Origin of the sequence: Pseudomonas protegens CHA0, assembly GCF_000397205.1 — a bacterium.
In the GTDB taxonomy this organism is placed as follows: Bacteria; Pseudomonadota; Gammaproteobacteria; order Pseudomonadales; family Pseudomonadaceae; genus Aquipseudomonas; species Aquipseudomonas protegens.
In genome coordinates this window covers 3,334,960-3,791,605 of the sequence record NC_021237.1, presented here as the reverse complement: position 1 = coordinate 3,791,605, position 456,646 = coordinate 3,334,960, and the positions used below count along the sequence as shown (strand labels likewise).

General features: G+C 64.6%; 375 protein-coding genes, 3 pseudogenes and 1 riboswitch (2 of these 379 running past the window's edge). Of the genes and pseudogenes, 170 read left to right on the top strand and 208 right to left on the bottom strand.

The window, feature by feature from the left end; all coding sequences use genetic code 11:
• The 5 genes from PFLCHA0_RS16870 to PFLCHA0_RS16850 form a co-directional block, all read right to left on the bottom strand.
• Positions 1-1,570: the 5' portion of a Na/Pi cotransporter family protein gene (locus tag PFLCHA0_RS16870; protein WP_011061633.1), read on the bottom strand. Its footprint begins 134 nt before the window's first position; 1,570 of the gene's 1,704 nt are visible here — the first part of the coding sequence; its start codon is at positions 1,568-1,570; its stop codon lies off the left edge, out of view.
• A gap of 28 nt (positions 1,571-1,598) precedes the next feature.
• Positions 1,599-1,799 carry a hypothetical protein gene (locus tag PFLCHA0_RS16865; RefSeq protein ID WP_015635857.1) on the bottom strand — a complete coding sequence of 67 codons (201 nt, stop codon included), beginning with the start codon at positions 1,797-1,799 and terminating at the stop codon, positions 1,599-1,601.
• A gap of 124 nt (positions 1,800-1,923) precedes the next feature.
• Complete coding sequence (gene mgtA, locus PFLCHA0_RS16860) at positions 1,924-4,635, bottom strand: magnesium-translocating P-type ATPase (protein WP_015635856.1); 2,712 nt, start codon at positions 4,633-4,635, stop codon at positions 1,924-1,926.
• Between the two features lie 283 nt (positions 4,636-4,918).
• A complete protein-coding gene (locus tag PFLCHA0_RS16855) occupies positions 4,919-5,209 on the bottom strand; it encodes a hypothetical protein (RefSeq protein ID WP_011061630.1) in 291 nt (96 codons plus the stop codon).
• A 410-nt stretch (positions 5,210-5,619) separates the two neighbouring features.
• Positions 5,620-5,970 carry a hypothetical protein gene (locus PFLCHA0_RS16850; RefSeq protein ID WP_011061629.1) on the bottom strand — a complete coding sequence of 117 codons (351 nt, stop codon included), beginning with the start codon at positions 5,968-5,970 and terminating at the stop codon, positions 5,620-5,622.
• A 546-nt stretch (positions 5,971-6,516) separates the two neighbouring features.
• On the opposite strand from PFLCHA0_RS16850, the gene ltnD reads away from it, so the two are divergent.
• The 6 genes from ltnD to PFLCHA0_RS16820 all read left to right on the top strand — a co-directional run bounded on the left by ltnD (position 6,517) and on the right by PFLCHA0_RS16820 (position 13,139).
• Entirely contained in the window at positions 6,517-7,422 is a 906-nt protein-coding gene (gene ltnD, locus PFLCHA0_RS16845; protein ID WP_011061628.1) for an L-threonate dehydrogenase, read from the top strand.
• A gap of 10 nt (positions 7,423-7,432) precedes the next feature.
• Positions 7,433-8,725 (top strand): 3-oxo-tetronate kinase, encoded by a 1,293-nt coding sequence (gene otnK, locus PFLCHA0_RS16840; protein WP_011061627.1) that lies wholly within the window; start codon positions 7,433-7,435, stop codon positions 8,723-8,725.
• Complete coding sequence (otnC, locus tag PFLCHA0_RS16835) at positions 8,722-9,360, top strand: 3-oxo-tetronate 4-phosphate decarboxylase (protein ID WP_011061626.1); 639 nt, start codon at positions 8,722-8,724, stop codon at positions 9,358-9,360. Before otnK ends, otnC begins: the two co-directional genes overlap by 4 nt.
• 186 nt (positions 9,361-9,546) lie before the next feature.
• Positions 9,547-11,010, top strand: a complete 1,464-nt coding sequence (locus tag PFLCHA0_RS16830; protein ID WP_011061625.1) for a GntP family transporter — start codon at positions 9,547-9,549, stop codon at positions 11,008-11,010.
• A gap of 21 nt (positions 11,011-11,031) precedes the next feature.
• Entirely contained in the window at positions 11,032-11,814 is a 783-nt protein-coding gene (otnI, locus tag PFLCHA0_RS16825) for a 2-oxo-tetronate isomerase (RefSeq protein WP_011061624.1), read from the top strand.
• 257 nt (positions 11,815-12,071) lie between these two features.
• On the top strand, positions 12,072-13,139 hold the full coding sequence (locus PFLCHA0_RS16820) for an alpha/beta fold hydrolase (protein ID WP_015635854.1): 1,068 nt from the start codon (positions 12,072-12,074) through the stop codon (positions 13,137-13,139).
• Positions 13,140-13,215: 76 nt separating this feature from the next.
• On the opposite strand, the gene PFLCHA0_RS16815 is transcribed toward PFLCHA0_RS16820, so the two are convergent.
• Positions 13,216-14,028 carry a DeoR/GlpR family DNA-binding transcription regulator gene (locus PFLCHA0_RS16815; protein ID WP_015635853.1) on the bottom strand — a complete coding sequence of 271 codons (813 nt, stop codon included), beginning with the start codon at positions 14,026-14,028 and terminating at the stop codon, positions 13,216-13,218.
• Between the two features lie 124 nt (positions 14,029-14,152).
• Positions 14,153-14,938, bottom strand: a complete 786-nt coding sequence (locus PFLCHA0_RS16810) for a hypothetical protein (protein ID WP_015635852.1) — start codon at positions 14,936-14,938, stop codon at positions 14,153-14,155.
• A gap of 206 nt (positions 14,939-15,144) precedes the next feature.
• Between PFLCHA0_RS16810 and PFLCHA0_RS16805 the strand changes: the two genes are divergently transcribed.
• Positions 15,145-15,798 carry a DUF2272 domain-containing protein gene (locus PFLCHA0_RS16805; RefSeq protein ID WP_015635851.1) on the top strand — a complete coding sequence of 218 codons (654 nt, stop codon included), beginning with the start codon at positions 15,145-15,147 and terminating at the stop codon, positions 15,796-15,798.
• 42 nt (positions 15,799-15,840) lie between these two features.
• Here the strand turns inward: PFLCHA0_RS16805 and PFLCHA0_RS16800 are convergent, their stop codons facing one another.
• The gene (locus tag PFLCHA0_RS16800) at positions 15,841-16,392 is read right to left on the bottom strand and encodes a hypothetical protein (RefSeq protein WP_041752758.1); all 552 of its coding nucleotides are present in this window, start codon (positions 16,390-16,392) and stop codon (positions 15,841-15,843) included.
• Positions 16,393-16,574: 182 nt separating this feature from the next.
• Here PFLCHA0_RS16800 and PFLCHA0_RS16795 point away from each other — a divergent pair, with 182 nt between their 5' ends.
• On the top strand, positions 16,575-16,772 hold the full coding sequence (locus PFLCHA0_RS16795) for a hypothetical protein (protein WP_041752294.1): 198 nt from the start codon (positions 16,575-16,577) through the stop codon (positions 16,770-16,772).
• Between the two features lie 117 nt (positions 16,773-16,889).
• Here PFLCHA0_RS16795 and PFLCHA0_RS16790 read toward each other — a convergent pair whose 3' ends face one another.
• Positions 16,890-17,633, bottom strand: coding sequence for a substrate-binding periplasmic protein (locus PFLCHA0_RS16790; protein WP_015635849.1), 744 nt, complete (start codon positions 17,631-17,633; stop codon positions 16,890-16,892).
• 185 nt (positions 17,634-17,818) lie between these two features.
• On the opposite strand from PFLCHA0_RS16790, the gene PFLCHA0_RS16785 reads away from it, so the two are divergent.
• From PFLCHA0_RS16785 to PFLCHA0_RS16755, 7 genes are all read left to right on the top strand, one after another.
• A complete protein-coding gene (locus PFLCHA0_RS16785; RefSeq protein ID WP_041752293.1) occupies positions 17,819-18,850 on the top strand; it encodes a lysozyme inhibitor LprI family protein in 1,032 nt (343 codons plus the stop codon).
• Between the two features lie 276 nt (positions 18,851-19,126).
• On the top strand, positions 19,127-20,323 hold the full coding sequence (gene fabV, locus PFLCHA0_RS16780) for an enoyl-ACP reductase FabV (RefSeq protein WP_011061617.1): 1,197 nt from the start codon (positions 19,127-19,129) through the stop codon (positions 20,321-20,323).
• Between the two features lie 238 nt (positions 20,324-20,561).
• Positions 20,562-21,260, top strand: a complete 699-nt coding sequence (locus PFLCHA0_RS16775; RefSeq protein WP_041752292.1) for an AzlC family ABC transporter permease — start codon at positions 20,562-20,564, stop codon at positions 21,258-21,260.
• Complete coding sequence (locus PFLCHA0_RS16770; RefSeq protein WP_011061615.1) at positions 21,260-21,571, top strand: AzlD domain-containing protein; 312 nt, start codon at positions 21,260-21,262, stop codon at positions 21,569-21,571. Before PFLCHA0_RS16775 ends, PFLCHA0_RS16770 begins: the two co-directional genes overlap by 1 nt.
• A 67-nt stretch (positions 21,572-21,638) precedes the next feature.
• Positions 21,639-22,628: an SMI1/KNR4 family protein gene (locus tag PFLCHA0_RS16765; RefSeq protein ID WP_041752291.1), complete on the top strand. Its 990-nt coding sequence runs from the start codon at positions 21,639-21,641 to the stop codon at positions 22,626-22,628.
• Complete coding sequence (gene nudK / locus PFLCHA0_RS16760) at positions 22,625-23,578, top strand: GDP-mannose pyrophosphatase NudK (protein WP_015635844.1); 954 nt, start codon at positions 22,625-22,627, stop codon at positions 23,576-23,578. Before PFLCHA0_RS16765 ends, nudK begins: the two co-directional genes overlap by 4 nt.
• Positions 23,579-23,770: 192 nt before the next feature.
• Complete coding sequence (locus PFLCHA0_RS16755; protein WP_015635843.1) at positions 23,771-26,338, top strand: bifunctional diguanylate cyclase/phosphodiesterase; 2,568 nt, start codon at positions 23,771-23,773, stop codon at positions 26,336-26,338.
• Positions 26,339-26,347: 9 nt separating this feature from the next.
• Here PFLCHA0_RS16755 and PFLCHA0_RS16750 read toward each other — a convergent pair whose 3' ends face one another.
• From PFLCHA0_RS16750 to PFLCHA0_RS16730, 5 genes are read right to left on the bottom strand one after another with little or no spacing between them, the layout of a single operon-like run.
• Entirely contained in the window at positions 26,348-27,760 is a 1,413-nt protein-coding gene (locus PFLCHA0_RS16750; RefSeq protein ID WP_011061611.1) for a DUF2252 domain-containing protein, read from the bottom strand.
• Positions 27,761-27,804: 44 nt separating this feature from the next.
• A complete protein-coding gene (locus tag PFLCHA0_RS16745; RefSeq protein WP_015635842.1) occupies positions 27,805-29,223 on the bottom strand; it encodes an ATP-binding protein in 1,419 nt (472 codons plus the stop codon).
• Positions 29,223-31,028 carry a DAHL domain-containing protein gene (locus PFLCHA0_RS16740; protein WP_015635841.1) on the bottom strand — a complete coding sequence of 602 codons (1,806 nt, stop codon included), beginning with the start codon at positions 31,026-31,028 and terminating at the stop codon, positions 29,223-29,225. The genes PFLCHA0_RS16745 and PFLCHA0_RS16740 overlap by 1 nt, the downstream gene beginning before the upstream one ends.
• Entirely contained in the window at positions 31,025-32,020 is a 996-nt protein-coding gene (locus tag PFLCHA0_RS16735) for a cytochrome-c peroxidase (RefSeq protein WP_015635840.1), read from the bottom strand. The genes PFLCHA0_RS16740 and PFLCHA0_RS16735 overlap by 4 nt, the downstream gene beginning before the upstream one ends.
• Complete coding sequence (locus tag PFLCHA0_RS16730; RefSeq protein ID WP_015635839.1) at positions 32,010-33,935, bottom strand: GGDEF/EAL domain-containing response regulator; 1,926 nt, start codon at positions 33,933-33,935, stop codon at positions 32,010-32,012. The genes PFLCHA0_RS16735 and PFLCHA0_RS16730 overlap by 11 nt, the downstream gene beginning before the upstream one ends.
• A 201-nt stretch (positions 33,936-34,136) precedes the next feature.
• Between PFLCHA0_RS16730 and PFLCHA0_RS16725 the strand changes: the two genes are divergently transcribed.
• From PFLCHA0_RS16725 to PFLCHA0_RS16715, 3 genes are all read left to right on the top strand, one after another.
• Positions 34,137-35,468 carry a response regulator c-di-GMP phosphodiesterase, NosR family gene (locus tag PFLCHA0_RS16725; RefSeq protein WP_015635838.1) on the top strand — a complete coding sequence of 444 codons (1,332 nt, stop codon included), beginning with the start codon at positions 34,137-34,139 and terminating at the stop codon, positions 35,466-35,468.
• Between the two features lie 129 nt (positions 35,469-35,597).
• Positions 35,598-36,233 carry a LysE family translocator gene (locus PFLCHA0_RS16720; RefSeq protein WP_011061605.1) on the top strand — a complete coding sequence of 212 codons (636 nt, stop codon included), beginning with the start codon at positions 35,598-35,600 and terminating at the stop codon, positions 36,231-36,233.
• Between the two features lie 171 nt (positions 36,234-36,404).
• Positions 36,405-37,061, top strand: a complete 657-nt coding sequence (locus PFLCHA0_RS16715; protein ID WP_011061604.1) for a ribonuclease T2 family protein — start codon at positions 36,405-36,407, stop codon at positions 37,059-37,061.
• A 114-nt stretch (positions 37,062-37,175) separates the two neighbouring features.
• On the opposite strand, the gene dapA is transcribed toward PFLCHA0_RS16715, so the two are convergent.
• A complete protein-coding gene (gene dapA / locus PFLCHA0_RS16710) occupies positions 37,176-38,024 on the bottom strand; it encodes a 4-hydroxy-tetrahydrodipicolinate synthase (RefSeq protein WP_011061603.1) in 849 nt (282 codons plus the stop codon).
• A gap of 343 nt (positions 38,025-38,367) precedes the next feature.
• Complete coding sequence (locus PFLCHA0_RS16705; protein ID WP_015635836.1) at positions 38,368-38,907, bottom strand: GNAT family N-acetyltransferase; 540 nt, start codon at positions 38,905-38,907, stop codon at positions 38,368-38,370.
• 309 nt (positions 38,908-39,216) lie between these two features.
• Between PFLCHA0_RS16705 and PFLCHA0_RS32345 the strand changes: the two are divergent.
• The 3 genes and pseudogenes from PFLCHA0_RS32345 to PFLCHA0_RS16695 form a co-directional block, all read left to right on the top strand.
• Positions 39,217-39,579: pseudogene (locus PFLCHA0_RS32345) on the top strand (PAS domain-containing protein); the annotation flags it as partial.
• A gap of 168 nt (positions 39,580-39,747) precedes the next feature.
• Positions 39,748-40,821 (top strand): methyl-accepting chemotaxis protein, encoded by a 1,074-nt coding sequence (locus PFLCHA0_RS16700; protein WP_410919058.1) that lies wholly within the window; start codon positions 39,748-39,750, stop codon positions 40,819-40,821.
• A 143-nt stretch (positions 40,822-40,964) separates the two neighbouring features.
• Complete coding sequence (locus tag PFLCHA0_RS16695) at positions 40,965-41,549, top strand: LysE family translocator (RefSeq protein WP_015635834.1); 585 nt, start codon at positions 40,965-40,967, stop codon at positions 41,547-41,549.
• A gap of 13 nt (positions 41,550-41,562) precedes the next feature.
• Here the strand turns inward: PFLCHA0_RS16695 and PFLCHA0_RS16690 are convergent, their stop codons facing one another.
• From PFLCHA0_RS16690 to PFLCHA0_RS16670, 5 genes are all read right to left on the bottom strand, one after another.
• A complete protein-coding gene (locus PFLCHA0_RS16690) occupies positions 41,563-42,441 on the bottom strand; it encodes an AraC family transcriptional regulator (RefSeq protein ID WP_015635833.1) in 879 nt (292 codons plus the stop codon).
• Between the two features lie 25 nt (positions 42,442-42,466).
• On the bottom strand, positions 42,467-42,970 hold the full coding sequence (locus PFLCHA0_RS16685) for a VOC family protein (RefSeq protein ID WP_015635832.1): 504 nt from the start codon (positions 42,968-42,970) through the stop codon (positions 42,467-42,469).
• 85 nt (positions 42,971-43,055) lie between these two features.
• Positions 43,056-45,530: a TonB-dependent siderophore receptor gene (locus PFLCHA0_RS16680; protein WP_015635831.1), complete on the bottom strand. Its 2,475-nt coding sequence runs from the start codon at positions 45,528-45,530 to the stop codon at positions 43,056-43,058.
• A gap of 98 nt (positions 45,531-45,628) precedes the next feature.
• Complete coding sequence (locus PFLCHA0_RS16675; protein ID WP_015635830.1) at positions 45,629-46,606, bottom strand: FecR domain-containing protein; 978 nt, start codon at positions 46,604-46,606, stop codon at positions 45,629-45,631.
• Between the two features lie 3 nt (positions 46,607-46,609).
• Positions 46,610-47,143, bottom strand: coding sequence for a sigma-70 family RNA polymerase sigma factor (locus PFLCHA0_RS16670; RefSeq protein WP_015635829.1), 534 nt, complete (start codon positions 47,141-47,143; stop codon positions 46,610-46,612).
• Between the two features lie 324 nt (positions 47,144-47,467).
• Here PFLCHA0_RS16670 and PFLCHA0_RS16665 point away from each other — a divergent pair, with 324 nt between their 5' ends.
• On the top strand, positions 47,468-49,555 hold the full coding sequence (locus tag PFLCHA0_RS16665) for an EAL domain-containing protein (protein WP_015635828.1): 2,088 nt from the start codon (positions 47,468-47,470) through the stop codon (positions 49,553-49,555).
• Between the two features lie 9 nt (positions 49,556-49,564).
• Here PFLCHA0_RS16665 and PFLCHA0_RS16660 read toward each other — a convergent pair whose 3' ends face one another.
• Positions 49,565-52,009, bottom strand: coding sequence for a hypothetical protein (locus PFLCHA0_RS16660; RefSeq protein WP_015635827.1), 2,445 nt, complete (start codon positions 52,007-52,009; stop codon positions 49,565-49,567).
• A 335-nt stretch (positions 52,010-52,344) separates the two neighbouring features.
• Between PFLCHA0_RS16660 and PFLCHA0_RS16655 the strand changes: the two genes are divergently transcribed.
• From PFLCHA0_RS16655 to PFLCHA0_RS16645, 3 genes are all read left to right on the top strand, one after another.
• Positions 52,345-52,602, top strand: a complete 258-nt coding sequence (locus PFLCHA0_RS16655; RefSeq protein WP_011061592.1) for a hypothetical protein — start codon at positions 52,345-52,347, stop codon at positions 52,600-52,602.
• Positions 52,589-53,761 carry an NnrS family protein gene (locus tag PFLCHA0_RS16650; protein ID WP_041752290.1) on the top strand — a complete coding sequence of 391 codons (1,173 nt, stop codon included), beginning with the start codon at positions 52,589-52,591 and terminating at the stop codon, positions 53,759-53,761. The genes PFLCHA0_RS16655 and PFLCHA0_RS16650 overlap by 14 nt, the downstream gene beginning before the upstream one ends.
• A gap of 98 nt (positions 53,762-53,859) precedes the next feature.
• Positions 53,860-54,828 (top strand): GGDEF domain-containing protein, encoded by a 969-nt coding sequence (locus PFLCHA0_RS16645; RefSeq protein ID WP_015635825.1) that lies wholly within the window; start codon positions 53,860-53,862, stop codon positions 54,826-54,828.
• A gap of 63 nt (positions 54,829-54,891) precedes the next feature.
• Here the strand turns inward: PFLCHA0_RS16645 and PFLCHA0_RS16640 are convergent, their stop codons facing one another.
• From PFLCHA0_RS16640 to gloB, 9 genes are all read right to left on the bottom strand, one after another.
• Positions 54,892-55,767 (bottom strand): lipoprotein, encoded by an 876-nt coding sequence (locus PFLCHA0_RS16640; protein ID WP_015635824.1) that lies wholly within the window; start codon positions 55,765-55,767, stop codon positions 54,892-54,894.
• 70 nt (positions 55,768-55,837) lie between these two features.
• Positions 55,838-56,632 (bottom strand): enoyl-ACP reductase FabI, encoded by a 795-nt coding sequence (gene fabI / locus PFLCHA0_RS16635; protein ID WP_015635823.1) that lies wholly within the window; start codon positions 56,630-56,632, stop codon positions 55,838-55,840.
• 22 nt (positions 56,633-56,654) lie between these two features.
• On the bottom strand, positions 56,655-58,265 hold the full coding sequence (locus PFLCHA0_RS16630) for an ABC transporter ATP-binding protein (protein WP_015635822.1): 1,611 nt from the start codon (positions 58,263-58,265) through the stop codon (positions 56,655-56,657).
• A 1-nt stretch (position 58,266) separates the two neighbouring features.
• Entirely contained in the window at positions 58,267-59,286 is a 1,020-nt protein-coding gene (locus tag PFLCHA0_RS16625; protein WP_011061586.1) for an ABC transporter permease, read from the bottom strand.
• A 1-nt stretch (position 59,287) separates the two neighbouring features.
• Complete coding sequence (locus PFLCHA0_RS16620) at positions 59,288-60,361, bottom strand: microcin C ABC transporter permease YejB (protein WP_011061585.1); 1,074 nt, start codon at positions 60,359-60,361, stop codon at positions 59,288-59,290.
• A 2-nt stretch (positions 60,362-60,363) separates the two neighbouring features.
• Positions 60,364-62,217, bottom strand: a complete 1,854-nt coding sequence (locus PFLCHA0_RS16615) for an extracellular solute-binding protein (protein WP_011061584.1) — start codon at positions 62,215-62,217, stop codon at positions 60,364-60,366.
• On the bottom strand, positions 62,214-64,043 hold the full coding sequence (locus PFLCHA0_RS16610; RefSeq protein WP_015635821.1) for an extracellular solute-binding protein: 1,830 nt from the start codon (positions 64,041-64,043) through the stop codon (positions 62,214-62,216). Before PFLCHA0_RS16610 ends, PFLCHA0_RS16615 begins: the two co-directional genes overlap by 4 nt.
• 171 nt (positions 64,044-64,214) lie before the next feature.
• The gene (locus tag PFLCHA0_RS16605) at positions 64,215-65,642 is read right to left on the bottom strand and encodes a LysM peptidoglycan-binding domain-containing protein (protein WP_015635820.1); all 1,428 of its coding nucleotides are present in this window, start codon (positions 65,640-65,642) and stop codon (positions 64,215-64,217) included.
• 99 nt (positions 65,643-65,741) lie between these two features.
• Positions 65,742-66,509: a hydroxyacylglutathione hydrolase gene (gene gloB, locus PFLCHA0_RS16600; protein WP_015635819.1), complete on the bottom strand. Its 768-nt coding sequence runs from the start codon at positions 66,507-66,509 to the stop codon at positions 65,742-65,744.
• 65 nt (positions 66,510-66,574) lie between these two features.
• Here gloB and PFLCHA0_RS16595 point away from each other — a divergent pair, with 65 nt between their 5' ends.
• Together PFLCHA0_RS16595 and rnhA are read left to right on the top strand one after the other, a co-directional pair.
• A complete protein-coding gene (locus PFLCHA0_RS16595; RefSeq protein ID WP_015635818.1) occupies positions 66,575-67,333 on the top strand; it encodes a methyltransferase domain-containing protein in 759 nt (252 codons plus the stop codon).
• 109 nt (positions 67,334-67,442) lie between these two features.
• On the top strand, positions 67,443-67,895 hold the full coding sequence (gene rnhA, locus PFLCHA0_RS16590; protein WP_011061579.1) for a ribonuclease HI: 453 nt from the start codon (positions 67,443-67,445) through the stop codon (positions 67,893-67,895).
• A 16-nt stretch (positions 67,896-67,911) separates the two neighbouring features.
• Here the strand turns inward: rnhA and PFLCHA0_RS16585 are convergent, their stop codons facing one another.
• Together PFLCHA0_RS16585 and PFLCHA0_RS16580 are read right to left on the bottom strand one after the other, a co-directional pair.
• A complete protein-coding gene (locus PFLCHA0_RS16585; RefSeq protein WP_015635817.1) occupies positions 67,912-68,862 on the bottom strand; it encodes a glycerophosphodiester phosphodiesterase family protein in 951 nt (316 codons plus the stop codon).
• 146 nt (positions 68,863-69,008) lie between these two features.
• Positions 69,009-69,332, bottom strand: a complete 324-nt coding sequence (locus tag PFLCHA0_RS16580) for a DUF2388 domain-containing protein (RefSeq protein WP_015635816.1) — start codon at positions 69,330-69,332, stop codon at positions 69,009-69,011.
• 196 nt (positions 69,333-69,528) lie between these two features.
• On the opposite strand from PFLCHA0_RS16580, the gene dnaQ reads away from it, so the two are divergent.
• The 3 genes from dnaQ (at position 69,529) to PFLCHA0_RS16565 (ending at position 73,423) form a co-directional block, all read left to right on the top strand.
• Positions 69,529-70,278, top strand: a complete 750-nt coding sequence (dnaQ, locus tag PFLCHA0_RS16575) for a DNA polymerase III subunit epsilon (protein WP_015635815.1) — start codon at positions 69,529-69,531, stop codon at positions 70,276-70,278.
• A gap of 287 nt (positions 70,279-70,565) precedes the next feature.
• Positions 70,566-72,821 (top strand): Orn/Lys/Arg family decarboxylase, encoded by a 2,256-nt coding sequence (locus PFLCHA0_RS16570; protein WP_015635813.1) that lies wholly within the window; start codon positions 70,566-70,568, stop codon positions 72,819-72,821.
• A gap of 14 nt (positions 72,822-72,835) precedes the next feature.
• Complete coding sequence (locus tag PFLCHA0_RS16565) at positions 72,836-73,423, top strand: GNAT family N-acetyltransferase (protein ID WP_015635812.1); 588 nt, start codon at positions 72,836-72,838, stop codon at positions 73,421-73,423.
• Here PFLCHA0_RS16565 and PFLCHA0_RS16560 read toward each other — a convergent pair.
• A complete protein-coding gene (locus PFLCHA0_RS16560; protein ID WP_011061573.1) occupies positions 73,420-74,313 on the bottom strand; it encodes a LysR family transcriptional regulator in 894 nt (297 codons plus the stop codon). The genes PFLCHA0_RS16565 and PFLCHA0_RS16560 overlap by 4 nt on opposite strands.
• A 93-nt stretch (positions 74,314-74,406) precedes the next feature.
• Positions 74,407-74,643 carry a hypothetical protein gene (locus tag PFLCHA0_RS16555; protein ID WP_011061572.1) on the bottom strand — a complete coding sequence of 79 codons (237 nt, stop codon included), beginning with the start codon at positions 74,641-74,643 and terminating at the stop codon, positions 74,407-74,409.
• A 228-nt stretch (positions 74,644-74,871) separates the two neighbouring features.
• On the opposite strand from PFLCHA0_RS16555, the gene PFLCHA0_RS16550 reads away from it, so the two are divergent.
• Both PFLCHA0_RS16550 and PFLCHA0_RS16545 read left to right on the top strand, forming a co-directional pair.
• On the top strand, positions 74,872-75,429 hold the full coding sequence (locus PFLCHA0_RS16550) for an NADPH-dependent FMN reductase (RefSeq protein ID WP_011061571.1): 558 nt from the start codon (positions 74,872-74,874) through the stop codon (positions 75,427-75,429).
• A gap of 116 nt (positions 75,430-75,545) precedes the next feature.
• Positions 75,546-76,832 (top strand): arsenic transporter, encoded by a 1,287-nt coding sequence (locus PFLCHA0_RS16545; RefSeq protein WP_015635811.1) that lies wholly within the window; start codon positions 75,546-75,548, stop codon positions 76,830-76,832.
• 87 nt (positions 76,833-76,919) lie between these two features.
• On the opposite strand, the gene PFLCHA0_RS16540 is transcribed toward PFLCHA0_RS16545, so the two are convergent.
• Positions 76,920-77,873 carry a DUF1853 family protein gene (locus PFLCHA0_RS16540; protein ID WP_015635810.1) on the bottom strand — a complete coding sequence of 318 codons (954 nt, stop codon included), beginning with the start codon at positions 77,871-77,873 and terminating at the stop codon, positions 76,920-76,922.
• A gap of 162 nt (positions 77,874-78,035) precedes the next feature.
• Here PFLCHA0_RS16540 and PFLCHA0_RS16535 point away from each other — a divergent pair, with 162 nt between their 5' ends.
• Genes PFLCHA0_RS16535 through pepN form a run of 6 tightly spaced genes read left to right on the top strand, consistent with a single transcriptional unit; the run spans position 78,036 to position 84,533 of the window.
• Positions 78,036-78,926: an NAD(+) kinase gene (locus PFLCHA0_RS16535; protein ID WP_007920913.1), complete on the top strand. Its 891-nt coding sequence runs from the start codon at positions 78,036-78,038 to the stop codon at positions 78,924-78,926.
• Entirely contained in the window at positions 78,923-79,897 is a 975-nt protein-coding gene (locus tag PFLCHA0_RS16530; protein WP_169891843.1) for a metallophosphoesterase, read from the top strand. The genes PFLCHA0_RS16535 and PFLCHA0_RS16530 overlap by 4 nt, the downstream gene beginning before the upstream one ends.
• The gene (locus PFLCHA0_RS16525) at positions 79,894-80,760 is read left to right on the top strand and encodes a rhomboid family intramembrane serine protease (protein ID WP_015635809.1); all 867 of its coding nucleotides are present in this window, start codon (positions 79,894-79,896) and stop codon (positions 80,758-80,760) included. The genes PFLCHA0_RS16530 and PFLCHA0_RS16525 overlap by 4 nt, the downstream gene beginning before the upstream one ends.
• A gap of 15 nt (positions 80,761-80,775) precedes the next feature.
• Positions 80,776-81,036 (top strand): YeaC family protein, encoded by a 261-nt coding sequence (locus tag PFLCHA0_RS16520; protein WP_011061566.1) that lies wholly within the window; start codon positions 80,776-80,778, stop codon positions 81,034-81,036.
• Positions 81,033-81,863, top strand: coding sequence for a DUF2797 domain-containing protein (locus tag PFLCHA0_RS16515; protein WP_019092921.1), 831 nt, complete (start codon positions 81,033-81,035; stop codon positions 81,861-81,863). Before PFLCHA0_RS16520 ends, PFLCHA0_RS16515 begins: the two co-directional genes overlap by 4 nt.
• A 12-nt stretch (positions 81,864-81,875) precedes the next feature.
• Complete coding sequence (pepN, locus tag PFLCHA0_RS16510) at positions 81,876-84,533, top strand: aminopeptidase N (RefSeq protein WP_015635807.1); 2,658 nt, start codon at positions 81,876-81,878, stop codon at positions 84,531-84,533.
• Between the two features lie 152 nt (positions 84,534-84,685).
• Here the strand turns inward: pepN and PFLCHA0_RS16505 are convergent, their stop codons facing one another.
• Positions 84,686-86,350, bottom strand: a complete 1,665-nt coding sequence (locus PFLCHA0_RS16505; RefSeq protein ID WP_015635806.1) for a SulP family inorganic anion transporter — start codon at positions 86,348-86,350, stop codon at positions 84,686-84,688.
• A 346-nt stretch (positions 86,351-86,696) separates the two neighbouring features.
• Here PFLCHA0_RS16505 and PFLCHA0_RS16500 point away from each other — a divergent pair, with 346 nt between their 5' ends.
• The 8 genes from PFLCHA0_RS16500 (at position 86,697) to PFLCHA0_RS16470 (ending at position 93,033) form a co-directional block, all read left to right on the top strand.
• Positions 86,697-87,746 carry a WD40/YVTN/BNR-like repeat-containing protein gene (locus tag PFLCHA0_RS16500; RefSeq protein ID WP_011061562.1) on the top strand — a complete coding sequence of 350 codons (1,050 nt, stop codon included), beginning with the start codon at positions 86,697-86,699 and terminating at the stop codon, positions 87,744-87,746.
• A 32-nt stretch (positions 87,747-87,778) separates the two neighbouring features.
• The gene (locus tag PFLCHA0_RS16495) at positions 87,779-90,154 is read left to right on the top strand and encodes an efflux RND transporter permease subunit (protein ID WP_011061561.1); all 2,376 of its coding nucleotides are present in this window, start codon (positions 87,779-87,781) and stop codon (positions 90,152-90,154) included.
• Positions 90,155-90,368: 214 nt separating this feature from the next.
• Complete coding sequence (locus PFLCHA0_RS16490; protein ID WP_015635805.1) at positions 90,369-90,662, top strand: DUF5629 family protein; 294 nt, start codon at positions 90,369-90,371, stop codon at positions 90,660-90,662.
• Positions 90,649-91,827 (top strand): lactonase family protein, encoded by a 1,179-nt coding sequence (locus tag PFLCHA0_RS16485; protein ID WP_041752287.1) that lies wholly within the window; start codon positions 90,649-90,651, stop codon positions 91,825-91,827. The genes PFLCHA0_RS16490 and PFLCHA0_RS16485 overlap by 14 nt, the downstream gene beginning before the upstream one ends.
• Before the next feature lie 155 nt (positions 91,828-91,982).
• Complete coding sequence (locus PFLCHA0_RS16480) at positions 91,983-92,162, top strand: hypothetical protein (RefSeq protein ID WP_015635803.1); 180 nt, start codon at positions 91,983-91,985, stop codon at positions 92,160-92,162.
• 196 nt (positions 92,163-92,358) lie between these two features.
• Positions 92,359-92,484, top strand: coding sequence for a hypothetical protein (locus tag PFLCHA0_RS32090; RefSeq protein ID WP_015635802.1), 126 nt, complete (start codon positions 92,359-92,361; stop codon positions 92,482-92,484).
• Positions 92,485-92,596: 112 nt separating this feature from the next.
• Entirely contained in the window at positions 92,597-92,776 is a 180-nt protein-coding gene (locus tag PFLCHA0_RS16475) for a hypothetical protein (RefSeq protein ID WP_015635801.1), read from the top strand.
• A complete protein-coding gene (locus PFLCHA0_RS16470) occupies positions 92,773-93,033 on the top strand; it encodes a hypothetical protein (protein WP_041118453.1) in 261 nt (86 codons plus the stop codon). The genes PFLCHA0_RS16475 and PFLCHA0_RS16470 overlap by 4 nt, the downstream gene beginning before the upstream one ends.
• Before the next feature lie 60 nt (positions 93,034-93,093).
• On the opposite strand, the gene PFLCHA0_RS16465 is transcribed toward PFLCHA0_RS16470, so the two are convergent.
• The gene (locus PFLCHA0_RS16465) at positions 93,094-96,192 is read right to left on the bottom strand and encodes an efflux RND transporter permease subunit (protein ID WP_015635799.1); all 3,099 of its coding nucleotides are present in this window, start codon (positions 96,190-96,192) and stop codon (positions 93,094-93,096) included.
• Between the two features lie 9 nt (positions 96,193-96,201).
• On the bottom strand, positions 96,202-97,356 hold the full coding sequence (locus tag PFLCHA0_RS16460) for an efflux RND transporter periplasmic adaptor subunit (protein WP_011061553.1): 1,155 nt from the start codon (positions 97,354-97,356) through the stop codon (positions 96,202-96,204).
• A gap of 202 nt (positions 97,357-97,558) precedes the next feature.
• Between PFLCHA0_RS16460 and PFLCHA0_RS16455 the strand changes: the two genes are divergently transcribed.
• The 5 genes from PFLCHA0_RS16455 to nudC all read left to right on the top strand — a co-directional run bounded on the left by PFLCHA0_RS16455 (position 97,559) and on the right by nudC (position 102,384).
• Positions 97,559-98,260 carry a response regulator gene (locus PFLCHA0_RS16455; RefSeq protein ID WP_011061552.1) on the top strand — a complete coding sequence of 234 codons (702 nt, stop codon included), beginning with the start codon at positions 97,559-97,561 and terminating at the stop codon, positions 98,258-98,260.
• 4 nt (positions 98,261-98,264) lie between these two features.
• On the top strand, positions 98,265-99,569 hold the full coding sequence (locus PFLCHA0_RS16450) for an ATP-binding protein (RefSeq protein ID WP_011061551.1): 1,305 nt from the start codon (positions 98,265-98,267) through the stop codon (positions 99,567-99,569).
• 190 nt (positions 99,570-99,759) lie between these two features.
• The gene (locus tag PFLCHA0_RS16445) at positions 99,760-100,536 is read left to right on the top strand and encodes a class I SAM-dependent methyltransferase (RefSeq protein WP_015635798.1); all 777 of its coding nucleotides are present in this window, start codon (positions 99,760-99,762) and stop codon (positions 100,534-100,536) included.
• A gap of 198 nt (positions 100,537-100,734) precedes the next feature.
• Positions 100,735-101,547: a crotonase/enoyl-CoA hydratase family protein gene (locus tag PFLCHA0_RS16440; protein ID WP_015635797.1), complete on the top strand. Its 813-nt coding sequence runs from the start codon at positions 100,735-100,737 to the stop codon at positions 101,545-101,547.
• A 6-nt stretch (positions 101,548-101,553) separates the two neighbouring features.
• Positions 101,554-102,384, top strand: a complete 831-nt coding sequence (gene nudC, locus PFLCHA0_RS16435) for an NAD(+) diphosphatase (protein WP_015635796.1) — start codon at positions 101,554-101,556, stop codon at positions 102,382-102,384.
• On the opposite strand, the gene PFLCHA0_RS16430 is transcribed toward nudC, so the two are convergent.
• Both PFLCHA0_RS16430 and PFLCHA0_RS16425 read right to left on the bottom strand, forming a co-directional pair.
• Entirely contained in the window at positions 102,352-103,131 is a 780-nt protein-coding gene (locus PFLCHA0_RS16430) for a TSUP family transporter (protein WP_011061548.1), read from the bottom strand. The two genes, nudC and PFLCHA0_RS16430, sit on opposite strands and share 33 nt — an antisense overlap.
• Positions 103,132-103,419: 288 nt before the next feature.
• Entirely contained in the window at positions 103,420-104,655 is a 1,236-nt protein-coding gene (locus tag PFLCHA0_RS16425; protein ID WP_011061547.1) for an acyl-CoA dehydrogenase family protein, read from the bottom strand.
• 334 nt (positions 104,656-104,989) lie between these two features.
• Between PFLCHA0_RS16425 and sfnG the strand changes: the two genes are divergently transcribed.
• Entirely contained in the window at positions 104,990-106,084 is a 1,095-nt protein-coding gene (gene sfnG / locus PFLCHA0_RS16420) for a dimethylsulfone monooxygenase SfnG (RefSeq protein ID WP_011061546.1), read from the top strand.
• Positions 106,085-106,290: 206 nt separating this feature from the next.
• Here sfnG and PFLCHA0_RS16415 read toward each other — a convergent pair whose 3' ends face one another.
• Both PFLCHA0_RS16415 and PFLCHA0_RS16410 read right to left on the bottom strand, forming a co-directional pair.
• Positions 106,291-106,770 carry a nuclear transport factor 2 family protein gene (locus PFLCHA0_RS16415; RefSeq protein ID WP_011061545.1) on the bottom strand — a complete coding sequence of 160 codons (480 nt, stop codon included), beginning with the start codon at positions 106,768-106,770 and terminating at the stop codon, positions 106,291-106,293.
• 58 nt (positions 106,771-106,828) lie between these two features.
• Positions 106,829-107,392: a TetR/AcrR family transcriptional regulator gene (locus tag PFLCHA0_RS16410; protein WP_015635794.1), complete on the bottom strand. Its 564-nt coding sequence runs from the start codon at positions 107,390-107,392 to the stop codon at positions 106,829-106,831.
• A gap of 274 nt (positions 107,393-107,666) precedes the next feature.
• Here PFLCHA0_RS16410 and pssA point away from each other — a divergent pair, with 274 nt between their 5' ends.
• Entirely contained in the window at positions 107,667-109,010 is a 1,344-nt protein-coding gene (gene pssA / locus PFLCHA0_RS16405) for a CDP-diacylglycerol--serine O-phosphatidyltransferase (RefSeq protein ID WP_015635793.1), read from the top strand.
• Positions 109,011-109,222: 212 nt separating this feature from the next.
• Here the strand turns inward: pssA and PFLCHA0_RS16400 are convergent, their stop codons facing one another.
• The 8 genes from PFLCHA0_RS16400 to PFLCHA0_RS16365 all read right to left on the bottom strand — a co-directional run bounded on the left by PFLCHA0_RS16400 (position 109,223) and on the right by PFLCHA0_RS16365 (position 118,248).
• On the bottom strand, positions 109,223-110,428 hold the full coding sequence (locus PFLCHA0_RS16400; RefSeq protein ID WP_015635792.1) for an MFS transporter: 1,206 nt from the start codon (positions 110,426-110,428) through the stop codon (positions 109,223-109,225).
• 403 nt (positions 110,429-110,831) lie between these two features.
• Positions 110,832-111,656, bottom strand: a complete 825-nt coding sequence (gene efeO / locus PFLCHA0_RS16395; RefSeq protein WP_011061541.1) for an iron uptake system protein EfeO — start codon at positions 111,654-111,656, stop codon at positions 110,832-110,834.
• Positions 111,657-111,691: 35 nt separating this feature from the next.
• The gene (gene efeB / locus PFLCHA0_RS16390; protein WP_015635791.1) at positions 111,692-113,002 is read right to left on the bottom strand and encodes an iron uptake transporter deferrochelatase/peroxidase subunit; all 1,311 of its coding nucleotides are present in this window, start codon (positions 113,000-113,002) and stop codon (positions 111,692-111,694) included.
• Between the two features lie 15 nt (positions 113,003-113,017).
• Complete coding sequence (gene efeO, locus PFLCHA0_RS16385; protein ID WP_015635790.1) at positions 113,018-114,217, bottom strand: iron uptake system protein EfeO; 1,200 nt, start codon at positions 114,215-114,217, stop codon at positions 113,018-113,020.
• Between the two features lie 8 nt (positions 114,218-114,225).
• On the bottom strand, positions 114,226-115,074 hold the full coding sequence (efeU, locus tag PFLCHA0_RS16380) for an iron uptake transporter permease EfeU (RefSeq protein ID WP_015635789.1): 849 nt from the start codon (positions 115,072-115,074) through the stop codon (positions 114,226-114,228).
• 283 nt (positions 115,075-115,357) lie between these two features.
• Positions 115,358-116,263, bottom strand: a complete 906-nt coding sequence (locus PFLCHA0_RS16375) for an AraC family transcriptional regulator (protein ID WP_011061537.1) — start codon at positions 116,261-116,263, stop codon at positions 115,358-115,360.
• Between the two features lie 243 nt (positions 116,264-116,506).
• The gene (locus PFLCHA0_RS16370) at positions 116,507-117,805 is read right to left on the bottom strand and encodes a glycosyltransferase (protein WP_015635788.1); all 1,299 of its coding nucleotides are present in this window, start codon (positions 117,803-117,805) and stop codon (positions 116,507-116,509) included.
• 83 nt (positions 117,806-117,888) lie between these two features.
• Entirely contained in the window at positions 117,889-118,248 is a 360-nt protein-coding gene (locus PFLCHA0_RS16365; protein WP_011061535.1) for a response regulator, read from the bottom strand.
• A gap of 256 nt (positions 118,249-118,504) precedes the next feature.
• Between PFLCHA0_RS16365 and PFLCHA0_RS16360 the strand changes: the two genes are divergently transcribed.
• The 5 genes from PFLCHA0_RS16360 to PFLCHA0_RS16340 all read left to right on the top strand — a co-directional run bounded on the left by PFLCHA0_RS16360 (position 118,505) and on the right by PFLCHA0_RS16340 (position 125,068).
• A complete protein-coding gene (locus tag PFLCHA0_RS16360) occupies positions 118,505-121,999 on the top strand; it encodes a response regulator (RefSeq protein ID WP_015635786.1) in 3,495 nt (1,164 codons plus the stop codon).
• Positions 121,999-122,814 (top strand): CheR family methyltransferase, encoded by an 816-nt coding sequence (locus PFLCHA0_RS16355; RefSeq protein WP_011061533.1) that lies wholly within the window; start codon positions 121,999-122,001, stop codon positions 122,812-122,814. Before PFLCHA0_RS16360 ends, PFLCHA0_RS16355 begins: the two co-directional genes overlap by 1 nt.
• Positions 122,811-123,419, top strand: coding sequence for a chemotaxis protein CheB (locus tag PFLCHA0_RS16350; RefSeq protein WP_011061532.1), 609 nt, complete (start codon positions 122,811-122,813; stop codon positions 123,417-123,419). The genes PFLCHA0_RS16355 and PFLCHA0_RS16350 overlap by 4 nt, the downstream gene beginning before the upstream one ends.
• Positions 123,409-124,590 (top strand): hybrid sensor histidine kinase/response regulator, encoded by a 1,182-nt coding sequence (locus PFLCHA0_RS16345; protein WP_011061531.1) that lies wholly within the window; start codon positions 123,409-123,411, stop codon positions 124,588-124,590. The genes PFLCHA0_RS16350 and PFLCHA0_RS16345 overlap by 11 nt, the downstream gene beginning before the upstream one ends.
• A gap of 100 nt (positions 124,591-124,690) precedes the next feature.
• Positions 124,691-125,068 carry a response regulator gene (locus PFLCHA0_RS16340; RefSeq protein WP_011061530.1) on the top strand — a complete coding sequence of 126 codons (378 nt, stop codon included), beginning with the start codon at positions 124,691-124,693 and terminating at the stop codon, positions 125,066-125,068.
• Positions 125,069-125,078: 10 nt separating this feature from the next.
• Here the strand turns inward: PFLCHA0_RS16340 and PFLCHA0_RS16335 are convergent, their stop codons facing one another.
• From PFLCHA0_RS16335 to PFLCHA0_RS16280, 12 genes are all read right to left on the bottom strand, one after another.
• A complete protein-coding gene (locus PFLCHA0_RS16335) occupies positions 125,079-126,749 on the bottom strand; it encodes an ATP-binding protein (protein WP_015635783.1) in 1,671 nt (556 codons plus the stop codon).
• Positions 126,746-128,248 carry an ATPase domain-containing protein gene (locus PFLCHA0_RS16330; RefSeq protein ID WP_015635782.1) on the bottom strand — a complete coding sequence of 501 codons (1,503 nt, stop codon included), beginning with the start codon at positions 128,246-128,248 and terminating at the stop codon, positions 126,746-126,748. The genes PFLCHA0_RS16335 and PFLCHA0_RS16330 overlap by 4 nt, the downstream gene beginning before the upstream one ends.
• 369 nt (positions 128,249-128,617) lie before the next feature.
• Complete coding sequence (locus PFLCHA0_RS16325) at positions 128,618-129,673, bottom strand: tetratricopeptide repeat protein (protein ID WP_015635781.1); 1,056 nt, start codon at positions 129,671-129,673, stop codon at positions 128,618-128,620.
• Between the two features lie 74 nt (positions 129,674-129,747).
• Positions 129,748-130,647, bottom strand: coding sequence for a bestrophin family protein (locus tag PFLCHA0_RS16320; RefSeq protein ID WP_011061526.1), 900 nt, complete (start codon positions 130,645-130,647; stop codon positions 129,748-129,750).
• A 323-nt stretch (positions 130,648-130,970) separates the two neighbouring features.
• Positions 130,971-132,392, bottom strand: coding sequence for an efflux transporter outer membrane subunit (locus PFLCHA0_RS16315; protein WP_011061525.1), 1,422 nt, complete (start codon positions 132,390-132,392; stop codon positions 130,971-130,973).
• Positions 132,389-135,568, bottom strand: coding sequence for an efflux RND transporter permease subunit (locus PFLCHA0_RS16310; protein ID WP_011061524.1), 3,180 nt, complete (start codon positions 135,566-135,568; stop codon positions 132,389-132,391). Before PFLCHA0_RS16310 ends, PFLCHA0_RS16315 begins: the two co-directional genes overlap by 4 nt.
• A 15-nt stretch (positions 135,569-135,583) precedes the next feature.
• Entirely contained in the window at positions 135,584-136,831 is a 1,248-nt protein-coding gene (gene mexE, locus PFLCHA0_RS16305) for a multidrug efflux RND transporter periplasmic adaptor subunit MexE (RefSeq protein ID WP_011061523.1), read from the bottom strand.
• 391 nt (positions 136,832-137,222) lie between these two features.
• A complete protein-coding gene (fdhE, locus tag PFLCHA0_RS16300; RefSeq protein WP_015635779.1) occupies positions 137,223-138,137 on the bottom strand; it encodes a formate dehydrogenase accessory protein FdhE in 915 nt (304 codons plus the stop codon).
• A complete protein-coding gene (locus tag PFLCHA0_RS16295) occupies positions 138,134-138,766 on the bottom strand; it encodes a formate dehydrogenase subunit gamma (protein ID WP_015635778.1) in 633 nt (210 codons plus the stop codon). The genes fdhE and PFLCHA0_RS16295 overlap by 4 nt, the downstream gene beginning before the upstream one ends.
• Entirely contained in the window at positions 138,766-139,647 is an 882-nt protein-coding gene (fdxH, locus tag PFLCHA0_RS16290; protein WP_015635777.1) for a formate dehydrogenase subunit beta, read from the bottom strand. The genes PFLCHA0_RS16295 and fdxH overlap by 1 nt, the downstream gene beginning before the upstream one ends.
• A gap of 13 nt (positions 139,648-139,660) precedes the next feature.
• Positions 139,661-142,711, bottom strand: a complete 3,051-nt coding sequence (gene fdnG / locus PFLCHA0_RS16285; protein ID WP_015635776.1) for a formate dehydrogenase-N subunit alpha — start codon at positions 142,709-142,711, stop codon at positions 139,661-139,663.
• A 533-nt stretch (positions 142,712-143,244) separates the two neighbouring features.
• Positions 143,245-144,159 (bottom strand): LysR family transcriptional regulator, encoded by a 915-nt coding sequence (locus tag PFLCHA0_RS16280; RefSeq protein ID WP_011061517.1) that lies wholly within the window; start codon positions 144,157-144,159, stop codon positions 143,245-143,247.
• Positions 144,160-144,428: 269 nt separating this feature from the next.
• Between PFLCHA0_RS16280 and PFLCHA0_RS16275 the strand changes: the two genes are divergently transcribed.
• Both PFLCHA0_RS16275 and pgm read left to right on the top strand, forming a co-directional pair.
• On the top strand, positions 144,429-145,451 hold the full coding sequence (locus PFLCHA0_RS16275) for a zinc-dependent alcohol dehydrogenase family protein (RefSeq protein WP_011061516.1): 1,023 nt from the start codon (positions 144,429-144,431) through the stop codon (positions 145,449-145,451).
• 211 nt (positions 145,452-145,662) lie between these two features.
• Positions 145,663-147,309, top strand: a complete 1,647-nt coding sequence (gene pgm / locus PFLCHA0_RS16270; RefSeq protein ID WP_015635774.1) for a phosphoglucomutase (alpha-D-glucose-1,6-bisphosphate-dependent) — start codon at positions 145,663-145,665, stop codon at positions 147,307-147,309.
• Positions 147,310-147,382: 73 nt separating this feature from the next.
• Here the strand turns inward: pgm and PFLCHA0_RS16265 are convergent, their stop codons facing one another.
• The gene (locus PFLCHA0_RS16265) at positions 147,383-148,078 is read right to left on the bottom strand and encodes a pirin family protein (RefSeq protein ID WP_011061514.1); all 696 of its coding nucleotides are present in this window, start codon (positions 148,076-148,078) and stop codon (positions 147,383-147,385) included.
• A gap of 275 nt (positions 148,079-148,353) precedes the next feature.
• On the opposite strand from PFLCHA0_RS16265, the gene PFLCHA0_RS16260 reads away from it, so the two are divergent.
• A complete protein-coding gene (locus PFLCHA0_RS16260; protein WP_015635773.1) occupies positions 148,354-150,819 on the top strand; it encodes a UvrD-helicase domain-containing protein in 2,466 nt (821 codons plus the stop codon).
• Between the two features lie 45 nt (positions 150,820-150,864).
• Here the strand turns inward: PFLCHA0_RS16260 and PFLCHA0_RS16255 are convergent, their stop codons facing one another.
• Positions 150,865-151,134 (bottom strand): DUF1652 domain-containing protein, encoded by a 270-nt coding sequence (locus tag PFLCHA0_RS16255; RefSeq protein ID WP_011061512.1) that lies wholly within the window; start codon positions 151,132-151,134, stop codon positions 150,865-150,867.
• Positions 151,135-151,411: 277 nt separating this feature from the next.
• On the opposite strand from PFLCHA0_RS16255, the gene PFLCHA0_RS16250 reads away from it, so the two are divergent.
• From PFLCHA0_RS16250 to PFLCHA0_RS16235, 4 genes are read left to right on the top strand one after another with little or no spacing between them, the layout of a single operon-like run.
• Positions 151,412-152,227, top strand: a complete 816-nt coding sequence (locus tag PFLCHA0_RS16250; RefSeq protein WP_015635772.1) for a helix-turn-helix domain-containing protein — start codon at positions 151,412-151,414, stop codon at positions 152,225-152,227.
• Positions 152,228-152,278: 51 nt separating this feature from the next.
• Positions 152,279-153,685 carry an NAD(P)/FAD-dependent oxidoreductase gene (locus PFLCHA0_RS16245; protein WP_015635771.1) on the top strand — a complete coding sequence of 469 codons (1,407 nt, stop codon included), beginning with the start codon at positions 152,279-152,281 and terminating at the stop codon, positions 153,683-153,685.
• Positions 153,686-153,742: 57 nt separating this feature from the next.
• Positions 153,743-154,084 carry a cupin domain-containing protein gene (locus tag PFLCHA0_RS16240; RefSeq protein WP_015635770.1) on the top strand — a complete coding sequence of 114 codons (342 nt, stop codon included), beginning with the start codon at positions 153,743-153,745 and terminating at the stop codon, positions 154,082-154,084.
• A gap of 47 nt (positions 154,085-154,131) precedes the next feature.
• Positions 154,132-155,223, top strand: a complete 1,092-nt coding sequence (locus PFLCHA0_RS16235) for a polyamine ABC transporter substrate-binding protein (protein ID WP_015635769.1) — start codon at positions 154,132-154,134, stop codon at positions 155,221-155,223.
• 162 nt (positions 155,224-155,385) lie between these two features.
• Here the strand turns inward: PFLCHA0_RS16235 and PFLCHA0_RS16230 are convergent, their stop codons facing one another.
• The 5 genes from PFLCHA0_RS16230 to PFLCHA0_RS16210 form a co-directional block, all read right to left on the bottom strand.
• The gene (locus PFLCHA0_RS16230; protein ID WP_011061507.1) at positions 155,386-156,147 is read right to left on the bottom strand and encodes an SDR family oxidoreductase; all 762 of its coding nucleotides are present in this window, start codon (positions 156,145-156,147) and stop codon (positions 155,386-155,388) included.
• A complete protein-coding gene (locus PFLCHA0_RS16225; RefSeq protein ID WP_015635768.1) occupies positions 156,144-157,526 on the bottom strand; it encodes an aspartate aminotransferase family protein in 1,383 nt (460 codons plus the stop codon). The genes PFLCHA0_RS16230 and PFLCHA0_RS16225 overlap by 4 nt, the downstream gene beginning before the upstream one ends.
• 78 nt (positions 157,527-157,604) lie before the next feature.
• Positions 157,605-158,420: a molybdenum cofactor biosynthesis F family protein gene (locus tag PFLCHA0_RS16220; protein ID WP_041118403.1), complete on the bottom strand. Its 816-nt coding sequence runs from the start codon at positions 158,418-158,420 to the stop codon at positions 157,605-157,607.
• An 87-nt stretch (positions 158,421-158,507) separates the two neighbouring features.
• Positions 158,508-159,182 (bottom strand): helix-turn-helix transcriptional regulator, encoded by a 675-nt coding sequence (locus PFLCHA0_RS16215; protein WP_011061504.1) that lies wholly within the window; start codon positions 159,180-159,182, stop codon positions 158,508-158,510.
• A 175-nt stretch (positions 159,183-159,357) separates the two neighbouring features.
• Positions 159,358-160,692: an aspartate aminotransferase family protein gene (locus PFLCHA0_RS16210; RefSeq protein WP_015635765.1), complete on the bottom strand. Its 1,335-nt coding sequence runs from the start codon at positions 160,690-160,692 to the stop codon at positions 159,358-159,360.
• Between the two features lie 284 nt (positions 160,693-160,976).
• Here PFLCHA0_RS16210 and PFLCHA0_RS16205 point away from each other — a divergent pair, with 284 nt between their 5' ends.
• The 4 genes from PFLCHA0_RS16205 to feaR all read left to right on the top strand — a co-directional run bounded on the left by PFLCHA0_RS16205 (position 160,977) and on the right by feaR (position 165,883).
• Positions 160,977-162,464: an aldehyde dehydrogenase family protein gene (locus PFLCHA0_RS16205; RefSeq protein ID WP_015635764.1), complete on the top strand. Its 1,488-nt coding sequence runs from the start codon at positions 160,977-160,979 to the stop codon at positions 162,462-162,464.
• 251 nt (positions 162,465-162,715) lie between these two features.
• A complete protein-coding gene (locus tag PFLCHA0_RS16200) occupies positions 162,716-164,236 on the top strand; it encodes an APC family permease (RefSeq protein WP_015635763.1) in 1,521 nt (506 codons plus the stop codon).
• A complete protein-coding gene (locus tag PFLCHA0_RS16195) occupies positions 164,202-164,795 on the top strand; it encodes a DUF3156 family protein (protein WP_041752283.1) in 594 nt (197 codons plus the stop codon). The genes PFLCHA0_RS16200 and PFLCHA0_RS16195 overlap by 35 nt, the downstream gene beginning before the upstream one ends.
• 149 nt (positions 164,796-164,944) lie before the next feature.
• Complete coding sequence (feaR, locus tag PFLCHA0_RS16190) at positions 164,945-165,883, top strand: transcriptional regulator FeaR (RefSeq protein WP_015635761.1); 939 nt, start codon at positions 164,945-164,947, stop codon at positions 165,881-165,883.
• Positions 165,884-166,176: 293 nt separating this feature from the next.
• On the opposite strand, the gene PFLCHA0_RS16185 is transcribed toward feaR, so the two are convergent.
• Positions 166,177-166,980 (bottom strand): helix-turn-helix transcriptional regulator, encoded by an 804-nt coding sequence (locus PFLCHA0_RS16185; RefSeq protein ID WP_015635760.1) that lies wholly within the window; start codon positions 166,978-166,980, stop codon positions 166,177-166,179.
• A 204-nt stretch (positions 166,981-167,184) separates the two neighbouring features.
• Here PFLCHA0_RS16185 and PFLCHA0_RS16180 point away from each other — a divergent pair, with 204 nt between their 5' ends.
• The 12 genes from PFLCHA0_RS16180 to PFLCHA0_RS16125 all read left to right on the top strand — a co-directional run bounded on the left by PFLCHA0_RS16180 (position 167,185) and on the right by PFLCHA0_RS16125 (position 187,174).
• Positions 167,185-168,549: an APC family permease gene (locus PFLCHA0_RS16180; protein WP_011061496.1), complete on the top strand. Its 1,365-nt coding sequence runs from the start codon at positions 167,185-167,187 to the stop codon at positions 168,547-168,549.
• A gap of 9 nt (positions 168,550-168,558) precedes the next feature.
• On the top strand, positions 168,559-169,659 hold the full coding sequence (locus PFLCHA0_RS16175; protein WP_015635759.1) for a DmpA family aminopeptidase: 1,101 nt from the start codon (positions 168,559-168,561) through the stop codon (positions 169,657-169,659).
• A gap of 299 nt (positions 169,660-169,958) precedes the next feature.
• On the top strand, positions 169,959-171,407 hold the full coding sequence (locus PFLCHA0_RS16170) for a serralysin family metalloprotease (RefSeq protein ID WP_011061494.1): 1,449 nt from the start codon (positions 169,959-169,961) through the stop codon (positions 171,405-171,407).
• A gap of 93 nt (positions 171,408-171,500) precedes the next feature.
• The gene (locus tag PFLCHA0_RS16165; RefSeq protein WP_011061493.1) at positions 171,501-171,887 is read left to right on the top strand and encodes an AprI/Inh family metalloprotease inhibitor; all 387 of its coding nucleotides are present in this window, start codon (positions 171,501-171,503) and stop codon (positions 171,885-171,887) included.
• Between the two features lie 209 nt (positions 171,888-172,096).
• Entirely contained in the window at positions 172,097-173,878 is a 1,782-nt protein-coding gene (locus PFLCHA0_RS16160; protein WP_011061492.1) for a type I secretion system permease/ATPase, read from the top strand.
• 14 nt (positions 173,879-173,892) lie between these two features.
• The gene (locus PFLCHA0_RS16155; protein WP_370059505.1) at positions 173,893-175,209 is read left to right on the top strand and encodes an HlyD family type I secretion periplasmic adaptor subunit; all 1,317 of its coding nucleotides are present in this window, start codon (positions 173,893-173,895) and stop codon (positions 175,207-175,209) included.
• A gap of 14 nt (positions 175,210-175,223) precedes the next feature.
• Positions 175,224-176,573 (top strand): TolC family outer membrane protein, encoded by a 1,350-nt coding sequence (locus PFLCHA0_RS16150; protein ID WP_015635757.1) that lies wholly within the window; start codon positions 175,224-175,226, stop codon positions 176,571-176,573.
• Positions 176,574-176,622: 49 nt separating this feature from the next.
• Positions 176,623-178,308 (top strand): polyurethane esterase B, encoded by a 1,686-nt coding sequence (pueB, locus tag PFLCHA0_RS16145; RefSeq protein ID WP_015635756.1) that lies wholly within the window; start codon positions 176,623-176,625, stop codon positions 178,306-178,308.
• 193 nt (positions 178,309-178,501) lie between these two features.
• Positions 178,502-181,480 carry an autotransporter serine peptidase EprS gene (gene eprS, locus PFLCHA0_RS16140; protein WP_015635755.1) on the top strand — a complete coding sequence of 993 codons (2,979 nt, stop codon included), beginning with the start codon at positions 178,502-178,504 and terminating at the stop codon, positions 181,478-181,480.
• A 65-nt stretch (positions 181,481-181,545) separates the two neighbouring features.
• Positions 181,546-184,662 (top strand): autotransporter serine protease, encoded by a 3,117-nt coding sequence (locus PFLCHA0_RS16135; protein ID WP_015635754.1) that lies wholly within the window; start codon positions 181,546-181,548, stop codon positions 184,660-184,662.
• 113 nt (positions 184,663-184,775) lie between these two features.
• Positions 184,776-186,629, top strand: a complete 1,854-nt coding sequence (pueA, locus tag PFLCHA0_RS16130; protein WP_015635753.1) for a polyurethane esterase A — start codon at positions 184,776-184,778, stop codon at positions 186,627-186,629.
• 164 nt (positions 186,630-186,793) lie between these two features.
• Complete coding sequence (locus PFLCHA0_RS16125; RefSeq protein WP_019095821.1) at positions 186,794-187,174, top strand: hypothetical protein; 381 nt, start codon at positions 186,794-186,796, stop codon at positions 187,172-187,174.
• A gap of 16 nt (positions 187,175-187,190) precedes the next feature.
• Here the strand turns inward: PFLCHA0_RS16125 and PFLCHA0_RS16120 are convergent, their stop codons facing one another.
• Complete coding sequence (locus PFLCHA0_RS16120) at positions 187,191-187,415, bottom strand: YgdI/YgdR family lipoprotein (RefSeq protein WP_011061484.1); 225 nt, start codon at positions 187,413-187,415, stop codon at positions 187,191-187,193.
• Between the two features lie 206 nt (positions 187,416-187,621).
• Here PFLCHA0_RS16120 and PFLCHA0_RS16115 point away from each other — a divergent pair, with 206 nt between their 5' ends.
• Both PFLCHA0_RS16115 and PFLCHA0_RS16110 read left to right on the top strand, forming a co-directional pair.
• Complete coding sequence (locus tag PFLCHA0_RS16115; protein ID WP_015635751.1) at positions 187,622-189,268, top strand: VRR-NUC domain-containing protein; 1,647 nt, start codon at positions 187,622-187,624, stop codon at positions 189,266-189,268.
• Positions 189,265-191,541: an ATP-dependent DNA helicase gene (locus tag PFLCHA0_RS16110; protein ID WP_041752281.1), complete on the top strand. Its 2,277-nt coding sequence runs from the start codon at positions 189,265-189,267 to the stop codon at positions 191,539-191,541. Before PFLCHA0_RS16115 ends, PFLCHA0_RS16110 begins: the two co-directional genes overlap by 4 nt.
• 24 nt (positions 191,542-191,565) lie before the next feature.
• Here the strand turns inward: PFLCHA0_RS16110 and PFLCHA0_RS16105 are convergent, their stop codons facing one another.
• The 6 genes from PFLCHA0_RS16105 to PFLCHA0_RS16080 all read right to left on the bottom strand — a co-directional run bounded on the left by PFLCHA0_RS16105 (position 191,566) and on the right by PFLCHA0_RS16080 (position 201,046).
• Complete coding sequence (locus PFLCHA0_RS16105) at positions 191,566-191,973, bottom strand: TIGR03067 domain-containing protein (RefSeq protein WP_015635749.1); 408 nt, start codon at positions 191,971-191,973, stop codon at positions 191,566-191,568.
• Between the two features lie 26 nt (positions 191,974-191,999).
• Positions 192,000-192,647 carry a response regulator gene (locus PFLCHA0_RS16100; protein ID WP_015635748.1) on the bottom strand — a complete coding sequence of 216 codons (648 nt, stop codon included), beginning with the start codon at positions 192,645-192,647 and terminating at the stop codon, positions 192,000-192,002.
• 74 nt (positions 192,648-192,721) lie between these two features.
• The gene (locus PFLCHA0_RS16095; protein ID WP_015635747.1) at positions 192,722-195,901 is read right to left on the bottom strand and encodes a hybrid sensor histidine kinase/response regulator; all 3,180 of its coding nucleotides are present in this window, start codon (positions 195,899-195,901) and stop codon (positions 192,722-192,724) included.
• 106 nt (positions 195,902-196,007) lie between these two features.
• Positions 196,008-197,198, bottom strand: coding sequence for a response regulator cyclic di-GMP phosphodiesterase PvrR (pvrR, locus tag PFLCHA0_RS16090; RefSeq protein ID WP_011061479.1), 1,191 nt, complete (start codon positions 197,196-197,198; stop codon positions 196,008-196,010).
• Positions 197,185-200,022 (bottom strand): ATP-binding protein, encoded by a 2,838-nt coding sequence (locus tag PFLCHA0_RS16085; protein WP_015635745.1) that lies wholly within the window; start codon positions 200,020-200,022, stop codon positions 197,185-197,187. The genes pvrR and PFLCHA0_RS16085 overlap by 14 nt, the downstream gene beginning before the upstream one ends.
• 202 nt (positions 200,023-200,224) lie before the next feature.
• Positions 200,225-201,046, bottom strand: coding sequence for an aldo/keto reductase (locus PFLCHA0_RS16080; RefSeq protein ID WP_041752279.1), 822 nt, complete (start codon positions 201,044-201,046; stop codon positions 200,225-200,227).
• Between the two features lie 222 nt (positions 201,047-201,268).
• On the opposite strand from PFLCHA0_RS16080, the gene PFLCHA0_RS16075 reads away from it, so the two are divergent.
• The 5 genes from PFLCHA0_RS16075 (at position 201,269) to PFLCHA0_RS16055 (ending at position 205,043) form a co-directional block, all read left to right on the top strand.
• A complete protein-coding gene (locus PFLCHA0_RS16075; protein WP_011061476.1) occupies positions 201,269-201,484 on the top strand; it encodes a TOBE domain-containing protein in 216 nt (71 codons plus the stop codon).
• A gap of 41 nt (positions 201,485-201,525) precedes the next feature.
• Positions 201,526-202,563 carry an isopenicillin N synthase family dioxygenase gene (locus PFLCHA0_RS16070; RefSeq protein WP_015635743.1) on the top strand — a complete coding sequence of 346 codons (1,038 nt, stop codon included), beginning with the start codon at positions 201,526-201,528 and terminating at the stop codon, positions 202,561-202,563.
• Positions 202,564-202,591: 28 nt separating this feature from the next.
• Positions 202,592-203,401: a MetQ/NlpA family ABC transporter substrate-binding protein gene (locus PFLCHA0_RS16065; RefSeq protein ID WP_015635742.1), complete on the top strand. Its 810-nt coding sequence runs from the start codon at positions 202,592-202,594 to the stop codon at positions 203,399-203,401.
• Complete coding sequence (locus PFLCHA0_RS16060; RefSeq protein ID WP_015635741.1) at positions 203,398-204,375, top strand: methionine ABC transporter ATP-binding protein; 978 nt, start codon at positions 203,398-203,400, stop codon at positions 204,373-204,375. The genes PFLCHA0_RS16065 and PFLCHA0_RS16060 overlap by 4 nt, the downstream gene beginning before the upstream one ends.
• A gap of 65 nt (positions 204,376-204,440) precedes the next feature.
• Entirely contained in the window at positions 204,441-205,043 is a 603-nt protein-coding gene (locus PFLCHA0_RS16055) for a methionine ABC transporter permease (RefSeq protein WP_169891845.1), read from the top strand.
• An 18-nt stretch (positions 205,044-205,061) separates the two neighbouring features.
• Here PFLCHA0_RS16055 and PFLCHA0_RS16050 read toward each other — a convergent pair whose 3' ends face one another.
• Positions 205,062-205,973, bottom strand: a complete 912-nt coding sequence (locus tag PFLCHA0_RS16050) for an AraC family transcriptional regulator (RefSeq protein ID WP_015635739.1) — start codon at positions 205,971-205,973, stop codon at positions 205,062-205,064.
• Positions 205,974-206,077: 104 nt separating this feature from the next.
• On the opposite strand from PFLCHA0_RS16050, the gene PFLCHA0_RS16045 reads away from it, so the two are divergent.
• From PFLCHA0_RS16045 to PFLCHA0_RS16025, 5 genes are read left to right on the top strand one after another with little or no spacing between them, the layout of a single operon-like run.
• On the top strand, positions 206,078-206,638 hold the full coding sequence (locus tag PFLCHA0_RS16045) for a carboxymuconolactone decarboxylase family protein (RefSeq protein WP_015635738.1): 561 nt from the start codon (positions 206,078-206,080) through the stop codon (positions 206,636-206,638).
• A 49-nt stretch (positions 206,639-206,687) separates the two neighbouring features.
• A complete protein-coding gene (locus PFLCHA0_RS16040; protein WP_011061470.1) occupies positions 206,688-207,758 on the top strand; it encodes an acyl-CoA dehydrogenase family protein in 1,071 nt (356 codons plus the stop codon).
• A complete protein-coding gene (locus tag PFLCHA0_RS16035; RefSeq protein ID WP_011061469.1) occupies positions 207,755-208,594 on the top strand; it encodes an ABC transporter ATP-binding protein in 840 nt (279 codons plus the stop codon). Before PFLCHA0_RS16040 ends, PFLCHA0_RS16035 begins: the two co-directional genes overlap by 4 nt.
• Positions 208,560-209,759, top strand: a complete 1,200-nt coding sequence (locus PFLCHA0_RS16030) for an ABC transporter substrate-binding protein (RefSeq protein ID WP_011061468.1) — start codon at positions 208,560-208,562, stop codon at positions 209,757-209,759. The genes PFLCHA0_RS16035 and PFLCHA0_RS16030 overlap by 35 nt, the downstream gene beginning before the upstream one ends.
• The gene (locus tag PFLCHA0_RS16025; RefSeq protein WP_011061467.1) at positions 209,759-210,523 is read left to right on the top strand and encodes an ABC transporter permease; all 765 of its coding nucleotides are present in this window, start codon (positions 209,759-209,761) and stop codon (positions 210,521-210,523) included. The genes PFLCHA0_RS16030 and PFLCHA0_RS16025 overlap by 1 nt, the downstream gene beginning before the upstream one ends.
• Positions 210,524-210,688: 165 nt before the next feature.
• On the opposite strand, the gene PFLCHA0_RS16020 is transcribed toward PFLCHA0_RS16025, so the two are convergent.
• The 11 genes from PFLCHA0_RS16020 to PFLCHA0_RS15970 form a co-directional block, all read right to left on the bottom strand.
• Positions 210,689-211,486 (bottom strand): ABC transporter ATP-binding protein, encoded by a 798-nt coding sequence (locus PFLCHA0_RS16020; RefSeq protein WP_011061466.1) that lies wholly within the window; start codon positions 211,484-211,486, stop codon positions 210,689-210,691.
• Between the two features lie 9 nt (positions 211,487-211,495).
• Positions 211,496-212,257 (bottom strand): ABC transporter permease, encoded by a 762-nt coding sequence (locus PFLCHA0_RS16015; RefSeq protein ID WP_015635737.1) that lies wholly within the window; start codon positions 212,255-212,257, stop codon positions 211,496-211,498.
• A gap of 10 nt (positions 212,258-212,267) precedes the next feature.
• Positions 212,268-213,035, bottom strand: coding sequence for an ABC transporter permease (locus PFLCHA0_RS16010; RefSeq protein WP_015635736.1), 768 nt, complete (start codon positions 213,033-213,035; stop codon positions 212,268-212,270).
• A 483-nt stretch (positions 213,036-213,518) separates the two neighbouring features.
• The gene (locus tag PFLCHA0_RS16005) at positions 213,519-215,990 is read right to left on the bottom strand and encodes a TonB-dependent receptor plug domain-containing protein (protein ID WP_015635735.1); all 2,472 of its coding nucleotides are present in this window, start codon (positions 215,988-215,990) and stop codon (positions 213,519-213,521) included.
• Between the two features lie 190 nt (positions 215,991-216,180).
• Positions 216,181-218,451: a TonB-dependent receptor gene (locus tag PFLCHA0_RS16000; protein ID WP_015635734.1), complete on the bottom strand. Its 2,271-nt coding sequence runs from the start codon at positions 218,449-218,451 to the stop codon at positions 216,181-216,183.
• Between the two features lie 396 nt (positions 218,452-218,847).
• Positions 218,848-219,906: an ABC transporter substrate-binding protein gene (locus tag PFLCHA0_RS15995; RefSeq protein ID WP_011061460.1), complete on the bottom strand. Its 1,059-nt coding sequence runs from the start codon at positions 219,904-219,906 to the stop codon at positions 218,848-218,850.
• A 37-nt stretch (positions 219,907-219,943) separates the two neighbouring features.
• Entirely contained in the window at positions 219,944-220,996 is a 1,053-nt protein-coding gene (locus PFLCHA0_RS15990; protein WP_015635732.1) for an ABC transporter substrate-binding protein, read from the bottom strand.
• A gap of 19 nt (positions 220,997-221,015) precedes the next feature.
• Entirely contained in the window at positions 221,016-222,173 is a 1,158-nt protein-coding gene (locus PFLCHA0_RS15985; RefSeq protein WP_015635731.1) for an LLM class flavin-dependent oxidoreductase, read from the bottom strand.
• A gap of 271 nt (positions 222,174-222,444) precedes the next feature.
• Positions 222,445-224,352 carry an ABC transporter ATP-binding protein gene (locus tag PFLCHA0_RS15980; RefSeq protein WP_015635730.1) on the bottom strand — a complete coding sequence of 636 codons (1,908 nt, stop codon included), beginning with the start codon at positions 224,350-224,352 and terminating at the stop codon, positions 222,445-222,447.
• Positions 224,345-226,126, bottom strand: a complete 1,782-nt coding sequence (locus PFLCHA0_RS15975) for an ABC transporter ATP-binding protein (RefSeq protein WP_015635729.1) — start codon at positions 226,124-226,126, stop codon at positions 224,345-224,347. The genes PFLCHA0_RS15980 and PFLCHA0_RS15975 overlap by 8 nt, the downstream gene beginning before the upstream one ends.
• A gap of 242 nt (positions 226,127-226,368) precedes the next feature.
• Positions 226,369-227,616 carry an acyl-CoA dehydrogenase family protein gene (locus tag PFLCHA0_RS15970; RefSeq protein WP_015635728.1) on the bottom strand — a complete coding sequence of 416 codons (1,248 nt, stop codon included), beginning with the start codon at positions 227,614-227,616 and terminating at the stop codon, positions 226,369-226,371.
• A 572-nt stretch (positions 227,617-228,188) separates the two neighbouring features.
• On the opposite strand from PFLCHA0_RS15970, the gene PFLCHA0_RS15965 reads away from it, so the two are divergent.
• The 8 genes from PFLCHA0_RS15965 (at position 228,189) to glsB (ending at position 237,738) form a co-directional block, all read left to right on the top strand.
• Positions 228,189-229,244 (top strand): ABC transporter substrate-binding protein, encoded by a 1,056-nt coding sequence (locus PFLCHA0_RS15965; protein ID WP_015635726.1) that lies wholly within the window; start codon positions 228,189-228,191, stop codon positions 229,242-229,244.
• A 15-nt stretch (positions 229,245-229,259) separates the two neighbouring features.
• On the top strand, positions 229,260-229,988 hold the full coding sequence (locus PFLCHA0_RS15960) for a class II aldolase/adducin family protein (protein ID WP_015635725.1): 729 nt from the start codon (positions 229,260-229,262) through the stop codon (positions 229,986-229,988).
• A gap of 209 nt (positions 229,989-230,197) precedes the next feature.
• Positions 230,198-231,397, top strand: a complete 1,200-nt coding sequence (locus PFLCHA0_RS15955) for an LLM class flavin-dependent oxidoreductase (RefSeq protein ID WP_011061451.1) — start codon at positions 230,198-230,200, stop codon at positions 231,395-231,397.
• A 10-nt stretch (positions 231,398-231,407) separates the two neighbouring features.
• Positions 231,408-232,979 carry an ABC transporter substrate-binding protein gene (locus tag PFLCHA0_RS15950; protein ID WP_015635724.1) on the top strand — a complete coding sequence of 524 codons (1,572 nt, stop codon included), beginning with the start codon at positions 231,408-231,410 and terminating at the stop codon, positions 232,977-232,979.
• Entirely contained in the window at positions 232,972-234,033 is a 1,062-nt protein-coding gene (locus PFLCHA0_RS15945; RefSeq protein ID WP_015635723.1) for an ABC transporter permease, read from the top strand. Before PFLCHA0_RS15950 ends, PFLCHA0_RS15945 begins: the two co-directional genes overlap by 8 nt.
• Positions 234,034-234,056: 23 nt before the next feature.
• Entirely contained in the window at positions 234,057-234,902 is an 846-nt protein-coding gene (locus PFLCHA0_RS15940; RefSeq protein WP_015635722.1) for an ABC transporter permease, read from the top strand.
• A complete protein-coding gene (locus PFLCHA0_RS15935; protein WP_015635721.1) occupies positions 234,899-236,686 on the top strand; it encodes a dipeptide ABC transporter ATP-binding protein in 1,788 nt (595 codons plus the stop codon). The genes PFLCHA0_RS15940 and PFLCHA0_RS15935 overlap by 4 nt, the downstream gene beginning before the upstream one ends.
• A 143-nt stretch (positions 236,687-236,829) precedes the next feature.
• Entirely contained in the window at positions 236,830-237,738 is a 909-nt protein-coding gene (gene glsB / locus PFLCHA0_RS15930) for a glutaminase B (protein WP_011061446.1), read from the top strand.
• Here glsB and PFLCHA0_RS15925 read toward each other — a convergent pair whose 3' ends face one another.
• A complete protein-coding gene (locus PFLCHA0_RS15925) occupies positions 237,739-238,200 on the bottom strand; it encodes an LEA/WHy family protein (RefSeq protein ID WP_011061445.1) in 462 nt (153 codons plus the stop codon). It lies immediately after the preceding gene.
• Between the two features lie 168 nt (positions 238,201-238,368).
• A complete protein-coding gene (locus tag PFLCHA0_RS15920; RefSeq protein ID WP_011061444.1) occupies positions 238,369-239,808 on the bottom strand; it encodes a nucleobase:cation symporter-2 family protein in 1,440 nt (479 codons plus the stop codon).
• 258 nt (positions 239,809-240,066) lie between these two features.
• Here PFLCHA0_RS15920 and PFLCHA0_RS15915 point away from each other — a divergent pair.
• The 8 genes and pseudogenes from PFLCHA0_RS15915 to chrA form a co-directional block, all read left to right on the top strand.
• Positions 240,067-240,564, top strand: a pseudogene (locus PFLCHA0_RS15915) (RNA polymerase sigma factor); the annotation flags it as partial.
• 7 nt (positions 240,565-240,571) lie between these two features.
• A complete protein-coding gene (locus tag PFLCHA0_RS15910; RefSeq protein ID WP_041118335.1) occupies positions 240,572-241,531 on the top strand; it encodes a FecR family protein in 960 nt (319 codons plus the stop codon).
• Positions 241,532-241,653: 122 nt separating this feature from the next.
• Complete coding sequence (locus PFLCHA0_RS15905) at positions 241,654-244,131, top strand: TonB-dependent receptor (protein ID WP_015635717.1); 2,478 nt, start codon at positions 241,654-241,656, stop codon at positions 244,129-244,131.
• Positions 244,132-244,380: 249 nt separating this feature from the next.
• Positions 244,381-245,097 carry a helix-turn-helix transcriptional regulator gene (locus PFLCHA0_RS15900; protein ID WP_015635716.1) on the top strand — a complete coding sequence of 239 codons (717 nt, stop codon included), beginning with the start codon at positions 244,381-244,383 and terminating at the stop codon, positions 245,095-245,097.
• A 52-nt stretch (positions 245,098-245,149) separates the two neighbouring features.
• Positions 245,150-245,479: a nuclear transport factor 2 family protein gene (locus PFLCHA0_RS15895; protein WP_015635715.1), complete on the top strand. Its 330-nt coding sequence runs from the start codon at positions 245,150-245,152 to the stop codon at positions 245,477-245,479.
• A gap of 176 nt (positions 245,480-245,655) precedes the next feature.
• Positions 245,656-246,783 (top strand): cell division protein ZapE, encoded by a 1,128-nt coding sequence (gene zapE, locus PFLCHA0_RS15890; protein WP_015635714.1) that lies wholly within the window; start codon positions 245,656-245,658, stop codon positions 246,781-246,783.
• Between the two features lie 158 nt (positions 246,784-246,941).
• Positions 246,942-247,433 (top strand): GNAT family N-acetyltransferase, encoded by a 492-nt coding sequence (locus PFLCHA0_RS15885; RefSeq protein WP_015635713.1) that lies wholly within the window; start codon positions 246,942-246,944, stop codon positions 247,431-247,433.
• Positions 247,433-248,620, top strand: a complete 1,188-nt coding sequence (chrA, locus tag PFLCHA0_RS15880; RefSeq protein ID WP_015635712.1) for a chromate efflux transporter — start codon at positions 247,433-247,435, stop codon at positions 248,618-248,620. Before PFLCHA0_RS15885 ends, chrA begins: the two co-directional genes overlap by 1 nt.
• Here the strand turns inward: chrA and PFLCHA0_RS15875 are convergent.
• From PFLCHA0_RS15875 to PFLCHA0_RS31840, 5 genes are all read right to left on the bottom strand, one after another.
• Positions 248,617-250,041 carry a heavy metal sensor histidine kinase gene (locus tag PFLCHA0_RS15875; RefSeq protein ID WP_015635711.1) on the bottom strand — a complete coding sequence of 475 codons (1,425 nt, stop codon included), beginning with the start codon at positions 250,039-250,041 and terminating at the stop codon, positions 248,617-248,619. The genes chrA and PFLCHA0_RS15875 overlap by 4 nt on opposite strands.
• Positions 250,038-250,712: a heavy metal response regulator transcription factor gene (locus PFLCHA0_RS15870; protein WP_011061434.1), complete on the bottom strand. Its 675-nt coding sequence runs from the start codon at positions 250,710-250,712 to the stop codon at positions 250,038-250,040. The genes PFLCHA0_RS15875 and PFLCHA0_RS15870 overlap by 4 nt, the downstream gene beginning before the upstream one ends.
• Before the next feature lie 318 nt (positions 250,713-251,030).
• Positions 251,031-251,255: a hypothetical protein gene (locus PFLCHA0_RS15865; RefSeq protein ID WP_015635710.1), complete on the bottom strand. Its 225-nt coding sequence runs from the start codon at positions 251,253-251,255 to the stop codon at positions 251,031-251,033.
• Positions 251,256-251,547: 292 nt separating this feature from the next.
• The gene (locus tag PFLCHA0_RS15860; RefSeq protein WP_011061432.1) at positions 251,548-253,290 is read right to left on the bottom strand and encodes a phosphoethanolamine transferase CptA; all 1,743 of its coding nucleotides are present in this window, start codon (positions 253,288-253,290) and stop codon (positions 251,548-251,550) included.
• Positions 253,291-253,534: 244 nt separating this feature from the next.
• A complete protein-coding gene (locus PFLCHA0_RS31840) occupies positions 253,535-253,711 on the bottom strand; it encodes a DUF6026 family protein (protein ID WP_015635709.1) in 177 nt (58 codons plus the stop codon).
• A gap of 408 nt (positions 253,712-254,119) precedes the next feature.
• Between PFLCHA0_RS31840 and gnd the strand changes: the two genes are divergently transcribed.
• The 3 genes from gnd to PFLCHA0_RS15845 are packed head-to-tail and all read left to right on the top strand — an operon-like array spanning position 254,120 to position 257,432.
• A complete protein-coding gene (gene gnd / locus PFLCHA0_RS15855; protein ID WP_015635708.1) occupies positions 254,120-255,100 on the top strand; it encodes a phosphogluconate dehydrogenase (NAD(+)-dependent, decarboxylating) in 981 nt (326 codons plus the stop codon).
• Positions 255,097-256,614 (top strand): glucose-6-phosphate dehydrogenase, encoded by a 1,518-nt coding sequence (gene zwf / locus PFLCHA0_RS15850; RefSeq protein WP_015635707.1) that lies wholly within the window; start codon positions 255,097-255,099, stop codon positions 256,612-256,614. The genes gnd and zwf overlap by 4 nt, the downstream gene beginning before the upstream one ends.
• Complete coding sequence (locus PFLCHA0_RS15845; protein WP_015635706.1) at positions 256,596-257,432, top strand: HAD family hydrolase; 837 nt, start codon at positions 256,596-256,598, stop codon at positions 257,430-257,432. The genes zwf and PFLCHA0_RS15845 overlap by 19 nt, the downstream gene beginning before the upstream one ends.
• A gap of 90 nt (positions 257,433-257,522) precedes the next feature.
• Here the strand turns inward: PFLCHA0_RS15845 and nhaB are convergent, their stop codons facing one another.
• From nhaB to paaG, 12 genes are all read right to left on the bottom strand, one after another.
• Positions 257,523-259,025: a sodium/proton antiporter NhaB gene (gene nhaB / locus PFLCHA0_RS15840; protein ID WP_015635705.1), complete on the bottom strand. Its 1,503-nt coding sequence runs from the start codon at positions 259,023-259,025 to the stop codon at positions 257,523-257,525.
• A gap of 405 nt (positions 259,026-259,430) precedes the next feature.
• Positions 259,431-261,485, bottom strand: coding sequence for a phenylacetic acid degradation bifunctional protein PaaZ (gene paaZ / locus PFLCHA0_RS15835; RefSeq protein WP_015635704.1), 2,055 nt, complete (start codon positions 261,483-261,485; stop codon positions 259,431-259,433).
• A 60-nt stretch (positions 261,486-261,545) separates the two neighbouring features.
• A complete protein-coding gene (locus tag PFLCHA0_RS15830) occupies positions 261,546-263,192 on the bottom strand; it encodes a cation acetate symporter (RefSeq protein WP_015635703.1) in 1,647 nt (548 codons plus the stop codon).
• Positions 263,189-263,497: a DUF485 domain-containing protein gene (locus PFLCHA0_RS15825; protein ID WP_011061425.1), complete on the bottom strand. Its 309-nt coding sequence runs from the start codon at positions 263,495-263,497 to the stop codon at positions 263,189-263,191. The genes PFLCHA0_RS15830 and PFLCHA0_RS15825 overlap by 4 nt, the downstream gene beginning before the upstream one ends.
• Before the next feature lie 110 nt (positions 263,498-263,607).
• Positions 263,608-264,684 (bottom strand): 1,2-phenylacetyl-CoA epoxidase subunit PaaE, encoded by a 1,077-nt coding sequence (gene paaE / locus PFLCHA0_RS15820; RefSeq protein WP_015635702.1) that lies wholly within the window; start codon positions 264,682-264,684, stop codon positions 263,608-263,610.
• 29 nt (positions 264,685-264,713) lie between these two features.
• Positions 264,714-265,244, bottom strand: a complete 531-nt coding sequence (paaD, locus tag PFLCHA0_RS15815) for a 1,2-phenylacetyl-CoA epoxidase subunit PaaD (protein WP_015635701.1) — start codon at positions 265,242-265,244, stop codon at positions 264,714-264,716.
• Entirely contained in the window at positions 265,231-265,992 is a 762-nt protein-coding gene (gene paaC / locus PFLCHA0_RS15810; protein WP_015635700.1) for a 1,2-phenylacetyl-CoA epoxidase subunit PaaC, read from the bottom strand. Before paaC ends, paaD begins: the two co-directional genes overlap by 14 nt.
• A gap of 8 nt (positions 265,993-266,000) precedes the next feature.
• Entirely contained in the window at positions 266,001-266,282 is a 282-nt protein-coding gene (paaB, locus tag PFLCHA0_RS15805) for a 1,2-phenylacetyl-CoA epoxidase subunit PaaB (protein ID WP_011061421.1), read from the bottom strand.
• A gap of 69 nt (positions 266,283-266,351) precedes the next feature.
• Positions 266,352-267,341, bottom strand: a complete 990-nt coding sequence (paaA, locus tag PFLCHA0_RS15800; protein ID WP_015635699.1) for a 1,2-phenylacetyl-CoA epoxidase subunit PaaA — start codon at positions 267,339-267,341, stop codon at positions 266,352-266,354.
• 177 nt (positions 267,342-267,518) lie between these two features.
• Positions 267,519-268,841 (bottom strand): phenylacetate--CoA ligase PaaK, encoded by a 1,323-nt coding sequence (paaK, locus tag PFLCHA0_RS15795; RefSeq protein ID WP_011061419.1) that lies wholly within the window; start codon positions 268,839-268,841, stop codon positions 267,519-267,521.
• A 219-nt stretch (positions 268,842-269,060) separates the two neighbouring features.
• Entirely contained in the window at positions 269,061-269,510 is a 450-nt protein-coding gene (gene paaI / locus PFLCHA0_RS15790; protein WP_011061418.1) for a hydroxyphenylacetyl-CoA thioesterase PaaI, read from the bottom strand.
• Positions 269,511-269,537: 27 nt separating this feature from the next.
• Positions 269,538-270,329 (bottom strand): 2-(1,2-epoxy-1,2-dihydrophenyl)acetyl-CoA isomerase PaaG, encoded by a 792-nt coding sequence (gene paaG, locus PFLCHA0_RS15785; protein ID WP_041752271.1) that lies wholly within the window; start codon positions 270,327-270,329, stop codon positions 269,538-269,540.
• A gap of 426 nt (positions 270,330-270,755) precedes the next feature.
• On the opposite strand from paaG, the gene paaY reads away from it, so the two are divergent.
• The 4 genes from paaY to PFLCHA0_RS15765 all read left to right on the top strand — a co-directional run bounded on the left by paaY (position 270,756) and on the right by PFLCHA0_RS15765 (position 276,115).
• Positions 270,756-271,349, top strand: coding sequence for a phenylacetic acid degradation protein PaaY (gene paaY, locus PFLCHA0_RS15780; RefSeq protein ID WP_015635697.1), 594 nt, complete (start codon positions 270,756-270,758; stop codon positions 271,347-271,349).
• A gap of 64 nt (positions 271,350-271,413) precedes the next feature.
• Positions 271,414-272,337: a phenylacetic acid degradation operon negative regulatory protein PaaX gene (gene paaX / locus PFLCHA0_RS15775; RefSeq protein ID WP_011061415.1), complete on the top strand. Its 924-nt coding sequence runs from the start codon at positions 271,414-271,416 to the stop codon at positions 272,335-272,337.
• Positions 272,338-272,625: 288 nt separating this feature from the next.
• A complete protein-coding gene (locus tag PFLCHA0_RS15770) occupies positions 272,626-273,636 on the top strand; it encodes a poly(ethylene terephthalate) hydrolase family protein (protein ID WP_011061414.1) in 1,011 nt (336 codons plus the stop codon).
• Positions 273,637-273,967: 331 nt separating this feature from the next.
• Complete coding sequence (locus tag PFLCHA0_RS15765) at positions 273,968-276,115, top strand: phosphocholine-specific phospholipase C (protein ID WP_015635696.1); 2,148 nt, start codon at positions 273,968-273,970, stop codon at positions 276,113-276,115.
• A 178-nt stretch (positions 276,116-276,293) separates the two neighbouring features.
• Here PFLCHA0_RS15765 and PFLCHA0_RS15760 read toward each other — a convergent pair whose 3' ends face one another.
• Positions 276,294-276,560 carry a hypothetical protein gene (locus PFLCHA0_RS15760; protein WP_015635695.1) on the bottom strand — a complete coding sequence of 89 codons (267 nt, stop codon included), beginning with the start codon at positions 276,558-276,560 and terminating at the stop codon, positions 276,294-276,296.
• A 353-nt stretch (positions 276,561-276,913) separates the two neighbouring features.
• On the opposite strand from PFLCHA0_RS15760, the gene PFLCHA0_RS15755 reads away from it, so the two are divergent.
• Positions 276,914-278,239 carry a sigma-54 dependent transcriptional regulator gene (locus PFLCHA0_RS15755; protein ID WP_011061411.1) on the top strand — a complete coding sequence of 442 codons (1,326 nt, stop codon included), beginning with the start codon at positions 276,914-276,916 and terminating at the stop codon, positions 278,237-278,239.
• Positions 278,240-278,309: 70 nt separating this feature from the next.
• Here the strand turns inward: PFLCHA0_RS15755 and PFLCHA0_RS15750 are convergent, their stop codons facing one another.
• From PFLCHA0_RS15750 to PFLCHA0_RS32335, 10 genes and pseudogenes are all read right to left on the bottom strand, one after another.
• Positions 278,310-279,605 (bottom strand): coiled-coil domain-containing protein, encoded by a 1,296-nt coding sequence (locus tag PFLCHA0_RS15750; protein ID WP_015635694.1) that lies wholly within the window; start codon positions 279,603-279,605, stop codon positions 278,310-278,312.
• A 54-nt stretch (positions 279,606-279,659) separates the two neighbouring features.
• A complete protein-coding gene (locus PFLCHA0_RS15745) occupies positions 279,660-280,394 on the bottom strand; it encodes a hypothetical protein (protein ID WP_011061409.1) in 735 nt (244 codons plus the stop codon).
• Positions 280,395-280,442: 48 nt separating this feature from the next.
• A complete protein-coding gene (locus PFLCHA0_RS15740) occupies positions 280,443-281,123 on the bottom strand; it encodes a C39 family peptidase (protein ID WP_011061408.1) in 681 nt (226 codons plus the stop codon).
• A 64-nt stretch (positions 281,124-281,187) separates the two neighbouring features.
• On the bottom strand, positions 281,188-282,177 hold the full coding sequence (locus tag PFLCHA0_RS15735) for a hypothetical protein (protein ID WP_011061407.1): 990 nt from the start codon (positions 282,175-282,177) through the stop codon (positions 281,188-281,190).
• A 63-nt stretch (positions 282,178-282,240) separates the two neighbouring features.
• Positions 282,241-282,819: a hypothetical protein gene (locus PFLCHA0_RS15730; RefSeq protein ID WP_015635693.1), complete on the bottom strand. Its 579-nt coding sequence runs from the start codon at positions 282,817-282,819 to the stop codon at positions 282,241-282,243.
• A gap of 1 nt (position 282,820) precedes the next feature.
• Positions 282,821-283,267: a hypothetical protein gene (locus tag PFLCHA0_RS15725; protein ID WP_011061405.1), complete on the bottom strand. Its 447-nt coding sequence runs from the start codon at positions 283,265-283,267 to the stop codon at positions 282,821-282,823.
• Positions 283,268-283,595: 328 nt separating this feature from the next.
• A complete protein-coding gene (locus tag PFLCHA0_RS15720) occupies positions 283,596-284,120 on the bottom strand; it encodes an AAA family ATPase (RefSeq protein ID WP_041752268.1) in 525 nt (174 codons plus the stop codon).
• Complete coding sequence (gene pnuC / locus PFLCHA0_RS15715) at positions 284,117-284,680, bottom strand: nicotinamide riboside transporter PnuC (RefSeq protein WP_011061403.1); 564 nt, start codon at positions 284,678-284,680, stop codon at positions 284,117-284,119. Before pnuC ends, PFLCHA0_RS15720 begins: the two co-directional genes overlap by 4 nt.
• Before the next feature lie 89 nt (positions 284,681-284,769).
• Positions 284,770-285,504 (bottom strand): methyl-accepting chemotaxis protein, encoded by a 735-nt coding sequence (locus PFLCHA0_RS32340; RefSeq protein WP_408634966.1) that lies wholly within the window; start codon positions 285,502-285,504, stop codon positions 284,770-284,772.
• 123 nt (positions 285,505-285,627) lie between these two features.
• Positions 285,628-286,314: pseudogene (locus tag PFLCHA0_RS32335) on the bottom strand (cache domain-containing protein); the annotation flags it as partial.
• Positions 286,315-286,698: 384 nt separating this feature from the next.
• Between PFLCHA0_RS32335 and PFLCHA0_RS15705 the strand changes: the two are divergent.
• Both PFLCHA0_RS15705 and PFLCHA0_RS15700 read left to right on the top strand, forming a co-directional pair.
• Positions 286,699-287,529 carry an undecaprenyl-diphosphate phosphatase gene (locus PFLCHA0_RS15705; protein ID WP_011061401.1) on the top strand — a complete coding sequence of 277 codons (831 nt, stop codon included), beginning with the start codon at positions 286,699-286,701 and terminating at the stop codon, positions 287,527-287,529.
• On the top strand, positions 287,526-287,948 hold the full coding sequence (locus PFLCHA0_RS15700; RefSeq protein WP_015635690.1) for a DUF1294 domain-containing protein: 423 nt from the start codon (positions 287,526-287,528) through the stop codon (positions 287,946-287,948). The genes PFLCHA0_RS15705 and PFLCHA0_RS15700 overlap by 4 nt, the downstream gene beginning before the upstream one ends.
• On the opposite strand, the gene PFLCHA0_RS15695 is transcribed toward PFLCHA0_RS15700, so the two are convergent.
• Together PFLCHA0_RS15695 and PFLCHA0_RS15690 are read right to left on the bottom strand one after the other, a co-directional pair.
• Positions 287,945-288,289 (bottom strand): MmcQ/YjbR family DNA-binding protein, encoded by a 345-nt coding sequence (locus PFLCHA0_RS15695; RefSeq protein WP_172621765.1) that lies wholly within the window; start codon positions 288,287-288,289, stop codon positions 287,945-287,947. The genes PFLCHA0_RS15700 and PFLCHA0_RS15695 overlap by 4 nt on opposite strands.
• Before the next feature lie 11 nt (positions 288,290-288,300).
• The gene (locus PFLCHA0_RS15690) at positions 288,301-289,209 is read right to left on the bottom strand and encodes a LysR substrate-binding domain-containing protein (protein ID WP_011061398.1); all 909 of its coding nucleotides are present in this window, start codon (positions 289,207-289,209) and stop codon (positions 288,301-288,303) included.
• A gap of 133 nt (positions 289,210-289,342) precedes the next feature.
• On the opposite strand from PFLCHA0_RS15690, the gene PFLCHA0_RS15685 reads away from it, so the two are divergent.
• Both PFLCHA0_RS15685 and PFLCHA0_RS15680 read left to right on the top strand, forming a co-directional pair.
• Entirely contained in the window at positions 289,343-289,954 is a 612-nt protein-coding gene (locus tag PFLCHA0_RS15685) for an FMN-dependent NADH-azoreductase (protein WP_011061397.1), read from the top strand.
• 254 nt (positions 289,955-290,208) lie between these two features.
• On the top strand, positions 290,209-291,246 hold the full coding sequence (locus PFLCHA0_RS15680) for an alpha/beta hydrolase family protein (protein WP_011061396.1): 1,038 nt from the start codon (positions 290,209-290,211) through the stop codon (positions 291,244-291,246).
• A gap of 1 nt (position 291,247) precedes the next feature.
• Here the strand turns inward: PFLCHA0_RS15680 and PFLCHA0_RS15675 are convergent, their stop codons facing one another.
• The 3 genes from PFLCHA0_RS15675 to PFLCHA0_RS15665 form a co-directional block, all read right to left on the bottom strand.
• Positions 291,248-292,435 (bottom strand): MFS transporter, encoded by a 1,188-nt coding sequence (locus PFLCHA0_RS15675; RefSeq protein ID WP_015635687.1) that lies wholly within the window; start codon positions 292,433-292,435, stop codon positions 291,248-291,250.
• 331 nt (positions 292,436-292,766) lie between these two features.
• Positions 292,767-294,353, bottom strand: coding sequence for an ABC-F family ATPase (locus PFLCHA0_RS15670; RefSeq protein WP_011061394.1), 1,587 nt, complete (start codon positions 294,351-294,353; stop codon positions 292,767-292,769).
• Positions 294,354-294,602: 249 nt separating this feature from the next.
• Positions 294,603-295,337 (bottom strand): alpha/beta fold hydrolase, encoded by a 735-nt coding sequence (locus tag PFLCHA0_RS15665; RefSeq protein WP_015635686.1) that lies wholly within the window; start codon positions 295,335-295,337, stop codon positions 294,603-294,605.
• A 359-nt stretch (positions 295,338-295,696) separates the two neighbouring features.
• Between PFLCHA0_RS15665 and lpxO the strand changes: the two genes are divergently transcribed.
• The 3 genes from lpxO to PFLCHA0_RS15650 all read left to right on the top strand — a co-directional run bounded on the left by lpxO (position 295,697) and on the right by PFLCHA0_RS15650 (position 298,416).
• Positions 295,697-296,596 (top strand): lipid A hydroxylase LpxO, encoded by a 900-nt coding sequence (gene lpxO / locus PFLCHA0_RS15660; protein ID WP_011061392.1) that lies wholly within the window; start codon positions 295,697-295,699, stop codon positions 296,594-296,596.
• A 222-nt stretch (positions 296,597-296,818) separates the two neighbouring features.
• A complete protein-coding gene (locus PFLCHA0_RS15655; RefSeq protein ID WP_015635685.1) occupies positions 296,819-297,187 on the top strand; it encodes a hypothetical protein in 369 nt (122 codons plus the stop codon).
• 77 nt (positions 297,188-297,264) lie between these two features.
• Positions 297,265-298,416, top strand: coding sequence for a PQQ-dependent sugar dehydrogenase (locus PFLCHA0_RS15650; RefSeq protein ID WP_015635684.1), 1,152 nt, complete (start codon positions 297,265-297,267; stop codon positions 298,414-298,416).
• A gap of 183 nt (positions 298,417-298,599) precedes the next feature.
• On the opposite strand, the gene PFLCHA0_RS15645 is transcribed toward PFLCHA0_RS15650, so the two are convergent.
• Complete coding sequence (locus PFLCHA0_RS15645; protein WP_015635683.1) at positions 298,600-299,706, bottom strand: GNAT family N-acetyltransferase/peptidase C39 family protein; 1,107 nt, start codon at positions 299,704-299,706, stop codon at positions 298,600-298,602.
• A 93-nt stretch (positions 299,707-299,799) separates the two neighbouring features.
• Between PFLCHA0_RS15645 and PFLCHA0_RS15640 the strand changes: the two genes are divergently transcribed.
• Entirely contained in the window at positions 299,800-301,386 is a 1,587-nt protein-coding gene (locus PFLCHA0_RS15640) for a RimK family alpha-L-glutamate ligase (protein ID WP_015635682.1), read from the top strand.
• Positions 301,387-301,392: 6 nt separating this feature from the next.
• On the opposite strand, the gene map is transcribed toward PFLCHA0_RS15640, so the two are convergent.
• Entirely contained in the window at positions 301,393-302,157 is a 765-nt protein-coding gene (gene map / locus PFLCHA0_RS15635) for a type I methionyl aminopeptidase (RefSeq protein WP_011061387.1), read from the bottom strand.
• Positions 302,154-302,354, bottom strand: coding sequence for a ParD-like family protein (locus tag PFLCHA0_RS15630; protein WP_011061386.1), 201 nt, complete (start codon positions 302,352-302,354; stop codon positions 302,154-302,156). The genes map and PFLCHA0_RS15630 overlap by 4 nt, the downstream gene beginning before the upstream one ends.
• Before the next feature lie 295 nt (positions 302,355-302,649).
• Here PFLCHA0_RS15630 and ilvA point away from each other — a divergent pair, with 295 nt between their 5' ends.
• The gene (gene ilvA, locus PFLCHA0_RS15625) at positions 302,650-303,687 is read left to right on the top strand and encodes a threonine ammonia-lyase, biosynthetic (RefSeq protein ID WP_015635681.1); all 1,038 of its coding nucleotides are present in this window, start codon (positions 302,650-302,652) and stop codon (positions 303,685-303,687) included.
• A gap of 74 nt (positions 303,688-303,761) precedes the next feature.
• Here ilvA and PFLCHA0_RS15620 read toward each other — a convergent pair whose 3' ends face one another.
• Together PFLCHA0_RS15620 and eco are read right to left on the bottom strand one after the other, a co-directional pair.
• Entirely contained in the window at positions 303,762-304,067 is a 306-nt protein-coding gene (locus tag PFLCHA0_RS15620; RefSeq protein WP_011061384.1) for an NIPSNAP family protein, read from the bottom strand.
• Between the two features lie 27 nt (positions 304,068-304,094).
• A complete protein-coding gene (eco, locus tag PFLCHA0_RS15615) occupies positions 304,095-304,571 on the bottom strand; it encodes a serine protease inhibitor ecotin (protein ID WP_015635680.1) in 477 nt (158 codons plus the stop codon).
• Between the two features lie 517 nt (positions 304,572-305,088).
• Here eco and PFLCHA0_RS15610 point away from each other — a divergent pair.
• On the top strand, positions 305,089-305,352 hold the full coding sequence (locus PFLCHA0_RS15610; protein WP_011061382.1) for a DUF1652 domain-containing protein: 264 nt from the start codon (positions 305,089-305,091) through the stop codon (positions 305,350-305,352).
• 124 nt (positions 305,353-305,476) lie between these two features.
• Here PFLCHA0_RS15610 and PFLCHA0_RS15605 read toward each other — a convergent pair whose 3' ends face one another.
• The 17 genes from PFLCHA0_RS15605 to PFLCHA0_RS15525 form a co-directional block, all read right to left on the bottom strand.
• Entirely contained in the window at positions 305,477-305,734 is a 258-nt protein-coding gene (locus tag PFLCHA0_RS15605) for a DUF2790 domain-containing protein (protein ID WP_011061381.1), read from the bottom strand.
• A gap of 155 nt (positions 305,735-305,889) precedes the next feature.
• Positions 305,890-306,669, bottom strand: a complete 780-nt coding sequence (locus PFLCHA0_RS15600; protein ID WP_015635679.1) for a carbohydrate deacetylase — start codon at positions 306,667-306,669, stop codon at positions 305,890-305,892.
• Positions 306,666-307,790 carry a GNAT family N-acetyltransferase gene (locus PFLCHA0_RS32085; RefSeq protein WP_015635678.1) on the bottom strand — a complete coding sequence of 375 codons (1,125 nt, stop codon included), beginning with the start codon at positions 307,788-307,790 and terminating at the stop codon, positions 306,666-306,668. The genes PFLCHA0_RS15600 and PFLCHA0_RS32085 overlap by 4 nt, the downstream gene beginning before the upstream one ends.
• On the bottom strand, positions 307,787-308,491 hold the full coding sequence (locus tag PFLCHA0_RS15590; RefSeq protein ID WP_011061378.1) for a GNAT family N-acetyltransferase: 705 nt from the start codon (positions 308,489-308,491) through the stop codon (positions 307,787-307,789). Before PFLCHA0_RS15590 ends, PFLCHA0_RS32085 begins: the two co-directional genes overlap by 4 nt.
• Positions 308,488-310,416 (bottom strand): hypothetical protein, encoded by a 1,929-nt coding sequence (locus PFLCHA0_RS15585; RefSeq protein ID WP_015635677.1) that lies wholly within the window; start codon positions 310,414-310,416, stop codon positions 308,488-308,490. The genes PFLCHA0_RS15590 and PFLCHA0_RS15585 overlap by 4 nt, the downstream gene beginning before the upstream one ends.
• The gene (locus PFLCHA0_RS15580; RefSeq protein ID WP_015635676.1) at positions 310,413-311,723 is read right to left on the bottom strand and encodes a lipopolysaccharide biosynthesis protein; all 1,311 of its coding nucleotides are present in this window, start codon (positions 311,721-311,723) and stop codon (positions 310,413-310,415) included. The genes PFLCHA0_RS15585 and PFLCHA0_RS15580 overlap by 4 nt, the downstream gene beginning before the upstream one ends.
• Positions 311,720-312,718, bottom strand: a complete 999-nt coding sequence (locus PFLCHA0_RS15575) for a polysaccharide deacetylase family protein (protein ID WP_011061375.1) — start codon at positions 312,716-312,718, stop codon at positions 311,720-311,722. The genes PFLCHA0_RS15580 and PFLCHA0_RS15575 overlap by 4 nt, the downstream gene beginning before the upstream one ends.
• 1 nt (position 312,719) lies before the next feature.
• Positions 312,720-313,856 (bottom strand): glycosyltransferase, encoded by a 1,137-nt coding sequence (locus PFLCHA0_RS15570; RefSeq protein WP_015635674.1) that lies wholly within the window; start codon positions 313,854-313,856, stop codon positions 312,720-312,722.
• A complete protein-coding gene (locus tag PFLCHA0_RS15565) occupies positions 313,849-314,814 on the bottom strand; it encodes a glycosyltransferase family 2 protein (protein WP_015635673.1) in 966 nt (321 codons plus the stop codon). Before PFLCHA0_RS15565 ends, PFLCHA0_RS15570 begins: the two co-directional genes overlap by 8 nt.
• Positions 314,815-314,958: 144 nt before the next feature.
• Positions 314,959-316,329 carry an O-antigen ligase family protein gene (locus PFLCHA0_RS15560; RefSeq protein WP_015635672.1) on the bottom strand — a complete coding sequence of 457 codons (1,371 nt, stop codon included), beginning with the start codon at positions 316,327-316,329 and terminating at the stop codon, positions 314,959-314,961.
• On the bottom strand, positions 316,326-317,426 hold the full coding sequence (locus tag PFLCHA0_RS15555; RefSeq protein WP_015635671.1) for a glycosyltransferase family 4 protein: 1,101 nt from the start codon (positions 317,424-317,426) through the stop codon (positions 316,326-316,328). Before PFLCHA0_RS15555 ends, PFLCHA0_RS15560 begins: the two co-directional genes overlap by 4 nt.
• A gap of 11 nt (positions 317,427-317,437) precedes the next feature.
• On the bottom strand, positions 317,438-319,030 hold the full coding sequence (locus PFLCHA0_RS15550; protein ID WP_015635670.1) for a GumC family protein: 1,593 nt from the start codon (positions 319,028-319,030) through the stop codon (positions 317,438-317,440).
• An 11-nt stretch (positions 319,031-319,041) separates the two neighbouring features.
• Positions 319,042-320,061, bottom strand: a complete 1,020-nt coding sequence (locus PFLCHA0_RS15545) for a polysaccharide biosynthesis/export family protein (protein ID WP_011061369.1) — start codon at positions 320,059-320,061, stop codon at positions 319,042-319,044.
• A 22-nt stretch (positions 320,062-320,083) separates the two neighbouring features.
• On the bottom strand, positions 320,084-320,728 hold the full coding sequence (locus PFLCHA0_RS15540) for a CpsD/CapB family tyrosine-protein kinase (protein ID WP_011061368.1): 645 nt from the start codon (positions 320,726-320,728) through the stop codon (positions 320,084-320,086).
• A 1-nt stretch (position 320,729) separates the two neighbouring features.
• Positions 320,730-321,482: a sugar transferase gene (locus tag PFLCHA0_RS15535; RefSeq protein WP_019093969.1), complete on the bottom strand. Its 753-nt coding sequence runs from the start codon at positions 321,480-321,482 to the stop codon at positions 320,730-320,732.
• 57 nt (positions 321,483-321,539) lie between these two features.
• Positions 321,540-322,559, bottom strand: a complete 1,020-nt coding sequence (locus PFLCHA0_RS15530) for an NAD-dependent epimerase (protein WP_011061366.1) — start codon at positions 322,557-322,559, stop codon at positions 321,540-321,542.
• Complete coding sequence (locus PFLCHA0_RS15525; protein ID WP_011061365.1) at positions 322,556-323,908, bottom strand: UDP-glucose dehydrogenase family protein; 1,353 nt, start codon at positions 323,906-323,908, stop codon at positions 322,556-322,558. Before PFLCHA0_RS15525 ends, PFLCHA0_RS15530 begins: the two co-directional genes overlap by 4 nt.
• Positions 323,909-324,551: 643 nt before the next feature.
• Between PFLCHA0_RS15525 and PFLCHA0_RS15520 the strand changes: the two genes are divergently transcribed.
• Positions 324,552-325,853, top strand: coding sequence for an OprD family porin (locus tag PFLCHA0_RS15520; protein ID WP_015635666.1), 1,302 nt, complete (start codon positions 324,552-324,554; stop codon positions 325,851-325,853).
• 90 nt (positions 325,854-325,943) lie between these two features.
• Here PFLCHA0_RS15520 and PFLCHA0_RS15515 read toward each other — a convergent pair whose 3' ends face one another.
• The 7 genes from PFLCHA0_RS15515 to PFLCHA0_RS15485 form a co-directional block, all read right to left on the bottom strand.
• Positions 325,944-326,882 (bottom strand): carbohydrate kinase family protein, encoded by a 939-nt coding sequence (locus tag PFLCHA0_RS15515; protein WP_041752264.1) that lies wholly within the window; start codon positions 326,880-326,882, stop codon positions 325,944-325,946.
• 13 nt (positions 326,883-326,895) lie between these two features.
• Positions 326,896-328,392, bottom strand: coding sequence for a xylulokinase (gene xylB, locus PFLCHA0_RS15510; protein WP_015635664.1), 1,497 nt, complete (start codon positions 328,390-328,392; stop codon positions 326,896-326,898).
• Between the two features lie 62 nt (positions 328,393-328,454).
• On the bottom strand, positions 328,455-329,936 hold the full coding sequence (locus PFLCHA0_RS15505; protein WP_011061361.1) for a mannitol dehydrogenase family protein: 1,482 nt from the start codon (positions 329,934-329,936) through the stop codon (positions 328,455-328,457).
• A 16-nt stretch (positions 329,937-329,952) separates the two neighbouring features.
• On the bottom strand, positions 329,953-331,056 hold the full coding sequence (locus PFLCHA0_RS15500; RefSeq protein WP_015635663.1) for an ABC transporter ATP-binding protein: 1,104 nt from the start codon (positions 331,054-331,056) through the stop codon (positions 329,953-329,955).
• 23 nt (positions 331,057-331,079) lie between these two features.
• Positions 331,080-331,910: a carbohydrate ABC transporter permease gene (locus tag PFLCHA0_RS15495; RefSeq protein WP_011061359.1), complete on the bottom strand. Its 831-nt coding sequence runs from the start codon at positions 331,908-331,910 to the stop codon at positions 331,080-331,082.
• Between the two features lie 10 nt (positions 331,911-331,920).
• Positions 331,921-332,847, bottom strand: coding sequence for a carbohydrate ABC transporter permease (locus PFLCHA0_RS15490; RefSeq protein WP_011061358.1), 927 nt, complete (start codon positions 332,845-332,847; stop codon positions 331,921-331,923).
• Positions 332,848-333,004: 157 nt separating this feature from the next.
• Positions 333,005-334,276, bottom strand: a complete 1,272-nt coding sequence (locus PFLCHA0_RS15485; RefSeq protein ID WP_230493608.1) for an ABC transporter substrate-binding protein — start codon at positions 334,274-334,276, stop codon at positions 333,005-333,007.
• A 93-nt stretch (positions 334,277-334,369) separates the two neighbouring features.
• Here PFLCHA0_RS15485 and PFLCHA0_RS31705 point away from each other — a divergent pair, with 93 nt between their 5' ends.
• Positions 334,370-334,657 (top strand): hypothetical protein, encoded by a 288-nt coding sequence (locus tag PFLCHA0_RS31705; RefSeq protein ID WP_015635661.1) that lies wholly within the window; start codon positions 334,370-334,372, stop codon positions 334,655-334,657.
• Here PFLCHA0_RS31705 and PFLCHA0_RS15480 read toward each other — a convergent pair.
• Positions 334,645-336,855 carry a TonB-dependent receptor gene (locus tag PFLCHA0_RS15480; RefSeq protein ID WP_015635660.1) on the bottom strand — a complete coding sequence of 737 codons (2,211 nt, stop codon included), beginning with the start codon at positions 336,853-336,855 and terminating at the stop codon, positions 334,645-334,647. The two genes, PFLCHA0_RS31705 and PFLCHA0_RS15480, sit on opposite strands and share 13 nt — an antisense overlap.
• 339 nt (positions 336,856-337,194) lie before the next feature.
• Here PFLCHA0_RS15480 and PFLCHA0_RS15475 point away from each other — a divergent pair, with 339 nt between their 5' ends.
• From PFLCHA0_RS15475 to PFLCHA0_RS15450, 6 genes are all read left to right on the top strand, one after another.
• Positions 337,195-338,217 carry an AraC family transcriptional regulator gene (locus PFLCHA0_RS15475; RefSeq protein WP_041120647.1) on the top strand — a complete coding sequence of 341 codons (1,023 nt, stop codon included), beginning with the start codon at positions 337,195-337,197 and terminating at the stop codon, positions 338,215-338,217.
• Positions 338,218-338,590: 373 nt separating this feature from the next.
• Positions 338,591-340,255 carry an AMP-binding protein gene (locus PFLCHA0_RS15470; RefSeq protein WP_015635658.1) on the top strand — a complete coding sequence of 555 codons (1,665 nt, stop codon included), beginning with the start codon at positions 338,591-338,593 and terminating at the stop codon, positions 340,253-340,255.
• 14 nt (positions 340,256-340,269) lie between these two features.
• The gene (locus PFLCHA0_RS15465; RefSeq protein ID WP_041752261.1) at positions 340,270-341,031 is read left to right on the top strand and encodes an SDR family NAD(P)-dependent oxidoreductase; all 762 of its coding nucleotides are present in this window, start codon (positions 340,270-340,272) and stop codon (positions 341,029-341,031) included.
• Between the two features lie 12 nt (positions 341,032-341,043).
• On the top strand, positions 341,044-342,234 hold the full coding sequence (locus tag PFLCHA0_RS15460; protein WP_011061353.1) for an acetyl-CoA C-acyltransferase: 1,191 nt from the start codon (positions 341,044-341,046) through the stop codon (positions 342,232-342,234).
• Positions 342,235-342,246: 12 nt separating this feature from the next.
• Positions 342,247-343,374, top strand: a complete 1,128-nt coding sequence (locus PFLCHA0_RS15455; protein WP_015635656.1) for an acyl-CoA dehydrogenase — start codon at positions 342,247-342,249, stop codon at positions 343,372-343,374.
• A 20-nt stretch (positions 343,375-343,394) separates the two neighbouring features.
• Complete coding sequence (locus tag PFLCHA0_RS15450) at positions 343,395-344,168, top strand: enoyl-CoA hydratase (protein ID WP_015635655.1); 774 nt, start codon at positions 343,395-343,397, stop codon at positions 344,166-344,168.
• Between the two features lie 161 nt (positions 344,169-344,329).
• On the opposite strand, the gene PFLCHA0_RS15445 is transcribed toward PFLCHA0_RS15450, so the two are convergent.
• Both PFLCHA0_RS15445 and PFLCHA0_RS15440 read right to left on the bottom strand, forming a co-directional pair.
• A complete protein-coding gene (locus PFLCHA0_RS15445; protein WP_011061350.1) occupies positions 344,330-345,481 on the bottom strand; it encodes an acyl-CoA dehydrogenase family protein in 1,152 nt (383 codons plus the stop codon).
• A gap of 4 nt (positions 345,482-345,485) precedes the next feature.
• Positions 345,486-346,592, bottom strand: coding sequence for an enoyl-CoA hydratase/isomerase family protein (locus PFLCHA0_RS15440; RefSeq protein WP_015635654.1), 1,107 nt, complete (start codon positions 346,590-346,592; stop codon positions 345,486-345,488).
• 460 nt (positions 346,593-347,052) lie between these two features.
• On the opposite strand from PFLCHA0_RS15440, the gene PFLCHA0_RS15435 reads away from it, so the two are divergent.
• From PFLCHA0_RS15435 to PFLCHA0_RS15400, 8 genes are all read left to right on the top strand, one after another.
• On the top strand, positions 347,053-347,832 hold the full coding sequence (locus PFLCHA0_RS15435; RefSeq protein ID WP_015635653.1) for a transporter substrate-binding domain-containing protein: 780 nt from the start codon (positions 347,053-347,055) through the stop codon (positions 347,830-347,832).
• Positions 347,833-347,904: 72 nt separating this feature from the next.
• Positions 347,905-348,630 (top strand): ABC transporter permease, encoded by a 726-nt coding sequence (locus tag PFLCHA0_RS15430; RefSeq protein ID WP_011061347.1) that lies wholly within the window; start codon positions 347,905-347,907, stop codon positions 348,628-348,630.
• Positions 348,627-349,337 (top strand): ABC transporter permease, encoded by a 711-nt coding sequence (locus tag PFLCHA0_RS15425; protein WP_015635652.1) that lies wholly within the window; start codon positions 348,627-348,629, stop codon positions 349,335-349,337. The genes PFLCHA0_RS15430 and PFLCHA0_RS15425 overlap by 4 nt, the downstream gene beginning before the upstream one ends.
• 64 nt (positions 349,338-349,401) lie before the next feature.
• Positions 349,402-350,163 carry an ABC transporter ATP-binding protein gene (locus tag PFLCHA0_RS15420; protein WP_015635651.1) on the top strand — a complete coding sequence of 254 codons (762 nt, stop codon included), beginning with the start codon at positions 349,402-349,404 and terminating at the stop codon, positions 350,161-350,163.
• 12 nt (positions 350,164-350,175) lie between these two features.
• Entirely contained in the window at positions 350,176-350,655 is a 480-nt protein-coding gene (locus PFLCHA0_RS15415) for an Lrp/AsnC family transcriptional regulator (protein ID WP_011061344.1), read from the top strand.
• Between the two features lie 256 nt (positions 350,656-350,911).
• On the top strand, positions 350,912-351,850 hold the full coding sequence (ctlX, locus tag PFLCHA0_RS15410) for a citrulline utilization hydrolase CtlX (protein ID WP_011061343.1): 939 nt from the start codon (positions 350,912-350,914) through the stop codon (positions 351,848-351,850).
• Positions 351,847-352,881 carry an arginine N-succinyltransferase gene (astA, locus tag PFLCHA0_RS15405; protein ID WP_015635649.1) on the top strand — a complete coding sequence of 345 codons (1,035 nt, stop codon included), beginning with the start codon at positions 351,847-351,849 and terminating at the stop codon, positions 352,879-352,881. The genes ctlX and astA overlap by 4 nt, the downstream gene beginning before the upstream one ends.
• Before the next feature lie 59 nt (positions 352,882-352,940).
• Complete coding sequence (locus PFLCHA0_RS15400) at positions 352,941-353,804, top strand: LysR family transcriptional regulator (RefSeq protein ID WP_015635648.1); 864 nt, start codon at positions 352,941-352,943, stop codon at positions 353,802-353,804.
• 91 nt (positions 353,805-353,895) lie between these two features.
• On the opposite strand, the gene PFLCHA0_RS15395 is transcribed toward PFLCHA0_RS15400, so the two are convergent.
• The 11 genes from PFLCHA0_RS15395 to arnB form a co-directional block, all read right to left on the bottom strand.
• Positions 353,896-354,600 (bottom strand): HPP family protein, encoded by a 705-nt coding sequence (locus tag PFLCHA0_RS15395; RefSeq protein ID WP_015635647.1) that lies wholly within the window; start codon positions 354,598-354,600, stop codon positions 353,896-353,898.
• Between the two features lie 289 nt (positions 354,601-354,889).
• Entirely contained in the window at positions 354,890-355,405 is a 516-nt protein-coding gene (locus tag PFLCHA0_RS15390) for a GNAT family N-acetyltransferase (RefSeq protein WP_015635646.1), read from the bottom strand.
• A gap of 41 nt (positions 355,406-355,446) precedes the next feature.
• Positions 355,447-357,072, bottom strand: coding sequence for an ArnT family glycosyltransferase (locus PFLCHA0_RS15385; RefSeq protein ID WP_015635645.1), 1,626 nt, complete (start codon positions 357,070-357,072; stop codon positions 355,447-355,449).
• Entirely contained in the window at positions 357,073-358,437 is a 1,365-nt protein-coding gene (locus tag PFLCHA0_RS15380; protein WP_011061338.1) for a UDP-glucose dehydrogenase family protein, read from the bottom strand. It abuts the gene before it with no gap.
• Complete coding sequence (arnF, locus tag PFLCHA0_RS15375) at positions 358,434-358,847, bottom strand: 4-amino-4-deoxy-L-arabinose-phosphoundecaprenol flippase subunit ArnF (protein ID WP_015635644.1); 414 nt, start codon at positions 358,845-358,847, stop codon at positions 358,434-358,436. The genes PFLCHA0_RS15380 and arnF overlap by 4 nt, the downstream gene beginning before the upstream one ends.
• Positions 358,844-359,188, bottom strand: coding sequence for a 4-amino-4-deoxy-L-arabinose-phosphoundecaprenol flippase subunit ArnE (gene arnE / locus PFLCHA0_RS15370; protein ID WP_015635643.1), 345 nt, complete (start codon positions 359,186-359,188; stop codon positions 358,844-358,846). Before arnE ends, arnF begins: the two co-directional genes overlap by 4 nt.
• Positions 359,185-360,834 (bottom strand): lipid IV(A) 4-amino-4-deoxy-L-arabinosyltransferase, encoded by a 1,650-nt coding sequence (gene arnT, locus PFLCHA0_RS15365; protein ID WP_011061335.1) that lies wholly within the window; start codon positions 360,832-360,834, stop codon positions 359,185-359,187. The genes arnE and arnT overlap by 4 nt, the downstream gene beginning before the upstream one ends.
• On the bottom strand, positions 360,831-361,715 hold the full coding sequence (gene arnD, locus PFLCHA0_RS15360) for a 4-deoxy-4-formamido-L-arabinose-phosphoundecaprenol deformylase (protein ID WP_015635642.1): 885 nt from the start codon (positions 361,713-361,715) through the stop codon (positions 360,831-360,833). The genes arnT and arnD overlap by 4 nt, the downstream gene beginning before the upstream one ends.
• Complete coding sequence (gene arnA, locus PFLCHA0_RS15355) at positions 361,715-363,721, bottom strand: bifunctional UDP-4-amino-4-deoxy-L-arabinose formyltransferase/UDP-glucuronic acid oxidase ArnA (protein ID WP_015635641.1); 2,007 nt, start codon at positions 363,719-363,721, stop codon at positions 361,715-361,717. The genes arnD and arnA overlap by 1 nt, the downstream gene beginning before the upstream one ends.
• Positions 363,718-364,737 (bottom strand): undecaprenyl-phosphate 4-deoxy-4-formamido-L-arabinose transferase, encoded by a 1,020-nt coding sequence (gene arnC / locus PFLCHA0_RS15350; RefSeq protein WP_011061332.1) that lies wholly within the window; start codon positions 364,735-364,737, stop codon positions 363,718-363,720. Before arnC ends, arnA begins: the two co-directional genes overlap by 4 nt.
• Before the next feature lie 5 nt (positions 364,738-364,742).
• The gene (arnB, locus tag PFLCHA0_RS15345) at positions 364,743-365,882 is read right to left on the bottom strand and encodes a UDP-4-amino-4-deoxy-L-arabinose aminotransferase (protein ID WP_015635639.1); all 1,140 of its coding nucleotides are present in this window, start codon (positions 365,880-365,882) and stop codon (positions 364,743-364,745) included.
• 462 nt (positions 365,883-366,344) lie between these two features.
• On the opposite strand from arnB, the gene PFLCHA0_RS15340 reads away from it, so the two are divergent.
• Entirely contained in the window at positions 366,345-367,286 is a 942-nt protein-coding gene (locus PFLCHA0_RS15340) for a site-specific integrase (protein WP_011061330.1), read from the top strand.
• Positions 367,287-367,298: 12 nt separating this feature from the next.
• Here the strand turns inward: PFLCHA0_RS15340 and PFLCHA0_RS15335 are convergent, their stop codons facing one another.
• The 4 genes from PFLCHA0_RS15335 to PFLCHA0_RS15320 form a co-directional block, all read right to left on the bottom strand.
• Positions 367,299-367,511, bottom strand: coding sequence for a FecR/PupR family sigma factor regulator (locus PFLCHA0_RS15335; protein ID WP_011061329.1), 213 nt, complete (start codon positions 367,509-367,511; stop codon positions 367,299-367,301).
• 109 nt (positions 367,512-367,620) lie between these two features.
• A complete protein-coding gene (locus PFLCHA0_RS15330) occupies positions 367,621-368,685 on the bottom strand; it encodes an ABC transporter ATP-binding protein (RefSeq protein ID WP_015635637.1) in 1,065 nt (354 codons plus the stop codon).
• On the bottom strand, positions 368,682-370,292 hold the full coding sequence (locus PFLCHA0_RS15325; RefSeq protein WP_015635636.1) for an ABC transporter permease: 1,611 nt from the start codon (positions 370,290-370,292) through the stop codon (positions 368,682-368,684). The genes PFLCHA0_RS15330 and PFLCHA0_RS15325 overlap by 4 nt, the downstream gene beginning before the upstream one ends.
• A gap of 4 nt (positions 370,293-370,296) precedes the next feature.
• Positions 370,297-371,310 (bottom strand): iron ABC transporter substrate-binding protein, encoded by a 1,014-nt coding sequence (locus PFLCHA0_RS15320; protein ID WP_015635635.1) that lies wholly within the window; start codon positions 371,308-371,310, stop codon positions 370,297-370,299.
• Positions 371,311-371,611: 301 nt separating this feature from the next.
• Between PFLCHA0_RS15320 and PFLCHA0_RS15315 the strand changes: the two genes are divergently transcribed.
• Both PFLCHA0_RS15315 and PFLCHA0_RS15310 read left to right on the top strand, forming a co-directional pair.
• Positions 371,612-372,067 carry a glucosaminidase domain-containing protein gene (locus PFLCHA0_RS15315; protein WP_015635634.1) on the top strand — a complete coding sequence of 152 codons (456 nt, stop codon included), beginning with the start codon at positions 371,612-371,614 and terminating at the stop codon, positions 372,065-372,067.
• Positions 372,061-372,531, top strand: coding sequence for a hypothetical protein (locus PFLCHA0_RS15310; protein WP_011061324.1), 471 nt, complete (start codon positions 372,061-372,063; stop codon positions 372,529-372,531). The genes PFLCHA0_RS15315 and PFLCHA0_RS15310 overlap by 7 nt, the downstream gene beginning before the upstream one ends.
• 44 nt (positions 372,532-372,575) lie before the next feature.
• On the opposite strand, the gene PFLCHA0_RS15305 is transcribed toward PFLCHA0_RS15310, so the two are convergent.
• From PFLCHA0_RS15305 to PFLCHA0_RS15290, 4 genes are all read right to left on the bottom strand, one after another.
• Positions 372,576-374,066: an aldehyde dehydrogenase family protein gene (locus PFLCHA0_RS15305; protein ID WP_015635633.1), complete on the bottom strand. Its 1,491-nt coding sequence runs from the start codon at positions 374,064-374,066 to the stop codon at positions 372,576-372,578.
• 137 nt (positions 374,067-374,203) lie between these two features.
• A complete protein-coding gene (locus PFLCHA0_RS15300) occupies positions 374,204-374,638 on the bottom strand; it encodes a hypothetical protein (protein ID WP_041752756.1) in 435 nt (144 codons plus the stop codon).
• Positions 374,639-374,815: 177 nt separating this feature from the next.
• Positions 374,816-376,288: an alpha/beta hydrolase gene (locus PFLCHA0_RS15295; protein WP_015635631.1), complete on the bottom strand. Its 1,473-nt coding sequence runs from the start codon at positions 376,286-376,288 to the stop codon at positions 374,816-374,818.
• Entirely contained in the window at positions 376,288-377,064 is a 777-nt protein-coding gene (locus PFLCHA0_RS15290) for a helix-turn-helix transcriptional regulator (protein ID WP_041118219.1), read from the bottom strand. The genes PFLCHA0_RS15295 and PFLCHA0_RS15290 overlap by 1 nt, the downstream gene beginning before the upstream one ends.
• 108 nt (positions 377,065-377,172) lie before the next feature.
• Between PFLCHA0_RS15290 and PFLCHA0_RS15285 the strand changes: the two genes are divergently transcribed.
• Together PFLCHA0_RS15285 and PFLCHA0_RS15280 are read left to right on the top strand one after the other, a co-directional pair.
• On the top strand, positions 377,173-378,588 hold the full coding sequence (locus PFLCHA0_RS15285) for an MFS transporter (RefSeq protein WP_011061319.1): 1,416 nt from the start codon (positions 377,173-377,175) through the stop codon (positions 378,586-378,588).
• 48 nt (positions 378,589-378,636) lie between these two features.
• Positions 378,637-379,953 (top strand): DUF6687 family protein, encoded by a 1,317-nt coding sequence (locus tag PFLCHA0_RS15280; protein ID WP_015635629.1) that lies wholly within the window; start codon positions 378,637-378,639, stop codon positions 379,951-379,953.
• A gap of 33 nt (positions 379,954-379,986) precedes the next feature.
• Here PFLCHA0_RS15280 and PFLCHA0_RS15275 read toward each other — a convergent pair whose 3' ends face one another.
• Together PFLCHA0_RS15275 and PFLCHA0_RS15270 are read right to left on the bottom strand one after the other, a co-directional pair.
• Positions 379,987-383,259 (bottom strand): acetyl-CoA carboxylase family protein, encoded by a 3,273-nt coding sequence (locus PFLCHA0_RS15275; protein WP_015635628.1) that lies wholly within the window; start codon positions 383,257-383,259, stop codon positions 379,987-379,989.
• Between the two features lie 31 nt (positions 383,260-383,290).
• Positions 383,291-384,982, bottom strand: coding sequence for an AMP-binding protein (locus PFLCHA0_RS15270; RefSeq protein ID WP_015635627.1), 1,692 nt, complete (start codon positions 384,980-384,982; stop codon positions 383,291-383,293).
• A gap of 162 nt (positions 384,983-385,144) precedes the next feature.
• Here PFLCHA0_RS15270 and PFLCHA0_RS15265 point away from each other — a divergent pair, with 162 nt between their 5' ends.
• Together PFLCHA0_RS15265 and PFLCHA0_RS15260 are read left to right on the top strand one after the other, a co-directional pair.
• The gene (locus tag PFLCHA0_RS15265; protein ID WP_015635626.1) at positions 385,145-386,062 is read left to right on the top strand and encodes a LysR family transcriptional regulator; all 918 of its coding nucleotides are present in this window, start codon (positions 385,145-385,147) and stop codon (positions 386,060-386,062) included.
• A gap of 71 nt (positions 386,063-386,133) precedes the next feature.
• A complete protein-coding gene (locus PFLCHA0_RS15260) occupies positions 386,134-386,751 on the top strand; it encodes a class I SAM-dependent methyltransferase (protein ID WP_015635625.1) in 618 nt (205 codons plus the stop codon).
• Positions 386,752-386,754: 3 nt separating this feature from the next.
• Here PFLCHA0_RS15260 and PFLCHA0_RS15255 read toward each other — a convergent pair whose 3' ends face one another.
• The 7 genes from PFLCHA0_RS15255 to PFLCHA0_RS15225 all read right to left on the bottom strand — a co-directional run bounded on the left by PFLCHA0_RS15255 (position 386,755) and on the right by PFLCHA0_RS15225 (position 392,901).
• Complete coding sequence (locus PFLCHA0_RS15255; RefSeq protein WP_041752258.1) at positions 386,755-387,696, bottom strand: hypothetical protein; 942 nt, start codon at positions 387,694-387,696, stop codon at positions 386,755-386,757.
• Positions 387,683-389,308, bottom strand: a complete 1,626-nt coding sequence (locus PFLCHA0_RS15250) for an AAA family ATPase (RefSeq protein ID WP_015635623.1) — start codon at positions 389,306-389,308, stop codon at positions 387,683-387,685. The genes PFLCHA0_RS15255 and PFLCHA0_RS15250 overlap by 14 nt, the downstream gene beginning before the upstream one ends.
• Positions 389,309-389,579: 271 nt before the next feature.
• On the bottom strand, positions 389,580-390,059 hold the full coding sequence (locus PFLCHA0_RS15245) for a copper chaperone PCu(A)C (RefSeq protein ID WP_015635622.1): 480 nt from the start codon (positions 390,057-390,059) through the stop codon (positions 389,580-389,582).
• Positions 390,059-390,664: an SCO family protein gene (locus tag PFLCHA0_RS15240; protein WP_011061312.1), complete on the bottom strand. Its 606-nt coding sequence runs from the start codon at positions 390,662-390,664 to the stop codon at positions 390,059-390,061. Before PFLCHA0_RS15240 ends, PFLCHA0_RS15245 begins: the two co-directional genes overlap by 1 nt.
• A 135-nt stretch (positions 390,665-390,799) precedes the next feature.
• Positions 390,800-391,216 carry an NUDIX hydrolase gene (locus PFLCHA0_RS15235; RefSeq protein ID WP_015635620.1) on the bottom strand — a complete coding sequence of 139 codons (417 nt, stop codon included), beginning with the start codon at positions 391,214-391,216 and terminating at the stop codon, positions 390,800-390,802.
• Between the two features lie 158 nt (positions 391,217-391,374).
• Complete coding sequence (locus PFLCHA0_RS15230) at positions 391,375-392,010, bottom strand: LysE family translocator (RefSeq protein ID WP_172621764.1); 636 nt, start codon at positions 392,008-392,010, stop codon at positions 391,375-391,377.
• A gap of 84 nt (positions 392,011-392,094) precedes the next feature.
• Positions 392,095-392,901 carry an AraC family transcriptional regulator gene (locus PFLCHA0_RS15225; protein WP_015635618.1) on the bottom strand — a complete coding sequence of 269 codons (807 nt, stop codon included), beginning with the start codon at positions 392,899-392,901 and terminating at the stop codon, positions 392,095-392,097.
• A 329-nt stretch (positions 392,902-393,230) separates the two neighbouring features.
• Between PFLCHA0_RS15225 and praB the strand changes: the two genes are divergently transcribed.
• Entirely contained in the window at positions 393,231-393,728 is a 498-nt protein-coding gene (praB, locus tag PFLCHA0_RS15220; RefSeq protein ID WP_015635617.1) for an alkane oxidation protein activator PraB, read from the top strand.
• Positions 393,729-393,808: 80 nt separating this feature from the next.
• On the opposite strand, the gene PFLCHA0_RS15215 is transcribed toward praB, so the two are convergent.
• Positions 393,809-394,891, bottom strand: a complete 1,083-nt coding sequence (locus PFLCHA0_RS15215) for a linear amide C-N hydrolase (RefSeq protein ID WP_015635616.1) — start codon at positions 394,889-394,891, stop codon at positions 393,809-393,811.
• A gap of 178 nt (positions 394,892-395,069) precedes the next feature.
• Between PFLCHA0_RS15215 and PFLCHA0_RS15210 the strand changes: the two genes are divergently transcribed.
• Positions 395,070-395,903, top strand: a complete 834-nt coding sequence (locus PFLCHA0_RS15210; protein WP_015635615.1) for an enoyl-CoA hydratase/isomerase family protein — start codon at positions 395,070-395,072, stop codon at positions 395,901-395,903.
• Between the two features lie 48 nt (positions 395,904-395,951).
• On the opposite strand, the gene PFLCHA0_RS15205 is transcribed toward PFLCHA0_RS15210, so the two are convergent.
• Positions 395,952-396,551 carry an MliC family protein gene (locus tag PFLCHA0_RS15205; RefSeq protein ID WP_015635614.1) on the bottom strand — a complete coding sequence of 200 codons (600 nt, stop codon included), beginning with the start codon at positions 396,549-396,551 and terminating at the stop codon, positions 395,952-395,954.
• A gap of 242 nt (positions 396,552-396,793) precedes the next feature.
• Between PFLCHA0_RS15205 and PFLCHA0_RS15200 the strand changes: the two genes are divergently transcribed.
• Complete coding sequence (locus PFLCHA0_RS15200) at positions 396,794-397,369, top strand: hypothetical protein (protein ID WP_041752256.1); 576 nt, start codon at positions 396,794-396,796, stop codon at positions 397,367-397,369.
• A 697-nt stretch (positions 397,370-398,066) separates the two neighbouring features.
• Here the strand turns inward: PFLCHA0_RS15200 and PFLCHA0_RS15195 are convergent.
• The 4 genes from PFLCHA0_RS15195 to PFLCHA0_RS15185 form a co-directional block, all read right to left on the bottom strand.
• Positions 398,067-398,579, bottom strand: coding sequence for an Imm15 family immunity protein (locus PFLCHA0_RS15195; protein ID WP_230493599.1), 513 nt, complete (start codon positions 398,577-398,579; stop codon positions 398,067-398,069).
• 103 nt (positions 398,580-398,682) lie between these two features.
• On the bottom strand, positions 398,683-399,081 hold the full coding sequence (locus tag PFLCHA0_RS31700; protein WP_155246650.1) for a hypothetical protein: 399 nt from the start codon (positions 399,079-399,081) through the stop codon (positions 398,683-398,685).
• A gap of 108 nt (positions 399,082-399,189) precedes the next feature.
• Positions 399,190-400,335, bottom strand: a complete 1,146-nt coding sequence (locus tag PFLCHA0_RS15190; RefSeq protein ID WP_015635612.1) for an AAA family ATPase — start codon at positions 400,333-400,335, stop codon at positions 399,190-399,192.
• A gap of 14 nt (positions 400,336-400,349) precedes the next feature.
• Positions 400,350-401,210: an RNA ligase family protein gene (locus PFLCHA0_RS15185; RefSeq protein WP_015635611.1), complete on the bottom strand. Its 861-nt coding sequence runs from the start codon at positions 401,208-401,210 to the stop codon at positions 400,350-400,352.
• Between the two features lie 338 nt (positions 401,211-401,548).
• Here PFLCHA0_RS15185 and PFLCHA0_RS15180 point away from each other — a divergent pair, with 338 nt between their 5' ends.
• A complete protein-coding gene (locus tag PFLCHA0_RS15180) occupies positions 401,549-402,208 on the top strand; it encodes a hypothetical protein (protein WP_015635610.1) in 660 nt (219 codons plus the stop codon).
• A 72-nt stretch (positions 402,209-402,280) separates the two neighbouring features.
• On the opposite strand, the gene PFLCHA0_RS15175 is transcribed toward PFLCHA0_RS15180, so the two are convergent.
• A complete protein-coding gene (locus tag PFLCHA0_RS15175) occupies positions 402,281-403,972 on the bottom strand; it encodes a SulP family inorganic anion transporter (RefSeq protein ID WP_041752252.1) in 1,692 nt (563 codons plus the stop codon).
• Positions 403,973-404,581: 609 nt separating this feature from the next.
• Here PFLCHA0_RS15175 and PFLCHA0_RS15170 point away from each other — a divergent pair.
• The 9 genes from PFLCHA0_RS15170 (at position 404,582) to PFLCHA0_RS15135 (ending at position 414,767) form a co-directional block, all read left to right on the top strand.
• Positions 404,582-406,831 (top strand): type VI secretion system Vgr family protein, encoded by a 2,250-nt coding sequence (locus tag PFLCHA0_RS15170; protein ID WP_015635608.1) that lies wholly within the window; start codon positions 404,582-404,584, stop codon positions 406,829-406,831.
• A gap of 11 nt (positions 406,832-406,842) precedes the next feature.
• On the top strand, positions 406,843-407,289 hold the full coding sequence (locus PFLCHA0_RS15165) for a DUF6484 domain-containing protein (RefSeq protein ID WP_015635607.1): 447 nt from the start codon (positions 406,843-406,845) through the stop codon (positions 407,287-407,289).
• Positions 407,290-407,303: 14 nt separating this feature from the next.
• Positions 407,304-408,416, top strand: coding sequence for a DUF2169 family type VI secretion system accessory protein (locus tag PFLCHA0_RS15160; RefSeq protein ID WP_015635606.1), 1,113 nt, complete (start codon positions 407,304-407,306; stop codon positions 408,414-408,416).
• Positions 408,413-409,453 (top strand): hypothetical protein, encoded by a 1,041-nt coding sequence (locus tag PFLCHA0_RS15155; RefSeq protein ID WP_121528495.1) that lies wholly within the window; start codon positions 408,413-408,415, stop codon positions 409,451-409,453. The genes PFLCHA0_RS15160 and PFLCHA0_RS15155 overlap by 4 nt, the downstream gene beginning before the upstream one ends.
• A complete protein-coding gene (locus PFLCHA0_RS31250; RefSeq protein WP_015635604.1) occupies positions 409,453-410,565 on the top strand; it encodes a PAAR-like domain-containing protein in 1,113 nt (370 codons plus the stop codon). The genes PFLCHA0_RS15155 and PFLCHA0_RS31250 overlap by 1 nt, the downstream gene beginning before the upstream one ends.
• A gap of 27 nt (positions 410,566-410,592) precedes the next feature.
• Positions 410,593-411,474 (top strand): hypothetical protein, encoded by an 882-nt coding sequence (locus tag PFLCHA0_RS15150; RefSeq protein WP_041752250.1) that lies wholly within the window; start codon positions 410,593-410,595, stop codon positions 411,472-411,474.
• 24 nt (positions 411,475-411,498) lie between these two features.
• A complete protein-coding gene (locus tag PFLCHA0_RS15145; RefSeq protein WP_015635603.1) occupies positions 411,499-412,749 on the top strand; it encodes a TIGR02270 family protein in 1,251 nt (416 codons plus the stop codon).
• 99 nt (positions 412,750-412,848) lie between these two features.
• Positions 412,849-413,829 (top strand): response regulator, encoded by a 981-nt coding sequence (locus tag PFLCHA0_RS15140; RefSeq protein WP_015635602.1) that lies wholly within the window; start codon positions 412,849-412,851, stop codon positions 413,827-413,829.
• A gap of 20 nt (positions 413,830-413,849) precedes the next feature.
• Positions 413,850-414,767: a LysR family transcriptional regulator gene (locus PFLCHA0_RS15135; protein ID WP_015635601.1), complete on the top strand. Its 918-nt coding sequence runs from the start codon at positions 413,850-413,852 to the stop codon at positions 414,765-414,767.
• Here the strand turns inward: PFLCHA0_RS15135 and PFLCHA0_RS15130 are convergent.
• The 6 genes from PFLCHA0_RS15130 to PFLCHA0_RS15105 all read right to left on the bottom strand — a co-directional run bounded on the left by PFLCHA0_RS15130 (position 414,764) and on the right by PFLCHA0_RS15105 (position 434,435).
• Positions 414,764-417,934 carry an ATP-binding protein gene (locus PFLCHA0_RS15130; RefSeq protein WP_172621763.1) on the bottom strand — a complete coding sequence of 1,057 codons (3,171 nt, stop codon included), beginning with the start codon at positions 417,932-417,934 and terminating at the stop codon, positions 414,764-414,766. The genes PFLCHA0_RS15135 and PFLCHA0_RS15130 overlap by 4 nt on opposite strands.
• 128 nt (positions 417,935-418,062) lie before the next feature.
• Positions 418,063-419,520, bottom strand: a complete 1,458-nt coding sequence (locus tag PFLCHA0_RS15125) for a TolC family outer membrane protein (protein ID WP_375154138.1) — start codon at positions 419,518-419,520, stop codon at positions 418,063-418,065.
• Positions 419,521-419,610: 90 nt separating this feature from the next.
• Entirely contained in the window at positions 419,611-428,625 is a 9,015-nt protein-coding gene (locus tag PFLCHA0_RS15120; protein ID WP_041752247.1) for a TcdA/TcdB pore-forming domain-containing protein, read from the bottom strand.
• Positions 428,626-428,746: 121 nt separating this feature from the next.
• Positions 428,747-430,906, bottom strand: a complete 2,160-nt coding sequence (locus PFLCHA0_RS15115; RefSeq protein ID WP_015635597.1) for a type I secretion system permease/ATPase — start codon at positions 430,904-430,906, stop codon at positions 428,747-428,749.
• 2 nt (positions 430,907-430,908) lie between these two features.
• Positions 430,909-432,297: an HlyD family type I secretion periplasmic adaptor subunit gene (locus tag PFLCHA0_RS15110; protein ID WP_015635596.1), complete on the bottom strand. Its 1,389-nt coding sequence runs from the start codon at positions 432,295-432,297 to the stop codon at positions 430,909-430,911.
• Positions 432,294-434,435: a type I secretion system permease/ATPase gene (locus PFLCHA0_RS15105; protein WP_015635595.1), complete on the bottom strand. Its 2,142-nt coding sequence runs from the start codon at positions 434,433-434,435 to the stop codon at positions 432,294-432,296. The genes PFLCHA0_RS15110 and PFLCHA0_RS15105 overlap by 4 nt, the downstream gene beginning before the upstream one ends.
• A 495-nt stretch (positions 434,436-434,930) precedes the next feature.
• Here PFLCHA0_RS15105 and PFLCHA0_RS15100 point away from each other — a divergent pair, with 495 nt between their 5' ends.
• The gene (locus tag PFLCHA0_RS15100) at positions 434,931-435,698 is read left to right on the top strand and encodes a substrate-binding periplasmic protein (protein ID WP_015635594.1); all 768 of its coding nucleotides are present in this window, start codon (positions 434,931-434,933) and stop codon (positions 435,696-435,698) included.
• 113 nt (positions 435,699-435,811) lie between these two features.
• On the opposite strand, the gene pelG is transcribed toward PFLCHA0_RS15100, so the two are convergent.
• The 8 genes from pelG to PFLCHA0_RS15060 form a co-directional block, all read right to left on the bottom strand.
• Positions 435,812-437,182, bottom strand: a complete 1,371-nt coding sequence (gene pelG, locus PFLCHA0_RS15095; RefSeq protein WP_011061266.1) for an exopolysaccharide Pel transporter PelG — start codon at positions 437,180-437,182, stop codon at positions 435,812-435,814.
• Entirely contained in the window at positions 437,183-438,715 is a 1,533-nt protein-coding gene (gene pelF, locus PFLCHA0_RS15090; RefSeq protein ID WP_015635593.1) for a GT4 family glycosyltransferase PelF, read from the bottom strand.
• Positions 438,712-439,701: a HEAT repeat domain-containing protein gene (locus tag PFLCHA0_RS15085; RefSeq protein WP_041752244.1), complete on the bottom strand. Its 990-nt coding sequence runs from the start codon at positions 439,699-439,701 to the stop codon at positions 438,712-438,714. Before PFLCHA0_RS15085 ends, pelF begins: the two co-directional genes overlap by 4 nt.
• Positions 439,679-441,049, bottom strand: a complete 1,371-nt coding sequence (locus tag PFLCHA0_RS15080; protein WP_015635591.1) for a PelD GGDEF domain-containing protein — start codon at positions 441,047-441,049, stop codon at positions 439,679-439,681. The genes PFLCHA0_RS15085 and PFLCHA0_RS15080 overlap by 23 nt, the downstream gene beginning before the upstream one ends.
• 5 nt (positions 441,050-441,054) lie before the next feature.
• Positions 441,055-441,576, bottom strand: coding sequence for a transporter (locus PFLCHA0_RS15075; RefSeq protein WP_011061262.1), 522 nt, complete (start codon positions 441,574-441,576; stop codon positions 441,055-441,057).
• A 28-nt stretch (positions 441,577-441,604) separates the two neighbouring features.
• The gene (locus PFLCHA0_RS15070) at positions 441,605-445,201 is read right to left on the bottom strand and encodes a tetratricopeptide repeat protein (RefSeq protein WP_015635590.1); all 3,597 of its coding nucleotides are present in this window, start codon (positions 445,199-445,201) and stop codon (positions 441,605-441,607) included.
• Positions 445,179-447,989, bottom strand: a complete 2,811-nt coding sequence (locus tag PFLCHA0_RS15065) for a bifunctional glycoside hydrolase 114/ polysaccharide deacetylase family protein (RefSeq protein ID WP_015635589.1) — start codon at positions 447,987-447,989, stop codon at positions 445,179-445,181. Before PFLCHA0_RS15065 ends, PFLCHA0_RS15070 begins: the two co-directional genes overlap by 23 nt.
• Positions 447,990-448,069: 80 nt before the next feature.
• Entirely contained in the window at positions 448,070-449,002 is a 933-nt protein-coding gene (locus tag PFLCHA0_RS15060) for an NAD-dependent epimerase/dehydratase family protein (RefSeq protein ID WP_011061259.1), read from the bottom strand.
• A 361-nt stretch (positions 449,003-449,363) separates the two neighbouring features.
• Positions 449,364-449,568, top strand: a riboswitch (cobalamin riboswitch).
• A gap of 110 nt (positions 449,569-449,678) precedes the next feature.
• Here PFLCHA0_RS15060 and PFLCHA0_RS15055 point away from each other — a divergent pair.
• Entirely contained in the window at positions 449,679-451,829 is a 2,151-nt protein-coding gene (locus tag PFLCHA0_RS15055; protein WP_080644455.1) for a TonB-dependent receptor, read from the top strand.
• A 170-nt stretch (positions 451,830-451,999) separates the two neighbouring features.
• On the top strand, positions 452,000-452,299 hold the full coding sequence (locus PFLCHA0_RS15050; protein ID WP_015635587.1) for a DUF7693 family protein: 300 nt from the start codon (positions 452,000-452,002) through the stop codon (positions 452,297-452,299).
• Between the two features lie 9 nt (positions 452,300-452,308).
• Here the strand turns inward: PFLCHA0_RS15050 and PFLCHA0_RS15045 are convergent, their stop codons facing one another.
• Positions 452,309-452,650 carry a lipoprotein gene (locus PFLCHA0_RS15045; RefSeq protein WP_015635586.1) on the bottom strand — a complete coding sequence of 114 codons (342 nt, stop codon included), beginning with the start codon at positions 452,648-452,650 and terminating at the stop codon, positions 452,309-452,311.
• Positions 452,651-452,868: 218 nt separating this feature from the next.
• Here PFLCHA0_RS15045 and PFLCHA0_RS15040 point away from each other — a divergent pair, with 218 nt between their 5' ends.
• From PFLCHA0_RS15040 to PFLCHA0_RS15025, 4 genes are all read left to right on the top strand, one after another.
• On the top strand, positions 452,869-453,114 hold the full coding sequence (locus PFLCHA0_RS15040; protein WP_015635585.1) for a hypothetical protein: 246 nt from the start codon (positions 452,869-452,871) through the stop codon (positions 453,112-453,114).
• A 105-nt stretch (positions 453,115-453,219) separates the two neighbouring features.
• Positions 453,220-453,858 (top strand): GIY-YIG nuclease family protein, encoded by a 639-nt coding sequence (locus PFLCHA0_RS30910; RefSeq protein ID WP_051167109.1) that lies wholly within the window; start codon positions 453,220-453,222, stop codon positions 453,856-453,858.
• 82 nt (positions 453,859-453,940) lie between these two features.
• Positions 453,941-454,321, top strand: a complete 381-nt coding sequence (locus tag PFLCHA0_RS15030) for a RidA family protein (protein WP_015635583.1) — start codon at positions 453,941-453,943, stop codon at positions 454,319-454,321.
• A 123-nt stretch (positions 454,322-454,444) separates the two neighbouring features.
• Positions 454,445-456,445 (top strand): peptidase U32 family protein, encoded by a 2,001-nt coding sequence (locus PFLCHA0_RS15025; RefSeq protein ID WP_015635582.1) that lies wholly within the window; start codon positions 454,445-454,447, stop codon positions 456,443-456,445.
• A 115-nt stretch (positions 456,446-456,560) separates the two neighbouring features.
• Here PFLCHA0_RS15025 and PFLCHA0_RS15020 read toward each other — a convergent pair whose 3' ends face one another.
• On the bottom strand, positions 456,561-456,646 hold the final stretch of the coding sequence (locus tag PFLCHA0_RS15020) for a hypothetical protein (protein ID WP_011061248.1). It continues 451 nt past the right edge of the window; only the last 86 of its 537 coding nucleotides appear in the window; its start codon lies off the right edge, out of view; the stop codon is at positions 456,561-456,563.

Below are 456,646 nucleotides of genomic sequence, written 5' to 3'. Positions count from 1 at the left end.
GGTGGTGAACCCGGCGGTAGTCGCGCAGCAAGCGCTGGAAAATGTCCCCAGATTCGGCCCAGGCGCCACGGTCTTCGCGCAACTTGCGAAAGTGCTCGCGGCTGGCGGCGGCTTCCAGGCGCCGCACGTTTTCCTTGCGCGCCACCAGTTGGTGGGCGGTGGGCAGGTCTTCGCGCAGGAACACGGTGATGGCCAGGCTCAGGCTGTCCAGCAGTTCCTGGTGCAGCGGGTACAGGGTGCTCAGCTCGAACTCGGAAAACGGCTCGCCACGGCGCAAGCGCCGCGCGGCCAGGTGCGCCAGGCTGGTGGCGAGAATGTCCCCGGCGTGTTCCAGGTTGATCACCAGCAGCAGGATTTCCTGGGAGCGGTCGGCATCCTGGTCGCTGATGCCTTCCTTGCCGATATCCGCCAGGTAGGCGCGGATCGCCGCGCTGAGCAGGTCCAGGGACTGATCGATATGGCGCACCTGATCGGCATTGGCCTGGTTGGCGGTGCGAAACAGCTGCAGCACCCGGTCGAGCATGCCCGAGAGCATGTCGGCCATGCGCAAGGCTTCGCGGGCGGCGTTGGACAGGCCGATATTGGCCACTTCCAGGCCGGCTTCGTCCAGGTACAGCGGCATGCCCGGGTCGGTCACCGCGGCCGGGGCCGGCAGCAGCCGGGTCAGCAGCTTGGCCATTGGCCCGGTGAAACCGATGAACAGCAGCGCCAGCACCAGGCTGAAGGCAGTGTGCAGGGCCACCACCAGCAGTGCCGGAGGCAGTTGCTCGATGACGTGCCACTGGCCCAGGGTGGCGATCCAGGGCATCAGCAGCGCCGCTCCCGACAGGCGCACCAGCAGGTTGCCCAGGGGCAGGCGCCGGGCCACGTTGCCGCTGGCGCTGAGCAGCGAGGGCAGGGTGCTGCCGAGGTTGACCCCCAGCACCAGGGCCATGCTGGTGGCCGGCGACAGCAGCCCAGTACCGGCCAGCGAGGCAATCAGCAGCACCACGGCAACGCTGGAGTGGCACATCCAGGTCAGCAGCAGCGCCACCAGCAGGGCCAGCAGCAGGTCGCCGTCGAGGCTGGTCATCACCAGCTGGAACACTGGGGTACCTTCCACCGCCCCCAGGGTCGCGCCGAGCATGCCCAGGGCCAGCAGCATCAGGCCCAGGCCGATCAGTGCGCAGCCGATGCTTTCAAAGCGCGAATCGTCCCGCAGGCGAAAGCACAGGAAGCCCGCCAGCAATGCCACAGGTGCCGCCAGCGAGAGGTCGAGGCTGAGCAGCTGGACCACCAGGGTCGAGCCGATATTGGCCCCCAGCATCACCGCCAGCGCCGGGGCCAGGCCCAGGGTGCCGGCGGCGGTGAAGGAGCTGGCCATCAGGCTCACCGCAGTGCTGCTTTGCACCACGCCGGTGATGCCGACGCCGCACAGCAGCGCCAGCCAGCGGTTGTTCAGGTGTTGCCCGAGCCAGTGCCGCAGCGGGCTGCCGAAGCCCCGCAGGAGTGAGCCGCAGATCATCTGCGAGCCCCACAGCAACAGCGCGATGGCGCCGGCCAGGTTGATCAGAAGAGTAGTGCCCGACATGAGTATTCTCCCGGGACTGTGACAGGTTTCAGGCAATCGCCAGGCGCAGCGAGGCGCGGGTGATGGCGGCGCTGAACCCCAGCAGGAAACGCATTTCAACGGCGCTCAGCAGGCCCCGCACATAGAGGCGGATGCTCAGGCGGGCGAGCAGCCTGGCGCAGGCGCACAGGCCGCAGACCAGCAAGGCCTTCAGGCCGCGTTGCAACAGCGAAAAAGCTTTGAAAAACATGGCGATGCTCCTTTCGGGCGAACAGCGTCGCCGTCGACAGGGCGCTGGCCGCGCCGACGGTGGCATCGTTGGTTTGCTGTATCTGGTGCGACCGCCGTGGGGCGGTCGCACCGGGCTCAGGCCCTTAGAACCACTGCTTGAAGCGGCGGATGTACAGGGTCTTCATGGTCTGGGCGACCACGCAGTAGCTGAGCAGGGTACCCACCAGCCAAGGGAAGTATTCCCATGGCAGCGGCACCAGGCCGACCATGCTGCCCAGAGGCGAGAAGGGCACATAGATACCCAGTGCCATCACCAGGCCCGTGGCGAGCATGACCGGCAGTGCCGCGGTGCTCTGGATGAACGGGATCTTGCGGGTGCGCAGCATGTGCACCACCAGGGTCTGGGAGAGCAGGCCTTCGATGAACCAGCCGGACTGGAACAGGGCGGCCATTTCCACGCTGTTGGTGGCAAACACGTACCACATTAGGGCAAAGGTGGTGATGTCGAAGATCGACGAGGTCGGCCCGATCCACAGCATGAAGCGCCCGATGTTCTTGGCGTCCCACTTGCGTGGCTTGCTCAGGTATTCCTTGTCCATCTTGTCCCACGGCAGGGCCAGCTGGGAGAAGTCGTACATCAGGTTCTGCAGCAGCAGGTGGATCGCCAGCATCGGCAGGAACGGAATGAAGGCACTGGCCACCAGCACCGAGAACACGTTGCCGAAGTTGGAGCTGGCGGTCATGTTCAGGTACTTCATGATGTTGCCGAAGGTCTCGCGACCCTTGATCACCCCTTCCTCCAGCACCATCAGGCTCTTTTCCAGGAGGATGATGTCCGCCGATTCCTTGGCAATGTCGGTGCCGCTGTCCACCGAGATGCCGACATCGGCATCGCGCAGCGCCGGAGCGTCGTTGATGCCGTCGCCGAGAAAGCCCACGGTGTGGCCGTTGGCCTGCAATGCCTTGAGCACCCGGGACTTCTGCAGCGGGGTGAGCTTGGCAAATACCGTGCGCTCTTCCACCAGGCGCCCCAGCACTTCGTCGTCCATGCGCTCGATGTCACGACCCAGCAGCGGCTCGCCGACCTCCAGGCCGACCTCGCGGCAGATCTTCGCGGTGACGATGGCGTTGTCACCGGTCAGTACCTTCACGGTGACCCCGTTGTCGCGCAGGGCGGCAATCGCCGGGCCGGCGGTTTCCTTCGGCGGATCGAGGAAGGTCAGGAAGCCTTCGATCACCAGCTCGCGTTCGTCGCTGGCGCTGTACTGGTTCTTGATCTGGTCCCGGGCGATGTCACGGGTGCCCACCAGCAGCACGCGGAAACCGTCGCGGTTGTAGTCTTCGGCCAGTTGCAGCAACTCGGCACGCAGGGCAGCGTCGATGGTATGGGTGACACCGTTCTTGCGGACCCGAGTGGCGGTTTCCAGCATTTCTTCCACCGCGCCCTTGCACACCAGCAGGTGGTGGCCGCGGGCATCGGCGAGGATGACCGACAGGCGCCGCCGGACGAAGTCGAACGGTAGCTCATCCACCTTGCGCCAGGCGGCAGGCGGGGTGAAGTGCGGGTTCTCCTCGGCGAAGCTGACCACTGCGCGGTCCATCAGGTTCTTCATGCCGCTCTGGTGGTAGCTGTTGAGCCAGGCCAGTTGCAGCACTTCATCGCAGCGGCTGCCGCTGATGTCGACGTGATGTTCGAGGATGATCCGGTCCTGGGTCAGGGTGCCGGTCTTGTCGGTGCAGAGCACGTCCATGGCGCCGAAGTTCTGGATCGCGTTGAGGCGCTTGACCACCACCTTGCGCTTGGCCATGGCCGAGGCGCCCTTGGCCAGGTTGGCGCTGACGATCATCGGCAGCATTTCCGGGGTCAGGCCGACGGCCACTGCCAGGGCGAACATGAAGGCTTCGGCCCAGTCGCCCTTGGCGAATCCGTTGATCAGCAGAACGATGGGCACCATCACCAGCATGAAGCGGATCAGCAGCCAGCTGACGCTGTTGACCCCGCGGTCGAAGGCGGTCTGGGTGCGGGAGCCGACGATGGAGCGGGCCAGGGAACCGAAGTAGGTGCGCGAGCCGGTGGCCACGACCACGGCGGTGGCCGTGCCGCTGACCACGTTGGTGCCCATGAAGCAGATGTTCGGCAGGTCCAGCAGGTCTTGCTGATCGGCGGCCTGGGCGGTGGCGGACTTTTCCTGGACGGCGCCCAGGGTGTCGTACTTTTCAACCGGCAAGGCTTCGCCGGTGAGCACCGCCTGGCTGATGAACAGGTCGCGGGATTCGATCAGGCGGATATCGGCAGGGATCATGTCACCGGCGGACAGCTGGATGATGTCGCCCACCACCAGGTCGCGCATCGGCACTTCACGCACCCGGGCCTGCATGCCCATCTGCTCGCGGCGCAGTACGGCGGCGGTGGTCCGTACCATGGCCTTGAGCGCTTCGGCGGCCTTGGCCGAGCGGTGTTCCTGCCAGAAACGCATCAGGCCGCTGGCCAGCACCATCACCAGGACGATGATGACCCCGGTGAGATCGGTTTCTTCGCCGGCCTGCAGCGGCAGCCAGAAGTCGGTGAAGAAACTGATACCGGTCAGGGTCATCAGCACATAGATGAAAGGGTTGTTGAAAGCCTGGAGCAGCTGCACCAGAGCGTGTGGCGGACGGTCGTGGGCGACCTCGTTGTGGCCGTCCCGTTGCAGGCGGCCCTCGGCATCCAGTTCAGTGAGGCCGGCGGTGGTGGAGTTGACGTTGGCCAGGGTGACGGCCAGGCCGTTCTGGGCTTCGCGGGCGGCACGCATCGACAGCTTGTTGCTGTCACTGGTGGCGCTGGTGTTGCGGGAAGTTGGGGTTTTTACAGTCATGGTCTGTGCTCCTGCCGCCTGCTTGCGGCACGACACAGCAACACTCAACTAATTAAAGGCGAGCGAAAACATGTCGAGCCGCAGGTTAGCGATCGATTTTGATCTTGGCGTTTTTCAGGTTTTAACGTTCGCTGCCCAAACAATGAAGTTGTATGGGCAGCGAACCTACTACTGGCCTCTTCCATAACTTTCTCCAGTAACTTTATTAACTGACAGGCACTAGCACGCCGCCGAACTTAAACTTTTAAAGTTCGTTTGCAAACAACGGAAAGTTACCGCTGGTTCAGGCTGAGCTGCGTGCCCCGAGGTACAGGCCGAAGATCAGTCCGGCCTGCTGCAGGAGCAGGGCAGCGCCCCGACTCTGCGGGTCCTGGCTATCGTCGAAGCTCCAGCGTTGCTGCAACTGCCCGGTCATCGGGCAGACGCGCCAATTGGCTCGCAGGGCGGTCGAGGGGGTGGGGGCGGCACGAGAAAACGGCGAGCGCGCCAGAACCTTGGGCTCACGGCACAGCTTGACCCGCATGGTGGCGGCGAAGGCGCGAACGCCTGGCATTACAGAGGAAGTGAAGTGCATAACATTTGCCTCGCGACCGGACTGGCTCCGGGGGAGGCAAGTTACGTTGGAGCGTCAAGCCCTAGCGCAGCTTACCCGACCGCGGAGTCGAGTCCCGTCATTTTCAGGGTTAAGTGCCTGGCTCTGCGCAGCGGCAGTGACCAGACAGCGTCTAGATACTGTGTCCATTGGCTTCTTTAGTGAGTTAAACAAAGGGCCGTAATTACCGGCCCGCGCAATTTACTCAGGAGGGGGGCTGGAGTCAAGGTTAAATTGCCCTGAATCATTGGTCAGTTACGAAGTTTCAGGTGAGGTTCAGCTAAGGGTGGGAATTAGCTGATGCGAGAGGCGGATATATATAAGTTTCATATAAAGAAAGTGCCCATGACAGATGGGGATGTCATGAGCACTGAATATAGCGACGAGGATTATCAGTGCAGCAAGTGCTGGGAGATATCCTTGTAGGTCGCGCTATCGGTGGCCGCCATCAACTGCCGGCCATCCTTGAGGGTGCCGATGAAGGTCACTTCGTTTTCCGTACCCGCCATCAGGTACCCGGCCAGGGCGCCCACCGGGCCCAACAGCATGGCGCCGGCAATGCCGTAGCCCAGGGCGTCCTTGTTGGTGATGGGGCTTTCGCTGGCGATCTCCAGTGTCTTGAAGGCCGATGCCTTGACCTCGACGCCGTTGCTGTTGAATACCGTCTTGAGCCTGAAGGTGCCGTGCCGGTACTCGCCGGCGCCTTGCAGGAAATCACCTGATAAAACCTCAATCTTTGCCATGTTGAATCATCCTTATCCAAGCATAACCAGACAGGCCATTGAGCTCTCCGCCAGGGGGAGCGTCAACGGGGTTGCGATGAAGGGTGCTACCGCCAGTCAGCAGCCCTCGTTCATTCAGCCTCGGCCAGGTCACCCCGGGCCATGCTGATCCAGATCAGGGCTGTGAAGGGTTGTAGCAGCCCACGGGGCACCGGCCGTCGGCTTCCGACCAGTGGCTGGCCGGGGCCGGGCGCTCAAGGTAATGTTAAAAAATGTTAGATTGAAAAACTTCTTCACATAATCCGTTCATTGGTGGATGATCGTTCACAGCCAAAGCTCAACCTGATAACAACAGCAACAGGATGGCCATGATGATCGATTCGCTCCTGCCTCTCTCGGCACCTGCCCACGGTGCCATGCACCTTCCGGGCTTGCCGTCTGGCGCTGCGCCTGTTGCTGCCTGTGTTGCATTTGCCGGACCTGCAATCCGGATTTCCCTGTCCTGCCCGGTTCTTGCCCGGCGCCTGTCTGGCGCGGCACAGTCCTGGTCTATTTCTGGAGTCCCCCATGAATAACAACAATGTCGGTGTCATCGGTCTTGGCGCCATGGGCCTGGGCATCGCCCGGTCGTTGCTGCGCAGCGGTTTCAAGGTGCATGCCTGTGACGTCCGTGCTGCGGTCACCGAGCAGTTCGCCAGCGAAGGCGGCGTGGCTTGCGCCTCGGCGGCGCAACTGGCCGGCGAATGCGATGTGATTGTCACCGTGGTGGTCAATGCCGAGCAGACCGAAAGTGTGCTGTTCGGTGAGGGCGGGGCGGCAGCGGCACTGCGTCCCGGCAGCCTGGTGATCGGCTGCGCCACCGTGGCCCCGACCTACGCCGTGGACCTGGGCCAGCGCCTGGAGGCCCTGGGCCTGCTCTATCTGGATGCACCGATCTCCGGGGGCGCGGCCAAGGCCGCCGCCGGCGAGATGACCATGATGACCTCCGGCCCGGCCACCGCTTACGCCAGGGCCGAGGCGATTCTGGGGGGCATGGCCGGCAAGGTCTATCGCCTGGGGGATGCTCATGGCCTGGGCTCCAAGGTCAAGATCATCAACCAGTTGCTGGCCGGGGTGCATATCGCGGCATCCGCCGAAGCCATGGCCCTGGGGCTGCGCGAAGGGGTGGACGCCGATGCCCTGTACGAGGTGATCACCCACAGCGCGGGCAACTCCTGGATGTTCGAGAACCGCGTTCCGCATATCCTCAAGGCCGACTACACACCGCTGTCCGCGGTGGACATCTTCGTCAAGGACCTGGGGCTGGTGCTGGATACCGCCCGGGCCAGCAAATTCCCGCTGCCGCTGTCGGCCACCGCGCACCAGATGTTCATGCAGGCCTCCAGCGCCGGTTTTGGCCGCGAGGACGACTCGGCGGTGATCAAGATCTTCCCGGGCATCGACCTGCCCGTGGCCAAGCCCGATGCCGAGTGAGGAACCCGTGATGACGATTTCCAATCCACGCCCGTTGCTGGGCTGCATCGCCGACGATTTCACCGGGGCCACGGACCTGGCCAACATGCTGGTTCGCGGTGGCATGCGCACTGTGCAGAGCATCGGCATTCCCAGCGCTGAAGTGGCTGCCGGGCTGGACGCCGACGCCGTGGTGATCGCGCTGAAGTCGCGCACCACTGCGGCCAGCGAAGCGGTGGCCGAATCCCTGGCCGCCCTGCAATGGCTGCGGGACCAGGGCTGCGAGCAGATCTTCTTCAAATACTGCTCGACCTTCGATTCCACCGCGGCGGGCAACATCGGTCAGGTCAGCGAGGCCTTGCTCGAGGCCCTGGGCAGCGATTTCACCCTGGCCTGCCCGGCGTTCCCGGAGAACGGCCGGACCATTTTCCGTGGCCACCTGTTCGTCCAGGACCAGTTGCTCAGCGAATCGGGCATGCAGCATCACCCGCTGACGCCGATGACCGATGCCAACCTGGTGCGGGTCCTGCAATCCCAGACCCGGCTGCCGGTGGGCCTGCTGCGCTACGACAGCATCGCCCAGGGCGTGGAGGCGGTGCGCAGCAGGATCGCCGAACTGCGCGGGCAGGGTGTTGCCCTGGCGATTGCCGACGCGCTGTCCGATGCCGACCTCTATACCCTCGGCGCCGCCTGCGCCGACCTGCCGCTGCTCACTGGCGGTTCCGGGCTGGCCCTGGGCCTGCCGGAAAACTTCCGTCGCGCCGGCAAGCTGCGCGACCTCGACGCTGCAAGCCTGCCCAAGGTAGCCGGTGGCGAAGTGGTGCTGGCCGGCAGTGCCTCCCTGGCCACCAATGCTCAGGTCGATGCCTGGCTGGAAGCCGAGCGCCCGGCCTGGCGCATCGACCCGCTGGCCCTGGCGGCCGGCGAGGCGGTGGTGGAACAGGCCCTGGCCTTTGCCCGGGAGCAGCAGGGCACGGTGCTGATCTACGCCACCAGCACGCCGGAAGAGGTCAAGGCGGTGCAGCGTCAGCTCGGTGCCGAACGTGCCGGAGCGCTGGTGGAGAATGCCCTGGGCGAGATCGCCCGGGGCCTGCGCGACAGCGGCGTGCGGCGCTTTGTGGTGGCTGGCGGGGAAACCTCCGGCGCCGTGGTCAAGGCCCTGGACGTGCGCCTGCTGCAGATCGGCGCGCAGATCGATCCCGGGGTCCCGGCCACCGTCAGCAGTGGCGGCGAGCCCCTGGCCCTGGCGCTGAAGTCCGGCAACTTCGGTGGTCGCGACTTTTTCAGCAAGGCCCTGGGTCAACTGGCGGGAGGTCAGGCATGAGCCGGGAAAACGCTCTGCGCGAAGAAATCTGTGATGTCGGCCGCAGCCTCTATCAGCGCGGCTACACCGTGGGCAGCGCCGGCAACATCAGTGCGCGGCTCGATGATGGCTGGCTGATCACCCCCACCGACATCTGCCTGGGCCGGCTCGACCCTGCAGCCATCGCCAAGGTCAACCTGGCGGGGGAGTGGGTCAGCGGCGACAAACCGTCCAAGACCCTGGCCCTGCATCGCCAGGTGTATGACCGCAATCCCGGGGTGGGCGGGGTGGTGCATACCCATTCCACCCACCTGGTGGCCTTGACCCTGGCCGGGGTCTGGCGCGAGGACGACATCCTGCCGCCGCTGACCCCGTACCAGGTGATGAAGGTCGGGCACATCCCGCTGATCGGCTACCAGCGCCCGGGTTCGCCCAAGGTCGCCGAGCAGGTGGCGCAACTGGCCAACCAGGTGCGTGGGGTGATGCTCGAACGCCTGGGCCCGGTGGTCTGGGAAAGCAGTGTGTCCAAGGCCAGCTACGCCCTGGAAGAGCTGGAGGAAACCGCGCGCCTGTGGCTGATGAGCCAGCCGCGCCCGGCACCTCTGGATCAGGCCGCCCTGGATGAGCTGCGGGACGCTTTCGGCGCCACCTGGTAAGCCCGCGACACTGCCAGCGTTTCATGCACGCCAGTCCACGGAAGCCTTCATGAGGCTTTCGCGGGGAGCGGCTTGCCGTTGAAAAACAATAACAACAGGATTTCCCGAGATGAATGACTGCATTTGCTTTACGGGTTCCCGCACCACCAGCACCCCCTGCCAGCCACTGGGTGGAGGGCTTGTGCAATGAGCCCGCTGATTCTGATGATCACCGCCGGGGCCGGTATCGCCCTGTTGCTGTTCCTGGTGCTCAAGTACAAGTTCCAGCCCTTTGTCGCGCTGATGCTGGTAAGCATCCTGGTGGCGCTGGTGGCCGGGGTGAAACCGGCGGAGCTGGTGGCCACCATCGAGGGCGGCATGGGCAAGACCCTCGGCCACATCGCCATCATCATCGCCCTGGGCGCGATGATCGGCCGCATCATCGAGCTTTCCGGCGGCGCCGAGGCGCTGGCCAAGACCCTGATCGAGCGCTTTGGCAACCGGCGCACGCCCCTGGCGCTGACCATGGCCGGATTCATCATCGGCGTGCCGGTGTTCTTCGAGGTCGGGGTGATCATCCTCATGCCCCTGGCCTATGGCGTGGCCCGCAGTGCGCGCAAGCCGCTGCTGGTGTTCGCCTTGCCGATGTGCGCCGCGCTGCTCACCGTGCACGCCTTCCTGCCGCCGCACCCTGGAGCGGTGGCCGCGGCCAGCCAGCTGGGCGCGGACCTGGGCCGGGTGCTGATGTTCGGCCTGCCGCTGACCGCGCTGCTGTGCTACGTGGGCTACCGCGTGGCGGGGCGCATGACCCGGCGCAACTACCCGATGACCGATGACATCCGCGCCGAAGTCTACGGCCCGCACGTCACCAATGAAGACCTCGCCGCCTGGAACAACGGTTCCGAGCAGCCTGCCAGCCCCCAGGCGGTGGCCGCTGTGGCGCACATGGGCCTGGAAGAATCCACCGGCAGCCTGGCGGCGAAACTGCCACCGGCACCACCACCGGGGTTCGGCCTGATCGTCAGCCTGATCCTGCTGCCCATCGTGCTGATCCTGCTGGGCACCCTGGCTACCTCCTTGCTGCCCCTGGAATCCACCCTGCGCGGGGTGCTGACGGTACTTGGCGCGCCGCTGGTGGCGCTGCTGCTGGACACCTTGCTGTGTGCCTGGCTGCTGGGCTCGCGCCGCGGCTGGAGCCGCAGCCAGGTGTCCGACGTGATCGGCTCGGCGCTGCCCGGGGTGGCCATGGTGATCCTGATCGCCGGGGCCGGGGGGGTGTTTGGCAAGGTGCTGGTGGATACCGGGATCGGCGCGGTGGTCTCCGACCTGCTGCGCACCACCGGCCTGCCGGTGCTGGCCCTGGGTTTTCTGCTGACCATGCTGCTGCGTGCGGTGCAGGGCTCCACCACCGTGGCCCTGGTGACTACGGCGGGCATCATCGCGCCGCTGATCGCCACCCTCAACCTGAGCCCCAACCACATGGCCCTGCTGTGCCTGGCCATGGGCGGTGGCGGGCTGGCCATGTCCCATATCAATGACGCCGGGTACTGGATCTTCACCAAGCTGGCCGGCCTCAACGTCGCGGACGGCCTGCGTACCTGGACCGTGATCACCACCTTGCTCGGCACCTTGGGGTTCTGTATTACCCTGCTGATCTGGCCATTTGTCTGACCCTTTGTCCCAGGAGTTTCCATGCCTCGTTTTGCTGCCAACCTCAGCATGCTCTACCCGGAACATGACTTTCTCGAACGTTTCGCTGCCGCGGCGGCCGACGGCTTCACGGCCGTGGAGTATCTGTTTCCCTACGACTACAGCCCCCAGGAGCTGAAACAGCGCCTGGACGACCACGGCCTGCAACAGGCCTTGTTCAACGCTCCGCCCGGCGACTGGGCGGCGGGGGAGCGGGGCATCGTTTCCCTGCCCGGGCGCGAGCAGGAATTCCGCCAGGGTTTCGACAAGGCCCTGGAATACGCCGCGGTGCTGGGCAACTCGCGGGTCCACGTGATGGCCGGCCTGCTGCCGTCCGAGAACGATCGCCCGCGGCACCACGGCGTCTACCTGGAGAACCTGGCCCACGCCACGGCCCAGGCGGCCAAGGTCGGGGTCACGGTGCTGCTGGAGCCGATCAACACCCGGGACATGCCGGGGTTCTTCCTCAACCGCCAGGACCAGGCCCAGGCCATCTGCAAGGAAGTCGGCGCGGCCAACCTCAAGGTGCAGTTCGACTGCTATCACTGCCAGATCGTCGAAGGCGACCTGGCGGTGAAACTGCGCCGCGACCTGGCCGGGATCGGCCACATCCAGATCGCCGGGGTACCGGATCGTCACGAGCCGGACCTGGGGGAACTGAACTATCCCTACCTGTTCCAGCTGATGGACGACCTTGGCTACGACGGCTGGGTCGGTTGTGAATACCGCCCGCGCGGCAACACCTCCGCCGGCCTGCAGTGGCTGCGGGACTGGCAGGCGCGCTAAGGCTCGGCGGTGTAGCCGCCACTGCAGGTTGCGAAGCAAAAGGTATCTGGGGAGCGTCGCGCAAGGCCCTGGGGGCCTTCGCGCATCGCTTTATGTAGCCGCTGCCGCAGGCTGCGAACGAGCCGCAGGCTCCCAGCGATTCCCCGGCCGTCGAGGCCCCTGCGGTGCCTTGCGCAGCCTGCGGCAGCGGCTACAGATGATGCGAAGGCCGCGAACGGCTCGCGATGATACGTAGCGATAAACACAGGAGTTTTCCCATGCAGCGTTTTGCCTGCCGGGCCGCGTTCGGCCTGATTTTGTCCCTGGGCGGTATGTCCCTGGCCGCGGCCGCGAGCTTGCCGCCGGCCACCGAGGGCGATTGGGTGGCCCCGCAATTCACCTTCCACAACGGTGAGCAGCTGGCCAACCTGAAGCTGCACTACATCACCCTGGGGGACCCCAAGCACCCGGCGATCCTCTATCTGCATGGCACCTATCGGCCGGCCAGCGACCTGTTGAGCAAGGATTTTGGCGGTGAACTGTTCGGCCCCGGGCAACCCCTGGATGCCAGCAAGTACTACATCATCGCCACCGACGGCATCGGCGTCGGCCAGTCGAGCAAGCCTTCGGACGGCCTGCGGGCGCGGTTCCCCCAGTACAACTACGAGGACATGGTCCAGGCCCAGTACCGGCTGCTGACCGAAGGGCTGGGGGTCAAGCACCTGCGGCTGATCATCGGCAATTCCATGGGCGGCATGCAGGCCTGGATCTGGGGCCAGAAGTGGCCGCAGATGATGGACGCCCTGGTGCCCATGGCCTCCCAGCCGGGGGAAATGTCTTCGCGCAACTGGATGATGCGCCGCCTGCTGGTGGAGTCGATCAAGCAGGACCCGGCCTGGGAGCAGGGCAACTACCGGCAACAGCCGCCGTCGCTGCGCCTGGCCAACGCGCTGTTCGCCACCGGCACCAGCGGCGGCACCCTGGCCTATCAGGCCCTGGCGCCGACCCGGGCCCAGGCTGACCAGCTGGTGCAGGAGCGCCTCAAGGCCAGCCAGGGCGCCGATGCCAATGACTTCATCTACCAGTGGCAGTCCTCGGCGGACTACAACGCCATGCCGGGGCTGGGCAGGATCCAGGCGCCGGTGCTGGTGATCAACGCCGCGGACGACGAGCGCAACCCGCCGGAAACCGGCACCCTGCAAGCGGCGCTCAAACAGGTGAAAAATGCCCGCCTGCTGCTGATTCCCGCCAGCGCCGAAACCCGTGGCCACGGCACCACCGGCATGGCCCGGTTCTACGCCCGCGAGCTGGGGCAGTTCATGGCCGAGACTGAAAAAAACCGCTAGTGGCTACTGCGGTCTCTTCGTCGCCCGGGAGCAAGTCCTGCGCCACGGGCTGCTGTGGGCCGGGGCTATCGCTGGCTCAGGATTGTGCCGGCAGCAGCAGTTCCACACCGTGCTTGCGGATCCCGTCCGCCGCCGCAGGGGCCAGTGCGGCGTCGCTGATGATGATGTCGAACTGTTCCAGCCCGGCGATCTTGTACATGCTGAAGGTGCCGTACTTGGAGCTGCTGGCCACCAGCACCACCTGGGTCGCCGACTGCATCGCCACCTGCTTGACCTCGACCTTCAGCGCCGATGGCGTGGTGATGCCCCGGCGCAGGTCCCAGGAACTGGTGGAGATAAAGGCCACGTCGGTCACCACCTGGCGCAGGGTGGCCACCGCCAGCCCGCCGACACAGGAGTGGTTGGAGTGGTCCAATTGCCCGCCGGTATGGATCACCGTCACCTGGGGCGCGTCCATCAGGGCCTGGGCCACGCCGAAATCGTTGGTCACCACGGTCATCCCCGACAGCGCCTTGATGTAGGGCACGATTTCCAGGGTGCTGGTGCCGGCGTCCAGGTACACGGTCATGTCCGCGTGCAGCAGGCTCGCCGCCAGCTTGGCCATGGCCTGCTTCTGCGGCAGCTCCACCACGGCCTTGGACTGATGGCTGGGCTCGCTGTGCAACTGGCTGGCGATGCGCACCCCGCCGGTTACCGAGTGGGCGCGGCCTTCCTGCTCCAGCAGGGCGATATCCCGGCGCACGGTCATGTGCGAGCAGTCGAACATCTCCATCAACTGATGCACGCTGAGCACCTGGTGCTTGCGCAACTGGCGCAGGATCTGCTCGCGGCGCTGTTCGGGAATCATCGGTGCGCCGCTGTCACTGGCAAGGTCCTTGGGGGTGGGCATCGTGGCTCCGAAGGGGATGGTTAAAGGCCGGCGGCGCACATGATAATCAAAACTCAAGCTCATCGCTTCAGTGATAGCCTCTGTTCGAGTCATCTGCTGGTGACCGTCGAGCCTGTCAGGCGCCTTAGGCGCCAGAGTGGATCAGTTGGTTGTAGCACCCTTCAAGATCAACCTTGAAACTAGTCAGCACCTGTACCGCCTGCACTTGCTCTGTTGAGGAAATGTCTTCGGTTGCCTGGCTGCTCATAAAGGCTTTGCCATTGGGGGTCGGGGCGAATGAGAGTTTCTGTTGATCGTCCATTGCGGTCGCTTTGCGGCTGGCCCACCCGAGTATCTGTTCCTGGGTCAAAGGCACTGAGGCAATGCTGCCCAACGTTGCAATGAGGTGCTGCCGGCTGAGTTCTATGTAGTGAATGGCGTCGGTGGCTGCAGTTGCTGCACTGGCCTTCTGCTTGGCTGGCGCTTCGACGATGGCCCAGTTCTGCTGTTTATCCGACAAGCTGTTGAGGACGTTTTTGATGCAGGCAAAAGACTTCACGGCCTCGGCATAGGCGGCTTCCTGTCGGGAGAATTGATAGCGGGTCGATGAGCCCAGCCCGAGTACGGCTAGGCCCGCGCCATAATTGGTCATGGCCGTTTTGCCCGCCAGGCCGCCTGCTCCAGCCAGCAGGGCTCCGGCACTGGTCATGTCGCCGCTACTCCAGTCACGCTTGTCAGCATTTGTTCCTTCTTTTACCGCACTATCGATGAGCTTGGTCAGTTCCGAGTTCACGCTGGATATTTCGGCAAGCTTGGTCGGTACTGGTGTAAAGGGAAGGGCTAGCTTATTGGGCGGGGTTGGCCATTGAGCCTGCATAGGACCGTAGGCGCAGCCGCTAAGCAAAATGATCGGCAGACATAGATATTTCATACGCTCTCTCTAAGTCGCGTTTTGCCATTAGGGTTGAGGCGTGAGCGTAGTTCAGGTCTGCGTTAGTACAAGATGGCAAACGGCTGCTGATCAACTGTAAAAATGGCTTTGCCCGCCAATCAACCAATGAAAGATGTCTAGACTTGAGCGGGAAGCAGAATTGAACCTACGCAGTCTTTCCAATCTCGATCAGCAAGGAAGTTGCCATGTCTGTCACTCGCCAGGACATCGTCAATGCCGCCTATGAAGAATGGGCAACTTGGGGATATTCACGTTTCAATCGTATTACCGGTGAACGACAAATTGCCCATGTCGATGATGAAGACCTGTGGGCAGATTATGTGATTGAGCAGTACTGCGCCGAAATGGGAAAGGAGGCTCCCTCTCGCAGGAACATTGCCGAGGATAAGTGGGCCTGGTCCGCAGTGGGCATCACCGCGCTCATGCGCAAGGCCGGATTCAACCACCAGCAATGGCCTTTTATCGTGGCTCACCACACTTACCTGAGGCGTTTCATTCGGGCCGGGAAACAACAACAGCCGGACCTGTTCTGGGGCGTGCCGGTGGATGCCCCGGGGGGACAGCCGAAAGCGGGGGATTTGATCGCCTACGCGCGTTTTGATGAAGGGGATCTGTCTTCCGTCGAGCAAAAATGGAAAACGGCCAGAAGCCGTTTCGATCTGAATGATAGATATAACAGTCATGCCGACATAGTGGTGGCGGTCAGACCTGGCGAGGTTGATGTAATCGGAGCAAATGTGGAAGACAGCGTAACGCTCAAGACACTGGAGTTATCGCCGGATGGCTACCTGAGCGATCGGCATTACTACTGGTTCGTGACGTTGAAGTTCAGAGACTGAAGTCTGCCTGGCAAGCCTCAGTCTCTGTGAGCGAGCTGGGCGTTAGAGCAAGGTCAGAAACTCTGCAACAGCCTCTCGGCTTAAAAACCGATTGATCTTGTTATCGCGGACGGGGCCATGGTGTTCAGTGGTGAATCTCAATAGCCGTGCGCAATATTCAATGGCAAAGCTGTGGTTTGTCTTGCTGGTGGTGATGAAGGTTCGGCAACTATCGTCACCTGCGACTGACAGCAGAAGGTCTCTTAGACTCGGATCGAAGTGCATCGAGTTTCCTGAACACTGAAGTATTCCTGCTTCTTCTGTACAAGGCGTAGCGGACTCTTCATTGGTCGTGTCGATCCCTTCATTCCAGTTCCAGGAACTCTCAAACCCAGCCAGTACCCTCAAGACTTCCAGCATTACCGCCTTGCGATGCAAGGGGCTTGTCCAGGGGCCTAGCGCCGCGTAACTCTTCGAGTAGATATCGTTTCGCTCGTTGGGCGCAAAAATGGCTGGGTCGGCATTTTTGCCCCATACAACCAATTGGTCCAAAAAGCTGTCCGGTGGCGCACCGCGGTCTTTGACTTCCTGTTTGGTCGCAACGTATTGGCTCATGTTGTTTCCCCGGATGAGGTGAGGCTTGGATTTGCCCGCTTGCCCTATCGAGGGATCAGGCAAAAGCCTGCTTCATGATAGCCGTCAATGAGATGGGCAAGATGGAGCGGGTAGGGGTAAGGCTCGGCAGGGGGCCTTGAGGTCGGCGAGGTAAAGCCTGAGGCGGCTCAGGCCGGCGGTTCATGCAGCTGGGCGTAGGCTTCGGCCTTCAGTTCGCCGCTGCCGGTGAGGGCCTGGCCGGCTTCGTTGTACAGGACGAAATCATGCTGCAGGCCGCCAACTCTGGCCGCGCCGTCCAGGCCCAGCAGCAAGGTGTAGAACTGGTCACTGAGGTCGCAGTCGAGCAGCGCAAGAACTTCGGCCTGTTGCTCGGCGGGTAGCGCCAGGTTGCGCAGGCGCCTGGTGGCGTTGGAACCCGGGGTGGTCTGCAGGCTGTCCAGGTCGTGCTGTTTTTCGGTGATCCAGCTGGCCTCCAGGGTCTTGGCATCCTTGGCGATTCAATCCTTTGTCGAGCGGTATCGGGCCTGGTCGATATGCCAGCGTTGCTTGAGCTGCTGCAGGCTGCCATCGCGCTTCATGCCGTCCAGGGCCTGCTGCCAGCGGGCCACCTGGGCCGCATCGACCTTGGGCGAAAAGGCGATGTAGGCGTCCTGGTGCATCAGTGGCATCTGGTAGCGCAACTGGTCGAGGGCCAAGCCCTCTTCGGCGGCGAAGGTGCCCACGCTCATGGTGTCGGCCACCACGTATTGCACGCGGCCGACCTGCAGCAGGCGCATCATGATTTCCGGGCTGTCGACACCCCACAGGTTGTCCAGCCCCTGCTGCTTGAGGTAGCTGTAGACCAGCCATTTGCGCGGCACGGCAATCTGGCCCCGGGTCTGGTGCAGGTCGGTGACCGGCGTGCTGTCGCCATTGCGGGTATAGAGGGCGGTTTCGGTGCGCATCAACGGGCCTACCCACTGGTAGCGCGACTCGCGCTCGGCGGTGCGCAGTATGGTGAACACCGCCGTGTCGTCATCGCTTCCGGCATCGCGCAGGGCCCGCAGCATCGGCCGCAGTTGCACGTTCACCGTGTCGCCGCTGCGCTGCGCCAGGGCCTGTACCACATCGACACCAAACCCCACCATCCGCTCGCCCTGCTGGAAGTGCAGCGGCGGGTGGTTGTCGGTCAGCATGCGCAACTCGCCAGCGTGGGCCGCAAGGCTCAATAGCGGCAACAGTGCCTGCAGCATCCATTTCATGCAGTGCCCTTGGAGTTTGAAAACGCAGAGCTTAGTACGACTGGTTGCCGCCTGTCGCGATAAAAGCTGCCGGCTCCGTGCCAGGCTTCAGAGGGGGTTGCCCGGGGGCTTTTTTCGTCGGGATGTCGCTGAAAACACTCCACTGCAGTTATTCTTGCGCCGCCTTTTCAGAATGGAATCGACCCATGTTCGCTCCCCTTGTTCGTCCCTTGCGAGCCACTGGCTTGCTGTTCGCGGTCCTGGCCTGTTCCCAGGGCGTGCAGGCCAGCAGTTTCGACTGCGCCAAGGCCGCCAGCAGCAGTGAAAAGGCCCTGTGTGCCGACCCCTATACCGCCTCGCTGGACAGCCAGCTGGGCAAGGCCTGGAAGGCGACCCTGGCCAAGGCCAAGGACCCCAAGGCGCTGCGCCTGGACCAGCGTGAATGGCTCAAGGAGCGGGATCAGTGCGCAGCCGACCTGGGTTGCCTGCGCAGCAAATACCTGAGCCGCCTGGTCGCGTTGCGTTATGTGAATGTGCCGTTCGAGTGGCAGGGAACCTGGCAGCGGGTCTCGGTCAGCCCGTTCTACACCGGTGATCTGGTGATCCGGCGCACTGGCGAGAATCGCCTGAGCTTCGATCTGTCGGCCATGGGCGGCGCCAACTCCGGTTCGCTCGCGGGCAAGGCGCAGATCAAGGGCGGTGAGGCCAGCTACAGCGTCGAGGGCTGCAACCTGCGCTTCACGCAGCGCAACGGCCTGTTGCAGGTGAGCCAGGAGGGCGACTCCTTTGCCTGCGGCGCCGGTTCAGGGGTGTATTACGACGGGCTCTATGTGGCTTCCAAGCAAGCCCTGGAGAGCCATTACGACCTGCTGTCCACGGCGCTGGTGCGCACCGAGGAAGAAGACCGGCGCGCCCGGAAACTGCTGAAGAAGGACTATCAGACCCTGCTCGACAGTGGCTCGTCGTTCTCCGCGGATACCTCGGCCGAACTCAAGGGCGCCGAGGTCACCGATATGTGGCTGCCGGGCCTGGCCACCACCAATGCGGCGATTTTCGTGCGCGGTACCCAGGGCCAGTTGTGGGTCGCGCTGTTGGTGGTGGCAGGGCCCAAGGATGAAGTGCGGGTGCGTTACTACACCACCGAGCCTGAGTGGAAGCACAGCCTGCCGGATGTGGTGCAGAGCTGGTATGAAGCGCGCAGCAAGGACAAGCAGCTGCCGCTGGACATGATGCCCTGAGCCGGCGCGGCGAGCGGCCAGGGGCAGGGCGCGCAAGAGATTTCGCCGGACGGACAGGCAACAGCGTCGGCGCACCTGCTAGAGTCTCGCCCCGGGCTGTGCGCAATCGCGCTTGGCGGGCGCGCAACACCACCGCCGTGCCCCCTGGAACCGGGGCCTGACGGGCAAATTCCTCAGGTTGGTGACGCGAAGCGAATATGAGCGTCTACGACTAGTGCAAGTGACACTGCCGCCGCCGTCATCGGCGCCTGGCACTTTGAAATTGGGAGAGTATGTATGGTCATCAAACCCCGCGTTCGCGGCTTTATCTGTGTGACGACCCACCCGGTCGGCTGTGAAGCCAACGTCAAGCAACAGATCGATTACGTCACCCAGCAGGGCGCCATCGACGCAGGGCCGAAGAACGTACTGGTACTCGGCGCTTCCACCGGCTACGGCCTGGCAGCGCGGATCACCGCAGCGTTCGGCTGTGGCGCCAACACCCTCGGGGTGTTCTTCGAGCGCGGCAGCGTTGACGGCAAGCTGGGCACCGCCGGCTGGTACAACACCGCGGCGTTCCACAAGTTCGCCGAAGAAAAGGGCCTGTACGCCAAGAGCATCAACGGCGATGCCTTCTCCGATGCGGTCAAGGCCGAGACCATCGAGACCATCAAGCGCGACCTGGGCAAGATCGACCTGGTGGTCTACAGCCTGGCCGCACCGCGCCGCACCCACCCCAAGACCGGTGAAGTGCTGAGCTCGACCCTCAAGCCACTGGGCAAGTCCGTGACCCTGCGCGGTGTCGACACCGACAAGGAAATCGTCAAGGAAACCACCCTGCAGCCGGCGACCCAGGAAGAGATCGACGGCACCGTGGCGGTGATGGGCGGCGAAGACTGGCAGATGTGGATCGACGCGCTGCACGAAGCCGGTGTCCTGGCCGAAGGCGCCAAGACCACCGCCTTCACCTACCTGGGCGAGAAGCTGACCCACGACATCTACTGGAACGGTTCCATTGGCGAAGCCAAGAAGGACCTGGACCAGAAAGTCATCGGCATGCGCCAGCAACTGGCCGGCCTGGGCGGCGACGCCCGGGTGTCGGTGCTCAAGGCCGTAGTGACCCAGGCCAGCTCGGCGATCCCGATCATGCCGCTGTACCTGTCGCTGCTGTTCAAGGTGATGAAGGAGCAGGGCAGCCACGAAGGTTGCATCGAACAGGTCTACGGCCTGTACAAGGACAGCCTGTACAACAGCGAGCCGGTGATCGACCAGGAAGGCCGCCTGCGTGCCGACTACAAGGAACTGCAACCGGCGGTCCAGGACCGGGTCAAGCAGCTGTGGGACCAGGTGACCAGCGAGAACCTCTACGAGATGACCGATTTCGTCGGTTACAAGCAAGAGTTCCTGCGCCTGTTCGGTTTCGAGATCGAAGGTGTCGACTACGAAGCCGACGTCGATCCGGACGTGAAGATCAGCAACCTGATCCAGCTGTAATCCGCTCGTAGCATCAGCCAGCGCCCCTCCCTCGTGAGGGGCGCTGTCGTTTGCATCCCCCTATTTCCCGTAGGAGCCAGCTTGCTGGCGAAGAGGCCCGCAGGTCTTGTGCTGGTCTTGGAGACGCCTTCGCTGGCAAGCCAGCTCCTACGAGGGCGGGGCAATTGCGCAAGATCGTTCAAGCCAGGGGCGCCGGCAGATGGCACAGTCAGCGTCCGTTACTTGTGTGCAGGGTTTTATGTCCAGCGTTCTCCTACCCCGTGCCGCGTTCATCCGTGGCGCCATCGCCATCATGCCGCTGTCCCTGGCCACCGCGCCCTGGGGGCTGCTGGCCGGTTCCATGGCCATCGAGGCCAATCTCACGCCGCTGCAGGGCCAGGGCCTGTCGAGCATCGTTTTCGCCGGTGCCGCGCAATTGGTGGCCATCGGCATGCTCAAGGGCGGGGCGGGGATCTTCTCGATCCTGCTCACCACCTTGCTCCTGACCTCCCAGCATTTGCTCTACGGCATGAGCATGCGCTCGGTGATTTCACCCTTGCCCGGCCGCTGGCGGGTGGGCCTGGGCTTTCTGCTCACCGACGAGCTGTTCGCCTTGACCAGCGCCCACGACAAGCAGCAGTTCGACCGCTGGTACGCCCTGGGCGTCGGGCTGACTTTCTATGTGGCCTGGAACCTCTTCACCCTGCTGGGCATCGTGCTGGGCAAAAGCATTCCCGGCCTTGAGCACCTGGGCCTGGACTTCTCCATCGCCGCCACCTTCATCGCCCTGATCACGCCACTGGTGCGCAATGTGCCGACGGTGGTCTGCGTTGCCGTATCGCTGTTCTGCTCAGTGCTGTTCAGCTACTGGCACTGGGGATCGGCGCTGGTGCTGTCGGGGCTGGCGGGCATGACCGCAGGTTTTGTCTGCAACAAACTCTATTGGGGGCAAGCATGATGGTCTGGGCAGTCATCTTCGGCATGGGCCTGTTGGTCTTTCTCAATCGCTACGTGTTTCTTGAACCGCGCCTGCCGTTGCGCCTGAGCAGCAATGCCCGGCAGTTCCTCGGCTTTGCGGTGCCGGGCATGCTCACGGCGATCTGCGGCCCCATCGTGTTCATGCCCGACCACGAGCTGAACCTGCACTGGAGCAACCCCTACCTGCTCAGCTCCCTGGTGGCCATTGCGCTGGTGATCTACACCCGCAACACCCTGCTCAGCATGCTGTTGAGCATGGGGTTCTTTTTCCTCCTGCGCTGGTGGTTCTGAGGGCCGTTTGCGGTAGCCTGTGCAGCTTTCGGCACCGGCCGACCTTCAACCGCAACGGATGCATCGGATGAGCGAATTTCCCCACGATATCGACCTGGACGCGTTCTGGGACCGGGCCACCAGCAGCAAGATCAACCAGCCCCCCGCCAGCCCTGGCGTCATAGCCCAGTTGCAGGCGCAACTGGGCTATCGCCTGCCGCTGTCCTACGTGGCCTTCATGAACCGCTACAACGGCGGGCGCCCGCACCTCAGCTGTTTCCCCACCGAGCAGGGCACCTCCTGGGCCGAGGACCACTGCGCGATCGACAGCTTTCTGAGCATCGGCTGCGATGGCGACTATTCCCTGGGCGGTGGCCTGGGCAGCCGTTTCATGATCGAGGAGTGGGGCTACCCGGACCTGGGGGTGTACATCTGCGATTGCCCCTCCGCCGGCCATGACATGGTTGCCCTGGACTACAGCGAGTGCGGGCCCGAGGGCGAGCCGCGGGTGGTGCATGTGGACCAGGAGGCCGACTACGCGGTGACAGTGCTGGCAGCGGATTTCGAGGCCTTTGTCCGCGGGCTGGTGTCGCCCGAGGTCTACGACACCTCGGAACAGGATTACCTGGATGATCTGGACAAGGTCGCCCACGCGCCGTTCTCGCCCCTGCTGGAGGAACTGCTCGGCCATTTCAGCGCAGTCCCCGACCTGGGGCCGCTGATCCGCCAGATCGCCTTGCGCATCGTCCATGAGAAGCGCTACTTCGCCCTGCATGCCGATCCACTGTCGCAACTGCTCTATGACCTGCAGTTCTGGCTGTACCAGAATCGCTACCCGGTCCCCGACAAAGAGGCGTACCTGCAGGTCTATCAGGACATGATCGCCTTCGCCAGGGGCTTCGGCACCGGCGGCTACGCCCCGGACTTCATCCGCGACTGGTTCCGTAACCGCCTGGCAGGCGGCCAGCTGCGGCAGGCGGCGGGCGGGTTCGCCCTGGCCCCGGCCTACCAGGCGCAATTGCTGGAACAACTGGCCGGGTTTCGCCCCGCACCCCTTCAAGCCCAGGAGCAGCCATGAGCGAGGAAACCATCCGCATCACCGCCGAACAGACCCTCTCCGACAACTGGTACGTGCTGAAGAAGTACAGCTTCGAGCTGCGCCGCCGCGACGGCAGCTGGCAGGCCCAGGACCGCGAGGTCTACGACCGGGGCAATGGCGCAACCATCCTGCTGTACAACCTGCAACGGCGCACGGTGCTGCTGACCCGGCAGTTCCGCATGCCGGCCTTCGTCAACGGCCACAGCGGCTACCTGATCGAGACCGCTGCCGGGCTCCTGGACAACGCCAGCCCCGAGGTGCGCATCCGCCAGGAAGCCCAGGAGGAAACCGGCTACCGGGTCGGCGAGGTGCAGAAGGTCTTCGATGCCTTCATGAGCCCGGGTTCGGTGACCGAGCGGGTGCATTTCTTCATTGGCCATTACCAGGCCGAAGACCGGATCGACGCAGGCGGCGGGCTGGAGCACGAGGGCGAGGACATCGAGGTCCTGGAACTGGATATCGACCAAGCCCTGGGCATGATCAAGAGCGGGGAGATCGCCGATGGCAAGACCATCATGCTCCTGCAATACCTGCAACTGCATGTGCTCAAGCCCCGCAGCCTGATGGTGCTGGTGGCCGGCCCTTATCGCTCTGGTACCGACGATGACCCGGCGCTGCTGGCGCGCAATGTCGAGGCCATGGAGCACTGCGCGGCGCAGGTCCTGGCGGCGGGGCACTTTCCGGTACTGGGGGAATGGGTGGCGTTGCCCATGACCCGGCTGGGGGGTTCCCGGGCGGTGGGCGACGAGATCTACAACCAGCGCTTTCATGCCTATGCCGAGCGCCTGCTGGAACGCTGCGATGCGGTGCTGCGCATCGGCGGGCCGTCGGCGGGCTGCGATGCCATGGTCGAGATCGGCCAGCGCCTGGGCCTGGCCCTCTATCACCGGGTGGAGCAACTGCCGGTGGTGCCCGGCGGTAATGGCTGACGCGCCGCTCCAGGATGCCCCGGCGCCGGCAATCGGCGCCGGGGGAATACCCGCACAGGCCCCGCCAGGGGCTTTTCTTCAGGCCCTGCGGGGAAAAACTGTCTATCGTCAATAGGCAAGCGGGAGCTTCGTCGAAGGCCGCGTGAGGCAGGGTCGCACCGGTCGGTTTGTCGTTATGGCGCCTGGAGCACTATGGAAAACTTCGGTCTTGATCCGTCTCAAGGGCGCAGCACCTCCAATCAGGCGCTGACCCGCGCCACCTTGCTGGGTTGCTCGGGGCTGCTGCTGGCGCTGTTTCTCTTCACCGGTGTGTTGCTGGTATACATCGCCCTCGACCAGAACCTCGAGGCCGAGCAGCACAACCGCCTGGACATCGACAAGGCCCTGCAATCCTTTGCCGGCAATGCCCGCACCACCCTCAAGGACTACGCCCTCTGGGGCGATGCCTACCAGCACCTGCACCTTAAGGTCGACCTGGACTGGGCCTTCAACCGGCAGAATTTCGGCCCCACGCTGTACCGCGACCTGGGCTTTGACGGGGTGTTCGTGATCAACCCGGCCGGCCACACCGTGTACTCCCTGGTGGCCGGCGACCTCAGCGAGATGGATGCCCGCGACTGGCTGGGCGAGGCGTTGCCGCCCCTGGTCAGCGCAGCGCGCGAGGCCGGCGGCAAGGTGGTGGACCGTTACCAGTCGATTGCCGGCACCCCGGCGCTGGTGCTCGCCGCTGTCATAGGCCCGGGCAACGACCCGCAAGTGCGCCCTGATGCCGGGCCGCAGTCGGTGCTGATCTTCGTCGCCCGTTTCGACCCGGCGCGGTTACTGGCCCTGGGCCAAGGCCTGGACATCGAGCATCTGCAGGTGGCCCGTGCCGCCACGGACCAGAGCTTGCCGACCCTGGACTTGCCCGACGGCGCCGGAACCCTGCAATGGCGGCCGGCGCGCCCCGGGCACCAGTTGCTGGTGCTGGTGATGCCGCTGTTGCTGCTGGCCGGCCTGCTGGTGGGCCTGATGGCGGCGTTCCTGTTGCGCCGCGCCGATGCTGCAGCGCAGGTCATGGACCGGCAGGTCCAGGCGCTGCGCGCCAACCGCTGGGCCCTGGCCGCGAGCGAGGAGCGCTTTCGCGATGTGGCTGAAGCTGCGTCCGACTGGATCTGGGAAGTCGACGGGCAGCTGTGCTTTACCTACCTGTCCGAACGTTTCGAGGCGGTCACCGGGTTGACCCGGGAGTCGACCCTGGGGCGGCCGATGACCGAGCTGCTGAGCTGCGAACAGGGTTCGCTGGGCCAGTGGCTGGCGGCCCCGGAGCGGCGTTCCCAGGCGATCCAGCAGTGCCTGTACCGGGATGGCCAGGGGCAGTCGCGAGTCTGTCGCCTGTCGGTGCGGGCCATGGCCGCCGGGGGCTTTCGCGGCACCGCCAGTGATATCACCGAGGAGGTCGCGGCTCGAAGGCGGGTCGAGTACCTGTCCCAGCACGATGCCTTGACCGGCCTTGCCAACCGCACCCGCATGCAGGAGTTTCTCGAAGGCCGGCTGCAGGCCCCGCCGACCCTGCAGGAACCGCTGCTGATGCTCAGCGTCGACCTGGACCGTTTCAAACCGGTGAACGACCTGCTGGGGCACGCCGCTGGCGACCAGGTGCTGCACGAGGTGTCCCAGCGCCTGGCCCAATGCCTGCGCAGCGAGGACCTGGTGGCCCGGGTCGGCGGCGACGAGTTTGTCCTGGTGGTCACCGGCCAGGTGGCTGGCCACGAGATCGAAGGCTTGTGCCGGCGGCTGATCGAGCGGATCGAGGAACCGTTCTATATCGCCGGGCACGAGGTCTTCATCAGCGCCAGCATCGGCATTGCCCGGGCCCCGGGCGACGCCTCCCAGGCCGAAGAACTGCTGCGCTTTGCCGACATCGCCCTGTACGAGGCGAAAGCGGCGGGGCGCAGCACCTGGCGTTTCTATGCGCCCTACATGAATGTGCGGATCATCGAACGGCGGCGCCTGGAGCGTGACCTGCGCCATGCCATCGAGCAGGACCAGCTGCTCCTGCATTTCCAGCCGCGCTACCGCGTGCTCGATGGCCAGTTGATGGGCGCCGAGGCCCTGGTGCGCTGGCAGCATCCCCAGCATGGCTTGCTGGGGCCGGACGTGTTCGTGCCGATTGCCGAGGACACCGGGTTGATCCTGCCGCTGAGCAACTGGGTACTGCACGCAGCCTGTCGTGCGGCGCGAGCCTGGCCGGAAGGCCGACTGCTGGCGGTCAAGCTGTCGCCGGCGGAATTCCTGCGCGGCCAGCTGGTGGCGCGGATCGCGGCGGTGCTCAAGCAGAGCGGCCTGGAGCCGTCACGCCTGGAGCTGGAAATGACCGACAAGGTGCTGCTGGACGACAGCCGCCACGTGCTCACCATCATGCAGGGGCTCAAGGCGCTGGGGGTGCAGTTGCTGATCGACGATTTCGGCACCGGCTACTCGGCGCTGCAGTACCTGCAGACCTTCCCCCTGGATGGCCTGAAGATCGACAGCAGCTTCATCGCCCGGCTCAACCACAACGATGCCGGGCGCTCCATTGTCGAGGCGATTGTCGACCTGGGGCATGCATTGTCCTTGCGGGTGGTCGCCGAGGGGGTGCAGGCCGCAGAGCAGTTCGGGGTCTTGCGCGACATTCAGTGCGATGAGGTGCAGGGCCCGCACCTGAGCCCGCCGCTGGACCAGGAGGCCCTGCTGAAGCTCTATGGCGAAGCCGCCCGGGCCTCGCGCCCGATCACCTGAGCCTGTGTTTCAGGGCAGGTGGTCGGCGGCGAAGTCGGCCTCCGAGCGCGCTTGCAGGCGGCCTTTGCGGCAGGCCTGCTGGAAACGCTCGAAATCCCGTTCGTTCTGCGTGGCATAGGCCTGGGCGTAGTGCCACAGGGCTTCGGCCAGGGTTTCGCTCTTGCCGATGTAGCCGCTGATCCGCGCGGCCTGGCCCGAAGCCTTGGCGTGGGCCCGGGCCAAGGCCCGGCCGCAGATCCTGGCATAGGCGGCGAAGGTGTCCTCGTCGAAGGTCTCAAGTTCCGCCGAGACCTTCATGTCGCGCAGTTGGCGCACATAGAAATGACGGCCGTTGGGGCCGGTGGTCCAGCCCAGGAACAGATCGCTGGCGGACTGCATCAGGCGCTGGCCTTCCACCACCCGCTGGCCGTTGTGCCTTGGCTTTGAACGTTCGCGCACATAGTCGGCGAGCACCGAGCGCCGGGCTTCCTTGAATTGCAGGAACAGTGGCCGCTGCTGGGCGTCGGTGAGCAGCGCCACCAGGCAGCGGGTGCCGACGCTGCCAACCCCCACCACCTTGAAGGCCAGGTCGCTGGGCTGGAACCGTGCCAGCAGGTCGCGGCGGTCGGCCTGCAGGGTGCCGCGGTAGTCGCGCATGAAGGTGTCGTACAGCGGCCGCCAGTCTTCCAGGCGCATCCAGTCATCGTCGGGGTCCAGCAGGCTGGTGGTGTTGTGCAGGTGGAAGATTTCCGGCAGGTCGTCGCGAATCAGCAGGCGGCCCCGGGCGTCGCGTTCGCTGATCTTGGGCAGGAGCTCGGCATGGGTGCGCCGGGCGGCCTTGTCGATGGCCCGTTGCACATGCTCCAGGGTGTCGCTGTTGGAGCGCGCCTGGTGCAGCAGGTCTTCGTAGGTCAGGGCGTCGTACCAGATCTCCAGTGCGCTTTGCCCGGCGCAGGTGGCCATGCTGCGCTGATAGGCGCCCACCAGTTCGCGGCACAGGGCCTCTTCGACCCCCGGGCCGTGGCGCAGGTGCCGGGCGGCAATCAGGAAGCTCGCCACCAGGCGCTTGAGGTCCCACTCCCAGGGGCCGGGATGGACCTCGTCGAAGTCGTTGACGCTGAACAGCAGGTTGCGCTCGGGGGTGGCAAAGCCGCCGAAGTTCATCAGGTGGCAGTCGCCACAGATGGTCGAGCGCAGGCCCATGTCCGGGGTGCTGGCCAGGTCGTGGGCCTGGAGCAGGGCGTTGCCACGGTAGAAGGTGAAGGGCGACACCAGCATGCGCCCGTAGCGCAGTGCCACCAGGGACTGGACCCGGCCCTGGCTGGAGGCCTCGATCAACGGCAAGGGGTCGCGCTTGATCTGCCCGGGATCGGAATGGGAGCTGCGGGGGCAGTCCTTGCGGGCTTGCTTGCCGAGCTTGATCGAATCGTCGGGGCGGTTCATGGACAGCTCCTGTGCCAGGCCTTAGCGGTAGGGGGGCGGTTTGGCTAGGGTTGTGCGGGCAACTCCTGACGCGCCTGCCGGATCGGCAGTTCCACGCGAAAGGTGCTGCCGACGCCGGGCTGGCTCTGCACGCTGATCTGCCCGCCGTGCTTCTTGACGATGCCGTAGGACAGCGACAGGCCCAGGCCGGTCCCCTGGCCCACCGGCTTGGTGGTGAAGAAGGGGTCGAAGATCTTGGCCAGGTGCTCCTGGTCGATGCCGCAGCCGCTGTCGCTGACCTCCAGCCAGACCCGCTCGCCGTCCACGCCGTTGCGCAGGGTAATGGTGCCGCGCTCGGGGCCTATGGCCTGCGCCGCGTTGACCACCAGGTTCATCACCACTTGATTGAGTTGGGAGGGCAGGCATTCGATTTCCGGCAACGGCTGGTAGTCGGTGACCAGGTCGGCCTTGTACTTGAGTTCGTTGGCAACAATGTTCAGGGTCGAGTCGATGCCCTGTTGCAGGCTCGCCAGCTGCCATTGCTGGTCGCTGTCGACCCGGGAGAAGTTCTTCAGGTCCTTGACGATCTGCGCCACCCGGCCGATGCCTTCCTTGGACTCCCTGATCAGTACCGGAATGTCCTGCTGGAGGAAGTCCAGGTCGATGCTCTCGCGCAGGCTCTGCAGGTGCTTGCGCAGTTCCGGCGCGGCGATGGCTTCTTCGGCCTGGCGATAGGCGCTGAGCATCTGGTCGAGCTGCTGCAGGTAGCCTGCCAGGCTGCCGAGGTTGGAGGACACGAAACCGATGGGGTTGTTGATTTCGTGGGCGACCCCGGCGGCCAGTTGCCCGAGGGAGGCCAGTTTTTCCGATTGCACCAGCTGGTTTTCCAACTGCTTGCGTTCGTCGATCTCCAGTTGCAGCGCCGCCCCGGCCTGCCTCAGGTCTTCGGTGCGCTGCTGCACCAGGTGCTCCAGGTGATGCATTTGCAAAAGCGCGCGGGCGGTCATTTCCCACTTGCTGGTCAGGGTGTTGGCCATCTGCTGGACTTCGATGTTGTCAAAGGGCTTCTTCAGGATCAGCAGGCGGTGATGACCCTGCAGGCGCTCCAGCAGCTCTTCCCAGGAATAGTCGGAGTAGGCGGTGCACACCACCACCTGTAGCCGCGGGTCCTGTTGCCAGAGGCGTTCGATGGTCTGCGCGCCGTCCCAGCCCTGGGGCATGCGCATGTCGACAAACGCCAGGGCATAGGGACGCTGCCGCTCCTGGGCCTGGCAGACCATGGCCAGGCCTTCCTCGCCGCCGTAGGCCGAATCCAGTTCAAAAGGCTGTTGCCGGGGCTTGGTCGTGGCGCCGAACAGCTGTGCCTCCAGGTCATCCAGGCCGTTGTCGTCTGCCTCGGGCGGGGTGAGGATCTTGCGAAAGTCCTCGTGGATCGACGGGGTATCGTCGATCAGCAGGATCCGGCGATTGTTCAACTGGTCCATCATGGGTCCTCTGCGCTGATCAGCGGGATGTCCAGAGTGAAGGTGGCGCCCAGGCCGGGGCCATCACTGTGCACATTCAATTGTCCACCCATCTCCATGGCCGCCAGGGCGCAGCTATGCAAGCCGAAGCCGTGGCCGTCCTTGCGGGTGGTGAAGCCGTGGGAAAAAATCCGCGTCAGGTTCTCCGCGGGGATGCCTTCGCCTTCATCCTTGACGCTGATGCTCAGGGTCTGGCCGTCCAGCACTCTGGCGCTCAGGGTCAGGGTCCGTGAATGATCATCGAGGTTGGACATGGCGTACTTGGCGTTGCTGATCAGGTTGATCAGGATCAGCAGCATGCGGTGCTTGTCGCCCATCACCGGAGGCAACGGGCCATAGTCCTTGACCACCGTGACCTGATGCCGGGCCAGGGCGCCGGAGTTCATGCGCAGGGCGTCTTCGATCAGCTCGGCGACCCGCAGGGGTTCTATCAGCCGAGAGGCTCCGGCATAGGATTGCTGGGTGGCGACGATTTCCTTGATGTGGTCGACGCTACGGGCCAACTGAGCCAGTTCTTCGCCCATGCCCTGCTGCTCGGTGGCTATGGCTTCGACCAATTGATTGAGGTAGCCGGGGAGCAGCTTGCCTTTGTCGTCTTCGGTGAAAAAACGCCCCAGGTCATCCTGGTGCTGGTTGATCAACTGCATGGCCTTGCCCAGCCCTTGTGCCTTGCTGGAGCGCAGGGTGCGGCTGAGCATTTCGCTGCAGATATTCACGCTGTTGAGCACGTTGCCGACGTTGTGCAGGACGTTGGTCGCAATTTCCGCCATGCCCGCCTGGCGGGCGCTGTCCATGAGTTCGCTCTGGGCTTCCTTGAGCTCCCGGGTGCGTTCCTCGACCCGGTGTTCCAGGTGCTCGTTGGCGCTCTGCAGGGCCGTGTTCACCCGGCGGATGACCGCGTAGCTGCGTACCAGCCTGACGGCCAGGTAGAGAATCAGTATCACCAGCAAGGCGGCAAAGAGCAGCAGGTACTGGTGGGCCTTCTGGTCCTGCAGGTCGGCCTGCGACTGATCGGCGTTGAGCAGATGGGTGATGTCGTCCAGGCGCTGGGCGATGGGGATCGAGGTGATGCGCTCCAGCAGGTCGTTGACCACCGGCTGCTCCCGCAGAATCACCGAGACGTGGTTGCTGAGGATCTCCACCGGCTCATGCATGGGTTCGGGCAGGCGCTCCTTGTTGACCGCCAGTTTGTTCAGCCCCACCAGGATGTCTGCGGCCCGGTCGTCGCTGGAAACCTGGGCGAACTCCAGGCTGCTGAGCAGCAGGTCATAGGTATCGATGGCAATGGTCTGCTCTGACAGCCGCGCCTGGTCGTCAAGGCCGGCCAGGCGGCGCTGGATATCGTCTTCGGCAGTGGGCAGGAACGCCAGGGAGTTGCGCAGCACCGCGTTGTGGGTCTTGAAACGCTCCACCAGGCCGGCCTTTTCCTGGAAGGCCTCGATGAACGCCTGGTGGCCGGCCGTCCAGGCGGCCGGGTCATTGTGGTTCTGTTGTGAAAGCTGATCGAAGCGGTTCCACAGCTGGTTGATCTCTTGCACCGGCATGACCAGTGGATCGTAGTCGTGGGTAATGGCGATCCGAGCCTTGAGCACCTCGGTTTCCCATTGGGCATTCAACTGCTTGATATGGCTGATCAGGTCCCGCGCCAGTACGTAGTTCGAGGGCTGGCCGATCACCGTCTTGAAGTAGAGAAAGGCCAGCCCCAGCACCAGGCTCAGGGTCAGTAGCGACAGCAGCATGATCGGCACGCGTCGGGACAGCTTCATAAGGGCTTGCCCTGCCATTCGCCGGTCAGGGTCTTGAGAAACTTGACGATCAGGCTGATGTCCTGGGTATTGGGCGGGCGCCCCAGCTGATACTTGAACATGACTTCCACTGCCTGCTCCAGGGTCGGCGCCGAACCGTCGTGGAAGTAGGGCGCAGTCACTGCGACATTGCGCAGGCTGGGCACCTTGAACACGTTGCGGTCCTGTTCGTCGCCGGTGACCAGGAAGCGCCCCAGGTCGGCGTCGGTGGGGTTGCCGCGGGCAGCGAAGTAGTCGCCCATCACGCCGAACTTCTGAAACATGTTGCCGCCGATATTGACCCCCTGGTGGCAGGCGATGCAGCCGTAATCCTTGAAGCGCTGGTAACCGTATTTTTCTTCCAGGCTGAGGATGTCGGTATTGCCTTGCAGGTACTGGTCGAACCGCGAGTTGGCGCTGAGCAAGGTCTTTTCATAGGTGGCCAGGGCATTTTGCACGTTGGCTGCGGTGATGCCGTCCGGGTACAGGGCACCGAAGGACTTCTGGTAGGCGCTGTCATCGCTCAAGGTGCGGATCAGCGCCGGCCAGGTGTTGCCCATCTCGCTGGGGCTTTGCACGACGCTGTCGATCTGCGCTTCCAGGGATTCGACGCGCCCGTCCCAGAACTGCCGGAAATTCAGCGCGGCATTGAACACGCTGGGGGTGTTGACCCGGGTGGGTTGCCCCTTGAAACCCGGCGATTTTGCCTGGGAGTCGGCCCCGCCCTGGTCCAGCCGGTGGCAGCTGGCACAGGACAGGCTGTGGTCCTGGGACAGGCGCGGTTCGTTGAACAGCTGGCGCCCGAGCTCGACCCGCTGGGGGTCGAGTGCCGGCGGTGCGGGCAACGGCTTGAGCGGTTCGTCCAGGGGCGCGGCAAAAGCGCTCGGGCTGCTGGCGCCCAGCCCTGCCCAGAGCAGCAGGAGCAGTACCCGTGCGCGGCGGCGCGGCGGCTGGCGCGGTTGTTCAGTGGTCATGGTCCGTCACCTGGAACTGCGGCCTGTGCTTGCCCAGCAGGCGAGCGAAGTCTTCGGCGGGCAGCGCCTTGCTGAAGTAGTAGCCCTGGGCTTCCTCGCAGCCTTGCTGCTGGAGAAAGGTCAGTTGCTGGTGCGTCTCCACCCCTTCGGCGATGACCTTCAGGTTCAGGCTGCGCCCCAGGTTGATGATGGCGCTGACCAGTACGGCGTCCTTGTGTTCGTGGCTCAGGCCGTGGATGAAGGATTGGTCGATCTTGAGCACATCCACGGGAAACTTGCGCAGGTAGCTCAGGCTCGAATAGCCGGTACCGAAATCATCGACGGCCAGGCGCACGCCCAGGGCCTTGATCGCCAGCAGGGTAGCCAGCGTGACCTCGACGTTCTGCAGCAGTACGCCTTCGGTGATTTCCAGTTCCAGCCAGGCCGGGTCCAGGGCGTTGTCGCTGAGCGCGTCGCGCAGTTGCTGGAGCAGTTGCGGCTGCCTGAAGTCAGCCGCCGACAGGTTGATGGACAACGGCACAGGGGGCAGGCCGGCGTTCTGCCAGGCCCGGCACTGGCGAGTGGCTTCCCCCAGGACCCATTGGCTGATGCGGGTGATCAAGCCGCTGTCTTCGGCCACTGGAATGAACAGCTCGGGGCTGATCCAGCCCTGTTGCGGGCGTTGCCAGCGAATCAGCGCTTCAGCGCCTACCACATTGCCCGAGGCCAGGTGGATTTTCGGCTGGTAATGCAGGTGGAACTCCCGGCGTTCCAGGGCCTGGAGAATCCCCGACTCCAGGTATTGCTGCTCCCGGGCCCGGTGCGTCATGTCATCGGTGAAGAAACAGTAGCTGCCCGGTGCCTGCTCCTTGCTGGTGCGCATGGCCATCTCGGCTTTCTTGATCAGCGCCAGGGCATCCTGGCCATCCTCGGGGTACAGGCTGATGCCCAGGCTGGCCGTCACCTGCAGGTCGTGCCCGGCGATGTCATCGAACTGGCTCACGGTGGCCAGCAGCTTTTGCGCAAGCGCGCGTATCTGCGCCGGATGCTGCTGGTCATGGAGCACCACCACGAACTCGTCGGAGCCGTAGCGAAACAGCGAGTCCGACTCGCGCATGCCTTGTTCCAGGCGCCGGGCGATTCTCTTGAGCAACTCGTCCCCGGCCGGGTATCCCAGGGCATGGTTGATCCGCTTGAACCGGTCCAGGCCGAGGAACATCACCGCCAGCCGCTGCTCATAACGGCGGGCCCGTGCCATGGCCTGGCCCAGGCGGTCCCCCAGCAAGGTGCTGGAGGGCAGGCCGGTGAGCACGTCGTAGTGCAGCAGGTGGGAGACCTTGAGCAGTTCGGCCACCCGTCTTTCGATGGTCTGTTGCAGGTCGTCGAGTTTCTGCCGGGCGTCCTGTGCCATCTGCCACTTCCAGGTCAGCGCGCTGGCCATCTGGCGGATTTCCAGGCTGTCGAAGGGCTTTTTCAGGATCAGCAACTGGTCGCCGAATGCCAGGCGTTGCGCCATGGCTTCCCAGGAATAGTCGGAATAGGCGGTGCACAGGGCGATCTGCAGGTCCGGGTCGGCGTTCCACAAGCGCTCGATGGTTTCCAGGCCATCCCAGCCGGGGGGCATGCGCATGTCGATGAACGCCATGGCATAGGGCAGGCCCAGGGCCAGGGACGCTTCGACCCGGGCCAGGGCCTCTTGGCCCTGGAACGCCGAATCGAGGCAGAAGGGCGCTTGCTGCGCTGGCATCGTGGCGTGGCCGAACAACTGTTGCTCGGCCAGGCTCAGGTCCGGGGCCTGGCGCGGCGCCAGGATCTTGTGGAAATCCTCATGGATTGCCGGGCTGTCATCGACAATCAGGATCCGTCGGTTGGCCCGCCCTGGGGGCTGGTCCGAGGCGTCTTGTGCCTTTGTCTGTGCGTCACTGCCAGCGTCCATAGACCTTCCCTAGTACCCTGAGCCCGCCTTGCAACGTTGTCAGCATAGTCATTGCGCAGTGCCGCGGTTGACGAATTTATTTCGCGGGGGGCAATGGCGTGAAAATAAAAAACTCATCTAGGATTGTCTGGGAAAAACCGCCGCTGCCGAGCCGTCCGTGAGCACGGAGCGGGGCAGCCTATGCCGCACAGGGAGAGCCCCATGGAAGATCCGCAGCCGGTTGAGCCAGGTAGGCGTCCACGTGTGTTGCTGGTGGACGACGAGGAGTCGATTCTCAACAGTCTCAAGCGCCTGCTGCGTCCCGAGCCCTATGACGTGCTGCTGGCCAACAGCGGCGCCAGAGCGCTGGAGATCCTCGCCGAAGGCCCCGTCGACCTGGTGATGAGCGACGCGCGCATGCCCGGCATGGACGGCGCGGCCCTGTTGGCCCGGGTGCGGGAGAAGTACCCGGCGGTGCGGCGAATCCTGCTCACCGGTTATGCCGATCTGAACACCATCATCAAGGCCGTCAACGACGGGCAGATCCACCAGTACCTGAGCAAGCCCTGGAATGACGAAGAGCTGCTGCTGATTCTGCGCCAGACCCTGGAGCACCAGCTCGCCGAGCGTGAGCTCAAGCGTTTGCAGCAGTTGGTCCTGGAGCAGAACCAGCAACTCAAGGCCAGCAACGCCAGCCTGGAACGGCATGTGGCCTCGCGGACCGCGGAGCTGCAGCAGACTGCCGACATGCTCGACCTGGCCTACGAAGAACTCAAGCACAGCTATGTGACCGCCACCGAGGTGTTTTCGCTGCTGGCCAACCTGCGGCTGCCCGCGGACAAGCAAACCAACCGCAAGATCATCGAACTGGTGCGTGCCTGCTGCAAAAGGCACGGCCTGGACGAGGCCAGCAGCCGCGACCTGACCATGGCGGCGGCCCTGTACAACATCGGCAAGTTGAGCTGGAGCGATGCCATGCTGCTGGCGCCGGCGGACTTGTTGCGCCATACCGATCAGGCGCGCTACCGCGCCTATCCCGAGCAGAGCGAATCGGTGCTGATGGCACTGGAACCGATGCAGGATGCCGCGCGGCTGATCCTTCATCACCAGGAGCGCTGGGACGGCAGCGGCTTTCCCCTGCGCCTCAAGGGCGAGGCGATTCCCTGGGGCTCCCGGCTGTTGAAGCTGGCGGTGGATTTCATCGAATTGCAGTGCGGGCTGATTCTGGAGCGGCACATGAACAGCGATGAAGCCCTGCTGTTCATTCGCAAGTACGCGGGCCGCCTGTACGACCCGAATCTGGTGGAAGACTTTGTCCAGGTCTGTGCCGCCTACCAGAGCGATGTCACCGTCGATGATCCGACGGTCAGGGTCCTGGGAACCCGGGAGCTGCAGGCCGGGATGGTCCTGCGGCGCAACCTGAATGCCGACAACGGCATGTTGCTGCTCAATGCCGGCAAGGTGCTCAGCGAACCGCTGGTGCAGAAACTGATCGCCTTCGAAGCCATGGAAGGGGCCCGCTACAGCATCTTCGTCAGCGTTCCCGACGCCTGAGTGGTGTGTGCGGTCCGTCGTGCTTGCCCGGTGCCGCAGTGATCCGTCATATTTTGCCCCCCGCGTAGTGGGCGCCCTGAGGTGCTCCGGGCGATTTCGGATCGCGGCGGATGACCTTGGAGCGAACCCATGGATATACCAACCCTGCTGCTGTACATCGTCACCGTCAGCGCGGTGATGATTACCCCCGGCCCCTCGATGTTGCTGGCCTTGAACAATGGCGCGGTGCATGGCATGCGGGTGGCTGGCTGGGGCATCGCCGGCGCGGCGTTGTCCGACCTGCTGCTGATCGGCGCGGTGGGCTGCGGCCTGGGGGCGTTGCTGCAGGCCTCGCAAGAGCTGTTCGTGGTGGTCAAGAGCTGCGGCGCGGCCTATCTGCTGTATCTGGCCTGGGGCTTGTGGCGAGCGCCTACCCGTGCGCTGGCCTGTACGGTGGGCGGGGCCTCGGCCAGCGGCTGGTCGGCGTTTCGCCGGGCGTTGCTGGTGGGGCTGTCAAACCCCAAGGGCCTGCTGTTTTTCTCCGCCTTCGTGCCGCAGTTCGTGCGCCCGGAGCAGCCGGTGGCCGAGCAGTACCTGATCCTGGCCGTGGTCAGCGCCCTGGTGGACTGCCTGATGATGAGCCTCTATGCCGTGGGTGGCCGGCGGGCCATGGCGCGCTTTTCCGCCCGGGTCATGGGCTGGATCAACCGCAGTTGTGCCGGCCTGCTGGCGGTGCTGGCGCTGGGTGTCGGCCTGTATCGGCGCAGTGAGGGCGCTGCCGCCTAGGGCATTGGCGGGTATTCTCCGGGCCGCTGCCTGACCGGCTTCTGCGGGACACCGGGCAATTGCTGTCATGTTCCGGCAACGCCGGCCTGCCAGAAAGATCAGGTTGTTTTCAATCCGTTCCACCCCGATGGCGGGGCCAGGACGATGCGCTTTCCCAAGGAGAAGGTCACGATGAGAAAGTTTTTTACCCTGATGGCAGCCCTGGTGCTGACCCTGGGGATGGTGGGCATCAGCGACGCACGTCAGCCCAAGCAGCAGCGCGATTCGGTGGCGGGTACCTTCGACTACTACCTGCTGACCCTGTCCTGGTCGCCGACCTTCTGCCTGATGCACCCGGAAAACGAGCAGTGCACCGGCAAGGGCTACGGTTTTGTCCTGCACGGCCTGTGGCCGCAATACGCCAAGGGTGGCTGGCCCGAGTCCTGCCCACCCCTGACCCAGCTCAATGCCCAGGAGCGGGCCAAGGGCCTGACCCTGTTTCCCACCGCCAAGCTGATGAACCATGAATGGAGCAAGCACGGCACCTGCAGCGGCCTGGGGGCCATGGGGTACCTGGATGCCGCGGACAAGGCCCTGGCCAGGGTACAGATTCCCGAGGCGCTGCAGCCTTCGACCACGGTGCGCTATTTCGAGGCCAGCCAGATTGCCCAGCAGTTTCGCCAGAGCAACCCGGGGATCGCCGAGAACGGCATCGCCATTCTGTGCAGCGGCCCCGAGCTGTCCGAGGTTCGTGTTTGCCTGACCAAGGACCTGGAGTTCGGCGCCTGCGGCAAAGGCGTGAAGAACCAGTGCCGTGCCGGGCAGATCCGCATTCCGCCCATCCGCTGAAGGCACCTGCAAGAACCCCACCGATGTCGCATCGCTGTAGGAGCTGGCTTGCCCGCGAAAGCCTACCTGGGGCGGGTGCAAGCCGTGGCGGCCTCTTCGCCGGCAAGCCCGCTCCTACAGGGTGCGGAGCAGGGTTTGCAGGGCGGCGCTGCAATCGTGCATCGGTGCTCGCAACTGCGTTCCGATCAACCCCTGGTGGGCCAGCAGTGCCTTGACCGGCGCCGGGTTGGGTTCGGCGAACAGCGCCTTGATCAGCGGCACCAGTTGCATGAAGGTGCTCCGGGCCGCGTCCAGTTGCTGTGCCCGGACCTGTTGCAGCAAGGCGACGAACCGTTGCGGGTGGATATGCGCCGAGGCCGCAATGGCACCATGGGCGCCCAGGCACAAGGCGTTGAACAGTTGCAGGTCCTCGCCGCACAGCACTTCGATCTGCCCGCAGGCCAGTAGCGCCAGGGTCTTTTCCAGGTTGCCGCCACAGTCCTTGACCGCCGCGATCCGTGGATGGGCCACGATGTTCAGCAAAGTAGCGGTGTCCAGGCTCACCCCGGTGCGGTAGGGAATGTCGTAGACAATCAGCGGCACGCTGGAGGCGTCGGCCACGGTGGCGAAGAAGCTCTCCAGGGCTGCTTGCGACGGCCGGATGTAGTAGGGCGCGGGCACCAGCAAGGCGGCCACCGCACGCTCGAGGATCTGTTCCTGCAGGCTCAGCAGCGACTTCAGGTTATTGCCCGCCAGCCCCATGATCACCTTCCCGGCGGGGGCTCGCTCCAGCACCGCATCGAGCACCGCCAACTGCTCGTCCTTGTCCAGGGCCGCGGCCTCGCCGGTAGTGCCGCAAACCACCAGCCCGGCTACGCCGCTTTCCAGCAGGTGAGTGGTCAAGCGCCCCAGGGCGGCGAAATCGACGGCGCCGTCGATGAAAGGGGTGACGATAGGGACCCAGATACCTTGAAACGATGACATGCGTGTTCTCCTGATGGTTGACCGTCGGGTCGTCGTCAGAAGAGTAGAAGGGCGGTAAGCAGGGGGAGGGTGTCCGTAGCGCTTGAGGTCCTGTCAGCTCATCTGACGGGACACAGCGCCCCGGTCACATGAGCGACTGTTTCTTCGATTTAGAGCTGCAGGCCACGCGCGCCTCGACCTTGGCCGACAGGCCAATGGTGCGAAGGATGAAGGGCGTGGCTGGGGACATGGTCGCTGCAGGCTCAAGAATCAGGCGCCCAGTTTTAAAAGCCGGCGACCGCTTTGTCAATCCTCGAATCCGTTGAGTCCGCCGCGCAGGCTGCCAGGGTGCCTGCCCTGAGGGTCAGCCCGGGCCTGGGTTGTCCGGCGCGCTGATGCGGTACAGCAGGCTCGGCGCCTGGCCGGGAAAATCATCCAGTTCGCCGTCCAGGCTCAGCCCCAGGCGCTCCAGGGCGCGCCGCGAGGGCAGGTTGTCGGGGCGCACCAGGCCGGTGACCCGCGGTGCATGCAGTTCGCTGAAGGCCAGGTGCAGGGCGGCCCGGGCCATTTCCGCGGCATAGCCCTGGCCCCAGGCCTCGGGGCGCAAGCGAAAGTACAGGTTCAGCCCCGGCTCGTGGCCGAAGAAGCCCTGCATGATCCCGCCGAAGCCGATCAGCCGTTGCGGGTCGCTGCGCAGGGCGATGGCCCAGTAGCCGAAACCGTGCTGCTGCCAGTGTTCGATCCAGCCGTGCAGCTTGTCGGCGCAGGCGGCAGCGTTGATCGGGCCGTTGGGGTTGAAGCGGTTGGTCTGCGGGTCGCCATGGATGGCACAGGCCTGGGGCAGGTCGTCCAGGGTCGGGGCGCGCAGTAGCAGGCGGGTAGTTTCTTGGCAGGAGGCAGGCATTGGCGCGGCTCTATGGCTTAGGGGCCTGGAGAAGGTAGGTGATGGGCCATCGGTTCTCAACCAGGGGCGGCCGGGGCATTGCTTGCCAGGCTAAGTATTGATCCAGGTCAAGAGTGTTGAATCTAGTTCCGTTGCCAGGGAAGTTATTTCCCTGGAGGCAATAGCGCGATTAAAAGTGCTATCTAAACTCGATTCGGTCGGGCGCTGGGCAGTTGTTGTAGTGGATTGCTCATCAGGCTCGGGAAAGTTCTGCAGGTACGCAGAAGAAGTCTTCGGGTAATCGCAGGATGCGCCAGTTGCTGTTTGATCATGACGAGCAATTACCAGACTTCCTGCGAGGTTTTTCAAATGAAAAACAATCTCCCGGTGACTCAGCGTGAGCGGGTGTTTCCTGCCGAACAACGGCTTATTTCCGCCACCGATACCCATGGCAAGATCACTTACTGCAATGACGAGTTCGTTGCGGTCAGCGGTTTCAGCCGCGAACAGCTGATTGGCAGCCCGCACAACATCGTGCGCCATCCGGACATGCCCGAAGCGGTGTTCGGCCATATGTGGTCCTACCTCAAGGACGGCAAGAGCTGGATGGGTATCGTCAAGAACCGTTGCCAGAACGGTGATCATTACTGGGTCAACGCCTATGTCACACCGATATTCAGCCAGGGCGTGATTGCCGGCTACGAATCGGTGCGGGTCAAGCCCGAGCGCCAGCAGGTGGAGCGCGCCGCCGCCCTGTACTCGCACCTGCGCAGCACCCGCCTGGCCACGCCCTGGCGCCATCGGCTGCTGGGCGCCGGGGTGTTTGTGCTGCCGCCGCTGCTGGCGGTACTGGCCAGCGCCATGGCCGGCTGGCTGGCCGGGCCCTGGGCCGGGCTGGGAGTGGCGCTGCTCGGGCTCTTTGCCGTGCAGGCCCACGGCGCCTACCGCACCGGGCAGTTGCTGGGGCGCATCAGCGCGGTGTCCCTGGGCAGTTTCGACAGCGAGCTGATTGCCCGCACCTATACCGATGAGCGAGGCCCGGTGGCACGCCTGCAGATGATCCTGATCAGCGAGGCGGCGAAGATCCGTACCGCCCTCAGCCGCCTGGGGGACTACGCCAACCAGGCGGCGTCACTGGCTTCCACCAGCCAGAACCTGTCGCGCCAGGCCGAGTCGGCCCTGGGCAAGCAGCGCGACGAAGCCGACATGGCGGCCACGGCGATGAACCAGATGGCTTCGTCGATCGCCGAGGTTTCAGTGCACATCCATGACACCGCCGCCGCGGCCGACCAGGTCAACGAGCTGACCCAGGTGGGCTCCCAGGAGGCGCGCCGTTCCCGGGTGGTGATCGAGAAACTGGCGGATACGGTGGATGCGATTAGCCAGTCGGTGGAAGGCCTGGCGCAGGAAACCCAGTCGATCCAGGTGGCGGCGAACATGATCCATTCGATCGCTGAGCAGACCAACCTGCTGGCCTTGAACGCAGCCATCGAGGCGGCGAGGGCCGGCGAGCAGGGCCGGGGGTTCGCCGTGGTCGCCGATGAGGTGCGGGCCCTGGCGTCGAAGACCCGGGAATCGACCCAGAGCATCCAGCGCATCATCCAGAGCCTGCAGCAGGTGGCGGGCCAGGCCGTGGAAGTGGCGCGCCAGGGCAGCGTGGAGGCGCGCTCCGGGGTGACCCAGGTAGTCAGCACCCAGCAGGCGCTGGACGGCATCAACTCGGCGGTGGAGCGCATTCACCAGATGAGCCAGCAGATGGCCGCGGCGTCGGAGCAGCAGGCCCATGTGGCCGAGGAAATCTCCGAGCAGATCAGCAATATCGCCCGGGTCTCGGACCAGAATGCCGATATTGCCGTGCACTCCTGCAGCATTGGTGGCGACCTTGAGTCCACCGCCCATGAACTCAATGCACTGGTGACCCGATTCAATAGTTGATTGCCGGGCGCGATCCACAAGTTCGTCGCGGCCTGCGCGGTGTCACGACAGCCCGTCACCGGCAGGGTAGTTTTGTTCAATACCGCCTCACCCCGGCCTCGTAGTCTGTGCGGCTCCAACCCACAGAGACAAAGAGGCAAGTGATGAGCGTAGTGTTTTCCATGGCGGCCTTTGCCCTGGCGGCCTCCATTACCCCGGGGCCGGTGAACATCGTCGCCCTGGGCAGCGGTGCGCGGTTCGGCTTCCGGGCCAGCCTGCGCCATGTGGCCGGGGCCACCCTGGGGTTTGTCCTGTTGCTGGTGCTGGTCGGCCTGGGGCTGCACGAACTGCTGCGCCAGTGGCCGGCCCTGACCCAGGGCATCCGCCTGTCCGGCGTGGCCTTCCTGCTGTACATGGCCTGGAAGCTGGCCCGGGACGATGGCCGGCTGGATACCGAGGGCCAGCCTCGGGCGCCGTCGGCCTGGTATGGCGCCCTGATGCAGTGGCTCAACCCCAAGGCCTGGCTGGCTTGCGTGGCCGGCATGGGGGCCTTCGCCGCCGATGGCGAGGCGCGGCTGGTGTGGCTGTTCGCGGCGGTGTACCTAGTCATCTGCTACCTGTCGGTGGCCTGTTGGGCCTATGCCGGCAGTTTTTTGCGCCATTACCTGGGCAACCCGGCGGGCATGCGCCTGTTCAACCGGGCCATGGCCGCCTTGCTGGCAATCAGCGCGGCCTGCCTGCTGCTTTGAATGCAACTGGGCGTCAGTGGGCCTGGGGTTCGCCGCGCCTGGCCCGTCGCGGCCCCTGGTACTGGCCCGGGGTGGCCCCCAGATGCTGCTTGAACGCGCGCTGCAAGTGCGCCTGATCGGCGAAGCCCGCGGCCTGCGCCACCTCGGCGATCGGCACGCCCTGGCGTAGGCGGGCCTGGGCGAACTGCACCCGCCGGTTGACCAGGTAGGCATGGGGCGCCATGCCGTACTGCTGCTTGAAGGCGCGGATCAGGTAGGAGGCCGAAAGCTGCGCAGCCTGGCAGATCTGTTCCAGGTCCAGGGGCTCGGTACAGTGCTGGCGGATGAACTGCGCGGCCCGCTCAAGCTTGTGGTTGTTCTCCCGGGGCGGGGTCTTGGCTGGGTTCAGGCGCTGTTGCAGCTCGCTGAAGAACGCCACCACGCAGCTGTGCTTGTGCAGCGTCTCGGCCTGTGGGTCCACGAGGGCGTGGTACAGCTGCTCGAGGTCGGCGAAGAGTTGCGGGTCGTCGCTGCTGGTTTCTTCGAAGGGCTGGAACTGCAACTCGGGGCTCACGCCCAGTTCACGTTGCAGGCGGGTCAGCCAGGGCGTGTCGACGTACAGCATGCGGTACGACCAGGGCTGGTCGTCGATGGGGTTGCAGGCGTGGACCACCCCGGGGTTCATCAGCACCACGGTGCCGGCGCCCACCTGCCTTTGCGTCTGCTCGCTGACGTAGGTACTGACACCTGCGGTGATGCAGCCGATGGAGAACTGCTCATGGGCATGAGCGCAATAGCAGACCTTGCGCCCGTCGGCGATGGAGCGGGCCTCGATGAAGGGCAGGGCCGCATCGCGCCAGAAGAGGGGGGCGTCTGCAGAGGGCGGGGCGGTTTTCGTCAAGGCCATATCCATCGCTCAAGGACCGGCCACGAGTGTATTAGCTTCGCGCGTCGAAGGCGCGTTGCAGCGTCGCGATATCGAGTTTTTTCATCCCCAGCAGGGCCTGCATCACTCGCTCGGAACGGGCCGGGTCGGGGTCGCACATCATCTGCGCGAGCGTCTGCGGCACGATCTGCCAGGACAGCCCGAAGCGGTCCTTGAGCCAGCCGCATTGCTGGGCCTGTTTCGGGCCGCCAAACCCCAGGGCATTCCAGTAGTGGTCGAGTTCGGCCTGGGTGCGGCAGTGCACTTGCAGCGACACCGCTTCGTTGAAGGTGAACGCCGGGCCGCCGTTGAGGGCACTGAAGCCCTGGCCGTCAAGCTCGAACGCCACGTTCATCACCGAGCCTTCGGCGCGGCCATGGAACTCGAAGCCGGCCTTGCCGTAGTGGCTGACGTGGGTGATGCGCGAGTGCTCGAAGATCGAGCAGTAGAACTGTGCGGCCTCGTGGGCCTGATGGTCGAACCACAGGCACGGGGTGATGGTCTGGATGCGTTGCATGGGGGCGCTCCTCTGCGGGTTGAGCACGCTCGCACAAGCGTAGTCAACCCGCAGCCGGAGCGGGCTACCGTGGATCGGCGCGGGGCTAGAAGTCCCAGCGGGTGGCCAGTTGCAGGCTGCGCGGCTCGCCGTAGAAGCCGGTGCTGAAGTTGCCGATACCGGTGTAGTACTTCTTGTCGAAGAGGTTCTTCACGTTCAGGGTCGAGCTCAGGTGCTGGCTGAACTGGTAGCGGGCCATGGCATCCACCAGGAAGTAGCCGTCCTGGGTGATGCGCGAGTCATGCCCGCCATTGACCGTATCGCTCGGGTCGGGCTGGTACACCTTGCCGAAGAACTGGCTCTGCCAGTTGACCCCGCCGCCCACCGTCAGGCGGTCCCAGGCGCCGGGCAGGCGGTAGGTGCTGAACAGCCGCGCCACCTGCTGCGGTTCGGTGCTCTGCAGCACCGAGCCGTAGACGTAGTCGTGATTGGCGTCGCGGGTGTGGTTGTAGCTGTAGCCGGCCGACAGGTTCCAGCCTTCGCTAAGCTCGCCAGCCACCTCCACCTCGAAACCCTTGGTGGTCGCGCCTTTGGTCGGGCGGTAGATGGCGTCGATGCCCCAGCCGTCCACCAGTTGCGCGACGTTGTCCTGCTCGGTGTGGAACACCGCGAAGCTGGCGTTGACCCGGCCATCCAGGTACTCGGCCTTGATCCCGGCTTCGTAGCTGTCGCCCTGCACCGGGTCGAGGATCTTGCCGTCGACGTCCTTGCTCATCTGCGGCTGGTAGATGCTGGTGTAGCTGGTGTACAGCGAGTAGCTGTCGTTGAGGTCGTAGACCAGCCCGGCATAGGGGGTGACCACGCCGGTCTGCTGGTAGCGCTGGCGTGCGTCGGGGCTGTTGGGGTCGAGGTAGCGGGTGTTGTCGATGCCCTTGAAGTCGCTGACCCGGGTGCCGAGGATCACCGCCAGGTCGTCGGTGGGCTTGAGGCGGGTGGCCAGGTAGGCGCCGGTCTGGCGCTGGAGGATGTCGTTGTCGCCGATCTTCGGGATGTCCGGCTTGGCGAACTCGCCGCGCCAGTCGTAGATGCTGCCGCCCACTGGCGGGTACACCGAACCGTGGACCGGGATGTCCTGTCTGGCGTTCATCAGCATGAAGCCGGCGATCAGCTCGTGCTCGCGGCCGAACAGGCTGAAGGGGCCGTGCAGGTTGATGTCGAGGTTGTCCTGGCGCTGGTCGCCCTTGAACTTGCCCATGTACATGAACATGCCGTCGCCGCTGGCCTGGTCCGGGTTGCCGCCGCTGGCCGAGCCCAGCAGGGTGTCGTGCTGGCGGCGCAGGTGGTCGTAGCTGACCTTCAGGGTCCAGTCATTGGCCAGTTGCTGTTCCAGGGAGGTGAACAGGGTCTGGTTCTTGAAGTCGCGGCGGCTCCAGTCGGTGGCCGGGTTGAACGAGCGGGAGAAGCGGGTGCGCGAGCCGTCGCTGAAGTACATCGGGAAGCCGGTCCAGGTGGCGCCTCGGGAACGGGTGTTCTGCTGGTCCAGGCCGAAGGTCAGCAGGGTGTCCGGGGTCAGGTCGGCTTCGAGAATGCCGTAGGCGATGTCCTTGGTGTTCTGGTAGTGATCCAGGTACGAGCTGCGATCCTGATAGACCCCGACAAAGCGTCCGCGCAGGTTGCCGCTTTCGGTCAGGGGCCCAGAGATATCGCCTTCGCTGCGGTAGTTGTCCCAGGAACCGACGGTGCCGGTGACCGAGGCCTTGAACTCTTTGGTCGGCCGCTTGCGGATCAGGTTGACGGTGGCCGACGGGTCACCGGAGCCGGTCATCAGGCCGGTGGCGCCCTTGATGATTTCCACCCGGTCGAAGGTCGCCATGTCGGTGCTGGTGGTGCCGTAGTCGTAGACCCCGTCGTAGGTGGCGTTGACCCCGTCGTACTGGAAATTGGTGATGGGCAAGCCGCGGCTGGAGAACTCCCAGCGCTCGCTGTCGTAGTTCTGCACGCTGACCCCGGGGGCCCGGCGCAGGGTGTCGGCGATGCTGGTGGCGCCCTGGTCGTCCATCTGTTGGCGGGTGATCACCGTCACCGTTTGCGGGGTTTCGCGCAGCGACAGGTTGAGGCCGGTGGCCGAGGCGCTGGCCCCGGTGGTGTAGCTCTGGCTGCCTTCGGTGACGCTGCCCAGGCCCTGGGCGGAAATCTGCGTGGTGCCCAGTTGCAGCGGGCCGCTGGTGGCGGGAAGTGCCTTGAGCACATAGCCGCCGCTGACCGCCTGGGCTTGCAGCCCGGAGTTCGTCAGCAGCAGTTGCAGAGCCTCTGCGACGCTGTAGCGGCCGTTCAGGCCGGGGCTCTGCTTGCCGACGGCCAGGTCGTTGTGCCCGGCAATGAACACCGCGCTCTGCTCGGCGAAGCGGTTGAGCACCGTGACCAGCGGCCCGGGGCCGATGCTGTAGCTGCGCCGTTCAGCCTGGGGCTGGTTCTGGCCCGCATCGGCAGCAGCGTGGGCCCAGGGCGCGGCGCCGCACAGCAGTGCGGTGCACAGGGGCAGGGTATGAAAGGGCAGGCGCGAACGACGGGGTGATGGCATGGGGTTCCCTTGTGGGTCGGCAATGTGAGGACTGTTACCGGGTTAACCGAAGGGCGTCGGAAAAAGGGAACCTGCCAGGTGAAAAAAGTTTTCCGGCTTCAGGTACGTGGCTCCAGGATCACCCACCAGGACGCCAGGCGCTTGACCCGCACCGGCAACGCCGCTTCCAGCAGGGCCAGGGCCTGGTCGGAGTCGTGCAAGGGGAAAGAGCCCATCACCGGCAGTTGGGCGATGGCCGGGTCGCAACCCAGGTGGCCGTTGCGATAGCGCCCCAGTTCCTCCAGAAGTTGCTCCAGGGGCAGGTTGTCGGCCAGCAGCAGGCCGTGGCTCCAGGCTTCGCGGGCGGCACTGGCGGCCTGCAGCGGCCCCAGGGTGCGGCCATCGAAGCGTAGCTGCTGGCCGGCATTCACCACCTGCACCTGCAAGCCACTGGCGCTGCGTACCTCCACCGCGCCGGCGTAGACGTTGAGCAGGCTGTCGCTGGCGCCGCAGCGCACGCTGAAGCGCGTGCCCAGGGCATGCAGGCGGCCGTGTTCGGTCTGCACCAGGAATGGCCGGCGCGGGTCCTTGGCGGTGTCGATGAGGATTTCCCCCAGGTGCAACGCCAGCAGCCGCTGCTCGGTGCTGTAGCGCACATCCACCGCGCTCAGGGCATTGAGCCACAGGCGCGTACCGTCGCTGAGCAGCGTGTCGCGGACTTCCCCGGTGCCGGTGGCGTAGTCGGCACGCCAGCGGCTCAGGGCCTGGGGCAGCGGGCTGTTGCGCCAGGTGCCCCAGCCCAGGCCAGCCAGCAGCAGTGCACCGAGCACCTGGCGCCGTGCCAGGGCCGGACGTCGGGCGGCGCTCAGGGCGCGGCTGGCGGATGGGCGGGTGTTGGCCTCCTGCAATGGCAGCAGGCGCTGGCTGACCCGCTCGACATAGCTCCAGGCCTGGCGGTGTTCCGCGCTCTGCTCGAACCAGTCCCGCCACTGGCGACGCTGTTCGTCGCTGCTGCCCTGGTCCTGCAGTTGCACGTACCAGTGCGCGGCCTGTTGCAGGCAGGCGTGGCTGAGCCGGCCGCCGGGTCGAGGGTCCATGGTTCAGTCCACCAGCAGGCCGTCGAGTTCGGCCTCCAGCAGCGCGCAATGCAGCAGGGCCTGGGCCAGGTACTTCTTCACCATGCGCTCCGATACCCTCAGCTCATCGGCGATGGCCTGGTAGGGCCGGCCGTGCAGTTGAGCGAGGATGAAGGCCGAGCGCACCTTGGCCGGCAGGCGGCTGAGCATGGCGTCCACTTCGTACAGGGTCTCGACAATGATTGCCTGCTGCTCCGCCGAGGGTTGCACCGCCTGCGGGCGTGCAGCCAGCGCCTGCAGCCAGGCCTGCTCCAGTTGCCGGCGCCGCCAGTGGTCGATGCACAAGCCCCGGGCCACGGTGGCCAGGTAGGAACGCTGGTGGACCTCGTCAAGCAGCACCGGCGGGCGCTTGAGCACCCGGACAAAGATGTCGTGGGCCAGGTCGGCGGCGTCCCAGGCGTGATTCAGGCGCCGGCGCAACAACTCGTAGAGCCAGCGGTGATGGGCGTCGTAAAGGCTGTGGACCGAGTCCGGGCTGGCGAGAGGCGTGGAGGGCAAGGAGGCGTGTCCGCTGGCGTTCTGGTTGTAAATGGGAATTGATCGCGATTAAAGCAAAAGCCATCGACCCCTGCAAACGATATCGCCGCGCCCTGGCGCAATCGACCGTGCTTGAGCGGGTGGCCGCGCAGGCAGTCAAGCCTGGCGTGAACAGGACGATAAAAGACTGGGATCGGGGCCATTCAGTGCTTGCTGAATGGGGTTTCTTCAGTGGTATCTTCGCCGGTATTCGCTTGTCATGGCCTGGCGCTGCATTGCGTATCCATGGGGCGGGCGGCAACGTCCGGGGGGTATCGGACGCGCAGCGGCAAAGGGGCGGGGCTTATGCGAAACGTGGGGTTCAAGCTGTTTTTCACCCATCGTCTGGCACTCCTGGCGGGTGCCGAGTCATTACGCTCGATCCGCGAAGGCCTGTTGTGGCTGCTGCCATGCCTGCTGGTCTCGGCGCTGCTGCTGATCCTCGGCCAGTGCGCCCAGGCGTTGGGTGCGCCGCCAGCATTGGTGGAGCTGCTGACCGGCCTGCACAACCGCATCAGTTCGATCATTCCCCTGCTGGTGGCGGCGTCCATCGGCTACATGCTGGCAATCAAATACCGCCTGCCCCAACTGCCGGTGGCCTTCCTCTGCCTGTCCCATGTGGTGATCGCCATCTACCTGCTGCGCGACTACCCGCGGGCGGCGGCGACCTTCGTGCTGTTCATCGCCATCGCCTCGCCCCTGATCAATGTGCCGCTGATGGCCCGGCTGCACCGCCAGCGCTGGACCCGGCTGGTGGACGAGGGGCTGGTGGGGCACAACCTCAAGGGCACCATCAACATGGTGCTGCCGGGGATGGTGACCTCTTTGGTGCTGGTCTGCGTGTTGCAACTGCTGCTGCAGTTCCATGATTTTGCCTACGTCGAGCGGCCGATCGATATCGACAACCTGGACAACCCCTACCTCAACGCGATCTTCCTGACCTCGACCAATTCGCTGCTGTGGTTCTTTGGCATTCATGGTGCCCATGCCATGCAGCCGCTGATGGATGTGATGGACCAGGCCGTGACGCTCAACGCCGCGGATCAGGCCGCTGGCCGGCCATTGCGCTATGCCTTGAACAGCGGCCTGCTGGGCTGCTTTGCCTTCATTGGCGGCTCTGGCGGTTCCCTGGCACTGGTGCTGGCGATCCTTGGTTTCTCGCGCAACCGCTCCATGCGTCTGCTGGCCTTGGCGAGCCTGGCGCTGTCGCTGTTCAACGTCAACGAACTGCTGTTGTTCGGTGTGCCGATCATCCTCAACCCGCGCCTGCTGGTACCGTTCATGCTGGTGCCGATGGTCAATGCCTGCCTGGCGCTGCTGGTGGTGCAACTGGGGTGGGTGAGCCCGGCGCTGGTGAGCCTGCCCTTTACCTCGCCGGTGCTGCTCAATGCCTACCTCAGCACCCAGGGCGACTGGGGCGCGGTGCTGCTGCAAGGGCTGCTGCTAGGGGTCGGCATCCTGATCTACATGCCCTATGTGCGCAGTATCCAGCGCCAGGGCGAGCAAAGTGCCCAGGTCTACCTGAAAACCTTCGACACCACCTTCCATGGCCTGGAGGAGCGGGGCCGGCTGTTCGAGCTGGACCCGATGGTGGCGTCCTACCAGCAGGCCGCCCAGCAGTCCTTGCAACTGGCCCGTATCCAGCAGTTGAGCGACTACGACTTCCACCTGGAGTATCAGCCCCAGGTGATCAAGGACAGCGGCTTGTGCAGCGGTTGCGAAGCGCTGATCCGCGCCCGTGACCGCGAGGGCAAGGTGCAGTCGCCCTGGGAACTGCTGCAGTGGCTGGGCCAGGCCAAGCTGATGCCCGAGGTGGATTTCTGGGTGGCGTCCCAGGCGGTGCGCCAGCACCTGGCGTGGCGCAAGGTCGGCTTCGAGCTGCCCATCACCATCAACATCTCCAGCGCCACCCTGGCCTCCCGGGAACATGGCCAGCGCCTGCTGGAGATTCTGGCCCGGGCCCAGGGCCAGGTGTCGGTGGAGATTACCGAGGATGCCCTGGTGGGCGATGCGCTGCTGACCCAGCAATGGATCGGCAAGCTCCATGCGCTGGGCGCCCGGGTCTATATCGATGACTTCGGCACCGGCTTTTCCGCCCTGAGCTACCTGCACCAGTTCCCGGTGGACGGGATCAAGATCGACCGCAGCTTTGTCCTCGCCCAGCGTGAACCCAAGGGCGCCCAGGTGTTGAACGGCCTGCTGCGTTTTTGCGAAACCCTCAAGCTCAAAGTGGTGGTGGAAGGGGTGGAAACCCGCGAGCAGCTGGATTTCCTGCAATCGAGTGCCGAGCTGACCATCCAGGGCTGGTACTACAGCAAATCCCTGCCCGGGGAGCAGATCCCCGGTTTCGTCAGCCAGCGCGCGCGGGACGCCCAGGCACTGAAGGCCGATTGACCCCGGGGCTCAAGCCCCGGCGCGCAAGGCCGGGTGCGCCGGGCGGCGCAGCGCCTGCCACGCCCGGGCCTGGGGCCAGTCGGTGGCGCTCAGCCACAGCCCCTGGTGTTCACGCAAGGGTTCGGCAGGCAGGCGCAACAGGTCTTCCAGTGCCCACTCCAGGCTGCGGCCCGGATCGGGATCGTCCGCCGCCTGCCAATCCCGCTCGAACAGCTGCAGCGCCAGGCCCCGGGCATCGAAGTGCTGGAACAGCGGGCGGTGGCGCAGCCAGTCGGGGGCGATGCGCAGGCTGCGTTCCTGCACATCGAGCAGCAGCAACTGCCAGGCGCGGTAGCCCTGCTGCGGGTCGCCGGCGCCGAGCCGGAGCCGGGTCAAGGCCAGGTAGCGGGCGTCGGTGGACCAGATCAGCGACGGGGCCAGATCGCCTACTGCACAGCCGGAGGCGGTGAGCAGGTGGCCGCCGAGCCGCGGGCTGGTTTCCCGCAGCCAGCTGTCGGCGTACTCGGTTTCGCTGCCAAACAGCCACGCGGCGTCGCGGCCATCGGGGGCAGGCTGGATAAAGTCACCCTCGGCGACCGCGGCCTGAGGCCGATCCACCAGGCGCCAGGGCGCCACGGGCTGCAATTGGTCATCGATCACCAGCCAGTCCTGGCGCTCATAGCAGGGCTGCGAGGCCGGGCCTTCGGTGCAGAACGCCGCGGCGTGTTCAGGTGCGGGCGCCGGCCGGTTGAAGCGTTGCAGCGGGCTGCTGACGTGGTCCGGGTCGAGCCGCCCGACCAGCACGGCCAGGCTCAGGCGGCCCTGGCGAAAGTCCAGCAGGCGCGCCGCCAGCAGTGCCGGGCTGTAGATCAGGCGCTGCTGTTGCAGGTCCGCCACCACCACCTGGGGGGCCAGCTCCAGGGTCTCGCTCCAGGGCAGCAGGGCCAGGTAGCGCTGGCAATCGGAAACCCGATGGTCCAGCAACCAGCACCCGGGCAGTTGCCAGGTGCCGATCTGGCATCGGTAGGCACCCAGGCCCCGGGGGTTGTCCGTCAGCCAGCTGAACAGCGCGCGCTGCTCGCCCAGCAGGGGCTGGGACTGGATCCGGCTTTCGCCCCGGGCCCCGCTGCCGTCCAGGGGCTGCAGCAACTGGGTGCGGGTCAGCGGCAGTGGCGCCACTTGCAGGCAGCCTTGCCGGTCATGGCCGACGCCGGTTTCGCTGTCGCTGTGGGTACTGTGCAAGCGATAGCCGTAGCGCCCGTGGTCCGCCTCGGCCAGGTCCAGGTATGCGCTGTAGCCCAGCCAGTGGCGATCCAGGCTGAGCAGCGGGCCAGGGTAGAAGGATGGTTCTGCATGGCTGGCGACCCAGGGCGCGGGCAATGCCCGCCAGCCCTTGTCGGCCTGCCACAGCCAGCAGCACGCGGCCTCAGGCTGCGCCTGCTCGTGGGCGATGCAGGCCAGGGCCCGGCCGTCGTCGCGCCAGATGCGGGGTGCGTCCGCCCGCAGCAGCAAGCCGCTGGGCTGGCCGTCGATGCTTATGCGATAGGGCGGCGTGCGCAGGGGTTCCAGGGGTTGCTCCAGGGCCCTGAGGCTGGCCGGCAGCGCCAGGCTGGCGTGCAGCCGGTGGCTGCCGTGGGGTGCGCTTTCTTCGAAATCCTGGCGAGCCAGGGCCTCCAGCCACTGGCCCGGCTCCAGCCAGAGATCGGCTACCGCTACCAGTTCGACGCATTCGGCCTCCTGCAGCAGGCTGTTCAGGCTGGCCTGGTGCTGGCCGTTGTCCACCAGCGGGCTGTGGCGGCCGCTGAGGGTGTCAGCGCTGAAGGCATCCAGCTCCCAGAAGTGTTCCCGGTTGCAGCGGTACAGGCGGCGCTGTTCACGGTCGAGGATGGCCAGCCCCCAGTGTTGCCTGGAAGGCAGCGGCGCGGCGAAGTAGCGCCCGTCACTGGAAAACCGCGCCGAGGACCCCAGCCCTTGCAGCAGCACCCCATCGGGGAACAGGTAGTCGCAACAGGTGGGCCCGCCCATGGCGATCTCGCCGTGGTTGAACACCCGGATCGGCTTGCCCTCCGGGGTCTGTTGCGGTTCGTTGCCGCCCCAGGCGCTGATCGGTGTGGGGCTCGGCTGCACCAGCCCCAGGCGGCGTTCCAGGTGGCTGACCGCTGCCAGCCCGGCAAAGATGCTGGTGAAGGCGGCGGCGATATCCCAGTAGGCCGGCAGGGCCCGGCCCAGGCTGAAGCCCAGGCCGAACGCGGCGCTGATCATCAGCCGCGCCAGGCCGCGGGCGGTTTTAGGCCAGCCCAGGCGCGCCGCCAGGGTCATCGCCGCTGCGCAGCCGAGCAACACCCCCAGGGCCGCCGGGGGCGGCAGCAGGGTGACGAAGAAGATCGGGATGAGCAGGGCGGCCAACTGCCAGAGCAACTCCAGCAACAGGCGTGACAGGCTCTTTTCGGATGCGGGTGAGGAAGCTTCGGGCATCGGCGACATCCTTGTATGGGAGCGAGCGAGCTCGCGATGGGCGTCAACGATAACGCGGGTCTACAGGAAGTGCGCGGCGTTTTCCGATGCATCGCGAGCAAGCTCGCTCCTGCAGAGGGGGGATTGGCTCAAGAGGGGCAGTCTGCCCTTGCCGGCGAAAAAGGGCCGCGGGGAAAAATGCAGTCATATTGACTGCGTTGGCGGTCTTTATGACTTCTTCTTTATCTGGTCATAAAGACTCTTGAGGTGGCAGGGGCCCGGTTTTATGGGCTCTGCGCGCTGGCATGAAACGTGAAGGGCCAGTCATGCCATTGTGTGTTCGAGGAGTTGTCGACATGAGCCGTTACTTCGATTCGCCGCTGCATGTACTGCACCTGTCCAATGCGCTGCTGTGGTCGGGCAGCCTGTTGCTGGGCCTGGGGGTGTACGCCGCCTATGTCCATTCCGGCCATTTGCCTATCGCCACCCTGGTGCTGATGCACAGCCTGGTGATGATCGGGCCGACCCTATTGAAGATCGGTTATGTTATGCGCCTGCTGGCCCAGCGGCGCATGGCCCAGTGCCAGGGGAGGGCTGCCTGTGTCTTTGCCTGAAGCCTGGCACCGCTGGACCGGCCAGCCCCTCTGGAGCCTGGGGTTCCGCCCGTTCTTCCTCGCCGGCGCCGGCTTTGCCTGCCTTGCCCTGGTGGGGTGGGGCCTGTGGCTGCATGGTGCGCTGGCGGGCCTGCAACCGGTGGCCGGGATGCTGGCCTGGCACCGTCACGAAATGCTCTTCGGCTTTGCCGTGGCGATCGTTGCCGGCTTCCTGCTGACGGCGGTGGCCAACTGGACCGGCCGCCCGGGCCTGAGCCGTACGCCGTTGCTGTTGCTGTGGCTGCTGTGGCTGGCGGGGCGCCTGGCCTGGTGGCTGCCGCTGCCGGGCCCGCTGTTCGTTGTGGTGCAACTGGCGTTCATGCCGTTGCTGGCGGCGGTGATCGGGCGCGAGCTGTGGTGCGCCGGCAAGCGCGAGAACTACCCCATGGTCCTGGTCCTGGGGCTGCTGGCGCTGTTTCAGGGGCTGACCCTGTGGGGCCTGTTGGAACACCAGGACAGCTGGCAGCGGCGCGGCGAACTGGGCGCCTTGTGGCTGGTGGCGACCCTGATGACGGTGATCGGCGGCCGGGTGATTCCCTTCTTCATCCAGCGCGGGCTGCAACTGCCCCCCCAGGCGCCGACATCGCCCTGGCCGACCCGGGTGTTGCTGGTGGGCAGCCTGCTGGCCGCGTTGTCCATGGCCCTGGGCGGCGGTGACGCTCCCCGCGGGTGGCTGGCGCCGCTGTTCGCCCTGCTGGCGGGGCTGCAAGGCTGGCGCTTGTGGCGCTGGCACCGGCCGGGGGTGTGGCGGGTGCCGCTGCTCTGGTCGCTGTACCTGGCCTACGGGTGGCTGGCCCTGGCAACCCTGGGCATGGCCCTCTGGCACCTGGGCTGGTCGATACCCCAGAGCCTGGTGACCCATGCCCTGGCGGTGGGTGGCCTGGGCGGGCTGGTGCTGGGCATGGTGGCGCGGGTCAGCCTCGGCCACAGTGGCCGGCCCCTGCAGGCTTCGCGGGCCATGGCCGGTGGCTTTGCGCTGCTGTTTCTGGCGGCCCTGTGCCGGGTCCTGCTGGTGCCGTTCAGCAGCCTGGGGCTGGGTCTTTCAGCGCTGCTGGCGGGCCTGGCGTTTGCCGTGTTCGTGGCTGGCTACGGGAGGATTCTGTTGGCCCCCCGGTTGTGAGGGCCACCTGCCCACTGGCTCCTGCCGCGCCGCTTTAGATGATAAGCCGTCGTTATTCTGGACTACGCTTGGAATCTTAGCCGCGAATGGAGTCAGCGATGTTGTATCCCAGCAAACCCAACAATGAGGCCTTGAGAATCCAGACCCTGCGGGAGCTGAATGTGCTCGACACCTCCCCGGAGGAGCGTTTCGACCGCCTGACCCGGCTGGCCAAGCGTCTGTTCAACGTGCCCATTGCCCTGGTCAGCCTGGTGGATGCCGACCGGCAATGGTTCAAGTCCTGCGTGGGGCTCGACGTCAGCGAAACCTCGCGGGACATTTCCTTCTGTGGCCACGCGATCCTCGGTGACCAGATCCTCACCGTGCCCGACGCCGGCCTGGACGAACGCTTCCACGACAACCCGCTGGTGGTGGGTGCGCCGGGCATCCGCTTCTATGCCGGTTGCCCGCTGACGGTGACCAATGGCAGCAAGCTCGGCACTCTGTGCCTGATCGACATCAAGCCCCGCGACCTGGACGACGAGGATCGGGCACTGCTACGGGACCTGGCGCGCATGGCCGAGCAGGAACTGGCGGCGGTGCAGATGGCCAGCATGGACGAGCTGACCCTGCTGTCCAATCGCCGCGGATTCGAGGCCCTGGCCCGGCATGCCCTGGGGGTGTGCAAGCGCCTGGAAAAACCGGCGACCCTGCTGTTCTTCGACCTCAACGACTTCAAGCAGATCAATGACACCTACGGCCATGCCGAAGGCGACGGCGCCCTGAAGACCTTCGCCGACGTGCTGCGCATCGCCTTTCGCGAGAGCGACGTGATCGGCCGCCTGGGGGGCGATGAGTTCGTGGCCCTGCTGACCGCTGCCGACCATGTCGAGACTTCGGCGATCATGGCGCGCCTGCGGGAGATTCTCGACGAGCGCAATGCCACCTTGAAGCGGGGTTATGACATCCGCTTCAGCGTCGGCCAGATCGAATACGACGCCGGACGCCATCCCGACATCGAGGCGTTGCTGGCGGACGCCGACAAGGCCATGTACCTGCACAAGCAGGCGAGCAAGCGGGTTCGCTGAGGGTTACTGCCGCCAAGCCCTGCCCGGTGACGCGGGGCAGGGAAGGGCGTCAGTGGCAGGGCGCTATTGGCCGCGCTCCATCAGCGGTGGGCTATAGCTTTCCTCGATGTCGACCCCGGCCGCCCTGGCCCGGCTTTCAACTTCTGAGCGACGTTGCAGCCGTTCTTTCAAATGCGCAGGGAACAGGGTCCTCCATTGGGCTCTTTGTGCCTCTGCAAAGTCGCGGGTCCAGAACGTGTCCAGGGACATCAGGTTCAGGCTTATCAAGTAGACAGCGCTTTGCAGGGGGGCGCTTTTCGAGTCGTAGCGCAGGGCTCGGACATGCGCAATGTAGTTGCCGTGATAGAGATACCAGTCATAGAACATGTTGTTGCCCAGCCACTGCTCAAGGCTCATCTCATGGTTGGCATCGAACAGCGGGTGGCTGAGTGGCTGGGTACCCAGGAGGCTTTCCTTCCAGTCCAGCTTGTGCAACTCGCCAGCGGCTATTCGGGGGTCGGAAGGGAAGTAGTATTTTTGCCATCCAGCGTTCTTCAACGTCCTGAGAAGGTTATAGACAAGCGCCTTGTTGGCCTTGTGAGTGCTGTTGTCCGGCAGCTCGCGAAGGTCGATGTTCAATGCCTGGATGGTGTTTGAGGTATTGCCATCAACGGCAATCAGCAGCCCGGCCACCTGATCCAGTTCAAGCGTGCCCTCGGGCTGGGCCAGGCTCAGGTCAAGGAGTGCTCCCTGACGATCCGCCTCATACCAACATAGGTGGACCGCATCCAGGCAGTCGGCGGTAAAGCTCACCGGGCTCTTTTCCAGGAACTCGGCAACCGGTGTGCCCAAGGAGATGTGCAGGCGTGCGACGCTGCTCCGGGTTTTATTCGAGGCGGTATCTTGGGTGTTGTCGCAGCCGGCTAGAAACAGCGCGAGCAACAGATAGCACAGCTTCATGTTTGGCCTTTCCAATGAGCAGGAAGGGGCAGGGTGGCGAGGGCGCAAGCCCCCTCGCCACCGCCGCAGATCACTCGTCGAGGTTGCCCATGGCGGTGGTGTTGAACCCCCCGTCCACGTACATGATCTCGCCGCTGATGCCCGAGGCCAGGTCCGAGCAGAGGAAGGCGCCGGCGTTGCCGACTTCTTCGATGGTGACGTTGCGCCGCAGCGGGGTTTGCGCTTCGTTGGCCGCCAGCATCTTGCGGAAGTTCTTGATCCCCGAGGCGGCCAGGGTGCGGATCGGGCCGGCGGAAACGGCGTTGACCCGGGTGCCCTCCGGGCCCAGGGAGCCGGCCAGGTAGCGCACGCCGGCTTCCAGGGAGGCCTTGGCCATGCCCATCACGTTGTAGTTGGGCATGGTGCGTTCGGCGCCCAGGTAGGACAGGGTCAGCAGGCTGCCGTTGCGGCCCTTCATCATTTCCCGACCGGCCTTGGCCAGGGCCACGAAGCTGTAGGCGCTGATGTCGTGGGCAATGCGAAAGCCCTCGCGGGTGGTGGCATCGGTGAAGTCGCCTTCGAGCTGGTCGCCAGGTGCGAAGCCCACGGAGTGGACGATGCAGTCCAGGCCGTCCCATTTTTTACCCAGCGCGGTGAAGACCTGGGCGATCTGCTCGTCACTGGCCACATCGCAAGGGAAACACAGCTCGGCGCTGGAGCCCCAGCCTGCGGCGAACTCCTCGACCCGGCCCTTGAGTTTTTCGTTCTGATAAGTGAAGGCCAGCTCGGCGCCTTCACGATGCATGGCGGCAGCGATGCCGGAGGCGATCGACAGCTTGCTGGCGACACCGACGATCAGGACACGCTTCCCAGCGAGAAAACCCATATGTTGCTACTCCTGTTTCAGGTTATTCGGCGCTTGCCGGAGCCAGGAAGGCGGCTTCCAGCAGTTGCCGTGTGTAAGGGTGTTGCGGGGCGTCGAAGATGCCCCCTGCGTCCCCCTGTTCCACCACCTGGCCGTGCTTGATCACCATCAACTGGTGGCTCAGGGCCTTGACCACCGCCAGGTCGTGGCTGATGAACAAGTAGGTCAGGTTGTACTTGCTTTGCAGTGTGCGCAGCAGTTCCACCACCTGGCGCTGCACCGTGCGGTCCAGGGCCGAGGTCGGTTCGTCCAGCAGGATCAGCCGCGGCTTGAGCACCAGGGCCCGGGCGATGGCGATGCGCTGGCGCTGCCCGCCGGAGAACTCATGGGGGTAGCGGTGCCGCGTGTCCGGGTCCAGGCCGACCTCCTTGAGGGCTTCGATGATGGCCTGTTCCTGCTGCTGCTCACTGCCTATCTTGTGGATGCGCAGGCCCTCGCCGACGATCTGGCTCACGCTCATGCGCGGGCTGAGGCTGCCGAAAGGATCCTGGAACACCACCTGCATTTCCCGCCGCAGCGGCCGAACCTGTTGCTGGGTCAGGCTGTCCAGTTGCTGGCCCTCGAAGCGAATGCCGCCCTGGCTGGCAATCAGGCGCAGGATCGCCAGGCCCAGGGTCGACTTGCCCGAGCCGCTTTCACCAACGATGCCCAGGGTCTGGCCCTGGGGGAGGCTGAAGTGGATGCCGTCCACTGCCTTGACGTGATCCACGGTGCTGCGCAGCAGGCCTTTCTTGATCGGGAACCAGACCTTGAGGTTGTCAACCTCCAGCAGCGGCGGGCCAATCTCGTTGGCCGCCGGCAGGCCGCTGGGTTCTGCGGCCAGCAGTTCCCGGGTGTAGGGATGCTGCGGCGCGCGGAACAGATCTTCGCAGGATGCCTGTTCGACGATGCAGCCCTTCTGCATGACACAGACCCGGTGGGCAATGCGCCGCACCAGGTTCAGGTCGTGGCTGATCAGCAGCAGCGCCATGCCCAGGCGCGCCTGCAGTTCCTTGAGCAGCTCGAGGATCTTCAGCTGCACGGTGACATCCAGGGCCGTGGTGGGCTCGTCGGCGATCAGCAGTTCCGGCTCGTTGGCCAGGGCCATGGCGATCATCACCCGTTGCCGCTGGCCGCCGGAAAGCTCGTGGGGCAGGGCCTTGAGACGCTTGTGCGGTTCGGGGATGCCCACCAGCTCCAGCAGTTCCAGGGTGCGCCGGGTGGCGACCTTGCCGGTCAGGCCCTTGTGGATGCCCAGCACTTCGTTGATCTGCTTCTCGATGCTGTGCAGCGGGTTCAGCGAGGTCATGGGCTCCTGGAAGATCATCGCGATGCGGTTGCCGCGGATATGGCGGATGGTCTTTTCTTTCAGGGTCAGCAGGTCGTGCCCGGCATACTGGATGGTGCCGCTGGGGTGGTGCGCCAGAGGGTAGGGCAGCAGCCGCAGGATGGAGTGGGCGGTGACCGATTTGCCCGAGCCGCTTTCGCCCACCAGGGCCAGGGTCTCGCCGCGCTTGATGTCGAAGCTGACGCCTTGCACCACCCGCTGGCGGTGCTCGCCGGTGACGAACTCCACTGCCAGGTCGCGGACTTCGATCAGGTTGTCCTGGGTCATGTCATTTCCTCGGGTCGAAGGCATCGCGGGCGGATTCGCCGATGAACACCAGCAGGCTGAGCATGATCGCCAGCACGGCGAAGGCGCTCATGCCCAGCCAGGGCGCCTGCAGGTTGGACTTGCCCTGGGCCACCAGCTCGCCGAGGGAGGGCGCCCCCGGCGGCAGGCCGAAACCGAGGAAGTCCAGGGCGGTGAGGGTGCCGATGGCGCCGGTGAGGATAAAGGGCATGAAGGTCATGGTGGAGACCATGGCGTTGGGCAGGATGTGGCGGAACATGATGGCGCCGTTCTGCATGCCCAGGGCCCGGGCCGCGCGCACGTACTCCAGGTTGCGCCCGCGCAGGAACTCGGCCCGCACCACGTCCACCAGGCTCATCCAGGAGAACAGCAGCATGATCCCCAGCAGCCACCAGAAATTGGGCTGCACGAAGCTGGCGAGGATGATCAGCAGGTAGAGCACCGGCAGGCCGGACCAGATCTCCAGGAAGCGCTGGCCCACCAGGTCCACCCAGCCGCCGTAGAAGCCCTGCAGGGCGCCGGCGATGACGCCGATGATGGAGCTGAGAATGGTCAGGGTCAGGGCGAACAGCACCGACACCCGGAACCCGTAGATGACCCGGGCCAGCACGTCGCGGCCCTGGTCGTCGGTGCCCAGCAGGTTGTCCGCCGAGGGCGGCGCCGGGGCCGGTACCCGCAGGTCGTAGTTGATGCTCTGGTAGCTGAAGGGGATCGGTGCCCAGAGTACCCAGGCATCCTTCTGCGCCAGCAGTTCGCGGATGTAGGGGCTCTTGTAGTTGGCTTCCAGGGGGAATTCGCCGCCGAAGGTGGTTTCCGGGTAGCGCTTGAGGGCCGGGAAGTACCAGCCGCCTTCGTAGTGCACCACCAGCGGCTTGTCGTTGGCGATCAGCTCGGCGCCCAGGCTGAGGACGAACAGCACCAGGAACAGCCACAGCGACCACCAGCCGCGCTTGTTGGCCTTGAAGCGCTCGAAGCGCCGGCGATTGAGGGGGGACAGGTTCATCTCAATGCTCCCGGCTGTCGAAGTCGATGCGAGGGTCGACCAGGGTGTAGGTCAGGTCGCCGATCAGTTTCACCACCAGCCCCAGCAGGGTGAAGATGAACAGGGTGCCGAACACCACCGGGTAGTCGCGGTTGATCGCTGCCTCGAAGCTCATCAGGCCCAGGCCGTCGAGGGAGAAGATCACTTCCACCAGCAGGGAGCCGGTGAAGAAGATGCCGATGAAGGCCGAGGGGAAGCCGGCGATCACCAGCAGCATGGCGTTGCGGAACACATGGCCGTAGAGCACCCGGCGCTGGGTCAGGCCCTTGGCCTTGGCGGTGACCACGTACTGCTTGTTGATCTCGTCGAGGAAGCTGTTCTTGGTCAGCAGGGTCATGGTGGCGAAGTGGCCGATCACCAGGGCGGTGACCGGCAGCGCCAGGTGCCAGAAGTAGTCGAGGATCTTGCCGCCCCAGCTCAGCTGGTCGAAGTCGTTGGAGGTCAGGCCGCGCAGGGGGAACCAGTTGAAATAGCTGCCGCCGGCGAACACCACGATCAGCAGGATGGCGAACAGGAAAGCCGGGATCGCGTAGCCGACGATGATCGCCGAGCTGGTCCAGACATCGAAGTGGCTGCCGTGGCGGGTGGCCTTGGCGATCCCCAGGGGGATCGACACCAGGTACATGATCAGGGTGCTCCACAACCCGAGGGAGATGGACACCGGCATCTTCTCCTTGATCAGGTCCACCACCTTGGCGTCACGGAAGAAGCTGTTGCCGAAATCCAGGGTGGCGTAGTTCTTGATCATGATCCACAGGCGTTCCGGCGCCGACTTGTCGAAGCCGTACATGTGCTCGATTTCCTTGATCAGCGCCGGGTCCAGGCCCTGGGCGCCGCGGTAGCTGGAACCGGCCACCGAGACTTCGGCGCCGCCGCCGGCGATGCGGCTGGTGGCGCCGTCGAAGCCTTCGAGCTTGGCGATCATCTGCTCCACCGGGCCGCCGGGTGCGGCCTGGATGATCACGAAGTTGATCAGCAGGATGCCCAGCAGCGTGGGGATGATCAGCAGCAGGCGGCGAAAGATATAGGCCAGCATGGTCAGTACACCGCTTCGGCCGGGGCCGCCTGGTTGTCCGGGGTCGGTTCAACGGCCGGCTTGGCGCCGGGCTTGATCCACCAGGTGTTGACGCCGATGTCGTACTTGGGCGCGACCTTGGGGTGGCCGATATGGTCCCAGTAGGCCACGCGCCAGGTCTTGATGTGCCAGTTGGGAATCACGTAGTAGCCCCATTGCAGGACCCGGTCCAGGGCCTTGGCGTGGGCCACCAGGCTGGCGCGGGAATCGGCGTTGATCAGGTTTTCCACCAGGCTGTCGATGGCCGGGTCCTTGAGGCCGATGTAGTTGCGGCTGCCGGGCTTGTCGGCACTGGAGGACATCCAGAACTCGCGTTGCTCGTTACCCGGGGAGTTGGACTGGGGGAAGCTGCCGACGATCATGTCGAAGTCCCGCGAGCGCACCCGGGTGATGTACTGGGACACGTCGACCCGGCGGATCACCAGGTCGATGCCCAGGTCGGCCAGGTTGCGCTTGAACGGCAGCAGTACGCGCTCGAACTCGGTCTGGGCCAGCAGGAACTCGATCACCACCGGCTTGCCCTGGGCGTCGACCATCTTGTCGTCGACGATGCGCCAGCCGGCTTCCTGCAACAGCTGGTAGGCCTGGCGCTGCTGGGCGCGGATCATCCCGCTGCCGTCGCACACCGAAGGGGAGAAGGCCTGGTCGAATACCTGCGGGGGGATCTTGCCCCGCAGCGGTTCGAGGATGGCCAGTTCCTCGGGCCCCGGCAGGCCGGTGGCGGCCATTTCCGAGTTCTCGAAGTAGCTGCGGGTGCGGGTGTAGGCACCGTTGAACAGCTGCTTGTTGCTCCACTCGAAGTCCAGCAGCAGGCTCAGCGCGTGACGCACCCGCACGTCCTGGAACATCGGCCTGCGGGTGTTGAAGACAAAACCCTGCATGCCGGTGGGGTTGCCGTTGGCGATCTGCTCCTTGATCAGGCGGCCCTGGGCCACGGCCGGAATGTTGTAGGCGTTGGCCCAGTTCTTCGCGCTCATTTCCAGCCAGTAGTCGAACTGGCCGGCCTTGAGCGCTTCCAGGGCCACGGTGTTGTCGCGGTAGTAGTCGCTGGTGATCACGTCGAAATTGTAGAAGCCGCGGTTGACCGGCAGGTCCTTGGCCCAATAGTCCTTGACCCGCTCGTAGCGGATCGAGCGCCCGGCCTTGACCTCGGTGACCTTGTAAGGGCCGCTGCCCAGGGGAATCTCCAGGTTGCTCTTGGCAAAGTCGCGGCTTTGCCACCAGTGCTTGGGCAGGATCGTCAGCTGGCCGAGGATCAGCGGCAGCTCGCGGTTGTTGGTGTGCTTGAACTTGAACAGCACCCGCTGCGGGTCTTCGGCGATCACCTGGTCGACGTCAGCGTAGTAGCCGCGGTACAGCGGCGAGCCGGCGCTCATCAGGGTCTGGAAGCTGAACACCACGTCTTCGGCGTGGATCGGCTGGCCGTCGTTGAAGCGCGCCTCGGGGCGCAGATAGAAGCGCACCCAGCTGTTGTCCGGGGCCTTCTCGATCTTGCTGGCCACCAGGCCGTACTCGGTGAACGGCTCATCCAGGCTCTGGGCCATCAGGGTGTCGTAGACCAGGCCGATGTTCAGCTCCGGCACGCCCTTGCTGATGAACGGGTTGAGGCTGTCGAAGCTGCCGAAGCCGGCCATGCGGAAGGTGCCGCCCTTGGGCGCGTCGGGATTGACGAAGTCGAAGTGCTGGAAGTTCGCCGGGTATTTCGGCGCTTCGTTGTACAGGGTCACGGCGTGTTGCGGCGCAGCCTGGGCATAGCAGGCGATGGCGCTGAACAACAGGCCGCTGGTGCGCAGAAGCAGGGCACGCAGGGGCATCATTGGGCGTTCTCCATGGACTTCAGCCACCAGGCGCCAAGGCCCAGGGTATAGGGCGGCGTGGTGACGAAGGCGAACCGGTTACGGTAGGCCAGGCGGTGATAGTTGAGGTACCAGTTGGGAATCATGTAGTGCTGCCACAGCAGCACCCGGTCCAGGGCCCTGCCCGCGGCCAGTTGGTCGTCGCGGGTCTGGGCGGCCAGCAGCTGTTCCAGCAGGTGGTCGACCACCGGATTGTTGATGCCTGCGTAGTTCTTGCTGCCCTTGACCGAGACCTGGCTGGAGTGGAAGTACTGCCATTGCTCCAGGCCTGGGCTCAGGGTCTGGTTGAGGGTCATGAGGATCATGTCGTAGTCGAACTGGTCAAGACGCTGCTTGTATTGCGCCCGGTCCACGGTGCGCAGGCGGGCGTCGATGCCGATGCTCGCGAGGTTCTCCACGTAGGGCTGGAGAATCCGTTCCAGGTTGGGATTGACCAGCATCAGCTCGAAGCGCAGCGGCTGCCCGGCACTGTTCTGCAGGCGCTGGCCATTGAGCTTCCAGCCCGCCTCGCCGAGCAGCCCCAGGGCCTTGCGCAGGGTGTCACGAGGGATGCCGCGGCCGTCGGTGCGCGGCAGGCTGAAGGCCTGGCTGAACAGGCTGGCGGGTAGTTGCTCGCGGTAGGGCGAGAGCAGCAGCCATTCATGGCCCTGCGGTACCCCGGTGGCGGAGAACTCGCTGTTGGGGTAGTAGCTCAGGGCGCGCTGGTAGGCGCCGCTGAACAGGGTGCGGTTGGTCCACTCGAAGTCGAACATCATGCCCAGCGCCTCGCGCACCCGCACGTCGGCGAAAGTGGTGCGGCGGGTGTTCATGAACAGGCCCTGGGTCTGGGTCGGGATCTGGTGCGCCACCTGGGCCTTGATCACCTCACCGCGGTTGACCGCCGGGAAGTTGTAGCCGTTGGCCCAGTTCTTGGCCTGGTGCTCGATATAGATGTCGAACTCGCCGGCCTTGAAGGCTTCGAAGGCCACGTCGCTGTCCCGGTAGAACTCCACTTCGACCCGGTCGAAGTTGTTGAAGCCGCGGTTGACTGGCAGGTCCTTGCCCCAGTAGTCCTTGACCCGTTCGAACACCAGCTGGCGCCCGGGCTGTACCTGGGTGATGCGGTACGGGCCGCTGCCCAGGGGCGGGGTGAAGGTGGTGGCCTTGAAGTCGCGATCCTTCCAGTAATGCTGAGGCAGCACCGGCAGTTCGCCCAGGCGCAGGATCAGCAAGGGGTTGCCGGCACGCTTGAACACGAAGCGGATGCGCTGCGGGCCGAGGATATCCACCCGCTGCACTTCCTGCAGGCTGGTGCGGTATTGCGGGTGGCCTTCCTTGAGCAACAGGCGATAGGAGAACGCCACATCGTAGGCGGTGATCGGCTTGCCATCGTGAAAGCGTGCTTCGGGGCGCAGGTTGAACACCACCCAGCTGCGGTCCTCGGCGTATTCCACCGAGCGGGCGATCAGGCCGTAGCTGGAAGTCGGCTCATCACCGGAAGGCGCATACAGGCCGGTGCCCACCATCAAGGGTTCGTTGAGCTCGTTGACCCCGTATTGCAGGAAATTCGGCGTGGCGACCGGGCTGGTGCCCTTGAAGGTGTAGGGGTTGAGGGTGTCGAAGGTGCCAAAGGCCATGACCCGCAAGGTGCCGCCTTTGGGCGCAGCGGGGTTGACCCAATCGAAATGGGTGAACTTTGCCGGGTATTTGAGCGTGCCAAACTGCGCGTAACCGTGACTTTCGGTGATCGTCGCGCTTGCGGGAAAGCTCAAGGCCAGGCTGATGAAGAGCAGGAGCAGGGGACGCATCGAGACAGAGATCCGATCCAGGCGGCTTGGGCTTTGTGCTCCGTACAGTAACAGCTTGTATCAGCAGGAAAAAGCTCGCTGGCGCGCGCTTCGTGCAATTGAAATTTCCCGTAGGAGCCGGCTTGCCGGCGAAGGCTGTTCGCCGGCAAGCCGGCTCCTACAGGGCAGATTTCAGTGCGGCAGGTACACCGTCAGCATCTGGCCGGGCTTGAGGGCCTGGGCCGCGCGGGGGTTCCAGCGCTTGAGGTGCTGCATCTCGACATTGAAGCGCTTGGCCACCATGTACAGCGAGTCGCCCTGCTTGACCTTGTACTGAGTCGACTTCTTCTTGTTGCTGGCCAGGCTGGTTTTCTTGCTGGCCACCTTGCGGGTGTCCTGCATCACCAGCGTCTGGCCGACCTTGAGGTTCTTGCCGCTGAGCTTGTTCCAGCGCTGCAGGTCCTGGACGTTGACCTTGTTGGCCTTGGCAATGAGGGTCAGGTTGTCGCCATTCTTGACCCGGTAGATGCGCTTGGCCCGCAGCGAATCACGCCCTTCGTCGCGGTCGAAGACCGGTTTGAGGGAGCGCTTGCTGATCAGTTCTTCGGGTTTCATGGTGGACAGGCTGGTGGTCAGCAACTGTGCCTTGGAAGTCGGCACCAGCAGGTGCTGGGGGCCGTCGATGGTGGTGCGCTGCTTGAACGCCGGGTTGAGCTGGAACAGCTCGTCCTCGTCGATGTTGGCCACCGCCGCGACCTTGGACAGGTCCATGCGCTGGTTGATCTCCACCACCTGGAAGTAGGGTTCGTTGGCGATCGGGTTGAGGTTCACGCCGTAGGCCTGCGGGGCCAGCACCACCTGGGACAGGGCCAGCAGCTTGGGCACATAGGCCTGGGTCTCGGCCGGCAGCGGCAGGTTCCAGTAGTCGGTGGGCAGGCCGAGCTTTTCATTGCGCTCGATGGCCCGGCTCACCGTGCCTTCACCGGCGTTGTAGGCGGCCAGTGCCAGCAGCCAGTCGCCGTTGAACATGTCGTGCAGGCGGCTCAGGTAGTCCATGGCCGCGGTGGTGGACGCGGTGATGTCGCGGCGGCCATCGTAGAAGCGGGTCTGGCGCAGGTTGAAGTAGCGCCCGGTGGCCGGGACGAACTGCCACAGCCCCACTGCATCGGCCCGGGAATAGGCCAGGGGGTTGTAGGCGCTTTCGATGACCGGCAGCAGGGCCAGTTCCAGCGGCATGTTGCGCTCTTCGAGACGCTCGACGATGTAGTGGATATAAAGGCTGCCGCGCTCGCCGGCATTTTCCAGGAAGGAAGGGTTGCTGGCGAACCACAGGCGCTGCTGTTCAATACGCGGGTTGACGCCCAGGCCTTCTTGCAATTGGAACCCCTGGCGCATGCGTTCCCAGACGTCCTGGGGTACTTGCGGGCTGGGCTGGTTGCTCAGCCAGATGGGTTTCTGCTTGATGCGGGCGTTGAAATTCTGTGTGTGTGTCGCGTCGCTCTGTGGGGCATGGCCGGTGCTTTGGCAGCCCGCAAGAGTCGCTGACACAGCTACCGCGATGGCCTGGGCCAAGCGCGTCAATGCGTCTGAACTGATGGAATAACGAATAGATGACGACATTGGCTGGAAGTAAGTTCCGGGCAAAAATGTCGGGCGATTCTAGAAAGCACCCGGGGTGCGGTCAACCATTCAGAATTTTTGTACCAATCGATAGCCTGCTTAGAACTTATCTTTCCAAGCCCTCAGAGCCGCAAAGACCGCACTCTGCGACTGGTTATCCTGGCCATTCCGTTCGTCCGCTTTTTGTTTAACGGATGTTTCACCGGTACGCAGGAACGGGTTGGTCAATTTCTCCAGGGCCAGGGTCGAGGGCAGGGTCATGCGCCCTTGCTCACGCATCTGCGTGACCTTCGCCAGGCGTTCGGCGATGTCCGGGTTGGCCGGTTCCACCGCCTGGGCAAAGCGCAGGTTGCTCAGGGTGTATTCGTGGGTGCAGTAGATCAGGGTGTCGTCCGGCAGCGCGGCGAGGCGGCCGAGGGAGTGGTGCATCTGCTCCGGGGTACCCTCGAACAGCCGGCCACAACCGGCCGCGAACAGGGTATCGCCACAGAACAGCAGGCCATGGTGGTAGTAGGCGATATGCCCCAGGGTGTGGCCGGGCACGGCGAACACCTCGAACTCCCAGCCGAGGATGCTGACCCGCTGGTTGTCTTCGAGGCCGATGTCGCGGGCCGGGATCTTTTCCCGGGCCGGGCCATAGACCGTAGCCGCGCTGTGCTGCTTGAGGCGTTCGACGCCGCCGACGTGATCGTGGTGATGGTGGGTGATCAGGATGTCGCTGAGCACCCAGCCCGGGTGCTGTTCCAGCCAGGCCATTACCGGCGCTGCATCCCCCGGATCGACGACTGCGCAGCGCTGGCTGCGATGATCTTGTAACAACCAGATGTAGTTGTCGGTGAAGGCGGGCAGGGCACTGATCTGTATCATCTTCGGATTCGCCAAGCGGAAAACAATGGCGCATCTTAGAGCTTCTTGGCGTGTTGGAGAATGCAATGACCGATAAAGCCTTCGCTCAGGCAGATCCCGACTGGCTGGCCCTGATCAGTGCGGCCCGGGAGTGGCTGTCCGGCCCCCTGGGGCAATTTCTGCTGGATGAAGAGCGGCGCATGCTCGAAGAGGAACTGGGGCGTTTCTTCGGTGGCTACCTGGTGCACTACGGGCCCTCGGCGCAAACCCCGCCGGCGGCGCCCCAGGTGCAACGCAACGTGCGTCTCGGCGCGCCCTTGCCCGGGGTGGAGATCGTTTGCGAGGAGCAGGCCTGGCCCCTGAGCGAGCACGCCGCCGATGTGGTGGTGCTGCAGCACGGCCTGGATTTCTGCCTGTCGCCCCATGGCCTGCTGCGCGAGGCGGCCAGCAGCGTGCGCCCTGGGGGGCATCTGCTGATTGTCGGCATCAACCCCTGGAGCACCTGGGGCCTGCGCCATGTGTTCGCCCATGATGCGTTGCGCCTGGCCCGCTGCATCTCCCCGTCGCGGGTCGGCGACTGGCTCAACCTGCTGGGCTTCGCGCTGGAGAAACGCCGCTTCGGGTGCTATCGTCCGCCGCTTGCTTCAACGGCATGGCAGGCGCGGCTGGCCGGCTGGGAACGCAGGGCCGGGCACTGGCAACTGTCCGGCGGCGGCTTCTACCTGTTGGTGGCGCGCAAGATCGCCGTGGGCCTGCGCCCGGTGCGCCAGGTGCGGCGCGAGCCGATGGGCAAGCTGGTACCGCTGCCCATGGCCAAGGTCAACCGCCGCAACAGCGAGCCTTGATGAACTGTTGAAACCCTCTTTTTATACACTCTCGGCCGGCGTAGCCCGGCCCTGGGCCCGGTCGATCGCGGTCGGCGGGCCAATGGCAATTTTCTGATGGAAGGCGTGGATGAGCGATAGCGTAGAAATCTTTACCGACGGTGCCTGCAAGGGCAATCCCGGCCCCGGTGGCTGGGGCGCGCTGCTGGTGTGCAAGGGCGTCGAAAAGGAGCTCTGGGGCGGCGAAGCCAACACCACCAACAACCGTATGGAGCTGATGGCGGCGATCCGCGGCCTGGAAGAGCTCAAGCGCCAGTGCGATGTGCAACTGGTCACCGACTCGCAGTATGTGATGAAGGGCATCAACGAGTGGATGGCCAACTGGAAGAAGCGCGGCTGGAAGACCGCCGCCAAGGAGCCGGTGAAGAATGCCGACCTGTGGCAGCAGCTCGACGAACAGGTCAACCGCCACAACGTCACCTGGAAATGGGTGCGCGGCCACACCGGCCATCACGGCAACGAGCGGGCCGACCAGTTGGCCAACCGTGGCGTCGACGAGGTCCGCGGCTACAAGCAGCCCTGATGCCCTGAGCGGCCAATCAGCGACAAGGCAGCGGCCGTTCGAGCCGCTGCTTCATTTCCCCCATCGCACGGGGCGAATCCACCAGCACCGCATCCATCTTCAGGCAAGTGGCCGCCTGGTAGTCCTCGGCCGTATTGATGCCGATCGCCAGCATCCGCACCTTGCCCCGTGACTGAAAGCAATCCACCGCAGCGGGCGTCCACAGCCGGGCATCGACCTGGGAGCGCGCCTCGCCCAAGGTAAAGGTCTCGACCAGTTGCACCGGGCGCCGGTACTCGAAAGCCACCCAACTGCCGGGTGCAGGTGGTGCGTTGCAGTGGTGGGCGAGGGCGACGCTGGCCAGCCGGTCCCGGGTACTGTCCCTGGATTCGAACAGCCGGGCCTGGGGATAGGGCGCGAAAGCCTGCTGGTAGCCGGCATCGGTGGAGTAGATCAGCACCCGGTTCCAGGCGTGCAGCTGTTCCAGCAAGCGGGCGACGGCCTGGGCCTGGGGGGCAGCCGGCAGGGCCTTCATGTCGAGAATCACCGGCACCGACTCGGGGATCGCCATCAGCGCCTGACGCAACGACGGCAGGCTCACCGGCTGGGCGCGATAGGGAAAGCTCACCTGGCCATCGGCTGCTGTCTGCTTGAAATTCCACCCGGCATTGAGTGCCTGCAACTGCGCCAGGGTGTGCTGGTTGACTGCGCCTGTGGCCTGGGTATTGGCGCTCAGGTCGGCCGGTCGGTACAGCACCGGTACGCCATCGCGGCTGAGCTGCACCGTCAGCCAGAGCATGTCGACGTTATTGCGCAGGGCGTTGTCGATGGCCAGCAGGGTGTTCTCGGGAAAGTCCGCGGCGCCGCCGCGATGGGCAACGATCAGCGGCCGTTGTTGGCTGTCGCTGTCGGTGTGCGCAAGGGAAGAGCAGCCACTGATGCAGGCCAAGGCCAGCAGCAGTGGGAGCATCTGTCGAGTCTTGAGCATGGGAGGGCGGTTCCTGTGGGGTGAGTGCAACGCCGGGTATCAGCACCCGCGCGCCAGGGTGAGGCCGCACGGTAACGCAATAGCCTTGTTCGCATAAAGAAACGGCTGGGGCGCGCGATGAATTAGCTGCGGATGCGCCTGGGGGCTCAGAGCGCAAGCATGGCGCTGGCCAGTTGCAGGTCGCTACAGGGCGGGGCGCCGAGCTCCTGGCGAATGTGCATCAGAGCGGCTTCCAACCGGGCGCCACGGATCTCGCCGGCGCTGGCCACGAAGGCCGCGGCATCGCTCTGGGCGGCGAGCACAAGTTTGTCGTCCTTGAATGAGCTGCTGGCTTTGGAGCTGCCCTCGGTTGAGCTCAGGGTCAGGCTCATGCTGATGTCGGTGCTGATCACCAGGGCGCTGGCCTGGACGAGGTCGGCGCACAGGCAGGCGCAGAGCGCGCAGGCCAGTCGGGTTTTGCTGGGGGTCATGGCAGGGCTGGGTCCGGCGGAAAATATCGTCGGGCACCCTAGCGCTTTGCGTTGCAGCGAACTGCAGCAGCTTTGCTAAGGATTGTTAAAAACTGCACAGGCTGGGGGCTGATGAATCCGCCATGGGTGTCCTGCCGTCAGAGCGTGCTAAAATCCCGCGCTTTGAAACACTTCCACCGTTGAGAACTGACCCCTGATGGCCAACAGATCTGTTGTACTCGATACCGAAACCACCGGCATGCCGGTGACCGACGGCCACCGGATCATTGAAATCGGTTGCGTCGAGTTGATCGGTCGGCGCCTGACCGGCCGGCACTTCCACGTTTACCTGCAACCGGATCGCGAGAGCGATGAGGGCGCCATCGGCGTCCACGGCATCACCAACGAATTCCTGGTGGGCAAGCCGCGTTTCGCCGAAGTCGCCGACGAGTTCTTCGACTTCATCCAGGGCGCGCAGCTGATCATTCACAACGCGGCGTTCGACGTTGGCTTCATCAACAACGAATTCGCCTTGATGGGCCAGCACGAACGGGCCGACATCACCCAGCACTGCACCATCCTCGACACCCTGATGATGGCCCGCGAGCGGCACCCGGGGCAGCGCAACAGCCTCGACGCCCTGTGCAAACGCTACGGCGTCGACAACTCCGGCCGTGAACTGCACGGCGCCTTGCTCGACTCGGAGATCCTGGCCGACGTCTACCTGACCATGACCGGTGGCCAGACCAGCCTGTCCCTGGCTGGCAATGCCTCGGACGGCAACGGCTCTGGCGAGGGGGCCGGCCAGGCTTCGGAAATCCGCCGCTTGCCGGCCGATCGCCCGCGCGGGCGGATCATCCAGGCCAGCGAGGCCGAACTGGCCGAGCACCAGGTGCGCCTGGAAATCATCGCCAAGTCCGCCGGTGCCCCGGCGCTCTGGACCCAGTTGCTCGAAACCCAGCAGTAAGCCTTTGCTGTGGCCGCTGCCGCAGGCGGCGAACGGCGCCGTAGGAGGTGCCGCGATATTCAGGGCCGCAGGGGCCTGGCGGGAGATCGCCGGCAAGGCCCTTCGTTCCTTTTCGCAGCTTCGCAGGCCCAGCAGCGGCTACAGGCGTGGCTGGGAATGGACCGGCAATTGTTCCAGAGCGACGTTTTGTTACACCCAGCCCATGCCTGGGGTGACACGAAGCGTGCGCAGCTTCTACCCTGAGTTGATTGGCGGGGCCTGCCCGCCGTTTCAGGACACTGAGCCCCATGTATAAAGACCTGCAGTTTCCGATCCTGATCGTGCATCGCGACATCAAGGCCGATACGGTCGCGGGGGACCGGGTCAGGGGGATCGCCCGGGAACTGGAAAAGGACGGGTTCAGCATCTTTTCCGCGGTGGACTATGCCGAAGGGCGGCTGGTGGCTTCGACCCATCACGGCCTGGCCTGCATGTTGATCGCCGCCGAAGGGGCCGGGGAAAACAAGCACCTGTTGCAGAACATGGTGGAACTGATCCGCCTGGCGCGGGTACGTGCGCCGCTGCTGCCGATCTTTGCCCTGGGCGAGCAGGTGACCCTGGAAAACGCCCCCGCCGACGCCATGAGCGAACTCAACCAGCTGCGGGGCATTCTCTACCTGTTCGAGGACACGGTGCCGTTCCTGGCCCGGCAAGTGGCCCGGGCCGCGCGGGGCTACCTGGATGGCTTGCTGCCACCGTTCTTCAAGGCCCTGGTACAGCACACCGCCGACTCCAACTATTCCTGGCACACCCCGGGGCACGGCGGTGGCGTGGCCTATCGCAAGAGCCCGGTGGGGCAGGCGTTTCACCAGTTCTTTGGCGAGAACACCTTGCGTTCGGACCTGTCGGTGTCGGTCCCGGAGCTGGGGTCGCTGCTGGATCACACCGGCCCGCTGGCGGAAGCCGAGGCCCGTGCCGCGCGCAACTTTGGCGCCGATCACACCTTTTTCGTGATCAATGGCACCTCCACCGCCAACAAGATCGTCTGGCATTCCATGGTCGGTCGCGATGACCTGGTGCTGGTGGACCGCAACTGCCACAAGTCGGTGCTGCACTCGATCATCATGACCGGGGCCATTCCCCTGTACCTGTGCCCGGAGCGCAACGAACTGGGGATCATCGGGCCGATTCCCCTGAGCGAGTTCAGCGCCGAGTCGATCCAGGCCAAGATCGATGCCAGCCCGCTGACCCGCGGCCGGCCGCCCAGGGTCAAGCTGGCGGTGGTCACCAACTCCACTTATGACGGCCTGTGCTACAACGCCGAGCTGATCAAGCAGAGCCTGGGCAACAGTGTCGAGGTGCTGCACTTCGACGAAGCCTGGTACGCCTATGCGGCCTTTCATGAGTTCTTCGCCGGGCGCTACGGCATGGGCACGTCCCGCAGCGCCGACAGCCCGCTGGTGTTCACCACCCATTCCACCCACAAGCTGCTGGCGGCCTTCAGCCAGGCCTCGATGATTCACGTGCAGGATGGCGGCGCCCGGCAACTGGACCGCGACCGCTTCAACGAAGCCTTCATGATGCATATCTCCACCTCGCCGCAGTACAGCATCATCGCCTCGCTGGACGTGGCTTCGGCGATGATGGAAGGGCCGGCAGGGCGCTCGCTGCTGCAGGAAATGTTCGACGAGGCCCTGAGCTTTCGCCGGGCCCTGGCCAACCTGCGGCAGAACATCGCCGCCGATGACTGGTGGTTCTCGGTGTGGCAACCGGAGCGGGTCGAGGGCATCGACCAGGTGCGCACCGAGGACTGGCTGCTGGAACCTGAGGGCGAGTGGCACGGTTTTGCCGGGGTCACCGATGACTATGTGCTGCTGGACCCGATCAAGGTGACCCTGGTCATGCCCGGCCTGACCGCGGGCGGCGCCCTGAGCGAGCACGGGATCCCGGCGGCGGTGGTCAGCAAGTTTCTCTGGGAGCGCGGGCTGGTGGTGGAAAAGACCGGGCTCTATTCGTTCCTGGTGCTGTTCTCCATGGGCATCACCAAGGGCAAGTGGAGCACGCTGCTCACCGAACTGCTGGAGTTCAAGCGCAACTACGACGCCAATGTCAGCCTGGCCAGCTGCCTGCCCAGCGTGGCCGGGCAGGACCCGCAGCGCTACCAGGGCATGGGCCTGCAGGACCTGTGCGACCAGTTGCACGCCTGCTACCGCAGCAACGCCACGGCCAAGCACCTCAAGCGCATGTACACGGTGCTGCCGGAGGTGGCCATGAAGCCTGCCGATGCCTATGACCATCTGGTGCGGGGCGAGGTCGAGGCGGTTTCCATCGATCAGTTGCAGGGGCGTATCGCTGCGGTGATGCTGGTGCCCTATCCGCCGGGCATTCCGCTGATCATGCCGGGCGAGCGTTTCACCGATTCCACCCGTTCGATCATCGATTACCTGGCCTTCGCCCGGGCCTTTGACAGCAGCTTCCCGGGGTTTGTCGCCGATGTGCACGGGCTGCAGCATGACGATCTGGGCGACGGGCGCCAGTACACCGTCGATTGCATCAAGGCATGAGGAGTTTCCCGGCCATGCAACCTGTTGTGAATCCCCGTTATCCGGGCCTGGCGGTGCGAGTCGCCGATGAGGGCTTTGCCGCTTATATCTGGGGCAGCGACTTCAGCTTCGAGGTCAGCGCCTATGCCGTGGCCGAACGCGAAGTGCCGGTGGCGGACTGGGCCCTGCGACGGATCGTGCCCTATCGCAAATGCTATGGCATCGACCCGGAGGAGTTCAGCAGCTACCGCAATGCCGCGGACAGCGAGATCTTCATGGCCTATCTGGACGACCAGCCGGTGGGCCATGTGGTGGTCAGCACCAACTGGAACGGTTACGCCCATATCGATGAGCTGGCGGTGCATGCGCCGGCGCGGCGCCACGGGGTAGCCAGGGCGCTGCTGGATGTGGCGCAGTTCTGGAGCCGCAGGAAAAAACTGCCGGGGATGATGCTGGAAACCCAGAACAACAACCTGGGGGCCTGCCGTCTCTACGAGCAATGCGGCTATGTGGTAGGGGGCGTGGACCACCTGCGTTACCGCGGTATCGACCCGCAGACCGCCGAGGTGGCGATCTTCTGGTACCGGCTGTTCGCCAATGAGCTGGAGGGGCCGGCGCTTTAACCTGCCAGCAGGGCCTCGGCCTGTTCCGTGAGCAGCTCCAGCAGGGCAGTGGTCAGCGGCGAGCTGTCGCTGCCGTGGCGCCGCAAGGCGTACAGCGTGACGCTGATGGGGGGCGACAGCGGGCACACATCGAGCCCGGCGCTGCGGGCGCCGACGGCGGTGAAGGGGTCGACGATGGCCAGACCTTCGCCAGCTTCCACCAGGCTGCGCATCATCTGATAGGTCTGCACCCGGGTCTGGATCACCGGGCTGGGGCGCAGGTTCTGCAATTTGCTGGCAAGCATCACGCTCAGCGGGTCCTGGCCCTCCAGGCCGACCATGGCCTGGCCGGCCAGATCCTGCAGGGCGACGTATTTCTGCTTGGGTTGCAGCCAGCCGTGGGGCGCCAGGAGAAACAGCTTGCCCTGGGCCAGGGCCTGGCTGTGGATGTCCGGGTGCTGCGGGTCGTGCAGGCTCAGGCCCAGATCGCAGTCACGCAGCAGCAGGCTGTGGACCATGTCCCGGGTGCTCTGGCCGAGCAGGCTGCAAGGGGTGTCGGCGAAGCGCCGGCGCAGGGCGGCGATGCACTGGGGTAGCAGTTGCTGAACCAGCGGCGGGGTGCCGACGAGGCGCAGCGGTGGCGCCTGGTGGAACCTCAGGCTGTCGGCCAGGCGCTGCACCGGCTCGAAAGCGTCATACACCCGGGTGATGGCTCCCTGCAGCTCCCGGGCTTCACGGGTGGCCTGCAAACGGCCGCGTACACTGGCGAACAGCATGAAGCCCAATTGGCTCTCGGCGTCGCGCAGCAGGGCCTCGACCTCGGCCACCGAAAGTTGCAGCAGTTCGGCAGCAGTGCCCAGATGAGCGGTTTGCAGGAGCGCCTGAATCACTTCGATATGACGTAAACGCATGCTTGAAGTCCATCTCCAGCCGTCGAGGGGTCAAGCAACGAATCCTAACCCAAGTGTGGCGACACAACAGCTGGCGATGATGCTCGCGCAGAATCACTGAGCTACATAGGTCTCGGGTTCGCGCACGATGGTTACATCCGACTGCACCAGCAGGAACTGGTTGTCATCGAGTTTCTTGACCCGGTCGCCGATGGCCAGGCGGTAGGTGGTCACGGGCTCCGATCCGGCCGCGCCGTCCTCCGGGGGCATGGATTCCTGGAATTCGTGCACTGAGTACACCCGTCCCTCGGCATCTCTTGCATGGAATTGTCCGACAAGTACTGCTGCCATTCTTTAGAGCCTCTGGAGATAAAACACGCAAATTCGGTGGTGTAGACCCGGTGTCCCCAGGGGAAGTTTTACCCCGGGAAAAAAATAATCCGCTACCGGTGCCAGCCTCGTTATCGCGGGCTCGCTGGCAACAGGCCATGGCTTGGGAATTATCGGGGTGGGGTAGCAGACATCACCTCGGGTCATCTATAACTAACACCTTCTTTACGCCAACGGTTGGAAACTCCCATGAGCAATGTCTACAAGGTCGCAGTACTGGTCGGCAGCCTGAGAAAACAGTCCCTGAACCGCAAGGTCGCCCTGGCCCTGGCCGAGCTGGCGCCTGCCAGCCTCCAGCTGGACATCGTCGAGATCGGTGACCTGCCGCTCTACAACGAAGACATCGATGCCACGCCACCGGCGGCCTACACCCGTTTTCGCGAACAGATCAGCGGCGCCGACGCGGTGCTGTTCGTTACCCCGGAATACAACCGTTCGGTACCGGCGGCGCTGAAAAATGCCATCGACGTCGGCTCGCGGCCCTACGGTAAAAGTGCCTGGAGCGGCAAGCCGGGGGCGGTGATCAGCGTTTCTCCGGGGGCCATTGGCGGTTTTGGCGCCAACCACCACCTGCGCCAGTCCCTGGTGTTCCTCAATGTGCCCTGCATGCAGCAGCCCGAGGCCTACCTGGGTGGCGCCGGCTCGGCATTCGACGAGGCCGGCAAACTGTCCGAAGCAACCCGGCCGTTCCTGCAGGGCTTCATCAACGCCTACGGGCAGTGGGTCGAGCAGCAACGCAAGGCCTGATTCCCCACCATCATTCCCTGCTGTCGCAGGAGCCGGCTTGCCGGCGAAGAGGCCCTTGAGTCCCGTGGGGCACCTTCGCCGGCAAGCCGGCTCCTGCATACTCAAGACCCACTCTCATGTTGATTGCCGTATCGATTTTCCTGCTGACCATTACCTTGGTGATCTGGCAGCCCAAGGGCCTGGGCGTTGGCTGGAGCGCCGTGTTCGGCGCAACCCTGGCGCTGTTGTTCGGGGTGGTGCAATGGGCGGATATCCCGGTGGTCTGGCAGATCATCTGGAATGCCACCGGTACCTTTGTCGCGCTGATCATCATCAGCCTGCTGCTGGACGAGGCCGGGTTCTTTGCCTGGGCCGCGCTGCATGTGGCGCGCTGGGGGCGAGGGCGGGGCAGGCGGCTGTTTGCCTTCATGGTATTGCTGGGGGCGCTGGTCTCGGCGCTGTTCGCCAATGACGGCGCCGCGCTGATCCTGACCCCCATCGTCATTTCCATGCTCCTGGCCTTGCGCTTTTCACCGGCCACGACCCTGGCCTTTGTCATGGGCGCGGGGTTCATTGCCGACACCGCGAGCCTGCCGCTGGTGGTTTCGAACCTGGTGAACATCGTCTCCGCGGACTTCTTCAAGATTGGCTTCAACCGTTATGCGCTGGTGATGCTGCCGGTCAACCTGGTGAGCGTGGCCGCCACCCTGGTGGTGCTGCTGTGGTTCTTCCGCCGCGATATCCCGCTGGATTACGACCCCCGACAACTGGCCGAGCCCGCCAGCGCCATCCATGACCGGGCGACCTTCATGGCCGGCTGGTGGGTGTTGCTGATCCTGCTGCTGGGCTGTTTTGCCCTGGAGCCGCTGGGCATTCCCATCAGCGCTATTTCCGCGGTGTGCGCGGCGCTGCTGCTGGCGATTGCCGCCCGCGGGCACCGGATCTCCACGCGCAAGGTGCTCAGGGAAGCGCCCTGGCAGATCGTGATTTTTTCCCTGGGCATGTACCTGGTGGTGTACGGCCTGCGCAATGCCGGGCTCACGGCGTACCTGGCCAGCTGGCTGGACGCCTTTGCCGGCGGCGGGATCTGGGGCGCGGCCCTGGGCACCGGGTTGCTCACGGCGGGCTTGTCATCGCTGATGAACAATCTGCCGACAGTGCTGATCGGCGCCTTGTCCATCGATGCCAGCCAGGCCACGGGGGTGGTCAAGGACGCGATGATCTACGCCAACGTCATCGGCAGCGACCTGGGGCCGAAGATCACCCCCATCGGCAGCCTGGCGACCCTGCTCTGGCTGCATGTACTGGAGCGCAAGGGCATTCACATTGGCTGGGGGTACTACTTCCGGGTCGGCATCGTGCTGACGCTGCCGGTGTTGCTGGCGACCCTGGCGGCCCTGGCGCTGCGCCTGTCTCTGATGTAGGCGCCGGCTTGCCGGCGAACAGGCCCTTGAGTCCTGTGGTGCCCATAGGGTCGCCTTCGCCGGCAAGTCCGCTCCTGCGGCTGATTGTCAGGAGGGCTGCGGGGGGACGTGGGGCCAGAGATCGGCCACCAGGAACAGGCGTTCGGCTTCTTCCCAGCCGCCTTCAGGGGTTTGCTCCAGGCGTACCAGCAACTGCGCCGGGGCCTGGGGGGCAAGTTCCGCCAGCCATTGCTGCAGTTGCGTGGCGGTCCAGGCCTGCTCGGCCGGGTAGTGGGCCGGCGCCAGCCAGGCGTGGCGGGGCAGGGGCTGCCAGCGCCCCGGGGCGCTCTGGGCGAAAAATGCCGGCCAGTCGCGCTGATGCAGCCAGCGCCCGCACAGGTGTTGCGGGTGGGCGCCCTGGGGCGGTTCGGCGCGACCCGGCCAGGGGTACAGCAGGTAGCCCCCCAGCCACAGGTGCGCGCTGAACTGGTGGATATCCAGTGCCGCCAGGGCTTCGCGGCTTTCGTCCCGGGCGGAAATCGGCAGTTGGTGCCCATCCAGGTGCGCCAGCTTGCGGTCCAGGCGGTCATGGCAGCCGGGGCCCAGCCATTGGGCGCTGTCCTGGCCATTGCCGGCCTGGGGGCCCAGGTACAGCTTGATCGCCAGTTCCAGGTGGTGCACGCCGTCACGGTCGCGCAGCAGCATGTCCAGTTCGCCCAGGGTGTGGCCGCCGCGGCGGATTGGCAGGTTGGCCGCCAGCAGCTCGACCCCGGGGGCGTGGCGGACGGCAAATTGCCAGAGGCGTTCGTAATACAGGCCCAGGCGCCGGGTCGGGCCCTCGGCCAGCCACTGGCGCAGGGCGCGGCTGTCCAGATCCTGGCAGCGCAGCCAGTGGGCCAGCAGTTGCGGCGCCTGGACCCAGTCGCTGCCGGCGAGTGGGTGGCGCTGTGGCCAGGGCGTGTGGCTGAGCATCGGCGGCGCGAGGATGACCCAGGCGAGGTCGCGGACTTCAGGTTGACGCAACTGGCGGGGAAGGCCGAGCAGATCAGGGAACAGGAGCATCTTGCGAGCATAGACGCAAACCCGGGCCGATCGCGATAAATGCGTGCCACTCGCAGTTGCGGCAGGGCTGGCTAAGCCCGTGTGGCTGAAAGGATTTTGTCTAACGCCGGGTTTCGCCCATAATCCTCCGTTTCGCCCGTACCCGAACCCCGCAGGAGCCCCATGGAGCAATTTCGCAATATCGGCATTATCGGTCGCCTGGGCAGTTCCCAGGTGCTGGACACAGTTCGCCGACTGAAAAAGTTTCTGCTGGCGCGGCACCTGCACGTGATCCTTGAGGACACCATCGCCGAAGTGCTGCCCGGCCACGGCCTGCAGACTTCCTCGCGCAAGTTGCTGGGCGAGGTCTGCGACATGGTCATCGTGGTCGGTGGCGACGGCAGCCTGCTGGGCGCCGCCCGGGCCCTGGCGCGGCACAACATCCCGGTGCTGGGGATCAACCGCGGCAGCCTGGGCTTTCTCACCGACATCCGCCCCGACGAGCTGGAGGTCAAGGTCGCCGAGGTGCTGGACGGCCACTACCTGGTAGAGAACCGCTTCCTGCTGCAGGCCGAGGTGCGCCGCCATGCCGAGGCCATCGGCCAGGGCGATGCGCTGAACGATGTGGTGCTGCACCCGGGCAAGTCGACGCGGATGATCGAGTTCGAGATCTACATCGACGGCCAGTTCGTCTGCAGCCAGAAGGCCGACGGCCTGATCGTCGCCACGCCCACCGGTTCCACGGCCTATGCGCTGTCTGCCGGCGGACCGATCATGCATCCCAAGCTGGATGCCATTGTGATTGTGCCGATGTACCCCCATACCTTGTCGGGAAGACCGATCGTGGTCGATGGCAACAGCGAGCTGAAAATCGTCGTGTCCAAAGATATGCAGATCTATCCGCAAGTTTCCTGTGACGGGCAGAACCATTTCACCTGTGCCCCGGGCGACACCATCACGGTCAGCAAGAAGGCGCAGAAACTGCGCCTGATCCACCCGCTGGACCACAACTACTACGAGGTCTGCCGGACCAAACTCGGCTGGGGCAGCCGGCTGGGCGGTGGAGGCGACTGATGCTCGATCCCGCGCGTAGCTACGACCTGATCGGTGACGTGCACGGTTGCGCCCTGACCCTGGAGCACTTGCTGGATCGGCTCGGTTATCACAAGCAGGCCGGCGTCTGGCGGCACCCGTCGCGCATGGCGGTGTTCCTCGGCGATATCATCGACCGCGGCCCGCGTATCCGTGAGTCCCTGCACATCGTCCACGACATGGTCGAGGCCGGTCAGGCCCTGTGCATCATGGGCAACCACGAGTTCAATGCCCTGGGCTGGAGCACTCCGGCGGCCGAAGGCAGCGGCAAGCAGTTCGTGCGCGAGCACACCCCGCGCCATGCCCGGCTGATCCACGAGACCCTGACCCAGTTCGAACAGCACCCGGGTGACTGGCACGATTTCCTGCAGTGGTTCTATGAGTTGCCGCTGTTCGTCGACGCCGGGCGCTTTCGCGTGGTGCACGCCTGCTGGGATGCGGGCCTGATCGCGCCGCTGCGCCAGCAGTACCCCAACGGCTGCATCGACCGCGAGTTCCTGCAGTCCGCGGCCGTTCCCGACAGCTTTGCCTGTACCGCCTTCGACCGCCTGCTGCGGGGCACCGACATGCGCCTGCCCCATGGCCTGACCATGACCAGCGGCGACGGCCTGACCCGCGCCTTCTTCCGTACCAAGTTCTGGGAAGACGACCCGCAGACCTACGGCGACATCGTGTTCCAGCCCGATGCCTTGCCCGAGCCTGTGGCCCGCACGCCGTTGTCCCCGGCCGAGAAGAACAGCCTGCTGCGATATGGCGCCGAGGAGCCGATGCTGTTCGTCGGGCACTACTGGCGCAGCGGCAAGCCGGCGCCGATCCGTCCCAACCTGGCGTGCCTGGACTACAGCGCGGTGCTCTACGGCAAGCTCGCCGCGTATCGGCTGGACCAGGAAACCCGCCTGGATCCGAATAAATTTGTCTGGGTCGACGTTGAACGGCCCGAGGTAGTGCGATGAGTGCGGTAGCGGTATTGCGCCTGCCCCTGGCGACGGACCTGAGCGGCTTCGTCAAGCTGCTGCAACGCATGCAGGTGCCTCACCGGGTCAGCGAGGAGGCGGGGGAGCAGGTGCTCTGGGTGCCGGAATCCATCAGCGAGGACGTGCGTGGCCTGTACCAGCGCTTTCCCCAGGGCGACCCCGATCAGCAACTGGACATTCCCCAGGCCAGTGCCCCGGCGCGCGCCGGCTTCGTCCAGCAACTGCGCAGCAGCCCGGTCACCGCGCTGGTCCTGCTCTTGAGCCTGGCGGTATGCGGTATCACCTTGCTCGGCGACAACCTGCAGACCCTGAGCTGGTTCACCTTCCTCGAGTTCCGCGTGGTTGGCGACTACATCCAGTTCAGCTCCCTGGCCGACAGCCTGGCAGCGGGGCAGTGGTGGCGCCTGGTGACGCCGATGCTGATCCACTTCGGCTTCCTGCATATCGCCATGAACGGCATGTGGTACTGGGAGCTGGGGCGGCGCATCGAAATGCGCCAGGGCGGCATCAACCTGCTGGGCCTGACCCTGCTGTTCAGCCTGGTGTCGAATTACGCGCAGTACTACTTCAGCGGGCCGACCCTGTTCGGCGGCCTGTCCGGGGTGCTCTACGGCCTGCTCGGACATTGCTGGATCTATCAATTGCTGGCCCCCAACCCCATCTACCGCCTGCCCCGGGGCGTGCTGGTGATGATGCTGGTGTGGCTGCTGCTGTGCCTGTCCGGGCTGGTCTCGATGATCGGTTTCGGTGAAATCGCCAACGCCGCCCACGTTGGCGGGTTGCTTATCGGATGCCTCACCGGCCTGTTGGGCGGCTTGTACAGCCGCCGACGGGCCCTTTAAACGCTGGAGTCTTGTATGTCGTCCTTTGTTGAAATGATCGAAAACATCACCCCCGAGATCTACCAGAGCCTGAAACTGGCGGTAGAGATCGGCAAATGGTCCGATGGCCGCAAGCTCACCGCCGAACAGCGTGAACTGTCCCTGCAGGCGATGATCGCCTGGGAAATGCAGAATCTGCCCGAGGATCAACGTACCGGCTACATGGGCCCGCAGGAATGCGCCTCGAAGTCGGCGCCGGTGCCGAACATCCTGTTCAAGTCGGATGCCATCCATTGATCGAGATTGGCCGCGGCTCCATCAGTAAAATGTCGGCGCGCCTTGACGGGTCGAACGTTGAATACGCTTTTCGCCTGGGCGACAGCGAGGTACCGGTCAACCCCTTGATCGGCACCACAGTGCGCCTGGAATACCTGGGTGCGATCCATTGCAGCCATTGCGGGCGCAAGACCAAGACCAGCTTCAGCCAGGGCTACTGCTACCCGTGCATGACCAAGCTGGCCCAGTGCGATATCTGCATCATGAGCCCGGAACGCTGCCACTACGACGCCGGTACTTGCCGCGATCCGTCATGGGGCGAGCAGTTCTGCATGACCGACCACGTGGTCTACCTGGCCAACTCGTCGGGGATCAAGGTCGGCATCACCCGCGCCACCCAACTGCCGACCCGCTGGCTCGACCAGGGGGCCAGCCAGGCGCTGCCGATCATGCGCGTGGCGACCCGCCAGCAATCGGGCTTCGTCGAAGACCTGTTCCGTTCCCAGGTGGCCGACAAGACCAACTGGCGCGCCTTGCTCAAGGGTGATGCCCAGGCAGTGGACCTGGTGGCAGTGCGCGAGCAGCTGTTCGCCGCCTGCGCCGAGGGCCTGTTGGCCCTGCAGGAGCGTTTCGGCCTGCAGGCGATCCAGCCGGTGACCGATATCGAGCCTCTGGAAATCCGCTATCCGGTCGTGGAGTACCCGACCAAGATCGTCAGCTTCAACCTGGACAAGAATCCGATCGCCGAAGGCACGTTGCTGGGGATCAAGGGCCAGTACCTGATCTTCGACACCGGCGTGATCAACATTCGCAAATACACGGCGTACCAGCTCGCCGTGCATCAGTAGAAGGAATTCGCCATGCGCACCGACCAACCGAAGATGATCTACCTGAAGGACTATCAGGCCCCCGAGTACCTGATCGACGAGACCCACCTGACCTTCGAGTTGTTCGAGGACCACAGCCTGGTCCATGCGCAGCTGGTGATGCGTCGCAACCCGGCCCGAGGCGCCGGCCTGCCGCCCCTGGTGCTGGACGGCCAACAGCTGGAGCTGCTGTCGGTGAGCCTGTCCGATCAGGCCCTGAGTGCCAGCGACTACCAGCTGGACGACAGCCACCTGACCCTGCACCCGACCAGCGCCAGTTTCACCCTGGACACCAGCGTGCGCATCCACCCGGAAAGCAACACCGCCCTGGAAGGCCTGTACAAGTCCAGTGGCATGTTCTGCACCCAGTGCGAGGCCGAGGGCTTTCGCAAGATCACCTATTACCTCGACCGCCCGGACGTGATGAGCAAGTTCACCACCACCGTGGTCGCCGAGCAGCACAGCTACCCGGTGCTGCTGTCCAACGGTAACCCGATCGCCAGCGGCCCGGGAGAAGACGGCCGGCACTGGGCGACCTGGGAAGACCCGTTCATGAAACCGGCCTACCTGTTCGCCCTGGTGGCCGGTGACCTGTGGTGCGTGGAAGATAGCTTCCGCACCCAGAGCGGTCGCGACGTGGCGCTGCGCATCTATGTCGAGCCGGAAAACATCGACAAGTGCCAGCACGCGATGAACAGCCTCAAGAAGTCCATGCGCTGGGACGAAGAGACCTATGGCCGTGAGTACGACCTGGACATCTTCATGATCGTCGCGGTCAACGACTTCAACATGGGTGCCATGGAAAACAAGGGCCTGAACATCTTCAACTCCAGCGCCGTGCTGGCCCGTGCCGAAACCGCCACCGACGCCGCGCACCAGCGGGTCGAGGCCATCGTTGCCCACGAATACTTCCATAACTGGTCGGGCAACCGGGTGACCTGCCGCGACTGGTTCCAGCTGTCGCTCAAGGAAGGTTTCACAGTGTTCCGCGACGCCGGTTTCTCCGCGGACATGAACTCGGCCACGGTCAAGCGCATCCAGGACGTGGCGTACCTGCGGACCCACCAGTTCGCCGAAGACGCCGGCCCCATGGCCCACGCCGTGCGTCCGGAAAGCTTTATCGAGATCTCCAACTTCTACACCCTGACCGTGTACGAAAAGGGTTCGGAAGTTGTCGGCATGATCCACACCTTGCTCGGCGCCGAAGGCTTCCGTAAGGGCAGCGACCTGTACTTTGAGCGCCATGACGGCCAGGCCGTGACCTGCGACGACTTCGTCAAGGCCATGGAAGACGCCAACGGCGTCGATCTGACCCAGTTCAAGCGCTGGTACAGCCAGGCCGGTACGCCGCGGCTGGCGGTCAGCGAGTCCTACGACGCAGCGGCGAAAACCTACAGCCTGACCTTCCGCCAGAGCTGCCCGCAAACCCCGGACAAGGTCGAGAAACTGCCGTTCGTGATTCCGGTGGCCCTGGGCCTGCTCGATAGCACCGGTGCCGACATGGCCTTGCGCCTGGCTGGTGAAGCCGCCGCCCAGGGCTCGTCCCGCGTGTTGTCGGTGACCGAGGCCGAGCAGACCTTTACCTTCGTCGACATCGCCGAACATCCGCTGCCCTCGCTGCTGCGGGGGTTCTCGGCTCCGGTGAAGCTGAGCTTCCCCTACAACCGTGACCAGCTGATGTTCCTCATGCAGCACGACAGCGACGGTTTCAACCGCTGGGACGCCGGCCAGCAATTGTCGGTGCAGGTGTTGCAGGAACTGATCGCCCAGCACCAACAGGGCCGGGCGCTGGTGATGGACGAACGTCTGGTGGCTGCCCTGGGCACTGTGCTCGCCGATGACAGCCTGGATCAGGCCATGGTCGCCGAAATGCTGTCCCTGCCGGGCGAGGCCTACCTCACCGAGATCAGCGAAGTGGCGGATGTCGAGGCGATCCACGCGGCTCGCGAGTTTGCCCGTCAGCAACTGGCTGACAGTCTGTTCGATGCCCTGTGGAAGCGCTATCAGGCCAATCGGCAGGTGTCCAAGGCCACCGCCTACGTGGCCGAGTCCGAGCATTTTGCCCGTCGCGCGCTGCAGAACATCGCCCTGTCGTACCTGATGCTGACCCACAAGCCCGAGGTGCTGGCTGCGGCCATCGAACAGTTCGACAGCGCCGACAACATGACCGAGCGCCTGACCGCCCTGGCAGTGCTGGTCAACTCGCCGTTCGAGGCCGAGAAGGCCAAGGCCCTAGAAGTATTCGCCGAGAACTTCAAGGACAACGCCCTGGTCATGGACCAATGGTTCAGCGTGCAGGCCGGCAGCCCGTTGCCTGGTGGCCTGGAGCGGGTCAAGGCACTGATGCAGCACCCGGCGTTCAACATCAAGAACCCAAACAAGGTGCGGGCGCTGGTGGGGGCGTTTGCCGGGCAGAACCTGATCAACTTCCACGCCGCCGATGGTTCGGGCTATCGCTTCCTGGCGGACCTGGTGATCCAGCTCAACGGCTTCAACCCGCAGATTGCCTCGCGGCAACTGGCGCCGCTGACCCGCTGGCGCAAATACGACAGTGCCCGCCAGGCACTGATGAAAGGCGAACTGGAGCGCATCCGCGCCTCCGGCGAGCTGTCCAGCGATGTGTTCGAGGTGGTGAGCAAAAGCCTCGCCTGAGGCTTGTATCGCCCCCGGCATCGCGTTCGCTGGCAAGCCAGCTCCTACGGACCCAAACCACCGCATACCCCCTCTGTAGGAGCCGGCTTGCCGGCGAAGAGGCCCTCAAGCCTTGTACCGCCCTCGGCATCCCTTCGCTGGCAAGCCAGCTCCTACGCGAGCGGTGGTGGTGGGGAGGCAGGGGGGATTTGGCTCTGTAGCGCTTCGCTCAAGTCGCGGTGATAGTTCTGCGCGCCTATGGCGTGCAGGATGCCGACCCGCTCCAGCTTGCCGTGCACCTTGAGGTTGGCTTCGCACAGCTTCACCACAATCGCGCGCTTGTGCAGCTGGCCTATCACTTCTTCCAGGGTCTGCAGCCCGGTGATGTCCATGAACGGCACATGCTTGAGGCGGATGATCAGCACCTGCGGGTCGCTGTGGGTCTGGGCCAGGGCCCGTTCGAAGGTCTCCGCGGCGCCAAAGAACAACGGCCCTTCGATGGTGTAGATCAGCACGCCCGGTGGCAGGTGCTGCTGGCCACTGTGGTGCAGTTCCTGCTGCAGATCCTGTTCCACCACTTGTTGCACCTCCACCGAGGAGGCCATGCGCCGCAGAAAATGCAGCATGGCCAGGACCACGCCGATGTTCACCGCGATCACCAGGTCGCTGAACACGGTCAGCACAAAGGTGCACAGCAGGATCGCCACATCGGCCCGGGGGGCCCGTTGCAGCATGCGCTTGAAGTGGTGCAGCTCGCTCATGTTGTAGGCCACCACGAACAGGATCGCCGCCAGGGCGCACAGCGGAATGTTCGCTGCCAGCGGCGCCAGGAACAGGATGATCAGCAGCAGCACCAGGGCATGGACGATACCCGCCAGCGGGCTGCTGCCGCCGTTGCGGATATTGGTGGCGGTACGGGCAATGGCGCCGGTGGCGGCGAAACCGCCGAACAGCGGGGTGACCAGGTTGGCGATGCCCTGGCCCATCAGTTCCTGGTTGGAGTCATGGCGGGTGCCAGCCATGCCATCGGCCACCACCGCCGACAGCAGCGATTCGATGGCCCCGAGCATGGCGATGGCGAAGGCCGGGCCGATCAGGTCCAGGACCTGCGGCAGGCTGACCTCTGGAAACTGCAACGCCGGCAAGCCCTGGGGAATGCCACAGAAGGCACTGCCAATGGTGGCCACGCCCTGGAACTGGAACAGCGACTGCAAGGCCGTGGCCAGGGTCATGGCCAGCAGGGGGGCCGGCAAACGCTTGAGCTGGGGGATGCGCGGCACCCATAGCAGCAGCGCCAGGCTCAGCAGGGCCAGCAGGGTGGTGGTCAGGTGCAGTTGGGGCAGGGCTTGCAGCAGGTGCCAGAGTTTCTGATGAAAGTGCTCGCCGCTGACCGCGGGCAGGCCGAAGAAATCCTTCCACTGGCTGACCCAGATGATTACCCCGATACCGGCGGTGAAGCCCAGGATCACCGGGTCCGGGATGAACTTGATCAGGGCGCCCAGGCGGCTGATGCCCAGCAGGAACAGGATCAACCCGGCCATCAGGGTCGCCAGTTGCAGGCCGCCGACCCCGTATTGGGCGGTGACCCCGGCAAGGATCACGATAAAGGCCCCGGTGGGCCCGGCGATCTGCACCCGGCTGCCGCCGAACAGCGACACCAGCAGGCCGCCGACGATGGCGGTGTAGATACCCTGTTCGGGCTTGACCCCGGAGGCGATGGCGAAGGCCATGGCCAGGGGCAGCGCCACCACTGCGACAATCACCCCGGACACCAGGTTGCGGCCCCAGTGTGCACGTCCCAGCAATCCGGCTTTCCACGCCTCGCGTATGGCAATCATGGCTCTGTCCTGAAGTCTGTCCGGCTCATCATAGCCCCGGCCGGGGAGTGTCGGCCCCTGTCCTGGATCAGGCTTTGTCCCACTGTCGCGCAGACGCGGCCTAGACACATCCATCAGTCTTGCGAATGGCCGATCATGCAGGGTTTCGGCAGGGGCTGATGGTTAACAAAAGATAACGTGGCGTCGATTGTCAGACCTTTCCAAAGCCCGATAGGATAGCCCGCAGCCGAAGGGGCTCTAGATTGCAGTTTCCAGGACGATCGTCATGATCGCCCAGGCCTGCGCAGCCCCCTCAAGGCGCCCTGAGAGGTTGAATGACCTGACAATAATAATGGGGGAATGGTCTATGAGTGAGCCTGTCATGGGTGTGGTTGTTGGCCGCCCGCCGGCGCTGCGCACGTTCGCACTGTTGGCTACAGCGCTCTCGCTGTTGGGCGTCGTGACGCTGTCGACGCCAGTCCTGGCCGCTGCCACTGCAGCGGATTCTGTCTATTCCATCGAATCGCCCAAGGCGGCGAAAAGCCTGATGCTCGATGTGGTCCACGCCGGCAAGCGCCTGGTGGCGGTGGGCGATCGCGGGCACATTCTCTATTCCGACGACCAGGGCCAGACCTGGGTCCAGGCCAAGGTGCCGACCCGGCAACTGCTGACGGCGGTGTACTTCGTCGATGATAAGCGCGGCTGGGCGGTGGGCCACGATGCCCAGGTCCTGGCCAGCAGTGACGGCGGTGCCACCTGGACCCGGCAGTTCCAGGACCTCAAGCGCGAGGCACCCTTGCTCGATGTATGGTTCAAGGACACCCAGACCGGCTACGCCGTGGGCGCCTACGGGGCCCTGCTGGAAACCAGCGATGGTGGCCAGCATTGGGAGGACGTCAGCGACCGTCTGGACAACGAGGACCAGTTCCACCTCAACGCCATTGCCCAGGTCAAGGATTCCGGGCTGTTCATTGTCGGCGAGCAGGGCAGCATGTTCCGCTCCGCCGATGACGGGCAGACCTGGGAGCGCCTCGAAGGCCCTTATGAAGGCTCGTTGTTCGGCGTGATCGGCACCGGCCAGCCGGCCACTCTGCTGGTTTATGGCCTGCGCGGCAATCTCTACCGCTCCACGGATTTCGGCAGCACCTGGGAACAGGTGGAGTTGAACGCCGCCCGTGGCGCCCTGGAGTTCGGCCTGTCGGGGGCGACCTTGCTGGACGATGGCTCGCTGGTGATCGTCGGCAACGGCGGCAGCGTGATCCGCAGCACCGACCACGGCCAGACCTTCAGCGTATTCAACCGTGCGGACCGCATCTCGCTGTCGGCGGTCACCGCTGCCGGCAACGGCGACCTGATCCTGGCCGGGCAGGGCGGTGTACGGGTTTCTGCAGCAACGGGCGCTGAACTCGGCCAATAAGCCGGGCACATAATAAGAAGGTGGGGAATTCCATGAGCAGTCATCACCAGGACAAGGCGAACTTTCTTGAGCGCCTGATTTTCAATAACCGCCCGGCAGTGATCTTCATCTGCTTGCTGGTCAGCGCTTTCCTGTTCTGGCAGGCGACCCTGATCCGGCCGTCCACCAGCTTCGAGAAGATGATCCCGCTCAAGCACCCGTTCATCGAGCGGATGATGGAGCACCGCAACGACCTGGCGAACCTGGGCAACACCGTGCGCATCTCGGTGGAGGCCCGTGACGGCGACATCTTCACAAAGGACTACATGGAAACCCTGCGGCAGATCAACGACGAGGTGTTCTACATCTCCGGCGTCGATCGCTCCGGGCTCAAGTCGCTGTGGAGCCCTAGCGTGCGCTGGACCGAAGTGACCGAAGAGGGCTTCGCCGGCGGCGAGGTGATTCCCCAGAGCTACAACGGTTCGGCCGACAGCCTCGAACAGCTGCGCAACAACGTGCTCAAGTCCGGCCAGGTCGGGCGCCTGGTGGCCAACGACTTCAAGTCCAGCATCGTCGATATCCCACTGCTGGAGTCCTACCCGGACCCGCAGGACCAGGGCAAGCTGCTGGCCCTGGACTACCAGAAATTCTCCCACCAGCTGGAAGAGAAGATCCGCGACAAGTTCGAGGCGCAGAACCCCAATGTGAAGATCCACATCGTCGGCTTCGCCAAGAAGGTCGGCGACCTGATCGACGGCCTGATCATGGTGGTGATGTTCTTCGGCGTGGCCTTCATCATCACCCTGGTGCTGCTGTACTGGTTCACCTGGTGCATCCGCAGCACCATCGCGGTGTTGATCACCACCCTGGTGGCGGTGGTCTGGCAACTGGGCCTGATGCACGCCTTCGGTTTTGGCCTGGACCCGTATTCAATGCTGGTGCCGTTCCTGATCTTCGCCATCGGCATTTCCCACGGGGTGCAGAAGATCAACGGCATCGCCTTGCAGTCCAGTGATGCCGACAATGCCCTGACTGCGGCGCGGCGCACCTTCCGCCAGCTGTTCCTGCCGGGGATGATCGCGATCCTCGCCGACGCCGTGGGCTTCATCACCTTGCTGATCATCGATATCGGGGTGATCCGCGAGCTGGCCATCGGTGCCTCCATCGGCGTGGCGGTGATCGTGTTCACCAACCTGATCCTGCTGCCGGTGGCGATTTCCTACGTCGGCATCAGCAAGCGCGCCATCGAGCGCAGCAAGAAGGACGCTTCCCGCGAGCATCCGTTCTGGCGCCTGCTGTCTAACTTTGCCAGCCCCAAAGTCGCGCCGATTTCCATCGCCTTGGCCCTGGTGGCCTTTGCCGGCGGCCTCTGGTACAGCCAGAACCTGAAGATCGGCGACCTCGACCAGGGCGCCCCGGAGTTGCGTCCCGATTCGCGCTACAACAAGGACAACAACTTCATCATCAGCAATTACTCCACCAGCTCCGACGTGCTGGTGGTGATGGTCAAGACCGCGGCCGAAGGCTGCTCGCGCTATGAGGCCATGGCGCCCATCGACGAATTGATGTGGAAGATGCAGAACACCGAGGGCGTGCAGTCGGCGATTTCCCTGGTGACCGTCTCCAAGCAGATGATCAAGGGCATGAACGAGGGCAACCTGAAGTGGGAAACCCTGTCGCGCAACCCTGACGTACTGAACAACTCCATTGCCCGGGCCGACGGCCTGTACAACAACAACTGCTCCCTGGCGCCGGTGCTGGTGTTCCTCAACGACCACAAGGCCGCGACCCTGGACCGTGCGGTACATGCGGTGCAGGAGTTCGCCACGCAGCACAACAAGGACGGCCTGGAGTTCATTCTCGCTGCCGGCAACGCCGGGATCGAGGCCGCGACCAACGAGGTGATCAAGGAGTCCGAGCTGACCATCCTGATCCTGGTCTACATCTGCGTGGCCGGCATGTGCATGATCACCTTCCGCTCCTGGGCGGCGACCCTGTGCATCGTTCTGCCACTGGTGCTGACGTCGGTGCTGGGCAACGCGCTGATGGCCTTCATGGGCATCGGGGTCAAGGTGGCGACCCTGCCGGTGGTGGCGCTGGGGGTGGGCATCGGCGTGGACTACGGCATCTATATCTACAGCCGCCTGGAGAGCTTCCTGCGGGCCGGCCTGCCGCTGCAGGAGGCCTACTACCAGACCCTGCGCTCCACCGGCAAGGCCGTGCTGTTCACCGGCCTGTGCCTGGCCATCGGCGTGTGCACCTGGATCTTCTCGGCCATCAAGTTCCAGGCCGACATGGGCCTGATGCTGACCTTCATGCTGCTGTGGAACATGTTCGGTGCCCTGTGGCTGCTGCCGGCCCTGGCGCGATTCCTGATCAAGCCGGAGAAGCTGGCGGGGCAGAAGGGCAACTCGCTGTTCGCCCACTGATCCCGTTGCATGAGTACTCAGCCGCACCCTCGGGTGCGGCTTTTTCATGGCCGGTGTTCCGAGGGGAAAGCAGGTGGTGCTGAAGAAGCGGGCGGCCCCGGCAGTGCCTGTCGGAGGATGTATCCGGGGCAGTCGCTTGCGCGGCGCAATGCTGGCCCAACCCGGCAGCGCCAATCAGCTATCATTGCGCCTTTCCATCTGATGACTGATCGCTATGACCGCTGCTACCGACACCTTGCTCTGCGCCCTTGAAGCCTGCGACATGCTGGAAATCGACGGCCTGCACGCCTTCGATTTCACCCTCGACGAGCAGCGCCTGCTGATCGAGTGCATGGACGGCCGCGCGGCCAAGCGCTGGAGCTTTACCCTGGCCCAGGTCCAGGCCGCGACCTTCGACCAGGACTTGCAGAGCTGGACCCTGGCAGGCGACTCCGGTGAGCACCGCCTGGTGTGCATGAGCGCGTTCAGTGCCCGCGACGAAGAGGAAGGTGAACATGAAGATGCGTAATTTCTGGCCCCTGCTGATGGCCGGCAGTGTCGGTGCCATGGCGGTCCAGGCCGCGCCGGCCACCGAAACCCATGAGCTGCTGGTGGGGTCCTATACCCAGGGCCAGAGCCAGGGTCTGTACCGCCTGCAATTCAATGAGCGCACCGGGCAGATCGACCCCAAGCCGCTGCAGGTGGTGAAGAGCTCCAACCCGTCCTGGCTGACCTTGTCCAAGGACCTCAAGTTCGTCTTCGCGGTGAATGAGAACAGCCCGGGGCAGGCCGACCCCATCGGTCGTGTCAGCAGCTATAGCCTGGCGCCGAAAACCCATCAACTGAGCCTGATCAACCAGGTGCAGAGCCAGGGTAACGAGCCCACCCATTCCAGCCTGAGTGCCGACGGCAACTACCTGTTCGTCAGCAACTATTCGGTGGATGTGGATCCGGGCGGCAGCCTGGCGGTGGTGCCGGTCAGCGATGACGGTCATCTGTCGCCGGTGGTGCAGCTCACCAGTCATCCGGCCAGCCGGGTCGACCCCGAGCGCCAGCAATCGGCCCACGTGCATTCGTCGGTGCCGTCCCCGGACGGCAGGTTCCTGTTCGCCAACGACCTGGGTGCGGACAAGATCTTCGTCTATCGCTATGACCCCAAGGCCAATGCGGAACACCCGCTGAGCCCGGCCGACCCGGCCTTCGTCCAGCTGCCGCCGGGCAGCGGCCCGCGGCACCTGCTGTTCAGCGCCGATGGCAAGCATGCCTACCTGACCATGGAAATGAGCGCTCAACTGGCGGTGTTCGACTACCAGGACGGCAAGCTGACTCAGCGTCAGATGCTCGACCTGGCGGCCAACGGCTCCAAGGAGAAAAAGGCCGCCGCGGCCTTGCACGCTTCCAAGGACGGCCAGTACCTGTATGTCAGCAACCGGGGCACCGCCAACCAGTTGCTGGTGTTTGCCATCGACCCGGCCAATGGCCAGCTCAAGGAAATCCAGCGGCGTTCGGTGGAAGGTGATCACCCACGGGAGTTCAGCCTCGACCCGAGCAACCGCTATGTGCTGATCGGCAACCAGAAAAGCAACGAGATCGTGGTGATCGAGCGCGACGCCAAGACCGGTTTCCTGGGCAAGACCGTGCAGAAACTGCCGTTCGATTCCCCCAGCGATATCAAATTCCTGGTGCGTCAATAGACCGCAGGCCCCGGCGTCCGGGGCCTGACTCCTTCTATTAACGACGCTGATAATGGCTACTGCCGCAAAGAATTTTTTCCCGCCAACCCTCGGGAGTAAGTTTGCTTCACGGCCCACACGGGCAAGCAAGCCAACTGAATACGAGGGTTACCGCCATGAACTTCAATCTCTTCTCCGTGATCGCAGCCTCCGCCATTTCCGCCACCGTGGCACTGCCTGCCAGCGCCAGCGTGGAAATCAGCCAGAAGAAATCCAGCACCAACACCTACACCCAGAAGTACCTGCAACAAAGCGCCAACTTCTACGCCGCCCTGGATCACAAAGCCCAGCAATGAGCGCTCCGGATCACCCCGCAAGCAGCAAACCCAAGGTATGCAGGAGCGACGTCACTGAAGCAGTGATGTCGCTCCTGCATCACCTGTTTGCGACTTATTCTTCCCGCCAGGCAAATTTTGCTTGGTAGTGTCATATAGCCATGTGTTTAAATTTGACGCTGAATTATTGACTCTTTCCCGAGCAAGGATCGATAGCATGGTGATGCGTCTGACCGTGGTTCTGCTGTTGCTCTACTCCACCCCCATCCTGTCCTCTGCCCAGCCTGTCGAAGGCGAGCCGGAGACTTCCCGCGAGCGTCTGACCAGCCTGTTGCAGGACTGAGACGCCGGTTTAAAGCATCAAGAAAATTGATGATGGCTATGGATATAAACGTCTTTTTACTGGCGTTTGATTGATAGATCCTCTGGGCACGAAAACGCCTCAGGAGATCACCATGGCCCGTTCGATCCTCAGTTCCGCCAAGTACGGCGCCTACCTGGCGCTGGGGCTTTATCTGCTTCTGATGCTCTGGGCCAGCCTGGCTGCGGGCCTGCCGAGCGCTGCGTTGATTGATTCCGGCGCGGCAAGCGGCCAGGGCCCGGTACTCCATGCCGAAGCGGGGAGACGGCCATGAAAGGGCGCCGTCTGATGATCACCGCCTTCCTCGCGTTCTTCACCAATGGCACCAGCCTGCTGGGGCTGGGCCAGGGTTCGGCCGGAGCATTGGCGCGGGCCATCGAATGCAATCACCAGATCGCCCATCACAGCCAGGCGGCCAAGGCTCCGGCGCTGCTGGCGGGCAATCCACCGGGCAAATCCGCTGCGGCCTTTCCCGGGCCTTTCGCCCTGGATTGCCCACAGGCACGGGTATGCCCGGCCATGGCGGCCTGAGACGAGAAGAGGCGGGCAAGAGAAGAAGGGGCCCCGGAACCGGGACCCCATGCAGCGATGTCAGTCCTTGGACGAACCGCGTTTCACCAGTTTCATCACCACCACGAAGAACACCGGCACGAAGATCACTGCCAGGGTTGCGGTGATCATGCCGCCGATCACCCCGGTACCGATCGCCTGCTGGCTGGCGGAGCTGGCGCCGGTGGCGATGGCCAGGGGCACCACGCCGAGGATGAACGCCAGCGAGGTCATGACGATGGGGCGCAGGCGCAGGCGTGCAGCCTGCACCGTGGCATCGATCAGATCATGGCCTTCGTCGTACAGGCTCTTGGCGAACTCGATGATCAGGATCGCGTTCTTCGCTGACAGGCCGATGATGGTGATCAGGCCGACCTTGAAGAACACGTCGTTGGGCATGCCGCGCAGGCTCACCGCCAGCACTGCGCCCAGTACCCCCAGGGGCACCACCAGCAGCACCGAGGTGGGAATCGACCAGCTCTCGTAGAGCGCCGCCAGGCACAGGAACACGATCAGCAGCGACAGGCCCAGCAGCATCGGCGCCTGGCTGCCGGACAGCCGTTCCTGGAGTGACAGGCCGGTCCATTCCAGGCCCAGCCCGGTGGGCAACTGCGCCACCAGCCGTTCGATTTCCTGCATGGCTTCACCGGTACTGTGGCCAGGGGCCGGCTCGCCGGAGACGGCAATGGCCGGGTAGCCGTTGTAGCGGGTCAGTTGCGCAGGGCCCAGGCTCCAGCTGGCGCGGACGAAGGCCGACAGCGGCACCATCTTGCCGGCGCTGTTGCGCACGTTCAGGCGCAGCAAGTCTTCGACCTGGCTGCGCTGGTCGCCTTCGGCCTGGATCACCACCCGCTGCATCCGCCCCTGGTTGGGGAAGTCGTTGACGTAGGACGACCCCAGGGCGGTGGACAGCAGGCTGCCGATATCGGCAAAGGACACGCCCAGGGCGTTGGCCTGCTTGCGGTCGACCTCCAGTTGCACCTGCGGCGCTTCGGCCAGGGCACTTTCCCGGACGTTGGCCAGGATCGGGCTCTTTTCCGTGGCCTTGAGCAGCTCGTCCCGGGCCTGCATCAGGGCCGCGTGGCCGACGCCGCCACGGTCCTGCAGGCGGAACTCAAAGCCGCTGGAGGTGCCCAGGCCATCGATCGGCGGCGGCAGCACGGCGTACACCACGGCATCCTTGATCGCGCCGAGGGCGGCGTTGGCGCGGTCGGCGATGGACATCGCCGAATCCTCGCTGCCCCGTTGCGACCAGTCCTTGAGCGTGGTGAAGGCCAGCGCGGCGTTCTGCCCGTTACCCGAGAAGCTGAAGCCGAGAATGATGGTGCTGTCGCCGACTCCCGGTTCGCTGGCGTTGTGCGCTTCGATCTGCTCCACCACCTTGATCGTGCGGTTCTGGCTGGCACCAGGTGGCAGCTGGATGTCGGTGATGGTGTAGCCCTGGTCCTCCACTGGCAGGAAGGAGGAGGGCAGGCGGCTGAACAGCAGCGCCATGATCGCCAGCAGCGCCAGGTAGATCAGCAGGTAGCGGCCGGTACGCTTGAGGGCATAGGTCACGCCGCCCTGATAGCTGTCGCTCAGGCGTTCGAAGCGCCGGTTGAACCAGCCGAAGAACCCCGTGCGTTCATGGTGTTCGCCCGCCGCAATGGGCTTGAGCAGGGTGGCGCACAGGGCCGGGGTCAGGGTCAGGGCGAGGAACGCCGAGAACAGGATCGAGGTGGCCATGGACAGCGAGAACTGCTGGTAGATCACCCCCACCGAGCCGGGCATGAAGGCCATGGGGATGAACACCGCCACCAGCACCAGGGTGATGCCGATGATGGCCCCGGTGATCTGCTGCATCGCCTTGCGCGTGGCTTCCTTGGGCGACAGGCCTTCGGAGGCCATGATCCGCTCGACGTTCTCCACCACCACGATGGCATCGTCCACCAGGATGCCGATGGCCAGCACCATGCCGAACATGGTCAGCACGTTGATCGAGAACCCCAGGGCCAGCATGGTGGCGAAGGTGCCCATCAGGGCCACGGGCACCACCAGGGTGGGGATCAGGGTGTAGCGGATGTTCTGCAGGAACAGGAACATCACCAGGAACACCAGCACCATGGCTTCGGCCAGGGTGTAGAGCACCTTGGTGATCGAGACCTTGACGAAGGGCGAGGTGTCGTAGGGGATCTTGTATTCCACGCCGGCCGGGAAATAGCGCGACAGCTCGTCCATCTTGGCGCGGATCAAGGTCGCGGTATTCAACGCGTTGGCCCCGGGGGACAACTGCACGCCCACCGCGGTGGACGGCTTGCCGTTCAGGCGGGTGCCGTACTGGTATTCCTGGCTGCCGACTTCCACCCGGGCCACATCGCCGATGCGTACCGTGGAGCCGTCGGGGTTGGCCCGCAGGACGATATCGGCAAACTCTTCAGGGCTGGAAAGCTGGCCCTTGACCAGGATGGTCGCGGTGATTTCCTGGCTGGCAGGGTTGGGCAGGTCGCCGATGCTGCCGGCCGGAACCTGGGCGTTCTGCGCCGCCACCGCGGCGTTGACGTCGGCCGGGGTCAGGTTGAAACCGATCAGTTTCTGCGGGTCGAGCCAGATCCGCATGGCCCGCTCGGCACCGTACAACTGGGCCTTGCCGACGCCATCGAGGCGGCGGATCTCGTTCATCACGTTGCGCGCCAGGTAGTCGCTGAGGGCGACATCGTTCAGGCGGCCGTCACTGGAGGTCAGGGTGATCAGCAAGAGGAAGCCGGCGGAGACTTTCTCCACCTGCAGGCCCTGCTGGGTCACCGCCTGGGGCAGGCGCGGTTCCACCGCCTTGAGACGGTTCTGCACGTCCACCTGGGCCAGTTCCGGGTTGGTACCCGGCTGGAAGGTGGCGGTGATGGTGGCGCTGCCGAGGCTGCTCTGGGACGAGAAGTACAGCAGGTGGTCGGCACCATTGAGCTCCTGCTCGATCAGGCTGACCACCGATTCGTCCAGGGTCTGCGCCGAGGCGCCCGGGTAGGCGGCGTAGATCTCGATCTGCGGCGGGGCCACGGTGGGGTATTGCGCCACCGGCAGTTGGGGGATCGCCAGGGCGCCGGCCAACAGGATGAAGAAGGCGACCACCCAGGCGAATACCGGGCGGTCAATAAAGAATTGCGGCATGTGTACTACCTACTGGCCAGGGTTCTGGACGTGCGCAAGGGGGCTGGCGTCGATTTCCACCGGCTCGCCGGGGCGGGCGTGTTGCAGGCCTTCGACAATCACCCGGTCACCGGGCTTGAGGCCCTCGGTGACGATCCAGCGATCGTTCTGCACTCCACCCAGTTGCACCGGGTGCTGCACCACGTTGTTTTGCGCATCCACCAGCAGCACCTGGGCGATGCCGGCGCTGTCGCGCTGGATGGCCCGCTGCGGCACGCTGATGCCTTGCTGGTTGACCGCCTGTTCCAGGCGCACGCGCACGAAACTGCCGGGCAGCAGGTCGAGGTCCGGGTTGGGGAACTCGCTGCGCAGGATGATCTGCCCGGTACTCGGGTCAACGCTGATATCGGCGAACAACAGCTTGCCCGGCAGCGGGTAGAGGCTGCCGTCGTCCTGGATCAGGGTCGCCTTGGCCTGGTCCTTGCCCACCTGCTGCAACTGGCCGGCGCGGAAGGCCCGGCGCAGGTCGTTGAGTTCACGGGTGGACTGGGTCAGGTCGGCGTGGATCGGGTCCAGTTGCTGGATCAGCGCCAGCGGCGTGGTCTCGTTCTGGCCCACCAGGGCGCCTTCGGTGACCAGGGCGCGGCCGACCCGGCCGGAAATCGGCGCGGTGACGGTGGCATAGCCGAGGTTGAGCTTGGCCCGCTGCACGGCGGCCTGGTTGGCGGCGACGTCGGCGCTGGCCTGGCGTGCCGCAGCCCGGGCATTGTCGTATTCCTGGCCGCTGATGGCCTGGTCGGCGACCAGCTTGGAATAGCGTTGCTCCTGCAACTGCGCCTGGAAGGCGGTGGCCTCGGCCTTGCGCAGGCTGGCCTGGGCGCTGTCCAGGTCAGCCTTGAACGGGGCCGGGTCGATGCGGAACAAGACCTCGCCCTGCTTGACGTCGGAGCCTTCGCGGAAGGTCCGTTGCAGCACCACCCCGGCTACCCGGGCGCGGACTTCGGCGATCCGTGGCGCGGCGATGCGCCCGCTCAGTTCGCTGGTGATGGACAGGGCCTGGCTCTGTACGGTTTCGATCCGTACCTTGGCCGGTGGCGGCGTCTGCTCGCCTTCGGTCTTGCCACACGCGCTCAGCGCCGCTGCCAGAACGACCAGGCAGAATGGCGCAAAGAGTTTATTCGACATGCTGATACCCCAATAATGACCTCGGCATGCTAAGGGCATGGGTCAAGGCCCGCTGTGAAGCTGTGTAGGTGCTGTGTGAAAAAGTGTGAAGCCTGCGCACCGGTGCGGCCAGGGTTGTATATCCTTGGCGCCTTGCTGGTTTTGCCCGGTGCCTTATAAAGAACGCCGGTATTCTGTATTTCTTCAATAAAGATCGCTCTCCATGCCCAATATTCTTCTTGTCGAAGACGACACCGCGCTGTCCGAACTGATCGCCAGCTACCTGGAACGCAATGGCTATCAGGTCAGCGTGATCAGCCGTGGTGACCAGGTGCGGGAGCGGGCCAAGGCCAGCCCGCCGGACCTGGTGATCCTCGACCTGATGCTGCCGGGCCTGGATGGCCTGCAAGTCTGCCGCCTGTTGCGCGCCGACTCGGCGACCCTGCCGATCCTGATGCTGACCGCGCGGGATGATAGCCATGATCAGGTGCTGGGTCTGGAAATGGGCGCCGACGACTATGTGACAAAACCTTGCGAACCGCGAGTGCTACTGGCCCGGGTCCGTACCCTGTTGCGCCGCAGCAGCCTCAGCGAGCCGCAGAGCGCCAGCGACCAGATCCTCATGGGCAACCTGTGCATCGACCTGTCGGAGCGCACCGTGACCTGGCGCGAGCAGTTGGTGGAGCTGTCCAGCGGCGAGTACAACCTGCTGGTGGTGCTGGCCCGGCACGCCGGTGAAGTGCTGAGCCGCGACCAGATCCTGCAGCGCCTGCGGGGCATCGAGTTCAACGGCACCGATCGTTCGGTGGACGTGGCGATCTCCAAGCTGCGGCGCAAATTCGATGATCACGCCGGCGAGGCGCGCAAGATCAAGACCGTGTGGGGCAAGGGTTACCTGTTCAGCCGTTCCGAGTGGGAATGCTGATTCCATGCTGCGCATCCTGGTCCGTCTGTACCTGATCACCATCATTGCCTTCAGCGCCGCGATCTACCTGATCCCGGACCTGGTGATCAAGGTTTTCCACGAGCGTTTCCTGGACTACAACCTGGACCAGTCCCGGGGCCTGCAGAGCCTGATCGTCAAGCAGTTCCGCGCCTTGCCGGCGCAGCAGTGGCCGACCCTGGTCAAGGAGATGGACGAGGAGTTCCACCCGTTGCAGGTGGCCCTTGTGCGCATCGATGACCCGGATTTCAGCGATTACGAGCGCGAGCGCCTGCAACGCGGCGAGAAAGTGGTGCGCCTGGGCGATTGGGGCTGGCGCACCCTGGCGGTGTCGCCGCTGGATGAGCAACTGGCGGTGAAGCTGGTGGTGCCGCCGGACCCGCTGGACGTCAACCTGCTGTACTGGAGCATCAATGTCCTGATCGTCGCCGTGCTGCTGGCCTGCCTGCTGCTCTGGGTGCGCCCGCACTGGCGTGACCTGGAGCGCCTCAAGCGCACCGCCGAACGCTTCGGCAAGGGCCATCTGGGCGAGCGCACCCAACTGCCCGCCAGTTCCAACATCGGCAGCCTGGCCAATGTCTTCGACACCATGGCCGGGGATATCGAAAAACTCCTGAACCAGCAGCGTGACCTGCTCAACGCGGTGTCCCACGAACTGCGCACGCCCCTGACCCGGCTGGATTTCGGCCTGGCCCTGGCGCTCTCCGACGATTTGCCGGCGGCCAGCCGCGAGCGCCTGCAAGGGCTGGTGGCGCACATTCGCGAACTGGATGAACTGGTCCTGGAGCTGCTGTCCTACAGCCGCCTGCAGAACCCGGCGTGCCTACCGGAGCAGATCGAGGTGTCCCTGGACGAGTTCATCGACAGCATCCTGGGCAGTGTCGACGATGAGCTGGAGTCGGATATCGTCATCGACGTCCTGCTGCACGGTGCCCTGGAACGTTTCACCCTGGACCCGCGGCTGACCGCCCGGGCCTTGCAGAACCTGCTGCGCAATGCCACCCGTTATTGCGAGAAGCGCATCCAGGTGGGGGTGCTGGTCAGCGACGACGGCTGCGAGATCTGGGTCGACGATGACGGCATCGGCATTCCCGACGACGAGCGCGAGCGGGTGTTCGAGCCGTTCTACCGCCTGGACCGCAGCCGCGACCGCGCCACCGGCGGCTTCGGCCTGGGCCTGGCGATCAGCCGCCGGGCCCTGGAAGCCCAGGACGGCACCCTGACCGTGGAAGCCTCGCCCCTGGGCGGCGCGCGTTTTCGCCTGAGCCTGCCGCCCCCGCCCAGGGCCTGAATCCGTAGGAGCCGGCTTGCCGGCGAAGAGGCCCCTGAGCCGAGTGCCCCTGCGGATAACGCCTTCGCTGGCAAGCCAGCTCCTACAGCCTGCTCCTGCAACGGGGGTGCAACTGACAGGAGTTTCATGCTGCCTGTTGTCGGGCACGGTTTATCCTGTTCGTACTCACCCGCAATGAGGAGGTTCATCCATGAACGATCAGGCGATTCATCATGCTGCGGCCGACGGCTACCAACAGGCCGCCGATACCTATGTGCGGGGCCGGCCGGACTATCCGCCAGCCCTTGAGCCCTGGCTGCGGGAGACGCTGGGCCTCGGGCCGGGCAGGGTGGTGGTGGACCTGGGCGCCGGCACCGGCAAGTTCACCGGCCGCTTGCTGGCCACAGGGGCCCAAGTGATCGCGGTGGAGCCAGTCGAGCAAATGCGCGCCAGGCTGGCGGCGGCCCAGCCCGAGGCCCAGGTGCTGGAGGGCAGCGCCGAGGCGCTGCCGCTCAAGGATGCCTCGGTGGATGTGCTGGTCTGTGCCCAGGCCTTTCACTGGTTTGCCCACCGCGCGGCACTGGAGGAAATCCATCGCGTGCTCAAGCCCGGCGGCAAGCTGGCCCTGGTGTGGAACCTGCGGGATGCCCGGGTGCCCTGGGTGGCGCGCCTGGACGCCATCGTCAATGCCTTGCAGGCCGATACCCCGCGCTATTACACCGGTGCCTGGCGCCAGGCCTTTCCCCATCCGGGTTTCGGGCCTCTGCAGGAACAGCATTTCACCCAGGGCCACAGCGGCACGCCGGAGGACGTGATCTTCAACCGTGTGCGCTCCACCAGCTTCATCGCCGCCTTGCCCCAGGCCGAGCGCGAGGCCGTGGACCGGCAGATCGCCGCCCTGATCGACAGCGAGCCGCAGCTGCGGGGCAAGGCCCAGGTCACCGTGCCTTACACGACCGCCGCCTTCTATTGCACCCGGCAAGGCTGAGCTCATCACCCCCACATCGCCCCCATGTAGGCGCTGGCTTGCCAGCGAAGGCGTTATTCAGGGGCCTCTTCGCCGGCAAGCCGGCGCCTGCAGGGGCGGTGGCCAGTCCCGCTTTTGGCCGATGCGCTGCCTTACGGCCCGCCGCCGCCACTTGCTATAGTTCGGCCCTCATTTTCTGCCCAGTAAAGGATCACTGCCATGTCCGAATACCAAGCCTTTCGCGTCGAACTTGCTGACAACATCGCCCATGTGCAGATCAACCGCCCGGAAAAGATCAACGCCATGAACGCCGCGTTCTGGAGCGAGATCGTCGAGATCTTCCGCTGGATCGACGACACCGACGCAGTGCGCGTGGTGGTGCTCAGCGGTGCCGGCAAGCATTTTTCTTCGGGCATCGACCTGATGATGCTGGCCGGGGTGGCCAACGAACTGGGCAAGGATGTGGGCCGCAACGCGCGCCTGCTGCGGCGCAAGATCTTCCAGCTGCAAGCCTCGTTCAACGCCGTGGACAACTGCCGCAAGCCGGTGCTGGCGGCGATCCAGGGCTATTGCCTGGGGGGCGCCATCGACCTGATCAGCGCCTGCGACATGCGTTACGCCGCGGACGATGCGCAATTCTCGATCAAGGAAATCGATATCGGCATGGCTGCGGATGTCGGCACACTGCAACGTTTGCCACGTATCATCGGCGACGGCATCCTGCGCGAGCTGGCCTACACTGGGCGCACCTTCGGTGCCGAGGAAGCACGCAGCATTGGCCTGGTCAACCGGACCTACAGCGATGCCGCAAGCCTGCTGGACGGGGTCATGGGAATTGCCCGGGAGATCGCCGCCAAGTCGCCGATCGCGGTCAGCGGCACCAAGGAAATGCTCAGCTACATGCGTGACCACCGTATTGATGACGGCCTGGAATATGTCGCCACCTGGAACGCTGCCATGTTGCAGTCCAACGACTTGCGCGTGGCCATCGCCGCCCACATGAGCAAACAGAAACCCGAATTTCTGGATTGATTGACGATGATTGAACGCTGGACCACCGCAGTACTCGACACCGACCTTCCCGGCGGCTGGGCCGTGGCCCGCGGCCCGGACGGCTTTCTCTATGACGACAACGGCGCGCTGTTCCCCCGGCACTGGCTCAAGGGCCAGGACCTGCCGCTGCTGGCGGAACATGGCATCGGCCATCTCGATGGCGAGCCGGTGTACCTGCTGGAACTGAGCGCCCGCGCCGAAGTGCCGGGCTGCGGCTGGAAAGGCCTGCGGGCCTTCATGCTGGAGGGCGATCACACCCTGTACAAGGTCCTGGGCTATGCCGCGCAGATCGGCACCTGGGCCCGGGAGCACCGGTACTGCGGCAGTTGCGGGCAGCCCATGGCCCAGGTGCCGGGGGAGCGGGCGATGTATTGCCAGCCTTGCGACCTGCGCAGCTACCCGCGCATTTCACCGAGCATGATCGTGCTGATCACCCGCGGTGACGAAATCCTCCTGGCTCGTTCGCCGCGCTTCGTCACCGGGGTCTACAGCACCCTGGCAGGCTTTGCCGAGCCGGGCGAGTCGGCGGAGGACTGCCTGATTCGCGAGGTGCGCGAAGAGGTGAGCATCGAAGTCAGGAACATCCAGTACGTGGGCAGCCAATGCTGGCCGTTCCCCCATTCGATGATGCTGGGCTTTCACGCCGAATACGCCGGCGGCGAGATCATTCCCCAGGAAGACGAGATCGAGGACGCCCAGTGGTTCAGCGTCCATGCGCTACCGCCGTTGCCGGCCTCGCGCTCGATTGCCCGCTACCTGATCGATCTCTATGTGGCGCGCCGCCTAGGCCACGCTGAACCAGTGCTGCCAGGCTAGGCGCACGGTCAGCCCGAGGACCACGGTGATGAACACCGGGCGAATGAACTTGGCACCACCGCTGATGGCGGTGCGTGCGCCGAAGAAGGCTCCGACCATCACCGATAGGCCCATGCACAGGCCGATGATCCAGTCCACCTGCCCGGAAAACACGAACACCGACAGCGCCGCGATGTTGCTGACGAAGTTCATGCTGCGGGCCACGCCGCTGGCCTTGACCAGGTCGATGGGGTAGAGCAGCAGGCTGCTCACGGTCCAGAACGCCCCGGTGCCGGGGCCGGCCACGCCGTCATAGAAGCCCAGGCTGAAGCCCTGGCTCGATTGCCACTTCTTCTTGATCGGTGCGTCGCTGTCCAGTGGCGCTTTGGGCGTGCCGCCGAACAGCAGGTACAGGCCGCAGGCGAAGACGATCACCGGCAGCATCTTGTTCAGCCATTCCGCCGGCAGGTAGTGAGCGACGATGGCCCCGGTCAGGGCGCCCACCAGGGTTCCGACAATGGCGTGGGTCCATTGCCTGGGGTGGAACAGCTTGCGCCGATAGAAGGTGAAGCTGGCGGTGGCCGAGCCGAAGGTCGAGCTGAGTTTGTTGGTGCCCAGCACCAGGTGCGGCGGCAGGCCGGCGGTGAGCAGGGCCGGGGTGGTGAGCAGGCCGCCGCCGCCGGCAATGGCGTCGATGAAACCGGCAATGAAGGCCACGAGGGCGAGAATGGCGAGGGTGGTCAGGTCTACGCTGAGTTCGAAGGGCATGGGGTCGGCTTATTTCGGCGAGAAGCGCAAAGGGGGCTGCGCGAAAGTCCGCCATATTACCTGCAACCCAGCCCGCCGCGCGACCGCCTCGACCTTGGTCGGATGCCTCTCCCTGAACCGAGCGCCCGCCTGGATAACGCCTTCGCTGGCAAGCCAGCTCCTACGGGGCGGTGCGCCGAGATTTCGCTGCAGGAGCCGGCTTGCCGGCGAAGAGGCCGCTGGGCCGAGCGCTCGCCTGGATGACGCCTCCGCTGGCAGGCCAGCTCCTACGGGGGGCGGTGCCTGAGGTCAGCGCTGGGGCCCGTTGCCAATCTGCCAGACAAAGGGTGGCTCGCTGCCGTTGATCTTCCAGTCGCCGACGATCCGCGCCTTGTAGATCACTGGGTTGTGCGAAGACACGGTGCGCGCATTGCGCCAGTGCCGGTCCAGGGCCTTGCCCTGGCGAATGTCCGAAGCCCCCAGGGCATTGAACAGCTCGCTGGTGGCGCGCTGGACCAGTTCGGTGACCACCACCTGGGCCGTGGCCGATTCGATTTCCGCCGCCACATTGGCCGCACGCTCCTGGGCCGGGTCCCCGGCAAAGCGCGCCAGGTAGGCCTGTTGCGCAGGGGCTGCAGCACGCAGGGCGGCGGCTTCGGCGGCATACACCAGGGCCGCGATCTCGCCCACCACCTGCTGCACCTGGGCATCGGCGCTGGCCTGGGGCGCGTTGCCGTGGCTATAGATGCGCTTGCGCACCCGCACTTCGTGGGCCACATCACGTAGCGCCGCGCGGCCGATGCCGGCCAGGGTCGCCAGCAGCACCAACTGGTAGAAAGCAGTCTGGTATTTGAAGCGGGTTGCGAAGTCGATGATGTTCTCGGCGTCCACTTCAGCGTCCTGGAAGCGCGAGGTGCCGCTGCCGGTGGTGCGCTGGCCGAAGCCGTCCCAATCGTCGCTCTGCTCGATGCCCGGCTGGCGGGTGCGCACCGCGGCAATCACGTCGCCGCCGGTGTCCGTGCGCTGGGCATAGACATCGATCCAGTCGGAGAAAATGCTCCCGGTGCTGTAGAACTTTTCGCCGTTGAGGCGCCATTTTTCGCCATCCGGAGAGACTTTGGTGATGACCTGGCCGATGTCCACGGCGCCGATTTCGGTCCAGGCGCAGCCGACGATATCGCCTTCGACAAAGCGCTTGAACCACAGGTCCCGGCCCGGTCCGGGCGTGGCATTGAGCCGATCCTCGACAAAGGCAAAGTGCCCGCGCAGGGCCTGGGGCACGTTGGCGTCGGCCTCGGCCAGCTCGATCAGCAGCTGGAACAGCTGGGGCAGGGAAGCGCCGCCACCGCCATATTCCAGCGGCACCCGTACCGCGCCGAATCCGGATTCCTTGAGCCACTGGATGGGCTCGTAGGGCAGTTTGCGTTGCTGTTCCCGTTCCACCGCGCCACTGGCGATGCGCTGGAAGATCGGGCGAAAGCCTGCGGCCAGGGTCTCGTAGTCGACCCCCACGGACAGCGGATTGATTACCTGGTGTTCAGTCATGGTGTAGCTCCTGGGTTCGGCAGAAAAAAGCGCTGCAGGGTCCAGGCCGATTGCACACACCATGCCGAAGCCGCAAACGCCGGTTTGCCGGGGCAAGGGCTCCCGCAGAGCGCCTGCAACTGTTGCTCCGCCAACAGTTCATCAACAAAACAGCCCGTTTCCAGGGTTGGCCGGCCCCGCGCCGCCGCAGGCAGCGAGCCTCAGCCATTGCCCGGGAGAGGGCGTGCTTGAGGCTCCACACGGCGTCTGGCGGCCTACGCGCCGAGGGCTTCCAGGCCCTGGCACGCTTGCTGCTCTGCTCCGGGGTACTTTCCCAAGTCCCGAGGACCGAACCATGAGTCAGCAAGCCGTGAAATTTGCCTACTGGGTGCCCAACGTCAGCGGTGGGCTGGTGGTCAGCAAGATCGAGCAACGCACCCATTGGGGCATCGACTACAACCGCAAGCTGGCGCAGATCGCCGAGCAGGCCGGCTTCGAATACGCCCTGACCCAGATTCGCTTCACCGCTGGCTATGGCGCCGAGTACCAGCACGAGTCGGTGGCTTTCAGCCACGCACTGCTGGCGGCCACCGACAAGCTCAAGGTGATTGCGGCGATCCTGCCCGGGCCCTGGCAGCCGGCCCTGGCGGCCAAGCAACTGGCGACCATCGACCAACTGACCAATGGCCGTATTGCGGTGAACATCGTCAGCGGTTGGTTCAAGGGTGAGTTCCAGGCCATTGGCGAGCATTGGCTGGAGCACGACGAGCGCTATCGCCGGTCCGAGGAATTCATTCGCTGCCTGCGCGGGGTCTGGAGCCAGGATGCCTTCACCTTCAGGGGCGATTTCTATCGCTTCGACCATTACAGCCTCAAGCCCAAGCCCCTGGGCCAGCCGGAGATCTTCCAGGGCGGCAGCTCGCGGGCTGCCCGGGACATGGCGGCCCGGGTTTCGGACTGGTACTTCACCAACGGCAACAGTGTCGAGGGGATCAAGGCCCAGGTCGATGACATCCGCGCCAAGGCCGCGGCCAACCAGCACTCGGTGAAGATCGGAGTGAACGCCTTCGTGATCGCCCGGGACACCGAAGAGGAGGCGCGGGCGGTGTTGCAGCAAATCATCGATCAGGCCGACCCGGAGGCGGTGAATGCCTTCGGTGACGCCGCCCGGCAGGCCGGCAAGGCGTCCCCCGAAGGCGAGGGCAACTGGGCCAAGTCGAGTTTCGAGGACCTGGTGCAGTACAACGACGGGTTCAAGACCAACCTGATCGGCACGCCACAGCAGATTGCCCAGCGCATCGTGGAGTTGAAGGCGGTGGGTGTGGACCTGGTACTGGCCGGGTTCCTGCATTTCCAGGAAGAGGTGGAGTATTTCGGCCAGCGCGTGCTGCCCCTGGTACGCGAGCTGGAGGCCCGGGCGCGGTCCAAGGAACAGGAAGCCGCCGCCTGAAGCCGCCCCTTGCCGACGAATGGGCCTAGGAGCCTTGTGCCGGGCTTGAGGGCGCTTTCGCTGGCAAGCCAGCTCCTACGGGGGCAGAGGAGGTGTGTTTTTTCGTAGGAGCCGGTTTGCCGGCGAACGGGCCTCGGAGCCTTGTGCCGGGCTTGAGGGCGCTTTCGCTGGCAAGCCAGCTCCTACAAGGGCGGAGGCGGTGGTGATTACAGGCCCAGTTCGCTCAGGCCCGGGTGATCGTCGGGCCGGCGGCCCAGGGGCCAGTGGAACTTGCGCTCCTGGGCCTTGATCGGCATGTCGTTGATGCAGGCAAAGCGCCGGGCCATCAAACCCTGTTCGTCAAACTCCCAGTTTTCGTTGCCGTAGGAACGGAACCAGTTGCCCGAGTCGTCGTGCCATTCGTAGGCGTAGCGCACGGCAATACGGTTGTCGGTAAAGGCCCACAGTTCCTTGATCAGGCGGTAATCCAGTTCCTTGGCCCATTTGCGGGTCAGGAACGCCTTGGCCTCTTCGCGGTTGTGGGCGAACTCGGCGCGGTTGCGCCATTGGGTATCCAGGGTATAGGCCAGGGATACCCGCTCCGGGTCCCGGGAGTTCCAGCCATCTTCGGCCAGGCGGATCTTTTCAATCGCCGACTCGCGAGTGAAAGGCGGAAGGGGCGGGCGCACTTGAGCGTTAGACGACATGATCTGTCTCCAATGAAAGTTGCTGTTCAAACGAAGAGGCTGCTCTTGTTTAAAACAATCAGAGGTCCAATAACTTTCGCGCCATGCATTGCGCATTATCAGCAGCACTGTGATTGCCCATCACAAGGGCAACGGTAATGGCGCCATCGATCAGGATCAGCAGTTGCGCTGCCAGTTCCTCAGGATGTTGCACGCCATGTTCCTGGCAAAGCTCGGTCACGTAGTCGAGCAGGTTCTGCTTGTGCCGTTTTGCTACTTGGCGCACCGGGTCTTGCGGGTCGCCGGTTTCGCCACTGGTGTTGATAAAGGCGCAGCCGCGAAAACCGGGGGTTGCGAACCAGTCCTTGAGCACGTCGAACAGCGCCAGCAGGCGCAGGGCCGGGGTCGCGGCCTGGTTCACCGTGCTGCAGAACCAGTGCATCCAGCGCTGATCGCGACGCTCCAGGGCGGCCACCACCAGCTCGTCCTTGTTGGTGAAATAGCGGTAGACGCTCTTGCGCGAGACGCCGGCGGTCTTCACCAGAAGATCCATGCCGGTGGCGGCAATGCCGTTCTGGTAGATCAGTTTCTCGGTGACATCGAGGATGATGTCTCGGGTTTCAGAGTGCATGATTTCGTTCATGTGGCGAACAGTAGAACGATCGTTCTCCTTGGTCAATTATATTTTTTGTTTTTCTTCGAAACTGGCCATTACCCTTTGTAGGAGCTGGCTTGCCAGCGAAGGTTTCATTGCGCCTTGCGCAGGGCTGGGGGCCCATTCGCCGGCAAGCCGGCTCCTGCGCACAGCGGGCGGGTGCTTTGCTGAGGGAGGGCGTTATACATGCCAGGCAGGGGACTCCGGCCGGTCCATGGTGTAAGCTCTTGCGCTCTTTGGATTTGAGCCACTGCGAGCCCTAATGCCGTCGCTTTTCAAACGTTCCCTGCTGCCCAAGCTGCGCAGCTTCCCACTGGCCGCCGAGGCTTTCACCACGCTGACCGGCGCCGCGCAGTTTCGCCGCACGCTGCTGGAGCAGATTGCCCAGGCACGCCGGCGCATCTATATCGTCGCGCTGTACCTGCAACAGGATGAAGCCGGCCAGGAAATCCTCGATGCCCTGCACGCCGCCAAGGCCGCCCGCCCCGAGCTGGAAGTGGTGGTCGTGGTTGACTGGCTGCGGGCCCAGCGCGGCCTGATCGGTGCCGGCAAGCAGCCGGGCAACTCGGCCTGGTACCAGCAAATGACCCGCACTCACGCCAGCGAAGTGCCGATCTACGGCGTGCCGGTTCAGACCCGCGAGCTGTTCGGGGTGCTGCACCTCAAGGGTTTCGTCATCGACGACTGCGTGCTCTACAGCGGCGCCAGCCTGAACAACGTGTACCTGCACAAGTTCGACAAGTACCGCTTCGACCGTTACCACCTGCTGCACAACCAGGCGCTGGCCGACTCCATGCACCACCTGGTGCAGCACGGCCTGGTGGAGTCGCGGGCAGTGCACCGCCTGGACCTGCCGAACCTGCCCACCACCCGCAGCCTGCGCAACGACATCGGCGATCTGCGCAGCCGCCTCAAGCACGCCACCTACGACACCACTGCCGGTGGCCTGGACAAGAGCGGGCTGTCGGTCAGCCCGTTGCTCGGGGTGGGCAAGGGCAACCCGTTGAACCGGGTGATCTGCGAGCTGATTGCCGGCGCCCAGCGCCAGCTGACCATCTGCACCCCGTATTTCAACCTGCCGCTGCCGGTGACCCGGGAGATCAACCGGGCTCTGGAGCGCGGGGTGAAGATCGACATCATCGTCGGCGACAAGACCGCCAACGACTTCTATATCCCGCCCAGCGAGCCGTTCAAGGTGATCGCCGCGCTGCCTTATCTGTATGAAATCAGCCTGCGGCGTTTTGCCAAGCGGCATCAGAAAGTGATCGACAACGGCCAGTTGAACCTGCACCTGTGGCGTGACGGTGACAACACCTACCACCTCAAGGGCATGTGGGTCGATGAGCGCTATACCTTGCTCACCGGCAACAACCTCAATCCGCGGGCCTTCCGCCTGGACCTGGAAAACGCCCTGTTGCTGGACGACCCCAAGGGCGAGCTGCTGCAGGCGCGCAACGCCGAACAGGCCGAGATCTATCGCCACACCCGCCGTATCGAGCACTTTCAGTACCTGGACAGCCTGGTGGACTACCCCGAGGCCGTGGGCAAGTTCCTGCGCCGGGTCAGCCGCGTGCGCATCGAGCGCTTGCTCTACCGCATGCTTTAACCCGTAGCCGCTGCCGAGGTCCACAGGACCTTCAGCAATCTCAAGAGCGGCGTCTGCTTCGCAGCCGTTCGCAGCCTGCGGCAGCGGCTACAAAAGCAGCGCAGTACCTGTAGCCGCTGCCAAGCCTGCGAGGCTGCGCAAAGGTCCGCAGGGCCTTCAGCAACCTCAAGAGCGGCGTCTGATTTGCAGCCGTTCGCAGCCTGCAGCAGCGGCTACAGGTCTTTGGGCTGCGGGGCGGGCCAGATCGCGATCAGTACCAGCAGCACCGCCGCCAGCAGGTAGGGCAGGCGCGGTTCGATGGCGTAGATCAGGCTGCCGGCCATGGGCCCGATGACCACGCCCAGGCCCTGGGCGGCGCCGATGCTGCCGGCAGTCGCGCCCTGTTCCGAGGCCTCTACGGCATTCGCCGCAAGGGCCGAGAACGACGGAAACACCCCACCCATGCCTGCCGCCGATACAAAGAACGCCAGCCACAAGCCCCAGGCGCTGTCCACCAGCATGCTGCCGGCATAACCCAGCGCGGACAGCAGGGCGCCGTAGCGGATCATCCGCAGCGGCGGCCATTCCAGCTTGCGCACCACCAACTGCGCGCAGATCAGCGCCACGCCGACCATGGCCAGGGCCACCCCGGCCGTCTGGGCGGCATCGGCGGGGCTCATGTGCAGCCGGTCCAGGGCATAGAAGCTGACGGTGATCTGGGCCACCGACACACAGAGCATGGCGACAAAGGCCACCACCATGGGCCGGCGCAGTCGCGGGTCGCCCAGGCGTACCCGGGTCGGCGCCTGGGCCAGGTGCAGTTCCTGGCGCGGCAGTTGGTAGCGCAGCACCAGCAATGCCAGCAGCGGCAGCACCGCCATGGCGTAGAACGGCAGGCTCAGGCTGTAGCGCGCCAGCAGCGCGGCCACCGCCGGGCCCAGCACCAGGCCCACGGCGTTGGCGGCGCCCAGGGTGGCCATGGCACGGGCGCGGTGCTGAGGCTCGACGTTATCGGCGATCAGGGCGAAGCCGCCCACCGGGATCGCCGCGTAGAAGGCGCCGATCAAGCCGCGGCCGAGCATCAGGCCGAGAAAGGCCATGGCGACGCTGGGCAGCGACTGCAGCGACAGGTCGATGAACAGGCACAAGGCCCAGTAGGCGAGGGTGAAGCCGGCGGTGCCCAGCAGCAGCACCCGGCGCCGGCCGAAGCGGTCGCTGGCCTGGCCCCAGGGGCGTGCCAGGAGCATCCAGATCACCCCGGAAACGGTGACGGCCGCGCCGGCATGCCAGGTTTCCAGGTGCAGGGCCCGGGAGATCGGGCCGATCAGCGAGACGAAGGCCATCATCGACATGGTGCAGGCCATATAGGCGGCCATCAGTGGAACCAGCGAGAAGGGTCTGACGGTCAGCGGCGCGCTGGCGGCTGTGGAGCGAGGCATGAAGGGTCTTCCATGAAAGTCGATGGGCCGTGAACGTTAACGGGATAACGTGTCACAGCCCAGGCTTATCTGCATTCGTGATGATGTTGCCGGCGAAGAGGGCCTTGAGTCGGGCGTTGTGCCCAGGGCCGCTTTCGCTGGCAAGCCAGCTCCTACGGGGGGGGCGGGGTGCTGTTCTGCCTGTGTAGGAGCCGGCTTGCCGGCGAAGAGGGCCTTGAGTCGGGCGTTGTGCCTAGGGCCGCTTTCGCTGGCAAGCCAGCTCCTACGGGGGGGCGGGGTGCTGTTCTGCCTGTGTAGGAGCCGGCTTGCCGGCGAAGAGGGCCTTGAGGCGGGGGTGGTACCCAGGGCCGCTTTCGCTGGCAAGCCAGCTCCTACAGGGAGGATGGCGTGTTGGGTTCCGGGCTTAGTTCAGGCCCAGTTTGCCGCGCAGGGTGGAGAGGTCTTCGGCCAGGGTATTGACCGGGCCTACCAGGGCCTTGCGGTCGTTTTCCTTGACCTTGTCGTAGGTCATGAAGCCGCCGTCGGGGGTTTTGTACTTGGCCAGGATCTTGTTCACCGTGGCGAAGTTCTTGTCCACCTTGGCGACAAAGGCCTTGTCCTGCTTCTCGATCTGCGGACGGAACAGGTCGACGATTTTCTTCGCCCCGTCGATGTTGCCCTGGAAGTCGTAGAGGTCGGTATGGCTGTAGCGGTCTTCTTCACCGGAGATCTTGGTTGCGGCCACTTCTTCCAGCAGCGCGGCGGCGCCACCCACGACTTTTTCCGGCGGGAAGGTCAGGCCGGCGACGCGGGTCTGCAGGTCCTTGACGTCCTTGTTCAGGCCGTCGGCCAGCTCGCCCAGGCCTTCGGTGCTGTTTTCCGAGAACAGCGAGTATTCCAGGCGGTGGAAGCCGGTGAAGTCTTCGGCCTTGACGCCTTTCTCGTGGTCGTCGACCCGGGAGTCGATGGACGCGTCCAGGTCACTGAAGAGCTCGGCGATCGGTTCGATCGACTCGTAGTAGACCCGGGTCGGCGCGTAGAGCTTCTTGGCGGCGGCCAGGTCGCCCTTTTTCACCGCATCGGTGAACTGCTGGGTGTGGCTGGCCAGTTCGTCGAGCTGCTCGGTGACGTAGATCTTGTAGTCGGAGATCGGCCCCACCAGCTCCAGGGGCGCAGTTGCGGCGAACGCCGAAAGCGGGGCGTGGAGCAAGCCAAGGGTCAGCAACACAGCGAGAGGCGACTTTTTCATGGGACTTTTCCGTGGGGGTTGTTGTGTTAGGGGTGTCAGGCAGTGCTTTTAGGTCGGGTGGCATCGAGCAGCGAACGCCCGATGAAATCCTCTTCGCCGGTGACCCCCGGCAAGGTGAAGAAGTAACCGCCACCAGTGGGCTTGAGGTACTCCTCCAGGGGTTCGCCGTTCAGACGGGTCTGTACGGCGATGAAGCCTTTCTCCAGGTCGGCCTGGTAGCAGATGAACAGCAGGCCCATGTCCAGCTGGCCGTTCTTGTTGACCCCGTTGGAGTAGTTGAACGGCCGGCGCAGGATCAGGTTCTGCTGGCTCTGGGCAGTGCGCGGGTTGGCCAGGCGGATGTGGGCGTCGAGCTTGGTGACCTTGCCATGGGGGTCCCGGGCGTAGTCGGGCACCTGGCTTTCCTTCTGGCCGTCCATGGGCGCGCCACTGGTCTTGATCCGGCCGATGATGCTTTCCTGCTCCTGCAGCGGGGTGCGGTCCCAGCGTTCGACGAAGTTGCGGATGATCCGCACTGCCTGGTAGCTGCCATGGGCCGCCCAGGCCGGTTCGTCACTGCCGGGCTGGACCCAGACGATCTGCTGCATGGCCTTCGGGTCGTTGGAGTCGGGGTTGGCCGAGCCATCGCGAAAGCCCAGGAAATTGCGCGCACTCTGCGCCGGCTCGCCGGGCTTGGCCGGGGCCTGGGGCGGTACGCTGCCTTCCTGTTTCCAGCGCACCAGCAGCAGGTCGGGCAGGTTCTTCACGATGTCGCGCAGGGCGTGGATGTTGGTGTCGGCGGTGTTGGAGCAGAACTGCAGGCTCAGGTCGCCGTGGCAGCAGGCGGGCTCCAGGGCATCGTTGGGGAAGCCCACCATGCGGATCAGGCGCTTGGGTTTGGCCGCCTCCAGGCCGAAGCGCTCGTCGAACAGCGATTCGCCCACCGAGACGGTGATGGTCAGGTTGTCCGGGGTCACCACCGGGCCGAGGATGCCGGAGTCCAGGGGCGGCAGCTTCGGGTCCACCTGGGCCACCGGGCCACCGCGCATGAGAAAGGCAATGCGTTGGTCGAGGGTGCGAAACAGCCGTTCCAGGTCGTCGCGGTCGCTGGCCAGCACATCGAAGGACACCAGCATGCCCGCGGCCGGGCGCGGGGTGACGATGCCGCTCTGATGCTGGCCATGGAAGTCGTGGCGGTCCTGGGTCTTGTCGCTGCTGGGGGCTTCGGTGACCTGGGCGGGCGCGGCGGCCATGGCCGGGCAACTCAGGCTACTGCCGGCCAGGGCCACGCCGGCGGCGCCCATGCCCAGCAGCACGCGCCGACGCTGGGCGGAAAAAGACGGATTGGACTGATCTGAATCGTTCATTGAAAACTCGTCTTGTTACAGGCCGGAAAGGCCAAGTGCGGGATCAATAGCGTCGAGGGTGTCGGCCAGGGCCTTGGCTTTGTCGGCGATCTCTTTGCGCTGCCGGGCGTCGACCTGGTCGTAGGCCACATAGCCGAAGCCGTCGCGCAGGCTGGCCAGGCGAGTGGCCAGGGCATCGGCGGCGCTGTCCACCTGGGGCAGCAATTGGGCCGCGGACTTGGCCAGCAGCGGCCGTAGCAGGTCGATGACCTTGCGCGTGGTTTCCAGGTTGGCGGCAAAGCCGTTGAGGTCGCTGTGGCTGTAGCGTTCTTCTTCACCGCTGCTGGCCCGCAGGTCGGCCAGGCTGCGCATGTTGCGCGCGACGATGCTCACCAATTGCTCCGGTGGCAGGGTCTGGGCCAGCAACTGTTCCTTGAGGCTGACCACGTCGCTGGACAGGCGCTGAGCTACGGGAGCCAGGCCTGCCAGGTCATTTTTCTGGAACAGGCCGTATTCCAGGCGGTGGAAACCGCTGAAGCCCGGATCCTGTTCGCGCTGTTCGAAATAATCGGCGCGGGCGTTGATGGTGTTGTCCAGCTCGGCTAGGCGCTGGGCCGCCGGGGCCAGGCGCTGATAGGCTGCGCGGGCCGGCAGGTACAGCGCCTGGGCCTGTTTCAGGTCGCCGGCGTCTATGGCCTGCTGCAAGGCGTTCACTGCCTTGACCAGGGCACTGCCCTGGGTGCTGAGGTAGACCCGGAACTCCGACAGCGGGCCGATAAAGGCCACCATCGACGGCCGCGCCTTGGCCTGGGCGTCGGACTCGGCGGTCGGGGTCACGTGCAGGGTGCCGCGGGGGTTGCTCAAAAGCCCGCAGGTGATGGCGTAGTCCCCTGGCTGCAGGTTGGCGTTGATCACCTGGCTCAGGCCCGGGGCGATGTTTTCCCGTTCCTCCACCACCAGCACGCCGTCGAGAATTTCCCACTCCACGGCGCGATCCGAACGGTTGACGATGCGGAAGCTGGCGCGCCCGGCCGGGACTGTCAGCGCGTTGGGTTCACAACTCTTGGGGTGGATGGTCACGGTGATCTCGCCCTGGTGGGCCTGGCGCTTGCTGGCGGCCAGTTGCGAGGCGTAGTAGAACAGCCCGCCGGCGGCGATCATGACGATCACCGAACCGGCAACCGCCCAGCGCAGAGCGCGGGGAGGCGAGGCCTGGGGAGAGGCTTGCTGGGTCATGGGGAGCCTTACTGACTGGAAACGGAAGACGTTGAGCCGGGCGCCTTGGCTGGGGCGCCGCCGGGCAGGAAGAACAGCACCAGGGTCACGGCCAGGTACAGCGCATAGGCGCCGAGGGTGCTGATGGTGGGGGCGTCCTGGTAGCCGAACATGCCGGCCAGTACCGAACCCACCGGGCCATCCATGGGCAGGCTGGCGCTGAAGTCGAAGAGTACGGTCTGCAGGTGGTTCCAGACCCCGGCTTCATGCAGGGCCTGCACCGAATTGGCGAGGATGCCGGCGGCCACCACCAGGATGAACAGCCCGGTCCAGCGAAAGAAGGCGCCAAGGTTCAGGCGCATGCTGCCGGTGTAGATCAGGAAACCGACGATGATTGCTGAGATCAGGCCCAGCAGGGCGCCTATGGGCGCGCCCGGGCCTTCGCTCTGCTGGAACACCGCCAGCAGGAAGAACACGGTTTCCAGGCCTTCGCGGGCCACGGCGAAGAACACCATGGCGATCAGCGCCGTGACCTGGTGCTTGGAGCCGGCCAGGGCGTGGTCCAGGGAGACATGCAGGGAATGTTTGATCGAACGCGCCACCTTGCGCATCCAGAACACCATGGAACTGAGGATGCCCACGGCCACCAGGCCGACGATGCCTTCGAAGAGTTCCTGCTGCTTCTGCGGGAATTCGGCGCTCATCAGTTCCAGGCCGCCGCCCACCAGCAGGGCCAGGGCCGCGGCGAGGAAAACCCCGATCCACACGGCGGGCATCCACTGGCCACGGCCAGTCTGTTTCAGGTAGCTGGCGATGATGCCAACGATAAGCGCGGCTTCAATCCCTTCGCGCAACATGATCAGAAATGGAACGAGCATTCAGCACCGGTGGGCAAATAGGCTAGGGGGTAATTTGTAACATAATGATACTCATTGCTAAATGAAGATTATTGACAACTGCTGAACGGAAGCTGAACGGGTCTCGTTTACCAAGCCTAGACCGGTTTGTTGGCTCTGGGGGGGGCGATTGTTCCCTGCGCCGGGCGTGGGGGCGCTTTCGCTGGCAAGCCAGCTCCTACAGCTGGTGTGATATTGGGGGTGCCCTTGTAGGAGCCGGCTTGCCGGCGAAGAGGCCCTTGAGCCCTGCGCCGAGCGTGGGTCCTCAGCCGAGGTTCTGTTCGGTCAGGCGTTGCACCGCCAGGCGGCGGTAGTGGGAGGGGGTCATGCCCTTGAGCTGCTGGAAGCGCCGGTTGAAGTTGGAAATGTTGTTGAAGCCCGACTCGAAGCACACGTCGGTCACCGGTTTGTCGCCGTCGGCCAGCAGTTCACAGGACTTGCTGATGCGCAGCCGGTTGACGAACTCGACGAAGCAGCGCCCCGTGGCCTGCTTGAACACCCGGGAAAAATAGCTGGGCTTCATGCCCAGGTAGTCGGCCACTTCCTCCAGGGGCAACTCCCGGGCGTAGTGGGCAAAGATGTAGTCCACCGCGCGGTTGGTGCGGTCGACGCTGTGTTCGTCCGCCAGTTGCACGCTGGTGGCGCCGGACAGCAACTGGTAGTCGTCGCAGGCCGCCAGCAGCTCCATGAGGATGAGGAAGTGGCCAAGGCGGGTGATACCGCTGGAGTCGGCGATGCGCTGCATCAGCGGCAGGGCCTGGGCGATGGTTTGCGGGCAGCGGAACTCGATGCCGTACTGCGCCCGCTCCAGCAGCGGGCTGAGGTTCTTCAGCTCGGCGAACACCTGGCTGCCACTGTCGAACAGCTCATCGGTGAAGTTCACCAGCATGTCGCGCTTGGCCACCACTTCGTCCTCGGCCACCTGGCTGATCCAGTTGTGGGGCAGGTTGGGGCCGGTGAGAAACAGCGTTTGCGGGTAGAAGTTGCCGATGTAGTCGCCGATGAACACCTTGCCGGAGCTGGCGACTATCAGGTGCAGCTCGTATTCCTTGTGGAAATGCCAGCGCACCAGAGGGCAGGGGAAACCGTGCTGGCGATAGATGATGGACAGGCCGTTGTGGTCGTCCATCAACTCATAGGAGGGGTCGGTGATCTTGCCGGGTCGGCTCATGGCGCGGGCCTGTTTTTGTTGTAGGCCCGGCTGATAATGCCTCGTGGCCCGCTCGCGCACCAGAGAAGGCGTTCTCAGGGTTGGCGCCCTGTTCGCCGGCAAGCCGGCTCCTACAAGAACACCGCCGACATCACGCCAGCTGCAGGAGCTGGCTTGCCAGCGAAGGCGGCCTCACGTTCGGCGCAAATCCCAGGGCCTGTTCGCCGGCAAGCGCACCGCCGGCAGTGCGCCAGCGAAGAAGGGTCAGGAGGCCGGGCGGTTTTTCGCTTCGATCCACTGCGCCATGTACTGGGTGCTCTTGTGATGGTGGTGACGCAGCATGGCGCCAGTGAAGTTGTCCCGGCGCAGTCGCTCCAGGTGCTGGCGGCAGTGTTGCAGGCGCTGGATCAGCGCCGGGCCGTGGACTTGCTGGCGGTAGCGCGCTTCGAGCAACTGCCGGCCATCCGCCTGGGCCTGCTCCCACAGCTGCCGGTCCTGATAGAGGCGCACCGCGGCCGCCGCCACGCCACTGGCGGATTCAGCCACCGCCCCCGGCCATGGCAGGCCGTCCTGGGACATGGATTCGCTGCCCACCGGGGTGGTGACACTGGGCGTGCCGCAAAGCATGGCATCGAGCAGCTTGCCCTTGATCCCGGCGCCGAAACGCAGGGGCGCCAGGCAGATCCGCGCTGCACTCATCACCTGCAGCGCATCCTCGGCCCAGTTCATGATGTGAAAGCCCTGGGCCGGGTTGTGCAGCGCCGCGGCCTTGGGCGGGGTGTAGGCGCCGTACAGGTGCAATTGCGCGCCGGGCAATTGCTGGCGGATCAGCGGCCATACGCGGTTCTTCATCCACAGCACGGCGTCCCAGTTCGGCGCATGGCGAAAGTTGCCGATGCTCAGCAAGTGCGTCCGCTGCTCGAAGGGAGCAAAGCCCTGCGGCAGTTGCCCGAGCATCAGTGGGCACCAGTGCAGCAGGGCCGGCGGCAAGTGGAACTGCTGCACCAGCAGCTCGATTTCCACCTCGGAGATCATCAGGCTCAGGTCGCAGCGATAGATGGCGGCGATCTCGCGCTTGGCCAGGTCGGTGACGGCCATGTGCTGGAATTCCTGCTCCGGCGCCTGGGCGAACAGCGGGCTGAAGTCGTCTTCCTCGGTGCCCTCCTTGAGAACATCCTTGAGGCGCTGGTGCCGGGCATGGCGCAGGCATTGCAGGTCGGAGGTCTCCAGCACCCGCAGGGCATTCGGGCAATGCTGCTCCACCCGCCAGCCGAACTGTTCCTCCATCATGAACTGGTCGAACAGCACGATGTCCGGTGCCAGCTCGGCGACGAAGCGGTCAAAGCTGGCGTTGTTGAGTTCGATCGGGCATTCACGAATGCCCAGGGCCGTCAGGTCTTCCTTGTGTTCGCCCTCGTTGGCCGGGCTGCTGAAGATCAGCTCCCAGCCCTGGTCGAGGAAGCTCTGGAGGATCTGCATCATGTGCCCGCTGGCGGCGGAGGAGCGGGGTTCGGGCCAGACGTAACCAATGATCAGGACTTTGGTTGCGGCGGTGGGACTCATGAGCGGGCATTCCTGGCAGGCGGGGGGCAAAAAAGGCCGCCATTAAACCACAGCGCGCCAGCGCCCGAGCAGGCTGCCTGGCCTCAGCCGAGAATGCTGCGCACCTTGTCGCGCAGCTGGTCGATGGAGAACGGCTTGCCGATGACCGACATGCCGGCCGGCACCTCGATGGACTCGGCGTAACCACTGGCGAACAGCACCGGCAACTGCGGCCGCAGGGTGCGGGCACGCTCCGCCAGCTCGCGGCCGTTCATCCCGGGCAGGCCGACATCGGTCATCAGCAGGTCGATATGTTGCCCGGCGTCCTCCAGCAGGCTCAGGGCCGCTTCGCTGCCGTCGGCCTCCAGCACGCTGAACTCCAGTTCTTCAAGGACATCGACAATCAGCATGCGCACGATGGCATCGTCTTCGACGACTAGGATGGTGGAGGCGCTGGCGGGCATAGGGACACTCTCAAGAAATGAATTCGGCGGGGCAGTGCGGCAGGCAGCCCTGTGCATCAGTAAGTGCCGGCTTGCCACAAGTTCCCGAAGCTGTACAAAAAAATCCCCTTGTACAAGCGTCGGCAAGAATAACCGCTTCCTTTGTCCCACGGCAGGACAAATCGCAAGCGAGCGCTACCTTGGTTATAAAAAATAGCTGTCCTGGCTGAATGTGGGGCAAACTTCGTTTTTTTTCACCAGCGCCAAGGCCCATCAAATGATTCGTCCGTCCTCGGTTGATGAACAGAGTTTCCGCAAGCTGCTGACCCGCAACATCAGCCTGCCGCTGGGTGTCGGTGTACTCAGCGCGATTTTTTTCGTGTCCCTGATCACCTACCTGCTCTCGGTCATCCAGTGGGTGCAGCACACTGATCGAGTGATCAACAACCTCAACGAGTCGGCGCGCCTGACCATCGACCTGGAAACCGGCATGCGCGGCTTCCTGATCACTGGCGACGAGCACTTTCTGGACCCCTACGAAGTGGCCAAGCCGCGCATCGTCAGCGAACTGCGCAGCTTGCAGGAGCTGGTGGCGGACAACCCGCAGCAGGTGGATCGGCTCAAGCGCCTGGAAGCCCTGCAGGTGGAGTGGAACAACTTTGCCCAGGGCATGATCGACCTGCGCCGCCAGAGCGGTGATTACCGCGGGGCGGTGCAGGCCGGGCGTGGCAAGCGCCTGACTGACGAGATCCGCAAGGAATACGACGACGCGGTGGCCATGGAGCAGCAGTTGCGCCTGGAGCGTAACGAGAACGTTACGCGCACCACCATTTTCAGCGTGGTGCTGTACCTGCTGTTCGTGGTGGGCATCAGCGCGCTGCTGGCCTACATCGGCCGTCGTGACCTGCTGGCACTGTCCAAGAGCTACAGCGACAACCTCGAAGCCCAGGAAAAGAGCGCCCGGCGCCTGGAACAGCAGGCCTGGCTGCGCAACGGCCAGACCGAACTGGCCGAGCAGATGCTCGGCCAGCTGAGCCTGAACCTGCTGGGGCGCAACATCCTGCAATTCTGCGCCCAGTACCTGGGCACACCGGTGGCGGCGCTCTATGTGCGCGAGGAGCACGGTGGCCTCAGGCGCGTGGCGTCCTATGGTTTCTCCCGGGAACAGGAAGCCCAGGAACAGTCGCTGTACAGTGACGAAGGGCTGGTGGGGCAGGCCGCGCAGCACAAGCGCCTGATCCGTCTGGACGAGGTGCCCGCCGATTACTTCAAGGTCAGCTCCGGCCTGGGCGATGGTTCGCCGCGCAGCGTGCTGGTGGTGCCGACCCGTGACGACGACCGGGTCAACGGGGTGATCGAGCTGGGCTTCCTGCGGGCCTTGAGCGAGCGCGACGTCGAGCTGCTGGAACTGATTGCCGGCAATATCGGCACCTCCATCGAGGCCGCGCGTTATCGCCAGCGCCTGCAGGAAGTGCTGGCCGAAACCCAGCAGCTCAACGAAGAGCTGCAAGTGCAGCAAGAAGAGCTCAAGACCGCCAACGAGGAGCTGGAAGAGCAGTCGCGGATCCTCAAGGAATCCCAGGTGCACCTGGAAACCCAGCAGGTGGAGCTGGAGCAGACCAACGAGCAACTGGCGGAGCAGGCGCAGATCCTGGCCGATCAGCGCGACGCCATGGACCGCAAGAACAACGAGCTCAACGAGGCTCAGACCCAGCTCGAGGAGCGCGCCGAAGAGTTGCAGCGCTCCAGCAAGTACAAGTCCGAGTTCCTTGCCAACATGTCCCACGAGCTGCGCACGCCGCTCAACAGTTCGCTGATCCTGGCCAAGCTGCTGGCGGAAAACCCCCAGGAAAACCTCAGCCCCGAGCAGGTCAAGTTCGCCGAGTCGATCTATTCCGCGGGCAATGACCTGCTGAACCTGATCAACGACATCCTCGACATCTCCAAGGTCGAGGCCGGCAAGCTCGAAGTGCGCCCGGAGAACGCCAGCGTGCCGCGCCTGGTGGACGGGCTGCGCAGCCTGTTCCAGCCGCTGACCCAGGACAAGGGCCTGGAATTCAAGGTGGAGCTGCAACCGGGAGCGCCGCAGATGCTGTTCACCGACCGCCAGCGGGTCGAGCAGATTCTCAAGAACCTGCTGTCCAATGCGGTCAAGTTCACCGAGAAGGGCCAGGTGAGCCTCACGGTGTCCGCTCAGCCGGGGGCCGGTATCGCCTTTGCCGTGCAGGATTCGGGGATCGGCATTGCCCAGGATCAGCAGCAAAGCATCTTCGAGGCCTTCCGCCAGGCCGACGGCACCACCAACCGGCGTTATGGCGGCACCGGCCTGGGGCTGTCGATCTCCCGGGATCTGGCGACCCTGCTCGGCGGCTCCATCAGCGTCAGCAGCGAACCCGGCCGCGGCAGTATCTTCACCCTGGTGCTGCCAGAGCAGTACCAGGAGGCCGCCGAGCCGCTGGTGGCGCCGCCGGCCCCAGTCGCGCCCGTGGCCGCGCCTCAGCCTGCCAGCCTGCCGCAGCCGGTGGCCGAGGCTCCGGGGGCGGACATTCCGCGCTTCGCCGATGACCGCGACAAGGCGCCATTCAGCAGTCGTTGCATCCTGGTGGTGGAAGATGAGGCGAACTTTGCCCACATCCTCTTCGACCTGGCCCACGAGCTGGGTTACCACTGCCTGGTGGCCCACGGCGCCGACGAAGGTTACAGCCTGGCTGCCCAGTTCATCCCGGACGCCATCCTGCTGGACATGCGCCTGCCGGACCACTCCGGCCTGACCGTGTTGCAGCGCCTCAAGGAGAACGCCCAGACCCGGCACATCCCGGTGCACGTGATTTCGGTGGAAGACCGGGTGGAAGCGGCCATGCACATGGGCGCCGTGGGTTATGCGGTGAAACCCACCACCCGCGAGGAGCTCAAGGATGTCTTCGCCCGCCTGGAAGCCAAGCTGACGCAGAAGGTCAAGCGCGTGCTGCTGGTGGAGGACGACGACCTGCAACGCGACAGCATTGCCCGGTTGATCGGTGACGATGACATCGAGATCACCGCCGTGGGCCTGGCCCAGGAGGCTCTGGACCTGCTGCGCGAGAACGTCTACGACTGCATGGTCATCGACCTCAAGCTGCCGGACATGCTCGGTAACGACCTGCTCAAGCGCATGTCCACCGAGGATATCTGCTCCTTCCCGCCAGTGATCGTCTACACCGGGCGCAACCTGACCCGGGATGAAGAGGCCGAGCTGCGCAAGTATTCGCGCTCGATCATCATCAAGGGCGCGCGCTCGCCGGAGCGCCTGCTGGATGAAGTGACGCTTTTTCTGCACAAAGTCGAATCCCAGCTGTCCCATGAACGGCAGAAGATGCTCAAGACCGCCCGCAGCCGCGACAAGGTCTTCGAGGGCCGCAAGATCCTCCTGGTGGATGATGACGTGCGCAACATCTTTGCCCTGACCAGCGCCCTGGAACACAAGGGCGCGGTAGTGGTGATCGGCCGTAACGGCCATGAAGCCATTGCCAGGCTCAATGAGGTCGAGGATATCGACCTGGTGCTGATGGACGTGATGATGCCGGAGATGGACGGTTTCGAAGCCACGGTGCAGATCCGCAAGGACCCGCGCTGGCGCAAGCTGCCGATCATCGCGGTCACCGCCAAGGCCATGAAGGATGATCAGGAGCGCTGCCTGCAGGCCGGCTCCAACGATTACCTGGCCAAGCCCATTGACCTGGACCGGCTGTTTTCCCTTATCCGTGTGTGGCTACCCAAGATGGAAAGAATTTAGTGGAGCGGAATACCGAGATCGAACTGCGTTTGCTGATCGAAGCTATTTACCTCAAGTACAGCTACGACTTCCGCGACTACTCAGGTGCCTCGATCAAGCGCCGGGTCAACCACGCTTTGCGCCAGTTCGAATGCAAGACCATTTCTGCGTTGCAGGAACGGGTGCTGCACGACCCCACCGCGTTCATGCAGTTGCTGCAGTTCCTGACCATTCCGGTGAGCGAGATGTTTCGCGACCCGTCGCACTTTCTGGCGATCCGCCAGGAGGTGGTGCCGCTGCTCAAGACCTATCCTTCGATCAAGATCTGGATCGCCGGCTGCAGCACCGGGGAGGAGGTCTACTCCATGGCCATCCTGCTGCGCGAAGAGGGGCTGCTGGAGCGCACCATCATCTATGCCACCGACATCAACCCCAGCTCCCTGGAGAAGGCCAAGCAAGGCATCTTTTCCCTGGAGAACGTGCGGGCCTACACCCACAACTACCAGCAGGCCGGCGGCCAGCGCTCCTTTGCCGACTACTACACCGCGGCCTACGACTACGCGATCTTCGACAAGAGCCTGCGCGAGAACGTGACCTTCGCCGACCACAGCCTGGCGACCGACAGTGTATTCTCCGAAACTCAATTAATTTCTTGTCGTAACGTATTGATTTATTTCAATAAAAAATTGCAGGATCGTGCCTTCGGACTGTTTCACGAGTCCCTCTGCCATCGTGGTTTCCTGGTGCTGGGCAGCAAGGAAACCCTGGACTTCTCCGCCTATGGCAAGCACTTCGAGCCCTTGGTCAAACAAGAACGGATCTATCGCAAGACATGAGCCAGGAGATTGTCAGCCAGGGTTTCTGGCCGCAGATCGAGGCGATCGTGGTAGGGGCCTCTGCGGGTGGGGTCGAAGCCTTGCTGAAGCTGTTCAGCGGTTTCGCCCAGGGTTTCCGCCTGCCGGTGATCGTGGTCCTGCACCTGCCCGACGAGCGCCGCAGCCAACTGGCCGAAGTCTTCGACCGGCGTCTGGCGCTGGCGGTGAAGGAAGCCGACGACAAGGAGCAGATCGTGCCTGGCACCCTGTACTTCGCCGCGCCCGGCTATCACCTGTCGGTGGAGCAGGACCGCAGCCTGTCCCTGAGCCAGGAAGAACGCCTGCATCACTCACGCCCGGCCATCGACTACCTGTTCGAGTCCGCCGCCGATGCCTATGGCCGGAACCTGGCCGCGGTGCTCCTGACCGGGGCCAACCAGGATGGCGCCCGCGGCCTGGCCGAGGTCAAGCGCCAGGGTGGCCTGACCATCGTCCAGGACCCCAATGAGGCCCATGTCTCGACCATGCCGGACGCCGCCCTGGCCCTGCATCAACCGGACTACATTCTCCCTTTGCGCGGCATCAGCCGTCTGCTTGCCGAGCTGGAAGGAACCCATGTTAAGTAATATTCAAGCCAAGCTGCTGATCGTCGACGATCTGCCGGAGAACCTGCTGGCCCTGGAGGCGCTGATCAAGCGCGAGGACCGTACGGTGTACAAGGCGCTGTCGGCCGACGAAGCCTTGTCGCTGCTGCTCCAGCATGAGTTCGCCATGGCTATCCTCGATGTGCAGATGCCCGGCATGAACGGCTTCGAGCTGGCCGAGCTGATGCGCGGCACCGAGAAGACCAAGAACATTCCCATCGTCTTCGTCAGCGCCGCCGGGCGCGAGCTCAACTACGCCTTCAAGGGCTACGAGAGCGGGGCGGTGGACTTTCTGCACAAGCCCCTGGACATCCACGCGGTGAAGAGCAAGGTCAACGTATTCGTCGACCTGTACCGCCAGAGCAAGGCCATGAAGCAGCAGGTCGAGGCCCTGGAGCAGAGCCGGCGCGAGCAGGAAGCGCTGCTCCAGAAGCTCCAGGCCACTCAGAACGAGCTGGAGCAGGCGGTGCGCATGCGCGATGACTTCATGTCCATCGTCGCCCACGAAGTGCGTACGCCGCTCAATGGCCTGATTCTCGAGACCCAGCTGCGCAAGATGCACCTGGCCCGGGAGAACGCCGCGGCCTTCAGCCTGGACAAGATGCACGCCATGGTCGACCGCGACGAGCGCCAGATCAAAAGCCTGATCCGCCTGATCGAGGACATGCTGGACATCTCGCGCATCCGTACCGGCAAGCTGTCGATCCGCCCCTCGCGGTTCGATCTGGCGCAACTGGTGCGCGGGCTGGTGGAAAACTTCGCGCCTCAGGTGGAAGCGGCGCAGTCGTCGCTGAGCCTGCAGGCCGAGCAGCCCCTGGAGGGCAACTGGGACGAGTTCCGCATCGAGCAGGTGGTTTCCAACCTGCTGACCAACGCCCTGCGCTACGGCGCCAAGAGCCCGATCGAAGTGCGGGTCTATGCCCAGGACGGCGAGGCTCGGGTCGAGGTGCGTGACCACGGCATCGGTATCAGCGAAGACAACCAGAAGCGCATTTTTCAGCAGTTCGAACGGGTCAGTGCCAACCACGTGGCGGCGGGGCTGGGCCTGGGGCTGTTCATTTCCGAGCAGATCGTCACCGCCCATGGTGGTGCCATCAGTGTCGAGAGCCGGATCGGCGAGGGCGCGCTGTTTCGCGTGAGCCTGCCCCTGTAGAGGCCCGTTGGCCGGTGAATCATTAAAAGCGTAACGCGCACGCAACCTCTGCGTGACCCAATGGTCGTAACAGCAGCAATTGACCGAGCAAAGGTTTTCCATGAGTGAAGATGCACAAGACGTCGTACTGATCGTCGAAGATGAACCAGTGATCCTGATGCTTCTGGCCGACTACCTGTCGGGCCTGGGATACCGGGTGCTGCAGGCCGAGAATGGCGAGCAGGCGTTCGAGATTCTCGCCAGCAAGCCGCACCTGGACGTGATGATCACCGATTACCGCCTGCCGGGCGGGATCACCGGGGTGATGATCGCCGAGCCCGCCGTGAAGCTGCGTCCGGATCTGAAGGTGATTTTCATCAGCGGCTACCCCAACGAAATCCTCGAATGCGGCAGCCCCATCACCCGCAAGGCGCCGATCCTGGCCAAGCCCTTCGACCTCAACAGCCTGCAGGAACAGATCCAGCAATTGCTGGCCTGAAGCCCGGCTATCAGTCGCGGATCATTTCCCGCACCTTGGCGGTCAGCAGGTCGAAGGTGAACGGCTTGGTGATCAGTTGCATGCCGGGTTCGAGAAAGCCACCACGGGCCGCCGCGTGCTCGGCGTAGCCGGTGATGAACAGGACCTTGAGCTCCGGGCGGATCTGCCGCCCGATTTCCGCCAGTTGCCGGCCATTCATGCCCGGCAGCCCGACATCGCTGATCAGCAGGTCGATGCGCTGCGCCGAGTCGAGGATCGGCATGGCGCTGCGGGCATCGCCGGCTTCGACAAAGGCGTAGCCCAGTTCGCTGAGCACCGCACAGACCAGCACCCGCACCGCCGGGTCGTCCTCGACGATCAGCACGGTTTCACCGTTCTGCGCATTGGGCGGTTGTTGCACCAGAGGGTGTTCGGCCTGCTCCAGGTCGCCGACAAAACGCGGCAGGTACAGGCTGACCTCGGTACCCCGGCCCAGGGTGCTGTTGAGGGTCACATGGCCGCGGGACTGCTTACTGAAGCCGTAGATCATCGACAGCCCCAGCCCTGTGCCCTGGCCGATGGGCTTGGTGGTGAAGAACGGATCGAACACGCGGTTGATGATCGCCTCGGGCATGCCGCAGCCGTTGTCGCTGACTCGCAGCAGCACGTAGTCCCCCGGCTTGAGGTTGTCGTGGGCCTGGGCGAAGTCCGGGGCCAGGCGCTGGTTGAGGGTTTCCACCAGCAGCCGGCCGCCGTTGGGCATGGCGTCCCGGGCGTTGAGCACCAGGTTGAGCAGGGCGCTTTCCAGTTGGTTGGGGTCGGCTTCGGCCACCCATAGCTGCGGGTCCAGGCGCATGTCCAGCTCGATGCTTTCGCTGAGGCTGCGTTGCAGCAGCTCGCCCATGGAGGTCACCAGGGCGTTCATCTCCACCGGCTTGGAGTCCAGCGACTGGCGCCTGGAGAAGGCCAGCAGGCGGTGGGTCAGGCCGGCGGCGCGGTTGGCCGAGGTCACCCCCAGGTCGATCAGGCTGTCCAGGTCCTCGGTGCGGCCCCGGGCCAGGCGCCGGCGCAACAGCTCCAGGCTGCCGATGATGCCGGTGAGCATGTTGTTGAAGTCGTGGGCGATGCCGCCGGTGAGTTGCCCCACGGCTTCCATCTTCTGTGACTGGCGCAGGGCTTCTTCGTTGTGCCGCAGTTGTGCGGTGCGTTCTTCCACCTGCTGTTCCAGGGTCTCCAGGGTGCGTTGCAGGCGCAGTTCGCTCTGGCTCAGGTCGATCAGCCGGTCGCGGGCGTCGTACTGCCGGCGCCTGCCCCGCAGGGCGGCGCTGACCAGGCTGATCAGGGTCGCCGGGTGGAAGGGCCGTTCCAGAAAGCTGACGTTGCCCAGGGGCTCGCTGAAGCGCGATGCCGGGTTCTGCTCGGGGCCGCCGTGCTGGGTCAGCAGCACGATGGGCAGGTCCGACCACGCCGGTTGCTGTTCCAGGTGGCGCAGCAGGGGCTCCAGGTCGACCCCGCGCAAGGCTTCGGCGGCGATGATCGCCAGCCCGGCGCCGTGCTCCAGCTGCTCGCACAGGGCGGGCAGGTGCGGGGTGATCAGGCTGCTGAAGCCGGCCTCCTTGAGCATCATCTGCGCCAGTTGGCTGTCACGCCCGTGGGGCGTGAGCACCAGAGCCCGTTCGGAAAAGTCCAGGTCGGGGCTCATTGGCCCTCATCCCTGAGCAGGGGTTTGCTCTCGCCCAGGTAAGTGGGTACGCCCCGCAGCACGCCCTGGAAGGCTTCCAGGGGCTCGCCTATGGTCAGGCCACGAGCGCTAATGCGGTATTCACGAATGGTCGACTCGTGGCTGCCGGTGCGTTTCTTGATGATGGAAATGGCCCGGCGCACCTTGCCCAGGGCCTCGAAGTAACGCAGCAGGATCACGGTGTCGGCCAGGTAGGTGATGTCCACCGGGGCCTGCATGTCGCCCACCAGGCCATGCTGGGCCACTGTCATGAAGGTGGCGGCGCCCTGGCGGTTGAGGTACAGCAGCAATTCGTGCATGTGCAGCACCAAGGCATTTTCCTCGGGCATCGCTGCCTGGTAGCCGTTGATGCTGTCGATCACCACGGTCTTGATCCGCTCCTGGTCGACGCAGCGTCGCACCCGGTAGGACAGCTCCCCCGGCGAGAGCTCGGCGGCGTCCACCTGTTCGATGATCAGGTTGCCGCTGGCCTGCAGCGCCTTGAGGTCGATGCCCATGTTGCGCATGCGCTCGAACAGCAGCCCCAGCTCCTCATCGAAGATGAACAGCGCGGCTTTCTCTCCCCTGGCTACGGCGGCCGCTGCGAAGATCATCGAGATCAGCGATTTGCCGGTGCCGGCGGGGCCGAGGATCAGGGTGCTGGAGCCGGTCTCGATGCCGCCCCCCAGCAGCGCGTCCATCTCGGTGATGCCGCTGGTCAGGGTCAGGCGCTGGTATTGACCGCGGTGCTCGGCGGCCACCAGGCGCGGAAACACCTGGACCCCGTCGCCCATGATGGTGAAGTCATGGAAGCCGCCGCGGTACTTCTGGCCGCGGTATTTCACCACCCGGATGCGCCGGCGTTCGGCGCCGTAGCTGGGGGTCAGTTCTTCCAGGCGGATCACCCCATGGGCCACGCTGTGCACGGTCTTGTCCAGGGATTCGGTGGTCAGGTCGTCCAGCAGCAGGACGGTGGCGTCATAGCGCACGAAGTAGTGCTTGATCGCCAGGATCTGCCGCCGGTAGCGCAGGGAGCTTTGCGCCAGCAGGCGGATTTCCGAAAGGCTGTCGAGCACCACCCGGGTCGGCTTGACCCGCTCCACCACTTCGAAGATCTGCCGCGTGGCTTCCCCCAGCTCCAGGTCCGAGGAGTACAGCAGGCTTTGCTGGTGCTCGGCGTTGAGCAGGCTTTCCGGCGGGATCAGCTCGAAGATGTGGATGTTCTCATCCAGTTGCCAGCCGTGGGATTGCGCGCCCTGGCGCAACTCGCGCTCGGTTTCCGAGAGGGTGATGTACAGGCAGCGCTCGCCGGCGGCGGCGCCGGCCCGCAGAAAATGCAAGGCCACGGTGGTCTTGCCGGTACCGGGTTCGCCTTCCAGCAGGAACACATGGCTACGTGACAATCCGCCGGAGAGAATATCGTCCAGGCCTTCGATGCCGGTGGCGGCTTTTTCGCTGAGCAACGCAGATGAGGTCGACAAACAATGCCCTCGCAAATAGGTCCAAGTGATCGGCGACGGCGTCGAGCACCTTGATATCGCTGATAAATCACTTGACCGCCTGCCGCTGGCACGGTTCAACCTTTTGTCGCCGTGGAGCCGCTGCTGAGCACAGCAGGCGCAGGGGGGGCAAGGGTGCCAAAGGTTCGGCTGGGGATTGCCAGGCAAGGCCCTGCGGGCCTTTTCGCAGCCTCGCAGGCTCGGCAGCGGCTACAGGTTTTGTGCTGGCTCTTGTAGCCGCTGGCGCAGGCTGCGAACGGCTTGGGCGGCATTGCGACGCAGCAGGCGCGGGGGGGGCTCAAGGGCGCCAAAGGTTTGGCTGGGGATCGCGAGGCAAGGCCCGGGGGGCGGCTACAGGCCCTGCTGCAGGGCCGGGTCGTCGGGGTTCTGCTGTTCCAGCTGGGCCAGCAGGACCTGGACGTTCTGCAACTGGCCGCTTTCCTTCCAGTAGCTGATCAGCAGCACCCGCGCCTTGCGGTTGTAGGGCTGGCGCTGGACGATTTCCTCCAGTTGCTTCTGCGCCGCTTCCAGCTCCTGTTCGCTGTGCAGGGTGGTGGCCAGGTCGTAGCGGTAGGCGGCGTTGTTAGGCTCCAGTTCCACCGCCCGGGACAAGCCGAGCAGGGCGAACTCGCCCTGGCCATGGTGCAGCAGCCAGAGCCCCAGGGCATGTTGCAGGTAGGCCGAATCCTGCTGTGCCTGCAACTGCTTGGCCAGCAATTGGCGGGCGGCATCGCTCTGGCCCTGCTTGTCCAGCACTTCGATCTGCAGCACCACTGCCTGCAGGTTGTCCGGGGCCAGGCGCAGGGCCTGTTCCAGGGTCTGCTGGGCCTTGATCAGGTCGGCATTGTGCAGGTACAGGCGAGCCAGCTGGTACTGGGCCTCGACGTTGTCGCCGCGGGTCTTGAGCACTTGGGTGTATTCGTCGATCACCTGCTGCAACGGGCCGAAGTACAGGCCCTGGTCGTCGGGGCTCAGGCCCAGCAGGGCGTCCACCGTGGCGAAGCGCACGCTCTGTTCGTGATCGTCCAGCAACGGCCCCAGCAGCAGGCTGCGCTGGCCACTGGGCACCAGGCCGAGCACGCTCTTGATCGCCGCTTTGCGCACCTCGGCAGAAGGGTGATAGAGGTCGGCGTCCGCCAGTTTCAATGCCTGGGGGCTGGGGTAGTTGGCCAGCACTGCCAGCAGGCGGATGCGCTGCTGGTCGTCGAGGTCGGGCCGGCCCAACTGCTGGTAGAGCACGCGCGCCGCGCCAGGCTGGCCGTTGCGGGCTTTTTCCAGTGCCGCGCTGTAGCCATGCTTGATGGCCTCGGGAACCTGCGGCGGGCTGCTGCGCAGAAAGCTCCAGGCCAGGGCCAGGACGACGACGGTAAGCAGGCTGATCAGCAGGTAGCGGCGGGGCTGGGACATGCAGGAATCCGGAAGCTGGCGACTTTTGGAAGGCGCAAGCTTCGGTCAGGAACCGGCTTGAGTCAAACCCCGGTTCAGGTCAGCACGTACTCCTGCGGCTCCAGCAGCGGCGGCAGCTCGGTTTGCCCCAGCGCCGCCAGGACTTCGCGCTCCAGGCCGCGCAATAGAGCGCTGCACGGCAGGTCGTTGTCGTCATAGCCGAAAGGGTCTTCGAGGTCGTCGCCGATCTCGTCCAGGCCCAGGAAGGTGTAGCTGACAATGGCGGTGAAGATCGGCGTCAGCCAGCCCAGGGGCTCGGCCATGGCGAACGGCAGGAGGATGCAGAACAGGTAGATGGTGCGGTGCAGCAGCAGGGTGTAGGGGAAGGGCAGCGGGGTGTTCTGGATCCGCTCGCAGGCGGCCTGCACCAGGCTCAGGCTGACCAGCCGGGTTTCCAGCTGGGTGTAGCGCCATTCGCTGATGAGCCCCTGCTGGGCCCACTGCGAGCAGCGCTGGCCGATGCGTTGCAACTGCGCGTCGGTGAGGTTCGGGTGGCCGGGGTCGAGGCTGGCCTGGGCCCAGGGGCGCAGGGCGGCGGCCTCGTCTTCATGGCGCAGGCGGGCGATCAGGCTGTGGGCAAAGCCGCACAGGTCGCGCAGCATGCCCTCGCGCTCGGGGTGGCCGTCGATGATCAGGCTTTCACGGATCAGCGAACGCACCTCGATGATCAACTGCCCCAATTGCTTGCGGCCTTCCCACCAGCGGTCGTAGCAGGCGTTGTTGCGAAAACTCATGAAGATCGACAGCGACAGCCCCAGCAGGGTGAAGGGCGTGGCGTTGACCTTGGAGAAATAGCTCGGTTGCAGGGTTTCCACCAGCACGATCACCGAGGCCAGCAGTGTGACCAGTACGCAGCGCAGGGCAATGCGCTTGGCAATCGAGCCCTTGAGGGCGAAGAGGATGCCGATCAGGTTCGGCTTGGGGCGGACAATCATGGGGGCGGAGGCCAGGGCGATTACGCGGCGAGTGAAGAGTAGGAGCGCGCTGTGGGGCTGTCCAATCGCAATGGCCAACCACATGATCGACGGCCTCTATCAACGGGCTTGGGGTGGGCGGTGTTCTGGCGGGCGCCTTCGCTGGCAAGCCAGCTCCTACCGGGGCCATGTATTCGGGGCCATGCGTTGCGCGGGCTCTTTTAGGAGCCGGCTTGCCGGCGAAGAGACCCTTGAGCCGGGCAAAAAAAAGCCCCGCGACCGAATGATCCACGGGGCCAAACATTGGTTGGTTGCGGCCAACCAAAGGAGCTCGTTGCAAATCCTTACTTGCTGGCTACCGTCTCCGGTTGCCAGCCACCACCCAGGGCCTTGTAGATGGCGACGATGCCGCGGTACAGGTCGACTTCGGCCTGGGCCTGGGAGTCTTCGGCGGCCAGGCGTTCACGCTGGGCATCGAGCAGCACCAGGAAGTCCACGGTGCCTTCGCGGTAGCGGATCTCGGCCAGGTCCGCGGCGGCGCGGCTGGATTCGCTCTGGCGAATCAGGGAGATCAGCCGTTGCTGGCGCTTGCCGTAGTCGCTGAAGGCGTTTTCCGATTCCTCCAGGGCCAGCAGCACCTGCTGCTCGTAGCTGGCCAGGGCGCCGTCGGCATTGGCGTCGGCGCCGCGCAGGCGGGCTCGCACACTGCCCAGGTCGAAGGCCGCCCAGGTGATGCTCGGGCCCAGGGCCCAGGCATTGGCCGCCGAGGAGCCGATCTGCGAACCGCGCCCGGCAGTGAAGCCGAGGAAGCCGCTGAGGCTGACCCGTGGGAACAGGTCGGCCTTGGCCACGCCGATGCGCGCGGTGGCCGCTGCCAGCTTGCGTTCGGCGCTGAGAATGTCCGGCCGGCGTTGCAGCAGCTCGCCCGGGTCGCCAATCGGCAGGGCCTTGGCAATGGCCGGCAGCTGCGCCGGCGACAGGTCGACGCTGAGCTTGTCCGGGCGTTCACCCAGCAGGGTGGCGATGCGGTTGCGCTGGCGGGTCTGCTCGGCCTGCAACTGCGGCACGCTGGCTTCCACCGAAGCCAGGCGGGCGTCGGCGCGGACCACATCGAGCTGGTCGCCGACCCCGGCGTCGCGCAGGCTTTCGGTGATCTTGCGCGACTCCTGCTGGTTGTCCAGGTTGGCCAGGGCGATCTTTTCCCGCAGCTGTGCGCCGCGCAACTGGCCGTAGGCGTCCACCAGCTCGGCGATCATGGTCACCTGCAGTTGGTAGAGGTCGGCCTCGGCGGCCTGCTGGTCGGCGTCGGTGGCTTCCAGGTTGCGCTGGATGCGGCCGAACAGGTCCAGCTCCCAGGCCATGTCCAGGCCCAGGTCGTAGCGCTCGCTGTTCACTCGCTTGGTGGTCTGGCCGGGGATCTGCCCCTTGGCCAGGTCGCTGCTGGCGCGGCTGGTGATGGTGGGCATGGCGTCATTGCTGGCGTCATCGCGAATCGCCCGGGCGGCCCGCAGGCGGGCGAAGGCCACCCGCAGTTCACGGTTGCCCTGCAACGATTTGCTCACCAGCTGGTTGAGAGTCGGGTCATCGAACTGCTGCCACCAGATGCCTTCGAAGCGTGCGCGGTCGAAGTTCTTCTGGCCCGCAGCGCCATCGGTGGCGGCGCTGATGTGCGCCGCCTCGGTGGTTGGAGTCTGGTAGTCCGGACCGACGGCGCAGGCACTCAGGGCCAGCACCAGCAGGCTCGGCAGGAAGACTTTGGAACTCATTGTTGCGCCTCCAGTTGCAGAGCACGGGCGGCTTTGCGCGCCTCGCTGCGCTCCACGTAGTTGCGGATCAGTACATAGAACACCGGAGTCAGCAGCAGGCCGAAGAAGGTCACCCCGAGCATCCCGGAGAACACCGCGACACCCATGGCATGACGCATTTCCGCACCGGCGCCGCTGGAGATCACCAGGGGCACCACGCCCATGATGAAGGCGAAGGAGGTCATCAGGATCGGCCGCAGACGCAGGCGGCAGGCTTCCAGCACCGCGGCCAGCGGGTCGAGGCCTTCCTCTTGCTTGTCCTTGGCAAACTCGACGATCAGGATCGCGTTCTTGCAGGCCAGGCCCACCAGAACGATCAGGCCGATCTGGGTGAAGATGTTGTTGTCGCCCCCGGAGACGATCACCCCGGTAATGGCCGACAGCAGGGTCATGGGCACGATCAGGATCACCGCCAGTGGCAGGCTCCAGCTTTCGTACTGAGCGGCCAGCACCAGGAAGGCCAGCAGCACGCAGAGCGGGAAGACGAACAGCGCGGTGTTACCGGCCAGGATCTGCTGGTAGGTCAGCTCGGTCCATTCGTAGGTCATGCCGTTGGGCAGTTCTTCCTTGAGCAGTTTCTCGATCGCCGCTTCCGCTTGCCCGGAGCTGTAGCCCGGGGCCGCTGCGCCGTTGATTTCCGCGGTGACGAAGCCGTTGTAGTGCATCACGCGGTCGGGACCTGCGGTGTCGCTGACCTTGATGAAGGTCGCCAGGGGGATCATCTCGCCCTTGTTGTTGCGCACTTTCAGCTGGCCGATCTGCTCGGGCTCGAGACGGAACTGCTGCTCGGCCTGGACGTTGACCTGGTAGGTGCGGCCAAAGCGGTTGAAGTCGTTGGCATACAGCGAACCCAGGTAGATCTGCAGGGTGTCGAAGATGTCGGAGATCGCCACGCCGTGGGTCTTGGCCTTTTCCCGGTCGATGGCAGCATCCACCTGGGGCACGTTGACCTGGTAGCTGGTGAACAGCCCGGCCAGTTCCGGCACGCTGCGGCTCTTGGTGATGACGTTCTGCACTTCCTTGTACAGCTCGTCGTAGCCCAGGCCGCTGCGGTCCTCCACCTGCAGGCGGAAGCCGCCGATGGTTCCCAGGCCCTGTACCGGCGGCGGTGGGAAGATCGCCATGTAGGCGTCCTGGATATCCGCGTACTTGCCGTTCAGGGCACCGGCGATGGCACCGGCGGACATGCTCGGGTCCTTGCGCTCATCGAAGGGCTTCAAGGTGACGAAGACGATGCCGTTGTTCGGGCTGTTGGTGAAGCCGTTGATCGAAAGGCCAGGGAAGGCCACCGCACTTTCCACGCCGGGCTGCTTCAGGGCGATGTCGGACATGCGCTTGATCACGTCTTCGGTGCGGTCCAGGCTGGCGGCGTCCGGCAGTTGGGCGAAGGCCACCAGGTACTGCTTGTCCTGGGCCGGGACGAAACCGGTCGGGGTGTGGGCGAAGCCGAACCAGGTCAGCACCATCAGGCCTGCATAGAGGAACAGGGCGATGCCGCTGCCGCGGATGACCCGGCGTACGGTGCCGACATAACCATGGCTGGCGCGATCGAAGAAGCGGTTGAAGGGTTTGAACAGCCAGCCCCCCAGCAGCTTGTCGAGGATCTTCGAGAAGCGGTCCTTGGGCGCATGGTGTTCCTTGAGCAGTACCGCGGCCAGGGCCGGCGACAGGGTCAGGGAGTTGAAGGCCGAGATCACCGTGGAGATGGCGATGGTCAGGGCGAACTGCTTGTAGAACTGCCCGGTCAGGCCACTGATGAAGGCCGCCGGTACGAACACCGCACACAGCACCAGGGCGGTGGCGATGATCGGGCCGGTCACTTCACGCATGGCACGCTTGGTGGCTTCCACCGGGTTCAGGCCCAGGCCGATGTTACGTTCGACGTTCTCCACCACCACGATGGCGTCGTCCACCACGATGCCGATGGCCAGCACCAGGCCGAACAGCGACAGGGCATTGAGCGAGAAACCGAACAGGTGCATCACCGCGAAGGTGCCGATCAGCGACACCGGTACGGCCACCAGCGGGATGATCGAGGCACGCCAGGTCTGCAGGAACAGGATCACCACCAGCACTACCAGGATCAGGGCTTCGAACAGGGTGTGCACCACCGCTTCGATGGAGCCGCGGACGAAGATGGTCGGGTCGTAGACGATGCTGAAGTCCATGCCTTGCGGGAAGCTCTGCTTGAGTTCGGCCATCTTGGCCCGCACTTCATTGGAGATCTCGATGGCGTTGGAGCCCGGGCGCTGGAAGATCGGGATCGCCACCGCCGGCTGGTTGTTGAGCAGGGAACGCAAAGCGTACTGGCTCGACCCCAGCTCGATGCGGGCGATGTCCTTCAGGCGGGTGATCTCACCGTCCTCACCGGAGCGGATGATGATGTTCTCGAACTCTTCCTCGGTGACCAGGCGGCCCTGGGTGTTGACCGATAGCTGGAAGCTGGTGGCGGTGGGCGCAGGCGGCGCGCCCAGGGCACCGGCGGCGACCTGGCGGTTCTGCTCACGAATGGCGGTGACCACGTCGGTGGCGGTCAGGTTGCGCGAAGCGGTCTTGTTCGGATCCAGCCAGACCCGCAGCGAGTAGTCGCCCATGCCGAACAGCTGCACATCCCCCACGCCACCCAGGCGCGCCAGCTCATCCTTGATGTTGAGCAGGGCGTAGTTGGACAGGTAGAGCATGTCGTAGCGTTTGTCCGGCGAGGTCAGGTGGACCACCATGGTCAGGTCCGGAGAGGCCTTGTCCACGGTAATACCGATGCGCGTCACTTCTTCGGGCAGCTTGGGCTGGGTACGGGTCACGCGGTTCTGTACCTGCACCTGGGCGTTGTCCAGGTCGGTGCCCAGGGCGAAGGTGATGGTCAGGGTGATCTTGCCGTCAGCGGTGGATTGCGAGGACATGTAGAGCATGTTCTCGACCCCGGTGATCGCCTGTTCCAGGGGCGCGGCCACGGTTTCACCGATGACTTTCGGGTTGGCCCCCGGGAAGTTGGCGCGCACCACCACGGTGGGCGGCACCACTTCCGGGTATTCGCTGATGGGCAACTGGAACAGCGAGATGGCGCCGGCGATCAGGATCAGCAGCGACAGCACCGCGGCGAAGATCGGCCTTGAAATGAAGAACTGGGAAAAATTCATCTTGAGAGTCGTCCCTTAACCGCGCGGTGTCGCAGCGGCGAGTTTCACAGCCGGAGCCGCCTTGGCAGGGGTGACCTGCGGCAGGTTGCTGGCTTCCAGTGCTTGGCGTTGTTGGGCCAGGGCGGCGAGGGTTTCCTTGCTGGCCATGGGGATCACTTCAGGCGTGACCGGTGCGCCGGGACGTGCCCGCTGCAAGCCCTTGACGATGATGGTGTCGTCCTTGCTCAGACCGTTGCGCACGATGCGCAGGCCTTCGATCTTCGGCCCCAGTTCCACGGCGCGGTAGGCCGGTTTGTTGTCGGCGTCCATCACCAGCACGAACTTCTTGCCCAGGTCGGTGCCCACGGCTTCGTCGTTGATCAGCATCGCCGAGTAGGTGCCACTGCCCACCAGTTTCAGGCGCGCATAGAGGCCCGGGGTGTAGCTGCCGTCGCTGTTGTCGAACACCGCGCGGCCACGGATGGTGCCGGTCTTGGGGTTGACCTGGTTGTCGACGAAGTTCATCTGCCCCAGGTGCGGGTGGCCTTCTTCATTGGACAGGCCCAGGTACACCGGGGTGGTCTGGCCGCGCTGGCCCTGGCGGGCGAGCTGGGTGTACTTGAGGTACACGCGCTCGTCGGCGTCGAAGTAGGCGTAGACCTTGTCGGTGGAGACCAGGCTGGTGAGCGGGGTGACATCGGCGGTCACCAGGTTGCCGGCGGTGATCTGCGCGCGGCTGACCCGGCCGCTGATGGGCGCCACCACCCGGGTGAAACTCAGGTTGAGCTTGGCCACGTCCAACTGGGCCTGGATCGCATCGACCCCGGCCCGGGCTTCCTGGGCGGCGCTGGTGCGGGTGTCGGCCAGCTCGGCGGAAATCGCGTTGCTGGTCAGCAGGCGCTGGCCGCGCTGGGCTTCGTTGGCACTGCGGGTCGCGGTGGCCCGAGCCTGTTGCAGCTGGGCTTCGAGGCGGCGTACTTCAGCCTGGAAAGGCCGTGGGTCGATCTGGAACAGCAGGTCGCCTTTCTTCACCAGGGCGCCTTCGGTGAAGGCCACCTGATCGATCTGGCCCGAGACCCGAGGTCGGATCTCCACGGTTTCCGGGGCTTCCAGGCGCCCGGTGAATTCATCCCATTCGTTGACCGGCTGTTCCAGTACCTTGGCCACGCTGACTTTGGCAGCGGGCGGGGCGGAGGCGGTCTCAGGGGCTTTGCCGCACGCGCTCATCACCAGCACGGCGAGAACGGCGAGTGGAAAACGTAGGAGTTTGACTGACTGGTCCATGGTGCATCCGCCACTGTATTTGAGATGGGCGGATGATGCTCGGCAGGGTTGTATCTCACGAATCGAATGAAGCGAAGGTAACTATCATTCGGAATGATATAAGCGCCAAGCAAGCCCTCTAGCATGCACCTTTCGTTAGGCTGCTATCAATTCCCTGGCGTGCAATTAGTTATTGCGGCTGACGCAACATTGGCCGGTGCTACCGGAGTCGACTGGCCCGCGAAAAGGGCCTTTCGACGCCCGGGTGCTTTCGTTGGCAAGCCCATTTCTACGAGGCTTTTGGGTGCTGGGATCACCGATTCCTCCGATATCAGTTGCTGTCCAGCCTGGGGCTGGGGCAGCGCAGACCTTCGAGCTAGCCGCTTCGGTGGATTTCTCGGGCCGCCAGACGTCATGCCTGGCCGGGAAACAGGAACGGGTTGATGCTGCTTCGCGCGAAGCCTTCAGCCTCAAGCCCGGCATCCAGGGCCAAGGACGCGAGATCGTCGGCCACCGGCTCCAGCCTCTGATCGTGTGGGTAATAGAACACCTTCAGGTAGCTCTGGCAGTCTCCACAGCTCTCGGCCTTGACCGCGCTGTCCTGGTGCTCCAGCGACCAGTAGTGCAGTTGGCCGGTGCCTTCGCAGTTGCTGCATTTTGCTCGCACCATGTGCCAGCGGCTCTCGCATAATCCGCAGTGCAGGTAACGCAGGCCGGCGCGCTTGCCGCTGAGGATCACGCTGGCCACCGGCGCGCTGCAGCACACCGGGCAATGCTGGCGCTGTTCTCCCACCTGGGCCTGGGCAGTCACCGGCAGGGCGCTGGCCAGTTGGCTGAAATACAGGCTCAGGGCCGCCCAGAAAAACAGCGCCTGGCCGCTGTCTACCTGAAGGTAATGCCCCAGCAGCAACTGCTCGGCACAGGCTTCACGCTGCTCGGCGGGCATGCCGCCGATGGCGTCCAGGGCCTTGGTCAGCGGGGCGCTGGCGTCCCTGCGCAGGTGCTCGATCAGTTGCTCAAGGGCCGCTTGCCAATAGGCCGAGCGCGGCAGGCGCTGCACATCCAGCGGCGCGCCATCACCGATCCGCGCCACCAGCGCCTGCAACTCCTCGGCCGCCACCGGCGAACGCTCGAATATCGCCTGTTGCGCCTCGGCCACCCGCGCGGCAAACCGCAGGTAGTCGGCCTGCTCGTGACCTTCGGCCAGTTGCCGCAGGCGCGCTGCGCGCCGGCTGAAGTGCTGGCGCAGGTCCGGCAGCAACAAGGCGCTGATTTCTTCCACGCCGCCACTGGTGGGCTCCAGTGGGGTTAGCTTGATGCTGCTCATTTCTTCTCACTCTTGGAAATCTGCTGGTACCAGCGGTCATGGTGCGAGCGGGCCCAACTGCGCGATACGTAGCCGGTGACCATGCCGCGGATCGAACCCTTGACCCAGAACGCCAGGTAGGCGTGACCGATGATCAGCAGCATCAGCGAGATCCCGGCCAGGGCATGGGTGAGCAGGGCGATGCGAATCAGGGGAATGCTGAAGTACTGGGCGAACCACGGCCGCCAGATCACCACGCCGCTGAGCAGCAACAGGCTGATCAGGCCCATGATTCCCCAGAACAGGATCTTCTGCCCGGCGTTGTACTTGCCAATCTGCAGCGGTTGGCTGTGGTCCCCCGAGAGCACCGTCTTGAGGTTGCGAAACCAGATCGCGTCCTGGCGTTCCGGCAGGTTGTGCTTCACAAAACGCACGAACAGGAACATCAGCAGCAGGAACACCACCGTTCCCAGAAACGGGTGCAGGATGCGCGCCAGCTGCGGTGTGCCGAACACGCCGTTGAGCCAGTTCAGCGACGGGAAGAACCACGACAGCCCCGACAACGCCACCATGAAGAAGCAGATGACCATGAACCAGTGGCTGGCGCGCTCGATAAAGCGGGTACGCAGGATCAGCTTGTTCTTGTTCATCACGGGTTCTCCTTGAGGTCTTCTTCGACTTCGTTCGGGCCGACGCCGATGTAGTGGAATACCGTACCGGCCAAGGTGGCGAAGAAAGCCACGGCGGCCGCCGGCTTGAGCCAGCCTTTCCAGCCTTCGATCGCGCTGCTGATGCGCGGGTCAGGGTTGAGCTTGTGGTACAGCTGCGGCTGGTCGGCGTGTTGCAGCACGTAGAACACATGGGTTCCGCCCACCGCTTGCGGGTCGTAGATCCCCGCGCCGGCAAAGCCGCGGCCCTGCAGTTCGGTGACCCGTTCTGCGGCCTGCACCAGCATGTCGGCCTTGCTGCCGAAGTTGATCGCCCCGGTGGGGCAGGTCTTCACGCAAGCCGGCTCCTGGCCCACCGTGACCCGGTCAACGCACAGGGTGCACTTGTAAGCCTTGTTGTCCTTCTTGCTGATGCGCGGCACGTCGAACGGGCAGCCGGCGACGCAGTAGCCGCAACCTATGCAGTGCTCGGACTGGAAGTCGACGATGCCGTTGGCGTACTGGATGATCGCTCCCGGTTGCGGGCAGGCTTTCAGGCAGCCAGGGTCGGCACAGTGCATGCAGCCGTCCTTGCGGATCAGCCATTCGAGCTTGCCGGCTTCGTTCTCGTGCTCGTCGAAACGCATCAGGGTCCAGGTGTCGGCGCTGAGGTCGGCGGGGTTGTCGTAGACCCCGACGTTGTGGCCGACTTCGTCGCGCAGGTCGTTCCATTCGTTGCACGCCACCTGGCACGCCTTGCAGCCGATGCAGATGCTGACGTCGATCAGCTTGGCCACTTCGGCCTGGTGATCGCGGGCCCGCGGCGCCGGGGTGAAGGCGTTGGTGGCCGAACGGCGGATGATGTCTTGGGATTGCATGGACATGTCAGTTGCTCCGTCAGGCCTTTTCCACGTTCACCAGGAACGCTTTGTATTCCGGGGTGTTGGTGTTGGAATCGCCGACGCCCGGGGTCAGGGTATTGGCCAGGAAGCCCTTGCGGGTTGCACCTTCGTAGCCCCAGTGGCAAGGAATGCCGATGGTATCGACCGGCTGGCCGTCGATCTGCAGGCGGCGGATGCGTTTGGTCACCACCGCCTTGGCCTTGATGTAGCCGCGCTTGGTGCTGACGCGCACCAGGTCGCCCTGGACGATGCCTTTTTCCTGGGCCAGCACTTCGCCAATCTCGATGAACTGTTCCGGCTGGATAATCGCGTTGAGCCGGGAGTGCTTGGTCCAGTGGCGGAACAGTTCAGTGATCGAATAGGTAGTGGCCACGTAGGGGAATTCCTCGCGGCTGCCCATGCGCGTTCGGTCACTGTCGTACAGCCGCGCCGTGGGGCTCTTGCTGACGTTGGGGTGCAGCGGGTTGTGCGCCAGCGGGCTTTCGGTGGGCTCGTAGTGCTCGGGAAACGGGCCGTCGTTCATGGCGCCCACCGAGAACAGCCGGCCCAGGCCCTCGGGGAGCATGATGAACGGGTTGGCCTGGGTGCCCGGCGCCAGGTTGACCGGGAAGTCCGGCACATCGATGCCGCTCCAGCGACTGCCGTCCCAGCCGATGATCTTGCGTTGCGCATCCCAGGGGTTGCCTTGCGGGTCGGCCGATGCGCGGTTGTAGAGAATCCGCCGGTTCTGCGGCCAGGCCCAGGCCCAGCCCGGGGTGCAGCCCAGGCCGCTGTCGGCGTTGTCGCGACGGGCCATCTGGTTGCCGGCCTCGGTCCAGGAACCGGCGAATATCCAGTTGAAGCAGGCGGTGCTGCCGTCGTCGCGCAGTTGGCCGAAGTTGTCCAGCAACTGGCCCTTGCGCAGGATCAGGTTGCCCTGGTCATCACGCACGTCGGCCAGGGCGTAGCCGTTGGATTGCTTGGCCACTTCCTCGGGAGCGGGGTCGTAGGGGTCGCGGTAGTCCCAGGCCATATTCAGCACCTGCTCGGGGCAGGCGCCGCCTTCGCCGCGGTACAGCTCGCGTAGTTTCATGAACAGGTGGCCGAGGATCTTGCCGTCGTGCCAGGCCTCGCCGGGTGGCGCAGCGCCGGCCCAGTGCCACTGCAGCCAGCGCCCGGAGTTGACGATCGAGCCGTTTTCCTCGGCAAAGCAGCTCGAGGGCAGGCGGAACACTTCGGTCTGGATCTGCGCCGGGTCGACATCGTTGGACTCGCCGTGGTTCTGCCAGAAGCTCGAAGTCTCGGTGGCCAGCGGGTCGATGATCACCAGGAACTTGAGCTTGGCCAGCGCCGCGGCGGCCTTGTTCTTGTCCGGGAAGGCGGCAATCGGGTTGAAGCCCTGGGCGATGTAGCCGTTGACCTTGCCTTCATACATGCGGTTGGAGAAGTTCAGTACGTCGTAGCTCTCGTCCCACTTGGGCAGCCAGTCGAAGCCCCATTGATTGTCACGGGTGGCCTTGTCGCCGTACAGGCTCTTCATCAGGCTGATAAAGAACTTGGGGGTGTTCTGGTAGTAGTTGACCTGGCCGGGCAGTTGGGCGTTTGGGGTCGTTTCCTTGAGGTAGGTCGCCAGGCTGGCCTGGTTGTCGGACGGCAGGTTCATGTAGCCCGGCAGGCGCTGCGAGAGCAGGCCAAGGTCGGTGTAGCCCTGGATATTGGAGTGCCCGCGCAGAGCATTGACGCCGCCGCCAGCCATGCCGATGTTGCCCAGCAGCAGCTGGATCATGCCCGAGCCGCGGATCATCTGGGCGCCGGTGGTGTGGTGTGTCCAGCCCAGGGCATAGAGGAAGGTCGCGGTCTTGTCCGGCACGCTGGTGCTGGCCATGATCTCGCAAATCTCCAGGAAGTCGGCCTGGGGCGTACCGCAGATCTGGCTGACCCGCTCCGGGGTGTAGCGGCTGACATGCTGCTTGAGCAGGTTGAGCACGCAGCGCGGGTGGCTCAGGCTCAGGTCGCGGCGGGCGTGACCTTGTTCGTCCAGCTCGTAGGCCCAGGAGCTGCGGTCGTAGCGCCGAGCCTTGGCGTCGTAGCCGCTGAACAGGCCGTCATCGAAGCGGTAGTCGCTGCGCACGATCAACGAGGCGTTGGTGTAGGCGCGCACGTATTCATGCTGGATGCGATCGTTGCTGAGCAGGTAGTTGACCATGCCCATGAGGAAGGTCACGTCGGAACCGGCGCGCACCGGCGAGTAGATATCCGCCACCGCGGCGCTGCGGTTGAAGCGCGGATCCACCACGATGACCTTGGCGCCATTGCGGATCTTGGCCTCGATCACCCACTTGAACCCCACCGGATGCGCCTCGGCCGGGTTGCCGCCCATGATCAGCACCACGTTGGCGTTCTTGATGTCGACCCAGTTGTTGGTCATGGCGCCACGGCCGAAGGTCGGGGCCAGCGCCGAGACCGTCGGCGCGTGGCAGACCCGGGCCTGGCTGTCGGTGCCGAGGATGCCCAGGGCGCGGGTGAAGCGCTGGTCGAGCGAGCCGGTCTCGCTGCTGGCGGCCGACGAGCAGAGCATGCCGGTGGACAGCCAGCGATTGACCGTGACGCCCTTGGCGTTTTTCTCGATGAAGTTGGCGTCGCGGTCGTCCTTCATCAACCGCGCGATGCGTTCGATGGCGTAATCCCAGCTGACCCGCTGCCATTGGTCCGAGCCCGGGGCGCGGTACTCGGGGTACAGCAAGCGTTGCTCACTGTGGATGTAGTCGACCAGGCCGGCGCCTTTGGGGCACAGCGAGCCGCGGCTCACCGGGTGGTCAGGGTCGCCTTCGATATGGAAGATCCGCGCCTTGGCGTTCTTTGCGCCATCGCCCAGGCTGTACATCAGGATGCCGCAACCGACCGAGCAGTAGGTGCAGTTGTTGCGGGTTTCCCTGGCGCGCAGCAGTTTGTACTGGCGCGACTGGCTGGCATTGGCCGTGGTGGGCGCGAAGCCCAGGGATACGGCGGTGGTGGCCACGGCACCGGCTGTACAAAGTTTAAAGAACTGTCTTCTGCCAAGTGTCATGACGCATTCCTTATGCAGGCATTTTTCAATCACGGGTGATCAGGCAAGGTGGCAAGGGCCACTCTTTTAATGGGGGGCACAACGCGTGTGGAATAGAACGGCAAGTCTTGTGCTGATTCTGCTGTGTGCCGGCGATTTTATGGGCCGCTTGCGTAGGCGGCTAATAGGCTGGGTCGATGGTTTGATAGGTCTTGTCGATGAAGGTGCTGAACGCTTCGAATAACCCGTCGAAGTATTGATCTGGATCAAAAAATGGCCGCCAAAACAGACTGTTGGCGTTACGCAATACGACCAAAGTCACTGCCGGGCACGACTAAAGTTTTCTCGGGGCGGGTGGTGAAAGGGCTCAAGGCGTGGGGGTGGGGTTGGCCGTCTGCTCGACGGCATCGCCGGCAGACCCCTTGAGGGGCAGGGCAGGTGCGGGACCCTGCTGGGCAGGACAGGGCAGAGCATCTGTCCAAGGGGGCCCTACGTGGTACAGGGCCGCGGAGTCTGGGGGCGTTTCGGTAGATCAGTGAGCCGTTGGGGACGGCTCAGAGGCTGTCGGGGTCGCCGAAGAACATCTGAATCCGCGAACGCAACCAGCGCTCCCCTGGATCGTTGTCCTGTGAGCCACGCCAGGCCATGTGCAGCTCAAAACTGCGCACCGGCAGTGGCGGATCTTCGGCGCGTACGCCGCCGGCGGCAGTGAGGGCGTCGGCGGTGTAGTCGGGCACGGTGGCAAGGATGTCGGTGCCGGCCAGCAGGGTGCTCAGGCCGTTGAATTGCGGTACGGCGAGCACGACGTGGCGCTTGCGTCCGAGCTTCTCCAGCTCCTCATCGATGAACCCGCTCAGGTCCCCGGCGAACGACACCAGGGCGTGGGGGCGGGCGCAGAAGTCGTCCAGGGTCAGGGGGCCGGGCACGGTGTCGGCCCGCAGCAGTTTGGGCAGGCTGCGGCGCAGGACCTTGCGCTTGGCGTTTGCCGGCAGGTCGGCGGTGTAGCTGACGCCGATGGAGATTTCGCCGGAGGCCAGCAGCGCGGGCATCAGCAGATAGTTGGCGCGGCGTACCACCAGCACGATGCCCGGGGCTTCGGCGCGCAGGCGTTTGAGCAGCATCGGCAGCAGGGCGAATTCCACGTCGTCGGAAAGACCGATACGGAATACGGCGGTGCTGGTGGCCGGGTCGAATTCGGCGGCGCGGCTGACGGCGGTGGAGATCGAATCCAGGGCCGGCGAGAGCAGGGCGAAGATTTCCACTGCCCGGGCCGAGGGTTCCATGCTGCGCCCGGTGCGCACGAACAGCGGGTCGTCGAACAGGTTGCGCAGGCGCGACAGGGCTGCACTGATGGCCGGCTGGCCGAGGAACAGCTTCTCGGCGGCGCGGGTCACACTGCGTTCGTGCATCAGTGTTTCGAATACGATCAACAGATTCAGGTCGACACGACGCAGGTCATTACGATTCATCTGGAGTCCTGGCAGAGTCAGCGAGCTTGACGGGAGCGACCATATCGGAACAATGGCCGGCGTGAATCTTACGGGGAAAGGCTGGTACTCTGCATCGGCTAAATGTTGTTTGTTTGTAGCCGGGCAAGGTTCGAGCACGCTGTACGCCCCGATTTTCAAGGGCACGAAATCAATGCCAGGCATGTCGACTATTAATAGGCACTGATAGTCTTGCTTGCAAAGCCCGGATAAAGTTCGCGGCATTAGAGGTTAATTTGACGAGGTTTGCGATGTCCCGCACGATTCGTTTTCACAAGTTTGGACCGGCCGAGGTGCTCAAATGCGAAGAGCATGCGGCCTCGTTGCCTGCGCCAGGCGAAGTGCAGGTACGAGTCGAAGCCATCGGTATCAGCTGGTATGACGTGCTCTGGCGGCAGAACCTGGCGTCGTCCCATGCGCGCCTGCCCTCGGGCCTGGGGCACGAAATGGCCGGTGTGGTCACGGCCGTGGGCGAGGGCGTCGACGACCTGGCGGTAGGTGACAAGGTGGCGAGTTTTCCCGCCGAAAGCCCCAACGATTACCCGGTGTATGGCGAGCTGATCGTCCTGCCGCGTTCGGCCCTGACCCGTTATCCCGATGTTCTCAGCCCGATCGAGGCTGCTGTTCATTACACGCCGCTGCTGATCGCCTATTTCGCCTACGCCGACCTGGCGCGGGTCAAGCCGGGGCAGTTTGCCCTGGTCACGGACGCCAGCCATTGTGCCGGGCCGTCCTTTGTCCAGTTGGGCAAGGCCCTGGGTGTGCGGGTGATTGCCGCGACCAAGACCGCTGAAGAGCGTGAATACCTGCTGTCCCTGGGTGCCGAGAAGGTGATTGTCACCGAGGAACAGGACCTGCTGATGCAGATCAACAAGCTCACCGACAACCGCGGCGTCGACGTGGTGTTCGACGGCCTGGGCGGCCCGCAGATGTCCATGCTCGGCGATGTCCTGGCGCCCCGTGGCAGCCTGGTGCTCTATGGCCTGCAAGGCGGCAACCAGACGCCGTTCCCGGCCTGCGCGGCGTTCCAGAAGAACATCCAGTTCTTCGTCCATTGCATCGGCAACTTCACTGGCAAGCCGGAGCTGGGAATTGTTCAGGATCAGGTCGCGCTGCAGCGTGCGTTGCGCGACATCAACCAGCTCACCGCGGACCGGGTGCTGCTCCCCCTGAAGACCCGGGTATTCGCGTTCAACGAGTTTGTCGAGGCGCACCGCTACATGGATGAATGCCCATGCCGCGAACGGGTCGCGCTTCAGGTCGAACCGGTCTGATCCCAACGCCAGGCAAAGCCTGGCGTTTTTTATTGTCTCGATTTGCCGGCCCTTGCGCCGGCTTTTTAGTTTTTCCCCTGACAGTCCTTTTGCCGGCAAGCCGGCTGCTGCATAAAAGCGCCGGGGCGCCGGGATAGATTCCATCGCGCTGCGGTCAAACTGCCAGTAAACTGCGGCCCATTTCCGAACCATCCTTTTCCAGAGGTTTTGCATGACTCTCAGTCCTTTTGCGGGCAAACCGGCACCGGCTGAATTGTTGGTCGACATCCCGCGACTGGTTACGGCTTATTACACCGGTCAGCCTGATGCATCGGTGTCTACCCAGCGTGTGGCCTTCGGCACCTCCGGGCACCGTGGCAGCTCGTTCGATCTGAGTTTCAACGAATGGCATGTGCTGGCCATCAGCCAGGCCATTTGCCTGTACCGCGAATCCCAGGGCATCGACGGCCCGCTGTTTGTCGGCATCGACACCCATGCCCTGTCGACCCCGGCCGGGGCCAGCGCCCTGGAAGTGCTGGCGGCCAATGGCGTGACCGTGATGATTGCTGCCGGCGACGAGTACACCCCGACCCCAGCGGTGTCCCACGCCATCCTCTGCTATAACCGGGGGCGTACATCGGGCCTGGCGGACGGCATCGTCATCACCCCGTCCCATAATCCGCCACAAAGCGGCGGCTACAAGTACAACCCCACCAACGGCGGCCCGGCCGACACCCACATCACCAAGTGGATCGAAGCCAAGGCCAATGAACTGCTGGCAGCCAAGCTGGCCGGGGTCAAGCGCATCGGTTACGAACAGGCGCTGAAGGCCAACACCACCCATCGCCACGATTACCTCAACACCTACGTCGCCGACCTGGTCAACGTCATCGACCTGGACGCCATCCGCAACGCCAAGCTGCGCCTGGGCGTGGATCCGCTGGGCGGAGCAGGGGTGCGCTACTGGTCGGCGATCGCAGAGCACTACCGCCTGGACCTGGAGGTGGTGAACAAGCAGGTGGACGCCACTTTCCGCTTCATGTCGGTGGATTGGGACGGGCAGATCCGCATGGACCCGTCCTCCAGCTACGCCATGCAGGGCCTGATCGGCCTCAAGGAACGCTTCGACGTGGCCTTCGCCTGCGACCCTGATCACGATCGCCACGGCATCGTCACCCCGAGCGGCGGCCTGCTGGCGCCGAACAACTACCTGGCGGTGTCTATCGATTACCTGTTCCAGAATCGGCCGCAATGGCGCGCTGATGCCGCGGTGGGCAAGACCGTGGTCAGCAGCGGCCTGATCGACCGGGTCGCTGCACGCCTGGGCCGCCGTCTGTATGAAGTGCCGGTGGGCTTCAAGTGGTTTGCCGATGGCCTGTTCGACGGCTCACTGGGCTTTGGCGGCGAAGAAAGCGCCGGTGCCTCTTTCCTGCGCCGCGACGGTGGCGTCTGGAGCACCGACAAGGATGGCCTGATCCCGTCCCTGCTGGCGGCGGAAATGACCGCGCGTACCGGTCGCGATCCGAGCCAGGCCTACCGCGCCCTGTGCGACGAGCTGGGTGAGCCGTTCTCGGTCCGCGTCGATGCCAAGGCCAACCCGCAGCAGAAGGCCCTGCTCAGCAAGCTGTCGCCACAGCAGGTGACTTCGACCCAATTGGCCGGCGAGCCGATCCAGCAGATCCTCAGCCATGCACCGGGCAATGACCAGGCCATTGGCGGCCTGAAAGTCATGACGGAGAACGGCTGGTTCGCCGCACGCCCGTCGGGTACTGAAGACATCTACAAGATCTACGCTGAAAGCTTCATCGGCGACGACCACCTCAAGCAACTGGTGCAGGAAGCCCAGACCCTGGTGGACACCGCCATCAGCGGCAACTGACCGACGCTCCGGGCCCGTCAGACAAAAAAAGGGGCGGCCATCACGGTCGCCCCTTTTTATTGGCCGCTGTATTTCACGCCAGATCCACCAGCACGATCTCGCTGTCCTGCAGGGCCGTCACCCGCAGCACCGGCTCATTCTCAACCGCGACGCCGTCTCGAGCTTCGGCTCGCAAGCCGTTGACTTCAATCGCGCCGGTCGCCGGAACCAGGTAAGCCCGGCGCCCGTCGTCCAGGTGATACTCGGCCGTTTCCCCGGCCTTCAGGTTGGCCGCCACCAGCCGCGCATCGGCGCGAATCCGCAGGCTTTCCTCATCGCCAGCCTTGCCACTGGCCAGGGTCACGAAACCTTCACGCTGGCCCTTGGGAAAAGGCTTGGCACCCCAGGAAGGCGCGGAGCCTGCCTGGTTGGGGATGATCCAGATCTGGAAGATCTTGGTTGGCGTGGCTTCCAGGTTGTACTCGCTGTGGGCGATCCCGGTGCCGGCGCTCATCACCTGCACATCACCGGCTTCGGTGCGGCCCTTGTTGCCCAGGTTGTCCTGGTGGCTGATGGCCCCTTCGCGAACGTAGGTGATGATTTCCATGTCCCGGTGCGGGTGCTGGGGGAAACCGGTGCCAGGGGCGATCACATCATCGTTCCAGACCCGCAGGTTGCCCCAGTGCATGCGCTTGGGGTCATGGTACTCGGCGAAGGAAAAATGGTGGTGGGCATCCAGCCAGCCGTGGTGCGCGCCGCCCAGGGAGCTGAAAGGTCTGAGTTCAAGCATGATCTTCTCCTCATTAAGGGCTCGTCATGGCACGTTGTATCCGGGCCAGAAAACGATAACCGTTGGTTGATGGCGAGCATCTTCCATCAGCTATAGATCGATAAAAAGCGCAAAAAATGCCGTAATCCAATCGTAAAATTAGATGAGTATTTTGTCGCAAAGCTGGTGTTAAACCTTCGGTTCATCGCTTAAGTTAATGACCTGCAAGCAATTGGCTGGATACCGTGGAACAATCCGCCGAAGATTACTGCTCAGCCTCACACCCTGGAGTCCGCGTGTCGCAACACACCCCCGATCTGCCCCCCGAGCTTTTGCCCCTGGCCCAGATGCCCTTGTTGAAACGCCTCGCGGCGCGCCTCTTCGGCCATGGCCTGAACCGCCTGCGGGCCCAGCATCGGGCTTCCTGGCTGCATGGTCAGGCCGATGGCTTTCGCAGTGGCCACACTGCCGGCGTGGAATACGGCTACCAGGAAGGCCGGCTCGAGGGGCTGGAGGAAGGCCGCCAGGTGCTGTTGATCCGCGACAGCCGCAACACCGAGCACCGCCCGCCCGGGGTGGATGACCGGCTGTTCGATGACTGGCGCCTGCCGTTGAGCGCCGAGCTGAAAAAGCGCTTCAAGGCCGATGTCGCCCGCCTGCTTCCCGCCGCGGCGCAACCCAGCGCCGCGCAGTGGAAGATGATTTTCAGCGACACACCCGCCACCGCGGTGATCGCCGGGGCCGGCGCCGGCAAGTCGACCTCGCTGGTGCTGCGCCTGCTGCTGTTGCATCACTATCTGGGCTTCGAACTGGACGCCATGACCGTGGTGACCTTCACCCGGGAGTCGCGCAAGGACTTCATCACCAAGCTCACGCAAGTCTTTGCCCTGTGGGGGCGGCAACTGGGCGCCAGGGAAGCCCGGGAGCTGGTGCGAACCTTCCACTCGCGGATTCTGCCCATGGTCCGCAGCCTGCCGGGCTTCGAGCGCCTGCAGGCCTTCGAGAACCTCAGCGATCGGCTCCAGGGCGGCGAAGACGAGGTGGACAGCAACCCATTCGATCTGCGCATCAACGACGCCCAGCGTCGGCACCTGAATGCCTGCTACCAGGCACTGTACCGCGATGACCCGCGCTTTCGCCTGGCGTTGCAGCCATTGGTACGCCACGCCCTGCAGCTCAAGGAACTGGAGCGCGATCACCCGGACGTGCAAAAGCGCATGGCGGTGACCGAACTGGCGGCCAAGCGCGATGAAGAACTCTGCGACACCGTGGAGGACCTGTGGTTTCGCGCGGGCGCCTGGCCGATCAAGGGCATCGAGCCGCAGCGCCAGCGGTTCGAAATCAACGGTGCGACCTTTCACAGCCATGGCTATTGTGCGGAGCTGGACGCCTGGGTGGTGCTGGGTTTCGACCCGCGCGAGAGCCCGCAGCTGACCCGGCCCGGGGCCAAGCTGACGGTGCGGGCGGAGTGGGCTGTAAAACGCACCCTGTTTCAAGCTTTTTGCCGTAAGCCATTGATTTGGCTTGATAGTTACGAAGCTTCAAAGCGTTCTGCCGGCGCCTTTTCGGCCCAGGTCAATGGCGGTCCGGGTTTCGATTACAAGGTCAAGGGCGAGCTGGCGTCGGCGCCGCTGCTCGATTGCTTTGTCGCCGCCGCAGGCTTTATCGAGAACCTGGGCTTGGAAGTGGGCGATGCCGTCGCGGGCATGAGTTTTGCGCAGGACGATCCGGACCGGTTTTTCTTCGAGGCCCTGAGCCTGTTCTGGCGAGCGCTGGAGGACCATCTGCTGGATCAGTCGCCGCCCATCATGAGCTACAACCGCATGTTCGCCCTGTTCAGCGAGCGCTCGCCGGAGAACTTCAAGCTGCTCAGCGATGCCTGCCTGCGCCCGATGTCACACCTGATGATCGACGAGTTCCAGGATGTTTCGCCGCAGATCGTTTCCTGGATCAGGGCCAGCCTTGCGGCGATCCGCAGCCGAGGCGCCGCCTTGCACATCGGGCGCGCCGCCCAGCATTCCTCGCTGCTCTGCGTCGGTGACGACTGGCAGTCGATCTACGGCTGGCGGGGCAGCTCGCCCAAGTACTTCATCGAGTTCAACAAGGAGTTCCCGTCCCCGGGCACCACCCGGGTCATGCTCAGCGAGAACTACCGCAGCCATCAGCATGTGATCGATGCCGCGGAGCATATTGTCCGCGCGGCGCCGGCCATTGCCGGGAAGAAGGCCAAGGCCAGCGGCGAAGCTACAGAGCTGTGGCCGGTGCAGGTGCTCGATCGCGATGATCAGGGCCTGGCCCAGCGTCTGGCTGAGCACTATGAGCAGGGTGATTCGGTCTTGATGTTGTTTCGAAAAAGTAGTGATAAGTTATTGGTTGAAAACGTTATTTCACAAATAGTTAATGTTGATTCTAGTCTGCCTCCAGGGTCGCGACGCCTGAAACAGCTGACCTATCACAGCGCCAAGGGACTGCAGGCGGATGCGGTATTCCTGCTGGGCGACTGCCAGCACCTGAGCAGTTCGCCGTACAAGAACCAGGTCTATCGCATGGCCGGGTTGGGCAAGGACGGCGATGCCGAGCCCTACGACAGCGCACAAAAGGACGAGATCCTGCGGCTGGCCTATGTGGGCATCACCCGGGCGGCCAAGCATTGCTACTGGTATGTGGACCGCCAGGAAGGCCCCTCGGGCAATGCGCCCAAGGCTTCGGACCGGGTACCGCGAGACAAGCCGTACTTCCAGGACTTGCGCCAGGCGACATGAAAAAAGCCCGCTGGCGAGGCGGGCTTCGGGTGAGGCAGCGGGGCTTCAGGCCTTGAGTGCCAGGGACGGGGAAAAGGCCTCCAGCTCATCTTCCACCGCCTCGATTATTCGTTCGACATCCGCAGCGCTCATCACCGTGGCACAGGGAATGCCGGCGATGGCGATCATGGTTTCGCCGCTGGCGCGATCGAAGAGCCGGGCGATCATGCTGCCGGGCGCATCCATGCTGGCTTCGAAACCCATGGGATGAAAATGCCATCGCATCAGCTGGCAGGCGTTGGGAAAGGTGACTTTACTGGCCCAGACTCTGTTCATCGGTGGCCCACCTTGATTCATTGAGCGCTTCCTTGTGCTCGCGGTAGGAACGACCGGATCGTCAATGACCCGATCGGTTGAGGTTTTAAAAATAGCATTGGCTTGTGACGGTTCGCAGTTTTTTTGCCCACCGTCCGGCGGTTCACTCACGGATTATTGATGCAAGTCATGTCATCTCCCAGGCACCCCCCGGCGGCTGCCGTATCTGGCCGGCGGCCGGTCGTTGAAGCCCTTGGCGAAGTTCGGCAAGCTGCGCCTTTTCCTGTTCGAGAAACCTATGTCTGCCCCCGATGACGGGCCGCTGCACACCCAGGCCACCGGTGAAACCGTGATGCGCTACCACCTGTGCTGGAAGTACCGGGACCTGGATGGAGTAATGGCGCTGTACCACCCGGACATCCAGTACAACGACTTTTTCCAGAACCGTACCCTGGGCCTGGAGGAACTGCGCGAATACGTGCGGGCCAGCATGCCCCGGGCTCCCGACGAGGCCCTGGAGCACAGCGATCGCATCCGCCTGGATGGCAACACCGCGTTTATCCAGTACCAGGTGACCCTGCGCGGCGGCCAGGGCCTGGTGTCATTTCGCTCCAGTGAAGCGATCACCGTGCGCGACGGGCTGATCTGGCGGGTCAACGAGTACGCCTCACTGGTCCGGGAGCCGGCACCGAGCAAGTCCTCCGCCAGACTGCGCCCGGCGGCCAGCCGGCTGGGGCTGTCGCCGCGCCAGTTGAGTTTCATGGCCGAGGACCTGCAGCAGTATTTCCAGCGCCAGCAGCCGTACCTGGACCCCGAGCTGGACCTGCAGCGGGTGTCCCGGGAATGCGGTTACAGCCGCAACCAGATTTCCTACCTGCTCAACCAGGTGCTGGGGCAGAGCTTCTACCGCTACGTCAACCAGGCGCGCCTGCAGCATCTGCTGGCAGCGCTGGACCAGGCGACGCCGCCGCTGCGCATCGACGAGCTGGCGTTTGCCGCAGGGTTCAACTCGCTGTCGGCCTTCTACAGCTGTTTTCGCCAGCACACCGGCCAGTCGCCCAAGGCCTACGCCAAGCAAATTTCTTTGCGTGCACGCGCGCAAGACAGCCCCTGAGGCCAGGCACTAGGATCGCCGCATTCGAAATTCGGGTTGCGGAGTGCTTGCATGCCAGCGTGGCGCAGTATCAGTTTGTGGATGGACCAGCTCGACGAGCCGCTATTGCCGCGGCCGCAGCTTGCGCAAGACCTGGACCTGGACGTGGCGATCATCGGCGCCGGCTATACCGGGCTGTGGACCGCCTATTACCTCAAGCGCCAGGCGCCGCAGTTGAATATTGCGGTGATCGAAGCGCAAACCGCCGGTTTTGGTGCCTCGGGCCGCAATGGCGGCTGGCTGATGGGCAACCTGCTGGGAGAAGACCGGCTGCTGGCCGCTCTGTCGCCGCAGCAGCGCCGGGCCTCCTTCGACCTGTTGCACGGCATCCCCGATGAAGTGGCCAATGTCATCGAACGTGAGGGCATCGACTGCGATTACCGCAAGGGCGGGGTGCTGTATTGCGCCGCCCGCTACCCGGAGCAGGAAACCAGCCTGCGCCACTATCTGGACAAGCTCTATGCCCAGGGCCTGAACCAGGACGACTACCGCTGGCTCAACCCCGAGCAACTGGCCCAGCAGATCCGCCTGGCCAAGCCCTATGGCGGTATCTATGCCCCGCATTGCGCCACCATCCAGCCGGCCAAGCTGGTGCGCGGCCTGGCCCGGGCGGTTGAGCGCCTGGGGGTGACCCTCTATGAAAACAGCCCGGTGACCCATTGGCAGTCCGGCAGCCTGCAGACGGCCCAGGCTTCGGTGCGCAGCCGCTGGATAGTGCCGGCAGTGGAAGGCTATTCGGTCACCTTGCCGCCCCTGGGCCGCTACCAGTTGCCGGTGCAAAGCCTGCTGGTGGCCACCGAGCCGCTGGCGGAGTCCGTCTGGGAAGAAATCGGCCTGAGCCAGGGCCAGGCCTTCAGCGAAAGCAGCCGACAGGTGACTTATGGCCAGCGCTCCATGGACAACCGGCTGGTGTTCGGTGCCCGGGGCGGCTATCAGTTCGCCAGCAAGCTGCGCCATGACTTCGACCTGACCCGTGACGAAGTGGAACTGCGCCGCTACCTGTTCGGCGAGCTGTTCCCGCAACTCAAGAACGTGCGCATCAGCCATTCCTGGGGCGGCAACCTGGGCATGTCCCGGCACTTCAAGCCGCACATGCTCTGCGACCGGCGCAAGGGCATTGCCCTGTCCGGCGGCTATGGCGGCGAGGGCGTGGGCGCCAGCAACCTCGGCGGCCGGACCTTGGCGGACCTGATCCTGGAACGCGACAGCCCTCTGGTACACCAGCCCTGGGTCATGCCCGAGTGTGGCCTGGAGGCCCTGCGGGCCTGGGAGCCGGAGCCGTGCCGCTGGCTGGGCTACAACGCGATCATTCGCAGCTTCGTCCACGAGGACCAGACCCTGGCCAACCCGGCCTCGGCTCCATGGCGGCGCAGGATGGCCAGCCGGATCGCCGGCTTCATGGAAGGTTTCATGCACTGAGCCGGCCTCTATGTACCGAACGCTGTCCGTTCGGATTTCCCGTCGAAAGGTAGAACCATGAGCATCACCCAATTCAAGCAAACCGCCACCGCCACCCTGGCCGAATCGGCACCAGTGGCGGTGCCCCTGGGCACTCCGGTGGCCGTGACCTCGGTGACCGCCGTCGAACGCAACGACGGGGTCGAGACCGGCATCTGGGAATGCACCCCGGGGCGCTGGCGGCGGCAGATCGTGGCCCAGGAGTTCTGCCACTTCATCCAGGGCCGTTGCACCTTCACCTCGGACAACGGCGAAACCCTGCACATAGAAGCCGGCGATGCACTGATGTTGCCGGCCAACAGCACTGGGATCTGGGATATCCAGGAAACGGTGCGCAAGACCTACGTCTTGATTTTCTGATCCCTTGATTGCCTGCCAACAACAAAACCAGCCACAGGTATCGACTCATGATCCGCAAGACTTGCGCGTTGCTATTGCTCAGCCCGTTGTTCCTGGCCACGTCCCTGGCCCAGGCCGATACGGTGAAGATCTACAACTGGTCGGACTACATCGCCCCGGACACCACCAAGGCCTTCCAGAAGGAAACCGGGATTGGTTTCACCTACGACGTCTATGACAGCAACGAGACCCTGGACGGCAAGTTGATGACCGGAAAATCCGGGTATGACGTGGTGTTTCCTTCCAACCACTTCATGGCCCGGCAGATTCAGGGCGGGGCACTGAAGAAGCTCGACAAGAGCCAGCTGCCCAACTGGAAGAACCTCAACCCGGTGCTGCTCAAGGCCCTGGAGGTCAACGACCCGGGCAACCAGCACGGCTTCCCCTACCTCTGGGGCAGCACCGGCATTGGCTACAACGTGGCCAAGATCAAGGAAGTGCTGGGCAACGATGCCCCACTGGATTCCTGGGACCTGATCTTCAAGCCCGAGTACATGCAGAAGCTGCAGAAGTGCGGGGTGGCGATCCTCGACAACGGCCCGGAACTGATCCCTACCGCTCTCAATTACCTCGGGCTGGCGCACCACAGCAAGAACCCGGCTGACTACAAGCAGGCCGAGGCGTTGCTGATGAAGGTCCGGCCTTATGTAAGCTACTTCCACTCGTCGAAGTACACCAGCGACCTGGCCAACGGCAATATCTGCGTGGCGGTGGGATTCTCCGGCGACATCCTGCAAGCGGAAAGCCGTGCCAGGGAGGCGAAGAACGGGGTGGAGATCGGCTACTCGATTCCCAAGGAAGGCTCGCCGATCTGGTTCGACATGGTGGCCATGCCAGTGGATGCCCCGGATGAGCAGGCCGGCTATGCCTTCATGAACTACCTGCTGCGCCCCGAAGTGATGGCCGGCGTGAGCAACTACGTGCACTACGCCAATGGCAACCTGCAGGCCGACAGCCTGATCGACCCGGCCATCAAGAACGACACCAAGGTCTATCCGAGCCCGGAAATGATGGGCAAGCTGTTTGCCCTGGAGGCCATGCCGCTGGACATCGACCGCATCCGCACCCGCCTGTGGAACAAGATCCGCAGCGGCAGCTGACCTGACCCTTCGTAGGAGCCGGCTTGCCGACGAAGAGGGCCTCAAGCCCTGTGTTGCGCTCGGGGTCGCCTTCGCTGGCAGGCCAGCTCCTACGCCCGTCGTTCTCCCTGGAGGGCGCCAGCCGGTCCGCCTCTTAGGTGCCGGTGTGGAGGGCGGCAGTTTCTATAGCTGGGTGTTTTCCGGGAGCAGGGCGCCGCCATCCACCACCAGGGTCTGGCCGGTGATATAGCCCGCTTGCCGTGACGCCAGGAACAGCATGGCCCAGGCAATATCCTCGGCACTGCCCAGGCGCTTCAGGGGAATGCTCGAAGCCAGGGTCGAAGCGTCGCCGAGATTGTCCATGGCCTGGGTGGCAATCAGCCCGGGCTCCACGCCGTTGACCGTGATTGCATATTCCGCCAGCTCCAGCGCGGCAGCGCGGATAAAACCATTGACCCCGGCCTTGGAGGCCGCGTAGTGGGCGAGCCCGGGAATCGCCGTGCGCGGGCCGGTGACCGAGGAGGTGATGACGATCCTCGGCTGCTGGGACCGGCGCAACGCCGGCAAGGCGGCCCGAGTCAGCCAGAAGCAGCTTTTCAGGTTCACCGCCAGGGTGCTGTCCAAGGTTTCATCCTCCAGTTCGGCCAGCTTCTGCATCGGAAAGATCGCGGCATTGTGCAGCAGCAGGTCGAGGCCGCCGAAGGCCTCCAGGGTTGCCGCCACTGCCTGTTCGGCGGCATTGCGGGTGCCCAGGTCCACAGGCAGCAGTTCGGCGGTGCCGCCGGCTTGGCGAATCAGCCGCAGGGTTTCATCGCCTGATGCCGCGCTGCGGGTCGCCAGCATGACGCTGGCCCCCTGGGCGGCGAACAGTTGGGCGATGGCCCGGCCGATGCCCTGGCCGGAACCGGTGACCAGGGCGATGCGCCCACGCAGATCCTGGCTCATGAGCCGGCTCCTGGCAGAACCTGGGCCAGGCACTGGTCCAGCAGGAGGTTGTGCAGGTCGACCTGCGCCTCGCTGGCGGTCGGGCACAGCAGCGCCATGTTGTGGAACGGCGTCAGCAACACCCCGCGATTGAGCAGGTACAGGTGCAGATAGGCTTCGATCAGCCCATGGCGGGCATGATGGGCCTCACCGCCGTTGCGCGGAGGCTGCTGCATGAACAGGTATTCGACCCGGGCACCGATGCGGGTCACGTGCCAGGGCAGGCGGTGCTTGTGGATGATGGCTTCGACCCCGGCCCGCAGGCGCTCGGCGAGATGGAACATATGGGCGTAGCTGGCCTCGTTCATCACTTCGCTGAAGGTGGCGCGCATGGCCGCCATCTGCAGGGCGTTGCCGGCCAGAGTGCCGCCGAAGCCGAAATGGTTGATCGCCTGGCCCGGCTGGAAATGCGGCAGCACCTGCCAGATCCGTTCGGCCATGGCCTGGCTGGCGCCCCAGACCGCCGTGGGAATGCCACCGGCGATGGATTTGCCGAGAACGAAGAAATCCGGCTGCAACCCGTGCTCGCCGCAATAGCCGCCGGGGCCGCAGGACAGGGTATGGGTCTCGTCGATGATCAGCGGCACCTCGTAGCGCCGGGTCAGCTCCCGCAGGCCATCATGAAAGCCCGGGGCTGGCGGCACCATGCCGACGTTGGTCATGAAGGGTTCGGTGAGTACCGCGGCCACGTCGCCATGGGCCAGGGCCGCTTCCAGGGCCGGCAGGTCGTTGAACTCCACCAGCCGCGTGGTGGCCTGGTGCTGCAGGCCGTTGGCGTGCACGCCGTCCCGCGGGATCATCTGGCCCTGGGCGTCGAACTCCACCTGGGACTCGTCGACGCTGCCGTGGTAGTTGCAGTTGAACACCAGGACCTTCTGCCGCCCGGTGATCATCCGGCACAGGCGCAGGACAAAACGGTTGGCGTCGGTGGCCGAGGTGGTGACCTGCCAGTAGGGCAGGCCAAAGCGCCGGGTCAGTTCCTTGCCGACCCACAGGCTGTCGGCCGTGGGCAGCATCAGGGTCGAACCATGCAGAGCCTGTTCGGCGATGGCAGCGGCGACCGCCGGTTGGGCGTGGCCGAACATCGCTCCGGTGTCACCCAGGGCAAAGTCCACGTAGTGATGACCGTCGCAATCGGTGAGGGTCGCGCCCTGGGCGTCGGCCACCATGATCGGGTAGGAGCCGGGCCATTGCTGCATCCAGTGCAAGGGCGCGCCGTACAGCCAATGCTGGAGGTTTTCCTGGTAGAAAGCGCCGGAGCGCGGGTGTTTCTCGGCAAACAGTTGCAGTTCGGTCTGGTAGCAACTGGCGACGCGTTGCAGATCGAGGCCCAGAGTCATGGCAGTGTCCTGTGAGGAAGAGGGCTGGCTGGCCCAGGTGCCGGCCTGGGCCGGCAGCCTGGAGCCAGGGGGCGGGTATCAGCGGTGCCGGGTACGGTTGAGCACCTCTGCCAGGGCTCCCACCGGAAAGTTGGCGGCGCTGCTGAAGTCGGCACCCTGGTAGCCGAAGATCTTGCCGTCGCTGCGACCGGCCTTGAGGTCGATCAGCACCAGGCCCAGGGTCGGGACGATCTTTTCTCGCCAGACGAACAGGTACAGCTGCTCGGCGATCTTGTAGTAGTGGCAGCGGTCGGTATCCGCCAGCCCCTGTTCGACGCCCCGCAGGCATTGCCAGCTGTAGAAGTTGGCATTCAGGTAGATGTGCTCGTAGGCCTCGCTGGCGCTGTAGATGTACCGGTTGCGCAGGCCCACCAGTTCATCGGTGGGTTCATGGCGTGGCGTGCTGGCGGTGACCGGCGTGTCGATGGCGCCGTGGAGAAACTGGGCCTTGACCGAGGTCAGCTCGCCACCGGCCAGGGCCCGGCTGAACAGGTCGACGCTGGATTCGGCCTGGCTGGGCATCTGCCCGATGACTGCGCTGAAGCATTGCTGCTCAAGGTCCAGGACCAGGCTCACCGAGTGGATCTGCCCCTGTTCGTGCTTGAGGAAGTCCACCAGGTAGATGCCGGGGCGCAGGCAGGTTGCGCGATAGGGCAACTCGGCGCCGGCCGCTTCCCCGACGTTGTTCCAGCGCAGGGTGTGGGCGGCGAAATGGTGTTCGATCTGCCAGTGGTTGTCGAAGTGCAGGGTCAGGTGGCGACCGGCCAGGTCGTCGACCGCCGGGAGGATGTGATTGTCTTCGGCAAAGCCGTCGGCGAGGGCTCCGACGGTGATCCATTCAGGTTGCGGGTTCATGGCAAGGCTCTTGTCAGCAAGGAGAGCTGCATGTTCGGCCGCCAGCCCCGGGTTGCCCATCAACCTTATGGTTGAAGTGCCCGGGCTTTACAGGAACAGCGCTCTGACCAGCTCCGTACGGTTACTGGCGCCGACCTTGCGGAACAGGTTGATCAAGTGGGTCTTGACCGTGGGCAGGCCCAGGTCCAGGCGCCGGGCGATGGTCTTGTTGTCTGCGCCGTCGCGCAGCAGCCAGGCGATTTCCCGCTCCCGGGGTGTCAGGCCCGACAGGCGCTCATCGACCTGGGACCAGGGCGCCAGGGCCGCAATCTCCAGCAGGCCTTGCAAGGCATGCAGGGTGCCCAGTTCCTCCACGCTGAAGTGCCCCAGCCCGACGTCGCGCAGCAGCGACAGGCCGGCGACCGGCCGTTCGCCATCGCAGGCCAGGATTTCCACCACATCCAGTACCCCATGGCGCTGCAGGAACCCCTGATAAACCTCGCTCTCGTGATGGCCCTGGTGGGCCATGCCCATGTGCAGAGACAGCACCGGGCGCCCCGCCGCGGCGCAGTGACGAGGTTGCAGGGGGTCGTAGTGGCGAAAGTGCTGCAGGTAGGCCTGGTGCATCTGCTCCGGCATGCGGTACAGCGAAAAATCCCGGGCCTGCAGTTGGGCATCGATGCGGTAGAAGGCGCAGAGGCTGGCGGGTACTACCCGGGTGAAAGCGGCGATGCAGCGGTGGCCCAGTTCATGGGGGCCGGGCAGGGAGGCGGGTGCGTTCATCGGATGGCTCCTGGCTGCACCTGGGGCAGTGGCTCGGTGAAAGGGGCGCAAGGACGTGGATTGATCCTGTCCGGAACCCGGACTGCCACAGTGAAACCCTGCTGGGCGTGCCTGGCAAGCCTCCAGCGCCGCAAGCTGCGATCGTGATTGCCTCGATCGCAGCTTGCTGCCGGGGTTAGCGGCGGGCCTTGCTCAAGCCTTCGGCCAGGGCGTCGACTATGGCATCGGCCTGTGCCTGCTGGATCACCAGGGGCGGCGAGAGAATGATCTTGGTGCCCACCGGGCGCACCATGACCCCGTTGTCCCGGGCGATCTGTGCCACCTGATTGGCGTAGCCGCTCATGGGGTCGATGGGTTCGCGGGTGCTCTTGTCCGCGACAAGATCCAACGCCAGCATCAGGCCCTTGCCGCGCACTTCGCCGACGGTGTCGAAGCGCTCGACGAAGGGCTGCAGCTTGTCGAGCATGTAGTCGCCCATTTTCGCGGCGTTGGCCGGCAGGTCCTCCTTGACCACGATGTCCAGGCACGCCAGGGCGGCGGCGCAGGCTACCGGGTGCCCGGAGTAGGTGTAGCCATGCATGATGGCCCCGGTGAAGTTGGCGTTCTTTTCGAAGGCTTCTTCGATGCGCCGGTTGACCACCGTGGCGCCCAGGGGGATGTAGCCCGAGGTGATGCCCTTGGCCAGGCACATGATGTCGGGCTTGACGCCCCACAGGCGGCTGCCGAACATCGAACCGCTGCGACCGAAGCCGGTGACCACTTCGTCGGCGATCAGCAATACGCCGTACTTGTCGCAGACTTCGCGGATCAGCGGCCAGTAGTTGGCCGGTGGCACTATCACGCCGCCAGCGCCCTGGATCGGCTCGGCAATGAAGGCGGCGACGGTGTCCGGGCTCTGGAACTGGATTTCCCGCTCCAGCAGGTCGGCGCAGATCTTGCCCAGCTCTTCCGGGTCCTGGCTGTAGGGGTTGCGGTACAGCCAGGGGGTATCGATGTGGTAGCAGCCCGGCAGCAGCGGCTCGTAGTTGCGGCGGAACACCGTGTTGCCGTTGACCGAGGCGCCGCCGAAGTGGGTGCCGTGGTAGCCCTGGCGCAGGGAAATGAACTTGGTGCGGTCGGCCTGGCCTTCGAGCTTCCAGTACTGGCGGGCCAGCTTCAAAGCGCTTTCGATGGCGTCCGAGCCGCCGGAGCTGAAGGCCACCCGGCGCATGTCCTCGGGTTCCAGCAGGTTCATCACCACCCGCGACAGTTCTTCAGCCCGGGGATGGCTGACCCCGTCGAACAGCTGGAAGTATTCCAGTTCATCAAGTTGCGCGGTGATCGCCGCCTTCACTTCCTTGCGGTTGTGGCCGACGTTGACGTTCCACAACCCGGCAACGCCATCCACCAGCTGGTGGCCCTTGTCGTCATACACATAGCAGCCGTCGCCACGGACGATGCGGATCGGCTCGCGTTGCTTCATTTCGTTGGGGTGCAGCATGGGGTGCCAGAAACGGCTTGGTTCGCTCACGTTGAGTCTCCTGATAACGCACGGACAGCGTGGAGATATTAGTGCGTCATTTATGCGCCCCTGGCTTGCCTCTGTGTGCCAGGGCACTTGACCCAGGCTGCCAGTGGCGGGTTTGCGGGCCTGTTCGCTGGTAAATGGCGCGCACCTGCAGGGGCTGGCTTGCCAGCGAAGGCCCTGGCGGGGCTGGCAGCCAGGGCCAAGTTTCGCGGCAGCCAGGGTCAAGACGGCGTGCGTCTTTGCGCTCAAAGTCCATCTCGAACTAGGTCTACCTGCGAGGATTCAAGATGAGCGTTGCCATCGACCCACGTGTCGCTGCATTCATAGACAGTCAGCATGGCCTGCTGATCGACGGTCACAGCCAGCCGGCCCTCAGCGGTGAGCGGATGGCGGTGTACAACCCCGCCAGTGGCGAACAATTGGCCGAGGTCGCGGCAGCTGCCCAGGCCGATATCGACCTGGCGGTGAGCGCCGCACGTCGGGCCTTCGAGGGTAGCTGGAAGGCGCAGCGCCCCGCCGACCGCGAGCGCCTGCTGCTGAAGCTGGCGGACCTGCTGGAAGCCAATGGCGAGGAACTGGCGCAGTTGGAAACCCTCAACAACGGCCAGTCGATCCACCTGGCCCGGGCCCTGGAGGTGGGAGCGGCCGCAGAGTTCACCCGCTACATGGCTGGCTGGGCCACCAAGATCGAGGGCAAGAGCCTGGATGTTTCCATCGCCGCAGTGCCCGGGGCGCAGTACCGGGCCTACACCGTGCCGGAGCCGGTGGGCGTGGTGGGGGCCATCGTGCCGTGGAACTTCCCGCTGCTGATGGCCATCTGGAAAATCGTTCCGGCCCTGGCCTGTGGCTGCACCGTGGTGCTCAAGCCGGCGGACGAAACCCCGCTGACCGCGTTGCGCCTGGGCCAGTTGTGCCTGGAAGCGGGGATCGCCCCCGGGGTGGTCAACGTGGTCACCGGCAGTGGCGCCCAGGCCGGCGCGGCCCTGGCCGCGCATTCGGGAATCGACAAGCTGGCGTTCACCGGCTCGACCCAGGTGGGCAAGCTGATCGGCCATGCCGCGGTGGACAACATGACCCGTTTTTCCCTGGAGCTGGGTGGCAAATCGCCGGTGATCGTGCTTGACGACTGCGACCCGCAGACCGCCGCCGCCGGCGCCGCCGGGGCGATCTTCTTCAACCAGGGGCAGGTGTGCACGGCGGGTTCGCGGCTGTACATCCAGCGCCGCATCTATAACGAGGTGCTGGAGCGCCTGGTGGCCATTGCCGGGTCTCTGAGCATCGGGCCGGGGCTGGACGAGCAGGCACAGATCAATCCGCTGATTTCCGCCAAGCAGCAGAAGCGCGTGCTGCAGATGGTCCGGCGCGGAGTCGAAGAGGGCGCCCGGCTGCTCTGTGGCGGTGTCGCCCATGGCGAGCGGGGCTTCTATGTGCGCCCGACGGTGGTGGCCGATGTGCACGCCGACCAGCAACTGGTGCGCGAGGAAATCTTCGGCCCGGTGGTGGTGGCCACGCCCTTCGACACCCTGGACGAAGTGGTGGGCCTGGCCAATGACAACCAGTACGGGCTGGGGGCGAGCATCTGGTCCAATGACCTGGGGCGGGTCATGCAGCTGATTCCGCAGATCAAGGCCGGCACTGTCTGGGTCAACACCCACAACATGCTGGACCCGTCGATGCCCTTCGGTGGCTACAAGCAGTCGGGCATCGGTCGCGAGATGGGCCATGCGGCCATCGAGGCCTACACCGAGAACAAGTCGGTGTGCATCGCTTATTGAGCCGAACGCCTTCGCCGGCCAGCCGGCCCCTGCGGGGGCAGGGCCAACCGGTTTACTGTAGGAGCCGGCTGGCCGACGAAGAGGCCCCTGGATTGGGCGGTGATCTTGCCGACGCCTTCGTGGCGAGCCAGCTCCTACAGGGTGTGAACATGAAGACAGCTGCGTCAGACAGCCAAGCACTCCGCCATCAGGCGTGCCCTTGAAATGCCTAGAACAACAATCATCAACCCATGCTTTCGAGGTTTACCACCATGTCGCTCAACGACAGACTCAGTCGCCACCTGGATCAAGGTGTAGTCGGCTTTCCCACGGCCCTGGCCAGTGCCGTGGGCTTGATCATGGCCAGCCCGGTGATCCTCACGGCCACCACGGGCTTTGGTATCGGCGGCGGCGCCTTTGCCATGGCGATGGTGATCGCCCTGGTGATGATGCTGGCGCAATCCACCACCTTCGCCGAAGCGGCCTGCCTGCTGCCCACCAACGGTTCGGTCTATGACTATCTGGCCTGTGGCCTGGGGCGTTTTTTCGCCATCACCGGGACCTTGTCCGCCTACCTGATCGTGCACGTGTTCGCCGGTACCGCGGAGACCATTCTCAGTGGAGTCATGGCCCTGGTTAACTTCGAGTCCCTCAACACCCTGCTGGAGCAGAGCGGCAGTGCCTGGCTGGTGGGGGTGGGGCTGGTGCTGTTCTTCGGTGCGCTGAACGCCGTGGGCATCACCGCCTTCAGCCGTGCCGAGGTGATCCTGACCTTCGGCATGTGGACCACCCTGATCATCTTTGGCGTGCTCGGGGTGCTCAAGGCACCGGCGGTGCAGCTCGATGGCTGGTTCGGCGCCTCGATGGTGGGTACCGACCTGCCGACCATCCTGTCCCTGGTGGGCATGGCCATGTTCATGTTCGTCGGCTGTGAATTCGTCACGCCCCTGACGCCGGATGTGCGCAAGGCCGCCAAGACCATTCCCCGGGCCATGGCCCTGGGGCTGGTGGGGGTAGCGGTGTGCATGTTCATCTATGGCGCGGCGATGAAGCGCCAAGTGGAAAACATCGCCCTGAGCGAGGATGGCAGCGTGCACCTGCTGGATACGCCCATGGCCATTCCGCATTTTGCCGAGCAGATCATGGGGCCCTTCGGCCGTATCTGGCTGGGCATCGGCCTGCTGTTCGCCGGCGCCGCCACCATCAACACGCTGATGGCCGGCTTGCCGCGGATCCTTTACGGCATGGCTCTGGATGGGGCGTTGCCGAAGGTCTTCACTTACCTGCACCCGCGCTTCAAGACGCCGTTGCTGTGCATTGCCGTAGCCGTGCTGATTCCCTGCCTGCATGCCTGGTGGCTGGGGGGCAGCACCGACAGCATCATGCACCTGGTGTTGGCGGCGGTCTGTGCCTGGAGCACTGCCTATCTGCTGGTCACCCTGTCAGTGGTGATGCTGCGCATTCGCCGGCCGGACCTGCCCCGGGCCTACAAGTCGCCGTGGTTTCCGCTGCCGCAGATCCTGTCTTCGGTGGGCATCCTGCTGGGCATGTGGTTCATCACGCCGCCGGGCATGAATCCGCGGGACATCTATGTGCCTTTCGGCAGCATGCTGGGCCTGACCGCGATCTATGCGCTGGTCTGGACCCTGCTGGTGCAGAAGGTCAATCCGTTTCGCCCGGTGCCGGTGGAGGAGGTGCTGGAACAGGCGCTGGGCCTGAATCCGGATACCGCCCATAACCTACGGGAGAGCGCGCCTGATGAATCTTTCAAGCTGGCGGCAAAACCTCTTTGAACTGTGGAACCGCGCGCCATCGGGCTATCGCCCGGGGCTGACCCTGGGGCAGTTGCGTCGGGATCTGGCGGGGCTCGATTTCACTCCACGGAGCCAGGTGCAGGGCGGTTTTCATTGCCCGCAAAACGGTTTGAGGTTCGAGGTGCAAGAGCGCGCCCAGGCGCAGTTCCTGATGCATATCGTGGCCTGTGAGTGGCGCCTGCCGGTGCCTTGTGACACGGCCCGGCAGGCGCGGATCCGTCTGCGTCACACTGGCACGATCCGCCGCCAGGGCGTCGCAGCTCGGCTGCTCACGGGGGAGGACGCTGAATGGGCGCCGCTGCTGCAGCGCCTGTGCAGTGACCAGCGCTTGCTGGAGCACCTGTTGCCCCTGGATTTCAAACACCTGGAATTGCGGCGCGATGCCCAGGGCTGGCAGGTGCACCTGGAGCATTTCGGCGCCAGCGAAGTGGTCAACCGCCTGCCCGGGTTCCGCCGCTATATCCGCTTGAGCGCTGAACAGCGGGCGGCGCTACTGGGCAGCTTCACTGAGTTGTACAAGCTACTGCGAGATTTCTGAGGGACATAACCGTAAGCGCTGGCATACAGCCTGCTTAAGCCATAACAGACTATCCATGCTGTCAGGCGCCTTGCCTGGCAAATAGATAACATGTTAATGATATCGCCATAACAACAAAGGCGGTTGGAACCGGCTTCTGGAGGTGCACAGTGCTTGCTTCGCATAGTTTCAGTTCCTGGGTGGGCGCCCTGCAGGGCGTCTGCGGTCGATTCGATGCCCGTCCGGCGCGCAATCCCGCCTTGTTCATTGGTGAAGTGGGCATGCAGGATTACGCCGGGCTGGAGGTGGCGCAGATCCGCACCAACGCCGGGCTGATCTCCCGCCAGAGCACCAAGGTCGATCATGAGGACGATCGCCATTGCTTCCTCATCATCCAGCGCAGCGGCCATGCGCGCTTGAGCCAGGGCGGCGAAAGTGTCGAACTGGCCCCGGGGGACATGGCGCTGCTGGACTCCGCCGGAGCCTGCGAGATCGTGCCCCATGGCCTGATCGAGCATGCTTCGTTCCATCTGTGCCGGGAGGAGGTCTACCGTCACCTGCCGGCCCAGCAGCGCAAGTTCGGCAAGCTGTCGCAAAATTGCGCCAGCGGGCGCCTGATGCGTTTGCTGGTGGAGCAGATCTGCGCCGGCGAATTGCAGGGTTGTGCGGCCCAGCAGGAAGGGCAGGCCTTGCAGGAAGCCCTGATTGCCTTGCTCGGTCCGACCTTGCGCCAGACCGTCAACAGCCTGGATGGCTTTGAGGAGGGCCTGCATGGCGGATGCCTGCGTGATCAGGCGCGGCAGTTGATCAGCCAGTCCCTCAATGAGCCGGGCCTGACTCCTGTATCACTGGCCGGCCAGCTGAATATCTCGGTGCGCCAGCTGTACCGGCTGTTCGAGGAGCAGGGGGACAGCGTTTGCCGCTTCATCCAGCGCTCGCGGCTCAAGCGCAGCGCCGCGGACCTGAGCAATCCGCACCTGCGCAACGAATCCATCACCGACATTGCCTTCAAATGGGGCTTCACCGATTCGGCGCATTTCAGCCGCACCTTCAAGAAGCATTTCGAACAATCGCCCCGGGATTTCCGCGCCCGGTCCCTGAACGCCTGACGGCATGGCCCTTGCGGCCGCCGTCGTTGCCGGCGGCCGCACCGCAAGGCATGCGCCGCTCTTGAGTGCGCCTTCGCCTGTAGGAGCCGGCTTGCCGGCGAAGAAGGCCGCAAGGCATGCGCCGCTCTTGAGTGCGCCTTCGTCTGTAGGAGCCGGCTTGCCGGCGAAGAAGGCCGTAAGGCATGCGTCGAACTTGAGGGCGCCTTCGCTGGCAAGCCAGCTCCTACCGATAGCAGATAGCAGATAGCAGGTAGCGGATGACGGGCGGCGGATGGCCGCTGGCAGACCGGCAATCACGGATTTTCCAGGTCGTGCCCCAGGGATTGGATAAACAGCGAGAACAGCTCCGGCTGGCTGGAGATATCCAGCTTGGCGTAGAGGTGGCGGCGGTGGACCTTGATGGTGTCCGGCGAGATCTTCAGCCGTTCCGCCATGGCCTTTGAAGAAAATCCCCGGAGGATCAGGCGGGCTATCTCCAGCTCCCGCTCCGAAAGTACGGCGCTGCCGAAATGGCTCAGGGCGTCGCGGATCTGGCTGGCCATTTCCTGGGGCGCAGGGCCTTGGGGGCGGGCCTGGCTGTGTTGCCAGTGCTGCTCCATCAGCGGCAGTACCCAGGCTGAAAAGGTGGTGAGCAGGCCGATCTCGTCGTGGCTGAAGACGCGCTGGCTGCCCAGGGAAAGCGACAGGGTGCCAGCCTCGGGCAGTTGCAGAATCAACTGCACTTCGTCTTCCAGGACGTTGTCGTGGAAGTAGCTGAGAAAGTATTCGCTCTGGCGAAAATGGTCCGGGGCCACTTCTTCCAGGCGGTACAGGCCGCTGGGGTAGCCTTCGCGACAGGCCTGGAAGAAGGGGTCCAGCAGGTACAGGCCGTTGAGGTAGGTGAGCATGGACGCCGGCTTGCTGCTGGGTTCGGCGTCATATTCCTCCAGGGCCCGGGGCGGGCCGTCCAGCGGGTAGAAGATCGCCAGGGCGTTGTCGAACGGCGTAGCCTGGTGCAGCAGCAGGATCAGCTGTTTCCAGAAGCGTGGATTGCCGATCAATGTGAGGGTGCGGCCCAGGCCGGCATGCAGGCCCACTTCCCTGAACAGGTTACTCAAAGGCGTTGCTCCGTTGATCCGCTGAAATGTCGTGGCCCGGTTTCGTCGATTTAACCGCCGTCGTCAAGGGGAGTACTCCAATAGGGGAATTGGGTGATGGTCTGCATCTGCCTAGAGTAGCTCCCAGCAAGTGCGCCCCAGAACGCACCCGCCCGATGAATTTCGTTTCTGCCTCAGACCAACAATAAACACGAGGATAACGATATGAGCTCTCCCTCTGCGCCCGACGGTGCGCTGAAACCTACCTTGAGTGTGTTCGATGTGGTGGCCATCACCGTGTCCGGTGTGACCCCCGCCAGTTCAGTGTTCGTGATCGCCCCCTTCGCCATCCATCAGGCCGGTAGCGGGGTGTTCCTGGCCTTCGTCATGGCCGGGTTGCTGGCCCTGATGTTCGCCTTTTGCTACGCCGAGCTGGGCCGCGCCCACAACAGCGCCGGCGGCGAGTATGTATACGCCAAGCGAGTGTTCGGCGGCATGGCCGGTTATGCCACCTTCCTCACGGTGCTGGTGATGCTGCTGTTCATTCCGCCGGTGCTGGCCACTGGTGCCGCCACCTACCTGAACAATGCCCTGGGCACGAACTTCGATTCCCAGACCGTGGCCCTGGTGATCGTGGTCTGCAGTTATCTGCTGGGCATCCTCAATATCAAGCTCAATGCCTGGATCACCGGCACGTGCCTGCTGCTGGAAGTGGCGGCCTTGCTGGTGATCGTCTGGCTCGGCTTCGGCAATGCCTCGCAGCCGGTGAGCATTCTGCTGCAACCGCAGATCGTCGATCACGGCGCCTTGCAACTGGCGCCCTGGGCACTGGTGATCGGCGCGGTGGGCATCGGCCTGTTTTCCTACAACGGCTACGGCCCGGCGGTGCTGCTGGCCGAAGACATGAAATGCAAGGGCCGCGGGGTGCACAAGGCGGTGCTGTGGTCCCTGGTGCTGGTGGTGATCATCGAACTGGTGCCGCTCACCGCGCTGCTGATCGGCGCGCCGTCCTTGAGCGCGATGCTCGCCAGCCCCGACCCCATCGGTTACCTGCTCACCAGCCATGGCAACGAGACCCTGGCCCGGGTGGTCAGCGGCGGGATTTTCCTTTCGGTGTTCAATGCCATTGTCGCCATCGTCATCCAGATCGGTCGGGTGGTGTTCAGCAGTGGCCGCGATGCGCTGTGGACGCCCACTATCAATCGCCTGTTCACCCGCATTCACCCGCGCTGGGATTCACCCTGGCTGGCGACCCTGTTCCTGGCCATTCCCTCGGCGGTGCTGAGCTTCAGCTCGAACCTGGCGGACCTGACGTCCTTCAGCGTGCTGCTGATCATGCTGGTGTACCTGATCGTCGCCCTCAGCGCGCTGATGAGCCGGGTATTGCTGCGCGACCGCGAGCATCCCTACCGCATGCCGCTGTGGCCGCTGCCGGCCTTGCTGGCGGTGCTCGGCGCGGGTTACCTGCTGGTCAATCTGTTCCTCGAAGCGTCCCTGCGGGACATCATGGTCATCATCGGGCTGCTGGCGCTGTCGGTGATCCTCTATGGCACCAACGGCCGGTACAGTCCGGCGTTTCAGAAACTGTAAGGAGTGGTTATGCGAGCACGTCAATTGGGCATCCACCTGGGCCTGGGGACGCCAGGCCCGTTCAATGCGATCACCGATGTTCCCGGGGTGCGGGTCGGCCACAGCACCTTGAATACCAGCGTGGACGGCAAGCAGGTGCGCACTGGGGTTACCCTGGTCCAGCCCCGGGCCGGGCACGCCCGCCAGCAGCCGTGCTTTGCCGGTTGCCATGTGCTCAACGGCAATGGCGATGCCACGGGCCTGGAGTGGATTCGCGAGGCCGGCACCCTGACCACGCCGCTGGCGATCACCAACACCCACAGTGTGGGCGTGGTGCGCGATGCCTTGATCGCCCTGGAGCGCGAGGCATTGCAAGACCCGGCGGTGTACTGGTGCATGCCAGTGGTGATGGAAACCTACGACGGCCTGTTGAATGACATCTGGGGCCAGCATGTGGGTGTGCAGCAGGTGCGCGAAGCCATGGCCTGCGCCGAGTCCGGGCCGGTGGCCGAGGGCGCGGTCGGCGGCGGCACCGGGATGATCTGCCATGAGTTCAAGGGCGGCATCGGTACGGCGTCGCGGCGGCTGACGGCCGAGCAGGGCGGCTACACCGTCGGTGCCCTGGTCCAGGCCAACCACGGCAAGCGCGAGGAACTGCGGGTCGATGGCTATCCAGTGGGGCGCCGGCTGGGGCATATCCCTTCGCCGTTTGCCGAGCGCGGGACCCCGGGCATGGGCTCGATCGTGGTGATACTGGCCACCGATGCGCCGCTGTTGCCGCACCAGTGCCAGCGCCTGGCCCAGCGCGCATCCATCGGCATCGCCCGCACCGGCGGAGGCACCGAGGATTCCAGCGGCGATATCTTCCTGGCCTTTGCCACGGGAAACCGGGACTTGCCGACGGCGGACTACGGGCGCAAGGGCCTGGGTTTCAGCACACCGCTGGCGATGCTCAACAACGATCACATCTCGCCCTTGTTCAGCGCAGCCGCCGAAGCGGTGGAGGAAGCCATCATCAACGCCCTGCTGGCGGGGGTGCCCATGACCAGCGCCGACGGCGTGCAAGTGCCGGCCCTGACTGCGCAAGTGTTGCTGGAAACATTGGAACTAACTGGTTGGAACAGAAGTTAACGGACTAAGAAGTGCGACGCGGTCGACATAACTGTTTATATGGATATTTAATAATTAAATTGTAGATTGTCGGACAATGACTGCCGTTAATCAGTTGGAAAAGAATCTTTCGACTGTACAGTCATTGTTTGCTGGAGTTCGCTGGAACAGTGAGATTTGACGTCAAAAAAGTAGTGGACGCCTGATTTCAAATTGTGTCAGTTTTCTTGCGCCTGCTTAGGGCGAGTGATAGGACGATCTCGCCAGGGATTGTCGCTATCTGACAAAAACTGTTCCATTGATTACAAGGAAGTGTGTTTATGTCGAAAGTAACAGAGAACGCTATTGCATCTGCCGAACAACAACTGGTGCCTTTGGCCGCAGCAAGTTCGGCGTATAACCAGATCAATAGCTTCAGCCACCAATACGATCGTGGCGGCAATCTCACGGTCAATGGCAAACCTTCGTTCTCGGTCGATCAGGCCGCCACGCAACTGCTGCGTGACGGCGCTGCCTATAAGGACCTGAACGGTAACGGCAAGATCGATCTGACCTATACCTTCCTGACCTCGGCTTCCTCGAGCACCATGTATAAGCATGGCATCTCCGGGTTCAGCCAGTTCAGCGCCCAGCAGAAGGCCCAGGCAGTCCTGGCCATGCAGTCCTGGGCTGACGTGGCCAACGTCGTGTTTACCGAGAAAGCCTCGGGTGGCGACGCCCACATGACCTTCGGCAACTACAGCGGTGGCCAGGATGGCGCGGCGGCATTTGCCTACCTGCCAGGTACCGGCGCCGGCTACGACGGCACCTCGTGGTACCTGATCAACAGCAGCTACACCCAGAACAAGAACCCCGACCTGAACAACTATGGCCGTCAGACCCTGACCCATGAGATCGGTCACACCCTGGGCCTGGCTCACCCTGGCGACTACAACGCCGGCGAAGGCAACCCCAGCTACAAGGACGCCAGCTACGGCCAGGACACCCGTGGCTACAGCGTCATGAGCTACTGGAGTGAAAGCAATACCAGCCAGAACTTCAGTAAGGGCGGGGTCGAAGCCTATTCGTCCGGCCCGCTGATGGACGATATCGCGGCTATCCAGAAACTCTACGGTGCCAACTACAGCACCCGTGCCGGCGATACCACCTACGGCTTCAACTCCAACACCGGGCGTGATTTCTACAGCGCCAGCTCGTCTTCCGACAAGCTGGTGTTCTCGGTGTGGGACGGTGGCGGCAACGATACCCTGGATTTCTCCGGTTTCACCCAGAACCAGAAGATCAACCTCAATGAAGCCTCGTTCTCCGACGTTGGCGGCATGGTGGGTAACGTTTCCATCGCTCAGGGCGTGACCGTGGAGAACGCCATCGGCGGTTCGGGCAACGACCTGTTGATCGGCAACAACGCCGCCAACGTGCTCAAGGGTGGTGCCGGCAACGACATCATCTACGGCGCCGGCGGTGCAGATCAGCTGTGGGGCGGCTCGGGCTCGGACACCTTCGTGTTCGCCGCCAGCACCGACTCCAAGCCGGGTGCGGCCGACCAGATCATGGATTTTGTCAGCGGCCTGGACAAGATCGATCTGACCGGGATCACCAAGGGCGCCGGCCTGCACTTCGTCAACGCCTTCACCGGCGCGGCGGGTGACGCGATCCTCACCACCTCCGGGGGTGTGAGCACCTTGTCCGTGGACTTCTCCGGGCATGGCGTGGCGGACTTCCTGGTCAGCACCGTGGGCCAGGCAGCGGTCAGCGACATCGTCGCCTGAGTGAAATGAGCACAGGGCCGCGCAGTCGAGCGGCTCTGCGTTCTTGCTTTGGGCCCTGGCCTGAGCGAGTCTACCGGGCGAACGGAGCACCCTATGACCCTGCATATTTCCTGTTGCCGGGCGGCCCGATGGCTGCTGGCGACACTGATGATCTTTTATGGAGCAATCACCATGGCAAGCAGCCTGCGCTTGGCGGACCCCTCGGAACTGGTTGGACACTGGCAGCTGCAACAGGCAGCCGCACCCGCTGAAGGTTGCACCCTGGACCTGCTGCACAACGCCGCCCTGGGCGACGGTGCCGACTGCCTGTCGAAATGGCTCGGGGAAGCCGCGGTGGGCTGGTTCCCGGAGCCCGATGGCATTGCCATTACCGGCCGCGAAGGCTCGAAAATCATTTTCTTCAGTCGCCAGAAAGAGGGCCTCTACGAAGCCCGCCTGAAAGCCGACGGTCTGATTGTGTTACAACGCGCCGCTAATTAAGCGATGAGTGTGTTCGTCTAATAAACGACGGCCATTATATCGCCACTCTCTTGGCCGGCAGGAACATGTTCGGGCTGCTGTTGGATACAGCTGTCCGAATTATTCGTGTCCGCAGGATTCAGCAACTAAGTAGTGCGGGTTGTTAGTTGTAGGCTACATTGGTTCCACGCTAGCGGGCGCGGATTAACAGCTCAGGGAAAATGTTAGAAATGGTGAAGAACAATCATCCTGCACCACTGTTCAAGGCACTGGGCGAATATAAGGGCATCCTCATCAGTGTCGGTTGTTTCACTGCGTTGATTAACGTGCTGATGCTGGTGCCTTCCATCTATATGTTGCAGGTCTACGACCGGGTACTGTCGTCGCAGAATGAAACCACCCTGGTGATGCTGTCGTTGATGGTGGTGGGCTTCTTCGTCTTTATCGGTCTTCTGGAAGTGCTGCGCAGCTTTATCGTGATCCGCATCGGCAGCCAGCTGGAGCGCCGCTTCAACCTGCGGGTCTACCAGGCCGCGTTCGAGCGCAACCTGTCCCGGGGCGAGGGTCATGCGGGGCAGTCCCTGGGGGATTTGACCCATATTCGCCAGTTCCTCACCGGGCCGGCACTGTTCGCCTTCTTCGATGCACCCTGGTTCCCCATCTACCTGCTGGTGATCTACGCCTTCAACGTCTGGCTCGGAGTGTTCGCCACTGTAGGCGCGTTGTTGCTGATTGCCCTGGCGTACCTCAACGAAGCCATGACCAAGAAGGACCTGGCCGAGGCCAGCGGTTTTTCGCAGCGTTCCACCCAGCTGGCCACCAGCCACCTGCACAACGCCGAAACCATCCAGGCCATGGGCATGCTCGGCGCCTTGCGCAAACGCTGGTTCGCCGTGCACTCGCGCTTCCTCGGCCTGCAGAACCAGGCCAGCGATACCGGCTCGGTGATCAGCTCCCTGAGCAAGACCTTGCGTCTGTGCCTGCAATCCCTGGTGCTGGGCCTGGGTGCCTTGCTGGTGATCAAGGGCGACATGACCGCCGGGATGATGATTGCCGGTTCGATCCTCATGGGCCGGGTGCTGAGCCCCATCGACCAGTTGATCGCGGTGTGGAAACAATGGAGTTCGGCCAAGCTGGCCTACGGCCGCCTGGATGCACTGCTGCGCGAGTTCCCGCCCAGCGATACGGCGATGTCCTTGCCGGCGCCCAAGGGCCAGGTGAGCTTCGAGCAGGTCAGCGCCGGCCCACCCGGACGGCGGATGGCGACCCTGCAACAGGTGAACTTCAGCATCAATGCCGGCGAAGTGCTTGGCGTGCTGGGGGCTTCCGGTTCCGGCAAGTCGACCCTGGCCCGGGTACTGGTGGGCGTATGGCCGACCCTGGGCGGTACCGTGCGCCTGGACGGGGCCGATATCCATCGCTGGAACCGCGACGAACTGGGGCCCTACATCGGCTATCTGCCCCAGGATATCGAGCTGTTTACCGGCAGCATCGCCGAGAACATCGCACGCTTTCGCCAGGCCGACCCGGAGCAGGTGGTCCAGGCCGCGCAGATGGCCGGGGTGCATGAGCTGATCCTGCGCCTGCCCCAGGGCTACGACACCGTGCTCGGCGATGACGGCAGCGGCCTGTCCGGTGGCCAGAAGCAGCGGGTGGCCCTGGCCCGGGCGCTGTATGGCAGCCCGAGCCTGGTGGTGCTGGACGAACCCAATTCCAACCTCGATACCGTGGGCGAAAGTGCCCTGGCGGCGGCCATTGCCCAGCTCAAGGCCCGGGGCACCAGCGTGGTGCTGGTGACCCACCGTTCCTCGGTGCTGGCCCTGGCCGACAAACTGCTGGTACTCAACGAAGGCCGCTTGCAGGCCTTCGGCCCGAGCCAGGAAGTGCTCAAGGCCCTGGCCGGCGGCCAGCAAGCCCAGGCCCAGGAGGCGCCCAAGCCCGTTGCAGCGGCGCCCGGCGGCCTCAGCATGAGCCGGCAATACCAGGCTCCGACACGGAATTCAGGCGCATGAGCAAGGACAGCAACATGATGATCGAAGAGGGTTACGCGCCGGAACGGGTCGAGCGTGACGCGGGCTTTTTCGCCCGCATGGGCTGGATCCTGGCCCTGGTGGGGGCGGGCAGTTTCTTCGTCTGGGCGGCGCTGGCGCCCCTGGACCAGGGCATTCCGGTGCAAGGCACGGTGGTGGTGTCCGGCAAACGCAAGGCGGTGCAGTCCATGAGCAGCGGGGTGGTCAGCCGGATCCTGGTGCGCGAGGGCGAAAGCGTGAAGCAGGGCCAGCCGCTGTTTCGCCTGGACCAGACCCAGGTGGCGGCGGACGTGCAATCGCTGCAAGCCCAGTACCGCATGGCCATGGCCAGCCTGGCGCGCTGGCGCAGCGAGCGCGACAACCTCAAGCAGGTGGATTTCCCCGCGCCCCTGAGCGACAGCGACGATCCGCGCCTGGCCCTGGTGCTGGAAGGCCAGCGCCAGTTGTTCAGCAGCCGGCGCGAGGCATTCTCCCGGGAGCAGGCGGGCATCCGTGCCAATATCGAAGGCGCCACCGCGCAACTGGCCGGCATGCGCCGGGCCCGCACCGACCTCGGTAGCCAGGCCGAATCCCTGCGCCAGCAACTGAGCAACCTGCAACCTTTGGCGGACAACGGCTACATCCCGCGCAATCGCCTGCTGGAATATCAGCGCCAACTGTCCCAGGTGCAGCAGGAACTGGCGCAGAACACCGGGGAAAGCGGGCGAGTGGAGCAGGGCATCCTCGAATCCCGGCTCAAGCTGCAACAGCACAGCGAGGAGTACCAGAAAGAGGTGCGCAGCCAGTTGGCCGAAGCCCAGCTCAAGACCCAGACCCTGGAGCAGCAACTGACCTCTGCCGGTTTCGACCTGCAGCACAGCGAGATCATCGCCACCGCCGACGGCATCGCGGTCAACCTCGGGGTGCACACCGAGGGCGCGGTGGTGCGCCAGGGCGAGACCCTGCTGGAAATCGTGCCCCAGGGCACTCACCTGGAGGTGGAAGGGCGGCTGCCGGTGAACCTGGTGGACAAGGTCGGCACCCACTTGCCGGTGGACATCCTGTTCACCGCCTTCAACCAGAGCCGCACGCCACGAGTGCCGGGCGAAGTCAGCCTGATTTCCGCCGACCAGATGCTCGACGAGAAAACCGGCATGCCCTACTACGTGCTGCGCAGCAGTGTCAGCGACCAGGCCATGGAGAAGCTCAACGGCCTGGTGATCAAGCCCGGCATGCCGGCGGAAATGTTCGTGCGCACTGGCGAGCGTTCCCTGCTCAATTACCTGTTCAAGCCACTGCTCGACCGGGCAGGTTCTGCACTGACCGAAGAATAAGGATGTCGCGTCGTATGAGTAAGCTTTCCATTCTCGCGGCGGCTCTGGCGCTGTTGGCCTGCCAGACGGCCCAGGCGGTGGGCCCGTTCCAGATCTACGAACAGGCCCTGCGCAACGACCCGGTGTTCCTCGGCGCCATCAAGGAACGCGATGCCGGCCTTGAAAACCGCGCCATCGGCCGTGCCGGGCTGCTGCCCAAGGTCGGCTACAGCTACAACAAGGGCCATAACAACTCCAAGGTCAGCTACCTGGATACGGTGCGCGGCACCATTACCGAAAAACGCAACTACGACAGCTACGGTTCGTCCCTGACCCTGCAGCAGCCGCTGATCGACTACGAGGCCTACGCCAATTACCGCAAGGGCGTGGCCCAGGCGCTGTTTGCCGACGAGAACTTTCGCGGCAAGAGCCAGGAGTTGCTGGTGCGGGTGCTGAGCTACTACACCAAGGCGCTGTTCGCCCAGGACCAGATCGACATCGCCCTGGCCAAGAAAAAGGCCTTCGAGCAGCAGTTCCAGCAGAACCGGCACATGTTCCAGCAGGGCGAGGGCACCCGCACCGACATCCTCGAAGCCGAGTCGCGCTACGAATTGGCCACCGCCGAAGAGATCGAAGCCCGGGACGAGCAGGACGCGGCTTTGCGCGAGCTGGCGGCCCTGACCGGCGAGCCGAACCTCGATGTGCGGGATCTGGACCCCTTGCAGGAAGACTTCCAGTCCTTCTCCCTGACCCCGGCCAACTACGACACCTGGCACGAGATGGCCCTGAGCAACAACCCGGTGCTGGCTTCCCAACGCCAGCGGGTCGAGGTCGCGCGCTACGAGGTGGAACGCAACCGCGCCGGGCACCTGCCCAAGCTCAGCGCCTACGCCACCCTGCGCCAGAACGAATCGGAAAGCGGCAACACCTACAACCAGCGCTACGACACCAACACCATCGGTATCGAAGTCAGCGTGCCGTTGTATGCCGGGGGCGGGGTCTCGGCCTCGACCCGCCAGGCCAGCCGCTCCATGGAACAGGCCGAGTACGAACTGGACGGCAAGACCCGGGAAACCCTGATTGAACTCCGCCGCCAATTCAGTGCCTGTCTATCGGGGGTGAGCAAGTTGCGGGCCTACCAGAAAGCCCTGACTTCGGCCGAGGCCCTGGTGGTCTCGACCAAGCAGAGCATCCTGGGGGGCGAACGGGTCAACCTCGATGCACTGAACGCCGAACAGCAGCTCTACACCACCCGCCGCGACCTGGCCCAGGCGCGCTATGACTACTTGATGGCCTGGACCAAGCTGCACTACTACGCAGGCACTCTGCGGGAAGAGGATCTGGCCAGGGTCGACGAGGCTTTCGGCCAGCGCGCGCAGCCTTAGGAGGCCTTGCCGACCGCAGGCTCAGGGACAATAAAAAAGAGGAATGAGCATGAGTATCTTCGATTACAAGACCGCCCTTGGCGGTGACGGCAAGGCCCTCTACAGCGAGGCCATTACTCTGGCGCTGTACGCCTCCACACCCACCGGCGAGGCGCTGCCGGGCACCGCCTGGCGCCCCATCAGCGCCAGCCAGCTGGGCTACCAGGGCAACGTCAGCGCCCAGGGCACGATTTCCGGCGAGCAGGCGATTGTCAGCGACGCCCAGGTCGAGGTGCTGGGCAAATACGACGCGGCCGGGCAGTTGCTGTCCATCGGCATCAGCTTTCGCGGCACCGACAGCCTCAAGGACGGTATCAACGACTTGCAGGCGGCCTTCGTGTCGGGCTTTGCCGACAACTACAGCCGCCTGGCCTTTGACAACCTGCTGGGCAAGGTGGCGGCCTTTGCTGCGGCCCAGGGCTTGAGCGGCAGCGATGTGCTGGTCACCGGCCACAGCCTGGGCGGCCTTGGGGTCAACAGCCTGGCGGCCATGAGCAGCGATCACTGGGGCGGCTTCTACCAGGACGCCAGCTACGTGGCCTTCGCCTCGCCGACCCAGAGCGCCAACAGCTCGCAGGTGCTGAACATCGGCTATGAAAACGACCCGGTGTTCCGCGCCCTGGACGGCACTCATTTCAACGCCTCGTCCCTGGGCACCCACGACAAGCCCCAGGAGTCGGCGACCAACAACATCGTCAGCTTCACCGATCACTATTCATCGTTCCTGGGCAAGTTGATTCCCCAGAGCATCCTCAATCCGCAGTCCTGGTCGGCCCACAGTGCGGTGGACTACGCCGGCGGCCTCAACCGCCTGATCAACTCGGATTTCTATGACCTGACCAGCCGCGACTCCACCGTGGTTATTTCCAACCTGTCCGAGGGCAAGCGCGATCAGGTCTGGGTCAAGGACCTCAACCTGTACGCGGAAAAACACACCGGCAGCACCTTCATCATCGGCACCCAGAGCAACGACCTGCTGCACGGCGGCAAGGGCAACGACTACCTGGATGGCGGGGCCGGCGATGATCGCTTCCGCGATGACGGCGGCTACAACATCATCCATGGCGGGCAGGGCCATAACGTGCTGGAACTGCAGCAGCCGCTGAAGAACTTTTCCATCGCCAATGACGGCGACGGCACCCTGTATATCCGTGATGCCTACGGCGGCATCAGCATGACCCGGGACGTCGGCGCCCTGGTCAGCCACGAGACCGGAAGCTGGTGGCAACTGTTCGGCAAGGACGTGAGCCACAGCGTCACCGCCGACGGCTTGCAGAACGGCAACCAGTGGACCGCCTACAACCACTCCCTCAACGGCGATGCCTACGGCAATGCGCTGGTAGCCAGCGTCGATGGCGACTGGCTGTTCGGCCATGGCGGCGATGACCTGCTGAGCAGCGACAAGGCCAACGTGACTTTCGTCGGCGGCACCGGCAACGACGTCATGCACTCCAGCGGTGGCGGGGGCAATACCTTCCTGTTCAGCGGCAACTTCGGCTTCGACCTGATCCACGGCTACCAGAACACCGACAAGCTGGTGTTCATGGGCGTGCCCGGGGTCGACGCCCATTACGACTACAGCCAGCATTTGTCGCAGAACGGCAACGACACCCTGCTCAGTGTCGGCGAGTTCTCGGTGACCCTGGTGGGGGTCGGCATGGACAGCCTTTCGGGTTCGGGCCTGGTCTTCGCCTGACCCTCACCGATATCCAGCGCTAGAGGCCCCGCAGCCCCCTGAAAAGGGCTGCGGCGGCGACAGCTTTGCCCGCAGCAGGCGCCCCTGGGCGTGGGGCGCGAACCCTCAAGGAGCCAGTCCCATGAAGTAAGCCGTGGTTGCTGATCGGTTACGGAAAGTCGATCCCAGAACAACAACAAGAGAAGTCATCAACATGGATGTGAATGTTCATCAGCTCAATGTGCTGGCGGCCGGGGTGTTCCTGGCGTTTGCCGCGAACTTGCCGGGTGGGGCCCAGGCGGCCTACCAGGAAACCGGTCGCCCCGGTGATGCCGCCAGCTGGCGCTCCGCCGAATACCTGCAGGACTGGGGCCTGGACCGGATGCAGGCGAACCAGGCCTACGCCGCCGGCCTTACCGGTAGCGGGGTCAAGATCGGTGCCCTGGATTCGGGCTTCGATGCGGCCCATGCCGAAGCCTCGTCCCTGCGCTTTCACCCGGTGATCGCCAGCGGCAGCTACCAGGACGGCAGCGGGTTCCAGGTGTCCGGGGTGCTCAACGCCAACAACGACACCCACGGCACTCACGTCACCGGTACCATGGGCGCCGCCCGCGACGGCAACGGCATGCATGGGGTGGCCTTCAATGCCCAGGTCTACGTCGGCAACACCAACGGCAACGACAGCATGCTCTTCGGCCCGGGCCCCGACCCGCGCTATTTCCAGGCGGTGTACGGTGCCCTGGCCGACGCCGGGGTGCGGGTCATCAACAACAGCTGGGGCAGCCAGCCCAAGGACGTCAGCTACCAGACCCTCCAGGGCCTGCACGCCGCCTATGCCCAGCACTTCGGCCAGGACACCTGGCTCGATGCGGCGGCGCAGGTCTCGCGCCAGGGGGTGATCAACGTCTTCAGCGCCGGCAACAGCGGCTATGCCAATGCCAGCGTGCGATCGGCACTGCCGTATTTTCAGCCGGAGCTGGAAGGGCACTGGCTGGCGGTCTCGGGCCTGGATAAGAACAACCAGCAGAAATACAACCAGTGCGGGATCGCCAAGTACTGGTGCCTGGCCACGCCCGGCGCGGCCATCACCAGCACTGTGCCCGGGGGCGGCTACGCCACCTACAACGGCACTTCGATGGCCGCGCCCCATGCCACCGGGGCCCTGGCCCTGGTGATGGAGCGCTACCCCTATCTGGACAACCAGCAGGCCCTGCAGGTGCTGCTGACCACCGCCCGCCAGCTCGATGGCTCGCTGACCCAGGCCCCTGGCAGCCTGGTGGGCTGGGGCGTGCCGGACCTGGGCCGGGCATTGCACGGGCCCGGGCAGTTGCTGGGGGAACTCAAGGTCAACCTGGAGGCCGGGCAGGGCGATGTGTGGAGCAACGGCATCTCCGACCAGGCCCTGGCCCAGCGCCAGGTGGAGGATGCCGCCGAGCACCAGGCCTGGCAACAGACCCTCAAGGATCGTGGCTGGGAGCAGGGCCCGGGGGCCCAGGCCAGCCAGCAGGAACTGACCGACTACGCGGTCGGCATGGCCCGGGATGCGGCGGCCGCGCAGCGCCTGTACCAGGGCAGCCTGGTCAAGTCCGGGGCCGGCTGGCTGTTGCTCAGCGGTGACAGTAGCTATCGCGGGCCGACCACGGTCGATGGCGGGCTGCTGGTGGTCAATGGCAGCCTGGTATCCGCGGTCACGGTCAACAGTGGCGCGAGCCTGGGTGGCAGCGGGCAGGTCGCGGCGCTGACCGCGACCCGCGGCGCGCGCGTGGCCCCGGGCAACTCCATCGGCACCCTGAATGTGGCCGGCGATGTGAGTTTCCAGCCAGGTTCGACCTACGCCGTGGAGCTGTCGCCGACCGCCAGCGACCGTATCGTCGCCGGCGGCCGGGCGCATCTGGAGGGCGCCCAGCTCAGCCTGAGCCTGGAACACAACGCCAACCTGCTCAGCGCCGGGCAGGTCCGGGGGCTGGTCGGGCGCCAGTTCGACATTTTGCAGGCCGCGGGCGGTATCGATGGCCAGTTCGCCCTGGTGCAACCCAACTACCTGTTTCTCGGCGCGGTGGTCGATTACTCCGCCAGCGGCGTGCAACTGGGCCTGGTGCGCAGCGCCGCGACCTTTGCCAGCGTGGCCGCCAGCCCCAACCAGCGCGCGGTGGCCACGGCGGTGGAGCAGTTGGGCACGGCCGACCCGGTCTACGAAAGCCTGCTGCTGTCGGCCTCGCCGGCTTCGGCTCAAGGGGCGTTGCAACAGTTGTCCGGGGAGATCTACCCGGCCCTGGAGCAGAGCCTGCTCAATCAGGGCCGCGACCTGCGCGAGGCCTTTGGCCAGCGCTTGCAGCGCCCGGGGCCAAATGCCGGGGAGGGCGAGGCGAGTTTCTGGATCAAGGGCCTGGGTGGGCAGGCGCGCACTGACGGCGACTCGGGCCACAGTTCCTACCAGGGCAAGGGCAGTGGGGTGCTGCTGGGGCTGGACCGCGACCTGGACGCGGACACGCGGGTCGGCCTGGCCGCCGGCTACAGCGACACCTCGCTGCGCATGGGCGGCGCCAGCCACTCCAGCGCGCAGATCGACAGCTACCACCTGGGCGCCTATGCCGGGCGCGACCTGGGCGACCTGCGCCTGAGCCTGGGGGCCAGCCACAGCTGGCATAGCGCCCAGGTGCGCCGCGACCTGCAATACGCCGAAGCCAGCGCCAAGCAGAAGGCCCGGATCGACGGCCGCAGCAGCCAGCTGTTCAGCGAGGCAGCGTATCGGCTGCAGCTACCGGCCCTGACGTTGGAGCCCTTCGCCAACCTGGCCTACCTGCACCTGCAGCGTGACGCCTTCCACGAGAAGGGCGACGCCGCGGCCCTGCGCGCCGGGGACGACAGCGCCGAGGCCCTGCTGGGCAGCCTGGGGGCCCGGGGCCTGAAGCGTCTCAGCCTGAGCCGCGGCCAGCCCCTGGAGCTGTCCAGCAGCCTGGCCTGGCAGCACCGCCTGGGGCATGACACTTCCAGCCAGCACCTGGCATTCGCCAGCGGCGGCCCGAGCTTTGCCGTGGACAGCGCAAGCGCGTCCCGGGATGCGGCGCTGCTGGGGCTTCAGGCGCGCCTTGGAGTCACCGCCCAGCTGGACCTGAGCCTGGATTACCAGGGCCAGCTGGGCAATGCCGAACAGTTCCACAACGTGGGGCTGAACCTCGACTGGCGCTTCTGAAGCGCCGGTCGCCATACCCCGGCGCAGAGCGTCGTCGCGCCGGTCGATTGCCCATACAACTAAGGATGGTCGTAGTGAAGCAGTTTCAACCTGGACAACCGCATCTTCGCAATACCCGCTCCGGATGGCCTCGCTGCCGGCAGCTACCCTGGGCGTACAGCCCGCTGGCCAGCGCCCTGGCCGGTTGCCTGGCCCTGGCCACTGGTGCCCAGGCGGCGCCCTATGTGGAAACCGGCAAGCTCGGCGACGCCGCCAGTTGGCGCAGCGCCGAATTCAAGGCCGACTGGGGCCTGGGGGCGATACATGCCGACAGTGCCTATGCCGCCGGCTACACCGGCCAGGGCATCAAGCTGGGGATCTTCGACCAGCCGGTGTATGCCCAGCACCCCGAGTTCGCCGGCAGCGACAAGGTCATCACCCTGGTGACCAGCGGCATCCGCCAGTACACCGATCCCTACATTCCGGTAAAGGCTGGAGACGCCTTCCGTTATGACGGCACGCCCTCGGTAGGCTCGGACGGCAAGCTCGGTTCCCACGGCACTCACGTGGGCGGTATCGCCGCCGGCAGCCGCGATGGCGGCGCCATGCATGGGGTGGCCTTCGACGCCCAGATCATCAGTGCCGAGAACGGCGACCCCGGCCCCGAGGACGGCATCATCCTGGGCAACGATGGGGCGGTGTACAAGGCCGGCTGGGACGGCCTGGTAGCCAGTGGCGCGCGGATCATCAACAACAGCTGGGGCATCGGCATCACCGACGCATTCGCCAAGGGCGGGCGCGATCCGGCGTTCCCGCACTTCGGCCTGAGTGACGCCCAGGCCCAGTTCAGCCAGATCCGGCCCTTGCTCGGCACCTTGCAAGGCGGTGCCTATGACGGTGCCATCAATGCGGCCCGCAGTGGCGTGCTGACCATCTTCGCCGCCGGCAACGACTACAACCTGAACAATCCGGACGCCATCGCCGGGCTGGGCTATTTCGTCCCGGAAATCGCCCCGCAGTGGCTGACAGTGGCGGCCTTGCAGCAGAACCCGGACACCAGCAGCGCCGAGCCTTACACCATCAGTACCTTTTCCTCACGCTGCGGCTACACCGCGAGCTTCTGTGTCTCGGCCCCGGGTACCCGGATCTACAGCGCCGTGATCGGCGGCACCAGCCTGGAAGACATGACGGTCGGCTACGCCAACAAGAACGGCACCTCGATGGCCGCGCCCCATGCCGCCGGTGCGGCAGCGGTACTGATGGAACGCTTTCCCTACATGGATGCGGCGCAGATCGCCGGGGTGCTGCGCACCACCGCCCGGGACATGGGCGCCCCGGGCATCGACGAGCTGTATGGCTGGGGCATGATCGACCTGCAAAAGGGCATTCGCGGCCCGGGCATGCTGGTCACCGAGCAGGACATCCCCCAGGAACTGCGGATCGATGGCGCCTATGGCTCGTCCCAGTGGGTAGCCAACCTGCCGGGGGTGGGAGCGCTGCTGGACGCCGGCAAGCCCACCCAGCGGCGCTGTACCCAGTTCAACTGCGGCTTCGACATCTGGAGCAACGACATCAGCGGCCATGGCGGCCTGACCAAGGAGGGCATCGGCACCCTGGTGCTCAGCGGCAACAACAGCTACGCCGGCCCGACCCTGGTCAACCAGGGCCGCCTGGCGGTCAACGGCAGCCTGACGTCGGCGGTGACGGTGAACCAGGGCGCAACCCTCGGCGGCAATGGCCGGATCGGCGGGCTGACGGCCAACGCCGGGGCCACGGTAGCCCCAGGCAACTCCATCGGCACCCTGAACGTGGCCGGCGACGTGACCTTCCAGCCGGGCTCGACCTACGCCGTGGAGGTGTCGCCGACCGCCAGCGACCGGATCGTCAGCAGCGGCCAGGTGACCATTGCCGGGGCCAACCTGGCCATGGTCCTGGAGCCTTCGGGCACTGGCAGCGGCAGCGTGCTGGGGCGCCAGTTCGACATCCTCGATGCGGCGGGCGGGGTCCAGGGCAGCTTCGGCACGGTGTTGCCCAGCTACCTGTTTCTTGCCGGCAGCCTGGACTACTCGGCCACTGGTGTGCAGTTGGCGGTGCAGCGCAGTGCGCGCTCGTTCGCCAGTGTCGGCCTGACCGACAACCAGGTGTCGGTGGCGGCTGCCGCCGAGCAACTGGGGGCCGGCAGCCCGCTGTTCGAAAGCCTGCTGCTGGCGCCGACTGCCGCCAGTGCCCAGCAGGCCTTCCAGCAATTGTCCGGGGAGATCCACCCGGCGGTGGCCAGTGTCCTGATCAACCAGGGCCGTTACCTGCGCGACACCATGGGCGAGCGCCTGCGCCAGGACGCCGGGGCTGTCGGCAACGGCACCCAGAGCCTTGATGAAGGCGCCTGGTTCAAGGTCCTGGGCGCCTGGGGCAAGGCCGATGGCGGGCATTCCCAGGCCGGCTACAACACCTCCATCGGCGGCTTGCTGGCCGGGGTGGATGGTGAAGTGGGCGAGGGCCGGCGCCTGGGGCTGTTCGGTGGCTACAGCGACAGTTCCCTGAACATGGGCGACGGTACCCATTCCTCGGCCAAGGTCGACAGCTACCACCTGGGGGCCTATGTCGGCCAGCAACTGGATGCCGTGCGCCTGAGTGTGGGCGGTTCCTACAGCTGGCACCGCATCGACGTCAAGCGCGAGTTGCAGTTTGCCGGGGAATCCGAGCGGCTCAAGACCAAGCGTGACGCCCAGAGCGCCCAGCTGTTCACCGAGGCCGCCTGGAGCCTGGACCTGCAACCCCTGGCGCTTGAACCCTTCGCTAACCTGGCTTATGTCAATGTGGCCAGCGACAGCTTCAAGGAGAAGGGCGGCGACGCGGCCTTGAGGGGCGCGGATGACCACCGCGAGGCCTGGCTCACGACCCTGGGCCTGCGCGCTGGCCAACGCCTGCAACTGAGCTCGACCCGAAGCCTGGAGCTGTCGGCTACCCTGGGTTGGCAGCACCACCTGAGCCCCACCGACGCCACGATGAACCTGGGGTTCGTCGAGGGCGGGCAGGGCTTCAAGGTGCAGAGCCTGTCCCTGGATCGCGACGCCGCGGTCATTGGCGCCCGGGCCGGCATGGCCGTGGGCCGAGGGACTCGGGTCAACCTGGATTACAACGGGTTGCTGGGGGCCCGGGACAAGAGTCACGGGGTCGGCTTGACCCTGGACTGGCAGTTCTGAAGGCCGGGTAGCCAGCAGTCCCCCGGCCCTTCACCGAGTTGCCCGAGTCCCGCCATGGGGCTTGGGCGGCATGCGTTTGCTCTGACAATTCCAACAACAGAAGAGGCAATACCATGGGTGTGTTTGACTACAAGAACTTCACTGCAAGTGACTCCAAGGCGCTGTTTTCCGATGCGCTGGCGATCACCCTGTACTCCTACCACAACATCGACAACGGTTTTGCCGAGGGCTACCAGCACAACGGCTTCGGCCTGGGCCTGCCGGCGACCCTGGTCACGGCGCTGATCGGCAGCGGCAATTCCCAGGGGGTAATCCCCGGCATTCCCTGGAACCCCGACTCCGAGAAGGCCGCGCTGGATGCCCTGCACCAGGCCGGCTGGTCCACCATCAGCGCCCAGCAACTGGGCTACGACGGCAAGGTCGATGGCCGGGGAACCTTCTTTGGCGAGAAGGCCGGCTACGGCACGGCCCAGGTGGAAATCCTCGGCAAGTACGATGCCCAGGGCCACCTGGAGTCCATCGGCATTGCCTTTCGCGGCACCAGCGGGCCACGGGAATCGGTGATCAGTGACACCATCGGTGATGTGATCAACGACCTGCTGGCGGCCCTGGGGCCCAAGGACTATGCGAAGAACTATGCCGGCGAGGCGTTCGGCAAGCTGCTGGGAGATGTGGCGGCTTTCGCCCAGGCCAATGGCCTGTCGGGCAAGGATGTCCTGGTTAGCGGCCACAGCCTGGGCGGGCTGGGGGTCAACAGCCTGGCGGACCTGAGCAGCGAACGCTGGTCGGGGTTCTACAAGGATTCCAACTACATCGCCTACGCCTCGCCGACCCAGAGCGCCAGCGACAAGGTGCTGAACATCGGCTACGAGAACGACCCGGTGTTCCGCGCCCTGGACGGCTCAACCTTCAACCTGTCGTCCCTCGGGGTGCATGACGCCCACCAGGACTCGGCGACCAACAACATCGTCAACTTCAACGACCATTACGCCTCGACCCTGTGGAATGTGCTGCCGTTCTCGATCCTCAACATTCCCACCTGGCTCTCCCACCTGCCCACCGGCTACGGCGACGGCCTGACCCGGGTGCTGGAGTCGAAGTTCTACGACTTCACCAGCAAGGACTCCACCATCGTGGTAGCCAACCTGTCGGACCCGGCCCGGGCCAGTACCTGGGTCCAGGACCTCAACCGCAATGCCGAGACCCACAAGGGCAGCACCTTCATCATCGGCAGCGACGGCAACGACCTGATCCAGGGCGGCAGCGGCAACGACTACCTGGAAGGCCGGGCCGGCAACGATACGTTCCGCGACAGCGGCGGCTACAACATCATCCTCGGCGGCCAGGGCAGCAACACCCTGGACCTGCAGCAGTCGGTCAAGAACTACAGCTTTGCCAGCGACGGCGCCGGGACCCTGTACCTGCGCGACGCCAATGGCGGTATCAGCATGACCCGCGACATTGGCGCGATCCAGAGCAAGGAGCCGGGCTTTCTCTGGGGCCTGTTCAAGGACGATGTGATCCACCAGGTCACCGACCAGGGCCTCAAGGCCGGCGGGCAGGTTACCCAGTACGCCTCGTCGGTCAGGGGCGATGCGGGCGACAACGTGCTCAAGGCCCATGCCGGCGGCGACTGGCTGTTCGGCCTGGACGGCAACGACCACCTGATCGGCGGCCAGGGCAACGACGTGTTCGTTGGCGGTGCCGGCAACGACCTGATGGAAGCCGGAGGCGGCAACAATACCTTTCTGTTCGCCGGGCATTTCGGCCAGGACCGCATCCTCGGCTACCAGGGTGGCGACAAGCTGGTGTTCATGGGGGTGAGCGGCGTGCTGCCGGACCAGGACTATCGGGCTCATGCCAGCAGCAGTGGTAACGACACGGTGCTGACCTTCGGCCAGGACTCGGTGACCCTGGTGGGGGTCAGCCTGGAGCACCTCAACGGTTCCGGCATCGTTCTCGCCTGATGCCGGCGCGGCGCGAGGCCTGCAATGGGCCTCGCACCGTTCATTGCCGGGGGAAAGTGACCTGCCAGTCGATTTGCGACTCCAATAGCGGTAAAGCTGAAACGTGTCAGCTCGTTAGTACAGGCAGGCATTCACGCTACGGCAATGACAGGAGAGTTTTGACGGTGAGTAACAGCAAGAGGTATGCGAGCGGTGTGGTGCTGGCCCTGTGGGTGGCCATGGCATCCGCCGAGGAATTGCCTCACAGCTCGATTTTGAAGCGCTATGGGGTGACCCCGGACCAGTTGCCGGCCGGCCAGCCGGCGCCTGAAGTGAAGGAGGAGCCGGCCCCGAGCCGCTTCCATGTGCAACCCGAACAACCCTGGGCCCAGGTACGTCTGGGGGACGACAAGAGGCCGGATACCACCGGCAACATCAGCATCGACAACGCCGAGGCCCGGGAGCGCGAGCGTTGCCAGCAGGTGCGTAACGAATTGTCCAGGCGCGGCAAGCCCCTGGGGATTTTCTGCGAGCCAGGGCAGGGGCCCTTTCCCTGGTCGCACTGACTTCAACCGCAGCGGATCACTTTTCCTGGCGGACGGTGGCCACATCGTCCGCCTTGACCCGGATGGTCTTGCCGGAAATGTCCTGGAATTCATAGAAGCCGTCGGCGGTCTTGGTCTTGGGCTGGTCCCGGGTCAGGTATTGGGTGCCGTTCTGCAGGGTCACCACAGTGGGCGAGGCGCAACCGGCCAAGGCCATGGCGCCGCAAGCGGCCAGAAACAATCCCAGGTTCTTCACTTTCATACAGACCTCTCATCAATGATGCGTACGCGCATTGGCGCCGGACACTATAGCCATGGGCCCTTGGTGTAGTGAAGACGACGAAAGTTCGCCAGGGAATTGTAAAAAACTTCGCTGTGCCATTTATCCAATAGTGTTTGCCAGACCCGGTCGCCGGCTGTTATCTGTATGCATAACCAGTATCCGATCAGCCGTGGCGCTTGCGTTCAGTGACTTCCAATCCCCTCGAAAACCCCCTCTATTACCTGCACAACTTCCGCCAGGTATTGAACTGGCTGCAGCTGCGCTATGCCGATGTGCTGAGCGCCGATGAACAGCGCTTCATCCTTGATTTCGCGCAACTGGCCGAGCCTTCCCAGGCCTTGCTGGTGCGCATGGTGATGCGCAAGGGCCGGCACTTTCGCCTGAGCAAGCTCAGCTACCCGGAGATCGGCGACAGCGCCGTGGCCCTGGAGCCGTTGCTGGCGCTGGGCTGGGTCGATGAGCAGGCGCCGCTCTGCCTGGAAGAGCTGTTCGGCCTGCTGCAAAAGGCCGAGATCCTGCAGTGCTTCAACGGGCTTGCGGCCAAGGCCAGGAAAGACCAGTGGCTGGAAGAGCTAACCCAGCAGGGCCTGGCGCCCCAGGCATTCGCCCAGTGGTGCCCGGCGCTGCCAGACCGGCTCCTGAGCCTGACGCTGATGCCGCTGTGCGATCGCCTGCGCCTGATGTTCTTTGGCAACCTGTATCAGGACTGGTCGGAATTCGTCCTCGCGGACCTGGGCATCTACAGCTACGAGAAGGTCGAGATCAGTGCCGATGCCCGTGGCCTGCGCAGCCGCGAAGACGTGGACGGCTTCCTCTATCTGCATGAGTGCCAGGAAGCGTTCGAGGCCGGCGCCGAATTGCCCGAGGTGCTGGCGCACATTGCCCGCTTTCAGACCCTCAACCCCTGGCTGGAAAAACGCCGGGCCAAGCTGCTGTTTCAGCTCGGCCAGCAGTGCGAGCGCCTGGCGCAGTGGGCGCTGGCCCGGCAGATCTACCAGGAGTGCGCCTACCCGGGCGCGCGATCGCGATTGATCCGGGTGCTGGAGCGCAGCGCCCAATACCAGGCCGCCCTGGCGCTGGCCGAGCAGGCCGCTGCCGCGCCCGAGAGCGCCGCCGAGGCCCAGCATCTGCTGCGGATCATGCCCCGGCTGCGGCGCAAGCTGGGCGGGCCGCCGGCGCCCCGGGCGGCCAACCGCGAGGTGCAGCGCCTGGACCTGTGCCTGGCGCGTGACGCCGACGGCCTGGCGGTGGAACTGCATGTCCAGGCCCATCTGCACCAGCCCCAGGCGCCGGTGCACTACGTGGAGAACAGCCTGATCAATTCGCTGTTCGGCCTGCTGTGCTGGCCGGCGATCTTTGCCCCCTTGCCCGGTGCGTTTTTCCACCCGTTCCAGCGTGGGCCGGTGGACCTGTTCAGCGAAGACTTCCATCAGCGGCGCAGCGAACTGTTCCAGGCCTGCCTGGCAGAACTCGACGATGGCCGTTACCGGCAGAGCATCCGCCAGCGCTTCGTGGCCAAGTGGGGGTTGCAGTCGCCCTTCGTGTTCTGGGGGGCGCTCAGCGAAGAGTTGCTCGATCAGGCCCTCGACTGCCTGCCCGCCGAGCACCTGAAACACTGGTTCCAGCGCCTGCTGCTGGACATCAAGGCCAACCGCGCCGGCATGCCGGATCTGATCCAGTTCTGGCCCGAGCAGAAGCGCTACCGGATGATCGAGGTCAAGGGCCCGGGGGATCGCTTGCAGGACAACCAGCTGCGCTGGCTGGATTTCTGCCAGGAACACCGGATGCCGGTGGCGGTGTGCTACGTGCAGTGGCAGGACCCCAGCGCGTGAGTTACCGCATCGCGGTGCGCGCCCTGTGCGAATTCAGCGCCAAGGCCGGCGATCTGGACCTGCGCTTCACCCCATCGCCCACGGCGCTGGAGGGCATTGCCGGGCACCGTACCGTGGCTTCGCGACGCAACCCCGGCTACCAGAGTGAAGTGGCCCTGGAGGGGCGATACGCCGAGCTGCTGGTCAAGGGCAGGGCGGACGGCTACGACCCGGCGCAGAACCTGCTGGAGGAGATCAAGACCTACCGTGGCGACCTTGAGCGCATGCCCGACAACCATCGGCAATTGCACTGGGCCCAGGCCAAGGTCTATGGCTGGTTGCTGTGCCAGAGCCTGCAACTGCCGAGCATCCGTGTCTCGCTGGTGTATTTCGATGTGCTCAGCGAAGGCGAAACCGCGCTGGTGCAAGAGCACAGCGCCGAGGCGCTGGAAGAGTTCTTCAATCGCCAGTGCGCGCTGTTCCTGCACTGGGCGCAACAGCAAATGCACCATCGCGCGACCCGGGACCAGGCCACCCGGGACCTGCGCTTTCCCCACGCCGAGTTTCGTCGCGGCCAGCGCCCGCTCGCCGAGTCGGTGTACAAGGCGGTGAGCACCGGGCGCTGCCTGCTGGCCCAGGCCCCCACCGGCATCGGCAAGACCCTGGGCACGATCTTTCCCATGCTCAAGGCCATGGCTGCGCAGCAGCTGGACACACTGCTGTTTCTCACCGCCAAGACCCCGGGCCGGCAACTGGCCCTGGATGCCGCCCGGGTGCTGTTCTCCGGGGTGCCGGGGCTGGCGTTGCGGGTGCTGGAGCTGGTGGCCCGGGACAAGGCCTGCGAACACCTGGACAAGGCCTGTCACGGTGAGTCCTGCCCGCTGGCCAAGGGCTTTTACGACCGCCTGCCGGCGGCACGCCAGGCCGCCAGCCAGGTGCCATTGCTGGATCGTCAGGCGCTGCGCGAGGTGGCCCTGGAGCATCAGGTCTGCCCCTACTACCTGAGCCAGGAAATGGCTCGCTGGAGTGACCTGGTGGTGGCCGACTACAACTACTACTTCGACTTCAGCGCCTTGCTCTTCGGCCTGGCCCAGGCCAACCAGTGGCAGGTGGCGGTGCTGGTGGACGAGGCCCACAACCTGGTGGAGCGCGGGCGTGGCATGTACAGCGCGAGCCTGGACCAGCAGCAATTGGCGAGCGTGCGCAGCAGCGCGCCCCAGGCCTTGAAGAGCCCGTTGCAGCGGCTCAATCGCGAGTGGAATGCCTTGCACAAGGAGCAGGTGGCCGAGTATCAGGCCTATGCCCAGCTACCTGCCGCGCTGCTCAAGGCCCTGGCCCTGTGCGTAGCGGCCCTGGGGGACTATTTCAACGAACAGCCCCGGGGCCTGGACAGCGGTTTGCAGGGCCTGTATTTCGAACTGCTGCAGTTTGCCCGGGTGGCGGAGCTGTTCGATGAGCAGCAGTTCATCTTCGACATCAGCAAGCGCGCCCTGGGCGCCAAGCGCAGCCTGTCGCGCCTGAGCCTGCGCAATGTGGTGCCGGCGGCGCTGCTGGGGCCTCGGTTGGCGGCGGCCCGCAGTACGGTGCTGTTCTCCGCCACCCTCAATCCCCGAGGTTACTACGCTGACCTGCTGGGGCTGCCGGACAACACCGTGTGGCTGGATGTGGAATCGCCGTTCGACGCCGGGCAGCTGGAGGTGCAGATTGTCAGCCGCATTTCTACCCGCTATGCCCACCGGCAGGCTTCCCTGGCGCCGATTGTCGAGCTGATGGCTCGGCAGTTCGCGGCGCGCCCGGGCAACTACCTGGCGTTCTTCAGTAGCTTCGACTACCTGCAACAGGTGGCCGGGTTACTGGCGCGCGAGCACCCGGACATTGTGCTCTGGTGCCAGTCCCGAGGCATGGACGAGGCTTCGCGCCAGGACTTTCTCCAGCAGTTTCGCCCAGAGGGGCAGGGTATCGGTTTCGCCGTACTCGGCGGTGCTTTCGGCGAGGGCATCGACCTGCCGGGGTCGAAACTCATCGGGGCCTTTGTCGCCACCCTCGGCCTGCCCCAGCTCAACCCGCTGAACGAGCAGATGAAGCAGCGCATGGCGGCGCTGTTCGGCTCCGGCTATGACTACACCTACCTGTACCCGGGCCTGCAGAAAGTGGTGCAGGCGGCAGGACGGGTGATCCGTGGCCAGTCCGACCGTGGGGTGCTGGTGCTGATCGATGATCGCTTTGCCGAACCCAGGGTCCGCCAGCTGCTGCCGAGCTGGTGGGCCCTGGACGCGCCGCCGGCTGGCGGCTAGGCCGGGCAGGAGGGTTGCGCCGGTTCAGGCCTGGCGAGCGCGGACAAAGCGGCGCAGGGTCTGGCCCGGGCCCGTGCGGAAATGGCTTGGCCGGGGTTGGCCGGCATCGGCGGCGATGAATACGAACTCATCGTCGCTCAGCTGGTAGCTGGCCGGCAGCGCCTGGCCGGCGTCTGCGCCCATGGAGTCGGTCCAGGTGATCGACTTGGGATGGGTGCTGCTGTCGAGGGTAAAGGTGCCGGCCAGCAGCAGTTCACCGGCCGGGGTCACCACGCGAAAATCCTGCCCTTCGATAAAGGTCAGGGCGCCGGGGGCGCTGTGTTCGTCCGGTGGGTTGAGCACGCCGCTGTCTTCCATCGCGATCTGTTCCCAGGCCCCTTGCAAGCGTTGCAGCTCCAGCAGGTCGGCGGCTTCGGGTGAAATCAAATCCATTTTCAGGCAGTTCCTTGGGCTGGAAATCAGTTGAATATATTGCGGCCAATGCAGTAGGTCAGGAGATCCTGGTCGCTCTGCACCTCCAGTTTACGCATGGCGGAGATCTTCTGCGCGCTGATGGTCTTGGCGCTGCGGTTCTGGCTGCGGGCGATCTCGCTGACACTCTTGCCGGAAACGAACAGGCGCAGAATCTCGAATTCCTTGGGCGACAGGGTGGAGATGCGCTCGTCGATGGCGACATTGGATTCCAGCACCGAATTGGGGGCCGGCTCCAGGCTGCGATACACGGCTTTCTGGGCAATGGCCTTGAGGGCGACCTGGATTTCCTCGTGCAACTGGCTCTTCTGGATCACCCCGACCACGCCCAACTCCCGCAGGCGGGTGAGGATCAACTGATTGGAAATCATGGTCAGGATCAGGACCTGCACGTGCGGGAAGTTGCGCTTGAGGTATTCCACCAGCTTCAGGCCATCACCGTAGGGCGAGTCCCCGGGCATGTTGTAGTCGGTGATGACCACATCCACCTGGCAGCTTTCCAGCTTCTGGATCAGGCCTTGGGAAGACAGGGTTTCGCCGACGATCTCAAAGCGATCATCACGCTCCATCAGCTCACGCACACCGAGCAACACGATAGGGTGATCGTCAGCGATGACTACTTTCAGTTTTTCCATGGCAAACACACCCTTGCAATACGCAATTTAGTAAAGGAGCTAGGGACCGTCGGTACATTAAACCCAGCAGGCCATTATTCAAGGGGCAACAGGAGTCTGGACAAGCGTTGCATCAGTTGCCTGGCCTGGGCTTGCAAATCCGCAGTCAGAGCACCTTCCAGCAATCGGCACTCCAGTTCGGCGCACGCCTTGGCCAGTGGGGCTGCCTGCACCGCCCCCATGGCGCCGGCGATGCTGTGCAGTCGTGCGGCGGCGATCTTGCCGGCGCCGCTGTCCAGCGCCTCGGCCAGCCGCCGCAGATCCTCGTGCATGGTACTGAGAAACAGCGGGCGCATTTTCTCGGTGACTTGAATCCGGTCGCCTTGCGCTGTGTCGGGGGGAGGCCGGGACGGTGCGGCCGGCGGAATGCTGGGCGCTGCGGTCGCGGTGCTGGTGGGGCACAACTTCGACAGATGCCCCCGCAGGGTCTGCAGGTTCATGGGTTTGACTATCCAGGTGTTCATGCCGGCGGCGAGGCAGCGGATGCCTTCCTCGCGCAATGCGTTGGCGGTGACACCGATGATCGGCAGTTGCGAGTCGCGGCGACGCAGCTCCCGCGCCAACTCGTAGCCGTTCATGAGTGGCATATTGACGTCGGTGATCACGATGTCGAAGCGCTGTGGCTGCCAGTGTTCCAGGGCCTGCTTGCCATTGGCCGACAGAGTCACCTGGCAGCCCAGGGCCTGCAGTTGTTCCTTGATGATTGCCTGGTTGATCGGGCTATGTTTGGCCACCAGGATGCGCAGGTTCAGTTGGCCCATGCGGCCGGCTCTCTGCTGTGTCTGACACAGGGGCAGGCCCTGGTGGGCCAGCACCGCGGCCTGGGCGATGGCGCGAATATCGTGGGCGTCGACTTGCCAGGAGGTGGCCTGCGGCAGGCGGCCACTACGGCCCCCGGAGACGGCACTGACGCATGGGCCAGGCCAGGAGGCCAGGCCATCCCGGGGCAGCATGTCGATGAGCACGCCAGTCTGCGGCTCGTCGTTCCAGCCGAGGGGGGCCGGATAGGCCGGCACTCCCAGGCGGCCGAGCCAGTCACAGGTGTTTTTCAGCAACTCCGGCACCGGAGCCCGGACATACACTGGCGCACCTTCGGGCCATGGCAGCAATGGCGGCAGCCCTCCTGGCAGGCAGCGCAGCGTCAGGCGCAAAGAGAAACTACTGCCCAGCCCCGGCTCGCTGGTCACCTGCATCTGCCCACCCATCATCTGGCACAGGCGCTCGCAGATCGCCAGCCCGAGGCCGGCCCCGGCTTCGTTGGAGGCGTCGCGTACCTGGAAGAAGGGGACGAACAGCTGGGGTTGCTGCTGGGCTGAAATGCCGATCCCGGTATCGGTGACCTGCCATTCGATACGGGCTTGCTGGTCGCGCAACTCCAGCACCCGGACCCGCAACACCACCCGGCCGCTGTCGGTGAACTTGATCGCATTGCTCAGCAGGTTGTTGAGAATCTGGCTGATTCGCGCGGCGTCCCCCAGCAACAGGTCCGGCAGGTTGGGGTCGATGCAGGCATAGAGCAACAGGCCGCGCCGCTGGGCAGAGCCAGCGTGGGTGTGCAAGACATCCTCCAGCATGTCCAGCGGACAGAACTCCAGCGGATCGATGCTCATTTGCCCGGCCTCGATCCTGGAGACGTCGAGCACGTCGCTGATCAATTGGAACAGGGTGCTGGACGAGCGCTGGATGGTCTGCAGGTAGTCGCTCTGGCGGCTGTCCAGGTGGGTCAGGCCTAGCAGTTCCAGGGTGCCGAGCACGCCGTACAACGGGGTGCGGATTTCATGGCTCATGGTGGCCAGGAACAGGGTCTTGGCGGTATTGGCGGCGTCCGCCGAGCGCCTGGCCCGGTCCAGCGCCTTGGCATCTTCCACATGCCGGGTGACATCGTTGAAGGCACACACCAGCACATCCTGGCGTTGGTAGCGGGTCGAGACGAACTCTACCTGCAGATAGCGCCCGTCGATGTCGAGGCTGGTTTCGCCGCCGTCGATCAGGCTGCGGTCCTGGGCCAGCCGAGACAGCAGTTGCGCCGTGCCTTGCCATTGCTCGGCCTGACGGTTCTGCAGGATAACCTGGAGGTTGTCGCGGCTCACCACGCATAGCCCCGAGGGAACGGTGTCGATGACCACACGGTTGAAGTCTTCGCTTTCATTGAGGCATTGCTGCGCCCGTTGTGCCGGGACCACCACCTTGTTGCGGTACCAGCGGCTGGCGGCCCAGCCGCAGGCGATGCTGCCTACCCCGAGGGCCAGCAGGCTCAGCATGGCCCACAGCGCGTAGTCGAGGTAGTTCCTGTAGCTGATGGCATAGAGCCCGGTCCACAACTGCGGAGTCTGGCTGGTCACCTTGACGATCATCCCCTGTAGGCCGAAGTTGAGGCCTTCACCCAGCACGTCGGCAGGCGCCGGGTCGCCGGTGAGGGCGGTGCCGGAAGGCTCGATGAGGGTGAAGTCGTCGTAGATCGACCAGTGTCTGGTGTGCTCGAGGTAATCGAGGTCATCCAGGCTCAGCAGTGACGCGACCACGCTCCAGTCGTTGCCTCCCTGGACATCCAGCAGTGGAGCCGGCTCATGCAGGTTGGTGTACGCGAGGAACCTGGTCGGTAGAGCTTCCGACGCGGGCGGCCTGTACTGTTGCCAATGGATCTGGTGGTCGGCAATGCCGTCGCTCTTCACGAGCTGCTGGTGCAGCACCTGGTCTGCCACCTTGGTGTCGGGCGTGGTGTTTTCCCCGGGGTGGCTGATGTCGAAATGGCCGAAGGTGTTGAACACAAAGGTTCGCGGAGCGACATGCTGCGAGCCTGACCAGAAGGCGCTGTAGAAGCTCGACAGTTGTAGCTCCAGGGCGAACACCCTGGGCAGCTCGCCGGCCGCCGGCTGTTGGGGGTACAAGCTCAGGCTGAAGGGCGTTGCGAAGGGGGATTGCTGGCCTGCGGTGGGCGGGAAGGCTTGCAGGTTCAGGTGATGAGGGGCGTCGAGGCTCAGAGCGTCGATCGAATGGCGCGCGGCCAGGCGTTTGAGAAACAGCTCCTGCTCCTGGATGTTCTCCATCAGTTGGGCGAAATGTAAGCGCACGTTGCTGTTCTGTTCATCGAACAGACGCTCGAGGGTCCAGTACAGGGTGGCGAACAGCAGCAGCGCCAGGCCCAGCAGTATGCCCATGTTCAATCGGGGCAAGCTGCGAGCCAGGTTCTGCAGCAAGGTGCTGCTTTCTTTCATCACTGATTTCCCAAACACATATAAGGGCCCTGCCGAGATTCCTATCTCTGGGGCAGGACCGTCAGCGATGAGTGACTGTTGCGCGGGCAGGCAATGGGTTCATCGGTTAATACACCGTGGCCGGCCCGTCTTGGGCCAGCAGTTGCTGAAACTGTTGCGAGGAGACCGCATGGGAAATCAGGAAGCCCTGCACCTGGGTGCAGTCGATCTTGCGCAACAGAGCCAGTTCGTGGGCGCTTTCCACGCCTTCGGCGACGACCGTCAGGCCCAGTTGCCGGCCCAGGGCGATGATGCAGGTCAGGGCCTGGGCTATTTCTTCATTGTTGTGACAGCCCTGGACCAGCCCCCGGTCGATCTTCAATTCGGTGAAGGGTGTCGATACCAGGTTCATGTAGGAGCTGTAGCCCTTGCCGAAGTCGTCCTGGGACAGGCCGAAGCCCTTGATACGCAGGCGGCAGGCTCCGGCGTAGAAGTTGCTGATGTGCTCCGGGGTCGAACACTCCATGAGTTCGAAGCAGATCCTGGCCGGCACACCGTTGTGCTGGATCACGAAGTCGTACAGGCGGTCGGCCAGGTCGGCGCTGTTGAGCAGGTGGGTCGGCAGGTTGATGGACACCGGGATGTCATAGCCGTCTTCGCGCCAGTGCACCTGGGCCTCAAGGGCCTGCTCCAGGATCAGCCACAGTAGTTCTTCTTCGAGGCGGGCCACGGTGAGTGCCGGCAGGAAGTCGCAAGGCAGGAGCATGCCGTGTTGTGGGTGGATCCAGCGCACCAGGGCTTCGGCGGCGACGATGCGACCGTTGTTCAAGGCTTTCTTGGGTTGGAACCAGGCCTGGATCTGCCCGTTGCGCAGGGCTTCACGCAGGGTCTCTGGGCTGCATTCGACCCCGATCTGTGGGGGGCTGCTGTCATTGGCGAGCCCTGGCAACTGAGCGGTGAGTGCACGCAGTGCAGCCAGGTTCACGGGTTTGGAAATCAACCCGATGACCTTCAGCCCCAGGTTGCGGGCCACCAGGCTGGCGCCCATCAGCATGCGCCGGGATGACGCACTCATGATGGCCAGGGCCGGGCGCACGCGATGGGTGGCCAGGCTCTGGATGAACTGCACGCCATCCATGCCGGGCATCAGCAGGTCTGTCAGTACCAGGTCGAAGTGCCGCTGCTTGAGGCGTTCCAGCGCTTCTTTGCCGCTGCTTGCCACCTCCAGCTGGTAGGGCCCCAGCTCGTTGAACAAGTGTTGCAGGTACATGTACTGAAACGGCTGATCTTCGACGATCAAAATGCTACAGGACTTCATGGGGGGCTCTTTCATAGGGCGCCAGATAGTTGAACAACGCTCTTAATGCAAAGGGCTTCACCAGGCAGTGGTTCATCCCGGCTGCAAGACAGAGCTCTTCTTCTCCGCGCATTGCATTGGCCGTTGCCCCGATGATGGGGATCGAACAGCCTTGACGCCGAAGCTCCTGGGCCAGTTCATAACCGTTGAGTTTCGGCATGTTCACATCGGTCAGCACAACGTTGAAACGACCGGCCTTCCAGATGCAGAGGGCCTCTTCACCGTTCGAGGCCAGCTCCACGCTGCACCCCAGTTCTTCCAGTTGGTCCTTGAGGATCAACTGGTTGATCACGTTGTCTTCGGCCACCAGGACATGCAGGCTGAGCTTTTTCAGCTCGCGGTGATCGGAGTGATCCTCGCTCTGGGCCACCCAGACCCCCTGGGCCTGGCTGACGGCCTGATGGATCGCCCGCAGGTTGTTGGTGTTGATCTGCCAACTGCCGCCGTCGATCCGCGGTTCGTTATGGCCATCGCCGCTGGCGAGCACCAGGGGGCCCTGCCAGTCGGGTTCCAGGCGCTGCTCCACGCTGCCGGGGTGTAGTTCGATCAGTACGTTGCCCCGGGCCCGGTCGGATGGGCTCGGCAGGCTGAACTGGGCCCGGGCACCCCAGCGGCGCAGCCAGCCCGCCACCGATTCGGCCAGTTCACGCACCGGGGACACCACATAGACCATCTCCGGCAGCAATGGGCTGATCAGCGGGGTGTCGCCCTGCACGGCCGAGGCCTCCAGCGGCAGAGTCAGGGTGAAGCTGCTGCCCAGGCCGAGCTCGCTGACCATGCGGATATTGCCGTTCATCAATTGGGTCAGGCGCTGGCAGATCGGCAAGCCCAGGCCGGTGCCGGCGATCACGTTGGTGTTGCCTTCGGTCTGGTAGAAGGGCTCGAAGATCAGTGTCTGGTCGTCCTGGGCAATGCCCCGGCCGGTGTCGGAAACCTGCCAGAGGATGTTGCTGCGCTCGCCATCGCGGCTTTCGGTGCGGACCCGCAGGACAATGCGCCCGGTATCGGTGAACTTGACCGCGTTGTTCAGCAGGTTGCTGAGGATCTGGCGGATCCGGGTGACATCGCCGAGCAGGATCTCCGGCAACTGCGGGTCGACACAGGCATAGAACTGCAGGCCCTTGGCCTGGGCGGCCGCCGCGTAGCCCTGGATGATCTCGTGCACCAGATCCAGGGAGGAGAATTCGCTGAGCTCCAGGGCCAGTTGCCCGGCTTCGATCTTGGACACGTCGAGCACGTCGCAGATTAACTGCAGCAGCGTACCGGAAGAGCCTTCTATGGCTTGCAGGTAATCCTTCTGCTGGTTGTCCAGCTGGGTCCGCGACAGCAGCTCCAGGGTGCCGAGCACGCCATACAGTGGCGTGCGGATCTCGTGGCTCATGGTGGCCAGGAACAGGGTCTTGGCTTCATTGGCGGTATCGGCCAGGCGCTTGGCTTCTTCCAGCGCCGCCTCGATCTGCTTGCGAGCGCTGATATCGCTGAAGGCGCAGAACAGCACGTCCTCACCGTTGTAGCGAGTGGGGGCGGAGCTGAGGTATAGATGGCGCCCGTCGGCGGTTTCAAAGTAGTCCGAGCTGTTGGGGCGGGCCGGGTCGAAGGCCTGCTCGATCCACCCGGAACACAGCTGGTCGCGTTCGCTGCCGTTGCCCAGCCATTGCTGGGACAGGGTGTTTTCCAGCACCACCCGGCCATCGCTGCGGCGCAATACACAGAGTGCCACCGGGGCGATCTGGATCACGTCGCGGCTGAAGGCCTCGCTTTCGACCAGGGCCTGGATCCGGTGCAGGGCGGGGGCGATCAGGCGCACTTCGACCCAGTGGGTCAGCAGGCCGATCAGAGCCATGCCGGTCAGGCTGATGAGCAGCGCCGCCAGCAACTGCGGCCAGAGGCTCTTGAGCAGGTTCTGCAGGTCGAAGGAGTACACCAGCTGCCAGTCGGTAGCCCCCAGCTGCTTGCGGATCACCAGATGGTCGGGCCACCAGCGGCCGCCGAGAAAGCCGAAGAAACTGCCGCCCTGGACGTGGCGTACGTCGGCGCTCAGTCGGGCACTGGGCGCACTGCTGAAAATCAGCCCGCCCTGGGAATTGAACATCATGAAATCCCCGGCGCTCTGGTCGCTGAGGGCGGCGGAGACGCTCTTGCCGTCCATCTCCAGTCCAAGCCAGCCTGAGTGAGCGAAGCGTTCGTCAAGGCGAGTGAAGATGTATAGATGGGCGCCCGCCGCGGAGTTGTCCATCAGCCAAAGTTCTTCGCCGACAGGGATCTGCTCGGGCTGCAGAGCGATCAGCTTGTCCAGCAACCCGCCGGGCAGATCGCTGGTCTGTGGCCGGGTGCTGAACAGGCGTTGCACCTGCAGATCGCGGGTGCCGGGAATGTAGAGCAGGTTCAGTTGCTTGTTTTGCAGGTAGTTGCGCATGCGCAGGGTCAGCCAGATCCCCCACTGGTTGCCCTGCGGTCCACCCAGTTGCAGGTACGTCTCTTCTTGGGAGGCACCGCTGGCGCCTGGGGGGCTGATATGTTCCCCAGGGTCGTAGACCGCCGCCAGGCTCAGGCTTTCCAACAGGGCCGAGCGGCTGGTGAAGAATGCCTGGGCCTCGGCAATGGCGCTGCTCATGTAGCTTTGCCGTTGTGAGAGTTCGTTGTGCAGGCTGGAGCGAAGAAAGTTGTAGACCGCGCCGAACAGGCCGACCAGAAAAATCAGCGCCACGACACGAAGCAGCCGGCGGGCTGCTTCAGGACTGGAAAATAGGGGATTGATCTGATGCAGGTAGCTTTTTAATCTCATGCGCCAACTGTAATTGGGGGCATGCCAAGCAGGGATCAGACAATTCTTAAATCGCCGGGTACAAAGTAGGTTTGTGGCACTTACAGTGTTCAGGCACTTCCTTATCCGTCGAGCCTCGCAACTTTCCTCGCCTGTTCATTTTTTCAATGACTATCGTGCAGCCTTCGCGGTTTGAAAAATGCTCGTTGCGTCGGTGTTGTGCCTAGACCATTTCCAGGCGCTGCTTGCGCCGTGGCGGAGCAAACACCTGATCCAGGGCCTGCAGGTCCTCGTCGGGCAATTGCAATTGGCCGGCCTGGGCATTCTGACGGATGTGTGCCGGGCGCACCGCCTTGGGAATCACCAGCACGCCGTCCTGGCGCAGCAGCCAGGCCAGTGCCACCTGGGCCGCGGTGACCCCATGGCGCTGGGCGACCTGCAGCAGCACCGGTTCGGCCAGCAAAGCGCCACCCTGGCCGATCGGGCAATAGGCCATGAGCGGCATCCGCCGTTGCTGGCAGGCGGGCAGCAGGTCGAACTCGATACCCCGGGACTCCAGGTTGTACAGCACCTGGTTGGTAGCGCAGGCCGGGGAGTCGAGTTCGTCCAGGTCGGCCACATCGAAGTTGGAGACTCCCCAGCGGCGGATCTTGCCGGCTTCGCGCAGGCGCTCCAGGGCGTCGACGGTTTCCGCCAAGGGATACTGGCCGCGCCAGTGCAGCAGGTACAGGTCGATGAAGTCGCTGCCCAGGCGTTTCAGGCTGCGCTCGCAGGCCAGGGGCAGGCCTTTGCGACTGGCGTTGTGGGGGTAGACCTTGCTCACCAGGAACACCTGGTCGCGGCGCCCGGCAATGGCCTGGCCGACCACTTCCTCGGCGCCGCCTTCGCCGTACATCTCCGCGGTGTCGATCAGGGTCAGGCCCAGGTCGATGCCGGTGCGCAGGGCCGCGACTTCCTGATTCCGCAGGTGGCGGTCCTCGCCCATCCGCCAAGTGCCCTGGCCAATCACCGAAACCTGCGTGTCTGCCAGCATCAACGTGCGCATGCTTACCTCCTGGTATCTATCGAGAGTGATCAGTGCAGGGCACAGGGAAGCAAAGCCGGCGGGCAGGGTCAAGGCTGCGCGAGGGCGGGAGGCTGGATCTTTTATATTCCCAAAAGAAATAACCATCTAATTATTTATTCCTTTTAAGGCTTTTGCCAAAGGCGCATGTTTAGCCCCAGCCGCTCAACTCCTGAGCCCGGTGCCAGCAAAGGACTTTTCAGCATGACCATTCAAGCGATCAACGTACGCAACCAGTTCAAGGGCGTGATCAAGGAGATCCACGAAGGCCAGGTGGTTTCGGAAATCGACGTGCAGACCGCCTCGGGCATTGTCACTTCGGTGATCACCACCCGCTCGGTGCGCGACCTGGAACTCAAGGTCGGCAGCGAAGTGATCGCTTTCGTCAAGTCCACCGAAGTCTCCATCGCCAAGCTCTGAGCCGCACCTGCGGACATCGTCCATTCACAGGGGAGTGAAGCATGCCGCACTCGCTGGATATCACCGCGCTGCCGGTCCTGGACCTGAGCCAATTGCAGGGCCACCCGGAGCAGCGTCGGATCTTTCTCGACGGCTTGCGCCAGGCGGCGCGGGACGTGGGTTTCTTCTACCTGACCGGGCACGGAGTCGACAGTGGCCTGCTGCGCCGGGTGCAGGACCAGGCGCGGGCGTTCTTTGCCTTGCCCGAGGCCGACAAGGCGGCCGTGGGCATGATCCATTCGCCGCACTTTCGCGGCTATAACCAGGCGGCTTCGGAGATCACCCGGGGCCAGCCGGACCTGCGGGAACAGTTCGACCTGGGGGCCGAGCGCCAGGCCTTGCCCCTGGATCCCCACAGCCCGCCCTGGACCCGATTGCAGGGCCCCAACCAATGGCCGGCGCAACTGCCGGCGTTCAAGCCCGTGCTGCTGGAGTGGCAGCAGGCAATGACCGGCATGTCCCTGCGCCTGTTGCGCGGCTTTGCCCAGGCATTGTCACTGCCGGAACAGGCCTTCGATGGGCTGTACGGCGAACGGCCCAACGAGCACATCAAGCTGATCCGCTACCCTGGCCGCGCGCCGGGGCAGAGCAACCAGGGCGTGGGAGCCCACAAGGATTCCGGGTTCCTCAGCTTTCTGCTGCAGGACCAGCAGGCCGGCCTGCAGGTGGAAGTAGAGGAGGGCCGCTGGATCGACGCGCCGCCCCGGGACAACACCCTGGTGGTGAACATCGGTGAGCTGCTGGAACTGGCCACCCACGGCTATCTGCGCGCCACCGTGCACCGGGTGCAGTCGCCGCCCGCGGATCGCCAGCGGCTGTCCATCGCGTTTTTCCTCGGTGCCCAACTCGATGCCCGGGTGCCGCTGTATCCCTTGCCCGAAGCCTTGTTGCGTGAAGCCCGGGGCCCGGCCAGCGACCCCGACAACCCGCTGTTTCGCGAAGTGGGCTGGAACTACCTCAAGGGCCGCCTGCGTTCGCATCCGGACGTGGCCCGGCGTTTCTACCCCGATGCCCTGGTGCCCCAGGCACTGAGTGCCTGACCTTCATCCGCTGCTCAAGGACACTGCCATGCTGAAGAACACCGTCTTGACCCTGGCGTTGCTGGCCAGCCTGGGGGCGGCCCTGCCGACCACTGCGGCGCAGCCGTTGCGGGTAGCCGCCGACCCGGTGCCCCATGCCGAGATCCTCGCCTACGTACAAAAACTCGACCCGCAATTGCAGCTCAAGATCATCGAGATTCCCAATGGCGTGAACTCCAACGAACTGCTGGCCCACGGCGATGTGGACGCCAACTACTTCCAGCACCTGCCGTACCTCAAGTCTCAGGAACAGGCCCTGGGCCAGCCCTTCGCCGTGGCTGCCAGCGTGCACATCGAGCCCCTGGGGATCTATTCCAAGCGTCACCAGCGCTTCGAGCAGTTGCCCCAGGGCGCCAGCGTCGCGGTGCCCAACAATGTCACCAACCTCAGCCGCGCGCTGTACCTGTTGCAGAGCTACCAGTTGATCCGCCTCAAGCCCGGTTTCACCGACCCGGCCCGGGATCAGGCGACCCCCAGGGACATCGCCGACAACCCGAAACGGCTGAAGATCCTGGAGATCGAATCGCCGCAGATCCCCCGGGCCCTGGACGACGTGGACCTGGCGGTGATCAATGGCAACTACGCCCTGGAGGCCGGGCTGGTGCCGGCCAAGGATGCCCTGGGCCTGGAAAAGGCCGAGCACAATCCCTACGCCAACATCCTGGTGACCACCCCCAAGCTGCAGGATGACCCGCGCATCCGTCAGTTGGCCAAGGACCTCAACTCGCCGGAAGTAGCGGCGTTCATTACCCGCACCTACTCGGGCTCGGTGATTCCCGTCACGGACCGCCAGCCATGATCGAGGTCCAGCAGCTTTGCAAGGTCTACGGCGAAGGCCAGCCCGCGGCACTGGATCGGGTTTCGCTGACGGTTCCCGACAGGGCGGTGTACGGCATTCTCGGGCGCAGCGGCGCCGGCAAGTCGACCCTGTTGCGCTGCCTGAACCTGCTGGAGCGGCCCAGCAGCGGGCGCATCCTGATGGACGGCCAGGACCTTGGCGCCTTGTCCGCGAGCGAGCTGCGCCGGCAGCGCCAGGGCATCGGCATGATCTTCCAGGGCTTCAACCTGCTGCATTCGCGCACGGTTCAGGACAACGTCGCGGTGCCTCTGGAAATTGCCGGCCTGGGCAAAAGCCAGCGCCGCGCGCGGGTTCTGGAACTGCTGGAACTGGTGGGTCTTGGCGACAAGGCCCAGGCCTATCCTTCGCAACTGTCCGGTGGCCAGAAGCAGCGGGTGGGCATCGCCCGGGCCCTGGCCGCCGGGCCGCGTTACCTGCTGTCGGATGAGGCCACCAGCGCCCTGGACCCGGAAACCACGGCGTCGATCCTGCAATTGCTGGCGCAGATCAACCGCGAGCTGGGGCTGACCATTGTGCTGATCACCCACGAGCTGGAAGTGGTCAAGGCCATTTGCAGCCACGCCGCGTCCCTGGCGGGCGGCCGGCTGATGGAGAGCGGGGCGGTGGCCGAACTGCTGGGCAACCCGCAGTCGGCCCTGGGCCGGGCGCTGTTGCCGGGCTACAACCTGCCGTTCAACGGCAGCCAGCCCCAGGCCGAACTGACCTTTTTCGACAACCAGCGCGCGGCGCCGCTGCTGGAGCAACTGAGCCGCCAGCAGGCGCTGGAGCTCAAGGTCCTGGCCGGTGGTGTCGAAGCGGTAGGCGGCCGGCGGGTAGGGCGCCTGCGCATCGCCGCCGCCCCCGCCGACGCCGGCAAATTCCAACAACTGCTGACGGCCCTGGCCCAGCGAGGAATTCGGAGTGAACGCCTGTGAACCGCAGCCTCGATTGGCAGGAACTGGCGCAGCTGCTGCTGACTGCCACGGGTGAAACCCTGTACATGGTGCTGCTGGCCTCGCTGTTCACCCTGTTGATCGGCCTGCCCCTGGGGGTGCTGCTGTTCATCAGCCGCAAGGGCGGCCTGTACCCCATGCCAAGGCTCAACCGGCTGTTGGGCGGGCTGGTCAATCTGGGGCGCTCGCTGCCCTTCGTGGTGCTGCTGATTGCGCTGATCCCCCTGACCCGGCTGGTGGTGGGCACCACCCTGGGCAGCACTGCGGCGGTGGTGCCCATCACCATCGGCGCCTTTCCGTTTTTTGCGCGAATCGTCGAGAACGCCCTGGATGAAGTGGACCGCGGTCGGGTCGAGGCGATCCTGGCCATGGGCGGGCACATCGGCCATGTGATCTTCAAGGCGCTGCTGCCGGAAGCCTTGCCGGCCCTGCTGGCAGGGCTGACCCTGACCCTGGTGATGCTGATCGGTTTTTCCTCCATGGCCGGCGTCATCGGCGGTGGCGGCCTGGGGGACCTGGCGATCCGCTACGGCTATCAGCGGTTCAACAACCAGATCATGGTGGCCACGGTGCTGGTCCTGGTGCTGCTGGTACAGGGGGTACAGAGCTGCGGCGACCGCCTGGTGCGGGCCCTGGCCCATCGCCGCTGAGTACATTCGGGGCGCGTTTCAGCGCCCTTCGTGCTGCTTGCGATAGGCCCCGGGCTGCAGGCCCACGGCCTTGGTGAAGGCCCGGGTGAAGGCGGCGATCGACTGATAGCCCACGGCGGCGCCCACTTGCTCCACTGTCTGGTTGGCCTTGAGCAACTGGCAGGCGTGGCGCATGCGCAGGGCCAGCAGTACCTGCCCTGGGGATTGCCCGGCCAGTTCATTGAACCGCTTGAAGAACGCCGAGCGCGAAAGCCCGGTCAGGGCCGCCATGCTTTCCAGGGGCCAGGCTTCTCCGGGGCGCTGGATCAACTGCTCCAGCAGCGGTGCAAACCCCGGGTGGCGGGCCAGGGCCACCAGGCCGCCGAGGTCCTGGTTGGCGTTGACCTGTTGGCGCAGCACATACAAAAACAGCAGATGGCTCAGGCGTTCCAGCAGCGCCGAGGAGGGCGCCGGGGTGCGCTGGCATTCTTCGAGAATCAGCTGGAACAGCGCCCGGGCGGCACTCAGGGACGGGTCGCCGGCCCTCAGGATGAGCCAGCCCGGCAGGCTGTCGATGATCAGCGAGGACAGCCCGGGCTTGAAATGGAAAAAGCCGCAGACCAGCCCCACACCGTCCTGGGTTCCCGGCTCCAGGGGCGCCATGGGCGTGCGCGGCAGTTGCTGCGCCGCTTCAGCCTGCTGGGCACTGGACAGCCGGTAGCCCAGGTCCTGCAGCAGGAATACCGCGTCCCCGGCATCCAGGCGCAGGGCCTGGGGCGCGCCGTCGATATGCAGCCAGCAATGGCCCTGGACGATCAGGTGGAAGCTGGCCCGGGCCAGGCCCTGGGTGCTGGCGTGCCAGCCTCCGCAGTAGCGTCCGACGTGAAACAGGCTGGCATCGAGTTCCAGGCCTTCTAATAACCAATCAACCAGTGGGCTTGACGAAATCATCTAAGGGAAACACTCAGAAGCAAGTAATCGCTACTTTAGAATATGGATCGGAATTCTTATAACCAACAGACTTGACGCACACCTACACAGCAGGAGTCCACTCCATGTCCCGCGTCACTCTACACACCTTGCACACGGCTCCAGAAGCCGCTCGGCCCTTTCTTGAGAACGCGCTGAAGAACTCGGGCTTTATCCCCAATCTGCTGGGCATCCTGGCCAATGCCCCGGCGGCCCTGGAAACCTACGTCACGGTGTCCGCCCTCAACGGCAAGGCCGAGTTGAGCCTGGCGGAGCGTGAAGTGGTGCAATTGGTGGCCGCCACCACCCATGGCTGCGATTTCTGTGTCGCAGGTCATACCTCGGTGGCCCTGAACAAGGCCAAACTTGCGGACCCGGTGGTCAGCGCCCTGCGCGAGCAGAGCACCTTGCCCGAAGCCCGGCTGGAAGCCCTGGCGGCATTTGCCCGGGAAGTGATCGCCACCCGGGGCAAGGTCAGCGACGCCGGCTATGCCCAGTTCAAGGCGGCAGGATACAGCGAAGGCAATGCCCTGGAAGTGATCCTGGGCATCAGCCTGGCCACCCTGTGCAACTTCGCCAACGTGTTCGCCGGCACTGAACTGAACCCCGAGCTGGCCAAGTATCGCTGGTCAGTGCAAGGTCAATGAGCCAGGGCGCCGGCGGTTGCGCGGCGCCCCCTTTCAAGGAGAAAACCACATGCTCGATGCGCAATTGAGTGAATGGCTGGATGCCCAGGCCCAGGCACTCGACCAGGGCCAGTGCGACCCGCAGCAGGTCCTCGCCCGGCTGGCGGGCGCCGAGGTACTGCGGGTCGGTATCGACCCGGCTCAGGGCGGCAGCGGCGGCGACCTGACCGATGCTCTGGAAGTCATGGCCAGCGTGGCCAGCCATTCCCTGGCGGCGGCCTTTGTCTGCTGGGGCCAGCGAGCCTTTATCGAATACCTGCTGCACAGCCCCAATGCCGGTTTGCGCCAGCGCCTGCTGCCCTCGTTGCTCAGCGGCGAGCTGGCCGGTGCCACCGGGCTGTCCAATGCCATGAAGTTTCTCTCGGGGATCGAGGCCTTGCAGGTCCGGGCCCGGGAACAGGAGCAGGGCTGGAGCCTCAACGGTCGTTTGCACTGGGTCACCAACCTGCGCAAGAGCGGGTTCGTGGTGGCGGCGGCCATCGAGCGCGAGGAGGGCGGCGCGCCGTTCATCCTGGCGATCCCGGATGCCTTGCCCGGGTTGCAGCGCTCCGATGACCTGCAACTGATGGCCCTGCAATCGAGCAACACCGCTGCCCTGGAACTGAACCAGGTGGCGGTGGCCCGTGACTGGCTGCTGCACGAGGATGCCCGAGTGTTCCTGCCGGCGGTGCGCCCGGCCTTTCTCGGCCTGCAATGCGCCCTGGCCATCGGCCTGGCGCGCCGGGCCCTGAGCGAGGTGGAAAAGCACGTCGAGGGCGCCCGTTCGATCCTCCACGAACCCTTGCTGGAACAACGCCAGCACCTGGAACAGACCGTCGGCGAACTCAAGAGCGGCCTGCTCGACGGGCGCTTCCTGAGCCAGCCCGGGGCGCTGTTCCGGGTGCGCATCGCTCTGGCGGAAGCCACCGCCAACGCCGTGCAACTGGAGCTGCAGGCCAGCGGCGGCAAGGCCTACCTCAGCGAGTTCGGCAGCGGCTTTGCCCGGCGCTGGCGGGAGTCGGCCTTCGTGCCCATCGTCACTCCGAGCCTGGTGCAACTGCGCGCCGAACTGCAACGCCAGGCGCGGAATGCGGCAGCATGAGCGGCCTGTTGAACGCACAGGCGATCAGCCTCGGCTACCCCGCGGCGCAAGGCTGGCACACGGTGCTGGAGGATTTCGACCTGCACCTGCAGGCCGGCGAGGTGGTGTCCATTCTCGGCCCCAGCGGGGTCGGCAAATCCAGCCTGCTGCGGGTCCTGGCCGGCCTGCAGAAGCCCCACGCCGGGCAGGTCAGCCTGTTGGGCGAGCCCCTCGACGGCCCTCATCCGCGGGTCGCGGTGGCATTCCAGGACCCCAGCCTGCTGCCCTGGCTGAACCTGGAGCACAACGTCGCCTTCGGCCTGGATTTTGCCCGCCAGCCGCACCTGAGCCCGCGCCAGCGCAAGGAGCGCATCGACCAGGCGATTGCCGCAGTGGGCCTGGAACACGCCCGCCAGCGCTATCCGGCCCAACTGTCCGGCGGCATGGCCCAGCGCACCGCACTGGCCCGCTGCCTGGCGCGCCAGCCCCAGGTGCTGCTGCTGGATGAACCCTTCGGCGCGTTGGACGAGGTGACCCGCGCCGACATGCAGCAACTGCTGCTCAAGGTGATCGGCCAGCACCGCACCGCGGCGCTGCTGATCACCCACGACATCGACGAAGCCCTGCTGCTGTCCGATCGGGTACTGCTACTGGGTAACAGCCCGGCGCGCACCCTCGGCCAGTGGCACATCGAGCTGCCGGCGCCGCGCGCCGAGCGGATCGAGGAACTGGGCGCGCTGCGCATCGAGATTCTCAAGACCCTTCGGCGGGCGAGCCGCAACCCCCACACTTCCCCTTTGCCTGCACCGTCGGAGATTGACCATGTGCCTGGACGACTTCACTCATACCCGTCGTGACTTTCTCAAGCTCAGCGCGCTGCTGACTGCCGGCGGCGCCTTGCCGCTGCTCAACAGCCTGCAGGCCCGCGCCGCCCAGGAACCGGACGCGCCGGTGCGCATCGGCTACCTGCCGATCACCGACGCCACGCCCTTGCTGGTGGCCCACAACAACGGCCTGTTCGAGGCCGAGGGCATCAAGGCCGAGCGCCCGGTGCTGCTGCGCAGTTGGGCCCAGGTGATCGAGGCGTTCATTTCCGGGCAGGTCAACGTGATTCACCTGCTGTCGCCGATGACCGTCTGGGCCCGCTACGGCAGCCGGGTGCCGGCCAAGGTGGTGGCCTGGAACCACGTCGGCGGTTCCGGCCTGACCGTGGCCCCGGGCATTACCGAGGTCAAGCAACTGGCGGGGCAGTCGGTGGCGATCCCGTTCTGGTATTCGATCCATAACGTGGTGGTGCAGCAACTGTTTCGCGACAACGGCCTGGTGCCGGTGAGCAAGGCCGCCGGCAGTGCCCTGGGGGCCAACGAGGTCAACCTGGTGGTGCTGCCGCCTTCGGACATGCCGCCAGCCCTGGCCAGCAAGCGGATTGCCGGCTACATCGTCGCCGAGCCGTTCAATGCCCTGGCCGAGGAACTCAAGGTGGGCCGGGTGCAGCGCTTTACCGGGGATGTGTGGCGCAACCACGCCTGCTGCGTGGTGTTCATGCACGAGCATGACCTGGACAACCGTCCCGAATGGTCGCAGAAGGTGGTCAACGCCATCGTCAAGGCCCAGCTGTGGACCCGCGACCACCGCGCCGAGGCCGCGCAACTGCTGTCCAAGGATGGCGCCAACCGCTACACGCCCCATGCGCCCCAGGTGCTCAACCGGGTGCTGGCGCCGGCGGCGGCCGACCGCGAGGCCTACCTGGCCAGCGGTGCGATCCAGCACAGCCACTGGGACGAGCAGCGCATCGACTTCCAGCCGTATCCGTTCCCCAGCTACACCGAAGAGTTGGTCAAGCGTCTCAAGGACACCCTGATCGAGGGCGACAAGGGCTTTCTGGCCGGCCTTGACCCGGCACACACCGCCAAGGACCTGGTGGACGATCGCTTCGTGCGCAACGCCATCGCCTCGGTGGGCGGGCTGAAGGCCTTCGGCCTGGCGGACAGCTTCGAGCGCAGCGAGGAGTTCGGTCTTTGATGGGCAAGCAACCTTCTTCCCTGAGCCATTGGCTCCTGGGGCTTGCCGGGCTGTCGAGCCTGCTGCTGGGCTGGTGGCTGGGGGTGCACCTGCTGGGCGATGGCAACGGCCTGGCTGCGCGTTTCTCCCCCGAGGCGACCTTCGCCAGCCTGCTGGAACTGCTGGGGCGTGGCGAGCTGTACGAGCATGTGCTGGTGAGCCTCAAGCGGATCCTGGTGGGTTTGCTCCTGGCCTTGCTGATCGGCGTGCCCCTGGGCCTGCTGGTGGGCAGCTACCGGCACCTGGAGGCAGCCACCACCCCGGCGTTCCAGTTTCTGCGGATGATCTCGCCGCTGTCCTGGATGCCGGTGGTGGTGATGCTGATGGGGGTAGGGGACCAGCCGATCTACTTCCTCCTGGCGTTCGCCGCGCTGTGGCCGATCCTGCTCAACACCGCGGCCGGCGTGCGCCAGCTGGACCCGCGCTGGCTGCAACTGAGCCGCAGCCTCAGCGCCACCCGCTGGGAGACCCTACGCAAGGTGATCCTGCCCGGGGTGCTGGGGCATGTGCTGACCGGGGTACGGCTGTCCATCGGCATCTTGTGGATCGTCCTGGTGCCCTGCGAAATGCTTGGGGTCAGCGCCGGCCTGGGCTACTTCATCCTCGACACCCGGGACCGCCTGGCCTATTCGGAACTGATGGCCATGGTGCTGCTGATCGGCGTGTTGGGTTTTGCCCTCGACGCCCTGGCCCGTGGCCTGCATCGCCGCTGGTCCCACGCCTGAGGCCCGTCGGTGGAACCCCCGTAGGAGCCGGCTTGCCGGCGAATAGGCCCTCAAGCCTTGCACCGCCCCTGCGGGCGCCTTCGCTGGCAAGCCAGCTCCTACGGCCCGGCGTAATCGCCGCGCTACCTGCGTAGGAGCCGGCGCAGCGCCGGGGTGCCGGGACGATCAATGCCCCACCAGTTCCTCCAGCAACTGCTCTTTGTAGCCTTGCAACACGGGTGAAGAGCGGTCCCGGGGATGGGGCAGGTCGACGCGGATCTCATGCTTGATCCGCCCCGGATGCGCGTCCATGACGATTACCCGGTCCCCCAGGTACAGGGCTTCTTCAATGTCATGGGTGACCATGATCACCGTGCAGCGCTGCTGTACCCAGATACGTTGCAGTTCGTGCTGCAGGCGCACCCGGGTCAGGGCATCCAGCGCCCCCAGGGGTTCGTCCAGCAACAGCACCTTGGGCTGGTTGATCAGCGCCCGGGCAATGGCGCCGCGCTGGGCCATGCCGCCGGAGAGCTGATGGGGGTAGGCCTGCTCGAAGCCTTGCAGGTTGACCAGGGCGATGTGCTCGGCCACCCGGCGCTGTTTCTCGGCTTCGGACAAGGGGTGGTTCTTCAGTGCCAGGGCGATGTTCTGGGCCAGGGTCATCCAGGGAAACAGCCGATGGTCCTGGAACACGATGCCCCGTTCCAGGCTGGTGCCGGTCACTGGCTTGCCGTCCAGCAGCATCTGCCCCTGATAGTCACCCTCCAGGCCGACGATCAGCCGCAGCAGGGTGGATTTGCCGCAGCCGCTGGCACCGACAATGCTGACGAACTCTCCGGGCTGGACGTCCAGGTCGATGCCTTGCAGCACCGGCAGGGCCTGGCCCTGGATCCGGTAGCTCTTGTTCAGGCCGCGGATCTGTAACGCCCCGGTCCGGGCGTGGAGATGAGTGGGGAGCGGGGCGTGTTGGGCGATCGCATTCATGGGGAGGCCTTAACGGGTAGGGCGCCAGCGCAGCAGGCGGCGGCTCAGAAGGGTCAGCAGCAATGTCATCAGGTAGCCGCACAGGCCGATGCACAGCACGCAGAGCACTATCACTTCCATGCGTGAGCCGGCTTCGGCGTTCATCATCAGGTTGCCCAGGCCGGCCCCGGAGGACAGGAACAGCTCGCTGCCCACCGCTGTCACCCAGGCAAAGGCCAGGGCCTGCAACAGGCCGGTGGCAATGCTCGGCAGGGCCGCCGGCAGCAGGATGTGCCGCAGCCGCTGCGCCGGGTTTAGCACCAGCACCTGGCCGACCTCGCGGTAGCGCCGTTCCACCTGGCAAAAGCCCTGGTAGGTGTTGAGCACCATGGGGTAGAAGGCCGCGAGGCTGACGATCAGCATCTTGGAAAACTCACCGTTGCCGAACCACATGGCAATCAGCGGAATCCAGCCGAGCATCGGCACCTGGCGGATCGAATGGAACAGCGGGCCGATCAGGCGGTTGGCCAGGGTCGAGAGGGCCATCAGGGCTCCCAGCATGACCCCGGCCAGGGTGCCCAGCAGCAGGCCGCCGCTGGCTCGGCCCAGGCTGGCCAGCAGGTTGACCGGCAACTCGCCGTTGCCCAGCAGCTCCAGCAAGGCGCTGGCGATGGTGGAGAGCGGCACGAAGGCGTAGGCCCCGGCGGCGTCCTGGCGGGACAGGTATTCCCAGCCGCCGATCAGCAGCAGGGGCAGCAGCAGGCCGCGAAACTTGGCCAGTAGAGTCGTCATGCAAGGGCTCCTAGCGGGTTTGCCAGCGCAGCACGCGCTGTTCCAGGCGGCGGAAGGAGAAGTCCAGGGCAAAGCCGATCACGCCGGTGACCACTATCCCCACCATCACCACATCGATGCGCAGCATCTGCCGGGCCATCTCGATCATCTGCCCCAGGCCGCTGTCGGCGGCCAGCAGCTCGGTGGCCACCAGCACCACCCAGCAGCGGGTCAGGCCGATGCGCAGGCCGGTGATGATCGGTGGTGCCGCGGCGGGCAGGGCGATCTGGCGCACCAGGGTCGGCCAGCGCAGGCGGTAGACGTCGGCCACCTCGAAGTAACTGCGGGGAATGGCCTTGACCCCCTCGCTGGCGGCCAGGGCCACGGGGAAGAACGCAGTCTTGGCGACGATGACGATCTTGAAGGTTTCATCGATGCCCAACAGCAGCACGAACATCGGGATCAGGGCGATGCTGGGGATCTGCCGCAGGGTATGGAACAGCGGCGCGCAGTACGCCTCGACGGTCTTGGACAGGGCCATCAGCACCCCGAACACCAGGCCGCCAAGGGCCCCCAGGGCAAAGCCCAGGCCCAGGCGCGACAGGCTGTTGTGCAAATGCTCCAGCAACTCGCCGCTGGCCAGCAGGGTTTCGAAGGTGTGCAGCACCTGGGCCGGCGGTACCAGCAGGTTGCGCGGGAAGATCCCGGCCTGGGCCACCAGGGTCCAGAGCAGCAACAGGGCCAGGGGCGAGACCAGCCAGGTCAGGGTGGTGAGCGTGCAGCGCAAGGAATGAGCCATGGCGGTTCTTATATTGGCGAAGTACCCGATGCCTATCGCAAGACCTGTGCCATCGCGCGCTCGTAGGAGCTGGCTTGCCAGCGAAGGCGTCCGCAAGGGCGATGCAAGGCTTGCGGCCTGTTCGCCGGCAAGCCGGCTCCTACGGGGCGGGCGGGCCTGCGGGATGTATCTGGCGGCTGTAGGAGCTGGCTTGCCAGCGAAAGCGTCGGCCGGGGCGGTGCAAGGCTTACGGGCCTGTTCGCCGGCAGCCCGGCTCCTAAGGGGCGGGCGGGCCTGCGGGATGCATCTGGCGGCTGTAGGAGCTGGCTTGCCAGCGAAGGCGTCGGTCGGGGCGATGCAGGGCTTGCGGGCCTGTTCGCCGGCAAGCCGGCTCCTACGGGAGGAGCGGCGTGTGGGTGGGTTGTGGGCGCTGGCGTGCCAGCGAAACTGATGCCTGGGCAGCAGCCACTGCTGCCAGGGCAACACCCCGGCAGCAATCCGGCCTCAGAAGTCGTAACTGACGCTGGTGTAGTAGAACGCGCCCTGGGCGCCCTCGGGGCTGGTGATGGAGTATTTCGGCACGCCATACAACTGCGCCCCGGATGCCTTGTCCGGGTGGGTATCGAACAGGTTGATAGCCCCCACCGACAGCTTCAGCGCCTTGTCGAAGTGGTAGCTGATGTCCAGGTCAGTGACCCATTGCGCGCTGAAGGTCTGGTCCAGGGTCGGGTTGCTGGCGTTGAGGCTCTTCCATTGCCCGTACCGGCGCTGGGCCAGGGTCAGGCCCCAGCTGTCGTACAGCCAGTTGGCGCTCAGGGTCAGCTTGTTCTTCGGGGTGCCGTCCTCGATCAGGCCCTGGGTGGTGCGGCCGACGATCTGCGAGCCGGCGATGTTGCCCACGTCCCGCAGGGCGGTGATCCGGGTGTTGTTCTGGCTGTAGCCGCTGGACAGGTTCAGGCGCCCCCATTGCTGCAGGTCCAGCTGGTAGTTGCCGGTCAGCTCGACGCCATCGGTGCGGGTGTCGGCGACGTTGGTGTAGAACGCCGCGCTCTGGATGTTGGCGTAAGGGGTGCCGGCAAAGATCGGCGTGACCACCGAGGCCGGCAACTGGTCGGACAGGGTGATGCGGTTGTCGATGTTGATCCGGTACGCATCCAGGGTCACCGAGGCGTTGGCCAGCGGCCGCCAGACCAGGCCCAGGGAGTAGTTGGTGGACTCCTCGGGCTTCAGCGCCTTGCCCCCCAGCAGCTTGGCTTCCGGGCTGTCGGCGCGCAGGGTGCGTTGCTGCACCTCGACGTAGTTGCCGCTGCCCGGCGGTTGCTCCACCACCTGCACGCTGAACGAGGACAGCCCGCTCTGCACCAGGGACGGCGCCCGGTAGCCGGTGCTGGCGGTGGCCCGGGCGGCGAGCTGCGGGGTGAAGTCGTAACGCAGCGACAGCTTGCCGTTGGTGGTGTCGCCAAAATCCGAGTAGTGCTCGGTGCGCACCGCCACCCCGGCCTGGAATTTCTCGGTGACCTGGCCTTCGACGTCGATGTAGGCGCCCCAGACCTTGCGCTCCAGAGTGGCGGCGTCGACCTGGGTGATTCCTGAGTAGTAGCCGGGAATGCGCCGCCCGGTGACCGGGTCCACGGTATTGAACAGCGGCCCGTTCTGCCAGCCCGCCGCTTCGCCGGCGCTCAGTTCGTAGTTCTCCTGGCGCCAGGCCAGGCCCGCCGACAGGGTCAGGGGCTTGAACAGAAGGTCGGTGGGGAAGTCCCGAACCCAGTCCAGGGTCAGGTTGGTCTGGTCGGCCTCGCGCTTGCCGGTGTAGATCTTCGCCGGGCTGGCCTCGCCCCAGCTGGGGTTGATGGCGTTGCGGTCGGCGGATTTCAGGCTGTTGTCGCCATGGTTCAGCGCCAGGTCGAACTTGCCCAGGCGCTCGTCCTCGTAGCGCAGGCCACCGGTCAGGGCATAGTCCTCCAGCGAGTAGCGGGTGATCGGCAGGCGGCCGTCGGGGTAGCGTTGCAGGGCGTCGCTGCCGTAGTTGTTGCGCAAGGTGGTGGGCGGGTCGAAGAAGCCTTCGGCGTCGGTGTTCTTGTGGGAGTAGGTGGCAAAACCGTAGGCGGTCAGCCCCTCGCCCAGGCCGAACTCGCTGTTGGCGGCAAAGTTGTACTGGTCCGAGACGTTGCCCGAGCCCCAGCGCCAGGTGCGGTAGCGGTTGTTCTGCTCCCGCGGCGTCTGGGTGCTGGTGGAGCCGGGGTAGAAGATCCGGTTGTCGGGGTTGGTGTCACTGGCCGGGTCCTGGCTGCCGGCATCGAAACTCAAGGTGAGGAAGCCGTCGTTGGGCAGGCTCAAGCCCTTCCAGCCGCTGAGCTTGCGTTGCAGGCCATCGCCCTTGTCGTAGCCGCCGAAGCGATAGCCGACGTTGCCGCCGTCGTCCTTTTCCTTGAGCACGATATTGATCACCCCGGCGATGGCGTCGGAGCCGTACTGGGCGGCGGCGCCGTCGCGCAGGATCTCCACTCGCTCGATGGCGCTCAGGGGGATCAGGCTCAGGTCCACCGCGGCGGCGCCCCGGCCGTTGACCAGGCTCTGGCGGGTGACGTTGGCGCTGGTGTGGCGGCGCTTGCCATTGACCAGCACCAGCACCTGGTCCGACGCCAGGCCGCGCAGGGAAGCACCCTGGGCGATGGAGCCGGCGAAGGCGCCCTGGGGCGACTGCGGGTAGCTGAACGAAGGCGAGAGGGCGGTGAGGGCGCCGGACAGGTCGCTGGCCCCGGTCTGCTGCAACTGCTGGGCGGACAGCACGTCCACCGGTGCGGCGCTTTCCAGGGCCGTTACATCACTGCGCCGGGTGCCCAGCACCACCACCGTGTCCAGGTGATCGGCGCTGGCGCCGGGGGCATTGCTTGAGGTCTGGGCAGCGAACGCGGGCACGGCAAGGCTGCCGACGACCAGCGCCACGGCGCCGGCCAACGGATTGCGATGGAACATCTTTGGATTCCTTCTGAAATGAATGACCCCAACCGCCCCTGTAGGCGCTGGCTTGCCAGCGAAGGCGTCGTCATGGACGGTGCAAGGCTTGCGGGCCTCTTCGCCGGCAAGCCGGCTCCTACAGGGTGGGTGCGGTGGTGGGCGATACCGGCGGCCCGGAAATCAGGGTTCGGGTGGCCTGCCGCGGGCGTCAGAAGCGGCTGGTGACGCTCAGGCCCACGGTGCGCGGGTCGCCGTAGGTGATGACGTATTGCCCCAGGGTGCCGTTGGGCCGGCCATGGACCTGGTAGCGGCGGTCGGTGAGGTTGTTGACGAAGCCGGTGACGCTGAGCTTTTCATCCGGGCTGAACCAGGTCAGGCGGGTGTTGGCCAGGGTGTAGTGGGGCTGGCTCAGGGTCTTGTCGGCGCTGCTTTGGCGGTCGGCGAGGAAGTATTCCTTGTCGCGGAAACTCACGTCGCCGCCGGCCACCAGCTTGCCGCCGATCTCCAGGGGAATGGTGTAGTCGGCCCCCAGGGACACCACGTTGCGCGGCGAGCGCACGAAACTGTTGCCGCTGTAGTCGCCGGTGACCGCGCCGGTGTTGGGGTTGGTGTTCTTGAAGTCGGTGTACTCGGTATCCAGGAACGAGATCGCCGCCCGCAGGTGCAGATAGTCGGTGGGCTGGCCTTCGAGCTCCAGTTCCGCGCCCTTGACCTTGCCCTTGGCGCCATTGGTCAGGGCCGTGGTGAGCACGCCGTTGTTGACCGTCAGCAGGTTCACCTGGATGTCCGAGTAGTCGTAGTAGAAGACGTTGGCGTTGGCGGTCAGGCGATGGTTGAACCATTCCGACTTGAGGCCGATCTCGTAGGCGTCGAGTTTCTCCGGGTCCACCGTGGTCAATTGCGCCAGGCTGGTGGACAGCCCGGTATTGAAGCCCCCGGAACGGAAACCGTGGGCGTAGCGCAAGAACACCCGGACGTTGTCGTTGATCCGGTATTCCGGGGTCAGATCGTAGGTCCAGGCTTCCCAGGTCTTGCTCTCGTCGCGGCTGCCGTTGCTGCCGGCGGCGCCCAGGGGGATCAGCGGGCCGTTGGCCGTGGCCCGGGTGAGCTGGGTCAGGTCCAGGTCGATGTCTTTCTTTTCCTGGGTCCAGCGCAGGCCGCCGGTCACGGTGAAGTTGTCGGTGAAGTCGTAGGTCAGGTTGCCGAACAGCGCGTAGCTGTCGGTGGTGTGCTGGTAGTTGAGGTCGCGAAAGTCGGTGGCGCCGCCGGTCTGGTTGGAGCCGGTGCCGTTGGGCGTGGGGCCCGGGGTGATGAGGCGCTTGGCCGAGCTGTCCAGGTCCTCATGGAAGTAGTGCACCCCTGCCAGCCAGCGCAGGGTTTCCTGCTGCGGCGAGGCCAGGCGCAGTTCCTGGGAGTACTGGTTGTAGCGGTTGTCGCTGATGGCCGCGCCGTTGACCTCGTAGGGGGTGTAGTCGGCGTCGCTGGTGGACTGCCCGCGAATGTAGTCGTAGGCGCTGATGGAGGTCAGGGTGTAGTCCCCCAGGTGCCAGTTCAGGGTCAGGGACGTACCGTCGTGATCGAGCTTGGCATCCTCGTTGACGTTGAGGGCGATGTTGCGTCCGTCGGGCCGCTGGTAGCCGACGTTGTAGTAGCGGCCCACCGGCAGCGAGCCGTTGCTGCCGTCGCCCTTGTATTCCCGGGCGTGGATCTTCAGCAGGGCGTCCAGGTCCGGGTTGAGCCTGGCCAGGAACTGCAGGCGCACGGCCTTCTTGTCGACGTCGCCGTAGGTATGGTCGTCGGTGAGGTTCTTCTGGAAGCCGTCGCGTTCTTCCGAATACAGCGACAGCCGCGCCGCCAGCCTGTCATCCACCAGGGCACCGCCGATGGCGCCATTGAGGATGCGCTCGCTCTTGCTGCCGATGCCCAGGGTGCCGTAGCCGTCGGTGTCGAAGGTCGGCTTCTTGGAAATCACATTGACCGCACCGGCAGTGGTGTTCTTGCCGTACAGGGTGCCCTGGGGCCCGCGCAGGATCTCGATGCGCTCCAGGTCGAACAGCGGCCCGCCGCCGGCGATGGGCGCGTTGAGGTAGACATCATCGGCGTAGATGCCCACCGGGAACACCGTGGCCGCCCCGGTGTCGCCCGTGCCCAGGCCGCGGATGTACCAGCGTGGGCGGCCGTCGCCGTCGGGGTTCTTGGCCGAGGCGTTGGGGATGAAGGTGGTGATGTCGCCCATGTTGCGCACCCCGTCGGTCACCAGGCTGGTGCCCTGTACGGCGGACACCGCCACCGGAACCTCTTGCAGGGTTTCCTCCCGGTGCTGGGCGGTGACGGTGACGGTCTTCAGGGCGGGTTCGCTGCTGTTCCCGGTGGTGTCGGTGTCTGTGGTTTCGGCGGCCAGCAGGCCCTGGCTGAATGTGCCCCCGGTGAGCGCCAGTGCCAGCCATAGACTCTTGGTGATCGGATTAAGCTTATGCATGTTGAACTCCCCCATTTAAAGTTTCGCTAAGAGGGCTAGAGCAGAGAACGTGCCAAGAGGCTTAGTGGGTTTTATGGGTAAGCGTTAGTTTGATCAAGTCATTGAAAAACAAGGCTTAATTTAAATTCGTTTGAGTGTTTTAGAGAGGGGTTTGGCAGGCGTGAAAAGTTGCGGGCCAGAGGTTTAAAACATCCTGCGCAGGATTCAGCAGAAGTTGCTTGGCTGGTGCTGCTGGAGCAGCACCGATTGCCCGCTGGACTGTTGCTGCGCCAGCACCGGCCCCCCAGCCCGTAGGAGCCGGCTTGCCGGCGAAGAGGCCCGTGAGGCATGCATCGCCTGGGCTGGCGCCTTCGCTGGCAAGCCAGCTCCTACGGGTTCCACCGTCAGTTCGTGGGGTTATACCGCCACGCGGGAGGTGGAGCCGATGACCGTCTCCAGCACACTGAAGTCGATCCACTCGCGCACGTCGAAACGCCGGGGAATGAACTGCCAGCGATGCAGGAAATCGGTGAAGTCCTGCAAGGCCTCGATGGATCGCGCATCCAGGGTGGTGCGCAGGCGTCGGTGGGCATCCTCGCCATAGGCGGCCGCCACCCAGTACTCGCTGGTGTTCAGTTCCCGGGCCAGGAAGCGCCGGGTTTCCTCGGGGTTGGCCCAGGCCCATTGTTCGGTGCGCAATACGGTGTCGACGATCTTCACGCTGGCGTCGAAGTGCTCGCGCAGCAGGTGGGTGTCCACGGTCAGGGTACGCGGGGTGCCGTTGTTGGAGCGGATCAGCGGGTCGGGGTGGGAGCCGGTGTCCACCACCACCTGCAGGCCGAACTCGTTGGCCAGGTGCACGGCGTGGGCGCCCTTGAGGAAGATCGCATCGATGTCGCCCCGCAGCAGGCCGATCAGTTCGTTGTTGCGCCGGCTGAAGCGGGTCACCCCAAGGCTGACTTCGGAACCGTACAGGTGCTGCTTCTGCTCGTCGCTGTAGGTGCCGCCGTAGGGGTAGTCCACCAGTTCCACGTCGGCCACTTCCAGGCCTTCTAACCTGAGGGCGTTCTCCAGGCCGCGCAGGGCCTGGGCCCGGGTGAAGTCGATCTGCACGTTGGCCCACTTGGGCAGGCCGAAGCGCCGGTTCTTCAGGTCGCGGATGCTCTTCACGCCGCTTTCCGCGGTGGTCAGGATCAACTGCACCTCGTCGCTCCAGGACAAGCCCAGGACCCGGGTCTGCACGCCGCTGGAGTAGGCCCAGATGGCCGGGATGTTGCCGCCGTGGCGCACCGAGTTCTGCAGGTGGTGGTCGTAGTGGGCCTCGCGCACTTCGCGTTCGCTGGATTCGCGCAGGGACTGGATATTGGTGCCGAACGGCAGGAAGGCCTCTGCCAGGCGTCCGGACTGTACCGCGATGCCGAGCCCGGTGGGCACCGGGCTGTGGGTGTACCAGAGGGTATCGAGTGATTTGCTCATAAGGGTCTTCAGTTCGAATCCATGAAACCTGGCGCGGTCAGCCGGCCAGAGCGGTAGGGGTAGCCAGCAGCGCATCCAGCGGCCGGCGGTCGATCCATTGGCGCACATCCACCTGCTGCGGGATGAAGCGCCAGCGCCGCAGGAAGGCGCTGAAATCCTGCAAGGCGTCGATGGCCTGTTCTTCCAGGCCGGTGCCCAGGCGCAGGTGGGCATCCTCGCCATAGGCGGCGCTGATCCAGTACTCGCTGCTGTTGGTTTCCCGGGCCAGGTAGCGGCGTGTGTCTTCCGGGTGGTGGCGGGCCCAGTCTTCGGCCCGCAGCACCGCGCCGAGAATCCCGGTGGCGACGTCCAAGTGCTGCTCCAGCAGATGACTGTCCACCGTCAGGGTGCGCGGTGTGCCGTTGTTGCAGCGGATCAGCGGGTCGGGGTGGGCGCCGGTGTCGATCAGGGTACGCAGGCCGAACTCATGGGCATGGCGGGCGGCACTGGCGCCCTTGAGGAAGATCGCGTCGACTTCGCCTCGCAGCAGGCCCTGCAGTTCCAGGTTGCGTCCGCTGCTGGGCTGGGCGCTGACCGGGGTGTCGGCCAGGGTCTGCACCTGGGGGTCGCTGAAGGTGCCGCCGTAGCGGTAGTTCACCAGTTGCAGGTCGCCCACTTGCAGGCCGTCCAGGCCCAGGGCGTTTTCCAGGCCGCGCAGGGCCTGGGCGCGGGTGAAGTCGATCTGTGCGCCGGCCCAGTCCGGCAGGCCGAAGCGTCGGCCCTTGAGCTCCTTGATGCGGTGGATGCCGCTGTCGGCACGGGTCAGGATCAGTTGCACCTCATCGGCCCAGGACAGGCCGATCAGCCGGGTTTCCCGGCCCTGGGCCCGGGCCCAGAGGGCCGGGATGCTGCCGCCGTGGCGCACCGAGTTGCGCAGGCTGTGATCGAAGTGCGACTCGCGCACGGCCTGGTCGCTGGACTCGCGCAGCGACTGCACCTGGGTGCCGAGGGCGCCGAGGCTGTCTTGCAGCCAGCCTTTCTGCACGGCAATGCCCAGGCCCGTGGGGACCGGGCAGCGGGTGTACCAGAGAGTATCCAGAGGATGGGACATGAACGGGCTCCTTATAGGCTCAGGCGCGGGCCTGTAGCGGCGTCGCCTGGGCGACGGGGCGTTGGTGCACCAGGGGCAGGACTTCCTGGCCGATGCGCAGGGCTTCTTCCAGGTGCGGGTTGCCCGCCAGGATGAAGGTGGAGAAGCCAGCATCGCGGTACTCCGCCAGGCGCTCGGCAACGTTCTGGTGGCTGCCCACCAGGCCCACGGTGGGCCCCGGCTTGGCCTTGGCGAAGCCGGCCCAGAGGTTGGGGCCGAGGATCAGGTCGTCGAAGCGGTCGACGTTCTGGTGGTAGGCGGTCTGCCGCGCAGCGCCCACCGAATCCGAGCCGCTGGTGAAGTTCTTGGCGATCAGGCTGCCCTTGCCTTCGAGCTTGTCGAACTGGCGGCGCAGGTCGGCCCAGGCCTGCTCTTCGGTTTCCCGGGCGAACAGATCGACCCGCAGGCCGAAGCGCACCGTGCGCCCCTGTTTGTCCGCCAGCTCGCGAACTCGCTCGATGTGGGGCTTGAGCTGGTCGATGGGCTCGGCCCAGTTGAGGTAGACGTCGGCGTGCCGCGCCGCCACGTCCAGGGCCGCATCGGAGAAACCGGAAAAATACACCCCCGGCTTGCGCTCCTGCTGCAGGCCCGGGGGCAGGGCGCCGTTCTCCAGTTGGTAGATATCGCCGTCATAGGAGAAGCGTTCGTTCTGCCACAGGCCCTGGATGATGTCGAGGAACTCGCCGGTGCGCTGGTAGCGCCGGTCGTGGTCCAGGTAATCGCCATTGGCTCGCTGGCTGACCGGGTTGCCGCCGGTGATGATGTTCCAGTCCAGGCGGCCGTGGCTGAGGTTCTGCAGGATCGCCGCCTGTTGGGCGGCGTAGGCCGGCAGGGTCCAGGTGGCCTGGAAGGCGATCAGAAAGCGGATGCGCCGGGTTTCCCGGGCCAGGGCCGCGGCCACCACCCAGGGCTCGGGGCCGGTAGGCAGCAGGGCGCCTTCGAAGCCCGCCAGCTCGGCGGCCTTGGCCACCTGGGCGATGTAGTCGATGTAGGTGAAACCGTCGGGCTCGCCGTTGGCCAGGCGCCCGGGGGCGATATGCCCGGCACGGGGGTGGGGGTTGCCGCGATTGTGCTTGTCGGTGCTCAACTGCGGGCCGTCGGTGCCCAGCGGCAGGCGCCAGAAAAATTCAGTGCTCATGGGTGCTCCTGATTCAGTAACCCGTTGCGCCGCGCGGGTGCGAAGACGCCTGTCAGGGGGTAATTGCAACGGCCATGCCATGGCCGTCGCAGCCCGCCATGGCGGGGGTTCGGGGGCTTCAGCCGGCCTAGCGCAGGGCCCTGGTGCTGCTGTAGCAGCACCCCGGCAGCAACCGCTGCTGAGCGCGCAACAACCCAGCGCCTCCTTGCCGGCGAACAGGCCCTTGAGCCTTGTGCTGTCCTTGCGGGCGCCTTCGCTGGCAAGCCAGCGCCTACAGCTGGCGCGATACCGGCGGTGCTTGTGTAGGAGCCGGCTTGCCGGCGAAAGGGGCCGCGGGGCTTGCGCCGCCGGGTTGGTCGGCGCTACGCAGATAGGCCTGGTACAACGCCGCATAGGCGCCGTTCTGCCGGATCAACTGCTGATGCGGTCCCTGTTCCACCAGTTGGCCGTGGCGGATCACCGCGATCCGGTCGGCGTCGCGGATGGTCGCCAGGCGGTGGGCGATGATGATCGCCGTACGCCCCTGGCACAGCCGGCGCAGGGCACGCTGGATGCGCCGCTCGGTGTGGATGTCCACCGCCGAGGTGGCTTCGTCCAGTACCAGCACCGCCGGGTTGGCCAGGTAGGCCCGTACCAGGCACACCAGTTGCCGCTGGCCATGGCTCAGGTGTCCACCCAGGGGGCCGACCTCGCTGTGGTACTGGTGGGGCAGGCGTTCCAGCACCTCGTCGGCCCCCAGCTCCCGGGCCGCGGCAATCAGCGTTGCATCATCGGCGCCGGGGGCTGCCAGGCGCAGGTTGTCGAGGATAGTGCCGCTGAACAGCACATTGTCCTGCAGCACCACGCCCACGGCCCGGCGCAGGTCGTGCTGGGCCAGGTGCCGGATGTCCACGCCGTCGAGCGTCACGGCGCCGCCCTGAACGTCGTAGAAACGGGTCAGCAACTGCACCAGGGTGCTTTTGCCATGGCCCGAGGGGCCGACAATCGCCAGCACTTCGCCGGCCTTGATCTGCAGATCCAGGTTCTGGATCACCGCGCTTTTGCTCCTGGGGTCGTAGGCGAACCGCACCTGTTCGAAACCGACCTCGCCCCGGGCCCGCTGCATGCGCTGGGGCTGGGCCGGGTCGAGGACCTGGGGCCGGGTGTCCAGCAGCAGAAAGATCCGCTGCGCCGAGGCCGAGCCGGTGGCGTAGCGTTCGAACAGGTCAGAGAGTTCCTGCAACGGGCCCAGAAACAGAAACACGTAGAACAGGCTTTCCGCCATCTGGCCAACGCTGATCTGGTTATCGGCCAGCCCATAGCCGCCCACCAGCAGCAGCGCGGCCATGCCGGCGGTGCTGAGCAGCGCGGTGAATGGGGCGAACCAGCTGGAGCGCAGGCTGCCGCGGATCAGCGCCTGGTTGAAGTCATCCAGCAGGCCGCGATAGCGCTGCAGGTTGGGTTCCTGCTGCCCGCATTGCTGGAGCATGCGCGCGCCGCTGACGCTTTCCACCAGGTGCGCGGTGAAGCGGCTGCGGTTCTCCGCGACTCTGGCCCAGTTGCGCTGGGAGATGCGCTTGAAGCCCCAGGTCGCCAGCGCCAGCAGCGGCACCGTGGCCGCCAGGCTGAGGAAGAAGCGCGGGTCGATGCGCCACAGCATCAGCGCCGCCAGGCCGCAGCGCAGCAGGGCCCCCAGCAGCTCCGGCGGACCCTGGATCAGCAGCGGTTCCAGGCTGTCGACGTCGCGGTCGGCGCGGGAAATGATGCGCCCGGCGCGGGTCTGGTCGAAGTAGCTGACGCTCAGGGCCTGGATATGGGCAAAGACCTTGACCCGCAGGTCGTTGAGCACCCGGATCGCCGCGCTGCCGGCGACGAACTGCGACAGCCCGGCCAGGACGAAGCGCCCCAGCCAGCTGGCCGCCAGCCCCAGGCCCAGCCACAGCACCAGGGACTCGTCCAGCAGCCAGTGACCCTGGTCCGGGACCAGCCCGCGGTCCAGCAGTTCGCGCACGAACCAGGGCCGCAGGAACACCGTGAACACCAGCAGCAACTCGATCCCGATCACCGTCAGGATCGGGCCGCGGATCGGCCGCAGCAGGGGCAGCAGGCGCGACAGCATGCTGCGGTCCAGGGCCTGGCGGGCAAGCATTTCCTCGATTTCGATATCGCTCAGGGCCTTGCCGGCGATTGGATTAGCCATGGTCGACTCCCAGCAGGTCGCGGTAGTGGGCGTTGGTCTTGAGCAGCTCGGCGTGGCGGCCGCTGGCGCGGATTCGCCCGTCCTGCAGCAGCAACACCCGGTCCGCCAGGAGAATGGTCGAGAGCTTGCTGGAGATCACCAGCAAGGTGGTGGCCCGGCCCTGGTCTCGGCGCAACTGGCGGATGTTGTCCAGCACCTGGCGTTCGCTGATGGCGTCCAGGGCGCTGGTGGCGTCGTCGAGGCAGAGAATGTCCGGCTCCCCCAGCAGCGCCCGGGCCAGGCTCAGGCGCTGGCGCTGGCCACCGGAGAGGGTGACCCCGCGATCGCCGAGGCGGCTGTCCAGCCCTTGGGGCAAGCGTTCCAGTACGTCTTCGGCGGCTGCCAGGGCCAGGCCCTGGCGCAGCTGCCGGTGGCTGGCGTCGGGGGCCGTGAGGCGCAGGTTGGCCGCCAGGGTGTCGGAAAACAGGAAGCTTTCCTGGGGCACCACATGCACCCGGCGCCGCAGCTGTTGCAGGTCCAGGTCGCGCACGTCCTGCCAGCCGCTGAGTTCCGAGCCCAGCAGCACCCGGCCGGCACCGGCCTCGGTGAGGCGCGGCAGGAGGCTGGCCAACAGGCTCTTGCCGGTGCCGGTGGCGCCCACCAGGGCCACCACCTCGCCGGGCTCAAGGCTCAGGGAGCAGTCATCGAGAATCTTCCGGCCACCGCCGGGGGCGCTGACGCTGACCCCCTCCAGGCGCAACCCCAGGGGCGCCTGGGGCAGCCGGGCGTTGCCACTGCGGATGTGCAGCGGCTCGTCCAGCAACTGCCAGATACGCTCGGCACTGGAGCGGGCATCGGCAAAGGTCTGCATCACCCGGCCGATGCCTTCGATGCGAAACACCAGGGTGGTCACGATCAGCAGGGCGCTGACCAGCTCGCCGATCCCCAGCTGCCTGGCCGCCACCTGATGAGCGCCGTAGACCAGGATCCACACGTGGCTGAGGGCGACCACGGCCTGGGGCAGGGGGATACGCGAACTGGAATAGGCCAGGGCCCGTCGCGCGTGCTCGGCGAACAGCCCGACCTGGGCGGCAAAACCCTGGATGCGGCTGTGCTCCAGGGCGAAGGACTTGATCACCCGCACCCCGCCGATGCCCTCGCTGAGGTCCTGGTTGACCCGGTCGTAGGCAGCGCCCACTGCGCGGTCGAGGCTCACCAGGTGCTCGGTCTGGCGCACGAAGATCCACAGTCCGCAGGCGGTGAGCAGCAGCGGCACCACCGCCAGCCAGGGGCTGTACCAGGCCAGCAGGCCGACCGTGGCCAGCACCACCAGGGGCGTTTCCACCACCTGGCGCCAGAAGCTGATCAGGGCATCGCGGACCTTGTCTGCATCACGGGTGGTGCGGGTGATCATTTCACCCATGCCGTGCTGCCAGTGGTAGCCCAGGTGCAGGCCCTGGACCTGCTGCAGGATGCGCTCGCGCAGGCGGGTCAGCAGTTCCTGGCTGAGCACCAGGGACAACACCGTGGCGGCGTACTGCAACAGGCCGCGGCCCAGGGCCACCGCCAGCAGCAGCCACAGCCAGTACCAGCCCAGGCTGGCATCCAGGCTGCCGTCGGCCAGGTGCTTTACCGCCTGCCCGCTGCTGACATCGTTGACCGCATGGCCGATCAGCCACTGCTGCCAGACCAGCCCGAGGTTGACGGCGACATAGAGCAGCGCCACCAGGGTGAAGCGCCAGGGCACTTCCCGGTAGATCGCCAGCGCGCGCAAAAGAGGGTGTTTTTCGATCATGCAGGGCTCGTTCAAAAAATCGGCCACCCCCCGTAGGAGCCGGCTTGCCGGCGAAGAGGCCCTCGAGCCTTGTGTCGGTCTTGAGGACGCCTTCGCTGGCGAGCCAGCTCCTACGGTGTGCGTGATGCCATGGTTATTGGTAGGAGCCGGCTTGCCGGCGAAGAGGCCCCCGAGCCTTGTGTCGGTCTTGAGGACGCTTTCGCTGGCAAGCCAGCTCCTACGAGGGATGGCGGTGGTTGGGGTTATGGCGCGGGGCGGGTCGCGCCCTGTTGCTCCTTGGCGTTGAGGATCGCGGTGTATTCGCCCGGGTCGACGCAGTTGAGGTAGTAGTTGCCCACGTGGTGCAGGCGCCAGCGGATCGGGTCGTGGGTGGTGTGCACCCGGGCATTGCGCCAGAAGCGGTCGAGGTTCCATTTGCTCAGGGAGGAACTGGCCCCCAACAGCGAGAAGATGTCGCTGGAGATCTTCAGCGAGGCGCTGTCGGAATGGGCCCGGGCGGTGGCCACGGACAGGATCAACTGATCCTGCAGTTCCTTGTTGTCCGGGTCCTGCTCGTGTTCGTCGAACACCCGCGCGGCATCGCGCAGCAAGGATTCGGCAGCACGCAGGGCCACGGCGTATTCACCGATCTGCTTGATGATGTGCGGCTCTTCGCTGGCGTGGTCGACGCCGCTTTCCACCCAGGGCCGGGCGTGCTGCTTGAGGTAGTCCACCGCGGCCCCCAGGGCTCCGGCGGCGATCCCGGTGTCGATGGCCGCATGGAGGATCTGCGGGAAGGTCAGGCCGGTGCGTTTCATCGGGCCCTTGCGCGGCGAGACAAAGTCTTCGTCCAGTTCGATGTTGTCGAACAGCACCGTGCCGCTGACCGAATTCTGCTGGCCGAAGGCATGCCAGTCGTCCACCAGGGTCAGGCCCGGAGCGTTGCGGTTGAGCAGCACCCCGGCGCCGCCTTCTTCGCTGGCGGCGGTCAGGGAAATCCATTCGGCCAGGTAGGAACCGGTGGAGTAGAACTTGCTGCCGTTAAGGATCAGCTTGCCGTCGGCGCGGCGCTCGATACGGGTCTTGAGGGCGAACTTGTTCTTGCCGCCGATCTCCGCCAGGGCATTGCCCAGGCGCTTGCCGGCCAGCACGTCGCTGACCACGCGGTCGCGCACGGCATCCGGGTAACCGTTGAAGATGCCCCGCAGCATCACGTTGTGGATCTGCAGCAACTGGCCCACACCGCCATCGGCCACCGAGATCAGGCGCACCGTCTCGACGATGGTGGCCACCGAGGCCCCCAGGCCACCGAAGGCCTTGGGCACACCGATGGCGGTCAGGCCGCTGTCGGACAGCAACTGCGCCTGGCGCCGCGGCAACTGGCCGTTGGCCTGGCTGTCGGCGGCGATGGCGGCGATTTCCGTGGCGATTTCCCGGGCCACGGCGATGGCTTCGGCCTCGCTGCCCAGGACACGGACCGGAGTGACAGGAAGGGCTTGAACGCTACTCATGCTGGTACCTCTATCTGAAGAAATCTGCCCCCAGGGGCGTGTGTATCGACCTGATCCGTAGGAGCCGGCTTGCCGGCGAAAGGGCCCTTGAGCCTGGCGCCGGTCTTGGCAATGCCTTCGCTGGCAAGCCAGCTTCTACAGGGGCGTGTGTATCGGCCTGATCCGTAGGAGCCGGCTTGCCGGCGAAGGGGCCCTTGAGCCTGGCGCCGGTCTTGGCGACGCCTTCGCCGGCAAGCCAGCTCCTACGAAAAAGGGCTGGGTTTGAGGAGGCTTGAGCAAGTTCTGCGCCAGGGCCTTTTCAGTGTGCTGAAAATCCGTTGCAGGCCTTGTGCGACACGGCTGGCGGGCGGGTGCGCAATGGGTGCTAAAACGCCTGCTGCTGCTCCAGCAGCAATGCTCGTCGGCCCGTTGCTCCGACAGCAGCAGTCGCTGCGCAATGCTGCTGGTCGGGCAGCAGTCGGCGAGGTGCCGGTTTCGCGGGCAGCGGCCCAGGCCCCGTAATCCGGGGCTTTGCCCGGTTGGCACGGGCGCTGCAATAGCCCTGGCAACAGCCATTGCACAGGAACTCGTTCATGACGCTTGCCGCCACATTGCCCACGTCCGCTGCCCAGCCTGAACTGGAGCAGATCTGGTTCACCCGCTGCCCGGTGCCCACGGCTTCCGGGATCGCCTACAAGCTGGGCTGGCTCAGCGAGGAGTTTGCCGCCGACGGCCTGCCGGTCGCGACCCTGCAGGAAGCCCGGCAACTGGGCCATCACCATTACGATCATCAGTTGCCCGGGCTGTTTCGCGAGGGCGGCAACGTGCCGGCCCTGGCTGCCCGCGCCGCCGGTTCCCCCAGCCGGCTGATCGGCCTGACCTGGATCGAGGAATGGCAAACCTTGCTGGTGCGCCCGGATTCCGGCATCAGCCGCCCCGAGCACCTCAAGGGCAAGCGCCTGGCGCTGCCGGCCTGGGGCGAAAACCGCCCGGGCAGCATCGCCCGGGCCATGAGCCTGCACGGCTACAAAGGCGCCCTGAGCCTGGCGGGCCTGGGTTTCGACGATGTCGAGCTGGTGGAAGTGGCGCTGCAGGACCAGGAGCGTGCGGCGACGCCCCAGGAAGGTTTGCAGCGCCTGTGGTCCGGCCTGGACTACCTGGTGCGCGGCGAGGTGGACGCGGTCTACGTCAAGGGGGCTGCCGCCGCCGATGCCGCGCGGCGCCTGGGGCTGGTGGTGGGCATCGACCTGGACCTGGTCGCCGAGCCGCGCTACCGCATCAACAACGGCACGCCACGGCCGATCACCGTGCACCAGAGCCTCTTGGACAATCACTTCGACCTGGTGGTGCGCTTTCTCGCCCAGACCCTGCGCGCCGCCGACTGGGCGGCCCACAACCGGCCGGCCCTGAACGCCATCCTGGAAGAGGAAACCCGGGCCGGCAGTGCCGGTGTGAATGAGGCCTACCGCGGCGACTTCCACACCACCCTGGCTCCCGACCTGTCGCCCCAGCGCCTGGAGTTCCTCGATATCCAGAAAAACTTCCTCTATCGCCATGGCTTCCTCGAACGGGATTTCGCCATTGCCGACTGGGTCGACCGACGTCCCTTGCACGCCGCCCATGAACTGCTGGCCCAGCGCCGCGCCTGAACCCGGAGAATTGCCATGACCGTATTGATCAACGAACAACCCATTACCCAGGAACTGCAGGCCTTCATCGATCAGGTGCAGCTGGAGGCCGAACAGGCGTTCACCGTGTTCCGCGAAACCCAGACCATCACCGCCAACGGCACCGTGGGCTTCATCGAGCGGGTACCGGGCCAGGAACTGCTGGTCTCGGTGAACTACGGCGGCCCGTGGAACTACCGCAAACCGTTGCAGGCCACGGTCACCGACTTTGCCGGCAAGGTGATCCTGGGCCAGGGCAAGGGCGGCCTCGGTCGCTACACCAAGCTGTTCCAGCAACACTCCGACATCACCACCGTGTCCCACGTGCATTCGCCGTACCTGGGAGCCTGGGCCCAGACCCACCGCACGCTGCCGTTCCACTATGTGCCGGTGCAGCGCTACCAGCTGGCCCGGGAGCTGCCGGTGTACATCGACCGGCGCCAGCCCGAGGTGGACTTCATCCTCGACAGCATTGCCCAGAACCCCTTCAACCTGGCGATTCTCGAAGCCAACGGCGGCTCCACGGTATGGGGCAAGCAGGGCCTGCGGGCCACGGCGGAATTCATCCTGTTGCTGGAAGAGGGCGCGCAACTGCAACTGCTGGCCGACGCCCTGGGTGGCTCCCGCCCTTATGGCCCAGGCGTACTGACCCAGCAATGGAAGATGAGCGGCCTGTACGAGCGCGCCACGGAACTGGGCCTGGTGCCCGCCATCGACCGCCGATGACCCCGCGCAATGGCGTGGCTCGCCCCCCTGCAGGAGCTGCGGGGTATGCCTGCCTGCTGTAGGAGCTGGCTTGCCAGCGAAAGCGCCCGCAAGGGCGATACAAGGCTTGAGGGCCTCTTCGCCGGCAAGCCGGCTCCTACGCGGTGGGGGTGGGCGGTGGGCGGGGCAGCGATGGCTGTACAGGCTTCAATCATTCAAGGAACAGCTACATGGCAGTCAAGATTCTCTGGTACCTCACCACCCCCGACGGCCCCTATCCCTGGGAGCCGGAAGGGCGCTGGAACACCGATTTCCAGCACCTCAAGCAACTGGCGGTGGCCAGCGATCGCCTGGGCTACTACGGTTCGCTGCTGGGTTCGAGCCCCAATGAAAGCCTGGCGGTCTCGGCGGCGCTGATCGATGCCACCCAGCGCTTGCGCTTTCTGGTGGCACAGCACCCGGGGGAGTTGTCGCCGGCGGTGCTGGCCAAATGGGCGCTGACCTTCGATCAGTTCTCCAACGGCCGCCTGCTGTTCAACGTGGTCAACGGCAGTGACGCCGGGCTGGCCACCCTGGGGGTGCACTATCCCCACGATGAGCGCTATGACTTCAGCCTGGAGTACTGGCGGGCGTTCCAGGGCTTCTATGCCGGGGACACCGACGGCTACGACGGCCGCTACGTCAAGCTGGCGCCGCGCTCGCCGGCCGCGGCCGGCCATCCCCTGGGCGGCTGGCACGCGCCGAGGCAACGCCCCGGCATCCCGCTGTGGGGCGCCGGCACCTCCGGCCCGGGAGTGGCCCATTCGGTGCAGTTGCTGGATGTGTACCTGAGCTTTGCCGACACGCCGCCGAAACTCGGCGAGAAATTCCGCAAGGTGGCCGCCGAGGCGGCGAAGATCGGCCGTGAGCTGAGCTTCGGTACGCGCCTGCAGATCATCGTCCGGGAAACCGAGGAGGAGGCCTGGGCCCACGCCGAGAAACTGCTGCAGCGCACCTCGCTGCAGACCGCCCGGGCTTCCATCGAACGCCAGTTGCCGCCGGGGGAAACCCTGGACAGCTTCCACAGCGACGACCCGCAGATCCAGCGCAATGTCGAGGCGATCCGCGCCGGCCGCCTGCCCAAGGCCCGGGACCTGGAGATCTACCCCAATGTCTGGCTCGGCCCGAGCCTGTTCGGCTTCAACATTCTCGGGCCCGCCGCCGGCACCTACCTGGTGGGCAGCGCGCGGCAAGTGGCCGAGCGCATTCGTGAATACGAAGAGCAGGGCACCTCGGCCTTCATCCTTTCGGGCTTTCCGCTGATCGACGAAGCCCACCGGGTGGCCGACCTGCTGTTCCCGCTGCTGGAGCTGGATCACGGTTTCGAGGTGCCGCGCCTGGGCGCCACGCTGGCGGCCAGGCAACCGGCCAAGGCCACCGAGCAGGCCTGAGGAGCGAGCCATGAGCGAGGCATTTTCCCGCCGGGTATTCCTCGGCCATTCCCTGGCCGCCGGTGGCGGCCTGTTGCTGGGCAGCAGCCTGCTCAGCGGCTGTGACAACGGTGCGGCGCCCGGTGCCGCGCCGCTGCTGCCCGGCACCCCGGTGCGCGGCGGGCGCCTGCGGGTGGGGATCATCGATGGCGACCAGTCCGGCAATCTCGACGCCCACAAACCGGTGGGCGGCGGGATCATTCGCGGCTGGGCGCTGTACAGCAAGTTCTGGGAATGGAACCCGGACGTCAGCACCCGGCTGGCCCTGGCGGAGTTCGCCGAGCCCAATGCCGACGCCAGCGTCTGGACCATCCGCATCAAGCCGGGGCTGGAGTTCCACCACGGCAAGAGCATCGGCGCCGACGACATGCTGTTTTCCATCCTGCGCCTGACCGACCCGCAACTGGCTTCGCCCTTTGCCGGGCTGGTGGGGGCCATCGATCGCCAGGCTCTGCGCAAGCTCGATCAGCGCACCATCGAAATCCGCTTCAAACAGGGCCAGAGCTTCTTTCCCCTGGACGAAACCCTGATCAGCTTCGGTGCCATAGTGCCCACCGACTACCACCCGCAGACCAACCCGGTGGGCGCCGGCCCCTACCGGCTCAAGCGCTTCATTCCCGGCCAGCGCTCGCTGTACAGCCGTTTCGAGAACTACTACAAGCCCGGCCAGCCCTACGCCGACGAACTGGAAATCATCGAGTTCAAGGACCAGGTGTCGCGGGCGGCGGCGCTGCGGGCCGGGCAGATCGACGTGGCCAGCGGCGTACAGGCCGAGCACAGCGCGCTGCTCAAGGCCGATCCGCGGCTGCGCTTCTACGCCTCGCCGAGTACTTCTTTCACCGGCTTCAACCTCAATCTGGCCAAGGCGCCGTTCCAGGATGTGCGGGTGCGCCAGGCGTTCCGCCTGCTGGCCGACCGCCAGGAGCTGGTGGACCGTGGGCTCAATGGTTTCGGCCGAGTCGCCAATGACCTGTATTCGCCCCACGACCCCACCTACAACCACGGCATTGCCCAGCGGCCCCATGACCTGGAACAGGCCCGTTCGCTGTTGCGTCAGGCCGGGCACAGCGACCTGCGGGTGGAGCTGACCACCACCCCAGGCCCGGGGGTGAACGCGGCGCTGGTGTTCGCCCAGCAGGCGAAGAGGGCCGGGGTCGAGGTCAAGGTGACCCAGGTTGACGCTTCGGTGTTCAACGGCCCCCAGCGCGAACAGTGGCTGCTGTCGCCCGGGGCCACGCCGGCCCGGGGCTTTCTTGCCTCGGCGCTGCACAACGACGCCCCCCAGGCCATCTACAACCGCAGCAACTTTCACGACCCGCGATTCACCCAGCTGTACCAGCAGGCCCTGGCCCAGCCCGATCTGCAACTGCGCCGGCAATGGGTGCACGAAGCCCAGGCCATCCAGCACCAGCGCGGCGGGCTGCTGATCTGGGGCTTCAACGATGTGCTGGACGCGGCCTCGGTGCGGGTTGGCGGGCTGGTGCCGGAACAGACGACCTTCGCCTCCTGGCGCTTTGACGAAATGTGGTTGAACCATGCCTGACACCTGCCGCAACACGCCCCGTACCCCGGCCTGGCTGTCCTGGTTCGTCGGCCGCCTGGGCTACGGCCTGCTCACGGCCTGGGTCATCAGCCTGGTGGTGTTCATCGCCACCCAGGCGCTGCCCTCGGACCCGGCGCGGGTGATCCTTGGCCCCGACGCGCCCCTGGAAAGCATCCTCACCCTGCAACGGCAACTGGGGCTGGACCGGCCACTGCTGGAGCAGTACCTGCACTGGCTGGGCCAGACCCTGGAAGGCGATCTGGGGCAGTCCCTGGATTCCAGCGCGCCTGTGGCCGACGTCCTCTTCGCGCGCCTGGGCTACACCCTGGCGTTGCTGGCCGGGGTCATCGCGCTGGTGGTGCCCGCGGCGCTGCTGCTGGGGGTGACCCTGGCCCTGCGTCGTGACAGCCGCCTGGACCGCTGGAGCCTGTCGTTGCTGATCTTCCTCAAGGCTACCCCGGGCTTTCTCCTGGCCATTGGCCTGGTGCTGCTGTTTTCCATGCCCCACATGGACCTGCTGCCGGCGGTGTCGATCCTCGACCCCCAGCTGGCACTGTGGCGCCAGCTGCAATTCCTGGTACTGCCGGTGCTGGCCTTGAGCCTATCGGCCTTGCCCTACCTGACGCGCATGGTGCGCGCGGCAATGATCGAGGCCCTGGAATCGGACTATGTGATCGCCGCGAGGCTGCGGGGCATCCCTGAGTGGCGCATCGTCTGGCGCCACACCCTGGCCAATGCCCTGGTGCCGGCGGTGCAGGGGCTGGCCCTGACCCTGCGCACCCTGATCGGCGGGGCCTTGCTGGCGGAAGTGGTGTTCAGCTATCCGGGGATCGGCACCGCCCTCAACTCGGCGATCCAGATGCGCGATCTGCCGATGATCCAGGCCATCGTGCTGGTGATCACCCTGGGGGTGGTGCTGATCAACCTGTTGGCAGACCTGGCCACGGTGCTGCTGACCCCCAAGTTGCGTACGGCGCGGCGGGCCGGCCTGATCCGCCGCAACCGACGAGGCCTCCAGCCCTGGTGGCGCCGCTCGGCGCCCAAGGCTCCCTGAACCTGCGGCATGAGAACCTATCCATGAACGACATACGCATTTCCCGCTGGCGCCTGTGGCTGGGCGAACCGCAAACCCGCAAGGGCGCATTCATCACCTTGCTGGTGGTCCTGCTGGCGCTGTTCGGGCCCTGGCTGGCGCCCCATGGCAGCACCGACATGCTGGGCCCGGTGTACGGCACGCCCGCTGCCGGCGCCTGGCTCGGCCATGACTTTCTTGGCCACGACGTGCTTTCGCGGTTGCTCAGCGGGGGCCTGTCGGTGTTGTGGATGTCCCTCGCGGCGGCCTCCATCGCCCTGCTGGTGGGCAGCGCCCTGGGGTTGCTGGCCGGCCTTTCGCGGCGCCGGCTGGACACGTTGATCAGTTGGCTGGCGGATGTTTCCCTGGCCTTTCCCGACCTGATCCTGGTGCTGCTGATCGTTTCGATGCTGGGGCGCGCGCCCTGGTTGATCGTGCTCACCGTGGCCATCGCCTTCACCCCCGGGGTGGTGCGCCTGGCCCGGGGCAGCGCGGTGGCGGTGGCGGGGCAGGAGTTCGTCGAGGCCGCGCAGATGATGGGCTATTCGCGCTGGCGGATCCTCTCTGGGGAAATCCTGCCGAACATCCTCACGCCGCTGCTGGTGCACTTCGGCAACATGCTGACCTGGGGCGTGGGCATGCTGTCGGGGCTGAGCTTCCTCGGCTATGGGGTGGCGCCGCCGGCCGCCGACTGGGGGCTGATGATCAACGAGAACCAGGCCGGGCTGCTGGTCCAGCCCTGGGCGGTGCTGGCCCCGGCGCTGCTGATCGGGGTGTTCGCCTACGGCACCAACATCCTCGCCGAGGGCATCGGCCGCAGTCAGGCGCGGATCGGGGAGAAAGGCCCATGAACGCCGTGGTGGAAGTGACCCGAGAGGCCCGGGTGCTGCAGGTTGAGGGATTGCGGGTGGAGCTGGCGGGTGGCGTGGAGGTGTTGTCCGGAGTCGGCTTCAGCCTGGCCGCGGGGGAAATTCTTGGCCTGGTGGGGGAGTCGGGCTCGGGCAAGACCACCCTGGCCACGGCCCTGCTGGCCCATGCCCGGCGGGGCGCGCGGATTGTCGAAGGGCGGGTCGAGGTGGCCGGGCAGTCGTTGCTGGACCTCTCGGCGCAGAACCTGCGCCGGGCCCGGGGCGGCCTGATCGGCTATGTGGCCCAGGACCCGGCCACCGCCCTGAACCCGGCGCTGCGCATTGCCGACCTGCTGGAGGAAACCCTGGCGGTGCATCCATCGCACCTGGACCGCCACGGGCGGCAGCAGCGGATACGCGACACCCTCAAGGATGTGGGCTTGCCGGCGGATCGCGAGTTCCTGCGGCGCTTTCCCCATCAGCTGTCCGGCGGCCAGCAGCAGCGGGTGATGCTGGCCCTGGCCTTTGTCCTGCGGCCCCGGCTGATCGTGCTCGATGAGCCCACCACGGCCCTGGATGTGACCACCCAGGCGCACATCCTCGGCACCTTGCGCCACCTGTGCAAAAGCCTGGGTGTGGCGGCGATCTATGTGTCCCACGACCTGGCCGTGATCAAGGACCTGGTGGACCGGGTGCTGGTGATGTACGCCGGGCGGATCGTCGAAAGCGCCTCCCGCGAGGCGCTGTTTCGCCAGCCGGCCCACCCCTATACCCGGGGCCTGCTGGCGGCGATTCCCGATGTCGGCCAGCGCCGGCCCCTGCTGGCGATACCTGGGCAGGCCCCGGCGCCGGGGCAGCGGCCGGCGGGGTGTGCTTTCGCGCCCCGGTGCCCGCGCCAGGGTGCCCAATGCACAGCGGGCGAGCCGTTGCTGCAAGGGCTTGCAGCTGATGTCCAGGTGGCCTGTATCGACCCTTATCGGCAGGCGTTGCCCATGCCGCCCGTGGTGGCGGTGCAAGCGGCTGTGTCCGGCAGCGAACGACGGCCGCTGCTGGAGGTGCAGGGCCTGAACCTGGCCTATGACCGCCAGGTGCTGTTCGACGTCAGCCTGCAAGTGGTGGCGGGGGAGTGCCTGGCGCTGGTGGGTGAGTCCGGCTCCGGCAAGACCAGCCTGGCCCGGGCCCTGGCCGGGCTTGGCGAGCACGCCGAAGGCCGGGTGCGGTATGCCGGCCAGCCTCTGAGCCTGTCGGCCCGGCAGCGGAGCAAAGGGCTGCGGCACCAGATCCAGTACATTTTCCAGAACCCCTATCGGGCGCTGAACCCGCGGCACACCCTGTACCAGACCCTGAGCGCACCCCTGGAGCACTTTTTCGGCATCCAGGGGGCCGAGGCCAGGGCTCGGGTCCATGCGGTGCTGCAACGGGTGTCGCTGTCGCCGGCCCTGGCGGACCACTATCCCCACAGCCTGTCCGGGGGCGAACGACAGCGGGTGGCGATTGCCCGGGCCCTGGTGTGCGAACCCAAGCTGCTGATCTGCGATGAAGTCACCTCGGCCCTGGACGTCTCGGTACAGGCCTCGATCCTCGCGCTCCTGCGCCAGTTGCAAGACGAAGGCATGACCCTGCTGTTCGTCACCCATGACCTGGGCGTGGTACGGGCCATTGCCGACCGGGTGCTGGTGCTCAAGCAGGGACGGGTGGTGGAGCAGGGCGCAGTGGACGCCGTGCTGGACCGGCCCGAGCACATCTACACCCGGACCCTGCTGGAGAATTCGCCACGGCTTGGGTGACATCTTCAGAAACCCTTGCACCGCCTTCGCTGGCAAGCCAGCTCCTACAGGGGGGGGGCATTTGCCGGTGGACTGTGCTGCGCCGGCCCTGGCGTGCGTCTAGCTGCCATAGCCCCGCAGTCGTATCGGTAATGAGCCAGAACATGCAAGACCTGTTGAACCAGATTCTCGATGAAGTCCGCCCCCTGATCGGCCAAGGCCAGGTGGCCAATTACATTCCGGCCCTGGCGGATGTGCCGGCCAATCAGTTGGGCATTGCCGTGTATGGCAACGACGGCCAGGTGTTCAGCGCCGGTGACGCCGATACGCCGTTCTCGGTGCAGAGCATTTCCAAGGTCTTCAGCCTGGTGCAGGCCATCGGTCATTCCGGCGAGGCGATCTGGGAGCGCCTGGGCCACGAGCCCTCGGGGCAGCCGTTCAATTCCCTGGTGCAACTGGAATTCGAGCGTGGCCGGCCGCGCAACCCCTTCATCAATGCCGGGGCCCTGGTGATCTGCGACATCAACCAGTCGCGCTTTGCCGCGCCGGCCTTGTCCATGCGCGACTTTGTCCGGCGCCTGTCGGGCAACCTGCAGGTGATGGTGGACGGTCGGGTGGCCGAGTCGGAGTACCAGCACCGCGCCCGCAACGCGGCCATGGCCTACCTGATGCAGTCCTTCGGCAACTTTCACAATGATGTGGAGGCGGTGCTGCGCAGTTACTTCAGCCACTGCGCCTTGCGCATGAGCTGCGTGGATCTGGCCCGGGCCTTCTGTTTCCTGGCCAACGACGGCTTCTGCAAGCACAGCGGGGAGCAGATTCTCACCCGGCGCCAGACCCAGCAGGTCAACTCGATCATGGCCACCAGCGGCCTGTACGACGAGGCCGGCAACTTCGCCTATCGGGTCGGCCTGCCGGGCAAGAGTGGGGTGGGCGGGGGAATTGTGGCGGTGGTGCCGGGGCAGTTCACGGTCTGCGTCTGGTCGCCGGAGCTCAACAGCGCCGGCAACTCGCTGGTGGGCATGGCGGCCCTGGAACTGCTCAGCCAGCGTATCGGCTGGTCGGTGTTCTAGTTACCAGGCGCCGGGGTTGCTCAGGCTGAGCTGCCCGCGATCGATGAAGCGCTGGGTGCCGAACAGCCCGCCGGCAAGCTTGCCGCGCAGCACGTAGGGCAGGTTGTCCAGGCTTTGGGTCTGGCTCAGGCCCAGGGTCTGGCGCAGCACCGAGAAGGCCGAGACGCTGACCGGGATCACCAGGATGTCTTCCGAGTAGCGGCCGATATGCCCCTGCTGGTCGCTGACCCCGGAGGCCAGGGGGCGGCCGTTGACTTCCAGGTCCAGGGCCACGCCGTTGTAGTCGATGGGGCTTTCGTTGGGGTTCTGCAGACGCAGTTTCACCGCGAAACGCATTTCCAGATCCTGGCTCGGCAGTGGCTCGATGCCCACCACATTGATCGCCAGTGGATCGCGATTGGGCAACAGCGCACAAGCGCTCAGGCTGAGCAGTACCAGGGTCAAGGCGATCAATCTACGCATGGAATACCTGTCGGCAATGGAAATGAATGGCTGGCCAGCACCTTGTAGCCGCTGCCGAGCCTGCGAGGCTACGACAAGGCCCGCAGGGCCTTGCCTGGCAAACCCCCGGCCAGCCTTCCACGGCCGAGGGCCCATCACCAGCGCTCGCAGCATAGACGCCTGCGAGCCTCAGGAGTTCGCTTTGCCGCTCATGTCCGGGTCTTGCATGACCTTGAGGGTCGCCGCTTCCGGATCGAACTCGTCTTCTTCCAGCTCAAGGAATTCCTCCGGCAGGAAGATGTTCAGGAAGATCGCGCAGAAGGCGCCCACGGTAATCGGCGACTCGAAGATGTTGTGCAGCGCCTTGGGCAGCTCGCGCAGCACTTCCGGCACCGCCGCCACGCCCAGGCCCATGCCCAGGGAAATGGCCACGATCAGCACGTTGCGCCGGTGCAGCCCGGCTTCGGCGAGGATCTTGATCCCGGCCACGGCCACGGTACCGAACATGATCAGGGTGGCGCCGCCCAGCACCGGCTTGGGCATCAGTTGCAGCACCGCGCCGATCACCGGGAACAGGCCCAGCAGCACCAGCAGCCCGGCAATGAAGTAGGCCACGTAGCGGCTGGCCACGCCGGTCAGTTGGATGACCCCGTTGTTCTGGGCAAAGGTGACCATCGGCAGGCTGTTGAACACCGCAGCCACCGCCGAGTTGAAACCGTCCGCCAGCAGCCCGGACTTGATGCGCTTGATGTACAGCGGGCCCTTGACCGGCTGCTGGGAAATCATCGAGTTGGCGGTCAGGTCGCCGGCTGCTTCCAGGGGGGAAATCAGGAAGATCACCGCCAGGGGGATGAAGGCGATCAGGTCGAAGGAGAAGCCGTACTTGAACGGCACCGGCACGCTCACCAGGGGCACCTCGGGCATGGCCGCCATGTCCACCCGGCCGAGCATCCAGGCCACCACGAAGCCCAGGGTCAGGCCGATGACGATCGAGCCCAGGCGCAGCATCGGGTGGTTGAAGCGGTTGAGCACCACGATGGTCAGCAGCACCAGCGCCGCCAGCCCCAGGTTGCTCGCCGCGCCCAGGTCACTGGCACCGTAGCCGCCGGCCATGTCGGTGACCGCCACCTTGATCAGCGACAGGCCCATCAGGGTGATGATGGTGCCGGTCACCACCGGGGTGATCAGCTTGCGCAACTTGCCGATGAACTGGCTGAGGAACATCTCGATAAAGGCTGCGACAAAGCAGATGCCGAAGATGGTGGAGAGGATTTCGTTGGTGTCGCCGCCCCGGCCCTTGACCATGAAGCCGGCACTGAGCAGCACGCTGATAAAGGAAAAGCTGGTGCCTTGCACGCACAGCAGGCCGGAACCGATGGGCCCCAGGCGCCGGGCCTGGACGAAGGTGCCCAGGCCGGAGACGAACAGCGCCATGCTGATCAGGTACGGCAGCTCGCTTTCCAGCCCCAGGACCCCGCCGAAGATCAGGGTCGGGCTGATGATGCCGACGAAACTGGCCAGCACATGCTGCAGGGCGGCGAAGATCGCCGCGCTGAAATGCGGACGGTCGTTGAGGCCGTAGATCAGGTCTGACTTGTAGCGGGGAGGGGAGCGGTCGGGTGCGGTCATGGGAAAAGGCCTGCCAGTGACGTGTGAAAACTACGGGGGCACACGTCGGAAAGTGGACGGGACTTGGGCCGCAACGCCATGTCATGGACAAGACGTGCGCACCCGGTCAGAAAAAAGGAGGCGCAGGATGCCAGAAAGGCGCCGCAGCCAGAAGGGCAAACAGGCGGAAAAAGCCAAGTTGGAAAGGATACGAAAGATACTGTTTCTCATTTGCCTTTATGGAATAATCCGCCTCCCCGATCTGCGGACCGCCCCCCGATGCTGCCGACCCCCAGCCTGCTGCGCAGCTTTCAAGAGCATTACGACGACCTGCTGAAGTTTCTCACCCGGCGCATGAGCGATCGCCAACGGGCGGCGGACGTGGCCCAGGAGACCTACCTCAAGTTGCTCAAGGTCGATCCGCAGACGGTGGAGGTGCACAACGATCGCGGTTTCATTTTCCGTGTGGCCGGCAACCTGGCCATCGACACCCTGCGCCGCGAGCAGCGCCTGGCGGCCAACCTCAGCGACGGCCAGGAGCACACCGAAGCGGTGGACCCGGCCCCGGCCCCGGAAGCCGTGCTGCTGGCCAAGGAGCGCCTGGCGGTGCTCGACGAGGCCCTGGCGCAACTCTCGGACAACGCCCGCCAGGCCTTGCTGCTCAATCGCCTGGAAGGCCTGACCCAGGCACAGATCGCATTGCGCCTGGGCGTTTCCGAAAGCATGGTGGCAAAATACATCGGCCAGGCCCTGCGCCATTGCCGCGACTGGCTGAAAGTCCACCATGAATGATTCCTTCTTGCCTGCCGCCGATGCCATGACCGACCACCCCGAAAGCCTCGAAGACGCCGCCATCGACTGGCTGGTGCTGCTGCACTCCGGCAACGCCACGCCGGCCCAGCGCATGGCCTTCCAGCAATGGCGCCAGCGCAGCCCGGCCCATGCCGCAGCGGCCGCCGAGGCCCAGCAACTGTGGGGTGACCTGGGGCAGACCGAGACCGCGCGGCAGCACCAGGCGCCGCCCGTCATGGTGCGCCGGCCACGGCGCTTCTGGCCGGCGCTGGCCGCTTCGCTGCTGCTGGCGCTGGGGGCTGGCCTGGGCTGGCAGCAGTGGCCGGCCTTGACCTCGGACTACCACACCGGGGTCGGCCAGCAACAGAGCATCACCCTGGCGGACGGCTCGCGGGTCACCCTCAACAGCGCCAGTGCGCTGTCGGTGGCCTACTCGGCGGATGAGCGCCGGGTGATCCTGCGCAGCGGCGAAGCGCTGTTCGAACCGCTGGCCGACCCGCAGCGGCCCTTCGTGGTCCAGGCCCAGGCCCAGCAACTGCAAAGCGCTGCCAGTGCCTTCAGCGTGCGCCGCGACGGCCACCAACTGACGGTGGTGGTGCGCGAAGGGCAGGTGCAGTTCAGCGGTGACCACGCACCAGTGCTGCTCCAGGCCGACCAGCGCCTGCAATACCAGCCCGGCCAGCCGCTGCTGGCCCAGCAGACCGTGGACGCCGCCAGCCTGACCGCCTGGCAGCGCGGCAAGCTGATCTTCAACGGCCGCCCGCTGGGTGAGGTGATAGGTGAACTGGAGCGCTACCAGCACGGGCGCATCCTGATTTCCGACGGTCAGTTGGCGGCCCTGGCCATCAGCGGTGTGTTCGACCTGCATGATCCGCAAGGCTCGCTCAAGGCCCTGCAGCAGCGCTACCCGCTGCACGTCACCTACCTGCCATGGCTGGCGGTCCTGCACTGAGTCGAATTTTTTTTGCCTGGGCACTGCAAGTTCCCCTGGGGGAAATCGTCGTAGTGAGACTGAGAAGACAATCATTCTCATTGACGTCATTTCAACCGGCTGGGAAGGAACACGTGAAAGCAATGTTCAAGCTGTCGACACTGGGGCGCGGTCACCACATCATGCGCCGCACATTACTGGCCCAGGCCCTGTTCGCCGGGGCCTTGAGCCCGGTCCTGGCCCAGGCCCAGGAGGCCGCCACGGTCAGCCAGGCCGGCAGCGCCCAGGAGCGCCGGGTCTCGTTGAACCTGCCGGCCCAGCCCCTGGACCAGGCGCTGACCCGCTTCGCCGATCAGGCCGACCTGCGCCTGCTGTACACCACCAGCGATGTCGAGGGCCTGCAATCCACCGCCCTCAACGGCGAGGTCACGGTGGCCCAGGCCCTGCAAAGCCTGCTGGCCGGCAGTGGCATGAGCTGGTCGTTCAGCGACGGGCACACGGTGATCCTGCGTCGGGCTGGCGTGCCGGCTGCCAGCCTCAACCTCAAGCCGACCCAGGTCACCGTGGCGTCACGCACCAGCGCCGCCATCAGCGAGATTCCCGGCACCGTGTGGGTGGTGGAGCAGAGCCAGCTGCGCGAGCAGTTGAGCACCGGGGTCAGCCTCAAGGAAGCCATCGGCAAGCTGGTACCGGGCCTCGACCTGGCCCCGGAAGGGCGCACCAACTACGGCCAGAACATGCGCGGGCGCAACGTGCTGGTGATGATCGACGGGGTCAGCCAGAACAGCTCCCGGGGCCTGTCCCGGCAGTTCGACAGCATCTCGCCGTTCAACGTCGAGCGGGTCGAAGTGCTGTCCGGGGCCAGCGCCATCTACGGCGGCGGCGCCACCGGCGGCATCATCAATATCGTCACCAAGAAAGGCGAACCGGGCCCGGCGCGCTTCGAGACCCAGCTGGGGGCCAGCAGCGGCTTCAACAACAGTGACGACCTGACGACCCGCATCGCCCAGTCGGTGAGCGGCGGCAACGAAGCCATCAGCGGCCGGCTGGCGGTGGCGGGGGAGCAGAACCAGGCGTTCTATGACGGTGCCGGCAAGCAGATCTTCATCGACAACACCCAGACCGACCTGCAGTACAACCGTACCCTGGACCTGATGGGCAGCCTGGCCCTGCAGTTCAACGAAGAGCAGAGCCTGGACCTGCTGGCCCAGTACTACGACTCCGGCAACCATGGCAGCACCGGGATCTACTTCCCCAACCTCAAGTACAAGGCGCCGTCCAACCTGGAAGACGCCGAGCTGCGCGGCGGCTACTCCACCGACCTGGAACCGCGTACCAAGCGCCTGCTGCTCAACGCCAACTACCACCACAGCGACGTGCTGGGCCAGGATTTCTACCTGCAGGCCTCGTACCGCAAGGAAGACGACAACTTCTTCCCGTTCCCCTACTACAACAGCGGCAGCCCCGCAGGCTCCAAGGGTGTGTACTTCGCCGCGTCCCAGCAGAATTTCGAAGTCACCAGCCTCAAGGCGCTGTTCGCCAAGGAGTTCGAGGCGTTCAAGCTGACCTACGGCGTGGACCTGGACCGCGAGCGTTTCAATGCCCAGCAGAGCACCTTCGACCAGGGCATCTCCTCGGGCAGCGGCGGCCTCGACCTGGTGACCCAGAGCAAGGCGCCGCGCTATCCCAGCTACCGGGTCGACGGCCTGTCCGGCTATGCCCAGCTGGACTGGCACGCCACCGACAACCTGACGGTATCCGGCGGCTACCGGCGCCAGCAGATGGACGTGGACGTGGGCCAGTTCAAGAACGTACCCGGCGGCAGCAACGACTATGCGGTCAACCTCTACAACCTGGGCACCATCTACGACTTCAAGAACGGCCACCAGCTGTGGGTCAACTACGGCGAGGGCTTCGATCTGCCGGACCCGGCCAAGTTCTACGGCAAGCCGGGCCTGAGCGTGGACGACAACCCCCTGGCGGGGATCAAGAGCCGCCAGGTGGAGACCGGCTGGCGCTTCTCCGATAGCGACTGGGATGCCCAGGCGGCGCTGTACTACATCTGGTCGGACAAGGTGATCACCACCGACCAGGCCACCTTGACCATCGACGTCAAGGACCAGAAAAGCCGCGATTACGGCTTTGAGAGCGCCCTGACCCGGCACTTCCAGAACGGCTGGGAGCTGGGCGGCACCCTGCATGCCGTGCGCTCCGAGGAGGAGAACAAGAACGGCGGCTGGAGCAAGCGCGACGCCCGTTATGCCTCGCTGTCGAAACTCACCGCCTTCGTCGGCTGGAAGGACGACAGCAGCAGCGTGCGCCTGCAGGGCAACCACGCCTTCACCCTCAAGGACGACGCGGTCAAGCAGATCGACGCCACCCACAGCGTGGATGCGCCCAACACCATCGACGGCTACACCACCTTCGACCTGCTGGGCAGCCACGACACCGAGTTCGGCACCTTCAGCGGCGGCATCCAGAACCTGCTGGACAAGCAGTACAGCACCGTCTGGGGCCAGCGCGCCAAGCTGTTCTACTCGCCGACTTACGGCCCCGACTACCTCTACGACTACCAGGGCCGTGGCCGCACCTACACCCTGACCTGGACCATGGCCTACTGACGCCCCGGGGGCTCTTGCGGCCCCTGTAGCCGCTGCCGAGCCCCAGCGAGGCTGTGCAAAGGCCCGCAGGGCCTTGCTTGGCACCCCCAGCCGAACCCTGCGACGCAGTGCCTTCGCCGCCTGCGCCAGCGGCTACAAGACCCAGGCAGAACCATGACTGGCAACGTCCCGCCAACCCCCAGCCTCCTGACAGAAACTGTCAGGAGGCTCTGGTAATCTGCGCCGGTGTTTTTTCCGGAGTGCACCTGCGTGTCGCGAGCCAGTCGTTTACTCACCCTGCTGCAGATGCTGCGGGGCAAAAGCCGTCCGGTGACCGCCGCGACCCTGGCCTCGGAGCTGGAAGTTTCCGAGCGCACCCTGTACCGCGATATCGCCGAGCTGACCGCCCTGGGCGCGCCGATCTACGGTGAGGCCGGGATAGGGTATGTGCTGCGCAGCGGGCTGTTCCTGCCGCCGTTGATGCTCAATGCCGACGAGACCGAGGCCGTGGTGCTGGGCCTGCGCTACGTCGACCAGCGCGGCGACGAGGAACTGAGCAAGGCCGCCGCCGATGCCATGGCCAAGATCGCCGCGGTGCTGGCCCCCGCGGCCCAGGACGCACTGCGCAATCCGACCCTGTTGCCCGGCCCGGCGGGCTACGGTTTCCCCGACAACCCGGTGTCGCTCAATGTGTTTCGCCAGGCGATCCGCCTTCAGGCCAAGCTGCTGATCGACTATGCCGACGTCAACCAAAACCCCAGCCAGCGCCGGGTCTGGCCCCTGGCCCTGGGCTTTCTCAACGAGGCCCGGGTGATCGTGGCCTGGTGTGAATTGCGCGAGGATTACCGGACCTTTCGCACCGACCGCATTGCTGCGGCCCAGGAGCAGGGCGAGCGGTATCCGGGGCGGCGCAGCGACTGGCTGCGAGCCTGGCGCAAACGCATGCACAGCGACGAGCAGGGCCGTTTCACTGCTGACAGGAAATGACACGCGGGGGCTTTAGCATGGCCCGCTCATTCAACAGCAAGGAGCTTTTGTCATGTCGGCCATAGACCCTTCCCTGGCCCCGGCCATCGCCGCTTATGTCACGGCCATCAACAGCGGCGACAGCGCAGTGGTGGCGTCGATCTTCGCCGACCGCGCCCAGGTCTTCGATGAACGCGAGCACTGCGTGGGGCCCCAGCAGATCGCCCGCTGGATGGGCAAAGGCGCGTGCCGCCTGGAAATCCTCGGGGTCCAGCAGCGCACCGGCAAAGTGCTGCTCGACAGCCGGGTGTGCGGTGACTTCCCCGGCAGCCCCCAGGCCCTGCGCCATACCTTCCGCCTGGACGCCCAGGGGCGGATCGAACGCCTGGATATTTCCCGCTGATGTAGCCGCTGGCGCAGGCGGCGAAAAACCTGAGCATGCCCAAGGTTTTGCTGGAGACCGCCAGGCAAGGCCCTGCGGTCCTTTTCCCAGCTTCGCGGGCTCGGCAGCGGCTACAGGTCGGCCTGGAGCGGCTCATGCTGGCATACTGCGGCTCTTTGCCAGGAGGCCCGAGCCCCATGCCATTCGATTCCCCCATGAGCGCCTACCAATACGCCCTGGAGCAGCAGGGCTTTGTCGCCGACGCAGCGCAGGCGCGGGCGGTGCAGGCCTTGCAGCAATGCCATGAAGCCCTGCATCAAGGGCGCACGGCGGTGCCCGGGGTCTATCTGTGGGGGGCGGTTGGGCGGGGCAAGACCTGGCTGATGGACCAGTTCTACCAGAGCCTGCGGGTCCCGGCGCGGCGCCAGCACTTTCATCACTTCATGGGCTGGGTGCACCAGCGTTCGTTCCAGCTGACCGGTATTGCCGACCCCTTGCAGGCCCTGGCCCGGGAGCTGGCCGAAGAGGTGCGGGTGCTGTGTTTCGATGAGCTGTTCGTCAATGACATCGGTGACGCGATCATCCTCGGGCGCCTGTTCCAGGTGATGTTCGACCAGGGCGTGGTGCTGGTCTGCACCTCCAACCAGCCCCCGGAACAGCTGTATGCCGATGGCTTCAACCGCGAGCGCTTCGTTCCGGCGATCAGCGCCATCCGCCAGCACATGCAGGTGGTGGCGGTGGACGGCGAGCAGGATCACCGCTTGCACCCGGGCGCCGCCGAGCAACGCTACTGGCTTGGCGCCGAGGGCCAGCCGAGCGCCCTGGGGCCGGTGTTCGAGCGCTTGAGTGCCGGGCAGCCGGCGAGCAGCGAGCCGCTGTTGCTCGGCTATCGCCCACTGCAGGTGGTCAAGGCGTGCGGGACGGTGGTGTGGTGCAGCTTCGTCGAACTGTGCGAACAGCCGTTTTCCGCCATGGACTTCATGGCCCTGTGCGACCGCTTCCAGGCCATTCTCCTGAGCGATGTGCCCAACCTCAGCGCTTGCCAGCGTCCCGCTCGCATTGCCCGGGGCACCGAGGATGGTGCCGAGCGGGTGGTGGCCGGGGATCGTGAGTTGCCGCAACTGTCGGTACATGACGACGCGGTGCGGCGTTTCATCGCCCTGGTGGACGAGTGCTACGACCGCAAGGTGCCGCTGTATCTGGAAGCCCGGGTGCCCATGGAACAGCTGTACACCGAAGGCTACCTGGAGTTCGCATTCCGCCGCACCCTCAGCCGCCTGCAGGAAATGCAGTTGCAGCGTTTTGCCGGTGGGCCCGCGGCCTGAAGGGAAACCCTTCCGGCTGCCGTGGATCCCGGCCGCTGCTTAGGATTTTTTCTGTAGTGCGCGGGTTAAAAATCTTCGTTTGGTCAAATCCCCCAGCCTACAATCGAGGCTGCCTGAGCCCTGAGCGCTCACTTTCAATACGTTGATCGAGGATGAACATGGACGTTGCCGATGTCGTGGTGTTGCAAGCCAGTTACAGCAACCCGGTGCATGCCGAAGCCATAGGCGTGTTGCTCAACCACTATGCCGAGGACCCCATGGGCGGCGGCCAGCGCCTGGACGCAGACCGGCTCCAGCAGTTGCCGGCGGAGCTGGCCAAGCGGCCCCAGGCGTTCAGCGTGCTGGCCTTTGCCGGCGGGCAGCCGGTGGGCCTGGTGAACTGCTTCGAAGGCTTCTCCACCTTTGCCTGCCGGCCCCTGGTGAATATCCGTGACGTGGTGGTGTTGGACAGCTACCGCGGCCAGGGCCTGAGCAAGCGCCTGCTGCAGAAGGTCGAGGACATCGCCCGGCAACGGGGCTGCTGCAAGGTCACCCTGGAAGTGCTGGAGGGCAATGCCCAGGCCCAGGCCGCCTATCGCGCCTGCGGTTTCGCCAATGCCATGCTCGACCCGGCTCACGGGCGCATGCTGTTCTGGAGCAAAGCCTTGTAATGCACGCCCCCAGCCCCTGCGCGCCGGTCCCGGTAGAAACACCCTGGCGGATCTTCCTGGTATTTCTGCGCCTGGGCCTGAGTTCGTTTGGCGGGCCGCTGGCGCACCTGGGCTACTTTCGCCAGGAATTCGTCCAGCGCCGGCGCTGGCTGGGGGAGGCGGCCTATGCCGAGCTGGTCGCGCTGTGCCAGTTTCTTCCCGGACCTGCCAGCAGTCAGGTCGGCATCGCCCTGGGATTGTCTCGCCGTGGCCTGCCCGGGGCCCTGTGTGCCTGGGCCGGCTTTACCTTGCCTTCGGCCCTGGCCCTGGCACTGCTGGCCCTGGGGTTGGGGGGCGGGGTCCCGGCCGGGGCGCTCAAGGGCTTGCAACTGGTGGCGGTGGCGGTGGTGGCCCAGGCCTTGTGGGGCATGGCCCGCAGCCTGTGCCGGGGCGCCTTGCAGATCGTCATTGCAGTGCTGGCCGCGGCGCTGGTGCTGCGCTGGCCGGGCCTGGGCGGGCAGTTGCTGGTGATGCTGCTGGCGGCTCTGCTGGGCCGCTGGCTGATCAGGCCGGTGTTCCAGGTGCAGGTCCAGAGCCCTCCCTCTGGGTCGAGTCGCCGCCTGGGGGCGTGTTGCCTGGGGCTGGCGCTATTGCTGCTGGTGCTGTTGCCGGGGCTGGTGCTGCTCTGGCCGGGGCGCCTGCTGAGCCTGTTCGATGGTTTCTACCGGGTCGGCGCTCTGGTATTCGGCGGCGGCCATGTGGTGCTGCCGCTGTTGCAGGCGCAGGTGGTGGAGCCCGGCTGGGTCAGCAGCCCGCTGTTCCTGGCCGGGTACGCCAGCGCCCAGGCGATGCCCGGCCCGCTGTTCAGCGTCGCGGCCTTTCTCGGCGCGGCCATCGATGGCTGGAGTGGGGCGGTGGTGTGCCTGCTGGCGATCTTTCTGCCAGGGCTGTTGCTGGTGATCGGCGTGGTGCCCTTCTGGCAGCGGCTGCGCCACCGCCAGGGCATCCAGGCGGCCCTGGCCGGGGTCAATGCCGCGGTGGTGGGCCTGCTGGCGGCAGCGTTGTACCAACCCCTGTGGACCAGCAGCGTGACCGGCGCGCCGGAACTGGTGGCGGTGTTGCTGGCGCTGCTGCTGTTGCGCAGCGGCCGGGTGCCGCCCTGGGCCCTGGTGCTGCTGGGGGCCGGTGCCGGTGCCTGGCTGCTCTAGAGGTCGTGCTGCGCCGGGTCGAGCCGGGGGAATACCAGGCGGAACTCGGTCAGGAGTTCCGGGATGCTGCTGACCTCGGTGCGCCCCTGGTGCAGGTTCATGATCGAACGGACGATGGCCAGGCCCAGCCCGGTGCCGCCTTCGGCCCGGGTGCGGCTGCTGTCGACCCGATAGAAGCGCTCGAACAGATGGGGCAGGTGGCTGGCAGCGATGCCCGGGCCGGGGTTGCCCACGCTCAGGCTCACGGCCTCCATGGTCTGCTCCACCCGCAGGCTGATCTGCCCCCGCGCCGGGCTGTGGCGAATGGCGTTGGACAGCAGGTTGGAAATGGCCCGCTGGATCATCAGCCGGTCCCCCAGCACCCAGGCATCGCCACTGTGCTGCAGTTGCAGCTGCTTCTCTTCGGCGCTCAGGGCGAACAGGTCGATGACCCGGCGCGCTTCTTCCCCCAGCGAGACTCGGGCGAACCGGGCCTGGGACGCCGGCTGGCTGACCTGGGCCAGGAACAGCATGTCGGCGACGATCCGCGTGACCCGCTCCAGCTCTTCGATACTGGCCTCCAGCACCGCCTTGTACTCCTCTGGCGGGCGTTCCCGGGACAGGGTCACTTGGGCCTTGCCCATCAGGTTGCTGATGGGCGAGCGCAACTCGTGGGCCAGGTCGTCGGAGAACTGCGACAGGCGCTGCACGCCGCCGTCCAGGCGTTGCAGCATGACATTGATGCCCTGGCCCAGCTCCGCCAGCTCCCGGGGCAGGCCCTGCAGCTTCAGGCGGTGGGTCAGGTCCTGGGTGGTCACCCGCGCCGCGACCCGGCTGAACTGCTGCAGCGGCAGCAGGCCCCGTTGCACCAGCCACCAGGCGCCGAAACCGATCAGCAGCAGCAACAGGGGCAGGGCGATCACCGTGGAACGCAGGTAGGCGCTGAGCAGCGCCTGATCGTTGCTGCGGTCCAGGGTCAGTACCACCTGGACCTGCTCGCCGTTGCGCAGGCTCATCTGCCGCAGGGCGCTGAGCAAGGGGTTGCCGCGGCTGTCGCGCCAGTCGACATAGCCGTCGCCACCGATATTGCCCAGGGGCTCGGGCAGGGACTCCTGGGCCATGCCGCCGACAATCAGCAGGGGTTCGGCCAGCGGATCGCTGCCGAGGATGCTCAATTGCAGGTTGTCGTGGCCCATCACCAGGTCCAGCAGGGAATGGGGGCGGGCCGCCAGGTCACTGCTCTTGAGGTCGCTGGTGAGGCTGTGCCGGATCTGCTCCAGCTTGCTGTCCAGGCCCTTGCGCGCCAGGTTGTCCAGCTCATGGTTCAACGCCAGGTAGGCCAGGGTTGCCAGCAGCACCACCAGTGCCGCGCCCATCAGGGCGACGGTCAGCCCCAGGCGCATGGACAGGCTGCTGGCCGCGGCGGCGGGGCGCGCTGTCATGGGCGTGCTTCCAGGACATAACCGACACCGCGCAGGGTATGGATCAGCTTGACGTCACTGGCGTCGTCGATCTTGCCCCGCAAGCGGCTGATGGAGACTTCCACCACATTGGTGTCGCAGTCGAAGTTCATGTCCCAGACCAGGGAAATGATCTGGGTGCGGGTCAGTACTTCTCCGCTGTGGCGCATCAATACATGCAGCAGGGTGAACTCCTTGGTCGTCAGGTCGATACGCCGACTGCCGCGATAAGCCCGATGACGGCGCGGGTCAAGTTGCAGGTCGGCAACTTGCAGAACTTCCGGTTGGACAATGACTTCACTACGACGCATCAGGGTACGAACCCGGGCCAGCAACTCGGGAAATTGAAACGGTTTGACCAGATAATCATCGGCGCCCATATCCAGGCCCTTGACCTTGTCTTCCAGGCGCCCGCGGGCAGTCAACATCATGACCCGTGCGGGATAGTTTCCCTGCAGTTGTTCAAGAACTTGCCAACCATCTTTGCCGGGCAGGTTGATATCCAGGATTACCAATTCATAGGGCTGTTGTTGAATCAGGTGCAGGCCGTCCACGCCATTGTTCGCCCGGTCCACCACATAGCCACTTTCACTCAGGCCCTGATGCAGGTAGTCGGCCGTCTTGGGTTCGTCCTCAATCACCAGAATGCGCATTGCAATATCCTCTTCAAAGCTGTCGGGGCTGTCGAGCGAGCGCAGGTTAAAGTCTGTAGTAGCTATAGGGTCAATGAAATAACCCAGCTAATTCAACTGATTAACCAGGCTGTCCGATCAGTGGCGAGTGGCATGGTGCGGCGATACTAATTGAGCCGGGGCACTGCGGGCGGCAGATGACCGGGTTGTCATCTGCCTGTCATGCGGGTGCAAGAGAAGGAGGGCAGCCCCTATGAAAAAGGCGCCCGCAAGGGCGCCAAACATCCACTTCTGGCAAAGGAGCAGATTGCCGGGAAGGGGTATCGCTGGAACTGGGGGTCAGGCACCAGGCTGTTGTTGCTTGGCATCCGAGGCGGAATAGTTGGGCTCGGATTTCTGCTTTTCGGCTTTTGCGGTGTTTTCGGTCTTGTCGCCATGAAGTTGCTGCTGGCTAACGCGGAAGTTGTCATAGAAGCGCTGCATATTTTCCGAGCCACCTTCGGCAAAGGCCGCGCTGGAACCTACCAGAATCAGGCCGCTTAATACCAAAGTTGAAAGTTTCATGCTGTTTTTCCTGCTTAAGAATGTTCGGTACTTGTTACGTCCCTGCACAAGAAGTGATGGGCGAAAGTTTCACCGAAGTGTATTAAGCGAGGGTTAACGTCAGCCTGAAGTGCTGATTACAATTTCGACATCATGTGTCTTTGCCGGCGCTTGGCTGCGCTGGCCGGCAAGGGCACCGCCTTGAAGGCGCCGCCTGCGGACGCGGCCTGGTGCAAAAAAAAGCCCCGGGAACCGGCCAGGGTTCTCGGGGCTGTTTGCCGGCAAGCCGGATCCTGCGGGCGTGACAGGGGGCTTACTTCTGTACCACCGTGGCTTCGACCGGAGCCTTGGGTTTCATCAGGCTGAAGTCGATCAAGGGCTTGCTCTGGCGCGAGTAGGGGTCGCCGATCAGCAGCGGGCGTGGCTTGAAGCTGTCGCTCACCAGGCTGCGGCTGTGGTCCAGCTCATCGAAACTCAGGCCCGCCAGGTCCGCCCAGGTGTGAATCAGCTGGGAACTCATGTAGGGGCGGCTGAGGTCCGAGGCAAAGCTCCAGTCATGGGTTTCCCGCCATTTCGGCGAGGCCCAGGCCATGAACGGAATGGTGTACATCGGCGCCGTCGGCCGGGCTTCGTTGCGGCCCAGGGTGTCATGGCCGGCGGAGTCGAAGACGTCCTCGCCGTGGTCCGAGAGGTACAGCAGGAAACCGTTGGGGTCGGTCTTGGCGTAGTTCTTGATCAGGTTCGAGACCACGAAGTCGTTGTACAGCACGGCGTTGTCGTAGCTGTTGTAGGTGGGCAACTGGTCGTCGCGCACGCCGGCCGGTACGCCCTGGCGATCATTGAACTTGTCGAAGCTGGGCGGGTAGCGGTACTGGTAGCTCATGTGGGTGCCCAGCAGGTGGACCACGATGAACTTGCGCGGTGCGCTGTCGGCCAGGGCCTTGGAGAACGGTTCGAGCACGTCGCCGTCGTACTGGCGGGCGTTCTGGTTGCGGTTGTTGTTCAGGTACACCTGCTCGTCCGCCTGTTCGGAGAAGGTGGTGAGCATGGTGTTGCGCTTGGTCATGGTCTGCTGGTTGGTGATCCAGTAGGTCTTGTAGCCGGCCTGCTTCATCACGCTGACCAGGGACGGGCTCTTGAGGTACAGGTCGGGGTTTTCTTCGTCGGCGAAGGTCAGTACCTGCTGCAGCGCCTCGATGGTGTAGGGGCGCGGGGTGATGACGTTGTTGAAGATCGCCAGCTGGTCCTTGAGCTTGTCCAGCTCCGGGGTGGTCTGGCGCGGGTAGCCGTACAGGCTCATGCGCTGGCGGTTGGTGGATTCGCCAATGACCAGTACCAGGGTCGCCGGCTGGTTGGCCATGCTGTCCTTGAGGTTGGTCAGGGGGGCGATCTTGCTGGCGCTGGCGAGCATGCCCTGCATGCCGTCCAGTTGCTCGCGGTAGCGGCGATAGGCAATCACCATCTGCCAGGGCACGGCGGGCTCGATGCGGGTTTCGAATTTCTCCAGGCCGGCGGCCAGGGTATCGGCGCGGGAGATCTGCTTGACCAGCGGGTAGCCGACGATGGCCACCAGGATTGCCGTCGCCGCCACCAGGGCCTGGCCCCGAGGCAGGTAGACCGGGCGCAGGCGGGTCCAGAGGAAGAAGGCGAATGCGCTATGGGCGAGGAACGCCAGGAGCATCCACCAGGCAAAGTACTGGGTCAGGTATTCACCGGCTTCCGAGGGGTTGGACTCGAACATGATGAAGATGACGCTTTGCGAGAACTCCTGCTGGTAGACGAAGAAGTAGCCCAGGCTGGCCATGGAACAGGCCCAGAGCACCACGCCGATCACGGCGGCCATGACTTTGGTGCGCGCCGGGAACAGCAGCATCGGTGCCAGCCAGATGGCGCTCATGAAGAATGCCTGGCGGAAACCGGTGAAGCCGGAGGTGTCGGTCAGCTGGATCAGCAGTTGGGTGATGCCGGAGAAATACCAGAAGAACAGGAACAGCCAGAGCAGCCCCATCCAGTCAAAACCTTTCGCAGATGCACTACTGCGTTTGAACAATGCCATTGAGCGCTCCCCAGGGATCCAGATTCATTGCGCGCCAAGGGCGTCGCGAATGAGCGCCGTCTTGTAACAAGACGGCCACAATGGCCGGGAGTATCGACAGGCAAGTGTGAAAACTTTGTCAGCTGAACGTCGCTATTTTGTGGTCTGCAACGGGGGGCTATGGCGGTATGGCGAGGGAAGGCGGCTTGGCCCGGGACCTACAGCGGGGCTGAACGCAGGTCGGGCCTGCGTTCAGGGGCGAGGCTCAGCTCGCGGAGGAGAGGTGTAGCGGCGCCGGTTGACCCTGGCTTTGCAACTGCAGGCGCAATTGTGCGAGCTCCCGTTGCAGTTGATCGCGTTCGTCTTTGAGTTGACGCAATTCGTCACGACGAATGGTGACGTACAGGGTTTGTGCTGGTCGTGCCGGTAGTACTGTGCCCATTGCTTCACCTCGCAAATGGCGTGTCTCAACTATGCTTCGCTGGCCGCATCCCTTGCGCAAAGCACTATCGGCGGCAATTTTATTTCTTTTTCGGGCAAAGGGAACTTTTTTATTTTTCGCGGTCGCTGTGTCTTCGCGCAGACTTGCAGCGTTATCCACCCATGGCCAGGGAAACTTCAGGGGCTGGCACGGGACTAATCTTCATTGTTCTGCTGCCCGTCAGGGGAATTGGCTGGGGCCGGTCGATGGGTAATTCGCGCCGTCGGGGGTAAAAACTCGGAATCTGTCTGAAGATTGCGCTGTCTTGGGGCTTCTTGCCTTGTATAGTTGCGCCCCTCGGGATTTTGCCCCGGCCCACTGGGCTATAACTTTTTTTGATCAGAATTTTTGCAGTAGGAGCATCAGCACATGCAACTGGGGATTATTGGACTGGGCCGCATGGGCGGCAACATTGCACGGCGCCTGATGCTCAATGGGCACGAGACCGTAGTCTTTGACCGCAACACCGACTTCGTCAGCGCCCTGGCCGCTGAAGGCGCCAAGGGCGTCGCCGACCTGCCGGCCCTGGTGGCGGGCCTGGAAAAGCCCCGGGCGGTCTGGGTCATGCTGCCCGCGGGCGCACCCACCGAAGACACCATCGACACCCTCAGCCAGTTGCTGGAGCCGGGCGATGTGATCATCGACGGTGGCAACACCTACTATAAAGACGACATCCGCCGCGCCCGCGACCTGGCGCAAAAGGGCCTGAAGTATATCGACGTCGGCACCTCCGGCGGCGTCTGGGGCCTGGAGCGTGGCTACTGCATGATGATCGGCGGCGACGCCGCCGAAGTGCTGCGCCTGGACCCGCTGTTCGCCGCCCTGGCGCCCGGCATGGGCACCATCCCGCGGACCAAGGACCGGGTCGCCGATGACGACCGCGCCGAACGCGGCTACATCCACGCCGGCCCGGCCGGCTCCGGGCACTTCGTCAAGATGATCCACAACGGCATCGAGTACGGCATGATGCAGGCCTTCGCCGAGGGCTTCGACATCCTCAAGACCAAGGCCTCGGAAAGCCTTCCGGAAGACCAGCGCTTCGACCTCAATGTCGCCGATATCGCCGAAGTCTGGCGCCGTGGCAGCGTGGTGTCCTCCTGGCTGCTGGACCTGACCGCCGATGCCCTGGCGGGCGATCCGAAGCTCGACGGCTTCTCCGGCTCGGTGGCCGACAGTGGCGAAGGGCGCTGGACCATCGAAGCGGCCATGGAGCAATCGGTGCCGGTGCCGGTGCTGTCCAACTCGCTGTTCTCCCGCTACCGCTCCCGCGGCCAGGGCACCTACGGTGACAAGCTGCTGTCGGCCATGCGCTTCGGCTTTGGCGGCCATGTGGAGACCGGGAAAAAATGACCACCACGCGAAAGAAGTCCAAGGCGTTGCCGGCGCCGCCGACCACGCTGTTCCTGTTCGGCGCCCGCGGTGATCTGGTCAAGCGCCTGCTGATGCCGGCGCTGTACAACCTCAGCCGCGACGGTTTGCTGGATGAGGGGCTGCGGATTGTCGGCGTCGACCACAACGCGGTGAGCGACGCCGAGTTCGCCACGCTGCTGGAAGACTTCCTTCGCGATGAAGTGCTCAACAAGCAAGACCAGGGGGCGGCGGTGGATGCCGCCGTCTGGGCCCGCCTGACCCGGGGCATCAGCTATGTCCAGGGCGATTTTCTCGACGACTCCACCTATGCCGAACTGGCGGCGCGGATTGCCGCCAGCGGCACCGGCAACGCGGTGTTCTACCTGGCCACCGCACCGCGCTTCTTCAGTGAAGTGGTGCGCCGCCTGGGCAGCGCCGGGTTGCTGGAGGAGGGGCCGCAGGCTTTTCGCCGGGTGGTGATCGAAAAACCCTTCGGCTCCGACCTGCAGACCGCCGAAGCCCTCAACGGCTGCCTGCTCAAGGTCATGAGCGAGAAGCAGATCTATCGCATCGACCATTACCTGGGCAAGGAAACGGTCCAGAACATCCTGGTCAGCCGTTTTTCCAACAGCCTGTTCGAGGCATTCTGGAACAACCATTACATCGACCACGTGCAGATCACCGCGGCGGAAACCGTCGGCGTGGAAACCCGTGGCAGCTTTTATGAACACACCGGTGCCCTGCGGGACATGGTGCCCAACCACCTGTTCCAGTTGCTGGCGATGGTGGCCATGGAGCCGCCCGCTGCCTTTGGCGCCGATGCGGTACGTGGCGAAAAGGCCAAGGTGGTGGGGGCTATCCGCCCCTGGTCCGTGGAAGAGGCCCGGGCCAACTCGGTGCGCGGCCAGTACAGCGCCGGTGAAGTGGCCGGCAAGGCCCTGGCGGGCTACCGCGAGGAAGCCAACGTGGCGCCGGACAGCAGCACCGAAACCTACGTTGCGCTGAAGGTGATGATCGACAACTGGCGCTGGGTCGGGGTGCCGTTCTACCTGCGCACCGGCAAGCGCATGAGTGTGCGCGACACCGAGATCGTCATCTGCTTCAAGCCGGCGCCCTATGCACAGTTCCGCGATACCGAGGTCGAGCGCCTGTTGCCGACCTACCTGCGGATCCAGATCCAGCCCAACGAAGGCATGTGGTTCGACCTGCTGGCGAAAAAGCCCGGGCCGAGCCTGGACATGGCCAACATCGAACTGGGTTTTGCCTACCGCGACTTTTTCGAGATGCAGCCCTCCACCGGCTACGAAACCCTGATCTACGACTGCCTGATCGGCGACCAGACCCTGTTCCAGCGCGCCGACAACATCGAGAACGGCTGGCGCGCGGTGCAACCCTTCCTCGATGCCTGGCAACAGGACGCCAGCTTGCAGAGCTACCCGGCGGGCGTGGATGGCCCGGCAGCCGGGGATGAACTGCTGGCCCGGGATGGCCGCGTATGGCGACCCCTGGGGTGAGTGGCGTGCAGGCGCGGCCTGTCGAGTTCCTCCTCAGTGACATGGACGGCACCCTGTTGCGCCCCGACCACAGCCTCAGCCCCCGCACCCTGGACGCGGTCCGTGCGCTGCGCGAGGCCGGGGTGGCCTTCAGCCTGGCCACCGGACGGCCGCCGCGGGCCATGCTGCAGCAGATCGAGGCCCTGGGCGTCGACCTGCCCACTGCCGGCTTCAACGGCGGCAGTATCGTCAAGCCCGATGGCAGTTTCCTGGCTCGTCACCATGTTCCGGTGGAAGCGGCGGTCACCGCCTTGCTGCTGTTCGAACCCTGCCCACAGGTCGAGACCTGGGTGTTTGCCGACAACGAATGGCTGCTGCGCAACCTGGACGGTGCCCTGATGCCCCTGGAGCGCCAGGCGCTGGGTTACGCCCCCAAGGTGGTGGACAGCTTCGAGGAATACCTGCCGCGCATCGACAAGATCGTCGCCGCCAGCAGCGATCACCGCTTGCTGGTGCAGTTGGAGGCCCGCCTGCAGGCCGCCACTGCAGGGCAGGCCCAGGCGTCCCGTTCCCAACCCAGGTTCCTCGATCTCACTGCCTTGCAGGCGGACAAGGGGCAGGCCCTGGTGACCCTGGCCGAATACCTGGGGGTGCCGCTGGAGCGCACCGCGGCCCTGGGCGATGGCGGCAACGACCCGGCGATGTTCCAGCGTGCCGGCCTGTCGATTGCCATGGGCCAGGCGGAAGAACAGGTCAAGCGCCAGGCTGATGTGATCACCGGCAGCAACCTGGAAGACGGCGCCGCCGAAGCCATCGAGCGCTATATCCTCATGCGTTGAGGGCCGTGGCCCGGCATCGCGCCGGGCCGCGGCCCCCAGTCCTGCACCCATTGCGCCCCATCTGCAGTCCCGGGGCGCCCCAAGCAGCGGTTACAACCAGTAGCTCACCGCGTACCAGCCCAGCAGCCCCATCACCACGGTGTAGGGCAGGGCCATCCACACCATCCGTCCGTAGGACAGGCGTACCAGCGGCGCAATCGCCGAGGTCAGCAGGAACAGGAAGGCCGCTTGGCCGTTGGGCGTGGCCACGCTCGGCAGGTTGGTACCGGTATTGATGGCGATCGCCAGGGTTTCGAAGTGCTCGCGGCTCATCTGCCCGGAGATGAAGGCCTGTTTCACTTCGGTGATGTAGATGGTGGCCACGAACACGTTGTCGCTGATGGCCGAGAGCAGGCCATTGGCAATGAACAGCATGCCCGGCTGCTGGTCCGCCGGCAGCGCCAGCACCCACTGGATCAGCGGGGTGAACAGCTGCTGCTGGTGAATCACCGCCACCACCGCAAAGAACACCACCAGCAGGGCGGTGAAAGGCATGGCCTCCTTGAACGCGTTGCCCAGGCGGTGCTCGTCGGTGATCCCGGTAAAGGCGGTGATCAGTACGATCACCAGCAGGCCGATCAGCCCGACCTCGGCCACATGCAGGGCCAGGGCGACGATCAGGATCAGTGCCGCCAGCCCCTGCACCAGCAGGGCCGCGCGCTGGCGCGAGGTGCGCTGGGCATCGTCCTCGGCGGCGTAGTTGGCCAGCACCTGGCGCACGTTGTCCGGCAGCAGGGTGCCGTAGCCGAACCAGCGCAGCTTCTCCAGCAGTACGCAGGTCACCAGGCCAGCCGCCAGGACCGGCATCGAAACCGGTGCCACCTTGCTGAAGAAATCGGCGAAGTGCCAGCCCATTTCATGGCCGATCAGCAGGTTCTGCGGTTCCCCCACCAGGGTGCACACACCGCCCAGGGCGGTGCCCACGGCGCCATGCATCAGCAGGCTGCGCAGGAAGGCGCGGAACTGCTCCAGGTCGTCATGATGCAGGGCAGGCAACTGTTGGTCGTCGGCGAAGGCGCTGTCCTGGCGCGGGTCATTGCCGGACGCCACCCGGTGATACACCGAATAGAAGCCTACCGCGGCGCTGATGATCACCGCGGTGACGGTCAGGGCGTCGAGAAAGGCCGAGAGGAAGGCCGAGAGAAAGCAGAACAGCAGGCCCAGCAGCGCCTTGGAGCGCACCCCCAGCAGCAGCCGGGAGAACAGGTAGAGCAGCAACTCCTTCATGAAATAGATGCCGGCCACCATGAACATCAGCAGCAGGATCACCGGGAAGTTGTGCACCAGCTCGTCATACAGCGCCTGGGGCGTGGTCATGCCCAGCACCAGTGCCTGTACCAGCAGCAGGCCGCCGGGCATCAAGGGGTAGCACTTGAGGGCCATGGCCAGGGTGAAGATGAATTCGATCACCAGGCACCAGCCGGCGGCGGCCGGGCTGACAGCGAAGAACAGCAGAGGGTTGAGCAACAGGAACGCGACAATGCTTGCCTTGTACCAGCGGGGTGATTGGCCGAGAAAATTGTGGGCGAACGCCTGGGCCATTGAACCGGACATTGGCGGCTCCTTGTAGTGAGAAGCGCGCAACTTGCCCCATGGCGGATTGAGAATCAAGAATTGATGAAATCTTTTGCGACAAACTTCGCCAGCGCCCCAGCGGTCGCCAGTGCACGACCTTACGTAGGAGCCGGCTTGCCGGAGAAGAGGGCGAAGAGGGCCTCGAGTCTTGCGCAGTCCTCAAGCACGCCTTCGCTGGCAAGCCAGCTCCTACGGGGGGCTGGCGGCGCAAAACTGTTGTAGGAACCGGCTTGCCGGCGAAGAGGGCCTTGAGTCTTGCGCAGTCCTCAAGCACGCCTTCGCTGGCAAGCCAGCTCCTACGGGGGGGGCTGGCGGCGCGAAACTGTTGTAGGAGCCGGCTTGCCGGCGAAGAGGGCCTGGAGCCTTGCGCAGCCTTCAACGGTTTCACTCAGTACGCTTGGCCACCAGGGTCAGGATGTCGTAGCTGGCCACCACCTCGCCCAGCTGGTTGCTGACTTCCACATCCCAGGCCACCACTCCTTGCGGCGTGCCCTGGGGGCTGAGCTTGCCCTGGTCGATCTTGCGCTTGCAGGTCAGGCGCGCCTGCAGGGTGTCGCCAATGCCCACCGGGGTGATGAAGCGCAGGGTGTCCAGGCCGTAGTTGGCCAGCACCGGGCCGGGGCCCGGGGAAACGAACAGCCCGGCCGCCGCCGAGAGCACGAAGTAGCCATGGGCGATGCGCTTGCCGAACTGCGACTCCCTGGCGGCAATCTCGTCGAAGTGCATATAGAAATGGTCCCCCGACAGGCAACCGAAGTTCACCAGGTCGGCCTCGGTCACGGTGCGCCGGTGGGTCAGCAGGGATTCGCCGATCTGCAGGTCCTGGAAGTGCCGGCGGAAGGGGTGGACCTCGGTTTCGATCACCTGGGCACCGCGCACGTACTCGCCGGTTACCGCCGCCAGCATGCTTGGCGAGCCCTGGATCGCCGCCCGTTGCAGGTAATGCTTGACCGCCCGCAGACCGCCCAACTCTTCGCCACCCCCGGCGCGGCCCGGGCCGCCATGCTTGAGCTGTGGCAGGGGCGAGCCGTGGCCGGTGGATTCGCCAGCACAGTGGCGGTCCAGCACCAGCAAGCGACCGTGCCAGGCCGCAGCCCGGGGAATGACCTGGGCGGCAATGGCCGGGCTCTTGGTGACCAGGCTGGCCACCAGGCTGCCCTTGCCGCGAGAGGCCAGCTCCAGTGCCTGGTCCAGGTCGTCATAGGCCATCAGGGTGCTGACCGGGCCAAAGGCTTCGATGTCGTGGGCGCCGCCCTCGGCCATGGGATCGCGCGCCAGCAACAGGGTCGGGGCGAAGAACGCGCCCTGGCTGACGTTTGTGCCTCGGGGCTCGAAGCCGTCCCGGGCACCGAACAGCAGGTCGCTGCTGTGCAGCAGGCTTTGCAGGCGCTCGGCCACATCGCGCTGCTGTTCATGGGAGGCCAGGGCGCCCATGCGCACACCTTCCACCGCCGGGTCGCCCACCACCACCTTCGACAGGCGTTCGCGCAACCTGGTGGCCACCACATCCAGTTGTTTGGCGGGGATGATGGCGCGGCGGATGGCGGTGCACTTCTGCCCGGCCTTGACCGTCATTTCCCGTGCCACTTCCTTGATGAACAGCTCGAACTCCTCGTCGTCCGGGCTTACGTCCGGGGCCAGGATCGCGCAGTTCAGCGAGTCGGCCTCGGCATTGAAGGGTACCGAATGACGGATCAGGTTCGGGTTGGCCCGCAGTCGTCCGGCAGTGCTGGCGGAGCCGGTGAAGGTCACCAGGTCCTGGCCTTGCAGGCGGTCCAGCAGGTCGCCGGTAGCGCCTATCACCAATTGCAGGCTGCCTTCGGGCAGCAGCCCGGATTCATGCATCAGCCGCACCGCGGCCTCGGTCAGGTAACTGGTGGCGCTGGCCGGCTTGACGATGCAGGGCATGCCGGCGAGGAAGCACGGGGCGAATTTTTCCAGCATGCCCCAGATCGGAAAGTTGAAGGCATTGATGTGCACGGCCACGCCACCCCGGGGCACCAGGATGTGGCTGCCGGCAAAGCTGCCGAGCTTGCTCAGGGATTGCGCCGGGCCTTCGTGCAACAGGTTGCCCGACGGCAGTTCCCGGGCGCCGAGGCCGGCGTAGCTGAACAGGGTGCTGTTGCCGCCCTCGATATCGATCCAGCTGTCGGCCCGCGTCGCGCCGCTGTGATGGGACAGGGCATAGAGCTGCTCCTTGCGCTCGCTCAGATACAGCGCCAGGGCCTTGAGGCGCTGGGCCCGCTGCTGGAAATCCAGGGCCAGCAAGGTCTTGCCGCCCTGATGGCGACCAAAGGCCAGGGCCTCGGCGAAGTCCGGGGCCTCCTCGTGGGTGCGCGCCACTTCATGCCCATCGATGGCGCTGCGCAGTGACTGGGCCGGATGCTGGCCGAACCAGCGGCCGGCGATGAAGCTTTGCAGAGTAGGAGCCTGTGGCATGGGGATTCCTCCAGAGGGTGAACCGGGTTCGAGCGCGGCAGCCCGCGCTCATGGATGGGGTCAGTGATGAGTGGCGCCGGATGCGCCAATGCCGGTCATGGAACGGATGAACTGCGCCAGGTAGCGCCCGCGCTCCAGTTCGGCCCGGGGCGAGCGGTCGCTGACGGAGAAGGCCCAGGCACAGAAGAACGCCAGGCTCATGGAAAACAGCGCCGGGTTGGCATAGGGAAACAGCGCCTGGGGGTGATGCAGCACATTGACCCAGACCGCCGGGCTGAGCATCAGCAGCACAATCGCCGAGACCAGGCCAGCCAGGCTGCCGCCCACCGCGCCGCGAGTGGTGAGGCCTTTCCAGAACATGGAAAGAAACAGCACCGGGAAATTCACCGAAGCGGCGATGGCCAGCACCAGCCCCGAGAGAAAGGCAATGTTCTGCGATTCGAACAACAGCCCCAGCAGCACCGCCAGCACCCCGATGCACAGGGTGGCGATCCGCGAGACGCGCATTTCCTGCCGGGTGCTGGCCTGGCCCTTGCGCAGCACGCAGGCGTACAGGTCGTGGGAGACCGCCGAGGCGCCGGACAGCGCCAGCCCGGCCACCACCGCCAGGATGGTGGCGAAGGCCACGGCCGAGATGAAGCCCAGGAACAGGTTGCCGCCCACCGCCTGGGCCAGGTGCACGGCAATCATGTTGGCGCCGCCGATGATCGCGCCGCCGGCATCGCGGTACTGGGGCTCGGTACCGACCATGACGATGGCGCCGAAGCCGACAATGATCAGCAGCAGGTAGAAGTAGCCGATGAAACCGGTGGCGTAGAACACGCTCTTGCGCGCTTCCCGGGCATCGCTGACGGTGAAGAAGCGCATGAGGATGTGCGGCAGGCCGGCGGTGCCGAACATCATGCCCAGCCCCAGGGAAATGGCATCGATGGGGTTCGACAGCAACCCACCCGGGGCCATGATCGCGCTGCCCTTGGCGTGCACCGCGCTGGCCTGGGCGAACAGCGCCTCGCTGCTGAAGCCGAAGTGCTTGAGCACCATGAAGGCCATGAAGCTGGTGCCCGAGAGCAGCATCAGCGCCTTGATGATCTGTACCCAGGTGGTGGCCAGCATGCCGCCGAAGGTCACGTAGCAGACCATCAGCAGGCCCACCAGCATCACCGCATAGAGGTAGCTGATGCCGAACAGCAGCTCGATCAGCTTGCCGGCGCCGACCATCTGCGCCACCAGGTACATCAGCGCCACGCTCAGGGTGCCGAAGGCCGAGGTCAGGCGCACCGGCGTCTGGGCCAGGCGATAGGACACCACGTCGGCGAAGGTGTACTTGCCCAGGTTGCGCAGGCGTTCGGCGATCAGGAACAGGATGATCGGCCAGCCGGCCAGCACCCCCAAGGCGTACAACAGACCGTCGTAGCCATTGAGGAACATCATTGCCGAGATGCCGAGGAAGGACGCCGCGGAAATCATGTCGCCGGCGATCGCCAGGCCATTCTGCAAGCCGCTCATGCCGCCACCGGCGGTATAGAAGTCGCTGGCGGAGCGGGTGCGCCGGGCGGCCCAGCGGGTGATGCCGAGGGTCATCAGGACAAACACCAGGAACATGCCGATGGCGTTCCAGTTCAATGGCCGCGCCGGCGTGTCGGCCGCCAGGGCCAGGTCGGTGGCCAGCAGGCAGGGCAGCAGGAATAGAGCGAGCGGGCGCTTCATGGCTGGCACTCGCGCTTGAGCTTGTCGTTCAGCGGGTCCAGCAGGCGGTTGCTGCGGTAGACGTAGAAGCCGGTGAGGGCAAAGGCCAGGCCGATCATAGCCACGCCCACCGGCATGCCGACGCTGGTGGCTCCGCCGGCCAACGAGCGCCCCAGCAGCCCGGGGTGGAAAGCCACCAGCAGTACGAAGCCGTAGTAGGCCAGGAGCATGATCAGGGTCAGCGACCAGTAGAGGCGCTGCTTGCGCCGCACCAGCTGGATGAAGTCCGGATGGCGGGTGATGCGGGCGATCTGTTGTGGGGTCATGGCGCGTTCTCTTGTTTTTGTTGTTGGTGGCACGTGAAGGCGCTGCGCGGCCTTTCGCAGCTTCGCTGGAGCTCGGCAGCGGCTACGGGCGGCTGCGGGGAGCGCCGGAGTCAGAGCTGGTCGAAGTCCAGTACCACCTTGTCGCTGAGCGGGAACGATTGGCAGGAGAGGACGTAGCCGGCCGCGACTTCGTAGTCTTCCAGGGCGTGGTTGCTGTCCATTTCCACTTCGCCTTCGATGACCTTGCATTTGCAGGTGGAGCAGACTCCGGCCTTGCATGAGTAGGGCAGTTCGGCGCCCTGGGCGTTGCCGGCGTCGAGAATGCTCTGGCTGTTGCGCGGCAGGTCGAAGGCCAGGGCGCGGCCGTCGCTGATGACGGTGACCCGGCTGTGACGGGCATCCAGGGCGCTGGCGGTTTCCCGGGCCTGGCGCTTGTGCCCGTCGCTGCCGGCGTGGAACAGCTCGAAGTGGATGCGCTCGGCCGGCATGCCGGCAGCCTTGAGGCTGTCGCGCACGGTTTCGGTCATGGCCTGGGGGCCGCAGATGAACGCGGCCTCCAGTTGCTGGACGTCGAGCCAGCGGGAAAACAGCTGCTGGCACTTGTCCTGGTCGATGCGCCCGTTGTACAGGTCGATGTCCTGCCGTTCGCGGCTGAACACGAACATCAGGTTCAGCCGCTGCAGGTAGCGGTTCTTCAGGTCCTCAAGCTGTTCGCGAAACAGCGCCGAGTTGCTGGAGCGGTTGCCGTAGAGCAGGGTGACCCGGCTGTGGGGCTCGGTTTGCAGGGTGCTCTTGATGATCGACAGGATCGGCGTGATGCCGCTGCCGGCCGCCACCGCCAGGTAATGGCCGCGCCGCGCCGGGTCCAGCTCCACATGGAAACGCCCGGCCGGGGGCATCACGTCCAGGCTTTGGCCGGGCTGCAATCGTTCATTGGCGAAGGCCGAGAAACGCCCGCCGGCCACGCGCTTGACCGCGATGCGCAGTTCACCGTCGTTGACCCCGGTGCAGATCGAATAGGAGCGGCGCACTTCCTCGCCTTCAAGCTCGGTGCGCAGCACCAGGTGCTGGCCCTGGGTGAAGTGGAAGTGCTGCTGCAGGTGCGGGGGAACCTCGAAGGCGATGGACACCGCGTCGCGGGTTTCATTGCGCAGGTCCTTGATGGTCAGGCGGTGGAACTGGCTCATGGTGGTTCTCCACTGCGGCGCCGGGCCGCTCAGATGCACTTGAAGTAGTCGAAGGGTTCCAGGCAATCACGGCAGCGATACAGGGCCTTGCAGGCGGTGGAGCCGAACTCGCTGAGGCGCTCGCTGTGGGCGCTGCCGCATTGCGGGCAGAGCACCTGGGGCGTTTCTCCCAGCAGGCTGCGCTTGCTGCTGCCCGAGGGCGGTGCAATGCCGTAGGCCTGCAGGCGCTGGCGCCCGCGCTCGGTGATCCAGTCGGTGGTCCAGGCCGGGGTCAGCTGGCGCAGCAGCCTGGGTGCCTTGAAGCCGGCGCGCTCCAGGGCCTGGCGGATGTCGCTTTCGATCACCTCGGTGGCCGGGCAGCCGGAGTAGGTCGGGGTGACCGTCACCTGCAGGTGCCCCTGGTGCCAGTCGAGGTGGCGCACGATGCCCAGGTCGAGCACGCTGACCACCGGCACTTCCGGGTCCATGACCCGGTCGAGGGTGGCCCAGGCGGTGTCCAGGTCCCCGGGCAACGGGTCGCGTGCCCCCAGGTCGCTGCCGATCAGCTCACCAGACCGCATCGGGATAGGCTCGCGGCAGTGATTGCATCTGGGCCAGCAGCAGGCCCAGGTGTTCGGTATGCAGGCCTTTGCGCGCATCCAGGTAGAAGTGGCTGGGCGCTTCGGGCACAGGCAGGGTGGCCCGGGCGAACACCGCGGCGACCCTGTCCTGCCAGGCGGTGGCGACCTGAGCCGGGTCTGCCAGCAGCCCGGCCTGGTGCAACGCGTTCTCCGCAGGATCGGTGGCGATCAGTTCCCCGGTAAAGCGCCACAGCCGCGGCAGGGCCTGGAGCATGCGCCGGTGGCTTTCCTCGGTGCCATCCCCCAGGCGCTCGACCCATTCGCTGGAGCGACGCAGGTGGTAGGTGACTTCCTTGAACGCCTTGGCGGCGACCCCGGCGATGCGTGGATCGCCGGACAGGCACAGGCCACGGAGGGTTTCCAGGTGCCAGGCGTCGTAGAAGAACTGCTTGAGCATGGTCACCGCGAAGTCGCCATTGGGTTGTTCCACCAGCAGCAGGTTGCGGTAGGCGCGTTCGTCGCGGCGAAAGGCCAGATGGTCGGCATCTCGCCCATCCGCCAGCAGTTCGGCGGCATAGTCCAGCCAGTTGCGGGCCTGGCCCACCAGGTCGAGACCGACGTTCATCAGTGCCAGTTCTTCTTCCAGGGCCGGGGCCCGGCCGCACCATTCGCACAGGCGCTGGCCCTGGACCAGGGCACTGTCGCCCAGGCGCAGCAGGTGGTTGAGCAGATCGTTTGCAGGGTTCATGGCCGGCCTCACATGTGTCCGACTTCGGGGGGCAACTGATAGAAGCTGGCGTGGCGGTAGACCTTGTCGTCCGCCGGGTCGAACAGCGGCTCCTTTTCGTCCGGCGAGGAGGCGACGATCTGCGCCGACGGCACCACCCACAGGCTCACGCCTTCGCTGCGCCGGGTGTAGAGGTCGCGGGCGTTGGCCATGGCCATCGGGGCATCGGCGGCGTGCACGCTGCCGACATGCTTGTGGTTGAGGCCGTGCTTGCTGCGCACGAAAACCTCGTAGAGGGTCCATTCAGACATTGCAGTGACTCCACATCAGGGCTGGAGGGCCATTGCCCCTGGGGGCAATGACCGGGGGTGAACGGGCTCTCAGGCGGCGTCGCGAGCGGCCTTCCGGGCGGCGTGGGCCACGGCGGCAGCCCGCACCCAGGCGCCGTCCTCGGTGGCCTGGCGGCGGGTGTCCAGGCGTTCCTGGTTGCACGGGCCGTTGCCCTTGAGCACTTCGTAGAATTCTTCCCACTGGATTTCGCCAAAGTCGTAATGGCCGCGCTCGGCGTTCCACGCAAGCTCCGGGTCGGGGCAGGTGCAGCCCAGCAGCTCCAGTTGCGGGATGGTCTGGTCGATGAAGCGCTGGCGCAGTTCGTCGTTGCTCTGGCGCTTGATCTTCCAGGCCATGGACTGGGCACTGTTGGGGGAGTGTTCGTCGCTGGGGCCGAACATCATCAGGGCCGGCCACCAGAGACGGTTGATGGCGTCCTGGACCATGTCCCGCTGTGCCTGGTTGCCCTCGCGCATCATGGTCAGGAGGATTTCGTAGCCCTGGCGCTGGTGGAAGCTCTCTTCCTTGCAGATGCGCACCATGGCCCGGGAATAGGGGCCGTAGGAGGTGCGTTGCAGCACCACCTGGTTGACGATGGCCGCGCCATCCACCAGCCAGCCCACGGCGCCCATGTCGGCCCAGTTCAGGGTCGGGTAGTTGAAGATGCTCGAATACTTGGCCTTGCCGCTGTGCAGCCGGGCCACTTCTTCGTCGCGGTCGGCCCCCAGGGTTTCCATGGCGCTGTACAGGTACAGGCCGTGGCCGGCTTCGTCCTGGATCTTGGCCATCAGTTGCAGCTTGCGCTTGAAGGTCGGGGCACGGGTGACCCAGTTGCCTTCGGGCAGCATGCCGACGATTTCCGAATGGGCGTGCTGGGAGATCTGCCGGATCAGGGTCTGGCGGTAGGCCTCGGGCATCCAGTTCTTGGCTTCGATCTTGATCTCGTCGTCGATCCTTTGCTGGAAGCTGCGTTCCTGTTCGGACATCTCGGCCAGTGGCGTGACGCGCTTGACCCCCGTTTCTACCAGCTGTGCGTACATGTGGCGTCTCCCGGTGTGAAGGTGTGGCTGGGCATGGGAATGTTTATATGTGATACGCAAATTAATATCAAACATAATATAACGTGTCATGTTTGATTTTGGTATCGCATTGCGCCCCTGGGCCTTTGCCAAGGCAAAAAAAAGCCCCGCATCAGCGGGGCTTCCAGGAAGGATGGATTAGCGGTTGCGTTTGTCGATTACCCGGCAGGCCTTGCCTTCGGAGCGCTTGATGCTGAATGCCGGCTGCAAAACGATACGCGAGCTGATACCGATATGGGTCTTTATGTGGCGGCTGAGATCGCCGCAGAGGGCCCGCTGCTGCTCGTCCCCCAGTTGCTGGTGCTCAGGCTTGAGCTCGACGTGGATGTCAACGCTGTCGAGGTTGCCGTGGCGGTACAGGTGGATCTCGTAGCAGGGGGCCAGTTGCCCGACCTTCAGCACCTGTTCTTCGACCTGGGTGGGGAACACGTTGACCCCGCGGATGATCAGCATGTCGTCGCTGCGCCCGGTGATCTTGTCGATGCGCCGCATGGGCCGCGCCGTGCCCGGCAACAGCCGGGTCAGGTCGCGGGTGCGATAGCGGATCATCGGCAGCGCTTCCTTGGTCAGGGAGGTGAGCACCAGCTCGCCCAGTTCGCCATCGGCCAGTACCTGGCCGGTGATCGGGTCGATGATTTCCGGGTAGAAGTGATCCTCCCAGAGGGTAGGGCCGTCGCGGGTCTGCGCGCATTCCATGGCCACCCCGGGGCCGATGATTTCCGACAGCCCGTAGATGTCCAGGGCGGTGATGCCCAGGCGCTGTTCGATGGCACTGCGCAGTTCGTCGGTCCAGGGTTCGGCACCGAAGATTCCCAGGCGCAGCGCCAACTGGTGCGGGTCCAGGCCCTGGCGCTCGATCTCGTCGGCGATGTTGAGCATGTAGGAGGGGGTGACCATGATGATGTCCGGCTGGAAATCCTTGATCAGTTGCACCTGCTTCTCGGTCTGGCCGCCGGACATGGGGATCACCGTGCAGCCCAGGCGTTCGGCGCCGTAGTGCGCCCCCAGGCCGCCGGTGAACAGGCCATAGCCGTAGGAAATATGCACCTTGTCCCCGGGCCGGCCGCCGGCGGCGCGGATCGAGCGCGCCACCACCTGCGCCCAGGTGTCGATGTCGTTGCGGGTGTAGCCGACCACCGTGGGCTTACCGGTGGTGCCGCTGGAGGCGTGCAGGCGTACCACCTGGTCCATGGGCACGGCGAACATGCCATAGGGGTAGTGGTCGCGCAGATCGGCCTTGGTCGTGAAGGGCAGGTGCGCCAGGTCTTCTAGGCGCTTGATGTCCTGGGGGTGCACCCCGAGCTGGTCGAAGCGCTGGCGGTACAGCGGGACCCTGTCGTAGGCGTGGTTCAGGCTCCAGCGCAGGCGTTCCAGCTGGTGCTGGCGCAGGTGGTCGATGCTGGCGGTTTCCATCGGGTCCAGCAGCGCGTCGGGCACGGTTCCGGCAATCGGCATGTTCATGGTGTCACTCGAATTGTTGTTGTCTTGTAGCCCGCCGGCGGGCGGGCTCTGAGTGCATGCCCCGGGGCGCAGGCGAGCCCCGGGGGAGTCTTTTTACTGTGCTTGCAGCCGCTCGCTGATCAGCGCGATGCCCGGGTCGACACCGATGCACATGGTGCACAGCGCGTAGCGGCCCCGGCGCTGCCAATGAGGATACGGACGGCATCGATGAGCAGTGGGTCATTCATGGGAGGTCTCCTGTGTCAGCACCGGGCCGTGCACTTGGTAGGATTTGCCTTGGAGCAGGGCGATGAGCCGGCCCTGCTGGTTTTCCACGCGCACCGCGTAGTGGCCGGTGCGGCCGCCGCGGTTCTGTTCATGGCAGTCGGCGGTCAGGGTGTCGCCCAACTGCGCCGGGGCGATGTACTCGATGCTGCAACCCAGGGCCACTGTGGCCCGGTCATGGCTGTTGCAGGCAATGGCGAAGGCCGAATCGGCGAGGGTGAAGATCAGGCCGCCGTGGCAGGTGCCGTGGCCCTGCAGCATGTCGGCCCGCACGCTCATGCCCAGGCGCGCCGCACCGGGCGCCACCGACAACAGGCGCATGCCCAGGGCGTTGCTTGCCGGGTCACGTTCGAACAGGGTCCGGGCGCAGCGCCGGGCCAGTTCCATGGCGTCATGTTCAGTCATGCAGGGGCCTCCTTGGAGTCGCCGTGGTCAGCAGCCCTTGAACACGGGGCTGCGTTTTTCCATGAAGGCGCTGACGCCTTCGCGGTAGTCCTCGCTGCAACCGGCCAGGCGTTGCAGGTCGCGCTCCAGGTCCAGTTGCTCATCGAAGCTGTTGTGCAGGCTGGCATTGAGGCTGCGCTTGATCAGGCCCAGGCCGTAGGTGGGTTGGGTGGCCAGGTGCCGGGCCAGGCTCAGGGCCTGGTCCCGCAGTTGGGCATCATCCACGCACTGGTAGATCAGGCCCCACTGCTCGGCCTGTTCGGCACTCAGGCGGTTGCCGAGCAGGGCCAGGGCCTTGGCCCGGGCCATGCCCACCAGGCGCGGCAGCAGCCAGGTACCGCCGGAATCGGGAACCAGCCCGAGCTTGCAGAAGGCCTGAATAAAGCTTGCCGAGCGTGCGGCCAGTACCAGATCGCAGGCCAGGGGCAGGTTGGCCCCGGCCCCGGCGGCCACCCCGTTGACCGCGCAGATCACCGGCAGCGGCAGGTCCCGCAGGGCCCGCACCAGGGGGTTGTAGAAGGTTTCGATGGAGGCCCCCAGGTCCGGCGCGGCGACGCCGGGTGCCACGGTGCGCTCGCCCAGGTCTTGCCCGGCACAGAAGCCCCGGCCTTCCCCGGTCAGCAGCAGGACCCGCACCTGCGGGTCATTGCGCACCAGGTCCAGGGCTGCCTGAACCTCGCGGTGCATCGTCGGGTTGAAGCTGTTGAGCTGTTCGGGGCGGTTGAGGCTGAGAAGGGCCACGCCCTCGCTGATGGAGAACAGGATGGTGGTGAAGTTCATGGGCGGGGCGCTCTGTGCTGGGCGATCAGGCGAACACCACCGACAGGCGTGGAGGCAAGGCGTTGAGGCATGGTGAATGTCCTCGGGGTGGCCGGTGGTCGGCTCGATTGTCGGGTCGGCTGGTTGGCCGGTTTTCGTCGAGTATATCGCCAATGTGATACATAAAAACAATAGCGACGTGAATTTAATGTGTCTTGATTTTGAGTGTCGGTCCAGCTTTTTTTGTGGCCCCAGGCTCACGACAAAAGCCTCCAGGCTGCCTAAAGCGTTGATAAATACGGGACTGACAAGTCTTTGTGGAGCAGCCAGGCTGGCTGACTGCGGCGGCGCCGGTCTTGTGCGTGGCCAATAATCTGATACAAACTGCCATCCGCAGTTCATCGTATTTCCTGCTTTCAGATGACGTGTTCTTCAAGGAACCTCTCCATGACCTGTTACAGCCTCGATGGATTGACCCCGGTGGTCGACCCCAGCGCTTATGTGCACCCTTCAGCGGTGCTGATTGGTGATGTGATTGTCGGCGCCCATTGTTACGTCGGCCCGTTGGCCAGCTTGCGGGGCGATTTTGGGCGGATCGTTCTGGAGGAGGGGGCAAACCTGCAGGATACGTGTGTGATGCATGGTTTTCCCGACAGCGATACGGTGGTCGAGCGCAACGGCCATATAGGTCATGGCGCTGTCCTGCATGGCTGTCGAATTGGCGCCGACGCCCTGGTGGGCATGAATGCGGTGGTGATGGACAACGCGCATATCGCGCCCCGTTGCATCGTTTCCGCGGCAGCCTTCGTCAAGGCCGGCTTCGAGTGTGCGCCACAGTCGCTGATCATGGGCACGCCGGCCCGGGTCAGCCGCCCGCTCAGTGATGCGGAGCTGGCCTGGAAGCAGGCGGGGACCCGCGAATACCAACAGCTGGCCAGGCGTTGCCTGGCGCAGATGCGGCCTTGCGAGCCGCTGCGGGAGGCAGAGCCCGGACGCCCGCGAATCGGCAACAGTGCGCTGCGCCCCAAGGCTCGCCCATGAACCTGCCCGGGCGTTATAGCTGCCTGAAACCCGCTATATTCCTTCCTTTTTTACCGGTACATCCATGTCGTCCCTAGCGCCACTGAACCACCTGATCAAACGTTTCCAGGAGCAGACTCCGATCCGCGCCAGTTCGCTGATCATCACCCTGTACGGCGATGCCATCGAGCCCCACGGCGGCACGGTGTGGCTGGGCAGCCTGATTCAGTTGCTGGAGCCCATGGGGATCAACGAGCGCTTGATCCGCACCTCGATCTTCCGCCTGAGCAAAGAGGGCTGGCTGAGCGCTGAAAAGGTCGGCCGGCGCAGTTACTACAGCCTGACCCTGACCGGGCGCCGGCGCTTCGACAAAGCCTTCAAGCGCGTGTACAGCGCCGGAGTGCCGGCCTGGGACGGCGCCTGGTGCCTGGTGATGCTCTCGCAACTGTCTGTCGAGTTGCGCAAGCAGGTGCGCGAAGAGCTGGAATGGCAGGGGTTCGGCGCCATGTCGCCGGTACTGCTGGCCTGCCCGCGCAGTGATCGGGCCGATATCAACGCCACCCTGGCGGAGCTTGGTGCCCAGGAAGACACCATCGTCTTCGAGACCACGCCCCAGGATGTCCTGGGTTCCAGGGCCCTGCGCCTGCAAGTGCGGGAAAGCTGGAACATCGATGAACTGGCAGCCCACTACAGCGAGTTCATCCAGCTGTTCCGCCCGCTCTGGCAGGCCCTGCGCGAGCAGGAGCAGTTGCAGCCCCAGGATTGCTTCCTGGCCCGGCTGCTGCTGATTCATGAGTACCGCAAGCTGCTGCTGCGCGATCCGCAACTGCCCGACGAACTGCTGCCCGGGGATTGGGAAGGCCGCGCGGCGCGCCAGTTGTGTCGCAACATCTATCGCCTGATCCAGGCCCGGGCCGAAGAATGGCTGGCCACTGCCCTGGAGAACGCCGATGGCCCGTTGCCGGATGTCGGCGAAAGCTACTATCGGCGTTTTGGCGGGCTGGTCTAGCCCGCTCATCCACGGGGTGCCAGCTGTGATGCCCGAGGCCAGGGGGGGGCGGCCCCGGGCGTTGCAGCCGGTTTTATCACGGCCCGGATGTTAAATAGTCATTGACCTGCGAATTTGTCCTGATCTAGGGTCGCGAACGTATTCAATGCAACTAAGCAGAGAATGTTTCAGCGCTATTGCAGTTGAATGACGTGCACTGCAAGTTTGAAGATATTTGCAATATAGGGAGCATGGCCAGGTACAGGTATTCGGTCCTGCAGGGAAAGCAGACAGATAAAGGAATTATCGATGAAGTGGATTCGCAACCTGGCTACAAAGTTCGGCCTGGCCATGATGTTGGTTATTTGGGGCAAGTTGGCTATTGCTTCGCAATTGGTTCCGGCATTTGGGCTGGCCAATGATCAATATGCTAAGTCTCCAGGGCCCTATGCAGTCAGCACCAATGCTGTTCTGAGTGATTGCCGTGGGTTGTTGGGGGTATTGGCGCGGATCATGCTGTTGGATAACAGCCTGCAATGCAATCAGTCCTTTCCTTACGGATTCTCCAATCCGATCTCCACCAGTGTCTATTACCCGTCCAATATCAAGCAATTGGACAAGTTGCCAGTGGTCAACTTCGTTGGCGGTATTCTCTCCAATCAGGGGCAGTACACAGATCTGCTGCGGCTGTGGGCGAGCTACGGCTTCATCGTGATCATCTCCTCGGACTTCATCAACACCGCCCCCACCATGCATGTGCTCGGCGCCCTGGAACTGAGCAAGCTCAACCAGGACCCGACCTCGCCACTGTTCGGCAAGGTCGACCTGTCGCGCACCATTGTGGCGGGGCATTCGGCGGGAGGAGGCGCATCGATTCTATCGGCAAGCCTCTTGCCAGAGACCTTGAAGGGCATCGACCCGCAGTTGCGCTATATCGGCTCGCTGCCGATCGAACCCGGGCCGATCGGCCTTGGCTCCACGGTAAAGACACCGACCCTGGTGCTCACCGGCGCAGCGGACGTAGTGGTCCCGGCCTGGGCCTGGCCAAGGCTGTGGCAGGGCGGGCTGATCAAGGCCGTGCCGGGCTGGAGCGCAACCGCCCATAACGCCACCCATTTCAGCCCGGTCAGAAGCGTCAGGGAAGATGAGTTTGCCGGTATTACCACGGCCTGGATCTTATATATCGGCAAGAATGACCCGGCCGCCAAAGAATACTTTGTCGGTGAAGATTACAAACTGGCCCGAGATCCGCAGTTCATTCGCCTGCTATTCAACCCGCTGCGGGTCCAGCGCAATGAAGTAGCCGATAGCCTTCAATAGCATTGTGCTTTCTCCGGTAAAACGGATACAGCCCAGGGAGTGTGCGAAGCCTGTTTTCTGGCCCATTCAATAGTGCATTTCGCCAGCGCAAAGTTAAGGCGCCGGCGAAATGTACCGGGCGTTTCTTGAACTCGGGTGTTTTATTCATGAAATATTCTTCCTGCGTTACCTGGCAATGCGTTATTGCCGAACTGGCAAGGTAGGGCAGTGGCGGGTAGTTGTACGTTTCATGAACCAACTGCAATGGCAATGTCACTGCATTGTTATTTGCGACCAATACCTTGGGGGCAGCGTTATATATCGCGCTGCAACCATAAGGACTCAATAACCCATGCCCAGTCTTACACGCAGGAAGCTCTTGCAAGCGGCCGCCATCGGTACTTTCTTTTCCTCATTGCCGGCATCCATCCGCCAGGCCCTGGCGATACCGGCGAACAATCGGACCGGGACCATCAAGGACGTCGAGCACGTGGTGATCCTGATGCAGGAAAACCGTTCGTTCGACCACTACTTCGGCACCTTTCCCGGGGTACGCGGCTTCAGTGACCGCTTCACCATCCCCCAGACCGGTCAACGGGAAGTGTGGGAGCAACAGGGCAAGGGCCGGCTGGTGATGCCTTATCACCTGGACAGCAGCAAGGGCAACGCCCAGCGCGTCAGCGGCACCCCGCATTCCTGGGCGGACGCCCACTCGGCCTGGGGCGAGGGGCGTATCAGCGCCTGGCCGACCTACAAGACCAATACCTCCATGGGCTACTACCGCGAGCAGGAACTGCCTTTCCAGTTCGCCCTGGCCAACACCTTCACCCTGTGTGACGCCTACCACTGCTCGGTGCACGCCGGCACCAACCCCAACCGGCTGTTCCTCTGGACTGGCAGCAATGGCGCGAGCGCAGCCAAGGTGGCGGCGGTGGTCAACGAATGGGACGGCCCGGGGCCGGTGAATGTCGGCTACAGCTGGAAGACTTACCCCGAGCGCCTGGAAGAGCAGGGCGTGAGCTGGAAGGTGTACCAGCACCTGCCGGACAACTTCGGCGACAACCCGCTGGCGGGGTTCCGGCAGTACCGGGCCGCCAGCGTGCAGGTCGGCAACCCGGCCCAGCCGCCGAAGGATTTCAATGCCTTCGTGCCCTACAGCGACGGGCTCAACGCCGTGGCGCCGCTGTACAAGGGCAATGGCAACACCCTGCCGGCCAGCAGCGGCAGCAACCTTTCGACCATCATTGGCGGGTTTCGCAACGACGTGCAGGCCGGCAAGCTGCCCCAGGTCAGCTGGATTGTCGCGCCGGCAGCCTATTCCGAGCATCCCGGGCCTTCGAGCCCGGTGCAGGGCGGCTGGTTCACCCAGGAAATTCTCCTGGCCTTGACCAGCAACCCCGAGGTCTGGAGCAAGACGGTACTGCTGGTGACCTACGATGAAAACGACGGCTTCTTCGACCATATGCCGTCGCCCTCGGCGCCTTCGCGGCGCAAGGACGGCAGCTTTGCCGGCAAGTCCACCCTGGGTTTCGACAACGAACTGTTCACCCATCCGGCCCCGGCGGGCTCGACCCAGCAACCCTTGCCCGATGGCGGCGTATACGGGCCGGGGCCGCGGGTGCCGATGCTGGTGCTGTCGCCCTGGAGCCGTGGTGGCTGGGTCAACTCGCAAGTGTTCGACCATACCTCGGTGCTGCAATTTCTCGAGAAACGCTTTGGCGTGCGAGAGCCGAACATCAGCGCCTGGCGGCGGGCAGTCTGCGGCGACCTGACCTCGGCGTTCAACTTTGCCGACCCCAACCATGAAACCCTTCCCGCGCTGCAGACCACTACCCGCCAGGCCGCCGACAGCCTGCGCCAGCGCCAGGAGAAACTGCTGCCGGTACCGCTGCCCTCGGCCGGCCAGCAACTGGCGCCGCAGCAGCAGCGCCTGGCCCGGCCTTCCCGGGCCTTGCCCTATCGGCTGCATGTGGACAGCCAGGCCGATCCCAAGGCTCGCACCTTGTCGCTGAGCCTGCAGAACACTGGGGAGCAAGGGGCGGTATTGCATGTCTACGATGGCCTGCACCTGAGCGAGATTCCCCGCCGTTATACCGTGGAAGCCGGCAAGGCCCTGCAGGACAGCTGGCCGGTGGTGGAGCGCTATCAGCTCTGGGTCCTAGGCCCCAACGGGTTTCACCGCAGTTTCCACGGCGACCTGAAAACCCTGCAGCCCGAACTGCTGGTGACCACCAGCAACAGCCAGTTGCAACTGACCCTGAGCAATCCGGGGGAACACGGGGTGGTCATCAGTATCGATCGCTGCCCCTACACCCAGCAGGGCCCATGGACCTTGGCGGTACCGGCCCGGGGCGAGGTGCGCCAGGTGTTTGCCTGCGAGGGCAGTGGCGGCTGGTACGACCTGACGCTGCGCAGCGACGGCGGCTGGCTGCGCCGGATCGCCGGGCGCCTGGAAACCGGAGCACACAGCATCAGCGACCCCTTGATGGGCCGGGCATGAAGACCTTGGCAAAAATGAGGGCGCTTTCGAAGTGAAACCGGAAGCCGGGCTGGATAACGACAAGAGCAACTAATACCCGGAAGGTAGAAGTTGTAGAGGAGGGCAGGATAGATAGGGTGCTTAGTTGTTTGCTTTAAATAACGGATCACCCCTTCGGGTGATCCGTTAACAGCATCGCTTACTTGGGCATGGCCCAGGACTGCAAGGTATAACCGTCCTGGCTCAGTTCGGCGCGGGCCTGTTTGAGCAGGTCTTCCAGCTGGGCTGGATCGGAGTAGGCACTGCTGGGAATCTGGGTGTGGCCAATACGGGTGCTGGTGCGGTCGATGACGGTCAGGCTGAGTTCGCCATTACCGTCCTGTGGAGCCCAGGCCACGCATTGAAAAGGCTGGAATGCGCGGTCGGCGATCAAAAGTGCTTCGTTGATACGGAGCGGGGCGTTCATGGGGTCTTCTCTCTGTGTGCCCAATCAAATGATGTGCCGTCGGTTGGGCTTACCGTTCGGCTGGTCATTTGTACTGATGCACCGAGGTAGCACTCGGGTCACACTGAAAAACAAGTTTTTACAACTTTCGTGCATAGGCCTTGTGGCCGGGCCCTTAGTTGCGGGGGCTGGATAAAACAACTGCGACAATCAGTCGCTCGTGAACAGCTTGGAGTCCCACGTTAGTTCCTTTGGTAATCAGCGCTATAAGCAATTGATACATTCCACCGTCAAGTTCTTGCTAATGTTACAGCCAGGTTTTCCAAATCACTGTTTCTAATAACTTTTCCATACCCTGGCGCCAAGGAACAGTCATGCTCGAAGCCCCTGTGCAGCGCCGTTTGCTGGTGGTCGATCCCTGTGACGATTGCCATCGCCTGTTACCCGGTTTGCGCACCATTGGCTGGGATGTCGACAGCTGTGACCTGGAGTCCGCTCGCGAACGCTCCTGCGATGTCGGCCTGCTGCGCCTGCAGCCTTTTCACTTGGAGCGCCCGGAGGCGGTCAAGGACCTGATCAGCCGCAGCGGCACCGAGTGGATCGCAGTATTGAGCCAGGAAGTGCTGCGCCTGCAGAAGGTCGGGGATTTCGTCTGCGAGTGGTTTTTCGACTTCCACACCCTGCCGTTCGACGTGTCGCGGGTCCAGGTGACCCTCGGCCGGGCGTTCGGCATGGCGCGCCTGCGGGGCCAGGGCTCGATCCATGTGGATCAGCCCGAGCATGAGTTGCTGGGCAATAGCCGGCCGATCCGCGACTTGCGCAAGCTGCTGGGCAAGCTGGCGCCCACCGAGTCGCCCGTGCTGATCCGAGGCGAAAGCGGCACCGGCAAGGAGCTGGTGGCGCGTACCCTGCATCGTCAGTCCCAGCGCCACGACAAACCCTTTGTCGCAATCAACTGCGGGGCGATTCCCGAACACCTGATCCAGTCCGAACTGTTCGGGCACGAGAAGGGCGCCTTTACCGGCGCCCATCAACGCAAGGTCGGGCGCATCGAGGCGGCCCATGGCGGCACCTTGTTTCTTGACGAGATCGGCGACCTGCCGCTGGAGCTGCAGGCCAATCTGCTGCGCTTCCTGCAGGAAAAGCACATCGAACGGGTAGGGGGCAGCCAGCCGATTCCGGTGGATGTTCGGGTTCTGGCGGCCACCCACGTCGACCTGGAAGCGGCCATTACCAGCGGGCGCTTCCGTGAGGACCTCTACTACCGCCTGAATGTGCTGCAAGTGATCACCGCGCCGTTGCGCGAGCGCCATGGCGACCTGGGCATGCTGGCCAGCCATTTTGCCCACTTCTATAGCCAGGAAACCGGGCGCCGGCCCCGCAGTTTCAGCGAGGATGCCCTGGTGGCCATGGGCAAGCATGATTGGCCGGGCAATGTCCGCGAACTGGCCAACCGGGTGCGGCGCGGCCTGGTGCTGGCCGAGGGGCGGCAGATCCAGGCCAGCGACCTGGGCCTGCTCAGCCTGCAGGCCCAGGACCTACCCATGGGCACCCTCGAAGACTACAAGCACCGCGCCGAGCGTCAGGCCCTGTGCGACGTGTTGAACCGGCACAGCGACAACCTCAGCGTGGCGGCGCGGGTCCTGGGGATCTCGCGCCCGACCTTCTACCGTTTGCTGCACAAGCACCAGATCCGCTAGGGCGGGGAGAAACGCCAAGGCCCGCTGCGATTGGGGAATCGCAGCGGGCCTTGGCGTTTTTGCCGGTGGGTCAGAAGTAGTAGGGGAATTTCAGGCTGAAGGTGAAGGCCGGAGCATCCTCGGTCATGCCGATGGACAGGTTGGGTACGATGGTCAGGTTGTCGGATGCGGCAATCGTCATGCCGACGTTGAAGTAGCCGGCGTTGGCATCGCTGGAGACCACCGACTGCCAGTCGCCACCGTCCTGCTTGAGCTTGCTTTTACGCTGCACCAGGTCGGAAACCGAGAAGGACATACTCATCTTCTCGTTGAGCGCAAAGGCGACACCGGCGCCGATCTGGAAGCTGTCGCCCAGGCGCACCTTGCCGGGGGTCTTGCTGCCCACTGTCGAGCTGATGTCATCGAAGGACTCTTCCAGGTTGTGGGTATAGGCCAGGGTCCCGAACAGCACGGCCGGATCGAAGGTCTTGACCAGGGAGATCCCGGGGGTGACCGACCAGACGCCGTTACCGGTGGGCAGGCTTTCAGGCACGTAGAGGTTGTTGTTGGCAGAGGACCGCACCAGCTTGATGCCGAATGGGTCCTTGCCGGTAGGGGCTTTGACGCGCAAGGTTGCCACCGCGTCGGGCCAGAACTCGGACTCGTCGAGGAACTTGTAGGCCACGCCGAAGTTCACGTCACCCAGGGTCGGGTCGCGGGTGACCGACTCTTCGGTGGTCTGGGTGCCTGAGCCGCCGCCACCGCCGGATTGGAAGGTGGATTCGCGATAGACCACGGGTGCGTTGATATCGAATTGCCAGCGGTTGTTGAGGTTGTAGCGCGCGGTCAGGTCGAGGGTCCAGGTATCGGACTTGATCCGGTCCAGGTTGATGTTGCCGAGAAAGATCGAATCCAGCGCCAGGAAGCCGTTGACTGTCAGTTGGCGGGCATCGTAGCGGGCATAGGTCAAGCCGGTCTCGACGCTGAACTTGCCGCCGCCAAAGAAACCACTGGCCTCGTCGTAGAGGTTGCTGACGCTTTGTGCCGGTTCCGAATCATCCTTGAGGGACTGGCCATAGGAAGCGCCTCCTGCAGCGCCTCCGGAAGCGGCACCGGCCCCAGTACCGGCGACCTGTTGATTGCCCTTCAGGTCAGCAGGTGATTTGGCCAGGCGCTTGGGGGGCGGAGCCGCCGGTTGATCCTCCACTTGGCGAACCCGTTGTTCCAGCACCGCGAGGGCCTTCTGCTGTACTTCGTAACGTTGCTTGAGTTCCAGAAGCTCTCGTTTCAGGGTCTCTACATCGGCGTCCGGCGCCGCTTGTACCAGCGCCGCCGGGAATAGAGTGCTTAAACAGACTATTGCGCGCAGTGAAACCGATCGATACATGAAATAAACCGTCCCTTGTGAACCCCAATGGTCGAGAATCAGCGTAGTTCAAGATCAGAATTTGCGTAGAGCGTTGAGCGTACTCAAATTACAGTCCAAAGCACCGGTGCTGGGACCGTTGTTCCTGAGCACCACATTGAGCTGTGTCATGTTGTTCACCAGGTTGCTGTTACCCATCAACTGGGTGTTCTGCAGCAAATTGCCCTGGGCCACTTGCTGCAAGGCATTGCCCTGGTTGCCGCTGGCCTGAATGGCCATCTGGATGCCACCGTTGAGGGCCGACACCGCCACACTGCCGGCGGCGTTGCTGCCGGTGATGGTCTGGCCGCTGATCAATGCCTGCCCCACACCGGCCGCCAGTGCCGGCGCCTGATTGGCTTCTGTGACATTGATATTGATGTTGTTGTAGGCCGAGTTGCCGTCGCCGGCGGCCCTTACGCTCTGGGTTACGCCCTGGCCGCTGGCCAGCCCTGCGCCGCCGATCACGTTGCCGGTCCCGGGCGGGGGCGTAGTGCCATTGCCGGCCTGGCTGATGGTGGAGACGTAGAATTGCGGTTTGATCGTGGCTTGCTGGATCTGCAGCGAAGTGGACGCGCCGATCAGGTCACCGCTGGCGTTGCGCCAGGTACTGCTCATGACAATGCCGAAGCTGATGATCCGCCCCGGCATGACGTAACGGCCCCGCAACTGCGACAGTTCCTGATCCTGGATGAGTTCGGGCTTGAAACCAGCATGTGCTGGAAGAGCTGCTGCCAGGCAGGCGGCGGCCAGCCAGTATGAAGTCTTCATCTGCTTGCTGCTCCCGGAGCATCCTGCCCCTTTATAGTGTTTGCGCTTCTAGAAGAAGTCGCTCTGGATGAAGCCGAAGTCCATCAAGTCCGCGTCCCTGACCGGGTAGAAGTTATCGAGCTTGTTCTTCGCGGTCAGTGGGGCTGGCGGGTCGAGCAAGGCGTTGGCCTTGTCGTAGCCAGGGCCGATGATGGCGAACACGATACCGTTCCAGCCTTTGACGAAGTCATCATGGGTGTAGCGCTTGTGGCCCAGCACTGGATCACCGATATAGACCCAGCCTTTCTGCGCCCGCTGCATCACCACGAAGTGCTTGTAGCCGCGAATCTCCATCAGTACCACCACCGGGATGGTCACCGCCTCGAGCTTGTCTGGCGGAATCCGGTAGCCCCGGGCGCGCATGCCGATGCTTTCCACGTAGCGCTTCATGTCGAGCATGGAGAACCCCTGGGTACGCACCAGGCCCTGATCCGAATTGACCAGCATGCCCTTGATGACGTGCTCCTCATCGACATCAAGCCAGTAGGCTTGACGCAGAATGGTCGCCAGTGCGGCGGCACCGCAGCTGAAGTCGGTCTTCTGTTCGACGATGTCGCTGAACTTGCGCTCGCGCACGCTCTGCACCTGTTTGAAGATCAGGTTGCCACCGGGCAGGCCGGCGACGGCCATCTGCGCAGCCTGGACGGGAGCACAGAGGCAAAGCAAGAGAGAGAGGATCGCAGTACGCATGATCGTTACGCCTTGGTCGGACTGTGGAAAAGCCCCGTTTCCGGGGCTTTCGTTACGATCGCGATTACATGCAGGCTTTGCAGCCAGCAGCGATGGACAGCGAGTTGCTTTGTTGGTTGCCCACACCGGCCGAGACGTTGGCGCCGCCGTTGCCGGAGAAGCCGTTCATCGAGTTGGTCATGCTGGCGTTGTTGACCACTGGGTTTTTCCAGCCGTCTTTGGTCAGCACTTGCTGGGTCCAGTAGCCAGCCAGTTCGATGGTGCCTTGTTCTTTGAAGGTGAATTTTTGATCGTCGTTGCCGTGGCCTTTGTTGTCGCCATAGCCATGGCCGCTGTGATCGTCGCCACCTTCGATTTTGCCGCTGCCGGTGCCTTTGTAGGTGCCGGAGGCAACGAAGCCGCCAGAGAGGGTGTCTTTTTTGTAGGCCTGGACACCTTTGTTATCCACGACCAGATTGGTCGACTGCTGGTTGGCTGAAGCAGCGGCAGTGGCTACGCGGCCACCGGAAACGGCAATGGCCAGGTTGTTTTTCTGTTGGTTGAAGTCGCCGGCGGTCACGTTGATGCCGATGTTGCCGGAACCGTTGTTGCCGGAGTTGTTGAGCACGGCGTTGTTCTGAGTCGAGGAGTTTTTCACGTAGTTGTTGTTGTTGACCTGGGTGGCGCTGGAAGCGGCCACGGCACTGCCGAAGATGAAGCTTTCGTCAGCGGTTGCCAGGGCAGCGGCATTGTCTTGTTGGTTGCCGTCGCCGGCGGCGACGTTGGCACCCATGTTGCCGTTGGAGTTGTTCAGGGAGTTGTCGGCCTTGGCGTTGTTGTTGGTGCCCTGGTTTTTCACTACGTTGGTGTTGCTGTTCTGCACATCGATGACTGCGGCACCGGCTCCAGCGGTGATTTGCAGCAGAGTGCTGAGGTCCGGACCTTGATCGTGATCGCCATGGCCGTTGCCATGACCGCCGTTGTTACCATGATCGTTACCACCTGCCTGAGCAGCCATTGCCATGACGGCGGCCAGTGCGAAAACCAGTGGTTTGAGAGCCATTGTAGGTTTCATGGTGTTTCTCCGGTGCTTATTAGTTGGTTAAGTGTTGGTACTTTCTAATTGCACTACGAGGGGTCAATCTGCGACCCGGATGCTCAGGGTGTTAGCCATTCGGTTCCCCACCCCGGCACTCTGGTTCACCTGAATCACTCCACGGCTGCCGGTGAAGGCCTGGTCGCTGGTAACGACCTGGCGGCTGCCTTGTTGAGTGCCAGTTGCTCCTGAGTCTGGTAACAGCGCCACGTTCTGTTGCGACAGGGCGCTGTCGTCAATGCTTTGCGGATTGGCACTGATGCTGATCCGCAGGGCATTGGCCATCTGGTTGTTGGCCCCGGCCGACTGGTTCACGCCCAGTGCGCCGTTGCCGTTGCTGAAAGAGTTGCCGCCGATGGTGCTGCTGGCGTTGACCGCGCGGCTGGCGGCGGTGGTGATCTTCTGGGTCACGCTGGTGGTTGCCGTGGCGTTGGTGCCGATGGCAATGGCCCGTACGTTGGTCTGTTGCTGCTGGTCGCCGGCGGCCTGGTTGACGTTGAAGTTGCCGGTATAGCCTGCGCCGGAGTTCTGGATGTTCGAGGTATCGGTGACTGGGCTGGCCGAGTCGGCCATGGCCCCGGTGCAGGTCAGCAAGGCGAGGAACAGCAGGGAGCGACTCATGTTATTGCCCTCCAATGTTGCTCAAGGGAGCCATGCCGGAGCTGATGCTGCGGTTGATCGAGTTGGAGATACTGGCGCCCGCACCGCCGCCATGGCCGGCGGACATGCCGGGCAGGCCGTTGTTGTTGGTCAGCACATTCATGCCGGGTACACCGGCGCTGCCGGACAGCACCGTGCCGCGGACCAGCGCTCCGGTCTTGATTCCGGCAAAGTCGCCATCGCTCATTTCATTACTGGTCATCTGATTGACCAGGACCGACGGGTTGGTGTTGACCTCGACGGGGTTGGGATCCTTTTGCAAAGGTGCGCGGCCGATGGGCTGCGCCTGGACGGTGCGCTGGATGATGATTTCGCCATTCCCCGCAGCCATCACCGGAAGGCTGTACACCGCGCTGACGGCGCAGCCGATCAGCAGTAGGCGGGTGAAACTTTTATTCAGCGTCCCCACGGCGGTATTCCTTCTTCTCAGTGCTGGCCCTAGCCGGCGTTGCGAGGAAGAGAGCAGAAGCCGTGCCGCTTTTTGTTTGTTTTTAAGATTCAACGGCTTGCGAACGCTGCGGGGCGTCGGCTTTCGGGACTGTTTCAGGGATGAGACACCTACCCCCGACGGCCATTGGCCATAACCGGGGCAACGCTCTGGAACAGGGGTTGCTGCGGGGGTGTATCAGGGGCTTAACAGTTTGCCCGGCCGTGGGCGCCACCGCGGAAAATGGCGGCCTGATGGCCGGGCAGGTGTTTCAGGGATGGACACTTGTGGCCCTGCGGCACTGCACCGATCACGCTTGCAGCAGTTGCCGGACCTGCTCGAAGGCCTGTTGCCGGCGGGCTTGCCAGTCGCCGCCAATGATGCGGTACGGCTGGCGGTGTTGCTCCAGCCAATGGCGGGTAGCCTCGAAGAACGCCAGGCGTTCTGCCAGTTGTGGCTGGCAGCGCTGGCCATCGTCGCTCCAGGCCACATCTTCCGGCGACAGCAGCAGGTGCAGGTCGTAGTGGCGGGCCAGCAGTTGGGGTTCCAGCCACGGCGGGCAGTCGCCGAACAGGGTCTGGCTCCAGAGTTGGTTGCTTAACAGGTGGGTATCGAGAATCAGCAGTCCAGGTTGCTGGGCGCGGGCCTGATCTTCCCAGGCGAGCTGGCCCCGGGCGATCTCGGGAATGTCCGCCAGGCAGGTGTCGCGGCCCTGTTGCTCGATGAAGTGGCGCACGTATTCGCCCACCTGGATGCCACCGAAGTGGGCTTGCAGCTCGCTCGCCAGCCAGCTCTTGCCGCTGGATTCGGGGCCGGTCAGTACCAGGACCTTCACGACTGCAGGGCCGGGTCGGCGCGCCAGGCTCGCCAGCCCTGGACGGCCAGCAGGGTGAAAAGGGCATACAGCGCCGCCGTCAGGTAGAGCTCCTTGTAGACGAACAGCCCGACGAAAATCACGTCCACGGCAATCCACAGCGGCCAGCATTGCACGCGCTTCTGCGCCATCCACCACTGCGCCACCAGGCTGAAGGCGGTCAAGGCGGCGTCCAGCCAGGGCTGCGCGGCGTCGGTCCAGTGGGCCATGGCAGCCCCCAGCAGCAGGCTGCCCATTGCGCCCAGGGCCAGCCCCTGTAGCAGTCCGCTGGACTGCAACTGGCTGACCGGCCGCCCCTGGTGCTGTTCGCCGCCCCGGGTCCACTGCCACCAGCCATAGAGCTGCAGCACCGCGTAGACCACCTGCAGGAGCATGTCGGAATAGAGCTTGACCTCGTAGAAGATCCAGCTGTACAGCAGCACCATGACCAGGCCGATGGGCCAGCACCAGGGGTTCTGTTTGACCGTCAGCCAGACGGCGATCACGCCGAGGGCGGCGGCAAACAGTTCAAGCCCGGACATGGCGGTTCCTTGGGGAAATGGAGGAGGGGGGCGATTGTACCCAGAGTCGGCCCCGGGCGTCAGTCCGGGGCCTTGGGTTCAGCGAGGGGTCAGACGCGGAACTGGCGCAACAGGCCGTTGAGTTGCTCCGACAGCTCCTTGAGGTGGCGGCTGGCGGCGCTGGAGTGCTGGGCCGCCAGGGCCGTGCCCTGGGACAGGCCGGCTGCCTGGCCGACGTTGTGGTTGATGTCTTCCACCACATGGGCCTGTTCCAGGGTGGCGCTGGCAATCGTCGCGTTCAGGCCGTTGAGGTTGCGCAGTGCCTGGCCGATGGCGTTGAGGCTGGCGCCGGCCAGCCCGGCCTGCTCGATGGTCAGTTGCGAGGCTCGGCTGCTATCGCCGATGACCTTGACCGCCGCTTCGGAGTGGTTTTGCAGGCGCTCGATCATGCCCTGGATTTCCGCGGTGGACTGCTGGGTACGCTGGGCCAGCAGGCGCACTTCGTCGGCCACCACGGCAAAGCCGCGCCCTTGCTCACCAGCCCGGGCCGCCTCGATAGCAGCGTTCAGGGCCAGCAGGTTGGTCTGTTCGGCAATCGAGCGGATCACCTCCAGCACCGTGCCGATCTGGGTGCTTTCTGCCGCCAGGGTGCGGATCACTTCCACCGCCTGGTCGATGGTCACCGAAAGCTGGTCGATCTGCTGCAAGCTGCCGTCGATGTTGACCTGGCCCTGCTGGGCCTGGGCCTCGGCCTCGCACACCTCGGTGGCGGCATGCTCGGCGTTGCGCGCCACATCCTGGACTGCGCTGGTGACCTGGCTGATAGCGGCCGCCACCTGTTCCATCTGTTGGGATTGCTGCTGGCTGCGCTCCTGGGCGTCGTTGGCGTTGCTACCCAGTTCGCTGGAGGACTGTTCCAGGGCTGCGGCGCTGGATTGCAGCTGCATCACCACACCGCGCAACTTGGCGGTAAAGCCGTTGAAGTGCCGGGCCAGTTCGGTGACCTCGTCCTGGCCGTGGGTGTCGAGGCTGCGGGTCAGGTCGCTTTCGCCGCTGGCGATGTTGGCCATGGCGTGCACCGTTTCGCGCAGCGGGCTGACAATGCTGCGCACGATCAGCACCACCAGGGCGGCCATCAGCAGGGCAATCACCAGGCCGATGGAGGAGGCGCGCAGTACCTGGGCGTAGAACTCGTCCTGCAGGTCGTCGATATAGACTCCGGAGCCGATGATCCAGCCCCAGGGCTGGAACAGCTGGATGTAGGAGGTCTTCTGGACCGGTTGCTCGGCGCCGGGCTTGGGCCAGCGGTAGTCCACCATGCCGCCGCCCTTGGCCTTGGCCAGGGTCACCATCTCGTTGAACACCTCGAAACCGTCCGGGTCCTTGACCGCGGCCAGGTTCTGCCCGTCGAGCTTGGGGTTGGCCGGGTGCATGATCATCACCGGCGTCAGGTCGTTGATCCAGAAGTAGTCATTCTGGTTGTAGCGCAGCCCGCGAATCACCTGCAGCGCCTGCTTCTGCGCCTGCTCGCGGGTCAGGCTGCCGGCGGCTTCCAGGCCCTGGTAGTAATTCAGTACGCCGGCGGCGGTCTGCACCACGTGCTGGGTCTTCTGCGCCTTGGCCAGGTACAGGTCCCCATGAATCTGCTTGAGCATCATCACGCCCAGGGTCACCAGGGTCAGCACCGCCACGATCAGGATCAGCCACAGGCGCTGACTGATGGACATCTTGCGTAAGCTATTCATCATCCGGTCACTCCAGATTCTTGTTCTTGTCATAAAAGGCCCGGAGCATCCAAGCACGCTGGCCTTCCAGCGCCAACCCTACGGAAGTCCAATAACATCGCGGCGTGTTTTGCGCCTGTCTGTTAGGATTTCGGCGCCTTTGCCGAAAACCTGAACCTTTCTGAACTTTTCACATAATTTTCATGGGCTTGTGTTGATCTTACGAGCGCCGATTTCTCGGCTACGCTCGACGCAGCAAATGCTTTGACCAATTAAAAAGAGGCATGCCACGAGCATCGCCTCATGGGGGAATTGATGGATCTTTGGACCGCCGCACAGGCATTGATACTCGGGATTGTCGAAGGCCTGACCGAGTTTTTACCCATCAGCAGCACCGGGCACCAGATCATTGTGGCCGACTTGCTCGACTTTGGCGGCGAGCGGGCGATGGCCTTCAACATCATTATCCAGTTGGGGGCGATCCTTGCGGTTGTCTGGGAATTTCGCCGCAAGATCCTCGATGTGGTGATCGGCCTGCCGACCCAGCCCAAGGCCCAGCGCTTCACGATCAACCTGTTGATCGCCTTCCTGCCGGCGGTGGTGCTGGGGGTGATCTTCGCCGACCTGATCCATGCCTACCTGTTCAACCCCATTACCGTGGCCACGGCCCTGGTGGTCGGCGGCCTCATCATGCTGTGGGCCGAGCGCCGGCAGCACCAGGTGCATGCCGAGACAGTGGACGACATCACCTGGAAGGACGCGCTCAAGGTCGGCTGCGCCCAGTGCCTGGCGATGATCCCGGGCACCTCGCGCTCGGGCTCCACCATCATCGGCGGCCTGCTGTTCGGCCTGTCGCGCAAGACCGCCACCGAGTTTTCGTTCTTCCTGGCCATGCCCACCATGGTCGGCGCCGCGGTGTATTCAGGCTACAAGTACCGCCATCTGTTCCAGCCCGATGACTTCCCGGTGTTCGCCATCGGCTTCGTCACCGCCTTTGTCTTCGCCATGATCGCGGTCAAGGGCCTGCTGAAGTTCATCGCCAGCCACAGCTACGCGGCCTTCGCCTGGTATCGCATTGCCTTCGGCCTGTTGATCCTGGCGACCTGGCAGTTCGGCTGGGTCGACTGGACGGCGGCCAAGCCATGAGTACGGCCCGGCGCCCGGCGCCCTCGGCCAGTGCTGCGCGGCTCCAGCACCCCAGGGCCAAGCTGCTGGCGTTCGTACTGCTGTGCGGGTTGCCGCTGTTCGGTTCGCTGTCGCTGTGGTGGAAGGGGATTTCGCTCATTCCCCTGATCGCCTATGGCGCGCTCAGCCTGCTGGCCTTCCTGGTCTACTGGCACGACAAGCGCCGGGCCCAGGCCGAGGGCCGGCGCACCCCGGAGAACGTCCTGCATGCCCTGGAACTGGCCGGTGGCTGGCCCGGGGCCTTGCTGGCCCAGCAGCTGTTGCGCCACAAGACCCGCAAGGTCTCCTACCAGTTGGTGTTCTGGCTGATCGTGGCCTTGCACCAGGTGTTCTGGATCGACCGGCTGTTTCTGGAAAGCAGCCTGCTGAGCCTGTTCTAGAGCAGCAAACCCACCTGAACCCGCTTGGGCAGCTTGCTCACTACCAACTGGTGAGAGCGCTGCAGCAGCGCCTCGAGCTCCGAGGCGCCCAGGGGGTAGGGGGTGTTCATGATGATCCAGTGCGCCCGGGCCAGGTAGGGCGCCGGCGCAATGCCCGGGCGGTCGACATGGCCGAGAAACAGCTCCTGATCGACCTTGAAGGCCAGCGAGTCGCCCCGCAGGTGCTGCACGGCGAACATCTTGTTGCCGGCAATCGAGAACACCCGCACACCGCCCCACTTGTAGTCTTCCCGCGCACCCGGCAGGCCCAGGCAGAATTGCGCCACTTGCTTTTCATTCAAGGTTCGGGCTTTCACAACAGTCGTTCTCCGCAGCGTTCGAAGGATTCACTCAAGTGCTCGATCCAGGCGCGCACGGCCGGCATCACACCCCGGCGGTGAGGATACACGGCCTGCAGCCAGCCGCCGGGCAATGACCATTGCGGCAGCATCTGCACCAACTGGCCGCTGGCCAGTTCCTCCTCGCAATACAGCATGGGCAGCACAGTGCAGCCCTGGCCAGCAAGGGCACAGGCACGGCGCACGATGAAGTCGTCGATGCCCAGGCGTGCCTCCAGGGCCAGGTCGCAGGCCTGGCCTTGCTGGTCCAGCAGGCGCAGGTGCACCAGGCGGTCGGCCTCCAGGGCGCCGAGAATCGGCACGCGCCGCAGGTCTTCCGGATGCTCCACCGGGTACTGCCGGAGGAAGTCTGGGGTCGCCACGATCGCCGTCTGGGCCCGGCGCAGGCGCCGGGTCACCAGCAGCGGGTCTTCGTCGCCCAGCTCGCGCACCCGCAGGGCGACGTCCACACCCTCGTTGATCAGGTCGACACGGCGGTTGAGCAGGAGCATTTCCAGCTGCACCTGGGGGTACTTCTCCAGAAAGCTGCTGACCAGCGGTGTCAGCAGTTCGTGGGCCAGGCCCACCGGGCTCGACACCCGCAGGCGCCCCCGGGGTTCGCTGGCCATGCTGGCCACGGCTTCGTCGGCCATCTCCGCTTCCAGCAGCATGGCCTGGCAGTGGCGCAGGTAACGCTCGCCCACGGCAGTCAGGCTCAGTTGCCGGGTGGTGCGTTGCAGCAGCCGGGCGTTGAGGCGTTCTTCAAGCTCGGCGATACGCCGTGACAGCCGCGATTTGGGAATGCCCAGCAGGCGTCCGGCGGCGGCGAAGCCACCGGCTTCCACCACCTTGGCGAAGTAATAGAGGTCGTTGAGGTCTTGCATGATGGTTTTTCGCTCGACTGTCCTGCTGATGGGACGAACTATCGCATTTATACCGGCTAATCAGCTATTGGTTTCATCTGTAGGATTGCCCACATCCGATCGCCCAGTGGCGGTCCTCACTTGGAGATCCCAGATGAAACTCTTGCATATCGATTCCAGCATTCTTGGTGACAACTCGGCCTCCCGTCAGCTCAGCCACAGTGTGGTCGAGGCCTGGAAAGCCGCTCATCCGGCCACCGTGGTGACCTACCGCGACCTGGCCAATGACGCCATCAGCCACTTCTCCGCCGCCACCCTGGTGGCTGCCGGTACCGCCGCGGAGCTGCGTGACGCCGCGCAGAAGCATGAGGCCCAGCTTAGCGCTCAGGCCCTGGCCGAATTCAAGGCTGCCGATACCGTGGTAGTCGCCGCGCCGATGTACAACTTCACCATTCCCACCCAACTCAAGGCCTGGATCGACCGCATCGCCGTGGCTGGCGAGACCTTTCGCTACACCGAAGCCGGCCCGCAAGGCCTGTGCGGCGGCAAGAAAGTGATTGTGGTGTCCACTTCCGGCGGCCTGCACGTGGGCCAGGCCACTGGCGTGGCTCACGAGGACTACCTGAAAGTGCTGTTCGGCTTCTTCGGCATCACCGATGTCGAATTCGTTCGCGCCCATGGCCTGGCCTACGGCGAGGAAGTACGCAGCAAAGCCATGAGCGACGCCCAGGCGCAGATCAGCCAGCAACTCTTCGCTGCCGCGTAAGGCTTGTGTAAAGAGCCTTTGCTGCACGGCAAGGGCCACTAAACTCTGTATTCTGCTCACCGCATGAAGTGGGCAGGGTGCGGAGTTTTTTTATTGTGGTGTTAAGGGTTTCTGGCCCGGGTTATGCAACACACGGAGCAAGGCTCCCGGCTTGTGCATCCCTGGCTACGGCGTGGTACAGCTGCAAGGCCTTGGCGGCAAGGGATGGCAGGGGAGAACGGCTTTCTCGATCCGGCGGCAAAGGTGGGCGTGCGATGAAACGTCTTTGTGCAATGTTACTGATCTGCCTGCTCAGCAGCCTGCTTTCGGTGCAGGCCGCCCCTGGGCCGCATCCGCACTGGAGCGTGGGCTTTCACGAGATGAGTTTTCTCGACCCCCTGGACCGGCAACCGATGCGCGCCATCGCCTTCTACCCATCCACCGGTATCGAGCACGGCAGCCAGCTTGAGGGCTATCAGATCGCGGCTTCGCGGGATGCCAAGATCGCCATCGGCCGCTTCCCGATGCTGATGCTGTCCCACGGTAACACTGGCACCCCTCTGGCCCTGCATGACCTGGCCACCTCTCTGGCACGCAAGGGCTTTGTCGTGGTGGCGGTGATTCACCCCGGCGACAACTCCAAGGACCACAGCCGTCTGGGTACCCTGAGCAATCTGTACGGACGGCCGATCCAGATTTCCGAAGCCATCACCGCAACCCTCGGCGACCCGATGCTGTCGCCCTTCGTCAATGCCGACCAGGTGGGGGTGATCGGCTATTCCGCCGGTGGCGAGACTGCGTTGATTCTCTCCGGCGCCACGCCGGACCTGGACCGCTTGCGGCGCTACTGCCAGGAGCGCCCCAATGACCGGGATGCCTGCAACACCCAGGGCGAACTGATCGTCGACCGCGACGACCTGCAACCGGTGGCCGACCCCCGGGTGCATGCCTTGATGCTGCTGGCCCCCCTGAGCCTCAAGTTCGGCCGCCAGACCCTGGCCGGGGTGCATGTGCCGGTGCTGCTCTACAGTGGTGATGGCGACCAGTTGGTGGCGCTGGACAAGAACGCCGCGGCCCTGGCGCGCAAACTGCCGGTGGCCCCGGACTTCAAGCTGCTGGCCGGCGCCGGGCATTTCGTGTTCATGGCGCCTTGTTCCGCACAGCAGATGGCCGCGATGCCGGCGCTGTGCACCGATGCCGACGGCGTCGACCGTGAAGACATCCACCGCAACCTGATTCTCGAAGCCGGCAACTTCTTCGCCCATACGCTGGGTCGGCCAAGCCGGGCCGGGATGCAGACCGCCGATCAATGACTCAGGCGCCGGCCCGGCGCTTGAGCATCAGGGTCAGGCCCAGGCCGGTCAGCGAGAGCAGGGCGGCGCAGAAGAAAATCCACGAATACCCCAGGTTCAACGCCACCGCGCCCATCAACGGCCCGGCGATGGCCAGTGCCAGGTCGAAAAACACCGCATAGGCGCTCAAGCCTGCGCCACGGCTGCTGTTGGGCACTTGCTTGATGGCCTCCACTCCCAGGGCCGGGTACACCAGCGACAGGCCGAAGCCGGTCAACCCGGCCCCCACCAGGGCCCAGCCGGTGGAGGGCGCCAGCCACAGCAGGGCCAGGCCCAGGGTTTCGACGCACATGCAGGCGATGGCCGAACGAAAGCCGCCGAAACGGCTGATGCAGGAGATGAACAGCAGCCGCGAAAAGATAAAGCACACGCCGAACACCGTCAGGCAATAGGCCGCGCCGGTCCAGCCGCGGCTGAGGTAGAACAAGGTGATGAAGGTGGTCAGGGTGCCGTAGCCGATGGAGGCCAGGCTCAGGCTGGCGCCAAAGGGCGCAATGCGCCCGAACACGGCCCAGAACGGCAGGCGCTCGCCGCGAATCACCGGCACCGAAGGCTTGTTGCGGATCAGCAGCAACGCCAGGATCGCCAGGCTCGACAAGGCGATGCCGAGGCTGGTGAAACCGTATTGCTGGACCATCAGCACCCCCAACGGTGCACCAATGGCGATAGCGCCGTAGGAGGCAATGCCATTCCAGGAGATAGACCGCGCGGTGTGCTCCGCGCCGACCTGGCCCATGCACCAACTGATGGTGCCGACCCCGATCAGGCCCTGGGCTACCCCCAGCAGCAGGCGCCCGCCCAGCAGCACGGCAAGGCTCAGCAGCGGCCACTGGACGAGCAGCACCGAAACCAGGGTCAGCACCCCGCTGAGCAGAATCCCCAGCAAGCCGTAGATGATTGAACGCTTGGTGCCCACGGTGTCCGACATGCGCCCGGCCATGGGCCGGCTGAGCAGGGTGGCCAGGTATTGCGCGCCAATGGTCAGCCCGGCGACCACCGCGCTGAAGCCCAGTTGTTCGTGGACATAACCTGGCAACACCGCGATCGGCAGGCCGATGCAAAGAAAGGCGATAAAGGTATAGAAGACGATGGAGACGATCTGCAGGGTGATCGCCATGGAGCTTTGAGCGGGCGTTTGTGGCTCGGGCATGAAGGCTCGTTCGCGGGCGGCGGTTAGAGGCCTGCATCATCGCGTGCCGTGAACATAAAAGAAAGCAGGCTAACTATCTATTCCCCGCACCCGGTAGGTGCTGGCAGGAGCGGTGCAAGTCTTGCGGGCCTGTTCGCCGGCAAGCCGGCTCCTACAGAGGCCTGTGGGTTCGTGCCGGAACTGGCTTGCCAGCGAAGGCGCCCGCCGAGTGATGCAAGGCTGGCGGGCCTTTTCGTCGGCAAGCCGGCACCTGCGAGCGAGGGGGCATACAAAAAAGCCCCGTCACACTGGACGGGGCTTTTTTGTTGTCGCTTACCGCTTGCCGCTGTCTTTAGAACATCACGCCCTGGCTGCGCAGGTAGTCGTCGTAGGTGCCGCTGAAGTCGGTCACGCCGCTTGGGCTCAACTCGATGATGCGGGTGGCCAGGGACGATACGAACTCACGGTCGTGGCTGACGAAGATCAGGGTGCCCGGGTAGTTCTCCAGGGCCAGGTTCAGCGCCTCGATGGATTCCATGTCCAGGTGGTTGGTCGGTTCGTCCATCACCAGCACGTTGGGCTTTTGCAGGATCAGCTTGCCGAACAGCATGCGGCCTTGCTCACCACCGGAAATCACCTTCACCGACTTGAGGATCTCGTCGTTGGAGAACAGCATCCGGCCCAGGGTGCCGCGGATCATCTGTTCGCCCTGGGTCCACTGGCCCATCCAGTCGAACAGGCTGACGTCGTCTTCGAAGTCATGGGCGTGGTCCTGGGCGTAGTAGCCCAGCTCCGCGCTTTCGGTCCATTTCACTGTGCCGGCGTCCGGGGTCAGCTCGCCCACCAGGGTGCGCAGCAGAGTGGTCTTGCCGATGCCGTTGGGGCCGATGATCGCTACGCGTTCGCCGGCCTCGACGGTGAAGCTGAAGTTCTGGAACAGGGTCTTGCCGTCGAAACCCTTGGACATGCGCTCCAGGGTCACCGCCTGGCGGTGCAGTTTCTTGGTCTGTTCGAAGCGGATGAACGGGCTGACGCGGCTAGACGGCTTGACTTCGGCCAGCTGGATCTTGTCGATCTGCTTGGCCCGGGACGTGGCCTGCTTGGCTTTCGAGGCGTTGGCCGAGAAGCGGCTGACGAAGGTCTGCAGCTCGGCGATCTGGGCTTTCTTCTTGGCGTTGTCCGACAGCAACTGCTCGCGGGACTGGGTCGCGGCGATCATGTACTCGTCGTAGTTGCCCGGGAACAGGCGCAGCTCGCCGTAGTCCAGGTCGGCCATGTGGGTGCAGACGCTGTTCAGGAAGTGCCGGTCGTGGGAAATGATGATCATGGTGCTGTTACGCGCCGTGAGAATGTTTTCCAGCCAGCGGATGGTGTTGATGTCCAGGTGGTTGGTCGGTTCGTCCAGCAGCAGCACTTCCGGATCGGAGAACAGCGCCTGGGCCAGCAGAACTCGCAGTTTCCAGCCTGGCGCGACTTCGGTCATCGGGCCGAAATGCTGTTCCAGGGGAATGCCCAGGCCCAGCAGCAGCTCACCGGCGCGGGACTCGGCGGTGTAGCCGTCCATCTCGGCGAATTCGGTTTCCAGCTCGGCCACGGCCATGCCGTCTTCTTCGGTCATTTCCGGCAGCGAGTAGATGCGATCGCGCTCGGCCTTGACCTTCCACAGCTCCTCGTGGCCCATGATCACGGTGTCGATCACGGTGAATTCTTCGTAGGCGAACTGGTCCTGGCGCAGCTTGCCCAGGCGCACGTTCGGTTCCAGCATGACCTGGCCGCCGGACGGCTCGAGGTCGCCACCGAGGATTTTCATGAAGGTCGACTTGCCGCAACCGTTGGCGCCGATCAGGCCGTAGCGGTTGCCGCCGTTGAACTTGACCGAAACGTTCTCGAACAGCGGCTTGGCGCCGAACTGCATGGTGATGTTAGCTGTGGAGATCAATTACTTACCTACCAATGTTTTAGCGCCGACCTTAAATCCACAGGGCGCGATCTGGAGCCTTCCAGGTCGGACCGGTATGGGTGTGGAACTGAGCCAGCGGGCGTACGTCGAGCGCAACATTCCGGCCAAGAGGCCAGGTTGCTGAGCGAAGAGTGCGGGGTGCATGTTGAAATTTGCGCGCATTGTCGCATATGTAAACGAGCAGTTGTATGACACAGGGGCAGGGATTTTAGCGCGGGCAGACGATGCTCAACCCCTGACGGGCATGGCAGCCGCTTCCAGCAGGTCGTTCAGGAAGTGCTGCAATTGCGCCGTTGCCGCGGCCGGCGCGGCCTGGAGCAGGCAGTGGGGCGCCTCGATCTCCACCAGCCGGGCGTCGCTGCGCAGTTGCCGGACCAGGGCCGAAGCCGATGGGGGCACCAAGCGATCCTGGCGGGCCCGCAGGTACAGCAGCGGCACCCGGCTGGCAGCCAGGGCCTGGCGTACATCCACGGCGATCACCGCCTGCAACCGGGCCTGCAGTACCTGCGGCGCCACCTGGGCGATCGCCGCCGCCAGTGCCTGACGCAGTGCCGGGGTGGAAAAACCGCCCAGCAGCAGGGCATCCATGGGCCAGAACGGCAGGCGCTGCACCGGCAGTACCTTGAGCAGGGGCTGCAAAGGCGCAAGGCGCGGGCGCGGATTGCGTACAAAGCTGCTGCACAGCACCAGGCCCATCAGCCCTTCGGGATTGCGGGCGGCCACGCTCACCGCCACCGGGCCGGAAAAGGACTCGCCCAACAGGATGAATCGCCGGTTCGCCGGCAATTGCGCCATCACCCGCTCCACCAGGGCCGGGTAGCCCAGGGGCTGATCGCCGGGATAATGCAAGACCTGTACCGGCCAATGCTGGTCCAAGGCCTGGAGCAGCGGTTCGAACAGGGTGCCGGTGCCATCCATGCCCGGCAGCAGCACCAGGGTTGGCGGGAGATTGGGGTCGATCAAGTCGGGAATCCTTGCCGAAGAGGAGAGGGCAGCGGCGCGCAGGATACCTCGGCAAGGCCCGGCAACACAGTCCCTTGCGGGTCGCTACCGGCACCGAGCGGCTTTTGTTGAGCTGAATCAACAGCCGGCCCAATACCCGCATCTTTCAACGAAAGGAGCGCAGCTTTTAACAAATATGAGTTAACCATTGGTTACAAACTGTGGCTAAAATGCCAGCCGACGGCCAGATGCCGAGGGTCGAACCTGCGACGAAGAGTGTCGCCGGTTACGCTTTTTTCAACTCAGACGCTGCAATTTGCCTTTGGCCTTCCGGGCTTTCAGAGGCGCAGCATGTTCTCTTCTGACGTGTGACGATTTCCGTGAAACTCATCATTGCCGCTGTATACGTTTTATCCATTGCGTACGTACACCTGCGGGGGCGCGTGCGCCATAAACTGGGCCGCCAGCTCAGTGATCACTCGACCTTCCTGGCGCCCATCAACTGCTTCCTCTATCTGTTCTCCAAGTACCCCAATCGGCCGTACCTGGACCCGGCCGACTTCCCGGAGATGAACAAGCTGCAGGAACACTGGGAAGAGATCCGTGCCGAAGGCCAGAGTCTGCTGCAGGCCGGCGAGATCAAGCGCTCGGACCAGTACAACGATGTGGGTTTCAACTCCTTCTTCAAGACCGGCTGGAAACGCTTCTACCTGAAGTGGTACGGCGACAGCCACCCTTCGGCGATGAAGCTGTGCCCACGCACCACCGAGCTGGTGCAGAGCATCGGTTCGATCAAGGCTGCGATGTTCGCCGAGCTGCCACCAGGTTCGCGCCTGGTTCGTCACCGCGACCCTTATGCCGGTTCCTATCGCTACCACCTGGGTCTTTCCACGCCGAACAACGAAGGCTGCTTCATCGAGGTCGACGGTGAGCGTTATCACTGGCGCGACGGCGAAGCGGTGATGTTCGACGAGACCTACATTCACTACGCGGAAAACACCACCGAGCAGAACCGCATCATTCTGTTCTGCGATGTCGAGCGGCCGATGAAATACCGCTGGGCCGCTGCGTTCAATGGCTGGTTCAGCCGTACCGTGATGTCCGCCGCCGGCGCGCCCAACGATGCCGGCGACAAGACCGGTGGCCTGAACCGTGCCTTCAACAAGCTGTACAAGATCCGCCTGCGGGGCAAAGAACTGAAAAAGCGCAACCGCACGCGCTACTACCTGGAAAAGTGGGCGATCTTCGCTGCACTGCTGTTGCTGTTCATCTACATCTGACGTTGCACCCCCGCGGTGTAGGAGCGGGCTTGCCGGCGAACGCATCCTCGAGCCAGAGGCATGGCCAAAGGGCCCGTTCGCAGGCCAGCCAGCGCTTGTAGATGAAGGCACCGTGGATACCGGGTGTTACATGTTCTGAAGGATTATTTAGTTAACAAAGCCGAACCCTGGGCGTAGCGTGGAATCGTATTCGATACCTTGTCGCTCCTCAGGAGGCTTGTCATGAACTGTCTGGCTCGCGGGTTTGCCGCACTCATCGCGCTGGTCTGGACCAGCGGCGCCGCCTGGGCTGGCGCCCCTGAAGCACCTCCCCCCCATCAACACCCCCTGCAATTGGCGCAGAACCTGCCCAGCAGCGGCAACAACGACCCCTACAGCAACCCCATCCGTCGCGCCAACCCCAACAGCATGCAGGGCACCCAGCCCAGCAGCCCGCCCGTGCGCGGCCCCAGCACCGCTCCGACCGGTCGCCCGCCAACCCTTGAGAACGGTGGCATCGGCAATGGCTACCCGCGTGGCGGGGTGCAGCGACCCAACCCTGATCCCCGGGTGCAAAGCCCCCGCGACAGCGATCCCGGCAACCGGCGCTGAAGCACTGTCCTGCCACCCTGGCGGCAGGTGCGAAACCTGCTACCGAGGATTTTCTCGATCGACAAAAGGAAGCGAGCATGTTGCGTAAAACCCTTATCGCCACCTTGTGCTCCAGCGTCTTGCTGGGCAGTGCCGTGCCCGCCATGGCCGCCACACCCCAGGCTTTTCCCAGTGAGCAGGGCACGCTGAACCTGACTCCGGTGGCCGCCGGCCTTGACCATCCCTGGGCCCTGGCATTCCTGCCGGACCGCCAGGGCATTCTGGTGACCGAGCGCCCGGGCAACCTGCGGCTGGTCGGCGCGGACGGCAAGCTCTCGGCGCCCCTGAGCGGGGTGCCCAAGGTCTGGGCCAAGGGCCAGGGCGGCTTGCTGGATGTGGCGCTGTCGCCGGACTTCAAGCAGGACCGCATGGTGTATCTGTCCTATGCCGAAGGTGGCGGCGAGGGCGGGACTGCCGGCACCGCCGTGGGCCGTGGCCGTTTGAGCGATGACCTGAGCGGGCTCAAGGATTTCCAGGTGATCTTCCGGCAGGAACCCAAGCTGTCCACGGGCAATCACTTCGGTTCGCGGCTGGTGTTCGACCGCGACGGCTACCTGTTCGTGATCCTGGGAGAAAACAACGACCGGCCCACCGCCCAGGACCTGGACAAGCTCCAGGGCAAGATCGTGCGCCTGTACCCGGATGGTCGGGTGCCGGATGACAACCCTTTCGTCGGCCAGGCCGGGGTGCGCCCGGAGATCTGGAGCTACGGCCACCGCAACCCCCAGGGGGCGGCGCTCAACCCCTGGAGCGGCACCCTCTGGGAGAACGAACACGGGCCCAAGGGTGGCGACGAGATCAATATCATCGAGCGCGGCAAGAACTACGGCTGGCCTCTGGCGACCCACGGCATCAACTATTCCGGCCAGCCGATCCCCGAGGCCGTGGGCCAGACCGCGCCCGGCACCGTGGCGCCGCACCATGTGTGGGAGAAGTCCCCCGGCATCAGCGGCATGGCCTTCTATGACAGCGACCGCTTCAAGCCCTGGCAGCACAACGTGTTCATTGGCGCCCTGGCCAGCCAGGAGCTGATCCGGCTGCAGTTCAACGGTGATCGGGTCGAGCACGAGGAACGCCTGCTGGGCGGGCTCAAGGCGCGTATTCGTGATGTGCGCCAGGGCCCGGACGGCTACCTCTACATCCTCACCGACGAGGACCAGGGCACGCTGTACAAAGTCGGCCTGCAATAGCCCCGGGCTCCCTTGCAGGCGCCCACAGGGGCCGCGCAAGGCTGCGGGCCTCTTCGCCGGCAAGCTGGCTCCTACGGGGGGCGGCTGCGAGGCGTATCTGGCTGCTGTAGGAGCTGGCTTGCCAGCGAAGGCGCTGGCAGGGGCCGCGCAAGGCTGCGGGCCTCTTCACCGGCAAGCCGGCTCCTACGGGTGGGCGCGCGCGGGGAAGAGGATCACCGCGGCGCGCAGTTTGCTGCTGCCGAAACTGCACATCTTGGCGAACTCGCCGTGACTCACCGGCAGGTGCTGGCAGTCCAGGGGCTGGCGGTGCTGGCTGTGGTCGACATCCGGGTCGTGGAGGTAGACGAAGTCCTGGTCGCAGTCGGTGACTATCACCCAGTGCGGCGCCTTGGAGCGGGTCAGGCGATAGCTGCTGATCAGCACCAGGGGCTGGCCGCCTTCACGCAACAGGCCGGGCAGGTCCAGCGGCCCGCCGAGCACCTGCTGCACTTCGCTGGCATCCAGTTCCTTGCAGAACTCATCGTGGACCAGGCGCATGACGTCCTTTTTATGTTCGTCGCGCACGCCGTTGAGAAACAGCGGCCCGCTGCTGTTGACCTGCAAGCGCACGGCAAAACCGCGGCGCCAGGCCGCCAGGGCCAGGCCCTGGGGGCTGCAGCCACCATGGCCCGAGGTCATGAAGACGGTGGTGGCTTCACGCCAGATCTGCAGTTCCTCCCGACGCTCCAGGGGCCGTGAAGGTTGCAGGGCGCCCATGGCCATCAGCAGGCAGGCGGGGCCGCAGGTGAAGTCGGTGGTCTGCTGGTAATAGGGCACGCGGATGCTACGGGTCTCGCGGTGCTGGAGGATGCGCTTTTCCAGGCGCAGGGCGTCGGCGTGGTCCTGGTAATAGTCGGGGACCAGGGCGAAACGCCGGTAGCCGTTGCGCTCGTACAAGGCGATGGCCGCAGGGTTGTCGGTGCGTACCTCCAGGCGCAGGTAGGCGCAGTCATGGGCCAGGGCACAGGCCTCCATGCGTTGCAGCAGGCGCTTGCCCAGCCCCAGGCCCCGGGCGCTTTCGGCGATGGCCAGGGAATACAGGCGCGCCAGGGAGGTGCCGCGATGAAACAGCACCAGGGCATACCCGAGCACCTGCGCCTGCTGTTCGGCCACCAGCAGCTGCCCATGGGCGCGGCTGATCATCCACTGGAAGCTGCGCGGGGTCAGCCGGTCGCTGGTGAAACATTGCTCTTCCAGCGCCACCAGCGCCGGCAAGTCCTCGAGGGTTGCAGTGCGAAAGACAAGATCCATATGACCGCCGTAAAAGTTGCGTAATGAAACGAGACTTCAAAAAAAGTTCGTGCTTAATAGAAAGGGTCAGGTTCTTCAGCGAGAGCGAACTTTATGTCAGCGGTACAAGGTCATTGGCGAGAAGTATCCGGGCAAAGTTTGCCGGCGACAATCACTTCCTCAACTAATATTGCCCGGCTGGACAAAACCTCAAGCCAGGTAATCATTATTGTCGAACGCAAGGAAGACTGGGCCTCGTACTTTCCCAGCGACGACATCCTCACGGCCCAGGAGTACCTCGAACACAGCCGCGAAAGCGCGCCCGGCAAGCGCGTCCAGGTGATCAACCTGTGCCGCAGCTACAAGTACCTGGGGCATGGCTACTATTGCTCGCTATTGGCTGAAGCCCGCGGCCACCGGGTGATTCCCTCGGTGCGCACCATCAGCGAACTGACCCGCAAGGCGCTTTACGGGTTGGCCCTGGACGATCTCGACAAGAGCCTGGAAAAGGCCCTGAGCAATCATCTTTACCGCGATACCGAAGGCTTTACGCTGACCCTCTACTTCGGTCGAACTCATATAGAGCCCTTGCAGGAATTGGCTCGGCAATTGTTTGAACTCTTCCCTTGTCCGATCCTGTTAGTTGATTTCAAGCGAACTAACAGTTGGCACATCGAAGGCGTCAAGTCGGGGGCGCTGCATAAGTTGCGCGAAGATCAGGAAGATCAGTTCGCCAACTCCCTGGACAGTTTCAGCCGCAAGGTCTGGCGGGTTCCGCGCTCCCGGCAAGTGGCCCGTTATGACTTGGCCATTCTCCATGATCCCCAGGAACTGCTGCCGCCTTCCAACCCTCGGGCGCTGGAGAGTTTCATTCGCGTGGGCAAGGGCCTGGGCATCGATGTGGAACTGATCGAGAAGAAGGACTATTCGCGGCTGGCCGAATATGACGCGCTGCTGATCCGCGAGACCACCAGCGTCGACAACCACACCTACCGTTTTGCCAAGAAGGCCGAGAGCGAAGGGCTGGTGGTGATGGACGACCCGGCGTCGATCCTGCGCTGCACCAACAAGGTCTACCTCAGCGACCTGCTCAAGGGCCATCAACTGGGCATGCCCGCCACCGAGATTCTCTACAAGGAGCGACCGCAGGATTTCGAACGGGTCGGCGAGCGCCTGGGTTTTCCCCTGGTGCTGAAGATCCCCGACGGCTGTTTTTCCCGCGGAGTGATCAAGGTCGAGAGCCAGCAGGCCTTGATGGAAGCCACCGCCGAGCTGTTCGAGCACTCGGTACTGCTGCTGGCCCAGGAGTTCTTCTACACCGAGTACGACTGGCGCATCGGCGTGCTCAACCGCAAACCGATCTTTGCCTGCCAGTACTTCATGTCCAAGGGCCATTGGCAGATCTACAACCACAAGGCCAAGGGCCAGGACATCAACGGCGAGTGCCGCACCCTGGCGATCCACGAAGCGCCCCGGGCGGTGGTGGATCTGGCGGTGAAGACCGCCAACCTGATCGGCGACGGCCTGTATGGCGTCGATCTCAAGCAGTCCGGCGACAAGGTGGTGGTGATCGAGGTCAACGACAACCCCAACCTCGACGCCGGCATCGAGGATGCCTACCTGCAGGACGATCTCTATGCCCTGGTGCTGGAGGAGTTTGTCCGCCGCCTGGAGCTCAAGCGGCGCGGCCAGGCCTGGTAGGGGCCTTCATTGCGGTTGCAGGGTCAGCACCTCGAAGCCGTCCCGGGTCACCGCCACCGTGTGTTCCCACTGGGCCGAGAGGCCGTTGTCGCGGGTGACCACGGTCCAGCCATCCTTGAGCCCGCGGACCCGGGCGCTGCCCTGGTTGAGCATCGGCTCGATGGTGAAGACCATGCCCTCGCGCAGCTCCAGGCCGGTACCGGGACGACCGAAGTGGAGGATTTGCGGCTCTTCGTGCATCTGCCGGCCGATGCCATGGCCGCAGTATTCACGGACCACGCTGTAGCCCTTGGCTTCGGCATGGGCCTGGATGGCATGGCCGATATCGCCCAGCCGGGCGCCGGGGCGCACCACCTTGATCGCCGCCCACATGGCCTCGAACGTGGTGTCCACCAGGCGCCGGGCCTTGGGCCCGACAGTGCCGATCAGGTACATCTTGCTGGAGTCGGCGATGTAGCCGTTCTTCTCCAGGGTGATGTCGATATTGATGATGTCACCGTCCTTGAGCACGGCCTTGGGGTGGGGCATGCCGTGGCACACCACCTCGTTGATCGAGGTGTTGATGCAGTAGGGGTAGTTGTACTGGCCCTTGCTGGCCGGGCGCGCCTTGAGTTCATGGCGGATCAGGTGTTCCACCGCGGCGTCCAGCTCCAGGGTGGACAGGCCGGGGGCGACAAAACCGTCGAGATAGGTGAACACCTGGGCCAGCAGCCGCCCGGCTTCGCGCATCAGCGCCAGTTGTTCCGGGGTCTTGATCAGGGCCTGGGTCATGCGCGCCCCCTGAGCAGGTCGGGCTTGTTCAGCAACAGCTTGTTGATCAGGTCGTTGTAGGCCAGGTGAGGGTTGAGTTCGGCCAGCAGGCCGATCTTCATCCAGAACTCGGCCTGGGCATTGATCGAGCGGTCCATGGCGGCGCTGGCCACGCGGATCTGCTCGTGCAGTTCATCGGAGATCTTGACGATGCCCATGGGGGGCCTCCCTTGAGGAAATATACGAATCATATATGTTTCGTATATTTGGCTTCAAGCCACGGTGCCCAATGGCAGACGTCGCCGTTCAAGGAGGCCGGGAAAAAAGCGTTGACCGGAGCCTGCTGGCGCGAGTAATTTCCAGCCCATGACTTTCCCTGCATATCGTTTCCAGCCAAGCATTATTACCGCCATTCCTTATTGGCGGGCTTGCTGACGACTGCACCCAACCCGCCCTGGAGGCGGGTTTTTTCTCTCTGTCTCCCGGGCTTCGTACACAGCCAGGAGATCCACCATGAGTCGCCCCAGCCGTTCTGCCACCCCCCAGCCCAGTGCCGACATGGCGTTGCTGGAGCGCTACGTGAAGATGATTCTTGCGGCGCCGGTCTACGACCTGGCGATCCGTACGCCGTTGCAGGCGGCGCCGGCGCTGTCCGAGCGGCTGGGCAATCAGATCCTGCTCAAGCGCGAAGACCTGCAACCGACCTTTTCCTTCAAGATCCGTGGCGCCTACAACCGCCTGGCGCACCTCACCCCGGAGCAGAAGCTGCGCGGAGTGGTCACCGCGTCCGCCGGCAATCATGCCCAGGGCGTGGCGCTGGCGGCGCGGGAACTGGGGATCAAGGCAAGCATCGTGATGCCCGCCAGCACCCCGGAACTCAAGGTGCTGGGGGTGCGCAGCCGCGGCGCCGAGGCGATCCTGCATGGCCAGAGCTTTCCCTTCGCCCTGGAGCATGCCCTGGATCTGGCCCAACGCACCGGCAGTACCTTTGTTTCACCCTTTGATGATCCCCATGTGATTGCCGGGCAAGGCACCGTGGCCATGGAGATCTTGCGCCAGCAGCAGGGCGAACTGGACGCGATCTTCGTTCCGGTCGGCGGTGGCGGGCTGATCGCCGGGATCGCCGCCTATGTCAAATACCTACGGCCACAGATCCGCATCGTTGGTGTCGAGTCCGAACATTCCAACTGTCTGCAACAGGCCCTGGCGGCAGGGCAGCGGGTGGTGCTGCCTGAAGTGGGAACCTTTGCCGACGGCGTTGCGGTGGCGCAGATCGGTGAGCATGGTTTCCAGATCTGCCGGCATCACGTGGATCAAGTGATCAGCGTCAGCAACGACCAGCTGTGTGCGGCGATCAAGGACATCTACGACGATACCCGCTCCATCACCGAGCCCTCGGGCGCCCTGGCGGTGGCGGGCATCAAGGAATACGTGGCGCAAAGCGGCGTCCGCGGCCAGACCCTGGTGGCGATCGACTCGGGGGCCAACATCAACTTTGACAGCTTGCGCCACGTCGCCGAACGCGCCGCCCTGAGCAACGCCGCCTTGTAGGAACAGACCTGCCAGCGAAGGCGTCCTGCACAGCGATGCAGACCTCAAGGGCCCATTCGCCGGCAAGCCGGCTCCTACGACAGCAGAGGGCGCATGAAGCTGCGTTCGTAGCTGAGGATGAAGCGCTTTTGCACCACCGCCGCTACCAGGGCCACGCTTTCCGGGTCACTGAGGGCGCTCTGGCGGTAGGCTTCGTAGTCCGCCAGGGAAGGAAAGCTGAACAGGCAGTAGGCGATGTTGCTGGCACCTTCGGAGGGCAGGAAATAGCCGTGGTGGGTGCCGCCCAGCCGCCTCACCACCGCGATCCAGGCCTTGGAGTAGGCTTCGAACTCGGCCAGTTGGTAGGGGTCGATCACGTATTTGACATGGCAGGTAATCAAGGGCGGCACTCCGGCTGGGGGGATGGCTTATTCCTGGCGGGCGTTTTCTGTCTTGTCCGCGGCGCTCCACAGGCGGTAGCGCACTTCCACGTCCTTGGGCGCGTAGATCACGATCGGCAGCTTGCTGTTGTAGCGCAAGACGAAGCCGTCACCGGTCACCGGGACGAAATCCTCGCGGGTCTTGCCGTCGGGGCAGGCCATCCGCGTACTTATCGGGCCGCTGACCTGGTCCAGGCGGTAGTAGGGATAACCCCAGCCTTCGAGGTTCTTCTCTAGCAGTTTGCCGCCCAGGCGCTGCAGGTTGCAGTCCACGGTGAGGGTCTTGCCGGCGAGGATCTCGACCTTGTAGCGGTCTTCGTGCTGTTGCTTGGGCAGGTGGATGACCTGGCGGGTGAAGCCGTCTTCGGCCTTGGGGTAGGGTGCGGTGTCTTCGAGCTTGGCGGCAAAGGCCTGGGCGCAGAGAGCCGAAAGCAGGGTGACGCTGGCAAGGGGGAGCAGACGCATGAAGCCTCCTGGCTGATTGAAAGCGCGATACACCCGTTTGAGTGGGCGCCTTGGGGAAAGTCCGGCCCGGGCATTCTGACCGGCGCCCGAGGCGCAATGCAAACGTCCTGGGTAGCAGGGCATTTTGCAAGGCCAACTGCCTGCTTTCTTGCACTTTGCACGGCTGCTCGTACGCCGCGTGCCGATTTCGCAGGGCCCTGTGGCGCTGCCGGCCAGGCACGTTTCCTGCTGCCTTATCAATCAGGCCCGCGATTGAGCAAAACCTTGAAACAAGACCAGTTGCACGCAAATGGAGGGATAGGCCGGCGGCCGGTATGGGCTGGCAGCCAACCCAGCGAAAAACCCCGGTGCTCAGAGCGAAATCGAATTTAGCAGCCTCGGGAAAGCGGCTTAGTCTGTAGCTTGGCTCCGTCTGCAAGGATCAAGACCGGGCCCGGATCACTACCGAACACGGACGTCATTGTTGTCAGGTTGTTTGCCTATTGATTGGCCGTCTCGAACAAAGGAGAGAGTCGCCATGTTTCTATCTGCCCTTGAACTGCGAAATATCATTGAAAGCAGCTTTCTGCCCAAACGCTGCCAATGCACCCTAAGCCCCGACCTGTCGATGACCGTGAAGGTCTTCGGCGACCATCAAACCGACCGGGTCGACCTGGTGGTTACCGGCATCGACGCCTCGCAGCTCAACGGCTGTCGGGAAATCAACGAGCTGATTGCCGAATTGCGCTACGACCTGGCGCACAACCCTCGCCAGGTTGCCCCTCTGCGGCGTGCATTCTAGGCGCCTTCGGGAGTAGGGAATTCAACAGGGGGGCCGCCAGGCCGCCGCGAACCCCGGCTTGCCGATCGGCACCGGGCGTGATGAGGGGCCGCAGCGCGGCCCCGTGTGAGCGTGTTGCACAGCCTCAATTATCGGTGGTGCACGCATCCGACATCTTTCTGTAGGTGATTTCCTCGGGCTTGCCCTGGTTGTCGATGAACTTCATGTCGGCGGTGATCACTTTGCACTCCTGGGTCGCAGGTTCGGTCATCGAGATCACTTTGCCCACATGCAGCGGCATTCCATAGTGGTAGGGCACGGCGGTGGTGCTGTCTGCCTGGGCCAGGCCACTGAGGGCACTCAACAGCAGGGCGGTGGCAGTCAAACCGATACGCAGGTTCATGGCAATTCTCCGATGCAGGCTACGTCAGTTCCGCGCCAATCAGGCGTTAGAACTTGCCGCGCAGCGCTTCAGATTGTTCTGAACTAGCGCGGTCAATGACACTTTTAGCCTGACGGATTAATTGCCGATTAAATTGCATAGGGAGCTAATGTTTTTTACAGCTCGCTGTAGGCAATGCGTTGATACCCGGGCAATGCCTGTTGCAGCAGTTGCTCCAGAGACTGCTGCGCCGGCAGGTAATCGTCACCGAAATCACCCTCGGCCAGCTGGGTCGGGTGGGCCACCACTTCAATCACGCCGGTCGGGCGAAAACCTTCCAGCAGGTCCCTGGGCGTGCACACGCTCTGGGCCCCGGCCCCGCACAACCAGCGGATACGCAGGTTGAGCGCGCTCTTGAACAACCGCTTGATTGGCCCGATGTTGCCCCCCACATTGCGCGCCAGGCGCACCGGCACCCCTTGCTGCGCGGCGAAGCGAGCGACGATGGCTGCCACCGGCCACAGGTTGTGCACGTGCTGGTGGGAGTCGATATGGCTGGGCCGCACGCCCTGATCGACACAGCGCTGCCACTGGGCCTGCAACTCCTCGCGCACCGCCTCGGCCGCCGCGGCCGGCAGGCGCAGGGCCGAGCGCCGCAGGTTCAGGTCGAACTGCCCCTGAGGGTCACAGAACAACGGCTGGTGGCGCATCGCCGGGCTCAGTGGCGCGCCGTAGGTGAGGTTGAAATGCAGGCCGATGCGTCCCAGCAAACCGTGCTGCTGGGTCAGTTCACAGGCGTCGTTGAACGCCGGCATGTTGGCCATCAGGGTCGCCGAGCTGATCACCTCTCGCTTGAAGGCGCGCAGGGTCAGCTGGTTGTAGTCCAGGTCGAGACCGAAGTCGTCGGCATTGACGATGACCCGGTGGGCCCGGGCGGCAGTCAGGGGGCGGTTCATGGGCGGGATCCTTGTACGGTGTTGGCCTGGCGCCGTTCGCGCCAGGCCTTGAGGCGCGGCTTGAGCCACTGCCAGATGCGTTCGGCGGTACCGGCCAGCAGCGCTCGCGGGCGCCAGGAATAGAAGCTCCAGCGCTGGTGTTCCACCAGGCCGCTCATGCGTTCATGCAACTGATGGCTGGAGCGGCTGAGGCTCACCCGCGAGGCATCGACCCACTGCCAGCCTTCGTCCAGCCCCCAGCGGATCCACTCATCCAGCAGCAGCCGGCCGCTACCCAGGTTCTTGTATTGCGCCAGGAAGGCGATGTTGTAGTCGTACAGGCGGCCGCGCTCCAGCAGGCCGAGGCGATAGCTGATGCAACGGCCCTGGTGTTCCAGCATCACCACCCGCACACAACCTTCGGCGGCCAGGCCGCGCAGGGCGCTGGCCATCCATTGCCAGCGCAGCTCCCCGGAGAAGATCCCCAGCCCGTCTGCGCCTTTCCAACTGGCCTGTTCCACCTCGCGGAGCATTTCCAGCACCCCGTCCATGCCGTCGGCCTGGGGCGCCATGCGGATCACCCGAGCGTCGATTTCCGCGCAGCGTTTCTTCGCCCGGCGCAGCTCGTAGCGCAAGGTGCCGGTGGCTTCCTCGCGGTCGCTGTCGACAATCAGGTGTTCCGGCGCCCGGCAGCTCAGGGCCTGTTCGCTGTACCAGCTGGCCCGGCGCCAGGGCGCCAGCAGGCGCTCGGCGTCCACCAGTTCATGAAGTTGCAGCAGGTCATGGGGCAGTTGCCGGCGGATCTGCTCCAGCACCTCGGGCATGGCGCCTTGCGCCGGGTCCGCGACCAGCAGCGCCAGGCGGTCGCTCAGCGGATGCCCCAGGTGGCGTACCACCTGCAGGCGCAGGCCGGCCCGGGTTTCGCGGCCCAGGGTCAGCGGCAGGCAGAGCACCAGGCGCTGGCCGTGCCAGCCCAGGAGGATCTGCAAGTGCCGGTGATCCAGGGCCCGTTCCGCCCCCTGCAGCCAGCTCAAGCGATTGAACGGCGTGGCCTGTGGCACTTGCTGGTGCAGTTGCTCATAGGCCGCCACGGGAAAGTCCTGGGTGCAGAGGCTGGCGCACCATTGCCAACGCAGGCTCACGAACGTTCCTTGTCGATAGGGCTGGAACCGCTGGGCTGCTGTGCCAGGCGCCCGCGGCGCAGGTGGTGCAGGCGTGTCTGGTGGTAGGGCCGGCGGCGGTGGAAGTGCAGGCAGCGCAACAGGCAGTAGACATGCAGGGATTCACCCACTTCCTGGAACCCCAGGCGCATGTGCATCTTCAGCGCCGGCTCGTTGCGCACGTTGACCAGGGCCCGGGTGGCCTTGAAGCCGCGCTCGCGGTATTCGTCCCAAAGCAGCTTCTGCGCCAGGATCACCACCCCCGAGCCGCGATACGGCACCGCGCACTCTCCGGCGAACTGATACAGGCAGCCCGGCGGGATGCGCATCCAGCAGCGGTACAACTGATCGTCGTAGTAATCGCGCTCACTGATCCACACCATCATCATCACGTTGCCGTCTTCATCCAGGTGTGCGCTGCCGCGGCTGCCTTTGTCCAGCAGGCCGCGAATGGCCGGCAGTTGCGCCTTGAAGTACTTGTCGAAGGCCGGCAGCAGCTCGCGGGTGATGGGCACCTGGGGCCAGCGGCCGGGGTTGATGGGGCAGGGCACCGGCAAGGCCAGGGAGCGTTCCAGGGTCAGCAATTCCCAGTGGTAATAGAAGAAGCGTTCACGCAGCACCCGCAGGCTGCCACGCAGGCCCTTGCGGCGGATTCTGGCCAACAGGCCGGTCAAGCGACTCATAGGGTTTTCCAGGTCAAGGCAAACAGGGTTTCACCGGGCACCTGCAACTGGGCCCGGCCATTGCTGCACTGCACGGCGGCGGAGCGGCTGTGCCCGTCGGCGCCGAGCAGTTCCAGGCTCGGGCCGGCCTGGCAGATCTGCTCGGCGCCGTCCAGGTCGATGGTTTGTGCGCGCGGGGTCTTGGTCACGCCCAGCAGGCTGTGGCGCGGGCCATCGCGCAGTGCCAGGGCATCCACCTCGAAGGCCGGGTTGTCCAGCGCCTGGACCTGCCCCAGCCAGTGCCGCTGGATGAATTGCTGGGCCACGGCCACCGGCTTCAGGCTGAAGCGCTGGGCGTCGTGCTGGGCCAGCATGCCCTTGGGGTACTCGGGCTCATCGGCGGCCTGGAACCAGTTGAGCATGTCCAGCAGGCCGTCCTGGGAGGCATTGGCCACCACCGACATCCACCACAGGGCGGCGTAGTGAGTGTCCTGCTGATAGGGGCTCAGGTCCGGGCCGCTGGAGATATTGGTCTGGCTCAGCAACAGCGCCTTGCGCGGCCGGCCCAGGTCATCCAGGCCCACCAGGTCGGCGGCGGCGCGCACGCTGGCGCGGTAGCGGCGGGTGGCCAGCAGGTCGCGGACCATCCACTCGTGCCAGGCCATGGCGTCGATATCGGCGCCGTGGGCCTCTAGCAACTGGCGCGCCCAGTCGATGCCGCGGCGCTGCCCGGCACCGATGCGAAACGGCCCGTCCAGCAGCCGCGAACTGACCGGCATGGCAATGCGCACACCTGCGGCCCGGGCCTCGGGGTTGGCCTTGACGTGCTCCAGCATGCGCCCGAAGTAGCTGGCGAACACGGCGTAGCTGGGGTAGTTGAGGTTGGGTTCGTCGGCGAACGCCAGGTAGTGCAGGCCCTGGTTGCCCAGGCGCACGCTGTCCGCCAGCCAGGCGTCGAGGCCGGCGAAGCTCTGGCTGTCGGCTGCCAGCACCGCCCGGCGCCCGGTGCCCGCCAGCAGGGTGATGTCGCGGTCGATCTTGAACGTTTCGCGGTACAGCCGGCGAAAGCCCAGCTCGCGCTGGGGTTCCTGCTGGATCACATCGACGAAGCTGTAGAAGTTGGCCGCCCGCGGCCCCAGGGCCCGCAGCAGTTCAAAGGTCGACTGCGGCGGCTGGGCATAGGGCAGGGCGATCCCCAGGTGCGGGCTGGGGCCGCGCATCTGCGGCTTGAGGCTCAGCTCGACCCGGCCCGGTGTCCATTGCAGCGGGTGCAACTGGCGCAGGTCCTGGGCGAACAGGTTGGCGGTGCCGTCGAGCCAGAACGCCACCTTGCCCGAGCCGCCCAGGGACAGGCGCCAGACCTCGTCCTGCTGGGCCACCGGCAGTTGGATCTGGTCGAACTGACCGTACTGCGGGTGCTCCACCAGCTTCAGGCGCAGCAACTGGTGGTCACTCAGGCGCGTGGCCTGGAGCACGCTGACCCCACCGTAATACTTGCCCGCCAGTACCGCCTGCTCTCCGGCGGCCACGCGAAAATACAGCTCCACGCCACTGGGCACGTCGGCGCTGAAATGCACCTTGGCCGGTTCGAACTGGGCCCGGGTGGCGCTGTCGTGGCTGACCTTGAAGTTGCGAAAGCTGTAGCCCGGTACCTGCAGCCGGTAGTCGCCCTGGGCCGCGGGCAGTTGGACTTCCCGCTGGCCGTAGGGTTGGTCGGCGCGAATCTCCAGCTGTTGCAGCAACTGGCCGTCCGGGCGCAGCAGGTACAGCTGCTCCTGGTTGGCGTCGCTCTGCCAGGCCGGGCTCCAGCGCAGGTGCAGGGTGTCGCCGGCCTCGGCTTGCAGGTACAGGCTGCCGTCGCGGATATCGCCCCATTGCAGGGGCGCGGCGTGCAGGGCAGTGGCCGCCGAGATCAGCATCAGGGCGAGCAGGGAACAGGGTTTCATTGAAGCCTTTCCTTAGGGCGCAATAACTGGCGCACGTAGACGATGTCTCCAGGTAACAGGATCAGGGTGCGGTACCAGGCCACACCGCTGAGGTGGCAATACAGGCCGAGCATGGCCAGGCTCACCGCGAGGTAGGCGATGGACGAGGCCAGGCCGGCGCCGGCGATGCCCAGCGACGGGATCAGCAGCGCATTGAGCGCCAGGTTCAGCAGGGCGCCACCGGCCAGCAGCAGCGACAGCGTGCCGGGGCGCTGCTTGCCCAAGAGGTCCAGGCGCAGGATGCTCGCGTAGCACAGGCCGAACAGCCCGGGCAGCAAGGCCAGCAGGGCATCGTAGGCCGGGGCGTAGTCGGCGCCGAACAGGGTGACAATCAGCCACTGGCCGATCAGCGCCATGCACAGGCAGGCGCCGAGCATCACCGTGGCGGTCAGGCGCAGGGCCAGGGCGGTCAGTTGCTCGATGCCCGACCCCTGTTGCAGCAGGCGCTTCATCAGTGGCGTGGTCACCGCCTCGGGAATGATCAGCAGCAGCTCGGCGGCGGCGCTGGCCATGGCGTACCAGCCCAGGGCCGCGGGGTCGAGCAGGGCACCGATGAACAGGTAGTCCGAACGCAGCATCAATTGTTGCGACAGCACCCCGGGGTGGCTCTGGGCGCTGTAGCGCAGCAGCTTGCCCTGTTCCCCGGCCTGCCAGCGCAGGCCCAGGTCGTGGAAGCGTCGCAACCAGCACCAGCCAACCACCACCACCAGCAAGGTGCCCCCCAGCCAGCTGACCAGGGCCGCCGACAGCGGCTGGTCGCGCCAGATCCACCACAGGCCGACGAACAGCAGCAGCGGCACCAGGGATTCCAGCAGGCGCAGGGCATTGAAGGCTTCGACCCGGCCATCGGCGTTGTGCAGGGTCAGCAGGCCGCTCTTGAGCACGGTGATGGGCACCGCCAGCAACAACAGCCAGGCCAGGTCCCCCAGTTGCAGGCTCAGTTCCCACTGGCTGCCCAGGGTGTTCATCAGCGCCAGCCCGGCCAGGGTCAGCAGGCTGGCCAGCAGGCAGCCGTAGACCAGCACCTGGGTCAGTAGCAGGCCCATGGGCCGCTGGCGCGCGGCTTCATAGCCGACCGCGGTGTTCAGCCCGCCGCTGGTCAGGGCGGCAATCAGGTCCGGCAGGGTGCTGAGCAGGGCGAACAGGCCGCGATCCGCCGGGCCCAGCAATCGAGCCAGCAGCACGTTGCGCAGCAGCCGCAGGCCGATCATCGCCAGGCGCGTGCCCATGCTCAGGGCCAGGTGCCAGAGGTAGCCGCCGCGCTTCATGCCCGGGCTCCCTGCAGCAGGCGCCAGGCCAGCAAGCCGGGGCGGGCGGCGCTGGCGTGGCTGACGTCGATGCGTGGCAAGGCCAGGAGCGGGTTGCCACTGGCCTCGATCAGCCCGGGGCGGGTGCCCAGGGCGTAGCGATAACCCAGCCCGGCGACGGCGGCGCGCACCTGGGCATTGTGGTCGCCATTGGGGTAGCAATAGACCCCCAGCGGCGCCTGGCAATGGTTCTGCAACGCCTGATGGGAGCGTTGCAGATCCGCTTTCAGCGCGGCCTCGTCAAGGCCGGTGAGAATGGCATGGCTGGCGCCGTGGGGCCCAAAGCGCACCAGTGCCGAACGCTCCAGGCGCTGCACCTGGGCCCAGTCCAGGCTGTGGGGGCCGTGCTCGTTGGGGCAACTGTCGGCCAGGGCCTGGAGGGTGGGCCCGGGCAGGGTCTTCAAGCGTTGCAGGTAGCGCCCCAGGAGCCGGCTGCGGGCGTCGCTGTCACCCGGCTGCAACAGTTCGGCCGCAGGTGCCAGTTGCAGCGCCTGCAACTGTTCCAGCAGCGGCCGGGCCGCGGCGCTTGCGGGCCGCAGCCAGAGCGTTTCGCCGATGGACTCCCACCAGAAGCCCTGGGCGCTGCCGATGAAGTCGGTGGAGAGGAAGATGCTCGCCGGCACCTCGTAGCGCTCCAGCAGCGGGTAGGCCACCTCGGCGTTGTCGCGCCAGCCGTCATCGAAGGTCAGGGCCAGGCGCGGCCGGTCACCGCCGGGGTATTGCAGCAGGTGATTGAGCGGCACACAGTCGAAATGCCGCCGCAGCCAGCGCAGCAGGTGCTCGAACTGGCGCTGGCCGACACACAGTGGCGCCCGGTGCGGCCGGCGGGCGGCCTGCTCGTCGGCCAGCACCCGGTGCAGCATCAGCACCACCCCGGCTTCGCTGAGGCGGGCGCGGCCGACGCTGTGCAAGTAGGCGCTGCCCAGCAGGCGCTTGAGGTTGAGTTTGAGGTTCATGTCAGCGGTTCTGTTGTGGGTTCCACAGGGCATAGCGCTGCCCGCGGAGAAATTGCCAGAGGCCCATGCTCATGCCGGCCATTGTCACCAGCACGAAACCGGCCAGGCGAAACACCTTGGGCAGGCGCCCGCGGCGGTCCAGCAGGCCCATGATCCCCGCGCCGTAACCCAGCACCTGGGCCAGCAGGGCCAGGCTGTAGAAGGCGCCGGCATTCCACAGCAGCAGGCTGCTGACCAGCAGCGGCAGCAACAGCACCGGGGCCAGGCGGCGGATCAGCTTGTGGCTGATCAGGGCGATGGCGTAGGCGCCGTGGCGCAGTGGGTTCATCAGCTCGCGGCGCTGGGCCAGGCTCTGCAGGCCGCCGACGGTGACCCGCAGGCGCCGCCGGTACTGCTTGCCGGCTTCGTCCACGCCCTGGTCCAGCACCTGGGCCTCCTCGACATAGACGATCCGCTTGCCGGCCACCGGGGCGCAGGTGCTGATGAAGAAGTCATCGTTGACCTCGGCCGGAACCCGCTGGAACAGTTCGCGGCGCAGGGCCAGCAGCGCGCCGTCGGCGGAGACCATGCAGCCGGTGCGGTTTTCCGCCTGGCGCAACCAGGCCTCGTAGTGCCGGTACAGGCTGTCTCCCAGGCTCAGGTTGTGCCCGGGGTCGGGGATGATCATGTGCCCGCCACAGGCCCCTACCTGCGGGTCGGACAAGGGCGCCAGCAGCTTGCCCAGGGTGTCGTGGGACCACTGGTTATCGGCGTCGGTGAACACCAGGATATCGTTGCGCGCCAGTTCCACCGCGGCGTTCAGCGCCCCGGCCTTGCCCACCCGAGGCAGGTCCAGGACCACGATCCGTGAGTCGCGCACGCCCAGGGCCGTGGCCACGGTGTCGTCGCTGGAACCGTCGCTGGCGAGGATGATCTGCAGGTCGGTGGCCGGGTAGTCCTGCTGCAACAGGGTGCGCAGCTTGTGCTCGATGTGCGGGCCTTCGTTGTGCGCGGCGATGATCACGCTGACCGACAGCGGCGCGCCTTCCTGCACCGGCCGCGGCCTGACGAACAGGCTGAGCAGGGCCAGCAGCAGGGGGTAGCCGACCCAGGCATAGAAAGGCAGTAGCAGGCACAGCCAGAAAAGTATTTTAGCCACGGTCAGGTCTCTCGGCAGAACGGTTGAACAGGGCCTGCACCAGGGCCAGGGCGCCCAGGTGCAGGCGCACCCAGTGCAGCAGCCAGAGTTGCAGGACGAACAGCGGGTCGCGTTGGCGCAGGCCCTGGCGCACGGCCAGGGCCAGGGGCGCCAGCGCCCCCAGCAGCAGGCACAGGCCCGCGGCGCCGGGCAGGCCCGCGAGCAGGCACAGCAACGCCACGAGGCTGAGCAGGGCGCAGGCCAGGCACAACAGGGGAAAGCGCAACAGGCGCAGGCTGAAGCCGCTGCCCTTGAGCAATTGCACGTGGCTGCCCTGGCGCCAGCGTTCCTTGCCGGCCCATTCGGCCCAGCTGGCCTCGTAGCCCCAATGCAGCACCTGGGGCTGGGGCAGACTCAACTGGCGGGCGCCGGCAGCGTGCAGGCGCAGGCCGAAATCCTTGTCCTCGCCGGTGCGCAGCTGTTCGTTGAAGCCGCCGACCCGTTCGAACCAGGCCCGCTGCAGGCACAGGTTGGGGGTGGGCATCCACGGCAGTAGCCGGGGTTGCGGGTCGCCGGCCAGGCTGCGGCGCTGCCAGGCCCGGGCGAACCAGGGGGCGCTGGCGGGTGCCGCGCAGTCCAGGGCGAAGACCTCGGCACGCTGCTCGGCATGGGCCTGCTGCCAGAGCTGCAGCCAATTGCCGGGCACTTCGATGTCGGCGTCGAGGAACGCCAGGCTATCGCCGGTGGCCACCGCCGCACCGCGGTTGCGCAGGGCGCCGATGCCGATGCCCGGGCACAGCAGCACCCGCGCGCCCAGCTCCCGGGCCCGTTGCGGCCCCTGATCGGTGGAGCCGTTGTCCACCACTATCAGTTCGCAGTCCAGGGTCGCCGCCCGGGCGGCGCGCAGCACGCTGTCCAGGGTGCGGGTGATGTGACGCGCCTCGTTGTACATGGGCACGATCACGCTGATCCTTTGCATCTTTGCCTCCCTTGGCCAGATTGCGTTGTTGTCGTGGGCGCCGGGTGAGGGCGCGGTGTTGCTGTTCTGTCGGTGCTGCTCCTGGGGGCCAGAAGGCCCTTCGGGCCTTGTCGCAGCCTGGGGCAGTGGCTACACGCGGCGTTGTCAGGCCGGGGCCGGGCGCGGTACGGGAGCGTCTTCTGCCTGCAGGCGCAGGACGCTGGACAGGGCGAGGAAGATCCACAGGTACTTGTGGTTCGGCGCGCTGAGAAACAGCAGGAACACCGCCATGGCCAACAGGCTCAGGCCCAGGTGGGTGGCGATATCGGCCTGTTCGCGCTGGCCCCGGGCAAGAAAGCCCTGGCGCGCCCGTTCGAAGTTGCGCAGGCCCATCAGCATCAGCGCCACGAAGCTCAGGCCGCCGGGAATGCCCAGCTCGCTGAACAGCTCCAGGTAGGTGTTGTGGGCCCGGCGGAACAGGTCCGGCTCGTTCATGTTTTCCGAGAAGCTGCTGGCAAAGCCGGTCTGCGCGTAGTGGATCGGGAAGGTCCCCAGGCCCGAGCCCAGCAGCGGGTTCTGGCGGATCATCTGGCCGCCCACCACCAGGTAGGAGGTGCGCCGGCCCAGGGAGGTGTCCGCCGAGTGCGCGCCGGACTTGAGCATGCTCAGGGACTGGATCCGCGCCACGTACTCCGCCGGCAGCACGGCAATGCCCAGGGGAATGACGATGGCCACGGCGAACATGGCGAAGCCCAGGTGCTTGGGCCGCAGGCCCTTGAGCCGGTCGCGGTAGTGCCAGACGCCGATGGCAATGGTGAACAGCACCACCAGCAGGCCCGAGCGCGAGTCGGTCTTGGTCATCCCGGCCATCAGGGTCAGGCTGATGCCGACCCAGAACAGCCGCACCGGCCAATGGGGCGAACGCAGGGCGAGGAAGATCGCCGGCGGCACCGCCATGGCGATCAGCAGGGCGAAGTAGTTGGCATCCTGCAACAGGCCGATGGCCCGGCCGCCCACCTGGTACTTGGCCGATACCAGGGCGATCACACAGGTGATGGCCACGCTCACCGCCAGCAGGCGGCAGAGCATCAGCAGGTTGACTTCCCGGGCAATCAGCAGGGTGACGAAGAACAGCACCAGGCCCACTGCCAGCTCCCGCAGGCTGTCCAGCGACACCAGCAGGTTCTCGCTGTACAGCATGCTCAGCAGCAGGCACAGCAGAAATGGCCCCAGGGCCCGCCACAGGTTGCTGCGCAGGCGGGTGTCGGGGATCTGCCGCAGCAACAGCTTGAACAGCATGATCAGGATCAGCGAGGCGCCCAGCAGCTTGGCCCCGGAGAACGCGCTGTCCTTGAACAGGCCTTCGAAGGGCACCAGGGCGCAGATCCCCAGCAGGCCCCAGCCCGGGCGCCGGTACAGCAGCGCCAGGCCGAACAGCCCAACCACCACCAGCGGCGCAAGAAACGGCCAGGGGCTGGCCAGCAGCAACAGTGCGGCCAGGCCCAGCAGCAAACCCAGGAACGGAGCGGCGATCATACTCGGGAGCTCTCTCTGGCGACGCGGTACAGCTCATCCCAGCGGCGAGCCAGGGTGGGCAAGTGATAGTGCTTGCGCTGGGTGACCTGGGCGGCCTTGGCCAGCTCCCCGGCCAGTACCGGGTCGTCCAGCAACTGGCCGATGCAGCGCCCCAGCCCGGCACTGTCCAGGGGCTTGGCCAGCAGGCCGTTGTGCCGGTGCTGCAGCACATCGGGAATCCCGCCCACGGCAAAGGCCACCACCGGGGTGCCGGCCTGCATGGCTTCGAGCAGGATCATCGGTGTGCCTTCGGTGCGTGAACTCAGTACCAGCACATTCAGGCGCTTGAGCCAGGGCTGCATGTCGTTCTGATAGCCCGGCAGCAGGATGCGCGTGGCCAACCCGGCTTCGTTGATGCGCTCGCGCAGGGCCTGGTTCTGTTCACCATCGCCCAGCAGCACGGCCTTGAGCGCAGGGCGCTGCTGGCACAGGTCGATCAGCGCATCGAGAAACAGGTCCGGGCCTTTTTCCGCGCTCAGGCGCCCGACGAAACCCACCAAGGGTTCCATTTCGTCGCGGCGTACTTCGGGCTCGCGCAGCGGCGGCCCGTCCAGGCTCGCCGGCAGTTCCAGGGCCGGCTCCGGCAGGCCGTTGGGGATCACCCGCAGCTTGCCCTCGGCGACCCCCGCCTCCAGGTGCAGCAGGGCAATGCTCTGGGCCACGCAGGCGACCCGGCGCACCCGGCGGCTGCGGCACAGGCGCAGGCTGAGCCAGGTGTAGAACTTCTGTTTCAGGCTGCGCGGGGTGAAGCCGTGCTGGGTCATGACCAGGGGCAGGCGCAGGCGCCGGGCGCAGACCCAGGCAAACACCTGGGCCTTGAAGTTGTGCGCGTTGAGCAGCCCCGGCTGTTGTCGCAGGTGCGCCAGCAGTTCCTGCAGGCAGTGGCAGTTGTGGCTCGCCACGCCGGCCTCGGCGAAACGCTGCAGCAGCGCATCGGGGGCATTGATGAACACCACCCGATGCTGCCCCGGGGTGCCCAGGCAATGATCCAGCAGCATGCGCTCGGCACCGTAGAAACCGCCGCTGTGGATCAGGTGCACGATAGGCTGCGCGGCCATGCTCAGGTCGCTCACTGTTTGGCCCAATGCCAGGCCCAGCGCCAGGTCCAGCGCGGGTACGGGTTGACCTGGGGCTGCTCGACCGCGTTGAGCACCATCAGCACCGGCAGGCCGAGGTGATCACTGACCTGGGCCGGGTGCTTGAAGCGATGGTCGAAGAACTCGTAGACATAGCCCAGGGCAATGGCCAGCAGCAGGCCGGTGAGCAGGCCCAGGGGAATGATCAGCATCGGCTTGGGGAACGCCGCTTCGCTGGGTTCGTAAGGCTGGCTCAGGACCCGCGCGTTGGACAGCTCGCCACTGATCAGGCGCTCGCCACGGCTCTCTTCGTAGCGCTGGGTGTAGGTGAAGAAGGCTTTGTGCAAGGCATCGATTTCAGTGTCCAGCTGGCGCAGTTTGCTCAGGACCTCTTGCAGGTCGCGCACCCGCGCCTTGTAGTCGTTGATCCGCGCGGTCTTCTGGGCGATCACCGACTGGGTGATCTGCAAGTCGCTGCTGCGCTCGCGCACGCGGTTTTCCACCACCTTGAGGAACTGCGCCCGGGCCCGCACGATCTGCTCGCGCTGCTGCTGCATGGGCACGCTGTCGGCGCGGTAGGTGTCGGCGGTGGTGCCGTACTGGCTCACCAGGTTGGTCAGCTGTTCGCCCAGTTGCTTGATCTCGCGGTCTTCGTAGGCAACGTTGTCCACGGTGTTGGCGAAGGCGAAGGGGAAGGTGTAGTCGGTGAGGCCGGCCTTGCGCGCGGCAGCCAGGTTCTTCTGCAGGTAATCCAGGCGGCGCTGGTTCTCCAGGGCCTGGTCGCGGTAGCCGTTGAGCGATTGCTCTTCGGTGTTGATGGCGTTCAGGCGGAAGGTGATCTCTTCCTTGGGGTCGGAGGCGTGGGCCGCTTCCAGCAGGGCCTGGCGCTTGCCTTCCAGGTCATCCAGGCGCGACTGGTACTGGGCCTTCTTCTGTTCGTAGAAGGCTTCGGGCAGTTCGTTGGATTGCAGGTCCTGGCGGTTCTTCAGGTAGTTGGCCAGCAGGCGCTCGACAAAGCGCGTGCCTTCGGCGGCGTTGGGGCTGGCGTAGACGATGGAGATCACGTTGGAGCCGGGCAGGGTGCCGATCTTCAGGTCCTTGACCGCCTGGTCGGTGAAGGCATCCAGGCTGGTATCGCGCACCGGGTCCACGGCCAGGCCGAAGAAACCGCGCACCGGATTGATCACATGGTTGCGCAGGGGGTCGATCAGGCCATTGCGGATCGGCTTGATGATCAGCCGGGTCAACAGGCCCTCGCTGCCGCCGAACTGGCCTTCGCGGCGCAACTGGTCGATGGTGTCGCGGATCAGCGTGGGTGAACGCAGGATGTTGCTCTCGGTCTCCATGTCCGCCAGCGACGGTGGGATGAACTTGTCGGAGTCCGGGGCGAGCACGGTGTTGGCGTCGGTCTGCGAGAGTTTCTTGGACTGCACGATGACTTCGGCAGTGATCTCGAAGCTCTGCTTGAGCACCAGGGGCAGCAGCAGGGCGATCACCGCGAAACCCAGGAACACCCGTTTGATCAGGCGCCGATTGACAAAGAACACGAGCAGGAACTCGTGCAGGTAGTTTTCGATCTTGGTCATCAAGAGGGAACTCAGTTGTTGTTCGTTTCTTTGTTGTCGACGCGGTAGCCGAAGCTGAACCCGACACCCTGGAACATGATCACGTCCGCCAGCTGCTTGCTCAGGGCGCCGGCCTTGGCCAGGCGGGTCTTGGGCACATAGAGCATGTCGTCGGGCTGCAGGTAGGCGAATTGCAGGGCCTTGCCGTCCAGCGCCGCGTCGGCGTCGTAGACCCGGGCTTCGACCTGGTTGCCCTTGCGCCGCATGATCACCACCGAATCCAGGCGTGCAGTGGGGCCGGCCCCCTTGGCCAGGGTCAGGGCCTCAAGCACCGAGATCGGCCGGCGGATCGGGTAGGCTCCGGGCTGGCCGACTTCGCCCATGACGAACACCTCGTTGGAGGCGGTGGTCTTGAGCAGCACATCGACGCTCACCGAACCCACCTCCTTGGCATAGCGCTGGTTGACCAGGGTCTGCAGCTCGCTGAGGCTCTTGCCCTGCAACGACAGGCTGCCCAGCAGCGGGAAACTGGCGCGGCCGTCGGAGCCCACGACGATCTCGCGGCTAAGCCCGGTGGCCGGGTTGGTCAGGCTGGTGCGCAGGTTGTCCAGCTGGGCCATGGCGTGGGAGATCGAAAAGTTGATCTGCGGCTTCTTCAGCACCTTGGCGTATTGGGTTTCCAGGACCTGGCGCGCCTGTTCGGCGGAGAGCCCGGCGACCTGGATGTTGCCCACGTAGGGCATGTCGATGCTGCCGTCGGGCAGCACCAGTTTGCTGCCGCCCAGTTCCGGAGCGGTGAGGAAGGTCACATCCACCTGGTCTCCGGGCTGCACGAGGTAGCGCTGCTGGCTGGTGGTGCCGATATGGAAGATCACGTCCAGCACGTCCTGGGGCCGCAGCACCTGCTCGATGGGCACCACCTCGGTGAGCTGGGCCTGGTCGGCCGGGGCGCTGAGGATCTGCACCGGCATCTGCTGCGGCTCGCGATTGACGCAGCCGCCCAGGGCCAGCAGCAGTGACAGGCTCAGCAGGGAAAGTCTTGGCTTGTTCATGGTTACACGGTCCTTGTGCCGGTCAGAGACGGTCATAAACCCACTTGGGCATGTAGTACTTGCGGGCGTTGAACACGCTGCCGATCAACTTGGCCTCGGCCTGGATCAGGCGCTGGGCGGCGGCCTGGGCCACTTCCCAGCGGGTTTCCTCACTGCGCACCACCAGCACCACGCCGTCGACCTGGGTGGCCAGGGTGAGGATGTCGCCGCTGCTGTAGACCGGGTCGCCGTCGATGATCACGAAGCGGTATTCCTCGGCCAGGGCCTGCAGCAGTTCGCGCAGCAGTTCCGGGGTCAGGCGCTCGCTGTACTGCTGGCGGCGGCCCAGGGGCAGGAAGTCGAAATTCACCGCGTCGCTGCTCTCGATGCACGAGGCCAGGGGCGGCGGGGTTTCGGCCAGTGCCAGGTCGAGGAAGCCGGGCCGCTCATCCAGGGCCAGGCGCCGGGTCAGGCTGCTGTCCGAGAGGCTGGTGTCCACCACCAGCACCCGGCCGCGGCTGGTGCGCGCCAGTTCGTTGGCCATGCTCAGGCTGCTGCTGGTGACGCCGCTGTTGCGGTTGGCCGCGGTCAGCAGGATGACCCGCAGTTCCTGGTCGAGTACGGTCACCGCCAGGTTGCTTTCGCTGGGGCTCTGGATCTTCAGACTGGCAAAGGTTGCTGCCGCCATTTCAACTTGCTCCGTGGCCATTGAGGACCTTGAAAGGGGTTTTGATCAGGATCTTCAGGTCGAGCCAGGGGCTCTGCTGGAAGATGTAGGTCATGTCGAGGGTCACGCGGCCGTCGAAATCCACGTCGCTGCGCCCGGATACCTGCCACAGGCCGGTGATCCCCGGGTAGATGCTCAGGCGGCCGAGGTGGTGTTCCTTGTAGGTCTGGGCATGGAACGAGGTGGGGCGCGGGCCGACGATGCGCATCTGGCCGAGCACCACGTTGATCAGGTTGGGCAGCTCGTCGAGGCTGGTACGGCGCAGGAAACCGCCGATTCCAGTGATCCGCGGGTCGCGGTCGATCTTGAAATCCACCGAGTCGGCGCCGTGCTTGTTCAGGTGGCGCACCGAATCCTTCAGGGCCTCGGCGTTGACCACCATGGTGCGGAACTTGTACATGCCGAAGCGCCGGCCGCGAAAACCGGTGCGCAACTGCACGAAGAACACCGGGCCGGGGCTGGTGAGCTTGATCAGCAAGGCCACGACCAGCAGCACCGGCGACAGCAGCACCAGCAGCACCGCGGCCAAAAGCGCCGAGGTCAGGCGCTTGCTGCGCGACAGGGTCCAGGGCCGCCCGCCGTCGCGGCCGGTGATCCAGCCGTGCTGTTGCAGGTCGATGGCGGCCTGGACCTTGCGCCGGAACGGGTCGTTGCGCCGGTCGATGTGCAGCGGGGCGGGCACCTCGGTTGCGGGCGATGAGAGAGGTCTATCCATATCCACCGGGAATACTTCCATTGCAGGGGTTGGGTAAAAACGTTCGGCTGTCGCGGCTCAGGACGCCGCGCCCGGGTAGTAGCTCAGGTACCACTGGACGAACTCGCGCAGGCCTTCCTCCAGGGGCACCTGGGGGCCGAAACCGGTGAGGTTTTCCAGGGCGCTGACATCCGCGCAGGTGTTGAGCACATCGCCGGGCTGCAGCGGCAGGTATTCCACCTGGGCCTTGTGGCCGAGGAGTTTTTCCAGGGTCGCCACGTAGTCCTTGAGCTCCACCGGGCGCTGGCCGCCGATGTTGAACAGGCGCCAGGGCGCCATGCTGGTGGACGGGTCCGGCTGTTCCCGGTCCCACAGCGGATCGCGCACTGGCGGCTTGCCCAGCAAGCGCACCAGGGATTCGACGATGTCGTCGATGTAGGTGAAGTCGCGCTGGTGCATGCCGTAGTTGAACAGTTTCAGCGGCCGGCCCTGGCTGATGGCGTCGGCGAACAGGATCGGCGACATGTCCGGCCGGCCCCAGGGGCCGTACACCGTGAAGAAGCGCAGGCCGGTGGCGGGCACGCCGAACAGGTGGCTGTAGCTGTGGGCCATCAGCTCGTTGGCTTTCTTGCTGGCCGCATACAGCGACAGCGGGTGGTCGACGTTGTCACTGACCTTGTACGGGGTCTGCTGGTTGGCCCCGTACACCGAACTGGACGAGGCGTAGATCAGGTGTTGCACCGGGTAGCGCCGGCACATCTCCAGCAGGTTGAGGAAACCGCTGAGGTTGCTGTCCAGGTAGGCCTTGGGGTTTTCCAGGGAATAGCGCACCCCGGCCTGGGCGGCGAGGTTGATCACCACCTGGGGCCGTACTTCGGCGAACAGCCGTTCCAGGCCCTCGCTGTCGGCCAGGTCCAGGCGCTGCAGGGGAAAGTGCCCTACCTGGCGTTCCACCCAGCGCACCCGGTCGCGCTTTAGCTGGGGGTCGTAGTAGTCGTTGAAATTATCCAGCCCGGTGACCTGGTGCCCATCCTTGAGCAAACGCAGTGCGGTATGGGCGCCGATGAATCCGGCGGCCCCGGTGATCAGGATATTCATGCGCGCAATGCCTCCGGTACACGGTAGGGCAGGCCGATGCTCAGGTAATGCAGGCCGGCATCCGCTGCCTGTTGCGGGTTGTAGAGGTTGCGGCCGTCGACCACCAGGCGATCCCTGAGGGTCTCGCGCAGCAGCGTGAAGTCCACCACGCGAAAGGCCTTCCATTCGGTGCAGATCACCAGCGCGTCGGCGCCTTGCAGGGTGTCGTCACGGGTGGCGCACAGTTGCAGGTCATCGCGGTAGCCGTACAGGCGCCGGCATTCGGTCATGGCTTCCGGGTCGTAGGCCTGGACCTTGGCCCCGGCCTCCCACAGTGCCTGCATCAGGTAGCGGCTGGTGGCTTCGCGCATGTCGTCGGTGTTGGGCTTGAAGGCCAGGCCCCAGAGCGCGATGACCTTGCCCTGCAGGTTGTCCCCCAGGTGCGCCTTGAGCTTGCGAAACAGCACATGGCGCTGCTGCTCATTGACGTCGCGCACGGTCTTGAGCATGTGCGGTTCCAGCCCGTGGCTTTCTGCGGTGTGGATCAGCGCCCGCAGGTCCTTGGGGAAGCACGAGCCGCCGAAGCCGGCGCCGGGGTAGATGAAGTGGTAGCCAATGCGCGGGTCGGCACCGATGCCCTTGCGCACGGCATTGATGTCCACCCCCAGGCGTTCCGCCAGGTTGGCCATCTCGTTCATGAAGCTGATGCGGGTGGCGAGCATCGCGTTGGCCGCGTACTTGACCAGCTCGGCGCTGCGGTTGTCCATGAACATCAGGCGGTCATGGTTGTGGTTGAAGGGCGCGTATAGTTCGCTCAACTGCTGGCGGGGCAGGTCGTCGGCGCAACCGACGATGATCCGGTCCGGGCGCATGCAGTCGGCCACGGCCGAGCCTTCCTTGAGGAACTCCGGGTTGGAGACCACGTGCACCCGCAGTTCGGATTTGCCCAGGTCTGCCAGTTGTTCGGCGACGGTCTCGATCACCAGATCGGCGGTGCCCACCGGCACCGTGGATTTGATCACCAGGGTCTTGTCGCTGAACATCAGGCAGGCAATGTTGCGCGCCACCGCCAGGACATGGTCGAGGTCGGCGGAGCCGTCTTCGTTGGAGGGAGTGCCGACCGCGATGAAAATCACCTTGCCGTGGCCCACTGCATCGCTGGCCTGGGTGGTGAAGTGCAATCGGCCGGCCTTTTGATTCTCTTCGATCAGGGTCGCCAGGCCCGGCTCGTGAATCGGCGGAATAGAACGTTGCAGCTGGGCGATCTTGTGGCTGTCGATATCGACACAGACCACGTTATGCCCGACATCGGCCAGGGCAACTGCTTGCACCAGGCCAACATAGCCAGTACCAAAAACGCTGACTTCCAAGGGAACGACCTCGTCCATGATGAGTGTTGGGGTGAGGGTGGTTCTCACCTTCTGAAAAGGCGTATGGCACATTGCCGCTATCACGCTCTTTTTTTGACACTACCATAACGTCGAGACGTTTAATTGACGTTTTGCTGTGTTACATAAATGACAGCTGTGTTTTGTTTATTTTTCGATGCATAAAATAATGTTTAAAAACAATTAGTTAAGCGTCTTCATGATGGTCATCATGGAAAGCGTCAAATAGTTGGTTTTTGTTAATAAATGACTGAAAAAACCGACGAACGGTAGTGCGGTAAGACGAAAAGCTGATGCCTTTTTGATATTACCTGCTATGGCAGCCTGGGTTCCGAAGGCGAAGCTGAGCAGTTGGACAGTTTTTTTGACGCTTTCTGCAGCTTTAAAACTGTTGAAATTGATCGGTTTTTTCAAAGATATGGCTGGCAAAGCGGGACGGGTAGCGCCGGTTATGACCAGGCGGGCGTCAGACTAAAGTCGGGTTGGGAGGGTAGGGGCTATCTGCCATCATTGCCGGTCTTCATTGATTCAATCAATTCAGCTGGCGATCACAGATTCGCTGGATGAATTTCACCTGGGTCTTTTTCTTTACCTCGCGTCACTGATTTGCTGCTGGAGCCTGTTCATGCGTCCCCCTTTCCCCTTACTCAATCCGTGCCCATTGCTGGGCCTCGGCGCTGCCGTGCTGTGCGCGGGTTTTGCCCCTCTGGCCAATGCGGCGGGTTTTTTCGAAGACAGCAGCGCCAAGCTGGAATCGCGCACGATCTACTTCAACCGGGACTTTCGCGACGGCCACACCAGCACCGACCAGGGCGCATCCAAGCGTGAAGAATCGGCCCAGGGCTTTATTCTCAACCTGCAATCGGGCTACACCGAGGGCACCGTGGGTTTCGGCCTGGACGCCCTGGGCATGCTGGGGATCAAGCTCGACTCCAGCCCCGACCGCAGCAACAGCGGCCTGCTGCCCTCCAGCGGTCACGACCCGCGGGGCTCGGCGGACCAGTACGCCAAGCTGGGGTTGACCGCCAAGGTCCGGGTCTCGCAGACGGTATTCAAGTACGGCGCCCAGTTGCCGGACCTGCCACTGCTCAAGTACAACGACGGGCGCCTGCTGCCCACCATGTTCAACGGCGCGGTGCTGACTTCCCGGGAGGTCAAGGACCTGACCCTGACCGCGGCCCGCTTGAACCGCTACACCGCGCGGGACTCCAGCGATGCCCAGGACATCCGCGTGCACTGCAAGAACAAGCGCTACGCCTGCAACACCACGGCGGATCACTTCGACACCTATGGGGTGGACTACAAGTTCAACGATCGCCTGACCGGCCAGTACCACTACGCCGAGCTGGAAGACATCTACCGTCAGCATTTTGTCGGCCTGCTGGCCAACCAGCCCCTGGGGCCCGGCGTGCTCAAAGGCGACCTGCGCCTGCTCAAGAGTGCCGACACCGGCGCCGAGCGCGCCGGCGGCATCGACAACCGCGCCCTGAGCACCATGCTCGGCTACAGCGTGGCCGGGCACGTGTTCAGTGCCGGCTGGCAGCGCATGTACGGCGACAACTCCATGCCTTACCTGGATGGCAGCAACCCGTACCTGGTGAACTACGTGCAGGTCAACGACTTCGCTGCGATCCAGGAGCGTTCCTGGCAACTGCGCTATGACTATGACTTCAAGGCCATTGGCCTCAATGGCTTGAGCTTCCTGACCCGCTACGTCAGCGGCGACCACATCAAGGTCCCGGGCAGCCTGCGCGAAGGCCGCGAATGGGAGCGCGACAGCGAGCTCAAGTACGTGGTGCAGAGCGGCGCCTTCAAGGACGTGAGCCTGCGCCTGCGCAACGCCACCTACCGCAGCAACTACCAGAAGATCGCCCGCGACATGGACGAAACCCGCCTGATCGTCAGCTACAACTTCTCGCTGCTTTGACCGACGACTCTGGTAGAAGCTGGCTGGCCAGCGAAGGCGGTAGCCGCAATTGCGCAAGGCTTGCGGGCCTCTTCGCCGGCAAGCCGGCGGCTACGGGAGTTGATGTCGGTAGGGCAGGTCCGGGCCGGTGCGGGTGCAGGTCTGGGCCGCGGCGTTGACGGCGAAACGCAGCAGGGCGTCGGTCTGCTCGCGATCGAGCTGTTCAAGGCCCTGGGGGGAATCCAGGCCCTGTTCGGTCAGCCAGGTGATCAGCGCAGCCTGGAAGGTATCTCCGGCGCCCACGGTGTCGGCAACCTCCACCCGGGGCGCGTCCACCGACCAGCTGCCATGCCCACGGCTGAACACCGTCGCGCCCTGGCTGCCACGGGTCAGGAACACCAGCCGGGCATTGCCTTGCAGCCAACCCCGGATCAGCATTTCGGGCGCCTGCCCGGGGTACAGCTGGGCCAGGTCTTCGTCGCTGACCTTGATCAGGTCGGCATGGCCGGCCAGTTCGGCGATGCGCTGGCGCCACAGCTGGATATCCGGCTGCGGGTTGAGCCGTACGTTGGGGTCCAGGCTGATCAGCCGCTGCCCCCGCTCACGGCGCACCAGGGCCAGCAAGGTATCGGCAATCGGCTGCACCACCAGGGCAAACGAGCCGATATGCAGCCCGCGCACCTGTGCGTCGAGCTGCGGCAGGTGCTCTTCTTGCAACTGGCGATCGGCACAGCCCTCGCCGCGAAAGCTGTAGTGGGGCGAGCCATCGGCGCCCACGGCCACCATGGCCAGGGTGGTGGGGGCGTCGAATTCCCGCAGGTAGCGGGTATCCACGCCTTCGTTTTCCAGCACCCGCCGCAGGCGCTGGCCCAGGTAGTCCCGGGACAGCCCGGCCAGCAGGGCGACATCGACGCCCAGGCGGCGCAGGCCCACTGCCACGTTGAACGGCGAGCCCCCGGCGATCGCCTGGAACGCCACTTTACTGGCCGGGGCCCCGGCCTCATCCGCGCTGAAAAAGTCGAACAGCGCTTCGCCACACACCAGATACATAGTCATTCGCTCTTCAAAGGCTTGCCAGTTGCTGTCGATAGCGCTGGTACACCGGTTCGTAGGCCGCCACGTGTTCGGCCCGGGGCTGGGTTTCGCTGCCCGGGTCGAGGCGCACGCAGCGCTCGCAGAGTTGTTGCAGGTCCAGGTCCGGATCATCCAGCCGGCCATGGCACCAGGCTGCCTGGATCGCCGCGCCCAATGCGGCGGCTTCGGCCTCGCGGGGGCAGATCACCGGGGCATGCATGATATCGGCGACCATCTGTCGCCACAGCAGACTTTTCGCACCGCCGCCGATCAGCCGGATGCTCTGGCTGTGCAGGCCCGCTGCGCGCAACAGGTCGAGGCCGTAGCGCAAACCGAAGGTGGTGCCTTCCACCACCGCGCGGCACAGGTTGGCCGGGGTCAGGTTGTCCAGGGTCATGCCGTGCAGGCTGCCCTGGGCCTGGGGCAGGGCGGGCACTCGCTCGCCGTTGAAGAACGGCAGCAGGCACAGCCCCTCGGCCCCGATGGGGGCCTGCTCCAGGCGCTGGTTGAAAGCGGCAAGGTCCAGGCCCAGCAGTTCGCGCACCAGGGTGGTGGCGTTGGTCAGGTTCATGGTGCAGATCAGCGGCAGCCAGCCACCGCTGGACGAACAGAAGGTCGCCACCGAAGGCTCGGGGCTGATCAGCGGGCGCTCGGCGTAGGCATACACGGTGCCGGAGGAGCCCAGGCTCATGGTGATGATTCCGGGCTGGATATTGCCGGTGCCGATGGCCCCCAGCATGTTGTCGCCACCGCCGCTGGCTACCCAGGCATCCGCGCTGATCCCCAGTTGCCGGGCGACCGGCGCAAGGATCCGGCCCACAGGCTGGTGCGCTTCGAGCAACGGCGGCAAGGCCCGTTCCAGGCGCCCGCTGGGGTCGATATGGGCCAGCAGGGCGCGGTCCCAGTCGCGCCTGCGCACATCGAAATAGCCGCTGCCCGAGGCATCGCCGTACTCGCTGCAGCAGCGCCCGGTCAGCCAGAAATTGAGGTAGTCGTGGGGCAGCAGGATATGCGCAATGCGCTGGAACAGCTCCGGGTGCTGCTCCCGGGTCCAGAGTAGTTTTGACACCGTGTAGCCCGGGGCAATGGCCAGCCCCAGGCGCTCCAGGGAGCCCTGGGTGCCCCCCAGCCAGTCCAGCAGGCGCTGGTTTTCGGCGCTGCTTTGGGTATCGCACCACAGCTTGGCCGGGCGCAGCACCTGGCCCTGGTCATCCAGCAGCACCAGACCGTGCTGCTGGCCGCAAACCCCGACACCGAGCACCTGCCGGCCATCCACCCCGGCCGCCTGCAAGGCCTGCCGGGTGGCGCTGGTGCAGGCTTGCAGCCACTGCGCGGGATCCTGTTCGCGGCAGCCATTGGCGCCGCTGATCAGGCTGTGGGGCGCAGCGCCCCGGCCCAGGACGGTGCCGCTCCGGCTGTCGAGGATCAGCGCCTTGGTGCCCTGGGTGCCGCAGTCGAGGCCGAGAAAAAGCGCGGGTTGAGTCATCGTCGCTCCTGGTGTGGGTGATTACTGTCGAGCTGTAGCCGCTGCCGAGCCTGAGGCAGCGGCTACACGGGCCTGGCCAACAACCGTTCCAGCGTCTTGCTCACGCCATGTTCGCGCAAGCTGTTGAAGCAGCGCTCGAAAGCATCGACAAACGCGCTGGAATGGGGAATCGCCGAGCCGAAGATTTCTTCCACCGCCAGCAAACGTTGGGTCAGCAAGGTATCGTCGGCCACCAGGGCCTGGCAGAACTCGGCCCGCGGGTCGGGAACCCGGTAGCTCAGGCCATTCTCGTCCACGCCCTTGAGGTACAGGGCCCAGGCCGCCACCACCAGGGCCGCACGCTCGGTATCACGGCCATCGGCGATCAGCCGGTTGATGGTAGGCACGGTGAACTTGGGAAACTTCGACGAACCGTCGCTGCACACCCGCTCTAGCTGGTCGGCGATCGCCTGGTTGGAGAAGCGCTGGACCAGGGTGTCCTTGTAGGCCGCCAGGTCGATGCCCGGTACCGGCGCCAGTTGCGGGGTTACGTCCAGGTCCATGTAGGCGCGCATGTAGGCGACGAACAGCGGGTCGTTCATGGTTTCGTGGACGAAGCGGTAGCCCTTGAGAAAGCCCAGGTAGGTCAGGGCCAGGTGGCTGCCGTTGAGCAGCTTGATCTTCATCTCTTCATAGGGCGTGACGTCGTCGGTGAACTGCACGCCGACCTGTTCCCAGGCCGGCCGGCCATTGCAGAACTTGTCTTCCAGGACCCACTGCACAAAGGGCTCGCAGACGACCGGCCAGGCATCGTCGATGCCGTGCTCATCGTGCAGTTGCAGGCGGTGGGCGGTGCTGGTCATGGGGGTGATGCGGTCGACCATGGCGTTGGGAAAGCTCACGTGGCGCTCGATCCAGTCATGCAGGTCGGCGTCGCGGCGGGCGGCGAAGGCCAGCAGCGCCTTGCGGGTCACCGCGCCGTTGTGGGGCAGGTTGTCACAGGACATCAGGGTAAAGGCCGGGATCCCCGCGGCCCGGCGCAGGGCCAGGGCCGCGCAGAGAAAGCCGAATACCGTGCGCGGCTGTTGCGGATGGGCCAGGTCGTGCTGGATCTGCGGCAGGTGCAGCATGAACTCGCCCGTGCTGTCGTCGATGCAGTAGCCGCCCTCGGTGATGGTCAGGGAGACGATGCGGATCTCCGGGCTGGCCAGCTTGTCGATCAGCGCCTGGGCGTCGTCCTCGGCCAGCAGCATCTGGCTGATGGCGCCGATCACCCGCACCTCGTGGCCGTCGCCATCGCCCAGCTCGTACAGGGTGTAGAGGTAGTCCTGGCCGGCCAGATCGTCCCGCGCGCGGCGGTCTTCGGAGCGCAGGCCGACCCCGCAGATGCTCCAGTCCAGGCCCTGGCCCAGGTTCATCAGGGCATCGGTGTAATAGGCCTGGTGGGCCCGGTGAAAGCCGCCGACGCCAATGTGCGCGATGCCCTGGCGGGTGGCGGTGACGGTGTAGGCGGGTACCCGTACCTGGGGCGGCAGTTGGCTGAGGTTCAAGCGTTTGAGTTTCATGCAGGGCTCTCTGGGATCAGGCGGCGGCGCGCAGGGGGCGGGACACGGCGACCCCCTGGGCATCGAATAGATGGCAGTGCTGGGGGGGCAGGTGCAGGTGCAGCTGTTCGCCGTAGCGGCTCGCCAGGTCACCGCGGATACGCAGGGTCAGGGCTTCACCGCAACTGCTGCGGACATGGCAGAAAGTGTCGCTGCCCAGGCGCTCGGCCACGTCGCTGGTGACTGCCAGGCTGCCCGGGCCGGGCTCGCCCAACTCCAGATGCTCGGGGCGGATGCCCAGGGTCACCTCGCTGCCCAGGCTCAGTTGCGCACCGCTCTGTTCCAGGCGCAGGCGTGCCCCGGCATCCAGCTGGACCTCGCAGCCCTGGCCGTCGACGTGGCTGATGCGGCCCTTGAGAAAGCCCATCTTCGGCGTGCCGAGAAAGCCTGCGACAAACAGGTTGGCCGGGCGATGGTAGAGCTCCAGGGGCGAGCCCACCTGTTCCACCCGGCCACCATTGAGCACCACCACCTTGTCTGCCAGGGTCATGGCTTCCACCTGGTCGTGGGTCACGTAGATCATGGTGGCCTGCAGTTCCTTGTGCAGGCGCGCCAGTTCCAGGCGCATCTGTACCCGCAGGGCGGCATCGAGGTTGGACAGCGGTTCGTCGAACAGGAAGATCTTCGGGTTGCGCACAATGGCCCGGCCAATGGCCACGCGCTGGCGCTGGCCGCCAGACAGCTGCTTGGGCTTGCGTTCGAGCATCGGCCCCAGTTCCAGGATGCGCGCCGCCTCGTCGACCTTCTGCTGCACCAGGGCCTTGTCGACCCCCGCCAGGTCCAGGGCGAAGGACATGTTCTTGCGCACGCTCATGTGCGGGTACAGGGCGTAGGTCTGGAACACCATGGCCAGGTCGCGCTTGGCCGGGCTGACTTGGGTGATGTCGCGACCGTCCAGCTCGATGCTGCCGCCGCTGACTTCCTCCAGCCCGGCGATCAGCCGCAGCAGGGTGGACTTGCCGCAGCCCGAGGGGCCGACGAAGACCACGAACTCCTTGTCGTTCACCTCAAGGTCGATGCCCTTGATGATGTCGAAGCCTTCGAAGCCTTTTTGCAGGTTGCTGATTTTCAGGTGAGCCATGGGATGTCTCCGCAATTTCAGAGTTACTTCACCGCGCCAAAGGACAGGCCGCGCACCAACTGCTTCTGGCTGATCCAGCCGAAGATCAGGATCGGCGCGCAGGCCAGGGTCGAGACCGCCGAGAGCTTGGCCCAGAACAGCCCTTCGGGGCTGGAGTAGGAGGCGATCAGCGCGGTCAGCGGGGCGGCGTTGGAAGAGGTCAGGTTCAGCGACCAGAAGGCCTCGTTCCAGCACAGGATCAGCGACAGCAGTGCAGTGGAGGCCAGGCCACCCTTGGCGATGGGCATCAGCACCCGCAGCATTTCCTGGGCCAGTGTGGCGCCGTCCAGGCGGGCGGCTTCGAGGATGTCCCGGGGGATGTCCTTGAAGTAGGTGTAAACCATCCACACCACGATCGGCAGGTTGATCAGGGTGTAGATCACGATCAGCGCGATGCGCGTATCCAGCAGGCCGAAGCTCTTGGCCAGCAGGTAGATGGGCATCAGCACGCCCACCGGCGGCAGCATCTTGGTGGAGAGCATCCACAGCAGGGTGCGCTTGGTGTTGCGGGTTTCAAAGAAGGCCATGGAGTAGGCCGCCGGCACCGCGATCAGCAGGCACAGGGCGGTCGCGCTGAAGGAAATCACCACCGAGTTCCAGGCGAAGGCCAGGTAGTTGCTGCGCTCGTTGATGTGCAGGTAGTTCTCGAGCGTTGGCGTGAAGATGAATTGCGGCGGCGTGGCAAAGGCGTCGATCTCGCTCTTGAAGCTGGTCAGCACCATCCAGAAGATCGGGAAGAAGATCAGGATCGCGATGGCCCAGGCCAGGGTGCCCAGTAGCAGGCTTTGCAGGCGTCGGGATTGTTGCAGGGTCATGGCGGCCACCTCAGCTCTGGTCAGTCAGGTTTTTGCCGATCATCCGCACCAGGATGATCGCGGCGATGTTGGCGATGACCACGGCGATCAGCCCGCCGGCCGAAGCCATGCCGACGTCGAACTGCACCAGGGCCTGGTTGTAGATCAGGTACGCCAGGTTGGTGGAGGCGTAGCCCGGGCCACCGTTGGTGGTGGTGAAGATCTCGGCGAACACCGACAGCAGGAAGATGGTCTCGATCATCACCACCACGGCAATCGGCCGGGCCAGGTGCGGCAGGGTCAGGTGCCAGAAGATGGCGATGGGCCCGGCACCATCGAGGCGCGCGGCTTCCTTTTGTTCCTGGTCCAGGGACTGCATGGCGGTCATCAGGATCAGGATGGCGAACGGCAGCCACTGCCAGGAAACGATGACGATGATCGACAGCAGCGGGTAGTGCGCCAGCCAGTCCACCGGCTGGGCGCCGAACAGTTTCCACAGCGCGGCGAGGATCCCCGACACCGGGTGGAAGATCAGGTTCTTCCAGATCAGCGCGCCCACCGTGGGCATGATGAAGAACGGCGAGATCAGCAGCACCCGGACGATGCCCCGGCCGAGGAACTCGCTGGCCTCCAGCAGGGCGCTGATCAGTACCCCGAACACCACGCTGATCAGCAGTACGCTGCCCACCAGCAACAGGGTGTTGGTGGCCCCGGGCACAAAGCCCGAATCACTGAGGAAGTAGCTGAAGTTCTCCAGGCCGACGAACTGGTTCTCGCCGGGGTACAGCAGGTTGTAGCGGATCACTGAAAAGTACAGGGTCATGCCCAGGGGCACGATCATCCACAGCAGCAACAGCGCCACCGAGGGGCTGACCAGGAACCAGCCTGGGTTGGCCAGGCGGCTTTTGCGAGGCGCCGCCTGCGGTTGCACATGCAGCTTGGCAGTCGAGGTATTCATAAGGGTCACAACCAGTTGGGTACAGGGGGGCCCGACACGGCGCTGGCACGGCCGGGCTGCCCGTAGGTGCTGGCTTGCCAGCGAAGGCGCCCTTGAACACTGCGCAAGACTCAAGGGCCTCTTCGCCGGCAAGCCGGCTCCTACAGGGAGAGCCGGGTTATTTCGGGTAGCCGGCGCGTTTCATTTCCCGTTCGGTGCTCTGCTGCGCGGCCGCCAGGGCCTGGTCCACCGTGGTCTGGCCGATCAGGGCGGCGGAAAACAACTTGCCGACCTGGGTGCCAATGGCCTGGAACTCGGGGATGGTCACCAGTTGGATGCCGACGTAGGGCACGGGCTTTAGGGTGGGCTTGCTCGGGTCGGCGACCTTCAGCGATTCCAGGGTGACCCTGGCGAACGGCGCGGCCTGCATGTAGGTCTCGCTATAGGTGGAGGCGCGGGTGCCCGGCGGCACATTGGCGATGCCATCCTTCTCGGCCACCAGGGCCGCGTACTGCTTGGAAGTGGCCCAGGCACTGAAGGTCTTGGCGGCGTCCTTGGCCTTGGAACTGGCGGGGATCGCCAGGGACCATGAGTACAGCCAGGCGCTGCCCTTGTCAGTGACCTGGTGCGGCGCGTAGGTGAAGCCCACATGGTCGGCGACCTTGCTCTGGCTCTTGTCGGTGACGAAAGAGCCGGCCACGCTGGCGTCGACCCAGATCGCGCACTTGCCGCTGTTGAACAGCGCCAGGTTTTCGTTGAAACCGTTGCTCGAAGCCCCCGGTGGTCCGGACTTCTTCATGTTGTCGACATAGAAGCTCAGGGCGTTCTTCCATTCCGGCCCGGTGAACTCGGGCTGCCATTGTTCATCGAACCAGCGTGCGCCATAGCTGTTGGCCAGGGTGGTGATCAGGGCCATGTTTTCGCCCCAGCCGGCCTTGCCCCGCAGGCACAGGCCGTATTGCTCCTGGTCGGGCTTGTTGAGCTTGGCGGCGAATTCGCCGATCTGCTCCCAGGTCGGCCGCTCGGGCATGCTCAGGCCGGCCTCCTTGAACAGGTCGGTGCGGTAGTAGGTCATGGAGCTTTCGGCGTAGAACGGCAGGGCATAGAGAGTGCCCTTGACCGACAGGCCCTCGCGCACCGAAGGGAAGACATCGTCCAGCTCATAGCTGGCCGGCAGGTCCTGCATCGGTTGCAGCCAGCCCTTGGCGCCCCAGAGTGCGGCTTCGTACATGCCGATGGTGAGCACGTCGAATTGCCCGCCCTGGGTGGCGATGTCGGTGGTCAGGCGCTGGCGCAGCACGTTCTCTTCCAGCACCACCCAGTTCAGCTTGATGTCCGGGTGCTCGGCCTCGAAGGTCTTGGACAGGCGTTGCATGCGGATCATGTCGCTGTTGTTGACGGTGGCGATGGTCAGAGTTTGGGCGCCAAGGGTGACGCTGCTGAGGGTCATGCAGGTGGTGAGGAGCAGGGCTTTGCTGCAGGGTTTCATCGTTCACTCCTGTCCTGCGCCGGTGAGGGCTGCAGAAGGACGGTTATTGTTGTTATGTCTTCCTCTGCCGAGGAAGAAGGTGGGCTGATTACAGCCCTCAACGACCGCTCTGACAAATCATCCATAACACTGAAACCGATACTTTTTTGCACTGCACTGAAAACGTTCGGCCGGCGCCAGCCGCCATTGGGCAAGGATTTGTCCGGCCTTGCCGGGAAAAATCGAGAAAATTGCGTATTGGTTTGCTGCGTGGTCGGGCTTGCCGGGCGAAAAACCGCGCAGAACGGCGGCGAGGCCCTGGCCAAAAGGGCTTCGCCTGGAGGGGTGGGTCAGAACGAATAGCTGGCTGTCATGATCGCCGAGCGTGCATCGCCGTATTCGATGGCCGAGGAGCGGGCGGTTGAGCCACTCTGCTGGCGTACTCGTTCCACGTAGTCCTTGTCGAACAGGTTATTGACGTTCAGTTGCAGGTCGAGATTGCGGTTGACCTTGTAGCTGAGCATGGCGTTGTGTACCCAGTAGGCGTCCAGCTTGGCCTGGGTGCTGGAGGTGACGTTGCGTTCGCTGACATAACGAGTGCCGTAACCCAGGGTCCAGCCAGCCGGCCATTCGTAGGTGGTCCAGAGGTTGAACGAGCGCGGTGGGGTGTTGCCCAGGGCTTGGCCCTTGCGGGCGATCCCGGAAGCGGTGTCCGCGGCCTTCAGGGTCTCGCTGTTGAGGAAGGTGTAGTTGGCGAACAGGTTCCAATGCTCGGTCACACGCCCCGTGAGGCCCAGTTCGACGCCCTGTACCCGCTTCTTGCCGGCCAGTTGGGTGGAGCCGTCGGACATGGTTTCCCGGGCATTGCTCTTCTCCACGCGAAACAGCGCGGCGTCCAGCTCCAGGCGCTTGTCCAGCAGTTCCCACTTGGTGCCCAGCTCCCAGGTTTCGTTCTTCTCCGGCGCCAGCTCCTCGGTATTGGCGTTGAGGCCGCTGCCGGTCGAGGCGAGGTTCTCGGCGGAGGGGTTGAAGGAGTTGCCCCAGGCGGCATAGATCCGCCCGTTCTCGGTTGGCTTGAACACCAGGCCCGTGCGGGCGCTGACCTTGGCGTCATCGGAGGCGCGCTTCGAGGTTTTCACATGGGCCCCGGAGTAGCTGTCGGCCTTGCCGCGGATCTTGTCATAGCGCAGGCCCAGGTTGAGGTCCCATTGTTCATGCAGGGCGATGTTGTCGAACAGGTACAGCGCCTGGTCCGTCAGGCGAGTCTCGGTGTAGCCGCCGGTGGTCTTGCTGATCGGACCATTCCAGCGTCCGGGTGGATGGCCCAGGTCATAGCCGAGGGCCGGGTAGAGGGTGCTGCCCAGGCCGTGACTGTAGGTCTTCAGGTCCAGGGTTTCGTGAGACAGCTCCAGGCCCACCGTCAGATCATGGCGCATCCCGGCGAGCTCGAAATCGCCGATGAGGTTGCTCTGGTTGATCCACATCTCGGTGGTAGCGTCGCGCCCATAGGCCTGGGGGCCCGCCGGCAGGTAGCGGCCCGGCGGGACACGGCTGGTGTTGGTATGGGACGCGGAGACAATGGTGTCGCGTGCGGTGTGGCTGTAGCGCGTCAAGTTCTGCAGGCGCAGGTAGTTGTTGAACTCATGCTCGAAGTTGGCGGTGAAGGCGCTCTGCTCGATCTGTTCCTTGTCGAGGTTCTTCCAGCCGAAGTAGGCATCGCGCTTGACGCCGGCCAGCCTCTTGCCGTCGCGCGCCGGCACGCCGTAGTCGGGAAGGTTGTCGTCGCTTTGGTGGAAAGCGCTGAGAGTCAGGCGGGTGGTGTTGTTGAAACCCAGCCGCAGTGACGGAGCAATGCCCCAGCGCTGGCGGTCGATCTTCTCGCGGTCGGGCACATCGTTCTGATGCCCCATCAGGTTGATGCGCAGCGCACTGTTGGTGCCGACGCCTTCCAGCGGCTGGTTGCCGTCCAGGGTCAACCGGTAGTAGTTGTCGCTGCCAATACTGCCGCCCAGACGGGTGAAAGCCTGGTCCTTGGGCTGCTTGCTGGCCACGTTGATGCTGCCGCCAGTGGTGCCGGCACCGCCGAATACCGAGTTGGGGCCCTTGATGACCTCGACCTGTTCGACGTTGAACGTGTCGGAACGGTTGCTTTGCGCGCTGTCGCGCAGGCCGTCGATCTGTAGGTTGCTGTTGGCCGAAAAGCCGCGGATGTTGATGCTGTCTCCCGAGCCGCCGCCACCTTCGCCGGCGTTGAAGGTAATGCCGGAGACGTTGGATAGCACTTGGCGCAGGTTCAGCGCCTGCTGCTCCTGGATCACCTGGGAGGGGATCGTGGTAATGGTTTGCGGGGTATCCAGAAGAGGCGCGACGTATTTGGCGGAGGACGAGCGCTCGACCTTGTAGCCGCGATGCTCTTCGGTCTCGATCTTGATGCTGTCCAGCTGCAGCGGTTTCTGCTGTTCTGCGGCGCCGCCAACGCCTGGTACAGAGGCGATCGCGAAGCCGATGGTGGAGGCCAGGAAGTGGCGTGGCGGCAAGGCAGGTGGGGATTTTTTATTCATTGGAATCACTCGTTTGTTTGATGAGATTAAATCGCAAACGAGACTAATTCCTAATAACTGCGCATTCAATGATGCTTATGCGGACCTGACTACATTCAGTCTTTTCCTAGCAATTCTTGGGATAAATCACTTCCTTATGGGTATTTATCTTGTCCTGGTGGCGACCATTTCAGCGTGGTCTCGGGTTTACTTCTGAACATCGGACGCAGTCCGCTGCTACCGGGCCCTGGCTGGCGGAGAGTGGCAAAGGGCATGCAGGGGGGGGACCAAAGCCCACTGGCTTTTTCCCGGTCACTGCCTAAGATGGCCATCCCAGGATTGAGTAAACCGTTGGCCGCGATGTCGGAAAAAGACACCATTTCCATGCAACTGGTGCGCGAGGCACTGCTGCAAAGCTGCGCCCCGGGCGCCGCCACCGATGAAGTGCTGCACAAGGTCGGGATCGACCCGGCGGGCCTGCAGCAGGGCACGGCGCGGGTGCCGGCCAGTGCCTATGCACGGCTCTGGCGCCTGCTGGCGCGGCGCCTGGACGATGAGTTCTTCGGCATGGACCCGCGCCGCCTGAAGTCCGGCAGCCTGGCCTTTCTCTGCCGCTCGGCCATGGCCCAGCCGACCCTGGCCAGCGGGCTGGACTCGGTGCTGGGCTTTCTGACGCTGATGTTCGAGCGCATGCCGGCGCAGCTGGTGCACCAGCAGAGCCTGGCGGAAATCGTCCTGCTGGAGGATGAACACGAGCCTAGGCGGGCCTTTACCTACTTCACCTACTGGATGATTGTCCACGGCGTGGCCTGCTGGTTGGCGGGCCGGCGCATTCCGATCCTGGCCATCGAGCTGCGCGGCCCGCAGCCGGATTTCTGCGACGACTACCGGGTGATGTTCTCCGACAACCTGCGTTTCGAGCGGCCGCGCACGCGGATGATCATCGCCGCCGACTGCCTGGACCTGCCGATCAAGCGCAGCGAGGAAGAGCTCAAGCGCTTCCTGGCCCATGCCCCGGCCAACATCCTGGTCAAGTACCGCGACCCCGAGAGCCTGGCCAGCCGCATCAAGCAGCAGTTGCGGCAACTGCCAGGGGAGCAGTGGCCCGAGAGCGAAAGCCTGGCCCAGAGCCTGTGCATGTCCGCCTCGACCCTGCGCCGGCGCCTGGCCGAAGAGGGCCAGAGCTACCAGGCACTCAAGGACAGCGTGCGCAAGGAACTGGCGATTGTCTGGCTGGCCGAGCCGCAGATCAGCTTTGCCGAGATTGCCGGGCGCCTGGGGTTTGCCGATACCAGCTCGTTCTACAAGGCCTTTCGCAAATGGTCCGGTTCCAACCCCGGGCATTACCGCAGCCTGATCCTCAACGACCCGCACCTCTCGTAGGAGCCGGCTTGCCGGCGAAGAGGCCCGCAAGCCTTGTACCGCCCGAGACGACGCCTTCGCTGGCAAGCCAGCTCCTACACAGGCGGTAACCCCATCCCCCCGTAGGAGCCGGTAACCCCCATCCCCCGTAGGAGCCGGCTTGCCGGCGAAAGGGCCCGCAAGTCTTGCACCGCTCGGGCTGACGCCTTCGCTGGCAAGCCAGCGCCTACGGCAATTTCAGGTGCCGCCGCCAACCGTGGCGGGGCGTGCTCTTGGCCAAACCGGTCACGCAACTTGATAGCTTTGACCATTGTTCCACGAGGGCTCTGGCGCCAGTATTTCCCTGATTTTCATGAGGTTCCCATCCTAATAAGAACAGTGAGGGATTCTGGCAATGCGCAACTACCTGTCTGCTATCAAGGAATTCGATTATCAGCACACCATGGAGTCGGCCCTGGCGGGCTCGCTCTCAGCCCTCAATGCCTGTGTCGAGTGCTGCGACCGGCATGCCTTGCCCGGGCGCATCGCGCTGTTCTGGGAAGGCCGGGACGGCAGCAGCGCCAGCTACACCTTCACTGAACTGCAGGACAAGGCCGGGCGCCTGGCCAACTTCTTCCTGGCCCAGGGGGTCGGCAAGGGCGATAAGGTCGCCGGGCTGCTGCCACGCAATGTCGAACTCTTGATCACGGTGCTGGCCACCTGGCGCATTGGCGCGGTGTACCAGCCGCTGTTCACCGCCTTCGGCCCCAAGGCCATCGAGCACCGTCTCAACAGCTCCAAGGCCAAGCTGGTGGTCAGCGACGCGGTGAACCGGCCCAAGCTGGCGGAAGTCGCCGAGTGCCCGACCATCGTCACGGTCGCAGGCGCCAAGGGCCAGGGCATCGTGCGCGGTGACTTCAGCTTCTGGGCCGAGCTGGAACAGTACCCGGCCCAGTGCGAGCCCGTGCTGCTGACCGGCGAAGACCCATTCCTGCTGATGTTCACCTCGGGCACCACCGGCCCCTCGAAAGCCCTGGAAGTACCGCTCAAAGCGATTGTCGCGTTCCAGGCCTACACCCGCGACGCCGTGGACCTGCGCCCGGAAGACGCCTTCTGGAACGTCGCCGACCCGGGCTGGGCCTACGGCATCTACTTCGGCGTCACCGGGCCCTTGGGCCTGGGCCACCCGATCACCTTCTACGATGGCCCCTTCACCCTGGAAAGCACCTGCCGGGTGATCAACAAGTACGGCATCACCAACCTCACCGGTTCGCCCACTGCCTACCGCCTGCTGATCGCTGGCGGCGACCAGTTCGCCCGTTCGATCAAGGGCCGCCTGCGTATCGTCAGCAGCGCCGGCGAGCCGCTCAACCCCGAAGTCATCCGCTGGTTCGCCGAACAACTGGGCGTGGTGATCCACGACCACTACGGCCAGACCGAGCTGGGCATGGTGCTGTGCAACCACCACGGCCTGGAGCACCCGGTGCATGTCGGCGCCGCCGGTTTCGCCTCGCCGGGCCACCGCATCGTGGTGCTGGATGAGCACTACCAGGAACTGGGCGTCGGCCAGCCGGGGATTCTGGCCATCGACCGCAGCCGGTCACCCATGTGCTGGTTCGCCGGTTACGCCGGGGTGCCGACCAAGGCCTTTGTCGGCAACTACTACTTAAGCGGCGATACCGTGGAGTTGAACCAGGACGGCAGCATCAGCTTCGTGGGCCGCAGCGACGATGTGATCACCACCTCCGGCTACCGGGTCGGCCCGTTCGACGTGGAAAGCGCACTGATCGAACACCCGGCCGTGGTGGAAGCGGCGGTGGTGGGCAAGCCCGATCCGGAGCGCACCGAACTGGTCAAGGCCTTCGTGGTGCTCAGCGAGCAGTACCGCGCCACCGATGAGCTGGCAGAGGAGTTGCGCCAGCACGTGCGCAAGCGCCTGGCGGCTCATTCCTACCCCCGTGAAATCGAATTTGTCAGCGAATTGCCGAAGACCCCAAGCGGCAAATTGCAGCGCTTTATCTTGCGCAACCAGGAAATCGCCAAGGCTCAAGAGGCCGCGGCGTCAACAGCTACCGCATGAACAGGATTTGAATGATGGACATTGCAAACCAGGTGTTTCTCGTCAGTGGCGGCGCTTCCGGCCTGGGAGCCGCCAGCGCCGAAATGCTGGTCGCCGCCGGCGCCAGGGTGATGCTGGTGGACCTCAATGCCGAGGCCGTGGCGGCCAAGGCCCAGCAGCTGGGCTGCCAGAGCGTGGTGGCCGACATCAGCCAGGAAGCCGCGGCCGAAGCGGCGGTGCAGGCCACGGTCAAGGCCTTTGGCGGGCTCAACGGCCTGGTCAACTGCGCCGGCATCGTGCGTGGCGAGAAAATCCTCGGCAAGAACGGCCCCCACACCCTGGCCAGCTTCAGCCAGGTGATCAACGTCAACCTGATCGGCAGCTTCAACCTGCTGCGCCTGGCAGCAGCAGCCATTGCCGAAAGCCCGGCCAATGCCGACGGCGAGCGCGGGGTGATCATCAACACGGCGTCCATCGCCGCCTTCGACGGGCAGATCGGCCAGGCGGCCTACGCTGCCTCCAAGGGCGCCATCGCCAGCCTGACCCTGCCGGTGGCCCGGGAGCTGGCACGCTTCGGCATCCGGGTGATGACCATCGCCCCGGGTATTTTCGAAACCCCGATGATGGCCGGCATGAGCGACGAAGTGCGGGCCGGCCTGGCCGCCGGCGTGCCATTCCCGCCACGCCTGGGCAAGCCCGCCGAGTACGCCGCGCTGGTGCGGCACATCATTGAAAACAGCATGCTCAACGGCGAGGTGATCCGTCTCGACGGCGCCTTGCGCATGGCCGCCAAGTAAGGAGGATTCATCATGTCCATTGCCCAAGATCCGATTGTCATCGTCAGCGCCGTCCGTACCCCCATGGGCGGTTTCCAGGGGGACCTCAAAGGCCTCAGCGCGCCGCAACTGGGGAGCGAAGCCATTCGCGCCGCAGTCCAGCGCGCCGGCATTGCACCGCAGGCGGTCGAAGAAGTGCTGTTCGGCTGCGTGCTGTCCGCCGGCCTCGGCCAGGCCCCGGCCCGTCAGGCCGCCCTGGGCGCCGGCCTGGACAAGGGCACCCGCTGCACCACCCTGAACAAGATGTGCGGTTCCGGCATGGAGGCCACCATCCTGGCCCACGACATGCTGCTGGCCGGCAGTGCCGAGGTGGTGATCGCCGGTGGCATGGAAAGCATGTCCAACGCCCCGTACCTGCTGGACCGCGCTCGCAGCGGCTACCGCATGGGCCACGGCAAGGTGCTGGACCACATGTTCCTCGACGGCCTGGAAGACGCCTACGACAAGGGCCGCCTGATGGGCACCTTCGCCGAGGATTGCGCCGAGGCCAACGGCTTCACCCGCCAGGCCCAGGACGATTTCGCCGTGGCTTCCCTGACCCGTGCCCAGCAGGCGATCAAGGATGGCCTGTTCAAGGACGAGATCGTTCCCCTGCAGGTGATGGTCGGCAAGGAGTCGAAGCTGATCAGCGACGACGAGCAGCCGCCCAAGGCCAAGCTGGACAAGATCCCCACCTTGAAACCGGCGTTCCGCGACGGTGGCACCGTGACTGCGGCCAACTCCAGCTCGATCTCCGACGGCGCCGCGGCCCTGGTGCTGATGCGCCGCTCCGAAGCTGACAAGCGCGGCCTCAAGCCCCTGGCAGTGATCCACGGCCACGCGGCCTTCGCCGATACCCCCGGGCTGTTCCCGGTGGCCCCGGTGGGTGCCATCGAGCGGCTGATGAAGAAGACCGGCTGGTCGTTGAACGAGGTCGACCTGTTCGAGATCAACGAAGCCTTCGCCGTGGTCAGCCTGGTCACCATGAGCAAGCTGGAAATCCCCCACGCCAAGGTCAACGTGCACGGCGGCGCTTGCGCCCTGGGCCACCCGATCGGCGCTTCCGGTGCGCGGATCCTGGTGACCCTGCTGTCGGCCCTGCGCCAGAAAGGCCTCAAGCGTGGCGTGGCCGCGATCTGCATCGGCGGTGGTGAAGCCACGGCCATGGCCGTTGAATGCCTGTAACGAGGAATCCCGATGTTGCCCAATGACGAACAACTGCAGATCAGCGACGCGGCCCGGCAATTCGCCCAGGAGCGCCTCAAGCCTTTCGCCGCCGACTGGGACCGCGAGCACCGCTTTCCCAAGGAAGCCATTGCCGAGATGGCCGAGCTGGGTTTCTTCGGCATGCTGGTGCCCGAGCAGTGGGGCGGGTGCGACACCGGCTACCTGGCCTATGTCATGGCCCTGGAGGAAGTCGCCGCCGGTGATGGCGCCTGTTCCACCATCATGAGCGTGCACAACTCGGTGGGCTGCGTGCCGATCCTCAAATTCGGCAACGATGACCAGAAGGAACGCTTCCTCAAGCCCCTGGCCAGTGGCGCCATGCTCGGCGCCTTCGCCCTGACCGAACCCCAGGCCGGCTCCGATGCCAGCAGCCTGAAAACCCGGGCCCGCCGCGACGGCGACCACTATGTGCTCAACGGCTGCAAACAGTTCATCACCTCCGGGCAGAACGCCGGGGTGGTGATCGTGTTCGCGGTCACCGACCCGGCGGCCGGCAAGCGCGGCATCAGTGCCTTTATCGTGCCCACCGACTCGCCGGGCTATAAGGTCGCGCGCGTCGAGGACAAGCTCGGCCAGCACGCCTCCGACACCTGCCAGATCCTCTTCGAGGATGTGAAGGTGCCGCTGGCCAACCGCCTGGGCGAGGAGGGCGAGGGCTACAAGATCGCCCTGGCCAACCTTGAAGGCGGGCGCGTGGGCATTGCCTCGCAATCGGTGGGCATGGCCCGGGCCGCATTCGAAGCGGCACGGGATTACGCCCGTGAGCGCGAAACCTTCGGCAAGCCGATCATCGAGCACCAGGCCGTGGCCTTCCGCCTGGCGGACATGGCCACCCAGATCGCCGTGGCGCGGCAGATGGTGCACTACGCCGCGGCCCTGCGCGACAGCGGCAAGCCGGCGCTGGTGGAGGCCTCGATGGCCAAGCTGTTCGCCTCGGAAATGGCCGAGAAGGTCTGTTCCGCGGCCTTGCAAACCCTGGGCGGCTATGGCTATTTGAGCGACTTCCCGGTGGAGCGGATCTACCGCGATGTGCGCATCTGCCAGATCTACGAAGGCACCAGCGACATTCAGCGCATGGTCATTTCGCGCAATCTCTGACTTTTAGCAGGAGCTGATTCATGAGCTACGAAACCATTCTGTTGGACATCAAGGGCCGGGTTGGCCTGATCACTCTCAACCGCCCCCAGGCGCTGAACGCCCTCAATGCACAGATCGTCGGCGAGGTGAACCAGGCCCTGGATCGCCTGGAAGCCGACCCGCAGATCGGCTGCATCGTCATCACCGGTTCCAAGAAAGCCTTCGCCGCCGGTGCCGACATCAAGGAAATGGCCGAGCTGAGCTACCCGCAGATCTACCTCGACGACCTATTCAGCGACAGTGACCGCGTGGCCAACCGGCGCAAGCCGATCATCGCCGCGGTCAACGGCTTCGCCCTGGGCGGCGGTTGCGAACTGGCGCTGATGTGCGACTTCATCCTGGCTGGCGACAACGCCAAGTTCGGCCAACCGGAAATCAACCTCGGCGTGCTGCCGGGCATGGGCGGCACCCAGCGCCTGACCCGCGCGGTCGGCAAGGCCAAGGCCATGGAAATGTGCCTGACCGGGCGTTTTATCGACGCCGTGGAAGCTGAGCGTTGCGGCATCGTCGCACGCATCGTGCCGGCCGATGATCTGGTGGAAGAAGCCCTGAAAGTGGCAGCGGTGATTGCCGGCAAATCGATCCCGGTGAGCATGATGATCAAGGAAAGCGTGAACCGCGCCTTTGAAGTCAGCCTGTCCGAGGGCGTGCGCTTCGAGCGCCGGGTATTCCACGCCGCCTTCGCCACCCAGGACCAGAAAGAAGGCATGGCCGCCTTCATCGCCAAGCGTGACCCGCAGTTCAAGGACCAGTAACCGCAGCGTCCTAGCCACGTAGGAGCTGGCTTGCCAGCGAAGGCGTCCCCGAGGGCAGCGCATGACTCAGGGGCCTGCTCGCCGGCAAGCCGGCTCCCACGAGGGAACAGCCAAAAAAAATCGCAGCCCCGGCTGCGATTTTTTGTTTTCGGCGTCAATGCCTACAGCTGGTAATGCTTCAACTCGCGAGCGATCAGCAGGCGCTGGATCTCGCTGGAGCCTTCGTAGATCTGGGTAATCCGTGCGTCACGGTAGTAGCGCTCCACCGGATAGTCCTCCAGATACCCATAACCACCATGGATCTGCATGGCCGAGGAGCAGACCTTCTCGGCCATTTCCGAGGCGAACAGCTTGGCCTGGGAAGCCTCCGACAGGCACGGCTGGCCCGCGCTGCGCAGGCGCGCGGCGTGGAGGATCAGCAGGCGGGCGGCATTCAGGCGGGTGTGCATGTCGGCCAGCAGGTTGGCGATGCTCTGGTGTTCGATGATCGGCTTGTCGAACTGCACCCGCTCCCGGGCGTAGGCCAGGGCGGCTTCAAAGGCGGCGCGGGCGATGCCCAGGGCCTGGGCGGCGATGCCGATGCGCCCGCCTTCGAGGTTGGACAGGGCGATGGCCAGGCCCTTGCCCCGTTCACCCAGCAGGTTGGCCTCGGGGATGGTGCATTGGTTGAGGGTCACGGCGCAGGTGTCGGAGGCGCGGATGCCCATCTTGTGTTCGGTGCGGTCGACGATGAAGCCCGGGGTGTCGGTGGGCACCAGGAACGCCGACAGGCCTTTCTTGCCCAGTTCCGGGTCGGTCACTGCAAAAACGATGGCTAGCTGGGCGCGCTTGCCGTTGCTGACGAACTGCTTGGCGCCGTTGATTACCCACTGGCCGTCCCGCAGTTCGGCGCGGGTGCGCAGGTTGTGGGCTTCGGAGCCGGCCTGGGGTTCGGTCAGGCAGAAGCAGCCGATGGCTTCGCCAGCGGCCAGGCGCGGCAGCCATTGCTGCTTTTGTTCCTGGCTGCCGTAGTTGAGGATCGGCCCGCAGCCCACCGAGTTGTGGATGCTCATCAGGGCACCGGTGGCGCCGTCGCCGGCGGCGATTTCTTCCACTGCCAGGGCATAGGCCACGTAGTCCAGGTAGCTGCCGCCCCATTCCTCGGGAACCACCATGCCCAGCAGGCCCAGTTCGCCCATCTTGCGCACCAGGCCATCGTCGATCCAGCCGGCCTTTTCCCAGGCCTGGGCATGGGGGGCGATCTCGCCTCGGGCGAAGTCCCGGGCCATGTCGCGGATCATCACTTGCTCTTCGGTCAGTTCAATGTCGTGCATGAGTTCAGCTCCCGCTGCCGTCAAAACCGCTGAAGAAGCTCGCCACCCGATCGGCGTCGAGGGCCGCCAGGGTGGGCGGATTCCAGTGCGGAGTCTTGTCTTTGTCGATGATCAGGGCGCGTACGCCTTCCATCAGGTCGCCACGCTCGAACCACTGCCGGTCCAGGTGCAGTTCCAGGGCGAAGCATTGTTCCAGGCTCAACTGGCGGCCGTGGCGCAGCATTTCCAGGGTCACGGCCATGGCCAGGGGAGAGCGGGTTTCCAGCAGGTCGGCGGTGCTGCGCGCCCATTCATGGCTGTCGGCAATGGTGACGGTACGCAGTTGCTCGACGATGCTGGGTACGTCCGCCTGGGCGAAGAAGTGGTCGATGACCGGGCGCAAGGCTTGCAGGGGCGCATCGGGCAGGGCCTGCACCGCGAGCCTGGCCAGCAGGCCTTGCAGGTCCTTGAGGGGCGAGTCGCTCCAGTGCAGGCGGTCCAGGCGCTGGTTCAGCAGGTCCAGCTTGCTGCTGTCCAGGTGCCAGTCGGCCAGGCCGCAGTACAGGGCATCGGCGGCGCGGATCTGCACGCCGCTGACTCCGAGATAGATCCCCAGCTCACCGGGTATGCGCGACAGGAAGTAACTGCCGCCAACATCCGGGAAGTAACCGATGGCCACCTCCGGCATCGCCAGGCGGCTGCGCTCGGTGACTACCCGCAGGTCGGCGCCTTGCACCAGGCCCATGCCGCCACCCAGGACAAAACCGTCCATCAGCGCCAGCACCGGCTTGCGGTAGTGGTGGATGGTCAGGTCAAGGGCATATTCCTCGACGAAGAAGTCTTGGTGCAGGCTGTCGCCGCTGTGGTAGCTGTCGTACAGCGAGCGGATATCGCCGCCGGCGCAGAAAGCCTTGTCCCCCGCGCCACGCAGGACGACGGCGTGGATCAACGGATCCTGGGCCCAGTGGTCCAGGTGCTGCTGCAAGGTGCGGACCATCGACAGGGTGATGGCGTTGAGGCCGGCGGGGCGGTTTAGGGTCAGGTAGCCGATGTGGTTGCGCACCTCGACCAACACTTCGTCCGGGGTGGCGTCGCAGGCCCGGCTCGCCTGGGATGAAACCTGAGCAGTCATCACTAACTCCCTGCTTTTATTGTTTTTTATATGAGGCTCGCGCGCGAGCATCGGCGGATCGTAGCAGTGCAAATTTGCCAATTACAACCCGGAAAGCTGCAGGTCGACTGTGCATTTTTGCATGACAAGAAAACACGCCCTGGCCTTGCGCAACCGCTCTGGACCAAGGTGTAGAGCCTTGACGACAGAATCGGCTGTGAAATAGCCGTGATCAGCCGATCCCGGCTGTTTCAGGCGCCCCTTACGACACCTGGGCCACTTCGGCAGTTGGCATTCTGGCGCTCCGTTGCAGCGTAGACCGCGGCAACCAGGAACGGGTTCGGCTCTGCGCGCCAAACCTGGCCAATAACAACAAGAACCCGACTGCGGCGACCCCGCATCCACTCTCTGCCCCTGTCACAAGTGGGGCCTGGCATTGCTGCCGGGCCGCTATAAATCCAAATAATCCGGGACTCTGAAGATGACTAAACACTGGCTGGCTGTGCCGTTACTGGCAATTGCGTGCGTTTCCATGGGCGCCAGCGCCAAGGAATGGAAAGAACTGCGCTTTGGCGTCAACCCGAGCTATCCGCCCTTTGAATCCACCACGGCAGGCGGCGGCGTGCAGGGCTTCGGTGTCGACCTGGGCAACGCCATCTGCGCCGAGCTCAAGCTCAAGTGCGTGTGGGTCAGCAACGACTTCGACGGCCTGATCCCGGCACTCAAGGCCGGCAAGTTCGACGCCATCGAGTCCTCCATGACCGTTACCGATGCGCGGCGCAAGCAGATCGACTTCAGCGACCGGCTGTACGCCGGCCCCACGGCCATCGTCACGCGCAAGGGCTCGGGCCTCGAACCCACCGGTGAATCGCTGAAGGGCAAGACCCTGGGCTACATGCAGGGCACCGTCCAGGAAACCTACGCCAGGGCCAAGCTGGGCCCGGCGGGGGTCAAGCTGCGGGCCTACCAGAACCAGGACCAGGTCTATGCCGACCTGATCTACGGCCGGCTGGACGCCTCGATCCAGGACAAGCTGCAAGCGCAGATGAGCTTCCTCGCATCACCCCAGGGCGCCGACTTCGAGAACAGCGTCGGCATCAGCGACCCTCTGGTGCCGTCGGAGATCGCCATTGGCCTGCGCAAGGACCAGGACGAGCTCAAGGCCATGCTCAATGGCGCCATCCAGGCGCTGCATGAGAAGGGCATCTACGCCCAGATCCAGCGCAAGTACTTCGGCGACCTCGACCTCTACAACAACTGATCGCCCACGGCGGGCCCCGGGACTGTTACCCAGTATCCCGGGCCCGGCCGTGGCCCGAGCAAGGTGATTGGCGTGAATACCTTTCTGACTCTGTTAGGCCTGGACCTCGAGGTCCTGCAAGGCTATGGGCCGCTGTTGCTGCACGGCGCCTGGATGACCCTGAAACTCTCCGCCCTGGCGCTGCTGGTGAGCATGCTCCTGGGGTTGCTGGGGGCGGCGGCCAAGCTTTCGCCGCTGCGCCTGCTGCAGATCCCGGCGACCTGCTACACCACCTTGATCCGCGGCGTACCGGACCTGGTGCTGATGCTGCTGATCTTCTACAGCCTGCAGGGCTGGCTCACGGCCCTGACCGAACTGCTGGACTGGCCCTATATGGAGATCGACCCCTTCGTGGCCGGGATCGTGACCCTGGGCTTCATCTACGGCGCCTATTTCACCGAGACCTTTCGCGGGGCAATCCTCAGCGTGCCCCGGGGCCAGCAGGAAGCCGCGGCGGCCTTCGGCCTGAGCCGCATGCAGCGCTTTCGCCACGTGGTGTTCCCGCAGATGATGCGCTTCGCCTTGCCGAGCCTGGGCAATAACTGGCTGGTGCTGCTCAAGGCTACGGCGCTGGTGTCGATCATCGGCCTCACCGACCTGGTCAAGGTGGCCCAGGAAGCCGGCAAGAGCACCTTCAACATGCTGGATTTCCTGCTCCTGGCGGCGGCCCTGTACCTGCTGATCACCAGCGCTTCGAACCAGCTGCTGCGGCGCCTGGAACGGCACTACAACCAGGGCGTGCGAGGGCTGTCGCGATGATCGAACTGATCCAGGAATACTGGCGGCCGTTTCTGTTCACTGACGGCGAGAGCCTTACCGGGCTGGCCATGACCCTGTGGCTGCTGGTGGCCAGCCTGGCCATGGGTTTTGTCCTGTCGCTGCCCCTGGCCATTGCGCGCACCTCGCACTGGGCGCTGCTGCGCTGGCCGGTGCAGCTGTTCACCTATGTGTTTCGCGGCACGCCTTTGTACATCCAGCTGCTGATCTGCTACAGCGGCCTGTACGGCATTGCCGCGATACGCCAGCAGCCGTTGCTCGAAGCCTTCTTCCGCGATGCCATGAACTGCACCTTGCTGGCCTTCACCCTGAACACCTGCGCCTACACCGTGGAGATCTTCGCCGGGGCCATCCGCAGCATTCCCTATGGCGAGATCGAGGCAGCCCACGCCTATGGCCTGAGCGGCTGGCGCCTGTACTGGCGGCTGATCCTGCCTTCGGCCCTGCGCCGGGCGCTGCCGTACTACAGCAACGAGGTGATCCTCATGCTGCACGCCACCTCGGTGGCCTTCACCGCCACCATCCCGGACATCCTCAAGGTGGCCCGGGACGCCAATGCCGCCACCTTCATGACCTTCCAGGCCTTCGGCATCGCCGGCCTGTTGTACCTGGGGCTGTCCTTCGGCCTGGTGGCGGCCTTCCGCCTGGCGGAGCGGCGCTGGCTGAGCTTCCTCGGCCCGGCTCACTGACGTTCCTTTCCTCTTTTTCCTATCCAGAACCTTGCTGCCAGCGGCGGGGTTCCAGGAGTCTGCGATGTACAAATTGACCGTTGAAAATCTCTACAAGCGTTTTGGTGACAACGAGGTGCTCAAGGGCGTCTCGTTGAAGGCCCGGGCCGGAGACGTGGTGAGCATGATCGGCGCCAGTGGCTCGGGCAAGAGCACCATGCTGCGCTGCATCAACTTCCTGGAGCGGGCCGATGCCGGGGCCATTGCCCTGGACGGCGAGGCGATTGTCACCCGCGATGCCCCAGGCGGCATGCAGGTGGCCAGCCCGGCCCAGTTGCAGCGCCTGCGCACGCGCCTGGCCATGGTGTTCCAGCACTTCAACCTGTGGAGCCACCTCAGCGTGCTGGAGAACATCATGCTGGCGCCGTGCCGGGTGCTGGGCATTGGCCGCAAGGAGGCCGAAGCCAGTGCCCGCGCCTACCTGGACAAGGTGGGCTTGGCGCAACGGGTGGCCGAGCAGTACCCGGCGTTCCTGTCCGGTGGCCAGCAACAGCGGGTGGCGATCGCCCGGGCCCTGGCGGTGGAGCCGCAGATCCTGCTGTTCGACGAGCCGACCTCGGCGCTGGACCCGGAACTGGTGGGGGAGGTGCTGAAGGTGATCCAGGCCCTGGCCGAAGAGGGGCGGACCATGCTCATGGTCACCCATGAAATGAGCTTTGCCCGACAAGTGTCGAGCCAGGTGTTGTTCTTGCATCAAGGGCGGGTCGAGGAGCAGGGTAGCCCGGCGATTCTCGACCAGCCGCAGAGTGAACGTTTGCAGCAGTTTCTATCCGGCCGTTTGAAGTGAGGGAAGACATCCATGGCGGACATCCGCGACCTGTCGATCGTGCTTGATCGAATCGACCAGGCGATCATCGAGGTTCTGCGCCACGAAGGGCGCATCACCTACCAGAAACTCTCCGAGCGCGTGCACCTGACCCCCCGGCCGTGCCTGGAACGGGTGCGCAAGCTGGAGCAGCTCGGGGTCATCCGTGGCTACGGGGCCATCCTCGACGAAAAGAAACTCACCCCGGGGCTGTCGCTGCTGGTGCTGGTGGCCTTGTCCAACCAGAGCGGGCGGGCGGCGCAGAAAGCCTTCGAGGCCAAGGTCCGGGCCTGCCCCCAGGTGCTGGAATGCCGGCTGATCAGCGGCGCCTTCGACTACAGCCTGCGCATGCGCTGCCGGGACATGGAGCACTACCGGGTGCTGACCGAAGTCTGGTTCGACGACCCGGATCTGCACATCGACAAACTGGTCAGCCACCCTGAGCTGGCGATGGTCAAGACCGGCATGGAATAACCCCCGTACGCCCCCCGCCGCAGGAGCCGGCTTGCCGGCGAACAGGCCCGCAAGCCTTGCACCGCTCGCAAGATCGCCTTCGCTGGCAAGCCTGCTCCTGCAGGTCGCATATCGATGTTTTCAGGAGGTGCGAAATCGGCTGGGGCAACCCGTGCTTTCAGCCATTTCCTGCCGTGCAGGCCCGCCGTTCAGCCGGGTTTTGTCCCGACAAAAAAACACAATGGGCCCCTCTGAAACCTCATTGATTGCGTGCCCCATGCAGACTACCCATAGCGTTTTGATGATTCGCCCCACGCGTTTTTCGTTTAACCAGGACACTGCCGGCAACAACCATTTTCAGCGCCCGCCCGGTGCCGCCGAAGACGTGCAGGCCAAGGCTCTGCAGGAGTTCGACGGCTACGTCGCGACGCTGCGCGAGCATGGGGTCCGGGTGCTGGTCCATGAAGACGGCGCCGCACCCCATACCCCGGATTCGATCTTTCCCAACAACTGCTGGAGCAGCCACCCCGACGGCACCCTGGTGCTGTACCCGATGCAGGGCCGCAACCGCCGCCTGGAGCGCTACAAGGGGGTACTGGCGCACCTGCACGAGCAGTACCAGGTGAACCGCACCCTGGATCTCACCTCCCTGGAGCAGGAGGAACTGTTCCTCGAAGGCACCGGCAGCATGGTCCTGGATCGCCAGCAGCGCATCTGCTACGCCGGCTACTCGACCCGCACCCACGCCCGGGCCCTGGACCAGCTGGTGGCGCACCTGGGTTACGAGCTGTGTGCCTTTCATGCCCGGGACCGCCAGGGTGAGCCGATCTATCACACCAACGTGATGATGAGCGTCGGCAGCCAGCTGGCGGTGGCCTGCCTGCTGGCCCTGGACGATGCACAGGAGCGGGCGGCCCTGCGCCAGCGCCTGGAAAGCAGCGGCAAACAGCTGCTGCCCTTGACCTGGGCCCAGCTGGAATCCTTCGCCGGCAATATGCTGGAAGTCCACAACAGTGCCGGCGAGCCGCTGCTGGTGATGTCCCGCAGTGCCTGGCGCTCCCTGGATGCCGAGCAGCGCCGGCTGATCGAGCGCCATGTGCAGCCGGTGCCGGTGAACATCGACACCATTGAACGCATCGGCGGCGGCAGCGCCCGCTGCATGCTGGCGGAAATCTACCTGCCCGAACGTCAACCTCAGCTGGAGCTCTCGCGATGATCGTCCGTCCCGCCACCCTGGCCGATTTGCCGGCGCTGCTGGCCCTGGCCCACAGTGCCGGTGCCGGCCTGACCACCTTGCCCGCCGACGCCGGGCGCCTGCGGTCACGCCTGCAATGGGCCGAGCAAACCTTCGCCGGCCAGGCCTCGCGGGCCGATGCCGACTACCTGTTCGTGCTGCAAAGCGCGCAGGGCGAGGTGGTCGGCATCTGTGCCCTGGCCGGCGCCGTGGGCCTGCGCGAGCCCTGGTACAACTACCGGGTCGGGCTGTTTGTCGCGGCCTCGAAAAACCTGGGGATCAACCAGCAACTGCCGACCCTGTTCCTGGGCAACGACATGACCGGCCATTCGGAACTGTGCTCGCTGTTCCTGCATGCCGACCACCGCCAGGGGCTCAACGGGCGCCTGCTGTCCAAGGCGCGCTTCCTGTTCCTGGCCGAGTTCCGCGAGCTTTTCGGCGACAAGGTGATCGCCGAGATGCGTGGCTATTCCGACGAGCAGGGTGTGTCGCCGTTCTGGGAAGGCCTGGGCCGGCACTTTTTCAAGATGGATTTCGCCGACGCCGACTACCTCACCGGCCTTGGCAACAAGACCTTCATCGCCGAGCTGATGCCCAAGTTTCCCTTGCCCACCTGCCTGCTGCCGGAGCCGGCACGGGCAGTGATCGGCCGGGTGCACCCCAATACCGAACCGGCCCTGGGCATGCTCAAGGCCGAAGGTTTTGCCTTCAAGGACTACATCGACATCTTCGACGGCGGGCCCCTGATCGAATGCGCCACCGGCGACATCCGCGCAGTGCGCGACAGCCAGGTGCTGCAACTGAGCATCGGCACCCCGGGGGAGCAGGCCCAGCCCTACCTGGTCCACAACCGTCAGTTCGCCGACTGCCGGATCAGCGTGGCGGCGGCGCGGGTCGCCGCCGGCACCCTGATTGTCAGCCGTGACAGCGCCCGGGCCCTGGGGTTGCCGGCCGGGGCCTCGGTGCGGGCGGTGAGCCTGGCGGTGCCGGCGCGGCAAATGTCCGCAGCCTAGAAGCGTCGTGGCGCGAGCGCCGCTACAATGGCGCTCGAATTTTCTGCCGGCGAGGCACCATGGACATCGATCTGGCCCGCACCTTCCTGGAAATCGTCCGCAGCGGCAGCCTGATCGCTGCTGCCGAGCGCCTGCACCTGACCCAGACCGCCATCAGCGCCAGGGTGCAGAACCTGGAAGGCCAGCTCAACTGCAAGCTGCTGGTGCGCAACCGCGCCGGCGCCCGGCCCACCGCCGACGGCGAGGCCTTCATCAGCTACGCCAACCAACTGGTGCAGACCTGGGAAGCAGCCCAGCGCGACCTGCCGCTGCTGGCCGGCTACCGCAATGTGCTGCACATCGGCGGCGAGCTGAGCCTGTGCAACCCGCTGATGCTCAACTGGGTGCGGCGCCTGCGCCAGGCGTTGCCCAACCACGCCGTGCGCACTCAGATCGGCGAAGGCGCCAGCTTGCAGCGGCAACTGGAGCTGGGCGTGCTGGACGCCGCGCTGGTGTTCCAGCCGCTGTACTCGCCGGGCTTGCAGGTGGAGCAGTTACTGGAGGAAAAACTGATCCAGGTGCGCTTGGCCGGGCGCCCCGAGCCCTATGTGTACATCGATTGGGGCGAGGACTTTCGCCGCCAGCACGACGCCGCGCTACCTGCGCAGGCCAAGGCGGCAGTGGGCTTCAACCTCGGGCCGCTGGCCCTGCAGTTCATCCTCGATGCCGGTGGCAGCGGCTATTTCCGCACACGGGTGGTGCAGAGCTACCTGGACAGCGGTGTGCTGGAGCGGGTGGAAAAAGCCCCGGAGTTCAACTTCCCCACCTACCTGCTGTACGCCCGCGAGCGCGATACCCCAGAGCTGCAACAGGCGTTCGCGGTACTGCGGGAAGTGATAGAAAGCGACACCGACTGGTCCCAGCGCTGGTCGCCGATGGTCTGAAACCCGGCAACCTGGCAGGCGAGGAGGCCCTTGAGTGATGGGTTGTCCTTGAGGGCGCCTTGGCGGGCAAGCCGGCTCCTGGCGCTGGCTGTCAGCGGCGTGAGGCGAGCACCTGGCCGATGCTGCGGCGCCGGGCGTGGGCCTCGCTGGCATGAATCAGCTGTTCGAGGTCTTCGGGGGTGACGTCGAAGAACTCCTCCATCTCCGCCAGGGCCAGTTTCAGGTCCTGGGCCGTGATCGCCAGGCTGTCGCTGGCAGCGGTTGCTGGCAGGAGCGCCGGAGCTTCGCTGGGGCCCTTGGGGTAACGGGTGCGCGTCAGGTTGTTGTAGGCCAGGGCGCTGAGCAACAGGCTGGCGGCGGCCAGCATCACCGGCCCCAGCTCGTACCAGTCCAGGGCCACGCTGGCCGGGTCCGCCAGTACCAGGGTCAGGGCCAGGGCGCCGGCCGGCGGGTGCAGGCAGCGCAACCAGCACATCAGCACCAGGGCCATGCCCGCCGCCAGGCAGGCACTGCCCAAGGTACGGCCCAGTACATGGGCCACCGCCAAGGCCATGACGGCGGCACAGAGGTAGCCGCCAAGAATCGACCAGGGCTGGGCCAGGGCGCCTGAAGACACCGCGAACAGCAGCACCGCCGACGCGCCCAGAGGGCCGATCAGGTGCAGGGCCACCGGCATGCCGAAGACCTGGGCACAGAGCCAGACACTGAACAGGGTGCCCAGGGCCATGCCGATGGCGGCGCGGCTCCATTCCAGTGGGCGGGTATTGATGGCGGCGGGTTTCCAGCGGGCGAACATCGGTAAACGCTTTCCAATCCAGAACGACAGGCAAAAAGAAGGGCTTGCCTGGATGACCAGAAAGCCCTTGAACGTTCCAACATTTGGGGGAGGAACCGGCACAGTGTGCCGAGGAATCTTGCGCCTGACAAATTCATAATAATGCTGCTTCAGTGCATTTGTTTTGCACTTAAATACGACAGCCCCTGTAGGAGCCGGCTTGCCGGCGAAGAGGCCCTTGAGTGTGGTGTAGCCCTGGCGGACGCCTTCGCTGGGAAGCCAGCGAAGGCAGCCAATTTCTCACCGGTTTCTACAGCGTAAGGCGCATGGCGCAGCGGCGCGCCGCGGGCAGGCCGTACCGGGCTTCATCGGCCAGTACCTGGCACAGCCGTGGGCCCAGTTGCGCCTGTTCGAGGGTGACAAAGCCCTGGCGCTGGTAGAAGGGTTCGTTCCAGGGCAGTTCGCGGAAGGTGCTCAGGGTCAGGGCTTCAAGCTGCTGCCCCAGAGCGTATTGCCGCGCCGCCTGCAACAGGCGCTTGCCGATGCCCTGGCCCTGGTGGCCGCCGGCGACGGAAATCTCCCACACATGCAGTTCCCGGTTGCAGGCTTCGGCGTTGAGAAAGGCGCAAGGGATGTCATCCGCCGTCACCGCCACCCAGACCGGGTGGCGCTGGATATTGGCGCGGTGGCTCGGTACGTCGGCCACTGTGGCGTCTGCCAGCCAGGCCAGTTGCGCATCGGAGCGAAACAGTTCGGCAGCGCAGGTTTCAATGGCGGGAAGAAAGTCGGCGTCGGTCACCCGCGCCCGGCGGATCTCAATAGTCATGGGCGCGAGTGTAGGCAGCGGGCAGGGGCCGTGCAACGCTTTCAGGGTTGCGCGGCGGTTGGCCCGGTCAGGTGCAGGAGGACGAAGTCGTTCTTGTCGAAACGCCCGCTCAACACCGGCTTCAGGTCGGCCAGCGGCGTATTCTGCAGGCTGGCCAGGTCGCTCTGATCGAGGATGACCCAGGCCGGGCCGGGTACCTGAGCCAGGGCGTCTGGGCTTTCGGTGAACTGCGGTTGCAGATCCCGGTCCAGGTTGACCATGAACTTGATGGCCTTGGCGTCCTTGCCCATGCGGTGCAGGACCACCGGTGCCGGGTCGGCCTCGATCAGTTGCATGGCGCTGTGGCTGAAGGTGCGCGTGTCATAGAGACGGTGCTCCACCGGCTCGAAGACTCCGATGTAGCAGGCCCAGACTGCCAGCACTGCGCTGTAGGCCAGGCCCACGGCGCGCCACTGGCGCTTGAACAGCAGCCCCAGCGACAACAGCTGCAACAGGCCGAGCACCAGCAGCATCGGCATCAACGAGTCGAGTTGCTCGGGGAATTTGCGCCGTAGCACCAGCAAGCCGATGATCAGCAACCCCGGCAGCAGCAGCCACAGGCCCTGGATCGCCCCGCGCAGCCAGGCCAGCAGCCGCCCGCGGCCGGCCTGGAACGGATAGGCGGCAATGATCGCCGCCATGGGCAGCATCGGCAGCAGGTAGCGGGCCTTTTTCGCCTGGGGAATCGACAGGCCGATCATCACGATCAACCCGGCCGCGGTGCACAGGCGCAACAGTTTCAGGCCCGGGCCCTGTTCCGTGGCGCGGGTCAGCAGCACGGCCAGCCACGCCAGGATCGCCAGGGGGTAGGCCAGGGCGTAGTTGCCCAGGGAACTGGTGAAGTAATAGAAGACATCGCTGGAGCCTTCGCTGCCGTCCATGCGCCCCATGAACTGCATGCGGATCACATCGTCGACGAAGGCCTGGCCGCCACTGAGCTTGGCCAGCCACAGCAGCAGGCCGACGCAGGCCACCAGCAGCGCCAGGGCGCTGAAACCGACGCTGAACAGCCGCCGCCACTGGCCATTGAGCAGGTAGTAGCTGCATAGCATGCCGGTGGGAATCACCAGGCCGATGGGCCCGCGAATGGCAAAGCCCAGCACCAGCAGGAGGAAGATCCAGCCCAGGCGCCGGCGGGTACCGAAATGGTCATGGGCGTAGCCCAGGTAGAACACGGCCAGGGACACCGCAGCCAGCATCTGGTCCAGGGACACGGCGCGGGTTTCACTGATAAAGGTGTTGCTGAGCAACAGCAGGGCAACGCTGAGCAGGGCCCAGGTGCGGGAATAGGGCGCCAATAGGCGATAGATCAGGCTGACGATCAAGGCCGAGGCGATGGCCGTGGGCAACCAGGCGGTAAGGCTGGTGACTTGCCCCCCTGGCAGGGAGAACAGCCAGACCAGCAGGGTCGAGGCGCTGGAGTAGTCGGCGTAGGGCTGGCCGTAGGTGGTGGGGAAGAACCCCGGCCCGTGGCGCAGCATTTCCTTGGCAAACAGCACGAAGCGCGAATCGAAGCCGATCGCCGACTGGTGGTCGGCGCCGGCGCAGAACAGCAGCAGGGCCAGCAACCCCAGCCCCAACGATTGCCAAAGAAGAGTGTTCGAAGGGGAGGAGTGACTGGTGTTCATTCAGGCCTCAGCAGACCACTGCTGGTGGGGGATCGGCAGGTTGCGCGATTCACCGCGGCCAATCGGGAAGTAGGTGAAGCCGTTGCGCGCCAGGCGCTCGGCGTCGTACAGGTTGCGCCCGTCGAAGATCACCGGCGCCTTGAGACGCTGCTGGATCAGGTCGAAATCCGGTGCCTTGAACTGCTGCCACTCGGTGCAGATGACCAGGGCGTCGGCGCCCACCAGTACTGATTCCGGGGTGCCCATGAGCATCAGGCGCGACTCGTCCGGGTACAGGCGCTGGGTTTCCTGCATGGCTTCCGGGTCGAAGGCCCGCACCTGGGCACCGGCGGCGAACAGCGCATCGAGCAGCACCCGGCTCGGGGCGTCGCGCATGTCGTCGGTGTTGGGCTTGAATGCCAGGCCCCACAGGGCAAAGGTCTTGCCTTTGAGGTCGCCCTTGTAGAACGCCTTGATGCGTTCGAACAGCTTGTGCTTCTGCCGCTCGTTGATGGCTTCCACGGCTTGCAACAGGTCGCTGGAGCAGTGGGCTTGCTGGGCACTGTGGATCAGCGCACGCATGTCCTTGGGGAAGCACGAGCCGCCGTAGCCGCAGCCCGGGTAGATGAAGTGGTAGCCGATGCGGGTGTCGGCGCCGATGCCCAGGCGCACCGCTTCGATGTCGGCCCCCAGGTGCTCGGCCAGCTCGGCGATCTGGTTGATGAAGCTGATCTTGGTCGCCAGCATGCAGTTGGCGGCGTACTTGGTCAGCTCGGCGCTGCGCAGGTCCATGAACATGATGCGGTCATGGTTGCGGTTGAACGGTGCGTACAGGTCGCGCATCACATCGCGCACTTCTTCGCGCTCGCAGCCGATGATGATCCGGTCCGGCCGGCGGCAGTCGGTGACCGCCGAGCCTTCCTTGAGGAATTCCGGGTTGGAGACGATATCGAATTGCAGCGCACGGCCATCCAGGACCTTCTCGATGTGGGCCTTCAAGGTGTCGCCCGTGCCCACCGGTACGGTGGATTTTTCCACCAGGATTACCGGCTGCTCACGGTGGCGGGCCACCGCGTCGCCCACTGACAGCACGTAGCGCAGGTCCGCCGAGCCGTCTTCGCTGGAGGGCGTGCCCACGGCGATGAACAGCACCTGGCCATGCTGCACCGCGAGTTTTTCATCGTGGGTGAAGTGCAGGCGCTTGGCTTCGAGGTTTTCCTTGACCAGGCTGGCCAGCCCCGGCTCGAAGATGCTCACGTGTCCCTGTTGCAGCTGTTTGACCTTTTGCTCGTCGATGTCCATGCAGATGACATCGTGGCCGACTTCAGCCAACACGGCAGCCTGTACGAGGCCGACGTAACCACTTCCAAATACACTGATTTTCATGGGGTATTCCTGGGACTTGTCGCGGGTGCAGATCGAGAGTTGATGGTGATGACCCCGAGGATGACCAGGGCCACCCCGAGGGTTTTGGAAAGCGTGAAAGGTTCGTTGAACAACGGCAGGCTGGCGGCCAGCAGGTAGACCAGGGCGTAGCTGATGCTGAGCAGCGAATAGGCCCGGCCCAGCGGCAGGTCGCGCAAGGCCAGCAGCCAGCAGAGCATCGACAGCGCATAGGCGGCGATGGCCGCGGCCACCACCGCCAGGGCGGCCAGGTCGACGCTGCCGGCACTCAACGCCGGCAACCACTGATCCGGAGCGGGCAGGCGGGTCATGCTCCAGCGCATGCCCAGCTGGGCGCCGCTGACCAGGGCCACGCTGCCCAGGGCGAAGGCAAACCCCTTGGCCCGGCTCATGCGTGGCGACTCAACAGCAGCACGCCGCCGATCACCAGGGCCACGCCGAACCAGTGGCGCCGGTCGATGTGCTCACGGAATACGAAGTGGGCAATCAGGGTGATGAAGACGAAGTTCAGGCTGAGCATCGGGTAGGCCACGCCCACCTCCATGCGTTGCAGCACCAGGAGCCACACCAGCAGGCCCAGGCCGAGGCTGAACAGAGCCAGCCACAGCCAGCCCGAGCGCAGTTTCTGCAGGGCGCTGGAAGGCCGGCCGCGCCAGCTTTCCACGGCGAACTTCTGCGCCACCTGGCCCAGGCAGGTCAGCCCGCAGGCCAGCAACAAAAGCAGCAGGCTCATGGCTGGCTCTGGGGAATGATGAAGATCACGATATTGCCTTGCTCATAGCGCTTGGCATCCTTGGGCAGCAGCTCGACTTCATGTTCCTCGTCGCTGCTCTTGACCCGCATCACCACGCCGATCGAGCCCTGCTTGCGGGCCTCGGCGATCCACGGCTGGACCTGATTGAGGTCGACCTTGCGCGCGGCAGTGTCTTCGTAGCCCAGGCCGTATTTCACTTCGCCTTCGGTGTTGTACAGGGTCACGTCAGGGCGCCGCAGGCGCCAGGCCAGGGCGGAAGCAGCTCCCAGGTCGTTGCTCAGCAGGGCCTTGGCCTGGCCCAGCTCGGCCACGTGATCGATGATGAACTGGTCGGGGATCTTGTTGTAGACCACCGAGTTGGGCAGCGCTGCCGGAGCCAGGGCCACCAGCAGGAAGCTGCCCAGGGCCGGCGCCGCCCACAGGGTCAGGGGGCGCATGGCTTGCAGCAGGTTGCTGAGGATCCAGCCCAGCAGCAACACATACACCAGCACCAGGTGCTGCGGCTCGTCCACATACACCGGCTTTTTCATCTGGAAGTACACCAGGGCCAGCAGCCCCAGCAGGCCGGCCACCAGGTTGAGCACGCCGTTGAATGCCAGCAGCCGGGTCTTGCCGGCAGCCAGGCGGTCCACCAGGGTGTTGCCCATCAACAACGCCAGGGGCAACAGGCACGGCAGGATATAGGCCGGCAGCTTGCCCTTGCTCAGGCTGAAGAAGGCCAGGGGCAGCACCAGCCACAGCAGCAGGAAGCCGCTGCTGTTCTGGCGCCGCTGTTGCCAGGCCTGCTTCAGGCCGGCCGGCAGCAGCAGCACCCAGGGCACGCTGAACCCCACCAGCAACGGCAGGTAGTACCACCAGGGCGAGGCGTGCTGGGCATCATCACCGGCAAAACGGCGGATGTGCTCGTGCCAGAAGAAGAAACGCCAGTAGTCCGGTTCCTGGGAGTGCACCGCCAGGGCCCAGGGCAAGCTGATGAGAATGGCCACCAGCACACCGATGCCGCCATAGATCAGCAGCGAGCGCAGGCGCTTCTGCCAGATGGCGTAGGGCAGGGCCACCAGCACCGGCAGCAGCCAGGCCAGAAAGCCCTTGGTCATGAAGCCCATGCCGCAGGCCAGGCCCAGCGCCACCCAGGCCAGCACCTGGCCGCGGGTTGTCCGGCAGTCGAAGGTGAACCACAGCGCCACCAGGCTCAGGTTGACCCAGAAGGTGAATTGCGGATCGAGGTTGGCGTAGCCGGCCTGCAGCGCGACCACGGTAAAGCTCATGTAGAGCAGGGCGCTGGCCAGGCTCTTGCGCGGATCGTTCCACAGGCGCCGGGCCAGCAGGTAGGCCAGGACCACGCTCAGGCCGGTGCTCAGGGCCGAGGCCACGCGCACGCCGAACAGGTTGTCGCCAAACAGCGCCTGGCCGATGGCGATCATCCAGTAGCCGGCCACCGGTTTCTCAAAATAGCGGATGCCCATGAAGTGCGGCGACGCCCATTTGCCGGTCAGGAGCATTTCCTGGCTGATCTGCGCGTAGCGGGTTTCATCGGGAATCCACAGGCCGTGGGTGGCCAGGGGCAGCAGGTAGAACAGGCCGAACGCGATCAGCAGCAGCGGCAGAGCCCAACGTCTGGTCATGCGCCTTGCACTCCCAGCCAGCCTTCACGGCCTTCCAGCGCACCGCGCACCACCTTGCCCGCGGGCAGGCTGGCCAGATCCGCCGGGAGCATGTCGCCCAGGGGTTGGAAGTGGATGTCGCGCTGCCTGGCGCTGGCCAGCAGCTGGCGAAAATCGTTGGCCATGAGAATCCCTTCTACTTCTGCATGCACGGTATAGACGTTGAGTTTGTCCGGGCTGAACCGGTCGAGGATGTAACTGTTGAAATCCTTGGCGGCCACCACCGGCCCGACCACTTCGTCGAAGGTCGGCAGGTCCACCGGAATCTGTGGTGCGCCCAGGCTGCCGTCCGCCAGGCGTGGCAGGAACAGGCTCTGGCCGCGGCAGTCGCTGTTGTAGCGAAAGCCGAATTGCTGTTTGGCTTCGATGACGCGTTCGTCGGCGCGCCAACCGGCGGACGCCGAGCAGCTCACCGCTTGCCCGAGAATATCGTTGAGGCTGTCGACGCCACGGCGGATCTGTTCGACCAGCTGTGCCTGGCTCCAGCGCCCGGTATTGGCCTGCCAGCCGTGGTGATCCCAGGCGTGCAGGCCGACTTCGTGGCCGGCGGCCAGGGTCTGGCGCATCAAGTGCCCCAGGTCCCGGCCAATGGGTTTACCCGGCCAGGCAGTGCCGGCCAGGAGAATGTCCCAGCCGTACAGGCCCGCGGCATTGGACCGCAGCATTTTCCAGAGGAACTGCGGACGGATCAGACGCCACAGGTGGCGCCCCATATTGTCCGGCCCGACGCTGAAGAAGAAGGTGGCCTTGACCCCGGCTTCATCCAGCGATTCGAGCAGCCGTGGCACCCCCTCCCGGGTGCCGCGGTAGGTATCGACATCAATGCGCAGACCTGCCTGCATCAGCGTGCTTCTTGCTTGGCGCGGTCGGCGATTTCCAGCATCGCTTCACGCAGGAAGAAGTCCAGGGTATTGCCGATGGTTTCGCTCATTTCCACGGTCGGCTCCCAGTTCAGCAGGCGCTTGGCGTTGTCGATGCTTGGCTTGCGGTGTTCCACGTCCTGGTAGCCGGCACCGTAGAACGCCTTGCTCTCCACATCGCGGAAACCGGCGAACGGCGGGAAGTTGCCGCGCAGCGGGTGAGCTTCGAACTGGCGCAGCAGCTCTTCGCCCAGCTGACGGATGCTGGCTTCGTTGTCCGGGTTGCCGATGTTGATGATCTGGCCGTTGCAGCAGTCGTTTTCGTTGTCGACGATGCGTGCCAGGGCTTCGATGCCGTCGGCGATGTCGGTGAAGCAGCGCTTCTGCTCGCCACCGTCGAACAGACGGATCGGGGTGCCTTCCACCAGGTTGAGGATCAACTGGGTGATGGCCCGGGAGCTGCCGATGCGTGCCGAGTCCAGGCGGTCCAGGCGCGGGCCCATCCAGTTGAAGGGACGGAACAGGGTGAAGTTCAGGCCCTTGGCGCCGTAGGCCCAGATCACCCGGTCCAGCAGCTGCTTGGAGACCGAGTAGATCCAGCGCTGCTTGTTGATCGGGCCGACGATCAGGTTGGAGGTGTCTTCGTCGAAGTTCTTGTCCTGGCACATGCCATAGACTTCCGAAGTCGACGGGAAGATCACGCGCTTGTTGTACTTGACGCAGTAGCGAACCAGCTTGAGGTTCTCTTCGAAGTCCAGCTGGAACACGCGCAGCGGGTTGCGGGTGTACTCGATCGGGGTGGCGATGGCCACCAGTGGCAGGACCACGTCGCACTTCTTGATGTGATATTCGATCCACTCGGAGTGAATGCTGATATCGCCTTCGACGAAGTGGAAGTTCGGATGGCTGCGCAGGCGCTCGATGGCGTCGGAGCCGATGTCCAGGCCATAGACGTCGTACTTGTCGTCACGCAACAGGCGCTCGGACAGGTGGTTACCGATAAAGCCGTTGACGCCCAGGATCAGTACGCGGGTGCGACGTGGCTTGCGCCCCGATTCGGCGCCGCGCAGCAGGGAACCGTCCACCAGGCCCAGTTCGTTGGCCAGTTGCGGGCCACCCAGGAACAGGCCGTTGGCGTTGCGCTGGCCGGAGGTGATCACCAGGGAGTCCTGGCCACAGGCGATGCGCAGCGGGTCGACGCTGATGACCCGGCCCGGGGCCTGGCCTTCGTTGCCCTTGGCGACTTCGGCGCTCCAGACGATCAGCTTGTGCTCGCCCACGGCGCAGAAGGCGCCCGGGTAGGGTTGAGTCACGGCGCGCACCAGGTTGAACAGCTCTTCGGCCGGACGCTGCCAGTCGATCTTGCCGTCCGCCGCGGTGCGACGACCGAAGTAGCTGGCCTTGGACTCGTCCTGGGCGGTTTCGGTGATCTTGCCCTGGGCCAGTGCCGGCAGGGTGTCGCGCAGCAGGCTGGCGGCGGCGTCACGCAGTTTGTGGTGCAGGCTCAGCGCGGTGTCGCTGCGCTCGATGGCCACACGCTCCTGGGCAATGATGGCGCCGGCATCGGCACGCTTGACCATACGGTGCAGTGTCACGCCGGTTTCGGTTTCGCCCTTGACCAGCACCCAGTTGGCCGGTGCGCGGCCACGGTAGCGCGGCAGCAGCGAGCCGTGCAGGTTGAACGCGCCCTTGCTGGCAGTGGCCAGCAGCGGCTCGCTCAGCAGGTTGCGGTAATAGAAGGAGAACAGGTAGTCGGGGTTGAGCTTGGCGATGCGCTCGATCCACAGCGGGTGGTTGGCATCTTCCGGGGCATGCACGGCAATGCCCTTGCGGGCGCAGAGCTGGGCCACCGAGCCGTAGAAGGTGTTTTCCTTGGGGTCATCGGCGTGGGTGAACACGGCGGCGATCTCGTAACCTGCGTTGAGCAGGGCTTCGATGCCAGCACAGCCAATATCGTGGTAGGCGAAGACAACAGCTTTATTGCTCATGGCGAAACCTGATCAGTATGAGTGGAAGTTAAACCGTCGACAGTCACAGCAGGGGCCGGGGCCGCAGGCTGGCTGCGCAAGACTTTTTCGATGAAGAAACGCGGGCGGGCCCGCACGTCGCTGTACATGCGTCCCAGGTATTCACCCAAAAGACCCATGCCGATGAACTGGCCACCGGTGAACACGAACAGCACCGCGAACAGCACGAAGGTGCCGTCGCCGGCCCAGGTGGCGCCGAAGATCAGGCGCAGCACGATCAGCATCAGGGCAAACAGCGCGCCGAGGCCGGCCATGCCGAAACCGATGATGCTCAACAGCCGCAGGGGCGTGGTGGTCATGCAGGTGATCAAGTCGAACATCAGGTTGATCAGGCGCATCGGGCTGTACTTGGAGTCGCCGTGCTCGCGCTCGGCGTGCTCCACCAGCACCTCGGTGGTGTGCCGGGCAAAGCTGTTGGCCAGGATCGGGATGAAGGTGCTGCGCTCGGTGCAGGCCAGCATCGCGTCGATGATGGTGCGGCGATAGGCCCGCAGCATGCAGCCGTAGTCGCTCATGGCCACACCGGTGGAACGCTGCACGGCCAGGTTGATCAGCTTCGAGGGCCAGCGGCGGAACGCCGAGTCCTGCCGGTTGTTGCGCACGGTGCCGACCACGTCGTAGCCCAGTTCGGCCTGAGCCACCAGGCGCGGGATTTCCTCCGGCGGGTTCTGCAGGTCGGCGTCGAGGGTGATCACCACATCGCCGCGGCACTGCTCGAAGCCGGCCATGATCGCCGCATGCTGGCCGTAGTTGCGGTTGAGGATCACCGCCACTACCGGGCTGTCTTCGCGCTCGGCGGCAGCTTGCAGGATGTTCGCCGACTCGTCGCGGCTGCCGTCGTCCACCAGGACGATTTCAAACTCGTGCTTGAGCTGGCGGCAGGCCGCTTCGGTACGCCGCAACAGCTCGGGGAGGCTCTGTTCTTCGTTGTAGACCGGGATCACGATCGACACGAACTGAATCGGATAAGGTTTCAAAGGCTTCAGTCCAAAAGGTTTGCAATGGCACCGGTCACCCGCGCGACATCGTCGAGGGTCATGTCCGGAAACAGTGGAATCGAGCATAGCCGCGCCGAATTCCATTCGGTATGGGGCAGCTGCACTTCAGGGAAGCGCTGTCGGTAATAGGTATGCAGGTGCGTCGCAATGAAGTGGATACCGGTGCCGATATTCTGTTCCTGCAGGCCTTTCATGAAGGCTTCGCGGTCCAGGCCGCAGCGTTCGGCGTCGATGCGCAGGATGAACAGGTGCCAGGCATGCTGCTGCGGGTACTGGGGCAGGAGCAGGGGCTGTACCGGCAAGCCTTCCAGGCGCTGCAGGTAGGCCTTGGCCAGCACTTCACGCTTGGCGTTGATCTCGTCCAGGCGTTGCAGTTGCACCAGGGCAATGGCCGCGTTCATGTCCGCCAGGTTGTACTTGAAGCCGGGCTCGATGACCTGGGCCTGTGGCTTGCGGCCATGGGTCAGGCGGTCGTAGGCGTCCACTCCCAGGCCGTGGAACTTGAGCATGCGCACGCGGTTGGCCAGGGCTTCGTCATCGCTGACGAACATCGCGCCTTCGGCGCACGTCATGTTCTTGATCGCGTGGAAGGAAAAGATCGCCGTGCCCCGGGCGCCGATGGCGCGGCCGCGGTAGGTGGTACCGGCGGCGTGGGCGGCGTCTTCGATCACCGCGATGCCGTGCTTGTCGGCCAGGGCATAGAGCGGGTCGAGGTCGAAGGCTGCGCCGGCGTAGTGCACCGGGATGATCGCCTTGGTCCGCGGGGTGATGGCGGCTTCGATGGTGGCGGCGTCGCTCATCAGGGTGTCGGGGTCGACATCGACGAACACCGGGGTGGCGCCCAGCAGGCAGATCATGTTGGCGGTGGAGACCCAGGTCTGCGACGGGGTGATCACTTCGTCCCCGGGGCCGATGCCCAGGGCCAGCAGGGTGATGTGCATGGCGCCGGTGGCGGAGGACAGTGCCACGGCGTGGCGGGCGCCGACGCGTTCGGCGAACTGCTGTTCCAGTTCCTGGTTTTTCGGGCCGGTGGTGATCCAGCCGGAGCGCAGAACCTGCTCCACTGCAGCAATCTCTTCTTCGCCAATACTCGGGCGCGAGAAAGGAAGGAAAGCCTGGTTCATGGTTACCTCGGGTTTACACAATGCGAATTACTGGAATACGGGTTGCTGCGGGTGAACGGACAGTTCATGGAAAGCGGGGAGGTCTTGCAGTCATCAAGGCGCATCCAGTTATTGAGCCAACAGGGCATTCCATGCAGCGAATCAGTAAAGACTGAGTTTGTGAAAAGTAAAGGTGGATCAAGGTGTTATCTTTACAACCTGAGAACAAACTGCACTCGGATGGTTGTCTGTCGGGGGCTGAGATTAAGCCGAAAATTGTGAAACGAATATGAAAAATAAGGTAAAAGTCCGTTTTTCTGCGAGCCAGACAGCTAGTGTTCAGTTTGTTTCCAAAGTTATCGAAGTGCGCAGGCCTGGCGGCTTTTGTAACCAGTTTTCAATGGGTATTGAAGGGGCCTGCGGGAGTGTTTTTTTCACCTCGCCAAGGTGCTACCCGGTACAACCTTGCCCAGCGGAGCATCCATGAACCCGCCGGGCCATGACCGCGCCGCCGGCCTTGACGCGCCCAACCCCTTGAGCCTGTACCTGAAGCGCCTGGCCCCCTCCAGCCAGTCGACCCTGCGTTATGTGCTGCAGGACGCCGCCGACCGCCTGGGCTACGCCGAGCAGAACCTGGAGGAAATCCCCTGGCACCTGCTGCAACCCGAGCATGTCACGGCCCTGGTGGCCACCTTGCGCGAAGACGGCTATGCGCCCAATACCTCATCGCTGTACGTCAATGCCCTGCGCGGGGTGATGAACGAGGCGTGGCGGGCCAGCCTGATCAGCCAGGACCACCTGCTGAAGATGCGTTCGGTCAAGGCCATCAGCGGCACGCGCCTGGCCCGCGGACGCAACCTCAAGCGCGGCCTGATCCATGAACTGATGGCCGTGTGCGCTTCCGACCCGCGCCCCCAGGGCGTGCGCGATGCAGCGCTGATTGCGCTGCTCTATGGCTCGGGCATGCGCAAGTCCGAGTCGGTCAACCTGGACCTGGCCCAGGTGGATTTCAGCGAGCGCAGCCTGCAGGTGCTGGCCAAGGGCAATCGTCAGTTGATCAAGTACGCACCCACCTGGGCTTTCGACAAGCTGCAGGCCTGGCTGGAGCTGCGCCGCCGGCATCTGCCCGCGGGCCTGGTAGACGACCCGTTCCTGTTCAACCGCATCCGCCGGGGCGGGCACATCACTCGCGAGCGCATCACCAAGCACGCCATCTACTACATTGCCCGGCAACGCGGGGCCCAGGTGGGCGTGCGGATCATGCCCCACGATTTCCGACGCTCGTTCATCACCCGGGTGATCGAGGAACACGACCTGTCGCTGGCGCAGAAACTGGCTCACCACAGCAACATCCAGACCACGGCCAGCTATGACCTGCGCGATGACAACGAACGGCGCCGGGCCATCGACCGCTTCGATCTGTAGGCCGTGGCAGGGTCAGAGCGAGGGCAGGGTGGGCGACAACTGCCCGGTGAGGTCCCAGGCTTCCAGCATCTTCGCGTACTCGAAGGCATGGCTCGGGTCGCTCTGCAGCCAGTCCTCGAATGCCCGGCGCTCGGCCAGGCTGCAATCGGCCTCGCGCAGGCGCATGCACCAGTGCGCGGCCTGCATCATCAGGTATTCCTCTGCTTGGCTGGCAGAATCAGTCATGGTTCATTCCTTGTTCAAGGTGGAGCCGGTAGCCACGGTGTACACGGGCATGGCTGAAGTATCGGAGCGATTGCCGCGCGTGACCATGATCAAGGGCAGCATCCTTCACTCAAGCACCGGGAGCCGCCCCCAGCACATGGGCATGCCCCAGGGTGCGGATGCGCACCCGGCTGCCGACCGGTAGCGCATGCAGGCCGGAACTGCGGACCGGCACCAGTTGTTCATGGCCCCCGGCACCGGCCACGCCGATGCTCAGGGTGCAGGTGTTGCCGGCAAAGTCGCAGTCCCTGACCACTCCCGGGCAACTGCCGGCGCCATCGCCGTCGTCCGCCAGCACCTGCAGTTGCTCGGGGCGCAGCATGATCCGCGCCGGGCCCTTGAGCGAGCGCTCGCGGATCGGCACCTGCCCCAGGTCACATTGGGCCAGCCCCTGGTCCAGCTGCGCCGGCAGCAGCACCGCCTCGCCGAGAAACAGCGCAGTCTGGGCATCCCGCGGGTGCTGGTACAGCTCCAGCGGCGCACCGGCCTGCACCAGCCGGCCCTGGCGCATCACCGCCAACTGGTCGGCAAAGGACAAGGCCTCGGCCTGGTCATGGGTGACCAGAATGGTGGTCACCCCGGCCTCAGCCAGGAGCCGTGCCACGGCCTTGCGCATCGAGGCCCGCAGGCCGGTATCGAGGGCGGAAAAGGGCTCGTCCAGGAGCATCAGCCGCGGGCGCTGCGCCAGGGCCCGGGCCAGGGCAACCCGCTGCTGCTGGCCGCCGGAAAGCTCGTGGGGCCAACGGGCGGCCAGGCTGCTATCCAGAGCCACCATGTCCAGCAGCTCGGCAATGCGCTGCTGCCTCTGCGGGTTCTTGCCCGTCAGGCCGAAGCCGATATTGGCCGCCACGTTGAGGTGCGGAAACAGCGCGCCATCCTGGGGTACATAGCCGATCAGGCGCTGATGGGCCGGCACCGCGCCCTGAGCGTCCGCCAGCACCTGGCCATTGAGGCTGATGCGCCCGCGATCGGGAAACTCGAAGCCGGCGATCATTCGCAGCAAGGTGGTCTTGCCCGAGCCCGAAGGGCCGACGATAGCCGTGCGGCTGCCGGCGGGCATGCCGAGGCTGATGTCCTGCACCGCCGGCACGCCGCCGAAGGATTTGTGCACTGCGTGGAGTTCGAGAGCGTTCATCGGCCCGCCGTACGTCTGGATTGATGGTAGAGGAGGCCGGTCAACGGCAGGGACAGCAGGATCATGATCAGGGCATAGGGCGCCGCGGCGACGTAGTCGATCTCGCTGGTCCTGGCCCAGAAGCCGGTGGCCAGGGTGCGGGTGCCGTTGGGCGCCAGCAGCAGGGTCGCGGTCAGTTCATTGCTGATGGCCAGGAATACCAGCGCCGCGCCGGCTGCCGCTCCCGGTGCCGCCAGGCGCAGGGTGACCCGCCACAGCGCCTGGAGCGGCGAGCGGCCCAGGCTGCGGGCGATGTTTTCCAGCTCCACCGGTGCCTGGGCGATACCCGCCCGCAGGCTGACCAGGGCCCGGGGCAGGAACATCAGCAGGTAGGCCAGGAGCACGGTGAAGCTGGTCTGGTAGATCGGCCTGGCGAATTTCACCGTGACCGTCACCAGGGCCAGGGCCACCACGATGCCGGGCAGGGAACTGGTGAGGTAGTTGCAGCTTTCCAGTAGCCGCAGCAGGCGCCCCGGGGCACGGATCGACAGCCAGGCCACGGGGATCGCCGCACAGGTGGTCAACAGCGCCCCCAGGCTGGCCAGCATCAGGGTCTGGCGCAGGCTGGGCAGCAGCTCCGGCACCTGCCAGACCTCAAGGCCGCCGGCCAGCAGCCAGTTGCCCAGGGTCAGCAGGGGCACGCCCAGGGCCAGAGCACTGGTCAGCGCCGCCAGCAACAGCCCGGCGGCCCGGGCCACGCCGCGCAAGGCCTGGATGCGCTGGGGCCGCGGGCTGCCCGAGCCGACCCGGGCATAGCGCGCCTGGCCACGGCTGGCGGACTCCACCCCCAGCAGCACCAGGCAGCACAGCACCAGGATGCCCGCCAGCATGTTCGCCGCCGGGCCGTTGTAGGTGGATTGGAACTGGTCGTAGATGGCGGTGGTGAAGGTGTCGAAGCGGATCATTGCGTACAGGCCGTACTCGGCCAGCAAATGCAGGCCCACTAGCAAGGCACCGCCGCCCACGGCCAGGCGCAACTGTGGCAGTACCACCCGCAGGAACAGGGCCCAGGGTTCGAGCCCCAGGGCCTCGGCCACGTCTTCCAGGGCCGGATCCAGCCGGCGCAGGGTGGCCGCCGCCGGCAGGTAGACAAAGGGGAAGTAAGCAATCACCGACACCAGCACCGCCGCCGGCAAGCCGTGCAGCGCGGGCGCCAGGCTGACCCAGGCATAGCTGTGGACGAACGCCGGCACGGCCAGGGGCGCCACGGCCAGCAGCGACCAGATGCGCCGCCCGGGCAGGTCGCTGCGTTCGGTCAGCCAGGCCAGCGCAATCCCCAGCAGCACGCACAGCGGCAGGGTCAGCACCAGCAGCAACAGGGTATTGCCCAGCAGCTGCGCGACTCGCGGGCGCAGCACCAGCTCGGCGATGGTCGCCCAACCGGTCTGGATCGAGATGCCGACGACAAATCCCAGGGGCAGCAGCGCCCCCAGCGACACCAGCAGCGCCGCGCCCAACAGCCAGGGGGCGGCCCGCCGTCCCGGCCCGTGGCGGCGAAAGCCAGTGTGGGTCGCGGCAGCGACCCGGGTCGTATCCCCGGCGGGCAAGCGTGAGAGGTCGTCGGCCATGGGTTTACAGGAGGCCGGCCTGGGTCATCAGGTCCACGGCTTTCTTGCTGTTGAGCCTGGCGGCGTCAACCTTGGGCGCGTCCAGCTCGGCCAGGGGCACCAGCTTGGGATTGGACTGCGCGCCCAGGCCGACCGCGTATTCGAACGACTTGCCGCTGCCGAGCACTGCCTGGCCCTTGGCGCTGGTGATCCACTTGAGGAAAGCCTGGGCCTGCTCCTGGTGCTTGCTGGAAGCCAGAACCGCACCGCCGGAAAGGCTGACAAACGCCCCTGGATCCTGGTGCTTGAAGTAGTGCAGGGCGGTGTTCTTGCTGTTTTCCCCCGTCTTGGCCTGGTCGACGAAGCTGTAGTAGTGATAGATCACACCACTGTCCACCTGACCGGCGTTGACCGCCTTGAGCACCGCGCTGTTGCCCCGGTAGAGGCTGGCATTGCTCTTCATCCCCTTGAGCCATTCCAGGGTGGCGGCTTCGCCCTTGAGTTCCAGCACCGCGCTGACAATGGCCTGGAAGTCGGCTCCGGCAGGGGATGCGGCCCAGCGGCCTTTCCAGGCTGGGTTCGCCAGGTCGAGCAGGGACTTGGGCAGGTCGGCCTGCTGCAGCTTGGCGGGGTTGTAGACGAACACCGTGGAGCGCGCGGCGATGCCCACCCAGTTGCCATGGGTTGGACGATAGGCAGCGGCCACTTGCTCCAGGGTGGTCGGAGCCACTTTGGCGAATAGCCCGGCGTTGTCCACCAGGGCCATGGCCGGTGAGTTCTCGGTGAGGAACACGTCCGCCGGCGAAGCCTGGCCTTCCTGCACCAGCTGGTTGCCCATTTCGCTGTCATCACCGTTACGCAGGGTGACCTTGATCCCGGTGTCCCGGGTGAAGCCTTCGACCCAGGCCTTGGTCAGGCCTTCGTGCTGGGCGTTGTACACCAGCAGGCCGTCGGCATCGGCCGCATAGGCATGGCCGGCAGTCAGCAAGGCACCGACCAGCAGGCCGGCTTTCAAGCGTGAGGGGATACGTGGGGTCATGGAGAAGGCAGCTCCTGCGGTGGTTTTTGGATGCATCAAGCCGGAAGAATCGAGCCGTCTGGCAGCTCGAACAATAGGAATCATTTGCAAATGAAAACTGCGCGCAATGTAGAGCGGCAAACAAGAAAAAATCGTCAAATTTATGGTGAATTCCCGTGATGCCCGGAGGTTCTCGCGGTAGCCGGTCACGCGTCTGCCTTGAGGCTGTGACGCACTCGACAGCGTGGGCCCCGGGTTGCTTTATAATCACGCGGCGAAAACCGCAGTAAATGGAATTGACCGGTCAACCGAGGGAACAAACGTGAGCGCCAGACTCTGCAACAACATCAGTGCCGTGACCTTTGTCAGCAAGTACAAGGCGGTGTGCCAGCCGATTGCCGACCAGCTGGACCTGCCGGTGGAAAACCTGCTGGGCCTGGCCGCCCAGGAAAGCCAGTACGGCACCGGGCGCATTGCCCGGGAACTGAACAACTACTTTTCCATGCACGCACCGGCCCCCCTGCAGATCGGCGCCGAGGCGCCCCTGGGCAACGCCAGCATCAAGGTGGCCAAGTTCGACTCCTTCCAGAAGTCCGCACAGTCCTTTGCTTCGAGCTTTGGCACGGCAGTACGTGGCCAGCGTGACCCCATGGCATTCGCCCAGGCGCTGGTACGCAGCGGCTACAACACCGGCAACGCCAAGACCGGCGGCCGGGATGGCTTCGCCCGCTACCTGGCGGACATCATCATCGCGGTCAGAGGGCGCATGGCGTGCTGAAACTCAAGAGTCCTTCCTGGGTGCTTGGCCTGTCCCTGGCCTGCACCACACTGGTGGCCTGCGCCACCGATAGCCTGCAGCCGGCGCGGATCAAGGACAGCGGCCTGACCCGCGAACAGGCGGAGCAGGTCCTGCGGGTGGCCCTCAAGCACCAGGACTATCAGTTGCAGCGCCCCGGGGTGTTCATCGACGGCGACCTGCAGGACGAAAACGGCAAGCCGCCCCATCCCGGGTACTACGACTTCAGCCTCGGCTACAACGACCCCAAGGCCGGGGCCACCGAGTACTGGGGCCTGTTCTCGGTCAGCCTGAACACGGGCGATACCTGGGAAATCAACAGCTGCAAGCGCCTTGATGGCGCCGAGCTGCGAGCCTTGCAGCGGCGGGTCATGGCCCGCACCGGCAAGAGCCTGGCGGATGAAAAAAGCCAGCGCGAGGGCCTGGGCTGCGAAGACCAACAATAAGCCTAGGAGCACCGTCGCCGCGTGCTCTTCCAACCTCTGGCTCATCACTCGGGCAGCCCTGCGGCAAAGGCTTGCACCGGCGCCTGCTGCGTGGCCGGGGCCGCTGCAGCACCGAGCAATAGGCGCTTGGGCCGCCGAAAAGCATCCAGGGCCCTGGGAGACAGGTCGCCGGCCAATTGCGACAGGGTCCAGTGGTGCTCGCTGTCGGGGTGGTTCGGCACGGGCGGCGGGTTGATCCGCACCCGGGCGCTCAGTAAGCGTTGGGCCAGCTGCACCGCGTGCGCCGGATCTTTACTGAACAGGGTCACCTCAAAGCTTGCCGGGCAATCGTTGGCCAGTTGCGCGGCTGCGCCAAGGTCACTCACCCGTCGGATGACCGCCACCGGGCCCAGGCACTCTTCCTGGGTGATGACCATGTCGTCGTCGATCTCGGTGAGGATCACCGGCGGTTGCAGGCTGCCGGGCAGCGGGTTTTCGAGTGCCTGTTCTCCGGCCAGCAGTGCGGCGCCCTTGGCCAGGGCGTCACGCACCAGCCGCCGGACTTTGTGCCGTGCGGCCTGGCTGATCAGCGGCCGCACAGCGCTGCTGGAGTCGTGGCCCGGGTTGCGGGTGTGCTCGATGAAGTGCCGGACGAACTGGTCATGGACCTGCGCCTCGACGAAAAAATGCTGGATCGACAGGCAACTCTGGCCACCGCGGCTGAAGGCGGCGCGAGCTCCGTAGGCGGCGGCGAGCGCGACGTCGGCGTCCTGGGCAACGATCATCGCGCCGCGGCCGGTGCTCTCGATCGCACAGGGCTTGAGCAGTTCGGCGCAGGTCACCGCCACCGCGCTGGCAGCGCCGACACTGCCGGTGAAGGCTACGGCATGGGTGCCGCTGGACTGCAGCAGCCATTGCCCGGTGGCGGCGTCCCCGGGAATGCACGAGACCAGCCCCGCCGGCAGGCCAGCGAAGTGCTGCATGAAAGCCAGGGTGGACAGGCTGGCGTTCTGCGCCGGCTTGACCAGGCAACTGTTACCGGCCGCCAGGGCCGCGGCCAACGTGCGCCCCAGCAGGGCAATGCCCAGGGTGAACGGCAGGATATGCACGCTGACGCCATAGGGCTCGTACCGTAGCCGGCACTGCGCTGCACCGCTCGGGCTCGGGGCCGGGACATCGCTGTCGGCCAGTGCCCCGTAATAGCGGAACACGGCTGCGCAGTGATCCAGCTCGGCCCGGGCTTCGGCCACGCAAAGCGCCAGTTCCCGAGTCATCTGCCGGATGATCTGCCGGTTCAGTTCGCTGTCGGCGGCCATGCTGTCCGCCAGTTGCAGCAACAGCGCCTGACGCTGATCCGTATCCAGCAGGCGCCACAGGGTGTGGGCAACGTTGGCCGCCGCCACCGCGGTGTGCACATCGTCCTTGGTACAACTGGGGTTGAGCCCGATGGGCTCGCGGGTGTCCGGGTTGAACACCTGGTGCGGGGCATCGCCGGAAGCCGGCAGGTACAGCGGGTTGATATAGAACTGCGGGTTCCAGGGTTGAAAACCGTGCATTGGAAGATCCCTTTCCAAGTGTGCCGGGACTGGCAACGATGGCAACGCCGGGCCACCGCGGCGCGGTGGTCATTCAGCGGGGAGTCTAGGAAGGGGAGTGCAGAGGCGTCTTGTACGATTGTGCGAGGGCCGGGTGCTCAGAGGCGGTAGCCGACGTTGACCATCACCGCCGCGGCCCCCAGCACCACCAGCTCTGCGCCCACCGGGCCGTAATGGGTGCCGATGGCCGGGATCAGCACCGGCGCCACGCCAAAGTGGTTCAGCGGGATCTTGTCCTTGTAGTCGCCCTTGTAGCCCTGGATCAGGCCGCCACTGAGCTTGGCGTAAACCGGCCAGTCGGCATTTTCCCAGGCCTTGCCGACATAGGCGTAGTAGGAACGCTGGGAGAAGGAGTTGCGAAAGGTGCTCACGCCCCACAGTTCACCGTCGGCGTAGTTGCGCTCCAGGCCGATCAGGTCCTGGTGGTTGTTGTGGTCGGGGTCGTTGCTCCAGTGGTTGGTGTACACGCTGGTCTGTACGTACCAGAAGTCCTGTTGCTGGTCGGCCTGGGCACTGGCGGCCGCGCCCAGCATCAGCAGGGCCACAGCGGCGGCTTTCAGGGTGCGGTGCTTGGGCGTTGGCAGGCCCAGGGCCGGAAATTGAAGCATGTAGATCATGGGCTTTCCCTGCCATGGCGGCAGTTGCGCCCCCTCGGAAATCAAGGAGGGTAGGGGGCGGCGAAACTACCACTCGGGCATTCACGGGATCAATCAATGAACTGTTGCTTTATCTATCTGCGCCTCGATGCGCTGGATCAGGTAGGGGTAGAACGGGTTCGCGCTCAGGCGCATCAGCTCATCCATGGGCACCACCAGCACACCCCGTTCGCCACGGGCGGCAATGGTGCCCAGGTGCACGCCAAAATCCTCATCGGGGCTGGGCTGGGTGCCGTACAGGCCGTCATCGACGGGGAAGGGCAATGCCACATGGGACAGGGAAAACACCCCCGGCGGGTAGGCCAGGCCAAGGGGCCGCCGGCTGCTGTCCGGGCTCAGGGCGGGGGTGCTCACTTCTTCCAGTGCCGCGCTGCCCGTGCCTTCGTTGCTGAGGATGCGGGTGGTGTAGTTGCGTGGCGCGGGCGGTAGCAGGCTGGCCAGGGAGGTGACGCTGGCCGGGTCCAGCAGCCCTTCGAAATCACGCTCGCGGTTGAGGTCGAAGATCACCAGTTCACTGCCGTTGGCCGGCAGTTGCCGGTACAGCCCACTGACCAGGGCCGGGGTGCTGACGGTGGCGTCGGTCAGCGACTGGAAGCTGAGGATAGGTGGCAACCGGGCCAGCCGTGGATCGCCCACCAGGGCCAGCAGCTGCTTTTGCAGGGTGTTGGTCAGCAGCCAGGACTGGCGCGCGGCATTGGCTGGAAACGAGTTGTACTTGAACGGGTTGTATTCGGGCCGCAGGTTGAGCCACGCCGCCTTGCTGAAGGCCGGGAACACCGCAGGCAAGGCGGCCAGCCCGGCAAAACGGGCGGACGAGGCGACGCCGATCATCGGGGAAATCAGTACCAGGCGCTGGGCCTGGGGCAACTGCGGGTCGCTCAAGGCATCCAGGGTGTACTTGACCACCAGTGCGGCGCCGTTGGAGTAGCCCACCAGGTGCAGCGGAGCCGGCGCCGGCACTTCGGCCCGGGCGGTACGCAGGGCCAGGCGGGTGGCGGCCAGCCAGTCCTGCCACTGGGCATCGGTCAGCCCCGCCGGCACCGTGCCATGGCCGGGCAGGCGCAAGCCGATGGCCAGGTAACCGTGCTCGACGTAGCGCTGGGCGACATGCCGCAGGCTGTAGGGCGAATCGGTCAGGCCGTGCAGCAGCACCACCACGCCCCGGGGCGTACCCGCCGGGCGCAACAGGTAGGAACGGTTCCAGTTCGTGGCAAAGCGTGGCGGGTAGGCCCGGCTGTCCTGGCGGTAGCGGTTGAAGGGCGGTACCTGCCCGGGGTCCAGGCGCTCGCTGACCTGCTGCCGGACCTCGGTGAATACCCGGTCCTCGGCCTGCAGCCAGGCGCCCCAGTCGGCGTGGTCCAACTGCTCCACGCTCAGTTCATGGGGCACCTTCAGGTGCCAGGGCTGCAGCGCCGGGCCGCGCTCGCTGTCGTAAGCCCGCCAGGCCAGCAGGGTCAGGGTGGCGACGCCGAGGATCAGCGCGCCCTGTTTGAGCAGGCGGGACAGGACTGGCAGGGGCACGGGCATCAACTCACTGGGGTGGCACGGATGCGATAGACGCAGCGTCGATCGCCGGTAATCAGGTGTTCCACGCGCTGTACCTGGCCCAACTCGCCGATGGCGGCCTGGAACACTTGCAACTCGGAACGGCAGAAGCCCTGGCACTGCTGGGCCGCGACGCAGATCGGGCAATGGCTCTCGATCAGCAGCCAGGCATCGCCGTCGGCTTCGACACTGGCCATGTAGCCGGCCACTTCACGGATCTGCGCCAGGGCCCGGACCCGCTGCTCCAGGGTCGGCAACGGCGCGCAGACGCTGAGGTACTCGGCGCTGTTGGCCCGCTCCATATCGCTGACGATGCGCTCCACGCCGTCGGCGCCATACACCGCGCGGATCGAATCGATCAACTGCAGGGTCAGGTTGGCGTGGGTGTCGGGAAAGCGCGCCTGGGCCAGCTCGGTGAGCACCCATTTCTGTGAGGGCCGCCCGGCGCCCTGGGCCGGCATCAGTTGGCCGACGATCAGTTCGCTGTCCACCAGCTTCTGCAATTGCTGGCGCGCGGCTTCCTGGGACACCTTGAGCAGCGGCGCCAGGTCGGCGGTTTTCAACGGGCCGCGGGTTTTCAGCAGAAACAGGATCCGCTCGGCGGTAGCCCCGGGGCTTTTCTTCTCGGTGGAGGGGGAAATCAAAGACATCTGGGCCATTAACCAATGCACAGGTGGGGTATCAGGAGCGTCCATGACGCCGGCAACCACGCAAGCATAACAGGCTCGGGCGCAGGGGCTCGCAGCTTGTCGATCCAATGCCTGCTGCTGGGGGGAATTGCCGGAACGGCTGGAAAAAACAATTATCAAAGTATCTGCTTGTGTATTACATTCGCCCAACAGCGAACAACACATATGGAGAACGGCATGGCATCGACAAGCGGATGGTCGGCACTGTTACTGGGCAAGAACGGGCTGCGTTCTGCGGCCCTGGCCGGTGGCGTGGCCCTGCATGCAATCAACGTCTACCTGGTAACCACCCTGTTGCCTTCGGTGGTCAAGGACATTGGCGGCCTTGACTACTACGCCTGGAACACCACCTTGTTCGTGGTGGCCTCGATCATCGGCTCGGTGCTCTCCACCCGGGCCCTGGCGCTCCTGGGCCCCAAAGCCGCGTACGGCCTGGCGGGCCTGGTGTTCATGCTCGGTTGCAGCCTGTGCGCCCTGGCGGCGGACATGGGCGGGCTGATCCTCGGGCGCAGCGTCCAGGGGCTGGGGGGCGGCCTGCTGTTCGCCTTGCCCTACGCCATGATCCGCCTGGTGTTCGACGAGCCGCTGTGGCCCCGGGCGATGGCGTTGATTTCCGCCATGTGGGGCGCAGCGACCCTGATCGGCCCGGCGGTCGGCGGAATTTTCGCCGAACATGGGGCCTGGCGCGCGGCGTTCTGGGTGCTGCTGCCCTGCACCTTGCTGTTCATGCTGCTGGCCGTTGCACTGTTGCCGGGCAAGAGTCGGGAAAGCGCGCCCCGTAGCCCGATTCCCGCCCTGCAACTGCTGTTGCTGACCGCCGTGGTACTGGCCATTTCCATCGGCAGCATCACCCCATCGCCGCTGTACAACGCCCTGGGGCTGGGAGCCGGGCTGGTTTTGCTGGTGCCGGTATTCGCTCTGGAGAACCGCGACGGCGCGCGCTTGTTGCCGCGCAATAGCCTGAAGGCCGGGAGTGCCTTGCTGGCGCTGTACATTTCCATGGCCCTGCTGGTGGTGGGCATGACCAGCGAGGTCTTCGTACCGCTGTTCCTGCAGGTGCTGCATCAGCAGACGCCGTTGCTGGCAGGTTATATCGCCGCACTGATGGCCGCCGGCTGGACCCTGGGGGCGATCTTCAGCTCAGGCCTTGGCCCGCGGGGCGCGGCCCGGGCGATTGCCATCGGACCGTTCCTGGTGGTGGCCGGGCTGCTCCTGGCCTGCCTGTTCATGCCTGCCACCGCCACCCCGGCCCTGAGCCTGGGGGCGGTGTGCCTGGCCATGCTGCTGGTGGGCGTCGGTATCGGCCTGGCCTGGCCGCACCTGCTGTCCCGGGTTCTGGAACAGGCCCCGCAGGATCAGAAGGAACTGGCCGGCGCCTCGATTACCACGGTGCAACTGGTGGCCACTGCCCTGGGGGCGGCGCTGGCGGGAATGATCGTCAACCTGGCAGGCCTGACCTCCACGGGCGGGACTGCTGGCGCGGCCCAGGCTGCGGCCTGGCTGTTCGGCCTGTACGCCGGGCTGTCGGCGCTGCTGTTTGTCTCGGTGCGCCAGGTACGGCGCAACGGTTCACCGCACCTGGCCCAAGCCTGAACCCTGTCGGGCGTGCGCCTGGCGTCATTGACCTGTAAGGAAACCACGATGAACAGCCTTGCCACTGATGCGCCGCAACCGGCCTTGATCCTCGATCCGGGGCTGGCCCCGCACTTGCACCACCTGCAGCTCAGGCAGTTGGGAGGAAGGGTGATCGGCATTGCCGACAACCGCTTCACTGACTTGCTCAGCGTTGTCGGCGGGCCCGGCTGCGCGGTGCGCAACGGCAACCCCTGGGACCTGCGCCGGGAGAATATCTGCCAGCTCGGCTATCGCCTGGGCGGGCAGGGCGAATTGACCCGTGCAACCGCGCCTGCGCCGGCGGCGCCCCCAGGGCCGGTGGCAACGCCGGCCCCGCCCCTGGAGCTGGATTTGCCAGCCCTGCGCCTGGGCCGGCAAAGCCGCTATGGCTTCCTGCCCCTTGGCCAGAGCACACACCGCGAGAACATCTCCCTGGATTCCATCGATACCCCGGCGACCCTGTTGACCCTGTCCCATTGGCCGGCGAACAAGACGCCTGTCGAGCACAAGGCCAATCTCTCCACCACCAGTGCCCTGGGCTTTCTCCAGCAGGGGTTGACGGTGGACCGGGCGCAGGTGATCACCAGCGATCATTTCGACCTCGACGGGCTGGCCTCGGTGTATGCCTTCCTGACGCCGGAGCATGCCCTGGGGCACCGCCAGTTGCTGATCGACATTGCCCGCCTCGGTGATTTCTCCCGGGGCACTTCGGCCCAGGCCCTGCACTGCGCCTTTGCCCTGCATGCCCTGGCGGGCCGGGTGCGCGTCGACCCACAGGCCAGCAACGACCGGCAATTGCTGACACGCTTCGCCGCGCTGCTGCCGCAGATGGCCGATGTACTCGACAACACCCGGCGCTATGCGCCCCTGTATGCTCCGGCCATGCTCGCGCTGCAACGCAGCGAGGCGCTGCTGGCCGATCCGGGCACGGTGATCGAGGAGTACCCGGCCATTGATCTGGCGGTGATTGTCCTGCCCGAGCAGGGCTGGGACGGTTTGGGCGAGTATTGCGGCCTGTCGCCGGTGGCGGTGCACAACCGCAGCCGTTGCGGGGTGCTGGCCATGGTCCGTCAGGGGCGGGTGGAGATTCGCCAGCGCTACGAGAGCTGGGTCGAGCGCATCAGCGGCATTGCCCGGCCCCGGCGCGACCTGGCGATCTTCGCCCGGGCCCTGCAGGAAGCCGAACGCACCCCGGGGCAATGGCACTACGACGGCGTGCAGGAAATCATGCCGGCCCTGAGGTTTGTCGCCAGCCGGCCCAGCAGCCACGCCAGCAGCACCCTGCTGGCCGAACTGCGCCAGTTCCTCGAACAAGCCCCTGTCGCCTGGGATGCCAACGCCTGAGCTGCGGCCCGCTCCTACGATGGAGGGGCAGGGCTACCAGGTATCGACAAAACCCTGGGCGCGCTCGGCCCAGGGCACCGGGCGCGGTGCGGCCTGCAGGCCACGCAGCAGCCACGCTCGGCTTTCCAGGGGGTCGATCACCGCGTCGATCTCCAGGTAGCTGGCCATGTTCAGCGCCTTGCCCCGGGCGTAGGCCTTGGCCACCAGTTTGTCGAACAGCGCCTGTTGCGACTGCGGGTCGGGCTGGGCCGCCAGTTCCTTGGAGAAGCCCAGGCGCACCGCACCTTCCAGGCCCATGGCGCCGAATTCGGCGCTGGGCCAGGCGACGGTGAACAACGGGCTGTGAAAACTGCCCGCCGCCATGGCCTGCGCGCCCAGGCCATAGCCCTTGCGCAGCACCAGGGTGAAGAACGGCACCGTGAGGCTGGCGGCACTGACAAACATCCGTGACACATGGCGCACCGTGGCCTGCTGCTCCGATTCCGGCCCTACCATGAACCCCGGGGTGTCGCACAGGGACACCAGCGGCAGGCCGAAGGCTTCGCACAGGCGCATGAAACGTGCGGCCTTGTCCCCGGCCGCGGCGTCGATGGCGCCGCCCAGCACCGCCGGATTGTTGGCCAGCAGGCCAAAGGCCCGGCCTTCGACGCGGATCAGCGCGGTAATCAGCCCCGGGGCGAATTGCCGGCGCAACTCCAGCACGCTGTCGCGGTCGGCCAGGCTCTCGATGACCCGGCGGATGTCGTAGACCCGCAGGCGGTTTTCCGGAATCAAATGCCGCAGCTCACGCTGGTCGGCGCAGTGCCAGTCCTTGAGCGGCCCCTGGAAATAGCTCAGGTACTGCTTGGCCACCTGCACGGCCTCGGCTTCGTCGGCCACCAGCACGTCGATCACTCCGTTGGGGCCTTGTACCGACACCGGGCCCACCTGTTCCGGGGTGAAGCTGCCCAGGCCGCCGCCTTCGATCATCGCCGGGCCGGCCATGCCGATGCTGGCGTTCCGGGTGGCGATGATCAGGTTGCAGCAGCCGAGCAGGGCGGCATTGCCGGCGAAGCAGCGCCCCGAGGCGATGCCCACCGTGGGCACCCAGCCGGACAGCCGGGCCATGGCGGCGAAGGTATGGCAATCCAGGCCGGCGACCCCGACAAAGTCGCTGTCGCCGGGCCGGCCACCGCCGCCTTCGGCAAACAGCACCACCGGCAGCCGCCACTCCTGGGCCAGGCTCAGCAGGCGGTCGGTCTTCTTGTGGTTCATCACCCCCTGGGTGCCGGCGAACACCGTGTAGTCGTAGGCCAGGGCCAGGCAACGGGCGTCCTGGCCGTCGAACAGCCCGGCATTCACCGTACCTATGCCTCCCACCAGCCCATCCGCCGGGCTCAGGGCCTGCAACTCCTCGACGCTGCGCCGACGCCTTTGGGCGGCCAGGGCCATGGCGCCGTACTCCATGAAACTGCCCGGGTCCAGCAGGTGCTCGAGGTTCTCCCGGGCGGTGCGCTGGCCGTTGCGGCGACGCTTGGCCAGCGCCTCCGGACGCTGGGCATCCTCCAGCAAGGCATGGCGTTCGCGGACTTCGGCCAGGTCGGCGCGAATCAGTGCCAGGTCCAGTTGCTCTTCGCTGTGCTGGCCCTGGTCGGCAAACTCCGCCGGCTCCAGAAACAGCAGGGGCTGGCCTTCGCCCAGTGCTTCGCCAACCTGGACGGCCAAGGCCCGGACGATACCGCTGCTCTGCGCCTTGACCTCGAACTCCATCTTCATCGCTTCCAGCACCGCAACCCGCTGGCCAATCCGCAACTCATCACCCACGGCCACTTCCAGGCTCACCAGCACCCCGGTGCTCGGGGCGTTCAGCGCCGCCGTGCCCGGGGGCGCCTGGACATCGCTGCGAGTGCTCTGCGCAGTGGCGGCCTGCCTGGCAAAGAACATCGGCCGGTGTTGCCCGGCGCAATCTTGCAGCAACTGGGCCCAATGGGCTTCGACGAACCTGGTGTCCACCTGATAGTCCAGCACCGCCGGCTGGCGCAACAGGTTCAACAACAGCCCCAGGTTGCTCGGCACGCCCTCCAGGCGAAACTCGCAAAGCCCACGATAGGCCCGGCCCAGGGCCGCGGGAAAATCCGTACCCTGGGCGATCAGCTTGGCCAGCAGCGAGTCATAGCCGGGGTTCACCGGGTAACCGGCATAGCCGTAGCCGTCGACCCGCAGCCCGGGCCCGCTGGGGGCTTCATAGGCGCTGAGGGTGCCGGCCACCGGCCCCATGCCGCCATCGGCCAGGGGCTGTTCCAGGTTGATCCGCGCCTGCACGGCAAAGCCTTGGGGCTCTGGTGGCCGGCTCAGGCCCAGGCTGGCCAGGGAGGCGCCCGCGCCAAGGCGCAGTTGGGTGTGCAGCAGGTCGACGCCGGTGATGGCCTCGGTCACCGTGTGCTCCACCTGGATCCTTGGGTTGGCTTCCATGAAATAGAAGCGCCCCGGGTGTTCCTGGTCGAGAAGGAATTCGAAGGTGCCAATGCCCTGGTAACGCACTCGCGCGGCCAGGGCCAGGGCGGCGTCGATCAACTGCTGGCGCAACTGCGGGGCAAGGTCCGGGCTGGGGGCGACTTCCACCAGCTTCTGGTGCCGGCGCTGCAGGCTGCAATCGCGCTCCCACAAGTGGCTGACCGCGCCGCTGCCGTCTCCCAGCACCTGGATCTCGATGTGCCGCGCCCGCTGCAGCAGTTGTTCGACATACAGCGCGCCATTGCCGAAGGCCGCCTGGGCTTCGGACTGGCAACGGATGAACGCCTGCTGCAGTTGCCCGGCCTCGGTGACCGCGCGCATGCCCCGGCCACCGCCACCGGCCAGGGCCTTGAGCATCACCGCGCCATGGCGTTCGAGAAAGGCTGCGGCCTGTTCCAGGCTGACTGCTCGGTTGATGCCCTCCAGCAAGGGCACCCCACAATCTTCGGCCAGGGCACGGGCCGCGGCCTTGTCGCCAAACAGTTGCAGCACATCGGGGCCGGGGCCGATCAGGGTCAGCCCGGCTTCCAGGCAGCCCCGGGCAAAGTCGGGGTTTTCCGCGAGAAAGCCGTAGCCCGGGTGAATCGCCTGGCAGCCCTGTTGCAGGGCCAGGGCGATCAGTTGCTGGCGGTCGAGGTAGGCCGCCACCCCGCGGCCCTTGAGGGGCAGGGCCAGATCGGCCTTGCGCGTGTGCAGGCTGGCGGCGTCGTCCTCGGCGAATACCGCGACGCTGCGAACGCCCAGGTCGGCGCAGGCCCGGGCAATACGGATGGCGATCTCGCCGCGATTGGCGATCAACAGACTCTGGAACATGGCAATTCTCACAATGCTGAAAAGGAAGGGCTCAGAGCTGTTGTTCCAGCTCGTTCTTCTTGACCTTGCCGGTGGCGGTCATGGGCAGGCTGGCCACCAGGCGGATCTGCGGCACCTTGTAGGCGGCCATCACCTCCTGGCACCAGGCTGCCAGGGCATGCGGGTCCTGGGGCGCATCGGGCTTGAGCACAACGAAGGCCACCGGCTGCTGGCCCCGACGTTCATCGGCGCGGCCGATCACTGCGCTGGCCAGCACCTGCGGGTGCTGGCCGAACAGCGCCTCCAGCTCGCTGGGAAACACGCTCATGCCATTGACCTTGAGCATTTCCTTGCGCCGGCCCAGGTAGCGGATAAACCCTTGTCCGGTGATCTGCCCCAGGTCACCGGTGTGCAGCCAGCCGTCGCGCAGGGCCGCCGCGGACGCCTCCGGGCGCTGCCAGTAACCCTGCAGCAGGGAAGGGCTGCGCACGCACAACTCGCCCTCGGAGCCCAGGGGCAGCAGGGCGCCGCTGTCGAAGTCGCAGACCTTGAACTCGGTGCCCGGCACCGGCAGGCCGACGAAGGTTGGCGCGCTTTTGAGGTCGAAGTCGTCGGTCTGCAGGCCGGCGGTAAAGGTGTCGCAGGTGTGGGTTTCGGTCATGCCGAAGCTGAACTCGAACAGGGTGCAGCCGGTTTGCGCGCGCCAGCGCTGGCGATAGTCCGGGGTGAGCTTCTTGACGAAAGAGATGCAGCCGGTGGCCTTCAGGGAGCTCAGGTCGTAGTCGGCGACGCTTGGGTGCTCCAGCACTTCGGCGGCGCTGTCCACCAGCAGCCCGCAATGGCTGACCCGGTAGTGCGCCACCGCCGCCATGAAACCCAAGGCGTCCCAGCGCGCCAGCAGCACCAGGCGGCAGCCGGCGTAGATGGGAAACAGCAGGCCGGCGTTTTCCCCGGCGATCCAGAACTCGGGAAGGAAATTGAGCAGCACGCTGTCCTGCCTCAGGCCCAAGGCCACCGGCACGAAGCTGGCGCAGGTGTAGAGCATGTCGCCGTGGCTATGAATGCAGCCCTTGGGCATGCCGGTGGTGCCACCGGTGTAGTTCAGTGCGGCCATATCGCCCAGGGCAGGACGGTGGGCCGGGGTGGCGGCGCGACAGGCCTCCAGGGCGGGGAAAAAGTCGATCACCCCCGGAGCCAGGCGCTTGGGCGCCCGCAGCAGGTCCGGCAGGGGAATGCTCGGGGTGGCCGGGCACAACTCGCTGAGGCTGGTGGCCAGGATCGCGCTCAACTCGCAGGCGTCGCTGACCGCCTGCACCACATCCAGCAGTTGGTCGAAGCACAGGATCACCCGGGCGCCGCTGTCCTTGAGCTGATACTCCAGCTCCAGGGTGCGCGCCAGGGGGCTGACCGGCGCGTACACGGCGCCGCACTTGAGAATGCCCCAGAAGCCGATATGCAATTGCGGGCAGTTGGGCAGGTACACCGCCACCCGGTCCCCGGGGCCGATTCCCAGCTCGCCGAGCAAGGCGGCGCACCGGTCGGACAGCCGGTCCAGCTCGGCAAAGCTCAACTGATAGCCATAGAAGTCCAGGGCCACGGCACTGGCTTGCGACTGCGCCCAGGCCCGCAGGTATTCGGTAAGGGGCTGCTGGCCCAGGGGGTACTGCGGGGTACGCGGCGCGCCTTCGGGCCAGGCGGCCTGCTGCAGGGCGTGAAGGTGCTGCTGATAGGCCGCAAGGTCCATGGTGCCTCCTGAATTGTTGTTATCGGCACGGCCATCTTAGGCAGCGCCCGGGGCACCACAGAACCGACGGTTATTCATCGAGATTCATGAATGCGCTACATGGTTCTGCCGGCGCCGGCCCGCTGCTAGCCTGCTGCGGGTCGAGACTGCGAGGGCACAACCATGAACTCACCGCATGAATGGTCAGGGCTGAGCCGCCTGGACCTGAACCTGTTCCGGGTCTTCGAGGTGGTGTACCAGGAGCGCAACCTGACCCGCGCCGCCTCGGTGCTGCACCTCAGCCAGTCGGCCATCAGCCACGCCCTGGCGCGCCTGCGCGCCCAGCTGGACGATCCGCTGTTCGTCCGCGAAGGCTATGGCGTGGCCCCTACGCCGCTGGCCAAGCAACTGGCCCCGGGGATCCAGGACGCCCTCAGCGGTCTGCGCCGCAGCCTCAACCCGGCCCAGGCCTTCGACCCGTTGCGGGACCGCCGGCGTTTCACCCTGAACATGCCGGAGCAACTGGAGCCGGTGATCCTGCCCTTGATCCTGGCGCACCTGAACCGTGTTGCCCCGCACCTGGAAGTGCGCAGCACCAGCGTGCACTGGGCCGACCTGAAGCTGGAGATGATTGCCGGGCGTATTGACCTGGCCATCGAACTGTCGCGGCTCACCGACCCGCAACTGCAACAGCAACTGCTGCTGCAGGACTCCTTCTGCGTGATGGCCGGCCCCGGCTTCAGCGGCGAACTGACGGTGGAACGCTACCTGGCGGCCGAGCATGTGGCGGTGACCTCCAGGCGCCGAGGCATCTGCGTCGAAGACCTGGCCCTGGGGCACCTGGGGGTGGTACGGCGCATCCGCCAGCACTGCCAGCACTTTCTCACCGCTGCGCAACTGGTGGCCCAGGGCGATGGCCTGCTGACCCTGACCCGCAACAATGCGCAGTTGATCAACGCCGGGCTGGGCAACCGGATTCTCGACATGCCCCTGACCCTGCCCGAGGTCTGCCTCAACCTGTACTGGAGCAAGCAAGTGCAGAACGAGTCGGCCAACCGCTGGCTGCGCGAGCAGTTGCTGGAGCTGGCAGGGCGCAGTTGAACGGTTTGACGCCCGGCCCAAGCGCCGTTGTGCTGTAATTTGCGGCCACACACGCACACGGAAACCTGTGGATGCACGAGTCCGCCCGTCATATCGTCGATCTGTACCAGCGTCATGCTCGGGTCTGGGACCAGCGTCGCAGCGCCAACCCCGAGGCCTTCGAGGGAGAGCAGGCATGGCTGGAGCGCTTTCGCCGGGTCATGGGGCAGGGCGGCCAGGTGCTGGACCTGGGTTGCGGAGGTGGCGAGCCGATTGCGCGCAACCTGATCGAACACCAATGTGCAGTCACCGGCGTCGACAGCTCTGCCACCTTGCTGGACCAGTGCCGCCAGCGCTTTGCCGGGCAGCAATGGATCCACGCTGACATGCGCAGCCTCGCCCTGGACCAGGATTTTGCCGGCATCCTCGCCTGGAACAGCCTGTTTCACCTGAGCCCGGACGATCAGCGCGCCATGTTCGCCGTTTTCGAACGCCACGCCGGCCCGGGCTGTGCCCTGATGTTCACCAGCGGCCCCGAGGCAGGGGAGGCCATCGGCGAATTCGAGGGCCAAGACCTGTACCACGCCAGCCTCTCCCCGGGGGAATACTGCACCTTGCTCGACACCCATGGTTTCGAGGTGGTGCAGCACATCAGCGAAGACCCGGACTGCTGTGGGTTCACCGTTTGGCTGGCGCGGGCGATAGATTGAGGCTCAGAGCACCTTCAGGTTTTTGGCGATGTCCCGCAGGCAGATGCCCAGGGCACGTTTTTCGAAGTCGTGCGGGGCAAACCCAAGGATGAAATCCGCACGTATCAACGACTGAACCACCGCATCGCTCTCATCCCGAAACTGCTTGCGCTTGAGCATGTCGGTCACCTCCGGGGCGTACCACTGGTAGCGCTCCTGCAGGTGGAAGAATGTGGTGAACTCGCCCCAGGCCCCGTTACCAGTGACGGTCAGCTCAAGTTCTTCCTCGGTGATTCCAGAGATCCCAAGCGCCGACCCCTTGAGGGTAAAACTCATGTCCAGGGGGGCGGCGGGGTCAAAAGGATGGGGGATTGTATGGGCGGGGTCGTCATCCCCCTTGATCGAGGAGTTGCACGGGTGACAAGAGGGCACCAGGTTGTACAGCGACACCGCCAGATAGGGGTAGATCGACTTGGGCAAGAAGTGATCAAGAGGCGGCCGCATTTCCAGTTTCCTGGGGGTGCCGACACTCTGGCCGTGGTAATTCACATGGTGCAGGTGGCAGTAAGGGCAGATGCGCAGTGCATAACTGCCTACCAGCTTGTAGGCGTTCCAGCCGACGCCCTTGTAGATGAAATTGCTGTAGTCGAAGATTTCGCCCAGCTTGGTGATCAACTTCTCCATATCGGCCTGCCGAGCGCCGGACTTTGCGCTGGGTCGATTTCGCAAGTAATGATCAAGGGGCCCGGCTTGGTGCTTGACCTGTTGGATCACCCCGTGTAGCCGGCTGACATCGCCGACAAGTATGAAATCGCGCTCGCTCTGCAACACCTTCTTCAAGTCTGATGTGAAGGGAGGATAACCGGCGAAGGGTGACTTCCAGGCACTCATGGCCTTGTCAAAACGCTCGCCCAAGGTTTGCAGGTGCCGCTGTTTAGCGGTCGGATCCACCTTAAGCTTGAGCATGCGGGCCTCCGATCAGCACGCTCAACTGTTGTTGTACATGGTGCCTGAGCTCATCGTTGGCCAGTGTGTCGGCGATCTGCCAGGCGTGCCTGATGCTTTCCAAGTCTTGATCCTTGCGGTTCAACACATCTGAGAGTTTGGTCAGCAGGTTCAGGTTGAACTCGCCCGTGAAATCTCCCACCGCGAATACCGAGTTCAAGGTTTGCTTGGGGGTGTAGCCGAAGGCATTGGTCAGTTGCTGGTTGTCCAGGTCGAACAGGCGGCCGGCGGGTGTATCGGCGGCGACGATCAGTGAATGGGTGGAAATGAACACGTGGGTTCTTTTCGCCAGGGAACCGAATTGCCCGATGAATTTCAGCAGGCTGTCGATGTACATGCGTTGCCACTTGGGGTGCATGAACATCTCGCCTTCATCGATGCACAGCAGCATCAACCTATCCTGCGACTCGCGCTCGAACTCGCCGAAGGCCCGGGCGGTGGAGCAGTACAGCGACATCATGCTGGCCTGGCCGGAGCTCAGTTGCTTGAAGGAGAACTTGAGCAAACCGAGTGCAGCCACTTCGGAAAACACACCTTCATGTTGACGGATCTGGTGACCGGCTTGCTCATCCAAATAGGCCAAAGAGGCCAGTCGCCTCCAAGTATTGACGTTTTTGAACAAGGGACGGACTACATCCAGCGCGTTGCGGGCCTTGAGCAATTGCTCGGCCAAGAAATCGTTTCCTGCCAGCAGAAGCAGTTGAGGGAAGTCAACCAACAGCAAGTCGTTGAGCCACGGGCCGTGAACTTTGATCATTGCCAGCAACGTATCAATCAACAGATGAAGCTGTTCATCAGTTACTCTGTCCAGGCATTCCAGGACGGCAAAGGAGCAGATAAACCTCGTCTGTACTGATGAGCGCCTGTCGATCTCATGAAGCCGGGTCTTCATTTCCGGCTCCAGGGCCTTGTAGGTTCTGGCTCCGTCCGCGGAATATGACTTCACCAAGTCAACCAATGAAGCCGGCTTGAGTTTTATTTCCGCCGTCGCCTCGGAGACGAAGGTGGCTTTGTCCTTGAGAAAGGGATAGGCATTAAATGCCGCAACCATCTCCGACTCCACGACCAGACCAAACCTTGGGCTGACATCTTTTACTTTTCTACGACGCAAGAGTGCGCGTCTGACCTTTTCAAACGGAGAGGTCGAGTAGAAAACTGCCGAAAATTCGGGCGGTACGCAAAACTTGTCTTGAGTGATCTGCAGGCTGGAGAGCAGCCTGGTCTTGTTAAGCGAAAGACCTTTCGATAGGTACAGCCCCTGTTCCGTTTCCCAAAGAATGCTGACTTTGGATTTAGACTCCCAATCAGCCAGTCCTTCGCACACCCCCAGCAACATCTCGGTCTTGCCACTGCCATTCTCGCCGTAAAGGGTAGTGAACGAGGCTACGTCTAACTGCTGTCGGCTGGAGGTGCGCGATGAAGGGGCTATTTCCAGAGTGAAAGGGGGGATGTCAGGCGGTCCCTCGGAGGGATAGACCACCACCTCATAAGCATCGGTTAATGGCAATACGGTGGGCTGTCCCGATTGTCCGACGAAAAAAAGCACATGGATCACAGTGCGGTCTGGCGACATATCGAATCCCTGATAATTGTTTTTCAGCTCTTGCTTTGAACCCTGGCTAGCAGGCCAGCGCACTGGCAAAAAATAGCTATGTGCCATTAGTAAAAAATGGCGCGTAGATTCGCACATGAGTCGGTTGCGGGAAATAGCCGGCCAAGCATTCAAGAGATTGGCGACTGTCGGGTTTTCCAGGTCGGGACGTTTGCCTCGGACAAAAAAAAGCCGCGTCCTACGAGAACGCGGCTTTTTCAGCTGGCCCTGGGGCCATTTGCGCTACTTGTTTTCAGTGTTTCATCATGCTGTGGTCCGGCGCATTCAGCGCTCGGGCTTGGGCTTCGACCTTGATGGTTTCCTTCTCGCCCTTGGCGTTTTCCACGGTCAGGGTCAGGGGCACTATGTCGCCGGCCTTGATCTGGCCGGTGAGCTCCATGAGCATCACGTGGTAGCCGTGGGTGTCCAGGCTGACTTTCTGCCCGGCCGGCAGGGCCACGGCGTCCACTTGCTGCATGCTCATCACGTCGTTGTGCATGCTCGACTGGTGGATCTGCACGTTCTTGGCCACTGGCGATTGCACCTCAACCAGCTTGCTGTCGCTGCTGGCGGTGAGGTCCATGAAGGCGCCGCTGGCGTGCTGGCCGGCTACGGTGGCGCGGACCCAGGCGTTGTCCACTTGGGTCGCGGCGCTGGCGGTGCCGCCCAGGCCCAGCAAGGAAACCAGCAGCAGGGCAGCTTTGAGACGGGATGGGCGCTGTAGGGAATGCATTAACAAACCTCCATGACGGTGAGCAGGTCTTCCGCGCACTCTTGGGCGGTAAGGGACTGGGAAAGCCCCAGGCGCAAGGTGCCCCGGGAGTCGAAGACGAAACTGGTGGCGGTGTGGGACAGGGTGTAGGTCGAGCCGCTGGGGATCTTTTCGTAGAACACGCCGAATTCCTTGGCGGTGGCAGCGGTCTGCTCCAGGGTGCCGTACAGCGCCTCGAAGCTGGGGTCGAAGGACTTGACGTAGGCGTCCAGCACTTCGGGTGTGTCGCGCTCCGGGTCCAGGGTGATGAACACCACTTGCAGGCGGTCGCCATCACGGCCCATCAGCTTCTTGGCCTGGGCCGCGCGGGCCAGGGTGGTGGGGCACACGGCCGGGCACTGGGTGAAGCCGAAGAAAATCATCGGCATCAGGCCGCGGTAGCTGGACAGCGACTTGGTTTCGCCCTGGGAATCGGTGAGTTTGAAGGTGCGGCCAAGAATCTGATTGCTCAGGTCCTTGCCGTATTTGAAGGACAGTCGGGGACTGTTGTCGCAACCGGCGAGCAGGCCCAGGCCGAGCACTCCGGCGCTGGTGAGCAGGGTGCGGCGAGTCAGCAGAACACTCATGAAATAACGCCCTTTGAACAGCCAGACAGGCAAAAACCCGCGCATGGTAACAAACAGACGAAAGCGGCGGCGGGCTAATTAGACCAATGCCTGCGGCCATCGGTCGCAGGTCGGGAAGGGCCGGGGCGTGGCTGCTCAGCTTTCCAGGGCGGCCATCTGCACCAGGGCGCGCACGGCGCTGCGGGTGGCCTGGGTCAGGGGTTGGGGCAGGCGGTCGAGCTCGAACCAGGCCACATCGCTGTGCTTGTGCGGCTCGCAATTGCGCGCCGGCATGGCCGGGGCCGAGGCCAGGTACACCGGTGATACCCAGTGCTCCTGGCGCAGCGGGTCGATCTGGTCGACCACGCACAACAGGCTCACGCCTTGCAGGGTCAGCCCCAGTTCTTCGTGGATTTCCCGGCGCATGGCCTGTTCCACCGGTTCCAGCCAGTCGACCTTGCCTCCGGGCAGGCCCCAGCAACCGGCTTCCGGGTCGCGCAGGCGCTTGACCAGCAGCAGCTGGCCGTCCCGGACAATCGCGACACCGCACCCCAGGCGTGGCTGTTGTTGCATGGCAGGTCCTCCTTGCACTGTTTCGGCGGGGCAGATACCGGGCAATGCCCGGCAGGCCCGTTCACCGTTGCGACAATATCGGCAGCGGCGCTTTCGGCAGATTATTGCTTTGTTGTTTATTTGTAATGACAGTTGGAAGTCACTGCCCGGGGCGTGATTCAGTGACGCCCCACAGTGGCGCCGATCACCAGCAGCGCCAGCAGGATCAGCACCACCCCCGTGCCCCGTTCCAGCCAGGGCAGGGCCCGGGCAAAGCGCTCGCGCACGCGGCGGTTGCCAATGGCCAGGGCCACCAGCACGTCCCACAACAGCACGGCGCTGAACATCCACAAGCCATAGACCAGCTTCCAGCCGGCACTGGTCTGGGCCCCCACCAGGGACGCCAGGCTGACATAGAACAGGGCGTTCTTGGGGTTGAGGATGCCAGAGAGAAAGCCCATGCCCAGGCCACGCCACCAGGTGGCCCGGCCCAGCGGCCGGGCTTCGTCGTTGCCGTCCACCGCGGCCAGGGAACTGGCACCGGCATGACGGATAAACAGCCAGCCCATATAAAGCAGGTAGCCGCACCCGGCCAACTGGATCGCCAGGAACAGCGGGCTGCCTGCCCGAAACACCGAGACCCCGGCAAACGCCAGGACGATAAAGGCACCATTGGCCAGGGCGATGCCCAGGCAGGCGCCGGTGGCCGATCGCCACCCCGCGGCCATGGACATGCGTGCTACCAGGAAGAAATCCGGGCCGGGGGAGAGCAGGGCGAGAAAGTGCGCGGCGGCGACCAGCAGGAACTGTTGAATCATGGGTAGAGCCTTCCAGTGACGTGAAAGCCTGGAAGTCTGCGGCGCCGAGAGAGCCGGGGTATTGAAGAAAATTGCGCGGCCTCAGGCCTTGTACAGGCCCGGGGTTACGCCGACATGAGCCTTGAACACTCGCTGAAAATGCGCCTGATCGGCAAAGCCCAGGCGCTGGGCCAGGGCTGCCGACGCTTCCCCGGCCTGCAGCGAAGCGCGGGCCTGGATGATCCGCTGGTTCAACTGGTAGGCATGGGGCGTCATCCCGGTGGCCGCGCGAAAGGCGCGGATCAACTGGTAGCGGCTGATTCCCGCCAGTTCCGCCAAGTGCTCCAGAGGCCTGGCCTGCTGCGGATCACACTGGAGGAAATCCACGACCCGGCGCACGCCTGCGCTGGCCCGGGCCGGATCGGCCGCCAGGGCAATCACCGGTTGCTCCCGGGTGGCCAAGCCACCGATGAACTCGATCAGCGCGGCCTCCTTGTGCTGCCAGCTGGCGTTGGAAAACAACAACTGGTTGAGCCGGCAAAAAGCCTGGTAGAGGCCACTGTCGTGGCTCAGCACGACCTGGGAAAGCGCCGACCCATGCTGCTGCGCTTCTTCGCGCACAGCGTCCACCCAGCGCGGGTCCAGGTGCAGCATCTGGTAACTCCAGGCGCTGTCGGGCAGGGGATTGCAGGCATGGGCGCAATCGGCCGGGACAAATACCACGCTGCCAGCCCGGATCCGGGTCGGGCCCTGGGCGCCGCCGCTGAACACACTGACACCCCGGTCCACGGCACCGATGGACACCGTCGGATGGCTGTGGGCCTTGTAGTTGGCGCGGCTGTCACAGGCCCGGCGGCTTTCGACGTAAGGCAGGTTCGGGTCGCGCCAGAATTGGGCGGTGGAGGACATGGTGCGGTTCCGCGAAGGGCTGTAGAGACCGCGGCGACGCGGTGGGCGGGTTAGCCTAACAGGCCCCCCGGCAGGCTTGCCACAGGGTTGAAGGCCGATGGGGAGCCTTGACCGATCGGAGATTGCCAGCTATTTGATTCAAAAAAATATTTCAATGCTGTTTTTGAATTTCGCCCAGGGCGGAGGACTTTCCTTGGCGCCTTGGCCGCTCCCGTGAAATGCAACCGACCTGAAGCTTGGCTGGAAAGGGACGTCCTGCCGTTTTCATGACCTCTCGATCATGGCCATTACCCCGGCGAAACACTTCGCCCTATGCGTGAGGAACAACAATGAAAAGCTTGAATAGCCTGATGATCGCAAGTGCGCTTGTCATAGGGTTGTGCTCCACGACCCTGGTGGCCGCTGCACCACACTTTTCACCCCAGGGCCCGTTCTACGGCAACAATGGCACCCTCTCGATAAAACTGCCGTCGTCGTTTCAGGCACAGGTCACCTGTGGCATCAGCCTGAGCGGTTCGATCAACACTCAGGATGAAGCCAAGATCCACAGTGTGTTCATCAGCGGTAGCGGAATCTGCAAGTCCTTGCAGGCAAAGAATCTGCCCTGGATCTTGAAACCGGAAAACGTATTTTCCTTGAAGCTGGAGGGCGTCAGCTTTGTCGTCTCCAATTTCGTACCTGCCAGCAATTGCGGGGCCAATGACATATTCGTGACCTGGAACGGTCCCCTTCAAAAGTTGAGTGCCTTCAACCAGGCCCTCACTGGCAATTGCACACTGGCCACGCTGGATATCACCCTGCAGCCGCCACTGACCCTGGTCCCGTAGCCCCCTCGCGATACCCCGAGCTCCCGGGCCTTGTGGCCTCGGGCGCTCGGGGCACATTGCCTCGGCAGCGTAGAACCCGCTCAGGCACCTTGAAACTTGAAGGCGGGGGTGACCTTGAAGTCGCCGGAGACTTCGCCGGAATAGATGGTGGACTGGTCCTTGCCCAAGTCGAGCTTCTTCACCTGGCCCGTAGTGCTTGCGAAGTCGATCTTCTTCAGGTCGACCCAAAAGGTATTGGGGGTCAGTGCCGACTCGAAAAAGTACAGCTTGCGTTGATGGTCCACTACAGTGCGCCAGCGAGTGGAGGAGATATTCGGTTCACCCGGGGTGGAGATGCCGTAAGGCACAGAGACGTTTCTGATTACGCTGAACACGCTGGCCAGGGAGACCTGCGGGCTCTCGTCCTTGGGAATAGCGTTGACATAGAAGGAGGCTCGGGCGAAGCGATCCGCGGCGCGGTTGGTGCCCGGCAACATGACGGTGCCGCCAATGGATTTCCAGTAGGCATTGAGGGCCAGCTGTTCATCAAAGGTCGGGGAATTGGTCATGACCTGGAATTCCCGGCCATGGTGAATCACCGGCTTGCCCTTGATGTACTCGATGATCGCGCTGTCCCCCGTGGCGTCGGAAATCGACAGGTGCAGGGTCGCCAGGCGCGTGTCCCCGGGGACATTGGCCGTCACCAGGGTAAAGGGCTCTTTCTTCAGCGCGTCCACGGCCTCCGCCACGGTGGCGTAGTTGTCCAGCACATACTGGGCCCAGGCGGCGATGCTGAGGCCCGGCTTGCCGTTGTCGGGCAACGGGTACTGGGACTCCACCAGCCACAGCAGGTTGGTCACCAGGCCTGCCTGGTTGACGCCGTCGGAAGTCGCGATGTCATAGCCCGAGGCAATCACACTGCCGTAGCGCGAGGTCCACTTGATCGAGTTGGCTCCCACCTCACCATTGCGCTGCATGCCCTGCGGGAAGATCCACAGATGGGTCGCCACGTCGGTTTTCCAGTCCATGGAACGGGCGGTGATCACGCTCTGGTTGCTTCCCAGGTAGGTCAGCCGGGTGCAGGCCTGGGCGAGGGGCAGGGACAGGATGATACTGCTGAGGGCCAGGACTAAGGCCCTAGGCACGGCTTTCCTGGGCAGTGGCAATACCTTCATTACCTTCATGGTGCTGATTCCTGTTTTATTCGGCCGAGAAGGCGCGGGTCTCTGAATTCATACCAGTCTTTTTCCTTGTCAAGAAAGCCCGGAGTGACCTGAAAATCGCCATAACCTCACTTTTAGCACTGCCTATACTGGATTGCGCAGCCGTTTCACCGCAGGACACACATAAACAGGAGCGTTTATGACTTTCAGCGAAATAGCCTATGAGCAGTCCGGGCCCGTGGTGATCATCCGCTTCAATCGTCCCGAGCAGCGCAACTGCATCGGCCCGGTCACCCACCGCGAGCTGATCGAGGCCTGGACGCGTTTTCGCGAGGATGACAACGCCCTGGTGGCAATCATCACCGGCACCGGCGACCGAGCCTTCTGCGCCGGCGGCGATCTCAAGGCGGCCGCGCAACTGGTGCCCAGCAGCGCCGAGGAAATGGCAGCCCACGACCGTGGCGAACGCCCGGGCATCATCGGCCCCAGCCGCTGGACCGAGATCTACAAGCCGATCATTGCCGCGGTCAACGGCGTGGCCTATGCCGGTGGCCTGGAGTGGGCCTGTTTTGCCGACATCCGCATCGCTGAAGAACACGCCTCGTTCGGCGTTACCTGCCGGCGCTGGAATATCGGCCTGGCGGATGGCGGCACCCAGCGCCTGCCACGGATCATCGGCATGGGCCGGGCCATGGAACTGATTCTCACGGGCAAGGTGATTGACGCCCAGGAGGCGTACCGTATCGGCCTGGTCAACGAAATAGTGCCCAGTGGGCGCTCCCTGAAACGGGCACTGGAGCTGGCCCATGTCCTGGCCGGCCTGCCGCAACCGGCGATGCGTTCGGACAAGGAAGCGGCCGTGCGTGGCTATGGCTTGCCATTGGCGGAGGGCTTGAAGATCGAAGCGCAGTGCTTCAACCGCTCGATCCATCAACCGGAAACCCAGGAAGGGTTGCGGCGGTTCATCGAGCGCGATCATCCGGATCGGGCCAGCCAGCAGTCGCCCGGTACGCCGGGTATTGTCAGGAACTAACCCCCAGGGCTTGGCGGCCTGCACCCCATACGGTGCAGACGGCAGGGCTCAGCCTGCTTTCTTGCAGATCATCTCTTCAGCCCCATGGCCCCAAGTGACAACAGCCTCGCCCTGATGCTCCCAGAAGCTCTCGTTCTGCCCTAGGTAACGTGAGCCGCTGGCAGAGCTGGCCTCCAGCATCAGCGATTGCCGGCCTTTATATAAGGCGGTGAGGGTGGGCGGTTCGGTCTGGAAGAAGGTGACACTGATACGGCCATTGCTCGCGCAATCGAACATGACTGGAGCGGAGGAGGTGACCAGCCCATAACCCGTCTGCAGTTCGACGATGCGCCGACGATAGCTATCAGCCACGCAGGCTTGCTGATCATCGGTCTTCCAGCACTCGTCGCGGCCCTTGATCCAGCCACGCTGTTCGGCCTTGAGCACATTGCCGCGCTTGCCGGCATTCTTCAGGGCGTCGCGATAAATAGTGGCCAACTTGCGGTCCAGTGCCGCGAGACCAGGGTTCTGGCAGATCAGTGTGGTTATCGACCCGGTCATTTTCTCACTGCAGTTGAATGAAGGACCTTGTTCGGCCGTTGCCAGAGAAGTGGCCAGCAGGGCCGATAAAGCGACACTGCCCACCATTGTTCGAAGGGGAAAGGTCATGGGTAACTCCTGATATCCAATATAACTAAACTAAATATTCATTTAGTTTAGTTATTTATAAGCGTCATATTGTAAGGGCAGGGTAGCTCATCCCGCGAGCCATATCTCGACACCCGGCAGCACTCGGCAAGACCCGCGGCGAGGTGTATTTGATAAAGGGCAGATCGAAGCTATCCTCACCAGGGACAGCAATATCGATTATTTAAAATGCATATTGAACAACTGGGCAGGAGCCAAGAAGCATGACAGGGGAAGATCTGGTCAAGGCAATAGAAAACAATGCAACGCTCATGGGGCTGAAGGATTGTCCTTCCGTGCCCATTCAAATGAGCTGCGCTGTCTACGGGAAGGTGCAAAATGATGTTGGAAACGATGTCATTACAAATAACGGAAGCATGAAATACCAAATCGATCAGGCTCTTTTATTTCACGGCCTGCACTCGGAGACAGCTGTTTGGCACTTTAGTACGGGACCAGTGGTTCATCATTTTGTCGTGATCCCTTGGTACAGGCAGTCAGCCCCTCAAGGGACCGTGTATACGGTATTTATGGCCTACGAAGGAAAGTACCTGCTGGTTAATTATGTAAAACATAACAGCCCGGCCCCTGGTGAGATTAAAGGCTACAAGACAGCCTGGACGGAAAACGACTTGAGAACCATGCTCTCTGACTTGCTCACCAAGAGTAGTGCCTGGGAAGAATACTTCGGCAATGTCGGACCGGCCCAGGCGAATATAATCCACTACTACAAATACAAAACAACAACACTAGACTCTGCAGTTTCCAACGTGAATCGATACAGAGAGCTCTGTCGGTAGATTCCTTGGTCGTCCCGGCAATTAGCCAAAGCCCACCTTCAATAGTTCGATATGCAGGTGGGCCACAGTCAGCAACCACCTGAGTTTGAAATTCTCCCGCTCGAACTTTGACAGGCATTCCGAATTTCGAAAGACACACACCACGTGTTCATCCGCGGTCGGAATTCGTGGGTGTCATGCAACTGGAAGTTTTTCGGCCCAGGGCCGGTGAAGTCCTGGGTTGGCTACAAGGAGCAAAGGAATCAGGATTCGTTTGTCCAGGATGTCATTGCGAAGGCCCAGACGCGAGCGACAGCAGAGTGATCGAAGCCTGGCTTCAGAAGCTGTCCCTGAGGGTAGGAAGCGTTGCAGCTGAGCCTGGGTAATTCTTGGGTATCGTGACCCACATGAACATGTCATATCTACGCATAATGTATATTATGTTAAATAGCATAACTCCAAGGCTCACAGGAGCTGTGATCAGCTATCAGGCTTGGATCACATATCCGGGCGCTTTCGACGCTTTGAATTGGCGTACCCGAGCTGGTCATTTCCAGTTTTCGAAACCACTCACTGCTCAGATCCACCGATGGCTCGCTCTGCACCTATAGGCTTCGACCAAGCCCATGGACCTGACGCAGCGAGCAATCGCATAGCTCCCACCCCATCATTGGAGTGCTTCACCATCGAATCGGATTGGCTGACGAATCCAGTACTCTCAAGAAATCCTGGGTACAGCAAAGACCCTTACAATTTCTTCAGCGCAAGCTGCGTCATAAGATCTGCTTTCATAAAAATCAAAAGCAGTTTCTGCCCCACAGCTGGAAAAATGTTTTTTCACTTCCTTCATCTCCTTCGACGCAAGCCCTCTATCATGTTCTCGTACTTTTTCCAAAAAACTGACTGAAGCTGGCTTTGCGCAAATAAAAATATTGGGTATGAGAACACCTTGCTGCGCCAGCCCTTCAAAGTCTGTAAAAGTCACGGCAAAAAAAACATCTTTACCTGTTGAAACCTTCAAGACTCTTAAAGTATTTAAAACAAACAAAGCGAGCCCTGTCAGGAAATCAGACACCCCGTCGCTGCTCATTTCATCCATCAGGTGCTTTAAGCGACCATACCTTGATACAAGCGGAATCTCTTCAAAGCTTTCATAGCTCTCGAAGAACACGTCCATATCATTGTACGGCTCTTTACTGATTACCTTGTTATAGAGATCTGTAAGCTTCATTACCAGGGGATACTCCATCCGTCGCAGGATGTTCGGGGGGGAACGTCAGGAAGTTCAATCAACGAGGGTGCGTGCTGGCTAGAACCACTTTCACTGGTATCACCTAGCCCTCAAGCTCATAAACCTCAATATCACGACCAATAACATATAGATCCCCTTCTTCGCGCACTTGATCAATGGATGCTGGATCAGCATCCAAAGCGTAATTTCCATCAATGTCGACACACCAATACTCGTCAAACTTCAACAGCCGAACCCCCGAGCAAATTGAATTGAATTGATGACCGCTAACTTTCGCGCTCAGCTCTTCGACGCCACGGACAACCACTTTGACTTTCTTCCAAACATCCCCATCAATACGGTGATCTCTGGCATGAAATACAACCTGTGCTGCGAGTCGTTCGCCTGGCGCATAATTAAACTCGAACGACAATAGCAAGCCATCTTCAAAACGGTGAAAAGCTTGTAATACCTCACTTATTTTTTCTGCAGTATCTGACATTTTCATTTACCTGGTGATTTCTGGCCGTGACTTTCAAGTTGGTTGCTTTTCAAGCGGATAGGGTTTGAAACGCTTCATGCCTCGCGTCGCCATGTCCCCCTGGACCACTCACCCCGTCACCGCCTGATAAACAACCCGATGCGCCTCGGTGGGCAGTGGCACTTCCCACTTGAACAGCATGCGGCGGATATCATCGTTGCGCAGCGAGGTGTCGCGCTGCTGGTTGCGCCGCATGATCTCGCCCTCGGGGCGCTCCAGGTAGAGAATTTCCACCTGCGCGCCGTAGCCGTAGAGCAAGTCCAGGGTGCGGTTGCGCATCTGCGCCGACAGGTGCGTCGAGTTCCACACAAAGGGTTTGTGCTCTCGCAGCAAGGCCTTGGCCCGGTCGATGGCGTAATGCGCAGCGGCGCCTTCATTCTGTCCATGGCGCAGGCCCAGGGCCTGGCGGGCGTCGTCGAACGACACCACCGGCAGCTCCGGGTGATGCTGTGCGGTCCAGGTGTCCTTGCCGCTGGCCGGCAGGCCCGAGAGCATCACCACCGACGAACCCTGCGGCGCGTGCAACGGGTAGTCGGGATGTACCCGGGCGCCACGCAGGTACTGAATGCGTGTGTAGTCGTCGGCAAAGGCCCGCGGTCCGTGCAGGCAGCCCTCCTCCTGCGCCAGTTCGCGCCACAGTTCGATGGCGTCCAGTACATCGGCCTTGCCGGCGTAGTTGCGGCCCTGCATATCGGCCTCGGCGACGGCACAGAGCATCCACAGCGGCAGTTCCCAGGACAGTTTGTGCAGCAGGAACTCAGGGCTGCGGCCGCTGCGATCACCCTGCAGGGCGAAAAACGGCACTTGGTGCACGGCGATGATGCGGCAGATCTGCTCGCGCAGCTCGAACGGCACACCGGCGCGCCACAACAGTAGCCGCGCATCCACCGCCCCCCGGCGTGAATGACCGGGCTGGCCGATACGCCCGGTATCCTTGTCGATCACCGTGGTGTCGGGCTTGGCGATGTCGTGCAACAGGGCCGCGAAGAACAGCACAAAGCGCTGCTCGGCGCTGGCCTGCTGGTAGGCGGGTTGGGCCAGTAATGCTTCGACCACCAGGCGGGTATGAATCCATACATCGCCCTCGGCGTGGTAGATCGGGTCCTGCGGTGTGTCGGCCAGGCGCGCCAAGGCCGGAATGGCCGACAGGCAGGCGGCGGTGTCCATATCGCGCCCCGGCTCGGGGACCAGTTGGCGCAGTTGTTGAGTATCCATTTCGGGAGGCTCCTTCAGTAGCCGTGGCGTGGGCCCTGCCAGTCCATGGACAGGCGCGGGGCATAGAGGTCGACGCCGGCGGCCAGTTGATTGGGGATAAAGGGTTGGCTGGCATGGTGCTGGTCGGCATCGAGGATGGCCTGGACGAAGTCCTGGCGTACCCACTTGAGCCGGCCGAGGGTCTGCTGCTCGTCCTCGAGCTTCAGGTACAGGCCCTCCATGCGGCTGGAGCGGTCGCACTGGCGCCAGGCACGGGCCAGGTCTAGGCCTTCGCGGTGCACCACCTGCTCGAACACCTGGCGCCAGTGCGCGGTCTTGGCCAGCGAATCGCCCACCAGCGCTAGCAGCTCGGCATGCCGGCGCGGTGCCGGGCCTTCGTACAGCACAGGCACCGACAGCACCGGCCCACCTTCTAGCAGGCGCCGGCGCGCCGCGGTGGAGAGGAACAGCCCTGTGGCGCGGTCCCACACATCGAACTCGCAGAAGTAATGTGGCAAGTGGTCGTAGAACACCGAGTGCTTCTTGTGCAGCCACTCGCCATACAGCACGAAGCGATCTTCCAGGCGTTCCAGCAACCAGTGCTCATGGGCCGAGGCCCACTGCTTGAACAGATTGAACTGGCGCTCGCGCCCACCGCCGGTGAGGTAGTGACCGCGAGATTGCAGGAGCAACTCGCCGCCTGCGCCAAAGCTGATGCCCGCGTTGGCACCATCGAGTTTTTCTTCCACCACCAGCCACTGTCCGGCCAGGGCGCCATAGCGCACTTGGCCAGTGTCAGTGTCGCCATCTTGCAGGCGCGAGCCTTGCAGGTGGGGCGTGCGGGGGTATTTGAGCAGTTCCAGGTTGTGCGCGGTGGCACGAATATCCGTGTGCATGGGTTTGTCCTCGAAAAAAGAGAAAAACCAACGACAGGATCAGGCAGGCATGGCAATGAAGCGCCGCCGTGCATAGGCACGGGCAGCCATCAGGCAGGATGGACCGTCGTCGGTATCAGGCGTGTTGGCTGGCGTAGGGCACTGGCTTCACCACTTGGAGAAAAGGTTGCAGAGGCTTTAGGGCGCGCATTCAACAGCAGATAGCGGCATCAGGTCAAGCCCCGAGAGGACAAAACCCCAGCGCCCCTGCTTGCGCGAAACACCCGAGCTTTTGTCATGAAAAAAACCGCCTGGGGCTCATAGGGTGCAGCCAGTCATAACCCGATAAGGAATCGATCATGAAACGTTCAAGCGTGCTGATGGCTGCAGTCATTGGCCTGGCACTTGCACCTTTGGCCCAGGCCTCGTCCATGGCTGACAGCGAAGAGAAAGCCCAGTTGCGCAAACTCTTCTGCGAGTCGAAGGGCGGCGCCGATATCACTGGGCTGGGTGAGTTGAAGAAGTCCGACGACGTCGGCGCCGTGGTGGTGTGCAAGCTCCCGCCCTCGCCCACCACCGTGGTGGAAAACCAGGCGGCATCGAGCCTTGCCGCGCTGCCATTGACGCCCGTCACGGCAACGCTTGCGCCACCGTCGGGGGTCTACAAGCTCGCCCCGGGAGCCAGCAGCGTCAACACTTCATGCTCGGCCAACCTGGCCATCGCCAAATGGGCGGGCTTTCCCAATACCAGCAACGGCAACGCCACCTTGAACTGTCGTGGATACAATGCCGGCGCAGCAGGCGGTACGCTGGGTTGCAAGATCGAATGGACCGGGCCGACCCAGGTCGCCATCGGGGTCACCCCTTACGGCGGCCAGGTCGCGGTGAACTTCAATTGCCAGGCCCTGTACTTCGGTTCCGTCGGCACGGTGATGGATTTCAGCTACGCCGACCCGACGTATCCGCGCATCCGCTATGGCTCGGTCCAGGCCACCAGCAGCATGACCATCACCCAGTGATGCCGTGCCAGCCTGGCTGAGCTTCGATCAAGCGCCGGCAGGGCCGCTCCCTGCCGGTCACCCTCCTCTGCTTCATTGCTTGCCGCGCATGCTGTTGCGCCATATGCGGTAGGTCCTGATGCCCGAACGCACCGAACCGAACAGCAACTGGCTGTCCATTTCCCGGGTCATCCCCGAACGTTCCAGCATCGCCAGGAAAGTACCGCGGGCACGGGCGATAGCGAAGTAGATGCCCTGGGCGGCCAGGGTCTCGCGGATTTCCCGCAGCACCGCGATGCCGCTGACATCGATATCGGTCACCGCCTCGGCATCGAACAGCACCACCTCGGGTTGGCTCTCGCGCTGCACGGTGTCCAGCAGGCGCATCTTGAAGTAGTCGGCGTTGAAGAACAGGATCGCGTCGTCGAAGCGATACACCACCAGGCCGGGCACAGTGCGAGCTTGCGGGTACTGGTGGATGTCCACCTGGCCTTCGATGCCCGGCATCCAGCCCAGCACCGCGTCGGTGGGTTGGTAGATGCTGTACAGCAGGCGCAGGATGGCCAGGGTCACGGCGAACATGATGCCCGGCAGCACGCCCAGCCCCAGCACACTGACGGTGGTCAGCAGGCACAGCCAGAACTCGAAGCGGCTGAGTCGGTAGATTTGCTTCAGGGACTTGACGTCGAGCAAGCCCCAGCCCGCCATCAACAGCACCGCGCCCAGGGCCGGCTGCGGAATCCACGCCATGGGCGCGGTGAAAAACAGCAGAATCAGCGCAATCGCCAGGGCGGCGATGATGCCCACCAGCTGGCTCTTGCCTCCGGCCATGTCATTGACCGCGGTACGCGAATCCGCACCGCTGATGGCAAAGCCCTGGGAGGCACCGGCGGCCAGGTTGCTCAGGCCCAGGGCGATGAATTCATGGTTGGCGTTGATCGCGTAGCCATGGCGCGCGGCGAAGCTGCGGGCAGTGAGCATGGCGCTGCAGAAACTCACGGTAGCGATGCCCAGCGCGTCGCGCAGCAGGCTCTTGCTTTCCTCCAGGGTGGTCTTGGGCCAGGACAACTCCGGCATCCCGGCCGGCACATGACCGAGGATCGCCACACCGAGGCGGTCGAAGCCCAATAGCCCGGCCAGCAAGGTGAACAGCGCCACCGTCAGCAGCGCCGCAGGTACGCGCGGATAGCGTCGCGGCAGCCAGATCAAAAGGCCCAGGCTGGCCAGGCCGACGGCCAGGGTCAGGCCATGGATCTCCCCCAGGCGCTGGAGAAAGTCCGCCAGCCCCAGGATGAAGCCGTCGCCTTCGATCTTGAAGCCCACCACCTTGCCCATTTGCCCGGCGATCAGGCTCAGACCGATGCCGTTGAGGTAGCCGATGAGGATCGGCCGCGAGAAGAAGCTGGCGATAAAACCCGCCCGGGCGATCCCGGCGGCAATCAGCATCAGGCCCACCAGCACGGTGACGATCATCGACAATTCGACGGTACGCTGCAGGTCGCCCATGGCCAAAGGCGCCACGGCCCCGCCGAGCATGGCGCAAGTGGCGGCATCGGGGCCGACCATCAGTTGCCTCGAGCTGCCGATCAAGGCATAGACGATCATCGGCAGCACACAGGCGTAAAGCCCGTACTGCGGTGGCAGGCCGACAATCTGCGCATAGGCGATGGCAATCGGGATCTGGATAGCCGCCACGGACAAGCCGGCCCGCAGGTCGGCGCGCAACCATTCGCGGCGGTAGTGCAGCAAGTTGGACAGGCCAGATAGACAGCGGGATAACGACATGCCGGGTCCTTTCGAAATATTCCGTTTTATTCTTTGGCTGCGCGCTTGTTTGGCAAGGCGACGCGGGGCGTTATTCAAGCGAATCGGGCAACTTAGCGCCATGAGCTGGAGCAGCTTTTGCTTCGATTCACCCAGGTGCTTGGCCATGGGCAACCCGCTGAGGCGCAGGTGGTGGTGAGCTTGGGCCGCTATAGATGAACAACCTCTCCCATTCATGGGACGCCAAGCCAGCTATAACGGCGAGTTGCCTTGATGACGCGCCACTTCCCGGTGCATGTCGTCGCGCTCGTAGCCAGGCAGCAAATGACCGTCGGTCACCTACCTTGAAACGGCTCGGTGTTCGCTCCATTGGTCGGAGAGTTTCTTGACTAGGATTAAACCGCGCTAAGACTTTAACCGAAATTGTTAGAGGTGACGCCCAAGTGGCTCTGGACAGAAGGTTAATCCGCAGAAGCCGGATTGACTCGTACGTTCGCTTTGACTGAGTGCCTATGAGGCCGATATGGAGATCATCTCTGTGGTGGATGTACCGCGATGGATGGACACGATTTCCCCTGACCCCGCGAGACGGACGACTGACGCCCGAACACGAGCCAGAGGAAGTCGTTTATGGCAATAACGCAAAACAACCGTTTGGTGCAGGTCGACAGTCCCCTCGGCGGCGATGTCCTGTTGCTGCAGAGCATGGAAGGCAACGAAGAGCTGGGGCGATTGTTCCACTACGAATTGGACCTCACCTCCGAAAACCGAGCGATCACATTCGACCAGTTGCTGGGCAAGCCGATGGGCCTGACCCTGGAGCTGCACGACGGCAGCAAACGCTATTTCCACGGCGTTGTCTGCAGCTGCCGGCAAGTGAACGGCCACGGTCAGTTCGCCGGCTACCGCGTCAGCCTGCGGCCCTGGTTATGGCTGCTCACGCGCACTTCGGACTGCCGGATTTTCCAGAACAAAACGGTGCCGGAGATCATCAAGCAGGTGTTCCGCGACCTCGGTTTCTCCGATTTCGAAGACAGCCTGAGCGGCAACTACCGCGAGTGGGAATATTGCGTGCAGTACCGTGAAACCAGCTTTGACTTCGTCAGCCGGTTGATGGAGCACGAAGGCATCTATTACTACTTTCGCCATGAGCAGGCGCGTCATGTACTGGTGTTTGCCGACGCCTATGGCGCCCACTCCACGGTGGCCGACTATGACTCGGTGCCCTTCTACCCGCCCGATCGGCAAATGCGCGAGCGCGACCATTTCTACGATTGGCAACTGGAGCGGGAAGTCCAACCCGGTTCTCTGGAGCTAAACGACTACGACTTCAAGCGCCCCCGCGCCAGACTGGAGGTGCGCTCCAGTGTGTCGCGCAGTCACAGCAACGGCGACCACCCGCTCTACGACTACCCCGGTGAATACGTTCAGAGCAACGACGGCGAGCACTACGCGCGTACCCGCATCGAAGCCATTCACAGCCAGTTCGAGCGCGTGCAGCTGCGCGGCCGCGCCCGCGGGCTGGGCTGCGGCCATTTGTTCAAGCTGACCGGCTACGAGCGCGAGGACCAGAACCGCGAATACCTGGTGGTGTTCGCACGCTATCAGATCCGCCAGGAACTCTATGAAAATGCGCAGCTGGACCTGTCCGAGCAGTTCACCAGCGAGCTGGACTGCATGGATGCCAGCCAGGCCTTCCGCCCTCTTCCCCTGACCCCCATGCCCATTGTTCGCGGGCCGCAGACCGCCGTGGTGGTCGGCCCCGATGGCGAGGAGATCTGGACCGACCAGTATGGCCGGGTCAAAGTGCATTTCTACTGGGACCGCCACGACCAGTCCAATGCCAATAGCTCCTGCTGGATGCGCGTGTCCCAGGCCTGGGCCGGCAAGAACTGGGGGGCGGTGCAGATCCCGCGAATCGGTCAGGAAGTGATCGTCAGTTTCATCGAAGGCAACCCGGATCGGCCGATCATCACTGGCCGCGTCTACAACGCCGAACAGACCGTGCCCTACACGCTACCGGCCAATGCCACTCAGAGCGGGGTGAAAAGCCGTTCGAGCAAGGACGGCTCACCGGCCAACTTCAATGAAATCCGCATGGAGGACAAGAAAGGTGCAGAGCAACTGTTTATCCATGCCGAGAAGAACCAGGACATCGAGGTCGAGAACGACGAGACCCACTGGGTCGGCCACGACCGCAGCAAGACCATCGATAACGACGAGACTGTGCATGTCAAACACGACCGCACCGAAACCGTCGATCACAACGAGACCATCACCATCGGCGTCAACCGCACCGAAAGCGTGGGCAACAACGAGGACATCAGCATTGGCGTCAACCGTACCGAAAGCGTCGGCAGTAACGAGACGATCAGCATAGGCCTCAACCGCACCATCAGCGTGGGCGCCAGCGAAACCGCGACCGTGGCCCTGCAACGCACCCATGCGGTAGGTATCAACGAGACGATCGCCATCGGCGCCGCGCAGGAAGTTGTCATCGGTGCCTTTCAAACGGTGAATGTCGGGGCCTACCAAAACGTCAACGTGGGCCTCTACCAGTCGACCAATGTGGGCACCAACCGCTCGGTGGACGTCGGAGCCAATCTTTCAACGACGGTAAAAGACAACGAATCGCGCCAGGTCGGCGCAGGACGCACGACCGATATCGGCAAGGACGATGAGCTGACGGTGGGCAAGAACCTTGTCATCGATGCCGGTGACTCGGTGACCATCATGACCGGCAAAGCCAGCATCGTCATGAAGAAGGACGGCACCATCAGCATTAGCGGCAAGGACATCACCATAGACGGCTCTGGCGTGATCAACATCAAGGCTAACAAGAACGTGGTGATCAAGGGACGCAAGATCCTGCAAAACTAGGAGTAACGCGTATGACGGTTCAATACTCACTGCCCGCGCAGGCCCGCATCGATGGTGTAGTCGTCGGTGTACTGCTCGACCTGCCACAGGCCAGTGCGCCCTGGGTGACCTACCCCGGCTGCCCCGAGCAACAGAGCATCGCCGCCCGCAGCACCACTCTGCTCTCCCCTGAAGACATCGGCAGCCAAGTGGCGCTGATGTTCGAAGATGGCGACCCTTCCCGCCCACTAGTGATCGGCCGCCTGCTGAGCCAGGCCATGGCGCCCGAACCGGTTGCCAGCGTGCAACTGGACGACCAGCGCCTGGAACTGCGCGCCGAACGCGAGATCGTGCTGCGTTGCGGCAAGGCCAGCATCACCCTGACCCGCGCGGGCAAAGTGATCATCCAGGGCGCCTACCTGTCCAGTCGCTCCAGCGGGGTCAACCGCATCAAGGGTGGTTCGGTGCAGATCAACTAGACAGGTAGTCGCCTATGGAACTGCTCAACGCCAGCAAACTGCTTGCTGCCTATACCCAGGGCATGGAGCCCGATGGCCGCGAATCCCTGGTGGTGGTGGCCAAAGGCACGTTTAATCTGCCGCTGGACGGCCGCCCGGCGACCCTGGCCGAGACCCAGCAACCGCTGCTGATGGCCGATACCTTCCTCGGTGAACCCGGTCTCAGCGCCCCGCTGCAGGAAATGGACTTCGCACCGGTCAAGCCGTTCTGCGACGTGCTGGTGCGCGGCAAGGCCTATGCCCCAGGCGGGCGACCCGTGAGCCAGATGGCTGCGGGCATTCGCGTCGGTCAGATGAGCAAGGCCTTTTCCGTGCTCGGCCCCCGACAATGGCAATTGGGGCTACTGGGCGTTTCTCCCGGCTTGCCGCAGCCTTTCATCGAGCAGGACATCTCTTATGCCCAGGCCTTTGGCGGCAGCCATCCGATGGCGGAAGACTCCGAATTGCGTTACAGCTACCTGGACAATCCGACCGGTTGTGGCTGGTTTCCAAGCCGCATGGGTAGTGCTGCCATCGTCGGCATGCCGATGCCGAGCACCGAGGAATTGGGCAAGGCGATCGACAGTCCCTCTGGCGACTTCCGTCCTATGGCCCTTGGCCCCATCGGCCGCAGCTGGCCGCAACGTGCTCGCTTCGCTGGCACTTACGACGATGCCTGGCTGGCCGACCGCTTTCCGTTTCTGCCGGGAGATTTCGACCGTCGCTACTTTCAGGCGGCCCCTGACGATCAGCAGATTCCTTACCTGCGTGGCGGCGAGGATGTGTTGCTGCTCAACCTCACACGCCAGGAGCGCGCGGGCTTTCGCATCCCCGAAATGGACGTGCCGGTGACCTTCTTTCTGAAAAAAGGCGGTCACGAGACTGTGCAGGCGGTGATCGATACCCTGCTGATCGACACAGACGCGCTCCAGGTGCAACTGACCTGGCGTGTCTCTCGTGTACTACGACACAACATGTTCGAGATCGCTCAGGTGCTGGTCGGCACTATGTCCACAGGCTGGTGGCGCGCCCGCGAACTGGGCAAGGATTACTACCCGTCGCTCTCCTCCCTGGTAAAAGCCAGGCACGCCCCCGAGGAGACAGACTGATGACTGCACTTTGCATCCTCGGTTCCGGCATGGTCAGCGCCGTTGGCCTCAGCGCACCCGCGAGCTGCGCGGCGATTCGCTGCGCTATCGATAACTTCCAGGAAACCCGCTTCATCGACTGCGGCGGCGAATGGCTGATCGCTGCCAGCGTGCCTCTGGAGCAGCCCTGGCGTGGGCGCAGCAAACTGATCAAGATGGCCGCCTGCGCCATCGCCGAGGCGCTGCAAAGCACCCCTAACGTCGACCCGGAAAAGACCCCGCTGCTGCTGGGGGTGGCGGAAGTCGAGCGCCCCGGCCGCCTCGACGGCCTCGATAAGGGGCTGCTGCACGCCATCGAAGCCGAACTGGGCCTGCGCTTTCATCCCAGTTCCAACGTCATCGCCTATGGACGGGTCAGCGCTGCCGTGGCCCTGCTTGATGCGCGTACGCTGATCTACCAGGGCGGCCATCGCCACGTGCTGATTGCCGGCGTCGACTCCTTCTTGAATGGACCGACGCTGGCCGCTTTCGAAGCACGCGATCGCCTGCTCACTAGCCAGAACTCCAACGGATTTATCCCCGGCGAAGGCGCCGCCGCCGTGGTGCTGGCCGCCCCCGTTGCCAGCGAAGAGCCGCAATTGGCCTGCCTCGGCCTGGGATTCGGCGTGGAGAAGGCCACCGTGGAGGCCGAAGGTACTCCCCTGCGTGCTGAAGGTCTGACTCAAGCCGTACGCGCTGCCCTGAGCGAGGTCGGCTGTGGGTTGGAGCAAATGGATTATCGGCTCACCGACATCTCCGGCGAGCAGTACTACTTCAAGGAAGCCTCCCTGGCCCTGAGCCGTACCCTGCGGGTGCGCAAGGAGTTCTTCCACCTCTGGCACCCGGCCGACTGCATTGGCGAAGTCGGCGCCGCCATCGGCCCGACGATGCTGGCCGTGGCCCTGGCCGCCAGCCGCAAGGGCTACGGTGACGGCCCGAATATCCTCTGCCACCTCGGCAACGACGCCGGCCAACGCGCCGCCGCCCTGCTCAGCTACCAGACCGTGAGGGCTGCCTGATGGCCAACGAGGTGTATGCCAACAATATGGAGATTTCCTGCAAGGCGGCCGATGGCAAGTCCGTCGCCTGCTTTCCGGATGTCTGCTTCACCCCGCCCGTGGCTCCGCCGACACCGATGGGGGTACCCATTCCCTACCCCAATACGGGTATGTCCAAGGACACCACCCGGGGCACACGAACGGTCAAGATCACCCGCAAAGAGGTGATGCTCAAGGACAAGAGTTACTTCAAGACAAGTTATGGGGATGAGGCTGGGAATGCGCCCAAGAAGGGGGTCATCACTAGCAAGATCAAGGGGAAGGTGTACTTCACTTCCTGGTCGATGAATGTGAAGTTCGAAGGTCAAAACGTAGTACGGCACCTTGACATGACGACGCATAACCATGCTTCACAGCCAGGTAATACCCCTCCCTGGCCTCACCTTTCCAAGATGTCGCCGAGCACCCAGGGAAAATGCAAAAGGGAGAAAAAAAGAGAAAGAAAATCCTGCCAGGAATACAAACCGTACGGTGAAAAGAATGTTTGTAAAGAGGCCGAGCTGAGCGGTGCAATGGTCAATGAAAGCGCTTGGGCCAGCAAAACAGCGACAAGAGCCAAAGCAAACAAATGCTTGTCGGCTCGCCGCTGTCAGTTAGTACCCTACCGCCCTAAGGACGAAGCAGGTATAGCCGGATGCTGTCCAGCACAAACACCTGACCATGTCATACCGAAAAGCTCATTTTCTGTAGGAGCGTTCAGTAACAACAAGCGCCAGCCCGGCTGGGAAGAGTATTCGAAAGATACGGCGCCTTGTATGTGCGTTGAGGGCTGGGGGAACACTCATGGGAGTCATGGTGTCCGACACAGCGAGCATAAAGCTCTGGGGGTTATCGCTGGGGTCAAGAAAGGCGATATGCGCGAATTCGGTAAAGAGGCCTCCATGGCGGCCCAAAGTACTCGTGGCGCGTTTCCCGAGTCAAACTGTAGCGAACGCTGCCTCACGGCACAGTTGGCCGACGGGCATAAAAAAATGCTACCGCCAAATACGCAGCCCCCTAAAGTAAAACATTCACCAAGCGGAAGAAGTAAGCCAGCGGTATTGAACCGTACTGCGAGAAGGCCCTCCCCTTGAGCCACCACCCAATAAACGGATATTCATATGGCTGACGAATGGCTGGAAGATTATTACTACGCTTATGTTGCCGCCGTAGACGCACAGAAATCTTTTTTCGCTTTTCGGGAAATCGGACTAGAAGCCCAGGACGTTTCGCACACTATTTTCCTAGAGTACAACTCTGGAAAGTGGCGAGAAGTTGGGGAGGCGACTTGGGATACCGTTGCCATGACCACCGACCGGTCACAACAGATGCTGGCAATATCCGAAGAGGGTGAAATTGGGGAAGGCTATCTCGGCTCGACCCTCAGCTTGTCGCAAATGGATCCGCCACCGCTAATGCTCAGAGGGATAAGCTCGATAGGCGAATATACCTACTTGTGCGGAGTGTCCCGAGAAGTGTATGTACGCCATGGATCTTCTGCCTGGCAGCCTATACATGCCCCAAAGCCTACGAGTAAAGACAGTGTTTTTGGCTTCGAAGCACTGGGCGGTTTCTCCAATGATGAAATCTATGCCGCCGGCTGGAAGGGAGAAATATGGCTGCGGGAGCAAGGCAACTGGCGGCAAGTCGACAGTCCAACCAACTTTAAAATAACTGCATTGATATGCGCCTCTGATGGTTATTGTTATTTATGTGGCCGCCAAGGCACTTTGCTGCGTGGCAGAGCGGACACATGGGAAATTATCGATCTCGAAGAGTTCACCGATGATTTCTGGAGCATTGCTGAACACCAAGGAAAAATCTATTTAGCCACCTTGTTCGAAGTATACGTTCTCGATGAAAGTTCTTTGCGGCCAATCAACTGGAACATGCCAAAGCCCAATACTTGCTACTGTCTTTCCGCTAAAAACGGGGCGCTTTGGTCTGTTGGCCAAAAGGATATCTTGGTACATGACGGGCAGAGCTGGAGGAAACTTGCTTAACTCACTATTTCTCAAGACTTTGAAATGTACTCGAACTTGATTCCGCTGATTCTGGATCAACATGTCGAAGAAGCCAGCTTCCTCGCCGTCCTGCGGGACTATGCCCTGGGCGCACCGCACTACGACTTCGACCACCTCAGCCAACTCGACGAGCGCATCGACGCCCACCTTGACGGCCTTCGAGTCGCCGGCACCTGCGGCCTGGAAACCCTGTTGGCTCAACTTGGGCCACACGCCATTGGCGAGCTGTTCGCCAGTGTGGTGCTGGCCTTCGAGGCGGGTAACGCACAGGTGTTGTCACGGCTCAGCGAGCATTTGCGAAGTGCCGTAGAAACGGAGAGCGGCTACCTGATGGCCTTGGGTTGGCTCGACTGGAAGTGGGTATCGCCCTGGGTTGATCGCCTGCTCGCCTCCCCCGACCCCCTGTTTCTGCGCCTCGGCCTGGCCGCCTGTGGCATGCACCGCCATGACCCCGGCCCTGCCCTGCTTACCGGACTTTCCCACGCCGACCCAAGCGTCCTGGCACGTGCCGCCCGCACTGCCGGCGAACTGCGCCGTCGTGACCTGATGCCGACAATTCGCACCCACCGGCAACACCAGGACACCGCCACGCGCTTTTGGGCCAATTGGGCCACCGCGCAGATGGGCGACGAGGAGGCGCTGGAGCCGCTGCGGCAGTTCGCCGAGCAACCGGGCCAGTTCCAGTACCGCGCGCTCTGTGTACTGCTGGCCTGGCAAAGGCGTGAGCACAGCATCGCCTGGATACGCCAGTTGATACAGAACCCCGAGCAACAGCGCGTCGGCATCCAGGCCGTTGGGCTGCTGGGCGACCCGGTCAGCGTGCCCTGGCTGATCCAGCAGATGAGCGACCTGCCTCATGCCCGCGTCGCCGGCGAGGCCTTCAGCCAGATTACTGGGGCAGACCTGGCGTTACTCGATCTGGAATTGCAGGACCTGCCGGATTTCGATGCAGGCCCGAACGACGACCCTGAGGATGCCAATGTGGCCATGGACCCCGATGAGAATCTACCCTGGCCCGACCCGCAGTTGATCGCAGACTGGTGGCAGGCCCATGGAGGTGATTTCCAGGCGGGCGTGGGCTATGTGCTGGGGCTGGCGCAGCGCGAAAGCAGTTTTCAGCAAGCGCTTGTCCGGGGCCAGCAACGCCAGCGTATTGCCGCCGCCTACGGCATCGCCCGCTTCCGGCCGACTGAAGTGCTTTTCCCCACCAGCGCACCGGCCTGGCGGCAAAAGCGGTTGTTGTCCGGAGGATGAGCAGGCGATTCATTCTCTTCGACTGCGGCAGCTGGCCGCTAGGTGCCCATAAACCAAATACGCTAGACTGCCGGCCTATTTTGTTCAGGCCCCCTCGTCATGCCCGCAGAGCATGTTCCCAAGCCCTATACGCTCCTGGCCATCGACGATGATCCGCAATCGTTGATCGTGCTGTCGAAAACCCTGACCGCCGAATATGAAGTGCTGCTGGCAAAGAACAGCGAACGTGGCCTGGCCCTGGCTCGCAGTGCCAGCCCCGATCTGATCATTCTCGACATCCTGATGCCGGAGATGGATGGCTTCCAGGTGCTCAGCGAGCTCAAGAGTCATCCGGCGACTGCAGCCATTCCGGTGATTTTCCTGACCTCGCGCAGCAGCGTCGAAGACGAACGCCTGGGGCTGCTGCTGGGCGCCGCCGATTACATCGCCAAGCCGATTTCGCCCCCTGTGGTACTGGCCCGGGTGGCAACGCAACTGGGCTACCGCAACAAACCCCTGCATGACCTGCAAGCAGTGGCCGGACCTTGCGCCGGCAGCGACATGCGCGACGGTTTTGTCAGTGCATTGACCCTGCAACTGGCCGGCAATCCGCAGATTCGCCTCCAGGCCCTGCTCGATACCCTGTCGATTCTGCTGCGCAGCAGCCCGAGCCGGCGCGACCCCGCGGCCTTGCGCAGCGCTGCCTGCCTGGCGCTGATGGGCCTCAATCAGCCGGGCAGCCGTATCGATCAGGCCCTGGGTCACAGCAGGCTGCTGATTGAAGAGATTCTCGCCCACGCCGAGCCGGAAGACCCGATCCTCAACCTTGCCTGGAAAATCACCCACGCCGATGCCTTGCTCAAGGGCCCTGGCGAGCTGGACACCTGCGAGCGGTTGTCCCTGTCGGCCCGTCTGTTCGCCCTGGCACTGAACTACCACCTGAGCCTGCTCCAGGCCAGCACCGAGGACGTCCACAGTCGGCATGCGCAAGCCATGGGCCAGATGTACCGCCAGCCCGGGTTCGAGCAGTGCATCGCCGGCGACCCGGAGCCGCTGTCGGCGGCCTTGCTGAGTTCGTCACAGAGCTTTTTCGGCCGGTGAATGGATGGTGAGCCTGGCCAATGCCTAACTTCGCAGATCTGGAGCTGTTCATTCTGATCGCCGAGCTGCAGGGCCTGTCCCCCGCCGCTCGCGTCATGTCGATCACCCCGGCTGCTGCCAGCCTGGGGCTCAAGCGCCTGGAAAACCGCCTCGGCGTGCGGCTGTTCACCCGCTCCACCCGCACCATGAAGCTCACCCCCGAAGGCGCGCGCTACCTGGAAAGTGCCCAGCACGCCTTGAAGATCCTGGCCAACGGCAAGCGCTCGTTACGCCACGATGACGGCATGCTGGAACTCACGGTGTCTTCCGACCTGGGCCGCAACCTGCTGCTGGACATGCTCGCCCGGCTCAAGCAGGAACGGCCGCGCATGTACATCAAGCTGGCGCTGAGCGACAAGGAAGAGGACCTGCTCAAGGGCCGCTTCGATGCCGCGTTGCGCTACGGCAAGAACCTGGCACTGGATCTGGTCGAGCTACCGGTGCTCAAGCAGCATTACTTCATCGCCTGCGCCGCGCCCGATTACCTGGCCGAGCATGGCCAGCCCGAGTCGCCGGAACAGCTGAGCGAGCACGAATGCATCATCTGCCACAGCATTGGGCGCCCGGAGAGCCGCTGGCGTTTCCATGGGGCCGGCAAGGTCGAGGACGTGCCGGTGCAAGGGCATTTTTGCTGTGATGATGGCGATGCCGCACGGCGCTGGGCCGTGGCTGGCCATGGCGTGGTCAACCTGCCGCTGCTCAATGTCGTGGAGGACCTGCTCGCCGGTCGCCTGCTGCCGTTGCTGCCCGGTTGGCAGTCCGACGCGGCGCCGCTGAATCTGGTGGTCTCGCACCGCTCGCAGATCACTTCGTCGTTGCGCGCCTTGCATCAATGCCTGGTCGAGCACTGCACCGACCGCATGGCCCGCTATCAGGCCCTGACCCAGGACACCCGCTAGCCCTGGAAGTCGACAAGCAGGTCATGGGCCTGCTGGAACTCCAACCGGTAGATCCGCTCTTGAATGGCCCGCAGAGGGCCACAGGGGTATTGCTCGTACAGTTCATCGATCAGCGCCAGGGCCTGGGCATTATGGCTGCGCAGCAGCTTGGCCAAGCGCTCCAGTGCCAACACCTGCTCAGGGTCCAGCCCCAGCTGCTGCGGTGCCAGATCCCCGTCGGCTGCCCCTGGCAGGGACGCCAGGCCGGCCAGCACCGGTTCCAGGCACCGCGCCAGCTGCTCGATCAGCGGCCCCAGCGCTGCCGGCCCGCCCGCCTGTTCCTCCAGTTGTCCAGCGGCCTCTTTGACCGCCGTGGCACCGATGTTCCCGGCGTTGCCCTGCAGGCTGTGGGCCAGAGAGCCGAGGGCGGCCAGGTCCCCTGCGGCATGGGCTTGCCACAAGCGTTCGATGACCTGCTGCTGGCTGTCACGAAAGTCGGCCAGGAGTTTGCGGTGCAGGGCCAGGTCCTGGTTCACCACCGCCAGCCCGCGCGCGGTGTCGATGCCTGTATAAGTCGGGTTCAAGATGCTTGTACCCGGAGGCGCCGGAACTTGCGCTACCGGCATGTCCGTCGCTTTGATCCAGCGCACCAGGGTCCGATAGAACGCCGCGACCTCCAGGGGCTTGCTCAGCAGATCGCTCATGCCGGCAGCCACCGCCCTGCCCTGCACATCGGCCTGGCTACTGGCGGTCACGGCAATGATCGGCAGCCACCGCAGGTGCGGATACCCGCGAATCTTGCGGGTCGTGGCGAAGCCGTCCATGACCGGCATCTGACAATCCATCAGCACAGCGTCAAAGCGCCCCTCCTCAAGCAACAGACGCAGGGCCTGCGCACCGTTCGCCGCCAGCACCACCTGGACCCCCACGCGCTGCAGCAGGCCCTGCAACACTTCCTGGTTGAGCCGGTTGTCCTCGACCACCAGCACCCGCGTCCCCACCAGCCAGCGTACCGGGTCATTGATCGCGCCCTGCCCCGCTGCGGCACCATTGGCTGGCGTGGTGCAGTTTTCCTCAAGCGGTAACGGCGACAGGCTCAACTGCACGCTGAACTTGAATGTTGCGCCCTGCCCTGGCTGGCTTTTCACCCAGATATCACCTTGCATCAGTTGCACGATTTTCTTCGAGATGGTCAGTCCCAGGCCGCTGCCGCCATAACGCCGGCTGATGGACCGGTCGGCCTGGACAAAGACATTGAACAAACGGGCCTGCTGCTCGTCGCTGATGCCCACCCCCGTGTCGGTGACGCTGAAGCACAGCAGCGCCTGATGATCCCACTGGCGCACCAGGCACACACCGATACAGACATGGCCGGCCTCGGTGAACTTGATCGCGTTGTCCACCAGGTTGGTCAGCACCTGGGCCAGACGCAGCGGATCACCCACATAACGGCGCGGCAGTGAAGCCGGAATATCCAGTTGCAGCCGCAGCGCCTTTTCTTCCGCGCGCTGGCGGACCAGCAGCAACACATCGTCCACCAGTTCCCGCAGGTCGAAGCCCACTTGCTCCATGCTCAGCTTGCCGGCTTCGATCTTCGACAGGTCGAGCACGCCGTTGATGGTGCCCACCAGGTGTTTGGCCGCACGGTCGATCTTTTCGATGTAGTCGCGCTGCACCGGCTCCAGCGGCAGGTCCAGTGCCAGGTGGGCCATGCCGATGATCGCGTTCAGCGGCGTGCGGATCTCATGGGACATGCAGTCGAGAAACTCCGACTTGGCCTGGGTCGCCCGCTCGGCATCGTGCCGTGATTGCTGGATTTGCGCCTCCACCGCCTTGCGCTCGCTGATGTCCTGCAGCACTCCGGTGACCCGCGTCGGTGCTCCATTGGCGTCGCGCTGCATGATCTTGCCGATGTCCAGCACCCACAGCCATTGCCCCTCTTTGTTGCGCATGCGGTATTCGGCGCGGTATTCGCCGACTTCATCGTTCAGGTGCGCCTTGAGCCGGGCCATGACCGGCTCGTAGTCGTCCGGATGCACCAGAGCGGTCCAGCGCTCCAGGCCATGGCCGAAGGCCTGTTCCATCTGCTGTTTGCTGTAGCCAAGAATCTGCAGCCAGACATCGTTGTTGATGACCGTCCCCAGGCTGAGGTTCCAGTCCCACAGCCCCAGGGCCCCGCTTTGCAGGGCCATGTCCAGGCGCTGTTCGCTCTGCTCGATCTGCGCCACGTCGCGCTTGTGCCGCCGGGCATCGGCCAGACGCCGCAGGCCGCCCCACAGCAACAGTAAGAACACCAGGGCACTCAGCCCCTCGATCAGCAGCACCTGTTCCCCCGGCAACAGCGTATCCAGGTCGCCCAGGGTGATCAGGGTCCAGGGACCGCTCGGGTCATTCCAGTCGAAATCCACCCGGGACAGGCTATAGCGCCGGCCGTCCAGCTGGATCACCGACTGATGGGCATCGAAGGGCAAGCGTTCGGGCACCCCGTTGGCAAACGGATAGTCGCTGAACTGGCGGCGGATCTCCCCCGTGAACCGGTTCCAGGGCCAGGCGCGGTCGGACTTGAGGATAAAGGCCGGGGAACTGGCGGCCAGCACCACGCCGCTGGGGGACAGGATCATCTTCAGATCGTCGCTGTACGGCTTGCTCAGGCTGGCATCGAGCCTATCGGCATCAAAACGCGCCACCAGCACCCCGATCACCTTGTCCTGGCGCGTACGCGACTCGAAGATCGGTGCCGCCATGTAGAACATGCGAGTGCCGGTGGTGGCGCTGATGGCGCCGTAGACACTGCTGCCGCCATCGAGAGCCACCTTGAAGTAGGGGCGGAAGGCCACGTTCAGCCCCAGGGGCGTCTGCCCGTGCTGGTCATGGGCCGCTACCACCACCCCTTCCCGGTTGAGAACAAACGCATGGTTGGCTTCCACCACCAGGGACAGGGTCTTGAGGGGAATGGTGGCCCGCTCCATCAGGTCCGCAGAGGGTTCGGGCTCCAGGACAATGCGCTTGAGCGAGGGGTTGTGACGCCCGAGGATCGACAGTGCGCCAATGGCAAAACCGTTGGATTTCCATTGTTCCAGGTCCTGGGCCTGCTCCCGGGTCTGCATCTGGATGCTGGCCCGGTAGACGTCTTCGACTTGCACACGGTAGTAGTTGCCCAGCGCCCCTGCGGCGCCGCCCGCGATCATCACGCCCAGGGCATAACAGCAGCGCCTGTGACTGTCGAAGAAGTCCAATAACCCGTACAACCCTGTCCCCCTTTACCTGAAAAAAATCGGTGCCCGCCAACCCTTGTCCGAGGCATTTCCTGGCCCTGTCAGCGTTTTGCCAGCCGGCGTGGAAACTCCGGCGGCAGAAAATCGCGGTCCGGATCGTAGTCGGCCTTGAGGTAATCACAAAGCGCCTTGAGGTCCTGGGGCGACAATGTCCCCACCGCCTGCTTGAGCCGCAGGGTGTCGAGAATGTAGTCATAGCGGCTGTTGTTGTACTGGCGCACGGCGTTATAGAGCTGACGCTGCGCCTCCAGCACATCGACGATATTGCGGGTTCCGACCTGAAAGCCCATCTGCGAGGCCAGCACGGCGCCCTGGTTGGAGATGATCGACTGGCGCCGCGCCTGCACCTGATCGACACCACTGTTGAGACCGCGATGCAGGTTGCGGGTCTGCTCCACTACTTGACGCCGCAAGCCGTCGTTGAGGTACTCGCGCTGGTTCATCCGCTGGTGGGCTTCGCGCACCTGGGAGCGGGTCTGGCCGCCACTGAACAGCGGAATGTTCAACTGCAGACCGACGGTGCGCTGCTCGACATTGCCACCGTAGCCATTGCCACGGATATCGCTGTTGCCGTAGCCCAGGGCGTCGTTGTCCCCGGTCTGGTAGCGCAGCACCGCGTCCAGGGTCGGCGCGTGCCCGGCCTTGCGCGCGCTCAGGGTCTGCTGCGTCGCCTCCAGGGCAAACTGGCTGGCCTGCAGGGTCAGGTTCTGGCGCACCGCCGTGTCCACCCAGCGCCGGGCGTCGTTGGGTTCGGGCAACAGCACCGGCATGTCGTGGCGCAACCCCTGGACTGCCTGGTACTGCTGATGCGTCAGGGTGTCCAGGGCTTCGAAGGCATCGTCGGTCTGCTTCTGCGCCACGATGCGGTTGGCCCGCGCCGTGTCATGGCCGGCCTGGGCCTGCAGCACATCGGTGCGGTCCGACAGGCCCAGCTGCAAGCCCCGTTCGGCCAGTTGCTGCTGGCGCTTGAGCGCCGCTTCTTCGGCCTTGGCCGCCGCCAGGGCGTCCTGAGCCTTGAGCAGGCCGAAGTAGGCCTGGGCGCTGTCGAACATGAGTTTCTGTTCGGCGGCGGCCAGCTCCAGCTGGGCCTGCTGGTCTTCAGCTTGCGCGGCCTTGAGGGTGAACCAGCGATCGGCGCGGAATATCGGCTGGTTCAGCACCGCCTGATAACTGGTGGCACTGCGCCGGGTGTCCTGCCGCGGCTGCTGCAGGGAGGTGCTGGTGGCATTGAGATCGGCACTGGCGGACAGCGTGGGCAGCAGGCCGGCCCTGGCCTGGGGCACCGCCTCGGCGCGGGCCGCCTGTTCGGCCTGGGCCGCCGCCAGCTCGCTGTTGTGCTCGCGGGCATCCAGATACACCCGCCACAGGTCGCTGGGCAGTGCCTCGGGTCGGGGTTGTGACAGGTGTTGCAGGTGCTGTGAGGTCGCCTGCGCCAGGGGCGCCACCAGCAGTGGGACGACAAGCAGCCAGCCGGCAAGGGCTCGCTGCCGCGAATTCATGGGTTTGCTCATGGTTGGATCTAACACCGGGAAAAGAGGGCGCCGCAGACAGGAGGGGCTTTGCGCCCCTCCTGTGTTTCTCCTGCGAGGTCAGGTCAGTGAAGGCACCAGCACCGCCTGCGCGGCCTGATGGTTTTTCGGCAGTTGTTCGCGAGCACCGCCAGTGTCAGCGAAGGCCGCCATGGCCCCGCTGAGTTTTGCCAGGCTGGGGCCCCGACCATCTGCCGCCGAGTCCGGCACATCCGCCACCGAGCTCAGAGCGTTCGCCGCCGGCAGCGTCTCGCGCTGGCTCCAGGCCAGTTCGAACACGCTGTCCCCGGCCGATCCGCTCGGACCAAAGCCCTTGAGCAGTTGCTCGACGCTGAGCATCGACGAGTCGCCTTTGAGCTCGATCAGCAAATGCCCATGGGCGGCCGCCTGGCTGCCCAGCACCTGGCGCAGCACCAGGGCGGTGCCATTGCCCGTGTCGGTCAGCTGCACGTCCTCGCCCCGACGGCTGACGAGGATATTCTTGCCATCGGCCACCGGCAGGATCACCCGATCCAGGGCCAGGCCCGGATCATCGTTGTCGATGACCACCGAGCGGTAATGCGCCCACATCGCCGGGCTGAAACGATAGGTGTCATCCCCGGCGCCGCCGTGCAGCACCACGCTGTCGACCCCGGCAATCAACGGCGGCGCCAAGTCATCCTGACGAGCATTGCCGCTGGCTCCCTGAAGCAGCAGCGAGGAGCCGATGCGCTCGACATTTGCGTAATGGCCCAGCTGCAGCGCCTTGCCGTCCTTGACCTGATACAGCGCCTGCGCCGTCGGGCTGTAGACATAGGCCGAGTTCGGCGTCCCGGCAGCGACGCCGATAAAGCGCAAGTCGCTGCCACCCGGGATGCCGTTGCTGGCGAACATCTGCCCACTGGCAATATCGAACCAGCCGCGGGTGTCGCCGTCCTGCAAGCTCAACACGCCTTTGGCGCCCCACTGGCCAGCCACCGTTGCCAGGGCCTGGGGCAGATTGCCCAGCCGCGCCTGTTGCCAACCCTTGTCCACGGCCACCAGTTGCACATCGCCGTTGTTGCTGCGCAGCAGCACTTCGCCTTGCACCGTGGTCAGGCGCAACCCGGCATCGACCTGGACCGCCGAACGCAGTTGCAGCTTGGGCATCCAGTCAATGGCGGCCGGCAATTGCGCCGAGGCCTCAAGCACCTCGTCGTTGCCAAACGCGGTGGCCAGTGCTTGCGCTGTCAGCGGCGGCTGTAGATAGAGCTTGCCGCTCTCGGGCTCGAACAGCCGGGCACTGGCGCTGGCACTGTCGAAGCCGAGAAACTGCAGCGGCTTGCCTTGCAGCGCGGACGATGCCACCACCACCTGACCGTTGTGGTACCACACCGGCAGCGCACTCTTGCCGTCGGCGGCCTTGACCCCGAATACCGCCAGGGTGGCATTGCTGCCGGCGACCTCGGCGAGGTTTTTCCACCAGTTACTGTGGGCCTTGAGCCAATGCTCGTTGACCGCCTCATAGCTCAGCCGTCCCGTCGCCTCGATCCGGGCCATGCGCCCGTCGTTGGTCACGGCCAGCAGATGGCCATTGAGATTGAGCACATTGGCCAGGGGCGGCGTGCTCAGCCGCAAGGCGCTTGGCTGGCCGGCATCGAGCACCTTCTGCCCCGGCCCTTCCTGGCGGAACAGCACCTGCTGCGCCTTGCTGTAGAAATAAAACACTTCCTGGCCACCGGGCTGCGCCTGGCTGCCCGCCAACACCAGGTCGGCCGGAATCTGCCAGGCGCTTTGCGCCTGCCCCGGGGCATCGGCGCGCGGCGCCTGCCCGGCCGGTGGTGCCAGGTTCGGCTTGATCACGATGCCGTCGCTGCTGCGCACCCAGTAGCGGTGCGCGACTTTGGCGTTGTCCAGGCCAAACACCGTGATCAGCTCTGCCGCAGTCGGCTCCAGCACGGGCGCGCCCAGGCTGTACACCGGGGTGTCGCGCTGGGTGGCCTGAGTCTCGTAGCCCTTGAGCAGGGTATTGAGCAGGGTCTTGGCGTCCTTGCCATGCTGGCTGTTGCTTGCCGACAGTTGCAGCAACGACTCATCGCCGACCACCCCCACCAGCTCCATGCGGTCACCAAGGATACGGAAGCTCAGTTCGGCTTCCCGCTCCTTGAGCTGATAACGACGGGCCAGATACACCGCATCGCCCTCTTGCCAGAACCGGCTGATCTGGCCGGCGCTCTGGTTGAACGCAGGGGCGAACTGCGCATCGACCTTGCCGCTGGCAATATCGACCCGCCACGCGGCGGCGTTCTCGGCATCGACGAAGTAGGCATGCTCGCCGATGACCGCCCCAAACTGGGCGTTGCGCGCCTGTTGCACATCGGTGTCGGTGAATAGCATGCGGTCCTTGGCAACCTCGTAGTACGCCCGACCGACATTGCGCTCACCGTGCTTGTAGTTCTCCACCACCACGTATTGGCCGTGCAACTGATGGGCCTGGGCCAGCTCCTTGAGGTGCTGTTCGATGCGCTGCCCGGACACCTGCCATTGGCTGGCGTCTTCCTTCACCACGTAGGTGGTCTGGCCGGCAAAATCGGCTGCCCGTACTTCGCCCTTGGCGTTGACCAGCAGCACCTGCCCGCTCTGGGCCGGGTCGAGCCTGACTTTGACCCCGCCCACCAGCAAGTGGTCCTTCGCCACGGTGATGCTGTCGCTCTCCAGCTGGCTGCTGTCGATGATCCAGCGTGACGGCTGACGGCCGGCCTCGTTGCTGAGCCTGACCTCGGTGCCTTCGTTGAGGCCGATCAGGTATTCGCCGCCTGCGCCCTGGATGTCGTAGCGCAGGTAGCCGTACAGCTCCTTGGGCAGTTGCGGCACCACCAATTGCCGGTTGTGCCCATCGAGCAGCACTTCTACCGGCGTCTCGACGTACTCCTGGTGAATCCGCCGGATCGTCTCCTCGCTCGGGAAGATGTAGAAGTCGTAGTCGAAGCGCCGATCCTGCTCGAGCTTGCGAATCACATCGAAACCCGTGTCATGCCGGGTGGTGGCCCCCGGCAGGATCATGTACTCGTAGCTGATGTAGGACTTGGGCGTGCCCGGCAGGATCACCGTCCTGCTGTCGCCGTGGTCGAGTCTGGGCGGCTTGGCGCCGTGGCCAATGCCGCTGCGCACCTCGATCGCCTGGGCGCGGTCGTGGATCATCCGCGGAAAGTCCCCGACCCAGAAGAAGTAGTTGATCGCCCCGGAACCGGTGGAGCCGTGGTGAGTGCGGTAAATGTACTGGCTGTCGAAACCTACCTCGTTCGAGCGCAGGTCGAGGCGCTTGACCACCGCCCCGGCCAGGGGTACCAGCACCTGCTGTTTCTCGTCATAACGGTAGCCGTTGCCTTGGTAGGCCTTGTCCAGGGTGTCGAAGTAACGTCCCACCGCCTTGGCATCTTCGGCCACCGCGCCAAAGGCCTGGGCCAGTGCCGTGAAGCCTACCGCCAGGCCACCGAGGATCACCCCCGCGCCGCCCAGCACCGCCGCCGTTGTCGAAGCGCCGATCAGCCCGGCACCGATACCCGCCGCGCCACTGACAAAACTCGCCGAATCGAACGCCAGCTGGGTGCCGAATACGGCTTTCTGCACATCGTTCTCGGCATGGGCCAGCTCATAGGCATCCAGGCCGACCATGGCCCCGCCAAACAGCACGCCTGCGCCCTCGTTGACCGTGTGCCCCAGGGTCGAGGCAAAGTCCTTGAGCGAGGACTCGGCGGCCAGGGCTTCGCCGCGCAACGCGGTTTGCACCAGTTGGGTGATGTTGGCCACATCTTGCACCGTGCCATGGCCGATCTGCGCCAGGCCCAGGTAGCTATGGATCTTCAGGGCGGTGGCCAGGTCCGGTGAAACCACGCCCTGGGCCGCATCCTTGCGGTTCTTGTCGGCAAACCACTGGATCAGCGTCTGGACCGCAAAGCCCGCGTTCAGGCCGTCCACATGCGCCACTTCGCCGACCCCGCCGCGGGGCCGGATCTGCCCATGCTCCAGGGTGAAGTGCTCGTTGAGCACACTCATGTGCTCATCGACGAAACGACGGAATTCGACAAAGGTGCCATCGTCGGTGCTCAGCCAGCGGGTCTGATCGGGCTGGTCACGGTTGATGAACTGCACCCGATAGCCGCCCTCCGGCTGTGGCTCGGTGTTGGCGATGATCGGTATCCACTGGCTGCTCAGTTGGTGCTCCCGGGCCAGCCGGGTGCTGGCGGCGTCGAAGCGCGCGCCCCATTGCTCGGCGTCGAACGTGGTCAGCGCCGCGCCCAGGCGCAGGTCCTGGCTGACGCGCTGCTGGGCACCCACCGCCTGCTCCACCTGGCGGCGTTGGCCGATGACACCGGCCAACTCCTCGGGACGGGACAGATCGGCAACGTTCAGCCCGCTGCCCACCGGCACCTCGGCCATCTTGTGGGTGTCGATCTCGACCAGGTTGAAGGCCGGCTGCGACTGGCTGCCGAACGAGCCGTAGTGCGCCGCCAGTTTTCGGCGCACCAGGTGCTGCTCCATGGCCTTGGCCAAGCCCTTGCTGGAGTCGAAAGCGAAGATCCCCACGTTCGGGTCATAGAAGTAGTAGCGACGGCCTTCGGGGCCCTGGGTACTGCCCACCATCATCGAGTGGTTCTGGGTGTTGAGGGCAAACATCGAGTCGCTGCTGCCGTTGGCCAGCCGGGCCACCACGTCGGACAACTGGAACTGCCCCAGCGCCTTGGAGGCCTGGACCGCGTCGACATTGGAATGCAGCCGGATCAGGCTGTTCTTGAGCAAGGTCGAGCTGCCCGCCTGGGGATCGGCCGAGGCCAGGAACAGCTTCTGCACCAGGCTGTTGACCCCCGCCTCGCCGCCCCTGGCCAGGGCGACGGCCATGGCCCTGACCAGCGGGTAGCAGCGGCCTCCGGAGCGGTCACCCACCAGCGACAGGTAGAAATCCTGGGGCGCCAACTGGCCGAAGACACTGCCGGCGCCCCGGAAGTCTTCACTGAGGGTCGCGGTCTGGCGCAGCACTTTGTCGATGTATTCGGCCTGGCTGGTCTCACTGATGCGGGCACTCAGGGCGCCACGCTGCCCAGGCGTGAGCTGGCCGTCGAGAAACAGGCGCTTCATCTCCAGGGCCGACTTCTTGTCGTCCAGCCCGGGGATCTTGATCTCGCGAAAATCCCGTACGCCGTCACTGAATGCCGTGCCCCGGGCCCCGCGCTGATAGGCCTCGGCAATAGCGTAGCGCTCGCCCACGCTGGTGCTGCGCTCATCGCCCCCGCCCTGGATCGCCGTGTCGTCGGTGCGTACCACCGCAGCACTGCCCTGCTTGGCCTGGATCTGCTGCCAGAGCCAGGTCTTTTCCACCGAAGCGGCCTCACGCAACACCGGTTCGTACTGCGCCCGGTAGAAATCCTGGGTGAGGTTGAGCTGCTTGATCTGCTGGTCGATCAGGCTCTTGTCGCTGGCCCCGCGCCGCTGCTCCTGGAGTTGATAACGCTGGTTGCCGAGCTGTTCGATGTCGGCGCTGACCTTGGCCTGGACCGCATCGCGCAGACGATTCCAGGCGGCAATGGCCGGGTGCTCGGGAGAAAAGTCGCCGCCGCTGTAGACGCCATCGGCCACCCCTTCAGTGGACACGCCGAACTGGGTCGCCACCTTCTTCAGGTTCTGGTGCACCTGTTCGCGGTACTCGGCGAACTGGGTCCGGTTGCGTTCCTGCACCTGGCTGTCGGCGGTCTGGATGGAAAGAGGCTCTGCACCCTCGCGCAACTTCGGCCAGACCATCTGCCCTTCGCGCTGGTACTCCTGGCGCTGGAACACCAACTGCCACTGGCCGTCGACGACCTGCATGTACGCCGCAGCCAGGCCCTCGGCGGTGCCGGCCACCTGGTAGTCCTTGTAGTCGACCGCCATCACCACGTTGTCGTACAGCAGCGAACTGTTGACCCGACCGTCGTGATAGACCCGATAGGTAGTGGCGTCCAGGCTGGTCACCACCAGCGAGCAGCCCGACAAGGTGCCGGTAAAGAGGAAGCTGCCCGCGCGCGCCTGCTTGGGAATGTCCACATAGGCCGGCGCGGCGTTGGCCTGGTTCGGCCCGTTGTAACCGAGGAAATACGCCGGCACGCTGTCCGGGCTCCCGGCGCTCACGGAGTTGGCGCTGTGCTCGGTGTATTCGAGCTCATACAGCCTGGGCGCGACTTCCACCAACTGCACGTTGCCCTGGGCCGGCAAGCGCCCCGCCTTGACCAGGGCCTCGGCACTGAGGGTGTGAGTCTGGGCGAACTGCACCGGGTCGGCGGCAAACTGGTGAATGTCGGCGCTGCCCTGGCGCGGTTCGAAGCCGGCTCCGAGCGACGCCAGCCCGGTCTTGAGTTGCAGGTCCTTGGCGGCCTGCCCCAACAGCGCGGGCAGCGGCCCCAGGTCGGTGAAGCGCGGTGGATGGAACTCCTCGCTCGGCGCCAGGCCTTGATTGACGATGGGCAGGACTCGGGCCATCACGGCGTCGTACAACTCTCCGTGCAAAGCCTCCCGGCGCCCTTCGGCACGGTAGCGGTCGAAGGTCTGCAGCAGGTCCTTGCCGATGCTGTCCGGCCCCTGGGGTTCATAACGGGCGGCGACATACAGGGTTTCGAAGAACGAGTGATAGCCGTTGCGGATCATGAAGGCCGCGTTGGCCATCTGGAACTGCCAGTACTGCTTGACGCTCGGCGCGCTACCGAACAACTCCGGCAAGGCATTGCTGACGGTCTGGGTGGTCCCGGAAATGCCCCCCACGAACGGGGTGTCCAGGTCGTTCATGTAGCGTGTGGCTTCATTGTTCGGATCGGGACGGAACTGGCTGTAGCTGCGGTACTTGTCGTCCTGGATCAGCAGCGCGGCATCGGTCTGTGCCTGCTCCGGGTGGGTATTGAGGATCAGGTAGGGGTCGGGCTGATTCAGCCGGTTGTTGATCATGACCTTGTCGGCGCCGGTTTTTGGCGCCAGCGCGGCATGGGCATTGACCGGCACCGCGGCCTTGGAAAAGCTGTCGGCCACGGGGCGCAGGGCATGGAACAACGCCTGTTTGCGCAGGCTGCGGCCCTGGTCGCCGGACAACAGCGCCTCGACCGTCGGCCGCAACGCGACATCGGCCGGCGCCAGGCCCTGGGGGCCGCTCAACAACAGGTTCAGCAGTTTGCTGTCCAGGCCGCGCTCCACCGCCACCTGATCGAAGACATGCACCTTCGGGTTGCCTGGATGCTGCCCGGCGTTGGCGCTGGCCACTCGCTGTGTTTCCGTCTCGATCGCTTGAGCACGCCACTGTTCATACAGCGGTGCCAGCAGCAATTTGGCCTGGGCAATGTCGCTCTGCAGATAACCGCCTTGCAGGACCTTGTCCAGTGCCTGGTTCTTCACCAGGTTCTGCCCCAGGCCGAACAGCAGCCCATCGTTGTCGTGGCTTTGCCAGACCGACGCGGCGAAGGCCTGTTCCCACAGCACCTTGTTCAGGTTGTTGCCCTTGATATCCCGCAGGCTCGGGCGGCTGTGTTGCGTCAGCAGCACCCCGGCCGGGGTGATGTGGTTGCGTTCGAGCAGGCGCGTCAGCTGTTGCACGAAGGTGGCGCGCTCGCTGCTGCCTTCAAACAGCCGGCTGGCCTTGAAGCCCTCACCGCGCAGTTGTTCCAGGCGCTCGAAAAACGCCGCGTTGTATTGATACAGGGTCTCGGTCTGGGCCTTGCTCAGGTGGCTGCTGCTGACCTTGTCGCCCTCGACGGTCATCACGGCAAAAGGTGTCGCCGAACGGTAAGCGTCACCCTGGGGCATTTCCAGCAGGTACTGATGCTCGGCAAAGCCGACCGAGCGTTCCAGCTCATGAATATTGACGAACAGGCCGTCGCGGTCCGGGTGGTAGCTGTTCTGCCGATAGTCTTCGACGCCCAGGGTCTGGAAGCTGCTGAGGTCCGCGTTCTGGTTGATCAGTTCGCTCAAGGCGCCAGCCAGGGGCACTTCACGGGTCACGCTGGTGCCGGGCGACTGGCCCGAGACCTGGATGCCGACCTGGTTGGGCACTTTGCGATCGACGCCGGTCAACAGCAGCTTGCGGCCGTTGCTCAGCACCTGGGCCTTGAAGCCTTCGCGCAGGGAGCTTTCCGACACCAGGTGGTTGGCGAAGTACTGCTCGACGAACCCGGTCTTGACCAGCACCGAGCGAATCGGTGCATAGGTCGGCGAGCGCATGGACGGTGGCTCGCTCTTGAGCCGGTACTGTTGCTGCCAGGCCAGGGAACGGGCGGCGGTGCCAAAGGAGAAATTCAGCACGCCGTCGGTGGGCACCACCAGCCGGCCGTGCTCCAGGTAGAAGTCCTTGAAGCGGCCATCGGTGCTGGCATTGACCAGCGCCACGTTCATGCGGATGTAGCCCGGGCGCTCCTCCATCATCAGCAGTGAAAGGTTCACCGGCAGCTCGTCGGAGGCCCGGGGCGGCTTGGCCAGTGCGTCCAGGCTCGCGGCCTGCTGCTGCGGGGCGGCCTTGAGCCAGGCGTTGTAGCGGGTACTCACCTCCTTGTAGGCCTGCAGCTCGGAGAACAGGGTCACGTAGGTCTGGCTGAAGGTGGAGTCGGCCACCTGCAGGCTCAGGTGCTTCTCCAGGCGGTTGATCCGGCCCTTGAGCTCTTTCTGCTTGGCCGGCGCATCGGCTTGCAGGACCTCGGCCTTGGCGCCACCGGGACTGAGCAGCCGCAGGGCCTTGTTCCAGGTGCTGTCATAGTGGCTGATCGCCGTGTCCTGACGGCTGTACAACAGGATGTCACGGTCCAGTTGCTGCTTGTAGGCAATGGTGGCCGGGGTGTCGGCGATGGCCTTCATTTCTTTGCGGCGTTGTTGCAGCACCTGCAACTGATCGCCCACCGAGACCGGGTTGTCCTGCATCTGGTAATGCTGGGCGGCCAGCACGCTCAGGGTGCTCTGCTGCATTTCCAGCAGGCGCTCGCCGACCTGGCCGATGTACGCGGCACGCTCGTCGGCGCTCATGTTGAACCATTCGGTTTGCCGCCCTGCCGTCTTGATCTGTTGGTCGATCAGGGTATTGAGCAGGCGCGTGAAGTCCTTGGACATAAAAGCCATTGCAATGATCCTTTGTCTGTTTTGAGCCAAGCCCTGCGTCTCGCGAAGGGCTGCCTATGGGTATGGATATGCGGGGTGGGGAGACATGACGGGTGGGCGAGTCCTCCTGCCGTCGGTGGGGTCAGTCCTTCATCTGCAGCGCCCACTGCCGGGCATACAACCCGTCCAGGGCTAGCAGCTGTTGGTGTGTGCCTTGTTCGAGCACCCGGCCCTGATCGATGACCAGAATCCGGTCCGCATGGCGCAGGGTATTGAGGCGATGGGCGACGCTGATCACCGTGCGGCCGCGGACGATGCCCTGCAGGTTGGCCATCACCGCCGCTTCCGACTCGTAGTCCAGGGCACTGGTGGCTTCGTCCAGCAACAGGATGCCGGGGTTGGTCAACAGGGCCCGGGCCAGGGCAATGCGTTGCCGCTGGCCGCCGGAGAGCTGGCCGCCCCGCTCGCCCACCTCGGTCTCGTAGCCCTGGGCCAGGGCCTCGATAAAGGGCGCCGCCCCGGCCAGACCGGCGGCGTGCCGCACCTCGGCGTCGCTGGCTTGAGGCCGGCACAGGCGGATGTTCTCGGCAACGCTGCCGGCGAACAGCACGCTTTCCTGGAGCACCACGCTCATGTTGCGGCGCAGGGCCACCGGATCGGCGATGGCCAGGTCGATGCCGTCCACCAGCACCCGGCCGTGCTGGGGCACATAGAGGCGCTGCAACAGGCGGGTCAGGGTCGATTTGCCGGAACCGGAAGGCCCGGTGATGCCGACGAACTCGCCCGGCTGGATCTCCAGATCCAGCTGGCGCAGCACCTCCTGGCCGTCTTCCTCGTAGCGAAAACGCACCCCCTGGAAGCTCACCCCGCCCTGCAACGCTGGCACCGAGGCCAGGCCGCCGCTGCCGCTTTCACAGTCGCTGTCGAGAATGTCCCCCAGGCGGCGCAGGGAAATCAGCGTGTGCTGGAAGTCCTGCCAGACCTGGGCCAGACGCAGGATCGGCTCCACCACATGCCCGGCCAGCATGTTGAAGGCCACCAGTTGGCCGGGGCTCAACTGGCCATCCAGCACCAGCATCACGCCCCACCACAGCAACAGCGCCGCGGTCAGCTTCTGGATCAGGCCGATGCCCTGCCCGGCCCAGATCCCGACGATGCGGGTGTGGAACGCCGCACGCACATAAGCCGCCAACTGGCGCTGCCACTGCTGCTGGAAGGCGCTTTCGATGGCCCCGGTCTTGATAGTCTCGATGCCGGTCACGGTCTCGGTGAGAAACGCCGTGTTGGCCGCATTCAACTCGTATTCGCGCAAGGCCCGGCTGCGCAGCAAGGGGCCCACGCACAGCCAGAAGAGGAAATACAGGGCCAGGGAGCCCACCACCACCCAGGTCAGCAGCGGTGCGTAGCTGTACATCACGGCGATGAACAACCCGCAGAACGCCAGGTCCAGCACCAGGGTCAAGGCCGAGCCGGTAAGAAACTGGCGGATCTGTTGCATCTCACCGACCCGGGCGATGATCTCGCCGCTCTGGCGCCGCTGGAAATAACCCAGCGGCAACTGGATCAGATGCTGGTACAGGCGCGCGGACAGCTCGGCGTTGATCTTGCTCGCCACATTGCTGAACAGCCAGGACCGCAACAGGCCGAACAAGGGCTCGAACAGCGCCAGGGCCAGCATGGCGATCCCCAGCACTTGCAGGCTCGACAGGCCGCGACTGACCAGGACCCGGTCGATGATGTTCTCGAACAGCAGCGGCGTGACCAGCGCTACGCCTTGCAGCATCAGCGACACCAGCAGCACGCTGCGAAACTGGCGCCCATGCTTGAGGATCGACGGCAGGAACCAGGAGACGCCGAAACCACCCGCCTTCAGTTGCACATGCCGCTCGGCCAGCAACAACACCTCTCCCTGTCCCTGATCATGGCCTTGCCAGAGCGTCGCCAGCTCCTGGCGCGACAGGGTCTGGCATTGCCCCTGCAGCGGCCAGAATACCCGGACCCGGTCGCCCTCCACCGCGTCCAGCACCGCCCAGCCCCGAGTGGTGTCCAGCAGCGCCGGCAGCGGCAGGTGATGCAAACGCTGCACCCGGCTCTGCACTGCCCGTGCGCGCAGGCCGATCCAGCCGGCGCAGCGCCGCAGGTCAAGGCTGTCGGCCGGACCTTCAACCCGTCCCAGGCGGTGAGTCAGTTGCGCCACGCTGATGCTCAGATCAAAGCGCCGGGCGGCCCAGGCCAGGGCGTGCAGGCCGGTGTCGAGCATTGTCGGTGACGGTTCAGAAGCGGCATCGAAAGCGCGGGTCATGCTCAACGCTCCCGCAACGCTTCGGACTGATACTCGCGAATCGGGCTCAGCAGGTAATTGATCACCCGCCGCTCGCCGGTGCGAATCTCGCCGGTCACGCTCATCCCCGCCTGCAAGGGCATCCAGCCCTGCCCTGCGGCAATGGCCGCACGCTCCAGGCGAATCCGCGTGGGGAACACCAGCCCCAGCTGTTCGTCCTTGATGGCGTCACCGGAGACATGGGCCACGGTGCCGCGCAAGGTGCCGTAGCGGGTATAGGGAAACGCATCCACCTTGATCTCCACGGGCTGGCCGGCCCTGACGAAACCGACGTCCTTGTTCAGCACCATGACCTCGGCATCCAGCTCGGCCCCCTCGGGCACGATCACCAGCAACTGCTGCGCCGCTTGCACGGCGCCGCCCAGGGTATGCACCGCCAGTTGCTGGACCACACCGTCCACCGGCGCCAGCAGGGTTTGCAGGCGCTGCCGGTCGCGGCCACGGATCAGTTGCTGCTCGAGCACGGCGATCTCCTGTTGGCTGCGGTTGAGCAATTCATGCTGTTCGCGCTGGGTCCTGGCCAGGAAGCTGTCGCGCTGCTCCCGACGGTTCTGCGCCTGGGCCTTGAGCACCTGCAGTTCGGCCTGCTGCTGGGCCAGCGAACGCTCGACGTCCAGTTGCTCCTTTTCCTGCTCAAGCAATTCCACCAGGGGCATCAGTTGTTCGGCGGCCATCGCCCGGCGTGCATGAAGCCGTTTGCGCACATTGCTGGCCAGCTTGCCCAAGGCGCTGATCTCGCTGCCCCGAGCCCTTTGATTGGCCTGGTTGATGGCGATTTCGGCGTTGAGGCTGTCCAGGTTGGCGCTGATTTCCTTCCAGGTACTGAGCAGTTGCTCCCGGGCCGCCGCGGCTTGCTGTACATCCAGGCCAGCAGGCGTCTGGTAGCTGTGCAAGGGGTCCGGGGTCAGCAGTGCACGGGCCCGGGCCAATTCCAGACGCTTGAAATCCAGTTGTGTGCGCAACTCGCTCAACTCGGCGTCGATGCCGATCGGGTTCAGCGCCACCAGCACCTCGCCGGCCTTGACCCGCTGCCCGTCACGTACATGGATGGCCCGAACTTCACCCGCCTCGTGCGCCTGGATCACCTTGGTGTAGCTGGAGACCATGAGGCGCCCGGCGGCACTGGCATGAATGTCGAGAAAGCCGAGGATCGCCCAGCCCAGGGCCAGCAGGATCGCCAGGATCAGCAGCAGTGCCGTGCCACGTGCCCAGGGCGCGGGTGGCCGCTCGACAATTTCCAGGTAGCCGGGTTGGAACTCGTATTCGTCGCGGCTGCGCTTGAGCAGCGTCCGCGCGTCACCCAGGCGCTGCCAGGCGCGGCGCCAGCGAGACAACAGTGCACCGGACCTCATGACGCCTCCTTGCACAGCGCCTGTTGCAGCGCCCACAGGCGCGAGTAGCAACCGCCGTTGGCCAAGAGTTGCTGGTGGCTGCCCGATTCACTGATGCGCCCCTGTTCCAGAGCGATGATGCGTTGGCAATGCCGTACCGCAGACAGGCGATGGGCAATGATGATCACCGTGCGTCCCTGGGCGATGCTCGCCATGTTGTCCTGGATCAGCGCCTGGGATTCGTCATCCAGGGCGCTGGTGGCTTCGTCGAAAATCAGGATGCGCGGGTCGCCCATCAGTGCCCGGGCTACGGCGATGCGCTGCCGCTGGCCGCCGGACAAGGAGCTGCCGGCTTCGGCCAGCACCGTGTCGTAGCCCAGGGGCAGGCGCAGGATGAAATCATGGGCACCGGCCAGGCGCGCCGCGGCGATCACGCTTTCCAGGGAGGCGGTGGGATGGCGCAGGGCGATGTTGTGGCGCACGCTGCGGTTGAACAGGTAGTTTTCCTGGAGCACCACGCCAATCTGGCTGCGCAACCAGGCCGGCTGCAACTGCTCCAGGGGCAAGCCGTCGATCAGGATGCGCCCGCCATCGGGGGTGTAGAGTTTCTGCAGCAAGCGGGTCAGCGTGCTCTTGCCGGACCCGGACGGCCCGACGATGCCCAGGGTCTGCCCCGCGACGATCTGCAAGTCCAGGCCGCGCAGCACCCACTCAAGTTCCGGGCGGTAGCGGAACACCAACTGTTCGATGCGCACTTCGCCACGCAACGCCTGTGCCGGGCGCAGATCCCCCTCGGCCTGCTCCACCGGCAGGTTGAGCATGTCGCCCAGCTTGTCCACCGACACCCGCACCCGGACGAACTGCTGCCAGACCTCGATCAGCTTGGCTACGGGCTGGCTGACGTGGGACAGCATCATGTTGAAGGCAATCAACTGGCCGATGCTCATTTGCAGGTCGATGACCCGGCTAGCGCCCCAGCAGATCACCGCCACCGCCGTGACTTTCTGCAACAGCATCACGGTCTGGCTGATGGCACTGCCCAGGGTCTGGCTGGCAAACCCGGCCGCGACCATCTGCGCCGTCTGCGACTCCCAGCGACGCTGCATGCGCGGCTCCACCGCCAGGCTCTTGATGGTTTCGCTGCTGCTGACGCTTTCGTTGAGAAAGGCGGTGTTGCGCGCCGCGCTGTAGAACTGGCGCTCGATGCGCTTCTCCAGCGGGCCGGTGCTGAACCAGGCCAGCAGCGCATACAGGGGCAAGGTCAGCAGCACCAGCAGGGTCAACGGCCAGGAAATCCAGGCCATGACCGCAAAAAACACCAGGGTGAAGGCCACGTCGACACACAGGGTCAGCAGCGAGCCGGTGAGGAACTCGCGGATGCTGTCCAGCTCCTGGACCCGGGTGATGATCGCCCCCACCTGGCGTTGCTTGAAGTACAGCAGCGGCAGGCCCAGCAGATGGCGCAAGAGCTTGACCCCAAGGCCGATGTCGATGCGATTGGCGGTGTGCGCCGCCAGGTATTCGCGCAAGCCCTTGAGCAGCACCTCGAACAGGCCCACCACCACCAGGGTCATCACCAGCACGTCGAGGGTCGACAGCGCCCGGTGCACCATGACCTTGTCCATCACCGCCTGGAAGAACAACGGCGTCGCCAGGGCCAGCACCTGCAGCAACAGCGAGCACAGCAGCACTTCGCCGAGTATCCGCCGATGGCGCAGCAGCTCCGGTACGAACCAGGACAGATCGAAGCGCAAACCGCTCTGGCGCAGGCGAATCACCTCCCCGCTCCACTGCTCGGCCAACTGCAGGCGATCGAGCATGTCCGGGGTCGGCATTGAAGGTCGCTGCACCAGCGCCTGGGTGTCCGAGAGCCGCGCCAGCAACATGAATTCGCCGCTCTGGTTGCGCCAGACAAGGGGCAGCATCTTCGGGGTCAGCCGGGTCAGTGCCAGGCGTTCAAGGCGCAGATCGACACCGGCGTTGCGTGCGTAGTCCCTGACCGCCTGGCGCAGGTCCCGCGAAGGGTCAGGGTCCAGGGATTGCGGGGCCGCGGCTTGCGGTACGCGTTCCTGGGTAAGTTGCAGCAGCAGATGGCAGCAGGCCAAGGCTGAGTGAACGACCGTATCGGCCGCGGATGATGGGGCAGACAGCACCGTCATAGCGGAACATCCGCTGAGGACAGGCTGCGGGTTGTTGCAGTATTGACTGGCATAGACCGCTCGTTTCTTGCTCCAGGGAGCATGGAGGCACGAACGCAGTCTGAGTCAGCCAATTACGAATGATAATCAGCAGTTTGATTGAAGCGTTTTAACTAAAACTTAAGGCTGTCCCGTAAAACCCCTGCATGCGCATCAGGCGCATGCGCAGAGCCTGGCCCCCTGGCTGGAGAGGTGGCGAGGTTACTGATACGGCGCTGCCCACGGCTGTTCAACGTGAGTATCAGCGCACCAGTCAATGCCCTCACCGGTTGTGCGCGCCCTGAACCGTGATGGCTATCAGAGGTCAAAAAATCCGTCGACCCCATCCATCTCTGCGCATAACCCTCTAATCTTGGCGGCACGTTTTGCAGGTCGTTGCGGGTTGGTCTCTGTACGTGTCGAATACGCAGCGTTAATCCGAGAGCATGAAATGCCACTGTTTGTTGAGTTACTGCCATGACTCATGTGAGTCAAACGTTGCGCCAGCGGGGGGCGCTGATCCTGACGACGCTGCTCGTTCTGACGGCCTGGGTGCCCTCAGTGTCTGGCGCCGAGTCCCGTAGCTTCGACCTGTACATCGCCGAAGCGCCGCCTTTATCGATGCTGGAGCAGACCGGCCTGCATGGCATCGTCGGTGATGCGACGTCGGAAGCGGCGACCCGGGCCGGATATACGCTGCACTTTATAGAAGTGCCCTGGGCACGAGCCCAGCAAAGCGTACGCAAAGGCGTCGACAAGCTGATCATTCCCCTGTCGCGCACGCCGGAAAGAGAAGCCGATTACACCTGGATCGCGCCCATCATGACCATGGACAGAGCCTTCTTCAGCCTGCACACGCGCGTCGAAACCCTGCAGCAGGCACGGGAAACCTTCGCTCGGATCGCCGTTGGCCGAGGCAGTGCCCAAGAGCAGAAGCTTCGGGCTGAAGGCTTTGGCGACAACCAGATCTATCCGTTTGAAATTGGCGAGAACCCGGCTCAACTGCTGCTGATGGGACGGGTCGACGCCTGGTTCAACGGCATTCCCGAAACCCAGAGCATCTGGCGCAAGGTGTCGACTCAGCCGTTGCAGGTCAGTCCGGTCTTTATGAGCACCGATCTGTACCTGGCCTGCTCCAGAAACTGCAATGCGACACTGGTGCACAAGCTGCGCGCGGCGGTCGAGGGGCTGCGCAAGGACGGCACGCTGGAGAGAATGCGAAAATCCTACCTCGACGCTCCCTGACCGGCCCCTGTGCTGCGCAGAACCCGGGCCGCGTTGGCATAGCCGGCGTCCCGATCCTGCAAGCCTCTGCAAAGCACCGCCGCGGGTCCGCAGCACGCGCTTGCCGATGCTCCTCAACGCGAGAGCATGAACGTCTCGTACTCCAGGTCATCCAGCGCCGTCGACAGCCGCGTCAGCCCCAGCAGCACGCAGATCAGCAGCGACAGGGTAAAGCCATAGCCGAAGAAGCTCGGCCCCAGGTGCAGGCTGAGCAGGGTCAGGGCGGCATTGAGGGCCACGAACAGCAGGCACAGCTCCAGCACGATGGCGCGTTTGTCGAGGTAGAAGAACACGTTGAGAATCGCCATGAACACCACCTGGATGCTCACCCCGATCAGGTCGATGTAGAACAGCGGCAGGTAGTAGCTGGACATCCCCAGCCACTCCAGCAGGCGCGGGCCGAAGAGGAACAGCAGGACCACCGTCAGCCCCTGGACCTTGCAGATTTCCAGCAGGCCCTGGCGGATCGAGAAGGTCATCTCGGCCTTCAGCGAACCGATGTGCTGCAAGGTCTCGCCATCGCGCACGGCACGGAACAGGCGGTCGTACCATTCGGCGAAATCGGTTTCGATGCGCACCAGGAACACCGCCATCCCGGGAATGATCGCCAGGTAAGCGAGGAAGATCGGCAGGTCGTAGAGAATTGACGCGCGCATCGGCCCGATCACCTGGCTCGAAGTTTCCGGGTTGAACCAGAAGATGAACTTGTCGATCCAGATCCCCAGGTTGTAGCAAAGCCCGGTCAGCAGCAGGCTGACAAACACCTGGCGGCGGTCGAGAAAGTCGAAGGCCACCAGCTTTTCGGCCCGGTACTCGCGCAGGATGTCGTAGAGAAACAGGAACAGCAGCGTGCTGTGCCCCAGCAGCAGCGCCAGCAACAGCCCTTCCATGCCCATGTAGCGCAGGTAGAAGGCGCTGCCGACCATCAAGCCATACCCCACCAGCATCACCAGAAGGATGCGGTTATAGGCCTTCATCCCCGAGAGGAAGATGATCACCAGCCACAGGTTGCACAGCACCACGAAGTTGGCCAGGGTCAGCAGGCGGTAGATCAGCGCCTGGTCGAACAGGGTCACCAGCAGCAGGATGCCCAGCGCCCCGGAGCCCAGGGTCACCAGCAAGAGTACGCCCACCAGGTTCGGCAGGATCTGCTCGTACTTGCGCTCGAACAGGCGGTCGGACACGAAACGGGTGAAAAACAGCTGCAGGCCGCCGGTCAGGATCAGCGACGTGGCCATCAGGTAGGTGACGGTGATCAGGAACTGGCGGATCAGGACCTCCGGCACCACCAGCCCGAGGCTGATCACCCCCACCAGCATCACGCTGAGGATCGACAGCACCCAGGGCCCGGAACTGATCAGGCCGGCATAGACATAGGCGTGCAGGGTCGCCGTGTAGGAGTCGCGGGAGAGAATCTTGCGCAGTTCGAAACCGATGCCGGCCATTTACACAGCCTCCTTGTGTGGGGTGCCGATGGCCGTGTGATAGAGCGTGCGATAGCGGTCGAGCATCAAGCGCTCGCTGTAGTAGCGATGTACCCGCAACAGGCCCGCCGCCTGGGCCGATTGCCAGCGTGCGGGGCTGCGCAGCAGGTCGATGATCGCCTGGGAGGTGGCCTGCGGATCGGCGATCGCCACCACTTCCCCGGCCCGCCCCAGGTCCCGGTCGGCCGCCTCGCCGCCCTCGATCAGCTCGCGGCAGGAGCCCACGTCACTGCTGACCACCGGCGTGCCGGCGGCCCAGGCTTCGAGAATCACCAGGGGCTGGGCCTCGCTGATGGAGGTCAGCACCATCAGGCCCAGTTGCGGCAGGATGTCCTGGATTTTCTGGAAGCCCAGGAACAGTACCTTCTGCTCCAGCCCCAGGCTCGCCACCAGGCTGCGGCACTCGGCGACGTACTCCGGGTCTTCCTCTTCCGGCCCGACGATCCAGCCTTCGACCTCGGGCATCACGCTGACCACCCCGCGCATGGCCCGCAGGAAGGTCTTGACGTCCTTGATCGGCACCACCCGGCCGATCAGCCCGACCACCGGCGCAATGCCTTCGGCCCGGGCCTCCAGGGCCTGGGTCCAGAGCTGCAGGTCGATGCCGTTGGGGATCACCTGGGTGCGCTCGGGGGGCGCGCCGTCCTTGATCTGGCGTTGGCGGTTGCCGTCGTACAGGGCAATGATCTGGTCGGCGCTTTCATAGACCAGATGCCCGATGCGTTCGAAGAAACGCACCCAGAGCATGCGGATATAGCCGGAGCCGGAATCCATGCTGTCGTTCAGCGCCTGGTTGCTGCTTTCGGCGATCCAGCTGGCCTGGGCCAGGTCGATCTTGCGCTCCTTGGTGTAGATCCCGTGCTCGCTGAGCAGGAACTGGCAGCCCCACAACTGCTTGAGAATGCAGCCCACCAGCCCGGCGTAGCCGGTGGAAATCGAGTGCAGCACCCGGGCCCGCGGCATGTGCCGGGCAGCATTGGCCAGCATCAGCAAGGGCGACTGCATGGTGCGCAGGGTCCAGAAGTAGTTGACGAAGGACGGATCGGCGCAGTGCTGCTCGTAGCCTTCGGTCAGCGCTTCCCAGCTGGGCCGGCTGTAGAGCACGTCGTCCAGGGTGATGCGCCCCTGGGCCAGGGATGCCAGCACTTCGATGCCCAGCTCGGCGGCGGGCTTCTGCGGGTTGTGCAGGTAGCGGTACAGGTTGCTCAGTTCCTCCAGGGACGCGCTGTGGGCCTCGCGCTTGTGCCTGGGGTTGCGCCAGGCCTCTTCCAGGTACACCTCTTCGATATGCACGACGTTGGCCGGAATCTCATAGCGGCGCTGACCATAGGCCTCGCGCTGGCCACCAATGAACAGCACCGAAAACTGCAGCTGCGGCAGGCCGAGGATCATCTGGTGGATCCAGCTGGACACGCCACCACGCACATAGGGCCAGGTGCCCTCGAGCAGCAGGCAGACATCGGCGATGGGGGTTGAGTCGGGGGTTTTCTTCATGTCCAGGTCCTTACCAGCCCGGCAAAGGGCGGACGTTGCTGCATTTGCGCCGGCAGGCTTCGCAGCAGCCCGGGAATCTCGGCATAGCGGCCGGTTTCAAAGGCGATTTCGGCGCGGAACGGCAGGACCTTGGCCGAGTCCATGCCCGCCTCCTCGGCCTGGTGCATGTGCAGGCGCGCCTTGCCGACGTCACCGCGTTCAAGGGCGATGCGCCCGGCCAGCAACAGCAGCTCGCCGCCCTCCCCCAGCTTCAGCGCCTGTTCGGCATGTTCGCCGGCCTGGCCCAGCACGTGCTGCTGCACACTGCCCTGGGCCAGGCCCAGGTAGGCCAGTTCCCAGTACCAGCGGGCCAGCGTCGCGTGCAAGGCTCCGGCCTTCTGCGGCGCCGCGCCGGGCAGTTGTTCCAGGGAGGACTGGATCCGCTGGTTGATGTCGGTTTCCTGCTTGTCGAGCATCGAATACGCCAACAGCCGCACATCGTCGCTCGGGTCGCCCAGGGCCAGCTTGAGGATCGGCACCGCTTCCTTGCCCGGCATCCGCCGGGTGGCGAGCAAGGCCGCCAGGCGCTGGTCGGGGTCCGGCGCATGACGCAAGACATCCTGCAGCCCGCTGTCACCGAAGGTGGGCGAATGCAGTTGAGTCTGAGCGCGAAACGGCAGGTCGGGAATGCCCACCGCCTGCCACGTCTGCGCCTCGCGCTTGCGCGGCAGGTACAGCGCCGGAAAGATCGCGGCAATCACCCCGACGGCCCCGATCAGCGGCACAAAGAACGCCAGGCTGAAGATGAACAGCGGGCTCCATGGCAACGGCCGGCGATAACGCGCCGGCAGCAGCAGCCAGACCGCCGCGGTCAGCAGGCCACAGGCGATGCCATGGGTCATTGCATACAGCAGCGCGGTCTGCAGGTCGGGCAACTGCGCCGTCAGGCTGGCCCAGCTGCCGATCTCGAAAAACAGCGCTCCGCTAAACAGCCACTTGCTGATCATTCAGGCCACACTCGTTGTACAGGAAGTTACGCAGCCCATCGCGTTGCCGGGCCGACTCCAGGTCGTAGGGCAGTACCTTGACCCCCAGGCCGGCCAGCTCCACGCTCATGCCGAAGTGTTCGTGGACCAGCTTGCCCAGGCGTGCCAGGTAGCCCTGGGCGCCCTCGGCGCTGGTCAGCGGCAACAACACCAGCAACAGTTCGTGCCCGCGTGCATTGGCCAGGCTCAGGTGCAGGTCCAGGCCACGCTGGCTACGCTCGAACAGCCGCGCCAGTTCATCATTGGGCTGGGTCAGCTCGAAGGCATAGAGGCAACCGGACAGGCCGTGGCGCTCGACATCCACCAGTGAACGCTTGAGTTGGCGGGTGAAGTGCTGGGCATCGGCGCTCTGCAGTTGCAAAACCTGCGGGTCCGGGTGCAGCAAGTCGGCGATATGTCCGGCCAGCAGGGCCAGCAGGCTGAGGGTGCGTTCCTGGAAGGCAAAGAACGGCATCTGCCGCACCGCCAGAATCGCCAGCACCTGGCCCTGGGTGTCCACCAGCGGAACACAGGCCTGCAAGGACGACACCGAGGCCTGGGCGCCGCTATCCAGCAGCTCCTCACGCACACTCACCAGCTCCTCGCGCTCCAGGCACATACGCACCAGCAGGTCCTGGCTGTCCAGGGGCCCCATGGTGCCGATCGAGGCCAAGAGGCTCAGCTGTGGCGCCGCACTGGCGCCCTGCTCCACCCGGTACAGCCCGGCCACCCGCAGCGAGCCGTACTGGCCGAGCAAGGTCAGCACCGGCTCGGCCAGCAGGCTCAGCGGGTCGCCGCCATTGGGCGCCGCGCGCAGCCGATCACGCAGGCCCAGCAGGGAACTGCGCAAGCTCTGGTCGCTACCCGCCAGGCGCTGCTCCAGGCGGTCATGGGAGACCCGCAGAATCTGGTGCGCCCGGGTGAAATCATCGAGCCGGTACTGGCGGTACTCGTTGGCCATCTGCAAGCGCAGCAAACGCCGCTCCCAGAGGTCGCGCACCTCGCCCACCAGCATGCCGCAGACCAGTACGCCGACAATGTAGGACGGCGCGACCTGGGCGTAGCTCGCCAGCCCCGAATGACGCAGGGCAAAGAACGCCGCTACCAGCAGGCTGGCACTGATCAGGCCGCGGACAAACCCGTAGCGCACCCCCAGCAGCAGCGGCGCCAGCACCGACCAGGGAAACTCGCCCTGCACCTGCAAGGGGTCCTCGGGGGCCAGCCACAGGCCGACGCCGATGACCAGGGCGGTCACCAGAAAGGTTTCCAGCCAGGACGCCGGACCGCTGGCGCGGGGCGCCAGCGCATAGTCCATGTGTGGAGAGTTCATGGCAGTCACTCGATCCGAAGGCCACCGACAAGCTTGTCGAGCACCTTCTGGGCGGCCCCGGCCAGGCTTTCCCGGGACCAGCCGGCGCGGGCCCCGCTATTGCTCCACAGCACCTTGCCGGTACCGGCCTCGACCACCCGCAGGCTGATGCCCACCGCCGGTTCGCCATCCAGGCCGTTCTTGTACTGCCACTCCTCGACGCTGCCGGATACCACATAGTCGAGCTTCTGCTCCCGGGCCCAGTCCATGGCTCCGGCCAGACGCTCGTTGTCGTCGAGCAGGGCCTGTTCGCCCTGCCCCGCCGTACCGGTGTAGACCTGGGGTTGCAGGCCGCGGCTGCTCAGCACGCTGAGCAGAATCTGCTCACTGCGCTCGCCGGCCTGGGGTGTCTGGGAATAGTTGACCAGCGGCAGCACGCCCCAGCGCGCACTCTTGGACAACTCGGGGCTGCTTTGCCCGGTGAAGCTGCTGCACCCGGCCATCAGCAAGGCGACCATTGCCAGACTCACGCAACGAATGGATTGCATAAGGTTTACTCCTCTTTGAATTCCATGATCAGCGTCCGAAACGCACGCTGTAGCTGACACCTGCAGTGCCCCCGGACTTGCCTGCCCCGCCTTGCGGCGCGGACTGGTAGCCAAAAGTCACTGCCAATTCGTCATCCCCTATCACCTCGGTGCCGACACCGGTACTGATGGCGTAGTTGATGGTGTTGTCGGTCCACTGCCAGCCGGTGCTGACATCCACCAGCCAGGTGTATTGCCCCCGCGTGCGGTTCAGCGCCCCCGGGAAACCGCGCCGCCAGGAACTGCCGAAGAACAGCTGGCCGTAGCGCTTCTGCAGCAGGGTCTGGCTGGTGATCTGCTCCGGATTGTCGAGATCGGCCCCGACCAGATCGATGCCTCCGCCCAGGGTATTGGCCAGGTCGGGCAGCGAGCGGTTGTTCAGGCTGTTCTGCTGGTAGTCGATACCGCTGCGCAATTCCCAGTTCGGCCCTTCGAACTGCAAGGTGTGGTCGAACTCGATCTTCAACGCCTGGCCGCTGCCCAGGTCATCGCCGCCGCGGGTCGAGAACCAGCGCTGGGCCAGGTTCCAGGACAACTGGTCACGGGCCGAATAGCGATGCCGGCCGCCCACCCAGACATCATCCTGCTGGCCGAAGGTGCGCATGTATCCGCTGTCCTCGTTCTTGCGGTGCCAGTCGGCACCGACGTCCAGCTCGTTGCCGCTGTCCAGTTGCCAGGTGCGGCTGGCACCCAGGCCGTTGCGGTCATCGTCCTTGCGCAGGCTGCTGTCGAAGATCAGCTTGTAGTTGCCGTTCTCCAGCTGGCGCTGCAAGGTCAGTTCGGTGTTGGTCTCATTGCCCAGGCGCGACTCATCCAGCACATCGCCGCTGTAGCGGCCCTGCTCCAGGACCAGCTTGGCGTACCAGTTGTCGTTCAGATAGCGCTCGGCGGTCAGGCGCGGGCCGTTGAACACCAGGCCGCCGTAGTCCTGGCGCTCCCAGGCGATTTGCATACCCTGGGGCGTGCGCTCCGTCATCTCGATGGCCTGGCGGCGTAGTTGCTCGCGCAGCGCCGCCGGTTGCTCGTCACCCAGTGCCGAAAGGCCCACCGCCAGCGCTTCGCCGCTGCGACCCAGGCTGTTCAAGGCCTCGACCTGCTGCGCCGGGTCCAGGTCGCCGCTGGCCACCAGGCGCTCCAGGGCCTGGCGATTGCTGCCGCGCAGGGCTTCCTGGATCTGCTCGTAGCGGCTGACCTTCAGGCCGCGGCTGCGGGCCCAGGCCAGCCACTCATCCTTTTGCGCCGACTGATTGAGGTCATCCAGGCGCGCGAGGAACTGATCGAACCACAGCTGCAGCATCGGCTTGGAGCCGTCCTGCCATTGCATGGCCTTGTTCTGCGCCTTGCGTGACGAATAGCTGCTGGCCAGCAGGCGCAGCCAGGTGGCATAGCCCTGGGGCGTGGCGCGGATCTGCTCCGGGCTGACCTGGCGATCGAGCCGCAGGCGCAAGCGCTGGGCCGAGTCGGCATAACCGGCGCCCTCCAGGGCATCGGCATAGGCGGCCTGGACCATCCAGTCCCGGGGGTTGGCCTGCAAGTACAGGCGATACCAGGCCAGGGCCTCGGTATTGCGCCCGAGCAACTGGCTGGCGGCGGCGAATGGCAGCCACAGGCTGCTGTCACTGCGGGCCAGGGAGCGCCATTGCTGCAACAGCGGCTTGATCTCGCCCGTGCGGCCCAGATCGACATACAGCCACAGCAGCCGCTCACGGAAGGTGTTGTCGTCCGGGAAGCGGCTCAAGCCCTGTTGATACAGGCGCAGGGCCAGATCGGTCTGGCCCTGCTGCACCGCCAGCGCGGCGCGGGCGGCCAGCACCTGGGACTGGTCGCTGGCACCCGGGTACTGCTCGGCTTCCTTGAGCAAATCGACCACCAGAGGCCAGTCCTGGAGTTCCTGGGCCAGTTGCAGGGCGGCCACCAGGCGCTGCGGGCTGTGGCCCTGGCGCCAGCTGTCGACGGTCAATTGCAGGGCCTTGCGCGGATCGCGGGTGCGATACAGGGCAATCAGCTCGCTTTCGTCGCCTGTATTGAGCGAGCCCTTGATCGCCAGCATCTTCTCCAGCGCCAGCTGCAGCTCGTCGTCCTGCTCCAGGTCCCAGGCCAGGGCGGCGCGGGACTGCCAGTAGTTGAAGTCCTTGATCTTGTTGCCATCCACCGCGGTGATGACTTTCCAGGCCCCCTGGCTATCGAACAGCTTGAGGTGGTTGTTGGCCCAGTCCACACGTTCGGTGCTGGTGAGCGGATAGCGCTTGGCGAACTGGTTCCAGACCACCAGGCGCTGCGGGTACTGCTCGGTGTTTTCCAGGTTCTGCAACAGGCGCACCCAGGCCAGACGCTGTTTCGGGTATTTGGCGACATAGCGGCGCAGCCACTTTTCTGCCTCCTCGGGCGTCCCCCTGGACTCTTGCGCGTAGACCAGGGCATCGAGCTCGACGTTGGTCAGGGCGCGGCTGTCCATGATCCCCGCCAGCAGTGGGATGCCCCGATCGAAGTCGTAGGTCTGCATCGCCAGGCGCCAGGTGTGCTCGAACTGCGCCGGGTCCTTGCTTAGCGTGCTCAGGCTGATCCAGTAGCCCAGGGCGGCGGCCGAGTCGCCCTGCCATTCGGCGAGATGGGCCATCTGCTCCAGCAACTGCGGGTCATCCGGCCGCTGTTCGAGCAGTTGCACGCCCACCGCATGGGCGCCGGCCAGGTCACCGAAGGCCAGGCGCTGCTTGAATTCCTTGGCGAGGATTTCCGGGCTGTCGGGCTGCACCTTGCGCCAGGCACTGAAGAACTGTTCCGCCAGGTCCACGCGGTTGTGCGCCACAGCCACATCCACGCCGCGGTCCAGCAGCGCCGGTTCGAATGCCACGTCCGGCTGTGCGGCCAGCTCTCGGGCCAGCAGCTCCACTGCCTGATCGCCGCGATCGGCCGCCACCAGGGTGGTGAAGGCCTGTTGCAGAAACTGCCGACGCGCCTCGGGGGTCTGGCTGGCATCGAGCAACTGCACATAGAGATCGGCCGCGCGCCCCGGCTGTTCGCTGGCCTGGTACCACTTGGCGGCTTCAGGCAGCCACTGCTCGCGCCGTGTCGGGTCGCGCCGCGCCAGCTCGGCATAGGCATCCGCCGCCAGCCCCGGGGCCTGGGCGCTCAGGGCCAAAGTGGCCAGGCGCTCCAGTTGCGGCGATGGCAGCGGCTTGTAGTCAAAGGCCTTGAAACGTTCGGCCAGGGCCTGCAGGGCCGCGCTGTCGGTGCTGTTGTTCAGCGCCAGGGCATCGAGCTGCAAGCGGTAGTAGGCCTTGAGCGCCGGATCGGGCCGCTGCCACTGGGCCAGGTGTTTTTCCGCCTTGGGGTAGTCCCCCAGCTGAATCAGCAGGTCGAGCAGCTGGGTGCGCAGCTCATTGTTTTCCGGGTGTGCGGCCAGCAGCACCTCGGCGTAGCTGGCCGACACTTCGTCCGGCTGCCCGCCCTTGGGGCGGAACGCCTCTTCATTGCGAAAGGTTGCCCACAGCAGCACGCCGACGGCGATCGCCACCAGCAGCAAGGCCCAGGGGTTGAGCAGCCGCGCGCTGGGCGCCTTGGCCTTAGTTGCAGAGGAGTTGGGCATCACTCACCTGCTTCATGGGAAGTTGGAAATGCCACAGGCCCTGTTCGGACTTGCCGGCGTAGCGTTGGCCCTGGACCTCGACCCGACAGGCGCTGGCCGAACGCACCGAGAATTCCAGGTTGAACTGGCCGGCAAAGGAGAAGCTCACCTGCCGGTCATTGACATAGCGCCAGTCGCGCAGGGGAATATTGGCCAGCTCCAGTGCCGGGCGCGGATCGCGCTCGGGGCGCAGGGCCAACAGCGCATGATCGCTGCTCAAGGCTACATAGCGCCCCTGGGGCAAGTCGCGCACCCCGGCCACCCCTACCGAGCGGCCGAGGTCCGGCCAACCCAGCGCCGGGTCCAGGCGCAAGGTACGCAGGCCGTCCATGCCGCGTACCTGCCAGTCGCCATTGGCGGTCCGCGCCAGGCTTGCCTGGTACAGGCCGTGGACCCGGTCCAGGTAGTCACTCATCCACAATGACAGCGGCTGCTGGCCACGCATGAACTGGTAGATGTCGGTCATGGCCTTGATCGACGCCTGCTTGGTGCCCGAATAGAAGTGGTAGTACAGGTGGATGCCGCGCAGGCGCCGTGGGCTGTCGGTCAGCTCGAAGGTGTCGATCACATCGCGAAAGCCGTAGTACGGGCCTTTCCAGAGGTTGGTGTACATGTTCTCGTTGATCACCGGAGCGTAGTACTGCAAGCCGCCCGAGGTCGGCCGCAACAGCGGGTACAGGCCGGTGAGCGATGAGTTGGCCTTGGTCAGGATGGTCTGCCCGCCGTTGACGTTTTTCAGCCCGGCGTCGTAGGCCAGCTTGATGGTCTCGGCGCTGGGCAGCGCATCCCCCGGCCAGAAGACCAGCTTCACCGGTTTCTGCGCGGTGGTCAGGCGGCTGTTGATGTAGTCCCGCGAGCCGAGGATCTCGCGCTTGTAATCCAGGGTCTTGTACCCCGGGATATTCAGGCGCAGGCCGTATTCGGCGTGGAAATCCTCGTCCTTCTTGGCCTTCTCCGGCTGCATGTAGAACGGGTGGCTGTAGGTGTGGGTGGCCACTTCGACCTTGGGGTCGGCGAAGATCTCCTGGGCGATGGGCTCCAGCTCCCGCGCCAGGAACGGCGACATGCCCTTGGGCCCGACTTCGCCTTCGATGATCGAGACCGAGGTCAGGAACGGGTTGGGACGAATGTAGTCGTCCAGCACCTGGCGCCCGGAATACGGGGTGCCACGCACTTCGGCATGGGACGGGAAACCGTCACCGTCGATATGCACCGTGGCGATCCGCCGACCGTTCTCGGTGGTGGTGTCCGGGCGTGGCTGGGACGGCAGGCGCAGGGCCTTCTGGATAAAGGCGAACGGGTCGAGGATCCAGCGGCTGCGCTCCACATTGGCCTCCACCACATAGGGGGCCAGGGCCATGCCGCCCCAGGCGGCGGTGGCCACCGGGACGTACTTGCCGCCCTTGTCATCGCCCAGCACCAGGGCTGGTTTCGGCCCGTCGGGCAGCAGGCTCACGCGGGTCAGTTCGCGGCTGCGCGCCACCACCGGAGCCTCGAAGGCGCCGATCAGGCTCTTGTCCTGGCTCAGCACATGCAGGGCATCGCGAGCCCCCGGCGCCGCCAGGTTCAGCCCCAGGCGCTTGAGCAGCGCCCGGTCCTCGATCGGCAGGCCGGCCATGATCGCCAGGGGCACCTGCTCATCCAGGCGCTGGCCGACCCAGCTATAGAAGGCACGGCTGTCCTCGGGCGGGCCGCTGGTCATCCACAGCACCACCCCGGCGTAAAGGCCGGCGAAGCTGTAGGCAGGCAGGCTGTCGTCCACCGGGAAGTAGTCCACCCGGTAACCCAAGTACTCCAGCAGGCCACCGAGCATGCGGTGCCCGGCGTGATCGTAGAGTTCCCCTTCGCGCGGGTCATAGAGCATGGCGATGCGCCGCGGCTGGACTTCCACCGTGCTCATGCTCAGGGCGTTGAGGTCCGGGGTGGTGACCACCGGTATAAAGCCTTCCTGGCTCAATTGCCGGACCAGCTTGCGTGCCTCTTCCCGACGGTTGGCCGGCAGGTAATCGATGGCCACCAGCGGGATGTTGCGTGCGCGCAGCGGCTTGAGTTCGCCTTCAAGCCAGGTGCGGTCGGCTTCAGAAACCGGGCGGTAACGCTTGGCCGAGGCATCCCAGCCGGCGTGGATGGATTCCACCGCCACGGCCGAGGCGACGCCATCGAGCTCGCCCAGTACCTCGAAGCCCCGGTTGAAGAACAGCTTGAGGTTGGGCAGCCGGCTGTGCAGTTCCCGCAGGAACGAGGCCAGGGCCTTGCGTTGCGGTTCGCGATCGGCCTCGGGGAGCAACTGGAAACTGTCCAGGGTGTCCAGGAACAGGCCGGCGTAGCCCTGGTCCTGCAGCGCCTTGGCACGCTTGAACAGGTGTTCGCGCCAGGCCGGGGTGGCGATGTCCATCACCTGGCTGTCCCAGGCCTTGTTGCGCACGGGGCTCGCGCCCTGGGCCAGGGCCTGCTTGGCCAGGGCAGCGCGGTTGCCGTCGAACTCCCCTACCGACAGGTAGGCGAACGGCTGGCTGCCGAGCTTGCGCAAGGTGGCGACATCGGCGCTGGCCATATGGCCGGGCTCGACTACTGCCCATTCGAACTGCGCCAGCTCCTGCAAGGGTGGCTGCTCGGCGTACCAGAACCCGACACTGGCGGGCGCCGCGGGTGCGGCCTGCACCAGGGTGTTGGTGGCACACAAGGCCAATGCGGTAAACAGGCGTCGAACCACTTTGCAGACATGCCCCCTGCGAAACTCGATATCCATAACTCACTCTTCAGTAGATCAATCTGCACAACATCAGGCTCTAGGGCAGCCGCCATGGCGGGCGCCCCTAAGGCAACGAACTAAAGGCTGCGGTAAAGCCGTTCCAGGCCCTCGGCCAGGCTGCTGGGCGTGCCCAGGTCGAAGCGCTCGCGCAAGCGGCGGTTGTCGGCCTTGGAATGGCGGATATCCCCGGAGCGGGTCGCGCCGTGGCTCACCTGCAGCGGCTTGCCGCTGATCTGCTGCAGGGCGCCAATCAGATCGTTGAGGGTGGTCACCCCGCCGAGCCCGACATTGGTGGCATCGGCTGCCGGCGCGGGGCATTCCAGGCCCTGCACCAGGATCTTCACCAGGTCCGCGACATAGACGAAGTCGCGGGTCTGCCCGCCATCGCCGAACAGGGTGATGGGCCGCCCGGCCTTGGCCCGCTCGCTGAAAATGCTGATCACCCCGGAATACGGCGATGAAGGGTCCTGGCGCGGGCCGAAGATATTGAAAAAGCGCAGGATCACCGGTTCCAGCCCATGCTGGCGGCGGTAGAAGTCCAGGTAGTACTCGCTGGCGAGCTTGTCCGCCGCGTAGGGCGTGAGGGGAGATTTAGGGGTGTCTTCGGCAATCGGCGTGCCCTCGCCGTTATTGCCATAGACCGCCGCACTGGAGGCGAACACCACGCGGCGGATACCGGCCGCGGTCATCGCCTCGCACAGGCGCAGGGTGGCGATGAAATTGCTCTGGTGGGTGGCCACCGGGTCTTCGACCGAAGCCTGGACCGACGCCACAGCAGCCAGATGCACCACGGCATCGCAGCCCTGAACGGCATCCGCCAGAAGTGCCGCATCGGCGGCATCCCCCACCAGCAGTTCCAGGCCAGCATCGCCCATGGGCAGATTGCCGACCTTGCCCGTGGAAAGGTCGTCCAGAACCCGCACCGCATAACCCTTGGCCAGCAGTGCATCCACGAGGTGAGAACCGATAAAACCAGCGCCCCCAGTAACCAGTATCCGTTCGGCAGACATAGATCATTCCAAAGAGAAATATCGCGGCTACGCCGTCTGAAGCTAGCACAGCCAACGGATCAGCCCTGGCTACTTGCCATCCTGGCCGTCATGTTTTTAGTGGCTGCTCTGCGCCATAGGCTGTTTCGCCTATTTTCGGAGCAGAGTTCAGCGCTTTGGCGTCAAAAAAACTCAAGATAATCAATCGCTCAGCGCCGACATACTGGGTCAGAAAAGCAAAATCGTCAATAATGCGTCGATATTTGTTGATTATTTAAGCGCCAGGAAAAATAGGTCAATATATTGACTTGCCTAGCATAAAGCGCTGAAACCGCCGCCGTAGCTGGCCACATGCCATTGACGCAAGGGCTCGGCAGTGCTCATATGCGCGCCAGTTTCAGGTGTCCCATGCCGCCGTGCATGGGGTTAAACGGGAAGCCGGTGCGTCATTTCGATGATCAGTCCGGCGCTGCCCCCGCAACGGTAAGCGAGCGAAGCATTCGACAGACCACTGTGCCAAGGCATGGGAAGGTGAATGCCTCATGACCCTCGCAAGCCCGGAGACCGGCCTGCAACTTCGTTTGACAACCCCGCGGTGGGCGGGCGCAGTCCGGTTTTCGTGGGCGCGGCTGCCCGCGATTCCCTATGCGTTGTTCCCTCCGGGATTCATTCATTCCTTACAAGTAGTAGGAATCGCATGTCCCGCACCTCCTTGCTGCAACACCTGGCGAGCCCCTCGCTGTGTTTCACCCTCCTGCCTTGCATGGCCTACCCGGCCCTGGCACAGGCTGAACAGAAAACCTCCCTGGTCTTGCCCGAGACCCAAGTGAGCGGAGTCTCCAGCGCCCCGCAAACCTCTCTGGACACGCCCCTGCCCGCCGGCTCGCGGCTGAACCTCACGGCCCTGGAGACTCCGGCCAGCACCAGCAGCCTGGGCAACGACGCCATCAGCAACCGCAACAACCTCACGGTGCAGGATGCCGTCACCCGCTCCCCCGGCATCACCAGCATCGCCACCCCGGGCAACGGCAATACCGCACTGTCGGCCCGCGGCTTTACCGGGCACTCCTCGGTGATGACCCTGTTCGACGGTGCGCGCCTGTACACCGGCGCCGGCAGCCAGACCTTCCCGGTGGACCCGTGGATGGTCGAGCGCATCGACGTGATCCGCGGCCCAGCCTCGGTGCTGTACGGGGAAGGCGCCACCGGCGCGGTGATCAACGTGATTGCCAAGAAGCCCTTCGACGGTGAGATCCACAACCGCCTGCGCCTGGGCTATGGCTCCCATGATCGCCAGCAACTGGGCCTGGACAGCGGCGGCTCGCTGACCGACACCCTGAGCTACCGCCTGACCCTGAACCAGCAGCAGAGCAATGGCTGGGTCGACCAGGGCCAGTCACGCAGCCTGGCACTCAGCGCGGCGCTACGCTGGCAAGCCACCGACGACCTCGGTTTCACCCTGGCCCATGAACGCGGTGAAAGCGAACCCGCCAGCTATTTCGGCACGCCGCTGATTGCCGGCCAATACCGCGACAGCCTGCGGGCCAAGAACTACAACCTGCGCAACGCCGTGCAGCGCTACAACGACGAATGGACCCGGCTCAACACCGACTGGACCCTGAGCGACAACCTCAGCGCCAGCAACCAGCTCTACTACATCAAGAGCCGCCGCCACTGGCGCAACGCCGAAGCCTACAACTGGGTCAGCTCCCGGGAGCAGTTGCTGCGCGGCGACTACCTGGAGATCAAGCACGATCAGGAGCAGATCGGCGATCGCCAGAGCTTCACCTTCAACCACTCGCTGTTCGGCCTGGACAGCAGGACCGTGGTCGGCCTGGAGTACAACAGGATTCGCTTCGGCGTGGCCAACAACTCGCCCTACAAGGATATCGGTAGCGACTATATCGACCCGTGGAACCCTGCACCGGGCTACTTCCAGAGCCGCTCGCCCTTCTCGCCCCAGACCGACAGCAGCACCCGCACTTTCGCCCTGTTTGCGGAAAACCGCCTGCAACTGTCGGAGCGCTGGTCGCTGGTGACCGGCATCCGCCGCGACCAGAACCATATCGATCGCAGTGATCTGCGCGCCGGCACCCGCACCGATCGCAGCCTCACCGGCGGCAACTGGCGCGCCGGCCTGGTGTTCGCGGTCACCGATCAACTGTCGCTGTACGGCCAGTACTCCACCAGTGAAGACGGGGTCAGCAACCTGATCAGCCTCAACCCGAGCCAGTTGCAGATGGACCTGACCGAAGCCAAGCAGACCGAGTTCGGGCTCAAGCAGCAGTTCTGGAGCGGCCGTGGCGAATGGACCCTGGCGGCCTACCACATCGTCAAGAAAAAGCTCTTGACCACCGATCCGGTGACCCGCCTGGCGCAGCAGGTCGGCCAGCAATCCGCCGACGGCCTGGAAACCTCGCTGGAGCTGGCCCTGGATCACGGCTGGCAAGTCTCGGCCAACGCCTCGGTGGTGCGTGCCGAGTACGATGACTTCGATGAGGTGGTCTCTGGCAAAGCGGTGTCCCGGGCCGGCAATCGCCCCACCAACGTGCCGCGACGCACCGCCAACCTGTGGCTGAACAAGGCCCTGGCTCCGAGCCTGGAAGCCGGCATGGGCCTGCGCTACGTCGATGCGCGTTATGCCAACACCGCCAATAGCGTCGATGTACCCGGCTACACGGTGCTGGATGCCAACCTCGGCTGGCAGGCCCTGCCCGATGTGCGCCTGGGCCTGCAGGTGAACAACCTGCTGGACCGGCGTTATGCCGCGGCGCAACAGAACAGCGGCCAGCAATGGCTGATGGGTGAACCGCGCTCGTTGTTCGTCACCACCGACTACAGCTTCTGATCGAGGGGTTGCCGCAAGGCCCTGGGCTTTGCGGCGCCATTTCAGGCGTGCAGTGAGTTCGCCAGCCACTGGCCCGGGCCAGCGTCGGACAGCGACCAATCGACACTTGCACCCACGCAGTCGATGGATATCCTGAGCGCCTTTGTCCCTGCACTGCCCGCGAGAGCCCCATGCCCTGCCTGAATGCCCGAGATGTCTGCCAGCGCCTGCGCGATGCCGCCCTTGGCGTTTACCCCCTACGGCCCGGCGCCAGCCATTCGGGCGCTGGCCAGGTGCAGGTGGATATCGAGGGTTGGCAGTTGCTGCTGGATTTCGATGGCCGGCATCTGCATCACTGCCAGAGCTGCCGCAGCGCCGAAGGCGATGTCTGGCAGCTCGATACGCGGCAACGCTTCGGCACCGACCCGGTGAGCCTGCTCAGTACCTGGGAGCTGGCGCAGATCGAGAAGTTACTGAAAGAGGCGGTTTAACACGGCTGGCTACAGGCATTCCTGGGCCGCGCGTTCGAAGCTCGACGGGGCGAAGCTGGAGGCCAGCAAGTGCCGCTCGTAGAGGAACACCTTGCCGCCATTGGGCGCCTTGTAGGCTTCCAGTACGTTGTCTGCCGCCACCTTGCTGGCAACGACAATGCGAAAACCGCGCTGGGTCTGGGAAACCGTCGGGCTCTGGGCGTTGCCTTGCAGCTTGGGCACCACGCACTCGGCATATTCGGCCGGGGTTTTCCGGGTCTGCATGACCAGCGTCGGGTCGTTGGGCGCGGTGGCGCAACCGGCCAGCAGCAAGGTGGCCAGGGTCATGGCGGGAGCAAATAGAGGGCGCATCGGTAAGTCCTGAAAATGTACAGCCTGGTTCGGTGCGCAACGGTTCAGCGTCACGGGCGCTGCCGTTGCGGTCATGGTTTTGGGTCGGGGGCGATTGTCCATGGTTGGCGCCCAAAGCAGAACTTGCGTTGCTTGATTGTCACTATTACTTGAACCGATAGTTGCCCCCCGGGCAGACTGCCCGGCAGCCCGACTACAACTAAAAAAAGGATTTCCCCATGCGCACCTTTGACTTGATTCGCGACGCCGTCCTCCCGGAATTCCGTGAGCGGGTGGCGGACTACCTGGTGGAGTACGAACAGGTGCTGGGTGACAGCAGCGCCGACCCGCAAAGCCTGCGGATCGCCGCCTATCAATTGCGTGGCTACCTGCGTGGCCTGAACACCACCCGGGTCCTGGGCATGGCCGACTGGGAAGAGCTGGACCGGCGGGTGCTGGAGACATGGCTCAACCACTCGCAGTGACGTAAAGACACTCAAGGATGACATCGGCGAATACAGCCATTACCGAGTCGCTCCAGGCGTTATCGGCCCCCTGCCATTTCTACTTCAATTTGGAGCCTCGTCTTTATGAGTAGTGGATTTGTTTACATCATGATCAACCCGGCCATGCCTGGATTAGTCAAAATCGGATTAACCGAGAGAACGTCTGATGAGCGGGCCAAAGATCTACGAAGTACGGGGTTGCCGACTGATTTCATTACCGTTTACGACGAGCTTGTGACTGACTGCAAAACTGTTGAAAAACGGATGCACACGCGTTTTGACTCTTTTCGCTATCAACCGAATCGCGAGTTTTTTGAAATTCCAGTCAGGCAAGCGATACGTGGATTAATGGAGGAATCCGTCGGATATCTCGTGCCTCGGATCGGGACAAATTGTGGTGTGGAAATACTCCCTGACTTGAAGAAGAAGTACTCGGACTACCTGAAGCCGGACTTCCACTCGATTAAACTTACTCATAGCGACGGTGTTGTTTATCTGGAGTCGGTGCGTTATCGCCATTCCGGTTTGAAGGACGAAATCATTGAGCGAACAGACCTGAGCTTCATCGACGGCTCGACAAGCGAAATGTTCCCGGCCTCGAGAAGTCCAATGGACAATGCTCGCCTCTTTGTGCATCAACTCGATGAGTACTCAATGATTCATTGCACAGACCTGTTCACTCATGAAGCCTGCATGGACATAGCGCAAAGGCATAAGTCTTAAATTGAACTGTCGCCTGACTGATCTTTCCGACCAACCGTAGCGAGTGCGACCGCTGCGCCCTTACACAAATCAAGAGACCCCCATGGCCAACCAAGACCTGAGCTTCACCCCCGACCCGGACGCCGATTCCATTTCCTCCGACGTGGTCGGTTTCAACGGCATCCTGGTCTCCACCCAGATCCCCACCCGCGCCGACGGCAGCCTGGAACTGGGGGACATCACCCTGCAGAGCGAATGCACGCTGCAGGCGCTGAAAGTGGCCCTGGAGCGCGCCGGCAGTTCCATGGACCGGGTCATGCACCTGACCATCTACCTCACCGACATGGCCGATCGTGCGGCATTCAATGCGGTCTACCAGCGTTTCTTCGCCAAGCCCTGGCCGGTACGTGCCGCGGTGGGCGTGGCCGCCCTGGCGGTGGAAGGCATGCGCGTGGAAGTCACGGCAATGGCCGCAAAGGCCTGAGGCAGCGCGTCAATCGGCGGCCTCGCGCAAGGCGTGGCCGCCACCTGGCAGCACACGGGTGCCGGGCAAGCGTTTCGCCGCTACAATGCGCGCCTTGACCCTGATAAGCCTGACTAAAAAAACATGTCCTTGCCCAAACATCACCTGGAACTGCTCAGCCCTGCCCGCGATGTGAGCATCGCCCGCGAAGCCATCCTGCATGGCGCCGATGCGGTGTACATCGGCGGCCCGAGCTTCGGCGCCCGCCACAACGCCAGCAACGAGGTGGGCGAGATCGCCCAGTTGGTGGAGTTCGCCCGCCGCTATCACGCCCGGGTGTTCACCACCCTCAACACCATCCTCCACGACAACGAGCTGGAACCGGCGCGCAAGCTGATCCACCAGCTGTATGACGCGGGGGTCGATGCGCTGATCGTCCAGGACCTGGGGGTGATGGAGCTGGATATTCCGCCCATCGAGCTGCACGCCAGCACCCAGACCGACATCCGCACCCTGGAGCGGGCGAAGTTCCTCGACCAGGCTGGTTTCTCCCAGCTGGTCCTGGCCCGCGAGCTGAACCTCAAGGAAATCAGTGCCATCGCCGCTGAAACCGATGCCGCCATCGAGTTCTTCATTCACGGCGCTTTGTGCGTGGCCTTCTCCGGCCAATGCAACATTTCCCACGCCCAGACCGGCCGCAGCGCCAACCGTGGCGACTGCTCCCAGGCCTGCCGCCTGCCCTACACCCTGAAAGACGAGCACGGCGGCGTGATCGCCTATGAAAAGCACCTGCTGTCGATGAAGGACAACAACCAGAGCGCCAACATCCGCGCCCTGGTGGAAGCCGGCGTGCGCTCGTTCAAGATCGAGGGGCGCTACAAGGACATGGCCTATGTGAAGAACATCACGGCCTACTACCGCCAGCGCCTGGACGCGGTTCTGGAAGATCGCCCCGACCTGGCTCGCGCCTCCAGCGGCCGTACCGCGCATTTCTTCGTGCCCGACCCGGACAAGACGTTCCACCGCGGCAGCACCGACTACTTTGTCAGCGAGCGCAAGATCGACATCGGCGCCTTCGACTCGCCGACTTTCACCGGGCTGCCGGTAGGCACCGTGGAAAAGGTCGGCAAGCGCGACCTGCAGGTGGTGACCTTCGAGCCGTTGTCCAATGGCGATGGCCTGAACCTGCTGGTCAAGCGTGAGGTGGTGGGTTTCCGCGCCAACATCGCCGAGGCCCGTGGCGAGTTCGAAGAAGATGGCGAGAAACGCTACCGCTATCGGGTCGAACCCAACGAGATGCCCGAAGCCCTGAGCCGTCTGCGGCCCAACCACCCCCTGAGCCGCAACCTCGACCACAACTGGCAGCAAGCCTTGACCCGCACTTCCGCCGAGCGGCGCATCGGCCTGTCCTGGCTGGCACGCCTGAGCGAAGCACGGCTGGAACTGACCGCCACCAGCGAGGAAGGCATCAGCGCCAGCGTCGCCCTGGATGGCCCGTTCGGCGTGGCCAACAAGCCGGAAAAGGCCCTGGGGCAACTGCAGGATCTGCTGGGCCAGCTGGGCACCACCCATTACCACGCCACCAGCATCAAGCTGGACGCGCCCCAGGCTTACTTCATCCCCAACTCCCAGCTCAAGGCCCTGCGCCGGGAAGTCATCGAAGCCCTGGACGCCGCACGCATCGATGCCCACCCACGGGGCTCGCGCAAGGCCGAAAGCAGCCCGCCGCCGGTCTACCCGGAATCGCACCTGTCATTCCTGGCCAACGTCTACAACCAGAAGGCCCGGGATTTCTACCACCGTCACGGGGTGCAACTGATCGACGCGGCCTTCGAGGCCCATGAAGAGCACGGCGACGTGCCGGTGATGATCACCAAGCACTGCCTGCGCTTCTCCTTCAACCTGTGCCCCAAGCAGGCCAAGGGCGTGACTGGCGTGCGCACCAAGGTGGCACCGATGCAACTGGTACACGGCGATGAAGTGCTGACCCTGAAATTTGACTGCAAGCCGTGCGAAATGCATGTGGTGGGCAAGATCAAGGGTCATATCCTCGACCTGCCGCTACCGGGCAGCGCCGCCGAGGCCGTGGTCGGCCATATCAGCCCCGAAGACCTGCTCAAGACCATTCCCCGCGCTCCGCACTGAGTGACCGGCGAGCGTGGCACCCAGGTGCCGCGTTCGCTTGCGCGGCACACCGGCCAGCTGGCGCCCATAGGCCGGTAGCGTTGTGTCCCGCAGCGCAGGCAGCGAGCCTGCGCCCTCAGGAGCCCGGATTGGTCACCTGGATATACACCGCCCAAATCCCCAGCAGCAGCCAGAACGCCGCGAACAACCAGGGCGAACGCA

What these genes read in the sequence shown, in the direction of transcription:
- PFLCHA0_RS15110 (WP_015635596.1), bottom strand. Translation starts at nt 432,297, where the DNA reads ATGAGGTCCGGTGCACTGTTGTCTCGCTGGCGCCGCGCCTGGCAGCGC.
- dnaQ (WP_015635815.1), top strand. Translation starts at nt 69,529, where the DNA reads ATGGCCAACAGATCTGTTGTACTCGATACCGAAACCACCGGCATGCCG.
- PFLCHA0_RS15165 (WP_015635607.1), top strand. Translation starts at nt 406,843, where the DNA reads ATGACGGTTCAATACTCACTGCCCGCGCAGGCCCGCATCGATGGTGTA.
- PFLCHA0_RS15685 (WP_011061397.1), top strand. Translation starts at nt 289,343, where the DNA reads ATGAAACTCTTGCATATCGATTCCAGCATTCTTGGTGACAACTCGGCC.
- PFLCHA0_RS31705 (WP_015635661.1), top strand. Translation starts at nt 334,370, where the DNA reads ATGTCTTCCTCTGCCGAGGAAGAAGGTGGGCTGATTACAGCCCTCAAC.
- PFLCHA0_RS15480 (WP_015635660.1), bottom strand. Translation starts at nt 336,855, where the DNA reads ATGAATAAAAAATCCCCACCTGCCTTGCCGCCACGCCACTTCCTGGCC.
- dapA (WP_011061603.1), bottom strand. Translation starts at nt 38,024, where the DNA reads ATGTCATCGTTTCAAGGTATCTGGGTCCCTATCGTCACCCCTTTCATC.
- PFLCHA0_RS30910 (WP_051167109.1), top strand. Translation starts at nt 453,220, where the DNA reads ATGAGTAGTGGATTTGTTTACATCATGATCAACCCGGCCATGCCTGGA.
- PFLCHA0_RS16225 (WP_015635768.1), bottom strand. Translation starts at nt 157,526, where the DNA reads ATGACTCTGGGCCTCGATCTGCAACGCGTCGCCAGTTGCTACCAGACC.
- paaD (WP_015635701.1), bottom strand. Translation starts at nt 265,244, where the DNA reads ATGCGGTCTGGTGAGCTGATCGGCAGCGACCTGGGGGCACGCGACCCG.
- PFLCHA0_RS16400 (WP_015635792.1), bottom strand. Translation starts at nt 110,428, where the DNA reads ATGCCTCGCTCCACAGCCGCCAGCGCGCCGCTGACCGTCAGACCCTTC.
- PFLCHA0_RS16430 (WP_011061548.1), bottom strand. Translation starts at nt 103,131, where the DNA reads ATGCCCTTCGAACTCAGCGTAGACCTGACCACCCTCGCCATTCTCGCC.
- PFLCHA0_RS15070 (WP_015635590.1), bottom strand. Translation starts at nt 445,201, where the DNA reads ATGCCCAACTCCTCTGCAACTAAGGCCAAGGCGCCCAGCGCGCGGCTG.
- PFLCHA0_RS15440 (WP_015635654.1), bottom strand. Translation starts at nt 346,592, where the DNA reads ATGACTGCTCAGGTTTCATCCCAGGCGAGCCGGGCCTGCGACGCCACC.
- PFLCHA0_RS15320 (WP_015635635.1), bottom strand. Translation starts at nt 371,310, where the DNA reads ATGACCCCACGTATCCCCTCACGCTTGAAAGCCGGCCTGCTGGTCGGT.
- PFLCHA0_RS16665 (WP_015635828.1), top strand. Translation starts at nt 47,468, where the DNA reads ATGCGAAACGTGGGGTTCAAGCTGTTTTTCACCCATCGTCTGGCACTC.
- pepN (WP_015635807.1), top strand. Translation starts at nt 81,876, where the DNA reads ATGCGCACCGACCAACCGAAGATGATCTACCTGAAGGACTATCAGGCC.
- PFLCHA0_RS15550 (WP_015635670.1), bottom strand. Translation starts at nt 319,030, where the DNA reads ATGACCAAGATCGAAAACTACCTGCACGAGTTCCTGCTCGTGTTCTTT.
- map (WP_011061387.1), bottom strand. Translation starts at nt 302,157, where the DNA reads ATGACCCAGGCCCTGATCAAGACCCCGGAACAACTGGCGCTGATGCGC.
- PFLCHA0_RS15985 (WP_015635731.1), bottom strand. Translation starts at nt 222,173, where the DNA reads ATGAGCACTGAATTTTTCTGGCGCCTGCCGCTGGGCACCGACGGCCCG.
- arnD (WP_015635642.1), bottom strand. Translation starts at nt 361,715, where the DNA reads ATGCAGGCAGGTCTGCGCATTGATGTCGATACCTACCGCGGCACCCGG.
- PFLCHA0_RS16275 (WP_011061516.1), top strand. Translation starts at nt 144,429, where the DNA reads ATGTCCCGCACGATTCGTTTTCACAAGTTTGGACCGGCCGAGGTGCTC.
- PFLCHA0_RS15325 (WP_015635636.1), bottom strand. Translation starts at nt 370,292, where the DNA reads ATGGCCGACGACCTCTCACGCTTGCCCGCCGGGGATACGACCCGGGTC.
- PFLCHA0_RS15970 (WP_015635728.1), bottom strand. Translation starts at nt 227,616, where the DNA reads ATGAGTAGCGTTCAAGCCCTTCCTGTCACTCCGGTCCGTGTCCTGGGC.
- PFLCHA0_RS16035 (WP_011061469.1), top strand. Translation starts at nt 207,755, where the DNA reads ATGAGCGGCCTGTTGAACGCACAGGCGATCAGCCTCGGCTACCCCGCG.
- PFLCHA0_RS16265 (WP_011061514.1), bottom strand. Translation starts at nt 148,078, where the DNA reads ATGCTTGAACTCAGACCTTTCAGCTCCCTGGGCGGCGCGCACCACGGC.
- PFLCHA0_RS16535 (WP_007920913.1), top strand. Translation starts at nt 78,036, where the DNA reads ATGGAGCAATTTCGCAATATCGGCATTATCGGTCGCCTGGGCAGTTCC.
- PFLCHA0_RS16030 (WP_011061468.1), top strand. Translation starts at nt 208,560, where the DNA reads ATGTGCCTGGACGACTTCACTCATACCCGTCGTGACTTTCTCAAGCTC.
- gnd (WP_015635708.1), top strand. Translation starts at nt 254,120, where the DNA reads ATGCAACTGGGGATTATTGGACTGGGCCGCATGGGCGGCAACATTGCA.
- PFLCHA0_RS16000 (WP_015635734.1), bottom strand. Translation starts at nt 218,451, where the DNA reads ATGCATAAGCTTAATCCGATCACCAAGAGTCTATGGCTGGCACTGGCG.
- PFLCHA0_RS15455 (WP_015635656.1), top strand. Translation starts at nt 342,247, where the DNA reads ATGTTGCCCAATGACGAACAACTGCAGATCAGCGACGCGGCCCGGCAA.
- PFLCHA0_RS16580 (WP_015635816.1), bottom strand. Translation starts at nt 69,332, where the DNA reads ATGACCCCCAGCAAAACCCGACTGGCCTGCGCGCTCTGCGCCTGCCTG.
- praB (WP_015635617.1), top strand. Translation starts at nt 393,231, where the DNA reads ATGAAAAGCTTGAATAGCCTGATGATCGCAAGTGCGCTTGTCATAGGG.
- PFLCHA0_RS15940 (WP_015635722.1), top strand. Translation starts at nt 234,057, where the DNA reads ATGAACGACATACGCATTTCCCGCTGGCGCCTGTGGCTGGGCGAACCG.
- otnI (WP_011061624.1), top strand. Translation starts at nt 11,032, where the DNA reads ATGCCTCGTTTTGCTGCCAACCTCAGCATGCTCTACCCGGAACATGAC.
- PFLCHA0_RS16025 (WP_011061467.1), top strand. Translation starts at nt 209,759, where the DNA reads ATGGGCAAGCAACCTTCTTCCCTGAGCCATTGGCTCCTGGGGCTTGCC.
- PFLCHA0_RS15705 (WP_011061401.1), top strand. Translation starts at nt 286,699, where the DNA reads ATGGATCTTTGGACCGCCGCACAGGCATTGATACTCGGGATTGTCGAA.
- PFLCHA0_RS15160 (WP_015635606.1), top strand. Translation starts at nt 407,304, where the DNA reads ATGGAACTGCTCAACGCCAGCAAACTGCTTGCTGCCTATACCCAGGGC.
- PFLCHA0_RS15925 (WP_011061445.1), bottom strand. Translation starts at nt 238,200, where the DNA reads ATGCGTAGATTGATCGCCTTGACCCTGGTACTGCTCAGCCTGAGCGCT.
- sfnG (WP_011061546.1), top strand. Translation starts at nt 104,990, where the DNA reads ATGAGTCAGCAAGCCGTGAAATTTGCCTACTGGGTGCCCAACGTCAGC.
- PFLCHA0_RS15600 (WP_015635679.1), bottom strand. Translation starts at nt 306,669, where the DNA reads ATGAACCGCCCCCTGACTGCCGCCCGGGCCCACCGGGTCATCGTCAAT.
- PFLCHA0_RS15505 (WP_011061361.1), bottom strand. Translation starts at nt 329,936, where the DNA reads ATGAAACTCAAACGCTTGAACCTCAGCCAACTGCCGCCCCAGGTACGG.
- PFLCHA0_RS15465 (WP_041752261.1), top strand. Translation starts at nt 340,270, where the DNA reads ATGGACATTGCAAACCAGGTGTTTCTCGTCAGTGGCGGCGCTTCCGGC.
- PFLCHA0_RS16740 (WP_015635841.1), bottom strand. Translation starts at nt 31,028, where the DNA reads ATGAAGCTGTCCCGACGCGTGCCGATCATGCTGCTGTCGCTACTGACC.
- PFLCHA0_RS16360 (WP_015635786.1), top strand. Translation starts at nt 118,505, where the DNA reads ATGATTCGTCCGTCCTCGGTTGATGAACAGAGTTTCCGCAAGCTGCTG.
- PFLCHA0_RS16095 (WP_015635747.1), bottom strand. Translation starts at nt 195,901, where the DNA reads ATGAAAGAAAGCAGCACCTTGCTGCAGAACCTGGCTCGCAGCTTGCCC.
- PFLCHA0_RS15460 (WP_011061353.1), top strand. Translation starts at nt 341,044, where the DNA reads ATGTCCATTGCCCAAGATCCGATTGTCATCGTCAGCGCCGTCCGTACC.
- PFLCHA0_RS16135 (WP_015635754.1), top strand. Translation starts at nt 181,546, where the DNA reads ATGGTCGTAGTGAAGCAGTTTCAACCTGGACAACCGCATCTTCGCAAT.
- PFLCHA0_RS15170 (WP_015635608.1), top strand. Translation starts at nt 404,582, where the DNA reads ATGGCAATAACGCAAAACAACCGTTTGGTGCAGGTCGACAGTCCCCTC.
- PFLCHA0_RS15740 (WP_011061408.1), bottom strand. Translation starts at nt 281,123, where the DNA reads ATGCGTACTGCGATCCTCTCTCTCTTGCTTTGCCTCTGTGCTCCCGTC.
- PFLCHA0_RS16180 (WP_011061496.1), top strand. Translation starts at nt 167,185, where the DNA reads ATGAGCTCTCCCTCTGCGCCCGACGGTGCGCTGAAACCTACCTTGAGT.
- PFLCHA0_RS15565 (WP_015635673.1), bottom strand. Translation starts at nt 314,814, where the DNA reads ATGCAAAGGATCAGCGTGATCGTGCCCATGTACAACGAGGCGCGTCAC.
- PFLCHA0_RS16340 (WP_011061530.1), top strand. Translation starts at nt 124,691, where the DNA reads ATGAGTGAAGATGCACAAGACGTCGTACTGATCGTCGAAGATGAACCA.
- paaE (WP_015635702.1), bottom strand. Translation starts at nt 264,684, where the DNA reads ATGAGCCAGTTCCACCGCCTGACCATCAAGGACCTGCGCAATGAAACC.
- PFLCHA0_RS16010 (WP_015635736.1), bottom strand. Translation starts at nt 213,035, where the DNA reads ATGGCTCATTCCTTGCGCTGCACGCTCACCACCCTGACCTGGCTGGTC.
- PFLCHA0_RS16785 (WP_041752293.1), top strand. Translation starts at nt 17,819, where the DNA reads ATGTTCGCTCCCCTTGTTCGTCCCTTGCGAGCCACTGGCTTGCTGTTC.
- PFLCHA0_RS15885 (WP_015635713.1), top strand. Translation starts at nt 246,942, where the DNA reads ATGGACGTTGCCGATGTCGTGGTGTTGCAAGCCAGTTACAGCAACCCG.
- PFLCHA0_RS15975 (WP_015635729.1), bottom strand. Translation starts at nt 226,126, where the DNA reads ATGATCGAAAAACACCCTCTTTTGCGCGCGCTGGCGATCTACCGGGAA.
- paaA (WP_015635699.1), bottom strand. Translation starts at nt 267,341, where the DNA reads ATGTACGCACAGCTGGTAGAAACGGGGGTCAAGCGCGTCACGCCACTG.
- PFLCHA0_RS15530 (WP_011061366.1), bottom strand. Translation starts at nt 322,559, where the DNA reads ATGAATATCCTGATCACCGGGGCCGCCGGATTCATCGGCGCCCATACC.
- PFLCHA0_RS16315 (WP_011061525.1), bottom strand. Translation starts at nt 132,392, where the DNA reads ATGAGTTCCAAAGTCTTCCTGCCGAGCCTGCTGGTGCTGGCCCTGAGT.
- PFLCHA0_RS15630 (WP_011061386.1), bottom strand. Translation starts at nt 302,354, where the DNA reads ATGGGCATCGTCAAGATCTCCGATGAACTGCACGAGCAGATCCGCGTG.
- efeB (WP_015635791.1), bottom strand. Translation starts at nt 113,002, where the DNA reads ATGAACGATTCAGATCAGTCCAATCCGTCTTTTTCCGCCCAGCGTCGG.
- otnC (WP_011061626.1), top strand. Translation starts at nt 8,722, where the DNA reads ATGAGCCGGGAAAACGCTCTGCGCGAAGAAATCTGTGATGTCGGCCGC.
- fdnG (WP_015635776.1), bottom strand. Translation starts at nt 142,711, where the DNA reads ATGACACTTGGCAGAAGACAGTTCTTTAAACTTTGTACAGCCGGTGCC.
- PFLCHA0_RS16830 (WP_011061625.1), top strand. Translation starts at nt 9,547, where the DNA reads ATGAGCCCGCTGATTCTGATGATCACCGCCGGGGCCGGTATCGCCCTG.
- PFLCHA0_RS15845 (WP_015635706.1), top strand. Translation starts at nt 256,596, where the DNA reads ATGGCGACCCCTGGGGTGAGTGGCGTGCAGGCGCGGCCTGTCGAGTTC.
- PFLCHA0_RS15690 (WP_011061398.1), bottom strand. Translation starts at nt 289,209, where the DNA reads ATGCAAGACCTCAACGACCTCTATTACTTCGCCAAGGTGGTGGAAGCC.
- PFLCHA0_RS16525 (WP_015635809.1), top strand. Translation starts at nt 79,894, where the DNA reads ATGAGTGCGGTAGCGGTATTGCGCCTGCCCCTGGCGACGGACCTGAGC.
- PFLCHA0_RS15080 (WP_015635591.1), bottom strand. Translation starts at nt 441,049, where the DNA reads ATGAACTCTCCACACATGGACTATGCGCTGGCGCCCCGCGCCAGCGGT.
- PFLCHA0_RS16555 (WP_011061572.1), bottom strand. Translation starts at nt 74,643, where the DNA reads ATGGCAGCAGTACTTGTCGGACAATTCCATGCAAGAGATGCCGAGGGA.
- PFLCHA0_RS15185 (WP_015635611.1), bottom strand. Translation starts at nt 401,210, where the DNA reads ATGCACACGGATATTCGTGCCACCGCGCACAACCTGGAACTGCTCAAA.
- PFLCHA0_RS15935 (WP_015635721.1), top strand. Translation starts at nt 234,899, where the DNA reads ATGAACGCCGTGGTGGAAGTGACCCGAGAGGCCCGGGTGCTGCAGGTT.
- PFLCHA0_RS15280 (WP_015635629.1), top strand. Translation starts at nt 378,637, where the DNA reads ATGAACAGCCTTGCCACTGATGCGCCGCAACCGGCCTTGATCCTCGAT.
- xylB (WP_015635664.1), bottom strand. Translation starts at nt 328,392, where the DNA reads ATGACTCAACCCGCGCTTTTTCTCGGCCTCGACTGCGGCACCCAGGGC.
- PFLCHA0_RS15055 (WP_080644455.1), top strand. Translation starts at nt 449,679, where the DNA reads ATGTCCCGCACCTCCTTGCTGCAACACCTGGCGAGCCCCTCGCTGTGT.
- PFLCHA0_RS15515 (WP_041752264.1), bottom strand. Translation starts at nt 326,882, where the DNA reads ATGTATCTGGTGTGTGGCGAAGCGCTGTTCGACTTTTTCAGCGCGGAT.
- PFLCHA0_RS15485 (WP_230493608.1), bottom strand. Translation starts at nt 334,276, where the DNA reads ATGACCCTCAGCAGCGTCACCCTTGGCGCCCAAACTCTGACCATCGCC.
- PFLCHA0_RS15730 (WP_015635693.1), bottom strand. Translation starts at nt 282,819, where the DNA reads ATGAGTCGCTCCCTGCTGTTCCTCGCCTTGCTGACCTGCACCGGGGCC.
- PFLCHA0_RS16735 (WP_015635840.1), bottom strand. Translation starts at nt 32,020, where the DNA reads ATGACCACTGAACAACCGCGCCAGCCGCCGCGCCGCCGCGCACGGGTA.
- PFLCHA0_RS16490 (WP_015635805.1), top strand. Translation starts at nt 90,369, where the DNA reads ATGACCGCTGCTACCGACACCTTGCTCTGCGCCCTTGAAGCCTGCGAC.
- PFLCHA0_RS16070 (WP_015635743.1), top strand. Translation starts at nt 201,526, where the DNA reads ATGCCGCACTCGCTGGATATCACCGCGCTGCCGGTCCTGGACCTGAGC.
- fabV (WP_011061617.1), top strand. Translation starts at nt 19,127, where the DNA reads ATGGTCATCAAACCCCGCGTTCGCGGCTTTATCTGTGTGACGACCCAC.
- ilvA (WP_015635681.1), top strand. Translation starts at nt 302,650, where the DNA reads ATGAGTCGCCCCAGCCGTTCTGCCACCCCCCAGCCCAGTGCCGACATG.
- PFLCHA0_RS15960 (WP_015635725.1), top strand. Translation starts at nt 229,260, where the DNA reads ATGACCGTATTGATCAACGAACAACCCATTACCCAGGAACTGCAGGCC.
- PFLCHA0_RS15275 (WP_015635628.1), bottom strand. Translation starts at nt 383,259, where the DNA reads ATGTTCCAGAGTCTGTTGATCGCCAATCGCGGCGAGATCGCCATCCGT.
- PFLCHA0_RS15200 (WP_041752256.1), top strand. Translation starts at nt 396,794, where the DNA reads ATGACAGGGGAAGATCTGGTCAAGGCAATAGAAAACAATGCAACGCTC.
- ltnD (WP_011061628.1), top strand. Translation starts at nt 6,517, where the DNA reads ATGAATAACAACAATGTCGGTGTCATCGGTCTTGGCGCCATGGGCCTG.
- PFLCHA0_RS15285 (WP_011061319.1), top strand. Translation starts at nt 377,173, where the DNA reads ATGGCATCGACAAGCGGATGGTCGGCACTGTTACTGGGCAAGAACGGG.
- PFLCHA0_RS15130 (WP_172621763.1), bottom strand. Translation starts at nt 417,934, where the DNA reads ATGATCGCGGGCGGCGCCGCAGGGGCGCTGGGCAACTACTACCGTGTG.
- PFLCHA0_RS15470 (WP_015635658.1), top strand. Translation starts at nt 338,591, where the DNA reads ATGCGCAACTACCTGTCTGCTATCAAGGAATTCGATTATCAGCACACC.
- PFLCHA0_RS16645 (WP_015635825.1), top strand. Translation starts at nt 53,860, where the DNA reads ATGTTGTATCCCAGCAAACCCAACAATGAGGCCTTGAGAATCCAGACC.
- PFLCHA0_RS16040 (WP_011061470.1), top strand. Translation starts at nt 206,688, where the DNA reads ATGCTCGATGCGCAATTGAGTGAATGGCTGGATGCCCAGGCCCAGGCA.
- PFLCHA0_RS16805 (WP_015635851.1), top strand. Translation starts at nt 15,145, where the DNA reads ATGTCTGTCACTCGCCAGGACATCGTCAATGCCGCCTATGAAGAATGG.
- PFLCHA0_RS16065 (WP_015635742.1), top strand. Translation starts at nt 202,592, where the DNA reads ATGCTGAAGAACACCGTCTTGACCCTGGCGTTGCTGGCCAGCCTGGGG.
- efeO (WP_011061541.1), bottom strand. Translation starts at nt 111,656, where the DNA reads ATGAAAAAGTCGCCTCTCGCTGTGTTGCTGACCCTTGGCTTGCTCCAC.
- PFLCHA0_RS16165 (WP_011061493.1), top strand. Translation starts at nt 171,501, where the DNA reads ATGACCCTGCATATTTCCTGTTGCCGGGCGGCCCGATGGCTGCTGGCG.
- PFLCHA0_RS16755 (WP_015635843.1), top strand. Translation starts at nt 23,771, where the DNA reads ATGGAAAACTTCGGTCTTGATCCGTCTCAAGGGCGCAGCACCTCCAAT.
- PFLCHA0_RS16370 (WP_015635788.1), bottom strand. Translation starts at nt 117,805, where the DNA reads ATGAGTCCCACCGCCGCAACCAAAGTCCTGATCATTGGTTACGTCTGG.
- PFLCHA0_RS16450 (WP_011061551.1), top strand. Translation starts at nt 98,265, where the DNA reads ATGCTGCGCATCCTGGTCCGTCTGTACCTGATCACCATCATTGCCTTC.
- PFLCHA0_RS16005 (WP_015635735.1), bottom strand. Translation starts at nt 215,990, where the DNA reads ATGTTCCATCGCAATCCGTTGGCCGGCGCCGTGGCGCTGGTCGTCGGC.
- PFLCHA0_RS15395 (WP_015635647.1), bottom strand. Translation starts at nt 354,600, where the DNA reads ATGTTCGCCCGCTGGAAACCCGCCGCCATCAATACCCGCCCACTGGAA.
- PFLCHA0_RS15190 (WP_015635612.1), bottom strand. Translation starts at nt 400,335, where the DNA reads ATGGATACTCAACAACTGCGCCAACTGGTCCCCGAGCCGGGGCGCGAT.
- PFLCHA0_RS16810 (WP_015635852.1), bottom strand. Translation starts at nt 14,938, where the DNA reads ATGAAATATCTATGTCTGCCGATCATTTTGCTTAGCGGCTGCGCCTAC.
- PFLCHA0_RS15205 (WP_015635614.1), bottom strand. Translation starts at nt 396,551, where the DNA reads ATGACCTTTCCCCTTCGAACAATGGTGGGCAGTGTCGCTTTATCGGCC.
- PFLCHA0_RS16100 (WP_015635748.1), bottom strand. Translation starts at nt 192,647, where the DNA reads ATGGAAAAACTGAAAGTAGTCATCGCTGACGATCACCCTATCGTGTTG.
- arnE (WP_015635643.1), bottom strand. Translation starts at nt 359,188, where the DNA reads ATGAGCCTGCTGCTTTTGTTGCTGGCCTGCGGGCTGACCTGCCTGGGC.
- PFLCHA0_RS16640 (WP_015635824.1), bottom strand. Translation starts at nt 55,767, where the DNA reads ATGAAGCTGTGCTATCTGTTGCTCGCGCTGTTTCTAGCCGGCTGCGAC.
- PFLCHA0_RS15060 (WP_011061259.1), bottom strand. Translation starts at nt 449,002, where the DNA reads ATGTCTGCCGAACGGATACTGGTTACTGGGGGCGCTGGTTTTATCGGT.
- PFLCHA0_RS15830 (WP_015635703.1), bottom strand. Translation starts at nt 263,192, where the DNA reads ATGAAGCGCCCGCTCGCTCTATTCCTGCTGCCCTGCCTGCTGGCCACC.
- gloB (WP_015635819.1), bottom strand. Translation starts at nt 66,509, where the DNA reads ATGATACAGATCAGTGCCCTGCCCGCCTTCACCGACAACTACATCTGG.
- PFLCHA0_RS15385 (WP_015635645.1), bottom strand. Translation starts at nt 357,072, where the DNA reads ATGAACACCAGTCACTCCTCCCCTTCGAACACTCTTCTTTGGCAATCG.
- PFLCHA0_RS16630 (WP_015635822.1), bottom strand. Translation starts at nt 58,265, where the DNA reads ATGACCCAGGACAACCTGATCGAAGTCCGCGACCTGGCAGTGGAGTTC.
- PFLCHA0_RS15560 (WP_015635672.1), bottom strand. Translation starts at nt 316,329, where the DNA reads ATGATCGCCGCTCCGTTCCTGGGTTTGCTGCTGGGCCTGGCCGCACTG.
- PFLCHA0_RS15150 (WP_041752250.1), top strand. Translation starts at nt 410,593, where the DNA reads ATGGCTGACGAATGGCTGGAAGATTATTACTACGCTTATGTTGCCGCC.
- PFLCHA0_RS15175 (WP_041752252.1), bottom strand. Translation starts at nt 403,972, where the DNA reads ATGTCGTTATCCCGCTGTCTATCTGGCCTGTCCAACTTGCTGCACTAC.
- PFLCHA0_RS16045 (WP_015635738.1), top strand. Translation starts at nt 206,078, where the DNA reads ATGTCCCGCGTCACTCTACACACCTTGCACACGGCTCCAGAAGCCGCT.
- PFLCHA0_RS16085 (WP_015635745.1), bottom strand. Translation starts at nt 200,022, where the DNA reads ATGAGATTAAAAAGCTACCTGCATCAGATCAATCCCCTATTTTCCAGT.
- PFLCHA0_RS16235 (WP_015635769.1), top strand. Translation starts at nt 154,132, where the DNA reads ATGATCCGCAAGACTTGCGCGTTGCTATTGCTCAGCCCGTTGTTCCTG.
- PFLCHA0_RS16655 (WP_011061592.1), top strand. Translation starts at nt 52,345, where the DNA reads ATGAGCCGTTACTTCGATTCGCCGCTGCATGTACTGCACCTGTCCAAT.
- PFLCHA0_RS15490 (WP_011061358.1), bottom strand. Translation starts at nt 332,847, where the DNA reads ATGAATACCTCGACTGCCAAGCTGCATGTGCAACCGCAGGCGGCGCCT.
- PFLCHA0_RS15760 (WP_015635695.1), bottom strand. Translation starts at nt 276,560, where the DNA reads ATGAACGCCCCGCTCCGTATCAACGAAGCACTTTTGATCGCCGACCGC.
- PFLCHA0_RS16195 (WP_041752283.1), top strand. Translation starts at nt 164,202, where the DNA reads ATGAATCTTTCAAGCTGGCGGCAAAACCTCTTTGAACTGTGGAACCGC.
- PFLCHA0_RS15380 (WP_011061338.1), bottom strand. Translation starts at nt 358,437, where the DNA reads ATGAAAATCAGTGTATTTGGAAGTGGTTACGTCGGCCTCGTACAGGCT.
- PFLCHA0_RS15990 (WP_015635732.1), bottom strand. Translation starts at nt 220,996, where the DNA reads ATGTCCCATCCTCTGGATACTCTCTGGTACACCCGCTGCCCGGTCCCC.
- PFLCHA0_RS31250 (WP_015635604.1), top strand. Translation starts at nt 409,453, where the DNA reads ATGGCCAACGAGGTGTATGCCAACAATATGGAGATTTCCTGCAAGGCG.
- PFLCHA0_RS15750 (WP_015635694.1), bottom strand. Translation starts at nt 279,605, where the DNA reads ATGTATCGATCGGTTTCACTGCGCGCAATAGTCTGTTTAAGCACTCTA.
- pueA (WP_015635753.1), top strand. Translation starts at nt 184,776, where the DNA reads ATGGGTGTGTTTGACTACAAGAACTTCACTGCAAGTGACTCCAAGGCG.
- PFLCHA0_RS15265 (WP_015635626.1), top strand. Translation starts at nt 385,145, where the DNA reads ATGAACTCACCGCATGAATGGTCAGGGCTGAGCCGCCTGGACCTGAAC.
- PFLCHA0_RS16750 (WP_011061611.1), bottom strand. Translation starts at nt 27,760, where the DNA reads ATGAACCGCCCCGACGATTCGATCAAGCTCGGCAAGCAAGCCCGCAAG.
- paaB (WP_011061421.1), bottom strand. Translation starts at nt 266,282, where the DNA reads ATGTCTGAATGGACCCTCTACGAGGTTTTCGTGCGCAGCAAGCACGGC.
- PFLCHA0_RS15330 (WP_015635637.1), bottom strand. Translation starts at nt 368,685, where the DNA reads ATGAACGCTCTCGAACTCCACGCAGTGCACAAATCCTTCGGCGGCGTG.
- PFLCHA0_RS15425 (WP_015635652.1), top strand. Translation starts at nt 348,627, where the DNA reads ATGATCGAACTGATCCAGGAATACTGGCGGCCGTTTCTGTTCACTGAC.
- chrA (WP_015635712.1), top strand. Translation starts at nt 247,433, where the DNA reads ATGCACGCCCCCAGCCCCTGCGCGCCGGTCCCGGTAGAAACACCCTGG.
- eprS (WP_015635755.1), top strand. Translation starts at nt 178,502, where the DNA reads ATGGATGTGAATGTTCATCAGCTCAATGTGCTGGCGGCCGGGGTGTTC.
- PFLCHA0_RS16120 (WP_011061484.1), bottom strand. Translation starts at nt 187,415, where the DNA reads ATGAAAGTGAAGAACCTGGGATTGTTTCTGGCCGCTTGCGGCGCCATG.
- PFLCHA0_RS16865 (WP_015635857.1), bottom strand. Translation starts at nt 1,799, where the DNA reads ATGTTTTTCAAAGCTTTTTCGCTGTTGCAACGCGGCCTGAAGGCCTTG.
- PFLCHA0_RS15495 (WP_011061359.1), bottom strand. Translation starts at nt 331,910, where the DNA reads ATGACCCTGCAACAATCCCGACGCCTGCAAAGCCTGCTACTGGGCACC.
- PFLCHA0_RS15115 (WP_015635597.1), bottom strand. Translation starts at nt 430,906, where the DNA reads ATGACCCGCGCTTTCGATGCCGCTTCTGAACCGTCACCGACAATGCTC.
- paaI (WP_011061418.1), bottom strand. Translation starts at nt 269,510, where the DNA reads ATGACTGAACATGACGCCATGGAACTGGCCCGGCGCTGCGCCCGGACC.
- PFLCHA0_RS15965 (WP_015635726.1), top strand. Translation starts at nt 228,189, where the DNA reads ATGACGCTTGCCGCCACATTGCCCACGTCCGCTGCCCAGCCTGAACTG.
- PFLCHA0_RS15250 (WP_015635623.1), bottom strand. Translation starts at nt 389,308, where the DNA reads ATGTCGCCAGACCGCACTGTGATCCATGTGCTTTTTTTCGTCGGACAA.
- PFLCHA0_RS15475 (WP_041120647.1), top strand. Translation starts at nt 337,195, where the DNA reads ATGTCGGAAAAAGACACCATTTCCATGCAACTGGTGCGCGAGGCACTG.
- PFLCHA0_RS15400 (WP_015635648.1), top strand. Translation starts at nt 352,941, where the DNA reads ATGGACATCGATCTGGCCCGCACCTTCCTGGAAATCGTCCGCAGCGGC.
- PFLCHA0_RS16325 (WP_015635781.1), bottom strand. Translation starts at nt 129,673, where the DNA reads ATGTCCCAGCCCCGCCGCTACCTGCTGATCAGCCTGCTTACCGTCGTC.
- PFLCHA0_RS16610 (WP_015635821.1), bottom strand. Translation starts at nt 64,043, where the DNA reads ATGCGTCCCCTGCTCCTGCTCTTCATCAGCCTGGCCTTGAGCTTTCCC.
- efeU (WP_015635789.1), bottom strand. Translation starts at nt 115,074, where the DNA reads ATGCTCGTTCCATTTCTGATCATGTTGCGCGAAGGGATTGAAGCCGCG.
- PFLCHA0_RS15120 (WP_041752247.1), bottom strand. Translation starts at nt 428,625, where the DNA reads ATGGCTTTTATGTCCAAGGACTTCACGCGCCTGCTCAATACCCTGATC.
- PFLCHA0_RS16625 (WP_011061586.1), bottom strand. Translation starts at nt 59,286, where the DNA reads ATGAACCTGTCCCCCCTCAATCGCCGGCGCTTCGAGCGCTTCAAGGCC.
- PFLCHA0_RS16460 (WP_011061553.1), bottom strand. Translation starts at nt 97,356, where the DNA reads ATGTCGAATAAACTCTTTGCGCCATTCTGCCTGGTCGTTCTGGCAGCG.
- PFLCHA0_RS16690 (WP_015635833.1), bottom strand. Translation starts at nt 42,441, where the DNA reads ATGGATATGGCCTTGACGAAAACCGCCCCGCCCTCTGCAGACGCCCCC.
- PFLCHA0_RS15995 (WP_011061460.1), bottom strand. Translation starts at nt 219,906, where the DNA reads ATGAGCAAATCACTCGATACCCTCTGGTACACCCACAGCCCGGTGCCC.
- PFLCHA0_RS15210 (WP_015635615.1), top strand. Translation starts at nt 395,070, where the DNA reads ATGACTTTCAGCGAAATAGCCTATGAGCAGTCCGGGCCCGTGGTGATC.
- PFLCHA0_RS15225 (WP_015635618.1), bottom strand. Translation starts at nt 392,901, where the DNA reads ATGTCCTCCACCGCCCAATTCTGGCGCGACCCGAACCTGCCTTACGTC.
- pgm (WP_015635774.1), top strand. Translation starts at nt 145,663, where the DNA reads ATGACTCTCAGTCCTTTTGCGGGCAAACCGGCACCGGCTGAATTGTTG.
- PFLCHA0_RS15065 (WP_015635589.1), bottom strand. Translation starts at nt 447,989, where the DNA reads ATGGATATCGAGTTTCGCAGGGGGCATGTCTGCAAAGTGGTTCGACGC.
- arnB (WP_015635639.1), bottom strand. Translation starts at nt 365,882, where the DNA reads ATGAACCAGGCTTTCCTTCCTTTCTCGCGCCCGAGTATTGGCGAAGAA.
- PFLCHA0_RS15765 (WP_015635696.1), top strand. Translation starts at nt 273,968, where the DNA reads ATGCCCAGTCTTACACGCAGGAAGCTCTTGCAAGCGGCCGCCATCGGT.
- PFLCHA0_RS15215 (WP_015635616.1), bottom strand. Translation starts at nt 394,891, where the DNA reads ATGAAGGTAATGAAGGTATTGCCACTGCCCAGGAAAGCCGTGCCTAGG.
- PFLCHA0_RS16350 (WP_011061532.1), top strand. Translation starts at nt 122,811, where the DNA reads ATGAGCCAGGAGATTGTCAGCCAGGGTTTCTGGCCGCAGATCGAGGCG.
- PFLCHA0_RS16790 (WP_015635849.1), bottom strand. Translation starts at nt 17,633, where the DNA reads ATGAAATGGATGCTGCAGGCACTGTTGCCGCTATTGAGCCTTGCGGCC.
- pvrR (WP_011061479.1), bottom strand. Translation starts at nt 197,198, where the DNA reads ATGAAGTCCTGTAGCATTTTGATCGTCGAAGATCAGCCGTTTCAGTAC.
- PFLCHA0_RS15045 (WP_015635586.1), bottom strand. Translation starts at nt 452,650, where the DNA reads ATGCGCCCTCTATTTGCTCCCGCCATGACCCTGGCCACCTTGCTGCTG.
- PFLCHA0_RS15300 (WP_041752756.1), bottom strand. Translation starts at nt 374,638, where the DNA reads ATGCTGGGCGCGGCCGCCAGTGCCCAGGCCGACCAGCAACAGGACTTC.
- PFLCHA0_RS16250 (WP_015635772.1), top strand. Translation starts at nt 151,412, where the DNA reads ATGTCTGCCCCCGATGACGGGCCGCTGCACACCCAGGCCACCGGTGAA.
- PFLCHA0_RS15605 (WP_011061381.1), bottom strand. Translation starts at nt 305,734, where the DNA reads ATGAACCTGCGTATCGGTTTGACTGCCACCGCCCTGCTGTTGAGTGCC.
- PFLCHA0_RS15255 (WP_041752258.1), bottom strand. Translation starts at nt 387,696, where the DNA reads ATGCTCAAGCTTAAGGTGGATCCGACCGCTAAACAGCGGCACCTGCAA.
- PFLCHA0_RS16020 (WP_011061466.1), bottom strand. Translation starts at nt 211,486, where the DNA reads ATGAATGCGATCGCCCAACACGCCCCGCTCCCCACTCATCTCCACGCC.
- rnhA (WP_011061579.1), top strand. Translation starts at nt 67,443, where the DNA reads ATGAGCGATAGCGTAGAAATCTTTACCGACGGTGCCTGCAAGGGCAAT.
- PFLCHA0_RS15450 (WP_015635655.1), top strand. Translation starts at nt 343,395, where the DNA reads ATGAGCTACGAAACCATTCTGTTGGACATCAAGGGCCGGGTTGGCCTG.
- PFLCHA0_RS15145 (WP_015635603.1), top strand. Translation starts at nt 411,499, where the DNA reads ATGTACTCGAACTTGATTCCGCTGATTCTGGATCAACATGTCGAAGAA.
- PFLCHA0_RS16240 (WP_015635770.1), top strand. Translation starts at nt 153,743, where the DNA reads ATGAGCATCACCCAATTCAAGCAAACCGCCACCGCCACCCTGGCCGAA.
- PFLCHA0_RS15590 (WP_011061378.1), bottom strand. Translation starts at nt 308,491, where the DNA reads ATGAGTCGCTTGACCGGCCTGTTGGCCAGAATCCGCCGCAAGGGCCTG.
- paaY (WP_015635697.1), top strand. Translation starts at nt 270,756, where the DNA reads ATGACCTGTTACAGCCTCGATGGATTGACCCCGGTGGTCGACCCCAGC.
- PFLCHA0_RS16440 (WP_015635797.1), top strand. Translation starts at nt 100,735, where the DNA reads ATGTCCGAATACCAAGCCTTTCGCGTCGAACTTGCTGACAACATCGCC.
- PFLCHA0_RS16605 (WP_015635820.1), bottom strand. Translation starts at nt 65,642, where the DNA reads ATGTCGTCATCTATTCGTTATTCCATCAGTTCAGACGCATTGACGCGC.
- PFLCHA0_RS15910 (WP_041118335.1), top strand. Translation starts at nt 240,572, where the DNA reads ATGAATGATTCCTTCTTGCCTGCCGCCGATGCCATGACCGACCACCCC.
- paaG (WP_041752271.1), bottom strand. Translation starts at nt 270,329, where the DNA reads ATGAACTTCACCACCATCCTGTTCTCCATCAGCGAGGGCGTGGCCCTT.
- PFLCHA0_RS15390 (WP_015635646.1), bottom strand. Translation starts at nt 355,405, where the DNA reads ATGACTATTGAGATCCGCCGGGCGCGGGTGACCGACGCCGACTTTCTT.
- PFLCHA0_RS15680 (WP_011061396.1), top strand. Translation starts at nt 290,209, where the DNA reads ATGAAACGTCTTTGTGCAATGTTACTGATCTGCCTGCTCAGCAGCCTG.
- PFLCHA0_RS16470 (WP_041118453.1), top strand. Translation starts at nt 92,773, where the DNA reads ATGAAAGGGCGCCGTCTGATGATCACCGCCTTCCTCGCGTTCTTCACC.
- PFLCHA0_RS15420 (WP_015635651.1), top strand. Translation starts at nt 349,402, where the DNA reads ATGTACAAATTGACCGTTGAAAATCTCTACAAGCGTTTTGGTGACAAC.
- PFLCHA0_RS15245 (WP_015635622.1), bottom strand. Translation starts at nt 390,059, where the DNA reads ATGCATTCCCTACAGCGCCCATCCCGTCTCAAAGCTGCCCTGCTGCTG.
- PFLCHA0_RS16050 (WP_015635739.1), bottom strand. Translation starts at nt 205,973, where the DNA reads ATGATTTCGTCAAGCCCACTGGTTGATTGGTTATTAGAAGGCCTGGAA.
- PFLCHA0_RS16280 (WP_011061517.1), bottom strand. Translation starts at nt 144,159, where the DNA reads ATGAATCGTAATGACCTGCGTCGTGTCGACCTGAATCTGTTGATCGTA.
- PFLCHA0_RS16375 (WP_011061537.1), bottom strand. Translation starts at nt 116,263, where the DNA reads ATGAGCCGACCCGGCAAGATCACCGACCCCTCCTATGAGTTGATGGAC.
- PFLCHA0_RS16550 (WP_011061571.1), top strand. Translation starts at nt 74,872, where the DNA reads ATGAGCAATGTCTACAAGGTCGCAGTACTGGTCGGCAGCCTGAGAAAA.
- PFLCHA0_RS15905 (WP_015635717.1), top strand. Translation starts at nt 241,654, where the DNA reads ATGTTCAAGCTGTCGACACTGGGGCGCGGTCACCACATCATGCGCCGC.
- PFLCHA0_RS16500 (WP_011061562.1), top strand. Translation starts at nt 86,697, where the DNA reads ATGAGTGAGCCTGTCATGGGTGTGGTTGTTGGCCGCCCGCCGGCGCTG.
- PFLCHA0_RS15180 (WP_015635610.1), top strand. Translation starts at nt 401,549, where the DNA reads ATGAAACGTTCAAGCGTGCTGATGGCTGCAGTCATTGGCCTGGCACTT.
- PFLCHA0_RS15870 (WP_011061434.1), bottom strand. Translation starts at nt 250,712, where the DNA reads ATGCGCATTCTGGTGATTGAGGACGAACCCAAGACGGCCGACTACCTG.
- nhaB (WP_015635705.1), bottom strand. Translation starts at nt 259,025, where the DNA reads ATGTCCGGTTCAATGGCCCAGGCGTTCGCCCACAATTTTCTCGGCCAA.
- PFLCHA0_RS16585 (WP_015635817.1), bottom strand. Translation starts at nt 68,862, where the DNA reads ATGCTCAAGACTCGACAGATGCTCCCACTGCTGCTGGCCTTGGCCTGC.
- PFLCHA0_RS15105 (WP_015635595.1), bottom strand. Translation starts at nt 434,435, where the DNA reads ATGACGGTGCTGTCTGCCCCATCATCCGCGGCCGATACGGTCGTTCAC.
- PFLCHA0_RS16455 (WP_011061552.1), top strand. Translation starts at nt 97,559, where the DNA reads ATGCCCAATATTCTTCTTGTCGAAGACGACACCGCGCTGTCCGAACTG.
- PFLCHA0_RS15500 (WP_015635663.1), bottom strand. Translation starts at nt 331,056, where the DNA reads ATGGCTCACCTGAAAATCAGCAACCTGCAAAAAGGCTTCGAAGGCTTC.
- PFLCHA0_RS16765 (WP_041752291.1), top strand. Translation starts at nt 21,639, where the DNA reads ATGAGCGAATTTCCCCACGATATCGACCTGGACGCGTTCTGGGACCGG.
- PFLCHA0_RS16220 (WP_041118403.1), bottom strand. Translation starts at nt 158,420, where the DNA reads ATGAACCCGCAACCTGAATGGATCACCGTCGGAGCCCTCGCCGACGGC.
- paaZ (WP_015635704.1), bottom strand. Translation starts at nt 261,485, where the DNA reads ATGCCACAGGCTCCTACTCTGCAAAGCTTCATCGCCGGCCGCTGGTTC.
- PFLCHA0_RS16150 (WP_015635757.1), top strand. Translation starts at nt 175,224, where the DNA reads ATGAGTAAGCTTTCCATTCTCGCGGCGGCTCTGGCGCTGTTGGCCTGC.
- PFLCHA0_RS15140 (WP_015635602.1), top strand. Translation starts at nt 412,849, where the DNA reads ATGCCCGCAGAGCATGTTCCCAAGCCCTATACGCTCCTGGCCATCGAC.
- PFLCHA0_RS15865 (WP_015635710.1), bottom strand. Translation starts at nt 251,255, where the DNA reads ATGAAACTTTCAACTTTGGTATTAAGCGGCCTGATTCTGGTAGGTTCC.
- PFLCHA0_RS16080 (WP_041752279.1), bottom strand. Translation starts at nt 201,046, where the DNA reads ATGCGCACGTTGATGCTGGCAGACACGCAGGTTTCGGTGATTGGCCAG.
- otnK (WP_011061627.1), top strand. Translation starts at nt 7,433, where the DNA reads ATGACGATTTCCAATCCACGCCCGTTGCTGGGCTGCATCGCCGACGAT.
- mexE (WP_011061523.1), bottom strand. Translation starts at nt 136,831, where the DNA reads ATGGACCAGTCAGTCAAACTCCTACGTTTTCCACTCGCCGTTCTCGCC.
- PFLCHA0_RS16775 (WP_041752292.1), top strand. Translation starts at nt 20,562, where the DNA reads ATGTCCAGCGTTCTCCTACCCCGTGCCGCGTTCATCCGTGGCGCCATC.
- pelG (WP_011061266.1), bottom strand. Translation starts at nt 437,182, where the DNA reads ATGGCCGGCATCGGTTTCGAACTGCGCAAGATTCTCTCCCGCGACTCC.
- PFLCHA0_RS16310 (WP_011061524.1), bottom strand. Translation starts at nt 135,568, where the DNA reads ATGAATTTTTCCCAGTTCTTCATTTCAAGGCCGATCTTCGCCGCGGTG.
- PFLCHA0_RS15050 (WP_015635587.1), top strand. Translation starts at nt 452,000, where the DNA reads ATGCCCTGCCTGAATGCCCGAGATGTCTGCCAGCGCCTGCGCGATGCC.
- PFLCHA0_RS15135 (WP_015635601.1), top strand. Translation starts at nt 413,850, where the DNA reads ATGCCTAACTTCGCAGATCTGGAGCTGTTCATTCTGATCGCCGAGCTG.
- PFLCHA0_RS15540 (WP_011061368.1), bottom strand. Translation starts at nt 320,728, where the DNA reads ATGGCGGCAGCAACCTTTGCCAGTCTGAAGATCCAGAGCCCCAGCGAA.
- PFLCHA0_RS15675 (WP_015635687.1), bottom strand. Translation starts at nt 292,435, where the DNA reads ATGCCCGAGCCACAAACGCCCGCTCAAAGCTCCATGGCGATCACCCTG.
- PFLCHA0_RS16060 (WP_015635741.1), top strand. Translation starts at nt 203,398, where the DNA reads ATGATCGAGGTCCAGCAGCTTTGCAAGGTCTACGGCGAAGGCCAGCCC.
- nudC (WP_015635796.1), top strand. Translation starts at nt 101,554, where the DNA reads ATGATTGAACGCTGGACCACCGCAGTACTCGACACCGACCTTCCCGGC.
- PFLCHA0_RS15920 (WP_011061444.1), bottom strand. Translation starts at nt 239,808, where the DNA reads ATGACCGCACCCGACCGCTCCCCTCCCCGCTACAAGTCAGACCTGATC.
- PFLCHA0_RS16015 (WP_015635737.1), bottom strand. Translation starts at nt 212,257, where the DNA reads ATGACGACTCTACTGGCCAAGTTTCGCGGCCTGCTGCTGCCCCTGCTG.
- PFLCHA0_RS16245 (WP_015635771.1), top strand. Translation starts at nt 152,279, where the DNA reads ATGCCAGCGTGGCGCAGTATCAGTTTGTGGATGGACCAGCTCGACGAG.
- PFLCHA0_RS16445 (WP_015635798.1), top strand. Translation starts at nt 99,760, where the DNA reads ATGAACGATCAGGCGATTCATCATGCTGCGGCCGACGGCTACCAACAG.
- PFLCHA0_RS16850 (WP_011061629.1), bottom strand. Translation starts at nt 5,970, where the DNA reads ATGGCAAAGATTGAGGTTTTATCAGGTGATTTCCTGCAAGGCGCCGGC.
- PFLCHA0_RS16155 (WP_370059505.1), top strand. Translation starts at nt 173,893, where the DNA reads ATGATGATCGAAGAGGGTTACGCGCCGGAACGGGTCGAGCGTGACGCG.
- PFLCHA0_RS15535 (WP_019093969.1), bottom strand. Translation starts at nt 321,482, where the DNA reads ATGGATAGACCTCTCTCATCGCCCGCAACCGAGGTGCCCGCCCCGCTG.
- PFLCHA0_RS15075 (WP_011061262.1), bottom strand. Translation starts at nt 441,576, where the DNA reads ATGCAATCCATTCGTTGCGTGAGTCTGGCAATGGTCGCCTTGCTGATG.
- PFLCHA0_RS15030 (WP_015635583.1), top strand. Translation starts at nt 453,941, where the DNA reads ATGGCCAACCAAGACCTGAGCTTCACCCCCGACCCGGACGCCGATTCC.
- PFLCHA0_RS15040 (WP_015635585.1), top strand. Translation starts at nt 452,869, where the DNA reads ATGCGCACCTTTGACTTGATTCGCGACGCCGTCCTCCCGGAATTCCGT.
- PFLCHA0_RS16520 (WP_011061566.1), top strand. Translation starts at nt 80,776, where the DNA reads ATGTCGTCCTTTGTTGAAATGATCGAAAACATCACCCCCGAGATCTAC.
- PFLCHA0_RS16055 (WP_169891845.1), top strand. Translation starts at nt 204,441, where the DNA reads ATGGTGCTGCTGGCCTCGCTGTTCACCCTGTTGATCGGCCTGCCCCTG.
- PFLCHA0_RS16820 (WP_015635854.1), top strand. Translation starts at nt 12,072, where the DNA reads ATGCAGCGTTTTGCCTGCCGGGCCGCGTTCGGCCTGATTTTGTCCCTG.
- ctlX (WP_011061343.1), top strand. Translation starts at nt 350,912, where the DNA reads ATGCAGACTACCCATAGCGTTTTGATGATTCGCCCCACGCGTTTTTCG.
- PFLCHA0_RS15955 (WP_011061451.1), top strand. Translation starts at nt 230,198, where the DNA reads ATGGCAGTCAAGATTCTCTGGTACCTCACCACCCCCGACGGCCCCTAT.
- PFLCHA0_RS16675 (WP_015635830.1), bottom strand. Translation starts at nt 46,606, where the DNA reads ATGGACCCTCGACCCGGCGGCCGGCTCAGCCACGCCTGCCTGCAACAG.
- PFLCHA0_RS15025 (WP_015635582.1), top strand. Translation starts at nt 454,445, where the DNA reads ATGTCCTTGCCCAAACATCACCTGGAACTGCTCAGCCCTGCCCGCGAT.
- zwf (WP_015635707.1), top strand. Translation starts at nt 255,097, where the DNA reads ATGACCACCACGCGAAAGAAGTCCAAGGCGTTGCCGGCGCCGCCGACC.
- PFLCHA0_RS16540 (WP_015635810.1), bottom strand. Translation starts at nt 77,873, where the DNA reads ATGCTCCTGTTCCCTGATCTGCTCGGCCTTCCCCGCCAGTTGCGTCAA.
- PFLCHA0_RS15235 (WP_015635620.1), bottom strand. Translation starts at nt 391,216, where the DNA reads ATGCAACAACAGCCACGCCTGGGGTGCGGTGTCGCGATTGTCCGGGAC.
- PFLCHA0_RS16365 (WP_011061535.1), bottom strand. Translation starts at nt 118,248, where the DNA reads ATGCCCGCCAGCGCCTCCACCATCCTAGTCGTCGAAGACGATGCCATC.
- PFLCHA0_RS32090 (WP_015635802.1), top strand. Translation starts at nt 92,359, where the DNA reads ATGGTGATGCGTCTGACCGTGGTTCTGCTGTTGCTCTACTCCACCCCC.
- PFLCHA0_RS16200 (WP_015635763.1), top strand. Translation starts at nt 162,716, where the DNA reads ATGTCGCTCAACGACAGACTCAGTCGCCACCTGGATCAAGGTGTAGTC.
- PFLCHA0_RS16615 (WP_011061584.1), bottom strand. Translation starts at nt 62,217, where the DNA reads ATGATGCCCCTGCGTGCCCTGCTTCTGCGCACCAGCGGCCTGTTGTTC.
- PFLCHA0_RS15100 (WP_015635594.1), top strand. Translation starts at nt 434,931, where the DNA reads ATGACTCATGTGAGTCAAACGTTGCGCCAGCGGGGGGCGCTGATCCTG.
- PFLCHA0_RS16505 (WP_015635806.1), bottom strand. Translation starts at nt 86,350, where the DNA reads ATGATTGCCATACGCGAGGCGTGGAAAGCCGGATTGCTGGGACGTGCA.
- PFLCHA0_RS16695 (WP_015635834.1), top strand. Translation starts at nt 40,965, where the DNA reads ATGAGCGTAGTGTTTTCCATGGCGGCCTTTGCCCTGGCGGCCTCCATT.
- paaX (WP_011061415.1), top strand. Translation starts at nt 271,414, where the DNA reads ATGTCGTCCCTAGCGCCACTGAACCACCTGATCAAACGTTTCCAGGAG.
- PFLCHA0_RS16705 (WP_015635836.1), bottom strand. Translation starts at nt 38,907, where the DNA reads ATGCCTGCCTCCTGCCAAGAAACTACCCGCCTGCTACTGCGCGCCCCG.
- PFLCHA0_RS16620 (WP_011061585.1), bottom strand. Translation starts at nt 60,361, where the DNA reads ATGCTGGCCTATATCTTTCGCCGCCTGCTGCTGATCATCCCCACGCTG.
- PFLCHA0_RS16565 (WP_015635812.1), top strand. Translation starts at nt 72,836, where the DNA reads ATGCAACCTGTTGTGAATCCCCGTTATCCGGGCCTGGCGGTGCGAGTC.
- PFLCHA0_RS16495 (WP_011061561.1), top strand. Translation starts at nt 87,779, where the DNA reads ATGAGCAGTCATCACCAGGACAAGGCGAACTTTCTTGAGCGCCTGATT.
- PFLCHA0_RS15545 (WP_011061369.1), bottom strand. Translation starts at nt 320,061, where the DNA reads ATGAACAAGCCAAGACTTTCCCTGCTGAGCCTGTCACTGCTGCTGGCC.
- PFLCHA0_RS16745 (WP_015635842.1), bottom strand. Translation starts at nt 29,223, where the DNA reads ATGGACCAGTTGAACAATCGCCGGATCCTGCTGATCGACGATACCCCG.
- PFLCHA0_RS15860 (WP_011061432.1), bottom strand. Translation starts at nt 253,290, where the DNA reads ATGGCATTGTTCAAACGCAGTAGTGCATCTGCGAAAGGTTTTGACTGG.
- PFLCHA0_RS15645 (WP_015635683.1), bottom strand. Translation starts at nt 299,706, where the DNA reads ATGGATCTTGTCTTTCGCACTGCAACCCTCGAGGACTTGCCGGCGCTG.
- PFLCHA0_RS15085 (WP_041752244.1), bottom strand. Translation starts at nt 439,701, where the DNA reads ATGATCAGCAAGTGGCTGTTTAGCGGAGCGCTGTTTTTCGAGATCGGC.
- PFLCHA0_RS16215 (WP_011061504.1), bottom strand. Translation starts at nt 159,182, where the DNA reads ATGAACGCACCCGCCTCCCTGCCCGGCCCCCATGAACTGGGCCACCGC.
- PFLCHA0_RS16715 (WP_011061604.1), top strand. Translation starts at nt 36,405, where the DNA reads ATGAGAAAGTTTTTTACCCTGATGGCAGCCCTGGTGCTGACCCTGGGG.
- PFLCHA0_RS31840 (WP_015635709.1), bottom strand. Translation starts at nt 253,711, where the DNA reads ATGGGCACAGTACTACCGGCACGACCAGCACAAACCCTGTACGTCACC.
- PFLCHA0_RS16475 (WP_015635801.1), top strand. Translation starts at nt 92,597, where the DNA reads ATGGCCCGTTCGATCCTCAGTTCCGCCAAGTACGGCGCCTACCTGGCG.
- PFLCHA0_RS16560 (WP_011061573.1), bottom strand. Translation starts at nt 74,313, where the DNA reads ATGCGTTTACGTCATATCGAAGTGATTCAGGCGCTCCTGCAAACCGCT.
- PFLCHA0_RS16160 (WP_011061492.1), top strand. Translation starts at nt 172,097, where the DNA reads ATGGTGAAGAACAATCATCCTGCACCACTGTTCAAGGCACTGGGCGAA.
- astA (WP_015635649.1), top strand. Translation starts at nt 351,847, where the DNA reads ATGATCGTCCGTCCCGCCACCCTGGCCGATTTGCCGGCGCTGCTGGCC.
- PFLCHA0_RS16415 (WP_011061545.1), bottom strand. Translation starts at nt 106,770, where the DNA reads ATGTCGTCTAACGCTCAAGTGCGCCCGCCCCTTCCGCCTTTCACTCGC.
- PFLCHA0_RS16345 (WP_011061531.1), top strand. Translation starts at nt 123,409, where the DNA reads ATGTTAAGTAATATTCAAGCCAAGCTGCTGATCGTCGACGATCTGCCG.
- fdxH (WP_015635777.1), bottom strand. Translation starts at nt 139,647, where the DNA reads ATGTCCATGCAATCCCAAGACATCATCCGCCGTTCGGCCACCAACGCC.
- paaC (WP_015635700.1), bottom strand. Translation starts at nt 265,992, where the DNA reads ATGAACCCTGCAAACGATCTGCTCAACCACCTGCTGCGCCTGGGCGAC.
- zapE (WP_015635714.1), top strand. Translation starts at nt 245,656, where the DNA reads ATGCCATTCGATTCCCCCATGAGCGCCTACCAATACGCCCTGGAGCAG.
- PFLCHA0_RS15240 (WP_011061312.1), bottom strand. Translation starts at nt 390,664, where the DNA reads ATGAGTGTTCTGCTGACTCGCCGCACCCTGCTCACCAGCGCCGGAGTG.
- PFLCHA0_RS15555 (WP_015635671.1), bottom strand. Translation starts at nt 317,426, where the DNA reads ATGGCCGCGCAGCCTATCGTGCACCTGATCCACAGCGGCGGTTTCTAC.
- fabI (WP_015635823.1), bottom strand. Translation starts at nt 56,632, where the DNA reads ATGGGTTTTCTCGCTGGGAAGCGTGTCCTGATCGTCGGTGTCGCCAGC.
- PFLCHA0_RS16660 (WP_015635827.1), bottom strand. Translation starts at nt 52,009, where the DNA reads ATGCCCGAAGCTTCCTCACCCGCATCCGAAAAGAGCCTGTCACGCCTG.
- PFLCHA0_RS16815 (WP_015635853.1), bottom strand. Translation starts at nt 14,028, where the DNA reads ATGCCCACCCCCAAGGACCTTGCCAGTGACAGCGGCGCACCGATGATT.
- PFLCHA0_RS16295 (WP_015635778.1), bottom strand. Translation starts at nt 138,766, where the DNA reads ATGAACAAGAACAAGCTGATCCTGCGTACCCGCTTTATCGAGCGCGCC.
- PFLCHA0_RS15520 (WP_015635666.1), top strand. Translation starts at nt 324,552, where the DNA reads ATGCGTCCCCCTTTCCCCTTACTCAATCCGTGCCCATTGCTGGGCCTC.
- PFLCHA0_RS16770 (WP_011061615.1), top strand. Translation starts at nt 21,260, where the DNA reads ATGGTCTGGGCAGTCATCTTCGGCATGGGCCTGTTGGTCTTTCTCAAT.
- PFLCHA0_RS16800 (WP_041752758.1), bottom strand. Translation starts at nt 16,392, where the DNA reads ATGAGCCAATACGTTGCGACCAAACAGGAAGTCAAAGACCGCGGTGCG.
- fdhE (WP_015635779.1), bottom strand. Translation starts at nt 138,137, where the DNA reads ATGAGCAGCATCAAGCTAACCCCACTGGAGCCCACCAGTGGCGGCGTG.
- PFLCHA0_RS15335 (WP_011061329.1), bottom strand. Translation starts at nt 367,511, where the DNA reads ATGACTGATTCTGCCAGCCAAGCAGAGGAATACCTGATGATGCAGGCC.
- PFLCHA0_RS16855 (WP_011061630.1), bottom strand. Translation starts at nt 5,209, where the DNA reads ATGCACTTCACTTCCTCTGTAATGCCAGGCGTTCGCGCCTTCGCCGCC.
- PFLCHA0_RS16480 (WP_015635803.1), top strand. Translation starts at nt 91,983, where the DNA reads ATGAACTTCAATCTCTTCTCCGTGATCGCAGCCTCCGCCATTTCCGCC.
- PFLCHA0_RS15950 (WP_015635724.1), top strand. Translation starts at nt 231,408, where the DNA reads ATGAGCGAGGCATTTTCCCGCCGGGTATTCCTCGGCCATTCCCTGGCC.
- PFLCHA0_RS15295 (WP_015635631.1), bottom strand. Translation starts at nt 376,288, where the DNA reads ATGCCCGTGCCCCTGCCAGTCCTGTCCCGCCTGCTCAAACAGGGCGCG.
- pelF (WP_015635593.1), bottom strand. Translation starts at nt 438,715, where the DNA reads ATGAAGAAAACCCCCGACTCAACCCCCATCGCCGATGTCTGCCTGCTG.
- PFLCHA0_RS15640 (WP_015635682.1), top strand. Translation starts at nt 299,800, where the DNA reads ATGTCAGCGGTACAAGGTCATTGGCGAGAAGTATCCGGGCAAAGTTTG.
- PFLCHA0_RS15340 (WP_011061330.1), top strand. Translation starts at nt 366,345, where the DNA reads ATGAACCCGCCGGGCCATGACCGCGCCGCCGGCCTTGACGCGCCCAAC.
- paaK (WP_011061419.1), bottom strand. Translation starts at nt 268,841, where the DNA reads ATGAACATGCCGATTGCCGGAACCGTGCCCGACGCGCTGCTGGACCCG.
- PFLCHA0_RS31700 (WP_155246650.1), bottom strand. Translation starts at nt 399,081, where the DNA reads ATGTCAGATACTGCAGAAAAAATAAGTGAGGTATTACAAGCTTTTCAC.
- PFLCHA0_RS16465 (WP_015635799.1), bottom strand. Translation starts at nt 96,192, where the DNA reads ATGCCGCAATTCTTTATTGACCGCCCGGTATTCGCCTGGGTGGTCGCC.
- PFLCHA0_RS16205 (WP_015635764.1), top strand. Translation starts at nt 160,977, where the DNA reads ATGAGCGTTGCCATCGACCCACGTGTCGCTGCATTCATAGACAGTCAG.
- PFLCHA0_RS16410 (WP_015635794.1), bottom strand. Translation starts at nt 107,392, where the DNA reads ATGAACGAAATCATGCACTCTGAAACCCGAGACATCATCCTCGATGTC.
- PFLCHA0_RS15895 (WP_015635715.1), top strand. Translation starts at nt 245,150, where the DNA reads ATGTCGGCCATAGACCCTTCCCTGGCCCCGGCCATCGCCGCTTATGTC.
- PFLCHA0_RS16425 (WP_011061547.1), bottom strand. Translation starts at nt 104,655, where the DNA reads ATGACTGAACACCAGGTAATCAATCCGCTGTCCGTGGGGGTCGACTAC.
- PFLCHA0_RS16075 (WP_011061476.1), top strand. Translation starts at nt 201,269, where the DNA reads ATGACCATTCAAGCGATCAACGTACGCAACCAGTTCAAGGGCGTGATC.
- PFLCHA0_RS16230 (WP_011061507.1), bottom strand. Translation starts at nt 156,147, where the DNA reads ATGAGCCAGGATCTGCGTGGGCGCATCGCCCTGGTCACCGGTTCCGGC.
- PFLCHA0_RS16570 (WP_015635813.1), top strand. Translation starts at nt 70,566, where the DNA reads ATGTATAAAGACCTGCAGTTTCCGATCCTGATCGTGCATCGCGACATC.
- PFLCHA0_RS15735 (WP_011061407.1), bottom strand. Translation starts at nt 282,177, where the DNA reads ATGAAACCTACAATGGCTCTCAAACCACTGGTTTTCGCACTGGCCGCC.
- efeO (WP_015635790.1), bottom strand. Translation starts at nt 114,217, where the DNA reads ATGACCCAGCAAGCCTCTCCCCAGGCCTCGCCTCCCCGCGCTCTGCGC.
- PFLCHA0_RS16700 (WP_410919058.1), top strand. Translation starts at nt 39,748, where the DNA reads ATGGCCGGCTGGCTGGCCGGGCCCTGGGCCGGGCTGGGAGTGGCGCTG.
- PFLCHA0_RS15415 (WP_011061344.1), top strand. Translation starts at nt 350,176, where the DNA reads ATGGCGGACATCCGCGACCTGTCGATCGTGCTTGATCGAATCGACCAG.
- PFLCHA0_RS16725 (WP_015635838.1), top strand. Translation starts at nt 34,137, where the DNA reads ATGGAAGATCCGCAGCCGGTTGAGCCAGGTAGGCGTCCACGTGTGTTG.
- PFLCHA0_RS16255 (WP_011061512.1), bottom strand. Translation starts at nt 151,134, where the DNA reads ATGAACAGAGTCTGGGCCAGTAAAGTCACCTTTCCCAACGCCTGCCAG.
- PFLCHA0_RS16685 (WP_015635832.1), bottom strand. Translation starts at nt 42,970, where the DNA reads ATGCAACGCATCCAGACCATCACCCCGTGCCTGTGGTTCGACCATCAG.
- PFLCHA0_RS15945 (WP_015635723.1), top strand. Translation starts at nt 232,972, where the DNA reads ATGCCTGACACCTGCCGCAACACGCCCCGTACCCCGGCCTGGCTGTCC.
- arnA (WP_015635641.1), bottom strand. Translation starts at nt 363,721, where the DNA reads ATGAGCAATAAAGCTGTTGTCTTCGCCTACCACGATATTGGCTGTGCT.
- PFLCHA0_RS16175 (WP_015635759.1), top strand. Translation starts at nt 168,559, where the DNA reads ATGCGAGCACGTCAATTGGGCATCCACCTGGGCCTGGGGACGCCAGGC.
- PFLCHA0_RS16485 (WP_041752287.1), top strand. Translation starts at nt 90,649, where the DNA reads ATGAAGATGCGTAATTTCTGGCCCCTGCTGATGGCCGGCAGTGTCGGT.
- PFLCHA0_RS15980 (WP_015635730.1), bottom strand. Translation starts at nt 224,352, where the DNA reads ATGGCTAATCCAATCGCCGGCAAGGCCCTGAGCGATATCGAAATCGAG.
- PFLCHA0_RS15260 (WP_015635625.1), top strand. Translation starts at nt 386,134, where the DNA reads ATGCACGAGTCCGCCCGTCATATCGTCGATCTGTACCAGCGTCATGCT.
- PFLCHA0_RS15655 (WP_015635685.1), top strand. Translation starts at nt 296,819, where the DNA reads ATGAACTGTCTGGCTCGCGGGTTTGCCGCACTCATCGCGCTGGTCTGG.
- PFLCHA0_RS16170 (WP_011061494.1), top strand. Translation starts at nt 169,959, where the DNA reads ATGTCGAAAGTAACAGAGAACGCTATTGCATCTGCCGAACAACAACTG.
- pssA (WP_015635793.1), top strand. Translation starts at nt 107,667, where the DNA reads ATGCCGTCGCTTTTCAAACGTTCCCTGCTGCCCAAGCTGCGCAGCTTC.
- PFLCHA0_RS15575 (WP_011061375.1), bottom strand. Translation starts at nt 312,718, where the DNA reads ATGAACCTCAAACTCAACCTCAAGCGCCTGCTGGGCAGCGCCTACTTG.
- pnuC (WP_011061403.1), bottom strand. Translation starts at nt 284,680, where the DNA reads ATGTCCGGGCTTGAACTGTTTGCCGCCGCCCTCGGCGTGATCGCCGTC.
- mgtA (WP_015635856.1), bottom strand. Translation starts at nt 4,635, where the DNA reads ATGACTGTAAAAACCCCAACTTCCCGCAACACCAGCGCCACCAGTGAC.
- nudK (WP_015635844.1), top strand. Translation starts at nt 22,625, where the DNA reads ATGAGCGAGGAAACCATCCGCATCACCGCCGAACAGACCCTCTCCGAC.
- PFLCHA0_RS32340 (WP_408634966.1), bottom strand. Translation starts at nt 285,504, where the DNA reads ATGGAACAGGTGGCGGCCGCTATCAGCCAGGTCACCAGCGCAGTCCAG.
- PFLCHA0_RS16595 (WP_015635818.1), top strand. Translation starts at nt 66,575, where the DNA reads ATGACCGATAAAGCCTTCGCTCAGGCAGATCCCGACTGGCTGGCCCTG.
- glsB (WP_011061446.1), top strand. Translation starts at nt 236,830, where the DNA reads ATGCAAGACCTGTTGAACCAGATTCTCGATGAAGTCCGCCCCCTGATC.
- pueB (WP_015635756.1), top strand. Translation starts at nt 176,623, where the DNA reads ATGAGTATCTTCGATTACAAGACCGCCCTTGGCGGTGACGGCAAGGCC.
- arnT (WP_011061335.1), bottom strand. Translation starts at nt 360,834, where the DNA reads ATGACCAGACGTTGGGCTCTGCCGCTGCTGCTGATCGCGTTCGGCCTG.
- PFLCHA0_RS15435 (WP_015635653.1), top strand. Translation starts at nt 347,053, where the DNA reads ATGACTAAACACTGGCTGGCTGTGCCGTTACTGGCAATTGCGTGCGTT.
- arnF (WP_015635644.1), bottom strand. Translation starts at nt 358,847, where the DNA reads ATGAGCCGGGCCAAGGGGTTTGCCTTCGCCCTGGGCAGCGTGGCCCTG.
- PFLCHA0_RS16320 (WP_011061526.1), bottom strand. Translation starts at nt 130,647, where the DNA reads ATGATTGTCCGCCCCAAGCCGAACCTGATCGGCATCCTCTTCGCCCTC.
- PFLCHA0_RS15875 (WP_015635711.1), bottom strand. Translation starts at nt 250,041, where the DNA reads ATGACAGCGCGCCCCGCCGCCGCGGCCAGCAGCCTGTCCATGCGCCTG.
- eco (WP_015635680.1), bottom strand. Translation starts at nt 304,571, where the DNA reads ATGCGTCTGCTCCCCCTTGCCAGCGTCACCCTGCTTTCGGCTCTCTGC.
- PFLCHA0_RS15745 (WP_011061409.1), bottom strand. Translation starts at nt 280,394, where the DNA reads ATGAAGACTTCATACTGGCTGGCCGCCGCCTGCCTGGCAGCAGCTCTT.
- PFLCHA0_RS15195 (WP_230493599.1), bottom strand. Translation starts at nt 398,579, where the DNA reads ATGAAGCTTACAGATCTCTATAACAAGGTAATCAGTAAAGAGCCGTAC.
- PFLCHA0_RS16545 (WP_015635811.1), top strand. Translation starts at nt 75,546, where the DNA reads ATGTTGATTGCCGTATCGATTTTCCTGCTGACCATTACCTTGGTGATC.
- PFLCHA0_RS15755 (WP_011061411.1), top strand. Translation starts at nt 276,914, where the DNA reads ATGCTCGAAGCCCCTGTGCAGCGCCGTTTGCTGGTGGTCGATCCCTGT.
- PFLCHA0_RS16680 (WP_015635831.1), bottom strand. Translation starts at nt 45,530, where the DNA reads ATGCCATCACCCCGTCGTTCGCGCCTGCCCTTTCATACCCTGCCCCTG.
- PFLCHA0_RS15125 (WP_375154138.1), bottom strand. Translation starts at nt 419,520, where the DNA reads ATGAATTCGCGGCAGCGAGCCCTTGCCGGCTGGCTGCTTGTCGTCCCA.
- PFLCHA0_RS15700 (WP_015635690.1), top strand. Translation starts at nt 287,526, where the DNA reads ATGAGTACGGCCCGGCGCCCGGCGCCCTCGGCCAGTGCTGCGCGGCTC.
- PFLCHA0_RS15770 (WP_011061414.1), top strand. Translation starts at nt 272,626, where the DNA reads ATGAAGTGGATTCGCAACCTGGCTACAAAGTTCGGCCTGGCCATGATG.
- PFLCHA0_RS15445 (WP_011061350.1), bottom strand. Translation starts at nt 345,481, where the DNA reads ATGCACGACATTGAACTGACCGAAGAGCAAGTGATGATCCGCGACATG.
- PFLCHA0_RS15305 (WP_015635633.1), bottom strand. Translation starts at nt 374,066, where the DNA reads ATGCACGGTTTTCAACCCTGGAACCCGCAGTTCTATATCAACCCGCTG.
- PFLCHA0_RS15825 (WP_011061425.1), bottom strand. Translation starts at nt 263,497, where the DNA reads ATGACCCCACAACAGATCGCCCGCATCACCCGCCATCCGGACTTCATC.
- PFLCHA0_RS15270 (WP_015635627.1), bottom strand. Translation starts at nt 384,982, where the DNA reads ATGGACCTTGCGGCCTATCAGCAGCACCTTCACGCCCTGCAGCAGGCC.
- PFLCHA0_RS15610 (WP_011061382.1), top strand. Translation starts at nt 305,089, where the DNA reads ATGTTTCTATCTGCCCTTGAACTGCGAAATATCATTGAAAGCAGCTTT.
- PFLCHA0_RS16730 (WP_015635839.1), bottom strand. Translation starts at nt 33,935, where the DNA reads ATGGACGCTGGCAGTGACGCACAGACAAAGGCACAAGACGCCTCGGAC.
- PFLCHA0_RS15650 (WP_015635684.1), top strand. Translation starts at nt 297,265, where the DNA reads ATGTTGCGTAAAACCCTTATCGCCACCTTGTGCTCCAGCGTCTTGCTG.
- PFLCHA0_RS15580 (WP_015635676.1), bottom strand. Translation starts at nt 311,723, where the DNA reads ATGAAGCGCGGCGGCTACCTCTGGCACCTGGCCCTGAGCATGGGCACG.
- PFLCHA0_RS16335 (WP_015635783.1), bottom strand. Translation starts at nt 126,749, where the DNA reads ATGAGCCCCGACCTGGACTTTTCCGAACGGGCTCTGGTGCTCACGCCC.
- PFLCHA0_RS15585 (WP_015635677.1), bottom strand. Translation starts at nt 310,416, where the DNA reads ATGAAACCCTGTTCCCTGCTCGCCCTGATGCTGATCTCGGCGGCCACT.
- PFLCHA0_RS16105 (WP_015635749.1), bottom strand. Translation starts at nt 191,973, where the DNA reads ATGGATTTGATTTCACCCGAAGCCGCCGACCTGCTGGAGCTGCAACGC.
- PFLCHA0_RS16720 (WP_011061605.1), top strand. Translation starts at nt 35,598, where the DNA reads ATGGATATACCAACCCTGCTGCTGTACATCGTCACCGTCAGCGCGGTG.
- PFLCHA0_RS16795 (WP_041752294.1), top strand. Translation starts at nt 16,575, where the DNA reads ATGCAGCTGGGCGTAGGCTTCGGCCTTCAGTTCGCCGCTGCCGGTGAG.